General features: G+C 73.3%; 366 protein-coding genes and 4 pseudogenes (2 of these 370 running past the window's edge). 196 read left to right on the top strand and 174 right to left on the bottom strand.

Going from position 1 to position 461373, the window contains the following annotated elements:
* A protein-coding gene (locus ACIBPB_RS07665; RefSeq protein ID WP_396838769.1) for a glycoside hydrolase 43 family protein crosses the window boundary here: on the top strand, positions 1–1154 show its 3' portion. 535 nt of this gene lie to the left of the window's left edge; only the last 1154 of its 1689 coding nucleotides appear in the window; the start codon falls outside the window, past its left edge; it ends in the stop codon at positions 1152–1154.
* A complete protein-coding gene (locus ACIBPB_RS07660) occupies positions 1147–2823 on the top strand; it encodes a hypothetical protein (RefSeq protein WP_396838768.1) in 1677 nt (558 codons plus the stop codon). Before ACIBPB_RS07665 ends, ACIBPB_RS07660 begins: the two co-directional genes overlap by 8 nt.
* Positions 2824–3014: 191 nt before the next feature.
* On the opposite strand, the gene ACIBPB_RS07655 is transcribed toward ACIBPB_RS07660, so the two are convergent.
* Genes ACIBPB_RS07655 through ACIBPB_RS07645 form a run of 3 tightly spaced genes read right to left on the bottom strand, consistent with a single transcriptional unit; the run spans position 3015 to position 5718 of the window.
* On the bottom strand, positions 3015–3362 hold the full coding sequence (locus tag ACIBPB_RS07655) for a DUF488 family protein (RefSeq protein WP_396838767.1): 348 nt from the start codon (positions 3360–3362) through the stop codon (positions 3015–3017).
* Complete coding sequence (locus ACIBPB_RS07650; protein WP_396838766.1) at positions 3359–4843, bottom strand: molybdopterin-dependent oxidoreductase; 1485 nt, start codon at positions 4841–4843, stop codon at positions 3359–3361. Before ACIBPB_RS07650 ends, ACIBPB_RS07655 begins: the two co-directional genes overlap by 4 nt.
* Positions 4844–4860: 17 nt before the next feature.
* Positions 4861–5718 (bottom strand): Rieske 2Fe-2S domain-containing protein, encoded by an 858-nt coding sequence (locus ACIBPB_RS07645; RefSeq protein WP_396838765.1) that lies wholly within the window; start codon positions 5716–5718, stop codon positions 4861–4863.
* Positions 5719–5948: 230 nt separating this feature from the next.
* Here ACIBPB_RS07645 and ACIBPB_RS07640 point away from each other — a divergent pair, with 230 nt between their 5' ends.
* From ACIBPB_RS07640 to ACIBPB_RS07610, 7 genes are all read left to right on the top strand, one after another.
* Positions 5949–6119 (top strand): hypothetical protein, encoded by a 171-nt coding sequence (locus tag ACIBPB_RS07640; protein ID WP_396838764.1) that lies wholly within the window; start codon positions 5949–5951, stop codon positions 6117–6119.
* Positions 6116–6319, top strand: a complete 204-nt coding sequence (locus tag ACIBPB_RS07635) for a hypothetical protein (protein ID WP_396838763.1) — start codon at positions 6116–6118, stop codon at positions 6317–6319. The genes ACIBPB_RS07640 and ACIBPB_RS07635 overlap by 4 nt, the downstream gene beginning before the upstream one ends.
* 122 nt (positions 6320–6441) lie before the next feature.
* Positions 6442–6618: a hypothetical protein gene (locus tag ACIBPB_RS07630; protein WP_396838762.1), complete on the top strand. Its 177-nt coding sequence runs from the start codon at positions 6442–6444 to the stop codon at positions 6616–6618.
* Between the two features lie 268 nt (positions 6619–6886).
* Positions 6887–8689, top strand: a complete 1803-nt coding sequence (locus tag ACIBPB_RS07625) for a thiamine pyrophosphate-dependent enzyme (RefSeq protein WP_396838761.1) — start codon at positions 6887–6889, stop codon at positions 8687–8689.
* Positions 8686–11766, top strand: coding sequence for an FAD-binding and (Fe-S)-binding domain-containing protein (locus ACIBPB_RS07620; protein ID WP_396838760.1), 3081 nt, complete (start codon positions 8686–8688; stop codon positions 11764–11766). Before ACIBPB_RS07625 ends, ACIBPB_RS07620 begins: the two co-directional genes overlap by 4 nt.
* Positions 11767–11771: 5 nt before the next feature.
* A complete protein-coding gene (locus ACIBPB_RS07615; RefSeq protein ID WP_396838759.1) occupies positions 11772–12851 on the top strand; it encodes an enolase C-terminal domain-like protein in 1080 nt (359 codons plus the stop codon).
* Positions 12852–12883: 32 nt separating this feature from the next.
* Positions 12884–13324 (top strand): PPC domain-containing DNA-binding protein, encoded by a 441-nt coding sequence (locus ACIBPB_RS07610; protein ID WP_396838757.1) that lies wholly within the window; start codon positions 12884–12886, stop codon positions 13322–13324.
* Positions 13325–13338: 14 nt separating this feature from the next.
* Here the strand turns inward: ACIBPB_RS07610 and ACIBPB_RS07605 are convergent, their stop codons facing one another.
* Positions 13339–15150, bottom strand: coding sequence for a glycoside hydrolase family 15 protein (locus tag ACIBPB_RS07605; RefSeq protein WP_396838756.1), 1812 nt, complete (start codon positions 15148–15150; stop codon positions 13339–13341).
* 228 nt (positions 15151–15378) lie between these two features.
* Here ACIBPB_RS07605 and ACIBPB_RS07600 point away from each other — a divergent pair, with 228 nt between their 5' ends.
* Positions 15379–15720: a hypothetical protein gene (locus ACIBPB_RS07600; protein WP_396838755.1), complete on the top strand. Its 342-nt coding sequence runs from the start codon at positions 15379–15381 to the stop codon at positions 15718–15720.
* A 9-nt stretch (positions 15721–15729) separates the two neighbouring features.
* Here the strand turns inward: ACIBPB_RS07600 and ACIBPB_RS07595 are convergent, their stop codons facing one another.
* The 5 genes from ACIBPB_RS07595 to ACIBPB_RS07575 form a co-directional block, all read right to left on the bottom strand.
* Positions 15730–16518 (bottom strand): SAM-dependent methyltransferase, encoded by a 789-nt coding sequence (locus ACIBPB_RS07595; protein WP_396838754.1) that lies wholly within the window; start codon positions 16516–16518, stop codon positions 15730–15732.
* Positions 16519–17050: 532 nt separating this feature from the next.
* Positions 17051–18484, bottom strand: coding sequence for a GH1 family beta-glucosidase (locus ACIBPB_RS07590; protein WP_396838753.1), 1434 nt, complete (start codon positions 18482–18484; stop codon positions 17051–17053).
* A complete protein-coding gene (locus ACIBPB_RS07585) occupies positions 18481–19380 on the bottom strand; it encodes a carbohydrate ABC transporter permease (protein WP_396838751.1) in 900 nt (299 codons plus the stop codon). The genes ACIBPB_RS07590 and ACIBPB_RS07585 overlap by 4 nt, the downstream gene beginning before the upstream one ends.
* A gap of 10 nt (positions 19381–19390) precedes the next feature.
* The gene (locus ACIBPB_RS07580; RefSeq protein WP_396838750.1) at positions 19391–20323 is read right to left on the bottom strand and encodes a carbohydrate ABC transporter permease; all 933 of its coding nucleotides are present in this window, start codon (positions 20321–20323) and stop codon (positions 19391–19393) included.
* Positions 20324–20387: 64 nt separating this feature from the next.
* On the bottom strand, positions 20388–21620 hold the full coding sequence (locus tag ACIBPB_RS07575; RefSeq protein ID WP_396838749.1) for an extracellular solute-binding protein: 1233 nt from the start codon (positions 21618–21620) through the stop codon (positions 20388–20390).
* Positions 21621–21791: 171 nt separating this feature from the next.
* Between ACIBPB_RS07575 and ACIBPB_RS07570 the strand changes: the two genes are divergently transcribed.
* Positions 21792–22943 (top strand): LacI family DNA-binding transcriptional regulator, encoded by a 1152-nt coding sequence (locus ACIBPB_RS07570; RefSeq protein WP_396838748.1) that lies wholly within the window; start codon positions 21792–21794, stop codon positions 22941–22943.
* A 621-nt stretch (positions 22944–23564) separates the two neighbouring features.
* Here ACIBPB_RS07570 and ACIBPB_RS07565 read toward each other — a convergent pair.
* Together ACIBPB_RS07565 and ACIBPB_RS07560 are read right to left on the bottom strand one after the other, a co-directional pair.
* Positions 23565–25478, bottom strand: a complete 1914-nt coding sequence (locus ACIBPB_RS07565; RefSeq protein WP_396838747.1) for a BTAD domain-containing putative transcriptional regulator — start codon at positions 25476–25478, stop codon at positions 23565–23567.
* A gap of 377 nt (positions 25479–25855) precedes the next feature.
* On the bottom strand, positions 25856–26644 hold the full coding sequence (locus tag ACIBPB_RS07560) for a hypothetical protein (protein ID WP_396838746.1): 789 nt from the start codon (positions 26642–26644) through the stop codon (positions 25856–25858).
* A 353-nt stretch (positions 26645–26997) separates the two neighbouring features.
* On the opposite strand from ACIBPB_RS07560, the gene ACIBPB_RS07555 reads away from it, so the two are divergent.
* Positions 26998–27228 carry a phosphopantetheine-binding protein gene (locus tag ACIBPB_RS07555; protein ID WP_396838745.1) on the top strand — a complete coding sequence of 77 codons (231 nt, stop codon included), beginning with the start codon at positions 26998–27000 and terminating at the stop codon, positions 27226–27228.
* Positions 27225–27917, top strand: a complete 693-nt coding sequence (locus tag ACIBPB_RS07550; RefSeq protein ID WP_357312047.1) for a response regulator transcription factor — start codon at positions 27225–27227, stop codon at positions 27915–27917. The genes ACIBPB_RS07555 and ACIBPB_RS07550 overlap by 4 nt, the downstream gene beginning before the upstream one ends.
* Here ACIBPB_RS07550 and ACIBPB_RS07545 read toward each other — a convergent pair.
* The 8 genes from ACIBPB_RS07545 to ACIBPB_RS07510 all read right to left on the bottom strand — a co-directional run bounded on the left by ACIBPB_RS07545 (position 27868) and on the right by ACIBPB_RS07510 (position 41239).
* On the bottom strand, positions 27868–29808 hold the full coding sequence (locus ACIBPB_RS07545; RefSeq protein WP_396838744.1) for an NB-ARC domain-containing protein: 1941 nt from the start codon (positions 29806–29808) through the stop codon (positions 27868–27870). The genes ACIBPB_RS07550 and ACIBPB_RS07545 overlap by 50 nt on opposite strands.
* A 354-nt stretch (positions 29809–30162) precedes the next feature.
* Positions 30163–31479, bottom strand: coding sequence for an MFS transporter (locus tag ACIBPB_RS07540; RefSeq protein ID WP_396838743.1), 1317 nt, complete (start codon positions 31477–31479; stop codon positions 30163–30165).
* A gap of 17 nt (positions 31480–31496) precedes the next feature.
* Positions 31497–32075 (bottom strand): GNAT family N-acetyltransferase, encoded by a 579-nt coding sequence (locus ACIBPB_RS07535; RefSeq protein ID WP_357312061.1) that lies wholly within the window; start codon positions 32073–32075, stop codon positions 31497–31499.
* 30 nt (positions 32076–32105) lie between these two features.
* Entirely contained in the window at positions 32106–33317 is a 1212-nt protein-coding gene (locus ACIBPB_RS07530) for a cytochrome P450 (RefSeq protein WP_396838742.1), read from the bottom strand.
* Positions 33317–35932 carry an acyl-CoA dehydrogenase family protein gene (locus ACIBPB_RS07525; RefSeq protein ID WP_396838740.1) on the bottom strand — a complete coding sequence of 872 codons (2616 nt, stop codon included), beginning with the start codon at positions 35930–35932 and terminating at the stop codon, positions 33317–33319. Before ACIBPB_RS07525 ends, ACIBPB_RS07530 begins: the two co-directional genes overlap by 1 nt.
* A 6-nt stretch (positions 35933–35938) precedes the next feature.
* Positions 35939–39217 (bottom strand): amino acid adenylation domain-containing protein, encoded by a 3279-nt coding sequence (locus tag ACIBPB_RS07520; protein ID WP_396838739.1) that lies wholly within the window; start codon positions 39215–39217, stop codon positions 35939–35941.
* Positions 39218–39248: 31 nt separating this feature from the next.
* A complete protein-coding gene (locus tag ACIBPB_RS07515; RefSeq protein ID WP_396838738.1) occupies positions 39249–40364 on the bottom strand; it encodes a M20/M25/M40 family metallo-hydrolase in 1116 nt (371 codons plus the stop codon).
* Entirely contained in the window at positions 40361–41239 is an 879-nt protein-coding gene (locus tag ACIBPB_RS07510) for a RimK family alpha-L-glutamate ligase (RefSeq protein ID WP_396838737.1), read from the bottom strand. The genes ACIBPB_RS07515 and ACIBPB_RS07510 overlap by 4 nt, the downstream gene beginning before the upstream one ends.
* 206 nt (positions 41240–41445) lie before the next feature.
* Between ACIBPB_RS07510 and ACIBPB_RS07505 the strand changes: the two genes are divergently transcribed.
* From ACIBPB_RS07505 to ACIBPB_RS07435, 15 genes are all read left to right on the top strand, one after another.
* The gene (locus ACIBPB_RS07505; protein ID WP_396838736.1) at positions 41446–42180 is read left to right on the top strand and encodes a hypothetical protein; all 735 of its coding nucleotides are present in this window, start codon (positions 41446–41448) and stop codon (positions 42178–42180) included.
* Positions 42181–42328: 148 nt separating this feature from the next.
* Positions 42329–42919: a hypothetical protein gene (locus ACIBPB_RS07500; protein WP_396838735.1), complete on the top strand. Its 591-nt coding sequence runs from the start codon at positions 42329–42331 to the stop codon at positions 42917–42919.
* Positions 42909–43931: a BtrH N-terminal domain-containing protein gene (locus ACIBPB_RS07495; RefSeq protein ID WP_396838734.1), complete on the top strand. Its 1023-nt coding sequence runs from the start codon at positions 42909–42911 to the stop codon at positions 43929–43931. The genes ACIBPB_RS07500 and ACIBPB_RS07495 overlap by 11 nt, the downstream gene beginning before the upstream one ends.
* Positions 43932–43949: 18 nt before the next feature.
* Positions 43950–45245, top strand: coding sequence for a DegT/DnrJ/EryC1/StrS family aminotransferase (locus tag ACIBPB_RS07490; protein WP_396838733.1), 1296 nt, complete (start codon positions 43950–43952; stop codon positions 45243–45245).
* Entirely contained in the window at positions 45242–46072 is an 831-nt protein-coding gene (locus tag ACIBPB_RS07485; RefSeq protein WP_396838732.1) for a transketolase, read from the top strand. Before ACIBPB_RS07490 ends, ACIBPB_RS07485 begins: the two co-directional genes overlap by 4 nt.
* Entirely contained in the window at positions 46069–47034 is a 966-nt protein-coding gene (locus tag ACIBPB_RS07480) for a transketolase C-terminal domain-containing protein (RefSeq protein ID WP_357312112.1), read from the top strand. The genes ACIBPB_RS07485 and ACIBPB_RS07480 overlap by 4 nt, the downstream gene beginning before the upstream one ends.
* Positions 47031–47204, top strand: a complete 174-nt coding sequence (locus tag ACIBPB_RS07475) for a lysine biosynthesis protein LysW (protein WP_357312115.1) — start codon at positions 47031–47033, stop codon at positions 47202–47204. The genes ACIBPB_RS07480 and ACIBPB_RS07475 overlap by 4 nt, the downstream gene beginning before the upstream one ends.
* Positions 47201–48220: an N-acetyl-gamma-glutamyl-phosphate reductase gene (argC, locus tag ACIBPB_RS07470; protein ID WP_396838731.1), complete on the top strand. Its 1020-nt coding sequence runs from the start codon at positions 47201–47203 to the stop codon at positions 48218–48220. Before ACIBPB_RS07475 ends, argC begins: the two co-directional genes overlap by 4 nt.
* A 7-nt stretch (positions 48221–48227) precedes the next feature.
* Positions 48228–49091 carry a [LysW]-aminoadipate kinase gene (locus tag ACIBPB_RS07465; protein WP_396838730.1) on the top strand — a complete coding sequence of 288 codons (864 nt, stop codon included), beginning with the start codon at positions 48228–48230 and terminating at the stop codon, positions 49089–49091.
* A gap of 2 nt (positions 49092–49093) precedes the next feature.
* Positions 49094–49288, top strand: a complete 195-nt coding sequence (locus tag ACIBPB_RS07460) for an MbtH family protein (RefSeq protein WP_396838729.1) — start codon at positions 49094–49096, stop codon at positions 49286–49288.
* A gap of 48 nt (positions 49289–49336) precedes the next feature.
* Positions 49337–56707, top strand: a complete 7371-nt coding sequence (locus ACIBPB_RS07455) for an amino acid adenylation domain-containing protein (protein WP_396838728.1) — start codon at positions 49337–49339, stop codon at positions 56705–56707.
* A 3-nt stretch (positions 56708–56710) separates the two neighbouring features.
* The gene (locus ACIBPB_RS07450) at positions 56711–59848 is read left to right on the top strand and encodes an amino acid adenylation domain-containing protein (protein ID WP_396838727.1); all 3138 of its coding nucleotides are present in this window, start codon (positions 56711–56713) and stop codon (positions 59846–59848) included.
* Between the two features lie 575 nt (positions 59849–60423).
* On the top strand, positions 60424–60585 hold the full coding sequence (locus ACIBPB_RS07445; protein ID WP_396838725.1) for an arabinofuranosidase catalytic domain-containing protein: 162 nt from the start codon (positions 60424–60426) through the stop codon (positions 60583–60585).
* 31 nt (positions 60586–60616) lie between these two features.
* Positions 60617–63001, top strand: coding sequence for an RICIN domain-containing protein (locus tag ACIBPB_RS07440; RefSeq protein ID WP_396838724.1), 2385 nt, complete (start codon positions 60617–60619; stop codon positions 62999–63001).
* 10 nt (positions 63002–63011) lie between these two features.
* A complete protein-coding gene (locus tag ACIBPB_RS07435) occupies positions 63012–65447 on the top strand; it encodes a ricin-type beta-trefoil lectin domain protein (RefSeq protein ID WP_396838723.1) in 2436 nt (811 codons plus the stop codon).
* 58 nt (positions 65448–65505) lie between these two features.
* Here ACIBPB_RS07435 and ACIBPB_RS07430 read toward each other — a convergent pair whose 3' ends face one another.
* The 4 genes from ACIBPB_RS07430 to ACIBPB_RS07415 all read right to left on the bottom strand — a co-directional run bounded on the left by ACIBPB_RS07430 (position 65506) and on the right by ACIBPB_RS07415 (position 69221).
* Entirely contained in the window at positions 65506–66558 is a 1053-nt protein-coding gene (locus ACIBPB_RS07430) for an aldo/keto reductase (protein ID WP_396838722.1), read from the bottom strand.
* Positions 66559–66698: 140 nt separating this feature from the next.
* The gene (locus tag ACIBPB_RS07425) at positions 66699–67460 is read right to left on the bottom strand and encodes an SDR family oxidoreductase (protein ID WP_396838721.1); all 762 of its coding nucleotides are present in this window, start codon (positions 67458–67460) and stop codon (positions 66699–66701) included.
* Positions 67457–68485 carry a zinc-binding dehydrogenase gene (locus tag ACIBPB_RS07420; RefSeq protein WP_396838720.1) on the bottom strand — a complete coding sequence of 343 codons (1029 nt, stop codon included), beginning with the start codon at positions 68483–68485 and terminating at the stop codon, positions 67457–67459. The genes ACIBPB_RS07425 and ACIBPB_RS07420 overlap by 4 nt, the downstream gene beginning before the upstream one ends.
* Before the next feature lie 49 nt (positions 68486–68534).
* Complete coding sequence (locus tag ACIBPB_RS07415; protein WP_396838719.1) at positions 68535–69221, bottom strand: FadR/GntR family transcriptional regulator; 687 nt, start codon at positions 69219–69221, stop codon at positions 68535–68537.
* A gap of 279 nt (positions 69222–69500) precedes the next feature.
* Here ACIBPB_RS07415 and ACIBPB_RS07410 point away from each other — a divergent pair, with 279 nt between their 5' ends.
* The 8 genes from ACIBPB_RS07410 to ACIBPB_RS07375 all read left to right on the top strand — a co-directional run bounded on the left by ACIBPB_RS07410 (position 69501) and on the right by ACIBPB_RS07375 (position 77574).
* Entirely contained in the window at positions 69501–70820 is a 1320-nt protein-coding gene (locus ACIBPB_RS07410; RefSeq protein ID WP_396838718.1) for an enolase C-terminal domain-like protein, read from the top strand.
* 36 nt (positions 70821–70856) lie between these two features.
* Positions 70857–71921 carry a sugar ABC transporter substrate-binding protein gene (locus tag ACIBPB_RS07405; protein ID WP_396838717.1) on the top strand — a complete coding sequence of 355 codons (1065 nt, stop codon included), beginning with the start codon at positions 70857–70859 and terminating at the stop codon, positions 71919–71921.
* A 104-nt stretch (positions 71922–72025) separates the two neighbouring features.
* On the top strand, positions 72026–73516 hold the full coding sequence (locus tag ACIBPB_RS07400) for a sugar ABC transporter ATP-binding protein (RefSeq protein ID WP_396838716.1): 1491 nt from the start codon (positions 72026–72028) through the stop codon (positions 73514–73516).
* A 4-nt stretch (positions 73517–73520) separates the two neighbouring features.
* Complete coding sequence (locus ACIBPB_RS07395) at positions 73521–74555, top strand: ABC transporter permease (RefSeq protein ID WP_396838715.1); 1035 nt, start codon at positions 73521–73523, stop codon at positions 74553–74555.
* Between the two features lie 50 nt (positions 74556–74605).
* Positions 74606–75466 carry an amidohydrolase family protein gene (locus ACIBPB_RS07390; protein ID WP_396838714.1) on the top strand — a complete coding sequence of 287 codons (861 nt, stop codon included), beginning with the start codon at positions 74606–74608 and terminating at the stop codon, positions 75464–75466.
* A 71-nt stretch (positions 75467–75537) separates the two neighbouring features.
* Positions 75538–75957 (top strand): L-rhamnose mutarotase, encoded by a 420-nt coding sequence (locus ACIBPB_RS07385; protein WP_396838713.1) that lies wholly within the window; start codon positions 75538–75540, stop codon positions 75955–75957.
* A 10-nt stretch (positions 75958–75967) separates the two neighbouring features.
* Positions 75968–76819 carry a fumarylacetoacetate hydrolase family protein gene (locus ACIBPB_RS07380; protein ID WP_396838712.1) on the top strand — a complete coding sequence of 284 codons (852 nt, stop codon included), beginning with the start codon at positions 75968–75970 and terminating at the stop codon, positions 76817–76819.
* Complete coding sequence (locus ACIBPB_RS07375; RefSeq protein ID WP_396838710.1) at positions 76819–77574, top strand: SDR family NAD(P)-dependent oxidoreductase; 756 nt, start codon at positions 76819–76821, stop codon at positions 77572–77574. Before ACIBPB_RS07380 ends, ACIBPB_RS07375 begins: the two co-directional genes overlap by 1 nt.
* Before the next feature lie 8 nt (positions 77575–77582).
* On the opposite strand, the gene ACIBPB_RS07370 is transcribed toward ACIBPB_RS07375, so the two are convergent.
* A complete protein-coding gene (locus tag ACIBPB_RS07370; protein WP_396838709.1) occupies positions 77583–78356 on the bottom strand; it encodes a FadR/GntR family transcriptional regulator in 774 nt (257 codons plus the stop codon).
* Positions 78357–78501: 145 nt separating this feature from the next.
* Between ACIBPB_RS07370 and ACIBPB_RS07365 the strand changes: the two genes are divergently transcribed.
* The 5 genes from ACIBPB_RS07365 (at position 78502) to ACIBPB_RS07345 (ending at position 84286) form a co-directional block, all read left to right on the top strand.
* Positions 78502–79770 carry an ABC transporter substrate-binding protein gene (locus ACIBPB_RS07365; RefSeq protein WP_396838707.1) on the top strand — a complete coding sequence of 423 codons (1269 nt, stop codon included), beginning with the start codon at positions 78502–78504 and terminating at the stop codon, positions 79768–79770.
* A 178-nt stretch (positions 79771–79948) separates the two neighbouring features.
* Complete coding sequence (locus tag ACIBPB_RS07360; protein WP_396838706.1) at positions 79949–80752, top strand: carbohydrate ABC transporter permease; 804 nt, start codon at positions 79949–79951, stop codon at positions 80750–80752.
* Positions 80752–81579, top strand: a complete 828-nt coding sequence (locus ACIBPB_RS07355) for a carbohydrate ABC transporter permease (RefSeq protein WP_396838704.1) — start codon at positions 80752–80754, stop codon at positions 81577–81579. The genes ACIBPB_RS07360 and ACIBPB_RS07355 overlap by 1 nt, the downstream gene beginning before the upstream one ends.
* 1 nt (position 81580) lies before the next feature.
* Positions 81581–82816: a mandelate racemase/muconate lactonizing enzyme family protein gene (locus ACIBPB_RS07350; protein WP_396838703.1), complete on the top strand. Its 1236-nt coding sequence runs from the start codon at positions 81581–81583 to the stop codon at positions 82814–82816.
* A 192-nt stretch (positions 82817–83008) separates the two neighbouring features.
* A complete protein-coding gene (locus tag ACIBPB_RS07345) occupies positions 83009–84286 on the top strand; it encodes an APC family permease (protein ID WP_396838702.1) in 1278 nt (425 codons plus the stop codon).
* 16 nt (positions 84287–84302) lie between these two features.
* Here ACIBPB_RS07345 and ACIBPB_RS07340 read toward each other — a convergent pair whose 3' ends face one another.
* The 6 genes from ACIBPB_RS07340 to ACIBPB_RS07315 all read right to left on the bottom strand — a co-directional run bounded on the left by ACIBPB_RS07340 (position 84303) and on the right by ACIBPB_RS07315 (position 88218).
* Positions 84303–84611: a PadR family transcriptional regulator gene (locus tag ACIBPB_RS07340; protein ID WP_396838701.1), complete on the bottom strand. Its 309-nt coding sequence runs from the start codon at positions 84609–84611 to the stop codon at positions 84303–84305.
* 56 nt (positions 84612–84667) lie between these two features.
* Positions 84668–85891, bottom strand: a complete 1224-nt coding sequence (locus ACIBPB_RS07335; RefSeq protein ID WP_396838700.1) for an MFS transporter — start codon at positions 85889–85891, stop codon at positions 84668–84670.
* Positions 85892–86277: 386 nt separating this feature from the next.
* Positions 86278–86727: a MerR family transcriptional regulator gene (locus ACIBPB_RS07330; RefSeq protein WP_396838699.1), complete on the bottom strand. Its 450-nt coding sequence runs from the start codon at positions 86725–86727 to the stop codon at positions 86278–86280.
* The gene (locus tag ACIBPB_RS07325; protein WP_396838698.1) at positions 86724–87080 is read right to left on the bottom strand and encodes a hypothetical protein; all 357 of its coding nucleotides are present in this window, start codon (positions 87078–87080) and stop codon (positions 86724–86726) included. The genes ACIBPB_RS07330 and ACIBPB_RS07325 overlap by 4 nt, the downstream gene beginning before the upstream one ends.
* A 220-nt stretch (positions 87081–87300) precedes the next feature.
* Positions 87301–88032 (bottom strand): sulfite exporter TauE/SafE family protein, encoded by a 732-nt coding sequence (locus ACIBPB_RS07320; RefSeq protein ID WP_396838697.1) that lies wholly within the window; start codon positions 88030–88032, stop codon positions 87301–87303.
* 36 nt (positions 88033–88068) lie between these two features.
* Positions 88069–88218, bottom strand: coding sequence for a hypothetical protein (locus tag ACIBPB_RS07315; RefSeq protein ID WP_396838696.1), 150 nt, complete (start codon positions 88216–88218; stop codon positions 88069–88071).
* 103 nt (positions 88219–88321) lie between these two features.
* Here ACIBPB_RS07315 and ACIBPB_RS07310 point away from each other — a divergent pair, with 103 nt between their 5' ends.
* Positions 88322–89371, top strand: coding sequence for an ArsO family NAD(P)H-dependent flavin-containing monooxygenase (locus tag ACIBPB_RS07310; RefSeq protein ID WP_396838695.1), 1050 nt, complete (start codon positions 88322–88324; stop codon positions 89369–89371).
* 155 nt (positions 89372–89526) lie between these two features.
* Here the strand turns inward: ACIBPB_RS07310 and ACIBPB_RS07305 are convergent, their stop codons facing one another.
* From ACIBPB_RS07305 to ACIBPB_RS07290, 4 genes are all read right to left on the bottom strand, one after another.
* Positions 89527–89934, bottom strand: coding sequence for an arsenate reductase ArsC (locus ACIBPB_RS07305; RefSeq protein WP_396838694.1), 408 nt, complete (start codon positions 89932–89934; stop codon positions 89527–89529).
* On the bottom strand, positions 89931–90710 hold the full coding sequence (locus tag ACIBPB_RS07300; protein ID WP_396838693.1) for an MIP/aquaporin family protein: 780 nt from the start codon (positions 90708–90710) through the stop codon (positions 89931–89933). The genes ACIBPB_RS07305 and ACIBPB_RS07300 overlap by 4 nt, the downstream gene beginning before the upstream one ends.
* A gap of 100 nt (positions 90711–90810) precedes the next feature.
* The gene (locus ACIBPB_RS07295) at positions 90811–91497 is read right to left on the bottom strand and encodes a helix-turn-helix domain-containing protein (protein ID WP_396838692.1); all 687 of its coding nucleotides are present in this window, start codon (positions 91495–91497) and stop codon (positions 90811–90813) included.
* Between the two features lie 146 nt (positions 91498–91643).
* Complete coding sequence (locus tag ACIBPB_RS07290) at positions 91644–91976, bottom strand: ArsR/SmtB family transcription factor (RefSeq protein WP_396838691.1); 333 nt, start codon at positions 91974–91976, stop codon at positions 91644–91646.
* Positions 91977–92038: 62 nt separating this feature from the next.
* On the opposite strand from ACIBPB_RS07290, the gene ACIBPB_RS07285 reads away from it, so the two are divergent.
* Positions 92039–93178, top strand: coding sequence for a flavin-containing monooxygenase (locus tag ACIBPB_RS07285; protein WP_396838690.1), 1140 nt, complete (start codon positions 92039–92041; stop codon positions 93176–93178).
* A 13-nt stretch (positions 93179–93191) separates the two neighbouring features.
* On the opposite strand, the gene ACIBPB_RS07280 is transcribed toward ACIBPB_RS07285, so the two are convergent.
* Positions 93192–93575 carry an ArsR/SmtB family transcription factor gene (locus ACIBPB_RS07280; protein ID WP_396838689.1) on the bottom strand — a complete coding sequence of 128 codons (384 nt, stop codon included), beginning with the start codon at positions 93573–93575 and terminating at the stop codon, positions 93192–93194.
* A gap of 70 nt (positions 93576–93645) precedes the next feature.
* Between ACIBPB_RS07280 and ACIBPB_RS07275 the strand changes: the two genes are divergently transcribed.
* From ACIBPB_RS07275 to ACIBPB_RS07245, 7 genes are all read left to right on the top strand, one after another.
* A complete protein-coding gene (locus tag ACIBPB_RS07275; RefSeq protein WP_396838688.1) occupies positions 93646–93813 on the top strand; it encodes a hypothetical protein in 168 nt (55 codons plus the stop codon).
* Between the two features lie 14 nt (positions 93814–93827).
* Positions 93828–94076, top strand: a complete 249-nt coding sequence (locus ACIBPB_RS07270; RefSeq protein ID WP_396838687.1) for a hypothetical protein — start codon at positions 93828–93830, stop codon at positions 94074–94076.
* A complete protein-coding gene (locus ACIBPB_RS07265) occupies positions 94073–95317 on the top strand; it encodes a M28 family metallopeptidase (RefSeq protein ID WP_396838686.1) in 1245 nt (414 codons plus the stop codon). The genes ACIBPB_RS07270 and ACIBPB_RS07265 overlap by 4 nt, the downstream gene beginning before the upstream one ends.
* A gap of 11 nt (positions 95318–95328) precedes the next feature.
* Positions 95329–95655: an ArsR/SmtB family transcription factor gene (locus tag ACIBPB_RS07260; protein ID WP_396838685.1), complete on the top strand. Its 327-nt coding sequence runs from the start codon at positions 95329–95331 to the stop codon at positions 95653–95655.
* On the top strand, positions 95655–96152 hold the full coding sequence (locus tag ACIBPB_RS07255; RefSeq protein WP_396838684.1) for a GNAT family N-acetyltransferase: 498 nt from the start codon (positions 95655–95657) through the stop codon (positions 96150–96152). The genes ACIBPB_RS07260 and ACIBPB_RS07255 overlap by 1 nt, the downstream gene beginning before the upstream one ends.
* A 74-nt stretch (positions 96153–96226) precedes the next feature.
* Positions 96227–97642 (top strand): FAD-dependent oxidoreductase, encoded by a 1416-nt coding sequence (locus ACIBPB_RS07250; protein ID WP_396838683.1) that lies wholly within the window; start codon positions 96227–96229, stop codon positions 97640–97642.
* Positions 97642–98907: an MFS transporter gene (locus ACIBPB_RS07245; RefSeq protein WP_396838682.1), complete on the top strand. Its 1266-nt coding sequence runs from the start codon at positions 97642–97644 to the stop codon at positions 98905–98907. The genes ACIBPB_RS07250 and ACIBPB_RS07245 overlap by 1 nt, the downstream gene beginning before the upstream one ends.
* Before the next feature lie 33 nt (positions 98908–98940).
* Here the strand turns inward: ACIBPB_RS07245 and ACIBPB_RS07240 are convergent, their stop codons facing one another.
* The 6 genes from ACIBPB_RS07240 to ACIBPB_RS07215 all read right to left on the bottom strand — a co-directional run bounded on the left by ACIBPB_RS07240 (position 98941) and on the right by ACIBPB_RS07215 (position 104967).
* Entirely contained in the window at positions 98941–99495 is a 555-nt protein-coding gene (locus ACIBPB_RS07240) for a DUF3592 domain-containing protein (protein WP_396838841.1), read from the bottom strand.
* 271 nt (positions 99496–99766) lie between these two features.
* Positions 99767–100048, bottom strand: a complete 282-nt coding sequence (locus ACIBPB_RS07235) for a hypothetical protein (RefSeq protein WP_396838681.1) — start codon at positions 100046–100048, stop codon at positions 99767–99769.
* A gap of 150 nt (positions 100049–100198) precedes the next feature.
* Positions 100199–101083, bottom strand: a complete 885-nt coding sequence (locus ACIBPB_RS07230) for a glycine betaine ABC transporter substrate-binding protein (protein WP_396838680.1) — start codon at positions 101081–101083, stop codon at positions 100199–100201.
* 77 nt (positions 101084–101160) lie between these two features.
* Complete coding sequence (locus ACIBPB_RS07225; RefSeq protein ID WP_357312324.1) at positions 101161–102054, bottom strand: ABC transporter permease subunit; 894 nt, start codon at positions 102052–102054, stop codon at positions 101161–101163.
* Positions 102051–103364 carry a glycine betaine/L-proline ABC transporter ATP-binding protein gene (locus ACIBPB_RS07220; RefSeq protein WP_396838679.1) on the bottom strand — a complete coding sequence of 438 codons (1314 nt, stop codon included), beginning with the start codon at positions 103362–103364 and terminating at the stop codon, positions 102051–102053. Before ACIBPB_RS07220 ends, ACIBPB_RS07225 begins: the two co-directional genes overlap by 4 nt.
* 580 nt (positions 103365–103944) lie before the next feature.
* The gene (locus ACIBPB_RS07215) at positions 103945–104967 is read right to left on the bottom strand and encodes a beta-propeller fold lactonase family protein (protein ID WP_357312331.1); all 1023 of its coding nucleotides are present in this window, start codon (positions 104965–104967) and stop codon (positions 103945–103947) included.
* 24 nt (positions 104968–104991) lie between these two features.
* On the opposite strand from ACIBPB_RS07215, the gene ACIBPB_RS07210 reads away from it, so the two are divergent.
* Entirely contained in the window at positions 104992–105225 is a 234-nt protein-coding gene (locus tag ACIBPB_RS07210; protein ID WP_396838678.1) for a hypothetical protein, read from the top strand.
* A 101-nt stretch (positions 105226–105326) separates the two neighbouring features.
* Here ACIBPB_RS07210 and ACIBPB_RS07205 read toward each other — a convergent pair whose 3' ends face one another.
* On the bottom strand, positions 105327–106265 hold the full coding sequence (locus tag ACIBPB_RS07205) for an NADP-dependent oxidoreductase (protein ID WP_396838677.1): 939 nt from the start codon (positions 106263–106265) through the stop codon (positions 105327–105329).
* Between the two features lie 52 nt (positions 106266–106317).
* The gene (locus ACIBPB_RS07200) at positions 106318–106956 is read right to left on the bottom strand and encodes an HD domain-containing protein (RefSeq protein ID WP_396838676.1); all 639 of its coding nucleotides are present in this window, start codon (positions 106954–106956) and stop codon (positions 106318–106320) included.
* 321 nt (positions 106957–107277) lie between these two features.
* Between ACIBPB_RS07200 and ACIBPB_RS07195 the strand changes: the two genes are divergently transcribed.
* Both ACIBPB_RS07195 and ACIBPB_RS07190 read left to right on the top strand, forming a co-directional pair.
* Positions 107278–108252 carry a GlxA family transcriptional regulator gene (locus tag ACIBPB_RS07195; RefSeq protein ID WP_396838675.1) on the top strand — a complete coding sequence of 325 codons (975 nt, stop codon included), beginning with the start codon at positions 107278–107280 and terminating at the stop codon, positions 108250–108252.
* A 352-nt stretch (positions 108253–108604) separates the two neighbouring features.
* A complete protein-coding gene (locus tag ACIBPB_RS07190; RefSeq protein ID WP_396838674.1) occupies positions 108605–109372 on the top strand; it encodes a DUF4396 domain-containing protein in 768 nt (255 codons plus the stop codon).
* A 100-nt stretch (positions 109373–109472) separates the two neighbouring features.
* Here ACIBPB_RS07190 and ACIBPB_RS07185 read toward each other — a convergent pair whose 3' ends face one another.
* Positions 109473–110906: a class I adenylate-forming enzyme family protein gene (locus tag ACIBPB_RS07185; protein WP_396838673.1), complete on the bottom strand. Its 1434-nt coding sequence runs from the start codon at positions 110904–110906 to the stop codon at positions 109473–109475.
* Positions 110896–112440, bottom strand: coding sequence for an NAD(P)-binding domain-containing protein (locus tag ACIBPB_RS07180; RefSeq protein ID WP_396838671.1), 1545 nt, complete (start codon positions 112438–112440; stop codon positions 110896–110898). The genes ACIBPB_RS07185 and ACIBPB_RS07180 overlap by 11 nt, the downstream gene beginning before the upstream one ends.
* Before the next feature lie 63 nt (positions 112441–112503).
* Here ACIBPB_RS07180 and ACIBPB_RS07175 point away from each other — a divergent pair, with 63 nt between their 5' ends.
* The 8 genes and pseudogenes from ACIBPB_RS07175 to ACIBPB_RS07140 all read left to right on the top strand — a co-directional run bounded on the left by ACIBPB_RS07175 (position 112504) and on the right by ACIBPB_RS07140 (position 121243).
* A complete protein-coding gene (locus tag ACIBPB_RS07175; RefSeq protein ID WP_396838670.1) occupies positions 112504–113991 on the top strand; it encodes an aromatic amino acid ammonia-lyase in 1488 nt (495 codons plus the stop codon).
* A gap of 12 nt (positions 113992–114003) precedes the next feature.
* Entirely contained in the window at positions 114004–115569 is a 1566-nt protein-coding gene (locus ACIBPB_RS07170) for an NAD(P)-binding domain-containing protein (protein ID WP_396838669.1), read from the top strand.
* A 1-nt stretch (position 115570) separates the two neighbouring features.
* A complete protein-coding gene (locus tag ACIBPB_RS07165; RefSeq protein ID WP_396838668.1) occupies positions 115571–116647 on the top strand; it encodes an alpha-hydroxy acid oxidase in 1077 nt (358 codons plus the stop codon).
* Complete coding sequence (locus tag ACIBPB_RS07160; protein ID WP_396838667.1) at positions 116644–117978, top strand: cytochrome P450; 1335 nt, start codon at positions 116644–116646, stop codon at positions 117976–117978. The genes ACIBPB_RS07165 and ACIBPB_RS07160 overlap by 4 nt, the downstream gene beginning before the upstream one ends.
* Positions 117975–119243 (top strand): cation:proton antiporter, encoded by a 1269-nt coding sequence (locus ACIBPB_RS07155; protein WP_396838666.1) that lies wholly within the window; start codon positions 117975–117977, stop codon positions 119241–119243. Before ACIBPB_RS07160 ends, ACIBPB_RS07155 begins: the two co-directional genes overlap by 4 nt.
* A 52-nt stretch (positions 119244–119295) precedes the next feature.
* Positions 119296–119592: pseudogene (locus tag ACIBPB_RS07150) on the top strand (response regulator); the annotation flags it as partial.
* Positions 119593–119873: 281 nt separating this feature from the next.
* Positions 119874–119966, top strand: a complete 93-nt coding sequence (locus ACIBPB_RS07145) for a hypothetical protein (protein ID WP_396838839.1) — start codon at positions 119874–119876, stop codon at positions 119964–119966.
* A complete protein-coding gene (locus tag ACIBPB_RS07140; RefSeq protein WP_396838665.1) occupies positions 119966–121243 on the top strand; it encodes a sensor histidine kinase in 1278 nt (425 codons plus the stop codon). The genes ACIBPB_RS07145 and ACIBPB_RS07140 overlap by 1 nt, the downstream gene beginning before the upstream one ends.
* A 78-nt stretch (positions 121244–121321) precedes the next feature.
* Here the strand turns inward: ACIBPB_RS07140 and ACIBPB_RS07135 are convergent, their stop codons facing one another.
* Together ACIBPB_RS07135 and ACIBPB_RS07130 are read right to left on the bottom strand one after the other, a co-directional pair.
* Positions 121322–122371: a carboxypeptidase-like regulatory domain-containing protein gene (locus ACIBPB_RS07135; RefSeq protein ID WP_396838664.1), complete on the bottom strand. Its 1050-nt coding sequence runs from the start codon at positions 122369–122371 to the stop codon at positions 121322–121324.
* A 168-nt stretch (positions 122372–122539) separates the two neighbouring features.
* Positions 122540–126181 carry an RICIN domain-containing protein gene (locus ACIBPB_RS07130; protein WP_396838663.1) on the bottom strand — a complete coding sequence of 1214 codons (3642 nt, stop codon included), beginning with the start codon at positions 126179–126181 and terminating at the stop codon, positions 122540–122542.
* A 340-nt stretch (positions 126182–126521) separates the two neighbouring features.
* Between ACIBPB_RS07130 and ACIBPB_RS07125 the strand changes: the two genes are divergently transcribed.
* The gene (locus ACIBPB_RS07125; protein WP_396838662.1) at positions 126522–132698 is read left to right on the top strand and encodes an RHS repeat-associated core domain-containing protein; all 6177 of its coding nucleotides are present in this window, start codon (positions 126522–126524) and stop codon (positions 132696–132698) included.
* Positions 132699–132754: 56 nt separating this feature from the next.
* Here the strand turns inward: ACIBPB_RS07125 and ACIBPB_RS07120 are convergent, their stop codons facing one another.
* The 3 genes from ACIBPB_RS07120 to ACIBPB_RS07110 all read right to left on the bottom strand — a co-directional run bounded on the left by ACIBPB_RS07120 (position 132755) and on the right by ACIBPB_RS07110 (position 136396).
* Positions 132755–133435, bottom strand: a complete 681-nt coding sequence (locus ACIBPB_RS07120) for a response regulator transcription factor (protein ID WP_357312379.1) — start codon at positions 133433–133435, stop codon at positions 132755–132757.
* 85 nt (positions 133436–133520) lie between these two features.
* Positions 133521–134828, bottom strand: coding sequence for a sensor histidine kinase (locus ACIBPB_RS07115; RefSeq protein WP_396838661.1), 1308 nt, complete (start codon positions 134826–134828; stop codon positions 133521–133523).
* 191 nt (positions 134829–135019) lie between these two features.
* The gene (locus tag ACIBPB_RS07110; RefSeq protein WP_396838659.1) at positions 135020–136396 is read right to left on the bottom strand and encodes a DNRLRE domain-containing protein; all 1377 of its coding nucleotides are present in this window, start codon (positions 136394–136396) and stop codon (positions 135020–135022) included.
* 235 nt (positions 136397–136631) lie between these two features.
* Between ACIBPB_RS07110 and ACIBPB_RS07105 the strand changes: the two genes are divergently transcribed.
* Positions 136632–139727: a BTAD domain-containing putative transcriptional regulator gene (locus ACIBPB_RS07105; RefSeq protein WP_396838658.1), complete on the top strand. Its 3096-nt coding sequence runs from the start codon at positions 136632–136634 to the stop codon at positions 139725–139727.
* 141 nt (positions 139728–139868) lie between these two features.
* Positions 139869–141014 (top strand): phospholipase D-like domain-containing protein, encoded by a 1146-nt coding sequence (locus tag ACIBPB_RS07100; protein WP_357312399.1) that lies wholly within the window; start codon positions 139869–139871, stop codon positions 141012–141014.
* Between the two features lie 70 nt (positions 141015–141084).
* Here ACIBPB_RS07100 and ACIBPB_RS07095 read toward each other — a convergent pair whose 3' ends face one another.
* Entirely contained in the window at positions 141085–143697 is a 2613-nt protein-coding gene (locus tag ACIBPB_RS07095; protein ID WP_396838657.1) for a phosphatidylserine/phosphatidylglycerophosphate/cardiolipin synthase family protein, read from the bottom strand.
* 263 nt (positions 143698–143960) lie between these two features.
* Between ACIBPB_RS07095 and ACIBPB_RS07090 the strand changes: the two genes are divergently transcribed.
* From ACIBPB_RS07090 to gap, 3 genes are all read left to right on the top strand, one after another.
* A complete protein-coding gene (locus ACIBPB_RS07090; protein WP_396838656.1) occupies positions 143961–144239 on the top strand; it encodes a hypothetical protein in 279 nt (92 codons plus the stop codon).
* Positions 144240–144339: 100 nt separating this feature from the next.
* Positions 144340–145011, top strand: a complete 672-nt coding sequence (locus ACIBPB_RS07085) for an SRPBCC family protein (RefSeq protein WP_396838655.1) — start codon at positions 144340–144342, stop codon at positions 145009–145011.
* 242 nt (positions 145012–145253) lie between these two features.
* Positions 145254–146267 carry a type I glyceraldehyde-3-phosphate dehydrogenase gene (gene gap / locus ACIBPB_RS07080; RefSeq protein WP_396838653.1) on the top strand — a complete coding sequence of 338 codons (1014 nt, stop codon included), beginning with the start codon at positions 145254–145256 and terminating at the stop codon, positions 146265–146267.
* A gap of 162 nt (positions 146268–146429) precedes the next feature.
* Here the strand turns inward: gap and ACIBPB_RS07075 are convergent, their stop codons facing one another.
* The 4 genes from ACIBPB_RS07075 to ACIBPB_RS07060 all read right to left on the bottom strand — a co-directional run bounded on the left by ACIBPB_RS07075 (position 146430) and on the right by ACIBPB_RS07060 (position 149743).
* Positions 146430–146651: a PLD nuclease N-terminal domain-containing protein gene (locus ACIBPB_RS07075; RefSeq protein ID WP_396838652.1), complete on the bottom strand. Its 222-nt coding sequence runs from the start codon at positions 146649–146651 to the stop codon at positions 146430–146432.
* Between the two features lie 179 nt (positions 146652–146830).
* Entirely contained in the window at positions 146831–147304 is a 474-nt protein-coding gene (locus ACIBPB_RS07070; RefSeq protein WP_396838651.1) for a universal stress protein, read from the bottom strand.
* A gap of 236 nt (positions 147305–147540) precedes the next feature.
* Positions 147541–148698, bottom strand: coding sequence for an ABC transporter ATP-binding protein (locus ACIBPB_RS07065; RefSeq protein WP_396838650.1), 1158 nt, complete (start codon positions 148696–148698; stop codon positions 147541–147543).
* Complete coding sequence (locus tag ACIBPB_RS07060) at positions 148679–149743, bottom strand: Acg family FMN-binding oxidoreductase (RefSeq protein WP_396838649.1); 1065 nt, start codon at positions 149741–149743, stop codon at positions 148679–148681. The genes ACIBPB_RS07065 and ACIBPB_RS07060 overlap by 20 nt, the downstream gene beginning before the upstream one ends.
* A 362-nt stretch (positions 149744–150105) precedes the next feature.
* Here ACIBPB_RS07060 and fdxA point away from each other — a divergent pair, with 362 nt between their 5' ends.
* Both fdxA and ACIBPB_RS07050 read left to right on the top strand, forming a co-directional pair.
* Positions 150106–150468, top strand: a complete 363-nt coding sequence (fdxA, locus tag ACIBPB_RS07055; protein WP_357312440.1) for a ferredoxin — start codon at positions 150106–150108, stop codon at positions 150466–150468.
* 34 nt (positions 150469–150502) lie between these two features.
* Complete coding sequence (locus tag ACIBPB_RS07050) at positions 150503–151231, top strand: DsbA family protein (protein WP_396838648.1); 729 nt, start codon at positions 150503–150505, stop codon at positions 151229–151231.
* 44 nt (positions 151232–151275) lie between these two features.
* Here the strand turns inward: ACIBPB_RS07050 and ACIBPB_RS07045 are convergent, their stop codons facing one another.
* Positions 151276–154158: a BTAD domain-containing putative transcriptional regulator gene (locus ACIBPB_RS07045; RefSeq protein WP_396838647.1), complete on the bottom strand. Its 2883-nt coding sequence runs from the start codon at positions 154156–154158 to the stop codon at positions 151276–151278.
* A gap of 85 nt (positions 154159–154243) precedes the next feature.
* Here ACIBPB_RS07045 and ACIBPB_RS07040 point away from each other — a divergent pair, with 85 nt between their 5' ends.
* Positions 154244–154969: a hypothetical protein gene (locus ACIBPB_RS07040; RefSeq protein WP_357312455.1), complete on the top strand. Its 726-nt coding sequence runs from the start codon at positions 154244–154246 to the stop codon at positions 154967–154969.
* An 18-nt stretch (positions 154970–154987) separates the two neighbouring features.
* Positions 154988–155626: a hypothetical protein gene (locus tag ACIBPB_RS07035; protein ID WP_396838646.1), complete on the top strand. Its 639-nt coding sequence runs from the start codon at positions 154988–154990 to the stop codon at positions 155624–155626.
* A gap of 121 nt (positions 155627–155747) precedes the next feature.
* Here the strand turns inward: ACIBPB_RS07035 and ACIBPB_RS07030 are convergent, their stop codons facing one another.
* The 5 genes from ACIBPB_RS07030 to ACIBPB_RS07010 form a co-directional block, all read right to left on the bottom strand.
* The gene (locus tag ACIBPB_RS07030; RefSeq protein WP_396838645.1) at positions 155748–156071 is read right to left on the bottom strand and encodes a hypothetical protein; all 324 of its coding nucleotides are present in this window, start codon (positions 156069–156071) and stop codon (positions 155748–155750) included.
* A 203-nt stretch (positions 156072–156274) separates the two neighbouring features.
* Positions 156275–157504: a nitrate/nitrite transporter gene (locus ACIBPB_RS07025; protein ID WP_396838644.1), complete on the bottom strand. Its 1230-nt coding sequence runs from the start codon at positions 157502–157504 to the stop codon at positions 156275–156277.
* A 149-nt stretch (positions 157505–157653) separates the two neighbouring features.
* Positions 157654–158244, bottom strand: a complete 591-nt coding sequence (locus ACIBPB_RS07020; RefSeq protein WP_357312473.1) for a NifU family protein — start codon at positions 158242–158244, stop codon at positions 157654–157656.
* A 61-nt stretch (positions 158245–158305) separates the two neighbouring features.
* A complete protein-coding gene (locus tag ACIBPB_RS07015; RefSeq protein ID WP_396838642.1) occupies positions 158306–160252 on the bottom strand; it encodes a ferrous iron transporter B in 1947 nt (648 codons plus the stop codon).
* Positions 160249–160545: a FeoA family protein gene (locus ACIBPB_RS07010; RefSeq protein WP_357312485.1), complete on the bottom strand. Its 297-nt coding sequence runs from the start codon at positions 160543–160545 to the stop codon at positions 160249–160251. The genes ACIBPB_RS07015 and ACIBPB_RS07010 overlap by 4 nt, the downstream gene beginning before the upstream one ends.
* Positions 160546–160933: 388 nt before the next feature.
* Between ACIBPB_RS07010 and ACIBPB_RS07005 the strand changes: the two genes are divergently transcribed.
* The 7 genes from ACIBPB_RS07005 (at position 160934) to ACIBPB_RS06975 (ending at position 169812) form a co-directional block, all read left to right on the top strand.
* Positions 160934–164566, top strand: a complete 3633-nt coding sequence (locus ACIBPB_RS07005; protein WP_396838838.1) for a nitrate reductase subunit alpha — start codon at positions 160934–160936, stop codon at positions 164564–164566.
* Entirely contained in the window at positions 164566–166185 is a 1620-nt protein-coding gene (gene narH / locus ACIBPB_RS07000; protein ID WP_396838640.1) for a nitrate reductase subunit beta, read from the top strand. Before ACIBPB_RS07005 ends, narH begins: the two co-directional genes overlap by 1 nt.
* On the top strand, positions 166182–166847 hold the full coding sequence (gene narJ / locus ACIBPB_RS06995; protein WP_396838639.1) for a nitrate reductase molybdenum cofactor assembly chaperone: 666 nt from the start codon (positions 166182–166184) through the stop codon (positions 166845–166847). The genes narH and narJ overlap by 4 nt, the downstream gene beginning before the upstream one ends.
* Positions 166844–167581: a respiratory nitrate reductase subunit gamma gene (gene narI / locus ACIBPB_RS06990; protein ID WP_357312506.1), complete on the top strand. Its 738-nt coding sequence runs from the start codon at positions 166844–166846 to the stop codon at positions 167579–167581. Before narJ ends, narI begins: the two co-directional genes overlap by 4 nt.
* 75 nt (positions 167582–167656) lie before the next feature.
* Positions 167657–167986, top strand: a complete 330-nt coding sequence (locus ACIBPB_RS06985; RefSeq protein ID WP_396838638.1) for a carboxymuconolactone decarboxylase family protein — start codon at positions 167657–167659, stop codon at positions 167984–167986.
* A 64-nt stretch (positions 167987–168050) separates the two neighbouring features.
* Positions 168051–169328 carry a TIGR04053 family radical SAM/SPASM domain-containing protein gene (locus ACIBPB_RS06980; RefSeq protein WP_396838637.1) on the top strand — a complete coding sequence of 426 codons (1278 nt, stop codon included), beginning with the start codon at positions 168051–168053 and terminating at the stop codon, positions 169326–169328.
* Positions 169329–169350: 22 nt separating this feature from the next.
* Positions 169351–169812 carry a hypothetical protein gene (locus ACIBPB_RS06975; protein WP_396838636.1) on the top strand — a complete coding sequence of 154 codons (462 nt, stop codon included), beginning with the start codon at positions 169351–169353 and terminating at the stop codon, positions 169810–169812.
* Between the two features lie 73 nt (positions 169813–169885).
* Here the strand turns inward: ACIBPB_RS06975 and cysK are convergent, their stop codons facing one another.
* From cysK to ACIBPB_RS06955, 4 genes are all read right to left on the bottom strand, one after another.
* Positions 169886–170815 carry a cysteine synthase A gene (gene cysK / locus ACIBPB_RS06970; protein WP_396838635.1) on the bottom strand — a complete coding sequence of 310 codons (930 nt, stop codon included), beginning with the start codon at positions 170813–170815 and terminating at the stop codon, positions 169886–169888.
* Between the two features lie 15 nt (positions 170816–170830).
* Complete coding sequence (gene epsC / locus ACIBPB_RS06965; RefSeq protein WP_396838634.1) at positions 170831–171361, bottom strand: serine O-acetyltransferase EpsC; 531 nt, start codon at positions 171359–171361, stop codon at positions 170831–170833.
* A gap of 249 nt (positions 171362–171610) precedes the next feature.
* A complete protein-coding gene (locus ACIBPB_RS06960; RefSeq protein ID WP_396838632.1) occupies positions 171611–172063 on the bottom strand; it encodes a hemerythrin domain-containing protein in 453 nt (150 codons plus the stop codon).
* A gap of 147 nt (positions 172064–172210) precedes the next feature.
* Positions 172211–173011 (bottom strand): DUF2249 domain-containing protein, encoded by an 801-nt coding sequence (locus tag ACIBPB_RS06955; RefSeq protein ID WP_396838631.1) that lies wholly within the window; start codon positions 173009–173011, stop codon positions 172211–172213.
* Positions 173012–173069: 58 nt separating this feature from the next.
* Here ACIBPB_RS06955 and ACIBPB_RS06950 point away from each other — a divergent pair, with 58 nt between their 5' ends.
* The 6 genes from ACIBPB_RS06950 (at position 173070) to ACIBPB_RS06925 (ending at position 179891) form a co-directional block, all read left to right on the top strand.
* Positions 173070–173804, top strand: a complete 735-nt coding sequence (locus tag ACIBPB_RS06950) for a helix-turn-helix transcriptional regulator (RefSeq protein ID WP_396838837.1) — start codon at positions 173070–173072, stop codon at positions 173802–173804.
* A complete protein-coding gene (locus tag ACIBPB_RS06945) occupies positions 173801–174910 on the top strand; it encodes a hypothetical protein (RefSeq protein ID WP_396838629.1) in 1110 nt (369 codons plus the stop codon). The genes ACIBPB_RS06950 and ACIBPB_RS06945 overlap by 4 nt, the downstream gene beginning before the upstream one ends.
* A complete protein-coding gene (locus ACIBPB_RS06940) occupies positions 174907–176352 on the top strand; it encodes a hypothetical protein (protein WP_396838628.1) in 1446 nt (481 codons plus the stop codon). Before ACIBPB_RS06945 ends, ACIBPB_RS06940 begins: the two co-directional genes overlap by 4 nt.
* Positions 176353–176356: 4 nt before the next feature.
* A complete protein-coding gene (locus tag ACIBPB_RS06935) occupies positions 176357–177694 on the top strand; it encodes a multicopper oxidase domain-containing protein (RefSeq protein ID WP_396838627.1) in 1338 nt (445 codons plus the stop codon).
* Positions 177695–177831: 137 nt separating this feature from the next.
* Positions 177832–178776 (top strand): GDP-mannose 4,6-dehydratase, encoded by a 945-nt coding sequence (locus ACIBPB_RS06930; protein WP_396838626.1) that lies wholly within the window; start codon positions 177832–177834, stop codon positions 178774–178776.
* Positions 178773–179891: a DegT/DnrJ/EryC1/StrS family aminotransferase gene (locus tag ACIBPB_RS06925; protein WP_396838625.1), complete on the top strand. Its 1119-nt coding sequence runs from the start codon at positions 178773–178775 to the stop codon at positions 179889–179891. Before ACIBPB_RS06930 ends, ACIBPB_RS06925 begins: the two co-directional genes overlap by 4 nt.
* 12 nt (positions 179892–179903) lie before the next feature.
* Here the strand turns inward: ACIBPB_RS06925 and ACIBPB_RS06920 are convergent, their stop codons facing one another.
* Both ACIBPB_RS06920 and ACIBPB_RS06915 read right to left on the bottom strand, forming a co-directional pair.
* Positions 179904–180752, bottom strand: coding sequence for an LLM class flavin-dependent oxidoreductase (locus ACIBPB_RS06920; protein WP_396838624.1), 849 nt, complete (start codon positions 180750–180752; stop codon positions 179904–179906).
* An 86-nt stretch (positions 180753–180838) separates the two neighbouring features.
* A complete protein-coding gene (locus tag ACIBPB_RS06915; protein ID WP_396838835.1) occupies positions 180839–181390 on the bottom strand; it encodes an NUDIX hydrolase in 552 nt (183 codons plus the stop codon).
* Positions 181391–181459: 69 nt separating this feature from the next.
* Here ACIBPB_RS06915 and ACIBPB_RS06910 point away from each other — a divergent pair, with 69 nt between their 5' ends.
* Complete coding sequence (locus tag ACIBPB_RS06910; protein ID WP_396838623.1) at positions 181460–182578, top strand: N-acetylglucosamine kinase; 1119 nt, start codon at positions 181460–181462, stop codon at positions 182576–182578.
* Here the strand turns inward: ACIBPB_RS06910 and ACIBPB_RS06905 are convergent.
* The 4 genes from ACIBPB_RS06905 to ACIBPB_RS06890 all read right to left on the bottom strand — a co-directional run bounded on the left by ACIBPB_RS06905 (position 182558) and on the right by ACIBPB_RS06890 (position 190136).
* Positions 182558–183952 (bottom strand): hypothetical protein, encoded by a 1395-nt coding sequence (locus ACIBPB_RS06905; RefSeq protein WP_396838622.1) that lies wholly within the window; start codon positions 183950–183952, stop codon positions 182558–182560. The genes ACIBPB_RS06910 and ACIBPB_RS06905 overlap by 21 nt on opposite strands.
* 66 nt (positions 183953–184018) lie before the next feature.
* Positions 184019–185167, bottom strand: coding sequence for a fructose-bisphosphatase class II (locus ACIBPB_RS06900; RefSeq protein ID WP_396838621.1), 1149 nt, complete (start codon positions 185165–185167; stop codon positions 184019–184021).
* 221 nt (positions 185168–185388) lie between these two features.
* Positions 185389–188736, bottom strand: coding sequence for a GH92 family glycosyl hydrolase (locus ACIBPB_RS06895; protein ID WP_396838620.1), 3348 nt, complete (start codon positions 188734–188736; stop codon positions 185389–185391).
* A 317-nt stretch (positions 188737–189053) separates the two neighbouring features.
* Entirely contained in the window at positions 189054–190136 is a 1083-nt protein-coding gene (locus ACIBPB_RS06890; protein ID WP_396838619.1) for a cellulose binding domain-containing protein, read from the bottom strand.
* A gap of 788 nt (positions 190137–190924) precedes the next feature.
* Here ACIBPB_RS06890 and ACIBPB_RS06885 point away from each other — a divergent pair.
* Together ACIBPB_RS06885 and ACIBPB_RS06880 are read left to right on the top strand one after the other, a co-directional pair.
* On the top strand, positions 190925–191752 hold the full coding sequence (locus tag ACIBPB_RS06885) for an AAA family ATPase (RefSeq protein WP_396838618.1): 828 nt from the start codon (positions 190925–190927) through the stop codon (positions 191750–191752).
* Positions 191737–192330 (top strand): hypothetical protein, encoded by a 594-nt coding sequence (locus tag ACIBPB_RS06880; protein WP_396838617.1) that lies wholly within the window; start codon positions 191737–191739, stop codon positions 192328–192330. The genes ACIBPB_RS06885 and ACIBPB_RS06880 overlap by 16 nt, the downstream gene beginning before the upstream one ends.
* Before the next feature lie 247 nt (positions 192331–192577).
* Here the strand turns inward: ACIBPB_RS06880 and ACIBPB_RS06875 are convergent, their stop codons facing one another.
* A complete protein-coding gene (locus tag ACIBPB_RS06875; protein ID WP_396838616.1) occupies positions 192578–194947 on the bottom strand; it encodes a glycosyl hydrolase family 95 catalytic domain-containing protein in 2370 nt (789 codons plus the stop codon).
* Positions 194948–195350: 403 nt separating this feature from the next.
* On the opposite strand from ACIBPB_RS06875, the gene ACIBPB_RS06870 reads away from it, so the two are divergent.
* The 4 genes from ACIBPB_RS06870 to ACIBPB_RS06855 all read left to right on the top strand — a co-directional run bounded on the left by ACIBPB_RS06870 (position 195351) and on the right by ACIBPB_RS06855 (position 199797).
* A complete protein-coding gene (locus ACIBPB_RS06870; protein WP_396838615.1) occupies positions 195351–196616 on the top strand; it encodes an ABC transporter substrate-binding protein in 1266 nt (421 codons plus the stop codon).
* Positions 196617–196687: 71 nt separating this feature from the next.
* Positions 196688–197641: a carbohydrate ABC transporter permease gene (locus ACIBPB_RS06865; RefSeq protein ID WP_396838834.1), complete on the top strand. Its 954-nt coding sequence runs from the start codon at positions 196688–196690 to the stop codon at positions 197639–197641.
* Entirely contained in the window at positions 197638–198507 is an 870-nt protein-coding gene (locus tag ACIBPB_RS06860; RefSeq protein ID WP_396838614.1) for a carbohydrate ABC transporter permease, read from the top strand. The genes ACIBPB_RS06865 and ACIBPB_RS06860 overlap by 4 nt, the downstream gene beginning before the upstream one ends.
* A gap of 78 nt (positions 198508–198585) precedes the next feature.
* Positions 198586–199797, top strand: a complete 1212-nt coding sequence (locus ACIBPB_RS06855) for an exo-alpha-sialidase (protein ID WP_396838613.1) — start codon at positions 198586–198588, stop codon at positions 199795–199797.
* A 125-nt stretch (positions 199798–199922) separates the two neighbouring features.
* Here the strand turns inward: ACIBPB_RS06855 and ACIBPB_RS06850 are convergent, their stop codons facing one another.
* Complete coding sequence (locus ACIBPB_RS06850; RefSeq protein ID WP_396838612.1) at positions 199923–201461, bottom strand: glycoside hydrolase family 43 protein; 1539 nt, start codon at positions 201459–201461, stop codon at positions 199923–199925.
* 176 nt (positions 201462–201637) lie between these two features.
* Here ACIBPB_RS06850 and ACIBPB_RS06845 point away from each other — a divergent pair, with 176 nt between their 5' ends.
* Complete coding sequence (locus ACIBPB_RS06845; protein WP_396838611.1) at positions 201638–203338, top strand: CocE/NonD family hydrolase; 1701 nt, start codon at positions 201638–201640, stop codon at positions 203336–203338.
* Here the strand turns inward: ACIBPB_RS06845 and ACIBPB_RS06840 are convergent.
* The gene (locus tag ACIBPB_RS06840) at positions 203319–204275 is read right to left on the bottom strand and encodes a PaaX family transcriptional regulator C-terminal domain-containing protein (RefSeq protein ID WP_396838610.1); all 957 of its coding nucleotides are present in this window, start codon (positions 204273–204275) and stop codon (positions 203319–203321) included. The genes ACIBPB_RS06845 and ACIBPB_RS06840 overlap by 20 nt on opposite strands.
* Before the next feature lie 130 nt (positions 204276–204405).
* Here ACIBPB_RS06840 and ACIBPB_RS06835 point away from each other — a divergent pair, with 130 nt between their 5' ends.
* Together ACIBPB_RS06835 and ACIBPB_RS06830 are read left to right on the top strand one after the other, a co-directional pair.
* Positions 204406–204738, top strand: coding sequence for a DUF1565 domain-containing protein (locus ACIBPB_RS06835; RefSeq protein WP_396838608.1), 333 nt, complete (start codon positions 204406–204408; stop codon positions 204736–204738).
* A pseudogene (locus ACIBPB_RS06830) lies at positions 204675–205037 on the top strand (hypothetical protein). The gene ACIBPB_RS06835 and the pseudogene ACIBPB_RS06830 overlap by 64 nt, the downstream one beginning before the upstream one ends.
* Before the next feature lie 25 nt (positions 205038–205062).
* Here the strand turns inward: ACIBPB_RS06830 and ACIBPB_RS06825 are convergent.
* The 4 genes from ACIBPB_RS06825 to ACIBPB_RS06810 are packed head-to-tail and all read right to left on the bottom strand — an operon-like array spanning position 205063 to position 208569.
* Positions 205063–205875, bottom strand: coding sequence for an ABC transporter ATP-binding protein (locus tag ACIBPB_RS06825; protein ID WP_396838607.1), 813 nt, complete (start codon positions 205873–205875; stop codon positions 205063–205065).
* Positions 205868–206683, bottom strand: a complete 816-nt coding sequence (locus ACIBPB_RS06820; RefSeq protein WP_396838605.1) for an ABC transporter permease — start codon at positions 206681–206683, stop codon at positions 205868–205870. Before ACIBPB_RS06820 ends, ACIBPB_RS06825 begins: the two co-directional genes overlap by 8 nt.
* A complete protein-coding gene (locus tag ACIBPB_RS06815) occupies positions 206680–207450 on the bottom strand; it encodes an ABC transporter permease (protein WP_396838604.1) in 771 nt (256 codons plus the stop codon). The genes ACIBPB_RS06820 and ACIBPB_RS06815 overlap by 4 nt, the downstream gene beginning before the upstream one ends.
* A 6-nt stretch (positions 207451–207456) precedes the next feature.
* Positions 207457–208569, bottom strand: a complete 1113-nt coding sequence (locus tag ACIBPB_RS06810) for an ABC transporter substrate-binding protein (RefSeq protein ID WP_396838602.1) — start codon at positions 208567–208569, stop codon at positions 207457–207459.
* A gap of 114 nt (positions 208570–208683) precedes the next feature.
* On the opposite strand from ACIBPB_RS06810, the gene ACIBPB_RS06805 reads away from it, so the two are divergent.
* The 3 genes from ACIBPB_RS06805 (at position 208684) to ACIBPB_RS06795 (ending at position 210945) form a co-directional block, all read left to right on the top strand.
* On the top strand, positions 208684–209922 hold the full coding sequence (locus ACIBPB_RS06805) for a flavin-dependent oxidoreductase (protein WP_396838600.1): 1239 nt from the start codon (positions 208684–208686) through the stop codon (positions 209920–209922).
* Entirely contained in the window at positions 209919–210386 is a 468-nt protein-coding gene (locus tag ACIBPB_RS06800) for a MarR family winged helix-turn-helix transcriptional regulator (protein ID WP_396838599.1), read from the top strand. The genes ACIBPB_RS06805 and ACIBPB_RS06800 overlap by 4 nt, the downstream gene beginning before the upstream one ends.
* 94 nt (positions 210387–210480) lie before the next feature.
* Positions 210481–210945: a DUF3237 family protein gene (locus ACIBPB_RS06795; RefSeq protein ID WP_396838598.1), complete on the top strand. Its 465-nt coding sequence runs from the start codon at positions 210481–210483 to the stop codon at positions 210943–210945.
* 225 nt (positions 210946–211170) lie between these two features.
* Here ACIBPB_RS06795 and ACIBPB_RS06790 read toward each other — a convergent pair whose 3' ends face one another.
* Positions 211171–212490, bottom strand: a complete 1320-nt coding sequence (locus tag ACIBPB_RS06790; protein ID WP_396838596.1) for a cellulose binding domain-containing protein — start codon at positions 212488–212490, stop codon at positions 211171–211173.
* A gap of 737 nt (positions 212491–213227) precedes the next feature.
* On the opposite strand from ACIBPB_RS06790, the gene ACIBPB_RS06785 reads away from it, so the two are divergent.
* From ACIBPB_RS06785 to ACIBPB_RS06775, 3 genes are all read left to right on the top strand, one after another.
* The gene (locus ACIBPB_RS06785; RefSeq protein WP_396838595.1) at positions 213228–213905 is read left to right on the top strand and encodes a hypothetical protein; all 678 of its coding nucleotides are present in this window, start codon (positions 213228–213230) and stop codon (positions 213903–213905) included.
* A gap of 162 nt (positions 213906–214067) precedes the next feature.
* The gene (locus ACIBPB_RS06780) at positions 214068–215813 is read left to right on the top strand and encodes a toll/interleukin-1 receptor domain-containing protein (RefSeq protein ID WP_396838594.1); all 1746 of its coding nucleotides are present in this window, start codon (positions 214068–214070) and stop codon (positions 215811–215813) included.
* Between the two features lie 110 nt (positions 215814–215923).
* Positions 215924–216415 (top strand): carboxymuconolactone decarboxylase family protein, encoded by a 492-nt coding sequence (locus ACIBPB_RS06775; protein WP_396838592.1) that lies wholly within the window; start codon positions 215924–215926, stop codon positions 216413–216415.
* A gap of 43 nt (positions 216416–216458) precedes the next feature.
* Here the strand turns inward: ACIBPB_RS06775 and ACIBPB_RS06770 are convergent, their stop codons facing one another.
* Complete coding sequence (locus ACIBPB_RS06770; RefSeq protein ID WP_396838591.1) at positions 216459–216929, bottom strand: DUF2809 domain-containing protein; 471 nt, start codon at positions 216927–216929, stop codon at positions 216459–216461.
* Between the two features lie 69 nt (positions 216930–216998).
* Positions 216999–217868, bottom strand: coding sequence for a DUF6745 domain-containing protein (locus tag ACIBPB_RS06765; RefSeq protein ID WP_396838590.1), 870 nt, complete (start codon positions 217866–217868; stop codon positions 216999–217001).
* Positions 217869–218204: 336 nt separating this feature from the next.
* Here ACIBPB_RS06765 and ACIBPB_RS06760 point away from each other — a divergent pair, with 336 nt between their 5' ends.
* The 3 genes from ACIBPB_RS06760 (at position 218205) to ACIBPB_RS06750 (ending at position 221562) form a co-directional block, all read left to right on the top strand.
* Entirely contained in the window at positions 218205–219332 is a 1128-nt protein-coding gene (locus tag ACIBPB_RS06760; protein ID WP_396838589.1) for a caspase family protein, read from the top strand.
* 147 nt (positions 219333–219479) lie between these two features.
* Positions 219480–219698 carry a hypothetical protein gene (locus ACIBPB_RS06755; RefSeq protein ID WP_396838588.1) on the top strand — a complete coding sequence of 73 codons (219 nt, stop codon included), beginning with the start codon at positions 219480–219482 and terminating at the stop codon, positions 219696–219698.
* On the top strand, positions 219688–221562 hold the full coding sequence (locus tag ACIBPB_RS06750) for an HEXXH motif domain-containing protein (RefSeq protein ID WP_396838587.1): 1875 nt from the start codon (positions 219688–219690) through the stop codon (positions 221560–221562). Before ACIBPB_RS06755 ends, ACIBPB_RS06750 begins: the two co-directional genes overlap by 11 nt.
* Before the next feature lie 23 nt (positions 221563–221585).
* Here ACIBPB_RS06750 and fxsT read toward each other — a convergent pair whose 3' ends face one another.
* From fxsT to ACIBPB_RS06730, 4 genes are all read right to left on the bottom strand, one after another.
* On the bottom strand, positions 221586–225473 hold the full coding sequence (gene fxsT, locus ACIBPB_RS06745) for an FxSxx-COOH system tetratricopeptide repeat protein (protein ID WP_396838586.1): 3888 nt from the start codon (positions 225471–225473) through the stop codon (positions 221586–221588).
* Between the two features lie 91 nt (positions 225474–225564).
* Complete coding sequence (locus ACIBPB_RS06740) at positions 225565–227061, bottom strand: hypothetical protein (protein ID WP_396838584.1); 1497 nt, start codon at positions 227059–227061, stop codon at positions 225565–225567.
* Between the two features lie 48 nt (positions 227062–227109).
* Positions 227110–227475 carry a hypothetical protein gene (locus ACIBPB_RS06735; protein ID WP_396838583.1) on the bottom strand — a complete coding sequence of 122 codons (366 nt, stop codon included), beginning with the start codon at positions 227473–227475 and terminating at the stop codon, positions 227110–227112.
* 233 nt (positions 227476–227708) lie between these two features.
* Positions 227709–228689 carry a helix-turn-helix domain-containing protein gene (locus ACIBPB_RS06730; protein ID WP_396838582.1) on the bottom strand — a complete coding sequence of 327 codons (981 nt, stop codon included), beginning with the start codon at positions 228687–228689 and terminating at the stop codon, positions 227709–227711.
* 262 nt (positions 228690–228951) lie between these two features.
* Here ACIBPB_RS06730 and ACIBPB_RS06725 point away from each other — a divergent pair, with 262 nt between their 5' ends.
* The 3 genes from ACIBPB_RS06725 to ACIBPB_RS06715 all read left to right on the top strand — a co-directional run bounded on the left by ACIBPB_RS06725 (position 228952) and on the right by ACIBPB_RS06715 (position 236348).
* Positions 228952–229932 carry an MBL fold metallo-hydrolase gene (locus ACIBPB_RS06725; RefSeq protein ID WP_396838581.1) on the top strand — a complete coding sequence of 327 codons (981 nt, stop codon included), beginning with the start codon at positions 228952–228954 and terminating at the stop codon, positions 229930–229932.
* Between the two features lie 87 nt (positions 229933–230019).
* On the top strand, positions 230020–235572 hold the full coding sequence (locus tag ACIBPB_RS06720) for a fibronectin type III domain-containing protein (RefSeq protein ID WP_396838580.1): 5553 nt from the start codon (positions 230020–230022) through the stop codon (positions 235570–235572).
* Positions 235573–236003: 431 nt separating this feature from the next.
* Complete coding sequence (locus ACIBPB_RS06715) at positions 236004–236348, top strand: hypothetical protein (RefSeq protein WP_396838579.1); 345 nt, start codon at positions 236004–236006, stop codon at positions 236346–236348.
* 85 nt (positions 236349–236433) lie between these two features.
* Here ACIBPB_RS06715 and ACIBPB_RS06710 read toward each other — a convergent pair whose 3' ends face one another.
* The 11 genes from ACIBPB_RS06710 to ACIBPB_RS06660 are packed head-to-tail and all read right to left on the bottom strand — an operon-like array spanning position 236434 to position 246320.
* A complete protein-coding gene (locus tag ACIBPB_RS06710) occupies positions 236434–237795 on the bottom strand; it encodes an MmgE/PrpD family protein (protein ID WP_396838578.1) in 1362 nt (453 codons plus the stop codon).
* Positions 237792–238727: an LLM class flavin-dependent oxidoreductase gene (locus ACIBPB_RS06705; RefSeq protein ID WP_396838577.1), complete on the bottom strand. Its 936-nt coding sequence runs from the start codon at positions 238725–238727 to the stop codon at positions 237792–237794. Before ACIBPB_RS06705 ends, ACIBPB_RS06710 begins: the two co-directional genes overlap by 4 nt.
* Complete coding sequence (locus ACIBPB_RS06700) at positions 238724–239410, bottom strand: hypothetical protein (RefSeq protein WP_396838576.1); 687 nt, start codon at positions 239408–239410, stop codon at positions 238724–238726. The genes ACIBPB_RS06705 and ACIBPB_RS06700 overlap by 4 nt, the downstream gene beginning before the upstream one ends.
* Positions 239407–239760, bottom strand: a complete 354-nt coding sequence (locus tag ACIBPB_RS06695; RefSeq protein WP_396838574.1) for a hypothetical protein — start codon at positions 239758–239760, stop codon at positions 239407–239409. The genes ACIBPB_RS06700 and ACIBPB_RS06695 overlap by 4 nt, the downstream gene beginning before the upstream one ends.
* Positions 239757–240278, bottom strand: coding sequence for a hypothetical protein (locus ACIBPB_RS06690; protein ID WP_396838573.1), 522 nt, complete (start codon positions 240276–240278; stop codon positions 239757–239759). Before ACIBPB_RS06690 ends, ACIBPB_RS06695 begins: the two co-directional genes overlap by 4 nt.
* On the bottom strand, positions 240278–241156 hold the full coding sequence (locus tag ACIBPB_RS06685) for a DUF3891 family protein (RefSeq protein WP_396838572.1): 879 nt from the start codon (positions 241154–241156) through the stop codon (positions 240278–240280). The genes ACIBPB_RS06690 and ACIBPB_RS06685 overlap by 1 nt, the downstream gene beginning before the upstream one ends.
* Positions 241153–242472: an MmgE/PrpD family protein gene (locus ACIBPB_RS06680; RefSeq protein ID WP_396838571.1), complete on the bottom strand. Its 1320-nt coding sequence runs from the start codon at positions 242470–242472 to the stop codon at positions 241153–241155. The genes ACIBPB_RS06685 and ACIBPB_RS06680 overlap by 4 nt, the downstream gene beginning before the upstream one ends.
* Positions 242469–243866 carry an MmgE/PrpD family protein gene (locus ACIBPB_RS06675; protein WP_396838570.1) on the bottom strand — a complete coding sequence of 466 codons (1398 nt, stop codon included), beginning with the start codon at positions 243864–243866 and terminating at the stop codon, positions 242469–242471. The genes ACIBPB_RS06680 and ACIBPB_RS06675 overlap by 4 nt, the downstream gene beginning before the upstream one ends.
* Entirely contained in the window at positions 243863–244708 is an 846-nt protein-coding gene (locus tag ACIBPB_RS06670) for a cyclase family protein (RefSeq protein WP_396838569.1), read from the bottom strand. Before ACIBPB_RS06670 ends, ACIBPB_RS06675 begins: the two co-directional genes overlap by 4 nt.
* Positions 244705–245547, bottom strand: coding sequence for an HpcH/HpaI aldolase/citrate lyase family protein (locus ACIBPB_RS06665; protein ID WP_396838568.1), 843 nt, complete (start codon positions 245545–245547; stop codon positions 244705–244707). Before ACIBPB_RS06665 ends, ACIBPB_RS06670 begins: the two co-directional genes overlap by 4 nt.
* Entirely contained in the window at positions 245544–246320 is a 777-nt protein-coding gene (locus ACIBPB_RS06660; RefSeq protein WP_396838567.1) for an IclR family transcriptional regulator, read from the bottom strand. Before ACIBPB_RS06660 ends, ACIBPB_RS06665 begins: the two co-directional genes overlap by 4 nt.
* A 203-nt stretch (positions 246321–246523) precedes the next feature.
* On the opposite strand from ACIBPB_RS06660, the gene ACIBPB_RS06655 reads away from it, so the two are divergent.
* The 11 genes from ACIBPB_RS06655 to ACIBPB_RS06605 all read left to right on the top strand — a co-directional run bounded on the left by ACIBPB_RS06655 (position 246524) and on the right by ACIBPB_RS06605 (position 259115).
* A complete protein-coding gene (locus ACIBPB_RS06655; RefSeq protein ID WP_396838566.1) occupies positions 246524–247771 on the top strand; it encodes an ABC transporter substrate-binding protein in 1248 nt (415 codons plus the stop codon).
* On the top strand, positions 247768–248802 hold the full coding sequence (locus ACIBPB_RS06650) for a branched-chain amino acid ABC transporter permease (RefSeq protein WP_357312750.1): 1035 nt from the start codon (positions 247768–247770) through the stop codon (positions 248800–248802). Before ACIBPB_RS06655 ends, ACIBPB_RS06650 begins: the two co-directional genes overlap by 4 nt.
* On the top strand, positions 248799–249848 hold the full coding sequence (locus tag ACIBPB_RS06645; RefSeq protein ID WP_396838565.1) for a branched-chain amino acid ABC transporter permease: 1050 nt from the start codon (positions 248799–248801) through the stop codon (positions 249846–249848). The genes ACIBPB_RS06650 and ACIBPB_RS06645 overlap by 4 nt, the downstream gene beginning before the upstream one ends.
* Positions 249845–250576, top strand: a complete 732-nt coding sequence (locus ACIBPB_RS06640; RefSeq protein WP_396838564.1) for an ABC transporter ATP-binding protein — start codon at positions 249845–249847, stop codon at positions 250574–250576. The genes ACIBPB_RS06645 and ACIBPB_RS06640 overlap by 4 nt, the downstream gene beginning before the upstream one ends.
* Entirely contained in the window at positions 250563–251264 is a 702-nt protein-coding gene (locus ACIBPB_RS06635) for an ABC transporter ATP-binding protein (protein ID WP_396838563.1), read from the top strand. The genes ACIBPB_RS06640 and ACIBPB_RS06635 overlap by 14 nt, the downstream gene beginning before the upstream one ends.
* 1 nt (position 251265) lies before the next feature.
* Positions 251266–252600 carry an MmgE/PrpD family protein gene (locus tag ACIBPB_RS06630; protein ID WP_396838561.1) on the top strand — a complete coding sequence of 445 codons (1335 nt, stop codon included), beginning with the start codon at positions 251266–251268 and terminating at the stop codon, positions 252598–252600.
* 10 nt (positions 252601–252610) lie between these two features.
* Positions 252611–253252 carry an aspartate/glutamate racemase family protein gene (locus ACIBPB_RS06625; protein ID WP_396838560.1) on the top strand — a complete coding sequence of 214 codons (642 nt, stop codon included), beginning with the start codon at positions 252611–252613 and terminating at the stop codon, positions 253250–253252.
* A complete protein-coding gene (locus ACIBPB_RS06620; RefSeq protein WP_396838559.1) occupies positions 253249–254739 on the top strand; it encodes an FAD-binding protein in 1491 nt (496 codons plus the stop codon). The genes ACIBPB_RS06625 and ACIBPB_RS06620 overlap by 4 nt, the downstream gene beginning before the upstream one ends.
* Positions 254736–256205 carry a dihydroorotase family protein gene (locus tag ACIBPB_RS06615; protein WP_396838558.1) on the top strand — a complete coding sequence of 490 codons (1470 nt, stop codon included), beginning with the start codon at positions 254736–254738 and terminating at the stop codon, positions 256203–256205. The genes ACIBPB_RS06620 and ACIBPB_RS06615 overlap by 4 nt, the downstream gene beginning before the upstream one ends.
* A 2-nt stretch (positions 256206–256207) precedes the next feature.
* Positions 256208–257413, top strand: coding sequence for a CaiB/BaiF CoA transferase family protein (locus ACIBPB_RS06610; protein ID WP_396838557.1), 1206 nt, complete (start codon positions 256208–256210; stop codon positions 257411–257413).
* A gap of 118 nt (positions 257414–257531) precedes the next feature.
* Entirely contained in the window at positions 257532–259115 is a 1584-nt protein-coding gene (locus ACIBPB_RS06605) for a tannase/feruloyl esterase family alpha/beta hydrolase (protein ID WP_396838556.1), read from the top strand.
* A 53-nt stretch (positions 259116–259168) separates the two neighbouring features.
* Here the strand turns inward: ACIBPB_RS06605 and ACIBPB_RS06600 are convergent, their stop codons facing one another.
* The 4 genes and pseudogenes from ACIBPB_RS06600 to ACIBPB_RS06585 all read right to left on the bottom strand — a co-directional run bounded on the left by ACIBPB_RS06600 (position 259169) and on the right by ACIBPB_RS06585 (position 261928).
* Positions 259169–259708, bottom strand: coding sequence for an AAA family ATPase (locus tag ACIBPB_RS06600; RefSeq protein ID WP_396838555.1), 540 nt, complete (start codon positions 259706–259708; stop codon positions 259169–259171).
* Positions 259709–259716: 8 nt separating this feature from the next.
* Positions 259717–259806 (bottom strand): annotated as a pseudogene (locus ACIBPB_RS06595) (phage DNA packaging protein J); the annotation flags it as partial.
* A 23-nt stretch (positions 259807–259829) separates the two neighbouring features.
* Positions 259830–260663, bottom strand: coding sequence for a ferritin-like domain-containing protein (locus ACIBPB_RS06590; RefSeq protein WP_396838554.1), 834 nt, complete (start codon positions 260661–260663; stop codon positions 259830–259832).
* Positions 260664–261010: 347 nt separating this feature from the next.
* Positions 261011–261928, bottom strand: a complete 918-nt coding sequence (locus ACIBPB_RS06585) for an NADP-dependent oxidoreductase (protein ID WP_396838552.1) — start codon at positions 261926–261928, stop codon at positions 261011–261013.
* A gap of 341 nt (positions 261929–262269) precedes the next feature.
* Between ACIBPB_RS06585 and ACIBPB_RS06580 the strand changes: the two genes are divergently transcribed.
* On the top strand, positions 262270–262551 hold the full coding sequence (locus ACIBPB_RS06580) for a peptide-methionine (S)-S-oxide reductase (RefSeq protein ID WP_396838551.1): 282 nt from the start codon (positions 262270–262272) through the stop codon (positions 262549–262551).
* Here ACIBPB_RS06580 and ACIBPB_RS06575 read toward each other — a convergent pair.
* Positions 262492–263409, bottom strand: coding sequence for a helix-turn-helix transcriptional regulator (locus ACIBPB_RS06575; RefSeq protein ID WP_396838550.1), 918 nt, complete (start codon positions 263407–263409; stop codon positions 262492–262494). The two genes, ACIBPB_RS06580 and ACIBPB_RS06575, sit on opposite strands and share 60 nt — an antisense overlap.
* Before the next feature lie 125 nt (positions 263410–263534).
* Here ACIBPB_RS06575 and ACIBPB_RS06570 point away from each other — a divergent pair, with 125 nt between their 5' ends.
* Both ACIBPB_RS06570 and ACIBPB_RS06565 read left to right on the top strand, forming a co-directional pair.
* Positions 263535–264488 carry an aldo/keto reductase gene (locus tag ACIBPB_RS06570; RefSeq protein WP_396838549.1) on the top strand — a complete coding sequence of 318 codons (954 nt, stop codon included), beginning with the start codon at positions 263535–263537 and terminating at the stop codon, positions 264486–264488.
* A gap of 230 nt (positions 264489–264718) precedes the next feature.
* A complete protein-coding gene (locus ACIBPB_RS06565; RefSeq protein WP_396838548.1) occupies positions 264719–265111 on the top strand; it encodes a nuclear transport factor 2 family protein in 393 nt (130 codons plus the stop codon).
* 88 nt (positions 265112–265199) lie between these two features.
* On the opposite strand, the gene ACIBPB_RS06560 is transcribed toward ACIBPB_RS06565, so the two are convergent.
* The gene (locus tag ACIBPB_RS06560; protein WP_396838547.1) at positions 265200–265640 is read right to left on the bottom strand and encodes a hypothetical protein; all 441 of its coding nucleotides are present in this window, start codon (positions 265638–265640) and stop codon (positions 265200–265202) included.
* 359 nt (positions 265641–265999) lie between these two features.
* Positions 266000–266548: a hypothetical protein gene (locus ACIBPB_RS06555; protein WP_396838545.1), complete on the bottom strand. Its 549-nt coding sequence runs from the start codon at positions 266546–266548 to the stop codon at positions 266000–266002.
* A gap of 74 nt (positions 266549–266622) precedes the next feature.
* Between ACIBPB_RS06555 and ACIBPB_RS06550 the strand changes: the two are divergent.
* The 3 genes and pseudogenes from ACIBPB_RS06550 to ACIBPB_RS06540 form a co-directional block, all read left to right on the top strand.
* A pseudogene (locus ACIBPB_RS06550) lies at positions 266623–266898 on the top strand (transposase); the annotation flags it as partial.
* Between the two features lie 244 nt (positions 266899–267142).
* Positions 267143–267799: a TetR/AcrR family transcriptional regulator gene (locus ACIBPB_RS06545; RefSeq protein WP_396838544.1), complete on the top strand. Its 657-nt coding sequence runs from the start codon at positions 267143–267145 to the stop codon at positions 267797–267799.
* Between the two features lie 40 nt (positions 267800–267839).
* On the top strand, positions 267840–268682 hold the full coding sequence (locus tag ACIBPB_RS06540) for an aminoglycoside phosphotransferase family protein (RefSeq protein ID WP_396838543.1): 843 nt from the start codon (positions 267840–267842) through the stop codon (positions 268680–268682).
* 17 nt (positions 268683–268699) lie between these two features.
* On the opposite strand, the gene ACIBPB_RS06535 is transcribed toward ACIBPB_RS06540, so the two are convergent.
* Positions 268700–269755 (bottom strand): hypothetical protein, encoded by a 1056-nt coding sequence (locus ACIBPB_RS06535; protein ID WP_396838542.1) that lies wholly within the window; start codon positions 269753–269755, stop codon positions 268700–268702.
* A 91-nt stretch (positions 269756–269846) separates the two neighbouring features.
* Here ACIBPB_RS06535 and ACIBPB_RS06530 point away from each other — a divergent pair, with 91 nt between their 5' ends.
* The gene (locus ACIBPB_RS06530; protein ID WP_396838541.1) at positions 269847–270365 is read left to right on the top strand and encodes a DUF2716 domain-containing protein; all 519 of its coding nucleotides are present in this window, start codon (positions 269847–269849) and stop codon (positions 270363–270365) included.
* Between the two features lie 183 nt (positions 270366–270548).
* Here ACIBPB_RS06530 and ACIBPB_RS06525 read toward each other — a convergent pair whose 3' ends face one another.
* Positions 270549–271160, bottom strand: a complete 612-nt coding sequence (locus tag ACIBPB_RS06525; protein WP_396838540.1) for a CGNR zinc finger domain-containing protein — start codon at positions 271158–271160, stop codon at positions 270549–270551.
* Positions 271161–271245: 85 nt separating this feature from the next.
* On the opposite strand from ACIBPB_RS06525, the gene ACIBPB_RS06520 reads away from it, so the two are divergent.
* From ACIBPB_RS06520 to ACIBPB_RS06510, 3 genes are all read left to right on the top strand, one after another.
* Positions 271246–272175: an alpha/beta fold hydrolase gene (locus ACIBPB_RS06520; protein ID WP_396838539.1), complete on the top strand. Its 930-nt coding sequence runs from the start codon at positions 271246–271248 to the stop codon at positions 272173–272175.
* Between the two features lie 164 nt (positions 272176–272339).
* Complete coding sequence (locus ACIBPB_RS06515) at positions 272340–273020, top strand: FMN-dependent NADH-azoreductase (protein WP_396838538.1); 681 nt, start codon at positions 272340–272342, stop codon at positions 273018–273020.
* The gene (locus tag ACIBPB_RS06510; RefSeq protein WP_396838537.1) at positions 273017–273337 is read left to right on the top strand and encodes a DMT family transporter; all 321 of its coding nucleotides are present in this window, start codon (positions 273017–273019) and stop codon (positions 273335–273337) included. Before ACIBPB_RS06515 ends, ACIBPB_RS06510 begins: the two co-directional genes overlap by 4 nt.
* A gap of 147 nt (positions 273338–273484) precedes the next feature.
* Here ACIBPB_RS06510 and ACIBPB_RS06505 read toward each other — a convergent pair whose 3' ends face one another.
* Entirely contained in the window at positions 273485–274096 is a 612-nt protein-coding gene (locus ACIBPB_RS06505; protein ID WP_396838535.1) for a TetR/AcrR family transcriptional regulator, read from the bottom strand.
* A 218-nt stretch (positions 274097–274314) separates the two neighbouring features.
* Between ACIBPB_RS06505 and ACIBPB_RS06500 the strand changes: the two genes are divergently transcribed.
* Positions 274315–275373: a glycoside hydrolase family 43 protein gene (locus ACIBPB_RS06500; RefSeq protein WP_396838534.1), complete on the top strand. Its 1059-nt coding sequence runs from the start codon at positions 274315–274317 to the stop codon at positions 275371–275373.
* A 176-nt stretch (positions 275374–275549) separates the two neighbouring features.
* Complete coding sequence (locus tag ACIBPB_RS06495; protein ID WP_396838532.1) at positions 275550–278507, top strand: M4 family metallopeptidase; 2958 nt, start codon at positions 275550–275552, stop codon at positions 278505–278507.
* A gap of 146 nt (positions 278508–278653) precedes the next feature.
* Here ACIBPB_RS06495 and ACIBPB_RS06490 read toward each other — a convergent pair whose 3' ends face one another.
* Both ACIBPB_RS06490 and ACIBPB_RS06485 read right to left on the bottom strand, forming a co-directional pair.
* Positions 278654–278968 (bottom strand): TraR/DksA family transcriptional regulator, encoded by a 315-nt coding sequence (locus tag ACIBPB_RS06490; RefSeq protein ID WP_396838531.1) that lies wholly within the window; start codon positions 278966–278968, stop codon positions 278654–278656.
* Positions 278965–279816: a rod shape-determining protein gene (locus ACIBPB_RS06485; protein ID WP_396838530.1), complete on the bottom strand. Its 852-nt coding sequence runs from the start codon at positions 279814–279816 to the stop codon at positions 278965–278967. Before ACIBPB_RS06485 ends, ACIBPB_RS06490 begins: the two co-directional genes overlap by 4 nt.
* Positions 279817–280329: 513 nt before the next feature.
* Here ACIBPB_RS06485 and ACIBPB_RS06480 point away from each other — a divergent pair.
* Positions 280330–280554, top strand: a complete 225-nt coding sequence (locus ACIBPB_RS06480) for a hypothetical protein (protein WP_396838529.1) — start codon at positions 280330–280332, stop codon at positions 280552–280554.
* 55 nt (positions 280555–280609) lie between these two features.
* On the top strand, positions 280610–280840 hold the full coding sequence (locus ACIBPB_RS06475; RefSeq protein WP_046567546.1) for a hypothetical protein: 231 nt from the start codon (positions 280610–280612) through the stop codon (positions 280838–280840).
* Between the two features lie 4 nt (positions 280841–280844).
* On the opposite strand, the gene ACIBPB_RS06470 is transcribed toward ACIBPB_RS06475, so the two are convergent.
* The 4 genes from ACIBPB_RS06470 to ACIBPB_RS06455 form a co-directional block, all read right to left on the bottom strand.
* Complete coding sequence (locus tag ACIBPB_RS06470; protein WP_396838528.1) at positions 280845–282074, bottom strand: PucR family transcriptional regulator; 1230 nt, start codon at positions 282072–282074, stop codon at positions 280845–280847.
* A gap of 117 nt (positions 282075–282191) precedes the next feature.
* On the bottom strand, positions 282192–283202 hold the full coding sequence (locus tag ACIBPB_RS06465; RefSeq protein WP_396838527.1) for a polyprenyl synthetase family protein: 1011 nt from the start codon (positions 283200–283202) through the stop codon (positions 282192–282194).
* A gap of 39 nt (positions 283203–283241) precedes the next feature.
* Positions 283242–283658 (bottom strand): hypothetical protein, encoded by a 417-nt coding sequence (locus ACIBPB_RS06460; protein WP_357312849.1) that lies wholly within the window; start codon positions 283656–283658, stop codon positions 283242–283244.
* 105 nt (positions 283659–283763) lie between these two features.
* Positions 283764–284099 (bottom strand): YnfA family protein, encoded by a 336-nt coding sequence (locus ACIBPB_RS06455; RefSeq protein ID WP_396838526.1) that lies wholly within the window; start codon positions 284097–284099, stop codon positions 283764–283766.
* 140 nt (positions 284100–284239) lie between these two features.
* Here ACIBPB_RS06455 and ACIBPB_RS06450 point away from each other — a divergent pair, with 140 nt between their 5' ends.
* Entirely contained in the window at positions 284240–284620 is a 381-nt protein-coding gene (locus ACIBPB_RS06450; protein WP_396838525.1) for a VOC family protein, read from the top strand.
* Positions 284621–284668: 48 nt separating this feature from the next.
* Here the strand turns inward: ACIBPB_RS06450 and ACIBPB_RS06445 are convergent, their stop codons facing one another.
* Both ACIBPB_RS06445 and ACIBPB_RS06440 read right to left on the bottom strand, forming a co-directional pair.
* Positions 284669–285154 (bottom strand): SRPBCC family protein, encoded by a 486-nt coding sequence (locus tag ACIBPB_RS06445; protein ID WP_396838524.1) that lies wholly within the window; start codon positions 285152–285154, stop codon positions 284669–284671.
* Positions 285151–285513: a metalloregulator ArsR/SmtB family transcription factor gene (locus ACIBPB_RS06440; protein WP_396838523.1), complete on the bottom strand. Its 363-nt coding sequence runs from the start codon at positions 285511–285513 to the stop codon at positions 285151–285153. The genes ACIBPB_RS06445 and ACIBPB_RS06440 overlap by 4 nt, the downstream gene beginning before the upstream one ends.
* Positions 285514–285654: 141 nt before the next feature.
* Between ACIBPB_RS06440 and ACIBPB_RS06435 the strand changes: the two genes are divergently transcribed.
* Positions 285655–286083, top strand: a complete 429-nt coding sequence (locus ACIBPB_RS06435; RefSeq protein WP_396838522.1) for a PPOX class F420-dependent oxidoreductase — start codon at positions 285655–285657, stop codon at positions 286081–286083.
* A 63-nt stretch (positions 286084–286146) separates the two neighbouring features.
* Here the strand turns inward: ACIBPB_RS06435 and ACIBPB_RS06430 are convergent, their stop codons facing one another.
* Positions 286147–288189: a hypothetical protein gene (locus tag ACIBPB_RS06430; RefSeq protein ID WP_396838521.1), complete on the bottom strand. Its 2043-nt coding sequence runs from the start codon at positions 288187–288189 to the stop codon at positions 286147–286149.
* A gap of 222 nt (positions 288190–288411) precedes the next feature.
* Here ACIBPB_RS06430 and ACIBPB_RS06425 point away from each other — a divergent pair, with 222 nt between their 5' ends.
* Positions 288412–288681: a GlsB/YeaQ/YmgE family stress response membrane protein gene (locus tag ACIBPB_RS06425; RefSeq protein WP_396838520.1), complete on the top strand. Its 270-nt coding sequence runs from the start codon at positions 288412–288414 to the stop codon at positions 288679–288681.
* Positions 288682–288819: 138 nt separating this feature from the next.
* Positions 288820–290088 carry a pentapeptide repeat-containing protein gene (locus ACIBPB_RS06420; protein ID WP_396838518.1) on the top strand — a complete coding sequence of 423 codons (1269 nt, stop codon included), beginning with the start codon at positions 288820–288822 and terminating at the stop codon, positions 290086–290088.
* A gap of 95 nt (positions 290089–290183) precedes the next feature.
* Here ACIBPB_RS06420 and ACIBPB_RS06415 read toward each other — a convergent pair whose 3' ends face one another.
* The 3 genes from ACIBPB_RS06415 to ACIBPB_RS06405 are packed head-to-tail and all read right to left on the bottom strand — an operon-like array spanning position 290184 to position 291506.
* The gene (locus tag ACIBPB_RS06415) at positions 290184–290567 is read right to left on the bottom strand and encodes a VOC family protein (RefSeq protein ID WP_396838517.1); all 384 of its coding nucleotides are present in this window, start codon (positions 290565–290567) and stop codon (positions 290184–290186) included.
* Positions 290564–291325, bottom strand: coding sequence for a metalloregulator ArsR/SmtB family transcription factor (locus tag ACIBPB_RS06410; RefSeq protein ID WP_396838516.1), 762 nt, complete (start codon positions 291323–291325; stop codon positions 290564–290566). Before ACIBPB_RS06410 ends, ACIBPB_RS06415 begins: the two co-directional genes overlap by 4 nt.
* Before the next feature lie 19 nt (positions 291326–291344).
* Positions 291345–291506, bottom strand: coding sequence for a DUF6223 family protein (locus tag ACIBPB_RS06405; protein WP_396838515.1), 162 nt, complete (start codon positions 291504–291506; stop codon positions 291345–291347).
* Here ACIBPB_RS06405 and ACIBPB_RS06400 point away from each other — a divergent pair.
* The 4 genes from ACIBPB_RS06400 to ACIBPB_RS06385 all read left to right on the top strand — a co-directional run bounded on the left by ACIBPB_RS06400 (position 291505) and on the right by ACIBPB_RS06385 (position 293486).
* Complete coding sequence (locus ACIBPB_RS06400) at positions 291505–291885, top strand: response regulator transcription factor (RefSeq protein WP_396838514.1); 381 nt, start codon at positions 291505–291507, stop codon at positions 291883–291885. The genes ACIBPB_RS06405 and ACIBPB_RS06400 overlap by 2 nt on opposite strands.
* A 146-nt stretch (positions 291886–292031) precedes the next feature.
* Entirely contained in the window at positions 292032–292409 is a 378-nt protein-coding gene (locus ACIBPB_RS06395) for an ArsR/SmtB family transcription factor (protein WP_396838513.1), read from the top strand.
* 274 nt (positions 292410–292683) lie between these two features.
* On the top strand, positions 292684–293007 hold the full coding sequence (locus ACIBPB_RS06390) for an ArsR/SmtB family transcription factor (RefSeq protein WP_396838512.1): 324 nt from the start codon (positions 292684–292686) through the stop codon (positions 293005–293007).
* Entirely contained in the window at positions 293004–293486 is a 483-nt protein-coding gene (locus ACIBPB_RS06385; protein WP_396838511.1) for an SRPBCC family protein, read from the top strand. Before ACIBPB_RS06390 ends, ACIBPB_RS06385 begins: the two co-directional genes overlap by 4 nt.
* A 73-nt stretch (positions 293487–293559) precedes the next feature.
* Here the strand turns inward: ACIBPB_RS06385 and ACIBPB_RS06380 are convergent, their stop codons facing one another.
* Positions 293560–294336, bottom strand: a complete 777-nt coding sequence (locus ACIBPB_RS06380) for an IclR family transcriptional regulator (protein ID WP_396838510.1) — start codon at positions 294334–294336, stop codon at positions 293560–293562.
* A 102-nt stretch (positions 294337–294438) separates the two neighbouring features.
* Here ACIBPB_RS06380 and eda point away from each other — a divergent pair, with 102 nt between their 5' ends.
* The 4 genes from eda to katG all read left to right on the top strand — a co-directional run bounded on the left by eda (position 294439) and on the right by katG (position 299094).
* Positions 294439–295068, top strand: coding sequence for a bifunctional 4-hydroxy-2-oxoglutarate aldolase/2-dehydro-3-deoxy-phosphogluconate aldolase (gene eda, locus ACIBPB_RS06375; protein WP_396838509.1), 630 nt, complete (start codon positions 294439–294441; stop codon positions 295066–295068).
* Position 295069: 1 nt separating this feature from the next.
* Entirely contained in the window at positions 295070–296167 is a 1098-nt protein-coding gene (locus ACIBPB_RS06370) for a sugar kinase (protein ID WP_396838508.1), read from the top strand.
* Positions 296168–296365: 198 nt separating this feature from the next.
* The gene (locus tag ACIBPB_RS06365) at positions 296366–296794 is read left to right on the top strand and encodes a Fur family transcriptional regulator (protein WP_046567558.1); all 429 of its coding nucleotides are present in this window, start codon (positions 296366–296368) and stop codon (positions 296792–296794) included.
* Between the two features lie 23 nt (positions 296795–296817).
* Positions 296818–299094: a catalase/peroxidase HPI gene (katG, locus tag ACIBPB_RS06360; RefSeq protein WP_396838507.1), complete on the top strand. Its 2277-nt coding sequence runs from the start codon at positions 296818–296820 to the stop codon at positions 299092–299094.
* A 75-nt stretch (positions 299095–299169) separates the two neighbouring features.
* Here the strand turns inward: katG and ACIBPB_RS06355 are convergent, their stop codons facing one another.
* The 8 genes from ACIBPB_RS06355 to ACIBPB_RS06320 form a co-directional block, all read right to left on the bottom strand.
* Complete coding sequence (locus ACIBPB_RS06355; protein WP_396838506.1) at positions 299170–300237, bottom strand: ornithine cyclodeaminase; 1068 nt, start codon at positions 300235–300237, stop codon at positions 299170–299172.
* Entirely contained in the window at positions 300234–301172 is a 939-nt protein-coding gene (locus ACIBPB_RS06350) for an ornithine carbamoyltransferase (protein ID WP_396838505.1), read from the bottom strand. Before ACIBPB_RS06350 ends, ACIBPB_RS06355 begins: the two co-directional genes overlap by 4 nt.
* Before the next feature lie 11 nt (positions 301173–301183).
* Positions 301184–302185: a 2,3-diaminopropionate biosynthesis protein SbnA gene (sbnA, locus tag ACIBPB_RS06345; protein WP_396838504.1), complete on the bottom strand. Its 1002-nt coding sequence runs from the start codon at positions 302183–302185 to the stop codon at positions 301184–301186.
* Complete coding sequence (locus ACIBPB_RS06340) at positions 302182–303153, bottom strand: threonine/serine dehydratase (RefSeq protein ID WP_396838833.1); 972 nt, start codon at positions 303151–303153, stop codon at positions 302182–302184. The genes sbnA and ACIBPB_RS06340 overlap by 4 nt, the downstream gene beginning before the upstream one ends.
* Positions 303154–303158: 5 nt before the next feature.
* On the bottom strand, positions 303159–310205 hold the full coding sequence (locus tag ACIBPB_RS06335; RefSeq protein WP_396838503.1) for an amino acid adenylation domain-containing protein: 7047 nt from the start codon (positions 310203–310205) through the stop codon (positions 303159–303161).
* On the bottom strand, positions 310202–318229 hold the full coding sequence (locus ACIBPB_RS06330; RefSeq protein WP_396838502.1) for an amino acid adenylation domain-containing protein: 8028 nt from the start codon (positions 318227–318229) through the stop codon (positions 310202–310204). Before ACIBPB_RS06330 ends, ACIBPB_RS06335 begins: the two co-directional genes overlap by 4 nt.
* Positions 318230–318337: 108 nt before the next feature.
* On the bottom strand, positions 318338–320806 hold the full coding sequence (locus ACIBPB_RS06325; protein WP_396838501.1) for an ATP-binding protein: 2469 nt from the start codon (positions 320804–320806) through the stop codon (positions 318338–318340).
* A gap of 81 nt (positions 320807–320887) precedes the next feature.
* Entirely contained in the window at positions 320888–321730 is an 843-nt protein-coding gene (locus ACIBPB_RS06320; protein WP_396838500.1) for a BTAD domain-containing putative transcriptional regulator, read from the bottom strand.
* Positions 321731–321965: 235 nt separating this feature from the next.
* On the opposite strand from ACIBPB_RS06320, the gene ACIBPB_RS06315 reads away from it, so the two are divergent.
* The 3 genes from ACIBPB_RS06315 to ACIBPB_RS06305 are packed head-to-tail and all read left to right on the top strand — an operon-like array spanning position 321966 to position 330186.
* Positions 321966–323531 (top strand): hypothetical protein, encoded by a 1566-nt coding sequence (locus ACIBPB_RS06315; RefSeq protein ID WP_396838499.1) that lies wholly within the window; start codon positions 321966–321968, stop codon positions 323529–323531.
* Positions 323532–323545: 14 nt separating this feature from the next.
* Positions 323546–326464: a hypothetical protein gene (locus ACIBPB_RS06310; protein WP_396838497.1), complete on the top strand. Its 2919-nt coding sequence runs from the start codon at positions 323546–323548 to the stop codon at positions 326462–326464.
* Positions 326465–326481: 17 nt separating this feature from the next.
* Complete coding sequence (locus tag ACIBPB_RS06305; RefSeq protein ID WP_396838496.1) at positions 326482–330186, top strand: SGNH/GDSL hydrolase family protein; 3705 nt, start codon at positions 326482–326484, stop codon at positions 330184–330186.
* Between the two features lie 105 nt (positions 330187–330291).
* Here the strand turns inward: ACIBPB_RS06305 and ACIBPB_RS06300 are convergent, their stop codons facing one another.
* Together ACIBPB_RS06300 and ACIBPB_RS06295 are read right to left on the bottom strand one after the other, a co-directional pair.
* Complete coding sequence (locus ACIBPB_RS06300) at positions 330292–330744, bottom strand: DUF2690 domain-containing protein (protein WP_357312954.1); 453 nt, start codon at positions 330742–330744, stop codon at positions 330292–330294.
* Between the two features lie 19 nt (positions 330745–330763).
* Entirely contained in the window at positions 330764–331123 is a 360-nt protein-coding gene (locus tag ACIBPB_RS06295) for a hypothetical protein (protein ID WP_396838495.1), read from the bottom strand.
* 235 nt (positions 331124–331358) lie between these two features.
* On the opposite strand from ACIBPB_RS06295, the gene ACIBPB_RS06290 reads away from it, so the two are divergent.
* The 10 genes from ACIBPB_RS06290 to ACIBPB_RS06245 all read left to right on the top strand — a co-directional run bounded on the left by ACIBPB_RS06290 (position 331359) and on the right by ACIBPB_RS06245 (position 345256).
* Positions 331359–332045, top strand: coding sequence for a TMEM175 family protein (locus ACIBPB_RS06290; protein WP_396838494.1), 687 nt, complete (start codon positions 331359–331361; stop codon positions 332043–332045).
* Between the two features lie 166 nt (positions 332046–332211).
* The gene (locus ACIBPB_RS06285; RefSeq protein WP_396838493.1) at positions 332212–333759 is read left to right on the top strand and encodes an ABC transporter substrate-binding protein; all 1548 of its coding nucleotides are present in this window, start codon (positions 332212–332214) and stop codon (positions 333757–333759) included.
* 1 nt (position 333760) lies between these two features.
* The gene (locus ACIBPB_RS06280) at positions 333761–334711 is read left to right on the top strand and encodes an ABC transporter permease (protein WP_396838492.1); all 951 of its coding nucleotides are present in this window, start codon (positions 333761–333763) and stop codon (positions 334709–334711) included.
* Positions 334708–335541: an ABC transporter permease gene (locus ACIBPB_RS06275; RefSeq protein ID WP_396838491.1), complete on the top strand. Its 834-nt coding sequence runs from the start codon at positions 334708–334710 to the stop codon at positions 335539–335541. The genes ACIBPB_RS06280 and ACIBPB_RS06275 overlap by 4 nt, the downstream gene beginning before the upstream one ends.
* Positions 335538–337508, top strand: a complete 1971-nt coding sequence (locus tag ACIBPB_RS06270; protein ID WP_396838489.1) for a dipeptide ABC transporter ATP-binding protein — start codon at positions 335538–335540, stop codon at positions 337506–337508. The genes ACIBPB_RS06275 and ACIBPB_RS06270 overlap by 4 nt, the downstream gene beginning before the upstream one ends.
* Positions 337505–338521, top strand: a complete 1017-nt coding sequence (locus ACIBPB_RS06265) for a hypothetical protein (RefSeq protein ID WP_396838488.1) — start codon at positions 337505–337507, stop codon at positions 338519–338521. Before ACIBPB_RS06270 ends, ACIBPB_RS06265 begins: the two co-directional genes overlap by 4 nt.
* The gene (locus tag ACIBPB_RS06260) at positions 338521–339405 is read left to right on the top strand and encodes a MurR/RpiR family transcriptional regulator (RefSeq protein ID WP_396838487.1); all 885 of its coding nucleotides are present in this window, start codon (positions 338521–338523) and stop codon (positions 339403–339405) included. The genes ACIBPB_RS06265 and ACIBPB_RS06260 overlap by 1 nt, the downstream gene beginning before the upstream one ends.
* Positions 339402–340307, top strand: coding sequence for an N-acetylmuramic acid 6-phosphate etherase (gene murQ, locus ACIBPB_RS06255; protein ID WP_396838486.1), 906 nt, complete (start codon positions 339402–339404; stop codon positions 340305–340307). The genes ACIBPB_RS06260 and murQ overlap by 4 nt, the downstream gene beginning before the upstream one ends.
* Positions 340304–341293: a BadF/BadG/BcrA/BcrD ATPase family protein gene (locus tag ACIBPB_RS06250; protein ID WP_396838485.1), complete on the top strand. Its 990-nt coding sequence runs from the start codon at positions 340304–340306 to the stop codon at positions 341291–341293. The genes murQ and ACIBPB_RS06250 overlap by 4 nt, the downstream gene beginning before the upstream one ends.
* Before the next feature lie 192 nt (positions 341294–341485).
* Positions 341486–345256 (top strand): S8 family peptidase, encoded by a 3771-nt coding sequence (locus ACIBPB_RS06245; RefSeq protein WP_396838484.1) that lies wholly within the window; start codon positions 341486–341488, stop codon positions 345254–345256.
* An 82-nt stretch (positions 345257–345338) separates the two neighbouring features.
* On the opposite strand, the gene ACIBPB_RS06240 is transcribed toward ACIBPB_RS06245, so the two are convergent.
* Positions 345339–346046 (bottom strand): SMI1/KNR4 family protein, encoded by a 708-nt coding sequence (locus tag ACIBPB_RS06240; RefSeq protein WP_396838483.1) that lies wholly within the window; start codon positions 346044–346046, stop codon positions 345339–345341.
* Positions 346047–346133: 87 nt separating this feature from the next.
* Between ACIBPB_RS06240 and ACIBPB_RS06235 the strand changes: the two genes are divergently transcribed.
* The 3 genes from ACIBPB_RS06235 (at position 346134) to ACIBPB_RS06225 (ending at position 351753) form a co-directional block, all read left to right on the top strand.
* Complete coding sequence (locus ACIBPB_RS06235; protein ID WP_396838481.1) at positions 346134–348947, top strand: AfsR/SARP family transcriptional regulator; 2814 nt, start codon at positions 346134–346136, stop codon at positions 348945–348947.
* A 112-nt stretch (positions 348948–349059) separates the two neighbouring features.
* Positions 349060–349584 carry a sigma-70 family RNA polymerase sigma factor gene (locus ACIBPB_RS06230; protein ID WP_357313008.1) on the top strand — a complete coding sequence of 175 codons (525 nt, stop codon included), beginning with the start codon at positions 349060–349062 and terminating at the stop codon, positions 349582–349584.
* Between the two features lie 135 nt (positions 349585–349719).
* Positions 349720–351753, top strand: coding sequence for a BTAD domain-containing putative transcriptional regulator (locus ACIBPB_RS06225; RefSeq protein ID WP_396838478.1), 2034 nt, complete (start codon positions 349720–349722; stop codon positions 351751–351753).
* Here the strand turns inward: ACIBPB_RS06225 and ACIBPB_RS06220 are convergent.
* From ACIBPB_RS06220 to ACIBPB_RS06200, 5 genes are all read right to left on the bottom strand, one after another.
* Entirely contained in the window at positions 351741–355100 is a 3360-nt protein-coding gene (locus ACIBPB_RS06220; RefSeq protein ID WP_396838476.1) for a S8 family peptidase, read from the bottom strand. The two genes, ACIBPB_RS06225 and ACIBPB_RS06220, sit on opposite strands and share 13 nt — an antisense overlap.
* A 194-nt stretch (positions 355101–355294) precedes the next feature.
* Positions 355295–356065: a dimethylargininase gene (gene ddaH / locus ACIBPB_RS06215; protein ID WP_396838475.1), complete on the bottom strand. Its 771-nt coding sequence runs from the start codon at positions 356063–356065 to the stop codon at positions 355295–355297.
* Between the two features lie 189 nt (positions 356066–356254).
* Positions 356255–357214 carry an ROK family protein gene (locus ACIBPB_RS06210; RefSeq protein WP_396838474.1) on the bottom strand — a complete coding sequence of 320 codons (960 nt, stop codon included), beginning with the start codon at positions 357212–357214 and terminating at the stop codon, positions 356255–356257.
* A 4-nt stretch (positions 357215–357218) separates the two neighbouring features.
* Positions 357219–358688 carry a M81 family metallopeptidase gene (locus ACIBPB_RS06205; protein ID WP_396838473.1) on the bottom strand — a complete coding sequence of 490 codons (1470 nt, stop codon included), beginning with the start codon at positions 358686–358688 and terminating at the stop codon, positions 357219–357221.
* Positions 358689–358700: 12 nt separating this feature from the next.
* A complete protein-coding gene (locus ACIBPB_RS06200) occupies positions 358701–359846 on the bottom strand; it encodes an ROK family transcriptional regulator (RefSeq protein WP_396838471.1) in 1146 nt (381 codons plus the stop codon).
* Positions 359847–360134: 288 nt separating this feature from the next.
* Here ACIBPB_RS06200 and ACIBPB_RS06195 point away from each other — a divergent pair, with 288 nt between their 5' ends.
* From ACIBPB_RS06195 to ACIBPB_RS06175, 5 genes are all read left to right on the top strand, one after another.
* Positions 360135–361940, top strand: a complete 1806-nt coding sequence (locus ACIBPB_RS06195) for a peptide ABC transporter substrate-binding protein (RefSeq protein WP_396838470.1) — start codon at positions 360135–360137, stop codon at positions 361938–361940.
* Positions 361941–362017: 77 nt separating this feature from the next.
* Complete coding sequence (locus ACIBPB_RS06190) at positions 362018–362977, top strand: ABC transporter permease (protein ID WP_396838468.1); 960 nt, start codon at positions 362018–362020, stop codon at positions 362975–362977.
* Positions 362974–363894, top strand: coding sequence for an ABC transporter permease (locus tag ACIBPB_RS06185; protein ID WP_396838467.1), 921 nt, complete (start codon positions 362974–362976; stop codon positions 363892–363894). Before ACIBPB_RS06190 ends, ACIBPB_RS06185 begins: the two co-directional genes overlap by 4 nt.
* A gap of 14 nt (positions 363895–363908) precedes the next feature.
* Positions 363909–366020, top strand: a complete 2112-nt coding sequence (locus tag ACIBPB_RS06180) for a dipeptide ABC transporter ATP-binding protein (RefSeq protein WP_396838466.1) — start codon at positions 363909–363911, stop codon at positions 366018–366020.
* Positions 366017–366718: a copper homeostasis protein CutC gene (locus tag ACIBPB_RS06175; RefSeq protein ID WP_396838465.1), complete on the top strand. Its 702-nt coding sequence runs from the start codon at positions 366017–366019 to the stop codon at positions 366716–366718. Before ACIBPB_RS06180 ends, ACIBPB_RS06175 begins: the two co-directional genes overlap by 4 nt.
* Positions 366719–366813: 95 nt before the next feature.
* On the opposite strand, the gene ACIBPB_RS06170 is transcribed toward ACIBPB_RS06175, so the two are convergent.
* Positions 366814–367314, bottom strand: coding sequence for an RrF2 family transcriptional regulator (locus ACIBPB_RS06170; protein WP_396838464.1), 501 nt, complete (start codon positions 367312–367314; stop codon positions 366814–366816).
* A gap of 126 nt (positions 367315–367440) precedes the next feature.
* Between ACIBPB_RS06170 and ACIBPB_RS06165 the strand changes: the two genes are divergently transcribed.
* The gene (locus ACIBPB_RS06165) at positions 367441–368181 is read left to right on the top strand and encodes an SDR family oxidoreductase (RefSeq protein WP_396838463.1); all 741 of its coding nucleotides are present in this window, start codon (positions 367441–367443) and stop codon (positions 368179–368181) included.
* A 136-nt stretch (positions 368182–368317) separates the two neighbouring features.
* Here the strand turns inward: ACIBPB_RS06165 and ACIBPB_RS06160 are convergent, their stop codons facing one another.
* The 10 genes from ACIBPB_RS06160 to ACIBPB_RS06115 form a co-directional block, all read right to left on the bottom strand.
* A complete protein-coding gene (locus tag ACIBPB_RS06160) occupies positions 368318–370528 on the bottom strand; it encodes a hypothetical protein (protein ID WP_396838462.1) in 2211 nt (736 codons plus the stop codon).
* A gap of 288 nt (positions 370529–370816) precedes the next feature.
* Positions 370817–373564 carry a hypothetical protein gene (locus ACIBPB_RS06155; RefSeq protein WP_396838461.1) on the bottom strand — a complete coding sequence of 916 codons (2748 nt, stop codon included), beginning with the start codon at positions 373562–373564 and terminating at the stop codon, positions 370817–370819.
* Positions 373564–374709, bottom strand: a complete 1146-nt coding sequence (locus ACIBPB_RS06150; protein ID WP_396838460.1) for a Gfo/Idh/MocA family protein — start codon at positions 374707–374709, stop codon at positions 373564–373566. The genes ACIBPB_RS06155 and ACIBPB_RS06150 overlap by 1 nt, the downstream gene beginning before the upstream one ends.
* A complete protein-coding gene (locus ACIBPB_RS06145) occupies positions 374706–375614 on the bottom strand; it encodes a sugar phosphate isomerase/epimerase family protein (RefSeq protein ID WP_396838459.1) in 909 nt (302 codons plus the stop codon). The genes ACIBPB_RS06150 and ACIBPB_RS06145 overlap by 4 nt, the downstream gene beginning before the upstream one ends.
* Positions 375605–376813 carry a CehA/McbA family metallohydrolase gene (locus ACIBPB_RS06140; protein ID WP_396838457.1) on the bottom strand — a complete coding sequence of 403 codons (1209 nt, stop codon included), beginning with the start codon at positions 376811–376813 and terminating at the stop codon, positions 375605–375607. The genes ACIBPB_RS06145 and ACIBPB_RS06140 overlap by 10 nt, the downstream gene beginning before the upstream one ends.
* A 2-nt stretch (positions 376814–376815) precedes the next feature.
* The gene (locus ACIBPB_RS06135; protein WP_396838456.1) at positions 376816–378030 is read right to left on the bottom strand and encodes an ABC transporter ATP-binding protein; all 1215 of its coding nucleotides are present in this window, start codon (positions 378028–378030) and stop codon (positions 376816–376818) included.
* Positions 378030–378908, bottom strand: a complete 879-nt coding sequence (locus ACIBPB_RS06130; RefSeq protein WP_396838454.1) for a carbohydrate ABC transporter permease — start codon at positions 378906–378908, stop codon at positions 378030–378032. The genes ACIBPB_RS06135 and ACIBPB_RS06130 overlap by 1 nt, the downstream gene beginning before the upstream one ends.
* A complete protein-coding gene (locus tag ACIBPB_RS06125) occupies positions 378905–379822 on the bottom strand; it encodes a carbohydrate ABC transporter permease (protein WP_046567570.1) in 918 nt (305 codons plus the stop codon). The genes ACIBPB_RS06130 and ACIBPB_RS06125 overlap by 4 nt, the downstream gene beginning before the upstream one ends.
* Positions 379823–379826: 4 nt before the next feature.
* The gene (locus tag ACIBPB_RS06120; RefSeq protein WP_396838453.1) at positions 379827–381224 is read right to left on the bottom strand and encodes an extracellular solute-binding protein; all 1398 of its coding nucleotides are present in this window, start codon (positions 381222–381224) and stop codon (positions 379827–379829) included.
* 154 nt (positions 381225–381378) lie between these two features.
* Entirely contained in the window at positions 381379–382116 is a 738-nt protein-coding gene (locus ACIBPB_RS06115; RefSeq protein ID WP_357313076.1) for a GntR family transcriptional regulator, read from the bottom strand.
* A gap of 192 nt (positions 382117–382308) precedes the next feature.
* Between ACIBPB_RS06115 and iolC the strand changes: the two genes are divergently transcribed.
* Genes iolC through iolD form a run of 4 tightly spaced genes read left to right on the top strand, consistent with a single transcriptional unit; the run spans position 382309 to position 386913 of the window.
* The gene (iolC, locus tag ACIBPB_RS06110; RefSeq protein ID WP_396838452.1) at positions 382309–383292 is read left to right on the top strand and encodes a 5-dehydro-2-deoxygluconokinase; all 984 of its coding nucleotides are present in this window, start codon (positions 382309–382311) and stop codon (positions 383290–383292) included.
* Entirely contained in the window at positions 383289–384176 is an 888-nt protein-coding gene (locus ACIBPB_RS06105) for an aldolase (RefSeq protein ID WP_357313083.1), read from the top strand. The genes iolC and ACIBPB_RS06105 overlap by 4 nt, the downstream gene beginning before the upstream one ends.
* On the top strand, positions 384173–385069 hold the full coding sequence (gene iolB / locus ACIBPB_RS06100; protein ID WP_396838451.1) for a 5-deoxy-glucuronate isomerase: 897 nt from the start codon (positions 384173–384175) through the stop codon (positions 385067–385069). The genes ACIBPB_RS06105 and iolB overlap by 4 nt, the downstream gene beginning before the upstream one ends.
* Entirely contained in the window at positions 385069–386913 is a 1845-nt protein-coding gene (gene iolD, locus ACIBPB_RS06095; RefSeq protein ID WP_396838450.1) for a 3D-(3,5/4)-trihydroxycyclohexane-1,2-dione acylhydrolase (decyclizing), read from the top strand. The genes iolB and iolD overlap by 1 nt, the downstream gene beginning before the upstream one ends.
* Before the next feature lie 177 nt (positions 386914–387090).
* Here iolD and helR read toward each other — a convergent pair whose 3' ends face one another.
* Positions 387091–389238: an RNA polymerase recycling motor ATPase HelR gene (gene helR, locus ACIBPB_RS06090; protein WP_396838832.1), complete on the bottom strand. Its 2148-nt coding sequence runs from the start codon at positions 389236–389238 to the stop codon at positions 387091–387093.
* Positions 389239–389609: 371 nt separating this feature from the next.
* Here helR and ACIBPB_RS06085 point away from each other — a divergent pair, with 371 nt between their 5' ends.
* Both ACIBPB_RS06085 and ACIBPB_RS06080 read left to right on the top strand, forming a co-directional pair.
* Positions 389610–390176, top strand: a complete 567-nt coding sequence (locus ACIBPB_RS06085) for an RNA polymerase sigma factor (protein ID WP_396838449.1) — start codon at positions 389610–389612, stop codon at positions 390174–390176.
* Positions 390173–391282: a hypothetical protein gene (locus tag ACIBPB_RS06080; RefSeq protein ID WP_396838448.1), complete on the top strand. Its 1110-nt coding sequence runs from the start codon at positions 390173–390175 to the stop codon at positions 391280–391282. The genes ACIBPB_RS06085 and ACIBPB_RS06080 overlap by 4 nt, the downstream gene beginning before the upstream one ends.
* 57 nt (positions 391283–391339) lie before the next feature.
* Here the strand turns inward: ACIBPB_RS06080 and ACIBPB_RS06075 are convergent, their stop codons facing one another.
* The 9 genes from ACIBPB_RS06075 to ACIBPB_RS06035 form a co-directional block, all read right to left on the bottom strand.
* Positions 391340–392575 carry a MalY/PatB family protein gene (locus tag ACIBPB_RS06075; protein ID WP_396838447.1) on the bottom strand — a complete coding sequence of 412 codons (1236 nt, stop codon included), beginning with the start codon at positions 392573–392575 and terminating at the stop codon, positions 391340–391342.
* Between the two features lie 44 nt (positions 392576–392619).
* Positions 392620–395805, bottom strand: a complete 3186-nt coding sequence (locus ACIBPB_RS06070; RefSeq protein WP_396838446.1) for a hypothetical protein — start codon at positions 395803–395805, stop codon at positions 392620–392622.
* Between the two features lie 108 nt (positions 395806–395913).
* Positions 395914–401385 carry a carboxyl transferase domain-containing protein gene (locus ACIBPB_RS06065; protein ID WP_396838445.1) on the bottom strand — a complete coding sequence of 1824 codons (5472 nt, stop codon included), beginning with the start codon at positions 401383–401385 and terminating at the stop codon, positions 395914–395916.
* Positions 401386–401888: 503 nt separating this feature from the next.
* Complete coding sequence (locus tag ACIBPB_RS06060) at positions 401889–403130, bottom strand: hypothetical protein (protein WP_396838444.1); 1242 nt, start codon at positions 403128–403130, stop codon at positions 401889–401891.
* A gap of 144 nt (positions 403131–403274) precedes the next feature.
* Positions 403275–406127: a tetratricopeptide repeat protein gene (locus ACIBPB_RS06055; RefSeq protein ID WP_396838443.1), complete on the bottom strand. Its 2853-nt coding sequence runs from the start codon at positions 406125–406127 to the stop codon at positions 403275–403277.
* Complete coding sequence (locus tag ACIBPB_RS06050) at positions 406124–406501, bottom strand: hypothetical protein (protein WP_396838442.1); 378 nt, start codon at positions 406499–406501, stop codon at positions 406124–406126. The genes ACIBPB_RS06055 and ACIBPB_RS06050 overlap by 4 nt, the downstream gene beginning before the upstream one ends.
* Positions 406502–406864: 363 nt before the next feature.
* Entirely contained in the window at positions 406865–407515 is a 651-nt protein-coding gene (locus tag ACIBPB_RS06045) for a hypothetical protein (protein ID WP_396838441.1), read from the bottom strand.
* A 360-nt stretch (positions 407516–407875) separates the two neighbouring features.
* Positions 407876–409081 (bottom strand): hypothetical protein, encoded by a 1206-nt coding sequence (locus ACIBPB_RS06040; RefSeq protein WP_396838440.1) that lies wholly within the window; start codon positions 409079–409081, stop codon positions 407876–407878.
* Positions 409082–409315: 234 nt separating this feature from the next.
* The gene (locus tag ACIBPB_RS06035) at positions 409316–411274 is read right to left on the bottom strand and encodes a BTAD domain-containing putative transcriptional regulator (protein WP_396838439.1); all 1959 of its coding nucleotides are present in this window, start codon (positions 411272–411274) and stop codon (positions 409316–409318) included.
* 99 nt (positions 411275–411373) lie between these two features.
* On the opposite strand from ACIBPB_RS06035, the gene ACIBPB_RS06030 reads away from it, so the two are divergent.
* A complete protein-coding gene (locus ACIBPB_RS06030; protein ID WP_396838438.1) occupies positions 411374–412261 on the top strand; it encodes an alpha/beta fold hydrolase in 888 nt (295 codons plus the stop codon).
* A gap of 48 nt (positions 412262–412309) precedes the next feature.
* Complete coding sequence (locus ACIBPB_RS06025) at positions 412310–412861, top strand: DUF5872 domain-containing protein (protein ID WP_396838437.1); 552 nt, start codon at positions 412310–412312, stop codon at positions 412859–412861.
* Positions 412862–412920: 59 nt separating this feature from the next.
* Here ACIBPB_RS06025 and ACIBPB_RS06020 read toward each other — a convergent pair whose 3' ends face one another.
* Positions 412921–414708, bottom strand: a complete 1788-nt coding sequence (locus ACIBPB_RS06020) for a discoidin domain-containing protein (protein WP_396838436.1) — start codon at positions 414706–414708, stop codon at positions 412921–412923.
* Between the two features lie 208 nt (positions 414709–414916).
* Between ACIBPB_RS06020 and ACIBPB_RS06015 the strand changes: the two genes are divergently transcribed.
* The 4 genes from ACIBPB_RS06015 (at position 414917) to ACIBPB_RS06000 (ending at position 420881) form a co-directional block, all read left to right on the top strand.
* The gene (locus tag ACIBPB_RS06015) at positions 414917–417982 is read left to right on the top strand and encodes a discoidin domain-containing protein (RefSeq protein ID WP_396838435.1); all 3066 of its coding nucleotides are present in this window, start codon (positions 414917–414919) and stop codon (positions 417980–417982) included.
* Positions 417983–418176: 194 nt separating this feature from the next.
* Positions 418177–419043 (top strand): redoxin family protein, encoded by an 867-nt coding sequence (locus tag ACIBPB_RS06010; RefSeq protein WP_396838434.1) that lies wholly within the window; start codon positions 418177–418179, stop codon positions 419041–419043.
* Between the two features lie 43 nt (positions 419044–419086).
* On the top strand, positions 419087–419605 hold the full coding sequence (gene msrA / locus ACIBPB_RS06005) for a peptide-methionine (S)-S-oxide reductase MsrA (protein ID WP_396838433.1): 519 nt from the start codon (positions 419087–419089) through the stop codon (positions 419603–419605).
* Between the two features lie 52 nt (positions 419606–419657).
* On the top strand, positions 419658–420881 hold the full coding sequence (locus tag ACIBPB_RS06000; protein WP_396838432.1) for an epoxide hydrolase family protein: 1224 nt from the start codon (positions 419658–419660) through the stop codon (positions 420879–420881).
* 192 nt (positions 420882–421073) lie between these two features.
* Here the strand turns inward: ACIBPB_RS06000 and ACIBPB_RS05995 are convergent, their stop codons facing one another.
* A complete protein-coding gene (locus ACIBPB_RS05995) occupies positions 421074–422150 on the bottom strand; it encodes a glycosyltransferase family 2 protein (protein ID WP_396838831.1) in 1077 nt (358 codons plus the stop codon).
* A gap of 66 nt (positions 422151–422216) precedes the next feature.
* Positions 422217–424004, bottom strand: coding sequence for a hypothetical protein (locus ACIBPB_RS05990; protein WP_396838431.1), 1788 nt, complete (start codon positions 424002–424004; stop codon positions 422217–422219).
* 158 nt (positions 424005–424162) lie between these two features.
* Here ACIBPB_RS05990 and ACIBPB_RS05985 point away from each other — a divergent pair, with 158 nt between their 5' ends.
* The 6 genes from ACIBPB_RS05985 (at position 424163) to ACIBPB_RS05960 (ending at position 430267) form a co-directional block, all read left to right on the top strand.
* Positions 424163–425065 carry an alpha/beta hydrolase family protein gene (locus ACIBPB_RS05985; RefSeq protein ID WP_396838430.1) on the top strand — a complete coding sequence of 301 codons (903 nt, stop codon included), beginning with the start codon at positions 424163–424165 and terminating at the stop codon, positions 425063–425065.
* A 195-nt stretch (positions 425066–425260) separates the two neighbouring features.
* Positions 425261–426046: an ABC transporter ATP-binding protein gene (locus tag ACIBPB_RS05980; protein WP_357313181.1), complete on the top strand. Its 786-nt coding sequence runs from the start codon at positions 425261–425263 to the stop codon at positions 426044–426046.
* A gap of 76 nt (positions 426047–426122) precedes the next feature.
* Positions 426123–426866: an ABC transporter ATP-binding protein gene (locus tag ACIBPB_RS05975; RefSeq protein ID WP_396838429.1), complete on the top strand. Its 744-nt coding sequence runs from the start codon at positions 426123–426125 to the stop codon at positions 426864–426866.
* Positions 426867–426891: 25 nt separating this feature from the next.
* Positions 426892–427770, top strand: a complete 879-nt coding sequence (locus ACIBPB_RS05970) for a branched-chain amino acid ABC transporter permease (RefSeq protein WP_396838428.1) — start codon at positions 426892–426894, stop codon at positions 427768–427770.
* Positions 427767–428876 carry a branched-chain amino acid ABC transporter permease gene (locus tag ACIBPB_RS05965; protein ID WP_396838427.1) on the top strand — a complete coding sequence of 370 codons (1110 nt, stop codon included), beginning with the start codon at positions 427767–427769 and terminating at the stop codon, positions 428874–428876. The genes ACIBPB_RS05970 and ACIBPB_RS05965 overlap by 4 nt, the downstream gene beginning before the upstream one ends.
* A 101-nt stretch (positions 428877–428977) precedes the next feature.
* Complete coding sequence (locus ACIBPB_RS05960; RefSeq protein WP_396838829.1) at positions 428978–430267, top strand: ABC transporter substrate-binding protein; 1290 nt, start codon at positions 428978–428980, stop codon at positions 430265–430267.
* Positions 430268–430320: 53 nt separating this feature from the next.
* Here ACIBPB_RS05960 and ACIBPB_RS05955 read toward each other — a convergent pair whose 3' ends face one another.
* Positions 430321–431541 carry an acetyl-CoA C-acetyltransferase gene (locus ACIBPB_RS05955; protein ID WP_396838426.1) on the bottom strand — a complete coding sequence of 407 codons (1221 nt, stop codon included), beginning with the start codon at positions 431539–431541 and terminating at the stop codon, positions 430321–430323.
* A gap of 138 nt (positions 431542–431679) precedes the next feature.
* Between ACIBPB_RS05955 and ACIBPB_RS05950 the strand changes: the two genes are divergently transcribed.
* The 6 genes from ACIBPB_RS05950 to ACIBPB_RS05925 all read left to right on the top strand — a co-directional run bounded on the left by ACIBPB_RS05950 (position 431680) and on the right by ACIBPB_RS05925 (position 438139).
* On the top strand, positions 431680–432450 hold the full coding sequence (locus tag ACIBPB_RS05950) for an SDR family oxidoreductase (protein ID WP_396838425.1): 771 nt from the start codon (positions 431680–431682) through the stop codon (positions 432448–432450).
* Between the two features lie 23 nt (positions 432451–432473).
* Positions 432474–433253 carry an SDR family oxidoreductase gene (locus ACIBPB_RS05945; protein ID WP_396838828.1) on the top strand — a complete coding sequence of 260 codons (780 nt, stop codon included), beginning with the start codon at positions 432474–432476 and terminating at the stop codon, positions 433251–433253.
* Positions 433246–433392, top strand: a complete 147-nt coding sequence (locus tag ACIBPB_RS05940) for a hypothetical protein (RefSeq protein ID WP_396838424.1) — start codon at positions 433246–433248, stop codon at positions 433390–433392. The genes ACIBPB_RS05945 and ACIBPB_RS05940 overlap by 8 nt, the downstream gene beginning before the upstream one ends.
* Positions 433392–434621 (top strand): acyl-CoA dehydrogenase family protein, encoded by a 1230-nt coding sequence (locus ACIBPB_RS05935; RefSeq protein WP_396838423.1) that lies wholly within the window; start codon positions 433392–433394, stop codon positions 434619–434621. The genes ACIBPB_RS05940 and ACIBPB_RS05935 overlap by 1 nt, the downstream gene beginning before the upstream one ends.
* A gap of 46 nt (positions 434622–434667) precedes the next feature.
* The gene (locus tag ACIBPB_RS05930; RefSeq protein WP_396838422.1) at positions 434668–435279 is read left to right on the top strand and encodes a TetR/AcrR family transcriptional regulator; all 612 of its coding nucleotides are present in this window, start codon (positions 434668–434670) and stop codon (positions 435277–435279) included.
* A 130-nt stretch (positions 435280–435409) separates the two neighbouring features.
* Positions 435410–438139: an AAA family ATPase gene (locus ACIBPB_RS05925; RefSeq protein WP_396838421.1), complete on the top strand. Its 2730-nt coding sequence runs from the start codon at positions 435410–435412 to the stop codon at positions 438137–438139.
* 25 nt (positions 438140–438164) lie between these two features.
* Here the strand turns inward: ACIBPB_RS05925 and ACIBPB_RS05920 are convergent, their stop codons facing one another.
* The 3 genes from ACIBPB_RS05920 to ACIBPB_RS05910 are packed head-to-tail and all read right to left on the bottom strand — an operon-like array spanning position 438165 to position 441364.
* Positions 438165–439238, bottom strand: coding sequence for an alcohol dehydrogenase catalytic domain-containing protein (locus ACIBPB_RS05920; protein WP_396838420.1), 1074 nt, complete (start codon positions 439236–439238; stop codon positions 438165–438167).
* A complete protein-coding gene (locus tag ACIBPB_RS05915; protein ID WP_396838419.1) occupies positions 439235–440653 on the bottom strand; it encodes an aldehyde dehydrogenase family protein in 1419 nt (472 codons plus the stop codon). Before ACIBPB_RS05915 ends, ACIBPB_RS05920 begins: the two co-directional genes overlap by 4 nt.
* Positions 440654–440698: 45 nt before the next feature.
* Entirely contained in the window at positions 440699–441364 is a 666-nt protein-coding gene (locus ACIBPB_RS05910) for a TetR/AcrR family transcriptional regulator C-terminal domain-containing protein (RefSeq protein ID WP_357313230.1), read from the bottom strand.
* 91 nt (positions 441365–441455) lie between these two features.
* Between ACIBPB_RS05910 and ACIBPB_RS05905 the strand changes: the two genes are divergently transcribed.
* Genes ACIBPB_RS05905 through ACIBPB_RS05885 form a run of 5 tightly spaced genes read left to right on the top strand, consistent with a single transcriptional unit; the run spans position 441456 to position 446586 of the window.
* Positions 441456–442604, top strand: coding sequence for an acyl-CoA dehydrogenase family protein (locus tag ACIBPB_RS05905; RefSeq protein WP_396838418.1), 1149 nt, complete (start codon positions 441456–441458; stop codon positions 442602–442604).
* A 13-nt stretch (positions 442605–442617) separates the two neighbouring features.
* A complete protein-coding gene (locus ACIBPB_RS05900) occupies positions 442618–443376 on the top strand; it encodes an SDR family NAD(P)-dependent oxidoreductase (RefSeq protein WP_396838417.1) in 759 nt (252 codons plus the stop codon).
* 32 nt (positions 443377–443408) lie between these two features.
* Positions 443409–444581 (top strand): acyl-CoA dehydrogenase family protein, encoded by a 1173-nt coding sequence (locus ACIBPB_RS05895; RefSeq protein WP_357313245.1) that lies wholly within the window; start codon positions 443409–443411, stop codon positions 444579–444581.
* Positions 444578–445042, top strand: coding sequence for a MaoC family dehydratase (locus ACIBPB_RS05890; RefSeq protein ID WP_396838416.1), 465 nt, complete (start codon positions 444578–444580; stop codon positions 445040–445042). Before ACIBPB_RS05895 ends, ACIBPB_RS05890 begins: the two co-directional genes overlap by 4 nt.
* Positions 445039–446586, top strand: coding sequence for a long-chain fatty acid--CoA ligase (locus ACIBPB_RS05885; protein ID WP_396838415.1), 1548 nt, complete (start codon positions 445039–445041; stop codon positions 446584–446586). The genes ACIBPB_RS05890 and ACIBPB_RS05885 overlap by 4 nt, the downstream gene beginning before the upstream one ends.
* 152 nt (positions 446587–446738) lie before the next feature.
* Here ACIBPB_RS05885 and ACIBPB_RS05880 read toward each other — a convergent pair whose 3' ends face one another.
* Positions 446739–446897 carry a hypothetical protein gene (locus tag ACIBPB_RS05880; protein WP_396838414.1) on the bottom strand — a complete coding sequence of 53 codons (159 nt, stop codon included), beginning with the start codon at positions 446895–446897 and terminating at the stop codon, positions 446739–446741.
* Positions 446898–446990: 93 nt separating this feature from the next.
* A complete protein-coding gene (locus ACIBPB_RS05875) occupies positions 446991–448091 on the bottom strand; it encodes an L-dopachrome tautomerase-related protein (RefSeq protein ID WP_396838413.1) in 1101 nt (366 codons plus the stop codon).
* 296 nt (positions 448092–448387) lie between these two features.
* On the opposite strand from ACIBPB_RS05875, the gene ACIBPB_RS05870 reads away from it, so the two are divergent.
* Together ACIBPB_RS05870 and ACIBPB_RS05865 are read left to right on the top strand one after the other, a co-directional pair.
* Positions 448388–449158, top strand: coding sequence for an SIR2 family NAD-dependent protein deacylase (locus ACIBPB_RS05870; RefSeq protein ID WP_396838412.1), 771 nt, complete (start codon positions 448388–448390; stop codon positions 449156–449158).
* Between the two features lie 274 nt (positions 449159–449432).
* Positions 449433–452312, top strand: coding sequence for a BTAD domain-containing putative transcriptional regulator (locus ACIBPB_RS05865; protein WP_396838411.1), 2880 nt, complete (start codon positions 449433–449435; stop codon positions 452310–452312).
* Here ACIBPB_RS05865 and ACIBPB_RS05860 read toward each other — a convergent pair.
* The 9 genes from ACIBPB_RS05860 to ACIBPB_RS05820 all read right to left on the bottom strand — a co-directional run.
* The gene (locus tag ACIBPB_RS05860; RefSeq protein ID WP_396838410.1) at positions 452227–453534 is read right to left on the bottom strand and encodes an NADase-type glycan-binding domain-containing protein; all 1308 of its coding nucleotides are present in this window, start codon (positions 453532–453534) and stop codon (positions 452227–452229) included. The genes ACIBPB_RS05865 and ACIBPB_RS05860 overlap by 86 nt on opposite strands.
* Entirely contained in the window at positions 453531–454055 is a 525-nt protein-coding gene (locus ACIBPB_RS05855; protein ID WP_357313268.1) for a phage tail protein, read from the bottom strand. The genes ACIBPB_RS05860 and ACIBPB_RS05855 overlap by 4 nt, the downstream gene beginning before the upstream one ends.
* A 28-nt stretch (positions 454056–454083) precedes the next feature.
* On the bottom strand, positions 454084–456036 hold the full coding sequence (locus ACIBPB_RS05850; RefSeq protein ID WP_396838409.1) for a putative baseplate assembly protein: 1953 nt from the start codon (positions 456034–456036) through the stop codon (positions 454084–454086).
* Positions 456036–456446 carry a GPW/gp25 family protein gene (locus ACIBPB_RS05845; RefSeq protein ID WP_046564914.1) on the bottom strand — a complete coding sequence of 137 codons (411 nt, stop codon included), beginning with the start codon at positions 456444–456446 and terminating at the stop codon, positions 456036–456038. Before ACIBPB_RS05845 ends, ACIBPB_RS05850 begins: the two co-directional genes overlap by 1 nt.
* A 5-nt stretch (positions 456447–456451) precedes the next feature.
* Complete coding sequence (locus ACIBPB_RS05840; protein WP_357313277.1) at positions 456452–456733, bottom strand: PAAR domain-containing protein; 282 nt, start codon at positions 456731–456733, stop codon at positions 456452–456454.
* Between the two features lie 26 nt (positions 456734–456759).
* Positions 456760–458595, bottom strand: a complete 1836-nt coding sequence (locus ACIBPB_RS05835; protein WP_396838408.1) for a VgrG-related protein — start codon at positions 458593–458595, stop codon at positions 456760–456762.
* Positions 458585–459355, bottom strand: a complete 771-nt coding sequence (locus tag ACIBPB_RS05830; RefSeq protein WP_396838407.1) for a LysM peptidoglycan-binding domain-containing protein — start codon at positions 459353–459355, stop codon at positions 458585–458587. Before ACIBPB_RS05830 ends, ACIBPB_RS05835 begins: the two co-directional genes overlap by 11 nt.
* 29 nt (positions 459356–459384) lie before the next feature.
* Complete coding sequence (locus ACIBPB_RS05825) at positions 459385–459822, bottom strand: phage tail protein (protein WP_357313286.1); 438 nt, start codon at positions 459820–459822, stop codon at positions 459385–459387.
* 64 nt (positions 459823–459886) lie between these two features.
* Positions 459887–461373 carry the 3' portion of a hypothetical protein gene (locus tag ACIBPB_RS05820; RefSeq protein ID WP_396838406.1) on the bottom strand. 1072 nt of this gene lie beyond the right edge of the window, so 1487 of the gene's 2559 nt are visible here — the last part of the coding sequence; its start codon lies beyond the right edge, outside the window; its stop codon occupies positions 459887–459889.

The raw sequence follows: 461373 nt of genomic DNA, 5'->3' as shown, positions 1-461373 counted from the left end.
GGCTCGTCGAGGACGCCAACGTCGACCAGACCAGCGGTCTGAATGCCGAGGGCGCTCACGCGTACAAGATCGGGGACTACTACTACGTTTTCATGATCGAGTGGCCGTCGGGTGGCATCCGCCAGGAGGTGCTGTGGCGGTCGACGTCACTGACGCCGCAGTCGGCGGGCGGCGTGTGGGAGGGCCGGGTCGTGCTCAGCCAGGGCGTGACGGTCGGGGGCCGACCCGGAACCGGCGTGGCCCAGGGTGGAGTCGTCCAGACGTCCGACGGGCAGTGGTACGCCATGCTGTTCCAGGACGAGGGCCCGCTGGGTCGTTCGCCTCAGCTCGTTGGCGTGACCTGGGATGACGACGGGTGGCCGGTGTTCGCTCTCAATCCGGAAGCGCCCGCGGCGGCCGCACAGACGGCCGGTGACGGCGTCGCCGTCGTCGCCTCGGACGACTTCGACAACCTCCTTGAGCGTGCGGGCCACTGGAACACGGCCAACGCGGATCTCCTGGCAGAGTCCGCCGAGAACGCATGGAACGGGTCGGACCTGGGGCTCCAGTGGCAGTGGAACCACAACCCGGACAACCGGTTCTGGTCGCTCACCGAGCGGCCCGGACACCTGCGGCTGACCACGGGCAGCGTCGCCTCGAGCATCCTCGATGCGCGCAACACGCTCACCCAACGCACGCTCGGACCCACGAGCTCCGGCGCCATCTCGCTGGACGTCTCGCACATGAAGGACGGGGACGTCGCAGGCATCTCCGCCTACCAGCGCAAGTACGGATACATCGCCGTGACGATGGAGGCGGGGACCAAGAGCCTGGTGATGCGCCGGGCAGGCGGCGACGGCGTCATCGCCTTCACCAGCGCACCGGTGCCGCTGCGGGCGGACGTCGTCTACCTGCGCGCGGACGTCGACTTCCGAAATGCCGTCGATACGGCGTCGTTCGCGTACTCGTACGACGACAGCACCTGGACGTGGCTGGGCGACACCATGCAGATGCAGTACGACCTCGCGCACTTCACCGGGTACCGGTTCGCCCTCTTCAACTACGCCACTGCCGAGCCCGGGGGATACGTCGACGTGGACTGGTTCCGTGTCAGCGACACCACCGGGCCCGCAAACCCTACTCACCGACAGAGCGAAGGAGCTGTCCATGACTGAGCAGGCGACGTCAGCCCTGCTGATCGACGGGCAGGCACCCGCCGAGGTGCCGCTGCATCACGTGTGGAACGAGTGCGTCGGTGCTGGCCGCGCGAACGAGGCGTTGCGGGCGGACTGGCAGGCGCACTTCCGCGAGGCCGTCCAGGTGCTGGGCGCCCGGCACGTGCGCTTCCACGGCCTGTTCCATGACGACATGTTCGTCTACCGGACGGACAACGGCGGCGGCTTCGGCCCGAACCAGCCGCTACCCGAGCCGGTCTACACGTTCGCGTATGTCGACAAGGTGTTCGACGCGATCCTCGACGCGGGCGCCCGCCCGTTCGTGGAGCTCGGGTTCATGCCGCGCCAGCTTGCCACCCAGACCGAGACGCTGTTCTGGTGGAAGGCGCACTGCAGCCCGCCGAAGGAGATGGGCCGCTGGGTCGCGCTGGTCGACGCCACCGTGCGGCACTGGATCGAGCGGTACGGCATCGACGAGGTGCGGCAGTGGCCGTTCGAGGTGTGGAACGAGCCGAACCTCGTGCCGAACTTCTGGACCGGGACGCGCACCGAGTACTTCGAGCTGTACGAGGCCACGGCGCGCGCGATCAAAGCCATCGACCCCCGGCTGCGGGTCGGCGGCCCGGCGACGAGCGTGTTCGTCCCCGACGCCCGCTACTCCGGAGAGACCCACGACCCGTCGCTCGAGGTCGAGACCGCGGTGGCCACCGACCCCGACGAGCTCGACTGGCAGCCGGTGTGGATCCACGAGCTGATCGAGTACTGCGCGCAGCGCGGGCTGCCGGTCGACTTCATCTCCACCCACCTGTACCCGACCGACTATGCGGCGGACTCCCTGGGCAACGTCAGCGCGATCACGCGCCAGAAGGACGCCACGTACGTCGACCTGCAGGTCCTGCGCACGATCATCGAGAACAGCCCGTACCCGGACGCCGAGGTGCACATCACCGAGTGGTCGACCTCGCCGTCGAGCCGCGACGCGATCCACGACACGCTCTTCGCCGCCGCGTACATCGTCCGGGCGTTCCTCAAGGGCGCGCCGCTGGCCGACTCGATCTCCTACTGGACCTTCACCGACGTGTTCGAGGAGGGCGGCGGTGGCATCGGCCCCTTCCATGGAGGCTTCGGGTTCGTCAACGAGAACGGCCTGCACAAGCCGACGTTCCACGCGATGGCCATGCTCCACCGCCTCGGTGACCGCCTCCTGGCCGAGCTGCCCGACGGCGCCATCACCCGCTCGTCCGCGACGGGTGACGTGGCGGCCATCTTCTACAACTACCCTGCCGAGATGGGCACGACGGGGCTCGCGTCCCGCAACGGCTACGCCGAGACGCGAGCCCTCGCCGAGATGGGCCCCGAGCGCCGCGTCCGGCACCGGGTCGAGGGGCTGAGCCCGGGCACCGAGCTCACCGTGGAGATCCTCGACTGGGAGCACGGAAACGTCGCCGAGGCCTGGTACCAGATGGGCGCCCCGCTCAACATCACGCGGGAACAGACCGCCGAGCTGCGCCGCGTCGCCGACGGCCTCCACCGCAGCACGCTGACCGTCGGCGATGACGGCGTCCTCGACATCGACCTCACGCTGCCCGCCTGGGCGGTCGCCTCGGTCGCGCCGACGCTCCCCGGCGGCCGGCGCCCGGATCGGTGGGCGACGAGCCAGGCAGGATGAGGCCATGACCAGACTGCTCGTGCCCGAGCTCGAAGCGCGCCGGCACCTCATCGAGGGGTACGCGCAGTTCCCGGACGTCCCCGAGGACGTCACGAACCTTGGGGAAGGCGCCGTTCGGCCCGAACGAGGAGTGGGACCTGTGCGTTGCCGAGCAGACGATCGACGGCCCGCACGATCCGGCCCGTGCGCGTCTACACGCCCACGGGTCCCGCGCCCGACGGCGGCCGCGCCTGCCTGGTGTGGGTGCACGGGGGCGCCTTCGCCTGTTTGAAGCTCGACTGCCGCCACCCGGCGTTGATTTCCGGGTCCACGTCCTGCTTGCGGCGCCGGCCGCCCAGGTCGGGCAGGTGGACGTAGCCGATGCCCGCCCGGGCCAGCCAGCGTGGCATCGCGTCGCGCCCGAACTGCGGGTTGCGTCGCGATCCGGGCTGCGCGCGCACGTCGGCGAGCAGCCCGATGTCGTGCGCGTGTAGTGGCTGGAGGAACGCCGACTCCGGGCACGTCCAATGCCCGATCGTCCAAATCTCCCGCGGTGTCATATGCCGGCCTCGTTGGCATAGAACTGATGGTCTTCGCGCCATCCGCCCTGCCCCATGCCGGCCTGTCGATAGTCGGTGACGAACTCGACGGCCCTGACCCACTTCACCATCTTGAAGCCGAGCTGGGTCTCGAGCCGGACTCGTACGGGCGCGCCGTACTCGATCGGCAACGGCGCGTCATTCATGTCCAGGGCCAGGATGGCGTGCGGCTTGGCCAGCAGGTAGAGCGGAACGGACTCGTAGTAGCAGCCATCGCTGCCCTCGGTCTCAGCCTTGTCGTCGAAGGCGTAGAAGATCACGTGCTTCGCGGCCGGTAGTGGTTTGACCAGGTCGAGCACGCTGGCCAACGGCACCCCGGCCCACTGCGCGACCGCAGACCAGCCCTGGATGCAGTTGTGTTTGGTGATCTGGGACTGGGTGCCGAGCCGGCGCAACTCGTCGAGGCTCAGCGCGACCGGATGCTCGACCAGGCCACCGATCGGCAATCGGTAGTCGCGGAATCCGTCGGCGGCCAGCCGTTGGTACTCCTCGCCGACGGGCGGGTAGCCGTTGACCCGGAAGTAGGGGGAGATGTCCGCGCGGGAGTGGTGCTGGCGGGAGGTGAAGGTGCGGGAGATCCGACGTTCGAACGGGTTGACCATCAGGCCGAGCAGGTGCTGGGTGCGTCGCCGGTAGCGCAGGGAGAACCATGTGATGACGAGGTGGAAGACGACGAGGAGCAAGAGGCCGAACAGACCGATCGCCAGGCCGAGCCGGCGGTCGGCGTCGTAGCTGCCGAGCACCATCGCGGCGAACTCCCGCGGCAGGCCGTGAATGAGCACCATGGCGGTGTGCACGACGGTGAAGGCGGCGAACGCGACAAGCCCGAGGAAGTGCAGGCTGCGAGCCTTCTGCCGGCCGCCGAACAGCCGGGTGTAGCGCGGGAAGCGGGCGATGACCGACGGGGACATGGCGGCGCCGGTGAGGATCTGGAACGGTGCCAGCAGGAACACCACGACGAAGTAGCTGAGCTTCTGCGCGGCGTTGAACGGCTCGCCGGGCAGTGGGCCGGCGAGCTGGAACTGCAAGTAGGTGCCCACCGCCTTGACGGAATCAGGGAACAGCGACCAACTGGTGGGCACCAGGTAGCGCCAGTAGCCGGTGGTGAAGACCAGGGCGATGTAGACGGCGCCGGTCAGCACCCAAAACTGCACGGTCATGAAGTGCCAGTGCCGGCCCAGTCCGAGGTTGCGTCGCCCGGGCAGGGCGATCACCGACGACCAGGATTCCTCCTCGTCGTGAGAGGTCCACAGCTGGCGGGAGTCCGGGGCGTACACCTTCTTGGAGAACCGGGCCCAGGGCCGGTTGGGTGGGCAGTCGTCGCTCCAGTACAGCTTCGGATGCGCGGCGAACACCTCCAGCCCGGAGCGGGCCAATAGCAGCAGGAAGAAGATGTTGAGGAAATGGGTGATGATCACCCAGATCGGGAAGAAGCTCGGCACAACCGGCCTCCTGACGGTCAGGGCAGTGCGGCCTCCAGCACGCCGTCGGTGATGCGCGTGGGCAGCACCTGCTGATCCGTGCTGGCGGGGCCGTGCACGACCTCGCCGTCCTTCAACTGGAAGGTGCTGCCGTGCCAGGGACACACGACGCAGGGCTCCCCGTCGACCTGGATCACCTTCCCCTGGTCGAGCGGCCCGCTCTGGTGAGCGCAGCGGGCAAGCATCACGGTGATATCGGCACCGTCGCGCCAGACCACCACAGGCACGTTGTCAACCCGCCGGGCCAGCAGCTGACCCTCGGGCAGCGAGTCGACCTCGGCCACCCGCCGCCACCCGTACTCGACCCGGTGCATATCCGGGGCACCCTGGTTGACCTGCGCGGTCTGCTTGTAGACCAGATGGCCACCGAGATAGCCGCCCGCGCTCACCGCCGCCAAGCCGAACAAACCCAGCGTACGGCCGAGCCCGTGCCGCCCGCGCAACCGCGCGGCCAGCGAGCCCGCGTAGAGAGCCACCGCCAGGGAGTTCGTGGCGGCATGCACCAGGCCGACCCGCCGTTCCTCCTGCCACAGCCAGGACCAGTCGTTGATGCCGGTCAACGCGGCCGGCAGCGCGCTCGCCGTGCCGACCGCCACCAGCGTCGTGGCCGCTCGCTCCTGCCCGGGCGTCCACCGCCGCCCGGGCATGAAGTCGAGGACGGCGCTGCTGAGCCACGCGCCCATCGGGACCTGTACCAGCGCCGGGTGCAGCGGATGACCCAGCCACACCCCATGCAACGCGTCCTTGACCCGCTGCGGCCGCAACACCGACCACACCTTCGGCTGAAGCCGGTCACCCACCCGATCCAGCGCGGACGCCCGCTCCAGCCTGTTCATCAACCCAGTACGCATGGTGCCGCCCTTACCCCGGCATTGGATCCTCACACCCAGCGCCCGCCCCACAACCGGTGGCGGAGATGCACGAAAGATCCCAATCGGCCGACCAGCCCGCTCAGGCCGGCCAACCACCGGGCCCAACCCCTGCAGAAAGGGGAGATCATGAGCCGCCATCCGGCCAACTATCGAGCCCAGTCACAGGCGTCTGGGGGCGCCTGACCCGGCGCGACGTGTGGCTGGTCCGCGAGACCCGCTGGACCGTCATGGCCCGGGCCGGGGACACCGAGTCCGGAGAGGTGCTGCGCTGGGAGTTCGACTCGGAGCCGGAGGCCCTGCAGATGATTGATCGCCTGCTACGCGCCGACGCTGCTGGCCAGTGGCGGGAACACGACCGCGAATGACGAGGGTTCGTGGGCTGCGAGGGTACCTGACGGCTGAGCGCGACCAGGGCCGGATCGCGTCCGACGCCGACGTCGACACGCTCGCGCCCACCCTGATCGGCGCCGCGCACCTGCTCTTCACCGAGCGCAAGGGCAGTCCGCCGGACCCGGGTGCCGCTCGCAGGGTCATGACCACGGTCCTGGCCGGCGTCCTGCGGTAACGGCGACCTCGTCACGGCGGCGATTCGCGCCACCCGGGCCGTGCCGGTGCCCGTGCCCGCCGTTTGTGCGCCGACCTGGCGGGTACCGGCCTGCGGTTGACGGGCGAGAGGTGGTGGCGACGGTGAACATCGGCAAACTCGGTGACGTGGCGGTGGGTGCGGCGGGTGACGTCGCCGGTGCGGTGGTCGACCCCAGGGCCGGACTCGGCAAGCTCCGCTCGGCGGTGACGCTCCGGGGGATCGCGCTGCTGGGCGGCGGTCTGCTCGTGGGCTATCTCCTGTCACGTCGCCGGTTCTGATCCGCCCGCCGCCGGGCAGCCGCCAACGGCGGCGGAGTCGGCCACGGCAAGCAGCGGCCGAGCGTCAGGCAACCGGAGCGGGGGGTCGTCCTCCGGCGTCGTCGCCTGCGAGTCATCGCGTACTCGGGGTCGGTCGGAAGATTCGCCCGACCGGTCGGTTTGCTGCCCGTCCAGCCGGGTAGCCGCCCGCGGTCCGCCCTGGCCTGAGCGCCGGGACGGACGCCGCGTCGATCGGCACGCCGTGCGCTGGCACGGACGGTGGGGCGAGGTGGCGCAGACCCCGGGCGACGAGGAGGATGACATGCAGGAGATCGTGGGCGAAAGCCTGGCCCGGCGGCTGGTGGAGTGGGGCGTCGACACCGTGTTCGGCCTGCCCGGCGACGGCATCAACGGCCTGATGGAGGGCTTCCGCCGGCAGCGGGAGAAGCTGAACTTCGTGCTGGTGCACCACGAGGAGGCGGCGGCCTTCATGGCCACCGGCTACGCCAAGGCCACCGGGCGGATCGGCGTGTGTTGCGCCACCTCCGGCCCCGGCGCCATCCACCTGCTCAACGGCCTGTACGACGCCAAGCTCGACCACGTACCGGTGCTGGCGATCACCGGCATGCAGGAGACCTCCGTCCTCGGCTCGCACTACCAGCAGGAGGTGCACACCCCGCTGCTCTACCAGGACGTGGCGGACGCCTACAACCTGATGGTCACCAACCCGCAGCAGATGCCCGGGGTGCTGGACCTCGCGATCCGGCACGCCCTGGCCCGGCGCAGCGTCGCCCACCTGAGCTTCCCCAACGACGTGCAGGTGGCCGCCGCGGGGGAGGACCCGTACCGGCATGTCAGCCCCGGTGAGCCACCGCGGAGCAGCCCGGTGGTGTCGCAGCCGGCCGTGCCGGCCGAACAGCGCGACCTGGCCCGCGCGGCGGAGGTGCTCAACGCCGGGACGAAGATCGCCATGCTGGTCGGCGTGGGCGCCCGGCACGCCCGCGACGAGGTACTGGCGGTGGCCGAGGCGCTGGGCAGTCCCATCGTCAAGACCCTGCCCGGCAAGATGGTCGTTCCCGACGACCACCCGCTCACCACCGGCGGTCTGGGCCTGCTCGGCACCAAGCCGAGCGAGGAACTGATGGAGCAGTGCGACACCCTGCTGATGGTCGGCACCTCCTTCCCGTACGCGAAGTACCTGCCGTCGCCCGGGCAGGCCCGGGTGGTGCAGATCGACATCGACGCCAGCCTGGTCGGGCTGCGGCTGCCGGTGGACGCCGCGATCACCGCGGATGCCAAGGTCGCGCTCGGGCAACTCCTGCCGCTGCTGCAGCACCGCACCGACCGTTCCTTCCTGACCCGCTACCAGCGGGAGGGGGACGCCTGGCGCGCGGACATGGCCAGCCTGGAGGACGCGCAGCGGTCCCCGATCGCGCCGCAGTACCTGATCAGCTGCGTCGACAAGGCGGCCACCTCGGACGCGATCCTCACCTGTGACTCCGGGACCATCGCCACCTGGTCGGCGCGGCACTGGACGATCCGCGGGGGGCGTGAGTTCTACCTGTCGGGCAACCTCGCCACGATGGCGCCAGGCCTGCCGTACGCGATCGCGATGCAGCACGCGTACCCGGGTCGGCAGGTGATCGCCTTCGTCGGTGACGGCGGGTTCGCCATGCTGATGGCCGAGTTCCTCACCGCGGTGCGGCACGAACTGCCGATCAAGGTGATCATCAACAACAACAACGCCTACGGCCAGATCCTCTGGGAGCAGATCGTCCTCGGCTACCCCGAGTACGCGGTACGCCACCGGCAGCCGGAGGCGGACTTCGGCGCCTGGGCGCGGGCCTGCGGCGCGCACGGTGCGAAGGTCAAAGACCCGAAGGATCTGCCCGGTGCGATCCGCGAGGCCCTCGCGCATCCCGGTCCGGCGCTGGTGGACTGCGACGTCAACCCGAACGAGCCGCCGATGCCCGGCAAGGTCCAGTACGAGCAGGCGAAGTACTTCACCGAGGCGTTCCTGCGCGGCCAGCCGAACAAGATGGCCACCCTGGCCACGGTCGCCCGCGACAAGATCAACGAGCTGCGGTCATGAGGGAGATCCTGCTCCCCGAACCGGTCGTGCGAGCGCCCGAACCGGCCCATGACATCGACCTCTCGGCGCTCGCCGCCGACCTGCGCGCCGAGGTGGACGGTGAGGTCCGCTTCGACGACGGCTCCCGCGCCGCGTACTCCACCGACGCCTCCAACTACCGGCAGATCCCGCTCGGCGTGGTGGTGCCGCGCACCGTGGAGGCGGCCGTGTCGGCCGTCGCGGTCTGCCGCCGCCACCGCGCGCCGCTGACCTCCCGCGGCGGCGGCACCAGCCTGGCCGGCGAGTGCACCAACACCGCCGTGGTCCTGGACTGGTCGAAGTACTGCAACCGGCTGCTCGAGGTCGACGCCGAGGACCGGACCTGCCTTGTGGAGCCGGGCATCGTGCTCGACGAGCTCAACGCGCAGCTCAAGCCGACCGGGCTGGAGTTCGGGCCCCGCCCGGCCACCCACAACCACTGCACCCTCGGCGGGATGCTCGGCAACAACTCCTGCGGCGCCACCGCCCAGCGCACCGGCAAGACCGTCGACAACGTCGTCGAGCTGGAGGTGCTGCTCTATGACGGCACCCGCATGTGGGTGGGGGAGACCCCCGACGAGGAGTACGCCCGCATCCAACGCGACGGAGGACGGCGGGCGCAGATCTACCGGCAGCTGCGCGACCTGCGCGACGAGTACCTGGCCGACATCCGCACCCGGTACCCGGACATCCCGCGCCGGGTCTCCGGCTACAACCTCGACAGCCTGCTGCCGGAGAAGAACTTCCACGTCGCCCAGGCCCTGGTCGGCTCCGAGGGCACCCTGGTCACCATCCTGCGGGCCCGGCTGAAGCTGGTCCCCGTGGTGAAGGCGTCCGCCCTGGTCTTCCTCAGCTATCCCGACATCGCGGCCGCCGGTGACGACGTGCCCCGGGTGCTGCCCCACCATCCCGTCACGCTCGAAGGCATCGACGACAAGCTGATCAACTTCGAGCGGCGCAAGCAGATGCACCCGGCGGAGCTGCACAAGCTGCCCGCCGGTGGCGCCTGGCTGATGGTCGAGCTCGGCGCCGACACGCCCCAGGCGGCCAGCGAAGCCGCCGACCGGCTCGTCTCCGACATGCGTCGCGACGGTGGCCCCGCGGCGCATCGGTTCACCGATCCGGCCGACCAGCAGCGGATGTGGGCGGTGCGCGACGCGGCGCTCGGCGCCACCGCGCATGTGCCGGACTACCAGATCAGCGGGCCGGGCTGGGAGGACGCCGCCGTCGCGCCGGACAGGCTCGGCGACTACCTGCGCGACCTCGACCAGCTCTACCGGGAGTTCGACTTCGAGAAGGCGTCCGTCTACGGGCACTTCGGGCAGGGCTGCGTGCACAGCCGTATCCCGTTCCGGCTGCGCACCGCCGGCGGGGTCCGCCAGTTCCGGGCCTTCGTGGAACGGGCGGCCGACCTGGTCGCCTCCTACGGCGGTTCCTTCTCCGGCGAGCACGGCGACGGGCAGGCCCGCGGCGAGCTGCTGCCCAAGATGTTCGGCGGCCGGCTGATGACGGCGTTCCGGCAGTTCAAGGCCGTGTTCGATCCGGACGACCGGATGAACCCCGGCAAGGTGATGCCCCCGTACTCGCTGGACAGCCACCTCCGCCTCGGCGCCGACTACGACCACGGCGACATGTCCACGGCCTTCCGCTACCCGAACGACGGCGGCAGCTTCTCCGAGGCGGTGCTGCGCTGCGTGGGCGTCGGCAAGTGCCGCCGCCACGAGGGGGGCGTGATGTGCCCCTCGTACATGGTCACCCGGGAGGAGGAGCACTCCACCCGCGGCCGGTCCCGCCTGCTGTTCGAGATGCTCGACGGGACCGCGCGCGGCGGCACGATCGGCGACGGCTGGCGTTCCGACGCGGTGCACGACGCGCTCGACCTGTGCCTGGCCTGCAAGGGCTGCAAGGCGGACTGCCCGGTCAACGTGGACATGGCCACCTACAAGGCCGAGTTCCTGTCCCACCACTACGCGGGCCGGCTGCGCCCCCGCTCGCACTACTCGATGGGCTGGCTGCCGCTCGTGGCCACCGCCGCCGCACGCGCGCCCCGCACCGTCAACGCGCTGGCCCACGCACCCGGGCTCAGCCGCCTGGCCAAAACGATCGGCGGGATCGACCAGCGGCGCGACATCCCCGTCTTCGCGCGGGCGTCCTTCCAGCGCTGGTTCGCCCGCCACACTCCGGCCGGCGACGGCGCCCGCGGTGACGTGCTCCTGTGGCCCGACACCTTCACCAACCACTTCCACCCGGGCGTCGCCCGCGCGGCCGTCGAGGTGCTCGAGGCGGCCGGCTGGCGGGTACGCGTACCGGACCGGCCGGTGTGCTGCGGCCTGACCTGGATCTCCACGGGACAGCTGGGCGTCGCCAAGCGGGTGCTGCGCCGCACCGTGGACGTGCTGCGCCCGTACCTGCGCGCCGGCACCCCCGTCGTCGGGCTCGAACCCAGCTGCGCGGCGGTATTCCGCAGCGACGCGCACGAGCTGTTCCCCGCCGACGACGACGTCACCCGGCTGCGGGAGCAGACGGTCACCCTCGCGGAACTCCTGCACGAGCACACCCCGGGATGGCGGCCGCCCCGGCTCGGCGCGCACGCCCTGATCCAGACCCACTGCCACCACCACGCCATCCTCGGCACCGCCGCCGACCAGGCCGTCCTGTCCGAGGCCGGAGTTGACGCGGAGTTCCTCGACTCCGGGTGCTGCGGGCTGGCCGGCAACTTCGGCTTCGAGCAGGGGCACTACGAGGTGTCCGAGGCGTGCGCCGAACGGGTGCTGCTGCCCGCTGTCCGCAACGCCGCCGACACCGACGTGCTCCTCGCCGACGGCTTCAGCTGCCGTACCCAGGTCGAGCAGAGCGCGGCGGCCGGCCGCACCGCCGTCCACCTGGCCGAATTGCTGCGCGCCGGCCTGCACGGGTCGACCGTGCCCCGTCACCCCGAACGGAGCTGGGCCGAGCGGCCGAGCCGACCCTCGGCGCTGGCCCGCTGGACGGCCGCAGGGCTGGTGGCGGTCGCCGTGGCGGCACCCGTGGCGGCGCTGGCGCGCCGATGGTCGCGGTGACCGGGATGCGGCTCACCGCGGAGGCGTACCGGATTCCCACCGACGCCCCGGAGGGTGACGGCACCCTCGCCTGGACCAGCACGACGCTGGTGCTGGTCCGCGCCGAGACCGACGGGCACACCGGGATCGGCTGGACCTACGGACCACCGGCGGTCGTGCCGGTGGTGGCGGACCTGCTCGCTCCGGTGGTCACCGACGTCGACCCGGACGACGTGCCGGCCGCCTGGGCGAGCATGCGGCGGCGGCTGCGCAACACCGGCCGGCCCGGCGTGGCCGGCCTGGCGCTGTCCGCCGCGGACTGCGCGATCTGGGACCTGAAGGCCCACCGGCACGGCCTGCCCCTCGCGCGGCTGCTCGGCACCGCCCGCCAACAGGTGCCGGTGTACGGCAGCGGCGGCTTCACCACCTACGACGACGGGCAGCAGCACCGGCAGCTCGCCGACTGGGTGCACGAGCAGGGCATCCCGCGCGTGAAGATCAAGATCGGTGAGTCGTGCGGCACCCAGGTTCCCCACGACCTCGCCCGGATGGCGGCCGCCCGGCGCACCATCGGCGCCGACGCCGAGCTGTACGTCGACGCCAACGGCGCCTACCAGCGCAAACAGGCGATCCGCGTCGCCCACGCCGCGGCCGACCTGGACGTGCGCTGGTACGAGGAACCGGTCAGCTCCGACGACCTGCCCGGCCTCGGCCTGGTGCGCGACCACGTCACGCCGGACGTCACGGCGGGGGAGTACGGCTTCGACCTCGTCTACTTCCACCGGATGGCCCCCTACGTCGACTGCCTCCAGATCGACGTGACCCGGTGCGGCGGGATCACCGAGTTCCTGCGGGCGGCGGCGGTGGCCGCGGCGGCCGGCCTGGAGGTCTCCGCGCACTGCGCCCCGCACCAGCACCTGCCGGTTGCCGCCGCCACCCCCAACCTGCGGCACGTGGAATGGTTCCACGACCACGTACGGATCGAGTCGATGCTCTTCGACGGCGCGCAGCCCGCCACCGGCGGCGCCGTCGGGGTGCTCCTGGACCGACCCGGCAACGGCATGCGGTTCCGGGCCGACGACGCGCGGCAGTACCGGGTGGCCTGAGACGGCGCCGTCGCGCGAGGGGGAGGAGAACCATGAGGACAGTCGAGCTGCACCAACCGACCGGCCGGGTGCTGGTCGTGGTATGCGACAAGGGCGAGGACCCGGTCGACGCGATCGGCGACGCACTGGACCGGCACGACCTACGCGCCGGCCGGGTGACCGCCGTGGGTGGCTTCCAGGAGGCCGACGTCGGCTGGTTCGACCGCCGGGAGCGCGACTACCGGCGGATCGCGGCGCGCGAACAGGTGGAGGTGCTTTCCCTGGTGGGCGACGTCGCGTCCCGCGACGGCCGGCCGTCGCTGCACGTGCACGCGGTTCTCGGCCGCTCGGACGGCAGCACCCTCGGCGGGCACCTGCTGTCCGCGCGGGTGTGGCCGACGCTTGAAGTGATCATCACCGAGGTCTCGCCCGAACTGGCCAAGCGGGTCGACCCCGAGACCGGCCTGGCGTTGATCTCCGGCCTGGACCATTGAACCGGCCGACCCGGTCAGGCGTGGGTCTGCTGCTCCGCCTGGCTGGCCGAGGTGCGGGTGCTCGCGCCGCTGAGCTGCCGGGCCGAGTTGACCAGACCGACAAGGCTGAACGCCTGCGGGGTGTTGCCGAGCTGCCGCCGGGCCACCGGATCGTACTCCTCGCTGAGCAGGCCGACGTCGTTGCGCAGGTCGAGCAGCCGGGTGAACAGTTCCTCCGCCTCACGCCCCCGGCCCATGTTCTGCAGCGCGTCGACCAGCCAGAAGGTGCACGCGAGGAAGACCCCTTCGCCGCCTGGCAGGCCGTCGACCTGGTCGTCGTTGTCGGGTCGGTAGCGGCGCAGGAACCCGTCGACACCGAGTTCCCGCTGGACCGCGTCCACCGTGCCGACCACCCTGGGATCGGCCCAGGGCAGGAACCCGACCCGCGGTATCAGGAGCAGGGCGGCGTCCAGGCCGGCGGAGCCGTAGAACTGGGTGAAGGTGTTGCGGTCGGCATCGAAGCCGCGCGCGCAGACCTCGGCGTGCACGGCGTCACGGTGGGCCTGCCACCGGTCGACCGGGCCGTCCAGGCCGTGCCGCCGCACCGCGGCGACGGCCCGGTCGAAGCCGGCCCAGGCCATGACCTTGGAGTGGACGAAGTTCCGGCGGGGCCCCCGGACCTCCCACAGGCCGTTGTCGGGCTGGCGCCAGTTGCCTTCGAGGAAGTCCAGGAGGGCACGCTGCACGTCCCAGGCCGCCTCGGTGGCGGCGATACCGGCCTCGCGGCTGAGCTGCAGGCCGTCGAGCACCTCGCCCCACACGTCCAGCTGGAGCTGTTCGGCGGCGCCGTTGCCGATCCGCACCGGGTGGGCGCCGCCGTACCCGTCGAGCCAGTCGAGGGTCTGCTCGGGGATACGGCGGGTGCCGTCGAGGGCGTACATGATCTGCAGGTCGGCGGGGTCACCGGCGACGGCGCGCAACAGCCACTCCCGCCAGGCCTTGGCCTCGTCGACGTAGCCGGTGCCGAGCAGGGCCTGGAGGGTGAACGTGGCGTCGCGCAGCCAGCAGTAGCGGTAGTCCCAGTTGCGGGACCCGCCGAGCTGCTCCGGCAGCGAGGTGGTGGCGGCGGCGACGATGCCGCCGGTGGGCGCGTAGGTGAGCGCTTTCAGGGTGATCAGGGCCCGGCGCACGGCCTGCGGCCAGCGCCCGTCATACGCGCAGCCGCCGATCCAGGCACGCCAGAACTGCTCGGTGCCGGCGAGCGCGGCCATCGGGTCCACCGGGGTGGGCCGCGGTAGGTGGGATGCCTGCCAGGTGAGTACGAACGGCACCCGCTCCCCTTCGGCCACGGTGAACTCGGCGACGGTCGACCCGTCCACGTCGCGCAGTGGAACGTCGGTGCGCAGCCACGTCGCGTCGGGGCCGGCGATCGCGGTGAGGTCGCGGCCGTCCCGGCGGACCCACGGCACGATGCCGCCGTAGTCGAAGCGCAGACGCAGGTCCATCCGCATGGGCACCCGGCCGGAGCGGCCCTCCACCACCCGGACGACGTCGGCCGACTTCCCGCGCGGCGGCATGAAATCGACCACCCGGACGGTGCCCTCGGGAGTGTCCCACTCGGTCTCCAGGATCAGGGTGTCGTCGCGGTAGCGGCGCCGGGCGGCTGTGCCGCCGGATGCCGGCGCCAGCCGCCAGTGCCCCGCCCCCTCGTCGTCGAGCAGCGCGGCGAAGCAGGCCGGCGAGTCGAAGCGGGGCAGGCACAGCCAGTCGATCGACCCGTCCCGGGCCACCAGGGCGGCGGTGTGCAGGTCACCGAGGAGGGCGTAGTCCTCGATCGGCAGCGGCACGGGCACCTCCGTTCGGTCGAGGGTGGGCACGGCCGTGGTGTCGCTCCGGCGTGCGGATCGAGTGCCCTGCCTCGACCGCCTGATTCTCCCGCCGAACCGGCGTCGGCGCTGGCGTTGGCGGCGACGCGGCGTCCTGCCCCGCGCTGACAGCGGTGCTCGTGATCTCGATCGTGGCGGTCCTCCCGCGTACAGTCGACCAAGATCGCGCGAGCCACCCCGGAGGGTGCCATGACCGCAGAGTTCGTCCGCGACGCCGCCATGACGGCCGCCGTTCTTGGCTTCTTCGCGATGGGATGGTTCGGCTGGGCGCAGGAGGATCCGCCGAAGCGCAGGAAGAAGTGGCTCGTCAGCGGGTCGGTGCTGGCGACACTGGTACTGGTCGCGGCCGGGCTGCTCTCCTGGACCATCTGGAACACCGGCACGGCGCTCGACCGGGACACCTCTGTGCTGTTCGGGCAGGTCGACGGTCTACTGTCGGTCCGGCCGCCCGTCAGTGATCGCGTCACCGCCACGCTTGGCTACTATGCGGACGAGCTTGCGGAGCTGGGCGGGCTGCAGCACGGCCGGTGACCTGATCAGTCAGCTGAGCTGGCCCACTCCGCAGTACGTGGCGAAGCGGCGGGGGTCCTTGTCTGGTTCGACCGGCCAGTCGGGCCGCCACTCGGGCAGCTGCACCAGCCCTGGCGGGACGAGGGTGAAGCCGCTGAAGAGCCGTTCGATCTCGGGTCGGGTGCGGAGAGTCATCCGGGCGGTGTTGGCGTATCCCTGGTTGTAGGTGTCGCGCAGCGCCAGCGCGTCGGGCCGCTCCTCCGAGGAGGCGTGTGACAGGGCGAGGTAGCTGCCCGGGGCGAGCCGGTCGCGGTAGTGGGCGATGATCGGGGCCGGGTCGTCGGCGAGCTGGTGCAGGACGCCCACCAGCAGTACCGCGACTGGCTGTTCGAAGTCGATCGCTTTCCGCAGCGTCGGGTCGTCGAGCACGGTGTCGGGCTCGGTGAGGTCGGCGTGCAGCACCACGGCCCGCGGGTCGTCGGCCAGGAGGCGTCGGCTGTGGTTCACCGCCACGGGGTCGACGTCGACGTAGGCGACAACGGTGTCCGGGGCGGACTGGCCGGCGACCTCGTGCACGTTGCCGACCGTGGGGATGCCGGAGCCGAGGTCGAGGAACTGTCGGGTGCCCGCGGCGACGAGCGTGCGGACCGCGCGGCGCAGGAACGAGCGGTTGGCTCGCATGATGTGCCCGATATCGGGCATGGCCTGCTCCATCCGGGCGGCCAGCGCGCGGTCCGAGGCGAAGTTGTGCGACCCGCCGAGGAAGTAGTCGTAAACCCGTGCGGGGCTTGGCGTGTCGAGATCCGGGGTGAGATCCATGACGTCAGTGTCCGTCGACGGGCCTGTTCCGCGCTGCCCCCGTGGAGCAAAGTCGACCATCTGTCGGCGGTCTTGTGCCGAGACTGGGGGAGTGTTGCCCGGCGTTCTTGGTGAGGGGGCGTCTCGCAACCCCGGCGTCCGTCCGTTGAGGACCTGGGTGGAGTCCGCGCCAGCGTTGCCACCAGGCGCCACCGGGTCGGTCCGCCTGGGCCCACTGTCCCCAGCCCTCTGGCGGCCCGATCGCATCGGCATCAAGAAGCGATCCATCGGAGCGCAGCGGACACGGCACCGAAGGTCCGCCACCGAAAGGCTCCCGTGACTGAGGCCGCCTCACCGGCGACGATCACCGACCCGCCAGGACACCACCATAGAGGGCCGAGGGTGTGGAGTCGGGTGACGCCCGGGTCTCGTGGCAGCACTGGGACGAGCTGATGGGGTCGGCCGACCCGCACAAGATCGCCGAGGTCATTATCGGCGGGCCTTACCGGGTGACCGCGCATACCGTTGCCGGCCACGAGCCGCGGGCGACGCTTCAGGTGGAGGTGCGTTCCCGCCACGCCCGCAACCGGTCACGCAGCCAGTGGTAGCTGGCCTTGGGCGTACGGGCTCCGGTGCCGTAGTCGACGTGGGCCAGACCGAAGCGGGGCCCGTACCCGCGGGCCCACTCGAAGTTGTCGATGAGCGACCAGTAGAAGTACCCCCGCAGATCGAGCCGGTCGTCGGCGGCGGCCGCACGGGCCGCCGCCGCCAGGTGTGCGGCCACGAACGAGATCCGTTCCGGGTCCGGCTCGGGTCCGTCCCGCAGGTCGGCGCAGCCGTTCTCCGTCACGTACACGGCAGGCAGGCCCGGGTAACGGTCCGCGAGCCCGGTCAGGGTGTCGAACAGCCCTTGCGGCTCCACCGGCCAGCCCAGGTCGGTGGTGGGCAACCCGTCCGGCCGTAGCTGCCGGACCCCGATGTCGACCGCGCTGCGCAGCGCCGGGTCGGGCTGCTCGTACGGGGCGTCGGCGACGTGCACCCGGTAGTAGTAGTTGACACCGAGGAAGTCCAGCGGTGTCGAGATCACCGCCAGGTCACCGTCCCGGCGAAACGACAGATCGCTCACCCCGGCGTAGAGCCGCTCGAACCCGGACGGGTACGCGCCGCCCAGCACCGGATCCGTGAACTGCCGGTTGAGCATGAGGTCCTGCCGATCCGCCGCCGCCCGGTCGGCCTCGGTATCGCTGGCCGGCACGGCGGGGGAGAGGTTGAGCGTGATGCCGACGCGCGACCGCGGACCGGCGGCGGACCGGACGGCGGCGACCGCCCTGCCGTGCCCGAGCAGCAGGTGGTGGGCGGCGGCCAGGGCACCGTGCCCTTCGGCGGTGCCGGGAGCGTGCCGGCCCTCCGCGTAGCCGACCATCGACGAGCAGTACGGCTCGTTCAGCGTGATCCAGTCCTGGACCCGGTCACCGAGGACGCCCGCCACCGTGGCGGCGTACTCGGCGAACCACTCGGCGGTGTCCCGTACCCGCCAGCCACCCTCGTCCTCGAGCGCCTGGGGCAGATCCCAGTGGTACAGCGTGACGAACGGCCGGATGCCGTGCCCGCACAGCGCGTCGACGAGCCGGTCGTAGTAGTCGAGGCCCCGCCGGTTCACCGCGCCCCGCCCGGCCGGCATGACCCGTGGCCAGGCGACCGAGAAACGGTAGGCGTCCACGCCGAGGCCGGCCAGCAGGTCCACGTCGTCGCGCCAGCGGTGGTAGCTGTCACAGGCGACCGAGCCGGAGGTGCCGTCGTCGACGGCACCGGGGCGGCGGCAGAAGGTGTCCCAGATCGACGGCCCGCGGCCGTCCTCGTCGACCGCCCCCTCGATCTGGTACGCCGCGGTGGCCGCGCCCCAGCTGAACCCGGCCGGCAGGTCCGGCAGCTCGGGCAGGTCCGGCCGGGTTGCGGCCGCGGCGGCGCCATCGGACGTGGTGGTCACCCCTTCACCGCCCCCTGCATGATGCCGTCGACGAGCTGCCGGCCGAGGAACATGAAGACGACGAGGATCGGCAGCGTGGCGAGCAACGTGCCGGTCAGCGTCAGGGTGTAGTCGGTGGTGTAGCCGCTGGCCAGTGCGGAGAGCGCCACCTGCACGGTCGCGTTGTTCTGCAGCACGACCAGCGGCCAGAAGAAGTCGTTCCACGCCTGCATGAAGGTGAACAGCCCGAGCACCGCCGCGGCGGGGCGGGCCGCCGGCAGGACGATGTGCCAGTACAGGCCGAACGTGCTGGACCCGTCGACGCGGCCGGCCTCCAGCAGTTCGTCGGGCACGGCGCGGCCGAGGTACTGGGTCATGAAGAAGACGCCGAACGCGGTCACCAGCCCGGGCACGATCACGGCGGCGAGGTGCCCGGTCCAGCCGAGGTCGGCCATCAGGATGTACAGCGGGATGATGCCGAGCTGGTGCGGCACCATCGAGGTCGCGATGGCCACGACGAGCAGCGCCTTTCGGCCCCGGAACCGCAGTTTGGCGAAGGCGAACCCGGCCAGGGTCGAGAAGAACACCACGGAGACGGTGACCGAGCCGCTGACGATGAAGGAGTTCACCAGGGCCCGGCCGAAGTCGGTCGTGTCGAACACGCGCGCGATGTTGTCGAAGAGGTGCCCGCCGGGCACCAGGGCCGGCGGCACCTTCGTGACGGCGTCGCTGGTCTGCGAGGACACGACGACGGACCAGTAGAGCGGGAAGACCGACCCGGCCACGACCGCCAGCAGGGCGCCGTAGCTCCAGACCGAGCCCTTGCGTGGGTACCCGAAGCTCCGACGCCGGTGGGACCGGCGTTGCGGCGGCGGGGGTGTGGTGCCGGTCTGTATGGGGTCCGCGAGGGTGGTCACGGCGTTCTCCTCAGTCCTCGTCCTTGGCGATGCGCCGGGTGAGCAGGAAGTTGATGATCGCGAAGATGGCGATGACCAGACAGAGCGTCCAGGCGACCGCCGAGGCGTAGCCGAAGCGGAACTCCCGGAACCCCTGCTCGTACATGAACAGGGCGACGGTCTGGAACTGCCGGTCGGAGCCGCCGGTGGGCGTCTGGGAGCTGGCGAACAGCAGGGGTTCGGCCATGATCTGCAGGCCGCCGATCGTCGAGATCACCGTGGTGAAGATGATCGTCGGCCGCAGCATCGGGACGGTGATCCGCCTGAACTGCTGACCCTGCGACGCGCCGTCGAGGTCGGCGGCCTCGTACAGGTGGTGCGGGATCGCCTGCATCGAGGCGAGGTAGATGAGGGCGTTGTAGCCGGTCCACCGCCAGGCGACGATGAACGAGATGGCCAGGTGGGAGCTCCAGGTGTTGGCCTGCCAGTCGATCGGGCCGATGCCGACGAGGCCGAGCGCCCAGTTGACCATGCCGAAGTCGCGGCCGAACAGCTGGGTGAAGACGATCGTCACCGCCACGATCGAGGTGACGTTGGGCAGCAGCACGCCCATCCGTAGCGCGGTGCGGGCCCGCAGCCGGTGGTTGAGCAGGTGGGCGATCCAGAGCGCGGCGAGCAGTTGCGGCACGGTGGACAACAACCAGATGCTGAGTGTGTTGCCCAGGGCGTTCCAGAAGTACGCGTCCTGCAGCATCTCGCGGTAGTTCGCGAGGCCGACCCAGCGGTGCGACCCGGAGTCGAGCAGGTCCCAGTCATTGAACGAGACGTACGCCGTGTACAGCAGCGGGAACAGCCCGAACGCGCCGAACAGCAGGAAGAACGGCAGGATGTAGAGGTAGGGCGAGCCCTTGGTGTCGAGCCGGCTCAGGCCGGCCCGCCGGGCCTGGTGGAGGTAGGTGGCCATCGTCGATCCTTCGTCGCCGGGGGCCGCCGGCGGTCAGGGGCGACCGCCGGCGGCGCGGGTCGAGTTACTTGGCGAGGCGCTCGACGTCGCTGACCATCTGCTTCCAGGACTCGTCGGAGCCTTGCTTGCCCTGTTCGATGCGGACGAGGGCGTCGCGGATGGTGGTCTGCACGTCCCCAGCTCGCGGGCCCTGGTACTGGGGCTTGAGTTGCTTCGCCGCGGTGGTGAAGAGCTGGCCCACCGGGGCGTTGTTGAAGAAGGCGTCCTTGTACTGGGCAATGTCGGGCTTGTCGTACAGCGCCGGGATGGACGGCAGGTTGCCCCGCGCGGTGAACACCTTGGCCTGCTGCTCCGGGGCGGTCAGCCACGCCGCGAGCCTCTTGGCCTCCTCGATGTGCTTGCCCTGCTTGGGAACGGTGAGGTACGAGCCGCCCCAGTTGCCGCCGCCGCCCGGGACGCTCGCCACGTCCCACTTGCCGGCGGCGTGCTTCGCCTGGTCCTTGATCTTGGCCATCATCCAGGCCGGGCACGCGATGGTGGCGAACTGGTCCTTCGCGAAGCCGTTGTTCCACTCCTGCGAGCTGCCGATCAGCTTGGCCGACAGGTTGCTCTGGATCGCCTGCACCGTCAGGTCCCAGGCCTTGCGGACATCGGGGTTGCTGCCCACGACGATGGCGTTGTCCTCGTTGTAGTACCCGACCGGAGCCTGGCCGATGATGGCGTTGAACAGTTGGCCGCCGCCATCGAAGAAGGCGCTGCCGGCCGGGGCCTTCGCCGCGTACCGCTTGCCGAACTCGATGTACTTGTCCCAGCCGCTGCCCCAGGCGGCCGACACCCGGTCGCGGTCGAACGGCATGCCAGCCTTCTCGAACAGGTCACGCCGATAGCAGATGGCCAGGCCGCCGACGTCGGTGCCGTACCCGATCTGCTTGCCGTCCTTGGCCAGCGACGCCGCCCACTTCCAGTCGAGGTACTCGGACTGGCGGTCCTTGCCCAGGTCGACGAAGAGGTTGCCCCGCTCGCGCATCTGCGCGATGAAGCCCGTGTCGACGCCCTCGATGTCGCCCGCGCCGGAGCCGGTGGCCAGGTGGGTGATCAGGTCGCGATGATGGTCGTTGTAGGCGGCCGTGTGCTCCTGGATCGTGATGTTCGGGTGCGACTTCTGGTACTCGGCGTACAGGTCCTGGTACCCGAAGTTGCCGAACAGGTTGACGTTCAGGGTGATCTTTTCGTTGCCGCTGCCGGAGCCTCCGTCAGTGCCGGTGCCACACGCGGTCAGCAGTACTCCGGCGGCCAAGGCGGCCGCCGCCAGTCGCAACAGTCGGTTTGGGTGCATGCCAGGGAGCCCTTTCGTGCGGTCATGTAACCGGTTACTTGAAACCGGTTACATGGTCAGCGAAGCGATGGTGGTGGGGGCGGGTGGAGATGGGTAAAGATCGGATGCCGGCCGAGTCGCGGGTGACCGCCGGTGAGCGCCTTTCCTGGGCAGTGTGGACGGATCCGGCCAGGGCATGTCAAGTTACGAAACGGTAACGGTCGATGCCGCTTGACCGGCAGACATCGCTGGCGCTACGGTCGTGAAACCGGTTACAGAAAAGGCACCACATTGACCACTATCAGGGAGTTGGCGCGCCGCTCCGGCGTGTCCGTCGCCACCGTGTCCCGCGTCTTCAACACCCCCGAGGTCGTCAGCCAGCACACCCGCCAGCGCATCCTCGACCTGGCCGCCGAGATCGGCTACCTGCCGAACGGGTCGGCCCGGACGCTCGCCACGAAGAAATCCAACATGGTGGGCCTGGTATGGGACACCGACCATCGCCGCCCCGGATGGCGCCACCCATTCCTGCAGGAGATCCTCGTCGCGCTCAAGACGGCGCTGAGCGCGCACGGGCTGAACCTGCTCATGCTCGCCGGCCACGACGCGGCGGGGCCTGACGACGGGCAGCGATACGTGCGCGCCGTCCGCCAGCACAACCTCGACGGCGCCGTCATCATCGACAACGGCACCCGGGACCCAGCCGTGCTCGCCCTCGTCGAAGCCCAGGTGCCGTGCGTCGCTCTCGACCTGCGGGTCGACGGCCCGACGTCGACCTACATCACCTCGGACAATGCCGGCGGCGCGGCGCTCGCCGTGCGCCACCTCGTCGAACGCGGCCACCGGCGCATCGCCACCATCACCGGCCCGCTGCGAACCTGGCCGGGAGCCGAACGGCTCGTCGGCTTCCGGGCCGCGCTGGCCGGGGCCGGCCTGCCGCTCGCCGACAGCCACGTCATCGAGGGAGACTTCTATCTCGACGGCGGTCACGCCGCGATGAACCGGCTGCTCGCCCTCGACGACCGCCCTACCGCAGTGTTCGTCGCCGGTGACGAGATGGCTGTCGGCGCGATGCGGGCGGCCCAGGCGGCCGGCCTACGGATCCCCGACGACATTGCGATTGTCGGCTTCGACGACATCGAGGTGGCCGCGTTGATCCCGCCCGGGCTCAGCACCGTCGCCCAGAACAAGCCCGGCTTCGGCACGGCCGCCGCCGAGGCGCTGGTCGCCATGCTGCACGGCGGCGACGACCCGCCCAAGCCGACCGTGTTGCCGACGACGCTGGTCGTCCGCGGCTCCACCTGACCCGAACGGCGCGACGTCGGCGCCGTCCCGCTCTGGATCGTGCTGCTGCTCGCGGTCGCTGTTGCCGGAGCCGCTGTCACCGACCCCGCAACCGGGCCTGCCTCGAGCGTCACACCCGTGCCTGGGTGAGGTCGCGGCCGGCTAGGTTCGTGTCCGATCATCGGGCACCAGATTGCAGCATCCATGCTGTGTTTCGCGTACTGGTGGTCAAGCACGCTCGACCACGCAAATCTCATCTCAGCGACGCCCCCGACCGAGCCTGGCTCAATCGGGGGTGGTTGTCGTGGCTGATCGTTCTGTTCGCTGGTTATGCCCGCAATGCCGACAGAAGTAGATCCGTGACCATCGCGGGCTGCGTGACCATCGCCAGGTGATCGGCATCCATGCGTCGGACCCGGTAACCACATCGTTCTGCCTGCTCTGCTGTGGACTGGTACGCGGCGCTCAGCTGGAGGTAGACGCGCGTGGCGGAGTTCCACGCTCCGCCTGGCGCGGGCAGCACCTCGGGGCCCGGTGATACTCGTTGATCACGCCGCTCAGAACGCGGCGTCGCCGGATCGGCTTGTCGATCGCGATGACCACGCCGGGGTCGTGGTCGGGCGGATGCTGATCCAGGCGCGGTCACGCCGGCTCGGGCGGCGTCTTCGAGGTGGACGAGCCGAGGCGGGCGCGGTCCCGGCGGATGTCGTCGCGGCTCTCGTCGGGCCGCTCCGCCGCGCGGCCGGTGTCGTCGTCGAAGGACGACTCCTCGGCCACCAGCTGCCGGGCGAACGCCCGCAGCAGGCCCCGCAGCTGAAACACGACCTGGCCGTCCTGCCGCTCGATGTCCAGGAGCCCGGCGTCCAGCAGTTCGGTGAGCGCGTCCTGCGCGTCCTGCTCGGCGACGTCCAGCAGCGGCGCGCACATCCAGCCCTGGAAGCGTGGGTCGTCGAGCCGGCTCACCCGCCGCAGCAGGCGCCGGGCCAGCGGGCTGAGCCCCTGCCAGATCTCGTTGACCATCGCCACGAGGTCCAGGCCGCCGTAGGACAGTTCGGCCAGCCGGCGGCGGTCGTCGTACAAGCGGACGATCAGGCCGCGTACCGGCCAGTGCGGTTGGCTCTTCAGCCGCCCGGCGGCCAGCCGTAGCGCCAACGGCTCGCCGGCGCACAGGTCGGCCAGCAGGGCGATGTCGGCCGCCTCGGTGTCGACCCGCTCCTGGCCGACCGCCTTGGTGAGCAGGTCGACCGATTCCTGGGCATCCAGCGGGCCGATGCTCAGCGTGGTCGCGCCGCCGAGCGCGGGCAGCCGGGTCCGGCTGGTCACGATCACCGAGCACGTCGGGCCGCCGGGCAGCAGCGGCGCCACCTGCTGCCCGCCGGCCGCGTCGTCGAGGACCACGAGAACCCGGCGGCCGCTGAGCAGGTTGCGGTACATGTCCGTCCGCTCCTCCAGGCTGTCGGGTACGGCGCGGCCGGGCACGCCGAGCGCGCCGAGGAAACGGGCCAGCACCGCACCGGCGTCGGCCGGGCGGGCGGCACCGCCGAGCCGGGCGAACAGCTGGCCGTCCGGATACTCCCCGTCGAGGGCGTGGGCGATGTGCACGGCCAGGGTGGTCTTGCCCAACCAGGGCCGGCCGGCGACAACCACGATGGCTATCGCGCGGGACCCGGCGTCGCGCGGTTCACGCAGCGCCGTGCACACCCGTCCGATCAGGTCCCGCCGGCCGGTGAAGTCGCCGATGTCGGCGGGTAGCAGGCGGGGCACGGCTGCCCGCACCGGTACCGGACGGGACGTCTCCTCCGGCTCCAGCAGGTCGGCCACCTCGCCGGCGAGAATCGCCCGCTCCAACCGGCGCAGCTCGGCCCCGGGCTCCAGGCCGAGCTGCTCCACGAACAACTCCCGGCCGACCCGGTAGGTGTGCAGCGCCTCGGCCTGCCGGCCACCCCGGTACAGCGCGATCATCAGCCGCGCCCGCAGCCGCTCACGGAACGGGTTCGCCGTGACCAGCTCGGCCAGCCCGCCGGTCAACTCGTGGTGCTGGCCGAGCCGCAGCCGTACGTCGACGTACTCCTCGATCACGGCCAGTCGCCGTTCGGCCAGCTGGGTGCCGATCGACTGGACGAGTTGGCTGCGTACGCCGGCCAGCGGGACAGCGCCCCGCCACAGCCGCAGGGCGTCGCGGAGCATGTCGGCCGCGTCGTGCGGCCGGCCCTGACCCAGCAGTCGCCGGCCGTGCGCGACGAGATCGTTGAACTTCAGCAGATCCAGTTCGTGGTCGCTGCACTGGATGGAGTAGCCCGACGGGCGGGTCACGATCGCGTCGGGCCGGCCGCTGGCGGTCAGGGCGCGCCGGATGGCCGAGACGCAGATCCGTACCTGCTCCTTCGCGGTCGGTGGCGGCGTGTTGTCCCAGACCGCGTCGACGAGGCGGTCGACGGTCACCACCCGGTTGGGTTCGAGTAACAGCATGGCGAGAACGGTCTGCTGCCGAGGTGGGAACGACAGGTGACCGGTCGTGCCGACGGCCTCCAATGGACCGAGAACGCGAAACCACACAGATCTGCTCCCTCCCCGATATAGGGTGGCTTCGGCGTGGTTGTGACAAAATTGGTGATACCGCGCTGGACAATCCTCGTACTGGCGATACCTCGGACCGCACGCCGTGTGTGGGAATTGTTGCGCACCGCTAGATCGATGCTGATTGATTCCGGACAGGCTGTGGACGGCTGGACCGTACGCGCAGGTCGTACGCGCGTGTCCAGCAAATCTTGCGGACAGCCATGGACGCGTCCGGAATCCCACGGCGAGGCGCGCTTTTCGCGCGGATATGCGGCGAGCTGCGGAATGCGGCGAGGCCGGAACGGGGAATCGGGGGAGCCCGGTCGGCAACCGTCCGGCTTGCGACTGGCGGAGCGGCGCGGCCCGGATCCGGACTACGGCCGCGCTTCGTCCAGCACGCCCGCGACGACCCGCCACACGTCGGCGTCGCCCAGCAGCCGCTCGCGGTCGACCCCGAACGACATGCCGCGCGCCGTATCCACCGGCGGCCTGTGGTCCCGCGAGGACAGGAACATCGGAGTCCCTGCCCGCAGATCCAGTCCGCCCTGGGCGGCCAGGAGCAGGTAGGCCATGTACGCGGCGAATCCGTCGGTGAGCTCCCGGCGGAGGACCTCACCCAGGGACAGCCGGTCGGCGATGCCCGACATGAGCTGGTCGTACCGGTCGACCAACGCCGTGGCGACCCGCGGCAGGTCGTCCCGGCCGGTGGCGAGCAGTTCCCGCGACCACTGCCGGGCGTCGTCCAGCTCGCCATCGGCCAGGTAGGGCGCGGAGGCCTGGACCGCCGACACGAACTGGTCGCGGAGCGCAGCGTCCGGCACCGCCGCCGCGTCGAACAGCAGGACCGCGGGTGGTGTCGCGCCGGCCGTCGCGCTGACCGCGTCCGCGACACGTGTCGCCAGGGCCGTCCCGGCGCAGAAGCCCAGTACGGCCCGCACCGGGCGACGGCTCGCGAGCGCCTCGCCCACCCACTGCGCGATGTGCGCGTCCAGTCGCGAATCCGCGTGCAGGCCCGACCAGGCGATGTGGAGGAAGCACAGCTCGACGGGGGCCCCGGCGGCCAGGTCGGCGAAGCCGGCGGCGGCCCGCCCGCCCGGGAAGTCCAGGCACAGGACCAGGTCACGTCCCCGATCGCACAGCTGCCGCCACGTCGTCAACTCCACCGCCCACCCCTTCACTGTCTCCCCAGCGCACCAGGCAACCCGGGGACGGTATCGATCGCCTATCGTCTGGCGATCACCGGCGCCCGTTGCGGCGGTGACCCGGTGTATCAGCGACCGGCGGCGGACTCCCCGTCGACCGGGCAACCGGGCGAAACACCCGAGATCCACCAATCCGGGAGGGCGGGCCGGGCACGCATTCTCCACTGCCGATATCTGTTGGATAGCCCACCAATACCGGCGAGCAGAACAACGGACAGATGGCTGATGTGTGGCAGCGAACGAACACGGCGGATCTTCCGGCTGGCGAGGGCGTCGATGACCCGAGCGCACCCCGCGGGCCGACCGAACAGGGGGTGGCCGCCCTGTTCATGGATCTGCTCGGCCGGGAACGGGTCGGCGTCGACGACAACTTCTTCGCCCTCGGCGGCCATTCCCTGCTCGCCGCGCGACTGGTCGCGCTGGTGCGGACGGACTTCCACGTGGATATGACGCTCCTCGATCTATTCGACCGTCCGACCGTGGCCGGTGTCGCGGCCTTCGTCGACCGGGCCTCCGGTGACCCGTCCCGAGGCGGGACGCGATGACCATCCGCGCACTCATCTGCGATGAACTGCCGGTCGTCCGGGACGGCATGCGGACGCTACTCGACGCCGTGCCCGACATCGACGTGATCGGGACGACCGACAACGGCATGGAGGCGATCATGCTGGTGCGTACCGCGCGGCCCGATGTCGTGGTCACCGACCTGAACCTGCGGATCATCTCCGGCCTCGAGATGATCCGCCGGCTCGGCAAGGAAGACCCGCCGCCCAACATCGTCGTGTTCACCGCGTCCGACGCCGACAAGACCGTCAGCGACGTACTGCACGCGGGCGCGAGCTGCCTGCTCGGCAAGGACGCGAGCCCGCAGGAACTGGTCGCCGCGATCCGGGCGGCGGCCGCGGGTCGGGCCATGCTCGCCCCGAACGTCGCGCAGCGCCTGGTCACCTGGTTCCGCGAGCAACCGGAAAGCACGGCCTCGACGCAGTATCCGGAGGTGACCGACCTGACCCCGCGCGAGCGGGAGGTGACCCAGATGGTGGCCCGGGGCATGTCGACCGAGGACGTCGCCCGTGAGCTGATCATCGGCGTCGCCACCGTGCGTACGCACCTTTACCGGGTGCGTACCAAGCTCGGCGTCCGCGACCGCGCGCAGCTCGTGTCGCTGGCCTACCGGTCCGGGCTCATCCAATCGGCTGGGCACGATCCCGACCTGGAGAAGCGGGCGAGCTGACCTCGCCGTCGAAGGCGGTGCGCCGGGCGCCGCCGCGACGCGGGTGGGGCGCGAGGGCGCGCTCGTTGTGGGCGAGGACCTCCACTGTCCGGTCGAGCCGGATCGAGGCGTCGGCCAACCGGCGGCGGGCCACCGCCCGGGCGTCCGGGTCGTCGAGTCGATCCGCGGCGCGCAGCGCGACCTGCCAGACGTCCACCCGGTCGGGCCGGTGGCCGCCGTGCGCCAGGTACGTGTCCAGGCTCCAGGCCAGGTGCCAGGCGTGGGCGGCGAACCCGGCGCCGATCGCGTGATGCAGCACGCTCTGGAGCACGGGTCGCCGCTCGTCGAACCACGCCGTCGCGGGCGACCGGTCGGTGTGCGGCGGCTCGGGGATGACGCCGGCGGCCGGCGGGGCGAGCGGCACCGGGTCCGGATCGTCGCCGCCGGGATCCAGGACAGCCGCGGCAGCCCGCGCGCTGTGCACGTAATGGTCGAGCAGCCGGACCGTCGCGGCGTGCCGGGCGTCTTCGGGATCGGTCTGCGCGGCGAGGTCGCCGGCGTAGGCGCCGACCAGGCCGTGAAGCGCGTACCAGCCCGGCCTCCGCTCGGTGACCAGGGCCGCCCCGCTGAGTTCGGACAGCCGGAGGATCGCCTCGGCCGGCGGGAGGGCGGCCAGACTGGCGGCCGCGGCCGCGCGGACGTCCCGCCCCGGGTGCAGGCTCAGCAGCCGGAACAGCCGGGCGGCCGGCGGGCTGAGCCGGCGGTACGACCAGGAGAACGCGGTCTCGAGCTCGGTGGCCGGATCGCCGCCGAGCGCGTTCGGTTCGCGGCCGCGGTCGAACAGCCGGACAGCCAGCGTGTCCAGGGCCACGCCGGGGTGGGCCAGCGCCCGGGCGGCGACGAGGACCAGCGCCAGCGGCAGCCCGCCACACCGCTCGACGACGTCGCGGACCGCGTGCGGCTCGGCGGCTACCCGGTGTGCCCCCAGGCGGCGTGCCAGCAGGTCCCCGGCCGCGTCGACGGCCAGTACGTCGAGCATCACCGAGCGGGCGCCGTCGGCGGCGATCAGACCAGCCATCCGGCTCCGGCTGGTCACCAGGACCAGGCAGCCCGAGCTCGCCGGCAGGAGGGGCCGCACCTGCTCGACCGTGTGCGCGTTGTCCAGCACCAGCAGCACCCGGCGGTTGTAGAGCAGGGAACGGTAGAGGGCGATGCGCGCCGCGGTGGTCGCGGGAATCTGTCCGGCCGGTACGCCGAGGGCGGTCAGGAAGTCCCGCACGACCGCGTCGGGAGGCATCGGTGGCCCGTCCGGATCACACCCGCGGAGGTTGACGTACAGCTGTCCGTCGGGGAAGCGACCGGCGACCTGGTGGGCCCAGTGCACGGCCAACGCCGTCTTTCCCACGCCGGCCATGCCACCGATGACCGCGATCACCGCGCAGCCGGCCGGTGCGTCGGGTGCGATCACCGCGTCCAACGCGGCCAGCTCGGCCGATCGGCCGCTGATGTGGGACACGGCGGGCGGCAGCTGGTGCGGTACGGCCGGCGGGTGCGGCTCGGGCGGAGCCGGTTCGGGGATCCGCAGTGTCTCGGAGCGGTGGATCTGCCGGTAGCTGAACGCGTGTTCGACCGCCGCGTAACGGGGCCGCCAGAACTCGTCGACGCCGGTGGTCAACGACAGCTGGCCCAGCCGCCCGCGGTCGGCGCTGTACTTGCGGACCGCCTCCACCAGCCCCTTGACCACGTCCCAGTCGGGCAGCCGGCGAACCTGCCCGGACAGGATCGAACCCAGCTGGCTCTTGCTGATGCCCACGAGGTCGGCCAGGTCACGCAGGCTGGGGCCGCCCGCTTGGAGTCGGAGTTGCCGTAGGTCCAGGCATAGTTGCTCTAGCAACTGCAGCGCCAAGTCCATGGCATCGCGGCCTCCCATATCCGATGCTGTAGAACGCTCGGAGTGAATGATCCACGCGATCGCCTGCGTGCGCGAACGTCGATGTCCGGCGCCTTCCGGACAGCGAATCACACATGCTTCCCGACGTGAATGTTCGTATGGCCGAAGTCTTGCCACAGATGGCGGGCGGTTCCGACCTACGGGCGGAGGCCCGACCCGACCCGCACCGGTGGGCTGCGCAGACACCGGCCGGGGACTCCCCGGCCGGCCGCCATCCGGACCCGTTCTCGAATCGGCGAAGGCACCACGTGCCCCCGGCCACGCGCAAAGCTGACCCCGAAACCGTTCGGGGTCAGCTTCGTCCGCGCATCGCTGTCAGTTCTGCTGGGTGACGACCTCGGTGTCCGCCAGCTCGCCCGAGTCGGCATCGCTCCGGTCGGGTCCGGGCGACTGCGCGCTCGTCCCCGGGTGGCCGGCCTGCTCGGCCTCGCGGAGGCCCCGCGTGGTCACCCGCGAGGCGAACACGAGCGCGGCGAGCGTCAACCCGATGCTGGCGCCGATGAACGTGGCCGAGGTTCCCCGGTAGTGGGCCAGCACCCCGCCCAGCAACGCACCCAGCGGTACGACGCCGAGCACGATCAGGCGATAGGCGGCGGTGACCCGGCCCAGCAGTTCGTCGGGCACCGAGGCCTGCCGCAGCGTACTGACGACGATCTGGTTCATCGCGGTCGCCACCGCGCTGCAGAACAGGAAGATCTCGACGAGGACGACACTGGTGCTGAGGCCGAACGCGGCGTAGGTGGCCGCGGGCACCAGGGCCGCGAGCCAGGTCACCGGCCCACCGCCGATCACCCGGACCAGCTTCGACGCGATCAGCGAGCCGGCGATGGAGCCCACCGCCGGTACCGCGATGAAGACGCCCCACCACGCCGGCGTGACGCCGAGCGGCCCGGTGGCCACGAGCACGATCAGACCGCCGGTGGCGGCTCCGAAACCGTTGATCGAGGCGGAGATGAACGCCACCCGACGCAGCAGCTTGTGGTTCCAGAAGTAGGACCAGCCGGCCCGGATGTTGCGCGCGATGGACCCGGGCGTGGGCCGGGAGTTGTTGACCTCACTGGCCGTCGGCAGCAGCCGGGGCAGTGTGATCAGGGCCAGCGCGGCGATCGCGAACAGCCCGGCGCCGGTGGTGAAGACCAGCCACGCCGACACCGCGAACAGCGCGGCGCCCACCGGCGGACCGACGAACGTGTTGATGGCCGACTGCACGGCGAACAGGCGTCCGTTCGCCCGCTCGAGGTCCTTGCGTTCGACCAGGCGCGGCGGAACCGTCAGCGCCGCGTTGTCGACCATCGTCTCGGCCGAGCCGGCGAGGAACACCGCCAGGTAGAGGATGACGATGCTGTGCAGGTGGGCGAGCAGCGCCAGGACGAGCAGGCCGAACGCGACCGCGCGGAACACGTTGCCGACGACCATGATGAGGCGCCGGTCGATGCGGTCGGCGAGCTCACCGGACGGCAGGGTGAACAGCAGCCACGGTAGGAAGTTCGCCACGGTCATCCCGCCGATCAGCAGCGGGTCCCGGGTGATCGCCACGGCGAGCAACGGTATGGCCGCCGACACCAGGCCGTCTGCCGTGTTGGACAAGCCCTGCGACAACCACAGGCGGTTGAAACTACGCCCCAGGCCCATGTGCACTCCTCAACAGGTTATCGAAGGTCTTTGCGGATCAGCGCCCGGTGTTGCAACCGGGGCTCGACGACAGCGAATCCGCAGGCCTCGAACGTGGTGACCCGGCCGCGGAAGCTGCGGGGGTCGATTCGGGTCGCCGGGTCCCGGTCGTCCTCGGGATAGGCCTCGATCAGGTCGGCCTTCTCGTCCCGGGCCCATTGCACGGCCCGGTTGATCAGCACCCGGAGCAGGCCCTGGTGCCGCTGCTCGCGGGCGAGGTAGACGCAGACGATGGACCAGATGCGCGCCGGGTCGTCCCCGGGAAGCAGCTTCGCGGCGCGGGAGGTGCGCAGCCGCGGGAAGCCCAGGCGGGGACCGACCCCGATCCAACCCACCGGCACCTCGTCGATCGAACCGAGGATTCCGACCCGCTCGCCGGTGGTGATCAGCTCGGCGAGGCGGTCCCGTCGCGCTGCGGAACGACATGCGGCGTAGTCCTTCCGCTCCAGCCGGAAGTACTGGCAGAAGCAGTGTTCGGTGAGCCCTTTCGGGCCGAAGAACCGCTCCACCCTCGGCCAGTCGTCCGGGCCGACCACGGTTGCCATCAGGTCACTCACACGTCCTTCTCTCCGCGGCGTGGGTGCCGCCTATTTCCAGTTGACCGAGAGCGGCAGGCTCACGACGCCGTTCAGGAAGTTCGACACGAGATGCCTGGGCTCACCAGCAAGGGAAACGGATCGGACGCTCTCGCGCCAGAGATCGAAGAACGTTTTCATCCCAGCGATGGCCACATGCTGGCCGATGCACCGGTGAACACCGAATCCGAACGCGGTGTGCTGGTTCGGGGAACGGTCGGGGACGAACCGGAACGGCTCCGGGAACACCTCTTCGTCGCGATTCGCCGAGGCGAGCCATGCGCTGACCAACGACCCGGCCGGGACCTCGGTTCCGGCGAGTGTCAGGTCGGCGGTCGTACGCCGCAGCACGTGGTTGATGGGGCTCGCCCACCGCAGGGCCTCGTCGACGAACCGCTGTTCCGTGCGTTCCTGGCGGGTGAACCACGACCACAGGTCGTCATCGTCGGCCAGCAGGATCAACATCTGATTGATCGTCTGGGGAATGGTCGGATTCGCCCCCATCAGGAACGCGTAGGCGTTCAGCAACGCGACGTCCCGGCCGGAGTCGTCGACCACGGCGGTGGTCCGTGGACACCGGCCGATCACCGTGTCATCCGGCGGGGTGTCCTCCAGGACGTCCCCGAGCACCGTCATGATCGTCGTGTGGGCCTCGAAGAGGTCGAGACGGCGCTGGTACTCCGACTCGGCGGCGTCCGTTGCGCCCATCGCGCGCACGGTCGCCCGGCCGGTGACCGGCCACTCACTCGTGGGGATGCCCATCAGCGCGCCGGTGACCGTCATCGGCAGGGTGACCATGTCCGCACAGAAGTCGAACGACTCACGGCCGCGGATGGTGTCGAACAACTCTCGCATGCGTTCTTCGATCCGCCGCGCGAGCCGCTGCGTCGCCGGCACCGTCATCAGCGGAGTGAAGATGCGTTTGAGTTCGGGGTGGACCGGCGGGTCGGTGAGGTGGATCGCCGCCCCGGCCGCGACGTCCCCGTCGCCGCGCACGCTGAGCATCGTGCTGTACGCCGAGGAGAAGGCCGTGTGGTTGCTCAGCACCTCCCGGACGTCGGCGTGGCGCACCGCCGCGAAGAACTCCTGACCATCGGGGGTGACCTGGTGGTGGAGTCCACCGAGTGCGCGCATCTCCCGCCACACCGCGTGCATGCCCTGGTCCGAATACCGCGACTCGTCGTAGAGGTCCGACGATCCGGGAGCGCCGAGATCGACTCGCATCAGCACGTCTCCTTGCCTGGCAGTGGGTCGAGTAGTCCGATGTTCTCCGCGCACCGCAGGTAGAAGCGCGACGCGACCGACCAGGCCGTGATGCCCCGGGCACCCATGACCTGCATCGAGGCGCGTACGACGCGGACCATCGCGTCCTGCTGGACCAGCTCGAAGCGCCGCAGCGCGCTCTCGTCCAGCTGCGCCGCGGTGTTCGCGATCTCGTACAGGCGCGTGCCCACCGCGTGCATCTCGGCGTAGCAGCGCACGAGTGGGAACATCAACGCGTCGAGGTCGACGAGGCGCCGACCGAACTGTTCGCGGCCGGACGCGTACTCCCAGGCCGTGCGGAACAGCCCGACGCCGAGGCCCAACACGTACGCCGCGTGGCGTACGCGGTCTTCGGGCGATCCGGTGGGACCAGGTCGGTAGGCGTTCTCGTAGCCGAGATACCCGAGGCTCAGGCTGATCGCGCACCCGGCGGTGAGACCGAGCCCGAGACCGCCCTCGTCCTCGGCGCGCTCCACGCGGTCGAACCCCAGCTCGGCCAGGGTGTCCGCCAGCGCCCTGCGGCGGTTCGGCGAGTAGGCGAACAAGGGCTGCGCCCGGACGCCGGCGCCGACCGGTTCGAGGACCTCCACCAGCGTGTCGACCAGCTCCGGCCCGAAACGGAGGGGAATCTCCCGACAGCGGCGGGAGTACTCCTCGCCGAGGTCCACCTTGATGGTGGACAGCATGATCTCCGACGAGCCGGCCGACAGCGTGAGCCCGGGCGACTCGGTGAGCGCGGAGTACAGCTCCTCGCGGACGAGATCGTCGAGGTCGGTCCGGTCCGCCAGCGTCCGCCAGCGGCGCAGCACCTCGTGCCCGACCTGCTGGCAGGTCTCGCTCGTGTACAGCTTGGCCACGGCGGTGTCGGTCGCCGCGGCATCGGGGCGCAGGAACACCTCGGTCGCCGCGCGGGCCACCGTCGTGGCGCACTCGACCTGCCCTTCGAGCAGCTGGAGGTCGTCGGGTCGGCCGGTCGCCGCGCGGAGCGCGGTCAGCCATCGGGCCGCCCGGACGACGTGGTCGATGCCGGTGCGTTCGATGGCCAGGGCGCCGTCGAGCAGCCCCCACCCGCGGCCGTCCGCACCGATCCGGCGCCAGCTCTCGACCTCGACGTCGCGGAGCGTCACCCGGCACATGCGCTCGGGCTGGATCGTTTCGACGAGTTCGACGGTCACGCCGGGTGCGGCCAGGTCGACGACGAAGAGGGTGATGCCGTCGTACTTGTTGCCGTCCGTGCCGGTGCGTGCGGCAACCAGTGCGGAACCCGAGATGTCGCTGTAGATGCTGAACACCTTGACGCCGTTGATGACGTACCGATCGCCGCGGCGCTCGGCCCGCGTCCGGAGCGCGGCGAGGTCGCTGCCCGCGCCCGGTTCGCTGTAGAGCACGGTGGCGAACTCCTCACCCCGGCTGATGCGCGGGAGCAGTTCGCGTTTGAGCCGGTCGGAGCCGGACTTCAGCACGAAGTAGCCCACGATCTGCACGGTGAGCGCGTACACGAGGTCGGGCAGGCCGGTCGCGATGAACCGCTCGAACAGCTCGACGCTCACCCACGTCGGCGTCCCCGAGCCGCCGAACCCGCGCGGCCAGTCCGGGGTGAGCAGGCCACGTCGGCCGAGTTCCCGGTACGCCTCGGCGATGGCCTGCCCGTCCATCCGCCGGGACCGGATCACGAGGTCGCGCCACCGGGCCGTGCCGATCAGCTCGGTCAGCGACGCGAACAGGTCGGGCGCGGCGTTCCCGTCGTCCGTGTCCGTGCCCGTGCCCGTGTCCGCGATGGTGTCCGCGGCCGGCAGAGCGTGCCGGATGATCTTTTCGATGGCGGTCAGGTTCTCCGGGTTGTTGAGCAGGTCGTAATGCCCGCCGGGCAGGTCCTGCACCTCGACCTCGCCCGAGGTCATCGCGCCCCAGTCCGACTTGGAGGACGCCGTGGCGCGGATCGAGACGATGTCGAGATCGCCGGGCGTGGGCCACCAGGTGCCGATGAGGCGGGAATTGTGCACGAAGATCTCGAAGCGTTCCGAGAACGTCTCCATGTCCATGCCCAGGGCGTCGGCGGCCGCCGCCGGCGAGTCGGCCAGCCACTCGCCGTCCTGTCCGCCCGACCTCAGTGCGTCGCCGACGAACCCCTGTAGCCGCTCGCCCGGCAGGGGCTCCTGGTATTCGCGGAACCGCCATGTCGAGTCGATCAGGACCACCTTCGGGCGGACTCCCTGCCGGGCCAGCAGGCAGGCGATCTCCCAGGCGAGGCCGCCGCCGAACGACCAGCCGCACACCACGTCGACGTCGGGACACCGATCGCCGAAGCCCGCCACGTACCGCCGCGCGAGTTCCTGCATCGACGGGGCCGGCTCCCCGTCCAGGAGGACGTCCAGCGAGGCCTCCAGCCCGACGCACCGGTAGTCGGGGAGTCTGCGCACCAGCGGCTGGAGCGCGAGGAGGCTGCCGCCGACCGGATGCGCGAACAGGAGGGTCCGCTCGGCCTGGTCCGGCTGGTTCATCGCGACGAGGCCCGGTACGCGGGTCGCCGTCGACCGTGCACTGAGGTAGGTGCTGAGGCGCTTGCCGTCATCCATGTCGGCCTACTCGCTGGCCAGGAGTCGGGCCACGTCTTCTTCGCTCATCTGCTCGATGGCCTGTTCGAGTTCCTCGGCCGACATGCTGGCCAGCCGGGCCCGCTCGACCTCCAGGGCCATGCTCTGCACGCTGGAGTCGTTGAAGAACACGACCAGGGAGATCGTCGTGGCGAACAACTTCTTGATCTTGGACATCAGCTGGACGGCCTGGAGGCTCGTCCCGCCCAGGTCGAAGAAGCTGGCGGTCTTGGAGAAGTCGACGCGGCCCAGGATCGGCCCGAACGCCTCGGTGAGCATGACGCGTTCGATGTCACTGAGCTGCTCCACGGGCGTGGACTCGACGACGGCGTCAGGGCCGGCGGCGGGCAGCGCCCGCTCGTCGATCTTCCCGCTCGCGTTGATTGGCAGCTCGTCCATGATCACGAAGGTGTGGGGTCGCATCGTGGACACGAGGCGCTTGCGGCAGTGCTCCCGCAGCACCGCCTCGGAGACGGTGCCGCCCGCCCCGGTCGCGCAGTACGCCACGACCCGCTTCTGCTCCCCGTCCGGCCGGACCTGTACGTACACGTTCTTGATCCCGTCGGCCGCGCGGATCGCGCTCTCGATCTCGCCGATCTCGATCCGCACGCCGTTGATCTTCACCTGTCGGTCGCGCCGCCCGACGTACACGAGGTCGCCGCTGCCGTTGAGCCGCGCCAGGTCGCCGGACAGGTAGACCCGGGCCGTCGGATCGGGACCGATCGGGTCCGCGATGAACTTCTCCCGGTTGTCCTCGTCCCGGCGCCAGTAGCCCGACGTCAGTCCGACGCCGCCGAGCGCGAGCTGCCCGATGACCCCCTGGGGTACCGGCCGGTGGTGGTCGTCCAGCACGTACGCCGTGTGGTTGTCCATCGGTCCGCCCATGGGCAGGGCGGCCGGCGACAGCGGCTCCCGCAGCTCCTTCACGATGCTGGTGACGGTGCACTCGGTCACGCCGTATCCGTTGAAGATGCGGCGGCCCTTGCCCCACGCCCGGACGAGCTCGTGGGAGAACGCCTCGCCGCCGACGAACACGATGCGCAGGTCGTGCAGCGGTGCCGGATCGAGCAGCTTCATCACCGACGGCGGCAGGTCCGTCACGGTGATCCGGCGCTCCTCCAGGAGCCGCTGGACATCCGGCATGCTCAGCCGCTGACCGGACGGCACGAGGTGAAGCGACGCGCCGCTCAGCAACGCACCGAACATCTCGAAGATCGAGACGTCGAATCCGCAGGACGCGTAGCCGAGCACCCGGTCTGAGGGCGAGAGCTCGAACAGCGTCCGCACGTTGCGGATGAAGCCGAGGATGTTGTCGTGGCTGATGAGCACGCCCTTGGGCGTCCCGGTGCTGCCCGAGGTGTACATCAGGTAGGCGACCGCGTCCTCGCCGCGGGCCACCTCCGGCCGGTCGGCCGGGGGCTCGGCGTCGGCCGGCAACCGCCACTCCAGCTCCGGTGAGATCCCGGCCGTGGTCGCGTCGCAGATCACGGACAACAGATCGGCGTTGTCGATGATCGCCTCGATGCGGCCGCGCGGGTTCATCGCGTCGATCGGGACGTAGACCGCGCCCAGCGACATGAGGGCCAGCACGGTCGCCGGGAAGTCGGGCGACGGTTCGAGCGCGACGCCCACCCGGCTGCCGGCGCCGACCCCGGCCGCGCTCAGGTGGGCGCGCAGCAGGTCGACCCGGCGCAGGAGCTGTCCGTAGGTCAGCCGCGCGGTGGGCGTGCTGACCGCCACGCGGTGCTCGTGCTCGTCGGCGACGTCGCGGAAGTGCGCGAAGACGTTGCCGGTGGGCACCGGCGTCCGGGTGCCGACGCCCAGGCGGGCCTGTAGCTGCCGGGACTCCTCGTCGGCGTCCCACAGCCGCTGCATGCCGACGTCCGGCGAGGCCAGCGCCCGGCGCAGGAACCCGACGAACACCCGCTGCATGCTCTGGATCGTCGCCAGGTCGAAGATGTCGGTGTTGTATACGGTGTTGACCTCCAGGTCCTCGTCGGCCTGGTTGAGGGTCCACTGCTGGAAGAACTTCGCGCGGGTCGTCCTGGGCAGGATGCCGGTCAGCGTGACGCCGTCGAGGAGCTGGAGCTGGTCGCTCCACTCGTTGATCGTCAGCGTGTACTGCAGCAGCGTCGACCGTGAGGAGTCCCGCTGGACGTTCGTGTGCGCGATGATCTCCTCGAGCGGAAGGTAGCCGTGCGCCTGGGCGCCGCGCAGCCGCTGCTGGACCCCGGCCAGGCATTCCTGGAACGTCTCGTCCGGTGCGACCGGGCAACGGAGCGGCAGCATGTTGATGAAGAAGCCGATGGTCCGCTCGGTCTCGATCTCGCCGCGGTTCGCGTTGGGCATCCCGAAGATGACGTCCTCGGATCCGGAGTACCGGTGGTACACGCAGGCCATGGCCGTCGCGTACACCGTGGCCGGCGTGGTCGACAAGGCCAGGGCGAGGCGCTTGACGTCGGCCGCGACCCCCTTCCATTCGCTCGTCTCCGAGCTGCCGGCGTAGGTCGCCTCGGGTGGCAGCGGACGGTCACCGGGAATGTCCATGACCTCGACGTCGCGCAGGGTTTCCGTCCAGTAGTCGACGCTGGCCTGCCACGCCCCGGCCTGCAGGCGCTTGCGCTGCCAGGCGCTGAAGTCGGCGAACTGGACGGCCGGCGGTTCGATCTCCGGCACCACGCCGACCCGCCGGGCGTTGTACTCCCGCACCAGTTCGTCGAAGAAGATCGCCGAGGACACGCCGTCGAAGATGATGTGATGGAAGACCACGCTGAGGAAGTGCAGGTCACGGTGGACGGTGACCAGGTCGAATTTCCACAGCGGAAACGTCGTCAGCGTGAACCGGGTCTCGGCGAGTTCGGCCAGGATCCGGCTCGCCTCCGCCTCCGAGTCCGCGGGTGACCGCTCCACGACGACCTCGGGGTCCTCGACGATCCCCTGGAAGTACTGGTCGTTCTCGACCAGGACGTAGGTCCGGAGCGCCTCGTGGCGCGCGACGATGCTGGCGAGCGCCGCGGCGAGGGCGTCGGCGTTCAGCTCGCCGTCGAGCCGGAACGCGAACGCGACGTTGTAGGTCGTTTCCCCCGGTTGCAGCTGGTCCACGAACCACAACGTGTTCTGCGAATAGGACAGCGGCACGTTGTCGCGATCCTGTCGTGGCCGCGGCCCGTCGGTGACCCTCGCACGCGCGTTGGCCAACATCGCGGCGAGCGACTGCTTCTTGTCGCCGGCGACACTTCCCGGCACTGATCTCACGTCTGAGCTCACGCGAAGCTCCCCTTCGGGTTGGTCGCATCGATCATTGGAGAGTCTTCTCGGGAACCGGTTGATCGCCGCCCGACCGGACGGACAGGTGCGCCAGCTCCGAGATGGCGATGGACAGCACGTCGATGCCACGCAGGTAATCCGACAACACGATGTGCTCGGTGTCGGCGTGGTCGAGCCGGCTGTCACCGGGGCCGTACGTGGCCATCGGGATGTCCCAGACCTCGGCGAGGGTGTTCATGTCCGAGGTGGCGGTCTTCACCACGAACCGCGGCTGGCCGTGCAGCCGGCGGATGCCGGCCATCAGCGCCCGCGCCACCGGCGTGGACCGGCCCGTACGGCAGGCCGCGACCGAGTTCAGCACCTCGATATCGCCGGCCGGCAGGCGGTCACGCAGGTCGCGGACCAGCGCCTCGCCGTCGTGGCCCGGTGGGGTGCGGATGCTGAGGTCGACGGTCGCCGTGGTCAGGTCCGCGTTGAGCTGGCACAGCGTCGCGCCCGGCCGGTCGAACGCGCCGAGGCTCGCGTCCGGCCCGAGCAGGTCGACCAGCGCGGTCCAGCAGGCGACCGCCAGGTCGGAGGCCTTCGGCGCCGGATTGCTCGGGTGGGTGGACGGAAGCCTGACCGTGAAGCGCAGGTCGAGCTTGCCCTTGTAGCCGAGCACCACGCTCGACCAGCCGCTGGGTTCGCCGACGATCAACGCGTCCGGCTGGTCGTGGGTGACCCGGATCGCCATCGCCCCGCGCGAGCAGGGGGTCTCCTCCTCCACGGCGCCGACCACCACGAGCCGGCCGGGGAAGTCCACCGCGCTGGCCGCGGCGCAGATCATTGCCGCGAGGGGCCCCTTCGCGTCGACCGCGCCCCGGCCGTAGAGCTTGCCGTCCTCACAGTGAACCGGGATCTCGCCCGGGATGGTGTCCAGGTGCCCCAGCAGCATCAGGGTCGGCCCGTCGCCCCGTTCGATCACGCCGATGACGTTGCCGACCGTGTCGATGTGCGACCGGAAACCCAGGATCGCCATGGCGTCGGCCAGGTAATCGGCCAGCGCGCGCTCCTGGTAGGAGGGGGACGGGACCTCCAGCATCCCGCGCAGCAGGCCCACGGCGTACGTCTCGGTGACCGCGCCGGATGAGGTGAATGCGAAGTTCATCGGCGCCCTCGCTCCAATAGGTGTGCCACGATGCGGTCCGCGACGTCGACGCGGTCGCCCAGCGCGGCCTGGAAGCCGGAGAACTCGACCCGGTGGTTGACCTCCAGGACCAGCAGCCGGCCGTCGCTGTCCTCGATCAGGTCGACGCCGGCGATGTCGGCGCCGACCGCGGCGGCGGCGTCGGTCGACAGCTTGATGATCTCGGGTGTCGGCTCGCACGGCCGGGTCCGCCCGCCGAGGGCCACGTTGGTCCGCCACACCTCGCCGACCCGGTAGACGGCGCCCAGCAGTTCCTCGCCGACCATGACCGTCCGGATGTCCCGGTCGGGCTTGTCGACCAGCTCCTGCACGTACCCGAGGTGCGACTGGGGGCCGGGCAGCGCGGCGACGTACTCGAACACGCCCTCCGCGGCCGTGCGGTCGGGTAGCCGGACCACGAGCCGGCCCCACGACCCCACCAGCGGCTTGAGCAGCGCGGGATAGCCGATGGCGTCCAACGCGTCGAGCGCGGCTTCGGGGGTGAGGCCGAGCGCGGTGCGGGGCACCGGCAGCCCGGCCGCCTGCAACGCCATGGTGGTCCGCCACTTGTCCCCGCACACCGCGGTCGCGTCGGCGCTGTTGACCACGTCGACGCCGGCAGCGGCGAGGCAGCGGGCCGCGTACTCGGCCCGGACCTGGCCGATCTCCCGGTTCAGCACGAGCCGCCAGGGCAGGTCGCGCTGCCCGGCGGCGAACCAACACCGGCGCGTGTCGACCTGGTCGAAGTCGACACCACGCCGATCGAGCGCCTCGAACAGCCGCTTCTCGTCCGCGCCGACCCGGCTGGCCAACACGGCGATCCGGCCGCCGTCGTGGCGCGCTGGTATCGATGGCACCATGACCTCCGTAATAGGACGGCACAACTCGGCTGCCTCGTGACGCTACGGGCGGCCCGACCTCGGACGCGTCCGCGCGAGGTTCATCCGGGGCGACGCGTTACATTGACATTTCCGCCCACGGGTTGCGCATTTCGCTTACCCGATCCGCGCCCGGCCGGTACGACAATGGGCGGCGTTCAATGCGTCATAGCGGAAGGAATCAGATGAAGAACACACCCGAACGGATACCGGTGCTCGCACTGTGGAGCGCGCCGCGCTGCCGCTCCACCGCCTTCGCCCGGATGATGACGGAGCGGAACGACCACCTCGTGGTGCACGAACCGTTCTCCCAGGTGGTCGATTTCGGCGAGGCGAAGGTGGGCGACCGGGTCGTGCACACCGAGCAGGACGTGCTCGACGCCCTGCGCGCGCTCGCCGCCGAGCGGCCGGTGTTCTTCAAGGACACCATGGACTTCCACTACCCGGCGCTGCTCGCCGACCGGGCCTTCCTGAGGGCCGCCACCCATACGTTCATCGTTCGCCACCCGAGTGAGGCCATCGCCTCGCACTTCGCCCTGAACCCGAACCTGGGCCGCGACGAGATCGGCTTCGCCTGGTTGTACGAGGTCTTCGACGCGGTGCGGTCGGCCACCGGCACGACGCCGATCGTGATCGACTCGGACGACCTGCTGGACCGGCCGGAGGACACCGTGCGGGCGTACTGCGCGGCGGTGGGCATCCCGTTCGTGCCGGAGGCGTTGAGCTGGCAGCCGGGCATGCGGCCGGAGTGGCAGGCGACCGGCCGGTGGCACCAGTCGACCAGCCGGACCGGGGGTTTCGGGCGGCGGACAGCCGGCGACGGTGCCGCGGTGGTCGATGCGAATCCGGTGCTGCGGGGTTACCGCGATTACCACCTGCCGTACTACGAGCGGTTGCGCGGGGCTGCGCTCCGGCCCTGATCGCCGGCGTCGAAATAGTCAGCTGGATTACCCGGAGAGCACCTCAAGAGGTCAATTTGGACATTAACGGTAATCGTTGTGCAGACGAAATGAGGGATTCAGTGACCTAGATTGGTCTCACCGAAGAGCGTTCCAGTGAGGGAGAGACATGCTCGCCTCCAGTGCCGTTTCCCACCGGTGCGATCCGGTCGACATATCCGGTCACCGCAACAACACCGCCATCTCGTCGGCGACGGCGACGAAGGCCGGCCACTTCAACGTGTGGGGCAACTCGTTCGCCGCCGAGCACCTGCCGGCCGGCGGAAGCCTCGTCCACGTGGCAGGCGTGCCCTTCCGGTTCCCGCCGGTGTGCGCCGGCCCGGACAACATCCGCTGCGAAGGACAGTTCATCGCCGTAGCGGAGGGCCGTTACGACTGGGTACACGTCCTGGCCGCGGCCGAGCGGCGCTGCGAGGACACCGTCGAGCTGAACTTCGCTGACGGCCCGGTCGACGCCGAGCCGCTGCGGGTCTCCGACTTCTGGGCGGCGCCGGCCTGGTTCGGTGAACTCCTGGCGTTCCAGAGCCCGGTCATGCACTACCCGCACCACGTGCAGCGGGGCGTGCCGGCGGTCATGTGGGCCCAACGGGTGCCGGTCACCCGGCGGGCCGACCTCGCCGGCATCCGCCTGCCGCGCAACGTCGCGATGCACATCTTCGCGGTCACGCTCCAACGCGCGGGGGCCGACCATGACCAGTGAGGTGACGGCCCGGACCTACCTGATCGGCGAGCCGGAGCTGTGGTATCGCGACCTGGTCAGCTGCCTGCAGGCCACGTTCGGCACGCTGGTGGCCCGACTGGGCGCCGACCCGCTGGCCGTGCTCGGGGCGGGCTGGCGGTTCCTGCACCTGCCCGGCGACGTCCGGTTCGACGAGTTCTACTACCCCTGTCCGGACGGCGACCTGGGCGCGGCCCTGGCCCCGCACCACGAGCTGCGGGCCCGCTGGTGGCAGCCGGCCGACGGGGACGACGTCTGGCGGGAGGTCCGCGAGTCGCTGGCCGGCGACCAGCCGGTCATCGCCGCGGTGGACAACTTCTACCTGCCGTTCCGGCCCGCCTACGGCGATGTGCACGCCGCCCACCTCGTGGTGATCTACGGCCTGGACGAGGACCGCGGACTCGTGTACGTCTCGGACGCGATGCCGCCGGCCTACCGCGGTCCGGTCCCGATCGAGGAGTTCCTGAACAGCTGGGGTTCGACCAACCCGGCCGACGTGCAGGACGCGTTCTTCAGCGACTCGCGGATCGGCCGGCGCTGTCTGGACGTCCGGCTCGACACCCCGCCCGCGCCGCTGACCCCCGACCTGCTCGACGGCTACCTGCGCGTCGACGTCGACGACTTCACCACCGCCACCGCGGCCCGCACCGGTCTCGCCGGGTTCGACGCGTTCGCCGAAGAACTCGTCGAGAGATGCCGGGCCGGGGACGCCACCGCGCTGCGCGAGCTGTACCCGTTCGGCTGGGGCATGCAGGCGCAGGCGTCGCTGCACGGCGAACTGCTACGCCGCTGCGGCCGGGAGTGGGGCGATCCGGCCCTCGCCGGAGCCGGACGGGCCGTCGAGGCGGTCGCCCACGCCTGGACCGGGCTGCGCATCACCGGCGCGCACGGGATCGCCGACGCCCGGGCGGTGTCCGCCGACATCGCTCACCACGCCACCGTCCTGCGCGGCAAGTACGCGTACGCCGTCGACGCCGTCAGCGCGGCGATCTGAGTACCCGGAGAGGCAGCGATGAGCAAGCTGGCAGCGTTCGGCGGCACGGCCGCCGTACCGAAGGACCGGCGCGGCGTGGACTGGCCGCTGATCGAGGACGAGGACCGCAAGGCCGTCCTCGACACGCTCGACGGCGGCCGGCTGGTGTCCAACACCGAGGGCAGCAACCCGGTCGCCACCCTGGAGGCGAACTGGGCGCAGCGGTTCGGCTTCGACCACTGTGTGGCGGTGTCCACCGGTACGGCCGCGCTGTCCCTGGCGCTGGCCGGGCTCGGGATCGGACCGGGCGACGAGGTGATCGTGCCCGCGCTCAGCTTCATCGCCACCGGGCTCGCGCCGGTACACCAGATGGCCACTCCCGTGTTCGCCGACGTCGACGCGGTCACGTTCAACCTCGACCCGGACGACGTCGAGCGCCGGATCACGCCGAGAACCGCGGCGATCATCCCGGTGCACCTGCACGGCGCACCGGCCGACATGGACCGGCTCCTCGACATCGCGGGCCGGCACGGCCTCGCGGTGATCGAGGACGCGGCCCAGGCCCCCGGCGCGACCTACCGAGGGCGGCCGGTCGGCGGGATCGGCGACGCGGGCGCGTTCAGCCTGCAGGTCACGAAGAACATCCCGACCTGCGGCGAAGGCGGCCTGCTCGTGACCGGCCGCGCCGAGTTGGCCGAGGCGGTCCGCCGGGCCCGGCAGTTCGGCGAGGTGATCGAGAACGGCCGGGACCGCGACTACGTGTCCTACGGCCTGGGCTGGAACCACAAGATGAACGCGATCCAGGCCGCCTTCACCACCGCGCAGCTCGCCCGGTTCGACGAGTACGAACGCCAACGGCAACGCAACGTCGCCGACTTCCTCGCCCGGCTCGCCGCGCTGCCCGGCCTGCGCGTACCGACCGCCCTCCCGGACACCACGCACGCCTGGCACATCCTGCGGTTCCGGTTCGAGCGGGCCGGGTTCGGCCTCTCCGACGACGTACGGCCGGCGGCGCTGCGCTCGGCGCTGCGGCGGCTGCTGCGCGCCGAGGGCGTGCCGATGTCGCAGTACCAGCTCATGCCGCTGCCCGACCAGAAGGTATTCGTCGACCGCGTCGGGTTCGGCGGAGGCTATCCGTGGACGGTGACCGGCGATGCGGCCCCGGCCGCCGCGGACCACCCGGTGGCCCGCGCGATCATCGCCGACTCCCTCACCCTCCAGAAGCGTCACCTCAATCCGGGATCGGGCGAGCTGCTCGGCCTCTACGCGGACGCGTTCGAGAAGGTCTGGGCGAACCGGGACGCGGTGGCGACGCTCGCGGCGGCGGCGTCATGACCACGGCCGAGGACACCCTGGAGGCGGTCGCCAGCCGCATCCGCGCGCACGTCGTGGACATGTGCGCCGGGCCGGAAGGCGGCCACCTCGGCGGCGCACTGTCCTGCGTCGAGGTGCTCAGCGCACTGTACTTCTCGGTGCTCAACGTGGACCCGCGGCGGCCGGACCACCCGGACCGTGACCGCTTCCTGCTCAGCAAGGGCCACGCCGCCCTGGCCCTGTACGCGGCGCTCGCCGAACGGGGCTTCTTCCCGGTCGCGGAGCTCGCCGGATACGGACGGCCGGGCAGCCGGTTGATGGGTCATCCGGTGCGCGCGGTGCCCGGTGTCGAGCTGCCGACCGGGTCGCTCGGCCACGGTCTCGCGCTGTCCTGCGGGTTCGCGCTGGCCAACCGGTACGCGGGCCGCGACTCGCGCAGCTTCGTGCTCCTCGGCGACGGTGAACTCCAGGAGGGTTCGGTCTGGGAGGGGGCCATCGCGGCCGCGTCGCTGCGGCTGGACCGGCTGGTCGCCGTCGTGGACCGCAACGGGCTGCAACTGACCGGTCCGGCCGAGCGGATCGCGCCGATGGAGCCGCTGGCCGAACGCTGGCGCAGCTTCGGCTGGGCGGTCCGCGAGGTGGACGGCCACGACGCGACCCGACTGGCCGACCACCTCGCCGCCGCACCGTGGGAGCCGGGCCGGCCGAGTGTGCTGATCGCCCGCACGGTCAAGGGGCACGGGCTGTCGTTCCTCGCCGGCCGGGCCGACAGCCACTACGTGACGCTGTCGCCGCGCAACCATGCCCGGGCGCTCGCCGCGCTGGCCGTCCCGGACGCCGTCCGATGAGCCGCGCCGTCCGGGAGGCGTACCGGGACCGCCTGCTGTCCCTGCTGGAGGGGCATCCGGAGGTGATCTGCCTGGACACCGACACCGGCCTGTTCCGCCCGGAGCACGTCGCGGCGGCCGGGGACCAGTACCTCAACCTCGGCATCGCCGAGCACAACCTGATGGGGATCGCCGCGGGCATGGCCGCGTGCGGGCGCATGCCGTTCGTGAACACGATGGCCGCGTTCGCCGCCTCGCGGGCGCTGGAAGCCATCAAGATCGACATCGCGTACAACCGGCTGCCGGTCCGCATCATGGCCACCCACGGCGGCCTCGCCGCAGGCCACCTCGGCCCGACCCACCAGGCCCTGGAGGACCTGGCCGTGCTGCGGGTGCTGCCCGGGATGACCGTGGTGGTGCCGGCCGACGCGGCGGCCACGGAGGCGTTCGTCGCGCAGAGCCTGAGCCTGGCCGGACCGCTCTACGTCCGGCTCGACCGCAAAGCGTCGCCGCCGCTGCCGCCGGCCCCTGCCCCGGTCATCGGTCGCGCGCAGACGCTGCGAACGGGCGGTGACGCGGTCCTCGCGTGCTGCGGCCCCTACCCGACGCTGGCCTGCCTCGCCGCGGCGGACGCCCTCGCCGGGCGCGGCATCGACACCACCGTGCTGAACCTGCACACGGTGCGACCCCTCGACACCGAGACGCTGATCGAGGCGGCGCGACCGGCCGCGCTCGTGGTGACGGTCGAGGAGCACTGGCGCGGCGGCGGCCTCGGCGGCGCGGTGACCGAAGCCCTGGCCGAGGCCACGCCGACGAAGGTCCTGCGGCTGGGGATGCCGGACCAGTTCGTCGACGCGGTCGGCAACCAGGAATACCTGCTCACGCACTACGACATCACGGCGGAACGGATCGTGACCATGGTCCGCACCGCACTCGACGCGATGGCTCACTTCGACCAACCAGTGAAAGGACGTCACCCATGACCACCATGTCGGCCTGCCCGCAATGCGCGGACGAGGTGTCCATCAGCGAATCGGTACGGCTCAACGAGATCATCGAGTGCGCCGGCTGCCGGAACGAACTGGAGATCGTCGCCCTGGGTCCGGCGGTGCTCGCGCTCGCCCCCGAGATCGAAGAGGACTGGGGCGAGTGATCCGCGTCGCTGTCGTCGGCGCGGCCGGGTTCATCGGCGGGGAACTGCTGCGACTGCTCGTCGGCCACCCGGAGGTCGAGGTGACGGCCGCGGTCTCCTCCCGATTCGCCGGAAAACGGGTCGACGGTGTCCACCCGAACCTGCGATCCGCCACCGACCTGCTGTTCTGTTCGGTGGACGAGGTGGACGAGTACGACACCGTCTTCCTGGCCACGCCGCACGGCGCCGCGATGACCCAGATCGAGCGCTGGATCGGGCACACCAAGCAGGTCATCGACCTCACCGGCGACTTCCGGCTGGCCGACAGCGAGGTCTTCCAGCGCTACTACCGGACCCCGCACGCCGCGCCGCACCTGCTCGGCGAGTTCGTTCCGGGGATCCCGGAGCTGCACCGGGAGCGCCTACGCGGCGCCGACCTGGTCAGCGTGCCCGGATGCATGGCAGTGGCCGGCGTGCTCTCGCTCCACCCGATCCGGGACATGATCGGACCGGACGTCCGCCTGGACGCGCGCACCGGGTCCAGCGGATCCGGGGCCACCGCCGGGGACGGCAACCTGCACGCCTTCCGCAGCGGGGCGATGCGGGTGTTCGCGCCGACCGGGCACCGGCACGAAGCGGAGATCGCCCGGCACGTCGGCGTGCGGGTCACCATGACCGCGACCGGGGTCGAGGCGGTGCGGGGCGTGCAGACGATCTGTCACGTCAACCCGAAACCCGGCGTCGACGGGAAGGCGGTACGCCAGGCGTTCCGGGAGCGGTACCGCGACGAGCCGTTCGTCCGGCTGGTCGCGCAGCAGCGCGGCCGGTACCGGTTCCCGGAGCCGAAGATCCTGTCGGGTTCGAACTTCTGCGACGTCGGGTTCGCGTTCGACGAGGACACCGGCCGGCTGATCACCATCGCGGCGCTGGACAACCTCATGAAGGGCGGCGCCGGCAACGCGGTCCAGTGCCTGAACATCCGCATGGGCTGGCCGGAGAGCTTCGGCCTGTCCTTCCCCGGCCTGCACCCCGCCTAGGAGAGCCGTGACCAGGTTGCTGACGGTCGTCAAGTGTGGCGGGAACCCGGCCGTGGACTCCGCGGGCATCTGCGCCGACGTCGCCCGGCTCGTCCAGCGGGGCGAGTCCGTCGTCCTGGTGCACGGCGGCTCCGGCGAGATCGCCCGGCTGGCCGGGAAGCTGGACGTGCCACAGCGCACCCTGGTCGCCCCGGACGGGGTGTCGGCCCGGTACACCGATCCGGCGATGCTGGAGGTCGTCGTGCTCGCGCTGGCCGGGGCGGTCAAACCGGCGCTCGTCGCCGCGCTGTCCGGCCTCGGGGTGCCGGCCGTCGGCCTCACCGGCCTCGACGGCGGCATGCTGCGGGCCCGCCGCAAACCGGCCGTCCGGGCGGTGGTGGACGGCCGGACCGTGCTGGTGCGGGACAACCACAGCGGCCAGCTCGGCGCCGTCCGCACCGAACTGCTGGACGGCCTGCTGCGGTCCGGTTTCGTGCCGGTGGTCTCACCGCCGGCGATCGACGAGCACGACCACCCGGTGAACGTCAACGCCGACCGCGTGGCCGCGGCGCTCACGGTGGCGCTCGGCGCCGACCGGCTGGTGCTGCTGACCGGTGCGCCCGGCGTGCTCGCCGATGCCGAGGACGACACCAGCGTGCAGAGCACCTACGAGGTGCCCCCGACCGGTGCACCCGGATCCGTCGCCGGCGGCGGTATGGCGCTCAAACTCGTCGCCGCCCGGGAGGCGTTGGCCGGCGGGGTGGCCTCGGTGCGGATCGCCGACGGGCGGGTGCCCGATCCGATCAGCCGGGCCTTGGCCGGGTCCGGGACAACGGTGACCATGGCCGGCGCCTTGTCGGTGGCCGGCCGGTCCACGCGAAAGGGGAACTGACGATGGAGCGCACCTACCTCGTGGTCGTCAACGACGAGGAGCAGTACTCGATCTGGGACGCCGACGGTGACCTGCCGGCCGGGTGGCGCGGTGAAGGCTTCCGCGGCCCCGAGGCCGACTGCCTGGCCCACATCGAGGAGATCTGGACCGACATGCGTCCGCTGAGCCTGCGCCGCGCCCTGGCGTCGGGCACCTGACCCACCGCGCCGCGAATCAAGCCGCCACCAGCAGAGAAAGCGTGCGTGATGATCCTCGATCAATTCCACTCCCGCGTCACCCAGGCGCCGGATGCGATCGCCGTGCAGGATGGCGACCGGCGGCTCACCTACCTGACGTTGGCCAGGCACGCCGCCGGCCTGGCGGCCCGGCTCACCCGGCGTGGCGTCCGACCGGGTGACGTGGTCGCCGTCTACGCCGACCGGTCCGCCGAGATCGTCGTCGCCGAGCTGGCCGTGCTGCTGGCCGGCGCCGCCTACGTACCGCTCGATCCGGCCCACCCGAGCACGCGGACCACGGGGCTGCTGGGCCTGTCCGGGGCCGCCGCCGTGATCACCACCCGACCGCTGCTGTCGGCCGGCGCGGAGCTCGGCGACCCCGAGGTCGTCGACCTGGCGCAGCCGCCCGCCGGATGCTACGAGGCGGTCCCGCAGCCGGCCGACGACGCGCTGGCCTACGTCATCTTCACGTCGGGTTCGACGGGCCGGCCCAAGGCGGCCGCGGTCCGCCACGGCGGCCTCGCGAACCTCATGCGCTGGCACGAGAACGCCTTCGGCCTGGGCGAGCGGGACCGCACCACGCTGCTGTGCGCCCCCGGATTCGACGTCTCGGTGTGGGACACCTGGCCCACGCTGGCCGCGGGCGGCACGCTCGTGGTGCCGCCCGCGGCCGTGCGCGCCTCGCCGCCGGACCTGGTCGCCTGGCTGGCCGATGAGCGGATCACCGCGGCCTTCCTGCCCACGCCGCTGGCCGAGGCGGTGCTCGACGTGCCGTGGCCGGCGCACACCGCGCTCCGGTGGCTGCACACCGGTGGCTCCGCGCTGCAGCGCGGCATGCCGCCCGGCCTGCCGTTCACCCTGGTCAACGTGTACGGCCCGGCCGAGTGCACGGTGGTCGCGACGACCGCCGTGGTGCCGCCGGGCGGGCCGGTGCCGCCGCCGATCGGCGTGCCCCTCGACGGTGTGCGCTGTTACGTGCTCGACGGCTTCGACGTGGTGCCCGACGGCACGCCCGGCGAGATGTGCCTGGCCGGCGCGTGCCTGGCCCGGGGCTACCTGGACGACCCGGCCGCCACCGCGCGGTCGTTCGTGCCCGACGTCGCGGTCCCGGGCCAGCGGATGTACCGCACCGGCGACCTGGTCCGCCGCCGGCCCGACGGGACCTTCGAGTACCTCGGCCGGCTCGACGACCAGGTCAAGATCCGTGGATTCCGGATCGAACCCGGCGAGATCGCGGCCGTCCTGCGGCAGCACCCGGCCGTCCGGGAGTCCTACGTGGCCGCCCGACGCACCGGCTCCGCCGACCCGGTGCTGCACGCCTACGTCGCCGCGGACGCCACGCCGGCCGAGCTGATCGCGTTCGTGGCGGCCCGGCTGCCCGGGTACATGGTGCCCGCGGCCGTCGTCGTGCTGCCCGCGCTGCCGATGACGGCCAACGACAAGGTGGACCGGGCCGCGTTGCCCGCACCCGACCGGGTGGCCGCCGGCCTGGCCGCGGTGGCCGCACCCCAGCGCACGCCGACCCAGGGCGCGGTCGCCCGGATCGTGTCCGACCTGCTCGGTGGCGTGGCGGTCGGCGCCGACGACGACTTCTTCGCTCTCGGCGGCACCTCGCTGCTGGTCGGCCGGCTCTCGGCCCGGATCGCCGTCGAGCTCGGCGCGAAGCTCAGCCTGGCCGAGCTGGCCCGCGCCCGCACGATCGCCGCGTTCGCCGACCTGGTCGACGAGCGGACCGGCCGACCGCAGGTGGACACCGGCCTGGACCTGGACTCCCCGATCCCGCCGACCCCGCCGCCGATCACCCGGGCCGACCGCAGCCGGCCGATTCCCCTGTCGTTCCAGCAAAGACGGGTGTGGTTCTTCGCGCAGCTGGCCCCGGGCAACATCGCCTACAACTTCCAGGCCACGGTGTCGCTGCGCGGCGACGTGGACACCGCGGCCCTCCGCGCCGCGCTCGACGAGATCGTGCGCCGGCACGAGATGCTGCGGACCACCTTCGTCAGCGTCGACGGTGTCGCGGTGCAGCAGCCGGTCGCGAGCATGGGCGCCCCGCTGCGCGTCCTGGACGTGCCGCGCGAGCAGGCCGACGACGTGGTCGTCGCCGAGCTGGCCCAGCCGTTCGACCTGACCAGCGCGCCGCTGGCCCGCTGGCTGCTGCTGCGCCACGGCGGCGGCGAGAACACGTTCGTCCACGTCGAACACCACTTCATCCACGACGGCTGGTCACTCGCGGTGTTTCTGTCCGAACTGTCGGCGCTCTATCCGGCGTTCGCCGCCGGCCAGCCATCGCCCCTGCCGGAGCTGGCCGTCCAGTACGCGGACTACGCGATCTGGCAGCGGGAGTGGATGGACGGCGAGGTGCTGAAGGCCCACGTCAACCACTGGACCACCCGGCTCGCCGGCGCGTCCGACCGGCTGGAGTTGCCGGCCGACCACCCGCGGCCGCCGGTCGTGAGCCTGCGGGGGGCGGCGCCGCGGATCAAGGTGCCGGCCGAGCTGGCCCGCGCGCTGCGCGCGTTCAGTCGGCAGCACCGGGTGTCGCTGTTCTCGACCATGTACGCCGCCTTCGCCGCGCTGCTGCACCGGTACACCGGGCAGCAGGACCTGCTGGTCGGCACCGGCATGGCCAACCGGAGCCTGCCCGAGCTCCAGCCGCTGCTCGGCATGATCGTCAACACGGTCGTCCTGCGGACCCGGCCGCACGGCCGGATGTCGTTCACCGACCTGCTCGACCAGGTCCAGGAGACCGTGCTCGACGCGCTGGCCTGGTCGGACACCCCGCTGGACACGGTGATCGACGCGATCGGGCCGGAACGTGACTCCGCACGGCTGCCGCTGTTCCAGGTCATGTTCAGCTTCCACGACTCGGCCGTGCCCGACCTCGACTTCGGCGGGCTCACCGGTGCGGTCACCGAGCGGGCGAACGGCTCGGCCAAGGCCGATCTCAACGTCATCGTGGTGCCGCGCGGGGCGCAGCGGGTGGGCCGGGAGTCCCGGCCCGAGGACGACGATCTGAACCTGATCTGGGAGTACTCGACCGACCTGTTCGACGCGTCGACCATGTCCCGGATGGTCGAGCACTACCTGAACCTGCTCGCCGACGCCCTGGCCCGACCGGACACCGCGATCGGCGGGCTGCGACTCATGCCGGACGACGAGTCGCGACGGCTCCAGCGCTGGAGCCGCGGGCCGGCGGTGCCCGCCGCCGAGCCGGGCCGCACGATCCCCGCCCTGTTCGCGGCCCAGGTCGCGATCCGGCCGGACGCGACGGCGCTGCTCTTCGGCACCGAATCCATGACCTACGCGGAGCTGGATCGGCGCAGCAACGCCCTGGCCATGCGGCTGCGCCGCCGCGGGGTGGTCGCTGACGTGCCGGTCGCGGTGGCGATCGAGCGGGGCCCCGACCTCGTGGTGGCCCTGCTGGCCGTGTCGAAGGCCGGCGGCGCGTACCTGCCGATCGACGCGGGCAGCCCCGCGCCCAGGGTGGCGGCCATGGTCGCCGCCGCGGGCGCCCGGCTCCTGCTGGCGACGCGGGCCACCGACCTGACCGGGATACCCGGGGTGGACACGGTGTGCGTCGACGCCGGGCCCATCGACGCCGCCGACGAGCGGACGCCGCCACCGGACCTGTCCCACCCGGACAGCCTGGCCTACATCAGCTTCACCTCGGGCTCGACCGGCGTGCCGAAGGGTGTCGCCGTGCCACACCGCGGCGTGGTCCGGCTCGTCCACGACCCGTCGTTCGCCCCGCTCGGCCCGGGCCAGCGGCTGCTCCACCTCGCCCCGGTCGCGTTCGACGCGTCCACGTGGGAGTTGTGGGGCGCGCTGCTGACCGGCGCGACGACGGTGATCGCGCCGCCCGGCCCGCTCGGGCTGCCGGAGATCGCCGCCCTGCTGCGCTCCGCCGACGTGACGGTCGCGTGGCTCACCGCCGGCCTGTTCCACCAGCTGGCCGAGGCGGATGTCGAGGCCGTCGCCGGTGTCCCCGTCCTCCTGGCCGGCGGCGACGCGCTCAACCCGGCCACGGTGCGCGCCGTGCTGTCGGCCCGCGGTCGCCGACCGCTGGTCAACGGGTACGGCCCGACCGAGAACACCACGTTCACCACGTGTCACGTCATGACCGACCCGGACCAGGTGGCGTCGACGGTGCCCATCGGCCGGCCGATCCAGGGCACCACCGTGCACCTGTTCGACGAGAGCGGCCAGCCGGTGCCGGTCGGTGTGACCGGCGAGCTGTTCACCGGTGGGGACGGCCTCGCCCGCGGCTACGTCGGCAACGCCTCGGCCACCGCGCGGGCCTTCGTGCCCGATCCCCACGGGTGCGGCACACGCCTGTACCGGACCGGGGACCTGGCCCGCTGGCGTGCCGACGGGACACTCGAGTTCGTCGGCCGGGCCGACGACCAGATCAAGATCCGCGGCTTCCGGGTCGAGCCCGGCGAGGTCGCGTCGGTGCTCCGCGCGCATCCGGACGTGGCCGACGCGGTCGTCCTGGTGGCCGGTCAGGGCGTGCAGCGGCACCTGATCGCGTACATGACGCCGGCCGACGGCGCCGACCTGGGCACCCTGCGGCCGGCGTCGCTGCGCGACTTCCTGCTCGGTCGCCTGCCGGAATACCTGGTACCCACCGGGTTCAAGGTCCTCGACCGGTTCCCGCTCAACGCCAACGGCAAGATCGACCGGGCCGCGTTGCCCGCGCCGGAGGTCCAGACCCGCGGGCCGATCACCCCGCCCCGGGGCGAGACCGAGGAGCGGTTGGCCGACGTCTGGCGGCGGCTGCTGCCCGCCGGCGGCCCGTACGGCGACGACATCGGCCGCGAGGACAGCTTCTTCGCCCTCGGCGGCAACTCGCTCCTGGCGTCGCGCCTGATGTTCCGGATCCGTGAGGTGTTCGACGTCGAGCTGCGCATGGCCACCTTCTACGAGAAGCCCACGCTCGTCGACTGTGCCGCCGCGATCGACGCCGCCCGCGACCGGGCGGCGACCGGTCCGGCGCGACCGGCCACCATCGGCCGCCAGGACCGCCGTGCCTTCCGCGCTCGCGCCCCGCAGCCGCCGCCGGGTCGGAAACTTGCGCCGCATCTGGTGCACCTGGGCGGCGATTGGGCGCTGTGGCGGACGGTCTGCCTGCGGGCGGCCGGCTTCCCGGCCCACCTGCTGGCCGGCCTCGGGGCCGCCGACCTGGCCGCGGCGGCCGACGCCGTCGTCGCCGTGGGCGAACAGGCCAGGGCCGCCTACTCCGCCGAGTTCACCGCGGCGGTGCGACGCCAGTGCGCGACCCTGCACGAGGCGGCCAGCCGGCCGGCGCTGCGGGAAGCGGTCGCCTGGCAGAACCGGCACGCGCTGACGACCGGCCTCGATCCGGTGGTCCGACGCGGGCCGGAGCCGGCCAAGCGGGACACCAAGGCCCGCCAGCACGAGGCGCTCATCGCCAGCTACCTGCAGCGGTACTGCGCGAAGAACGACACCATCGGCTTCTTCGGCCCGGTGAGCTGGTCGCGGATCGACGACGGCGCCGGCGTCCGGATCACCCACGACCCGGCGGGGCGGTTTCTGGCGGATCGCATCACCTACCTGGAGGGCTGGGCGGTGGCCGCGATCCTGGCCGAGCACACGATGGCCCTTCGTCCTTGGCTCGTGCCGCGGCGGATGCCGTTCGTCGGTCTCGACGGCACCCAGCTCCGCGTGCCGCTGGCGCCGCCGGTGCCGCTGACCCCGGCCGAGGCGGCGGTCCTGCGGGCCGTCGACGGTGGGCGGGACGCCGGCGCGGTGGCCGAGCGGGTGCTCGCCGACGGGTCGGCCGGGCTGCGGGACGTCGACGAGGTTTTCGCTGTGCTGGCCCGGCTGGCCGACCAGCGCCGGCTGGCCTGGCAGGTCGAGATCTCCCCGCCCGACATCCATCCGGAGCGGACCATGCGGGCGCTGCTGGCCCGGGTGACCGACGACGACGTCCGGGCGGCGGCCACCCGGGCGCTCGACGAGCTGACCGCCGCCCGGGACGAGCTGGCCGGCGCGGCCGGCGACCCGGAAGGGCTGGCCGCGGCCATGGCCGGCCTGGAGGCGACGTTCACCCGCCTGGCCGGCGTCCCGCCCACCCGACGCGCCGGTGAACTGTACGCCGGCCGTACGGTCGCCTACGAGGAGTGCCGGCGTGCCGACACCGTGCGCTTCGGCGCCGACACGTTGGACGGGATCCGGGAGGCGCTGGCGCTGGTGCTCGACAGTGCCCGATGGTTCGTCGGCGCCTGTGCCGAGGTGTACACCGGCCAGTTCGAGGCGGCCTACCGGAAGCGGGCCGCCGCGCTCGGCACCGATGTCGTGCCGTTCGCCGACTTCTGGCTGCTCGTCAACGACGCCCTGTTCCACCGGGCGCCGACCCTCATCCAGCCTGCGGTGGCGGCGCTGCAGGAGCACTGGTCGGCGATCCTTGACCTGCCCGAAGGTTCCCGGCGGGTCCAGCTGCGCTCGGCCGACCTGCGGCGCCGGGCGGCCGGCCGGTTCCCGGCCCCGCCGCGGCCGTGGCCGACGGCCGTGTTCCACAGCCCGGACCTGATGATCGCCGGGGCCGACGCCGCTGCCGGCGGCCGGCTCACCTGGGTGCTCGGCGAGGTCCACCCCAGCAAGATCACCGCCCGCTACGGCACGTGGCTGGAGCTGCACGACGACCCGGGCGGCTACCACGCGGCCATGCGCCACGACCTCGCCGGACCGGTCGTCTGGCAGGCCGAGACGGCCGAGATCAGCGGCAGCGCCACCCGGCAGGCCGGTGCGCTGGTGTCCCCGGGCGACCGGTGGCTCGTCTGGTCGCACGACGCCAACGGCTACGACCCGGCCTCGACCCTGGCCGTGGGGGACTGCGACGTGATCGACTCGCCGACCGGGCTGCGGGTCCGGCACCGCGACGGCACATTCGAGCGCGACCTGCTCCCGGTCCTCGGCGACCTGATCATGAGCGTGATCATCAACAGCTTCGACCCGGTGCCACCCGCCGCCCACACGCCCCGGGTCACCATCGACGATCTCGTGGTCGGCCGGGAGCGGTGGACGTTCGCCGCTACCGACCTCGCGTTCGCCGCGACGGCCGACGAGAGCAGCCGTTACCTGCAGGCCCGGGCCTGGGTGACCGGCCACGGACTGCCTCGGCACGTGTTCCTCCGGTTCGCCGGCGAGCGCAAGCCGATCTACGCGGACCTGACCAGCCTCGCGTCGATCGACCTGATCTCCCGGTCGGTCCGACGCTGTCGCCACCACGGCGGGGCCGAGGCGACGGTGACCGTCGTCGAGATGCTGCCGGAACCGGATCAGACCTGGCTCGTCGATGCCGACGGCCGGCGTTACACCAGCGAACTGCGCCTGGTCGCAGTGGACCAGATGACGGCTGACCAGAGTCAGGAAGGCTGAGGCGTGACTGTATACGAGCTTCCGACGTCGTTCGCCCAGCGGCGGATGTGGCTGCTGGTCGAGATGGACCCCGACCTGCCCGCGTACAACATCTCCTGGGCGGTGTGGCTGGACGGCCCGCTCGACGTCGACGCGCTGCGAGGAGCCTGGGACGCGGCCCTGGCCCGGCACGAATCCCTACGCACCACGTTCCGCCACGAGGCCGGCGTGCCGGTGCAGATCGTCGACGACGAGCCGGATCCGCGGCCGCTGCTGAGCACCTCGGTCGAGGACCTGCCCGACGGCGAGCGGGTACCGGCCGCCCAGGCGCTGATCCGCGACATGGCCGGCATCACCTTGGATGTGGCCACCGGGCCGCTCGCCGTGGCCACCCTGGTCCGGATGTCGCCGGAGGCCCACGTCCTCGCGGTCGTGGCCCACCACATCGTGGCCGACGGCTGGTCGTTCCGCGTCCTGTTCGACGAACTGGCCACCGACTACGAGGCGATCATCCGCGACGGCGCCCCGACCGTCGCGGAGCCGGCGATCCAGTACGCCGACTACGCCATCTGGCAGCTCGGGCACGCCGAGGACGGCGGGTACGCGCCGGCCGACCGGTTCTGGCAGCACGAGCTGGCCGACGCGCCGTCGGCGTTGTCGCTGCCGAACGACGAGCCGTACCCGGTCCGCCAGACCTTCGCCGGCCGGTCCATCCACACCACACTGGACAACGGCCTGGCCGACGCGCTCCGGCAGCTCGCGGCCCGGCAGGGCACCACGATGTTCGCCGTCCTGCTGGCCGCCTACGCGGTCGTGTTGTCCCGGCTGACCGACAGTGACGACCTGGTGATCGCGGTACCGATGGCCGCTCGGACCCGGCCGGAGACGGAGACGATGGTCGGCCTGCTGATGAACACCGTGCCGATCCGGGTCCGGATCGACCGGGACGCCACGCTCGGCGACCTGGTGCGATCGGTCCACCGCGCGACCGCGCGGGCGCTCGCCCACCAGGAGCTGCCGTTCGAGCGGATGGTGGAGCTGCTGCGCCCCGACCGCGACCCGGCCCGGTTCACGCTGACCCAGGTGATGTTCGCGATGGAGGAGTCCTGGGCCGTCCCCGACCGCGGCGGGCTCCACTGGCGACCCGAGCTGGTGGAGAACGGCACGACGAAGTTCGAGATCGAGCTGACCGTCACCGAGACGGCGGCCGGCCCCCAGGTGCGGGTCACCTACAACCGCGACCTGTTCCACGACGCGACCGGGCAACTCGTGACCGACGGCTTCCAGGCGATCCTGCGCTGCCTCGCCGACCACCCGGACCGGGCCGTCGCCGACGCGGAGATCATGTCTCCCGACCTGTCGGCCCTGGTCACTCACCGCTGGCCGGACGGCGGCCCGCACCTCGACCCGGACGCGACCGCGGTGGCCCGGCTGCACGCGGCGTGTGCCGGTGACGCGGTCGTCATCACCGGCAGCGACGGCGAACTGACCGGCGCGCAGGTGCGCGACGGGGCCCGGCGGATCGCCGCCGCGCTGGCCGACCGGGGCGTCGGCGCGTCCGACCGGGTGGCGATCCTGCTGCCCCGCGGCGCCCGGCTCCTGCCCGCGATCCTCGGTGTCTGGTCGACCGGCGCGGCCCATATACCGCTGGACCCGATCTATCCGGAACAGCGCATCGCCATGATGCTGGCTGATGCCGGGGCGGCCGCGATCGTGGTCGACAGCGGGGTCGCGGGTGCACCCGCCCTCCCACCGGCGGCGCCGCCGATACCGGTCGTCGACCTGGCCGCGCTCCCCGCGCCCCTGGAGGAGCCCGAACCGGTACTCGACCGGCCGCCGTCGGCCCCGGCCGTGACCATCTTCACCTCCGGGTCGACCGGCCGGCCCAAGGCGGTCACCGTGACCCAGGGGGGCATCGCGGCGCTGCTCGACGCGGTCGCGCCGAAGCTTGCCCTCGGCCCGCGGGACCGGTTCGTCGCCGTGTCGACGTTCGCGTTCGACATCGCCCTGGTCGAGCTGCTCGCGCCGGTACTGGCCGGCGGACGCGTCGTGGTCGCCGACACCGACCAGGTCAAGGACCCGGCCCGACTGCGCGAACTGCTGATCGACAGCGGCGCGACGGCCCTGCAGGCCACACCGGCCGGCTGGCGGATGCTCGTCGACGCCGGCGGCATCCCGGACACCGTGTCGCTGCGGATGACCGCCGGGGAGCCGCTGCCCCGGGACCTCGCCGACGTGCTGTGCGCCGGCCCGCGAGCGCGCGTGTGGAACCTGTACGGCCCGACCGAGACGACGATCTACTCCGGCGGCGACGCCGTCGCCGGATCGCCGGCCCCGATCGAGATCGGGTCGATCATCGCCGGGACCCGGCTGTACGTGCTCGACGGCCGGCAGCGACCGGTCCCGCCGGGCGTCTTCGGGGAGGTCTGCATCGGCGGAGCCGGGGTGGCCCACGGCTACCACGGCTCGCCCGGGATGACCGCGGCCCGCTTCCGGCCGGACCCGTTCGACCCGCGGCCGGGCGCCCGGCTGTACCGGACCGGGGACGTCGGCCGGTGGCGCCGGACCGGCCGGATCGAGCTGGCCGGCCGGGTCGACCGGCAGATCAAGATCCGCGGGTACCGGATCGAGAGCGGCGAGGTCGAGGCGGCCCTCCGAAGCCACCCCGACGTCGCCGAGGCCGTGGTGTCGGTGCGCGGCGGCGGTGACGACGTGCGCCTGGTCGGCTACGTCATCACCGCGAACGGCGCCGAACAGCCGCCCGCCGGGCTGAGTGAACACCTGCGGCGGACGCTTCCCGACTACATGGTCCCGGCCGCGTACATGGTGCTGCCTGAGCTGCCGCTCACGCGCAGCGGCAAGGTCGACTACCGCGCCCTGCCCGAGCCCGAGTGGACCGCGTCGTCGAGCCCCGAGCGGGTCGCCCCGCGCACACCGGTCGAGGCCCGACTGGCCGCGATCGTGGCCGAGCTGCTGCTGCTGCCGGCGCCGGTCGGCGTGCGGGACAACTTCTTCGCCCTCGGCGGGCACTCGCTGACGGCGGCCCGGTTGATGGCCCGGATCCGGGCCGACTACGGCATCGACCTACCGATCCGGACGTTGTTCTCCGATCCCACGGTCGCCGGTCTGGCCGCCACGATGGCCGCCGGCCGCCCCGAATGACCCGCGGGTGCTCACCAGGTCGCCCTTGTCGGCCAGGGCGTACTCCGGGGGAGTGCTGGCCCTGTCTGTTTCGGCGGCGGACTCCGGTGTGGATCGGGCCAGTGAAGACGTAGAGGTGACGGGACCGCGGTGCGCGTCCGCCGGTTGCGCATTTCCCGGACGCGGACCAACTCTGCCTGCTTGATCAGGGTTCGTGGAAGCTGACCCACCGGTCAGGCTGGTGCCACCGCATGACGGGGGTGTGTCTCGGCGAGCGGCCGGAACACGCCGTCGGCGCACGAGGGCTGTCCCGGCCTTAGAGAAACCGCCGAAAAACTGTTATGAACGCCGTGTTCGGGCGGCCGCCAGCGGCCCGGCCGAGTGGCGCAGCGCCCGGGACGGTCGAATAGGAAAACGACCCTCTTGAATGGTCGCGGGCATTCTGGCAGTCTCCACAGTCATCAGACGTCTTACGTCGACGCCCCCAACCGGAGATCGGCAACCGATGCCACCGGCGGTTTGTTGTTAGCGCTAACACCGCCCGGGTGCACCACCCGCCCCCACCACCGACCGACCTTGCTTCGAGAGGACCTGCGATGGCCGAATCCTGCTCAGGGACCAGCCGCCGACGGCTGCTCGCGGGTGGCGCGAGCCGCACCGCCGGCACCCTCCACGAGGGCGCCATCGTCGCCGGCAACCCGTCCGACTCCACCGAGAACTCGGTCCGGGCCAACGTCGTGGCCGTGGGTCGCCGCTAGTCGAAGCCCTTCGCACACCTCAGGAGACCTGATGTTCAGATCCATCCGTCCCGCACTGCGCAGGGCGGTGCTGACCGGCGCCACGGCCGCGAGCGTGCTTGCCGTGGGAGCCGTGGTGGCGCCCGCTCCGCCGGCGTTCGCGGCCATGGCGACGATCTATGCCGCGCCGTCCGGCTCCGGCACCGCCTGCACCGCGGCCCAGCCGTGCTCACTGTCCGCCGCCCAGTCCGCGGTGCGATCCCTCACCAGCAACATGACCGACGACATCGTCGTCCAGTTGGCCGACGGGGTGTACCGGCTGTCGGCGCCGCTGCGGTTCACCGCGGCCGACTCCGGGACCAACGGTCACACGGTGAGCTGGCAGGCCGCCCCGTCGGCGCGGCCGGTGATCAGCGGTGCCCGCGCGGTCACCGGATGGTCGGTGGCCGACAGCGGGAAGAACATCTGGCGGGCCAACGTCGGCACCGGCGTCGATCCCCGGCAGCTCTACGTCAACGGCGCCCTCGCCGTACGGGCCCGCACCACGCTCAACCGCGCGGACTTCACTTTCAACGGATCCGGGATGCGGTTCTCCAACAGCTCGCTGACCTACCTGAACAACCTCGCCAACCAGAGCCGCATCCAGGTGGAGAGCGTCAACTCCTTCACCGACCGGTACGTCTCGGTGCAGAGCATCAGCGGGAACGCCATCACGATGCAGCAACCCGGCTGGAACAACAACAACTTCGGGTACGACGTCCTCAACAGCCCGCACCGGGCCGGACCGCTCTATCTCACGAACGCCTACGAATTCCTCGACTCGCCGGGGGAGTGGTACCTGAACACCGGCACCGGGACGCTCTACTACATCCCGCTGTCCGGCCAGAACATGAGCACCGCCGGCGTGGAACTGCCGGTCCTGCAGTCGCTGGTGGGCGTGGGCGGCACGTATGACGCACCAGCCCACCACCTCTCGTTCTCCGGCATCACCTTCACCGGCACGAGCTGGCTCGGCGCCAGCAGCAACCAGGGCTACGCCGACCAGCAGACCGGCTCCTACATCGCCGGTAACTGGTCGTGGCCCAGCTTCGGATCCTGCAACGAGGGGTGTCAACAGTTCGAGGCCGCCCGGCCCAACTGGAGCCAGATGCCCGCCGCGGTGCAGGTCTCCGCCGCCAACAACATCACCTTCGCCAACGACCAGTTCGTCAACCTCGGCCAAACCGCGATAGGCATCGGCAACGACGCCAACGCCCACGCCAGCGGGGTCGGACTGGGCGCCAGCACCATCACGGTGAGCCGCTCGGAGATCGCCCGCAACGCGGCCGGCGGCATCGTGGTGGGCGGTGTGCGGGCCGACGCCCACCACCCGAGCGACTCCCGGATGGTCAACCGGGACATCACCATCAGCAACAACCGGATCCACGACCTCGGCCTGGAGTACCGCGGCGTCGTCTCCGCCTTCACCACGTACGTCACCAACGCGACCCTGTCGTACAACGAGGTCTACAACATGCCGTACACCGGCATCTCCATCGGGTACGGCTGGGGCGCGAACGATGCCGGCGGCAGCAACCACTACGCCGACCGCGGCCTCTACAACTACCAGCCGCGCTACTCGACGCCGACCACCGCGTCGAACAACCGGCTCATCGGCAACTACGTCCACGACGTCATGCAGCAGATGACCGACGGCGGGTGCATCTACACCCTCTCGGCGAATCCGAGCGGATTGATCCGCGACAACTACTGCCTGCGGACCAACGGCTGGTTCGGGCTCTACTTCGACGAGGGTTCCCGCTACTACACCGCCACCAACAACGTCTTCTCGTCCATCGGCACCTGGGCCACGGCCAACTACTGGTTCGCGGAGAACATGGGCAACTTCACGCTCACCAACAACTGGAGCACCAGCAGCGGCACCAACGTGACCAACGGTGACCGCGGCAACGTGGTCTCCGGCAACGTGACGGTCACCAACAACAACTGGCCGTCCGGGGCCCAGGCCGTGATGTCGTCGGCCGGGGTCCAGTCGTCGGACCCGCCGACCGGCGGTCGTCAGCTCGTGGGTGGCCAGTCGGGCCGCTGCGTCGACGTGCCGAACGCCACGACGGCCAACGGCACCCAGGTGCAGTTGTGGGACTGCACCGGCCAGGCCAACCAGTCGTGGACGTACACGTCGGGCAAGCAACTACAGGTGTACGGCAACAAGTGCCTCGACGCCTCGGGTCAGGGCACGGCCAACGGCACCCAGGTGATCATCTGGGACTGCAACGGGCAGACCAACCAGCAGTGGAACGTCAACTCCAACGGCACGATCAGCGGCGTGCAGTCGGGGCTGTGCATGGACGCCAACGGCGCGGCCACGGCCAACGGCACGAAGGTCATCCTCTGGTCCTGCAACGGCCAGACCAACCAGCAGTGGACCCTGAGGTAAGGACGGACACATGAGGTCTCATCCCGGCGGCGCCCTGCGCCGCCTCGTCACCGCCCAACTGGCCCGCGCCCGAACGATCACCATGGCGCTGGTCATGGTGATCGTCGCCGCCACCACCGGGACGTTCCTGACGGCTTCGCCGGCCCAGGCCGCCACGTCGATCACCATCAACGGCTCGTCGGGGGGCCGGGTGTTCGACGGTGTCGGCGCGATCAGCGGCGGCGGCGGCAACAGCCGCCTGCTCATCGACTATCCGGAACCGCAGCGCACCCAGCTGCTGGACTACCTGTTCAAGCCCGGCTACGGCGCGACGGTGCAGCTGCTCAAGCTTGAGATCGGCGGGGACACCAACACGACGTCCGGCGCCGAGCCGAGCCACGAACACACGCGTGGCGTGGTGAACTGCGACCGTGGGTACCAGTGGTGGCTCGCCGAACAGGCCAGGGCCCGCAACCCCGGCGTCCGGCTGGTGGGCCTGACCTGGGGTGCTCCCGGCTGGATCGGCAGCGACTTCTGGACCACCGATTCGATCAACTATCTGCTGCACTGGCTCGGGTGTGCCACCTCCCACGGACTGACCGTCGACTACCTCGGCGGGTGGAACGAGAAGGGCTTCAACGCCACCTGGTACAAGAACCTGCGGGCCGCGCTCGACGCCGGCGGGTACTCCGGTGTGAAGATCGTCGCCTCGGACGACTTCGGCTGGGGCGCCGCCGATGAAGCCCTCCGCGATCCGGCCTTCGGCCGGGCCGTGGCGGTCTTCGGCTCGCACTACGTGTGCGGGTACCGCAGCGCCCAGACCAACTGCCCGAGCTCCAGCAACGCCGTGAACAGCGGCAAGCCGCTGTGGGCCAGCGAGAACGGGTCCGACGACTACAACGCCGGTGCGAACGCGCTCGCCCGGGGCATCAACCGCGGCTACCTCGACGGGAAGATGACCGCGTACATCAACTGGCCGATCATCGCGGCCATCACGCCGAACATCCCGTGGGCCACCATGGGCGTCGCGGTCGCCCCGCAGCCGTGGTCGGGCTACTACTCGATCGGTAAGAACGCCTGGGTGATGGCGCAGACCACCCAGTTCGCCACCCCGGGCTGGCGCTATCTCGACTCCTCCAGCGGCTACCTGGGCGGCAACCGCAACAACGGCAGCTATGTGTCCCTGCGGTCGCCCACCGGAAGCGACTACAGCACCATCATCGAGACGATGGACGCCACCAGCGCGCAGACCCTCAACTTCACCGTCAGCGGGGGACTGTCCCAGGGCACCGTGCACGTCTGGTCCACCAACGTGCGGTCCAACAACCCGGCGGACCACTTCGTGCGCGGCGCCGACCTCACCCCGTCCGGCGGCACGATGTCACTGACCGTCCAGCCCGGCTACGTCTACAGCATCACCACGACGAGCGGGCAGGGGAAGGGCAGCGCGACCAGTCCGGCGCAGGGGACGCTGCCGCTGCCCTACAGCGACACCTTCGACAGCTACCCGGTCGCCGGCGAGGCCAAGTACCTGATGGACGCGCAGGGCTCGTTCGAGATCGTGGCGTGTGGCGGTGGCCGGTCCGGACGGTGCGTACGGCAGATGTCGGAGCAGGCGCCGATCAAATGGACCTCGCAGCTGGCCGAGCCGTACACGCTGCTGGGCGACCTGAGCTGGACCAACTACACCGTCTCCTCCGACGTGATGCTGGAGAAGACCGGCTACGCCCAGCTCATCGGCCGGGCCGCCGCGTACCAGTTCCAGTCGCCGGCCAACCTCAACGGCTACTACCTGCGGGCCAACAGCAGCGGGTCGTGGTCGATCCTGAGCAACAACACCAGCGGCCAGGTGCGAACCTTGGCCAGTGGCACCGTCGCGGCGCTGGGCACCGGGCGCTGGCACACCCTGGCGCTGAAGTTCAGCGGCGCGACCATCACGGCCAGCATCAACGGCACCACCGTCGGCACCGTCACCGACTACACGTCGGGTGCCGGGCAGGTCGGCTACGCCACCGGGCAGGGCATCACCGCCCAGTTCGACAACCTGACCGTGACGCCGGGCAGCGGCGGCACCGGCGGGTCCAGCGGCGTGCTGCGGGGGGTCGGCTCCGGCCGGTGCCTGGACGTGCCGAACGCCAGCCAGACCGATGGCACCCTGCTGAACATCTGGGACTGCAACGGTGGCAGCAACCAGCAGTGGACGGCCACGGCCGGCAACCAGCTGATCGTGTACGGCAACAAGTGCCTGGACGTGCCGGGACACGCGACGTCCGCCGGCACCAGGGTGCAGATCTGGACCTGCAACGGCGGAACGAACCAGCAATGGCGGCTCAACGCCGATGGCACCGTGGTCGGGGTGGAGTCGGGGCTGTGCCTGGACGTGACCAACGCCGCGACCGGCAACGGCAGCCCCGTCGCGATCTGGACCTGCAACGGCGGCGACAACCAGCGTTGGACCCGCAGCTGAGCCGACGCTTGCCGGGTGCCTGACCCGCGGAGAGCGGGTCAGGCACCAGCGTCGGCGATCAGGGGAGCGGGTCGCCTGGCGGTGCGGTCAGCGGTAGCCAGCTGACAAGTCCGGCTTCGTACAGGGCGGGCCAGAGCGCGGCGGGTATCGCGGCTGATGCCCGCTGGACGGTTTCGTGCACCTGCCGGGCGCTGCCCAACCCGATCGTCGTCGACACGACGGCCGGGTGTGCGCCGACGTACGCGAGGGCCGCCGCGGGCAGCGTCGTACCGTGGTCTTCGCAGATTTCGGCGATCCGGGTGGCTCGGTCGAGAAGGTCGGCGGGGACCGGCTGGTAGTTGTAGCTGGCGTTGGCCGCCGGACGTTCCCGGGCCAACAGGCCGGAGTTGTAGACGCCGGCGATGACGACCGCGACGTCCTGTCGTCGGGCGGCGGGCAGCAGGTCCGTCAGGGCGCCCTGTTCGAGCAGGGTGAACCTGCCGGCGCACATGACCACGTCGATGTCCGTCTGCTCGACGAGACGGGTCAGCATCCGGGACTGGTTCATGCCGGCGCCGATCGCCCCGATGACCTTCTGCTCGCGCAGTTCGATGAGGGCGGGTATCGCCTCGGTGATGGCCTGCTCGGCGTGGTCGTCGGGGTCGTGGAGGTAGACGATGTCGATCCGGTCCAGGCCGGTGCGGGTGAGGCTCGCTTCCAGGCTGCGACGTACGCCGTCGCGGCTGAAGTCCCACACCCGGCGGAGATCGGCCGGAACGTCGAAGCCTTCGGTGTCCCGCAGGTGCGCGGTGTGCGGGGACGGGGTCAGCAGTCGTCCGACCTTGGTCGACACGACATACTCGTCCCGGGGCCGGCGGCGCAGGGCGGCACCGAGTCTGCGTTCCGACAGGCCCAGCCCGTAGTGCGGTGCGGTGTCGAAGTAGCGCATGCCCGCGTCCCAGGCGGCGTCGATCGCGGCCGCGATGTCTTCCTCGCTTCGGGCGCTGTACAGGTTGCCGGCCTGCGCGGCGCCGAAGCTCAGCGTGCTCACCGCTACCTTGGGCCGGCGGGGCAGCGCTACCTGCCTGATCACCGGCGCCCCGCCGTGGGTGTGGTGCTGATCCTGGATCACCGACATCACCTCCGGTGCTCGTTGCGGTTCCTGGGTCGGCCCGTTCGTCTGGCCGGTGCTGCCGGCCGGCACCGGTCGGGGCCGCGGTCCACCGGTGCGGTCGGCCCGGTTCTGGCCGGGCTCGTCGGGCGGGCGCGCGGTCAGCGGCCGAGCCAGCCGCCGTCGACCGGGATGGCGGCGCCGTGCACGTAGTCGGATGCGGCGCTGGCCAGGAAGACGGCGGTGCCGGCCAGGTCGTCGGGGCGTCCCCAGCGGCCGGCCGGGATGCGGGCGACGATCGCGGCGTTGCGGTCCTGGTCCGCTCGCAGAGCTTCGGTGTTGTCGGTGGCGATGTAGCCCGGAACGATCGCGTTGACGTTGACGCCGTGGCCCGCCCATTCGTTCGCGAGCGCCCGGGTGAGGCCGATCAGCCCGGACTTGGCCGCGGTGTAGCCCGGCACGTTGATGCCGCCCTGGAAGCTGAGCAGCGAGGCGGTGAAAACGATCTTCCCCCGGCCGCGGGCCAGCATGCTGTTCCCGACCTGGCGGGTCAGGACGAACTGGGCGGACAGGTTCACCGCCAGGACCTCGTCCCAGATGGCGTCGTCGTGCTGCGCGGCCGGGGCGCGTCTGATGGTGCCGGCGTTGTTGACCAGGATGTCGACCGGCCGGTCGCCGTGCTGGAGCCGGTCGGCCAGGTCGGTGACGGCGGCGCGGTCGGTGAAGTCCACCCGGTGTCCGGTGAAGGCGCGGCCGTGGCCGCGGACGCGCTTCTCGACCTCGCTGCCGGTGGCTTCGAGGTGGGCGCTGACGGCGACGATGTCGGCGCCGGCGGCAGCGAGGGCGTCGGCGACGGCCAGGCCGATGCCGCGCCGGGCACCGGTGACGACGGCCAGCCGGCCGGACAGGTCAAACGGATTCATGCGGTGACCTCCCGGCAGTCGATCAGGACCTTCATGACGGTGCCGCCGCCGTCGAGGGCGGCAAAGGCGGCGGCGGCGTTGGCGAGCGGCTCGACGTGGGTGATGAGCGTCCGGGCCGGGATGGTGCCGTCGGTGAGCAGGCCGATCGCCGTCTCGTAGTCGGCGCGCTCGTACACCCGGGCGCCGACCAGGGACAGCTCGCGCCAGAAGAACCGGAACACGTCCAGCTCGCGTGGCTGGTTGTGGATGCCCACCACGACCAGCCGGCCGCGGGTGGCCAGCAGGTCCACGGCGGTGGTGAGGCCGGCAGCAGAGCCGGAGACCTCGAAGGCGACGGCCGGTCCGGCGCCGGCGGTCCAGGCGTCCACCTCGGCGGCCACGTCGCCGAGCGCAGGGTCGAGGGCGCGGATGCCGAGCTTCTCGGCGACCGCGCGACGGTGCGGGTCCACTTCCAGGACGACAACCTCGGCACCGGCCGCGTCCGCCACCCGGGCGATCAGGATGCCGACCGGGCCGCCGCCGACCACCAGCGTCTTGTCGCCGCGACGCAGGTCGGCGCGGCGTACGTCGTGCACCGCGACCGCGGTGGGTTCGACCAACGCCGCGTGGAGCAGGGAAAGGTCCTCGGGTAGCGGGATGACCAGCTCGGCCGGCACGGTCCACTGCTGCTGCATGGCGCCCGGGGAGTCGATGCCGACGAACTCGAGCCGGTGACAGATGTGCTGATGCCCGGCGAGGCAGGCGGGGCACGAGCCGCACCACCGCAGTGGCATGACGGTGACCGGCATGCCGACCCTGAGGCCGTCGACACCCGGGCCGAGGGCGGCGACGCGGCCGGACATCTCATGTCCGATCGGCTGGGGGATCTGTACCCGGTGGTCCATCGCGCCGTGCAGGATGTGCAGGTCGGTACCGCAGATGCCGGTGTAGGCGACGTCGATCTGCACCTGACCGGTGCCGGGAGGGATGGCGGGTCGATCCTCGACCACCATCGTCGAGTTGCCCGCGTACAGAGCTGAACGCATGGTAGTCCTTCCCTGTTCTCCGGTGGCCGCGGCGACCGCGGTCACGCCCTTACCGCTCTTCGGCCAGGTGGCGGCGCAGCCAGCTTTCCGTCGTGACCACGTGCATCAGGGCGGCCGCCTGTGCCTGGATCGCGTCACCGGCGGCGAGCGCCAGGTAGATCGCCTCGTGCTCCCGCAGCGTCTGTCCGGCCGCGTCGGCGTCGACGAGCCCGCGCCAGACGCGGGCCCGCACCGTCCGGCTGGAGATGCCCTCCAGCACCGTGGACAGCGTCTCGTTGCCGGTGGCGGCGACGACCGCCCGGTGGAACGCGGCGTCATGCTGGTTGAGCAGTTCCACGTCGTCGGCGGCCGCACGCATCGCCTCCAGGTGCGCCTGGACCACGGCGAGCTGCTCGGGCGTGATGCGCGTGGCGGCCAGGCCGGTGGCGGCCGGTTCGAACAGCCGCCGCACCTCGGTCAGCTCGAGCATCGAGTCACCCTGCAACAGCTCGACCGCACCGCCGATGCTCTCCAGCAGCAGCCGCGGCTCGAGGCTGGTGACGAAGGTGCCGTTGCCCCGGCGCACCTCCAGCACGCGGGCGGCCACCAGGACGCGTACCGCCTCCCGCATGATGTTGCGTCCCACCCCGAGCTCCGTGGCCAGCTGCTGCTCGGGTGGGAGCCGGGCGCCGGGCGGCAACTCGCCGGACTGGATCAGCTCACGCAGGCGGGTCATCGCCTTCTCGGTCAGCGACATGTCGGGACCCCTCGGTCGGGTTCCGCTCGCCCAGCGGACAGCGGGTGGTGGCGGGGGCAAACCTAACAGGTGATCCCATGTCTGGGAACCGGTGGGACGTCGCCCGGCGGCGCGGTATCAGGCAGAGCCGGCACAATTACCCATAGATCCCCATGTTCCGGTCGGCGTATAGACGCAGCCCATGGGACGGGCTTATAAAGACATCCCACGGCACGCGTGTTACCGGCGGATGACGAGACCACCGTCGGCAGGCTCAGCGAATGGACGGGGTGGCTTGCGGTGACCGAGGTGATCAGCGCGATCGAGGCGGTCGATGTCCGGTTCCCCACCTCCCAGGAGCTGGACGGGTCCGACGCGATGAACCCGGAGCCGGACTACTCGGCGACGTACGTGACCCTCCGCACCAGCGCCGGCGCACAGGGGTTCGCGCTGGCCTTCACGGTCGGGCGGGGCAACGACGTCCAGCAGGCCGCCGTCCAGGCGCTGGCGCCGCTGGTGGTCGGACTGCCGGTCGACGATGTCCTCGGCGACCTGCGGGGTTTCTCGGCCAGGATGACCGGGGACAGCCAGATGCGCTGGCTCGGCCCGCACAAGGGCGTCATCCACATGGCCGCCGGGGCGATCGTGAACGCGGCCTGGGATCTGTACGCGCGCCGGGAGGGCAAACCGCTGTGGCGGTTGCTGGCCGAGATGCCGCCGGCACAGCTGGTCAGCATGATCGACTTCAGGTACCTGCGCGACGCGCTCACCCCGGACGAGGCGCTGGAGATCCTGCGTCGTGCGCAGCCCGGCCGGGCCGAGCGGCAGCAGCAGTTGATTGCCGAGGGCTATCCGGCCTACACCACCACCCCGGGCTGGCTCGGCTACACCGACGAGAAGCTGGTGCGGCTGGCCACGGAAGCGGTGGCCGACGGGTTCCACCTGATCAAGCTGAAGGTCGGCGGGGACAACGCCGCCGACGTCCGGCGGATGGGACTGGCCCGCGACGCCGTGGGCGCGGGGGTGCGGATCGCCGTGGACGCCAATCAGGCGTGGGGGGTCGAGCAGGCGATCGACTGGCTGAGCTCCCTCGCGCCGTACGAGCCGTACTGGATCGAGGAACCGACCTCACCCGACGACATCCTCGGCCACGCCACCATCCGGCGGGCGGTGGCGCCGATCAAGGTGGCCACCGGCGAGCACTGCCACAACCAGGTCATGTTCAAGCAGTTGCTGCAGGCGCAGGCGATCGACGTGCTGCAACTGGACGCGACGCGAGTGGCCGGCGTCAACGAGAACATCGCGATCCTGCTGCTGGCGGCCAAGTACGGCGTGCCCGTCTGCCCCCACGCCGGTGGGGTGGGCCTGTGCGAGATGGTCCAGCATCTGGCGATGTTCGACTACGTCGCCGTCAGCGGCAGCACCGACGACCGGTTCATCGAGTATGTCGACCACCTGCACCAGCACTTCGTCAACCCGGTGACCGTTCGCAAGGGCCGTTACCTCGCGCCGCAGGCGCCGGGCATGAGCGCCCAGATGCATCCCCAGTCGGTCACCGCGTACCACTACCCGAACGGCCCGCGCTGGAACCTCGCGGGAACACCGACCGAGCACCTCTGAATCCCTCTTTTGAGCGCCGTCCGAACAGGAGCCGCGATGAAACCGAGAAGGACCGCCGCAGCCGCCGCCCTCGTCACGTCCGCGGCGCTGCTGCTGACCGCGTGCGGCGACGACAACTCATCCACCGGGGGCGGCGGTGGCGCCGCAATCGTCGGCGTCGACTACCCGCGTTCGGACACCGACTTCTGGAACTCCTACATCAAGTACGTACCTCAGTCCGGTCAGGAACTGGGCCTGGAGCTGAAGACGACCAACTCCCAGAACGACGTGGCGAAGCTGGCCTCCAACGTCCAGACGTTGATCAGCCAGGGGGTCAAGGGCATCGCCATGGCGCCCCAGGACACGGCCGCGATCGCGCCCACCCTGCAGAGCCTCGCCAGTAAGAAGATCCCGGTCGTCACCGTCGACACCCGCCCTGACCAGGGAGACGTCTTCATGGTCGTGCGGGCGGACAACCGAGCCTACGGTGAGAAGGCGTGCCACTTCCTCGGTACCAAGCTCAAGGGCACCGGCAAGGTGGTCATGTTGCAGGGTGACCTGGCCTCCATCAACGGCCGGGACCGCACCGAGGCGTTCAACGAGTGCATGAAGCAGAACTACCCCGGCATCACCGTCTTCGGCGAGGCCACCAACTGGGACGGGGCGCTCGCCTCCCAGAAGCTGCAGATCCGGCTGACCGAGCACCCGGACATCAAGGGCGTCTACATGCAGTCCAGCTTTGCCCTGGCCGGGACACTGCAACTGCTCAAGCAGCGCAACCGGCTCACCCCGCCGGATGACCCCAAGCACATCTTCGTGGTCTCCAATGACGGCATTCCCAAGGAGCTGCAGGACATCACCGCCGGGAACATCGACGCCACCGTCTCCCAGCCCGCGGACCTGTACGCCAAGTACGCCCTGTACTACCTCAAGGCAGCCATCGACGGCAAAACCTTCCAGGCCGGCCCCACCGACCACGACAGCAAGATCGTGCAGGTCCGCCCGGGCCTGCTGGAGGACCAGCTCTCGGCGCCGCTGGTCACGCTCGACGGCGGCACGTACGGCGGCGTGGCCAGCCTCAAGCCCGACGACAAATCCCTCTGGGGCAACAACATCGGCTGACTTCGGCTCCGAAGGGATATCCGCACATGAACGGTAACGGGCAGCCTTCCCCACGCTCGTCACCGGCCCGGGATGGCGACGGGCGGGCCCGGTCGGGTCCGCCCGTGGCGGAGGCGATCGACATCAGCAAGCGGTACGGCTCGACGGTGGCGCTGGACCGGGCCCGGATCAGCGTGCTCAGCGGCGAGACCCACGCGCTGGTTGGCCGAAACGGGGCTGGAAAGTCGACCCTTGTGTCGATCCTGACCGGTCTGCAGGCGGCGGACACGGGTCAGATCCGGTTCGCCGGGGCGGACGCACCGCGGCTGTCCGACCGCGACGCGTGGCGGCAGCGGGTCGCCTGCGTCTACCAGAAGTCCACCATCATTCCCGAGCTGACTGTGGCGGAGAACCTCCTGCTGAACCGGTACGACCGCGGCCGCAGTGGGTTGATCAACTGGCGTGCCCTGCGTCAGCGCGCCCGGGACCTGCTGGCCCTGTGGTCCGTTGACGTCGATGTCGACAGCAGAGCCGGCGACCTCAGCGTCGAGCAGCGACAGTTCGTGGAGATCGCCCGGGCGTTGTCGTTCGGCGCCCGGTTCATCGTGCTGGACGAGCCCACCGCCCAACTCGACGCGGCCGCGATCGCCCGCCTGTTCGACCACATCCGGGACCTGCAGCAGCAGGGCGTCACGTTCCTGTTCATCAGCCATCACCTGCAGGAGATCTACGAGATCTGCGACATGGTGACGGTCTTCCGCGACGCGCGGCACATCATCACCGCTCCGGTCGCCGGCCTGCCCCGCAACGACCTGGTCGCCGCGATGACCGGCGAAGCCGCGGCGCTGCGGGCGGCACCCACCCGGACCGCGCCGGCCGGACCTGTCGAGGTGGTCCTCGAGGTCTCCGACCTGCGGATAAACGGCAGCTACGAGGACGTGGCGTTCCGGGTGCGGTCCGGCGAGATCGTCGGCCTGGCCGGCGCCGGTGGCAGTGGCAGGACAGCGGTCGCCGAATCCATCGTCGGACTTCGTACCCCCGACACGGGCACGGTCACCGTCGGCGGTCACCGACCCCGCCCTGGTGACGTCAACGCCGCCGTGGCCGCGGGCATCGGATTTGTGCCGCAGGACCGGCACCATCAGGGCCTGGTGCCCGGTATGTCGATCGCAGACAACGCCACCATGACCATCCCGGCAAGGCTCGGCAGGGCCGGCTTCCTGAGCGCCCACCGCCGGGACGCGATCGCCAGCCGCCTGATCGACGAGCTGGCCATCAAAACCCCCGGCCCGGACCTGCAGGTGTCCGGGCTCTCCGGCGGCAACCAGCAGAAGGTCGTGATGGCTCGTGCCCTGGCCAACGACCCTCGCGTACTGGTGCTCATCACGCCGACGGCGGGTGTCGACGTGCGCTCCAAGGAGTTCCTCCTCAACAAGGTCGACGAGGTGGCTGATGCCGGCACCGGTGTCCTGGTCGCCTCCGACGAACTCGACGACCTACGGATCTGCGACCGCGTCCTGGTGATGTTCCAGGGCCGCATCGTCGCGGAGATGCCCACGGGCTGGCGTGACCACGACCTCGTAGCCGCCATGGAAGGACTGACCGTCGATGCCTGAAACCATGACGAGCGCGAGTGCGGCCGCTGCCGGCGGGGCCGTCGCGGCCGGGCCACCACCCGGTCGACGGGTCGGCAAGCTCGCCATAGCGCGGCTGCGAGACCTCGCCCTGGTCCCCGCGATCGTGCTCATCGCGATCGTCGGCCAGATCATCAACTCGGTCTTCCTGCAACCGGACAACCTCATCAACATCGCGCAGACCATGTCGGAGATCGCGCTGCTGGTGCTGGCCCAGACGATCGTGCTGGTGGCCGGCAAGATGGACCTGTCGCTGGAGTCGACATTCGGCCTGGCCCCAGGCGTGGCAGCATGGATGACCGTCGCGGTCGGAGCCGGCCATGGGACCGGGCTGCTGTCCGGCGCCTGGTCGATCCCGATCACCCTGCTGGTGGGCGCGCTCATCGGGATCGCCAACGCCGCGCTGATCGTCCGGTTCGGACTGCACGGGTTCATCGTCACCCTGGGCATGCTCATCGTCCTCCGCGGCCTGCTCACCGGGATCTCCGGCGGCCAGACCTTCTTCAACCTGCCCGAGTCGATGATGTATCTCGGTACCGCCGTCTGGCTCGGCGTTCCCGCGTCCATCTGGATCTGCCTCGCCCTCTTCGCCGCCGGGATCGTTCTGCTCGGCTACACCAGCTTCGGTCGCTCGCTGTACGCGATCGGCGGCAACGTCGACGCCGCGAAGGCCGCCGGTATCCGCACCGACCGCGTGCTGTGGGCCGCGCTGATCATCGCCAGCGTCCTGGCCGCGCTGGGCGGCCTCCTGCTCTCCGGCCGCCTCGCCTCCGTCGCGGCATCCCAGGGCAACGGAGCCATCTTCACCGTCTTCGCCGCTGCGGTCATCGGCGGCGTCAGCCTCAACGGTGGCAAGGGCACCATGTTCGGCGCCTTCACCGGCATCCTGCTGCTGTTCATGATCCAAAACGTGTTGACCCTCGCCGGCGTGCCTGCGCAGTGGATCGGCGCCCTCAACGGCGCCATCATCCTGGTCGCGCTGGTCGTTTCCCGCATAACCGGTGGCAAGGCCCATGAGTAGCCGGCCCGGTACGCGCACCAAGCCAGAATCCCGATGACGAGGGAGGCGACGTGGAAACCGACATCGTCGATGCCCACCACCACCTGTGGGACCGGAGCCGCCACCCGCAGCCCTGGATAGACCCGCATTCGATGAGCGCCATCGACGCCGATTTTGGCCCGGCCGACCTCGCCGCGGCCTCCCGCGCAACCGGCGTCACCCAGACGGTGGTGGTACAAGCGGTCCACTCCGTGGCCGAGACGGCCGACCTGCTGGACACGGCCGCCGTCAGCGACCTCATCGTCGGTGTCGTCGGCTGGCTCGACATCACCGCGGACGACGCTCCCCAGGCCATCCAGAAGATGACAACCGGCGGCAAACTCGTCGGCGTCCGACACCTGGTCCAGGGCGAAACCGACCCGGCCTTCCTCGACAGAGCCGCCGTCCGGCGAGCCATCGCCGCGACCGCCGACGCGGGAGTCGTGTTCGACCTGGTGATCCGCCATCACCAGCTCGCGGCAGCGACCCGCCTCGCCGCCGACCTGCCACAGGTGTCGTTCGTGCTGGACCATCTCGGCAAACCACCACTGGCCGACGGGGACCTGCACGACTGGGCCCGTGACCTGCGGGCCATGGCCCGACTGCCGAATGTGACGGCCAAGCTCTCCGGCCTGGTCACCGAGGCGGACTGGCGCACCTGGACCCGCCGCGACGTCGAGCCCGCCGTCGCGCACGCCCTGGAGGTCTTCGGTCCCGACCGGCTGATGTTCGGCTCCGACTGGCCGGTCTGTCTCCTCGCCACCACCTACCAGCGCTGGATCGACCTGGTCGCCGAGCTGCTCACCGGGTGCAGCGAGACCGAGCGACGGGCGATCTGGCACGAGACCGCGCGCCGCACCTATCGGCTGCCGGCTCCACCGCCGCGATCGTGACCCCGTCACCCCCGCCCCGCCCGGCGAGCCTCCGGGCATGTATCGACAGACCTGTCCGGAAGGCCAATGGTATGCAGCGCTACGGCTCCGTCATCCGCCTGCGCCCCGAACATCGGGACACCTACCTTCGGTTGCACGCCGCGGTATGGCCAGAAATCGAACAGGCGCTGCTGGCCGCCAACATCCGCAACTACACGATATTCCTGCACGGCGATCTGCTGTTCGGCTACTACGAGTACGTCGGTGACGACCACGACGCCGATCAGGCCCGCATCGCGGCCGACCCGCACACGCGGCAATGGTGGAAGCTGACCGATCCCTGCCAGGAATCACTGGCCGACCCCCGATCCGGACAGTGGTGGGCTCCGATGCACCAGGTGTGGCACCTCACCGAGCCCAGCCCGGCCTCCGGGCCGACCGCGACCCCCGGCACCGGACCGAGCCAACCGTCGACCGCCGGCGCCCCTCCGGCCCACCCTGACCTGCCCTGAAGGAGATGCCATGCGGCTCGCACGCCTCGGACCGGCGGGCAGCGAAGTCCCCACCGTCGTCCTCGACGGCGCTCCCGTGGACCTGCGCCCGATCACCGACGACATCGGCCCGGCCTTCCTCGCCTCAGGTGGCCTGGAGCGCGCCGCCGCCGCCGTGGCCGCCGGCTCACTGCAACCCCTCGACGGCGCGGCGGACCTCCGTGTCGGCGCGCCGATCTCCCGGCCCGGCAAGATCGTCTGCATCGGGCTCAACTACCGCGACCACGCCGCCGAGACCGGCGCCGCGATCCCGACCGAGCCAGTCGTCTTCCTGAAGGATCCCGGCACGGTCGTCGGCCCGTTCGACACTGTGCTGATTCCCCGCGGGTCGACCAAGACCGACTGGGAGGTGGAACTCGGCGTCGTCATCGGCCGCCGGGCGCGCTACCTCGACACACCCGACGACGCCCTCGCGCACGTCGCAGGCTATCTGATCTCACACGACGTGTCGGAGCGCGAGTTTCAGCTCGAACGCGGCGGCCAGTGGGACAAGGGCAAGAGCTGCGAGACCTTCAACCCGGTGGGCCCCGAGCTCGTGACCGCCGACGAGGTGGGCGATCCGCAGGATCTGCGGCTGAGCCTGTCGGTGAACGGCGTCAAGCGTCAGGACGGCACGACCGCCGACATGGTCTTCCCCGTCAACCAGCTGATCTGGTACCTCAGCCAGTTCATGGTCCTCGAACCCGGCGACCTGATCAACACCGGCACTCCCGCAGGCGTCGCGATGGGTCTGCCCGACCAGCCCTACCTGCGCGCGGGTGATGTGGTCGAACTCGGGATCACCGGCCTGGGCTCGGCCCGGCAGCCGTTCGAGCAGGCGTGATGGGTGAGTTCAGCGGCCTGGTCGCCGCCGTGACCGGGGGAGCGGCTGGCATCGGCCGCGCGACGGCCGAGCTGCTCGCCGCGCGGGGTGCCCGGGTGGTGGCGCTGGACCTCGCACCTGGCGAACCGCCGGCCGGAGTCACGGGCATCGGCTGTGATGTCACCGACCGCGCGTCCGTACGCGCGGCGATGGCGACGATTCAGCAGACCCATGGGGGCCTTGACGTCCTGGTCAACAACGCGGGCATCAGCGCGGTGGGCACCGTGGCGGACAACGACGACGACGAGTGGCACCGGGTCCTCGACGTGAACGTCGTGGGCATGGCACGAGCGACCGCCGAGGCACTGCCGATGCTCCGCGCGTCCGAGCACGCCGCCGTCGTCAATGTCTGCTCGATCGCCGCGCTGAACGGGCTGCCCCAGCGGGCGCTCTACAGCGCCAGCAAGGGCGCGGTGCTGGCGCTGACCTTCGCCATGGCCACCGACCACGTTCGCGAGGGCATCCGGGTCAACTGCGTGTGCCCCGGCACCGTCCACACCGGCTTCGTGGACCGGATGCTTCAGAAGTTCGCGGACCCGGTGGCCGAGAAGGCGGCGCTCGACAGCCGTCAGGCGACCGGACGCATGGTCGACCCGGCGGAGGTCGCGGCCGCGATCGCCTATCTCGCCGGACCGCTGGCGGTCTCGACGACCGGTACCGCGCTCGACGTGGACGGCGGCGTCACGCACCTGCGGCTGCGCCCGGCCCCGTCGTGACCAGCCGCCTAGCGACGCAGACGAGTCGGGTCGCCCGGTCCACTGCGGCGCACCACCCATGCCTCGGTGATGTGGGTGAACATCGCCTCCGCCGCGCCATCCGGATCGTGCGCCGCGATCCGCTCGTAGACGCGGCGGTGGCCGGCGTTGGACGCCACGCACAGGGCGCGCTCGGTGCGACCCATGTAGCGGGCGGTGTTGACCACCTGGCTCTCCAGGGCGCGTACGACGGCCCGGGCGATGCGGTTTCCCGATGCCTGCATGACGGTGTCGTGGAAGGCGCGGTCGTGCTGATGGTAGGCGACGTGGTCGTCGACCAGCTCGTCCATCTGGTCGACCAGGATGCGTAGTTGGTCGATGGCTGCGTCGTCGGCGAGTCGGGCGGCGACGTTGGCCATGTCGGACTCCAACAGGCGGCGGGTCACGACCAGGTCGTCGAGGACGGCAAGGCTCTCGTCCCCGGCGATGGTGGCGCCCAGGACGAGCTCGTCGAGCATGTTCCACATCGCCGGTGGGGTGACCATGGTGCCGGCGCCCTGGCGGACCTGCACCAGCCCCTTCTCCTGGAGGATCTTCACCGCCTCGCGGACGACGGTGCGGCTGACCGCGAAGGTCTCGCAGAGCACCGGCTCAGGCGGTAGCGGCGAACCCGACGGGTGGAGGCCGCGGACGATCCGTTCCACCAGTTCCGCCGTGACCGCCGCGGCGAGGTTGGCCGGTCGCCGGGTCCAGGCCGGGGGTGGTGTCGAGACGCCCTCGTCCGACTGCGCTGATGCCGTCATATCACCCTCCGCGACCCGTGAGCGGGCACGGACCCGCCCACGTACTATATGCCGTTCCATTGACATCATACGTCATACGAGTTATGTTCCTGCCCAATCCTCCACCACGGCCGGCCGGCCGGCCCCCTCGGGAGAGTGAGCAGCCATGAAGCAGCGAGCACTGTGGTCGGCGGTCCTGGTTGTCGGGCTGGCCTTGGCCGGCTGCGGAAGCGCCTCCGACTCGGACTCCTCGTCCGGCGGATCGGACGGCAAGCTGGTCGTCTGGGACTGGAAGTCGAGCGACGCGTCCGCGGCCTCATACATCCAGAAGGCGAAAGCCGACTTCGCCAAGAAGCACCGCAACGTGACGGTCGAGTTCGTCGCGCAGCCCTTCGATCAGTACTACACCTTGCTGGGCGCCGCCATCCAGGCCGGCAAGGGACCGGACGTCATGCTCTTCAATGGCGGCGGGCAGATCCGCGACCGGGTGGACGCGCTCCTACCGCTGGACCAGTACGTCGGTGCGGACAAGCAACGCCTCGCGGGCTGGGATGCCTTCACCAAGGACGGCAAGACCTACGCCGCCCCGGTGACCCTCCAGGGCCACCCCATCTACTACAACAAGTCGCTCTACAAGAAGGCGGGGCTCGACCCGGATCGCCCCGCCACCACCTGGAGCGAGTTCATCGCCAACTGCCAGACCATCACCAAGGCGACCGGCGTCAAATGCTTCGCGGAGGGCAACAAGGAGGGCTACGGCATCCAGTTCTTCCTGTCCGGCCTCGGCTCCGGCATCCTCACCCCTCAGGAGTACGACGACTGGATCGCCGGCAAGCGCAACTGGACCTCGCCGAACGTCAAGCAGATCTTCGCGCTCTGGAAAGAGGTCAACGACAAGGGCTTGAACAACGCCGGGCCCAACTCCACCGCGATGTTCAACGACGCGTTCGCGTTGTTCCAGTCGGGCAAGGCCTCGCACGTCATCGGATTGATGTCGGACATCGGGCACTGGCAGGACTTCGCCGAGTTCCTCGACGCCGGCAACGTCGGCGTGATGAAGGCGCCGGTCGTCACGGCCGGGACCACCCCGGGCCTGCCGTACGACGGCGGCATCGGTTACGCGGTCGCGAAGTGGACCAAGGACCCGAAGGTCGCCGCCGACCTGGTGCGGTCGCTGACCTCGAGCGACGCGCTGAAGGCGTTCTACGCCGACGCGGGGGCGATCGCTTCGGACACCACGATCGACGTGTCCGGCGCGGGTCCCGCGGTCGGGACGATCGTGTCGGAGATCAAGGATGGCAAGCCCGCGCTGCACGTGGCCTTGTCGTCCAAAACCCTGGACCTGATGGGGCGGCTGTCCCAGCAGTTGCTCAGCGGCTCGGTCACGGTCGACAAGGCGGTGGACCAACTGGCCAAGTCCGACCAGGTGGGCTGAGCTCGTGCCACCGCCTGGTTCGTCGTCGGTCCGCCCTGTCGAATCGGGGCGGACCGGCAGGACACAGCCCGGTCAGCCGGTAGCGGGCCGGGCGACCCGCTCCCGTCGGGTCCGGGACGGCCGGCGCTCCGAACGCCTCGCCCCCTACGTCCTGGTCGCGCCCGCTGTCCTGATCATCGTGGTGCTGCGGCTGTGGCCGCTGCTGCTCGGCCTCAACTTCTCGTTCACCGGTGACGGTGACCGCAACGGCACCGCGGTCGGCCTGGACAACTACCGCGAACTGCTCGACGACCCGCTGTTTCAGACCGCCCTGCGCAACGTGGGACTGCTGGTCCTGCTGCTGCCCGTCGCGGTCGCGATCCCGGGGCTGCTGGCGACGTTCATCTACCTGCGCGTACCCGGTCACCGGGTCTTCCGCAGCGTCTACTTCTTCCCGGCGGTGCTCTCGCCGGTGATCGTCGGCGCGATCTTCAACCTGCTGCTGGCCTTCGACGGCCCGCTCAACGCCGTTCTCGGCGGCCTCGGCATCGGCCCGGTCGACTGGCTCGGCAATCCCGACGTGGCCATCTTCGCGGTCGTCGGCGTGCACGTCTGGGCGACGTTCGGGATGGCGCTGGTGGTGTTCCTGGCCGGGTTCGCGACCCTGGACTCCGCGCTGCTGGATGCTGCCCGCGTCGACGGCGCGTCCCTCCCGCAGACCATCTGGTACGTCATCATCCCCGGCCTGTCCCGCACCATCCAGTTCGTCGTCGTCACCACCATGATCGGGATGCTCACCTCCATGTTCGGCCTGCTCTACGTGATGACCAGTGGAGGCCCGGAAGGGTCGACCTACCTGCCCGAGTACTACATCTGGGTCCAGCAGGGACGGATGAACCGCCCGGCACTCGCCTCAGCCGCCTCCACGGCGCTGTTCGCGATCATGCTGGTGGTCGGCCTGCTGCAGATCAGCCTGCTGCGCCGCGCGGGAAGGGAGGACTGATGTCCCGCATCCGGCTCGGCAGGTGGCTTGTCGCGCTGCCGATGGCGGCCCTCGCCCTGGCGACGGTCTATCCGCTGCTGTTCACCACCAACGTCGCGATGAAGACCCGCCGCGAGTACATCCTGGACCGGTTCTCCCCGACGCGCACGCTGCACTGGGACAACCTCACCGCCGCCTGGAACACCGCCGGCATGGCTCGATACCTTCTCAACTCGGTCATCGTGGTGACCTTCGCCGTGGCGCTGCTGCTGCTCATCGGGTCAATGGCCGGCTTCGCACTGAGCCAGCTGCGGTTCCGTGGCTCATCGGCGCTGTTCCTGGTCTGCCTCGCGGCGCTGTTCATCCCGTTCCAGGTGATCATGGTGCCGCTCGCCAGGATCATGGCCGACGGCCGTCTGATCGACACCTACCCGGGCCTGATCCTCGCCTACGTCGCGCAGTTCCTGCCCTTCACCGTCTTCCTGATGACCAGCTACTACCGCGCCGTGCCGGCCGAGATCATGGACGCGGCGCGGATCGACGGGAACAGCCTGTACGGCGTGTACCGGCGGATCATGCTGCCGATGGGCGCTCCGGCGCTGCTGTCGGTCGGCATCCTCAACGCGCTGTTCTGCTGGAACGACGTGCTCATCTCCCTGCTCATGATGCCGTCCGCCGACCATCGCACCCTCATGGTGGGCGTCACGTCGCTGCGCGGCCAGTACTCCGACAACATTCCCACCTTCGCCGCCGGCGTGCTGATCGCCGCGGTACCTGTGCTGGTGACCTACCTGTTCCTGCAACGCCAGATCGCCGACGGGATAACCGCCGGTGCGACGAAGGGCTGACATGCGCATCACCGGATACCGGACCCTCACGACGGTTCAGCGATGGGGCCGTGCTGTCGGCGACGCAAACGGTGTCTACCCCGACGGCATCTCGCCGGTTCCCGTCATCCTCGTCGACACCGACGAGGGGATCACCGGCGTCGGCCTGGGGCCGCACGTGGAGGCCGAGGCCATCTTCGCCGCGATCGACGGAGAGGATCCGCGATCGGTCACCGCCCTCTACGACCGCATGCTGCGACAGACCTTCAAAGCCGGCCACGCCGGCGCGGTGTTCGGCACCATCGGAGCGTTCGACACCGCGCTGTGGGACATCAAGGCGCAGGCCGCCGGCGAGCCCCTGTGGCGGCTGCTCGGCGGCCGCGACCGCAGGGTCCCCGCCTACGCCTCCGGCCTGGACATCGGCCTCACCGACGACGAACTCGTCGCCACCTATCAGAGCTACGCCGAACGAGGGCTGCGGGCGGCGAAGCTCAAGGGCGGCCTGGACATCGAGCGGGACCGGCACCGGCTGACGCTCGTGCGCGAGGTGTTGACCGAGGCGGCGCGGGGGATGCGGCCAGGCCTGATGCTGGACGCGAACGAGTGCTGGAACCGCAAGCAGGCGGTCCGCCATGTCGGCGAGCTCGAACGCACCCTGGACCTGACCTGGATCGAGGAACCCGTCCGGCGCTGGGACGCCGAAGGCCTCGCCGTCGTCAGCCGTGGCGTCCGCGCGGCGGTCGCCACCGGGGAGAACCTGACCGGGCTCGAGCAGTTCCGTCCGCTCATCGCCGCCGGAGGCGTGGACATCGTCCAGACGGCCGCCGTATGGGGAGTCAGCCATTTCCTCCGGGTGGCGGCGCTGGCCCATGCCTACGACCTGCCGGTCAGCCCGATCGGCAACACCCCGGTCGCACTCCTGCACGCCGCGACCTCGGTCCCCAACCACATCGCCAGCGAACTGCAGGACCTCCAACCGCCGGTCGGCATCGCGGTGGACCTGTACGTGGAGGACGGCGCCTTCGTGCTGGGCGACGCGCCCGGTCTGGGTATCCGGGTCGACGAAGGTGCCGTCGCCTCGGCGGACCAGGCAAACGGGCCGGCGCCCAGCGGCCCGCAGGTACGGCCGGAGCAGGCCGGCCGGCGACTGCTCTCGGTTACCGGGGGCGGCCCGGTGGTACGCCAGCCGCAGCCGCAATCCGTGGACGGCGGCCCGGCCCCGGCGAACACCGAGCTGCCGCAGATCACCCGAAACTGACCTGCCCGCCGCCGGGTGGGTCGGCCAGTCCGGGGCCGCCGGCGCGGATCCAGGCGGCGATGGCGTCGCCCGGCCGTCGCGCCGGCCGCGGCGAATCACGGCGCCCCGGGCACTGACTCGATGCCCGATATCGCATGCCGATATTTGACCCCGTAATGTGCGGACGGGTGCACGCTCGCCGGAGGAGGTCACATGGACAGGTCGTCGACTACGGCCGCGCCGTCGGGGGAACTGCGGCGGCGGCTGGGGACGTCCGACGCCGTGGTGATCGGGCTCGGGGCGATGATCGGCGCGGGGATCTTCGCCGCGTTCGCGCCCGCGGCGCGGGCGGCCGGCTCGGGCCTGCTGGTCGGTCTGGCGCTGGCGGCGGTGGTCGCCTACTGCAACGCCACATCGTCGGCGCGGTTGGCCGCGCGCTATCCAGCCTCCGGTGGCACCTACGTCTACGGGCGGCAGCGGCTGGGTGACTTCTGGGGGTACCTGGCGGGCTGGGCGTTCGTGGTCGGCAAGACCGCCTCCTGCGCGGCGATCGCGCTGACCGTCGGCCTCTACGTCTGGCCCGCCCAGGCACATGCGGTGGCGGTGGCGGCCGTGGTGGCGCTGACGGCGGTGAACTACGTCGGGATCGAGAAGTCCGCACTGCTCACGCGAATGATCGTCGGCACCGTTCTGGTGGTGTTGGCCGTGGTGGTGGTCGCCACCCTCGGCGCGGGGACGGCGGACGCGACCCGGCTGAACGTCGGCGCGGACGCCACCATCGGCGGGGTCCTGCAGGCGGCGGGCCTGCTGTTCTTCGCCTTCGCCGGGTACGCGCGCATCGCCACCCTCGGCGAGGAGGTCCGGGACCCGGCCCGCACCATCCCTCGCGCCATTCCGCTCGCGCTCGGCATCACCCTCGCCGTCTACACGATGGTGGCCGTCGCGGTGCTGCTGGCGTTGGGGCCGCAGCGGCTGGCCGACGCCGCCGCACCGTTGTCGGACGCGGTCCGGGCCGCCGGAGTGCAGCAGTTGGTGCCGGTGGTGCGTGTCGGTGCCGCCGTGGCAGCGCTCGGCTCGCTGCTCGCGCTGATCCTCGGTGTCTCCCGTACCGCTCTGGCCATGGCCCGCGACCGTCATCTGCCGCACGTGTTGGCGGCCGTGCATCCCCGGTTCGCGGTGCCGCACCGTGCCGAGCTGCTGGTCGGGGTCGTCGTCGCCGTCCTGGCGGCGATCGCGGACCTACGTTCCGCGATCGGCTTCTCCTCCTTCGGCGTGCTCGTCTACTACGCCATCGCCAACGCCTCGGCCTGGACCCTGTCCCGGGCGGAGAACCGCCCGCCCCGGATCGTCCCTGTCCTCGGGCTGGCCGGTTGCCTGGCGTTGGCCTTCGCCCTGCCGATCGCCTCAGTGATCTCCGGCGCGGGAGTGCTGGCTGTCGGCGCCGCGGCCTACGGCGTCCGCCGGATGGTTGCCGGCCGCCGGCGGCGGTAGGAACCGGTCGCTCGTGTCACTCGGCGGCGTCGTCGCCGAGGACCTCACGGGCCAGTTCCCGCAACGCTTGGCGGTCCTCGGCAAGCGCCTGCCTACCGGCTTCGGTCGCCCGGTAGACCCGACGGGTACGCCCTTCGACGACCCGCTGCTCGGACAGCAACAACCCGTCGGCCTCCAACCGGTGCAACGTCGGGTACAAGGTGCCGGGGCTGATGTCGTAGCCGTGGCGGGCCAGTTCCTCGGTCATCCACGCGCCGTGGATCTCCTCCTCGGCGGCGTGATGCAGGATGTGCAGCCGCACCGCACCCCGCTGGAACTCCCGCACCCCGGTCCACCCCCTGTGTCCGTCAAGAGTGACGGAACCGATATCGGCATCCGATCCTACGATTGTCCGGCTGGCCTGCGGTCAGCACGTCGTCGGGCGGCCAGGAAGATCGGTAGGGAGGCTAGTTGGGCGCCGGCCGCGAACGCGACGAGCGCGATCCGGGAGTGGTCGTAGAGCAGACCCGCGGCGACAGCGCCGACCAGCCAGCCCACGCCGTATCCGGCGTAGTAGAGGCCGAAGGCCAGATCGCGCCGCCCGGGCGGCAGGACGCCGGCGACGAGGGCGGTGAGCAGGCTGTCCTGGGTCGCCTGGCCGATGCCCCAGAGCACCATCCCGACGAGGGCGAGCTGAACGGGCAGGAGAAACACGAACGGCGAGAACGCGGCGGTGGCGACCACGGCCATGAGGACCACGGCCAGGCCGATGCGGTCGTACAGCTTGCCGAGTCCGAGACTGGCCAGCGCCCCGACGGCCGTGGCCAGCGCGAGGAAGAGCGGCACGCTGTCGCGGGTCGCGCCGCTGCGCGACAGGTGGAACGAGATCAGCTCGAAGTTCATCAGGCCCGCCGCGAAGCAGGCACCGGCCGCCAGGTACAGCCAGTACGACCGGCTGAACCCCGCCGCACCGGCCGTCTGCTGCTGCTCCGACGGGGCCGGCGCCGGAGGCTGCTGCTGTTCGAAGGTGGCGGGTGCGGGAAACCGGATCCGGGCGATCGTCAAGGTGACCAACGCCAGCACGGCCGGGATGACGAGCAGCGCGTACGCCGTCCGGAAGGCTGCCGCGAGGACGAGCAGCCCGGCGACGATCAGCGGGCCGAGCGTGCGCCCCGTGTAGTCCAGCGCGGTGTTCGTCCCGTAGACCCACCCCTTGCCGTACCGGCTGGTGGTGTAGGACAGCATGGCCTGCACGAGCGGCTTGCGGACCCCACGCCCGACGCCCTGCACCACGATCAGTCCGGCGGCGACCTGCCAGTGACCGGCGAGCGCGAGCGCCGGCACGGCCAGCAGGTTGACGCCGTAGCCGACGAAGACCAGTGGCCAGCGCCTGCGTATCCGGTCGGCGAAAAAGCCGGACACCCCGCGGGTCAGGTAGTTGAGGAACTCGCTGAGCCCACCAGCAATGCTGATCACGGCGGCGCCCGCGCCGACCGACGCGAGGAACAATCCGTTCATGCTCGCGCCACCGGAATAGGTGGTATCACCGAAGAGGTCGACGAGCCCCATAAGGAGAACGAATCGGAACGCCATCGACCCGGGCGACGTACCGGTGCTGTTCGTCACCGCCGCTCCTTGACGTCGGGAACCCGGTGTGCCGGCAGTGCGTCTGCCTCGCCGGAGCCCTGGAAGCACTGCCAAACGGATGGCGCTCGCCGCGATCGAATACGGCAGTCAGGCGGAGTGTAGGCGGCGGGCCGGCCGGCGCGATTGCGAATCGGGAACGCGATCCGCAATCGCATTCCGATGCAGGCTCGGGCAGCGCCGGGCGCCGTCCGAACACGGCGTGAAGGAGCGGGATGTGGCTGTCGTTGAATGTGTTGACACGTGCGGACCGGGTCCGCCTCGACGGTCCGGGCGGCGAGTTCGTCCATCGAGGAATGGGGTGCTTCCGCCGAACCGACCGCGGCCGTCGTGGAGCGGCTACGGCTGTTCGCCATCGGCGCAGCCGGTCAGCAATGGTCGGCACGGTCGTTTCCTTCGGCGAGTTCCGCAAACGGCAGCGGGCAGCAGGCGTTGCCGGCGCAGGCGACCAGGTCGTCACAGCCGGCCGTGATGGCGGCCCGCAGGGTGTCGCGGATGACGGCCAGGTCGGCCAACTTCTGTTCGACCTCAGCGAGCTTGTCTCTGGCTCGGGCTGGCAGGCCTGCGTCCGGTCGCCGGTCGTGCCGGTGTCGGCTGGCGTCGAGCAGGTCGGCGACCTCGTTGAGGGTGAAGCCGAGCCGTTGCGCGGCTTTGATCACCCGCAGCAGGGTGACCGTCTCCGCCGGGTAGAGCCGGTGCCCGCCGGGCGTCCGCTGCGGGGCGGCGAGCAGGCCGCGGCGCTCGTAGTAGCGCAGGGTCTGCTGATTGACTCCCGCCGCGTCGGCCAGCTCGCCGCTGCGCAGGCCGGATCCGGTCATCTGTCGCACCGTCGTGCGGCCGCTCGGGCGGCGAGGGCGTCGAGCACATCGACGTGTCCGGCCGGTACCCGAACGTCCAGGGCCAGCGAGTCGGGGCCCGACCGGGACAGGTGGAAGGCGAAGAACGAGCAGCAGGACGATTCCCGCGCGGTCAGATCCCGCGCCGTCTCCTCCACCTGCGCCGCGCCGTCGAGTCGCAACCGTAGGTGCTGCGCCGACACCCGGTCGGCACCTCGCACCGCCTCGGCGAAGAACTGATCAAACTCGGCGACCCGCAGTGGCCGTTCGACCGTCGGCAGGGTGCAGGAATCCGGCACCCAGGCATCATCGGTGGTGATGTGGTGGTCACTCATGCCTCGACGGTAAGCCTGTACGTAGGTACGAGATGCAAGTCCGATGCTGCTCGTCAGGTCCACCGCGGTCACGACACGACTCGCCAGCACGAGCCTGGTGGCGTGCGACAGGACGGGAACCCGCTCCACGGGAAGCCCTCGCCTCGCCGGCAGGTCCTGACCGACTCCGGCACCGACGGGCTCGCTGTTCCGCTCGGCGTCTGGTTGGCTCGGACCGGGTTCACCAGCCGAGGAGGAACAGCAGGCCGGCGACGACCAGGCCGGCCTCGACGAGTCCGACGAAGAGGCGGTCGCTGATCCGGTTGACGGTTCGCCTGCCGGCCCACGCTCCGGCGAGGGTGGCGGGGGTGAGCGCCGCGCCGAGGAGCACGACGTTGGGGTTGAGGAGGGAGCCGGCTCCGTAGGCGACGAGCTTGGTGAGGTGCATGGTCATGGCGCAGGCCGCTTCGGTGCCGATGTAGGCGTTGCGGACCAGCCCGTAGGCGAGGAAGAACGGCGCGGTGAGCGGGCCGACGGAGCCGAGGAGGGCGGAGCCCAGGCCGGAGGCGGCTCCGACGCCGACGAACGCGCGGGGCGAGGGTGTGCGCGGGTGAGGGTTGAGTCGCCGCCAGGCGACCACAACGAGGAGGAACACGCCCAGGAGGCGCTTGAGCGGAGCCAGCGGCGCGGCGGCGAGCAGCAGGCCGCCGGCGAGAGCCGACGGGACCGCGCCGAGAGTGAAGCGCCCGATGACCGGCCATCGGAGGTCGTGCCGATTCAGCCAGACGCGGCTGCCGTTGCTGGACAGTTGGGTGAGCGTGAGCACGGGTACGGCCGCGCGGAGGCCGAACAACGCGGTGAACACGGGTAGAAGCAGCACCCCGCCCCCGAAGCCCGCCACGGCCGACAGCCACGCCAGGCAGAACGCGGCCGCCGATGCCACGGCGAGGGTTGGTGCCAGGTCGGACGTCATGCCGTTTCCCTCAGACTCGATCGGCATTCGGTCGTGTCACTGCCAGATCGCTTCGGCGAGTATGACGCCGATGAAGGCCGCGCCGGGTCCGGCGGCGACATTGGCCCAGGAGCCGACGACGTTGACGGCGACGGTTCCCCCCGAAAACACCGGGTCGTGGCGGGCCTGCACGGCTCGGTCGACCACGCAGCGCAGGGTGCCGCCGAGCGCGACGGGCCGGGCCGTCAGGTGGCGTTCCGGGATGTCCGGGGTACGGCATGATGATCTCGGACAGAGGGAGGTGCCGGGCGTGCCCGGATCGTGTGACGTGGTGGTCGTCGGGGGCGGGCAGGCGGGCCTGGCGGCGGGCTACTACCTGCGCCGCGCCGGCCTGGACCACGTCATCCTCGACGCCCAGTCGCAGCCGGGTGGCGCGTGGCGGCACGGCTGGGACTCGTTGCGGCTGTTCTCGCCGGCGGAGTACAGCCCGCTGCCGGGGTGGGGGATGCCGCGGCAGGAGGGCGAGGACTTCCCGACCGCCGGGCACGTCGTGGACTACCTACGGGCCTACGAGCAGCGGTACGACCTGCGGGTGCGCCGGCCGGTCCGGGTACGCGAGGTGCGGCCGGCCGGGGAGCGCCTGGCGGTGGAGACCGACGCCGGGAGCTGGTCGGCCCGGTACGTCATCTCCGCCACCGGGACGTGGGAGTGCCCGTACGTGCCCGACATCCCGGGCCGCGGGGAGTTCGCCGGTCGGCAACTGCACACGGTGGACTACACCTCTCCGGAGGAGTTCCGGGGGCAGCGGGTCGTGGTCGTCGGGGGAGGTAACTCGGCGGCGCAGATCCTGGCCGAGGTGTCCCGGGTCGCCGAGGCCACCTGGGTCACCCTGCGTCCGGCGCGGTTCATGCCGGACGACGTCGACGGTCGGGTGCTGTTCGGTGTGGCCACCCGCAAGGCCGCCGGTGGTGCCGGTGGCGGTGTCAGCGACCTCGGGGACATCGTGATGGTGCCCAGCGTCCGCGACGCTCGGGATCGTGGGGTCCTGCGACCCCGTCCGATGTTCGGGCGGCTCACCGATCGCGGCGTGCGGTGGGCGGACGGCGCCGAGCAGCCCTGCGACGTCGTCATCTGGTGTACGGGTTTCCAGCCCAACCTCACTCACCTCGCGGCACTGCTGTCCGGATGGCGGCATGGGGAGGTGGCCACCGAGGGCACCCGGTCGGTGGACGAGGCCCGCCTCTACCTGCTTGGCTACGGCGATTGGACGGGGCCGGCGTCAGCCACGCTGGTGGGTGCCGGCCGTACCGCGAAAGCGACGGTCGCCGACATCGCCGCCCGCCTGCGCGGACAGCCGTAGGCCCGAGGTCCGGGCGTACCTTCGGCGGCGCCGGACTGGTCGGCCTGCTTGCGGAGGTTGTCCATCAGCTCAGGGGGTCGGACAGGAAAGGGCCCCCGCTCGGGGGTGAGCCGCCCGCCGGGTGGGTGGCCCGGCGGGCGGCGACGAGGGCGGTGTCAGGCGGCCGGGCGTAGCTCGGCGAGCAGCTTTTCCACCCGGGCGCGGAGCTCGTCGCGGATCGGGCGGACGGCGTCGACGCCCTTGCCGGCGGGGTCGTCGAGCTGCCAGTCCTCGTAGCGCTTGCCGGGGAAGGCGGGGCAGGCGTCGCCGCAGCCCATGGTGACGATGACGTCGGAGGACTCCGCCGTGGCGTACTCCAGGAGCTTCGGGGTCTGGTCGGTGATGTCGATGCCCACCTCGCGCATGGCCTCGACGGCGGCGGGGTTGATCTGGTCGGCGGGTGCGCTGCCGGCGGAGCGGACCTCGACGGTGTCGCCGGCGAGGTGGCGCAGCCAGCCGGCGGCCATCTGGGAACGGCCGGCGTTGTGGACGCAGACGAACAGGACGCTGGGCTTGTCGCTCATGAGGTGCCTTCCATGCGGTACGAGTCGCGGGGCGGGTTGACCGGCACGTCGTTGAGGTCCTCGTCGGTGGGGACGACGACCTGGTCGGCGGCGGCGCCCGCGTCGGGGTAGAGGGCGGCGAGCAGGCCGACACCGACGGCGAGGCCGACGATCTGGGCCAGGACGAACCCGGGCACGGATGCGGGCGCGATGCCGGCGAAGGTGTCGGTGAACGCGCGACCGATGGTGACCGCCGGGTTGGCGAACGAGGTCGACGAGGTGAACCAGTACGCCGCGCCGATGTACGCGCCGACCGCGGCTGGTGCGGCGGGGGCGCGGCCGGAGCGGGCGAGAGCGAAGATCAGCAGGATCAGCCCGGCCGTGGCGACAACCTCACCCAGCCACAGGTGGCCCGCAGCGCGGTCCTTGCCGGAGAAGTCGACGGCGGCCAGGTCGAACATCAGGTTCGCCAGCACCGACCCGGCGATCCCGCCCAACACCTGTGCCACGACGTAGCCGCCCAGGTCGCGGCCGGTGAGGCCGGTGCCGGCACGTCGGCCGAGGAACCAGTCAGCAATCGACACGACCGGGTTGAAGTGGGCGCCGGAGACGGGACCGAAGATCAGGATCAGCGCGCCGAGGGCGAAGGCGGTGGCGGTGGAGTTCTCCAGCAGTTGGAGTCCGACATCGCCGGGGGAGAGGGTGGTGGCCATGATGCCGGAGCCGACCACGGCGGTGACCAGCAGGGCGGTGCCGAGGAACTCGGCCAGCAGGCGCCGCCGGAGTGCGATGGTCATCAGTTCGTTCTCTCCCGTGCTCTGAGGCGGGTCGCGGCGGTGTGCGGGGCGAGCTGCTGGTCGAGGGTGATCTCCTGGTGGGGGTGGGCGCTGGTGTCGGTCAGCGGGGGCCACCGGGCAGGACGGCGGGGGCGAGCCGGTCGACCCGGTCGGCGAGGTCCGCGTAGGCGGCTTCGAACGCCTCGTCGGTGTCCACCCGGACCGGGTCGGGCACCGACCAGTGCAGGCGGGGCCGGGCCGCGCCGGTCAGTTCCTCGTGGGCGTTGTCGCACACGGCGACGACCAGGTCATCGGCGCGGACGACGTCGGTGACGTGGGCGGTGCCGGTCGGGTCGAGGTCGAGTTGGTGGCGGTGAGCCACGGCCACCGCGCGGGGATGCACCCGTGGCGCCGGCTTGGTGCCGGCGGAGGCGACAGCGCTGTTGGTGCGCCGCTTCCACAGCGCGGCGGCCAGCTGCGAGCGGGCCGAGTTGTGGGTGCACACGAACACCACCCGTCCGACGCCGGTCAGGCGGGGGGTGGCGAGGGCGGCAAGCGCCTCCGGGAGCAGCCGCAGGTAGGTGCGGCGCCGGTCTCCCTCCGAGCGGCCCTTGGTGACCAGGCCGGCGTCGGTGAGGACCTTGACGTGGTGGGCGACCAGGTTGGTCGGCAGGTCGAGGGTGTGGGCGATCTCCCCGGGGGAGGCGTCGCCGAGGGTGAGCGCGTCCACGATCGCCAGCCGCGCCGGATCGCCGAGCGCGGCGTGGATCCGCGCCCGCTCAACCAGGGAAGTAAGCTCAGCGTCCATTGACTCAACTGTCGCTGAGTAATGCTCGATCGTCAAGCCGATGCCGCCGCCGCGCCGGCGCGGCGACTCCCGCCAGCCGCACATCCCCCTCGCCGTGCCCCCGCGCCCGCGGGATCGCCCGCAGTGCTGCCCCCGCTGCGGGTTGGTCAGCAGCAGGTCGCCAGGTACGACTGCAGGTCGGCCAGGGCGGCGAGGGCGCCGTCGCGGTCGGCCCGGTAGAACACCGTCTTGCCGTCCCGGCGTGAGGTGACCACGCCGCCGCGTCGCAGCAGGGTCAACTGCTGTGACGCCGTGGCTTGGCTGATGCCGACCCGCTCGGCCACCTCACCCACGGACATCTCGGCGCCCCGGGCGAACAGCATCATGATCCGCTGCCGGGTGGGACTGCCGAGGGCCTTGAGGAACTCCTGTGTCTGCGGCGCGAGGCCCGGGACGGCGCGCTGCGGCCCGGTCGGCTGGTCGGCGGCGGTCTGGCTCATGGTCACACCTTTCCTCGCCGTCATCATATTGTCATTCAACAAAACGACGATATGATCGTGGCGTGAACCAAGCTGACCCCGTGATCATCATTGGCGGCGGGCAGTCCGGCCTCGCCGCTGCCCGCGCCGCCCGGGACGCCGGTCTGCGGCCCGTCGTTCTGCACGCCGGCGCCGAACCGGTCGGCTCGTGGCCTGACTACTACGACAGCCTCACCCTCTTCTCGCCCGCCCGCTACAGCGCCCTGCCCGGCGTGCCGTTCGACGGCGACCCGGACCGCTACCCCCACCGCGACGAGGTGGTCGGCTACCTCCGGCACTACGCCGCCGCCCTTGACGTCGAGGTTCGCACCCGCTCCCGGGCCATCGCCGTGCACAGCCGCCCCGGCGGCGGATATCTCGTCCGTACCGACAGTGGCGACGAGCTGGCCGGGATCGGGGTCGTCGCCGCCACCGGATCCTTCGGCAACCCGTACCGGCCGACCCTGCCCGGGCAGGGTGAGTACGGCGGGGACCTGCGGCACGTCGCCGACTACCGCCGCGCCGACGCGTATGCCGGCAAGCGGGTCGTGATCGTGGGAGCCGGCAACTCCGCCGTTCAGGTCGCCGCCGAACTCGCCGCGCACGCCCGGGTGACCCTGGCGACCCGGGAACTGGTCCGGTTCCTGCCGCAGCGCATCCGGGGCCGGGACCTGCATCACTGGCTGCGCGTCACCGGCGTCGACCGGCTGCCGCGCGCGGTGATCACCCGGCTCGTCCGGCATGCCGCCGTGCTCGATGCCGGCCGCTACCGCGACGCCATCACCTCCGGCGAACTTGCCCGGCGAGACATGTTCATCCGCTTCAGGCCCGATGGCGTCGTCTGGAGCGACGGTACGCACGAAGCGGTCGACGCGGTCATCTTCGCCACCGGCTACCGGCCGCACCTCGACTACCTCGCACCCCTGGCCACCCTCGACCGGGGCCTGCCGCAGCAGGTCGGCGGGATCTCCGCCACCCATCCCGGCCTGGTCTACCTGGGGCTGGAGTTCCAGCGATCCTTCGCCTCGAACACCCTGCGCGGCGTGGGACGCGACGCCGCGCACGTCGTGGCCGCGCTCGCCGCACGCCGTACCCGCGTTCTCCGCGAGAAGCGTCACGCGTACCCGGGTCACCCGCGGTCGGCCTCGCGGAGGGATCGAGCCGCAGGCGGCGGGCGTCGGTGACCGGGGAGCGGGGTCAGGCCCGGTGCGCGGGTGTCGCCTCGATCGACAGCAGGGCGGCGAGCTGGCGCAGGATCTGCGGCCGGGCCCGGTAGTAGACCCAGGTGCCCCGCCGGTCGGCGTCCACCAGGCCCGCTTCGCGCAGGGTCCTGAGGTGGTGCGAGATCGTCGGCCCGGTCAGGTCGAACGCGGGGGTCAGGTCGCAGACGCAGGCCTCCCCGCCCTCGGCGGAGGCGATCATGGACATCAGCTGCAGCCGTACCGGGTCCCCGAGGGCCTTGAACGCGGGCGCGAGCACCGCGGCCGTCTCGGCCGGGACTCGACGCTGCGCCAGCGGTGGGCAGCACGGCGCGTCGGCGTTGAGATCGACGACGGGAAGCGACGCCTGTTGCTTCGACATGCCTCTAGGTTGACATCTCTCTAATCAGCGTGCAACTCTCTGCTTAGACGGACGTCAAAACAAGCGTCCCGTGGAAATGAGGCTCACCATGTTCGGCACTCTGCGCCGCCGGTCAACACCGCTGGCTGGTGTCCGGTTCTGCGACTCCTGCGCCCGGGTGTCCACCGCGGCCGAGCGGGCCGGCCGCCGCTACGACCGCGCCCGCACCACCGTCTACCCGCTGATCAGCCCCCGCTGAGGAGAGGACGCGACATGACCGAGAACACCCCGACCACCGGCGGTTTCACCGGCGACCCCGCCGCCGCGCTGCAGGTCACCGGCTCCGGCGCCTGCTGCGGCAGCCCTGCCCAGGCCGTCGGTGGCATCCTCCCGCCGGCCGGCGCCACCGCCGACGGCGACCCGTGCTGCGGTACTCGCCAGGCCGCCCAGGCCGCCGACTCCTGCTGCGGCACCCAGGCGAAGGCCGACGCCGTCGCCACCGGGCAGGGCTGCTGCTCATGACCACCCGCACTGCTCTCGCGGACCTGCTCGATCAGGTCAGCGCCGACCGGATGGCCGCCACCATCGCGATCCTCGCCTCGGACCCCCTGGCGGGTCGGCGGGTCGGCTCGGCCGGCGGGGCGGCGGCCCGCGCCTGGCTCGTCGACCAGCTCACCGCCCTCGGCGGGGAGGTGCGTACCGAGGACTTCCCGGTCCGCGCGGTGCCGCAGGTGTACGAGGCACCCAGGGTCACCTGGGCTGATGGGTTCGGCTCCGAGGAACTGGTGTTCGGCCGGCAGGTCGCGATCCACCCCGCCTCCGCCGACACCACCCACCCGCGCCGCGGTGCGCTCGGTGTCGCCGGCACCGACGACCCGGCCCGGCGGTGGCTGGTGGTGCCCGCCGAGATGAGCCTGTTCGACGCGTACCGCGACACCCAGGGCGCGGCCGGCCTGTTGATCCGCCGCCCGGTCGATGTCGAGGGCTGGCAGTTCACCATGCTCGCCGGCCCGGACCCGGGGCCGCTGCCGGTACTGACTCTCGACCCCGACACCCACCACGCCGTCCTCGCCGCCGCGACCGCGGGCGACGGCTGGCTGGACGGGGCCACGCCGCTTCGCCGCGACGACGTCACCGGCACCAACATCCACGCCCGAGTCCGGCAGCCCCGTGCCGGCGGCGTCGACCTGCTGTTGACCGCCCACTACGACGGCGTCGGCGACCACCCGGGGCTGCGCCTGCCCGCAGCCTCGGACAACGCCACCGGCGTCGCCGTGGTCCTCGAAACCGCCCGCATCCTCGCCGCAGGGCTCCCCGCAGGTGCCGGGTTGTCCGTCGCACTGCTCGACGGGGAGGAGATCGGCGCGCTCGGCTCCGCCCACCACGCCACGCAACTCCGCGCCGAAGGCGCCGCACCGCTGGTCATCAACGTGGACGGCGCCGGTCGCCTGGACCGGGCGGCGGCGGTCGAGGCCGGCGGCCCCGCGCACCGTCTGCTGGCGCTGCTCGACCAGGCCGGCCGGCACACCGGCGTACCCCTGATGGCAGGCCCGGTGGCCTCGGACAACCGCCGCTACGGCGGCGCGGGCTTCGCCGCGGTCGGGATCGGCGCCGGGATGGGCGGCTACCACAGCCCTGCCGACACCCCCGACAAGGTCGACCCGGCCACCCTGGCCGCGATCGCCCGACTCGTTGTCGCCACCGCCCACCTCGCCGCCACCGCACCCGCTACACTTTCATCGCCAATCGGCGATCAACGATAGAAGGAGTGGTGGTGGGCGACCTCCTCGACCGGGCGACCGCGCAGACGTACGCCTCGTGGTTCCGGGCCCTGGCGGACCCGACCCGGGTGCAGATCGTGGAGTACCTGGCCCGGCACGCCCGCCCGATGAGCGTGCGGGAGATCGTCGCCGCCGTCGGGCTCGCCCAGTCCACCGTCTCCCAACATCTGAAGATCCTCACCGAGGTGCGGTTCGTGCTCGTCGAGCCGGTCGGCACCGCCCGTCACTACCGGATCAACGACGCCTGCGTCGGCTGCTTCCCGTCGGCCGCCGACGTCGTCATGGGCCGCCCGGCCCCCAGCCCGATCGGAGCCTGCTGATGGCCGACCTCACCGTCCGCCCGATGACCTCCGACGACGCCGATCGTGTCCTCGCCATCTACCAGGCCGGCCTCGATGGCGGCAACGCCAGCTTCGAGACCACCGCACCGACCTGGACGACATTCGACCAGGCCAAGCTGATCGAGCACCGCCTGGTGGCCGTCGACGGGGACCACGCAGTTGTCGGATGGGTGGCGGTGTCGCCGACGTCGAGCCGGGCCGTCTACGCCGGCGTGGTCGAGCACTCGATCTACGTCGACCCCGCCGCCCAGGGGCGTGGCGTGGCTCGGCTGCTGCTGGACGCGCTGATCGTCTCCACCGAGGCCGCCGGCATCTGGACCATCCAGTCCGGAGTCTTTCCGGAGAACATCGCCAGCCTCGCTCTGCACCAGCGGGCCGGTTTCCGCGTCATCGGCACCCGCGAGCGGGTCGGCCGGCATCACGGCCGGTGGCGCGATGTCGTCCTGATCGAGCGGCGCAGCCCCGTCGTCATCTGAACCCCCATCGGCTCCGTCGCCCCAGCCCAACCGCACGCTCTTGATTCGACAGTTTTCAACATAGAGGAGTTCCGATGACAGTCCCGAACGAGCTGCCCGTCGTGGTGATCGGCGCGGGCCCGGTGGGTCTGGCCGCCGCCGCCCACCTGCACGAGCGTGGCCTGCCCTTCGTTGTTCTGGAGGCCGGCGAGCACGCCGGCGCGGCGGTGCGGCAGTGGGGGCACGTGCGGGTGTTCTCCCCGTGGCGGTACAACGTCGACCCGGCCGCCCGCCGCCTGCTCGACGACGCCGGCTGGGTCGCCCCGGCCGAGGACGCCCTGCCCACCGGCGCGGAGCTGGTAACCGACTACCTCCAGCCCCTCGCGGAGCTGCCGCAGCTCAAGCCCCACCTGCGCTACGGCGCGCGGGTGGAGGCCGTCAGCCGGCTCGGCCTGGACCGGCTGCGCACCGCGGGCCGCGACCAGACGCCGTTCCTGATCCGCCTCACCGACGGGGACGAACTGCTGGCCCGCGCCGTCATCGACGCCTCCGGCACCTGGGGCACGCCCAACGTCCTCGGCGCCTCCGGCCTGCCCGCGCGGGGCGAGAAGAACGTGGCCGCGTTCCTGGAGCACGCCCTGCCCGACGTGCTCGGCGCCGGCCGGGACCGCTTCGCCGGCCGGCACACCCTCGTCGTCGGCGCCGGCCACTCCGCGGCCAACACGCTGCTCTCCCTGGCCGAGCTGGCCGCCGTCGAGCCGGGCACGGAGGTGACCTGGGCGATCCGCTCGGCCAGCCCTGACCGCACCTACGGCGGCGGCGACGCCGACGCCCTGCCCGCCCGTGGCGCGCTCGGCTCCCGGCTGCGCGAACACGTCGACGCCGGCCGGATCCGGCTGCTCACCGGCTTCTCCGTGCACGCACTCACCCCGGCGGCGGGCCGCGTCGCGGTGATCGTGCGGCACGCCGACGGCGGTGAGGAGCAGGTCGTGGTGGACCGGATCGTCGCCGCCACCGGCTTCCGCCCCGACCACTCCATCGCCGCCGAGCTGCGCCTCGACCTCGACCCCGTCATGGGCGCCACGCGCGCGCTCGCCCCGCTGATCGACCCGAACGAGCACTCCTGCGGCACGGTGCCCCCGCACGGCGTCGACGAGCTCGCCCACCCCGAGGCCGGCTACTACGCCGTCGGCATGAAGAGCTACGGCCGCGCGCCGACGTTCCTCATGGCCACCGGATACGAGCAGGTCCGCTCCGTCATCGCCGCCCTCGCCGGCGACTGGCAGGCGGCCCGGGACGTCCAGCTCGACCTGCCCGAAACCGGCGTCTGCAACAGCAACCCCGCCGACTCCACCGGCACCGACAGCTGCTGCGGCCCCACCCCGGCAGCCCAGCCGGCCGGCAAGGGGCTCGCCACCGGCATCTCCGGCGGCCTGCTGTCCACGCCGCTGAACCTGATCAGCCTGGACACCCCGACCAGCGGCCAGACCGGCGGCTGCTGCGCCAGCTGATGACCACCACGATGGCGCCCGCCGACACGACGGTCGGCGGGCGCCACGGGTGGCGCATCGTCGCCGCCCTCGCCATCACCTCGACCGTCGGCTACGGCTCCCTCTACTACGCCTACGCCGTCCTGCTCAGCCCGATGGCCGCCAGCCTCGACGCCTCCACCACGGCGGTCACCGGGGCGCTGACCGCCAGCGTCCTCGCCGGCGCGCTGATGGCCATCCCCGTCGGCCGGTGGCTCGACCGGCACGGTGGACGCGCCCTCATGACCACCGGGTCGATCGCCGCCACCGCACTCCTGATCGCCTGGTCTCAAATCCACGCCATCTGGCAGCTGTACGCCGTCATGATCGGCATCGGGATAACCGGCGCGATGGTCCTCTACGAGCCCGCCTTCGCCGTCGTCGTCTCCTGGTTCAACCCCGACCGGCGGCCCACCGCGCTGCTCGCGGTCACCGTCGTCGCCGGGTTCGCCAGCACCATCTTCATGCCGCTCACCGGCCTGCTGGTCGCGCAGTTCGGGTGGCGCGGCGCGCTGCTCACGCTCGGCGCCATCCACGGCGTCGTGACCGTGCCGTTGCACGCACTCACCATCCGTAAACCGCCGCGGGCCAGGGCACCCATCCCCGCGACGCGACCGGACCAGACCTCGCGTCGCGCCGCGGTGCGCGCCGCGACGCGCGACCCCCGGTTCTGGATCCTCGCCGCCGCCCTCATCGCCCACGGCGCCGCCACCAGCACCATCGGCGTTCATCTCCTCGGTTACCTCATCAGCCGCGGCCATCCGGCCACCTTCGCCGCCACCGCGGCCGGCCTGCTCGGCGTCCTGTCCGTCACCGGCAGGCTCGTTCTCACCGGCGCCCGCCGCCGGCTCCCGGTCACCACCATCGTCGCCGCGGTGTTCGCCATCCAGGCCGCCGCCGTCCTCGCCATGCCGCTCACCGCGCTCAGCCGGGTGGGTGCCGTGGTCACCGTCACCGGATTCGGGCTCGGCTTCGGCATCGCCAGCCTCGCCACCCCCGCACTCCTCGCCGATCGCTACGGCACCACCGCCTACGCCACCATCGCCGGACGACTCACCGCACCGGTCACCGCGGCCAAAGCCGCCGCGCCCCTGCTCGCCGCCACGCTCTTGTCGCATGCCGGGTACCACGTCCTGCTGGTCGCGGTGACCACTGCGTGTCTTCTCGCCGCCGTCGGCATGTGGGCCGTGGGGAGGGCAGGAGCGAAGCGGGCGAGCACCGCAACCAGTCCGCCCAACCGCGTGTGAGGGCCGTGCTGCACGAGCCCAGCACCGATCAGCTCAGGTCCGACCGCCCCGCTTGTGCTTGGAGCGGATCGTGAACGCGGCACCTCCGTGGCCGGGCGCACCAGACCGCCGCCGCCGCTTACGCGGCGGAAACCAGCGCCGGAACGGGATGCGGGACAGCAGCAGGGGAACCGCCACGACCAGGGTCGCGAACCCGGCGGCGCCCAGCCCGCCCTGAATGCGGCCCCGGTGCCCGCTGAGCTGGTCGAAGTCGGTGACGAAGTCGCTCGGATCGGCGGGGTTCACCCAGATCGACACCTCCTCGCCGACCGATCGGCACACCTCGACGCAGCCGACCTCCTGCTCGTGCGTCCGGCCGGCCAACTCGTACCGGAAATACATGGTGGTCGACGGACTGGTCCGGTTGCCGCCGGACTTCGTCACCTGGTCCTGGACAACCGCTCGCGCCGGTACACCGGTGGCTCGCAGTTCGGTCTTCCAGTCGTCGAGGGCGTACTGGGTATGGAACGGCAGCCACAGCAGCGCGCCGCCCGCCACCACCAGCAACACGTAGCCGAGGGTCACCCAGGCCGACGAGCGTCGCAGCATGATCACGCGATCATCATCCGGCGAAGACGCAACCCGGCCGTCGTCAGGCGATCGTCAAAATGAAGGAGTCCCGCCCCCCGGGGTACCTCAACCCCCAGAGGCGGCCCGCGACCGGCCAGCAGGTCATCGCCGCGGCCCTAGTGATCGTTGAGCATGAAAACGAGTGCCTGGTGCTCGGCGTCGAGGAACGCGACCCGCCACCGTGTCGATGGGTCTGTTTCGTTGTACGACCTGCTGTGCAGCCACCGCGGCCTGGTGGGCAGGAACGGCGTCAGGGCGGGCCACACGTCCGCGGGGCTGCTGTCGTCGGGAAGTGCCGCAGCTGCCAGTGGATTTCCGGGTAATCGCCGAGGCCCGGTAGGTCCTCCGCAGGGTCCCAGCGGTTGGTGTGGACCTTTGCCTCTGCGGCATGCACGGACTCCTGGCACGTGCGCGGCTCCGCCGGATCGTCGCCGACGAGCACGAATCCGGCCGCGACGCACCCGACCACCGCCAGCAGCATCGCAATCGACGCGCCGAGTATCGCCACCAGCAGCGGCGGGCGCATTTTCATGGTCATGAGGGTACGAATCGTCGGCCAGGTCAGCGCGGGCCGGTGCGCCGCCCGCATGAGCTCGCAGGGTTGGCAGGACCGTCCGCGGCGGTGTACGGACGCGACCGGGGACCCGCCGGCAGCGGCGAGTCCCCGGGGCGTTGGGTTGGCTCAGGCGAGCGTCTTCAGATAGTCGGCGTTGGCCTTCAGCCACTCCTCGACGGCCTTCTTCCCGTCACCCTTGTGCGTGTTGAACATCAGGTCCTCCAGGGACGCGAGTTGCTCGCCGTTCATCTTGAACTGCTGCAGCATCTTCGTCACCTCGGGGAAGTCCTTGCCGAAGCCCTGCCGGGCGAGGGTGTTGATCTGCTCGGCGGCGCCGAGGGTGCCCTTCGGATCGGCCAGGTCCTTCAGTTCGTACTTGGCGTACGCCCAGTGGGGGTGCCAGAGGGTGACCACGATCGGCTTCTTGTCGGCGATCGCCCCGTCGAGCGCGGCCAGCATGGCCGGGGTGGAGGAGGTCTTCAGCTTCATGGCGCCGTCCAGGCCGTAGCCGGGCAGCACCTTTTCCTGGGTGGCCTTGGTGAGGCCGGCGCCCGGCTCGATGCCGATGATCTGCCCGCCGAAGTCGCCGGCCCTGCCGGCCAGGTCCTCGAGCGAGTCGACGCCCTCGACGTACTTCGGCACGGCGATGCTCAGGCTGGCGTCGTCGTACCAGACGCCGAGCTTCTCCAGCTTGTCGCCGTACTTCTCCAGGTAGGAGGCGTGGGTCTGGGGCAGCCAACCGTCCAGGAAGAGGTCGATGTCGCCGTTGGCCATGCCGCCGTAGACCAGGCCGGCCTCCAGGTTCTTGAGCTGGACCTGGTAGCCCTTCTCCTCGAGAATGTGCTGCCACAGGTGGGACGCGGCGATGGCCTCGTCCCAGGCCATGTAGCCAATGGTGATCTTCTTGCTGTCGCCGGAGGCGTCGTCCGACTCCGCGCCGCAGGCGGCCGCGCCGAGCGCCAGGGTGGCGGTCAGCGCGAGCACCAGGACGCGCTTCATGGTGGTGAACATGCGGTTTCCTTCCTTTTTCGGAGCCGCCGGCAGGCCCGCGTACGCGGGAACAGGAATGCCGGCGCGGAGGGCGACGGTCAGGCGGCCTGCCGCGCGAGGCGCTGCGCCCGCGCGGAGGGGAACCGTTCGCCCACGGAGTCGGTGAGCCGGTCGAGTACCACGGCGAGAACCACGACGGCGATTCCGCCCTCGAACCCGCTGCCCACCTCGACCTGGGAGAGCGCGTACATGATCACGTCGCCGAGACCGCCGGCGCCGACCATGCCGGCGATGACCACCATGGACAGGGCCAGCATGATGACCTGGTTGACCCCGGTCATGATGGTCGGCAGCGCCAGCGGCAGCTTGGTCCGGAGCAGCACCATCCACGGTGGCGCGCCGAACGACTCGGCCGCCTGGACGATCTCCTTGTCGACCTGGCGCAGGCCGAGTTCGGTGAGGCGTACCCCGGGCGGCATGCTGAACACCAGCGTGGCCAGCACGCCGGGCACGGTGCCGATGCCGAAGAAGAAGATCGCCGGGATCAGGTAGACGAAGGCCGGCATGGTCTGCATGAGGTCCAGCACCGGCCGGGCCAGGGCGGACGCCCGCCGGTTCTCGGCGACGAGGATGCCCAGCGGGATCGCCAGCAGCAGCGCGAGCACGCTGGCCACGAGCACCTGCGCGAGGGTGCTCATGGTCTCCTCCCAGTACGGCATCCCGGCCACCAGGCCGAGGCCGACCGCGCTGCCGAGGCCGAACTTCCAGCCGCGCAGCCACCAGCCGAGCGCGGCGAGGACCAGGACGACCACCACCGCCGGTACGCCGTTGAGCAGGTCGTCGAGCGGTTGGACCAGGGCTTGGACCACGGCCGCGATCCCGTCGAAGACCGGGTCGAGGGCCCCGGTGGCCCAGTCCACGGCGGACTCCACCCAGGTGCCCAGCGGCACCCGGGGCAACCCGGCGTCGAGTGGCGACGAGGTGTCAGTCATGCCGATTCTCCCTTCGTGGCGACCAGCTCGACGTCGGCCGGCGCCGGCTGGTCAGCCGGCTCGTCCGTCGCGGACACGTCGTTCGGGGTGGCGCTGGCCAGGGCGCTGAGCAGGGTGATCCGGGGGATCACCCCGACCAGCCGGCCCCGGTCGTCCAGGACGGCCAGCGGGTGCTGACTCTCCGCGCAGTCGGCGAACAGGTCGGCGACCGCCGTGTCGGCGGTGACCGTGCGTGCCTGCTCGGTCGAGACGTACCCGTCGAGGCTGGTCCGGCCCTCGCGCAGTGCCCGCAGCACCTCGTCCTCGGTGACCGTGCCGAGGAACTGCTTCATCGGCCCGGTCACGTAGACCACCGAGGTCTGGCTCTCCCGCAGGGCGCGGGCGGCCACCCGGGGACCGGCGTTGACGTCCAACACGTGGTGCGGCTTCTCCATCACCGACGAGGCGGTCAGGATCCGGGTCCGGTCGACGTCGGCGACGAACTGCGCCACGTAGTCGTTGGCCGGGTCGGTGAGGATCTCCTCGGCGGTGCCGATCTGGACGATCCGGCCGTCCCGCATCATCGCGATCCGGTCGCCGAGCCGCATGGCCTCGTTCAGGTCGTGGGTGATGAAGATGATGGTCTTGCCGAGCTCGCCCTGAAGTTCCAGGAGCTGGTCCTGGATCTCCCGGCGGATGAGCGGGTCCAGCGCCGAGAACGCCTCGTCCATCAGCACGATGTCGGTGTCGGCCGCGAGGGCGCGGGCCAGCCCGACCCGCTGTCGCATGCCGCCGGAGAGGTCGTGGGGAAGCTTGTCCGCCCACTCCTCCAGGCCCACCATGCGCAGGGCGTCGAGGGCACGCGCGCGCCGTTCGGCCTTGGGCAGGCCGGCGACCTCGAGGGCGTACCCGGCATTTTCCAGCACCGTCCGGTGTGGCATGAGCGCGAAGTGCTGGAAGACCATGCTGATCTTCTCCCGCCGCAGCTTGCGCAGCGCGGCGGGCTTGAGCGTGGTGAGTTCCACCCCGTCGACCTGCACGCTGCCCCGGGTGGGGCGCTCCAGGCCGTTGAGCATCCGGATGAGGGTGGACTTGCCGGAGCCGGAGAGGCCCATCACGACGAAGACCTCGCCGGCGCGCACCTCGAAGTTCGCGTCGATCACGGCGGCCATGGCCGACAGGCCCGCCGTCGCCTCGGCTCGCGGGGCACCGCTGGCGAGCCGCCTCATCGCCTCATCAGCCCGACTGCCGAAGATTTTGTAGAGCGACTTCACTGTGAGTGCGGGCACGGTCGCCCCTCTCCGATGACAACCGCTGGCGGATCGCGCCATCGGTGGCAATCTTCGCGTCTCGTCCGTCGATATCAACATCGGTCAGATTCAGGTGGCCACAAGGGCTGGCACGGAAACCTACCGACGTCATCCGGGAAATGCCAGCCGGGACTACGGAGATTGTGGATATGACCACAAGGCACGACGCGATGCCGGGGTCAAATTCGGTCGTCCGTACGCACTGCGGACGCGCCGGTACCCAGGCACCCTGGTTGGTTCGTCATCACATGGGGGTTTTTGTGCGGTCCGACGCGGGCGCCGGCGGTGCTCAGGTCCGCTGCCGCCGTTCGCGCCCGAATATGACAATGCTGATTGAGAAATGTCATGCGTTTGTGATTTAGCGTCATGGAACTGTCATATTCGCCGGCTCTCCCGCCCGTCGGCGGCGCGGTTCCGCAATCGGGACGGCCGACCCAATCGGGGACGGCCGACTCCCGAAAGTCGCCGGCCGGCCGGCGTCGAATACGTCGTCCGTCACTTCCGTGAGCCGCCGGGCGGTGCCGAGGGAACTCGGTGGCGGTATCAGAGACAAGCGCTGGTCCCGGCCGTGTCACCGACCGGGACCAGCGGTGGACGTGGGTCAGGAGGCGGCGATGCCTTCCATCCCGATGCCGTTCTCGAACTGCGGCAGCCCGGTCACCTCGGTGACGAGTTCGAGGGAGCCGTCCGGGCCGACGTGGTAGCCCTGCACGTTGCCGGCGGCGGCGTTCTGGACGTAGAGGAAGCCGTCGCTGGCGGTCATGTCGATCGAGCCACCGCCGGTGTCGGCGGCGACGGCGCTGACGAGAATCAGGTTCCCGTCCTCGTCGACCTTGTAGGAGCTGATGGTGGAGCTCCCGGCGTTGGCGACGAAGAAGTAGTCGCCGACACGCTGGATCCAGCACGGCGCCTGCTGGCCGTTGGGCACCGACGGTCCGATCTGGTCGAGCAGGCCGTCGTCCTCCAGCTCGAATCGGCTTACCTCGTTGCTGCCGGCCTCGGTGACCAGCAGCGTGTCCTCGGTGTCGAAGGTGAACCCGAACGGGGTGTTGCCCGCGTCGCTGATCACCGGGTGTCGGGACAGTTCGCCGTCGCGGCCGATCTCATAGCTGAACATGACGTTGGCGCCCTTGGTGCTGACCAGCACGAAGTCGCCGTCGGGGTCGATCTCGACCTGAGCGGGGGCGGTCATGAAACCGGGCGGGTTGCCGTTGTGCAGTCCGAGCGACCGGTGTGCGCCCTCGATCGGCGACAAACGTCCCTTGTGCAGGTGGAATCCCTGCACCGAGCCGGCACCCCCGGCATTGAGGACGTAGACCAGGTCGTCGCGTACGTCGACGCTGACCGGCGACAGGCCGTGCGACCAGATCACCTGCAGCCGGTGGAGCTTGGTGCCGTCGACCCGGAAGACCGTCACCGTGTTGTCGCCGGCGTTCACCGCGAACAGCAGCCCGTCGTGGTATCTCAGCGACCCCTGCGAGGCCAGCGCGTCGCCCGGCGCGCCCACCGTGAACCCGCCCAGGCCACCCGTCTCGTACTCGCCCGCCGGGGCGAGCCGGCCGTCCTCGTCACGTTCGTAGACCTTGATCGTGTTGCCCTCGGCCTTGTTCGTCTGCACAAACACGGCCGCGTCGTCACCGTCCTCCTGGTGGCCCGGACCACCACCATCGTCGTGCCGGTATTCCGGGCCTCCGCCGTCGGCGAGAGCAAGCGCTGGGAGCGTTCCGACACCGGCCAGACCGGCGAGGAGAACCGCGGCAACGGCCATTCTCCGTCTCATGATGGGCCCTTCTGTTCGAAAAGATGGGAAACACGAATCCTGCTCCTTTTCGACGTTAAGGGCACGTATCAGGCCGATGGGGTGTATTGCCCGAAAGGGTGATGTTTAGGGGGAATCGAGGAGGCCGGGGTCCGACCAGGTCGACCCTGGTCCAGCCGCCGCGATCGCCGGACCGGTGCGCAGGCCGCCGGCGTCCGCACTGATCACGACTGCGGCGTACCCTGCTCGTCCGCGGCCTGGATGATCGTCTTGCCGGGTGTGCGGCGGTCGCGGGTGAACGCGGAGGTTGCTTCGGTCAGCGGGCGCACCGCGCCGACGATGGGCTTGAGTCGTCCGGTCCGTACCCGCTGGGCGAGGTCGGCCAGCCGGACGCGGTCCGGTTCGACGACGAAGAAGACGGCTCGCCCGCCCGTCGGCTGCACGGTGGGCGGCGCGGCGATGGTGACGACGGTGCCGCCCGGCCGTACCAGTTCGGTCGATCGGGTGAGGATGTCGCCGCCGATGACGTCGAGTACCAGGTCCACCTCGCCGGCGTGCCGCAGCTCGTCGGCGTCCAGGTCGAGGAAGGTGTGCGCGCCGAGGTCGAGCGCGACGTCCCGGTCGGCGGTCCGGCCGGTGCCGATCACGCGGGCGCCCGCCTCCCGGGCGAGTTGGACGGCGAGCGAGCCGACACCGCCCGCGGCGCCGTGGACGAGGACGGTCTGGCCGGTGGTGAGGTGGCCGTGGTCGAACAGTCCCTGCCACGCGGTCAGTCCGGAGATGGGCAACGCGGCGGCCACGGTGTGGTCGATGTCGGCCGCGAGGGGAGCGAGATTGCGGGCCTCCACCGCGGTGTATTCGGCCAGGGATCCGTCGCGGGCCCAGTCGGTCAGTCCGAACACCCGCTGGCCGACGGTGAGGCCGGTGGTCCCGTAGCCGAGTTCGACGACCACTCCGGACAGCTCGTGCCCGGGGATGCTGGGTGTCCGGTCGCGACCGGCGCGATCGGTCCAGGTCGCCGGCCAGTCGAGCTCGCCGGGGGTGAAGCCGGCGGCGTGTACGCGCACGATGACGTCGTTCTCGGCGGCGTGCGGGTAGGGCATGTCGGTCAGGGTGAGTCCGCCGGTACCCGCCTGGCGGTCGCGTACGGTGATCGCTCGCATGCTCGAATCCTCTCCAGGGCGTTCGTCGGTTCCGGGGTGGTCGTGGGTGCGGTCAGCTCGGCCAGGGCGAACCGAGCATGCGTTCGACCGTCGTCACCCGGCGGAACCCGGGGATGAAGTGTTCGAGCACGTCGGAGTTCACCGTGCCGTTCGTGGTCTCGGGCCGGTTCTTCAGCCCTTCGACGTAGGTCCGCAGGAACTCGTTCTTGAAGTCGCCTCGCGGGTGGACGGCGAGGATCTCGTCGAGCTGATCGCGGTCCAGTTCGGCCAGGCCGAGGCCGAGCACGTCGGTCAGGACACCGAGGTACGTGGTCGCGATCTCCGGGGCCATCCGGTCGGGGATGCCCGGCGTGGTGTGCAGCGCGATCGCCGTCCAGACCGTCTGCGCGGCGGCCGCCGGGAAACCCCGGTCCAGGAGGAACCTGCGCGCGTGGTCGGCCCCGTCGACCTCGAAGCGCTGCTCGACGTCGGAGAAGGGCGTCAGGAGACCGCTGTCGTGGAACATGGCCGCCAGGTAGAGCAGCTCCGGGTCCGGTTTCACGCCGAGCCGCTGTGCGTGGATCAGGCCGAAGAGGAAGACCCGCCGGGAATGGTGGTAGATGAGCGGGCTGGTCGTCTCCTGGATGCGCCTGGTCGCCTCGGCGACGGCCGCCGTCTCCGGAATCTCCAACCCCGCGATGACCTCTGGCATGATCTCTGACCTTCCCCGGAACTGTTCACGTTCGCTGTCTCCGGTCTCCATGCTGCCCACCGATCGTCGTACCGCGCCGCCCTCGTCGGGCCAGGAATCCCTCATATCCGGACAGGGCGCGATCGGCCGAGATCAGGGAGCGCTGGGTCGCCGGAACGTCGTACCGTGAGCGATCTTGACCACGAAGTGCCCGCCGCCGCCTCCGGCGGCGTGCTACCAATGAGCGGTGTCCGAGCCTCCCGCTGCGCCGGCCCGACGGCGGTCGGTGCCACCGGCTTCCGGCTGCCCCGACGCGGATCCGGCTCCGAAAGGGCCGCGGCGGTGACCGCCGGCACCCACCGGGTCGGAGTCCTCGTCTACGACGGGGTGACGTTGCTGGACGTCGCCGGTCCCGCGGAGGTGTTCAAGGAGGCGAACCGGTTCGGCGCCGACTACCGCATCGTGTTGCTCTCGCCGACCGGTGCGGACGTCACGACGAACCTCGGCGTCCGGGTGGCGGCCGACGGGGCCCTCTCGCCGGCGCCGGCCGTCGACACGTTGCTGGTGGCCGGGTCCGACCGGTTCCCGCGCGCCCAGGTCCCCGCCGACCTGGCGGACGCCGTACGGACACCGGCGACGGCGGCCGGTCGGGTCGCGTCGATCTGCACCGGGGCCTTCATCCTCGCCGCCGCCGGCCTCCTCGACGGCAAGCGCGCGACCACGCACTGGAAGGTCACGCACGAGTTGGCCGCCCGGTATCCGACGTCCCGCGTCGAGCCCGACGCGATCTACGTCCGGGACGGCACGACGTACACGTCGGCAGGGGTCACGGCCGGGATCGATCTGGCGCTCGCCCTCGTCGAGGAGGATCACGGGCCGGACGTGGCGCGCGACGTCGCCCGCGCCCTTGTGGTGTACATGCAGCGTGCGGGCGGCCAGTCCCAGTTCTCGGCACCGCTGCAGGGACCGCCGCCCCGGTCGCCGGCTCTCCGCACGATCACCGACCTGGTGACGGCGAACCCGCGCGGGGACCACTCGCTCGGTGAACTCGCGAAACACCTCAACGTGAGCACCCGGCACCTCACCCGGCTCTTCCACGACGAGTTGTCCACGACACCGGCCCGCTACGTGGAGAACATCCGGTTCGACATGGCCAGGGCGCTGCTCGACCAGGGGCACAGCGCAACGCAGGCCGCGACCCTCGCCGGGTTCCCCAGCTACGAGAGCATGCGACGGGTCTTCGCCCGGAAGCTGTCGATCAGCCCGGCCGCCTACCAGCGTCGGTTCAGCACGACGCGCCGCACCGGCGCGGGTTAGTACTCCGCCATCACGTGGCCTGTCCGCGCTGGTAACACCACGTGGCAAGCCATCGCTCGGCGCCAGCGGTCACCGCCGCACCCTAGCGATCGAGGCCCGCGTTACCGCAAGGGTGGTGGCTCTTTGAACACACTGCCGGGCCCTGCTCGACTGAGGCTGCACGCCTCCTCCCGGCGCGTAGGCCGCTTGGTCTCACCCGACGAGGAGAGGTATTGGGCGTTCTCATTGCCGGCCGGTGACCCGGGGGAAGCATTGCTCGTCATCGGGTGCATTGTTCAGACCCAGGGCGGGCTGAGCGATGTCGCAGCGCCCGATGTGCTCATGAACGAGACGGTATCGATGTCGGCGCCTGGTGGCGGAGTTCGTCGAATCCGCCGCCATCGACATCGCATTGGGTGCGGTGGAGCGAACGGAGATTATTGTGCAACCGGCGTGGCTTGTTGTGCTTGCGTGGGCTTCGCTCTTTGTGGGGTTGATCAGCACCGCCGTTGTCGTTGGTGACCAGTTTGTTCTTGGATATCGTCAGCCGGTCAAGGTCATGGAGATAGTCTGGCCGGCAACCGCCCTCTACCTTGGCCCGGCTGCTGTCCTGAGCTACCGAAGGTGGGGCAGGCCCCAGTCTCCTCGGTGGCTCGACCGGTACGGCAACGCGCCGAGGGCGTCGCGACACGCGCCTACGATAATTCAGACCTATCATTGTGCGACGCACTGCACCCTGGGTGTCATCATTGCCACGCCTGTGACCTACGGCGTTGGCCTCGAGATATTCGGCAGCACGGTGTGGCCCGAGGTGGTCGGCGACTATGTAGGCGCAGTGGCCATAGGCATCGCATTCCGGTATTTTGCCGAGGCTCCTGGGAACAGTCGAAAAGTGTCGGCCGCGATGCGGAGATTTCTCCGGGCGGACCTGCTGACCGTGTCCGTCTTCGAGGTTGCTCTGTTGGGTTGGCTGGCGATAATGCATTTTCTGGTCTTCCATGAAACCCTGCGGCCGGGTAGTCCGGTGTTCTGGCTCGTTATCCAGATCGGGTTGATCATCGGCTTCTTCGCCGCGTGGCCGCCGACCATGTGGCTGATCCGCCGCGGCGTCAAATCGGAGTTGCTGGGCACGCCGCAGTAGGGGGTGATTCGCCGACGCCCTGGGTGGCGGCGTGCCCGTGGAGTTCGGCGTCACCGGGCACGCCGGACGCCGTGTGGGGTCCGGCCGCGACCTGGCCAGATCACCTGTTCGTCATGCGTGCCAGGGTGCGCTTGTCCGGCTTGCCGCTCGGCCCCACCGGCACCCGCTCGATCCACTGGATCGTCTGCGGGGCCGACGGCGCCCCCAGCGCCTCCGTCACCAGGGCGCGCAGCCGCCCGGCATCCGGTTCGTGGCCGGCGGCCGGCACCACGTAGGCGTGCACCGCCTCTCCGGTGACGTCGTCGGGACGGCCGACGACATAGGCCTCGGCGACCGCGGGGTCGGCGGCGAGAACCCGCTCGATCGGGCCGGCGTACACCAGGTTGGCGTGCACGATGATGACGTCCCGGATCCGGCCGAGCAGGTGCAGGTAGCCGTCGCTGTCCAGCCGGGCCAGGTCGCGGGTGCGGACCCAGCCGTCGACGAAGACGTCGGCGGTCTCGACCGGATCCGTCCAGTACGCGGCGGCCTGCGCCGGTGTCCGCACGAAGAGCTCACCCTCGGTGGCGGGACGGCCGTCGGCGTCCCGGATGGACAGCCCGGTCACCGGGGGTGGGCGGCCGACCGAGGCGAGCGTGGCCGGGGCCGCCAGCATCTCGGCCGGCGTCAGCATCGTGATCATGCCGGTCTCGGTCTGGCCGTAGCCGTGGAAGATCACCGGGCCGAGCACGTCGAGCGCCTCGGCGAGCCGGCCCGGCGCGAGCGGGGAGCCGGAGACCAGCAGGGCCCGCAGGCTGCCCAGGTCGACCGGATCGGTGCGCTGATCGTGCACGAGTTGGTACAGCTTGCCGACGGTGATCACGCTCGCGGTCGCCCGATGCCGGGCGATCATGCCGGGGAAACCCGGGGGTCGGGCCGCGACCAGGGTGCCCCCCGCGGCCAGGGTGAGGATGCCGTACTCCAGCATCACCTGGCTGGCCAGCGAACCGAAGACGAGATAACGCTGTAGCCGGGTGGCGAGGTCGGCGATCGCCGGAGGCCAACGTTCCGGGTACGGCGCCCAGGCCGCGCTCATCGCCGCGTACGTCTGCGCGCAGCCCTTCGGCGTGCCGGTGCTGCCGCTGGTCCAGATGATCCGGGCGACGTCGTCCGGGCGCCCGGCGGCGATCAGCGCACGTCCGTCGTCGGCGGTGCGCGCCAGCTTGGCGGCCCGGGCGTCGTCGACCAGCAGGGTGTTCCCGCCGAGGTGCCAGGCGCGGTGGGCCGGCGTCAGGTCGGGGCGGATCCCGGAGATCCGGGCGCCAACCGCGAACGCCGCGATGATCGCCGCGAAGGCCTCCGCGGTGACGCCGAGCCGCAGGGCCACCCCGACGCCGGGGCCGGCCCCGGCGGCCCGGAGCCCGGCGGCGATGCGACGGACCAGCCGGGACATCTGGGCCGTGCTGACGACCCGGTCGCCGTCCTCGAAGACCGGCCGGTCGTCGCCGGTGGCGAGCAGGTCCAGCACCGGCTGCGGCCAGATCTCAGCCGGCATCGGAGAGCACGCTCTTGATGAAGAGCACGAGCGGCTGGTGGTGCACGTCCGGCAGATTCCAGTGGTTCTCCAGGTTCTCCGCGAGGTGGTGCACCGCGACGACCCGGCCGCCGCGATGGACCCGGACGACCGGGTGCAGGTAGCTGGCGTCGTGGGCGTGCGCGGCGTCGTTCTCGGCGATCCGGGGCACCGTGATGTCGAACGGGTCGACCTGGTCGTGGTCCGGTCCGTACTCCAGGGTGATGACGAACGCGAACGGCTCCGGACCCAGGCCGCCGTCGTGCAGGTACGCCACCGGCACCTCCTCGTGATACCGCGCGGTGTCGCCGGAGATGACGACGACGTCGCCGAGGACGGCGAACTGCTGCCACAGGGCCGAGGTGCGGTTGATCCGGGCGATGATCGCATCGGCGATCGCCTCCGGGGTGATCTCCAGTGGCGTGGCCGGCCACGGCGAGTCGTGGTGGCGGGCGTTGAGGATCCGGTGCAGGGCGCGTACACCGTACCGGAAGCCGTGAATGAACCCGTTCGTCGAGCGCTTGAAGTCGCGCTGCTGGGTGAGGGTGCCGGCGAAGTACAGGCCGGGCACGTTCACCGACTCGTACGCCGGGGTCTGCTCGGGGAAGCGGTCGTTGATGACGAGCCGCGGCCGGGCGGACGGGTCGAAGATGCTCGCGTCGAACCGGAAGCCGGTGCACAGGATGATCCGGTCGTAGTCGATCTGCCGGATCGCCTCGACGGTCCGGGCGTACCGGAAGTCGATCCGGTAGCCGCCGTCGTCGCGCCGGGCGATCCGCTCGACGGTGCCGTCCAGGACCGCGTTCTGCGACTTGAGCTGATACGTGTCGAGGAAGTTGTTGTTCACCGCGCGCAGGTGCCCGACGTAGTGCGACTGCCACGCCAGCTTCACCGAGTGTGGGCCGGCGACATGGATGACCGCGGCCGTCTCGACGAGCGCGTCCGCGGTCTCGAAGGCCGAGTTGCCCTTGCCGATGATGAGGACGCGCTGGTCGGTGAAGTCGTCCGGGTCGACGCTGACGGTGTCGTACCGTTCGGCGAGTTCGGCGCCCTCGATCGGCGGGACGTACAGCTGGGACACGCCCGTGGCGACCACCACCCGTCGGGCGGTGATGGTGTCGTCGCCCGCGTGCACGACGAACAGCTCGCCGTCGCGGGCGATCCGGGTGACCCGGGTGTTGTACCTGATCCACAGGCCCTGGGCGACGTCGGCGAGGTAGCGCACCAGGTCCGCGGCGTCCGGGAAGTACCGCCGGCTGTAGTTCTTGAACAGCAGCGCCGGATCGTCGGTGAGCAGTGAGTTCCAGTCCGCGCGCAGGTTGAACTCCGGATCGTCGGAGCCGGTCCAGACCTTGTTGATCGAGATCAGTTGCCGGTGCCGGGGATAGGTGGTGAAGAAGGTGCCCGCCGCCGCGCCGGCCTCCAGCACCAGATAGTCGCGGCCGTCGCGCTCGAGCAGGTGCGCGAGCTGCAGCCCGGCCGGTCCGGCTCCGAGGATCAGATAGTCGAGCGTCATGCGGCGCAACGTAGCGACTCGATCTCAGAGCGTTCTGAGAATTCGTCTCTAGGGTGCGATCGCATGACGACAGAGGTGGACCTCGATGTCCCACTGCGGATCGCCGACCTTCGCGCCGCCCGCGACCCGATCAAGGTCGTGGTCGGGCCGCAGGTCCGGGACCGGGTCACGGCCGCCCGAACCTTCCTGTCCGCGGTGCTCGGCGAGGACCGCGCGGTGTACGGCGCCACCACCGGCTTCGGTGCCCTGGTCGGGTACGCGGGCCGCGCCGACCTGCGCGACCAGGCCGACAACACGCTCGCCCACCTCGGCGCGGGCCAGGGCCCGGACCTCGACCCGGAGGTGGTCCGCGCGACCCTGCTGCTGCGGGCCGCGTCGCTGGCCCGGGGCGCGTCGGGGGTCTCCCCGCACGTCATCGACGCCCTCGCGGCGATGCTCGCGACCACCTTCGTCCCCGCGGTGCCCCGGCTGGGCTCGGTCGGCGCCAGTGGCGACCTGATCCCGCTCGGCGCGGCCGCCCAGGCGTTGCGCGGCCGGGGCCACGCCTGTCTGGACGGGGTACGGCTACCCGCGGCGGAGGCGTTGCGGCGGGCCGGCCTCGAACCGCTGCCGCTGGACGGCCGGGACGCCCTCGCCCTGGTCAACGGCACCTCGCTGACCACGGCGGCGACCGCGCTGGCGCTGGACGCGGTCCGCACCGCGCACCGGGCGGTCCAGGTGCTCACCTGCCTGCTCGCCGATCTGCTCGGCAGCGACCCGCAGTTCCTCGACGCCCGGCTGCTGCGGGCGTACGGCCATCCGGGCGCGATCGACGTGGGCGCGCGGATGCGGCGGGTCAGCGCCGGACTCGTCGCGTCCGGCGAACGACCGTTGCAGGAGCCGTACAGCCTGCGGTGCGCGCCGCAACTGCTCGGCGCCGCCGAGGACGCCCTGCGCTACGTCGACGCCGTCGTCGCGGCCGACCTCGCGAGCGTCACCGACAATCCGCTGTTCTTTCCCGACGACGACCTCGTGGTGCACGGCGGCAACTTCTTCGGGCAGCCGGCCGCGTTCGCCGCCGACCTGCTGTCGATGGTCGTGGCGCAGGTCGGCAACCTCGCCGAACGGCAACTGGATCTGCTCGTCGACCCGAACCGCAACGGCGGCCTGCCGCCGATGCTGGCCGCCGGCCCGGGACAGCAGCACGGGCTCCAAGGGGTGCAGCTGGCCTCGACCGCGCTGATCACCGAGATCCGCCGGGACGCCATGCCGGCGAGCATGCAGAGCGTGCCGACCAACCTGCACAACCAGGATGTCATCCCGCTCGGCACCCAGGCCGCGCTGCGGGCCCTGGACCAGGCCCGACTGCTGCACCTCATCGTCGGGTCGCTGGCGGTGGGGCTGCGCCAGGCCGCCCACGTCGGTGCGCGTACGCCGACCGCGTCCGGCTGCGCCGAGGCGCTGGCCGCGGTGGCCGCGGCCGTACCGCCGATCGACCCGGACCGGCCGCTGGACGGTGACGTGCGGCGCGCGGCCGGCGTGGTCGCGGATTTCTCCGTTTCTCTTCCCTGAGGGTGGGCGCACATGACGCTTGACTATCTGATCGTCGGGGCCGGGCCGGCCGGCCTGCAACTGGCCGCGCTGCTGGAGGCCGACGGCAAGCGCGACTATCTGGTCCTGGAACAGGCGGAGATCCCCGGGGCGTTCTTCGCCACCTTTCCCCGGCACCGGCAACTGATCTCCATCAACAAGCCGCACACCGGCTCGGACGACCCGGAGCTCAACCTGCGGCTGGACTGGAACTCACTGCTCAGCGACGACCCGGCGCTGCGGTTCACCAGGTACACCGAACGGTACTTCCCCGACGCCGACGTGATGGTCCGCTACCTGGCGGACTTCGCCGCGAAGACGGGGGCGCGGGTCCGGTACAACTCCCGGGTGACGTCGGTCCGCAAGGTCGACGGGATGTTCGAGGTCCGGACGGGGGAGGAGGTCTTCCGGGCGCGCCGGCTGATCGTCGCCACCGGCGTCTCCAGGCCGTACCGGCCGGAGATCCCCGGGCTGGAGCTGGCCGAGCAGTACGCGGAGATGTCCGTCGACCCGCGCGACTACCTCGACCAGAAGGTGCTGATCATCGGCAAGGGCAACTCCGCGTTCGAGACCGCGGACAGCCTGATGGAGACCACCACGCTGATCCACATCGCCGGGCCGAGTCCGGTCCGGATGGCGTGGCGCACGCACTACGTGGGGCACCTGCGCGCGGTGAACAACAACTTCCTGGACACCTACCAGCTGAAGTCGGCCAACGCGATCCTGGACGGCCACGTCAGACGCATCGAGCGCGACGGCACCGGTTTCCGGGTGACGTTCGCGTTCTCCCGCGCGAACGAGGTGGTCAAGGAACTGTGGTACGACCGGGTGCTCGCCTGCACCGGTTTCGCCTTCGACGCGTCGATCTTCGACGACACCTGCCGGCCGGCGCTGACGATCAGGGACCGCTTCCCGGCGCAGACCCCGGAGTGGGAGTCGGTGAACGTGCCCGGCCTCCACTTCGCCGGCACGCTCAGCCAGGAACGCGATTTCAGACGCTCGACCAGCGGTTTCATCCACGGTTTTCGGTACGGCGTCCGGGCGCTGCACCGGATCCTGGAGCGACGGTACGGGGACACGCCCTGGCCGGCGGAGAAGCTGGACGCCACCCCGGCGGTGATCGCGGACGCCATCGTCGCGCGGGTCAACCGCACCTCCGCCCTGTGGCAGCAGTTCGGCTTCCTCGCCGACGTGGTCACGGTGGCCGGACCGGACGCGCGCTACCACGACGAGGTGCCGGTCGAGTACTTCGCCCGCACCGGCCTGCGCACCGCGGACCACGACTACGCGCATGCCTTCGTCGTCACCCTCGAGTACGGTCCCGAGCACGACCGGGTGGATCCGTTCGACATCACGGTCAGCCGGGTCGCCCAGGATGCCGCCGGCCAGGCCCACGACGCGGCCTACCTGCATCCGGTCGTGCGCCACCACCGGGCGGGCCAGGTCCTCGCCACCCACCACCTGGCGGAGAACCTGGAGAACCGATGGGATCGGCCGGAGACCCACGTCGCGCCGCTGGCCGCGTTCCTCGACCGCTGCCTGAGCAGTGCCGAGGACTGAGATGCGTCCGTCACCCGGCGCGGCGCTGGACGGCCCGGCCCTGAACCTGGCCGAGTTGGCCGCCGACGCGCGGCGTCGCCTGGACCCGGTGCACTGGGACTTCTTCGCCGGTGGCGCCGGCGAGGAACGCACGGTCCGCGCCAACGAAGCGGCCTTCACCCGGCGCTACCTGGTGCCCCGCGTCCTGCGCGACGTGCGCCGGCGCGACCTGCGGACCTCGCTGCTGGGCAGCCGGATCTCGATGCCGGTGCTGATCGCGCCGACCGCGTTCCACCGGCTGGCGCACCCCGCCGGCGAGGTGGCCACCGCGCGGGCCGCCGCCGAGGCGGGCACCATCATGGTGGTCAGCATGGCGGCCACCCGGCCGGTCGAGGAGATCGCCGCCGCCGGCGGGCCGCTCTGGTTCCAGCTCTACCCACAGCCGGATCTCGATTTCACCGCGTCGGTGGTACGGCGCGCGGAGGCCGCCGGCTGCACCGCCCTGGTCGTCACGGTCGACTCGCCCGTGTTCGGCCGGCGGGAACGCGACCTGCGGCACGGTTTCGTCGACCTGCCGCCCGGGCTGGTCTGCGAGAACATGCGCGACGCGAGCGGCCGGGTGCGCGCCATCGGGATGGACGCCGGGCTGGACTGGGCGCGGATCGCCTGGCTGCGCGAGGTCACCACGCTGCCGATCCTGCTCAAGGGGGTGCTGCATCCGGCGGACGCGGCGCTGGCCGTCGCGCACGGCGTCGACGGTGTGCTGGTCTCCAACCACGGCGGCCGGCAACTCGACGGGGCGCTGGCCACCCTGGACGCGCTGCCCGCCGTCGTCGCGGCCGTGGCGGGGCGGCTGCCGGTGCTGCTCGACGGCGGCGTCCGTCGGGGCGCCGACGTCCTGGTGGCGCTGGCGCTCGGCGCGACCGCGGTGCTGGTCGGCCGCCCGGTGCTCTGGGGGCTCGCGGTGGGCGGCGCCGCCGGGGTACGCCAGGTGCTCGACCTGCTCCACGCCGACCTCAACCGGGCGCTGGCGCTGGCCGGCGCCACCGGGCCGGCCGACCTGCACGCTGACCTCGTCGCCACGGTGGCGTGCGGATGACCGTCGTCCTGATCGTGCTGGCCGGGATCGGCGTGGCGTGGACCGTCCCGTCCTGGCTGCCCCGGACGGTGGTCCGGCTGCGGGAGTGGGTGTTCGTCAAGGTCAACGGCGTCGAAGGCGTTCCGGTGCCGGGTCCCACGGTCGGCATGGAGCACTTCGAGCGGGTGTACGCGGATCCGGCGGCGGACGGACGCAGCCGGGGCGCCGGGTTGTCGGACCTGTTCTGGTACTGGCTGGCGCCCGGACCGCACATGCACCAGGAACATCTGGAGCCGGGCGAGCGCTACCGGACCGTGGCCGCCACCACCCGGCGGGTGCTCGCGGTACGCCGCCAGCGCTGCGACGACCTCGCCACCGCCGCCACCCGGCGGGTGCTCGACCGGCTGCCGACCGACCGGACCAGCCACGTCCGGCTGCGCGACCTGATGATGCCGGTCTGGGCCGAGGTCTACTACGAACTCGTCTTCGGCGAGGCCTGTCCGCCGGACGCCCGGGCGCTGATCGTCGCCAACGCGGACGACGTGGTCACCGGGCTGAAGTGCACCGGCCTGCGGCACATGCGGCGGCGCGACCGGCTGACCAGGTACCTGTACGACCGGCTCCGGGCGGAGACCTGCCCGGTCACGCTGCCGCCGCCGTTCACCGCCCAGGAGACGGCCTGGTACCTGCAGGGCGCCTTCTTCAACACCGCGGTCGTGCAGATGTCCGAGGCGACGGCGCACGTGCTGCTCGCCCTCGCCACGCATCCCGACCTCCAGCGGGGACTCGACGACGACGACGCGCTGGACCGGGTGATCGACGAGACGCTGCGGGTGCATCCGCTCTTCGGCGTCGCGCACCGGATCACGTCGGCGCCGATCACCCTGCCCACCGGGGTGTCCCTGCCCGCCGGAACGGTGCTGCTCTTCAACTACCTGGCGTTCCACCGTGGCGGGGCCGCCGGCGACGACCGGTTCGACCCGGACCGCTGGCTGACGCTCAAGCGCGGCGACGCGCACTTCATCCCGTACGGGATCACCGCGAACCGGGCCTGCCCGGCCCGGGGCGTCGCGCCGGTGATGATGCGCGCCGCGACCCGCGAGGTGCTGCGCCGGTACGCCCTGGCCTCCTCGGCCTCCCACACCCGGTCGCTGCCCAGCCGAGGCCCGGCATACCTCACACCGGTCGGATGCGGCGGTCCGGGGCGGCTACGGCTGGCCGCGATGCGGCTGCGGGACCGGTGGGCCGACGTGGGCCGCAGTCTCCGGCAGTTGGTGTTCGGCACCTGGATGGTCGTCGACGCCCGCCGGCAGCGGTTGTGCACCAACTACTTCGAGAAGGCGGTCCGATGACACCAACGGAGCTGGCGCCACGGTTCTTCATCGCGGTCACGGTGATCCTGCTCTCCTGCAAAGGGGTCGCCTGGCTGCTCGGCAGGGCGGGCCAGCCCGCCGTGGTCAGCGAGATGCTCGCCGGCGTCCTGCTCGGCCCGTCGCTGCTCGGACTCCTGCTGCCGGACGTGCAGAACGCCCTGTTCCCGGCCCCCCTGCTGCCGGTCCTCTATGTCGTGGGTCAGGTCGGCCTGGTGCTGTTCATGTTCCAGGCCGGATACGCGTTCAGCGCCCACCGGGTCACCGGGCTCGCCGGCACCGCCGGGGTGATCTCGCTGGCCGGCGTCACCGCGCCGCTCCTGCTGGGGGTGCTGCTGGTCCTGGTGACCGCGGACGCCGTGCCGATCCGGACCGACGGGACCTCACTCGGGGTGTCGGCCGCGTTCGTCGGCGTGGCCCTGGCCATCACCGCGTTCCCGATGCTGGCCCGGATCATCACCGAGCACGGGCACGCCGGCACCCGGCACGGCACCCTCTCCCTGGCCAGTGGCGCGATCGACGACATGGCCGCCTGGATCATGCTGGCGGCCGTGCTGGCCTTCGCCTCCGGCCGGGCCGGTCCCGCGATCGTCACGGCGGGCGGAGCGGTGCTCTTCGGACTGGTGCTCTGGTTCGGCGGGCGTGCCGCCACCTCCGCGCTGATGACCCATCGCGGTCTCAACGACCGCGCCCGGCTGCTCGGCACGGTCGCCCTGCTCTTCCTGGTCGCCTGGTACACCGACGAGATCGGGCTGTACGCGGTCTTCGGCGCGTTCGCGGTCGGCGTGGTGATGCCGCGCACCGAGAACACCGACACGGTGGTGGACACGCTCACCCCGGTCGCGGCGACGCTCTTCCTGCCGTTGTTCTTCACGTACTCGGGTCTGCGCACGGAGTTCGGGCTGCTCGGTTCCCTGCCGGTGCTGTTGTTCGCGCTGGCCTGCGTGACGGTGGCGATCGTCGGCAAGTTCGGTGCCTGCTGGGCGGCGGCCCGGCTGCGCGGGGAGCCGCAGGGTGTCGCGCTGCGGGTCGGCGCGCTGATGAACGCCCGCGGCCTGATGCAGCTCATCGCGCTGAACGTCGGGTTGGAGGCGGGCATCGTGAACCCGTCCCTGTTTACCGTGCTGGTCCTGGTCGCGCTGGTCACCACGCTGATGACGACGCCGACGCTGCGCTGGATCGAGCGCCGGGAGGCGCAACGGCCCGATACCGCACCCCTGCCCGCGCTGGCGGTTTCAGATAGTTGAAGAGACAGTTACCGGTGCTTCCATCGGTGCTCATCTATGGGATCGTTAACATATGCGGGGCGGAACATCGAACCGGCTGCTGCTGGTCGAGGACGACGCGGACCTGACGGAGCTGCTCACCGAGACGCTGGGCCAGGAAGGCTACCTCGTCGACCGGGCCTTCGACGGCCAGCGGGGGCTGCATCTCGGGCTGACCCGATCCTACGACGTGATGGTCATCGACCGGATGCTGCCCGCACTCGACGGCCTCGACCTGGTCACCCGGCTACGCGCCCGGGCGGTCCCGGCCCGGACCCTGATGCTCACCGCGCTCGGCACGGTCGACGACCGGATCGCCGGGCTGGACGCGGGCGCCGACGACTACCTTGTCAAACCCTTCGACCTCGACGAACTGAGCGCCCGGGTCCGGGCGCTGTGCCGGCGCACCGCCGAGCCGACCGACGTACTGCGGATCGGCGCCGGACTGCTCGACCTGGGGCCGCGCGACGCGATACTGGCCGACGGCACCCGGGTGGCGCTGTCCACCCGCGAGTTCGAACTGCTACGGGTGCTGGCAGCCCGGCCGAACGCCGTACATCCACGGGCCGTGCTGCGCCGTAAGGTCTTCGAGAGGCCGCCGGGGCGTCGATCGTGGACACCTACGTCTACTACCTGCGGCGCAAACTCGGCCGTACGGTGGTCCGCACCGTGCACGGGCTCGGCTACCGCCTCGGGACGCTCTGATGGAGGCGGCCGAGCAGGCGATCGTCCGACGGGCCCGACTACGGATCGGCCTGCTCGTCGGCCTGACCATCGGCGGCCTGCTGCTGTTGGCCGGCGGCATCTCGTACGCGGTCCTGGTCCACAGCCAGGAGGCGCAGATCCGGCGTGAGCTGACCTGGGGCACCGAGCACGGGACCATCGCCGGTCCGCCCGCGTGCAGCTGGATCTTCCAGTACGACGGCGCCACCGTGTACACGGGCCTGAACCCGCCGCCGCCGGGCTTCCCGTTGGACGACGCGCTGGACACCGTAACGGCCACCCGGACCACCGAGCTCACCACGGTCACGCGTAACGGCACGACCTACCACGTGCGCACCGCGGCCCGCGGCGACGGTGTGGTCCAGGCGGTGTTCGACGCCCGCTTCCAGCTGTCCGACCGCCGGCACCTGCTGCTCGCGTTCAGCCTCGCGGCCGCGGTCGGGCTGCTCGCCGCCATGCTCACCGGTGTGCTCGTCGGCCGCCGGGCCGTCGCACCACTCGCCGAGGCGCTGACCCGACAGCGCCGCTTCGTCGCGGACGCCAGCCACGAACTGCGAACCCCGATCGCCCAGGTGCACACCCGCGCCCAACTGATCGCGCGGCGGGCGCGCAACGGCACCGCCACCAACGTGGACGACCTGGAACGACTGATCGGCACCACCCGGCGGCTCGGCGAGATCGTCGACGACCTGCTGCTCTCCGCCCGGCTTGCCGCCGCTCCCGCCGACCGGAAGCCGGATCCGCCGGTCGATCTCACCTCGCTGATCGGCACGACGGTCGCCGCCGAGACCGAACGCGCCGCCGAGCGTCAGGTCACCCTCACCCTGGACGCCCCCGACGGCCCCCTGCCGGTGCCGGGCGTCGAATCGGCCCTGCGCCGGGTCGTCGGCGAGCTGCTCGCGAACGCGCTGGCCCACACCCCGGCAGGCGGCCGGATCGACGTCACGCTCCGGGCCGTCGACACCGTCGCCGAGCTGGTGATCGCCGACACCGGGAAAGGTTTCGACCAGGCGGACGCCCGGCGGATCTTCGACCGGTTCCACCGCGGCCCGGGCTCCGGAGACCGCCGCTTCGGCCTGGGACTGGCCCTGCTCCAGGAGGTCGTCACGAGCCACCACGGCACGATCGACGCCGAGGGCCGTCCGGGGCGGGGAGCCCGCTTCACGGTGCGCCTGCCCAGGACGCGCCGGCCGATCGCCACGGGTGGCGCCGCGCGGCTCAGGAACCCGCGGACGCGCCAGCTCGGAGCCGGTAGCTGAGCGCCGGATCGCGCGGACGCCGAACCCCCGTCCGAGCCGCCGAGGAGCGCACCTCCGGACCGGGCCCGGGCCGGCCGGTCAACCGAGGTAGCCGGTCGGGTGGCTGCCATCCGGCGGGGCCGCGCCGGACGAGCCCGGGAAGCCGCCGGCCACCGGCACGGTGCGCAGCACCGCGGTCGGCGCGTCGGCCATGCCCCCACCGGCCGGTGCCGACAGCGGGACGGTCGCGGGGACCTCGGCCGCCGCCACCGCGTCGGGTGCCCGTCTGCGGCGCATCACCAGCAGCGCGAGCGCGCCGCCCGCGGCGATCAGCACGCCGCCCAGGAGGAGGAACGGCGACGAACCGCCGCCCTCGTCGCTGACGGCCTTGAACGTCGGCGGAGCGGCGGTGCCGTCGCCCGCCGCGGCGAGCGGGCTCGCCGCCGCGGCGGGCGACGGCGACGTCGTCGTGGGCGCTGCCACCGCGGCGAGGGTCAGCCGTACGGTCGCGACGTCACCGGCGCGGCCACGCACGCTCGCGCGGGCGGTGCGGTAGCCGGCCAGGGTGGCACGGACCGTGATGGGTCCCGCGGCGATCGTCCTGCCGGCGCTGGACGCGATCGAGAACCGGCCGCTACGGCTGCTGGTCGTGCGGTACTCGTGCCCGGCGCTGTCCCGGATGGTGAGGTCCACACCGCCGATCGCCTGACCGCCGGCGTCGCGGACGGTGCCGGAAACGCCCGTCACCCCGGCCGCCGGCTTGTCCCCGCCGGAGGCCGAGGTACCCGGGCCATGGACGTAGACCATCGTGTGGTCATAGCTGTTCTGCCCGGCGAGCCGCACGCCGATCGAGATGTTCAGGCCGGTGACCTCACCGGGACGGGCCTCGGGGGCGACGAGCGTCGTGTCGAGGGTCTGGCTCTGGCCCGGTCCGAGGTTCGGCTCCGCCCGGCATCCGGAGGCGCAGCGCAGGCCGCCGCCGACCACCACGATGGCCGTCTCGGCCCGGCTTCCGTTGTTGGTGACCCGGAACCGCACGCGTACCGTCTCGTTGGGCTTCACGTTCTCCGCCGACACGCTGAGGATGCGGACGGTCTCCGAGGCGGCCGTCGCGGGTGCCGCCGGCCCCACGAGCGTCCCCCCGGTCAACGTGATCAGTGCGGCCGCCCGGCTCCATCGGACACGTGAGCGCGTCGTCACTGCTGCCAACCACCTTCCCGAGAGCAGGCAACACCGGCCGATGCGCCGCGGGCCACTATGCCCCGTCCGGGACGGGCCGCGCGACCCGGCCCCGGGCTCGTGCCGCGCCCTGGACGATCAGGGCTCCACGGTGAGGTGGAACTGCTGGTGGGCAGCGGGCGTGGCGGCGCAGGCGGCCTGGACGAGGGCGGCGTTGTTGGCGGTGCTCGCGCCGCTGATGGTCAGGCACCTGTCGCTGTGCAGGTTCCGGATGGTGACCACGGTGTCCAGGCCACTGCCGGCGACGCGAGTCAGGCTGAACTGCTGGTTCGGTTGCGGCAACCCGCCACCGTCGCAGGTGTACTGGAGAGCCCGCGCGTTGTCGAGGATGCCCCACTTCTCGATGTCCACGCACTTGCCGGCGTCGGTGCCGATCCGGAAGTAGGGTGCCGCGCCCACCCGGGTGAGGCGGAACTGTTCCCAGGTGGCGGTGGCGACGCAGTCGTACTGGTCGAGAGCGGTGCTGTTGGCCGTGCTGCCGCCCGGCACGTCGACGCACTTGCCGCTGTGCACCGGTCGCAGCCGGTACCTGCGGCCACCCTCGACGTACACCTCGGGCTGGGCGTTGCCGATCTGCCCCTCCCACCACGTCTGCTTGTCGGCGAAACCGGATCCGGTGGAGGCGAGGGTGTAGATCCGCCGGACCCCGCCCCCGAGGTCGTACAGGGCCCCGGCGTCGGCGTACCCGTCGCCGGTGTAGTCACCGACGACGAGCGTCGCGCGGGTGGCGTCGAACGCGCCGGCCCCGCTGCTCCACCACACCGCGCTGGACCAGGCACCGCCGCGGTTGCCGATGGTGAACAACCGTGCCGTGGCCGCACCGTCGTCGTAGAGCGCGACGATCTCGTCGCCCCCGGCGCCGTCGACATCGCCGGCCGCGAAGCGGGCGCGGCCGGCGGCGAAGACGCCCGCGCCGCTGTCCCAGATCTGGGTGGGCGCGGCGAAGGCCGCCTGCGTCGAGGCGTGCAGCAACACCCTGGTACGGCTGCCGCCCGCGTCGTAGATCTCGGCGATGTCGGCGTAGCCGTCCCCGGTGAAGTCACCGGCCACCGGGGTGGCCTGGGCGAAGGGCAGGTTCCCGGGGCCGCTGTCCCAGACCAGGACCGGTGCGCCGAAGGCGCCGCGGGCCGAGTACTGCACCCACAGCCGGCTCTGGTCGCCGGCCAGCCCCTGCAGCATGGCGAGGTCGGCGTCGCCGTCCCCGTCGAAGTCGCCGGCCACCATCTTGAGGTGGCTGACGTGGAACCCGGTGCCCGACCAGGCCGGCTGGCTGGCCGCGGTGAACCGGGTGCCGTCGGACAGCAGCAGGAACAGCCGGAGGTAGCCGTCGGGGTCCTCGCGGAGGACCGCCGTGTCGGTGCGGCCGTCCCCGTTGACGTCACCGTTGGCGCTCTGGATCCGGTCGACCGGGAATCCGCCGTTGGTGTCGGTGTCCCAACCGAGGTAACCGGTGGGCCGACCGCCCGCCGACGCGTTCAACACGTTCCACACGGTGGTGCGGCCGTACCCCTGGTCGACGACCGCGGTGACGTCGGCACGCCGGTCGCCGTTGGTGTCGCCGTCCACCGGCGGGGCGCTGACGGCCCGGCCGCGGGCGACCAGGTCCCATCCGGCCGTCAGGCCACTGGAGTTCCCGGCCCGGTCGACGGCCCGCGCGTACAAGGTACGGCGGACGTCCCCGATGTCCCCCGCGATCGACGGCCACAGCGTGACCGGCACGGTCGCGCTGCCGTCCGCCCCGACGGCCACCCACATGGTGGTGCTGTCGGGGCTGAACCCGTACCGGAAACCGGTGACGTCGGCGTCGGCGGCATTCCTGGTGAAGGTCACCGAGCCGAGCTCGCCGACGGAGCGGCCCACGCTGCCCGCCGGAAAGTCGGTCGACGATGTCGTCGGCGCACCTGGTCGCGCGGTGTCCACCGTGAAATAGCAGCGTGCCGAGTACGCCCCGGCCAGGAGGCCGCTGTCCGAGGTGCGGGCCCGGTAGCTGAACACGGTGTCCGGCTGGTCACCCGGCAGCACCCCGGCCGGGACCGGCGGCCAGGGAACGGCGGTGCCGGACGCGACCGTGCCGGAGCCGATGGTGGTCAGCACGGCGTCGCCGGAGAGGATCTCCAGGGCGTTGGAGACGTTGTCGCCGTTGGGGTCGTACCCGACACCGGTGAGGGACGGGGTGGTGGTGGTCAGCGGCGTCGGGGCGGCGGCGGTGCCGCACGGGCTTGGCGGGACGGTGGTGACGCCGGTGGGTGCCGACGGGGCGTTGTTGTACTCCACGATGAGCCGGGCCGTCGCCTTGTCGAACCGCTTCCAGTAGTTCTGGTCGCCCTCGCTGGCGCTGGGAATACGCAACCCGAAACCGAGCGCCTCCTGCGGGGCCGTCCCGCCCACCGTCTGCTGGACCAGGGTCTTGACGCTGTCGTTGCCGAGGCCGAACTCCATCAGCAGCGGTGGCTGGCCGCACGCCGAGTTGTTGGCCTTGCCGCTCCGGGTGTCCAGCGCCTTGCCGTCCAACCAGGCGGTCCCGCTGTTGGTCCAGGTCAGGGCCACCGCGGGGTCGATCGTCCTGGTGTGCCACAGCTCGACGCTGGTTGCCGCGCAACTCCCGGTGTGGGTCATGGTTATCGAGAACCAGGCCCGCGAGATGGTGGCCCGGGCCAGCCGCGCGACGTTCATCTCGAAGAAGCTGCGCCACGGTCCGTCACTGCTGCCGTACACCTTGCCGACGCGGACGTCCTTGCGGTAGAAGTCGTCGGTCCAGTAGGAGGTGCCGGGGCTGGCCTTGTTGACGAGCGTCCACTGGTACTGGGTGGCGCTGAAGGACGGGTCGAGGTACAGCGGGTAGTGGAGGTCCGGGCCCGCGAGCCGGGCCGGGTCGGGCAGCACCGCCAGTTCGCCGCGGCCCAGTTCGGTGCGCATCGCCCAGCGGCGGGGCTCCCGGAGGGCGGCGCCGGAGACGCCGCCGGCGGCCGGGGCGGCGGGCGGAGTGTCCCACATCATCGGCGTACCCGAGGTGAACACCGCCCGTCCCTGCAGGTCCACCGCGCTGCTCCCACCGTCCGGTCCGGTTCGCAGGGTCAGCCCTCGGGTGCCGGTGGTGAAGCGGATCCGGCGCAGCGCCGGATTGCGCGCGGCCGTGGCGTCGTGCACCACGAGCACCTCGGAGAAGCCCACCGGGTGCACCGTGACGCGCAGGTCCACCCCGGGCAGCACCGCCGGATACGTGGCGGTGTCGCCGTCGAGGACCGGCACGGGCAGCGCGTGCGGCCAGGACAACGACACCTGTCGGCCGTCCTGCGTGGCGGTCACCAGCGGAGCCCGGCCACCGCCCGACAGCCGTAGGTCGGTGACGGTGGCACCGGGCGCCACCGAGCCGTCGGCGGCGCGGACCAGCCGGGTGTCTATCGGCACCCAGCGGCCGTCGCGGCGGGTCCGCACGGGTACCACGTGCTGCTCCATGGTCCGCGTACCGGACGGATTGGCGAACACCTGCGTCGTCTCGGTGCGTTCGCCGGTGATCTCGATGCGTCGCCCGGTCCGCCGGGCCAGCGCGGTCGCGGCGGTCGCGGTGGAGGCTTCGGTGTCCGTCGCGGCGCCGGACCCGCCACCCGCCCCGGCGACGGCGCGCGCGTCCGACGGTCCCGGCCCGGACGGCGTGGCGAGCGCGGGAGCCGCGCCGACCAGCAGAGTCGCCAGGAGCACCGCCGCCGTTGATGACGCCACGTCCACCACCTCATTCCGCTGAACCCGGGTTGGTCGCGAGCATCGTATGGTCGGGTCGGCACCCCGCCGGGGCCGGCGACGGCCGGCCCGGTCGGCCGTGTGCGCCGCTTGTGCGGATCGTGTGCACACGCATTGCGATGCTGCGATCGGCCAAGAGTGGCCGTATGCCGCGCGCGGGGAGGCGTCGCCGATGGTGCCTGTGTCCTATCCAAGACGGCCCGGATGGTCCCGGGCCATCGCGTTCGTACTGGTATTCGTCCTCATCGACTCATTAGCGGCCGTGCTGCCGGCCACCGCGGCAGCGGCGGCGGTGCGGCCGACGCCGGCACGGGACAGGTCCGTGCCGGCCGTACGCGCGGGCACCCGCCCGGCCGCACCGGATCCCGCCGAACAGAAGGCGGTCCGGCGTGCCCCGACCGCCACGGCGTGGCCTGGCGCCGGCACCGCGACGGTGGACGTGCCCCCCTCCGCGCCGAGCGGCCGGCGGGCCGACCGGGCGAAGGCGGGCGCGCTACCGGTGGCGGTCGGCGCGGCGGCTGCCGCGCCGGACGGACAGCCGAAGTCGGCGGCCACCGTCGACACGACGCCCGGGCGGGTTCGGGTGGACCTGTGGGGACGCCGCGGCGACGCGCTCCTGTTGCGGGTCGAGCGGGCGGACGGTGTGCCCCGGGCCGGTCGGGTGTCGCTGGAGGTCGACTACACGGCGTTCCGGGACACCTTCGGGGGCGACTGGGCGACCCGGTTGCGGCTGGTGTCGCTGCCCGAGTGCGCGACCAGTACGCCGGACCGGCCGGACTGCCGTGGCGTGCCGGTGGCCACGGCCAACAACGGCTCGGGCCGGTTGAGCGGGGACGTGCCGGTGCGGGTACCGGGCGCGGACGCCCCGTCCGCCGCGGGGTCGGGTCTGTTCGCGGTGCTGGCGGCACCGTCGGGCGGCGCCGGCGACTTCGGTGCCTCGTCGATGTCGCCCTCGGCCACCTGGCAGGCCGGTGGACCGTCCGGTGACTTCACCTGGACCTACTCCATGGCCGTCCCGCCCGCCCTCAACGGACCGGCCCCGGAGCTCGCCCTCACCTACAACTCCGGCAACGTCGACGGGCGGACGTCGGGGACGAACAACCAGCCGTCCTGGGTCGGCGAGGGGATGGACCTGTCCCCGGGCGGCTACGTGGAGCGTCGGTACACGCCGTGCGCCTCGGACATGAAGGCGGTCAACGGCCAGAAGCCGAACAACACCACGAAGACCGGCGACCTGTGCTGGGGTAACGACAATCTGTTCTTCTCGCTGAACGGCGCGGGCGGCGAGCTGGTGCTCGACGACGCCACCAGGACCTGGCACCCGCGCGTCGACGACGGCTCCAAGGTGGAGCGCCTGTACGACGTCAACCTGGGCAACGGCACCAAGACGGGGGAGTACTGGCGGTTCACCAACCGGCAGGGCGTGCAGTACTACTTCGGGCTCAACAAGCTGCCGGTGTGGGCGTCCGGAAACCCGCAGACCCGGTCGGTGTGGACCATGCCGATCTTCGGCAACCACCCCGGCGAACCGTGCCACCAGACGGCGTTCGACACCTCCTACTGCGCGCAGGGGTGGCGGTGGAACCTGGACTATGTCGTCGACCCGCACGGCAACACGATGAGCTTCTTCTACCAGCAGGAGAAGAACAACTACGCCCGCAACCTCACCGCCAGCAAGGTGTCCAGCTACGTGCGCGGCGGCTGGCTGGACCGCATCGAGTACGGGCAGCGGGCCGGGGCGGTCAACACCACTCCGTACGTGGGCCGGGTGCTGTTCACGGTGGCGGACCGCTGCATACCGGGCACGACCTGCGACACGGCGCACCCCGCCAACTGGCCCGACGTGCCCTGGGACCAGTCCTGCTCCTCCACCACGAGCTGCAAGGACAGGTACGCCCCGACCTTCTGGACCCAGAAGCGGCTGGCCTCGGTGACAACCCAGGTGTGGGGCGGCAGCGCCCCGCGTGACGTCGACCGCTGGGACTTCACCCCGCTGTTCCCCGACCCGGGAGACGGCACGAAGGCCCGGCTGTGGCTGAACGCGGTGCGGCAGACCGGCCTGGTGAACGGCTCGGCCGCGATGCCGCCGGTGACCTTCGAGGGCCAGCAGTTGCCCAACCGGGTGGACGGCACCGACCACATCCCGGCGATGAACTGGTGGCGGATGAAGGCGATCCGCAGCGAGAGCGGCGACGAGATCCGGGTGAACTACTCGCCGCAGGAGTGCAACTACGGCACCAGGCTGCCGGCGCCGGACACCAACGGCCTGCGCTGCTACCCGCTGCGGTGGACGCCGGACGGGCTCAGCGAGCGGACCGACTGGTTCAACAAGTACGTGGTGACGCAGGTGACCGAGTCCGACCGCACCAACGGCTTCGAGCCCGAGGTGTCCGAGGTGGAGTACGTCGGGCCGGCGGCGTGGCGGCACGACGAGGAGGACGGACTGGTTCCCGAGGACCGCAAGACGTGGAGCCAGTGGCGTGGCTACGGCCGGGTACGGATCCGCAAGGGCCGCGTCGACCAGTCGCGATCGATGACCGAGATGCTGTACTTCCGGGGCATGGACGGTGACCGGACCGCCGTCGCGGGCGTGACCAAGGACGTGGCGGTGGTGGACTCCACCAACGCCTCATGGCCGGACACCGACCAGTTCGCCGGCATGCCGCGCGAGACGATCATCTACGCCGGCACCGGCGGCGGGATCCTGTCCCGCACGATCACCGACCCGTGGATCTCGACGGCGACGGCCACCCGGGCCCGGTCCTGGGGCACCACCCGCGCCTACCAGGTCCAGCAGAAGAAGATGAGCCAGGGTGAGACGGAGAGCGGGCAGTGGCGGCAGACCGCCACGGTGCACAGCTACGCCGCCGACGGGACCCTGACGCAGGAGTACGACCAGGGCGATCTGGCCGACCCGAAGGACGACACCTGCACGACCTACAGCTACGCGCGCAACGCGTCGGCGTGGATCCTCGACGCGCCCGCCGAGAAGCGGGTCACCGTGGGTGACTGCGGGCGGCAGCCCGCCGGAGCCCAGGACGTGCTCGACGACCAGCGGTTCTACTACGACGGCAGTGACATCCTGGGTGGAGCGCCCACCCGTGGCGACGTCACCCGCCGGGAGGAGTTCACCGGCTGGTCGGACGGTGCGCCGACGTTCCGGACGGCGATGCGCGGCAGCTACGACGTGCACGGCCGGCCCACCGAGATCCGCGACGTCCACGACCGGGTGCAGAGGTTCGGCTACACCCCGGCCACGAACGGCCCGACCACGAGGGCCACGGTGAGCAACCAACTGGGCCAGCAGGCGATCAGCGACATCGAACCCGCGTGGGGGGCCACGACCGGGACCACCACGGCCAGCGGCGCCCGTACCGCCACCGAACACGACCCGCTGGGCCGGGTGGTGAAGACCTGGGAGGCCGGCCGGGACAAGAGCCAGAGCCCCACCCGCCAGTACCAGTACCTGGTGCGCAACGACGGGCCCAACGTGCTGACCACCGCCACCCTGGAGGCCAACGGCGGCTACCGCACCGAGTACCAGTTGCTGGACGGCAAGATGCGGGTCCGGCAGACCCAGGACCCGTCCCCGGCCGGGGGGCGGGTGGTCACCGACATCGTGTACGACTCGCAGGGGCGGAAGGTCAAGGAGAACGGTCCCTACCACAACGACGCGCCACCGGGCACCGACCTGCTGCTCCCGCAGGAGGATCTGCTGCCCGCGCAGACGTTGACCACCTACGACGACGCCGGCCGGGTCACCAACGAGATCGTCAAGTCGCTCGGCGTGGAGAAGTGGCGGACCAGTTACGTCCATCATCTCGACCGGCAGGACGTCATCCCGCCGGCGGGTGACACGCCGACCACCCGCGTCCTGGACGGTCAGGGCCGGCTGACCGAGCTTCGGCAGTACCGGGGCGGCACCGCGTCCGGGCCGTACGACTCGACCAGCTACGCCTACACGCCGCGCGGCGAGCTGGCCTCGGTCACCGATCCGGCCGGCAACGCCTGGCGCTTCGCCTACGACGCCCGGGGGCGCAAGTCGCGCGTGGACGACCCCGACCAGGGCACCACCCGCTACACCTACGGAGACAGCGACGAACTGCTCACCACGACGGATGCCCGCGGCGTCACCCTCGCCTACGAGTACGACGCCCTGGGCCGCAAGACCGCGATGCGTCAGGATTCGCCGACGGGACCGATGCTCGCCGAATGGACGTACGACCGGCTGCCGGACGGCACGGCGGTGCCGGGCCTGCCGGCCACCGCTACCCGTTACGTCGACGGTCAGCCGTACACGAGGGCGTTCACCAAGTACGACGCCGCCGGCCGCCCCACGGAACAGGCGACCACCATCCCCGCCGCGGAGGGGAAGCTGGCCGGCACGTACACCTCCACCGAGTCGTACGCGATCGACGGCGAGGTGAACAGCACCACGTCGCCGGCCGTGGGCGGACTGCCGCAGGAGACGCTGACCTACGGCGTCGACTCCCTGGGCCTGGCGACGACGCTGACCGGCGTCACGAGCTACGTGACGGCCACCGGCTACACCGAGTACGGCGAGCAGAACCAGCTCACCCTGTCGGCCGGCGGCAGGAAGGTGTACCGGGACTTCAGCTACGAGGTCGGCAGCCGGCGGCTCAGCGGGGCCGCGACCCGGCGGGAGACGGGTGCCGCGCTGGTCTCCGACGTCAGCTACCGGTACGACGACGCGGGCAACATCCGCCGCATCAGCGACGCGCCCGACCCGGCCACCGGATCCACCACCGACACGCAGTGCTTCGACTACGACTACCTGCGCCGGCTCACCCAGGCGTGGACGCCCGGCAACGGCGACTGCGGCGTCGCGCCCACGGCCACCGGGCTCGGCGGCCCGGCGTCCTACTGGCACACCTGGGCCTTCGACGTGACCGGCAACCGCACCAGGGAGACCCGGGTCACGGCCGGCGGGTCCACCACCACCAGCAGCTATTCGTACAACGCACCGGGGACCGCCCAGCCGCACGCGGTGCGCGGCGTCACCACCACCACGAGCGGCGGCGGCACCACCACCAACAGCTACGACTACGACGCGTCGGGCGACCTGGTCAACCGCACCCGGGCGGGGGTGGGGCAGACCTTCGAGTGGGACGCCGAGGGCAACGTCAGCGCGGTCACGGAGAAGGGCGCGACCACGAGCTACCGCTACGACGCCGACGGCAACCGGTTGATCAGCCGCCATCCCGACGGTTCCGCGACGCTTCACCTCGGGGACACCGAGGTGACCGTCGACTCCGGCGGTGGCCGGGTCGGCACCCGCTACTACAGCCACAACGGGCAGACGATCGCCATGCGGAACGGCCGCGACGGCCGGCTCACCTGGCTGGTCTCCGACCAGCACGGCACCGCGGAGCTCGCCGTCGAGGAGGGCACCCAGGAGGTGCGCCGCCAGCGGCACGACCCGTACGGCAACACGCGTGGCCCACAGGTCGCGCCGGTCGCCGGCAACCGCGGCTTCGTCGGCGGTGACAACGACACGACGACCGGGCTGACCCACCTGGGCGCCCGGGACTACGACCCGACGACCGGTCGGTTCATCTCGGTGGACCCGGACATCGACTACGAGGATCCGCAGCAGATGAACGGGTTCGCCTACGCGAACAACAGCCCGGTCACCTTCACCGATCCCGATGGCACGTACTACGTCACCCGTACCGTCACCACCTGGAAGACGGTCTACCACACGATCATCCGCAAGGTGGTGGAGGCGATCCGGGTGCTCGTCACGGTGTGGGTCTTCCTCATCTTCCTCTGGCTCACGGCACCGTGGCACCCGTACACCTACTACGTCACCAAGTACATCGTCCGGTACATCAAGGAGGTGGTGAAACGCGTCGTCAAGATCAACAGATTGATCCGGGTGTGGGTGAAGAACCCGTCCCGTAAGACCGCCAAGCGCCTGAGAAGTCTCGCCGGCGCGCTGGACCGGCTCAGCCAGATCGGCACCCGCCTGGCCCAGATGGCCGCGTCCGCGATGATGATGGCCAAGATGGTCGCCGAACAGCAGCAACCGCGGCCGGAACCGGCGAAGAAGAAGCCGTGGTGGCAGAAGGTCAGGGAGAAAGTCCACTCGGTGACCAACAGCAAGTGGTTCCAGTGGGCCACCGTGGCGGCAGGGGTGGTGGGCCTCTTCGCCTGTACCGTCTGCGCCTTGATCGGATACGCCGGATTCGCGATGGCGGCCGTGGGCACGGCCAGCTCCTGCGATCAGAAACTCGATCAGGTGTGCGCCATGGGGGTGGCCTCGTTGGGCATGGGTGCCGCCGGCGGCACGCTGGGACGATACGGTTCGAAGGTCGTCTCTTCCGGCCGGGTCATCGCCCGGGCCAACCGGTTCATCTCCCATCCGGTACGCAACCTGGGTGGTCGGGCGACGATCGCCGGAGGTAGGTTCCTGCAGGGTTACGGCAAGATGCTGGAGATTCACGGCGTCGGGTGGGGTGTCCTGGGCTCCGTGTAGTGCGCCGTCCACCGACGTTCGCCAGGAACTCCGGCGAACGTCGGTGGACCGGCCGGTCAGGCGGGTCGGTGTCGGGGTGTCACGAGCCCGCTCTCGTAGGCGAGCACGACGGCCTGCGCCCGGCTGGCCAGGTGGAGCTTCGCCATGATCCGGTTCAGGTGGGTCTTCACGGTGGCCTCGGAGATGACGAGGTGTTCGGCGAGCTCCAGGTTCGACATGCCCTGCCCGACCAGGCGCAGCACCTCCCGTTCCCGGGTGGTCAGGGCGTGCAGGTCCGCCGGCGTGACGGGTGCCGCCCCGGCCCCGGAGCGCGGCCGGGTCGCGTACGACTCGACAAGACGTTTGAGGACGCTGGGCGCGAACAGCGCTATCCCGGCCGCGACCGTGCCCACGGCCTGGAGCAACTGCTCCGGTGGGGTGTCCTTCAGCAGGAAGCCGGACGCCCCGGCCCGTAACGCGCCGTAGACGTATTCATCGAGGTCGAAGGTCGTCAGGATGATGACCTTCGGCGCCGGGTCGCCCGTCGCGACGATCCGCTCCGTAGCGGCGATCCCGTCGATGCCGGGCATGCGAACGTCCATCAGGACGACGTCGGGTCGCGCGATGGCGGCCAACTCCACGGCCTGCTCGCCGCTGTCGGCCTCGCCCACCACGTCGATCCCCGGTGTCGCCCGCAGCATGGCCGCGAGCCCGCTGCGGATGAGGACATGGTCGTCCACCACGAGCACGCGCGTCATCTCACCATTGTGGATGTTCCGCGCAACCGGCGGCCGTCCCGCCCGGCCTGCCGGCCCGCCACCACCCGGGAACGGGTGCGTGGGGTCAGAGAACAGGCCGCGGCTGCTCCGGTGGCGACGCCGGTAGGGTGAGCGTCACGGTGAAGCCGTCGTCGCCGCCCTCCACCATGACCGTGCCGCCGTACTGTCGGGCGCGTTCGGCCATTCCGGTCAGGCCGCGCCCGCCACCGGTTCTCGGCTGCGGCAGTCCTCGGACCGGGTGCGCCGGCCCACCGTCGGCCACCGTGGCGGTGAACCGGTCGGGCTGGTAGTCGAGCGTGACCGTGGCCGCGCTGCCGGCGTGCTTCAGCACGTTGGTCAGGGCTTCCTGAAGGAACCGGTAGGCGCACAGATCCGGCCCGGGTGGCAGGGCCCGGGGGAGACCGGTCACCACGGTGCGGACCGGTACGCCGGTGGCCCGGATCCGGCACAGCAGGTCATCGACCCGCGCCAGCCCCGGCGCGGGTGGCGCGTCCAGCTCGGCGGGATCGGGTAGGCCCGGCCGCAGAACCCCGAGCATGGCGCGCATCTCGGTGAGCGCCTCGCCGACGGTGTCCCGCGCGGTGCGCAGCGCCGAGCGTGCGGTCGGCGGATCGGTTTCCAGGACGTACCAGGCCAGTCCCGCCTGGATCGAGACCACCGACAGGTGGTGGGCGACCACGTCGTGCAGGTCCCGGGCGATGCGGAGCCGTTCGTCGCTGACCGCCCGGCGGGCCAGCTCCTGCCGGTCTCGGCGTAGCTCCTCGGTCAGCGTCGTGAGCTGCTCGCCCCGCTCGTGCAGGCGGCGGGCGGCGCTACCCAGGTAGGACACGACCGCCGGCCACAGCAGGGCCTGGGTGGCCGCGGCGACGAGCGAGCCCTGCCGGTCCAGTACGCCACCGTAGAGCCAGACCAGCGCCGGCACCGACGCCGCAGCGACGGTCGGACCGATCGGCCGGGCCGCCGCGACCGTGTAGAGCGCCAACAGCGACCCCGCGCTGTTCACCACCGGGTGATAGCCCAGCGTGATGTGTGCCGTCCAGATCGCGCAGAAGAGCAGCAGCACGGTCGTCGGAGCCCGCCGCCGGGCCACCAGGGTCAGGGTCGCCAGGCCGGTCAGCACCCACCCGAGGGCGTCGAAGTCCCGGTACAGGCCGGTGGCGTCGCCGACGCCGATACCGAGGCTCACGACGCCGACCGCCGCCGCGAGCGCGCCGTCCAGCAGCCACGGATGCCGGTTGTCCAGCCCGCGCAGGCGCCCGAGGCCGTCCGGCCCCGCCGGACGGGGCCGCCACCGGCGACGGGGGGCCGAGCTCGGCCGCGCCGGTCCGCCGCTCGGCGGCCCACCCGGCGGTCCGCCCTGGCCGTGCCGCATCAGCGCACCGTAGCCCCTACGGTCGTCGCGGTCATCATCCCGGCGGTGAACGTGCCTACCACGCCGGTTGTACGTCCGCCGCGTGGCGCGCCCCGGCACTGCCCGGAGGGCCGGGCTCACGGGGGCGGCCGGAACGGCAGCCGCGCCACCGCGCCACCCGGACGGCGCTCGGGTGGCGCGGCAGTCCGAGGTCAGGCGCCCTGGCAGAAGTCCCGCCACGCGGAGACTCCGGCGGGATCCCGCAACCGGTAGTCCCCGGTCGGCCAGGAGAGATCGAACCAGAGGTTCCACCGCGAGCCCCGCTGGCCGAGGTACTGGTTGATCGCCCGTACCCAGACCGCGCGTGCGGTGCCGTCGTCGCCGGTCGCGATGTGACTGCCCAACTCGGCCACGGCGATCGGCAGGCCCACCGTGGTGTTCACCGCGACGGCCGGGTCGACCAGAGTGGCCGGGGCCAGATACCGCCCCTTGGCCGCGTCGTAGTTGTAGATGTCCCAGGCCAGAACGTCGAGCACGCCGTCACCGGGGTAGTAGTCGCGCCAGTCGCGGCCGGAGGCCGGGACCACCGTCCACTGCATCAGCACCTGGGTGGCGAACAGCCGCGGGTTGCCCGCCTCGTCGGCGAGCGCGCTCAATCGCCGCCACGCGGCCCGGTAATCGGCCGCGGTGAACTCGCCGTCGCGGATGTTGTCCTCCGGCTCGTGGTAGTACACCCAGTAGATGTCCCGGTCTCGCGGGGCGCCGGCGAACCACTGGCGCATCTGGTCGTCGTAGCGGCCGGCCAGATAGTCGCGCGCGTTGCCCTTGAACGAGACCACCAGCGCGCGGCTGCCGACGTCCAGCGGGCCGGGCCAGGCCGGCGGCGGACCACCGTGGAAGAACCGGACGGCACCGAGCGGGCCGAACAGAGCCTCCTCCCGGGCCAGGCCCTCGGGCCAGCTCTCGCCGTTCTCCCGCGCGTACGACGTACCGCAGAGGGTGGTCGTGACGTAGGAGATGACGATGGTCGGCACGTCGGTGCCGCGCTCGCGGGAGTTCACGACGGCGGCTGACTCGGCGCTCGGGTTGGTCACGGCGAACGATCGGGCGCCGGCGGCCTGGCCGACCGCGTCGGTCACGTCGAACGACACCGAGGTGGTGCCCTGCCCGGTCAGGTCGACGGTCGTCATCGCCGGACCCATGGCCGGACGGTTGGCGTAGGTGATCGACTCCGACCAACTGGTGCTGGCCACCGGGTGCAGCCGCAGCGCGGCCGGCTGTTCGGTGAGCTTCTGGAAGGCCAGCTCCAACCGGGCGTTCACCACCCGTCGACCAGCGGGTGTGGCGGGCAGCGGGAACCGCAGGTAGATCTCGGAATGCCAGGGAGTGGACCAGTTGGATGCGGCCAGCTTCGTCGCGGAGCCGTAGCCGATGGTCGGCATCTCTTGGACGACGTAGGTGTCCGCGGCGACCGGGATGCGGATCTCGGTGGTGCCGGCGGGGGCGCCCGCGCCGGCCGGCGTCGACGTCCCGGAGGCGGCGACCGCACCGGGTACGGCCACGGAGAGCAGGGTCGCGGCGCTGAGCACGGCGGCTCGGCACCACCGTCGGCTCGGTGTGCTTGAGGTGAACATGAGTGTCTCCCGCGGTGTGGAAGCCGTCGGATCCGGCGCCCGCAGTCTGGCGGTGGGAGCGCACAGAAAGCGCACACCCGGGCACTCGCTGCTACCGGTGCGGTAGCCGCAATCTCAATCGGCGGTTTGACGCACCCCGCCGCCGACGGACCTAGGTTCACGCTTGTCGGCGAATGGGGGGAGCGCGAGGGTGGCGGGGACGGGTTCTGCTTTCGAGCGGTCGGGAGGCGGATCGGGCCTGACCTTCGAGGTGCTCGGGCGGCCGCGCGTGTGCCGGGACGGCGCGGCGCTCGAGCTGGGCACTCCCAAGCAACGGGTGGTCCTGGCGGCACTACTGCTCAACCCGCACCGGCCGCTCAGCACCGCGCAACTGGTGGAGTCGATCTGGTGGCACCCGCCGTCGGCGGCGGTGCCGAACGTACGGCTGTACCTCGCCGGCCTGCGTCGTGCCCTGCACCTGCCGGGCGAATCGGAATCCCGGCTGCGTACCGAGCGTGCCGGCGGCTACCGGTTGCGGATCGAACCGGGCGAGTTGGACGTGCACCGGCTGGCCACCCTGACCGACGCGGGTGACCAGGCGTTACGCGACGGTCGGCTGCCGGTCGCGGCCGAGCAGCTCGGTCGGGCGTTGCGGCTGTGGCGGGGACGCACCCTCGACGGCATGACCTACGGCCCGGCGATCGAGGCGAACGTGCGGGCGCTCGACGAGGCCCGGCTCCGGGTGGCCGAGAAGTGGGCCAGGATTCAGCTCGACCTGGGCCGACCCGAGGAGACGGTGCCCGAACTGCGGGCTCTGGTGGCCGAGAACCCCGTCCGCGAGCGCCTGTGGATGCGGCTGATCACCGCCCTGCACCAGGCCGGTGAGCCCGGTGCCGCCCTGGCCGCGTACGCCGAACTGCGGAAGGTGCTCGCCACCGAGCTGGGCGTGGAGCCGGCACCGGACCTTCGGGTCCTGCACCAGCGGATCCTGCGGTCGGAAGCACAGGGGCACACCGGATACGACGAGCGGCCGCTCCGGGCCACGCCGGCCGGCGGTGCCCGGGGCCGCGCGCCCGCCGTGTCCCGGCCGCGACAGCTTCCCGGGGCGCGCGGCGAACTGCACGGCCGGGACCGCGAACTGGCGCAACTGCGCCGGCTGCTCGCTGAGGTCGTCGACCGTGGGCCCGTCGTCGTCACCATCGACGGGGTGGCCGGGGTGGGCAAGTCGGCGCTGGCGGTGGCCGCTGCGGCGGCGGCCCCGGGCTTTCCCGACGGGCAGCTGTACGTGGACCTCCAGGGGGCGACGCCCGGCCTGGAACCGTTGCGTCCCGTCGACGTGCTCGGCCGGTTCCTGCGGGCGCTCGGTGTGCCGGCGGCCCGGGTACCCGACGAGGAGGCGGAGGCGGCGGCCCTGTTCCGCTCGACAGTGGCCCGGCGGCGGGTGGTGGTGGTTCTCGACAACGCGGTGTCGCCGGCCCAGGTGCGTTCCCTCCTACCGGGCGGGCGTGGCTGCGCAGCGGTGGTGACCAGCCGGCGAGGGCTGCCGGAGATGGCGGTGGCGGACCGGATCCGGCTGGCGACTCTCCCGCCGGACGCGTCGGTGGCCGTACTGCGGCAGTTCGCTGGACCCGACCGGGTGGCGGCCGACGCCGACGCGGCTCGTCGGCTGGCGGAGCTGTGCGGTCACCTCCCACTCGCACTCCAGGTGGCGGGCGCACGGCTGGCCGCCCGGCCGGACTGGCCGGTCGCGCATCTGGCTGACCGGCTGGCGGCCGCCCGGCGGCGTCTCGACGAGCTCGCCGTGGGCGACATCGCGGTGCGGTCCAGCATCGAGCTGACCTACAAGAGTCTCGATCCGACCGGGCTTCGCGCCTTCCGGCGGCTGGGACTGCTGCCCGCTCGGGACTTCTCCGCGTGGGCGTTGGCCGCATTGCTCGGGGTGCCGCTCACCGAGGGTGAGCGGGTGCTGGAGGCGCTGGTCACGGCGCGGCTTGTGGAGCCGGTGGCGGCACCGGGACCGGGCGGGCTTCCCGGCACGTACCGGATGCACGACCTGATCCGGTTGTTCGCCGCCGACCAGGTCGCCGTGACGGATCAGCCGCGGGTCCGTGCCGCGGCGGTGCGCCGGCTGGTCGGCACCGCGGTGGCACTCACCGAGCAGGCCGACACCCGGCTCGGCGCGGATTTCCTCGGCTCGCCGCAGCGTCGGGTGGCCCGGTGGAGCCTGCCCCAGGCTGACCTGCGACGGCTGACCGACGAGCCCGCGCCCTGGTTCGAGCGGGAGCACCGGTTCCTCGCCGCGGTCGTGGACAGCGCGCTGGCCGCCGGCGCCACCGCGCTGGCCGGCGAACTGGCGGCTGCCATGACGGCACTGCTCCAGGTCGGGGGCCACTTCGAGCTCTGGCGTCAGGTGCAGCAGCGAGCGCTGAGCGCCGCCAACCGGGCCGACGACCGGCGGACCGCGGCCCGGCTGCACCGGGGGCTCGGCGAGCTGGACACGATCCAGGACCGGTACGCCGAGGCGGTCGCGCACTTCCGGGCGGCCCGTCTGGTCTGCGGTGGGGCCGCCGCCGCGCCCGAGACCGCCCACGACGCCGCGGTCGCGGCCGGTCTCGGCTACCTGCACCGGTTGCGGGGGCAGTACGCCAGCGCCCGGCGGGAGTTCGTCCGGGCCCGCGAGCTGGCCGAGGCGGCCGGGAACGAACACGGATCGGTGTACGCCACGAGCGGCATCGGCGTGGTGAACCTCGAACAGGGACGGCTGGCCGAGGCCACCGACTGCTTCAACGAGTGTCTCCGCGTCAGCCGCAGGATCGAGTACCTGCCCGGCGTGGCGCAGGCGCTGCGCAGCCTCGGGCAGGTGCAGCGCGCCGGACACCGTTACCACGCGGCCGCCGTCTACTTCGGGCACGCGCTGGCGATCAGCGAGCGACTGGGTGACCGGGCATCCGCGGCACATGCCGCCTGCTGGCTGGGCGAGGCGCGGTTCCGCCAGGGCCGGCACCACGAGTCGCGCTGGATCCTCGCCCGGTGCCTGCACCGGCACCGTCAGTTCGCGAACCGCTGGGGTGAGGCCGCGACCCTCCGGACGCTGGCGGAGGCGCAGCTCGCGGTCGGCCGGCCGCGGGCCGCCGCCGGCCGCGCCACGGCCGCGGTCCGGATCTGGCGAGACATCGGCTCGCCGTACTGGCTGGCGCACGGGCTCGAGACCCTGGGCGACGCGCTTGACGCGCTCGGCCGTCGCGACGTGGCGGATCGGCAGCGGGCGGAGGCGGCGCGGCTGCGGGAGGGGCTGCGCGACGGATGACCGCGCCGGTATCCGTGCGGCCTCGCCGTCACCCCATCCGCGCATACGGAACATATGCGGAGGTTCGCCATCCTGGACGCGCCGGTCGCCCGGACCCGGGTGCCGGCGGTACCCGCCGAACAGCACCGAAGGGAACCCCCCATGCTCCTACGTCGAATCGCCGGGCTGGTCGTCGCCGGCGGCCTTGCCGCTGTGGCGATCCTGACCCCGGCCGCCCCCGCCTCGGCGGCAGTGACATCCGGCGCGGTTTTCAACAATCCCACCGTCGTCGGTCAGCAGTACGCCATCGTCGACCATCTCCAGCGGCTCATCGAGGGCGCCGCCGCCGGGTCCACGATCCGGGTCGCCATGTACCACTTCTCGCTGGCCCGCACCGCGGACCAGTTGGCCGCGGCGTACGACCGCGGAGTGCGCGTGCAGATCGTGCTCGACGGACAGTCCCGCGCCTATCCCGCGGTGACTGGCCTGGTCGGCAAGCTCGGAACGAACCGGGCCAACGGATCCTGGGTGACGATCTGCACCACCGGTGGGGCCTGCATCGGCAACCTCGGCACGCCGATCATGCACAACAAGTTCTTCCTGTTCTCCGACACCCTCGGCGCGGCGAACGTGCTGGTGCAGAGCTCGGCGAACCTGACCGTCGACAACGCCGAGCGCTACTGGAACAACGCGGTGACCCTGGTGGGCAACACCGCCGTCTACAACGCCTACCTCACCTACCACCGTGACCTGGCCGACCAGCGGAAGACCAGCAACTACTACCGGACCGAGTCCAGCGGCACCGTCAAGTCCTACTTCTTCCCCCGCGCCGGTACCACCCAGGACACCGACACGATCTACAACATGCTCAATGAGAACGTGACCTGCACGGGCAACAGCTCGACGGGTACCGAGACCGGCCGCACGATCATTCGGATCGGCATGTGGTACTTCAGCCGCAACCCGATCGCGCGCAAGCTGCGCGAGCTGGCCGACCAGAAATGCTGGGTAGAGGTCGTGTACACCGACTCCGACGCCGACGTGCCCACCATCCTCTCCGGCCACGACCGGATCAGGCTGTACCGGATCAACGGCACCTACATCGTGCATTCCAAGTACCTGCTGATCGAGGGGACCTACGCCGGCCTGAAGGACACCAAGTGGGTGATGACCGGTAGCCACAACTACTCCAACGCGGCGCTGCGCGAGAACGACGAGGCGCTGGTGCGGGTCCAGTCGACGACCATCCACGATCAGTACCGGTCGAATTTCTGGGCGCTGCGGGCCGCGGCCGTGCCGGTCAGCTAGCCGCCCCATGGTCTGCACGATCAGCCCGCCGGCCTGCCCTTGACGGGCAGGCCGGCGGCGGTGCGCCGGCTCAACAGGTCTGCGCGCAGTTGCGCAGGCCGTAGCGGATCTTCAGTTGGGTGCCGCCGTTGCCGTCCCAGTCGTCGACGTAGCAGACGGTCAGGTAGCCGGCCTGGTCGACACCGACGGCGGGCGCCTCCTGGCGGTTGGCGGTGAACACGCTGAGCCGATAGTCAGGGAACAGGTTCTCCGTCGTACCGGTGGGTCCGACGCCGCGGGCCCAGACCTCGGTGCCGCTGCTGGCGCTGCTGAGCCCGGCCGACTGGCCGCTCTCCTGCCAGGTGACGACCGCGTTGCCGGAGCCGTCAACGGCGAGGTCGGGGTGTGCCTGGCGGCCGACGCGGTCCGACTGGTAGGCCGTCTGGGTGGTGAGGCCGTACCCGCCGGAGGCGGTGTGCGCCCACCGGTAGATCGGCCCACTGACGGTACGGGCGGCGAACGCAGCGGTTGCGCCGGTGAAGCCACGAAGGTAGATCAGCGACTGCGGGTTGCCGTCGTAACCGGTACGGCCCGGGTAGCTGTCGGTCCAGGCGGCATACCAGGTGCCGGACTCGCCGACGGCGACCGCCGGATCGAGCTGTTGGCCGTCGGAGAGCGCGCCGGTGTGGACGGCGACGAGCGTGCCGAACGCCGCGGGGAACTCCCCGGTCCGGGCGCGGATGCTGTAGCCGCCGTTGCCGTCGGCGTCGTCCTCCCAGGCGACCGCGGTGTCCCCGGCGGCGTTGATCGCGAGGTCCGGCTTGCGGTAGGTGCCCCCGGCCGTGGCCTGGACCGGCACGTCGAACCCGTCGCTGAGCGGCGACAGCCGGGTGTCGGTGGCGCTGAACGACGCGTACCGGATCGAACTGGCGCCCGCGGTGGTCCGGTCCTGCCAGGCGACGCCGAACCGGCCGTCGGGCAGCACGGCGATCGACGGGCTGCTCTGGTCCCCGTCGGCCCGGGCGTTGACGGCGACGACCGGCGACACCGTGCCGTCCGGGTGGACGCGGCGGGAGCGGATCTCGTAACCGCCGTTGCCGTTGCCGTCGTCCGCCCAGACGACGACCGCGTCGCCGTTGGCCGCGAGGCCGACGTCCGGGGTGCGGTAGTTCCAGTTGGTGGCGCCGCCGGTGCGCACGACGACCTCGGACTGGCGTACCCCGTCGACGAAGCGGCAGAGCCGGATCTCGTTGCCGGTGCCCGCCACCGAGCCGGAGCTGAAGGCGACGACGCTGACGTGGCGACCGGCGGCGTCCCGGTGGGCGGCGACGGCGGGCTGGTGCTGGTCGCCGGTAGCGAGCTGGTTGGCGGTGGCGTAGGTGGCCTCCGGGTAGCGCGACGGGGCGATCGTCACGGCGGCTCGGCGGATGGCGGCGAAGTCGGCGACGTAGCCGTCGTAGACGGTGGCGTCGTCGATGCGCATCAGCGTCTCGTCGTTCTTCCTCAGTGCGCCGTTGGTGAGGTTGTGCGAGCCGGTGTAGACGTACCGGTGCGGTGTGTTGTCCTTGCGGGAGACGCCCTGCACGAGCAGATACTTGGAGTGGATGCTGCCCTCGGGGCACTCGGTGTTGACGGTGGTGCCGACATCGAAGAACGACTGGCGGCAACCGCCCGGATCCATCGCGTAGACGCCGATACCGCGCGCGGTGACGTCGTCCACGGCGTCCTCGTGTTCGCCGGTGGCCACCTCGACGGTGCAGCCGGCGGCGACCTTGTCGCCGAGCGCGTCGATGACCTCCGCGCGGGTCTGCTGGAAGCCCCACATGGCGAGGCGGATCACGTCGTCCGTGGCGTTGGCGGAGCACTGCACGTCGTCGATGGCGGCGGCGAAGATGTCGTGGCGGGCGCTCTGCGGGTTGAACGAAGTGGCGATCTCGTTGTCCTCGGCGGTGCTGGGGGAGTTCCGGGGAGAGAACCAGAGCCGGAACGGCCCGGCGTCGGAGTGGCCGGTCTCGTAGCTCTTGCCGGTGCCGGTCACCGCGAGCTTCCGGTCCACGTAGCGGCGGTAGGCAGTGGCGAGCGCGGCGTTTCCGGAGACGACCACGAGGTTCTGGAACATCTGCTGCTGCGGGAGGGTCGGGTTGTTGGACGCCACGACGGTGACGTCGGTGCGTTCGTCGGCGAGGGCGCTGAACACCCAGAACTTGTTGTGGTTGACGCCCACGCCGCCGCCCGCGCAGGAGGCGAAGCAACGCTTGACCCACGAGCCGGCGGCGCCGGCCACCCATGCCGGCAGGCCGGCGACCAGCTGGTCGACCTCGGCGGACTGGCGGCACGCGGCCGGGTCGCCACCGGTGCACATCTCGATGAGCAGGCGTACCTTCACTCCTCGATCGTGCGCGGCCAGCAGGTGGCCGGTGATGGCCCGGTCGCTGAAGGTGTACACCGATCCGTACAGCGTGGACCCCGGCTCACTGGCCTGGATCAGCGTGTCGATCTCGTCGCGCAGGCCGGTGGTCTGGTAGCGGGCCAACCGCCCGGCCCGGTCGGAATCAGGAGCGGCGTAGTCGACGTCGGGCACCGGGTCCAGGTTCGGACGCAGGAACAGGACCTTCACCGAGTCGCTGGTGACGGTCACGGTGGCCGCCGCGGCCGGCGTCGCCACGAGGATCACCAGTGCGAACGCCAGGATGAGCCGGCGCATGGCGTGCTCCCTTCGGCGGGATGAGGGGAGGCGGAACCGCGCCCTGCGGCCGCCGGTGCTGCGGGCGAGTGTGCGGCAGGCGCCTCCCCGCCCGCCAGCGACGACCACCCGCGATAGCCGCCACGGCACCCGGCGGGCGGCGGTCGATCGAGGTCTTTCCGCTGGTCACGCCGCTGCGTTCGGCGACCGGCGGTACGACGGGATGCGGCTCGGCGTGTGCGTAACATGTGCGGTGTGGTGCCGGCCTCAACGATGATCCCGAGGTGGTGGCGTTCCATCGGCTGGTGTTCATGACGCCGAGCCTGGCGGGACGGCTCCTGCGGTACATGCTCGAGGACGAGGAGGCACTGGCCGCCGCCCTCGACCCGGGTGTCCGGGGCCGACTGCAAGCCGCCCAGGTGATCGCGGTGCACCGCGTACTGGCCCGGACCAACTGGCAGAAGATCGCCGACGGGCGGACCGCACGCGACGTGCACCCCGAGGCGGTCGCCGACGCCGACCAGGCGTTCGCCCCACTGCGCCACGCGGCGGGCAACCCCTAGCTGTCGGGTCCTCCGGCCCCGCGCCGGGCGACCTCCGGCCCTGCCGTCCCTGGGCGGGCGGCGTGACGATCGGCGGGAAGGACGACGGACGGAGGCCGTGATGAACAGGCACGCAGCGCGGGTCGTCGGCGGCGCGGCACTGATCGCCGCGGTCGCGGCGGCCGCCTACCCGGTGCCGGTGCGACGCTGGATCCGCTTCTGGGGCGCCACCAACTTGGAGATCGTCGGTGAGATGCCCGGTGACGAGCTGATCGAAGGGCCGGACCTGGAAACCACCCGCGCGGTGACCGTCGCCGCACCGCCCGCCGCGGTCTGGCCGTGGCTGGTGCAGATGGGCAGCGGCCGCGGCGGTGCGTACACCTACGACTGGATCGAGAACCTGCTCGGCCTCGACATGCACAGCGCCGACACGATCCTGCCGCAGTTCCAGGACCTGAAGGTCGGCGACGGTCTGCCGGTCGGCGCGGACGGCCCGGTGCTGCGCTGCGCCCTCCTGGAGCCGGAACGCGCCCTGGCGTTCCTTTCCGACGACCACCGCTGGCTGTGGAGCTTCCGGCTGACGCCGGAACGCGACGGCGGCACCCGGCTCGTCAGCCGCAACCGCATCGTCACGGCGAAGCCGTCGCTGCTGCGGACCGCGTTCGACCGCACGGTGATGGAGCCCGGCAGTTGGGTCATGGAGCGCAGGATGCTGCTCGGCATCAAGTCGCGCGCCGAGAAGTTGGTCGCGCAGCAACCCACCCCCGACGAGCCGGCCGGCGTGCCCGCCTGACCGCCGCCGGACGGTTTCGGGGTGCCGGGACCGAAGACGGGCCGACCTGCCCGTTGTGCCGGAGCCGGGCCATAGGTCCCTGGCCCGAGTGCCCGCGGACTCTGCCTCGCAAGCGCACCAGCCGCGAGGCTGGATGGTGGAGGCCCGCCGCCGGCCGGGACACGGCTTAGCGGTCGGCCCGTGCACAGGACGCACGACGCCTCGGCCGGTGACGGACCTCTCCACCACGAGGAGGGACCACCATGACCTACCGCATCGCGATCAACGGGTTCGGCCGGATCGGCCGCAACTACCTGCGCTGCCTGCTCGACAAGGGCATGTTCGGCGCCGGTTACGAGGTGGTGGCGATCAACGACCTGTGGGACACCGGCATGCTGGCCCACCTGCTGGTGCACGACTCCACGTTCGGCCGGCTCGCGCACGAGGTCGGCGTCGGCGACGCCGCGCTGACCGTGGCCGGCGCGACCATCCCGACCTTCCGGCAGCGCAGCCCGGAGGACCTCCCGTGGGGTGACCTCGGCGTCGACCTGGTCATCGAGTCGACCGGCAAGCTGCGCGCCCGCGACGACGCCGCGCTGCACCTCAAGGCGGGGGCGAAGCGGGTGCTGATCTCCGCTCCGGGCAAGGGCGCCGACGCGACGCTGGTGCCCGGCGTCAACGCCGATCAGTACGACCCGGTCGCGCACCGGATCCTCTCCGCCGCCTCGTGCACCACCAACTGCGTGGCGCCGATGGTGAAGGTGCTGCACGAGACGTTCGGGCTGGAGCGCGGCTACCTGACCACCGTGCACGCGTACACCAACGACCAACTGGTGCTCGACGCGCCGCACAAGGACCCGCGCCGGGCCCGCGCCGCGGCCGTGAACATCATCCCGACCAGCACCGGAGCCGCGAAGGCCGTCGGCCTGGTGCTGCCCGAGCTGGCCGGGCGGCTCGACGGCGTCGCGCTGCGCGTTCCCGTCGAGGACGGCTCGATCAGTGACCTCACCTGCGAGCTGACCCGCGCCGCCACGCGGGACGAGATCAACGCCGCGATGGCCGGCGCCGCGGCCGGGCCGATGCGGGGGATCCTGCGCTACACCGAGGCGCCCCTGGTGTCCCGCGACATCGTCGGCGATCCGTCCTCGTGCGTGTTCGACGCGAGCCTGACGCAGGCCGCCGGCACGTTCGTCAAGGTCTTCGGCTGGTACGACAACGAGTGGGGTTACCTCAACCGGCTCGTCGATCTCACCGAGCGGTTCGCCCGGGCGGAGTGAGCTGAGGACGGACGTATCGCCGCAGCGGGCGCCGGGACCGTCGTCCCGGCGCCCGCTGCGACCGGCCGACCCGCGTCGCCGCCTTCGCACGCGGTCCAGCGCACCGGCCATCCGCGCCGACCGCGCCACTCGGGCATGGGCTTCGTCTCGAAGCCGTGCCGGTCACTTGCCGGGCCGGCGCCGCCCCCAGCCAAGGTAGGCCACCGGCCCGACCGGCTGCACGAACAGCACGGGCCACCAGACCGCCTTGGGGCCGCGCACCTGTTGCTCCGTACGCCGGGCCAGGTCGATCGCGGCCACGACCGTCAGCACCACCTCGACCGGTGCGAGCACCGCCGTCGCCCTGCGCTGCCAGCGGGGCAGCTCACTCCATGTCTTGCCCATCGTTCGCTCCTGTTCGTGAGAAGTGCCGGCCGGCCGGAGAGCACCCGCGCATGCCGTGGTGAGCCGGTCGGGCACCTGCGGCAACCGGCCGCGCGCGTGCACCTGAATGAAGAACGCCGGGTCGGCCTCCTGGTGGCGCCCACGAGCAGCAGCACACCAGGGGTGGCCGAACGTGGCGGTCAGCTCGGCACGGCCAACTCCGCCAGGACGGGCGGCGCCGGCACGGGTACGGGAATGACCACGACCGGGCAGCCCGCCTTGCGTACGCATTCCTCGCTCACCGATCCGAGCACGGTGTGCCGGAACCGGCTGTGACCGTGGCTGCCGAGAACGAGCAGGTCCGCGCCGCGAGCGGCATGTGTCAGCACGTCGGCGGCCCTGCCCTCCACGACCTCGGCCGCGACCGGTGACACCGAGCCTCGACGGGCCGCGAGTGCCTGGATCTCGCGGTCGAGGACGGCGCGGGCGTGCTGCCTCTCGTCGGCGGGGTTGGCAGCGGTCACCGGGCCGGACTCGGCCCCGTCCCACCGCCAGGCGATCACCGCCTGCACCGTGCCACCGCGACTCGCCGCTTCGCGGGTCGCCCAGTCGAGGGCGCGCCGCCCGCCATCGGAGCCGTCCACGCCGACGACGATCAGATAGTTGTCGGTCATCTCCCTCACTCCCTCCATGTCCGTGCCCTCATCGCACACCCGTCGTCAGCGGTGCGGGTAGCCGCGGAGGGCCCTCCCCGGCAGGCCCTTCGACCTGTCGATGGGGTCGGGCCGTCACCGCTCGCCGCACCGGGGCGCGCGCCGGCCGGGCCGACCTGCGCCGTCGGCGCGGCGGTCGAGGTCGCCCTGGCCGGCGCGCGCCGGGCGCCGACGCCGGGTGTGACCCGCGCCGGCGGTCAGGCCGGCACCGCGACCATCGCCTCCTCGTACGGCAGGGCCAGGCCGGTGTCCGGCGCGAAGAGGTACCCGGACTCGACGTCGACCCCCACCCGCAAGCGGCCGCCGACCTGGACCGGGACGTCGCCGTCCAGCCGGGCGGTCCAGTGGTCGACCGTCGGATCGGTGTCGTCCGCCGGGCGCCACACCCGGCCGGGCGGCTCGAAGAGCACGAGGGTGGCGTTGCCGAGGAACTCGACGGCGGTCACGGTGACGTCCAGTGCCGGCGCACCGTCCGGAGCCGGCCAGGTGAACGCGTCCGGCCGCAGGCCGAGCAGAAGCGGGCCCCCGGCGAGCGCGGCGAGGCCCGCTTCCCCCAGGCCCGGCACGGGCCAGAGCTGCCCGCCCACCGCCATGGTCGGCGGGGCACCCGCGTGCACCGGCACCACGGCGAGGTTCATGCTCGGCGAGCCGATGAACCCGGCGACGAACGCGTTGACCGGCCGGTGGTAGAGGTCGTGTGGCGTGCCGACCTGCTGCACCCGGCCGCCTTCGAGCACCGCGATGCGGTCGCCGAGCGTCATCGCCTCGACCTGGTCGTGGGTGACGTAGATGGTGGTGGTGCGGTGCTCGGCGTGCAGGCGCCGAAGCTCGGCGCGCATCGTGACGCGCAGCAGCGCGTCCAGGTTGGACAGCGGCTCGTCCATGAGCAGGACGCGGGGATTGCGGACGATGGCGCGACCGGCGGCCACCCGCTGCCGCTGCCCGCCGGAGAGCGCCTTGGGCTTGCGGTCGAGCAGCTCGTCGATGCTCAGCAGCTGCGCCACGTCGCGGACCCGCTGCTCGCGGACGGGGGCGGGGACGTGCCGAAGGCGCATACCGAACGCGAGGTTGTCCCGCACCGACAGGTGGGGGTACAGGGCGTAGTTCTGGAACACCATCGCGACGTCGCGTTGCTTCGGGGAGAGGTCGTCGACGACCTCGTCGTCGAACGAGACCGTCCCGGAGGTGGCCTCCTCGAGGCCCGCGATGACGCGCAGCAGGGTGGACTTGCCGCAGCCGGACGGTCCCACCAGCACGAGGAACTCGCCCTCGGGCACGGTCAGGTCCACGCCCTCGAGCACCCGGGTCCCGCCCGGGAACACCTTCGTCACGTTGTCAAGGCGTACCCGCGCCATGGCAATCCTCCCCTTCCGCTCTCGGTTCCTGGTCTTCCCGTGGACGCCCGCCGGCGGCGGGATCGCCCGGCGGCCGGGGTGTCTCCGCCGCCAGGACGTCGTGCACCTCGCGGCGTGGGGTGGGTCGGACCGGCTCGCCGTACCCGAGCCGCAGGATCGCCTGGGCGTAGCAACCGGCCTCCTGGTCGGTGACCAGCCGCCGCAGGTCGGGGATCTCCAGGGCCTGGTTCACCGGCGAGGCGGCGAGCCCGCGCGCCGTGGCGGTGAGCAGGACCCGCTGCAACGCCTGCCCGGCGCGCACCCAGTGGTACGGCGTGTCGCCGCAGGTCAGCAGCACGACGAGGGTTGGCCGCTCGAAGGCGGCCGTGCCGCGGCAACGGCCGAACTGGCGTAGCGGCAGGCGCTGGGCGATGTCCCGCGGCCCGTATGCGTACGCCGGCACGCCGTCCCGCCGCAACCCGCGGCCACCGGTCCACGTTGCCAGCTCGTCGCGGTACGCCGCCTGCTTCAGCAGCCGCTCGTCGGCCGTCCCGGTCAGGGCGAGGATGGCGTCGCGGACGACCGGTTCGGCCAGGGTGAGCCGGGCGCCCTCCGCGGCGGCGGCGCCGATCAGGTCGTCGAGGACCGGCCGCGGGATGGCGGTGGGACGGAACGGGAGCCGGTTGGTGTGTCGCCGGTCGATCTCCGCCGCCAGGACGGCGGCCGTGGCGGTCGGTACGGTCGTGGGGCAGGCCCGGATGCGGGCCACCAGGTCGGGGCGCGTCGGGTCGGGCAGCAGCCGTTGCACCGGAACCCTGCCGTGGGTGAGCAGGGCGAGGCGGAGGTTGAACACCGCGGCGCCGACACTCATGAACATCTGCCGGCCGGTGGGGTCGAGGACGGCCAACTGCCGGTCACGGTCCACCGAAACCTCGATGTCCCGCCGGTCCACCCGGAACCGCCACGGCTGGGTGTTGTGGATCGACGGCGCCCGCGTGGCGGCGCGGATACAGTCGGCGACGGCCTCGGCGGAGAGCGGCGACGTCGGTACCGCACGGGCTCTCATGGTCAGGCCTCCAGGCGGGAGGTGACCGCGGTTGTCCAGGGACGTTCCCGGCCGGTGCCGGCGAGGAGACGAAGGCTCATCCCATCAGCCATGCCCTCATTGCACGGCACCGGCGGACCGGCGGGTAGATGCGGAAGGCCCGGCAGGGCGGGCCGTCCGACCCGCCCCGCCGGCCGTCAGCCGTGACCTGGCGACGCTGCCGGTCGTCGCCGAAATCGACGGGTGCGTGGTCGGTGCCGCCGCCTGACTGCTCGTCGCGGAACGGGTGTCGGGCAGCAAATGGCCAAGTGCGCTGTACATCACCTCGCCCTGCACCCTCATCGTTTTATACGATGCTGATAGTAAAAACTCCAGGAGGCGCCATGACCTACGTGATCGCCGAGCCGTGCATCGACGTGCTTGACCGGGCCTGCGTGGAGGAATGCCCGGTTGACTGCATCTACGAAGGCGACCGGGCGCTATACATCCACCCGGACGAATGCGTCGACTGCGGCGCCTGCGAACCGGTCTGCCCCGTCGAGGCGATCTTCTACGAAGACGACCTTCCCGAGCGGTGGTCGGTGTTCACCGACGACAACGCCCGGTTCTTCGCTGAGCCGCTGCCGGGAGCCGACGCCCCGCTCGGATCTCCGGGCGGGGCCGCCAAACTGGGCCGGCTGGCAGTGGACACTCCACTGGTCGCCGGACATCCCCGCCCGACAACCCTGACCGGCGAGGGCACGTAGCCACCGCCGCGACCCGGTCCCCCGGGAGGCACCGATGCGTCTGATCGTCTACGGCGACTTCAACTGTCCCTACTCCTACCTGGCCAGCCAACGCGTCGACGCGCTGCTGCGACAGCGCCGCGCGGAGGTCGCCTGGCGGGCGGTCGAGCACAACCCCAGGCTGTCGATGACCGGTAGCCCGGTCGCCGCCGACCCGGACGGGTGGAAACGCGAGTTGGTCGAGAGCCAACTGCTCGCCCTGCCCGGCGAGCACCCGCCCGAGGCGGCCCTCACCCTGGTCAGCAACACGCTAGCAGCCGTCTCCGCATACGCCGAGGCGGTCACCGACGGTGTCGAGCACGACCTGCGTCGTCTGCTGTTCGACGCCATCTGGGTGCGTGGCCAGCACCTCAGTAACGCCTACGACGTGCGCGCCCTCGTCGCCAGCCTCACCTATCCGCCCTACCCCATCGGGCCCTACCTCAGCTCGCCGGAGTTGCCCCCGCCCGGGTTCGGCAACCCCGCGCCGTTGCACACCACCCGGATCCTCGGCGCGACGACGGCCCCCAACGGAATACCACTGACCACTACCGGCTGGCGCCGCTCGCGGCGATGGCGCACCGACTGGCTGGACGCCGCCGGGCCCGTCGTACCCGTTGTGGTGGATCCCGAGGGCACCGCGCTGCGGGGCACCCGAGGGCTGGCATACCTGGCCGAACTACTCATGGACCCGCGAGCACCCCGCGCGACGCGGCCGAGCGAAAGGTCTTGCGTCACCACCTGATGATCGAGTTCTCCCGCCCGGACATCGGCTCGTGACATCGGCAACTACTCGTCAGAACACCAGCCCCCGGTCCGCAGACGTAGTTGCGCCCGAACGTCATCCGCCTCGCCGGCGCCGAGATCCGTGAAGAGCGCCAGCGACAGTCGGAGCTGCTGAACGCCCCGCTCGGTGTCGCCGTGGTCGCAGAGCATCGTGCCGAGGCGGCGCAGCGCGGTCGCCTCACCCTGCCGGAAGTCCGCGCGGCGCATCGCCTCGACAGCCAGCTCGGCGTACCTGATCGCCGGGCCGGTCTGCCCGTCACCCAGGCAGGCGTCGGCGAGGGTGCCCATCACGCTGCCCCGGTTACGTTCGTTGACCGGCACTCCGGCAACGGCCAGGCTCGCCCGCAGGTAGTCCAACGCCGCGCGGTAGCGGCCGAGCCGGCACTGCACCTCGCCGATGTTGCCCAACGCGTTTGCCTCGATCTCCGGAGCCGCGCTGCGGCGGGCGAGGCGGGCGGCCGAGCGACAGCATCGGATCGACTCCTCGTGCCGTCCGGCCAGCCGGTGAACCATTCCGATGTTGCCCATGGTCGCCGCGCAGGAGCGCAGGTCGCCGAGGCGTCGGCGCAGTCGCAGGGCGTGCTCGAAGCTGGCCACCGCTTCGTCGTACCTGCCGGCCGTCCCGTGTAGGACACCGAGCTGGTTCAGTGCCCGGGACTGCCCGTCGTCGTCCCCGGCGGCGCGGCTGACCGCCAAGCTGTCCCGCAGCAGCCGGTGCGCCTCGCCCGTGTCGTGCAGGTGGAAGCGGGCCACCGCCAGGTCGTGCAGCAGTCGCGCCCGGGCGATGTCGTCGCCGAGCCGTTCGGCGGCGGCGAGGCCGGCCTGGTCCACGGTCATCCAGTCCTCGACGTGGCCGCACATCTCGAAGAAGAGGAAGAGACTGTCGGCCAGTTCGACGGCGTACCGGGCGGTGGCCGGCGCGGCGGCAGCCTGACGCACGGCCGCGACCAGGTTGGGCCGTTCGGCGTGCAGCCATGCCAGAGCGTCGTCGGGGCCGGCGAAGCGGGCCGGCTCGTCGGCGGTCGCGGCCCGCGTGCCCGGCCGGAGCAGCCCGACGGCGTGGCGGACGGCCGTCAGGTGCTGCTCGAGCACCCGGGTCACGGCAGCCGTCCGGCCCGCCTCGCTCTCCTCGGTGGCCAGTTCCCGGGCGAAGAGCCGGATCAGGTCGTGCAGGACGTACCGGTGTTCGGCGGTCTCCTCGATCAGGCGCGCGTCGATGAGCTCATCCAGCGCCTCGCCGGCATGGGCTGGTTCGACGTCGAGCAGGGCCGCCGCTGTCGCGGGGGTGAGTTCCGGCATGTCAACGGCGCCGACGAGCCGGAACAGCCGGGGCGCCAGCGGGTGGGTGAGGTGCTGGTAGCTGACCAGGAAGCTCGTCCGTACGGCGATGTCACCCAGCCGCAGCTCCGGCAGCCGGCGGCGCCGGTCGCCCAGCCGGTCGTCCAGCATCGCCAGGCTCCAGTGCGGCCGGGCAGCCAGCCGCGCACCGGCGATCCTCAGTGCCAGCGGCAGGCCGCCCAGCCGGCGGGCCAGCCGGATCGCGGTGGCGGGCTGGCGATCGATCCGCGCGGCGCCGGCGAGCTGGCGCAGCAACTCCACGGCGTCGCGGTCGTCGAGCACGCCGAGTTCGAGGTGCCGCACGGCGTCCAGTTCGGTGAGGTGCCGGCGGGACGTCACGAGGACCGCGCAGTGTCGTCCGGCGGGCAGCAGCGGGCGGATCTGCGCGGCGTCGCGGGCGTTGTCGAGCACCACCAGCAACCGTCGATCGGCCAGCAGCGAGCAGAGCATGGCCGCCGCCTCGTCCGGATCGGCGGCGACGGCCACCTCGGGACCGCTGAGCGCTCGCAGAAACCGCGCCAGCACCTCGCGGGGGGCCAGCGGCGGCGGCCCGGCCGTGGCGCCGCGCAGGTCGGCGTAGAGCTGCCCGTCGGGAAAATGCCCGGCGACCTGGTGTGCGGCCCAGGTGGCGAGCGCCGACTTGCCAACACCTGCCGGCCCCGTGACGACGCAGATCGAGGGTCGGCCGTCCGGCGCGGCGGTGAGCGCCTGCCGAACCGCGGCCAGTGACCGCTGGCGCCCGACCAGGCGCGGGCCGGGGTGCGGCAACTGCCGCGGTATGCACAGCGTTCCCGGTGCCGCCGCCCCAGCCGAAGGGGGCTGCCGGGCCAGTTCGGCGAGCCGGCTCAGGACCGGCCCCGGCGCCACGTTGAGCCCGTCGGCCAGGGCCTGCCGGCAGCGCTGGTACGCCGCGATCGCCTCGCCGCGGCGACCCAGCCGGTGCAGGGTCGCGACCTGTTGTTCAGCGAAGCGTTCGTGCAGGGGATACCGGGTGACGAGGTCGTCGAGGATCGGGGCGATCTCCTGGTGCCGGCCCAGGTCCAGCTCGAGGTCGAGGTACTCCTCGTACGCCAGGAGCCGCCGTCGTTCCAGCCGAGCGGCGCTGGTGGCCAAGCCACCGAGATTTGCGATGTCGGCCAGTGGGGCACCGCGCCACAACTTGAGCGCGGCCTGGTACAACGTGGCGGCTCGGTCGAGGTCACCGGCGTGCGCCGCGGCGCGCCCGGCGGACAGTTCGGCCTCGAAACGTGACAGGTCCAGTTCGGCCGGCGCGGCGGTGATCCGATAGCCCGGTGGAGCCGACTGTATCCGGTCGGTGAGTAGCTGCCGCAGCCGCCACACGTGCAGCTGGACATTCTTGCGGGCGGTGCGGGGCGGGTCGTCGCCCCAGACCAGGTCGATGATGGACTCCACCGGGGTGACCCGGTTGATGTGCAGCAGCAGCGCGGCGAGCACCGCGCGCTGCCGTGGCGGCCCGAGCGGCACCGGCTCGCCGTCGACGCCGATCTGCACCGGGCCGAGCAGCCCGAACCTCAGGCCCGCCTCCATGTCATCGAACGATACCGATCGGCATATACCAGGAATAGATCGATGGCTGAAAAGCTCGGCGCCCCCCACGCGAAAGGAGAGTGCCGTGTCCGAACCGAATCGCGGGACGCGGCTGCCGGTGTGGGTGCCGGTGACCTGGGTCGCCGTGCTCCTCGCCGCGCTGCTGGTGCCAGCCGAGCCCGCCTCGGCCTCGCACCCCAACCCGTCCCCCAGCCGTCACCTGCACAACATCCACTACGCCACCAGCGGATCGTCCGCTGGCGCGAACGACGAGCAGTTCTGCATCGAGTCGCATGACACCTCCAAGGTCAGCAACAGCGCCGGCCGGGCGTTCGTCAACCAGACGCTCACGGAGATGGGTAGCGGGCGCGTCTGGGACGGCGTCGGCGGCTGGCGGATCGACCTCTGGCCGACCAGCGCCAACTGCACCTCGTATCCAACCTCGACGCGCGCCACGATCGAGATCGAGGTGCATTACGGCTGGGACTGGAGCGGCACCTGCGGCGGCCCGACCGGCTACTACAACTGCGTGGTGCACGACAACCCGGTATGGGACGCGGCCCACGGCCACTACGACAGCCGGTGGGCGTACGTCTACCTGGTGTTCAGCTCCGGCGGGCGGCTGGACACCGTCGGGCGGGGCTTCATCAATCACGAGTTCGGCCACGTGTTCGGCCTCGCCGACGACAACGGCGTCTGCAACCCGCCGAGCCTGATGCACAGCACGGTCGTCGGCTACAGCTGCGGCAACTGGCCCTACTGGTATCCCAGCCCGGCCGACTTCCAGTCGGTCGCAAATGTGCTGGCCTGAGCGGGGAGGAGGGACCCCGTGGGCCACGTGTCTGCCCGCAACCGGGTGCTGACCATCCTGACGGCCTGCCTCGCCTCAGCGGCCGTGGCGGCGGTGGTGGCGATGGCCGTGCCCGGCCCCGACCGGGAACACGACCACCACGACCACGCCCATGTCGACACCACGAGCGGGCTGCTGGTGACGACCCGTTCGACGTTGCGGATGTGTGTCGAGAACGCTGGCCGGGCCGGTGCCCCGGATGTCCGGACCGATCTGCTGGCCGGCCTCGCCCTGGTACGCGCCGAGCCGGACTGGGCCGGGGCGTACGGTCGGACCGTGGTCGATCCGGCGCGCGCGGTGCAGTTCGGATGCCCGGCCCCGCGCCTGCCCCAGCGGGCCGGGCGGGCGGCCCTGGCGGGTCCCGGGGTGACCGACACCCCGAGCGCCTTTCGGATCTGGGTGTACGTCCTCGACGACCCGAGCGCCGACCGAATCCTCGGTGCCAGTGAGCCGGCCGGCCTGGCGACCGCCGAACTGATGCGGGAGCAGAACAGCGCCTGGCCGGTTTCCACCGCGCTGCTCATCCGCGGCTCCCGGCTCGCCGACTCGCGGGCGGTGGCCCGGGGGCTCGGCGCGGCGCTGGGCCTTGTCGCCCCCGACCAGGTGACGGCCGGTTGACCGCCGCCCGGCCGGCACCACCACCGGCCGGGCGCCCACCCGCCAAGGCCCGAGGCGCCGGTGGCCCGGTCCGCGTCGGGCGGGCCACCGGCGGCGCGGCGCCGCGGTGGCTGTACGGCGGCTACTGAGCTGCACCGGTGCGCGTGCCGACGGCCAGCGGCCGCCACCACGATTCGGTCAGGTGCGCTTTGCGGAGGCCGAACAGCGCGGCGAACTCCCGCTCGAACCGGCGGGCGCTGACCCCCGCGGCCACCCGCATCTCCAGTGCCGCCTCGACCAGGGCCGCCCGGTCGTCCTCGTCGAACGTCGCACCCGAGGAGAGGATGGGCGTCACCCCGGGGACGAAGCCATGCCGGACCCCTTCGTGGTGGCACTTCCTGACCAGGGCAAGGATCTGAGCCTTCTCCCCGCTGACCTGGTCGGCACCTGTCGAGTCGGCGCTCATCGCAGCCCCCTTCATCACGTCTGGCCCGCTGCCGCCGTGCGGTCGCGGACCAGCGTTTCGAACCCGGTTCAAGCCGTCATGGAGCACGGGTCGACAAGCGTGGGTATGGCAGCACCCGGGGTGCGGTCCCGGTGATGCGGCGTCCGCGGGGTGGACGCGACGGTCGCGGTGCACGCCGACGTGCGGTGGCCACGCACGCCCGGCTATTGCGGGCGGTGGGCGAGTCCGCTCATCTTGACGGCGGTGAAGACCGCGGCGGCCAGGGCCACGTCCGACAACAGCATGAGCCCGATCGCGTACGAACCCTGCACGCCGTACACCCAGCCCATGACCAGCGGCGGCACGAACCCGCCGAGGCCGCCGGCCGCGCCGACCAGCCCGGTGACCGCGCCCACCTGCGCGGCGGGGGCCACCTTGCCGACCAGGGCGAAGACGGCTCCGCTGGCGGCGCCGAGCAGGGCCGCCATGCCGAGGAGGGCCACGGTGCCCACCGGCATCAGCGGCGGCTCGAAGGCCTGCACCACGGCCAGGGTGGCCACCAGGGCGAAGCACCAGACCAGCACCGGCACCGGGTGCAGCCGGTCGGACAGCCAGCCCCCGACGGGCCGGGCGGCCACCGCCAGCACCACGAACCCGGCGGTCCTCAGCGCCCCGTCGGCAGGGCTCAGCTCGTACGTGGTGCGCAGGTAGGCGGGGAGGTAGACGCTGAAGGCCACGAAGCCGCCGAAGCCGACCGCGTACAGGAAACAGAGCTGCCAGGTGACGGTGAGCCGGCCGACGCCGGCCAGCCGCTGCCAGGCCGAGCCGGTCGGTCGGACCCGGCCCGGGGCGTCCCGCAGCAGCAGGAACGCCAGGACCGCGTACCCGGCGAGGATGGCGGCGACGAGCAGGAACGGCGCCCGCTCACCGTAGGCGTCGGCCAGCCGGACGGTGGTGAAGTTCGCGATCGCCGTGCCGCCCATCCCGACGCCGAACAGCCCGATGGCGAAGCCCCGCCGGGCCGGCGGATACCACGCGGAGACGTGCGGGACGCCCACGGCGAAGGCGGTGCCGCCGATGCCGAGGAAGAAGCCGGTCACGATCAGGGCGGCGTACGAGGAGACCGTGGTCAGCGTCAGCACCGGAACGATGGTGGCCAAGGTGACCAGCGGGAACACCAGCCGTGCCCCGTACCGGTCGGTGAGCGCGCCGACCGGCACGCGGCCGAGCGACCCCACCACCACCGGGACGGCCACCAGCAGGGACTGGGCCGTGAAGCTCAACCCCAGCCGCTCCTTGATGCCGGGACCGAGCGGCCCGAGCAGCGCCCACGCCCAGAAGTTGACCAGGAAGCCGAGCGTGGCGACGGCGAGCTGGAGCGGAGCCGCGGTGCTCCGGACGGGCTGCGCCGCCGGTCGGCCCGCCACCTGCTGTCTGTCACGGGTCATTGTCATCGCTCATCTCCCTCGTGGCGGGCGCCGTCGGCCCAGGAACCGCAGGAGCAGGGGCCGCCTGCTGTCTCGTCGATCCTGCGGCCCCTGAACCGGGCCGGTCAGGGTCGGAAGTCCCAGCCCGGGCGGGACCTGGGGCCGGATGTTCTCAGCTAGTCGTGGTCGAGCCGGCGCTGAACGGTGTCGCGGTGCCGTCCCGTCCAGGGCGCGGGCGCGAGGTCGACCACGCCGCGCAGCCGCGGGTGGTGGCGGCGCAGCTCGGCCTCCAGCCGGTGCCGCAGGGTGTGCCGGGCCGCCGGGCAGCCCTGGCAGGCACCGGCCAGCCGGACCCGCACCTGCCCGTCGTGGACGTCGACCAGGTCGATGCGCCCGCCGTGGGACCGGGCCACGTCACCGACCGGCCCGTCCAGCAGCCGCCGGACCGACTCCCGGAGCGTCGCGTCGTCGTCCGGGGCCGGGCCGGACCGGGTGACCCAGCCGGCGGGTTCGGCGAGGGCCGCGTGCAGCGCCGTGCGGACCCGCGCGCCGTCGGCGGCCCAGCGGCGGCCCGGAGCGAGATCGGTCACCACCGCGCCGGCCTCCACCAGCACGGCGGTGAGCACACCGTCGGCCAGCAACCCGGCCAGCGCCGCCGGTGCCGCGGCCACCGCGCCGGTCACCGGCACGGCGCCGGTGGGCACGATCCACCGGACCCGCTCCGGCCGGGCCGGGTCCGCCTGGGGGTGCAGGGGTACGACGCTCATGCCGGCCCTCCGTTCCGCGCCGCGATCAGGCACCGCGGCGCCGTGCCGATGACTCGCTCGATCAGGACAGGAACACGGTGGTGAGGGTCCGGGCCAGGAGGGCCAGCACCCAGGCGAGGCCGGTGAGACAGCCGAACGCGGCGAGGGGCCACTTCCAGCTGCCGGTCTCGCGGCGGATCGCGCCGACCGTGGCCATGCACTGCAGGGCGTACGCGAACCAGACCAGCAGCGCCACCACGGTGGGCGGGGTGAGGACCGGCTGGCCGGCGTGCGGGCCGTCCGGGTAGGTGAGGTGCCGTAGCGCCCGCGTCGGGTGCTCGGGGTCCTCGGCGGCGGCCACCTGGCCGAGGGTGGCGACGAACGTCTCCCGGGCCGACTGGGCCGACAGCACCCCGACGCTGACCCGCCAGTCGAAGCCCAGCGGGGCGAAGGCGGGCTCCACCAGCCGGCCCAGGCCGGCGGCGTAGCTGTGGTCCACCGCGTACGCCGACACCGCGGCGGGACTGCCGGTGTCCACCCCGGCGGCCCGCAACTCCGCGCCGGAGTGCTGCGGGACGTTGAGCAGCAGCCACAGCGCCGCCGTGGTGACCAGGATGATGGTGGCGCACTTGCGGACGAACGACTTCGCGGCGTCCCACATCGCCACCAGCACGGACCGGGCCGACGGCAGCCGGTAGGGCGGCAGCTCCAGATAGAACGGCATCGCCGTGCCCCGCCGGTGCACGACGCGCTGGACGAACCCGGCGGCGAGCATCGCCGACACCGCGCCGAGCAGGTACATGCCGAACATGACCAGGCCCTGCGCGCCGAACGGCCCCCACCGTGCCGACGGGTCGACCAGCAGGCTGATCAGCAGCACGTACACCGGCAGCCGGGCCGAGCAGGTCATCAGCGGCGCGGCGAGCATGGTGGCCAGCCGGTCGCGGGCCGACGGCAGGGTGCGGGTCGCCATGATCCCGGGGATGGCGCAGGCGAACGAGGAGAGCAGCGCGACGAAGGCCCGCCCCTCCAGCCCCACCCGGGCCATCACCCGGTCCATCAGGAACGCGGCCCGGGGCAGGTAGCCCACCCCGTCGAGGAGGGCGAGCAGGAGGAAGAGCAGGGCGATCTGGGGTACGAAGACCAGCACCCCGCCGACCCCGCCGATCAGCGCGTCACCGAGGAACCCGGCCAGCCACGGATTGTCCACATGCCGGTCCACCAGCCGGCCGAGCAGCGCGAAGAAGGACTCCACGGCGTCCTGCAGCGGCGCGGCGAGGGTGAAGACGGTCTGGAAGAACAGCGTCATCACGGCGAGGAAGACGAGCGTGCCCCAGAGCGGGTGCAGCAGCACCGCGTCGATCCGCCGGGTGGCCCGGTGCGGCTGCGGCGCCCGGTAGCCGGCGAAGTCGAGCACCGAGTCGACCCAGGCGTCCCGCTCGGCCGGCTCGACCGGCGGCGGCACCACCGGGACCGACCACTCCCGCCAGCCGGCGAGGCGGTCGCGCAGCGCCGCCACGCCCCGCCCCCGATGGCCCAGCACCGGCACCACCGGCACGCCGAGCGCCGCGGCGAACGCCGCCACGTCCAGGTGCCCCTGCCCGCGCGCCAACTCGTCGGTGAAGGTGAGCACCACGCAGGTCGGCAGGCCCCGGGCGAGGACCTGCGCCAGCAGCCCCAGCGAGCGGCGCAGGGTGGTGGCGTCGACGACCGTCAGCAGCGCGTCCGGGCGGTCGGTGCCGTCCCGCCGCCCGTCCAGGACGTCCACCGCCACCTGCTCGTCCGGGCTGATCGGCACCAGGCTGTACAGGCCGGGCAGGTCCTCGACGGTGTAGCGGGCGTCGCCGTGCCGGCAGGTGCCGACGTACCGGGCGACGGTCACCCCCGGATAGTTGCCGGTCTTCGCGGTGAGCCCGGTCAGCGCGTTGAACACGCTCGTCTTGCCGGCGTTCGGGCTGCCCAGCAGGGCGACCCGGACCGTGTCGGGCGGCGCGGGCGCGGCGACGCCGCCGTGGCAGCGCCCGGTCACCCGCCCACCCCGACCACCCGTACGCACGCGGCCTGCGCCCGGCGCAGGCAGACCGCGTAGTCCCGCAGCCGGTACAGGACCGGGTCCCGCAGCGGCGCCCGCCGCTCCACCCGGACCCGGGTGCCCGGGGTGAAGCCCAGATCGGCGAGACGCCGGGCAACGGCGGGGGAGACGGCCGAGGCCACCCCGACCACCATCGCCTCCGCCCCGGGACGCAGGTCGGCCAGGGGCACCTCCACGCCGTCGAGGCCCCGCGGCCCGGTCGGCCGGCTGCTCGCCGCGCTCCCGTTCATCGATCCTCCCCGCTGGCCGGCCGACCGGCCGACCCTGAGGCGAGGCTAACCTCACCGGCCGGCGGTAAACCGGGACCTCAGGCCCGTCCGGGGTGGACCATGGTCCCGGACCGGACACGTGACGCGGGCTGCGCGGAATCCCGCCGTGTCCGAAACGCGCCGCTCCGCCGTTCTGTCCAGCTGCGGACCTTGGTCCCGGGCTTTCGGGACCCGCGCCTCCCGATCACCGGTTCTTGATCGCGCAGGCTGGTCGGCGTGACCCGCCCGGGTCACCGCGACACCGGCCGCCGCCGTCGCCCGCCGCTGAGGAGCAACCACCGTGCCATCGCGCCGCTCGCCCGACCCCGCCCCGATCCCCACGACGGACCACGTGCCGGGTACGGCGCCGCTGCTGGCCGCCCGCCGTTTCCTGACCCGGGAGACGGTCGGCGACCACGGCCGTACGCTGCACCAGGTCGACGACAACGACTGGGACCGCTTCTACCGGGACCGGTGGCGCTACGACCGGGTGGTCCGCTCCACCCACGGCGTCAACTGCACCGGATCCTGCTCGTGGAACGTCTTCGTCACCGACGGCCTGATCACCTGGGAGCACCAGGCCACCGACTACCCGAGCACCGGGCCCGACTCGCCGGACTACGAGCCCCGGGGCTGCCCGCGCGGCGCGTCCTTCTCCTGGTACGAGTACTCGCCGTCGCGGGTGCGCCACCCCTACGTCCGCGGGGTGCTGGCGGAGATGTTCCGCGACGGGTTGCGCCGCCTGGGCGACCCGGTGCTGGCCTGGGCCGACATCGTGGAGACCCCGCTCAAGGCGCGCGCCTACAAGAGCCAGCGGGGCCGCGGCGGTTTCGTGCGCGCCGGCTGGGACGAGGTGATCACCATGGTCGCCGCCGCGCACGTCTACACCACCAGGACGTACGGCCCGGACCGCGTCGTCGGGTTCTCGCCCATCCCGGCGATGTCGATGGCCTCGTTCGCCGCGGGCACCCGCTACCACGCGCTGCTCGGCGGCACCCTGCTCAGCTTCTACGACTGGTACGCCGACCTGCCGGTCGCCTCGCCGCAGATCTGGGGTGACCAGACCGACGTGCCCGAGGCCGGCGACTGGTGGAACGCCACGTACCTGATGATGTGGGGCTCGAACATCCCGGTGACCCGCACCCCGGACGCCCACTTCCTGGCCGAGGCCCGCTACCGGGGCACCAAGGTGGTCGCGGTCAGCCCCGACTACGCCGACAACGTGAAGTTCGCCGACGACTGGCTCGCCCCCCACCCGGGCACCGACGGGGCGCTGGCGATGGCGATGGGCCACGTCGTGCTCACCGAGTTCTTCCGGGACCGCACGGTGCCCTACTTCGTCGACTACGTACGCCGCTACACCGACCTGCCGTTCCTGGTCACCCTCCGGCCGACCACCGACGGCGCCTGGACCGCGGACCGCTTCCTGACCGCCGCCGACCTCGGCGAGACGGACGGCGCACACAAGACGGTCCTGGTCGACGAGCGCACCGGCGAACTGGTCGCGCCGAACGGGTCGCTGGGCTTCCGGTACGGCGAGGCCGGCGCCGGCCGCTGGAACCTCGACCTCGGCGACGTCGTCCCGGCCCTGGGGCTGCTCGAACTCGCCGACGAGGCGGTGCCGGTCGACCTGGCCCGCTTCGACGTCGGCGACACCGAGGGCGGCAGCACGATGCGCCGCGGCGTGCCGGTGCGGCGCGTCGGCGAGCACCTGGTCACCTCCGTCTACGACCTGGTGCTGGCCCAGTACGGGGTGCGCCGCGGCGACCTGCCGGGCGAGTGGCCCACCGGGTACGACGACGCGGACGCCCCGAACACCCCGGCCTGGCAGGAGCGCATCACCGGCGTACCGGCCGCCCTGGCGGCCCGGATCGGCCGGGAGTTCGCCCGCAACGCCGAGCGCAGCCGGGGCCGCTCCCTGATCGTCCTCGGTGCCGGCGCCAACCAGTGGTTCCACTCCGACATGACCTACCGGGCGTTCATCTCGCTGGTGACGCTGACCGGCTGCCAGGGCGTCAACGGCGGTGGCTGGGCGCACTACGTCGGGCAGGAGAAGGCTCGCCCGGTCACCGGCCAGCAGCACCTGTCCTTCGCGTTCGACTGGCAGCGGCCGATGCGGCACCAGGCCAGCACCCCGTTCTGGTACCTGCACACCGACCAGTGGCGCTACGAGCGGGTGCCGGCCGACGAGCTGTCCTCACCGCTGGGCACCGGCCGGTTCGCCGGCATGAGCTTCGCCGACACGGTGGCCGCCGCGCAGCGGATGGGCTGGAGCCCGGGCCACCCGGCGTTCAACCGCAACCCCTTGGAGCTGACCGACGAGGCGGCGGCGGCCGGGGTCAGCGTGCAGGAGCACATCGTCGCCGAGCTGACGGCCGGTCGGCTGCGCAGCGTGGCCGAGGACCCCGACGACCCGGCGAACTTCCCCCGCTGCCTGACCCTGTGGCGGGCCAACCTGCTCGGCTCCTCCGGCAAGGGCAACGAGTACTTCATGCGCCACCTGCTCGGGGTGGACGCGTCGGCCACCGCCACGGAATGCGAGCCGGGCCAGCGGCCGCGCGACGTCGCCTGGCGGGACGAGGCGCCGATCGGCAAGCTCGACCTGCTCACCGCGCTCGACTTCCGGATGACCAACACCGGCCTGCACTCCGACGTGGTCCTGCCCGCCGCCACCTGGTACGAGAAGCACGACATCTCCACCACCGACATGCACCCGTTCGTGCACGCGTTCAGCCCGGCGGTCGACCCGCCCAACGACGCGCACACCGACTACGACACCTTCCTCGCCCTGGCCGACAAGGTCGGCGAGCTGGCCGTCACCCACCTGGGGGTGCGCCGCGACGTGCTGGCCGTGCCGCTGCAGCACGACACCCCGGACGAGCTGGCCACGCCGGGTGGCCGGGTACGGGACTGGAAGGCCGGCGAGTGCCCGCCGGTGCCCGGGTCGACCATGCCGAAGCTCGTCGAGATCGAGCGGGACTACCCGCGGATCGGCGCGAAGATGCGCGCCGTCGGGCCGCTGCTCGACACGCTCGGCACCACCACGAAGGCGCTCACCGTCGACGTCACCCCGGAGCTGGAGTACCTGCGACACCAGAACGGGGTCGTCACCGACGGGCCGTACGCCGGGCGACCGTCGCTGGCCACCGCCGACCGGATGTGCGAGGCGATCCTTGCGCTGTCCGGCACCACCAACGGCCGGGTGGCCGCGGCCGGCTTCGCCGCCCTGGAGCAGCGGACCGGGCAGCCGTTCGCGGACCTGGTCGCCGGCCACGAGCAGGACCGGATCACCTACCCGGACACCCAGCGGGCGCCGCAGCCGGTCTTCACCAGCCCGGAATGGTCCGGCTCGGAGAAGGGCGGCCGCCGCTACTCGCCGTTCACCCTCAACGTGGAACGGCACAAGCCCTGGCACACCCTGACCGGCCGGCAGCACTTCTTCGTCGAACACGACTGGGTGGCGGAGCTGGGGGAGCAGCTGCCGGCCTTCCGGCCGCCGCTGAACATGGCGCGGCACTTCGGCAGGCCGGGCGAGCTGGTCGACGGTGGCGTGACCGTACGGTTCCTCACCCCGCACGCCAAGTGGTCGGTGCACTCGATGTACCACGACAACGAGTTGATGCTGGCGCTGTCCCGGGGCGGCCCGGTGATTTGGCTGAGCGTCGAGGACGCCGCCAAGATCGGCGTAGGCGACAACGACTGGATCGAGGCGCACAACCGCAACGGTGTCGTGGTGGCCCGCGCCGTGGTCAGCCACCGGATGCCCGAGGGCACGGTGTTCCAGTACCACTCGCCGGAACGCACCGTGAACGTGCCGAAGGCGGAGCGGAGCGGCCGGCGGGGCGGCTACCACAACTCGCTGACCCGGCTGCTGATCAAGCCCACCCACCTGGCCGGCGGGCACGCCCAGCTCACCTACGCCTTCAACTACTACGGCCCGATCGGCAGCCAGCGCGACGAGATCACCGTGATCCGCCGCCGCACGCAGGAGGTGGAGTACTGATGAGGATCCGTGCGCAGGTGGCCATGGTGATGAACCTGGACAAGTGCATCGGCTGCCACACCTGCTCGGTGACCTGCAAGCAGACCTGGACCAACCGGGAGGGCACCGAGTACGTCTGGTTCAACAACGTCGAGACCAAGCCGGGCATCGGCTACCCGAAGCACTACGAGGACCAGGACCGCTGGCACGGCGGCTGGCAGCTCGACGGCAAGGGCCGGCTGCGGCTGCGCTCCGGGGGCCGGCTCAAGCGGCTCGGCCGGCTCTTCGCCAACCCGGACCTGCCCTCGATCGACGACTACTACGAGCCGGCCACCTTCGACAAGGACATCCTGGTCAACGCACCCGCCGGGCTCACGGACACCCCGGTCAAGCGGCCCCGCTCCGCGCTCACCGGCGAACCGATGGCCGTCACCTGGGGCGCCAACTGGGAGGACAGCCTGGGCGGGGCGCACGAGCACGCCGGCGGCGACCCGAACCTCGCCCGGATGCCCGGCGAGGCGGCCGCGAAGGTGAAGTTCGAGTTCGAGAAGACCTTCATGTTCCACCTGCCGCGGATCTGCGAGCACTGCCTCAACCCGGCGTGCGTGTCGGCCTGCCCCTCCGGCGCGATGTACAAGCGCGCGGAGGACGGCATCGTGCTCGTCGACCAGGACCGCTGCCGGGGCTGGCGGATGTGCGTCTCCGCCTGCCCGTACAAGAAGGTGTACGTCAACCACGCCACCGGCAAGGCCGAGAAGTGCACCTTCTGCTTCCCGCGCATCGAGGCCGGCCAGCCGACCATCTGCTCGGAGACGTGCGTGGGCCGGCTGCGCTACCTGGGCATCGTCCTCTACGACGAGGACGCCGTGCTCGCCGCCGCCTCCGTCGCCGACGAGCGCGACCTGCTCGACGCCCAGCGCGCGGTGTTCCTCGACCCGGCCGACCCGGCCGTGCGGCGGGCCGCCCGGGAGGCCGGGCTGCCCCAGGAGTGGCTGGACGCCGCGCAGCGGTCCCCGGTGTGGCGACTGATCAGCGAGTACCGGGTGGCGCTGCCGCTGCACCCGGAGTACCGGACGCTGCCCATGGTCTGGTACATCCCCCCGCTGTCGCCGGTGCTCGACGCGGTCGGCGCGGCCGGCCGCGACGACGTCGACGCGGACGACGTCTTCCACACCATCCGGGAGCTGCGCATCCCCGTCGAGTACCTGGCCGAGCTGTTCACCGCCGGGGACGTCGACGCGGTCGCCGGGGTGCTGATGAAGCTGGCCGCCATGCGCTCCTACATGCGCGCCCGCACCCTCGACGGCACCATCGCCACGGACCTGCTCGACGGCATCGGCATGACCGCCGAGCAGGTGGAGGCCATGTACCGGCTGCTCGCCGTCGCCAAGTACGACGAGCGCTACGTGATCCCCGCCGCGCACACCAAGGACGCCGCCGCCCTGGAGGCCCAGGCCGCCGCCCACCCCGACTGCTCGCTCGACTGCGCGGGCGGCCCGGGGATGACCACCGAGGCCACCGTGCAGAGCTTCCACCTGGTCGACGGCGACGAGGTACGGCCCGGCCGGCCGGGGCTGCTCTCCCGGCGCGCCGACGGCCGGCGCGGCCTGACCATCAACCCGCTGCGGGGGCGGTCATGACCGCCGCCACGGACCGGGCCCGGATCTTCGAACTGGTCGCGCTGCTGCTCACCTACCCGGACGACGAACTGCTGGACGCGGCCGGCGAGCTGCGCGCGGCCGCCGCCCGGGTCACCGACGAGACGGTACGGGGACAGCTCGGGGAGTTCCTCGACTGGTTGCTGACCGTCAGCCCGATCGAGGCGCAGCGGCACTACGTGCGGACCTTCGACCTGCGCCGCCGCTCCGGCCTCTACCTCACCTACTACCTGCACGGCGACACCCGCAAGCGGGGGATGGCGCTGCTGATGCTCAAGCAGCGGTACCGGGCGCACGGGCTGCGCCTGACCGGCGGCGAACTGCCCGACCTGCTGCCGGTGGTGCTGGAGTTCGCCGCGGCCGTCGGCCCCGGTGACGGGGAGGCGCCGCTGCGCCAGCACCGCAAGGGCCTCGAACTGCTGCGCTCCGCGCTGGCCGAGTCCGGCAGCCCGTACCGGCTGTTGCTGGAGGCCGTCTGCGCGGTGCTGCCGGACCTCACCGACGCCGACCGGGCGGCGGTCGCGGCGCTCGCCGTCGACGGCCCGCCGGTGGAGACGGTCGGCCTGGATTCCCTCGGCCTCGGCCCGGACCTGCACGCCCTCGCCCCCTACCCCGCCTGCTCCCCTTCGGAGGCACCACGATGACCACGCTCGTCTGGATCGTCCTGCCGTACCTGTGCCTCGCGGTCTTCGTCGCCGGGCACGTCTGGCGCTGGCGGCACGACCAGTTCGGCTGGACCACCCGGACCAGCCAACTGCTGGAGAACCGGCTGCTGCGGCTCGGCTCGCCGCTGTTCCACCTGGGCGCCTTCGGGGTCATCGGCGGGCACGCGATGGGGCTGCTGGTGCCCGCCTCGGTGACCGCGAAGGTCGGCGTCAGCGAGCACGTCTACCACCTCACCGCGGTCTGGGGCGGCACGGTGACCGGCGCGATGCTGGTGGCCGGGCTGCTGCTGCTGATCGCCCGGCGCCTGGTCAACGGCCGGGTCCGCCGGGTCACCACCGCCATGGACCGGGTGCTCTACGCCGCGCTGGCCGCCATGGCGGCGCTCGGCATGACCGCCACCGTCGGCACGAACCTGCTCGGCGCGGGCTACGACTACCGGGAGACGATCGCCGTCTGGTTCCGGGGCATCTTCTGGTTCCAGCCCGATCCCGCCCTGATGAGCGGCGCTCCGCTGGTCTACCAGCTGCACGCGATCGGCGGCTTCCTGCTGCTGGCGCTCTGGCCGTTCACCCGGCTGGTGCACGTCTGGTCGGCGCCGCTGGCCTACCTCTGGCGGCCGTACGTGGTCTACCGCGTGCGGCGCGGCGCCCCGCCCACCCCGCCGCCCGCCCCGGCCGCGGTGCGGGACGCCCCGGTCCGCCTCGGGCGCTGACGATTCCGCGACCAGGGCGCCGTCGCCGCGGCGTCCTGGCTAGGCTGCCAGGGTCGGGCCAGCAGCGGAGGAAAGATGGACCAGGACCACCTGCCGAACGTCTACCTGCGGTTTCTGGAGCGCTTCCCGGAGATCGCCGAGGCGCAGGGGACGCTGGCGCGAACGGTGCGCGAGACCAACCCGTTCGACGAGCGCACCGACCGGCTGATCAAGCTGGCGCTGGCCGTCGGCGCCGAGGCGCAGGGCGCGGTGCGCTCCAACGTGCGCAAGGCGCTGCACCACGGGGCGACCGTGGACGAGGTTCGCGCGGTCGCCCTCGCCGCCATCACCACCTGCGGCTTCCCCACCACCATCGCCGCGCTCGGCTGGATCGAGGAGGTCGTCGCCGCCCCGGCGGACCACTGACCGACCCCCGCCTCGGGACCAGCGTCCCTGGTCGCGGCCGTTGTCACCGGCCAGCCTCGGTGCCATGACAGCGCTGACCAGGACACGACAGCAGGACGGCCCGCACCGGCCTGCGGGCACCTCGGTGCGGGTGCCGAGGCGGGACGCGGGGGATGCCCCGTTCATCGTCATCTGGGAGGCCACCCGCGCCTGCCCGCTGGCCTGCCTGCACTGCCGGGCCTCGGCCCAGCCGCTGCGGGACCGGGCCGAACTGGACACCGACGAGGCGGTGGCCCTGATGGCGCAGGTCGCCGCGTTCGGCCGGCCGGCGCCGCTCTTCGTGATCACCGGCGGTGACCCGTTCCAGCGACCGGACCTGGAGACGCTGGTCCGCCGGGGCACCGAACTGGGCCTGCCCGTGTCGGTGTCGCCCTCCGGGACCACCACCCTCACCCGCGCCGCCCTCGCCGGGATCCGGGCGGCCGGCGCGCGGGCGATCTCGTTGAGCGTGGACGCCGCCACCGCCGCCGCGCACGACGGCTTCCGTGGCGTACCCGGCGTCTGGGACCTCACCGCGCGGGCCTGGCGGGACGCCACCGAGCTGGGGCTGAAGGTCCAGATCAACACGACCGTCACCCGGGACACGGTGCGCGACCTGCCCGCCATCGCCGCTCAGGTCCGCGACCGTGGCGTGCTGCTGTGGAGTGTCTTCTTCCTGGTCCCGACCGGCCGTGGACGGTCCCTGGCGAGCCTCGACGCGGCGCAGACCGAGGACGTCCTGCATCTGCTCTACGACCTCGGCGAGACCGTCCCGGTCAAGACCACCGAGGCGCACCACTTCCGGCGGGTCTGCCTGCAACGCGACGCGCTGGCCGCGCGCGGCGCCGACCCCGTGGCCGCGCTGGGCCTCGGTCCGCTCTACCGGGACCTGCGCGAGCGGTCGGTGGCGCTCGGCCTGCTGGGGCGCCCCGGCCGGGTCCGCCGGCCGCCGCTGCGGGTCAGCGCCGGCAACGGCTTCGCCTTCGTCTCGCACCGGGGCGACGCGCACCCCAGCGGCTTCCTGCCGCTGCCCGCCGGCAACGTGCGGCGACGGTCGCTGGTGGAGATCTACCGCGACTCGGAGTTGTTCACCGGCCTGCGGGACCCGGGCCGGCTCGCCGGCCGCTGCGGCGCGTGCGAGTACCGCACCGTCTGCGGCGGGTCGCGGGCCCGGGCGTACGCGGTGACCGGCGACGTCTGGGCCGAGGACCCGTCCTGCGGCTACCGGCCCGGCTCCTTCCCGGACCCGGCGGGCGCGGAACTCGCCGAGGCGGGACCTGAGTCCCGCTCCGGTTCGGGACCTGCTGCCCTCCCGAACGGGTGAACCCACCGGGCAGGGTGAGCGCATGACCACACTTGTGCTCACCGTGGCGGGTGTGCTGCTGCTGGCAGCCGGCCCGGTCATGATCGCCCAGGGTGTCCTCGGCCGGCGCAGCGTCGTCCGGGAGCTGGCCCGACAGCGGATCGCCTTCCCCGCCACCGGTCTGTCCGGCGCGCTCACCCCGTTCGCCGGTGCCCCGGTACGCACCGGCCCGCAGGCCCGCGCCTACTCCGACCTGATCGCCGGGCACGTCGCGCAGGCCACCGGCGGCCGCACCTACGCGGAGATCGCCCAGGAGTGCCTGGGCGCCGGCCGCGGCGACGAACGGCTCGACCGGCTGCGGCAGACCGCGTTCATGGGGGAGACCCTGCGCGGCGCGTTGCTCGGGGCGTACCAGGCGTGGCAGGTGACCGCCCTGGTCATCGGGCTCGGTGGCCTGGTGCTGCTGATCGGGGCGGCCCTGCTCCTGCTCGGCCTGCGGCTGTGACCGGTCCGGCGCGCAGCCGGTGGCGGTTCTGGCCGGACCGGCGCGTGGTTGGTGGCCGCGCGCCGGACGGCGCTCAGTCCTCGCCCGGCGGGGTGAACAGCGGCGTGCTCAGGTACCGCTCGCCGGTGTCGGGCAGCACCACCACGATCGTCGCCCCGGCGTGCTCGGGTCGGGCGGCCACCGCGAGGGCGGCGTGTACGGCGGCGCCGCTGGACACCCCGGCCAGCAGTCCCTCGGTGCGGGCGAGCCGGCGGGCCGCCGCCCGGGCCTGTTCGGTGTCGACCCGGAACACCTCGTCGTGGACGGTCGGGTCGAGCACCTCGGGGACGAAACCCGCGCCGATGCCCTGAATCCCGTGCGGCCCCGGCGGGCCTCCGGACAGGACCGGTGACTCGGCCGGCTCCACCGCCACCACCCGCAGGTCGGGGTTCTTCGACCGGAGCACCTGGCCGACGCCGGTCAGCGTGCCGCCGGTGCCGACCCCGGCCACCAGGACGTCCACCGCGCCCCCGGTGTCGGCCCAGATCTCCTCGGCGGTGGTGCGCCGGTGGATCTCCGGGTTGGCCGGGTTGTCGAACTGCCGGGGCAGGTAGGCGCGCTCGGCGTCGGCGAGCTGCCAGGCGCGGCGGACCGCGCCCGACATGCCCTCGGCGGCCGGGGTGAGCACGATCCGCGCGCCGTACGCGGCCAGCAGCGCCCGCCGCTCCACGCTCATGCTCTCCGGCATGGTGAGGGTGACCCGGTACCCGCGGGCGGCGGCCACCATGGCCAGCCCGACGCCGGTGTTGCCGCTGGTCGCCTCGACGATCGCGCCGCCGGGTCCCAGCTCGCCGCTCTCCTCGGCCGCCTCGATCAGCGCGAGGGCCAACCGGTCCTTGACGCTGCCGCCCGGGTTCGCCGACTCCAGCTTGCCGAGCAGGGTGGCCGGCAGCCCCGCGGCCACCCGGTCCAGGCGCACCAGCGGGGTACGCCCGATCAGCGCGGTCACGTCCTGGTGGATCATTCTGTCGCTCCTCGCTCAGGGCCGGGGTCCGACCATCGTCAGGGGGACGGCGGCCGGTGCGCGCAGCCGGGCGCCGGGTGGCACGTCGTGCAGGACCAGGCAGTGCGCGCCGATCCGGGCGTCGTCGCCGATCCGTACCGGGCCGAGCACCGAGGCGCCGACGCCGAGCACCACCCGGTCGCCGATGGTGGGGTGCCGGCGGCTGCCCTTGCCGTCGCACCACCAGCCGCGGCCGCCGAGCGTCACCCGGTGGTAGATGGTCACGTCGTCACCGATGCGGGTGGTCTCCCCGATCACCACCGCGGCGCCGTGGTCGATGAAGAGGCGGCGCCCGATCACCGCGCCGGGGTGGATCTCGATCCCGGTCAGCAGCCGGGTGAGCTGGCTGAGCGCCCGGGGCAGCAGGGGCAGCCCGCAGCGGTGCAGGCGGTGGCCGAGCCGGTGGCTCCACAGTGCCCACAGGCCGGGATAGAGCAGGGCCTCCACGATCCGGATGCCGTGCAGGGCGGGGTCGCGGCGGATCGCCGCGCGGATGTCGTCGAGCATGGGTGTCGTTTCCCCGGGAGAGGGGGCCGGCGCGGGGAGCGACCGGCCCGCAGGACAGGACCGGCGTGCCGGCGTCCCGGGACCGGTCGCTGCCGTGGACCGGGAGGGGGAGGCCGGCTCAGGCCGGGCGACACCGTTCGTCGAAGTCCCGCCGGACGTGGGCGCCGGCCATCGGCACGGCGAAGCGGCGACCCGCCAACCGGCGCCGGTCGACGGCCGAGGCGGCCCGGCCGGCGCGGGGACGGCGGCTCACCGGGCGGGCCCGGTGGCCGGGGTGGCGGTCGGGGTGATCCGGTCCCAGGCCGGGATCGGCAGGGCGATCACCGCGGCGGGGAAGAGGCCGTGCTCCTCGTTGTCGATGTGCCGGTGCAACCGGTCGAGGGCGGCGAGCACCGTCGGCCAGTCCGGCGCGGCGCGGTCGACCGCGCCGAGGACGCCGTGGATGTCGCGGTGCTCGCCGCAGAGCCGGGCCACCGCCTCGGCGAGGCTGCCCTCGGCGCGCAGCTCGGCGAAGAGCCCGCCCTCCTCGACGGTGGTGTGCGGCGTGAGCAGGGCCAGCAGGTCGTCGAGTGCCCGCAGGGCGTCCGGGTCAGCGCGGTGGATGGCGGACCGCAACCGGCCGGCCGCGTCGGAGATCGACTCGTGCTCGGTCGAGAGCTGGCCGATCAGGGGAAAGTCCCGGCATCCGCAGTAGTTGCACACCGAACATCGCCTCCCCCTCCGGGTGGCCGTACGCCGTCCCGGTCCCTGCCCAGGCTGCTCGCCGCTAATCGCGGCGGACAGGGCCGAACGGCCCGACGGGCCGGGACGGCGGGCCCTGACCCGGCCGTCCCGGCGGCGGCAGGCGGCTCAGACGGCGGCCGGCTGGCGGGACAGTCGGATCTGCCAGGTCTCCGGTCCGTCCTGGAGCCACTCGGTGGCCATGCCACCCCGGTAGCGCGATTCGATCTCGGCCAGCAGCGGCCGGGGCGCGTGCGGCGCGACCAGGACCAGCGCCCCGCCGTCCGGCAGCGCGTCCAGCGCCGCGAGCACGGTGGCGTGCCGCCGGTCGTGCGGCAGCGTCCGGACGTCGAGCCGGGGGTCGATGGTCAGCGTCGGGGCCGGGGCGTCCGCCGCCCCCCGGTCCCCGCCGCACCCGCAGGTCCCGCCGCACCCGCCGGCCGACGACTCGGCGGAGCCGAGCAGGTCGTGCATGCCGTCCAGCAGCGCCGCCAGCGACACGTCCGCCGCGTCCACCAGCAGCGGCACCACCAGCTCGTTCTCCTTGATCAGGTGGGCGGCGAGGACACCGGCGAGGGCCTGCGCGGTGGCGGCCGCCCGGACCGGCTCCTCGGCCGCCTCGAGCGCGACCACGAGGTCGGTGATGGCCTGGTGTTCGGCCTGCATGCCGCGGATCAGCAGGGTCGCCTCCGGCCGGGCCGCGGCCACCGGGTAGAGGGCGGTCTCCTCGGCGTGCGCGTGCGGCAGCAACTCGTCGCGCAGCCAGCCGGTCAGGTCGTCGCGGACCTGGTCGGCCCGGCCGGTGTCGCCCTGGACCGCCGCCGTCAGCAGGTCCTGGACGTACCGGTCGAGCGCGGCGGCGAGCTGGCCGTGGTGGCCGACAACCGCCCGGGCGGCGGCGCGGTCGGCGGTGGAGCGTGCGTGGGACATGGTGACTCCCGTGGTTTTGACGTCGAACGACGTTGTAACGTTATCTACCGTGGAAACCCTGAGAACAGGGCCGGTCGGGGAGACGATCGACTCACACCGGCACCGCGCACTGGGCACCGAGAGCCGGGTCTCGATCATGGGCATCGTCCGGGCGGCCGAGGGCGGCGTGACCATCGCCGAGGTGGGGGAGCGGACCGGGCTGCACCCGTCCACCGCCCGCGCCCACCTCGACCGACTGGTCGGCGCCGGTCTGCTGGTCAAGGCTCGGGCCAGCGGGGGGCAACCCGGCCGGCCGGCGTGGCGCTACCGGCTCGCCGCCGGGAACGAGGCCCCCGCGCCGGCGCCGTACCGGGCCCTGGCCGCCGCCCTGCTGGACCACCTGTCCCGGCGCACCGGCGGGGACGTCCGCGCCGAGGCCACCCGGGCCGGCCAGGACTGGGGCCGCCACCTGGCCGCCGCCACCCCGCCCGGCGCGGACCCGCTCGACACGCTCTTCGAGGTGCTGCGCGGCCTGGGCTTCAGCCCCCGGCTGCACCACACCGGCGACGGCCGGACCGAGATCCACCTGCACACCTGTCCCTTCCTGGAACTGGTCAAGCGCAACCCCGACGCGATCTGCAACCTGCACGTCGGCGTGGTCCGGGGTGCCCTGGAGCACGCCGGGGCACCGCCGGCCGGCGCCGTGGTCGAGCCGTTCGGCGCGCCCGACGCCTGCGTGGTGCGCCTGGCCCTGCCGGAGCCCGGGCCGGCCCGGCGCCGCCACCGGCCCGCCGTCGCCCCGACCCCCCGATGACCGCCCGGACGGGGCCGCGGCTCCCGCTCCTCGCGGCCGGCGGCCTCGCCCTGCTCAGCGGCCTGTACGCCGCGCTGCTGCTGCTCGGCCTGCCGCTGCCCACCCCGCGGGCGTCGCTGGCGCAGGTGCACGGCCCGCTGATGGTGCTCGGCTTCGTCGGCACGCTGATCGCCCTGGAACGGGCGGTGGCGCTGGGCGCCCGGTGGGCCCTGTCCGCCCCGGCGTGCTCGGGCGCCGGTGCGGTGGCCCTGCTGCTCACCGGGCCGAGCCTGGCCGCCCGGCTGCTGCTGATGCTCGCCGCCGTGCTGCTCCTGCTGGTCTACCGGCGGCTCTGGCGCCGGCAGCCCGGCCCGTCCCTGCTGGCGCAGGGGCTGGGCGCGTTCGCCTGGTACGCCGCCACCCTGCTCTGGCTGGCCGGCGCCGCCGTGCCGGAGATCGTGCCGTGGCTGGCCACCTTCGTGGTCGCCACCATCGCCGGCGAGCGCCTCGAACTGGCCCACCTCGCGCTGCCGCCGCACGGGGTCCGCTGGTTCCTGGCCGCGCTCGGCGCGCTCACCGCCGGGGTCACCGCCACCGCCCTGTGGCCGGACGCCGGGGCGCACCTGTTCGGCCTGGGCCTGCTCGCCGTGGTCGGCTGGCTGGCGGCGTACGACGTCGCCCGCCGCACCGTACGCGGGCGCGGCCTGCCCCGCTTCGTCGCGGTCGGCCTGCTCACCGGGTACGCCTGGCTCGCGGTCGCCGGCCTGCTCTGGGCCGGTGCCGGCCCGGTCACCGCCGGCCCCCGCTACGACGCCACCCTGCACGCCACCTTCCTCGGCTTCGCCATGTCGATGATCTTCGTGCACGCCCCGGTGATCCTGCCCGCGGTGCTCCGCCGCCCGCTGCCCTACCGGCCCTGGTTCTACGTGCCGCTCGCCCTGCTGCACGGCAGCCTGCTGGCCCGGCTCGCGCTCGGCGACGGGCTGGCCGTGGAACCGGTCTGGCGCTGGGCGGGCGTGGTCAACGTCCTGGCCGTCCTCACCTTCCTGGGCTGCGCGTCGGCCGCCACCCTGACCGGCGTCCGGCGGCGGCCGACCGCCGCGCCCGTACCGGCGGTGCGCGCATGAGCCGCCCCCGAGCCGCCGCCGCGCGGGTCGACCCCGCGTCGACGGCCGATCACACCCCGGCAGCCGGTCGCGCCCCGGCGGCCGATCACACCCGGGCGGCCGGTCGCACCCCGCTGGCCGGCCCCGCCCCGACGGCCGGTCCCACGGCCGCCGCCGGCGCCGGCCCGGCCGCATCCACCGCCGCCGTCCCGTCGCCCCTGCCGATCGCTCCGGCGGCGAGTACCGGTCCGGCGGCGGGCACCGGGCCGACGGCGGGCACCGGCCGGGCCGGCTGGCACCGCCGGGCCGGCCTGCTGCCCGTCGCCTACCTGGGCGGGCTCGTCGTGCTGGGCCTCGTCCATCCGTTCCTGCCGTCCTGGCGCTGGCTGGCCATCCACCTGCTGCTGCTCGGCGCGGTCACCAACGCCATCCTCGTCTGGTCCGCGCACTTCACCGCCGCGGTGCTGCGCGCCCCGGTGCCACAGCGGCGCCGGTCGGAGGCGGTACGCCTGGCCGGGCTGAACCTCGGGGTGTGCGCCGTCCTCGTCGGCGGGACGGCCGACCGGCCCTGGATCGGGGTCGGTGGCGCGGCCCTCGTCTTCGCCGCGGTGGCCGCCCACCTGGCGTGGCTCGCACGGCGGCTGCGCCGCGCCCTGCCGGCCCGGTTCCGGGTGACCGTCCACTACTACCTGGCCGCCAGCCTGGCGCTGCTCGCGGGGGTACCGGTGGGCGCCGGCATGCTCGTGGCCGGCGACGCCCACCGGCCCCGGCTGCTGCTGTTCCACGCGCACGTCAACCTGCTCGGCTGGGTCACCCTGACCGTGCTGGGCACGTTGCTCACCCTCTGGCCGACCATGCTGCGCACCCGGATGGCCGACGGGGCGGCCCGGCTCGCCGCCGTCGCCCTTCCGCTGGCCTCGGTCGGGCTGGTCCTGCTCGGCCTGGGGCTGCTCGCCTGGTGGCGAGCCGTCGCCGCGGTCGGACTGGGCCTGTTCGTGCTCGGCGTCCTGGTGGCGTTGCGGCCCGCGCTGGCCGTCGCGCGGGCGCGCCCGCCGTACGCCTTCGCCACCTGGTCGCTGAGCGCGGCGGCCGGCTGGCTCCTGGTCGCCCTGGCCGTCGACGCGGTCACCCTGCTGGCCGCCGCCGAGCCCGGCGCCGCCGCCGACCGCTTCGGCCGGGTGCTGGTCCCGCTGCTGGTGGGCTTCGTCGGGCAGGTGCTGGTCGGCGCGCTGACGTACCTGCTGCCGGTGGTCCTCGGCGGTGGACCGGCTGCCGTCCGGGCCCGTGCCGCGCTGCTGGACCGGCACGGTCCGCAGCGGGTGGCCATGACCAACGCCGCGCTGGTGGTCTTCGTGCTGCCCAGCCCGCCGTACGTCCGCATCACCACGTCCCTGCTGATCCTCGCCGCGCTGGTGCAGTTCCTGGTACCGGCCGCCCGGGTCCTGCTCACCGCCCGGAGATGACCCCGTGACCAGCACGCCCACCCCGGCCCGCCCGCTCGGCGGCGTGGCCACCGGCCTCGCCCTCGTCCTGGTCGCCGTGCTGGTCGGCGTGGCCGCGCAGCGGATGACGGCCGGCCCGTCCGCGACCGGCGCCGCCACCGCGGTCACCCCGACCGGGCACACCACCACCGTCGAGGTGGTGGCCGAGGGCATGCGCTTCCACCCGGCCCGGATCGAGGTGCCGCCGGGCGACCGCCTGGTGGTCGAGTTCCGCAACCGGGACCACCGCCGGCACGACCTGGTCCTGGAGAACGGCGCCCGCACGGCCCTGCTGGGCCAGGGCGGGTCGGCCCGCCTCGACGCGGGCATCATCGGTGGCCCGACCGAGGGCTGGTGCTCGCTGCCGGGACACCGGCAGGCGGGCATGACCCTGCGGATCGTCCCGACCGGCGCGGCCGCGCCGCAGGCCCCGTCCGGGTCGGTGGCGCCGCAGCCGAGCCTCGACGTGCTGGCCGACCCCGGGCCGGCCTTCACCGCCCGGGACGCCGTCGCGCCGCCCACCCCGCCGGGCCGGCTGCACCGTCGGGAACTGCACGTACGGGAGGTGGTGCGCGAGGTCGCCCCGGGCGTACGCCAGCGGCTCTGGACCTTCGACGGCACCGTGCCGGGCCCGGTGCTGCGCGGCCGGGTCGGCGACACGTTCGAGATCACCCTGGTCAACGACGGCACGCTGGACCACGGCATCGACTTCCACGCCGGCGCGGTCGCCCCGGACGAGGTGATGCGCCCGATCGACCCCGGGCAGCGGCTGACCTACCGCTTCACCGCCACCCGGGCCGGCATCTGGATGTACCACTGCTCGACCATGCCGATGCTGCACCACATCGGCAACGGCATGTACGGCACCGTGATCATCGACCCGCCCGACCTGCCCCGGGTGGACCGGGAGTACGTGCTGGTCCAGTCGGAGCTCTACCTCGGGCCGGACGGCCAGCCCGGTGACCTGGCCAAGATGCAGGCGGAGCGCCCCGACGCGGTGGTCTTCAACGGCTACGCCGCCCAGTACGACCACCGCCCGTTGACCGCCCGCCCCGGGGAGCGGGTCCGCGTCTGGCTGCTCGACGCCGGACCCAACCGGGACACCTCGTTCCACGTCGTCGGCGCCCAGTTCGACACTGTCTACCGGGAGGGGCACTGGGAGAACCGGGCGACCGAACCGGGCGGCGCGCAGGTGCTCCAGCTCGGCCCGGCGGCCGGGGGGTTCGTCGAGCTGACGTTCCCCGCTGCCGGGCACTACCCCTTCGTCAACCACGCGATGGTCGACGCCGAGCGCGGCGCCCGCGGCGTGTTCGACGTCCGGTAGGCGACACCGCCCGGTCCGGTACGCAGACCGGGCGTCGAGCGGCTCTGTCCATCCGGCACAGCGACAGACTCGTCCCGGTCCGTATAGATCGCTATGCTCGATCGCACGGTCAGCACGAGCAGCGGGGATGGGCGTCGATGAAGGTGCTCGTGACGGGAGCTTCCGGGTTCATCGGCACGCACCTCTGCCGCCTCCTCGACCAGCTCGGGGCCGACGTCACACCGATTGACCTGGTCGACTGCGATGTCCGGGACACCGAGGGGCTGCGCTCGATCATTGCCCGGGTGCGCCCGGATACCGTCTACCACCTGGCGGCGGTCGCCAGCGTGACCGAGTCGTGGGCCCGACCGTCCGAGACCTGGTCCACCAACGTGCTGGGCACGGCCGCCGTGCTCGAGGCGACGCGGCTGGCGGCGCCGACCGCGCGGGTGCTGGTGATGAGCACGGCCAGTGTCTACGACGGCGCGGCCCTCGACGGCCCGGTCGACGAGTCCCGGCCGGTGCAGTCGCTCTCACCGTATGGGACGAGCAAGGCCATGGCCGAGACGCTCGCGCGGCACTATTCGGCTGCCTACGGAATGCCCGTGCTGGTCGTCCGACCGACGAACGTCATCGGACCCGGGCAGCATTCGTCCTACGTGGTGCCCGCGCTGTCCCGGCGGATCCTCGGTGCGCGGGCCGCCGGCCTGTCCAGCATCACCATCGGTAACTGGGACGCGGAGCGTGACTTCGTCGACGTGCGCGATGCGGTGGTCGCCCTCACCCGGATCGCGCAGCTGGGCGCCCCGGGCGGTACGTACAACATCTGTACCGGCGTCGGAACCACTATCGCCGATCTCGCGCGCCAGCTGTGCGCGCTGGCCGGCACGGAGTTGAGCGTCCTTCCCGACCCGGCGCTGCAACGCCGGATCGACGCCAGGTCACTGGTCGGCGACCCGACCCGCATCAACCGTGAGATCGGCTGGCAGGCGCGCCGGCCGCTGACCCGCACGCTTTCCGACGTGCTCGCCATGACGGCGGCGACCGGCGACGAAGGCCAATCCGGCGGCGCGAAGGCGCTGCAGCTGGACGTGCGGAAGTGACCACCCTGGTTCCGCTGTCCCGTCCGAGCCTCGGGCCGCGTGAGCAGGCGTACGTCCAGGATGCGCTGGCCTCCGGCTGGGTGTCCGGCACCGGGCCGTACGTGGAGCGGTTCGAGGCGGCCCTCGCCGAGCGGCTGTGGCGGTCGCACGTCGTCGCGGTGTCCAGCGGTACGACCGCCCTGGAGTTGACGCTCGCGGCCCTGGGCATCGGCCCTGGGGACGAGGTGATCGTGCCCGCGCTCACCTTCGCGGCGCCGGCGGCGGCCGTGCTGACCGTCGGCGCGACGCCGGTGCTGTGTGACGTCTCGCCGGCCGACTGGACACTTGACCCGGCGGCGGCGGGGGAGCTGATCACGGCGCACACCCGAGCGGTGATCGCCGTCGACGTGCTGGGCCATCCGTGCGACTACGCGGCGCTGGCGCGGCTGGGCCTGCCGGTGATCGAGGACGCGGCGCAGGCGCACGGTGCCGCGGTCGGTGACGCCCCGGCGGGCAGCTTCGGCCTCGCGTCGGTGTTCAGCTTCCATGTGAACAAGGCCGTCACCTCCGGCGAGGGTGGCTGCGTTGCCACCGACGACGCCGAGCTTGCGGCCCGGGTGCGCCTGCTGGCTCATCACGGGATGACCCCGCAGCGGCCCTACGTCCACGAGGTCGCCGGCCGCAACGGGCGCATGACGAACCTGACCGCCGCGCTCGGGCTGGCCCAGGTGGAACGCTGGGAGGAACTGGTGGCGGCCCGCCGTCGGGTCGGTGAGCGGTACACCGCCCACGCCGACGGACTCGGGTTCGGTGGCCGGCCGGTACGGCCGGGGGTGCGGGCGTCGTGCTGGCTGCACACCGTGGCGACTGATCCGGCCACCCGGGAGCGGCTGGTGCGGTTGGGTCGGGTCGCCGGTGTCGATGTCCGGGGCATCTGGCCGGCCCTGCCGGAGCTGGCGTTGTATCGCGACCGGGCACCCCGGCCGTGGCCGGTCGCGGCAGCGGTCTCCCGGTCGTGCGCCTGGTTGCCCACCTCCGCGGACCTGACCGATGAGGAGATCGACCGGGTCGTGCGGGCGGTGCTGCGGCCGGCCGCGTCCGGCGACCCGGTCGTCGGCCCCGACCTCAGGTATTAGAACGGCGGGTGCTCAGCGCCCGAGCGCGTCGAGGACCTGGCACACCTGGCCGAGGTGGTCGTCGCCGACGGGGCGGAGAACGACGGTGTCGGCGCCGGCCTCCCACAGCGCCGCGATGCGCTGTGCCGCTGCTTCCGGTGTCCCCGCGGCGACCATCGCCGGGCTGGGCGCGGCCCGGTGCAGGTCGGCGAACTTGCTCACGATCGGCGCGGCCACCGCGGCGACATGATCCGGGTCGGGGTGTACGAGCAGGTGAAGGTAGACGACGATCTCGTGCGGGCCACCCGCTCCGCCGGCCCTGACGTGCGCCAGGTCACGGCCGAGGATCTCCGGTGTGGTGCCCTCGGCGAGGATCGTGCCGTCGGCGATCCGCCCGGACAGGGCGAGGGAACGCGGCCCGACGACTCCGGCGTACAGCGGAGGCGGCACCGGAGGCACGTGTTCCAGGCAGGCATCGGTCAGCGCGATGGTCTCGGTGGTGAGCGTGACGTGTTCGCCGGCGAGCAGCCCTCGTACGGCGGTGAACGTGGCGTCGAGCAGCGTGAGCCGGCTCCGGGCCGGGCGGGTGATGCGGCGCAGGCGAGCCGCCGTGCCGTGTCCGAGCCCGGCCACCAGGCGATCGGGGTACAGCTCGGCGAGCGCGGCGAGCTCCATGGCGTGCACGACAGGATTGCGGAGCGGAACGGGGCAGATGCCCATGCCGACCCGCAACCGGGAGCTGACGGCCAGTGCCGTCGCGGTGAGCGCAACGGAGCCGGCCCAGCCGATGTCCTCGACCAGCCACAGATCGTCGACCCGCATCGCGTCGAGGGTGCGTACGAAGTCGGGGAGTGCCGTCGGCCGGTGGGAACGGTCGAACATGACACCGAGTGCCCGCGGCGGCCTGCCACTGGGCGGCATGTGTCCTCCTCGCGTACCGGTCGTTTACCGGTGGCCGGCAAGAAACGCTACAGCATGGCCAGCGCGTCGAGGGCCAGATAAGCCAGGTCGACGTCGATGGTCTCGCCGACCCGCAGTAGCTCACGGAACCGGACCGGTGGCACGAGTACGACGTCGACGAATTCCTCCGCGTCCAACTGCTGCGCGCGCTCCGGGCGGCAGTCGCGCGCGACCCCGCAGTATTTGCGGGCCGCGCAGTACGAGTCGCCGTAGCACTGCCCGACGATTTCCACCCGGCCCGCGTAGCCCGTCTCCTCCAACAGTTCGCGCGCGCCGGCGTCGGAAGGATCCTCACCGTCTTCCAGGTAGCCGCCGGGCAACTCGTAGACGAACCGTCCCGGTCCGGGCCGGAATTGTCGGGTGAGGATCACCTCGTTCGTGGGAGTGAGGGCGAGCACGGCAACGGTGTCTCGCTCGGTGCGGATGCTGAAGGTCTCCTCCCGGCCGGAGGGGAGGCGGTAGTCCACCTCGACGATGGCCCGGCCGAAGCGCTCGTAGGCCGTGCGGCGGCGGATCTCCTGCCACGGTACGGAAAGACGGCTGTCCGGTCCGCTGTCCATGGCCACCTCAGCCGTCGATCCTGAGCCGGAACGGCCGCTGACCCGTTCCCTTCCGGCCCGGCGCGACCGGTGGTGCCGGCGCGTCGTCCGGAAACCGAGTCAGGAGCACGCTGCGCATCGGGATATTATTCGGCGATGGGGGCGATCCTGCAGCCGGGAAACGCCGACGCGGACTGTTGGATCATCATCGAGGGTGGTGGCAGCCGCACCACGGTGGTGGTGACTGGCCCGGGTCCCGGTCGAGCCGATGGAGACAGCACCAACCCGCGTAGCGTCGGCCCGGCGCAGGCGGCACGCACCCTCCACGACCTCGTCGCCGCGGCGCTCGCGGCCGCCAACACCCGGCCGGACGCCGTGATGTTCGCGGTGGCGTCGCACGGCGCCGCCTCGACCACGGAGGCGGCGTACGAGTTCGCTCACCTCCTCGACGGCGCGCTGCGGCAGGCCGGCGTCGCGGCTCCGGTCGCGGTCACGGGGGACATCCTGCCGCTGCTCTTCAGCGTCGAGGCGACGCTGACCGTCGCCGTGATCGTCGGGACCGGCACGGAGTACCTGGCCCGTCACGGCACCGACCGGTTCGCGGTGGCCAGCGGACTGGACTATCTGCTGACCGACGAGGGCGGTGGGTTCGACCTCGGCCTGCAGGGGCTGCGGGCGGTGGCCCAAGCGCTGGACGGACGCGGCCCGGCGACGGCGCTGACCGCGTCGGCCGGGGACTGGTGCGGCAGGTCGCCATCCGGTTCGCTGCGCGAGGACCTGTTCCGCAAGGTTTATCAAACACCGGCCCGGCCCACGGTGGCGTCGTTTGCGCGTAGCGTTCTCGCCGTCGCCGCGCGCGGGGATCCGGTGGCGACCGCTCTCGTCGACAGCGCCGTAGGCGAGGTGCTTGTCGGGGTCCGTACCGTGCTGCGCGCCGTCGGTGCCGACGGCGCGCGGCCGACGCTGATCCTTTCCGGCTCGTTGGCCAGCACCGACAACGCCTTCCGGGAGCGCCTGCTGACCCGGCTCGCCGCCGAGCTGGCGGAGGCGCAGATCGTCACCCACGACGACAGCGCGTTGGCACCTGCGGTGCGACGCCTCGGCGAGCTGGTGCTGCGGCACCGCGACGACCTCGGGCGACTGCGTCGGGCCGGACCGGTGGTGCTGCTGGGATCCGCACCGGACGCCTCACCGCGTGGCGCGCCTTAGCGCCAGCCACACCAGGACCAGCGGTGCGACGATGAGCACGCCGGAAACGCCCAGTCGGCCCCAGGCGTGCTCGTCCGCCCAGTCTCCTATCTGCTCCACGAAGCTGGGAATCTGGACGACGGCGAGGACGACCGCGAGCACGGCGATGAGCGAGTCCCGGCGCGAGCGTTCGCGCTCCTCGTGGACGCGGTGCAGGCTGACCGCCAGCGCCCCGTACTTGTCCATGTGCCTGGTCAGTGCGTTCAAGGCGCGATTGCTGGACCGGTTGCTGATGATCTGCTCGTCCAGCGCCCGGTTGCGGGCCTCAACGAGTTGCTCCCGGAAGTTGACGATCCGGTCCAACAGCCGGGTGTGCCGGATGTGCAGACGGATCATGTCGACCTGCTCGCCGGCCGTGACGTCCTGACGGGTGGTGAGTTCGCCGAGCGCATCCCGGTAGCGTTCGCTGAGGTCCTCGGCGATCGCGGCCCGCAGCACCCCACTGCACCAGACGAAGATCGAGGAGGAGTCGTACCCGTACTGCCGCAACCGGAAGTCGGAGCGGTCCCGCAGCCAGGCCGGCAGATGGGCCATCTCCAGGCAACAGTCGGCGTTGACGAAGACCATGTGGTCGTCGAAGAAGCCGAAGCCGGATCGAACCAGCCCGTAGATCTGCTGTCGGCTCCGGCGCAACCACAGTCCGTCCTCATTGAAGTGGTCGGAGCTGTAGGACAGGATCGCGGAGATCTCCCACGCGTACTCCGCCGACTCGCGGATGCCCTCGTACAGGCTGGTGGTCTCCCGTCCCTGGGTGCCGTCGAGGTTCCAGATCTGGATCGCGAACGACCCGGGAACCGACCAACTGCGCTCGATCTCGTCGGCGCTGATGCCGATCTGCGCCACGATGGCCGCCGCGGACTGCTGCCTGAGCGTCCCGGCGACCCCCGGATCGGCGAGCAGGGACAGGAACCCCAACAGGCGGTCCACCGTGAGCGGCGCGTTCAGCTCCACCCCGACACGCTCGGGACGCGGCATGGACAACAGGATCGGAATGGCCGACACCACGTACTCCTCGCCGAGCCACAGCACGGACTGTTGCAATCGCGACGCGTGGCTGCTGTGCACGATGCGGGCCAGCGCGGCCGGGATCGGTCCCGCATCGATGAGGTTGGAATACTCCAGGCCCGCCCCCGGTCGCAGCTTGCTCGCGTACGACCTGTCGTCGTCGATCGCCTGGAGGGCGCCGCGCTCAAATGCCGCCGCCAGGTGTGTCGGGGATGCCAGGCGGTGGGCGTGGTAGCAGATGACCGTGCAGCCACTGATCGAGAGCCGGTCGGTGGTCGGGGGCGCCGGCACGTCATTCGGCGAGGCGAGGATGGTCGTGTCGTAGCTCACTGGTACCTACCTTCGATGGCGACGCGGCGGCGGGGGATCGCCGAGGGGGCCTGATCGTCCGGGCGGTCAGCGGTAGTGGACGTCGATCCGTGTCACCTGCCCGCCCGGCTCCAGGAGCAGTCCCTGGGTGCGGCCGCCGCTCGGCTGGCTCGCTCCGGTAAGTCTCAGCATCGGCTCGTCCGTCACGGCGAAGATCGCCGCCAGCCGGGCGCTACCCGCGGGAACGAGGTCGGCGCTGGTGTACTGCCGGTCCGTACGCCACCCGTGTGCCGCGAACTGCTGCTCCTCCTCCGCGTTGAAGGCGAAGAGGGGGTCGAGCGTCACCGACGCCGGGTGTCGTCGCGGCCCTGCCATCGAGGCGACCCGGAAGACGAAACCGTGCTCGGGCGCGACGAGGTCGAGCAGGAGTGCGGCGAAGGCCAACTCGGACAGTCCGATACTGCCGATCATGGCGTCGATTCGCGGTTCGGCGAGACCGGCGAGGCTGAGGAGGTACGGCGGCTCGATCGTCACCAGCGGCGGCACGATCACCCGACCCACGGCGGGCCGCATGAGGTCCACGAGCGTGCGGTGCAGCGGCTTCTCGGCGATCGAGTGGGTGAAGACGGTCAACGTGTCGAGCGGCTTCCCGGCCGCGTCGGCGATCCGCCGGAGGATCGGCAGCGCGTGCGCCTCCGGCGTGGTCAGCACGTCCAGCTCGGGCAGGATCAGGTGCGGCGCGAGTACGGCGTACGCGGAGAGGTCGGGCACCGACCGCAGGCCGCTGCCCAGGCCACCCAACGCGAGCGCACCCGGCTCACCCAGCACCGCCAGCGTGGTGCCGTCGACGTAGTCGAAGACCCCGTCGACGGCGCCGTCGGCACCCGCCTGCCGGCCCAGGGTCTGCCCGCTGCTGGCACCGGGGCTGCCGTCACGCTCCCCTTCGCCGGCGGTCACCCGGATCTGCAGCGCGGATCGCCGGAAGACGGCCTCGGCGGCCGCCGTCGCCGCCCCGTCGACCCTGGTCTTGCCGAGTGCGACGGGAACCTGGGCCGCATCGGCATTGGCCGCCGCCAGCGCCGCCGCGGACATCGCCGCGATCAGCGCGGACCGTTCGGTTACCGGAGCCGGGGGCCCGCCCTCCGCCGACTCGCGCAGCACCCTCGCCCGCACCTCGACGATCCGCTCATCCAGCGGTCGGATCACCTCATGCAGGTCCTGGTTGGCTTCGACCATCGGCGTCCTCTCGTCGTCCGGATGCGAAACGGCCTTCGCGCACGGCGTGGCAATCGACTCGGAGAAAGGGAAAGCCGTCGCTGTCCCGTCGTTGACCCACGGTGACACGGCCAGAACAGTCTGGCGATAGACCGACCGGATCATCGCCCGGCGCTGTCAGGACGAACCCGGGTGGAGCAGGCGTGTGATCCGACCTCCACCGGGCGAGGCCCGGCGCCGGCTCAGCCGGTGCCGACCGCGAAGACGTGCTGCTGTCCCAGCGTGTTGCTGGGCAGCGTCACCGCGGCCACCGTCTTGCCGGCGCTGAGCGGAAAGGTGCTGGCGAAGACGTACGTGGTGAGGGTCTGCCGGCCGTAGCGGGCGCTGTTGCGGTAGGAGGTCTGCACCGCCACGGTGTTGCCGTGCCCGACGGTGCGGGTGCCGCCGCCGAGGGTCCAGTCACTGAAGCCGAGGGTGACCTGTTGCGAGGTCCCGTCGGTGTAGCTGATGGTCGCCTGGCCGGCCGTTCCGTCGGGCCAGCCGGTGGCGGCGCCGAGAAACCCGATCTTCGTGGCTCCGGCCACCGGGGTCACGGCCAGCCGCTGACCGTCCGCGCGGTAGTTGTCGCGCCTCCCGGCGGCGAGGTTGGGCCAGACGTAGGTCACCCCGTTACGGGTGACGGTGGCGCCGGCGCTCAGCCCGGCGGCGGTGAGGGCCTGACGGGAGTAGCTGTAGGTCGCGCCGTCGACGTCGGCGCCGCCCGGGTACGCGTCGTCGCTGATGCCCGCGTTGTTCCGGTGGCCGCCGAAGCCGACGTCGAACACGTGCAGCCGGCCCGGAGCAGTGGCCGGCAGCGTCATCCCGACGACGGTCTTCGCCGGGCTGACGGCGAACGACGCCGAGTAGAGGTAGGTGGTGATGGCCTCCTTGCCGCCGGCCAGGGCCTGGTTGCGGTACGGCATGGTGGCCGCGACGGTGGTGCCCGGCCGGACGCTCACCTGGCCCGCGGCCAGGGTCCAGTCGCTGAAGCCGAGGAGCACCTGTTGGCTCGTGCCGTCCGCGAAGTGGATCGTCGCGGTGCCGGCGGCGCCGTCGACGTTTCCTTCGGCGCTGCCGAGCACCCCGATCGTGGTGGCCCCGGGCGGGCTGTGCAGCGTGAGCCGTTGGCCCTGGGCGATGACGTTGTCCGACTGGCCGGGTTTGACGTTCGGCCAGGTGTAGGTGACGCCGTCCCGGACCAACCGGCTGCCCGGCACGACGCCCGCGGCGGCGAGCGCCTCGGCGGAGTAGCTCGACGTCCACTGGTCGTAGTTGCTTCCGCCCGGGGCACCGTCGGCGCTGCTGCCGGCGTTGTCCGCCGCGGCGACCGCATTGGTGTCGTAGGAGGGCGGCGCGGCGGCCGCGTCCGCAGCCCAGGTCGGGTTCGCGGTGGTGCCGAGGGCGACGTCGAGGGTGCCCCCGGCGGCCAGTGCCGTCGTCGGCAGGTAGGCCCTGTTCCAGGTGGTGCCGTTGTACTGCATCGACTGGACGAACGGGGCCGACGCCTGCGCGGCGGGCGCGTTGATCGTCAACGTCGCACCCCCGGGCAGCGTCAGCACGGCCTGCGGGAACAGCGGGCTGCCCAGGACGAGATCGGCGGCGCCGGGCACGGCCGGGTACATGCCGAGGGCCGACCACACGTACCACGACGACATCGAGCCGAGGTCGTCGTTGCCGGGCAGGCCGTCGGGGGTGTTGCGGAACAGCTGAGTCTGGACTCGCCGGACCACCTGCTGGGTCTTGTGGGGCTGGCCGGTGTAGGCGTACAACCAGGGCGCGCCGAAGCTCGGCTCGTTGCCCATCCAGGCCCCGGAGCCGAGGGTGTCGTTCAGCGTGACGAAGTGGGTGTCCAGGTACTGGTTCAGTGCCGCGCTGCCGCCCTTGGCCGCGGACAGGCCCCGCACGTTGAACGGCACCATGAGGGTGTACCGCCAGGAGTTGCCCTCGGCCCAGTCGTCGTAGGAGGGGTCCGTGGGGTCGAAGCCGGGCCGCCACTCGCCCGACTGGCGGCGGGGCTGGACGAAGCCGCTGGCGGGGTTCAGCAGGTACCGCCAGCCCTGCGCCCGGGACGCGAACCGGGCGTGCGTCGCGGTGTCACCCACCTGCTTGGCGAAGGCCGCGAGGGCGAAGTCGGCGCTGTGGTACTCCAGGGACGTCGCGGTGGTGGCGTTGTGGTTGCAGCAGCCGTACCCTCCGTCGTCCGGCAGGTAGCCGGGGTCGTCCAGGTAGACGGTGCCGGGCCGGGCGTTGCCGGGCCGCTCGGACTGCGCGATCATCGCGGTGAGCGCCTTGCCCGTGTCGAATTCGCGCGCCCCGAAGGCGTACATGGAGGCGATGGCCGGCACGGCCGGGTCACCGACCATCATGTACGACTCGTCGTTGGCCACGGACCACTTCGGCAGCCGCCCGCTCTGGTCGTAGTCGTTCAACATGGACCGCACCAGATCGCTGGCCCGCTTCGGCGCCAGCAACGCGACGAGTTGCACCTGGGACCGGTACACGTCCCAGCCGGAGAAGTTGGCGTACTGGTCGTCCTGGCCGGTCGGCAGCGTGCGGACCTGCCCGTCGAAGCCCCGGTACTGGCGGTTCGCGTCGCTGAACACGTTCGGGTGCAGCAGCGAGTGGTACAACGCGGTGTAGAAGGTCTTCTGCTCGTCGGTGGTGCCGCCGCCGATCCGCACCCGGCCCAGCAGTTGGTTCCAGGCGCTCCGCGCCGCCGCCTGGCACGCGGCGAAATCCCAGCCGCCGAGGGTGTCACGGTTCGCTCGTGCGTTCGCCACGCTGACGTAGGAGATGCCCACCTTCGCCTGGACGACGGAGCCGGTCGGGAACGTCAGCGCGATTCCACCGTCGCCGGTGACGAACGGCCTCGGCGCCCACTTCTGGCTGCTGGTGAACGCCCGGTCGAAACTCACCGCGAAGTACACCGTGTAGTGGTTGTCCTTCGTGCAGAACCTGCCGTCGGCCACCGATCCGGTGATCTCCGTCGAGCTGGCGACCGTCACGCTCGCGCTCGACGCGGCGGCCCCGGCGCTGGCCTTGACCAGCAAGGAGGCGGCCGGGCCGGCCGGGAAGGTGAACCGGCCGAGCGCCGAGCGGACCGACGTGGTCAACTCGGTGCGGACGTTGTTCGCCAGGTTCACCGAGTAATAGCCCGCCGACGCCGACTCACCGGTGTGCGAGAAGCCGACCGTGGCGTTGTCCTTGTCGGTGGGAAGTGCGCCGGTGACGGGCAGAAAGGGCAGATTGCTGTAGGCGAAACAACCCGCCCCGCTCATCCGGTTGACGCTGAAACCGGAGGTGGCGGTCGCGGCGTGGTCGTAGCCTCCGCCGGGCGCCCGTGGCGCGGTGTCCGGCGCCCATTGCAGCATGCCGAACGGCAGGCTCGGTCCGGGCGAGGTGTTGCCGGCGTCCTTCCCCGCCGATGATCGCGTGCCGATCAGGGGATTGACCAGTGCCGCCGGATCGGAGACCAGCGAAACCGCGGCGTGGGCCGGCTCGGACGGCGAATAGATGACGGCGGTGGCAGCGACCAGTGTCGCGGCGAGCAAGCCTGTCCTCAGTCGTCTCATAGCGCGCGCCTTTCCCCGCCACGGCCGCTCCAGGGAGCGACGAATGACGAGACCGTACCCGCAAGATTCGTGCCCCGCTGACCCGTTGCCGCCGATGAATACGAATCATCATCAATGCGGAATCCTGGCCCGAGCGGCAGTGGGCTTTTATCGAAAATCTCGTAGCAGAAACGGCCGTGGCATTTTCGGGCAGCGAGCGGACGCGGCGCCGCGCACGGTCGCGCCACCTCCGCACCACGCAGCCCTCGCCCGGTGACAGGTTGGCTACCCTCGGCCGGGCCCGGTGCGACGAGCGGTCAGGCCGTGACCGTCACGTGGACGACCCACTTCACCTGCGGCGACGGGCACGGTGTCGGCAGGTGAAGGCAGTCCCCGTCGCTGATCGTCGACACGTCGGCCTGGCCGGCCGCGACGGCGACGTAGCGGACGAGCAGCGGTTGGCCGGTCGGGTAGCCGCCGGTGAGGTCGCTGCGGACCAGGGGGCCGCTCGGTGCGACGGTGGGCGGCCGGTACATGCTCGGCAGGCTCACCTCGAGGGTGTCGCCGACGCGCAGGGCGACGGTGCGCGCGTTGTCGATCTGCGTGACGGTGACGGTCTGCCCGGTGCCGCTCGGGGCCGGGAGGACCTTGACGTGCACCAGCCACAGCGCCACCGGTGCGCCGCACGGCGGCGTGGTGTGGTGACACGCGTTGTCGGTCTGCGAGCTCAGGTCCGAGTCGCCGGGCGCGACCGCGCGGTACAACGCGGAAACCGGCTGCCCGGTCGGGTACCCGCCGGTGCTGGACTGCTGCGCCAGCGCCACGCCGGAAACGGTGGGCGGCCGGTAGTCGGCGGGCAGCACGACGCCGAGTGCCTGCCCGGCGAAGACGGTGACGGTGGTCCCGTTGTCGGCCGTGGTGATCGTCAGGTCGGCACCGGCCGGCGGCGTCACGCTCGGCGAACCGGATGCCGGCGGCGCGGCGTCGTTGCCGCAGCTGAGCACCGGCGCCGGACCGGTGCCCGCGAGCTGCATGCCGAACGTCGTCGAGGCGCCCGGCCCCAGCGCCCCGTTGTACCCCGCGTTGACCGCGGTCGCCGTGCTGCCCGAGGTGGAGGCCGTCGCGCCCCACGCCGACACGATTCGCTGCCCGCTCCCGAGCGTCCAGCTCACCGTCCAGGTCGTGGCGGCCGTCGCCGACGTGTTGACGACGGTGACGGTGACGATCTCGCCGCCGGTCGTCCCGCTGCCCCACGCCGAGTCGATGTGTGCCGTAGCGCTGCATCCGCCCGCCGACCAGGGAACGGTTGCCGCGCTACCGGCCAGTACCGGGGCCAGCACCGCGAGCACCGTCGCGCTGACGGCCACTCCGGCCAGAGCCACCCGTCTCGACACCGTCATGGCGACGGACGGTAGCAGCTACGCCGCATGGAATCAAGGCTATCGATGTATGGCCGCCCGCCGGCGCTCAGCACGCCGGCTAGCACCCCACCTCCTGGCGGCGGTGGCGAAGGTGGACGGCGCGGCCCTCGCCGGCGCCGGGCTGCGGTTGGAGGCGACCGTGATACCGAGCGACAACCTCGCCTAGCGAGCAGTCGATAGAGGGCTGACAACCCGCCGCATAGTACGAGCGACAGGTGACTGTCCGGCCGGTGCCAGCCGGACACGGATGGATCTACCTTGCCACCAAGGCCGAAATTCCGGCAGCGGACCGCTTCGGGCAGGGGCATGGACAAAACCACCGTCGTGGCTCTCGTTGTTGCTCTCATTGGAGCTGTCGCAACCGTCATCGCAGCGTTCATCCAGCGGGGTGTCCGAGCACATCGCGCCAACACTCCACCCGACGACTGGGAAAAGCCTCCGCCACCGCTGGTGACGCCGTCTGCGCCCGGGACGGATCACGGCGCCGCGAACGTCGATGACGGCCGGACCGGCGGCGGGGGCGATGTCCGTCCAGCTGAGCCGGCGGGGGCAACGAGCGTTCCGGCGCCTGGCGTGGGCTCCGCTGAGCAGGACGGGACCTCTCAACCCGAGCCGGTCCCCGAGCCGGTCCCCGAACCGGCCCGAGACGCGCGGTATGACGGGCTGACGGACTCGGACCGGCTGGCGCGGTTCCTCGCCGAGGCGGCGCTGGAAGCCACTGAGGACGACCGGCTGACGGTTCGCGAGCACCCCGGAGAGGACGGTCAATGACCGCCATACCAGAGCGGTTCAAGCGCCGTGTGCTCACCCATGCCGTCTCCGCCTCGTGCAGCAGCAACTACCCGCTCATCCTGCTGATCCAGGGGCATCCGGGTGACGGGAAGTCCTTCCAGGCGTATGAGACGTTGCGGAGCAGCAACTTCGCGGTCATGCGGTTCTCCTCCACCGAGCTGAGCGGCACGTACGAGTCGGAGTCGGTGTCGAGATTCAAGGACTACTACTCCCGAGCCGCGGAGAGCGCCGAGACCTTCCCCGAAGCCCTGCCGGTGCTTCTCCTGGAGGACTTCGACCTGAGCCCTGCCGGCCGGCGGGAAAGCAGCTTCTACACAGTGAACTCGCAACTCCTGTCCGGGTTCTTGATGAATCTTGCGGATGATGTCGCGCTGTGCCGGATGGACACGACCCGGCGGATTCCGCTCATCATCACGGGCAACGACATGTCCGTCGTCCACGGCCCGCTCCTGCGGCCAGGCCGGGTCGACGTCTTCACCTGGCGGCCCACCGAGCAGGAACGGGCCATCATGGTTCATTCCGCTCTCGCCAGCGCCGTGCCGTCCTTGGACTTCAAGCAGGCGATGAAGCTTGCCCGGGCGTTCTCAGACCTACCCATCTCGGCCTTCTCCGCCGCGCTGAACTTCTGCATCGGTCGGCGGGCGATGGCGGCCGCTGAAGCTGCGGGATTCATCAATCCAGTGGCCATCCGCGAGGAGTTCAACTCCACCTCGACGATCACGGTGGACGAGCTGGTCGCGGTGCTGAGAGAACGGGATGGTCCGGATGGTCGGCCTGGGGACTACCGGTGGAGACGCCGATGAGCGCGGGAGGCGTCCGCGCCCGTGTCAGCGCGGAGGTGGCCACCAAGACGCGCGTGCAGTTGCTGGGCGGCGTGGCGCGGAGGCTCGCCGGCTCGGTCGGCCTTCCTGAGCGGAACCTCGTGATCATCGAGCAGGGGATCGTCAAGCGGCTTCTGGCCGGTTTCGAGGTTGTCCTGCACGGCGAACCGGAAGAGCCGGGCGGCGACACGGAAGTGGGCTACCTCCGGCTCAAGATCGACTGGGAGCGGTACGCGGCCGTTCTGCTCAGCCCGCACGAGACGAACACCTTCGAGATCGACGCTGGTCGGGAGTTGACGAGCCAGGTCTCGGCGATACTTGGCCACCTCAACGCGTATATCGAGGCCACCTGCGCGAGACTGCCGGTTGTCCGAAGGCAGGTGGTCTACACCCCTCGCCATGGGATGGGCGACGCTTTCGACAAGGAGTTCGGGACCAAGGACCTCGCAGAAGACGAGACAGCCAGGCTGCGCGAGATCCGGAACGGGACGGTGATCGAGTTCAGCCCACGACAGCTCAGCGAACTCACGGTGGTATTCGGCCACAAACGCCTGGACTGAGCCGCCTGCCGGTCGCGACGGCCGCAGTTCAACGTCGGTGGGTCGGCCCGGGTTGGCGGCTTCAGTGCGGAGGCCGCCCAGGAGCGGCGCCGCCCGGCGCGCGGATCGACATGATCGCCAGTCGCTGTATCGTGGCCGGGCGCGCGGCCTGGCGGTCGAGCTGCCCACGCACGCGTACCTCACGGTGGCGCTGGACCTGGCCTGACCGTCACCTCCCCGCACCTCGTCCCGAGGTGCGCGGACGGCACTAGGCGAGGGTCGCGCGTTCCCCGGCGGCGAGGGTGAGCCGGCGGGTGTGCCGGTTCCCGGCCCGGTCGCGCCACCGGGCTTCGACGGTGGTGTCCGCGGTGGCCACCAGCGTCGCGGCCACCACGGCCCCGTCCACCCAGGCGAGTTCCGCGACGGTGACCGCGCCCCGGGCCCGCAGGCCGGCCACCGAGCCGGCGCCCCACGCGCTGGGCAGGGCCGGCAGCAGCTCGATGACGGGGACGCCGTCATGCACGAGGTGACTCTGCACGAGCAGTTCCGCGATCGCCGCGGTGACGCCGAAGTTCCCGTCGATCTGGAACGGCGGGTGGGCGCAGAGCAGCGAGGGGTACACCCCGCCCTGGTGCTCGCCGCCGGCCGGGGTCAGGTACGCGCCGAGCAGCCGGTGCGCGGCGTCGCCGTCACCGAGCCGGGCCCACAGGCCGATCTTCCAGGCGATCGACCATCCGGTTCCGGCGTCACCGCGTTCGGTGAGCGACCTTCGCGCCGCCGCCCGCAGCCGGGGGTCGCGGGCGACCGTCTGCCCCGGGTAGAGGCCGACCAGGTGGGACAGGTGCCGGTGGTGCGGCTCGACCTCCGGGTACTCGGCCGACCACTCCAGGAGCTGCCCGCGCGAGCCGACCCGCAGCGGCGCGAGCCGGGCCAGCGCGGCGCGTACCTCGTGCCGGCCGGCCACCGCCGCGTCGCCGAGCGGCAGACCGGCGGCCTCCAGCGCCGCCTGCGCCTCCAGGACGAACTCGAACAGCTCGCGGACCAGCGTCAGGTCCATCGCCGTACCCGCGTCGACGCTGGCCGGCCCGTCGCCGGTGCCGAACTCGTTCTCCGGGCTGGTCGACGGTGAGGTCACCAGGTGGCCGTCCGGGGCATCGACGAGCAGGTCCCGCACGAAGCGTGCCGCGTCCAGCGCGACCGGCAGCGCCACCTCGGCCAGGAAGCCGAGGTCCCGGCCGAAGCGCCAGTGCTCGGCCAGGTGCAGGGACAGCCAGGCCCCGGCCAACGGCCACTGCGCCCACTTCGGGTCGCCGTGCCCCTTGCCCACCGGCACCGTGATGCGCCACAGGTCGGTGTTGTGGTGGCAGGTCCAGCCGCGCGCCCGGTAGATCTCGCGGGCCGTGCCGCGACCGGCCACCGCGAGGTCGGTGACCAGTCGCAGCAGTGGCTGGTGGCACTCGGCCAACGCCGTGGTCTCCGCCGGCCAGTAGTTCATCTGGGTGTTGATGTTGACCGTGTACTGGCAGTTCCACGGCGGCGCCACCTGGTCGTTCCAGATGCCCTGCAGGGTGGCGGGCTGGCTTCCCGGGCGGGACGCAGCGGCGAGCAGGTACCGGCCGAAGGCGAAGGCCAGCACGCACAGCTGCTCATCCGGGTCGCCGGCGGCGCGGCGGGCCAGCCGGACGTCGGTGGGCAGCTCCGGCGCGGCGGCGTCGAGGACCAGGCGCACCCGGTCCATCAGCGTCCGGTGCTCGGCCACGTGCGCCGCGCGCAGCGCCGCCCACCCGGCCGCGCCCGCCGCCCGCAGCTCCGTGGCGCAGCGGGCGAGGCACGCCTCGACGTCCCGGCCGGGTGGGCTGTCCCAGGTCGTGAAGCCGGTGCGGATCGCGACGAACACCGTCACCGCGGTGGCCGCCCGTACCGCGAGCACCGGCCCGTCGGCCCGCTCCTCGATCCGCACGGCAGCCGCGTCGCCCTCGACCGTGGCCGTACACAGGGCGGCGGCACGCATCGCCGGGCTGTCGGCGTCGCCCGGCACCACCCCGTCGGTGCGCGGCCAGGGCACCACGTGGCGCGGTGCGGTCAGCACCAGTGCCAGCCCGGCCGGCCCGTACCCCCGCGTCTCCGCCCGGGGCTGCGGCGTCGCCCACCGCAGGTCCAGCCGGAGGCCGTCCGGGTCCGTGGTGGACAGCCGCACGGCCAGGACCTGGTGCCCGACGCTCGCGAACACCTCCTGCCGGACCGGGCCGCGCTCCACCACCGCGACGCCGTCGCGCAGGTCCAGCCAGCGCGCGTAGGTCGTGCCGGCCGAGGGGGCCGGATCCAGGTGGCTGATCCGCAGGTCACCGACCGGTTGGTACGCCTCGGCGTCGGCGCCCTGGGTGCCGCGCAGCAGCGATCCCGCCGCCACCGACCGTCCGGCTCGGACCAGGTCGCGTACCTCATCAAGCAGTCCGGGCGGTACGTCGGGCGGTGCCGTCTCACCCGGGCCGGACCAGAAGGTGTCCTCGTTGAGGCTGATCCGTTCGTCGGGGAATCGGCCGTGCACCATGGCTCCCAGCCGGCCGTTGCCCACCGGCAGCGCCTCCTGCCAGTGTTCGGCCGCGGCCAGGAACCTCAGCTCCGGTAGCACCCGCATCTCGCGCTCCTGCCCGATGGGCCGCCCGGGACGGCGGCGAGGCCGAGCATGCCAGCCCGGAACGTGCCGCGGGACCCCCGGTGCCCGGGCAGTGCAGGCCGAAACTTTCGGCACCGTCCGGTAAGGAAGCTGCGCCATCGGCCCGTGGTCCCGCTGGCAGTGCGGTCGTTGACGGATGACGTGGCACTTAGTAGCCTCAGCGCACGAAATCGTGACATGTAAAAGTCTCGATAATTTTCACAGCGCCGACCGGCGATCTCGCCAACGACGGGGCCACCGCTGACCCGTCGCCGCGGCGACTCGTCAGCGCCTGTCCGCGGTGCCCACTGCGGGTAGGACCGCCACCCTGATCCGCCGTGGCCACCCGGACCGCGGCGGCTCACGATCAGCGTATGGAGGGCCGTTGAAACGCGTCCGGATTACCGCAACCATCTTCGCCACCGTCGCGCTCCTCGTCGCCGGTTGCGGGGGATCGGGCGGCGACTCCAACTCGTCCGATTCGAAGACCTTCGAGTTCTGGTCGTTTGCCAACATCCACCAGAAGGACGACGTCGACGTCTACACCAAGGCGCACCCGGATGTGCACATCAAGCTCACCGAGGTGGGCAGCACCACCGAGACCGCCCAGGCGCTCACCACCGCGCTGGCCGGTGGCAAGGTGCCCGACCTGGTGCTGATCCAGGCTGACGACCTGCCGAAGTTCATGCAGTCTCCGGACAACTTCGTCGACCTCACCACGCTGGGCGCCAACGACATCAAGGGCAACTACCTCGACTGGGTGATGGCACAGTCGACGACCAAGGACGGCAAGATCATCGGCGTGCCGACCGACGTCGGTGGCCTGGCGGTCGCCTACCGTACCGACCTGTTCAAGGCGGCCGGCCTGCCCACCGACCGGGAAGAGGTCGCCAAGCTCTGGCCGACCTGGGACGAGTTCATCAACGTCGGCAAGACGTACGTCCAGAAGACTGGCAAGCCGTTCGTGGACAACACGCCGACCAGTGTCTTCTTCCAGGCGGTCAACCAGGGCAGCGAGCGCTACTACAGCGCCGACCGCCAGCTGGACTACGACAACGAGCAGGTCAAGGCGGCGTTCGACATAACGCTGAAGGCCTTCGGCGCGGGCATCTCCGCCAAGCAGGGGTCGTTCTCGACCGGCTGGACCGCGGCCATGAAGAAGGGTGACTACGCGGTGGTGTGCTCGCCGTCCTGGATGCTCAGCCAGATGAAGACGAACGCGCCCGAGACCAACGGCAAGTGGGACATCGCCACCATCCCGGGGGGTTCGGGGAACTGGGGTGGCAGCTTCCTCGCCATCCCCAAGCGGGCCAAGAACGCGAAGGCGGCGTGGAACTACATCTCCGAGATGCAGTCGCCGAAGGGCCAGCTTGATCACTTCCTGATGCTGGGATCGTTGCCCACCACGCCGTCGGTCTACACCGACCCGCAGCTGGTCGGCAAGACCGACCCGTTCTTCAGCAACGCGCCGATCGGCAAGATCTACACGCAGTCGGTGCTGGGGATCAAGCCGTTCTACTTCGGTCCCCAGGACGGCCCGGTCGGCACCGAGTTCCTCAACACGCTCACCAGCGTCGAACAGGGCAAGGTGGACCCGGCCAAGGCCTGGGACACCGCGCTGACCAATGTCAAGAACGCGGTACGCGGCTGACGGACGACTGATGCGCCGCAGCCGGGTGTCGCCCGGCTGCGGCGTCTCGGGAAGGTGACGCCTTGACCACCATGCTCAGCCCGGCCGCCGCCGCACCGGACCTCCGGACACCCAGCCGGAAGCGGCGGATCCAACAGAGCGTACGGGAGCGGCTGGCGCCGTACGCGTACATCTCGCCGTTCTTCGTGCTCTTCCTGATCTTCGGCCTCTTCCCGTTGCTGTTCACCTTCTACATCTCGCTGTTCGACTGGAATCCCATCGGCGAGCACCGCTTCGTGGGGCTGGAGAACTTCACCGAGCTCATGCACGACCCGCGCTTCTGGGGCGCCCTGCGCAACACGTTCAGCATCTGGGTGCTGTCGACGGTGCCGCAGTTGCTCCTGGCGCTCGGCCTGGCGCACCTGCTCAACCATGCGCGGCTGCGGCTGGCCACGTTGTTCCGGATGTCGGTGCTCGTTCCCTACGTCACCTCGGTGGCGGCCACGACCATCGTCTTCGCGCAGATGTTCGACCGCGACTACGGCATGATCAACTGGTTCCTCGAGCTGCTGGGCTTCGAGCACATCGACTTCACCGCGTCGCTGTGGGGCAGCCACATCATGATCGCCACGATGATCGCCTGGCGCTGGACCGGGTACAACACCCTGCTGTACCTCGCCTCGCTCCAGGCGGTGCCCCGGGAGTTGTACGAGGCCGCCGCCGCCGACGGCGCGAACGGCTGGAAGCAGTTCCTGCACGTCAGCATCCCCTCGCTGCGGCCGATCATCGCGTTCACCGTGGTGACGTCGACCATCGGCGGGCTGCAGGTGTTCACCGAGCCGCTGCTGGTCAACCCGGTGGGCGGACTGACCTGCGGGGCGGCCCGGCAGTGCCAGACCGTCACGCTGTACCTCTACGAGCAGTCCTTCGGGCAGTTCCACTTCGGCTACGGCGCGGCGGTCGGGGTCGCACTCTTCGTCATCGTGGTGGCCTTCTCCGCGTTCAACTACCTGCTGGCCACCCGCATCCGCTCGGAGCGCCCATGAAGCCCGCACCCTCGACCGCCACGCCCGCGCGGGTCCGGCGGCGCCACGCCAACCGCGTCCCGATGGCGGTCTACGCACTGCTCACCCTCATGGCACTCGTCAGTGTCTTTCCGCTCTACTGGATGTTCGTGGTGGCGACAACGGACACCGCCACCGCGACGACTCTGCCGCCGCACCTCACCCCCGGCGGCAACTTCCTGCACCTGGCGAAGCTGGTCTTCACCATCGTGCCGTTCGTGCAGTCCCTCCTGAACAGCCTCATCGTCGCCGGCACGGTCGCCGTGGGCCAGGCGGTGCTCTGCGCGTTGGCCGGCTTCGCCTTCGCCAAGCTGTCCTTCCCGGGCCGCAACACCCTGTTCCTCATCGTCGTGCTGACCATGACGGTGCCGGCGCAGTTGGCCATCGTCCCGCAGTACCTGATCATCTCCGAGTTCAACTGGGTGGACACCCTGCAGGCGGTGATCGTGCCGGGGTTGGTCAGCGCGTTCGGCATCTTCTGGATGCGCCAGCACATCGGCAGCAGCATCGACGACGAGCTGATGCACGCGGCGCGTGTGGACGGCGCGACCACCTGGCAGATCTTCTGGCGGATCGCCTTCCCGCTGGTCCGCCCGGCGGCATTCGTGCTGGGGCTGTTCACCTTCGTCTACGCGTGGAACGACTTCCTGTGGCCGTTCATCGTGTTGAAGTCGCCGGAGAACTACACCGTCCAGATCGCCATCAAGGCGCTGCAGCAGAACCGGGACATCGACCTGGGCCTGGCCATGTCCGGCTCGTTCCTGGCCACCATTCCCCTGCTGGTGCTGTTCGTCTTCGTCGGGCGGCGGCTGGTGCAGGGAATCATGGAGGGCGCGTTCAAGGGATGAGGGGTCGCCGCCGTTCCCGGGTCCGGTACCGCCGGTCAACTCGCTCCAGTACGTCGTGTCGCCCACTGGGAGGTAACTGTGCGGGATGACATCCGATCCCACCTGAGCCCGTCCACCGCTGGACCGGGAGGGCCGGTCCGGGGCCTTCACCTGTCGCGCCGGGCGCTGCTGGGGCAGGGCACGCTCGCGCTCGCCGGGTTGTCGCTGGGCCTGTCGGAGCCGGCGTTCGCGGCGCCGGCGCCGCCCGCCGGGTCGGGCGGCGCGGGCCCGTTCGGGCCGGTGGTGGTGGCGGACCCCGGAAACGGGGCGTCGTACGCCCGCGCCGTGCGGATCGAGGGATCGAACACCCTGCTGGCGACCTTCCAGCAGTTCGGGGCGCCCGGGTTCCCGATCTTCCGCAGCGACGACGGCGGTCACACCTGGCACCGGCACAGCAACGTGCCGGGCACCGACGAGGCCGCGGGGTGGTGGCTGCAGCCGTTCCTGTACGTGCTGCCGCGGGCCTTCGCCGGCCTCCCGAAGGGCGCGGTGCTGTGTGCCGGCAACTCGCTGGACGACTTCTCCAGCACGACGATCCAGCTGTACGCGAGCGTCGACGGCGGGGCCACCTGGACGTTCCTCAGCACGGTCACCGAGGGTGGCGCGCCGGTACCGGAAAACGGCTACACGCCGGTCTGGGAGCCGTTCCTGCTGCTGCACCGGGACCGGCTCATCTGTTACTACTCCGACCAGCGGGACCCGAAGTACGGGCAGAAGTTGGCCCATCAGACCAGCCGGGACCTGCGCACCTGGGGCCCGGTGGTCAACGACGCCGTCGGTACGGACTACAGCCAACGCCCCGGCATGACCACCGTCGCGCAGGTGCACCACAGCTTGTGGATCATGATGTATGAGGGCGGCGGCGACACCGGCGACAACTTCTACGCCGTCCACTACAAGCTGGCGAGGGACCCGGAGGCGTTCGGCCCGGCACCCGCCCTCGTGCTGCACGACCAGGACGGCTACGTCCCGTCGGCCGCCCCGGTCGTCTCGTGGTCGGACTCCGGCGGCCCGAAGGGGACGATCGCGGTCACCGCCAACAGCGACCAGGACCTGTTCCTCAACCGCGACCTCGGCGACCCGGACAGCTGGCAGCGGGTGCCCTGCGCGATCCCGGGCGGCTACAGCCGGTACACCATGCCGCTGGCGAGCACCGGATCGTGGCGCGAGCCCGGCCTCGTCCTCGTGGTGACCGGTCCGTACTACGCCGAGAACGGGCCCATCCAGGCCGGCGTGGTGCGACTGCCCTGACAACTACTACGGCAGCGGCGGCGACGCGGGGCCGCTGTTCGCACGCGGCCGCGGCCAGTCAGCGGACGACACCGTGGACGGCCCTCCGCCGTACCCGGGAGTGGGTCGGCGGAGGCGCCGGCCGGTCAACGTGCCGACCGGTAATCGAACCAGTCGAACCGGGCGGTTCCCTCGGTGACGTACATGCCGATGACCCGGCCGGTGAACCCGGAGGCGACCTCGGTGGACAGGTAGCGCCCGTCGAGTTCCGCCAGGCACGCCCAGCCGCCCTCGGTCTCGACCTCGAAGCTGATCGTGTCACTCCCGGCGGCGAGGACGCCCACGTGGCCCGCCTGCGCCAGGGCGTCGGACGAGGTGACCGTCGGGGGCAGCACGTTGTCGGTCCGGATGGTCAATGCCACGGTCACCGCACCGGCGGGCACCGGGCACTCCCCGAACACCTGACGAAACGGCCCGACCCGGCCGACGACCCGGGCCTGCCCGCGCGCGATCTCCAGGTCGTAGTGATGCGCCTCGTCGATCCTGATGGTCAGGCCCGATCGGCCGGTGCCGGGATCGATGCGGGCGCTGACCCGGCAGTCATGGTGCTGTTGGCGGCGGCCGACGATGGTGGCGCCGCTCCGGTCGAGGCTCTCACCGGTGGCGTGCAGGGTCAGCCAGCCGGGCCGGTCGGTCAGCGACCACGCCGAGGCCGACCGGTTCCGGGGGGAGATCCACTGCACCCCCAGCCGGTCGCCGTCGAAGTCATCCCGGTCGTCCCACCGGCTGGTCCCCGCCGGGCCGGTGTCGGTCGGGACCGGGTCGACCACCGGCCACCCGTCGACCCAGCGCACCGGCACCAGGAAGGTCTCCCGCCCCAGGACGTGGTACGGCGGCCACTGGCCCCTGGGCCGGATGCCCAGCAGCACCATCCACCACCTGCCGTCGGCGGCCTCGACCAGGTCGGCATGTCCGGTCGCCTGCACCGGCCGGTCGGTACCGCGATGCGTCAGGATCGGATTGGCCGGCCCGGGCTGGAACGGCCCGCGCGGCGAGCGGGCGCGGGCGACGCTCACCGCGTGGCCGGTGTGCGTGCCGCCCTCCGAGACCAGCAGGTACCACCAGTCGCCGACCCGGTACAGATGCGGCGCCTCGGGATACTGGCCACCCGTTCCCGACCACATCGCCACCGGCCCTTCGAAGACCTCTCCGGTGCGCGGGTCGATCCGGTACGACTCCACCCCGGACACCGTCAGCCAGCAGTTGCCGTCCTCGTCCCAGGCCAGGGACGGGTCCACGTGGGGCAGGTCCAGGTAGACCGGATCCGACCAGGGGCCGGCCGGGTCGGTCGCCGTCACGATCAGGTGCCGACCGAGCGTGACGTTCGTCGTGACCATCCAGAACCGGCCGTCGTGGTAGCGGATCGTGGGCGCGTAGATGCCCCGCGAGGCCGGCGTGTCGACGGGCAACTCGAGTTGGCCGGGACGGTCGAGCACGTTGCCGATCTGACGCCAGCGGCACAGGTCACGGCTGTGGAAGATCGGCACGCCGGGCGTGTACTCGAAGCTGGAGCACACCAGGTAGTAGTCGTCACCGGCCCGGCAGATGCTCGGATCGGGCCAGAAGCCCGGGAGAATCGGGTTGCGGCAGCTGAGGGCGTCGCCCTCCGCGGGCACCGGTTCCATCGCTCCATCCCTTCCCTGGTACGGGCACGACGCGCGTGCGCGGCCCGGCGGCCGGCGCCGGGTCAGCATGCGGCATGGGCGCGCGTCTGCGCAGCCCGCCCGGCACGGATTCCATGCCGCGACCGGGTTCACGGACCGGTCGTATCGTTGATCACCTCCCCGACCGAGGACGAGTGATGACAAGTCTCCGCCGCCGACTGTCCGGCCGGCTCCGCCGGGCCCGTCGCCACCCGGCCACGGAACCCCCGTACGCCGTCACCGTGCGGCGCAGGCTGCGCGTGCCGATGGACGACGGCGTCGAGCTGCTCGCCGACCTCTACCTGCCGGTCGGCCCGGTGGAACCGCCGCTGCCCACGATCGTGGTCCGCTCGCCGTACGGCCGGCACGGCTCGCTCACCCACGCGCAGGCGCTGGCCGGCGAGGGGTTCACCGTGCTGGTGCAGAGCTGCCGGGGCACGGGTGGCTCCGGCGGCAGCTTCCGACCCCAGCTCGACGAGCAGCGCGACGGCATGGCCACCCACCGGTGGGTACGCCGCCAGCCCTGGTGCACCGGCACCGTCGCGACGTACGGGGAGAGCTACCTCGGCTACACCCAGTGGGCCGTGGCGGGACGGATGTGCCGCGAGGACCCCGCGAACGCCCCGGACGCGCTGTGCCTGAACGTCACGATGGCCGACTTCGGCCCGATCACCTGGACCAACGGCGCCTTCTCGCTGGGCGGCTCGCTCGGCTGGTCACGCCTGATGGACCTGCGGGGCGTGCGCGGCGCCCTGGTCAGGGCGCGACTCGCGCGGCGGCCGGACCGGAAGCTGGCCGAGGCCTTCGACGTGCTGCCGCTGTCCCGCGGCGACACCGCCGTGGCCGGCCACCCGATCGGCTGGTACCAGGACTGGGTGACGCACGAGGCGCTCACCGACGACTTCTGGACCCAGCAGTCGCACACCGCCTCGGTGCCCGACGTCACCGCGCCCGTCTACCTGGCCACCGGCTGGTACGACATCTTCCTGCCCTGGCAGCTGCGGAACTACGCCCAACTCGTCGCGGCCGGTCGCCCGCCGCGGCTGACCGTGGGCCCGTGGGGCCACCGCGGCGAGCAGAGCCCGTTCCTCGCCGAGTCGATCGCGTTCCTCAAGGAACACTTCGCCGGCGCGCCCGCGACCCGGCCGGCGCCCGTGCGCGCCTTTCTCACCGGCGCGGAGCAGTGGCACGACCTGCCCGCGTGGCCACCGCCGGGCACCGCCGCGCAGCGGTGGCACCTGCACCCGTCCGGGCTGCTCGACCCGGCCGTCCCCGACGCGGGCGCCACCCGATACACCTACGACCCCGACCGGCCCACCCCCGCCCTCGGCGGTCCCAGCATGGGCCCGAACCCCGGGCCGGTCGACAACAGCGCCCACGAACGCCGCCCGGACGTGGTCGTCTTCCGCAGCCCACCGCTGGAGCACGCGATCGTGCTCGCCGGGGAGCCGATCGCCCGGGTCCGGTTCCGCTCGACGGCCGCCAGCGCGGACCTGTTCATCCGGATCTGCGACGTGCACCCCGACGGCCGCTCGATGAGCGTGTGCGACGGCATCCGCCGCATCGGCGGCATCGGCACCGCGGCCACCGACCCGCGGCCCGACGAGGACGGTTTCGTGACGCTGGAGGTGCCGCTGTGGCCGGCGTTCCACCGCTTCGCCGCCGGCCACCGCGTCGCCGTGCAGGTCAGCTCCGGAGCGCACCCGCGCTACGCCCGCAATCCCGGCACCGGCGAACCCGCCGCCACCGCGACCACCACCGTACGGGCGGAGCAGGAGATCTCCCACGACGGCGCCCACCCGTCCCGGATCGACCTGCCGATCTGGACCGGAACGGCCGCTACCCGGCGGCCGCGCTGAGATCCCGCGTGGTGTGCGCGCGGATACCCGGGTCGGGTGCGTCGGCGAACCGGGCGACGACCGCGCGGACATGCTGCTGAGCCGGCGCGGCGAGGCCGTCGTAGACCGCGACGAACAGTTCCCGGGCGCGGGCCCGGGGCCAACCGGGGGGCATGAGCTGGATCGGCAGCTGCGGGTCGAGGACGGGGAAGCGCCGGTAGGTGTCCATCACCGCGGTGCGGGTCGCGACCGCCTGGGCGCCGGTGATCCGCCCGGCCCGCACCCGCGGGAGCAGCGGCTGCCACCGCTGGATGAAGGTCTCGTACTGGTGGGCGATGGCGGCCACGTCCCAGGCCTCGAGCGGGGACCGGTTGCTCGGGCTCGCCAGGTCCACGTGACGCGCCCGGAAGATGCTCATCGCACCCACGCCGAAGGTCCGCAGGCGGGTCTCGACGGTCGGGTTCAGCGCGTCGGGGGAGACCCACAGCCCGTCGAAAAGCGACGCGAAGCCCAGCCAGCGCAACTGGTCGCGCAGCGCGCGCCGGTGACCGTTCGCCTCCTGGGGCAGGGAGAAGGCGACCAGCGTCCAGCACCCGTCCCACGAGTCGGCGCCGGCGGCGAATCCGGCGATCCACGCCCCGCCGCTGAGCAGCTCATCGGCGGCCGGCTGGGTCAGCCGGTACGAGCTGTGCCGCCCGTCCCGGCAGTTCTCCAGGACGCCCCGGCGGGCCAGCCGGCTGATGGCCGTACGGGCGCCGGCGGTGCTGACCCCGGTCTCCGCGAGCAGCGCGACGATCGACGCCGAGGGCAGCCAGGCGCGCGTACGCGCGGTGTAGTCCGCGATCAAGGTCATCGCCAGGCCCTGCGGCGAGCTGCCGGCCTGACGGCGGGGAAGCCGCACCGAGCCGGTGAGATCGGGGACCACGTCCTCCATTTCGTACGGGGTTACCACGGACACGCTCCGGTGCTCGGGATCGGGCTGGGCTCGACGACATCGGCAGGTCCATGATTATGCGCGGCGACCCGTGGCGCCCCGCCCCGGCGTCGACCCCTGACATCGGCACCCCTCGGCCAGAAGGGCCCACCGGATGGCATCCGTATTCCATGTGGCGACCAGCGGTTCGGATCGCGCCGACGGCAGCGCCGAACGGCCGTTCCGGACGATCAACCGGGCGGCCGGCGTCGCCCAGCCCGGTGACACCGTGCTGGTGCACGCGGGGGAGTACCGCGAGTGGGTGAAGCCACGCTACGGCGGTCTCAGCGACGCCCGCCGCATCACCTACCAGGCGGCGTCCGGCGAACACGTGGTGATCAAGGGATCGGAACGGATCACGGCTGGGAACCACTGGGTGGCACGGTGTGGCGGGCGGTGGTCGACAACTCGCTGTTCGGCTCGTTCAACCCGTTCGCCGAGGAGGTGACCGGCGACTGGATCGTCTACCCGAAGGGGGCGCCCCGCCGGCACCTCGGCGACGTCTACCTGAACGGGTTGAGCGGCTAGGAGGTGGCCAGCCGGGCCGAGGTCGACGATCCGCCCCGGCGGACCGAGGTCGTCGACGACTGGACCAGGGTGACCCGTCCGGTCCGCGATCCCGACCAGACCCAGCTCGTCTGGTACGCCGAGGTCGGCGAGCAGACGACGATCTGGGCCAACTTCCAGGGTGCCGCCGGCCCGATCGCGGGCCTTCGGTCCGGGGTGAGCCGGACGCGCGTGTTCTGAGCACGGCCCCGCCCGGGCCGTACGGTCACGGCGCCACCGGTGGCGCCGTGACCGCCCCGCGCTTGGCCCGCTGGATCTGCGCGTAGACGTGGGTCCGCAGCTCGGTGAAGCGGGGCAGGGCCCGGGTGGTGAGCTGATCGCGCTCCGCCGGGAGGTCGATCACGAGGTCCTCCTGCACCCGGGTCGGGGAGTTGGACAGCACGAGGACCCGTTGGCCCAGGTACACCGACTCGTCGATGTCGTGCGTCACGAAGATCGTGGAGATCCCGCGGCTCAGGTGCAGCTCGCGTACGAGGTCCTCCAGGTCCGCGCGGGTCTGCGCGTCCACCGCGGCGAACGGCTCGTCCATGATCAGCACTTCGGGTTGGTACGCGATGGCGCGGGCGATCGCCACCCGTTGCTGCATCCCGCCGGAGAGCTGCCAGGGATGGCTGTCCGCGGACCGGGGCAGGCCGACCGCCTCGATGGCGTCGGCCACCATCCGGCGGCGTTCGGCGCGGGAAAGCTTCTTGTGGCGCAGCGGAAGCTCGACGTTGCCCTGGACCGTCAGCCACGGGTAGAGGCTGCGGCCGTACTCCTGGAAGACCACGGCCATCGCCGGGCTCGGGCCGGTCACCGGTGAGCCCTCCATCTCGACCAGGCCGCTGGTGGGCCGGAGCAGTCCGGCCAGGCATTTCAGCAGGGTGGTCTTTCCGCAACCGGAGGGACCGACGACGCACACCAGTTCGCCGGGAGCCATGGTGAAACTGAGATCCCCGATCGCCTCGACCTCGCCCTGGGCGGAGGCGTAGACCTTCCGCAGGTGCTCGACCCTCAGCAGCGGGCTCTCGTCAGGCACGGGTGATCTCCTTCATTCCGTGGTACCAGCGCAGGACGCGGCGTTCGACGAGACCGAAGGCCACGGCGAGGAGGACGCCGATGAGGCCGAGCAGGAGGATGCCGCTCCACATCTCGGCGACCAGGTAGTTCCGTTGGAAGTAGGCGATCCGGTATCCGAGGCCGGCGGACGAGGCGAACATCTCCGAGATCACCATGAGGATCAGCGCCACCGAGAGCGCCTGCCGTACGCCGGTCATGATGCGCGGACTCGCCGCCGGGAGCACCAGCGCCCACAGCCGTTCCCAGCGGGGGATCCGGAACGAGTCGGCGGTTTCCAGCATCACGCTGTCGGTCGCCCGGACGCCGTCGATCGTGTTCAACAGGATCGGCCAGACCGCGCCGGACACGATGACGACGACCCGCATCGTGTCGGTGATGCCGAGCAGCAGCATCATGACCGGGATCAGCACCGGCGGCGGCAGCGCCCGGAAGAACTCCAGCAGCGGCTCGAGGAGTTCGCGTAGCGGGCGGAGCAGGCCGATGACGACGCCGGCGGCGACGCCGAGGAGGATCGACGCGACGAGGCCGAGGGCGAGCCGGTACAAACTCGGCAGGACGTCGTCGACGAACGCCGGGCCGATCCAGGTCCGCCGGAACGCGTCGAGGATGGTGAGCGGGCCGACGAAGAACCGGTTCGTCGATCCGGCGGACCAGATGCCCCAGAGCACCACGGTCAGCACGGGCAGGCCGAGCGCGAACAGGACGTTCTCGACGGCCCGCAGGACCGGGCCGGGCAGCCGGGCCTTTCCTGCGCCGAGGGCGGTCATCGGGCGGCCTCCTCCGCGAGTACCGACTGGTGCCAGGCCAACGAGCGCCGTTCGACGAAGCGGAACACGACGTTCACCAGCAGACCGAGCATCCCGGTGACCACGACGAGGCCGTACAGGCCGACGGCGTCCCCGGCGGAGCGGGAGAGCTCGATCATGCGCCCGAGGCCGGGGTTGCCGATCACCATCTCCGCGGTGACGGCCAGGATGAGTGCGACCGCCGCGGCGAGGCGCAGACCGGTCAGCAGGTACGGCAGCGCGGCCGGGAGGACCAGGTACCGCAGGCGCTCCCGGCGGGTGAGGCGGAAACTGCGAGCGGTGTCCCGGGCCACCGTGTCGATGTCGGCGACACCGTAGATGACCTGCACGAACACCTGCCAGAACGCGGCATAGACGATGATGACGAGGGCGGCGCGCAGGTGCAGGCCGAACATCAGCACGGCGAGCGGGATCAGCGCGACCGACGGCACCGGCCGCAGGAACTCGACCGTCGTGTGCGTCGCCCGCCGCAGGAACGGCACCATCCCGACCGCCGCGCCCAGCACGACCGCCGCGAGCGTCGCCATCGCCAGGCCGATCGCCCACGACGTCATGGTGTACGAGAGCCGCCGCCAGAACGCCAGGTCCCGCAGCTCATGGAAGAGCCACCCGATCACGTCCGTGACGTACGGCAGGTACTGCGGGTCGACCAGTCCCAGCGTCGGGATCAGTTGCCAGCCGACGAGGAACCCCAGCAGGCCGAGGGCGCCCAGCAGAACCTTGCGCACGGCCGGCTACTGCTGCTGGATGAGGCGGTCGAGGTCGGGCCGCCGGTCGAGCACGTGGTACTTCTGGGCGAGCGCCGCCAGTTGCTCCAGGCTCGCCCGGTCGAGTTCCCACCCGAACGCCGGGAGCCGCACGGAGTCCGCGACCGCATCCGGTAGCTCGAGATTGTCCTTGATGGCCTGTCGGAGGCTTGCCTCGTTGGCCGGATCCTTGGCCCAGGCCAGCGTCTTCTTCATCGCCGCCGAGAAGTCCGCGACTAGCGAGGCGTCCGACTTCGTCAGCTTGGCCGACGTGATCGTGGTGAGGGTGGCGAGCCCCGGGACCGTGGCCTGATACGGCGCGACCACGAGCACGTCGCCGCGCTTGCGCAGTTGGGTGATGAACGGCTCGGTCACCCAGGCGGCGTCGATGTTGCCGGCCGCGAGCTGGGCCGGGGCGTCCGGGAAGGCGACCTCGACGAACTTGACCTTGGTGGGGTCGCCGCCGTCCTTCTCGACCGCGGCCATGATGGTGACATCGCCGGCGGCGCCCAGGCTGTTGACCGACACCTTGCGCCCGGCGAGCTGGGCCGGCCGGGTGATGCCGGATTTCGCCGATGCCACCACGGCGTTGATGTCGTCACCGTCCGGGTAGGACGACGCGTAGTTTCCGACGATCACCACGCCGAGGTTCTGCAGATCGGCGCGGAACGGGCCGAACGGCTGACCGATGGCGAAATCGATGTCGCCGTTGATCAGGGCCGGGATGGCCTGCGCGCCGCCCTGCGCGGGCAGCACCTCCACGTCGAGCCCCTGCTCCCGGAAGATGCCCGCCTTGATGCCGCCCCACAGCGCCGCGGTCTCGCTGATGGGCAGCGCCGCCACCCGGACCTTCCGCAGGTCGCCGCTCGCTCCGGGAGTCGGGGAGGTGGCATCGGAATCCGTACAACCCGTCAGGGCGATCGCGATGCTGGCGAGAACAGCGAGGGCGGTGACCTTCTTCATGGACGGGCCCTTCCGTGCGCAGCGCTGGTGCATCCCGACGAGTTGGGGCCGGCGAGGTGACGTGGACCGTCCGGCCGCGTCGATCAGCGTCAGGCAGAACAGATTGATTGTCAAGAATTCAGATATCGCCGGTGGCATTGCTATTCGGGAGCGCCGGCCGGTCGTACTTTCCATTGAGAAACGTCTTGACGCGCGACGATTTTGTGACCAAACTGTGCGGTTGGTTGTGCGGCGGCGGAGGGGAGCGACGGCGTGGCCATCGTGATCGTGGGTGCCGGTATCGGTGGCCTCACCACCGCGCTCAGCCTGCACCGGGCCGGGTTCCGCGAGATCGCCGTCTACGAGCGCGCCGCCGCGCTGCGCCCGCTCGGCGTCGGGATCAACCTGCTCCCGCACGCCGTCCGTGAGCTGACCGAACTGGGCCTCGGCGAACGCGTGGAAAGCCTGGGCGTCGCACCCGGCACGCTGGCCTACTACAACCGGCACGGACAGTTGATCTGGAGCGAGCCGCGCGGGCTCGACGCCGGATATCGCTGGCCGCAGCTCTCCGTGCACCGCGGCCGGTTCCAGCTGGAACTCCTCACCGTGGTGCGGGAACGGCTGGGGGCCGACGCGGTGCGTACCGGGCACCGACTCGTCGGCGTCCGGGACGGTGTCGCGCGCTTCGAGACGGCGGCGGGGGAGGTCGGCGTCGCGGCCGACCTGATCATCGGCGCGGACGGCATCCATTCCGCGCTGCGCCGGCAGTACCAGCCCGGCGAGGGAGCGCCGCTCTGGAACGGGCTGACGCTGTGGCGGGGGACGGCGCGGGCGCCCGGATTCCTGGACGGACGCACCATGATCATGGCGGGCGACGCGGAACAGAAGTTCGTCGCGTACCCGATCGGTCCCGACCTGATCAATGTGGTCGCCGAGCGGCGCGGTCCCGGTTTCGCCGGGCCGAACGCGGACTGGAACCGGGCGGTCGACCCCGCGCCGGTCGTCTCGCTCTTCGCGGACTGGCGGTTCCCGTGGCTCGACGTGCCGGAACTGCTGGCCGCCGCCGACGAGATCCTCGAATACCCCATGGTGGACCGGGACCCGATCGACCGGTGGACCCACGGCAACACGACGCTGCTCGGGGATGCCGCACACCCGATGTACCCGAACGGATCCAACGGCGCGTCGCAGGCGATCCTGGACGCGCGTACCCTCGCCTTCCACCTGGCCGGCGCGCCGACGCTCCGGGCGGCGCTCGACGCCTACGAGGCGGACCGGCGGCCGGCGACCACCGCGCTCGTGTTGAGCAACCGGCGGCAGGGCCCGGAACAGGTGATGGTGCTCGCCCACGAGCGCGCGCCGGCCGGGTTCGCGCACATCCACGACGTCATCCCGCCGGACGAGCTCACCGAGATCGCCACCGGGTACAAGAAGGCCGCCGGCTTCCTGCCCTCCGCCCTCAACGAACGGGCCTCCCTGACGCCGACGGCCTTCTCGGGCATCCTGCCGTGACCCGCCCGGACCCGACCGAACTGGACGCGGCGCGACTGGCCTCGGTGATCTCGCCGCTGCGCCGTACGCTGCTCGCCGCCGCCCGGGCCGCCGAGCACCTGCCGGAGATCCCGGACGCGCAGATCGAGATCGTGCGGGCGCTGCCCCGGGGCACGGTGGCCGGTCCCGGCGAACTCGCCGAACGACTCCGCCTGAGCCGCTCGACGGTCAGCAACCTGCTCACCGCCATGGAGAACAACGGACTCGTCGAGCGCCGCCCCCGTCCCGGCAACCACCGGCACGTCGACGTCCTCGCCACCGAGAAGGCCCTCGACCTGTTCGACCGCTTCGACCTCGCCAGCGGAGACCTGGTCGCCCGCGCCGCGGCGACCCTGCCCGCGGCGGACCGGGCGGCCCTCGCCGCCGCGGTGCCCGCGTTGGAACGCCTGCGCGACGCCCTCACGCGGACCAAGGAGGCTTCATGAGTACGCCGCCACGGCGGCCGGCGCACCGCGCCGACCTGGACAGCCGCCACCCCGATCCCCGCCCCCGCCGCGCCGACCTCCCGGCCGGCACCCCGTGAGGGCGCCGGCGGTTCCCGGTCTGGAAGCCGCGTTCGACGTGGAGGCCCGGCTCGGCGCGCTGGAGGACCACGGGGTGACCCGGGCCGGTCACCGCCGCGTCGTGCCGATCGTCGGCGGCCAGGTCACCGGCCTCTTCGCGGCGGACATCCTCCCCGGCGGCGCCGACTGGCAACTGGTCCGACCCGACGGCGGGATCGAGATCGACACGCGCTACTCGGCGCGCACCGCCGACGGCGGCCACGTCTACATCCGTACCTTCGGCGTCCGCAGCGGCCGCCCGGAGATCCTCGAAGCGCTGCTCCGCGGCGACCCGGTCGACCCCGCCGAGTACTACTTCCGGCTGGGCGTACGACTGGAGACCTCGGTGCCCGCGCTGGCCGTCCTGGAGCAGTCCCTCTTCGTGGCGTCGGCGATCCGCGAGGCCGACCGGGTCCGCTACACCGCCTACCGCGTCACGTAGGTCTTCCCGGCGTCCGGCGGAGCGCGGCGCCTGATCCGCCACGGTGCCGGGCGGGTGCGGAGCCGCACGAGGCCACCCGGTGCCGCACGGACGGTCGCGGCGGTTGACCAGCGGCCGCGACCCGGGCGTGGCGTCGGCGCGGTACGCGGTGTCCCGCGGCCATCCCGGCCCACCTGCCCCGCGGGCCCGGTGCCAGCCGGCACCGGGCCCCGGGTAGTGCCCCGGTCAGGGACTGGTGCAGGTGATGTTGCTGGCCGGGGTGGCGCCATCCCCGGTCGCGGTGAACCCGAAGGTGGTCGAGGTGTTCGCGCCCAGCGTGCCGTTGTAGTCGGCATTTCGCACGGTGACGTTGCCGGTGGTGCCCGTGTTGGTGCCGTTCCAGAGGCTGCTGATGGCCTGGCCACTGGCCAGGGTCAGCCGTACGGTCCAGCCGTTGATCGTGCTGGCGGTGTTGTTGGCCACGGTGACCTCAGCCTGGTAGCCGCCGGGCCAGGTGTTGATCGTGCGGTAGGTGGCGGCGCAGTTGCCCGGCGGTGCGGTCGTCGGGGGCGCGGTGGTGGGCGGAGCGGTGGTCGGCGGAGCGGTGGTCGGGGGCGCGGTGGTGGGCGGCGCGGTGGTCGGGGGAGCGGTGGTGGGCGGCGTGGTGGAGGTGAACTGGGTGAAGAATCGCCAGATCTCCCCCGAGGTCCAGGTCCGGGAGTCGTTGGGGCTGGACGATCCGTCGACCGGGCTGGGGGTGTGGTCCCCGTCGAACGCGGCCCACTGCACGGGGTAGCCGGCCCGGCAGCCCGAGTAGACGGTGGTGATGTGGCGCAGCGTGTTCAGGCCCGGCTCGGGCGGGTTCTGCGCGGTACAGCCGTTGTTCCGCACGAACGTGTCGCGCAGCGACCGGCCCATGGAGATGTTCAGCACGCTGTCGTGGGTGCCGTGGATGCCGAAGTACGGCACCGGCGAGGTGCCGCCGTTGCATCCACTCAGGTTGGCGCCGGACAGGACCGCGACCGCCCGGACCACGGTGGGCCGAGCGCACGCCACGGCATAGCTCATCGCGCCGCCGTAGCTCCAGCCGAGCACGAAGCGCTGGGTGGTGTCGACGCAGAGGTCGCCCTCGACCTGCCGCAGGATGTCGTCGAAGAGGGTCAGGTCCCGCCCGTTGGTGTTGGCCCAACCGGCGTCGATGCCCTGGGGCGCGACGAAGATCGTGCTGTTGTTCGCCAGCGGCGCGAGTCCGTAGTAGCCGGCCGAGGCGACGTTGTTCGCCGAGCCGTTCAGCCAGTGGAAGCCCACGACCAGCCGGTACGGGTTGTTCCGGTCGTACCCGTCCGGGATCCGCAGGATGTAGCTCCGGTTCTGCCCGCCGCTCTGGATCGTGCGCGTACCGCTGGTGAGCGTCGGCGCCTTGCCGCAGCCCGCGGTCGCGGCGAGAGTGCCGTTCGTCGCGGCCTCCGCCGCGTTGCCGAAGCCCGCGCTCCACGCGCCACCGGCGGTCGCGGCGAGCAGAACCGCCGCGGCCGAGATGGATGAGAGAAGATGTCTCCGCTTCATTTCTGCTTGACTCCTTGCCATTGGTCGGGGGGGTACCGGTGGTGTGGTGCGAGGCCGATCCGGGTGACGGCGGGACGCGCTCCGTCGACCGGCGGGTCAGCGAGGTGCCGGCGGCTTTCCCGGGCGACGCCGGGTGGGCATGGCGACGCCCGTTCCGCTCCGATCGGCGTGCTCGTGGTCCGGGCCCGGCGTGCCCGCGCGGGTGCGGCCGTGCGTCGGCGCCGGGATCGTCCGCGACGGCATGGAGGAGGGGCAGGTGACCGGACCGGCGTCGACCGGCGACCACGTGTGGTCGGCTGGCCCCGCGGAGCGCCCGGACTGGTCACCCACCGGCGAGGCGGTGTGGGTGGCCTGCCCCTCGGTGCGCCTTGCCGGCTGGATCGGTGAGCGCGAGCGTGCCCTTCGCCCGCGCGGCAAAAGATAGCATGTTATCGATAACATCCTCAATCGAGCGAGCCGCTCACCAGTGCGGGCTTGCTACCAGGAGCAGACCGCGCAGCGCATCACCGGACGCGCGCCAAACGATGATCTAAGACTTCACGCAGGCATTGATGTCCGCCCAGGCGGTTCCGTCCCGACGTCAGACCGGACCGCGATCGCCCTCTTCCGCACCACCACGGCGGGCGCGTGACCAAACCTTCTGCTACCGCCTGGCCCCGCCCGATGCCGCTCTCCCTTGTCGACGAGACCGGCCGTCATACTCATCGAGCGGAAGTCGGCTGAGGAGCGGTGGCGACATGGGACGACGGTGGATCTACTCACGTTGGTTCGCCCTCGGGGTGGGGCTGGTGGCGGGCGCGGTGGTGGGCCTGGCCGTCTATTGGGGTAGCCGGTTGCATGGCCCGGGCCTCTACACGTTGTGCGGCACTATGGCCGGAGGGATTGCGGCGCTGGTGTTCTACGGGTATGCCCGGTCGGCCCGACTCACCGAGCTGAAGGTGTCGATCCCGCACCTGACCGACCTCACCTTCGCGGTCACGTCGAGCAACGAGGGTGTGGCATGGCGGCTCTTCGTCGAGTCAACGACCCGGGTCTCCGCCCAGCCGTTGGCCGACGGCACTGGCGTGATTCGCGAGGCACTCAACTCTCTGTACGCACTCTTCCAATCGGTTCGCACGATCCTGCTCGAGGCTCGGCCGACGGCCCGGGCCGGTGGAGTCCAGACCGTGGAGCATCTGGCGATCGGCATGTTGAACGTCCAGATGCGTCCGTTCATGTCGAAGTGGCATTCCCTGCTGTTGGAATGGGAAAAGGCGAATCCGGGTCTGCCGGAGTCGCAGTGGCCGCAGAACAAGCAGTGCCGTGAGGAGCTCGAGCGTATGCGCCTGGGGATGCTCGAATACATCCGGGGTCTTGGTCAGCTGGCCGGAGTCCAGAACGTCGACGCGATGCTCGGCGGCGAGGCCACCACGTGATGGTGGCGCGCGTTGCGCCGACCCGCGGTGCGCTGGTACCGCCGGTCCCAACCGCGGATCTTGCGCGACGACACCAGTTGACGGCCGGGTCGCGAGATCGGCTGGCGCGGGCCCACCCGTTAGGCTGGTCGATCCCACGTCGAGATCCAGCAGACTGGACACATGTCCCCGCGCGAGGCCGAACGGAAGGTCTTCCTCTCGTACGCGAGCGCCGACCGGCCCTTCGTCCAGCGTCTTGCGGCCGATCTGCAACGCGCTGACACGACCGCCTGGATCGACCAGCGCATGCTCGACGTCGGCGACGATCTCGCCCGGATCGAGGCGGCAATCCTCCAGTCGGACTGCATGGTGGTCGTCGTGTCCGCCGCGTCGATGGCCTCCGGCTGGGTGGAACGCGAGATCGGCATCGCCCAGGGGGCCGGCATCCGGGTACTGCCGGCGCTGCTGGACACCGTCCCCGGCTCGGGCGCGGAACGGTTCACCGCCATGGCCTTCGCCGACTTCCGGCGCCCGCAGGCATACCGTCGGGAACTCTTCCGGCTGACCGCCGCCATCGAGGGAGTACCGGATCGTTCGTGGTTTCTCACCGGGAAGGAGGCTGTCGCCAAGGTCAGGTCCGAGCGAGGCCCGGCGGGCCAATTGTTCGGCCTGTCCCAGCAGGGCGTCGCCACGCTCTACTGTCTGGCCAACCGTCGGGAATGGGAAACCGCCGACACAGCCGACGGCACCAGCCGCATGTGGATCACGGAATTCTTCACGCCGGAGGATGGCCGGATCGAACCGTTCGCTGTCGTCGATGGGGTCGTCCACCCGCTGCCCGCGCTCTATCTCAACGACGTGGACCCCACGCCGCTCCCGGATTCCGTTGTGGTGTTCTCCTGCGCGCTCAACCATCGTCCCGGGCTGTCCGAGGAAGAGGCGCGACGACTCCTTGAGGAGAACCCCGGGGAGACAACCCACATCTCCCGGCGCTATTCGCGCTTTCGTCCGCTTCCGCTGACCGAAGCCTTCGTAGATTCTCCCACCGCGGTGGCGGCGGCGCTCGCGGCCATATTCGGGCCGGCCGAGGGACCTTCCCGGGCCGACGATTGCCTGGTGTTGACCAAACTGGAACGCGACAAGCGGAACGGTCGGCTGCCAACCTGGACGGTGTCCATCTTTGACCCGGCGCTGCCGGAGAGCATCGTGACCGTCGGCGTGGACGCGGCCACCGCGGCGGTTCGCGCTCCGCGCATGCGAAGCGAGATGCTGAACGCCGCCTTCTTCACGGTCCACACGGACAACGACGGCAATTATGTCATATCCATGGCAAACCAGCTACGCGCCATCGATAACCATATCTGGGACATTCCGGATAGGCAAGCTGCCCCCGACGGTCTGACCGTTGCCGAGGCGCTGGCCGCGGTGCAGAAGTACATGGACGATCTGGGGCAATCACAGGAATGGCAGCTGGCATTCCTTTCGAACACGGGGGTGACGGACAGCTTCAGCGTCGCCGCATCCGCGGCGGCCGGGCTCATGCGGCCGGATGGGCGGGCGGGGCAATGGGTGATAGAGCTCTGCGGACGGACCGGGGAACCGGTGCGGGAGGGTGATCGAAGCGGCTTCCGGTACGCGTTCAAGCGGCTCATCTGTACCCCGGACGGGTTGCTTGAGGACAGCCGTATTGATCATCTGACCTGCACAGCTCCTCTTTCGGACTCGCCGTTGCCCGATGATGTCCCAGGCGCCCTGGAGCGCGCTCGAGACCTGGCCATCTCGTCCGCGGGCAGCGACTTCGAGTTGATGTCCGTCGCACTGCGCCGGAGGACGCCGAAGGTGGACTGGTACTTCCGCTTCTACGACGATCGGGACATTGTCGCCCGAGTAGCGATATCGGGCGACGGCTACCGCCTGGCAGACCTCTAGACTGGTCGAACCAGAAGGTGCGCGCCGCTCCCTCGGCCCGGCGCCGTCCCGCCGGCCCGCGGACCGGGTATTTTCCCTGGTGGATCGCCGACGCGGAGGGGAGCAACGAGGTGAGCGAGGTGACCATCACCAACCGGCGGGCCGACAGCTCCGCCAACGAGGACCTGACCCGGCTCGCCCGCCACGGCGCCGACGCCTTCGGCTACCAGGCCGACCTGCGTGTCGACCGCCGGCTCGCCCAGCTCCTGCGGCTGCGGGTGTCGCAGATCAACAACTGCACCTACTGCCTCAACCTCCACTACGAGGCGGCCCGGGACGCCGGCATTCCCCGACCGGTGATCGATACCCTGACCGCCTGGTGGGAGACCGACTTCCACGACGACGCGGCCCGCGCCGCCCTCGCCTACACCGAGGCGCTCACTCGCGTCGCGGACGTGACCGTCGCCGACGATGTCGGCGCCCGGCACGCCGCGCTCGCCGAGCACTTCTCGGCCGACGAGATCCTCGAGATCATCGGGATCGTCATCAACATGAACGTCTGGACCCGACTCAAGCTGGCCGAGGGCGCCGCCCCCGGTTTCGCCGACCAGGCAAGGCCGTGAACCGGCTCACCCGCCGGGTCTGACCGGCCCGCTCCGCAGGCCGCTACCGGCGGGTGTCGGACGGGACGGACGCTGGTGCGGGCACGACGTCGGGCGGCGGCCGCCGCTCCGGACGGGCCCGGGCGCGCACCAGGTGGTGCAGCAGCATCAGGGGAACCACGCCGACCGGGTACCAGGCCAGGTCGACCGGATCGAACCGCACCCCCAGCGCCAGCCTCGCCGCCAGGCTCCGTGCCGACAACTCGGCCGGCACCCCGGTCAGCTGCGCGCACTCCACCATCCAGCAGAACGTGGTGGCGACCGCCCCGGCCGGCACCGGCGCCAGCCGCGGCCACAGGAACAGCACCCCGGCCCAGACCATCGACGCGTACAGCGCGGTGCCCGAGTACTGCCGCAGCGCCCCGTCGTCGAGAGCGCGGATCAGCAGCGCGAGGCCCAGGAACAGCAGCGCGGCCACCGGCATGAGCAGCCGCACCCTACGGGCCGTGATCGGCATTCGCGCGATGGAAGGCACCGCACCACCGTACTGTCCGACCGCGGTGCCGGTCGGACTGCTACGGCGGCACCCGTCCGGCGACTCAGCTCACCTGCTCAGGAGTGGTTGCCAGCCGTCGCGGTAGCGCACGCCACGAGGTTGGAGCCGGACCTGGTCGTGCACCGCCCCGGGGACCGGCTCGGTGCGTACCTCTCGGGGCCGGTCGACCACCACGCAGACGTCCTCGCCGGGCCACCACCAGCCACAGGAGCGGGCCAGTCCGGCCCAGGCGTCGAGGTGTTCCGCCTCGCCCGGCCCGTACCGGGCGAGGCCGAGCCGGTGCAGCACGTCGTAGTAGGCGATCCAGTACGCGTCCTGCTGCCCGTACCAGCAGACGGGCACCGGGCCGTCGCCCGCCAGCGCCGCCCGCACCGGCAGGTAGTACCCGTGCGCGAGGCTCCGGTGCAGGGCCGTGCGTACGCCCTGGTGCAGCACGACAGCGAGCGGCACGCCGCGGTCGAGCGCCGCTACCGGCGCCAGTTCGGGCCATGGTTGCTTGGTCTTGCCCGTGCGTACGGGCGACAGCTCCGGATCGGCGTGCGTGACGCCCGCGCTCAGCGCACCGCGCAGCTGGGCGGCGATCATGGCGATGTCGCTCGCCAGCGGCGGTGTCCCGTGCTGCCGTGGGTTTCGGATGCGCTCGGAGAGTTGATCGAGGGTGGGCCAGCCGGTGATCAGGGGGCGCGCCTTGTCCGGCGAGTCGACCCATTCGAACCGGGGTCGCGGCCGTGAGGCCCGGGCGTAGATGGCGGTCAGGCAACGCTCGGCGGTCGACGGGTCAGCCGGCTCGGTGGACAGGGCGTGGTCGAGCCATTCCTGGCGGATCCGGACGGCCTGCTGCCACAGGTCGTGCGGGTTGCCGCTGCGAACGGCCTGTGGCGGATTCGCGGCGTCGTCGCGCCGCGTGGGGACGCTCAACGCGCCAGGGCGTCGCCGCCCTTCCGGTAAGAGATCATGGAGCGACTATGGCCCGCGACGCGATGCCGGCGCAAGGCGGTTTCCCGCCCTCCCCGGCGTCGGCTGACCTCGCGGGAGCCGCCACCGCGGCCGTCGAGCGAACCGCGCCCGCACGTCACGCGAGGCGGATGGCCGGTATGGTCACCGCTCACTACTGTTGCGAGAGCCTCAGGCGGAACCGCCACCGTCCCCTGGGACGAGAACACGGCCGGCGGGGTCGGACGCGGGATCCCGGACATGCTCCTGCGAACGGCCCGGTGGGCCCCCGGGTACGCACACGTGGATGAGGAGTGGACGATGGGCCCCGACCACGATCCGCGTGATGTGCACGTGGTTGCGGTCGGCATCGACCAGTATGCGGCGGGCCGCGAGTGGAGCCTGGTCGGGCCGGCCGATGACGCCCTCCGGTTCGCCCGTTGGTTTGTGGCTCGGGACGTGCCGCCCGGGCAGGTGACCGTGCTGTCGTCGCCCTGTCCCGCCCCGGACGCCGTCCCGCCGGGAGTCGTCCTGCGGCCAGCCGACCGGGCGACCGTACGTGAGGTGCTGTTGCGGGAACTGCCGGCGCGGCAGGCATCGACCCTCTACGTGATCTGGGGCGGCCACGGCTATGTCGACACCGGCCGTCGCCGGCGGCTCTACTACGCCGATGCCACCGCCACCGACGCCGCTTCCCTCGACCTCGACTCGATGCTTGCCACGTTCGCCTCCGACCTCGTGCCGGCATTCGATCAGCAGGTCTGGATCATCGATGCGTGTCAGCTGCACGATCGACCGCAGGGCGTGTCCGTGCCCGGCAGCGAGACATTCCCCGTCGGGGCGCCGGTCGCCGGCCGGCGACAGGACGTCCTGTTCGCCGCCGGCCTCGGCCAGGTCGCGGCCAACCTGGGGGTACGGCGCACCGGACTGTTCAGCCGGGAGATCCTGCGACTGCTCGACAACGGCGAGGCCGGTCGGCTCGCCCAACCCGAGCGGCTCATGTCCACCCTGCGGGAACGGTTCGCCGTAATGCGGGCGAGCGGTCTGACCGCGCAGACCCCGACCTATCTCTGGCACCGCAACGCCCTCGGGGACGAGGGTCTGCTTCTGCACCGATCCGAAGCCGGGACCGTGGCGCCCGCGGCGCCGGTGCCCCCGTCACCGACCCCGGCCATGTTGGGCCCCCTGGTGGACGCGCTGCTCGAGGTGCCGGAGTTCCTGCGACCGAACGACCGCGAGGAGATCCTGACCCTGTTGCGTGGCCAGGTGTACGCGGCCATCCGGCGCAGTAGCGCGGCGCGGCACGATGCCATCAGCGTTGTGCGAACGTGTCTGCGGTATCCGGGAGCCCTGTCCGAACTCGTCGAGGCGGTCCGCTTCTTCGCCACCGACGACGCCGCGATGGCCCGGGTCGAGGACGCCGCCGCGCGGCTGCTGCCGTCTTCCTGACCGCACGACGCTGGTTTCCGCGAGCGTCCACATCGGAAGGCGTCAGCGGGATTCGGCCTGTGGCGCCGGTCGCTCGGCGCTTTCGCCGCCTGCAGCGGTAAGTAATAATGGCGCTATCGACTGTCATCATTTGGGGGGTTGCCGTACATGGAGGAACGCCTCGCCGGTATCGAGTCTGAGTTGCTTGACTTGTCGGCGGTGACCGTGGCGACGCTGCGATCCGTCGACCTCACCGGCATGACTGCGGCGATCTCGCGAGTATCGGAAAGAATCGCCGATTCGGGGGGCAGCATCAGCGGCTACAGCGGCTCCTTCCCGAGCCGGATACGGTCCGCCGGACCGGATTCGGAGGAGCATGTCGTCTGATTCCCTCCCGTTAGGTCCGACCCACCTCGAACAAGAACACTTCCAGGCCCTGGCCGCCGGGGCCGGAGACGAACAGAGCATCGCGGCACTCTGGCGGTCCGAGCGCAGCTGGCGGCTGATCGTGCTGCGCGCTCTGTTGGACGGCTGCGCCACCCGAGCCGACGCTTCCGGTCCGCTCGCGCCGGTCAGCGAGGCCTGGGAGCTCCTGGTCCGGGCATACGACGCCGCACCAGGGACCACCGAGGACATTCTGGCCCGTCCGCAGGTCGGCAGCTGGGCCGCGCACACCCTGCGTCGGCTGCGTGACGACCGCCCCGACCCGGTGCCGTTGTGGCTGGACGTCGGCTACCTGCACGCCCTCGCGGCGGCAAGCGCCGTTCGGGCCGGCGTCTCCTTCGAACTGGACATCCCGGCGCGCCACCGCACCGCGGTGCTGCCTACCGTGGGCACCGCGTCGGTCCCGCCGGATGTCGAGGTCGTCCGGGTTCGGGCCGGCGGTGGACAGGCCGAATTGGAGACCGGCGCCCGGACCGTGCGGTGCCGACCCGGCGACCGGGACTGGCACGAACCCGTCGTCATCGAGGTCCGCGCGGACGGCGCCGACCTCCGGGTCGAGCTGCTCGATCGCGACCTGTACCGCGACCTGCGGGGCCCCTCGCCGCCGCATCCGCTGTCGGAGTCCCAGATCAGCGACTGGCGTGCGGATCTCGCGCGGGCCTGGGCACTGCTGGTCCGCGAGCGGCCCGGCCCTGCCCAGGCGATCTCCGGCATCGTACGGACCCTGACGCCGGTGCCGCGCCGTGAGCGGTTCCGACCGCTGTCGGCGTCGGGCACCGAGGCGTTCGGCGGCATCCTGCTCTCCCAGCCGGACGACCCGCTGCAACTGGCGGTGACCCTGGTGCACGAGTCTCAGCACCAGAAGCTTGGTGCCCTGTCCCACCTGCTCACCCTCTGCGAGGCAGACGATCGTCTCCGCTACTACGCCCCCTGGCGGGACGATCCCCGACCGCTCCCCGGCCTTCTTCAGGGTGCGTACGCGTTCGCCGGCATCACCCAGTTCTGGCGGGTCCACCGCCAGCAGGCGCCGCCAGGCGAGCGGGCGGCCACGGACTTCGAGTTCGCGCTGTGGCGGCGGCAGGCCCTCGGCGTCCTGCGGGTGCTCGCGACGTCGGGCCGGCTGACCGGGCACGGTCAGCGGTTCGTCGACACCCTGCACGCGGAACTGAACGCGTGCCAGGACGACGACGTGCCGGCCGCCGAGCGCGACGCGGCGCACGCCACTGCGCTGGACCACCACGCGATGTGGCGGGGTCACAACATCCAACTGAACCCCGCCGACCTCGACGCGCTCGTGGCCGCCTGGCAGCAGGGTGCCCCGCCGGCGGACGCGCTCCTCGCCGTCGGCGCCGCGAAGGTGCGGGCGGAGCCGCCGGTGGGCCTGCTCGACGCGCGGGCCGTCCTGCGCCGATATCTGTTGTTCGACCCGGATGCCTTCAACCGGCTCGGCACCACGCCCGACGAGGTGGGGGAGAGGGTGGCCGGCGCGACCGCAGCCGATCTGGCCCTCGTGGCCGGCGATGTCGAGCGGGCGCGTGCCGGCTATCTCGGCGAGCTGACGCGGGACCCACTCAGCGTGCACGGCTGGGTCGGTCTCGGCCTCGCCCAGGTCGATCAGCCCGCCGAGCCGGCGACGCGGGCGCTGCTGGGCCGCCCGGAACTCGTCCTGGCCGTGGTCCAGGGCCTGCGGTCGCGCGGATCCGCCACGGTTGTCCCCGATCCGCTGGCGTTGGCCGGCTGGGTTGGTGAGGGGCTACGGGATCGGCAGCTCGACAGCGCCGATCCGGCGGGTTGGCTGGCTATCTGACCCGCCGGATCGAACGCCTGCCGCTACAGCGGGAGCGGGTCGATGTCGCAATTGGCCCGTACGCCGGCGCCGACCGCCGCGACCGCGGGGTGCCGGGCGCCGAGGGTCTGGCGGAGTTGCTCGAGGCTCGTGTCGAACAGCTCGCTCGCCTCCACGTCGCGCCCGAGGTCGCGTAGATCCATGGCGAGGTTCAGCGCGCACACCAGCGTGGTGGGATGAGCGCCACCGAGCACCCGACGACACTGCTCGAGGCTGTCGGCGTCGAGGGCGCGGGCCGCGGCGACGTCGCCGAGGTCGTAATGGTCGCTCGCCAGGTTGATCCGGGCGGCCAGTACCAGCGAGTGGGAATCGCCGAGCCGGCTGGTCAGCCGCTCCACCGCCGCCTGGTCCAGCTCCCGGGCCTGTTCGCACTCGCCCAGCAGCCGGAGCGTCACCGCCAGGTCGACCTGCGCGCCCGCCGTGTGCGGGTGGTCCTCGCCGTACAGCCGGCGCAGCCCTTCCACCGCCACCTCCGCCGCCTCCCTGGCGGCGCGGAGGTCGCCGGTCAGCCGCTGGTCGATGGCGAACGTCAGCGTGGCGAGCACCGTGTCCGGATGGTCGTCGCCGTAACGGGTGCGGAAGCGGCGCAGCACATCGCTGGACAGGTCGAGGGCGTCGTGGTGGTGACCGGCCTTGCGCCGGAAACTCGCCAGCATGTGGCTCTGCCGCAGGACTTCCGGGTGGTCGTCGTACCGGAGCATCCGGCGGGCCGTGGCGACGACGGTCTCCTGGTTCGCGTGTGCCGCGACGTAGTCACCCAGTTCCCGCCGGTCGAGGTTGATGCCGCCGAAGGTGCTCAGACTGTCCAGGTGGTCGGTGCCGTAGATCTGCACCCGGCGCTGGTAGGACTGCTCGTCGAGCTGGAGCGCCCGACCGAACAGGCCGGACAGCCGCATGCTGACCGCGAGATTGTGCGCGGCGCGCAGCGTGAACGGCTCCTCCTCACCGAAGATCTGCTTCGCCTGTTCGTAGACGACGAGGGAGCGGTCCAGCGCGCCGGCGAAGTCACCGGCCACCCGGTGGTCGGCGGCCACCGCGCCCAGCGCGTTCAGGGTCTCCTCCTGGTCCTCGCCGAGGGTCTGCCGGTAGAGCTCGAGCGTCTGGGCGTTCAGGCTGGCGGCGGCGGCGTAATCACCGACGACGAAGTGCATGAACCCGAGCCAGCTGGCCATGCGCAGGCTGTCGGGGTCGGCCTCGTCGCCGTCCGCCCTCCAGGCCGTCCACGCTCGCTGCGAAAGCTCCCGGGCGGCGAGGTGGTCGCCCCAACGCCAGAGATAGCTCGCCTCGTTCAGCACCATGTCCCGCACGAGTTCGTTCGAGCACCGCTCCGCTCCGGAGGCGACGATGTGCGGGTACAGCTGGGCGTACCGCGGCCAGTGGTCAGCGTCGTCGGGCTGGTCGGGGTCGTTGCCGGCCAGCAGCATGTGGGCGCCGTGCCGCAGGGCCTCCCGGTCCTGCGGATCCATCTGGTTGATCAGTACGCGTTGGACCAGGCGGTGCATCTGGAAGGAGTTCGTCCGGTGGTCGATCCGGGCCAGCGAGAGGCGGCCGATCGTGCGGATCGCCCGGTTGAGGCGGACCGGGTTGCGGACGAGGAGATCGAGATCGGGATGGATGCGGAGCGCGCGCGGCTTCGACAGGAGTACCTTCCCGATCGGCTCGGGCGCGAAGAACGAGCACATCTGCAGCAGCCGGAGCGCCGGCAGGTCCTGGCCGCGTAGCCAGTTGAGCGACACGTTCCACGCCGCGGCGACGAGCTCCGGGTAGTCCTGCTGGGTGCTCTCCTCGTCGAGGACCGGCCGGCTGGCGTCGAGGAGTTCCAGGTATTCGTCGGCCGGCATGCGCGTCTCTGCGCGCCAGGCAGCCGCCTGCTCGATGGCCAGGGGAAGGTCGCCCAGGGCCGCGGCGAGTCGGTCGGCGTCGTCGACGGCCAGGTCCGGCCCGCGACGGCGGAGCAGATCGATGCTCTCCTGCCGTTCGAACACGTCGACCGGGAGGCTGTTCGCGACCTCCCGCCACGCCCCGTTGCGCGAGGTGACGACGATGCTGCCCGGACCGCCCTTGGGAAAGAACTGCTCGACGCTGTCGGGGTCCTCGGCATTGTCGAAGACGAGCAGCCAGTTGGAGTACGGGCGGCCGATCCGTAGTGCCTCCAGCGCCGCCGGCACCGCCGTGTTGGCGGTGGACGGGACCGGCAGCTCCAGGCGTGCCGCCAGCTCCACCAGCGCGGACTGGATCTGCGCCGGTCGCTCGGCCGGGATCCACCAGATGAGGTCGAAGTCCTGCTGATGGAGGTAGACGTACTCGATGGCGAGCTGGGACTTGCCCACCCCACCGGCACCGTGCAGCGCCTCCGGCAGCACGGCGGTGGTGCCGGCGCTCAGGCGCTGGTGCAGGGAGTCGAGCAGTTCCCGCCGGCCGGTGAAGTTCGTGTTTCTCAGCGGCAGGTTGCCGACGATGGCCGGTAACTGCCCGTCGAGCCGTTGTACCGGCTGCAGGTCGTTGGTCGGTCGCCTACTCGGGAAGATGCCCCGCTCGGCGTCCAGCGTGATCTGGGGTGCGGTGCCGAACGAGCCCCCCGGGTCCGGCGAGTTCACTCTGTCAGACATTCCGGACTCCATGGTCCTGTGAGCGATAACGGAAGGTGGCTGCAGTACTCGACGTACCTGCCGTGGGATGGGCGAGCCGAGCGACTGACCCAGCCGCGCGGCGGCGACGAGGTTCGGCCCGCCCAGTGAGAGGTGGACAGCCAGTTCGACCCGCAGGTACGGCTCGGCGGCCGGCGTGACCCGCTCGTACGACGCGTTCCGCGGATCCTTGACGCGTAGGGTCAGGTTGCGCACCGCCTCCACGTCGTGCGCGAGTTCGTACTCCACCAGGTGCTGCACCTCGACGGTGCGGTCGCGGTACCCGAGCGTGAGGAGCCGCTCGCGCACGCCGTGCACGAATTCGTACCTGATGCTGGTGTCGCCGCTCGCCGCCGCCCGCGGAACCGGCCGCACCAGGTCGCTCGTCAGCACCTCGGTCAACTGCTCCGGTCCCGAGCGGACCATGGTCCTCGCCACGGCGCGAACCACGCGGACGTTGAGTGGAGCGGCCGCCAGTCGGGTCGCCAGCGTGAACGCGGCCGGCGACGCGGTGGCCCGGAATCGGGCGACGAGGTCGTGAGCGGTGAGCGACCGGCCCGGACGGCGGGTGGGCGGCCCGTCGGGCGGCAGGAGCAGCGCCGGCATCCGCAGCTCGCCCGTCGCCGGCTCAGCCAGCAGGCGGCTCCATCGCTGCAACCAGTCCATGCCACGTTCGATGACCGGCACCGCCGTCAGCGGGGCGTCGTCCGGTTCGTCCGGGGAACGCAGGTCCGGGCCGCTCACCTGCCACGACGACCGGGCAGTGGCCGATCCCGCGCCGTCCAGGCGCCACTTCACCTCGGTCGTTTCCATGCCCCGCTCGCGCCAGCGCTGCTGGGGTAGCAGATTGACCACGGCAACGGTCGCGCGGTCGGCCCAGGAGACGAGCACGGGGTGGACGAGCCCGGCCCGCCAGGCGTCGGAACCGCCGTGCGTCACCAGGAAGATGACCCGCTGGCCGGCGGCACCGACCAGGCTCGCGGGCGGGGCGTTGACCGCGTCGGGCTCGCCGGTCACCCACACCGCGCCGTCTTCGACGGCCAGACGCTTGACCTCAACCGAGGCGAAGGCACGTTGGGCCCGCAGCACCGCGATGAACGTCGAGACCTCGTCGGCCCAGAAATCCAGCACCGGGTCGTGGTCGAGGACCACGATGAGCTCCCGGCCGTGGTGCGCCGGCTCGAGCCCGAGGCCCTCGGCCTGACGGCTCCCAGGGGTGATGGCCGCCGGCGCCGGCCGGCTCATCGCGGACCCGCCGATCTCGAGATGCGCCGCGGTGAGCGCCGGCCGCAGCGGGCCCCGCCGGCGGCGAACCACGTCCCGTGGTCGATGCCGCTCATGCCAAGACCTTTCGCCTGTCGCCGTCGGCAGAGGCTGCTCCTCCTGGCTGCCGATCCGGGTCGTCGAACAAAATCACCAAGCCGTGTCCCATGTGCTGGCCGAGCCCTTTGGGGTCCTCACTCCACGCCAGCTGCCGGAGACGCGCGGCACGGTGCGGAAGCTCGACCACCCCTCGGCCCGACGTCTGATCGCCGATCATCGACGCGACAGTCTCGCACAGGTCCTCAGTGGATGGTGAGTTGCGATGCCAGACGATTGCCGGAACTCCCGACCGCAGCCCGACGAGCAGTTGGCGTTCACCGTCGCTGTTCGCGGTCGGGGATTCGCTGAGCACCAGGACCGCGACGCTGCTCTTGCGGTTGAGGGTCGCCTTGAGTTGGACATCGACCTGGTGCCGCGACGCGCAGTGGATCAGCTGCCGGTCGCTGTCGTTGCTGGCGAGGCCCTGCCAGCGGCTGCGCCAGACCCGGTGCCACTGGCTGGCCCGGATGCGCTCCAGGCTCCTGATCACCAGGGGATACTCCGTCGTCAGGGGACTCGGCAGCGGCGATTGAAGTTCCTTGCGCCAGGTGTCGACCGGTTCGTTGAGCAGCTGCCAGGGCAGGACGAACTCGATGGTCACCGCACCGGCCTGATCCGCCCAACGGCGTTCGGTCTCGTTGATGACGTGGTCGACGGCCGCCTCGAGTTCGCCGTACGGGACGTGCCGGTCCTCGCCGCGGATCGGCTGCCACACCGGGGACGCCCACTGGTACCAGTGCGAGACGATGTAGGTCTCGTCGTCACCGCCGTACTTCTCGAACTGGATGACCAGGTACGCCGTGCCGACGGGCGTCGGAGGATCCGGTTGGGACGCGTCGACCTGATCGGTGACTCCCCAGTCCTGGGCCACCTGCGCGACGAACTCGTGCATCCGGTCCAGGGACGCCTCCGGTACGGCGGTCACCAGCCTCTCCAGCAGCGGCAGCCACGGCGGCACCGAACCATGGGAGTTCGCCGACGCGAGGTGCGTGAAGAGATCCCAGGCGGTCCGGCACCAGGGTGGGGCCGGGGCCGCGCGGGTCTCGGCGACGAACCGCCGCAGTTCCCCGGTTACGTCGACCAAGGACAGCACGCTCCGTAGCCAGGGAATGTCGTAGTCGGTGAGCAGCTCGATCGCGTGCCACTCGTCGGCCAGTCGCAGGAGCGCGACGGTGTGGTCGCTGCCGGGTTCGAGCAGCTCCATGCATTCGACGAGGCAGCGCAACCCACCCGGGCGATCCACGCACACCGTCACCAGCTCGACGATCTGGGGCCGGAGCAGACTCAGCTCCCGATAGCCCAGGGCGCCGGCCAACGCATGACTCAGTTCCTGGAGCAGCAACTGTCGGCTGCTCGGGTCACGGATGACCGACGACGCCTCCATCACGGTCGCGATCTGCCCGACGAGCCGGCGGCGTTCCTCCGCGACAGCTGGCGAGTAGCGCCGCGACGCCTCGCGAACGGGCCTCATGTCATCGCTCGCGGGCGGGGCCTCGGCGGGACACCGCGGCCAGCGCCATCAGGAGGGCTCCGACCTGAACGGGTCGAGCGTCTCCAGCGTCTCGACGACGTCAGCCGCCTCGCCGGTCACCTCCACCCGCCGCCGCTGGACACCGTCGTCGACGACGGCGCGCACGGTGACCTGACCGGTGCGTCGGCGCAGCATCGACTGCAGGGCGTACCACCCCGCGGAGGAGCCGATCCCGACGCCGATCTGAAGCAGAGTGTCGGTCACCAGGCCGCGCGATGAGACGAAATCGCATTCCGCGGCGGGATGCCAGGTGTCCACCACCAGGCCCGCGGCTACCAGTTCCCGGATCAGCGCCGGGGTCGACTCGGGGTAGACCGGGACGCCATCGTCCTCGGCGAGCGGCAGAAAGGTCACGTCGGCGCCGGCTCTCGGGCCCGGATCACGGTGGCGGTCCGTGACGACAATCGAGACCTTTGGTGACATGGGCCTATGGTATTAGCCGGGGCCGTGACCGTGGCATCGACGAAGTGTCGCCAACTTGACAGTTTCCATGCTGCTCCACCTTGACCTGCGGCGCCACCCGCGGCCGGGTACGGAGGTGCCCGGTCCGACGAGCGGGAGGCGAGCGCACCGGGTCGGGCCGACGCTCACGAGGTGGCGGCCGGCGCCCGGCGAGCCCGGAACCGGGCGCGGTACGCCTGGGGCGAGATCCCGAGTTCTCGGCGGAAGGTGTGCCGCAGGTTGGCGGTCGACCCGATCCCGGTCCGGGTGGCGATCCGCCCGATCGGCTCGTCGCCGGCCTCCAGCATGCGTTGGGCGGCGAGCACCCGCTCCCGGGTGAGCCACTGGTGCGCGCTCATCCCGGTGAGGCGGTGGAAGTGCCGCGCCAGGGTCCGCGGGCTCATGTGCACCCGTTCGCCCAGTGACCGCAGCGACAACGGTTGGTCCAGGTGCCCGCGGATCCAGTCCAGCAGCTCGGGCAGCGGGTCGCCGGGTTCGGGGCTGAGCGGCGCTTCGACGAACTGGGCCTGCCCGCCGCTGCGGTAGCCGGCGAGCACCAGCCGGCGGGCGAGCGCGGCGGCCGCGTCCGCGCCGTAGTCCCCGCGTACCACGTGCAGGGCGAGGTCCATGCCGGCGGACATGCCGGCGGCGGTGAGGACGCCGCGGTCGTCGATGAACAGCGCCCGCGGGTCCACGGTCGCGGCGGGGAAGAGCGAGGCCAGCAGCGGTGCGGTCGCCCAGTGGGTGGTGACCCGCCGGTGGTCGAGGAGGCCGGCGTGGCCGAGGATGAACGCCCCGGTGCAGATCGACATGATCCGGGCCCCGCGCCGGTGCGCCCGCCGCAGGGTGGCCAGCAGCGGCTGGGGCGGCACCTCGTGTTCCCTCGTCCAGCCCGGTACGACGAGCAGGTCGGCGGTCTCCGCCTCGGCCAGCCCGTACGGGGCGGACACGGTGACCCCGCCGTCCAGCTCGACCTGTCCGGGTGCGGCGGCGCAGGTCCTGGTCCGGTACCACGAGCCGAACCGGTACGAGTAGTCCACCCCGAAGATCTCGTTGACCGTGACGTAGTCGAAGCTGCCCGCGCCCGGGTACGCCAGCATCGCCACGCTCGGCGCCTCGACCGGCATCGCAGCCCTCCCCGCCTCGTTCGCCGCGCGGCCCGCCGGGCCGGCGTCCGGTGTGTCAGCCGGGCCCGCCGCGCGGCGCCGATCCGATTCTAGGAACGGGCCCGGCCGCACCGGCGGCGCGATCGGGACAGCCGTCGCCAGGATCGGGTCACGGCCGTCCCCGCCGGGCCCACCCGGCGGAATCCGGCTCTAGCGTCGTCGCCGATTCCGCCGGAGCGGACCGGTCCGGTCCCCGGCGACCTGCCAGGAAGAGGAGCCACCAGTGAGTGAGACATCCGCGGAGTTCGGACGCCGACGGTTCCTGATCGCCGCGACGGCCGTGACCGTGGCCGGGTCGCTGAGCGTCGCCGGCCCGGCGGGCGCGGTGGACGCGGGTCGGGCCGTGACCCGGGCCCGCGAGCTGCGCCGCACCGGTCGAGCGATGCCCGGATCCCGGGCGGTCGGCCCGTTCCGGGTGACGCCGCTGCTGGACGCGTCGGGGCCGTTCTTCCTCGACCGCCAGCAGGCGTTTCCGGAGGCGACGCCGCAGGACTGGGAGTCGGCCCGGGCGGTCGACCCGGGCGCGTTCGGCCCGGGGCAGACCTGGCACCTGGACTTCCGGTGCTTCGCCATCCGGGGGCCGCGGGACCGGCTGACGCTGGTCGACGCCGGGGTCGGCCCCGCGGACAGCCCGGCCTCGGGCTGGGCGCCGGTGCCGGGCCGGCTGCCCGTCGAACTGGACCTGGCCGGCATCGACCCGGCGGACGTCGACACCGTCGTCCTGACCCACCTGCACGAGGACCACTTCGGCTGGTCGGTCGCGCCGGACGGAACGCCGATGTTCCCCAACGCGCGCTACGTGGTGCAGCGGCGGGAGGTGGCGGTCCTGGCCGCCGACGAGGCGGCGATGACGTACGTGGTCGACCCGCTGCGCGCGACCGGCCAGCTCGACGAGGCGGACGGTGCCGCCCGCCTGGCCACCGTGGGCCGGGGAGCCGGCGGCTGGATCGGGGTGGTGCCGACGCCCGGCCACACCCCGGGTCACCAGTCGGTGGTCGTGGACGGGGGCGGCCACCAGCTCATCGTCACCGGCGACGTGCTGGTGCACGCGGTGCAGCTGGTCGATCCCGAGGTGGGCTACCGGTTCGAGGCGGATCCGGAGGCGGCGCGGCGCAGCCGGGAGTGGCTGCTGGCCGAGGCGCGCACCCGGGGTGCCGTGCTGGCGACCGCCCACCTGACCCGGCCGTGGATCGGCGTCGGCTGAACCGGCTGTCCAGATATTTGCGGTCCGTGTCCGGATCGCCACGCCCAGCCGCACGCATCGATGGCCCATGATTCGAGGATGGCGAGCATGACGACTGACCACAATGGACATTCGACGGGGGTCATGCTCGGCCGTCCGCCGTTGTTCCCGGCGGCGCCGTGGCGGGCCGCCGTGGCGATCCTCGTGACGGTGGCGATCCTGCTGACGCCGGGTGCCGCGGCGAGGGCGGAGGTCCCCGCGGGCGGGATGTCGGCGACCCAGCTCAATGACGCGTTCCACGGCTACGGCGACACCAGCGGCAGGTGGAACGGCGGTGACAGCACGGCCTCGGTGCCGCTGCCCGACGGCCGGGTGGCGTGGCTCTTCTCGGACACGTTCGTCGGTGCGGTCAATCCCGACGGGTCGCGCCCCGACTTCCAGCCGATGATCCACAACTCGATCGTGGTGCAGGACGGCGCCGCGCTCACCACGACGCTGACCGGCGGCACCGTCGAGGAACCGCTGTCGCTGGTCGGCGCCGGCGGCGACGGCGATCCCGCGGACGCCGGCTACTGGGTCGGCGACGGCACCGTCGAGGGCTCCACCCTCCGGGTGCTTTACAACCACTACCAGCGGTCCGGGCCGAACCCCCTTGACCTGAAGCTGACCGGCACCGCCCTCGCGTCGTTCGACCTGCCCGGACTGACGTTGCGCTCGCTCACCCCGCTGCCGGTGGCCGACCGGATCGCCTGGGGCTCGGCCATCCTGGCCGACGGCGACACCACCTACATCTACGGCACCCGGCTGGTCAACGACTCCGGGCCGGTGAAGCCGGTCTACCTCGCCAAGGTGCCGGCCGGCGGGCTGGCCGGGGCGTGGCAGTTCTGGACCGGCACCGGCTGGTCGGCCGCCGAGTCGGAGGCCGGCCGGCTGATGGCCGGCACCACCACCGCGTTCGGCGTGCAGAAGGTCGGCAACCAGTACGTCCTGGTCACCGTCGACAGCAACCTCGTGTTCAACGCCGACGTCGTCGCCTACACCGCCTCGGCGCCGACCGGACCCTTCAGCGGACCCGTTCATCTCTTCCGGGCCCCGGAGCCGCAGCCCGGCAAAGAGATCATCGTGTACGACGCCCGACTGCACCCCGAGTTGGCGCGTCCCGGCAAGCTGCTCGTGTCGTACAACGTCAACAGCCTCGCCGACGGCGACAACCAGGCAAGCGCCCGTCTCTACCGGCCCCGGTTCGTCGAGGTCGACTGGCCGCGACCCCTGCCAGACCCGGCGACCCTGCCCCCGGTCCCGGCCGGGCTGACCATCACCGCCGACCAGCAGCGCAACGCCACGCTCACCTGGACCGCCTCGCCCGGCGCGACCGGGTACTGGATCCACCGCCGGGACCTGTCGTACGGGCAGAGTCACCCCGTCCGGCTGCCCGGACAGGTCGCCGCCACGTCCTTCACCGACGCCGGCTTGGTGGACGGGCACCTCTACGAATACGCCGTCTCGGCGGTGAACGGCAACGGCGAGAGCGCCCCGACGGCCGTGGTATCGGCCACCGCCCGAGGCGGGCCCACCCAGCAGGGGGAGTTCCTACCAGCCCCCGACGGTACCGCCGCCGCCGGCAGTTACCTCGTCGACCTGCGCGACGGCGCCGCCAGCGGCGAGTACGGCATCCGGGAGATCGCAACCCGCCTGGTCGCCCGGTACGGCGGCACCGTGGACGGGGTGTTTGACGCGGTACTCGGCGGCTTCTCCCTCACCGGCCTGACCGACGCCAAAGCGCGAGAACTGGCCACCGATCCGGCCGTCGAGGCGGTCGAAGAGGACCGGACGGTCAGCATGGACGCCCGTGGCGTCTCGCCATCGGACACCGGCGGCGTCCAAGAGAACCCACCTTCCTGGGGCCTGGACCGCATCGACGGGGTCCGAGACCAAAGGTACATTTTTCCCTCCATGGGCGAAGGCGTCAATGTGTACATCCTCGACAGCAGCGTGCGGACAACCCACACCGACTTCGGTGGCCGCGCCGACGTGGGAGGTGAAAAGCGACTCCGCAACGTAGAACTCTGCGGCGAACACGGCACCCACGTAGCGGGCACCGCCGGCGGATCGAGCTACGGGGTGGCGAAAAAGGCGCACATAATCGACGTGCAAATTGGTTGCAAGTCTACAAGCGCCGCGAAGATGACCGAGGGGGTCAACTGGATCACCGCGAACGCTGTCCTGCCCGCAGTAATGAACATCAGCCTCAGCGTGGCGACCCGTTCGGTGGACCGAGACCGGCTCGGCAAGGCAGTGCAGGGTGCGATAGACAAGGGCATCACCGTCGTCGTTGCCGCCGGCAACGACGATGTGGACGCGTGCACGGAGGTACCGGCTGCCCTGACAAGCGTCATCACCGTCGGAGCCACCGGCCAGGACATCACACGAGCCGGATTCAGCAACGCCGGACCATGCGTCGATCTCTTCGCGCCGGGCGTCGACATCACCTCCGCCGGGAACACGAACGACACCGCATCCCTGGACAAGGATGGCACCTCGATGGCGGCGCCCCACGTGAGCGGCGCCGCAGCCCTCGTACTCAAGGCACACCCGAGGTACACGCCAAATGAGGTGAAGGACGCGCTCATCGGGATCGCCGAGCGGGAAGTGGTCGGCGATCCCAAAGGCGCGCCGAACCGGCTGCTCCGCGTAGCGCCCCCGCTCGACGAAGCCCCGCAGAACCTGACCGCCACTCCCGCCGCGGACGGTACCGTCCACCTGACCTGGCAGCCGGTGACCGCCGACGACGTGCACTACCTTGTCTACCAGCGAGACCTGACCGCCGGCCAGCCCGAACCGATCGAACGGGACACCGTCGTCTGGACCGGCACCACCGCCGTCGCCGACAACCTCGTGCTCGGGCACACATACGAGTTCACCGTCGCAGCTGCCAACACCATGGCGACCAGCCCACACTCCAACGTAGCCACCGTGCGGTCCACGGTCGCCCCCCCGCCCGCCCCGGGTAACCTGACCGCCACCGCTCAGGGCAACGGCACCATCAAACTCACCTGGACCGAACCCCAACAGGACGTCTGGTACTGGATCTACCAGCGGGACACGACCCTCGACGAGGCCGACTTCACCAAGCTGCCGCTGCCGATCAGCGAGTGCTGCCAGTTCGAGGCAAGCTACCTCCTCCACGGCCACACCTACGAGTTCAAGGTCAGCGCGACCAACCGGGGCGGCGAGGGGCCGACCTCGGCTCCGGTCACCGCCACCGCGTACTTCGACGCGCCGGCCGCCCCGACAGACCTGCGCGCCACGCCCGGCGACGGCACAGCCACCCTCACCTGGGCCCCGTCGACCTCTCAAGACGTCTGGTACTGGGTTTACCAGCGCGACGCCACAGAGAACGAGGAATGGCAGCAACTCCCGCTACCAATCTCCGACTGCTGCACCATGCCGGCGCAGTACCTCACCAACGGGCATGAGTACGAGTTCAAGGTGACCGCAACGCGGGGCTCGGAGAGCCTGCCCAGCAACCTGGTCCGAGTCAAACCCATGCCACCGCTGCCCGCTCAGCCGACGAACCTGGAGCTCCAGTCGCTACCCACCGGCGACATCACCCTGACCTGGGACGCTCCCGGCCCAAACGTCTACTACCGGGTCTACTGGCGGGACGTCACCGCGGGAGAGACCACCTTCAAGCGATCCGAGGTCCCCACCGACACGACCACTGCAACCTGGGGCTTCCTCACCCATCTGCACACCTACGAGTTCAAGGTGACCGCCGAGAACCTCTCCGGCGAAGGGCCGGCGTCGGCGCCGGCGCAGGCCCGCAGCACCGTGGCGCTACCGAAGGCACCGACGAACCTTCGGGCCGTGCCGTCCGGCAGTCTGCAGATCCGGCTGACCTGGGACGCACCCGGCCCGAACGTCCTCTACTGGGTCTACTGGCGGGACGTGACCGCGGGTGAAACCACCTTCCGCAAGTCGCAGTACCCAGCCCAGCTGACCGAGGCGACCTGGCAGTACCTGGTCAACACCCACGTCTACGAGTTCAAGGTGAGCGCCACCAACATCGCGGGGGAGGGACCCGCCTCGGCGACCGCCCGGGCCACCGCCATCGGCATCGCCCCCCAACCACCGAGCAAACTCACCGCCACCCCCGGAGACAGCTTCGTGCGCCTCACCTGGACGGCCAGCCCGACCTCCGGCGTGCTCTACGTCATCTACTACCGCAACGCTTCTCGCAACCAGTCCTGGCAGAAGCTGCCCTACCCCGTCGACGGCTGCTGCACATTCACCGCCGAGTATCTGACCAACGCCGACAGGTACGAGTTCAAGGTCGCCGCCACCAGCGCCGCGGGGGAAAGCGACCCGTCCAACGTGGTCAGTGCGACACCGATGCCGGTATTCCCGCAGTCACCGACCAACTTGCGGGCCACCGCCGGCGACGGCAAGGTCGCCCTCGCCTGGTCGGCCAGTCCCACCCCTCGGGTGTACTACTGGATTGAATACCGCAAGTCCGGCGGCTCGTGGGCCCGACTGCAGTATCCGGTGAGCAGCTGCTGTTCGTTTACCGTGAACTACTTGAACAATGGCACCACCTACGAGTTCCGGGTGCGGGCGACGAACGTGGCTGGCGACAGCTCGCCGTCCAACACCGACTCGGCCCGGCCGATGCCACCGTTCCCGCAGCCGCCGTCAAACCTGTCAGCCAGCAACGCCGGCGACGGCGCCGTGAAACTGACCTGGGCGAAGAGCTCCACGGCCAGCGTCTACTACTGGATCGAGTACCGCAAGGTCGGCGGCTCGTGGACCCGACTGCAGTATCCGGTGACGACCTGCTGTTCGTTCACCGTGAAATACCTGAACAACGGCACCACCTACGAGTTCCGGGTCCGCTCGACGAACCTGACCGGGACCAGCTCGCCGTCAAACAGCGAAACCGCCCGGCCGATGCCACCGTCGCCGAAACCGCCGTCCAACCTGCGCGCACTCGCCCGCGACAAGGACGTGAAGCTGAGCTGGACGGCTAGCCCGACCCCCGGGGTGTACTACAACGTCTACCAGCGCGATGTATCGCTCAACGGCTGGTGGGAAAAGCTGCCGTACCCGGTGAGCACAACGGCGATAACCGCCGGATACCTCGCCAATGGCCACTACTACAACTTCAAGGTCACCGCGATCAACGCGGCCGGGGAGAGCGCGTCGACGAACACCGTCACCGCGATGCCGCAATGGGCCAACGGCACCACCCTGGCTGCCGCGATCACCAGCAGCTGGATCTTCGCCAAGCTCGACAGATTCGACCCCATCCAACGGTACGACGTCACCGCCACCGTCCGCGGCACCCGCAACGGCGACTACATCCAGGTCGACGGCCACTGGCACATGAACAATGACAAGCAGCTGCTATCCGGCATCTTCTGGTACCTCGTCATCGACTGCACCGACGGATACGCGGTCATGCACCGGACGCTGGAATACCCGACCGGCGGCCCAACCAGCGGGAACGTGACCTTCTACTACACCAGGAACCCCCAACGCGAGTACAAGGTCCAAGTCTGGGCCGTCGGCGACCTCACCTACAGCGGAGGCATCCACGGCAGGTTCGCCCGAAACCCGTCGGCAGGCATCATCCCGTTCATCAAGGAGACACCCTGCTTCTGATCGCCACCGCCTGCCGCCGCCGGTCCCGGCGGCAGGCGGCCGGCCCTCGGGTGGCCGGCGGTGCTCAGGCCACCAGGCGTCAGCCGGCGGCAACCGTCTTGTAGGCGGTCACCAAATCCCAGGTCCCGGGCAGCAGCGCCAACCCGCTCCAAGCCCAGCTCGGCGAGCAGCTTGAGGTAGAAGTCCGGCTCCCGCAGTCGGCTGACGCAGGTGTACAGACCGATCAACAAGTAGCTCCAGAAGAGCTGCATGGCCCGCCGGCGCGAGGTACGGAACTCCTGGCAGATCACCAGTAGCCCGCCCGGTTTGCGAAGCCGTGCTGGTCCGGCATGGCTGGCGGCCATGGGCCGGCATCAGCCAAGCCGGCCGGCAACCCGTCTGTCCCGTATCCCTCCCGTCACCAGCATGGAACCTGATCGCGTGGAGGAAGCATGGGATACGAGCTGCACATCAGCCGAGCCGAGGAGTACTACGACAGTGAAGAGCATCCAATCGCCCTGGATGAGTGGCTGTCCTATGCGGAGAGCAACCCTGCGCTCGGGGTAGGCGGATGGCTCAGCTGGGACGAGGACCGCCAGCCCATCTACGAGTACGCCTGCACGGACGGCAGCTTGGTCTCGCTGACCTGGTTCGAAGGTGCCATTGAGATCAAGGGGCATTTCGAGGGCGAGGCCTACCACGAGTTCGGAAGCATCGCCGAGGACTTGCGGGCCAATCTTCAAGGCGATGACGGCGAGCGGTACACGGCGAGCGGTGTGCTACCCCCCACCCGATAGGCGGAGGCCCCGACGACCCCGATCTACATTATCCTGGACAACCGGCTGGCCGGCTGGCCGGGGGTACCGGGCGGGGCCGCCCGGATCACGGGCAGCGCGCGCCGAGCACCTCGGCGGCCACCCGCGCCAGGGTGTCGCCGCCGGCACCGTCGAGGACCCCGGTGACCACCGCCTCGACGGTCGCCGGGGTGAGGACGTCCGCGGCGTTGCGCCGGAACTTGGCGGCGACCTCGGCGGGGCTCAGCGGGTCGTCCGGGTTGCCCCGGGCGTTGCGCACGGTGGCCGAGGCCGCGCCGCCGTCCCGCCAGCGGACCGTGACCCGCGTCGGCCGCTCGCCCGGGAGGGCGGCCGTGAAGGCCGGTTCCTCGCGCAGCTCGACCAGCGCGGCCAGCGCGCCGACCTCGGGGCGGGCCAACCGGTCGGGCAGGAAGCCGGCCGCGGCCAGTTCGCCGTCCAGCGCCAGGGTGGCCAGGCTGACCGGCACCGAGAACCGCGCGTGCAGGTCCGAGGAGACCTCGACGGCGGACAGCGACGCGGCGAACGCGAAGGTGTCGACCTCGATCGCGGCCAGCCCGCCCCGGTCACGCACCGGGTCCGGTACGCCCGCGACGGCGGCCCGGAACGCGTCCAGCGCGGGGTGCACCCAGCGCGCGCAGGCGTACGGCTTGAGGTAGCTGTCGGCCAGCCGCCAACGGGTGCCCAGGCCGGCGGTCAGGTCCACCGTGGACAGGTCGGTGCAGACCAGCCCGTCGAGCAGCTCGCCGAGCAGGGCCGGCGACCCGGTGACGCCGTCGGCGGCGCGACGGGCCGCCGCGGCGCCGTGGTAGGCGCCCAACCCGGTCCACAGATTGCGGACCGTGCCGCCGTTCATCGGCACGGCCAGGGTCGCGGCCATCAGCACCGAGCCGGCCAGCTCGACGGCGGTCGCGGTGGCGGCGGGGGAGAGGTCGTACCACAGGGCGGCGGCGACCGCCGCGGCGATCGGGCCGTGGATGCCGTGCGGGTGCAGGCCGGGGCGCAGCGTGGTGCCGACGCCGAAGCGCATGCCGATCTCGTTGGCGATCAGGAAGATCTCCAGCAGCCGTCGGTCGTCGATGCCGCTCGCGGCGGCGTGCAGCAGCACCGGCAGCGAGTGCGGCGCGGGGTGCGCCGTCGGCACCGGTGGCAGCCGGTGCCCCTGCGGGTGGAACGACCCGCCCGAATCGGCGTCCAGCCAGGTCGCGGCGGCGCCGAGGGTGAGCAGCCGGCCGAACGGCAGGTCGCCGGCGGCCGCCGGGCGCAGCGTCTCACCCAGGGCCCGCACGGCCGGATAGCGCAGGCCGCCCAGCAGCGCGCCCAGGGTGTCGAGCAGCAGCGCGCGGGTGAAACCGACGACCTCCGCGGGCGCGTCGTCGAGGCTGCTGTGGTGGGCGAACGCGGCGATCCGCGCGGTGTCGATTCCGGTCATCGTCCGTCCTTCGTCAGGCCCTCGCGGACCGCACGGCCCAGGTCGTCGAGCCGGTCCAGCACACCGTCGAGAGCGCCGGCCAGCACCACGCCGTCGACGCCGACCGCACCGAACGCGGCGAAGCGTTCCGCGACCGCCTGCCGCTCGCCGGTGACCACGAACCGGTCGCGGACGAACCGGTCGGCCCCGGCGGGCACGTCGCGGCCGGTACGGGCCTCGGCGGTGCCGTGCCGCCGGTAGTCGTGTGCGTCGGCCACGGCGGCGACCCCGGTGCGCAGCGCGGCCGGCACGTCGAACCAGTCCGGCGCCTGCACCAGCCGGGCCGCGCACGAGCCGAGCACGGGCGCGGCGGCGGCATCAGCGGCGGCGTCGTCGTCGGTGACCACCGCGCGGACGAACATCCAGACCGGCACGTCCGGCCGCGCCGACCGGGCGAGCGCCACCGCCTTGCCGACCACGGCCGGGTCCGCGCCCGCGTCGATCAGCACCCCGCCGAGCCGGGCCGCGGTGGCCGCGATGGTGCGCGGCCCGGAGGCCGCGCCGAGCAGCAGCGCCGACGCCGGCACCAGCTCGCGCAGGGTACGCAGCGACGCCTCGTACGCGCGCAGCGACGGCGGGGCCAGCCCTTCGTTGCGGACCGAGCTCTCGCCCCGCCCGACCACCGTGAGCACCCGACCGGGGTGGTGCGCGTCGAGGGTGCGCACGGCGCCGGCCACCGCGGCCGGGTGCCGCAGCCCGAGGCTGAGCACGCACGGCCCGGCGAGCCGGGCCGGGGTGCCGCTGAGCACCCGCTCGGTCTCGACCAGGCAGTCGGGGAACAGCCGAGGGCTGTCGGCGAGGGCGACGCCGTCGAGCCCGGCGGCGAGCGCGGCGCCGGCCAGCTCGACCGGGTCGGCCTCACCGGCCGGCCGGGCCACGTTGAGCACGATCATGGCAGCGCCTCGACCAGGTCCGCGACCGCCAGCCCGGCCCGGACCGGTGCCGGGGCCTGCTCGGCCCGGACCGGTGTGGCGGCGACCCGCTGCGGCGGCGGCGCGGCGGGCGCGGCGACCGCGCCGCTCCGGTCGGGAAGCCCGTCGGCCACCACGGCCAGCGTGTGGGCCAGCCCACCGGGCATGCCGGTGATGCCGGCGTCCCAGGCGCGCACGGCGAGCCAGGCCGCCGCCGGGTCGTGCCCGGGCGCGACCCCGGGCGGGCCGATCAGCATCAGGCTCGCCGCGAGGTCGAGCAGCGCCGGCAGCTCGCCCTCCGGCACCCCGGCCAGCCGGGCCGCGCACACCGTGGCGGTCAGCACGCCGGTGCTCACCGGCACCGTGGGCGCCGACAGCCCGGCGGCGGCAGCCAGTCCGGCGTCGACCGCCGCCGCCAGCTCCGCCACCGACCGGCCGTGGGCCGCGCCGACCGCGAGACCGACCAGCGTCGGCCCGACCGCCGGTCCGAGCGACGCGCACCGTTCGCCGTTCCAGTGCAGTGCCACGTAGGTCTCCGCCCGGGTGCCGGCGCCGATGAGCGGGAAGTCGCCGGCCGGGGTGCCGACCCGGGCGGCCCACGCGGCCAGGGACCCCGCCGGCGGCGGTAACGCGGCGAACCCGGCCAGCAGGGCGGCGACGCTCATCCCCGGTTCACCTCGGTGCTCTCGGTGACCAGGTAGAACTTGAACCTCGTCCGGCCGGCCGGGCCGCGCTCCGCCGGCAACGGGTGCTCCTCGAACCAGCGCAGGTAGTTCGCGTACGCCTCCTCGTCGGCGTAGTGCATCTCGGCGATCCGGTAGAAGGTGTAGCCGTCCGGCACCGACGCCGTGCCGCCGGAGGCCTGCCGCACCGGGCGCAGCACCTTGTTGAAGACGATCCGGTCGAGGTACGGGTTGGCCAGCAGGTCCGGCGCGTGCACCTCGAAGAGCCAGCGCTCGTACTCCTCGGGGCTGACGCCCTCTTCGATCTCGTAACCGAGAATGGTCTTGATCATGTAGCGGCTCTCCTCACTGTCCACAGGTGTGACTCGGCGCCCTCGCCGAAGCCCTCCAGCCGCACCCGCACCGGCTCGATCCGCACCCCGGCCAGCTCGGCGGCCACCTCGTCGTCGGTGCGCAGGGGAGCCCTGGTGAATCCGGACGCCCGCTGCCGCGCCACCTCGCGCCGGTAGACCGCGACGGTCCACTCCGCGGGCATGGTCGACGCCGTCCCGCGCACCGCCACCATCCGGGGCGGAAGCTGGCCGATGTCGAAGACGTGCGGCCGCTCGTTGCTGGCGCCCGGCGCGGGCGGGCCGACCCAGCTGACCAGGGTGCGCGGGTCGCGTCGCCACTGCGCGAGCCGCCGGTGGCCGGCCCGCTGCACCAGGCTGACCGACCAGTCCGGCTCCAGGAAGGCGGTCATCGTGCGGCTCACCGGGAAACCGTCGGCGTCGATGGTGGTCACCTGAGCGAAGCCGGCCTCGCCGTGCACGAAGGCGTACCCGGCGGCGCGGGCGGTGGCCAGGTCCATCATCGGCTCCACGGCGCGAGGCGCCAGGTCGTCACGGTGGCCGGCGTCCGGCCGACCCGGGCGGCGAGGCCGGCGTGGTGGTACGCCCGGTCCGGCACGACCGCGCTGACCACGTCGACCGTGACGTCGGGCCGGTCGAACGGGTACGGGTCGAGCCAGAGCACGCCCGCCCGGCGTACGCCCACGGTGATCCGCTCCACCGGGCCGAACGGGTGGGTACGCACGGGCGGCAGCAGCACGTCCTCGGCCGGGTGCTCCAGGGCGGCCAGCTGCGGACCCCAGGGCCGGGCCGGCCCGGGTTCGGCGGCCGGCTGCGCCGGCATGACGCACAGGTAGAGCGAGAGCAGGTCCCACAGTTGCAGCAGCTCGTAGTTGTGCCAGAGCCGGGTCTCGAACGCGGCCCGCGGCTCGGCCGCCGTCCAGGCCAGCCGCTTCGCCTCGATCCACCGCCGCTCCTCGGCGTCGACCGCGGTGTCCTGCGCCGCCCGGCCGTCGGCGCCGAGGTCCAGCCGGCCCCGGGCGCCCGGCGCCGACCACCGGCCCCGGTAGAGGCCGGTCCAGTGCATGCCGACCAGGACGCCGGCGTACACGTCGCCGAGCGCCACCCGCTCGACGCCCTGCCGGTAGAGCCGCACGTGTTCGGTGGCGTCGATCTCCAGGAAGTGCAGCGGCCGGCGTTCGAGTTCGTGGAACAGGACCCGGGCGTCCCAGGCCCGCCAGCCCTCGTCGTGTCGGGCGGCGGCGGTGCGTACCGGCGAACGTGGCGTCGGGGTCTCAAACCGGTCGTTGCCCCAGGCCGCCGCCAGCTCGCCGGCGATCCGGCCGTGTTCGACCTGCTCGATGAGGTGCAGGGCGCCGTCGCGCCGGGTGACGATCATGCGGCCGCCGCCCGCAGCGCGGCCCCCAGCGAACGGGCGGTGCCGCCGCTGGCCAGCCCGTCGACCGCGGCGAGCACCGCCGCGCCGTGCCCGGGGAAGCGGTGCTCGAGCAGCCGCCGGGCCTTGGCCCGCACCGCGTCCCGGCCGAACGCCCGGGGCCCGTCGCCGCGCGGCAGGTCCGCCGCGCCCGTCAGCTCGCTGCCGTCGGCGCGGACGACCCGCACCCGGGCCGGTCGGCCGGCCGGATAGCCGGCGTCCAGCTCGGGGTCGTGCCGCACCTCGACCCGGGCGGCCAGGTCACGTACCGGCGCCGAGCAGACCATCGCCGCGGTCAGCGTGCTCTCGTCGAGCGAGCCGGTGAGCAGCGCGACCGCGACCGAGGTGGGCACGCTGAACCGGGCGGCCAGCTCGCCGTCGGCGACCGCGGCGAACCGGGCCGCGTGCGCGAAGGTACGCACCTCGACGCGCTCCACATCCGACAGCGGACCGGTCACCGCGACGATGTCCGCCACCGCGTCGTTGACGCCGTGCAGGTGGGCGCAGGTGGGGTGCGCCTTGGTGTAGCCACCCAGCACCTCGTGGCCGTGGTCCGGCCCGAGCCCCGACCAGTCCCGGGCGGCGACCGGCGCGAGATGCCGGTCCAGCGCGCCGGGCAGCGGTTCCAGGCCGGCCACGGCGGCCGCGCCCAAGCTCGCGCCCAGCTGCACCGAGGCGCCCAGGAACGCGTGCCCCCCGGTACGCCCGGTGAAGATGGTCGCCGCGTCGCTGAGCAGCACGGCCGAGCCGGCCAGTTCGACGGCGCGGCGCATGGCGGCGGCGTCGCCGGGCGCCAGCAGCCGGGCCACCCCGGCCGCGGCGCCGACCTGGCCCCAGGTGCCGATGTCGTGCACGCCGTCGGGCGTGCCGCCCATCGCCCGGCCGACCCGGACGCCGACGTCGTAGCCGGCCAGCACCGCCGACAGCAGCTCCCCGCCCGGCAGGTCCCGGTCCTCGGCGAGCGCGAGCACCGCCGGCACCACGTGCGACGCGGGATGCCCGCGCGCCGGCCGGTGGCCGTCCTGCAACTGGTCGGCCGCGATGGCGCTGCCGTTGCGGAACTGGGCGTCGGCGGCGGGCCAGCCGCGCGCCGAGCCCACCACGGTCGACTCGCCCGACCCACCGGAACCGGCGCCCAGCGCGCGGAGCTCGGCCCGCCCGCTGCCCAGCGCGGCGACCGCGATCGTGTCCGCGACCAGGTCGACCACCCGGTCCTGGACGGCGGCGGGCGCCGCCGCCCAGTCGGTGGCCGTGGCGGTCGCGGCGAGCCGCTCGATCATCCCCGCACCCGGGCCATCAGGCCGGCCACGTCCGGCGCGTCGGCCAGGTCGAGCACGGCGGACGCGATGTCCTCGCGGTCCGGCACCCCGGCGGCGTTGGACGCGAACTTGGCGGCCAGCTCGGCCGAGCTGAGCGGGTTGCCCGGCCCACCCCGGTTGACGTCGACCCGCTCCTCGTGCCGGGTGCCGTCGCGCAGCACGACCCGCAGCACCGCCGGGAACTGGTTCGGGAAGATCTCGTCGCAGCGGGCGTCCGCCACGCACCGCACCTTCGCCGCCAGCGCCAGCCGGGCCTCGTCCGCCGCCGCCGCGTCGGTGAAGTCGTCATGGCCCAGCCCCAGGCCGCCACCGCCGAGCAGCGCCGCCGCCACCGTGTACGGGCCACTGAACGCCGCGTGGTAGCCGGACTCCGGCCGCGCCTTGTCCTGCGGCGGTTCGGCGATCGTACGCAGCACCGGCGACGGCACGCCCAGCTCGATCGACTCGATCGCGGCCGGCTCGACGCCCCGCGCGCGCAGGGCCAGCGCCGCGTCGATGCCGGCGTGCGTGAAGTGGTTGCACGGGTACGGCTTGAAGAAGATGCCGGGCAGCTCCCAGTGCGTGCCGAGCCGGTCGACCACCGCGTCGACGTCGGCCCGCTCCCCGCAGAACGCGTGCAGGAAACCGAACCGCCCCTCGACCACGGTCGGCGGCCCGGTGAGCCCGTGCCGGGCCAGTTCGGCGGCCACCACGCCGGAGTGCGCGGCCCAGCCGCAGTGCACCCGCTTCACGGTGCCGCCGGTCCGGTTGGCCTCCAGCAGGCCGGCGCCCATGCTCGCGGCGATCCCGGCGGCGTGCGCGATGCCCTCGGCGTCGGCCCCGCCGACCATCGCGGCCGCCACGGCCGCCCCGACCGCGCCGCAGATCGAGGTCGCGTGCTGACCGCGCTCGAAGAACTCGGAGTTGCCCAGCGCCCGGTCGTAGCCGCCCATGCCGAGCCGGACCGCGACCTCGATGCCCATCCCGGCCGCGTCGAGCAGCGCGGCCCCGGACGCGCCGCGCGCCTCGGCCACCGCCAGCGCCGCCGGCACCACCGGCGAGGAGGGGTGCAGGACCGACGGCAGGTGCGTGTCGTCGAAGTCGAGCGAGTGCGCCAGCGTGCCGTTGACCAGGGCCGCGTTCGCGGCCGGGACGCGCAGCCCGGTACCGATCGCCACCGCCTCCGGCGTGCCGCCGGCCGCCCGGACGTACGCGGTGACCGCCCGGGCGGGCGGCAGCCCGCTGGCGGCGAGGCTGTTGCCGATCAGGTCGAGCACCCGGCGGGCCACGTCCTGCCGCAGGTCGCCGGGGAGCCCGCCGCGCCGCACCTCCTCGGCGACGGCCGCGAGCTGCTGCACCACGGTCGGCGCACTCACGAGGTCACCGCCGCGAAGGGGCGGATCGGGGAGCCGGTGCCGCCGACGATGCGCAGCGGCGCCATCACGAAGACGAAAGCGGTCAGCCCGTCGGCGGCCGCCTGCTCCAGGTTGAGGTGCTCGATGATGTGGATGCCGGCGTCGACCAGCAGCACCCGGTGCACGGGCAGGACGCTGTGCCCGGCGCCCGGGCGGATCTGCTCGTACGCCGTGGTGTCCGAACCGGTGGCGACCACCCGGCGCGCGGCCAACCACTCGGCGGCGTCGGTGGTGGCGCCCGGCACGCCGGCGGTCTGCCCGAGATAGGTGGTCGCGTCGTCGAAGTGCCGCGCCCAGCCGGTGCGGACCAGCGCGACGTCGCCGGGACCGGGCTCGGCGCCGGCCCGCTCGGCGGCGGCGGCCAGGTCGGCCGCGGTCACCCCGTAGCCGGGGGGCAGCACGTCGACCCCGTGTACGGCGGCCACGTCGAGCAGCACACCGCGGGTGAGCAGCGCGGGCGTGTGCTCGGCGCCGAGTGCGGTGAACCGGCCACCGGTCTGCGCCGCCGCGGCGTCCACGCCGCCGTGCAGCCTGCCGTCGTGGCTGACGTGGGACAGCGCGTCGACGTGCGTGCCCACGTGCCCGCCGGTCACGATCATCTCGTTGGCCGCCGAGCCGCCGTCCGGGCGCACCATGTCGCCGTGCCGGCGGATCAGGCTCATCCGGAAGCCGGGGTGGTTGGGCGAGCACGGCATGCCCGTGAAGTGCGGGTGCCCGAGCTCGACGAGCCGTACCCCCGCGGTCACCGCGGCGAGTAGGGGATCGTCCGTGCGCGCCGGGCGGGCCTGCGGCTCGGTGGTCAACTCGTTCCTCCTGAGGGTGGTTCGGACGGGTCGGTCAGGTCGAGGACGAGTCGGGCCCGGCGTACCACCGCGGGGTCGACGAACCGGCCGGCGGCGTCGAGCACGGCCACCTCGCCGGCCTGTTCCGCCCGGGCCGCGGCGGCCACCACGGCCCGCGCGGCGGCCACCTCGGCGGCGGTCGGCGTGAAGACCTCGTGCACGACCGGGATCTGTCGGGGGTGCACCACCGACCGGCCGACGAAGCCGGTGGCGCGGGCCCGCTCGGTGCTGGCGCGCAGGCCGTCGAGGTCGGCGACGTCGGTGTAGACGCTCTGCACGGGGGAGGGCAGCCCGGCGGCCCGCGCCGCGACCACCACCCAGCCGCGCGCCCAGGCCAGCCCGTCCTCGCCGGTCACCCGCAGGTCGGCCGAGAGGTCGGCCTCGCCCAGCCCCAGCCCGGCGACCCGCGGGTGCGCGGCGGCCAGCTCGGCGGCCCGGGCCAGCCCGGCGGCGCTCTCCAGCAGCAGTTGCAGCGGCAGTCCGGCGCGGGTGGCGACCTCGCGGACCACGTCCGGGTCCTCGCAGCGCGGCAGGCGCAATCCGGTCAGGCCCAGTCCGGCCAGCGCGTCGACGTCGTCCTCGCCCCACGGGCCGGCCGGGTCGTTCACGCGTACCCACAACGGTCGGTCGTGGGGGCCCTCGGCGGCCAGCCGCAGCGCGGTGTCCCGGGCGGCCGCCTTCTGGTCCGGCGGCACGGCGTCCTCGAGGTCGACGACCACCGCGTCGGCGCCGGCGGCCAGGGCCTTCGCCACCCGGTCGGGGCGGTGGCCCGGCACGTAGAGCCAGGATCGCGGGGTCACTTGGGCAGCCCGCCGGACCAGCCCAGCGCCCGCGAGATGCGGTCGGCCGCCTCCCGCACCAGCGGACCGAAGCGTTCCCGGGCGGCCGCGTCGACCCGGTGCGCCGGGCCGCAGACCGAGATGGCGCCGACCACGGTGCCGTCGATGCCGAAGACCGGCGAGGCGACCGAGCCGGCGCCCTCCTGCCGCTCGCCGTCGGAGTGGGCGAGCCCGGTCTCGCGGATCGCGGTGAGTCGCGTGCGAAGCACGCCGGCGTCGGTCACCGTGCGGCCGGTCAGCGACGGCAGTTCGGTGCCGAGCACGGCCTCCCGCTCGCTGTCGGGCAGGAAGGCCAGGATGCAGGTGCTGGAGCTGCCGGCGTGCAGCGGGAAACGGCGGCCCACCTCGACCGTCATCTTGATCTCCCGGGTGGACTCGACCTGGTCGAGGTAGACCCGGCCGCCGTGCACCCGCGCGGACACCGTCGTCGTCTCGCCGGTGGTCAGTTGCAGCTCGCGCAGCACCGGCATGGCGACCGTACGCAGCTGCGACTCGCGCAGGGCGCGGGCGCCGAGCGCCGCGGCTCCCGGACCGAGCTGGTAGCCGCGGCTGGCCGGATCGCTGACCAGCAGCCGGCGCTCGACCAGCGTCTGCAGGATCCGGTGCACCACCGCCTTGGACAGGTCGAGGCTGCGCGCGATCGCGGTGACCCCGAGGAAGTCCGGCCCGTCGGTGAACAGGAGGAGGACGTCGGCCACGCGGCTCGCCGCCTCGGTGCCCTGACTTTCTGCCACGTCGTCGTCTCCCAATGCAATGTTTCCGCCAGCGGAACACGATTCCAGCACTGACCGGCTGTGGGGTCAACCCCCCAATGTGGCTCTGTACAGGGATGAAAACGATTCTGTGACGAACCCTTGACCAGGTGAACCGGCGGTGCCAGCATCATGCCCCATGTGATGTTCCGTGCGGCGGAACACCGTCACCCCCAGGAGCTGACATGAGGAAGACCTGGACCCTGAGCCTCGCCATAGCCCTGCCGTTGGCCCTCGCCGGGTGCGGCGGATCCGCTCCCGCCGGTACGAACAACGGCGGTGGCGCGCAGTCCGGCGGCACGATAAAGATCGGTTCCCTGCACCCGCTGAGCGGCGCCGCCGCGGCCGACGGGCAGCAGATGGACAACGGAGCGAAGCTGGCCGTCGAGGCCATCAACAACGCCGGCGGCATCAAGTCGCAGGGCGGCAAGAAGCTGGAACTGGTCAGCGCCGACACCCAGGGCAAGCCCGAGGTCGGCCAGAGCGAGGCACAGCGCCTCATCCAGGACGGTGTGGTCGGCCTGGTCGGCACCTACCAGAGCGCGGTCACCGCCAACGTGTCCACGGTGGCCGAACGCAACAAGGTGCCGCTGCTGATCGACGTGTCCAGCGCCGACTCGATCCTCTCCCAGGGCTACAAGTTCACCTTCCGGGTGCAGCCCAGCTCCACGGTGCTCGGCACCGCCGGGGCACAGTTCCTCGACCAGGTGGCCAAGGCGGCCAACCAGCCGGTCAAGACCGTGGCGGTGCTGCACGAGCAGGGCCCGTTCGGCACCGCGATCCGGGACGCCTTCAAGGCCGAGGCCGAGAAGGCCGGCATCAAGGTCGGCCCGGCGCTCGCCTACGACGCCGCCAACGTCTCCGACCTGACCACCCAGGTCACCCAGGTCAAGGCCAGCGGCGCCGACGTGCTGATGGTGGCCGGCTACTACCGCGACGGGGTGCTGGCCGCGAAGGCCGTCGCGACCGTCAAGCCGCCGGCCCTGAAGGCCGTCTACGGCGTCGCCAACGGCGCGTTCGACCTCCCGCAGTTCCCCAAGGAGGTGGGCGCGGCGGCCGAGGGCTTCTTCGACGCCAACTACCACCCCGACATGACCAACCCGGACATGCAGGCGCTGGCCAAGCTCTACCAGGACCGTTACAACGACCAGATCCGCACCGGCGCGGTGCTCGCCTACGACTCGGTCAAGGTGATCGCCGACGCGCTGGAGCGCGCCGGCAGCGCCGAACCGGCCAAGGTCCGCGACGCGGTCGCCAGCGGCTCGGTGCCGACCCTGATCGCCGGCAACGGCCCGATCAAGTTCGGCCCGACCGGCGAGAACGAGAACGCCACCCCCATCCTCATGCAGGTCCAGGGCGGCGTGGTGAAGCAGGTGTTCCCGGCCGACAAGGCGGAGGCGAAGCCGGTCTTCCCCGCCTTCAAGAGCCAGTGACCTCGCCAGCAGACCAGGGCCACGTCGCCGCCGGCACCGGCGGCGGCGTGGCGACCCTGGATCCCGACGAGGTACGGGCGCCCACCGCCCGCGCCGTGCCGTGGCTGCGGATCGGCGTGATCGCCGCGCTGGTCGTGCTCGCCATCGGGCTGGCCTACGCCCGCTCCGGCAGCGGGGTGGTCGTGGTCCAGGCGGTGGCCACCGGTGTCCTGATCGGCGGCGTCTACGGCCTGATCGCCATGGGCCTCACGCTGATCTTCGGCGTGCTCGACATCGTCAACTTCGCACACGGCAGCTTCCTGGCGCTGGCCCTGTTCCTCACCTTCGGGCTGACCCAGGCCGGGCTGCACCCGTACGTCGCCCTCGCGGCCAGCGTGCCGGCGATGTTCCTGCTCGGCGTGCTGGTGCAGCGCGGCATCCTGGCCGGCGCGATGGGCAAGCCGCTGGAGAACCAGCTGCTGATCACGCTGGGCATCTCCCTGATCATCGAGAACGGGCTGCTGCTCTTCTTCGGCGCCAACCCGCGCTCGGTGGCGCTGCCCGGCGACCGCGGCGTGCCGATCTTCGAGGCGGTGGCCAACCTGTCCCGGATCCTCGCCTTCGTCGGCGCGCTGATCCTGGCCGGGCTGCTCTACCTGCTGCTGCAACGCACCCGATTGGGCACCGCGATCCGCGCGGTGGCCGCCAACGACACCGGGGCGCAGCTGGTCGGGATCGACACCCGGGTGATCTACGCGGTGACCTTCGCGCTCGGCACCGCCTGCGCCGGCGCGGCCGGCACGCTGGTCGCGCCGCTGGTCACCATCGAGCCCACCACCGGTTCGCTGTTCAACATCGTGGCCTTCGTGGTGGTCGTGCTGGGTGGCATGGGCAACGTGGTCGGCGCGCTGGTCGGCGGGCTGGTGATCGGGCTGGCCGAGCAGCTCGGCGGCATCTACCTGCCCGGACAGTCGCCGCTGCTGTCGGTGTTCATCGTCTTCGTGCTCGTGCTCTTCCTGCGCCCGCAGGGACTCTTCGGGAGGTCGGCATGACGACCACCACCGACACGCCGGCGCCGGAGACGGCGGCCGGCCGGCCGCTGCCCCGGCTGCCGTGGAACCGGCACCTGGTGGCCATCGCGGTACTCGCCGTCCTGCTGGTGCCGCTGCCGCTGATCCTCCCGCCGGCGCAGGCCTCGGTCGCGGTGCGGGTGCTCATCTTCGCCCTGATGAGCATCGGCTGGAACATGATGAGCGGCTTCGGCGGCATGTTCAGCTTCGGTCACGCGGCCTACTTCGGCATCGGCGCGTACGCCTGCGCCTGGCTCCTGGTCGAGCACCGGGTGTCGCCGTGGATCGGGATGCTGGCCGGCATGGTGATCGCCGCGGCGTTCGCCGCGCTGATCGGCTTCCTCGCGCTGCGCTACAAACTGCGCGGCGCCTACTTCGCGCTGGCCACCTTCGCGTTCGCCGAGATGCTCCGGCTCTGGGCGACCAACAGCGACTTCGTCAACCGCGCGGTCGGCTACCACGTGCCGCTGCGCACGGACGCCTCGTGGTGGTGGATCCAGTTCGAGCCGACCTCGCCGAACTACTTCTGGATCGCGCTCGGACTCACCGTCGTCGCGCTGGTGGTCAGCGTGCAGTTCGTCCGCTCGCGCGCCGGGCAGTTCACCAAGGCGGCCCGCGACGACGAGGACGCGGCGGCCGCGGTCGGCATCCCGGTGATGCGCTACAAGCTGCTGACGATGGCGCTTTCCGCCGCGATCACCGCGGTCGCCGGCGCCTTCTACGTGCAGTACTTCCTGTTCATCGACCCCGACCTGGCGTTCGGGTCGAGCGTGTCGATCCAGGCGATCCTGCCCGCGGTGATCGGCGGCGTGGCCACCATCTGGGGTCCGGTGATCGGCTCCGTGGTGATGGGCCCGCTCAACGACGTGACGGCGACGATGCTGCGCAACCCGCCGCCCGCGCTGGAGTTCCTGCAGGGGCGCAGCGGCCTCGACGTGATCGTCTACGGCACCCTGCTGATCATCATCGTGCTGCTCCTGCCGAAGGGCATCTACGGCACGATCCGGCAAAGGTGGTCCCGGCGATGACACTGCTTCGGGTCGACGGCGTCTCCAAGTCGTTCAAAGGGCTCCGCGCGGTCGACGAGGTGAGCTTCGAGGTCGCCGAGGGCAGCATCCTCGGCGTCATCGGCCCCAACGGGGCCGGCAAGACCACGATGTTCAACCTCATCACCGGCGCGCTGCGGCCGGACGCCGGCCGGGTGCACCTGGCCGGCCGGGAGATCACCGGGCACACGCCGCACCGGGTGACCGCCGCGGGCATGACCCGGACGTTCCAGCTGATGCGGCCGTTCTACTCGATGACCGTGCTGGAGAACGTCACGGTCGCGGTGCTGGCCGGCGGCGCCGCCCGGCGTACCGCCCGGACCGCCGCCGCCGAGCTGATCGAGCGGGTCGGCCTGGGGCGGTGGCGGGACGCGCCCACCGAGGGTCTGCCCACCGCGGCCCTCAAGCGGCTGGAGCTGGCCCGGGCGCTGGCCAGCAAACCCCGGGTGCTGCTGCTCGACGAGGTGCTGGCCGGCCTGGTGCCCGCCGAGCGGGCCCCGGTGATGGAACTGCTGGAACGGCTGCGCACCGAGGACGGCGTGACGCTGGTCTTCGTCGAGCACATCATGGCCGCCGTCATGCGGCTGTCGGACTCCGTGCTGGTGCTCGATCTGGGCCGGGTGCTCACCTCGGGCGCACCGGAGGAGGTGACCCGCGATCCGCGGGTCATCGAGGCGTACCTCGGGGAGGACCCGCATGCTCACGCTTGACGGAGTCAGCGCCGGCTACCACGGCCTGCAGATCCTGCACGAGCTCGACCTGCGGGTCGAGGAGGGCGAGATCGTGGCGATCGTCGGGGCCAACGGCGCCGGCAAGACCACCACGCTCAAGACCATCTCCGGGCTGGTCAAGCCGACCGCGGGCACGATCACGTTCGACGGCCGGCGGGCCGACGGGGTACGCCCCAGCGAACTGGTCGCCCGGGGCCTGCTGCAGGTGCCGGAGGGTCGGGCGCTGTTCGGACCGCTCAGCGTCGAGGAGAACCTGCGCATGGGCGGCTGGACCCGCGGTCGCAAGCCGCTCGACGAACCGCTGCGCGAGGTCTTCGACCTGTTCCCGATCCTCGCCGAGCGGCGCGCCCAGGCCGCCGAGACGCTCAGCGGCGGGCAGCAGCAGATGCTCGCCATCGGCCGGGCGTTGATGGCCGGTCCCCGGCTGCTGCTGCTCGACGAGCCGTCCACCGGGCTGTCGCCGAAGCTGACCTGGACCGTGCTCGACGCGATCAAGGCGATCCGGGACCGGGGCGTCTCGGTGCTGCTGGTCGAGCAGAACGCCGCGCACGCGCTCAACCTGGCCGACCGGGCGTACGTGCTGGAGAGCGGCAGCCTGGTCCTCGACGGCCCGGGACCCGAACTCGCCCGCGACGACCGGGTCCGCGCCGCGTACCTGGGGCTCTAGCATGACCTCCACCGTGGCGGCCGTGGCCCGGCTCGGCGCCTGGGCCGCCGGGCTGCGCTGGGCCGACGTGCCGGACGCCGTCCGCGGCCGGCTCGGGCTGGTGCTGCTCGACTCGCTCGGGGTGACCGTGGTCGGCGCCCGGCAGGCCGAGCAGCGGGCCCTGGCCGCGGCCTGGCGCCCCGGTCCCGGGCCCGCGCCGCTGGTCGGCGGCGGCGCGACCACCACCGTCGAGGCGGCGGCCTGGCTCAACGCGACCGCGCTGGCCCGGCTCGAACTCGACGAGGGGCACAAGTACGCCAAGGGCCATCCGGCGGCGCACGGGCTACCGGCGGTGCTGGCGCTCGCCGCCGACCTGGGTGCCTCCGGTCCGGAGACGATGGCGGCGCTGCTCGCGGCGTACGAGGTGGCGGCGCGGTTCGGCCGGGCCACCACCCTGCGGGCCGGCATGCATCCGCACGGCAGTTGGGGCGTCGCGGGCGCGGCGGCCGGCTGCGCGCGGCTGCTCGGCCTGCCCGGCGAGGGCGTCGCCGCGGCGATCGACGCGGGCGCCGGCCTGCCGGTGGCCGGGCACTTCGCCAGCGCGCTGGACGGCAACCCGGTCCGCGACGCCTGGCTGGGCGCCTCGAACGTGTCCGGGTTGGCGGCGGCGCGGATGGCCGCGGCCGGTGTCGCCCGCAACACCGGTACGCCCGCCGTGTCGCTGGGCGACGTGCTCGGCCGGTTCGACCCGGTGCCGCTGACCGACGGGCTGGGCAGCCGGTGGGAGGTGCGGCTGGGCTATTTCAAGCGGCACGCGTCCTGCTCGTTCACCCACCCGGCCGCCGACGCGGCCCTGCTGATGCGCGCCGACGGGTTGCCGCTCGACGCCGTCGAGGAGGTCGTCGTCGAGACCCACTCGCTGGCCGGCGGGCTGGGCCGGACCAGCTGGGACAGCCGGTTGGCGGCGCTGTTCTCGACACCGTTCGTGGTGGCCGCCGCGCTGGTGCACGGCACCGTCGACCCGGCCGTCTCCGCCGACGGCCAGCGCGACGACCCGCGGGTGCGGGCGCTGGCCGCCAAGGTCGTGCTCCGGGTGGCGCCGGACCTCGACGCCCGACTGCCCGACGAGCGGGCCGCCCGGCTCACCGTCCGCACCGCCGGCGCGCCGCCCTGCGTGCTGGAGGTGCCCAACCCGGTCGGTGATGCGGCCCACCATCCGATGGCCGAGGACGACGTGCTGGCGCTGCTCGAACGACTGCTCGACGCCGGCACCGTCCGGGCCGTGCACGAGGTCGCCACCGGCCTGGCCGCCAGCGCCGATGTCGGACCCGACCTGCGCCGCCTCGCCGAGATCTAGGAGGAAGACCGTGCGGATCTACGCCGTGACCCCGATCCACGTCGACGCCGAGGAGTTGGCCCGCCGGCAGGCGCGCTACGCCGCGCTCTCGCCGCCCGGCGTCGAGGTGGTGCTGCACGACATCGGCGCCGACGCGCCGCGCGCCCTGGACACCGACGCGCAGGTGCGGGAGAGCGAGGCGTTGGTCGCCGCGGCGCTGCGCGCGGCGCCGGCCGGCTACGACGCGCTGCTGCCGGACTGCGTCCTCGACCCCGGCGTCGCGGAGCTCGCCGGCACCCTGCCGGTGCCGGTCTTCGGGCTGCTCCGGCTCAGCCTCGGCTGGGCCGTGCTGACCGGGCGCGGGTGCGCGGCGGTGGCCCGCAACAAGGCGATCGCCGACGAGATCGTGGCGCGGGCCGGGGTCTACGGCTGGTCGGCCGACCTGCTCGGCGTCGAGGTGCTCGACCTCGACGTGCACGCGATCGCGGACACCTCCCGCTGGGCCGGCACCCTCGGCGCCGCCGTCGGCACGCTCGCCGCGGGCGGCGCCCGTTCGGTGATCAACGGCTGCTCGGCGGTCGACCTGCCGTCCGGCGTCCGCCTGCCGGCCCGGGTGGTGGACCCGACCGCGCTGGCGCTGCGGCTGATCGCCGCGGGGGAGGTGCCCGCATGAGCGAGCGCACCGAGCGCACCGAGCGGAGCGAGGGCCACGAGCGCATGCCCGGTGAGCACGGCATGAGCGAGCGCACCGAGCGGAGCGAGGGCCACGAGCGCATGCCCGGTGAGCACAGCGTGACCGGACCGGACCTCGTGGTCGCCGGCGCCGGCGGCGGCCTGGTGGCCGCCCTGCGCGCCGCGCAACTCGGCCTGGACGTGCTGGTGGTCGAGGCCAGCAAGCACTTCAGCCGGGGCAACAACACCTCGATGTCGACCGCGATGATCCCCGGCGCGGGCTCGCGGTGGCAGCGGGCCGCCGGCATCGACGACTCGGCCGAGCTGTTCGCGGCGGACGTCGCCCGCAAGACCAAGGGGCAGGGCGACCAGCGGCTCGCCCGCGCGCTCGGCGCGGTGAGCGCCGAACTGGTCGAGTGGCTGAACGACGACGTCGGGCTGGAGCTGTCCCTGGTCACCGACTTCCACTACCCGGGCCACTCGGTCGACCGCTGCCACACCGTGGCCGGCCGGCACGGCACCGTGCTGCTCGACCAGCTGGTCCAGCAGTTGACCAGGGCCGGTATCGACCTGATGGTGCCGGCCCGCCTGGTCGACGTGGTGGTCGACGCGGGCCAGGTGCGGGCCGCGGTGGTCGAGCGCCCGGACGGCACCCGCGAGGAGATCCCGACCCGGGCGGTGCTGCTGGCCACCAACGGCCACGGCGCCGACCGGGCGCTGGTCGCCGAGTACCTGCCGGAGATCGCCAACGCGGTCTACCACGGCAGTGAGACGTCCCGCGGCGACGCGCTGCGGATCGGCGCCGCGCTCGGCGCGCAGAGCGCCTTCCTCGACGCGTACCAGGGGCATGCCGCCCTGTCGGCCCGCGCCGCGACGCTGGTCGGTTGGGCGACCGTGATGCACGGCGGCTTCCTGCTGGACAGCACCGGACGGCGGTTCGGCGACGAGACGACCGGCTACTCCGAGTACGCCGCCGCGCTCGCGGCCCGTCCGGACGCGTCCGGCTGGCTGGTGCTGGACCGCCGGATCCACGACGCCTGCCTGGCGTTCACCGACTTCCGGCAGAGCGTGGAGTCGGGCGCGCTGCTGGAGGCGGCCGACGCCGCCGCCCTGTCGTCGGTCACCGGGTTGCCGGCCGACGCCGTGACCGCGGAACTCGCCGAGACGGCCGCGGTGGCCCGCGGCGAGCGCGCCGACCGGTTCGGCCGCACCTTCTTCGAGGCACCGCTGGAGCCGCCGTACCTCACCGCCCGGGTGGTGCCGGCGCTCTTCCACACCCAGGGCGGCCTGGTGGTCGACGAGCATGCCCGGGTGCTGCGCCCGGACGGCGCGCCGATCCCCGGGCTCTACGCCTCGGGCGGGGCCGCGGCCGGCATCTCCGGTCACGGCGCGGCCGGCTACCTCGCCGGCAACGGCCTGCTGCCCGCCCTCGGCCTCGCCTACCTCGCGGCGAACCACGTCGCTCGAACCACGGAAGGAACCCCATGACACCCCTGGAAACCCTGATCAAGAACGTTACCGTGGTACGCCCCGACGCCGGCTCGCCCGACGGCGACGCGCTCGACATCGGCATCGCCGGCGGCAAGGTGGTGCGGCTGGAGGCGGACATCCCGGCCGACGAGGCGCAGACCGTGGTGGACGGTCGTGGCCGGTTCGCGTACCCGGGCGCGGTCGACGCCCACCAGCACTGGGGCATCTACAACCCGCTGGCCGAGGACACCGAGACCGAGAGCCGCGCCAGCGCGCAGGGCGGGGTGACCACCGGCCTGACCTACATGCGTACGGGGCAGTACTACCTCAACCGGGGCGGCTCGTACGCCGAGTTCTTCCCGCAGGTGCTGGCCGCCTCGGCGGGTCGTTCGTTCATCGACTACGGCTTCCACCTCGCGCCGATGATGAAGGAGCACATCGACGAGATCCCGTCGATCGTGGAGAACTTCGGCGTCACCTCCTTCAAGATCTTCATGTTCTACGGCAGCCACGGCCTGCACGGCCGGTCGGCCGACCAGAGCTCGTTCCTGATGATCCCGCCGAACGAGCGCTACGACCTCGCCCACTTCGAGTTCGTGATGCGCGGCGTGCAGGCGGCCCGGGAGAAGCTGACCGAGGCCGCGCCGCACGTGTCGCTGTCGCTGCACTGCGAGACCGCCGAGATCATGACCGCCTACACGCGGCTGGTCGAGCAGGACCGGTCGCTGTCGGGCCTGGCCGCGTACAGCGCGTCGCGGCCGCCGCACTCGGAAGGGCTCGCCGTGACCATCGCGGCGTTCCTGGCCGACGAGACCGGGCTGCCCAACATCAACCTGCTGCACCTGTCCTCGCGCAAGGCGCTGCGGGCCGCGATGCTGATGGCCCGGACGTTCCCGCACGTCGACTTCCGCCGCGAGGTCACCATCGGTCACCTGCTGGCCAGTGTGGACACCGCGCACGGCCTGGGCGGCAAGGTGAACCCGCCGCTGCGCCCGCAGGAGGACGTGGAGGCGCTCTGGGAGTACGTGCTCGACGGCAGCGTCGACTGGGTGGTCAGCGACCACGCGTGCTGCAAGGACGAGATGAAGTTCGGCGACCCGCGCGACGACGTCTTCGCCGCGAAGTCGGGCTTCGGCGGCGCCGAGTACCTGCTGCCCGGCCTGGTCTCCGAGGGGCGCAAGCGCGGCCTGTCGCACCAGCGGATCGCGCAGCTGGTCGCCTGGAACCCGGCGCGCCGCTACGGCCTGCCCGGCAAGGGCACCATCGGGGTCGGTTTCGACGCCGACCTGTGCCTGGTGGAGAACGCCAGCTGGACCGTGCACGCCGCCGACTCCGCGTCGACCCAGGAGTACACCCCGTTCGAGGGCTTCGAACTGGGCGCCCGGGTCACCGACACGTGGGTCCGGGGGCAGCACGTGCTCGACGCCGGCAACATCGTCGGCACCCCGAGCGGCCGCTACGTCCACCGTCCGTACCAGGGGTGAGCATGTCCGGTGGAAACGACGGGCCGCTGGCCGGCCTGCGGGTGCTCGACGCGTCGACCATCCTGGCCGGCCCGCTGGTGGCGCAGGTGCTCGGCGACTTCGGCGCCGAGGTCATCAAGATCGAGCACCCGGGTCGCGGCGACGGCATGCGCGGGCACGGGCTGGCCAAGGACGACCAGCCGCTGTGGTGGAAGATGATCGCCCGTAACAAGCGCACGGTCGGGCTCTATCTCGGTGACCCGGCCGGCGCGGAGATCTTCCGCAGGCTGGCCGCCACCGCGGACGTCGTGATCGAGAACTTCCGGCCCGGCACGCTGGAGCGCTGGGGGCTCGGCTACGACGTCCTGTCCGCCGACAACCCGGGGCTGATCCTGCTGCGGGTCACCGGCTTCGGGCAGTCCGGCCCGTACGCGTCGCGGCCGGCCTTCGGCACGCTGGTGGAGTCGATGAGCGGCTTCGCGCACCTGACCGGCGCGCCGGACGGCCCGCCGACGCTGCCGGCGTTCGGCCTGGCCGACTCGATCGCCGGGATGGCGGGTGCTGCGGCGGTCTCGATGGCGCTCTTCCAGCGGGAGAAGGACGGCCGGGGTCAGGAGATCGACCTCGACCTGCTCAGCCCCATCATGACCGCGGTCGGGCCCGGGGTGATCTACGCCGACCAGCTCGGCGTCGACCAGCAGCGCACCGGCAACCGGTCGCTCAACAACGCCCCGCGCAACACCTACCGCACCGCCGACGGGCACTGGGTGGCGATCTCCACCAGCGCCGACAGCATCGCCCGGCGGGTGCTGACCCTGGTCGGTCACCCGGAGGTGATCGAGGAACCGTGGTTCGCCACCGGACGCCAGCGGGCCCAGCACGCCGACCTGCTGGACGGCTACGTGGGGGAGTGGATCGGGGCGCGGACCCGCGACGAGGTGCTGCGCGCGTTCGAGGAGGCGGGTGCCGCGGTGGGTCCGGTCTACAAACCGAGCGAGCTGCTCGAGGACCCGCAGGTGCGGGCGCTGGAGTTGGTGACCACGGTGGACGACCCGGACCTGGGGCCGATCCGGATGCAGAACCTGCTCTGGCGGATGGGCCGCACGCCGGGCCGGATCCGGTTCACCGGGCGGGCGCTGGGCGCCGACACCGACGCGGTGCTCGGCGACGAGCTGGGCCTGCCGGCGGCGGAACTGGCGGCGCTTCGCGAACGTGACGTGATCCGCTAGGTTCCGCCCAGCGGAACGATACGGATGGATATTGACAGGCCATTCTGCCAGCTCTAGCGTCATTCTCCAGATCGTGGTGATGTCACCGCGTTCCGCGTAGCGAAACACTGGAGGGCATGTGCTCCACAGGTTCCGTTTCCTCACTGGACTGGTTGTCGCCGCCGGTCTCGCCGTCGCCGGGTCTCCCGGCATCGCCCAGGCCACGCCGCGACCCGACTGCTCCACCACCACTCCCGCCGCCGCCCAGAAGCTCCTTCGCGCGGTCGGCCACCCGACGACGATCACCTCCCTCACCACCGGCGCCACCGCGGCCGGCACGCGCTACTGCGACGTGCGGGCCAGCATCACCGTCGGCGCGCAGGACGGCAGCAGCTCCGTCATCCAGCTGCGCCTGCAGGCTCCGATCGACTGGAACCGCCGCTACGTCCAGCTGGGCGGCGGCGGCTTCTGCGGCAGCATCCCGACCGCCGGCACCTCCGGCAACGGCAACGTCGACCTCGGCTACGCCGTCGCCTCCGACGACACCGGCCACGTCGGTGGCGGCTCGGACGCCTCGTTCGCCTACAACAACACGGCCGCCCAGAACAACTGGGCCTACCTCTCCGAGCACCTGACCGCGCTCGCGGCCAAGGCGATCCTCAAGGAACTGACCCACCACAGCCCCGCGTACTCCTACTTCGTGGGGTGCTCGACCGGTGGGCGGCAGGCCCTGATCGAGGCGCAGCGCTGGCCCGGCGACTTCGACGGGATCGTCGCCGGCGCGCCGGCCAACCGGCAGAACTACCTCGCCCCGCTCTCCCAGGGCGTGCGCGAGCTGCAGAACCGGGACGCCGACCGCCGCCAGATCGTCGACGCGGCCGCAGCCGCGGTGGTCAACCAGGCCGTGCTGGCGGCGTGCGACGGCGTGGTCAAGGACGGCGTCGTCGACGACCCGCGCGCCTGCCGGTTCGACCCGGCGACGCTGCTCTGCCCGGCGGGCACGACCGGGCCGGGTTGCCTCAGCGCCGCGCAGGTCGCGGTGCTCCAGAAGTGGTACGACAGCCCGCGCGACGACCAGGGCCGGGAGCTGTACCCGGGCGGGCTGCCGCTGGGTTCCGAGGGCGGCTGGGTCGGCGCCGACATCAGCACGTCGCCGACCGGGCTGAGCGGTGGCGGCGCGTACGCCGAACAGGTCCTGCGCTACCTGGCGTTCCCGACCGACCCGGGCCCGAGCTACGCGCTGTGGGACTTCGACCCGAGCCGGGACGCGGCCAAGCTGGACCCGATGGCGAAGGTCTACAACGCCGACACCACCGACCTGGACGCCTTCCGCAAGGCCGGCGGCAAGCTGATGCTCTACCACGGCCTGGCCGACCCGCTGATCACCGCGTTCGGCACCATCCAGTACTACGAGGACGTGGTGGCGCGGTACGGCTCGCTGGCCAGCACCCAGCAGTTCGCCCGGCTGTTCCTGCTGCCCGGCGTGTACCACTGCTCCGGCGGCCCCGGCGCCGACCGGGTCGACTGGCTCGGCGCGATCCGGGACTGGACCGAGCGGGGCCAGGCACCCGCCTCGGTGCTGGCCAGCAAGGTCAGCGGTGGTGCGACCACGATGCAGCGTCCGGTGTACCCGTACCCGCTGCAGGCCAGCTACGACGGCAGCGGCGACCCGAACGTGGCGGCCAACTGGGAGCCGGTGCCCGGCCCGCGCGGCCGGCACTGACCCGTAGCCGGAGAGCGGGGGCCCGCAGCGGTGCGGGCCCCCGCTCTGCCGTGTCAGCGGGCGAGGCGGCAACCGCGCCCGGTGAGTCGCAGCGCGATCAGTCGAGCGGCCTGGTCGGGCGTGCGGTGCGTGGTGTCGATGACCTCGGCCTCGGCGTGCAGCCAGGTCCGGGCCGCCTCGGCGTAGGGCTGGAGGTATCGCAGGCGGAACGGGGACGGCAGGGGGTGATCGCCCTCGATGCGCGCGCGGAGGGTGTCCTGATCGGCGTGGAGGACGAAGTGCCGCACCGGGATGCCGTGCTCGGCCAGGCCGGCGCTGATCTCCCGCCAGTACTGCTCGACCAGGACGGTCATGGGCATCACCAGGGTGCCGCCGGTGTAGTCGAGCACGCGCCGGGCGGTCTCGACGACGAGGTGCCGCCACGGCGGCCAGTGCTGGAAGTTGTCCGTGGCGGGTAGTCCCGGCGTGATGTCCATGAGCGTCTCGCCGACCTTCTCGGCGTCGAACACCCGGGCGTCCGGGAGCAGTTGCTGCACGAGCACGCTGGTCGTCGTCTTTCCCGCGCCGTGGGTGCCGTTGAGCCATACGATCACGGACCCATTCAACGCGCCCGCGCAACCCCACGGGTTCGTGCCCCTTCTCGCGACGGCACGGCCCCCCGGACCGGGCGCGGGCGGCCGGGCCGAACTCCCGGCCGACGGCCAGATCAGGGGATCAGCGGGCCGGTCCGCCGCTCATCGCGATCTCGCCGTTGAGGCCGGCGGGATAGAAGCCGCCGGAGTTCGCCGGGCTCGCGTTGAGGTACACGATGTTGAGGACCGACTGGGCCGACCGGCCGTAGGCGATGCCGTTGGCGTCCGTGGGGACGAGGTTCACCTCGGCGCTGGTGCCGATGCCCTGGTCGTCGTCGACCGGTCCGTCGAGACTGTTGCGGGCGTCGGAGAGCTTCTGCACGCCCGCGAAGACGGCCTCGTCGATCATGCCCTCCTGGTAGAGCGCGGACCGGACGATCCCGGCGTGGTACGCCTCGGTGGCGAGCAGACCGGCGGCAGCGTCCAGGTAGGTCTTGTTGGACAGCAGCGGTGCCGCTCCCTTGAAGGCGGAGACCCCGACGTCCTCGAACAGGAACGCGGCGAACAGGAAGTTGAGGTCGTTGGCGTACGGGTCGAACGTCTCGCCCGCCTTGATGAGCCCGGCCGCGGTGGCGGCCGCGGTGAAGCTCGTGTCGAGCGAGATCGCCGGACGGGAGACGGCGTGTTCCCCGAGGGCGGACCGCAGGAAGGCCACATGCTGCTGCTCGTCCGAGGCGATCTCCCGGGCGAACGCGCGCACCACCGGGTTGCTGAAGTTGACCATGCCGCCACCGGTCACCTCGCCCCGGGTGCCGGTGCCGGTGGTCATCTCGTCCGGCAGCCCCTGCCCCGTGGTGGCGCGGAGATAGAACTCGGCTTCGAGGTATTCGAGATTGAGGGCGAAGTTCAGGATCGTCGCGTCGCTCGGCCCCGAGCCGTCCGGCGATGGCGCGGCGGGGCTGTTGGGGTCGGTCATCGCTTCGAGCTTCTGTCGGTCGTCATCCGACTCGGAGCTGCGCGACACCGCCTCTTTGATGAACTTCTTGACCATGGAAGCTGACCCCCCGTTCGATCCACGACCCGCCGGCTGCTCCATCGATATCTCGCCGGTGCGCCGTGCGCTGTCGCCGTCGCCGCTCACGCTAATGCGAGGCTGGCTCGGCCGTACTCCTTTCCCGAACCGTCATCCGCGAGAGGGGCGCGGCGGGAAGGCCGCACCGTGGCGCACGTCGACCCGGAGTGGACGTCGGCCGCTCGCTGGTGATCCTCCCGCGGGCTGCGGACGCGTACGGTGCGTCCGCAGCCCGGCGCTCGCCCGGGTCCTCACGGACGGATGCGGATGACCGTCTTCCCGGTGACCCGCTCGGTCCGGTTGAAGGCGGCCACGGCGTCGTCGAGGGTCGCGACCAGGCCGATGTGGCTCCGGAGTCGTCCGTCCCGCACCCGCCGGACGACCTCGCCCAGTTGGGCGCGATCGGGCAGGACGACGAAGTCGACCGCCAGGCCGTCGGCGGGCCGGGCCTCCGGCGGCCCGACCACGGACACCAGCGTTCCTCCGGCCCGGATCAGACCGGCTGACCGCTTGCCGATGTCACCGCCGATGACGTCGAACACCAGATCGACTCCGCCGACGTCCTCGAGGGCGTCGTTCTCCAGGTCGACGAACTCCTGCGCGCCGAAGTCGAGTGCCGCCTGACGGTCGCCGGTGCGCCCGGTGCCGATGACGTAGCCGCCGGCCTCGACGGCGAGCTGCGTGACCAGCGCACCCACCGCGCCGGCCGCGCCGTGCACGAGGACGCTCTGCCCCGCCTGGAGGCGGCCGTGCTCGAACAGTCCCTGCCACGCGGTCAGGCCGGAGATGGGCAGGCTCGCGCCCAGGGTGAAATCGACGTCGCCGGGCAGCGGGGCGAGATTGCGCGCCTCGACGGCCACATACTCCGCCAGCGTGCCGTCGCGATTCCAGTCGGTGAGGCCGAACACCCGCTGCCCGACGGACAGTCCCGTCGTGCCATAACCGAGGGCGGTGACCACTCCGGCCAGCTCGTGCCCGGGAATCGACGGCGTCCGGTCCTGGCCGAGGCGATCGGTCCAGGTCGAGGGCCAGGCCAGCTCGGTCGGGACGAATCCCGACGCGTGCACCTCAACGACGACGTCGTTCAGCGCCGGCGCCGGCGCGGGCCGGTCCACCAGCGTCATCCCGGCCCTTCCCGCGGCCTGGTCCGTCACCACGATCGCTTTCATGGGAATTGCCTCCTCGATCATTGTCTCTCTGGTGGGAATGTGCTCGGAACGCAAGGCCCACCGGGGCAGCTGAATGTCGGCGGCCACCGGACGCGGCCAGCCGGATGTTCCGTCTCACGGTTCGCGGTTTGGTGTCAGCATCGCCCGGTTCCCCGGCGGCGACGTCAGGTACGGAGAACTCGGCACCGGTGGGCACGCCGAAAACCGCGTCGCCAGCGGCGGCGCCCGGTCGGTCGCCTCGAACCTAGCCGCGGCTTAACTGGTCGGTCAAGTCCAGTCTGTGAGCGCGCGGATGCTACCGTTGCGCCGGTGCACCGCGCGGGCTACTGGTCATCCTGATCATGGACCGGCGGGGTTTTGCTGGACCGGCTAGTCCAAATAAGGGGAGGGCTGCGGGAATACGGTCGGCCCTTGGCGTCGTGTCCACGCGCGTCGGTTGCAGCGGCGGTGACGTGCCGAACGCCACCTACCGCAACCACGGCACTCACGCGGAGTCGATCGAGGTGGTCTACGACACCGAGCAGACCGACTTCCGGGCTCTGCTCGTGTTTTGTAGCCGCAGCTCAGGCGGGCGGGGCGCCGCTCTGAGGGAGAGGGTCTGCCGCCCGAGATGGGGTGGCTGACCAGCTGGCGAGGAGTCTGAGTCGGTCTTCGGACGCGGTGCCGGGTTCCGCGGTGTAGCTGATCAGGTTGTGCACGACTCGGCTGGACAGCGGCAGGTCGAGGTGCTGGAAGGTCAGCTCCAGGTGGCCGACCTCGGGGTGCCGGAGTCGCTTGATGCCGTCGTGGCGGATCAGGACGTCGTGCGCGGCCCATTGGCCGCGGAACTCGGGGCTGAGGGTGGACAGCTCGCCGATGAGGTCGCGCAGCGCCCGGTCGCGGGGCTCGCGAGCGGCCTCGGCGCGCAACAGGGCGGCGGTGGCGTTGCCGGCGGCGTCCCAGTCGACGAAGAAGTCGTGTGCGCCGGGGTCGAGGAAGATGTAGCGGGCGATGTTGGGGCGGCCGCGCTTGTCGATGGTGGCGCTGTCGAACATCGGCGCGTACAGGGCTCGGGCGAGGAGGTTGCTGGCGATGACGTCGGTGCGCCCGTTGCGTACGAACGCCGAGGACATCGTCATGGAGTCGAGCAGCCATTGGACTCGCGGCGGGACCTCGACGTCTCGGCGACGCGATGGCGTGCGCCTGGCGGCCCGCGATGACTGGGCCAGGTCGAACAGGTAGGTGCGTTCGTCGTCGTCCAGTCGCAGGGCGCGGGCTACCGCGTCGAGGACGTCTTTGGACACGCCGCCGATGTGACCCTTTTCCAGCCGCGTGTACCACTCTGTGCTCACACCGGCGAGGACAGCGACCTCCTCGCGCCGAAGCCCGGCGACCCGGCGACGGGCACTGGTCGGCAGTCCGGCCTGCGCCGGGGTGATTTTGGCGCGTCGGCCGGCGAGGAAGTCCCGGATCTCGTCGCGGTTTCCGGGCTGCTGGTCCATGTTCTCCACGCTAGCCGCCGGTCGCGGCGCGAGAGGGGTGGAGGTTGTACCCCCATAAACGCGACCTTCCCCGGCCGTGGCGATCGCGGTCTTCTGGGATCGAACGCGTAACGGAGGTAGGAGACATGACGAGCAAGACACCGGCCGTGCCAGCGGTGGCGCTGGGCACATGGGCCTGGGGAGACAGCGGTGAGGCGGGCGACGGCTATTTCGGCAGTCAGCTGACGGCGTCCGGCCTGCGCGAGGTCGTCGAGAAGGCGCAAGCGAACGGGTTCACCTTGTGGGACACCGCGGTGGTGTACGGCATGGGTCACTCGGAGACGGTCCTCGCTCAGGCGCTGACGGGCTACGCCCGCAGCGAGTACCAGCTGTCGACGAAGTTCACCCCGCAGGCGGCGGCCGACGGAGACGATCCGGTCGCGGAGATGCTGGAGCAGAGCCTTGACCGATTGGGTACGGAGTATGTAGATCTGTACTGGATCCACAACCCCGCTGATGTGGCTCGTTGGACGCCGCTTCTGATTCCGCTGTTGCAGAGCGGCAAGATCAAGCATGTCGGAGTCTCGAACCACAACCTGAAGCAGATCGCTCTGGCCGACCAGATCCTCGGCGAGGCCGGCTTTCGCGTGGAGGCGGTCCAGAACCACTACAGTCTCCTGTACCGCAGCTCCGAGCGTGCGGGCATTCTCGACTACTGCCGCGAGCACGACGTGCGGTTCTTTTCCTACATGGTTCTCGAGCAGGGGGCGCTGACCGGCAAGTATGGCCCGGCCCATCCGTTGCCGGCGGGCAGCAACCGAGCGGCCGCGTACAACGGCATCCTGCCTAAGCTCCAGGCGCTGACCGACAGGATGCGCGCGATCGGCGGGAACCGAGGCGCCTCCGCCGCCGATGTCGCCACCGCCTGGGCCATCGCCAAGGGGACCACCCCGATCATCGGCGTCACGAGGACGAGTTACATCGACGGGTTGATCCGAGCGCGCGGCATCGAGCTCGCCGACGAGGAGATCGCGGAGTTGGAGGCGCTGGGGGACGCCGCGGACGTGGACACGCGCGGCTGGTGGGAGCACGAGATGTAGCAACCACATCCCCGTTGCGGAGGCGCCGTTCCCGCGGGATCGGATGACCTTTATCAAGCCGTCCTTCCTGGCATCCAGATGAAGGGCACGGTCCGACGCATGACGCTGCCTGAATTCATATCGCGAACTGACGCACTGCTTTCGGCAAAGTCGTGCCTCCGCGACGCCCGGTCAGCGGCTATGACCGGACACCGCCGTTGAGTGCTCGGCCAAATGGCAAGCTGGCACCTATGGATAGGAAGCAGGTGACTGGCTGGCTCGCGGCCTACGAGCATGCGTGGCGGACGCCGGGGACGGAGCTGCTCGCCACGATCTTCACCGCACAGGCGAGCTATCTGCAGGGGCCTTACCAGGAACCGATCATCGGCTTGCCAGCCATAGCCCGGGTGTGGGAAGACGAGCGGGACGGCCCTGGTGAGGTGTTCCAGATGACCAGTGAGGTCGTCGCGGTCGAGGGCGACACTGCGGTGGCGCGGGTGGAGGTCCGGTACGGCCACCCAGTCGACCAGGAGTACCGCGACCTGTGGATCATGCATTTCGCCGAGGACGGGCGCTGCAGCTCGTTCGAGGAGTGGCCGTTCTGGCCGGCGCAGCCGACCACCGCCCGTCCTGCTAGAAGCTGACACGGACACGCCACCACACCCCACAGACGCTGTCAGCGGCAGATCCGCGCACCCGATCAGGCTGTAGCGGGTGATGGGAATGCGAAGATCAGGTTGTGCGCAGGCGGTGGATGGCCCGCTCGTAGCGGTCGATCCGCTCGACCACGTCCGGCGTACGTACCAGCCGCTGGTTGTTGGCGAGGTTGTCTGCGAGGTCGGCAAGTTTGACCTGGCGAGCCAGCGGGTCACCGGCCACCTGCTCGATGTACTCCTCGTACGTGTCCTCCGGCCGGTGGGTCATCGCGATGACTGCCGCGACAACCTCGTCGGGGAGCCCGGCGGCCCGCAGGTCACCGGCGGTCACCGCCGTCTCCTCGAGGACGTCATGGAGCACTGCGACCATTTGTGCGCGAAATGGAGTGACCGCCAGCATGACTCGTAGGGGGTGCTGGATGTACGGCTCCCGCTCGGGGCTCGGATAGCGCTGCCCGTGGTGGGCCCGGCAGGCCATGGCGATAGCCTCGTCCAGCAATGCCGCATCGTCGCGCATCCGTCCACAGTGTGTCACGGGTGCGGCCTTGGTCAGTCGCGCATCGGTACTGCAGCCGATGGGTCGGCGGGGTGGTAGCTCGCCACGCTATCGACGATGGCCGCTTCGACTACTACGACCAGATCCTCGCCGAAGTGCTCGACCGTCTGGGCCGTGGCGGCTCTGCCGTCTACCCGAACGGTTCGAACCACTGATGCGCGCCGTTGTCCACGAACCCGGCCCCAGCCACAGCGGCGGAAGCATGTACGTGAGCTTGGTGTGCCACGCCGTGCTGCTCGCTCTGCAATCAGCCAGCAGACGGCCGCAACGACGAGTGCGACAGGCTCTCCAGGGGGAGAGATCCGACGCGTTCCGCTCGCTCAGGCGCCTTGCTGTGCGGGGATGTCCAACTTTCCCGCCAGCCAGTCCGACTGAGGTACGGCCGATCCACGGATGCCGAGACTCGCCCGGGCCGCCTGGTAGAAGCGATCGCGTGTCTCGTTGGCATGTCCGAGCCCAGCAGCCAGCTCGAACCCTGTGGAAGTCATGCCGCGGGCAAAACGGGCGATATCCGTCACTGCGGCGCGCCACTCGCGAGCCGCAGTGATCGATGCGGCGTCGCCCAGGAGGAGGACACTCTCCCATGTCTTTGTGCGCCGGATGTCGGCCTCTTCCATCATGGCCAGGGCCTTCTCGCGATCGACGCCGTGCCGAAGCGCGTTCAGGTTGGCGATCCGGAGCGCGTACGTGTGAACTTCCTTGACTGCGTTGGCGAACTCGACGTACGCCTGAAGCCGGCGCTCGTCCCACCGCGCCGCCTGCTGGCGCTGCCACCGCGAGCGGTCCACGATCCAGGTGGCGAGGATGGTCCCGCCTGTTCCGACGAGGACGCCGAGCAAAGCCGGCAGTTGGTCCATCAACGCGCTCATGGCCTCATGGTGCACGGACGCCACAACAGAGGTGGCGAAAGGACGGGTCGGGACAGCCGGCCGATGGTGTCGACGTGGTGTTGGTCGCCCAGCTGGTGGAGCAGGCCCGTGCGGCGGGTCTGCAGCTGACCGGCGCTGGTGGTCTGTTGCGGCAGTTGATGAAGCGTGTCCTGGAGTCGGCCTTGGGAGTTGAGATCACCGATCACCTGGGTTATGACAAGGGCGACCCGGCGGGGAAGAACGGCGGGAACTCCGGCAACGGTGTGCGGGCTAGGACGGTGCTCACCGACGTCGGCCCGGTGGAGATCGACGTGCCGCGCGACCGGGCCGGGTCCTTCACGCCGCAGATCCTGCGCACGCGCGCCGGCTGGCCCGAGCGGGTGACGGGCCGCGAGCACGCCGAGCCGTCCCGGACCACACCGTCCACGACATGCCTCGCCCTGGCGATCGATCCCGGGCTGTGGCGCGTCTTGATGAACTGTCGGCGCGGCCGTTGGGTGTCCCCACCGCCAGCACGCGCCATGATGCCGGGCGGACTCCACGGTCCTGTCCGCCACGGACCTTTTCGGGCCTGCCGCTGGCTACACTTGGCCGATGGGCGACGAGCAGGTGGCTCCGCCGACGAAGCCGCGGAGGATCAGCCAGCGGGGGATCGCGACGCGCGAGCGGATCCTCGAGGCGGCGAACCGCCTCATGTTCGTGCGCGGGGTGAACGCGACGACCCTGGACGATGTCCGCGAGGCGAGCCAGACCAGCAAGTCCCAGCTTTACCACCACTTCGCCGACAAGCAGGAACTCGTCCGCGCGTTGGTCAGATATCGAGGCGCGCTCGTGCTTCAGCGCGAGCGCGGCGGGCTCGAACGGTTGAGATCGTTCTCCGGGCTGGTCCGCTGGCGTAACGCGCTGGTCCAGGCCAACTCGCTGAACAACGGCAGGTACGGGTGCGGCCTCGGGTCGATGGCCGTCGAGCTGTCCGATCAGGATGAGCAGGCGCGATCGATGCTGTCCGAGACGTTCGCGGAATGGCAGAAGCTGATCAGCGACGGTCTGCACCGGATGCGGGACAGCGGCGCGCTGCGCCAGGACGCCGACCCGGAGAAACTGGCCACCGGGTTGATGGCGGCCCTGCAGGGCGGCTACCTGCTGGCGAACGCCGCGCACGACGTGGCGCCCATGGAGGTCGCCCTGGACATGGCACTGGAATACATCAAGTCGTTCCTCACCCAGCCGTCCGGCGAGCCGACCCGTTGATCGAGCCCGCTCGGGCGATCAGGCCGATCGCGCGGGCGCGGTGCGCCACCGCGACGCCGAGCCGCGCGCGATGCGCCACCGCGACGCCGATTCACCCGCAATAAAGCCGAAGCGCGTCGATGACCGTTCCGCGATGATGGCCGACGTGGAAGAGGTCGAGGTCGTCGTCGCCCATGACGAGCGGGCGACCTTGCGGGTCGGCGAGGTGTTCTTGAAGATCGACGCCGATCCGGCGCGTACCGACGTCGAGGTCGAGGCGATGGCTCTGGCGCCGATACCCACCCCGCGGGTCCTGTGGCGCAAGCCACCCGTACTCGCGCTCGCCGCCCTGCCCGGGACGGCGCTGGGCCGGCTCGGCGAGCCGTCGCCCGCGTCGCCGGCGGCGTGGGCCGCGGCGGGTGCGGCCGTGCGGACGCTGCACGACGCACCCCTGCCGCCGTGGCCCGGTCGGCGGCTCGACGAGATCGCAGCGCGCCTCGACGGCGAATGCGGGTGGCTGGTCACGAACGGCGTCCTCCCCCCGGACGTCGTCACCCGTAACCGCCAGGTCGCCGAGGTGGCGCTGCGGCCGTGGAAACCGGTGTTCACGCACGGCGACCTGCAGATCACCCACGTCTTCGTCGACGAGGACGAGATCACCGGCGTGCTCGACTGGTCCGAGGCGGCCCAGGGCGACGCCCTGTACGACCTCGCCGTCCTGACGCTCGGGCACGAGGAGCACCTTGCCGACGTGGTCGCCGGCTACGGCACCGATGTCGACCTCGACGTGATCCGCGGATGGTGGTCGTGGCGCAGCCTGGTGGCGGCCCGGTGGCTGGTCCAGCACGGCTTCGACCCGTCCCTGCCCGGCTGCGAGTTCGACGTGTTGAGATCCCGGATGTGAGGCCGCCCGAACGGCGGCTACACGAGGCGCGGCTTGATCTCGATCCACTCGCGCAGTTCGGCGGCGAGGTGCGGGTCGTGGACCTCGTCCAGGTGCCACTGGGCCGCGTTGACCAGATTCCTCGCCTGCCTGGAGTGGCGCATCTGCGTGCGATCGAGATCGTGCAGGTCGCGCCGGTCGACGAGGGTGGCCACCTCGTGCCGGCCGACGGGGATCGCATCCAGGCAGGCCCGGACGATCTCGTCGGCCGACGGCAGTTCCGCCACCTCGACGCCCGAACGGCGCAGGTCCGCCACGAAGTACGCCAGCTTCCCGACGCTCTCGGCCTCGGTGAACACCGCCCGGGCGCGGCCCTGCCGCAGCAGCCAGAGCCGCAGCGCCGCCCAGTCCGCCGGCCAGCCCGACTGGTCGCCCTGCTGCTGGTCGATGACCAGCAGCAGGGACAGCCACCAGTTGGCTCGCTCGCTCGGGGCCGGCTGGCGGCGGTCCAGCCACTGCCGGCGTCGATGCTCGTCGAGGCGGAGGAGGTGGGCCAACCCGTCTTTGACGGCCTGGCGCTGCCCGCCGAGCATCCCCGCCGCCACCCGCTCGGGTGGATGCGGTGCGCTGATCGACCAGACATCACCGGCATCGACCAGCCCGTGATGCCCGGTGGTGGCCACGAGGAGGGCGGTCCGCGACTCGGCGAGCCAGTACTGGCGGTGGTCCGCGTCGGCGCGGTCGGTGATCTCCCGCAGGCGGTAGCCGAGGCGGTTCAATTCGGCGTCCAACTCGGCGAACCGCAGCCGCCGCCCGAGCGGCCCGTACCGCTGCGCGACCGCGTCGGTGACCCCGACGTTCGCCAGACGATGGGCCTGCACCGTGAAGCCGGTCGCGTGCCAGGAGTCGGAACCGGAACGCCGAGCCCAGGAGAACTCCACCAGGCCGTAGTCCCGCCACATGACGGCGCGGCGCCGCTCCTCCGCGAAGTCCCCGCCCAGCGCGCGGGCGACCTCCTCCGGTGACTCCGCCAGGCCCACGCCCAGCACGGCGCCGCTGACCACGACGTCGACGAAGAAGTCAAGATCGGCCACCGGCCCAGCGTGCTCGATCACCGCCCCGGTACGCAATCGGCCCCCGGAGACGAGGACGCTGTGGCGGCGCAGCCGCGAGTAGGGTGCGGCGATGGCGATGAGGGCGTACCGCGAGCTGACCGGCGCCGAGAAGGCGGTGTGGGACCGCTTTGACGCGGCGTTCGACTTCCGCCCCAGCATGCACCGGTACCCGGCCATCAAGGAGCCGACCCCGTCGGTCACCTGGAGCCTGGACGGCCTCGATGAGGAACCCGGATACCCGCGCCTGGATCGCCTGGTCGAGGTCGTGCAGGCCGGGTTCACGGCGCTGGCGGGGCCGGGTTCGATCCTGTGCCTGGACTGGCAGCACCCGAGTTACCGGGTCTGGCCCAGCCTGGTCGGGCCGGAGAACATCGATCCGCCCGGCCAGCCTGGCTGGCCGTTGTCGCCGTACCCGGACGGCGACTACTACATCTACCTCGCGGAGGACTTCCGGTTCGGCAGCTTCGGCCATCCGTGGGAGCTGTCGCTGTGCGTGTTCGGCGGGGACCTGCTGGACCTGGTCGAAGCCGACCTGCACGACCTCCTCGGCATGCCGATGAGGCGCGACGGCCGGCGGGTGACGAGGTGAGGGCGGATCCGGCGAACGAATGGTCCGTGAACGGGGTGCCGTAGTCCGAGACGCGGCCCCCACATCGGCGTGAGCGCTCGGGGTCGCCGACGAGCGGGCACCTGGGCGCCGCCGAGATGGTGGCGCAGTTGGACGCGTACCCGGCGGAGCTGACCGGCTCCGAGCCGCGAGCCTGAGCCGCGGTCACCGGGGCGGATCGTCGACGCCGGCGGGCTCGGGCCGGCCGGCCTTGTGCCGGCGGTAGTACCGGGCGACGCGGGCGCGGTTGCCGCACCGGGTGCGGGAGCACCAGCGGCGACCGGGATGCGCCGGCAGGAACAGCACGACGCAGTTCTCGGCCTCGCACTGCCGCACGGTGGCCAGCCCCGGATCCGTGAGCAGGTCGACGGCGGCCTCGGCGAGGCGGGCCGCGAGCTGCGCACCCAGGCTGCCGTCGCGGTGAACGCGCGCCCGCGGGGCACCCGACAGCCACCGCAGCTCCCGGATCGCGGGCGCCCGGCGCTGGCTGTCGTTGAGGTACGCGACGGCGTCGGCGGGCGGTGCCAGGCCGCGCCGGGCGTGGTCGACGGCGACCGCGATGTGGCCGCGTACGGCCTGGACCATCGCCACGTCGTCCGGCGTGATCGTGGCCGGCGCCGCGGGCAGGTCGGGCACGCGATCGGCCTGGGCGGCGAGCCACGCCTGCAGCTGTGCGGGGGTGGCCAGCAGGTCGACGGTGCCGCCGCCCTGCCGCACCACCGTGTTGACCAGGTCGAGTGCCAGCGGCTCGCCCACGAGCGGCGTCAGGTCCGTCACCGGCTAATGGTATCCCGGCCTCTTGACGCATTAGGACGGTCACCGGTATGCCTAATGCAACATTGCTATGAAGAAGGGTGTGACCATGACGATGAGCGTGACCCGGGTCGTGCACCGGCACCTCGACGTGGGCGGGCTCCGGCTCTTCTACCGGGAGTCCGTCCCCTCCGCGGCGGGAAGCGCGGACCGGCCACCGGTCCTGTTGCTGCACGGCTTCCCGTCCGCCTCGCACCAGTACCGGCGGCTCATCGACGCGCTGGGCGACCACCACCGGCTCATCGCGCCGGACTACCCGGGCTTCGGGCACAGCGACGTGCCGACACCGGCGACGGCGGGCGGCTCGTTCGACTACACCTTCGACGGCCTGGCCGACGCGGTCGAGCGGTTCGTCGACCGCCTCGGGCTGACCCGGTTCGTGCTGTACCTGTTCGACTTCGGCGCCCCGGTGGGCTTCCGGCTCGCCACCCGCCACCCGCATCGCGTGGCCGGGCTCATCGTGCAGAACGGCAACGCGTACCTCGAAGGGCTGTCGGACCAGGCGCGGGACTTCATCGCGCTGCGCCCCACCGACCCGGGCGCGGAGGAGCGGGTCCGCGCGCTGCTGACGCTGCCCGCCACCCGCGGCCAGTACGAGGGCGGCACCTCGAACCCGGACCAGGTCGCCCCCGACGGCTGGACCCTGGACCAGCACTTCCTGGACCAGCCGGGCCGCAGCCGGCCGCAGCTCGACCTGGCCTTCGACTACAAGTCGAACCTCCGGCAGTACGACCGCTGGCAGGAGTGGTTGCGGCTGCACCAGCCCCCGACGCTGATCGTGTGGGGGCGCAACGACCCGTTCTTCCCCGCGCCGGGCGCCGAGGCGTACCTGCGGGACCTTCCCGACGCCGAGCTGCACCTGCTCGACACGGGGCACTTCGCGCTGGAGGAGAAGCTGCCGCAGATCGCGCCGCTGGTGGCGGACTTCCTCGACCGGACCGCCGGCGCCGACCGGTCGGCGGCCGCCGCGACGGGGTAGGGCGCTCCTGTCTGGACCGATCCGTCGAGCGGGTGCCGTGGTCGGTCCGGTGTGGCGGGCGTCACGCCGCGAACGGAAATGGACGCGACGTCCGGTTCGTTGCTAGGGTCGACCCCGTAAGCGGACACGGTGTTCGAATGTCGGGGAAGAAGGGGAAGGTTGTCATGGCCCATCTGCTGCACCTGGACACCAGTGCCCGCCGCGCCTCGCACTCCCGCGCCCTGAGCAGGGTGTTCGCCGAGCAGTGGCGGGCGGCGAGCCCGGCGGGCACCTACACCTACCGGGACCTCGCCGCGGATCCGGTTCCGGTGATCGGCGAGGCGTGGACGGAACTCTGCGACTACGCCCTCGCGCACGGCATCACCGATCCGGTCCGCCTGGTCGAAGGAGTGCGTACCCCGGCGCAGCGGGCGGCGTGGGCGGTCGTCGAGCCGCTGTTGACCGAGTTGGTCACGGCCGACGTGCTGCTCATCGGCGTCCCGATGTACAACTTCTCGATCCCGGCGAGCCTGAAGCTCTGGCTCGACCAGGTGACGTTCCCCCGCGCCTCGCTGGACGCCACGGTGGTCGTGGTCTCCGCGCGCGGCGGCTCGTACGCGCCCGGCACGCCCCGCGAGCCGGTCGACCATCAGGAGCGCTACCTGCGCGACTTCTTCCGGGGGCACTTCCAGGTGGACGACATCACCGTCATCAACGCCGAGTTCGTGAACTCGACCGTGGACCCGACGCTGGCGCGGTGGCGCGAGTCGTACGCCGCCTCGTTCGACGCGGCGAAGCGGGCGGCGTCCGACCTGGCCCGCCTCCTGGCCAGCGGAGGCCCCGTCGCGGCACGGGCCGGGTCATGACCTGGTTGACCCTGGTGCTGGCCGGCCTGGTCGAGATCGTCTGGTCGCAGAGCATCAAGCCCACCCAGAACTTCACGCGTCCGCTGCCGGCCCTGATCTGTTTCGTCCTCGGCGCCGCGGCCGTGTACCTGCTGTCCCGGGCCATGCAGGAGCTGCCGGTCGGCACCGCCTACGCCGTGTTCACCGGGATCGGCGCGATCGGGGCGATCTCGCTGGGCATCGTCGTGCACCGGGACCCGGTCAGTGTCGGCCGGTTCGCCGCGCTGGCCCTGATCGTCGGCGGCATCGTGCTCGCCCGGGTCACCAACCCGGACTGAGCGTGGGGATCACCGCCCGCGCGGCGCCCTGATCGGCGCGGGCGGCCCTCGTCGGTCCGGCTGGGAACGGGCGGCCCTCGTCGGTCCGGACGGGAACGGCCGTGGGGGACGGGTCCGGGAGCGGGCACCGGACCCGTGCCGCACGGCTCATCCGCCGTCGAGCACGCCGGACGCGAGGGCGCGCAGGGCGGCGGCGATCTGCTCGGGCGTGCGGCGGCGCTGCTCGCGCTGGTACTGGTAGACGTCCGGGGCCAGCGGCGCGAGCAGCACGTCGACGAGGGCGTCGATCTGCGGCGCGGCGGCCTGCGCCAGCAGCGCCCGCACGTGTGCCCGCCAGAAGCCGTACGCCCCGGTGGCGAAGCGCGCCGGCCCGACCTCGGCGCCGAGCACGAGCGGCAGGTGCTGCTCGAGCAGGTCCACCATCGCGGCGTAGAAGGCCGCCAGCCGTTCGGCCGGGGGAGCGCCGGGGCCGAGCGGCGGGGGCCCGGACATCATCCGCTGCTGGAGGTCGCGCTCGTGGTCGTCGAGCAGGGCCTGGGCGATCGACGCGGTGTCCGGGTAGCGCCGGTAGAGGGTCGCGCGCCCCACGCCGGCGGCCCGGGCGATGTCCTCCATCGTGACGCTGCGCGGATCGCCGCCGGCGAACAGGGTCCTGGCGGCGGCGAGCACCCGCGCCCGGTTCCGGGCCGCGTCGGCCCGCTCACCCTGGGCGCGAGCGCCGAGCGGATCCCCGGTCAACCGGTCGGTGCGGCCGTTCACCGACCCAGCCTAGCAAGTGGACGCGGCGTCCGAATGGACGGCGCCGGCGCGCCTGGCCGGCGAAGGGCCGGTACCCGACGGTGATCCCACCGGTCGGATGGCTGCCCGGCCGGACCGCTCGGCCGTGCCCGGACCATTAGGCTGGCCCGGAACATCACCAGCGCCGGCGCCCATCCGCCCGGGCGGGTAGGCGCCGATCCGGCCACCCGAGGAACCCCGTGCACTCACGCCGAATCGTCCGAGCCGTCGCCGGCGCCACCGCCGTCACCGCCCTGGTCGGCTGCGACAGCGGCACGACCGGCCAGCCGACCGCGCGTTCCGCCACAGCGGACGGACCGCTGGTCGAGCACATCCACACCGCCGACCCGTCGGGCCACGTCTGGGCCGGCCGGCTCTACGTGTACCCGTCGCACGACGTCGACACGGGCGTGCCACCGGACCGGCTCGGCAGCCAGTACGACATGCGCGACTACCACGTGCTGTCCATGGCGCAGGTCGGCGGCGAGGTCGTCGACCACGGGGTCGCCCTCGCCCTCGCGGACATACCCTGGGCGGACCGGCAGCTCTGGGCCCCGGACGCCGCGCGCAAGGGCGACCGCTACTACCTGTTCTTCCCGGCCAAGGACCGCGACGGGATCTTCCGGATCGGCGTGGCCACCTCGGCCGACCCGGCCGGCCCGTTCGTCGCCGAGCCGGAGCCGATCGCCGGCAGCCAGAGCATCGACCCGGCCGTGTTCACCGACGAGGACGGGACGACGTACCTCTACCAGGGTGGGATCCTCGGCGGGCAACTGCAGCGCTGGCGAAACGGCGCGTACGTGGGGACGGACACGTATCCGGCGAACGACGAGCCGGCCCTCGGCCCCCGCGTCGCGCGGCTCACGGACGACCTGCTGGGCCTGGCCGAGCCGGTCCGCGAGGTCGTCGTCCTCGACGAGGCCGGCCGGCCGCTGCGGCAGGGCGACCCGCGCCGCTTCTTCGAGGGGTCGTGGGTGCACCGGCGCGCCGGCCGCTACTACCTGATGTACTCCACCGGGGAGAGCCGCCAGCTGGCGTGGGCGACGGGCGACTCGCCGTACGGTCCGTTCACCTACGGCGGCACCGTGCTCGAACCGGTCGACGGCTGGACGACGCAGGGCTCGATCGTCGAGGTCGGCGGCGACTGGTACCTGCTGTACCACGACGCCAGCCGGTCCGGTGTCGACCACCTGCGCGACGTGCGGATCGCTCCGCTCGAGTACGACCAGGACGGTGGGATCCGCACCGTGCCACGGTGACCGCCGGCGGCGCGCCGCACCGGTGCTCCGGCGCGGGGTTTCCGCGCGCTTCCGACTTGCGCAGCTGCGCAAAGTCGTTCTTGTGGCGGTGGCGACAGCGCGGTGAGGGTGAGCGGAGCCCGTGCCGCACCGAGCCGGCCGGGCCGGACGCGGTCCTCACCACGCAGGAGCAACAGTTGCGAAGTCTCAAGGCACCACCCGCCCTCGCCGTCCTGGCGGCGGCCGCCCTCCTCGGCACCACCGCACAGGCCGCGAACGCGGCGAGCCCGTCGCCGGCGGGCACGACCACGGCCGCCGAGGCGTCCGTCCCGGCCACCGTGGCGCCCGCCACGGACACCCCCGCGCTCGTGGACGACCTGGCCGACCCGGCCGACGCCACGATCGCACCGGACCAGGCCGCGCGGGCCCACCTCGCGGGCCACCGGGACCGCTACCGGATCGCCGACCCGGCCGGCACGCTCACCACCGGGCGGGTCGACACGCACGGCGCGCGGGAGACGGTCCGGCTGAACCAGAAGTACCGCGGCCTGCCCGTGTTCGGCGCCCAGTACGTGGTGCGGATGGAGAAGAAGGCCGGCACACGTACGGTGACCGGCACCTCGGGCACCTACTTCACGGACCTCGACGTCGACACCACGGCCACCCCGCTGCCCGCGGACATCGCGATCGCCCGGGCCGTCGAGGACGTACGCAGGAGCCTGCACCCCGGCGCGGCCGTGGTGGCCCGCGCCCCGCGGCCCGGCCCGAAGCCCGACCCGGCCCGCGCCGACCTCACCGGCACCGACCAGGGGCTCGTGGTCATGCCGACCGGCACCGGCGTGCTCGCCCGGCGGGTGCTGGTCAAGGGCAGCGACGTCGCGACGGGCCAGCCCGTGCTCCGCGACGTGTACGTGGGCGCGACGAACGGCGTGCCGCTGCTCAGCGTCAGCCGGATCAAGACGTTCGCCACCGCGCAGCAGGCCGCCGCCCTGGCCGCCCGCGGGACCGCCAAGGCGCCGCAGGCCGCGCCGGCGGCGACCGCCACGGGCACCGGCGCGACGCCGGTCGCCGGCACGGGCACCACCCTGCACGGTGCCACGGTGCCGATCCCGCTGGTCCGTCCCGACGGCGCCGACGGCTACCTCATGACGGACCGGACGCACGCCCGCAAGGACGGCCGGACGGTCCCCATCACCACCTGGGACGGCCGGGGCCGGGACTACTACGACCTGCTCGAGGGTGGGTGGCCGGAGGGCGTCGCGCCGTTCGCGTCGCCGACCACCACGCTCGGGGCCGACCTGACCGACGCCGGCGCCGTCGACGCGGCCTGGGACGCCGCGAAGGTGTTCGAGTGGTACCAGACCGAACTCGGGCGCGACAGCCTGGACGGCGCGGGCATGCCGATCGACTCGATCGTCGGCATCACCTACGGCGGCTACCCGTGGGTCAACGCGTACTGGGACGGCACCCGGATGGTGTACGGCAGCGGCGACGACGAGTACCTGCCGCTGGCCGCCGACCCCGACGTGGTGGGCCACGAGATGTCGCACGGCGTGGTGGAGCACACCGCCAACCTGGTCTACGGCGGCCAGCCGGGCGCGCTCAACGAGGCCATCGCCGACTACTTCGGCAACGCCATCGACGTCGACGCGTCCGGCACGTCGATGTCCGACCCGGAGGCGAGCCTGCTCGGCGGCGACCTCTGCCGCACCCTGGCTCCGGCCCGGTGCGCCCTGCGCAACCTCGACGACGGCGCCACCACCGCGGACTTCCAGCACCTGATGGACACGCCGGCGATGGACGACGGCGGTGTGCACCTCAACTCGACGATCGTTTCCGGGGCGCTGTGGGACCTGCGCCAGGCGTTCGGTGGCCCGGTCGCTGACAAGATCGTCTACCGGGCGCTCACCGACTACCTCGCGCCGATGTCCGACTTCGTCGACGCCCGCGAGGCGGTGCTCGCCTCCGCCCGGTCGTGGGGTCTGAGCAGGAAGGACCTCACGGTGGTGCAGGCCGCGTTCGACTCGCGCGGGATCACCGCGAAGTGGAAGGCGGGCCTGTACGGCAAGAAGACCGACCTGCTGGTCGACCGGCTCAACACCGGGATGTACGTCGACATGACGGCGAGCATGGCCGGCGGCTGGTTCGCCGTGCCGCGCTCGGACGCGAACCACACCCAGCCGACCTCGATCTGGGTGGGCCGCACCAACGGCAGGAACACGCCGTACCGGATCTCCCCGGACGACGGGAACGTGCACAGCTTCCCGCACACCGACGGCAAGCGCGTCGTGTGGCTGTCGGTCGAGACGAACGCCGACTCGCCGACGTGGGAGATCGACCGCATCCTGTCGGCGCCCGTCGGCGGCGGCGAGGTCGAGGAGCTCTACCGTTCCCCGTACCGCATCGACGGCCTGGGCTTCGACGGCACCGTGGTGGCGTGGAGCCAGTACGACCCCGAGCAGGATTACCTGGACGTCGTGCGCTACCTGCGGGGCGACTCGCCGACCGTGCACACCCTCGCCCACCCCGGCTGGGTCGGCAACGCCACGGCGCCGAGCGTCCGCAACGGGAAGATCTCCTACGTCCGGTACGAGGACCTCGCGCAGCCCAACCCCGACGGCACCTGGTGGTCGCTGGGCGTCGAGGTGTACGACGTCGCGACCGGGAAGACGACCTTCGCCGGCGGTGACCCGGGCGCCGAGACGATGAGCTACCCGCAGGTGTCCGGGACCGCCGTGGCCTGGGTGATCAACCGCGACTACGGCCGCTACGTCGACGGCGCGTGGAGCCAGGGGACGTACCACGACTCGGTGCGGCTCTTCGACTTCGCCACCGGCACGAGTCACCTGCTCTTCGAGGAGAACTCACCGCAGGCGAAGCGGGCCGACGTGCTCACGCTCTCCGACACCACCCTTACGATCACCGAGGAGGCACCCGTGGACCGCTGGCTGGCGACCGGCGGCTACCCGGACAACTCGCTCAACCCGAAGCTCAAGCAGTACCGGTTCGACGGGACGTACGTCGGCCCGGCGTCGTGCAGTCCGGGCGCGCAGATGTTCGCGACGGCGGGCGCGGCGCGCGACGTGATCTACCTGGACTCGTCGGCGGGCGGTTTCGGCCTGGCGTACGCGACGGGCGCGAAGTCCTGCCGGTGAGCCCCGGTTAGGCAGCCCGACGCCCGGCGGCGCGCCGGGAACCCGCCGGCCCGACGCCCAACGGCGCGCCGGGAACCCGCTGGTGGGGTTCCCGGCGCGCCGTGCCGGCCGGCCGCGCTGCCGGCCGGTGGACGATCCCGGACCGGTCAGCCACGCTGCTGGCACGGTACGCAACAGCGGGCGGAGGGCAGGATCTCCAGCCGCGCCGTCGGGATGTCCTGGCCGCAGCGGTCGCAGACGCCGTAGGTGCCCTCGGACATCCGCCGCAGCGCCTGCGCGGTGGCGGCGACACCCTGCTGGGCCACCTCGATCAGCCGGCGCAGGGTGTCCGGGTCGTGACCGCCGTGGTCGGGCTGCCGGGAGTGCACGGTGAGCGCGGCGAGCTGGTCGGTGTGCTCCTGGAACTGGCGCTCCAGCAACTCGCGCAGCGCTTCGGTGCGGTCTTCGAGGGTGTGCGTCATTGTCGCTCGTCCTTTCCGGAAGGCGGCCGGGTCCGGTCGGCCAACGGGTGTCGGGTCGCCGCGACGGCGGCCATGCCGGCGCCGGTCAGCGCGGCGGTGCGCGGTGCCGCCGCGCGGTGCACGGTCGCGCCCAGCGTGGCGACCAGCCGGGCGGTCAGGTCGGGTCGGGTGGCCCCGTCGCCGATCACGACGACGCCCCGGGCCAGGGCGGCCCGGACGGGTTGCCGCAGCGCCGGCGCCTGCCGCAACTCCCGGATCAGCCTGGTCGCGGTGTCCGCGAGCATGCCGGCGGTCACCGCGTGGTTCAGGTCCCGGGTGCCGACCTCGGCGCGCCGGGCCGCGACCACCCGGCCGTGCTCCAGCAGGGCCACCTCGGTGAGCTGGGCGCCGATGTCGGCGAGCAGCAGGGTGCCGGCGGCGGCGCCCGCGCCGATGGCGCCCGCGCGGACGCTGTCGACGAAGAGCAGCCGGGCCGGCGCGAGTACGGCGTTGAGCACCCGGCGGGTGGCCTCCTGGTCGGCCGGCGTGGCGAGGACCGGACGGCAGGCCACCACGAACGAGCCCACCGGCAGCGGGATGCGGTGGTCCTGCAGCAGCCGCCGCAGTTCGGTGGTGCAGGCCGGACCGTCGACGATGCGTCCGCGCCGTACCACCGGGGTCCGCAGGCCCTGGCCGACCGGGACGCTCAGCGTGCCGTGCGGTCCCAGCCAGATCCGCAGCTGGGCGCTGCCGAGGTCCACGGCGACCGGCTCGGGCGCGACGGACACCACCGGGCGGGTGGTGTGGGACCGGCCGACCAGCATCCCGGTGCGGGCCGGTGGGTGTACGGAAGTGACGTTGCCGGGCATACCGACCTCTTCTACGGTGAGACCCCCGGCCGTCGCGGCGGCGGGGGTGGGGTGCGGTGGATGGGCGGTCGGGCGGTGGGGCGACCGTCAGACCGGTGCGCTCGCTACGGCGTCGACCCGCCGGGGCTCAGGGACGTCCACCACGCGGCGGCGGGAGAACCTCGCCGGTCCGGGCGGCGGGCCGCCGCGGCCCGGATCGGGCCACCGGGGCCGGCGCACGCCGGGACAGCGGCGGGCAACCGGCGAACACGGGTGGGGTGGCCACCGGCGTACGGGTCATCATCACCGCCTCCTCGCTGCTCGGGTACGCGTCGGACCTCCAGCGTCGCCCGGAAGCACGACGTTGGCATTGCGCGTGGCCGGCCAACAAGAGCCCGCTTGATTGCCGGCCGCCGGAGAACACCATCGCGTCCCGTCCGGCCGCCGTCACCGCTGGTGGCGGCCCGTGGTCGCCGCCCCGGTGACCTGCGCATGTCGGCCACGCGGCGGTGTTCAGCGGCTATGGTTGGCCGCATGGAGAACCGACAGCACCCCGCCGGCGCGCAGCGGTCGCTCGCGCTGTCGATGCTGGCCGTGCTGGCGGTTGTCCTCGCGGCGCTTCGTGCCGGCTACGCGTTCGGCATGTGCATCGTGGTCCGGTTGAACCGTGCCGTCGCGGGCTGCGTGCCCGCCTGGTCGGCCGACCGGGCGCCGCCGTCCATCGTGCGAGCCGAACGATCGTCCACCGTGCTGCCGTAGCGCCGGCCCCGCTCCCGGCCGGCCCTGGGCAGCCGTCCCGCAAGGAGCATCCGCTGTGAACATCGAACGCACGACGCTGCCCGGCATTGGCGTACGGCACATCTTCACCACCCGGGAGGGCCGCCGGATCGGCATCGTGGAGTACCTGGTGGGCGACCGCCGGGACGTCGTCCACGACGACCCGAACGATCCGGACGGCATGGTCACCCTCACCCTGACCCGCAGTGAGGCCAGCGCGCTGGCCGCCCTGCTCGGCTTCCCGGAAGTGGTCGCCGTGCCGGCCTGACCCGCTAGGCCGGCAACGGCCGACGGGGCCAGTCCAGTGCGCGTGCGCCGAGCACGGCGGCGTGCAGGGTGAACCGGTCCCGCGGGTCGGCGGGGTCATAGCCGCTCAGCGCCCGGATCCGGCCCAGCCGATAGGTGACGGTGCGGACGGACACGTGCAGGCGGCGGGCCGCCTCCGTGGCGACCTCGGCGCACCCGAAGTACTCGTTCAGGGTGTCCAGCAGCGGCTCGGCGCCGCCCCGGGCCTGGCTCAGCGGGGTCAGCACCGCCTGCACGAGGTCCACCATCGCCGCCTGGTCCCGCAGCAGGACGCGGTAGATGAGCAGGTCGTGGGCGTCGATCACGGCGGTGTCGGTGTGCAGCCGCCGCGCCGTGGTCAGCGCCTCGCGGGCCTCCTCGTAGGAGCGGGCGATCCCGTACAGGCCCGGGTGCGGGCGGCCCACCGCCACCTGCCACGGCCGGCCCCGGACCAGCCGGTCCAACTCGCCGTGCATCAGCCGTCCCAGCGCCGGCCCGGGACCGCCGTCGCCCGCGCCCCGGTCCGGCGTCACCGGGTCCGCCGGGGCGATCACGACGAGCAGCCCTTCCTTCGTGGCCACCAGCACGTCCCGGTCACCCAGCCGGTCGAAGATGACCCGCTCCAGCGCGCTGATCGCCGACTCGGCATCCGGCAGGCGGTGGCCCGGTGCGGCGAGCGCGACCTGGTGGACCCGGGCCAGGTCCAGCCCGAACGGCTCGGCCCGCTCGACCAGCCCACCCAGGTCGGAGTCGCCGCGCAGCAGGTCGTCGACGAGTTCCCGGCGCAGCGTCTCCTCCCGCCGGACCAGTTCCCGGCGGGCCGCCGCGTAGCCCTCGGCGAGTGTGGCCACGGCGCTGTCGACCACGTGCAGCACCGCGTCGGCCGCCGCCCGCACCGTCTCGCTGTCGGTGGCCGAGGCCAGGTGCGGCAACCGCCGCCAGAGCCGCCGGGCCGCCGACAGGTAGAGCCGGACGGCGCGGCCCGCGGAGATGCCCTGCTCGGCGGCGCGTCGGCCGAGCGCGCCCACCGCGTCGAGTTCGCCGCGGCGCGGCCGGCGGCCGGTCACCGCCGCCTCGGTCAGCAACCGTAGATAGTCGCCGAGCAGTTCCACCGGTACGCCGCCGGCGTCGGCGCTGGCCGCGCGGGCCACCTCGGTCAGCCACCCGTCGTCGCCGGGCACCCCGGCCCGATCCGGTCGGCGGGCGCTCTCGGTCATCGTGGTCTCCCCGGGCGGGGCCGGCATCGAACGCCGGCCCGATCCGTCCAGCCTATTGCCGGCGGCCGGACGCCGACGGGCTCCCGAGCGACGCGGACCGGTCGGGGGCTACCGGGTCTAGCGGCTGCGCTCCACGACGTACTCCGCCAGGTCGAGCAGGAAGCGACCGTCGGCCGTCTCGGCGGCGGCGCCCAGCGCCCGCTGCCCCTCCCGCCGGGCCGCCACCGCGAGTTCCCGGGCGCTGCCGCGCGCCGCCTCCACACAGTCGTACGCCAGCAGGCGACCGTGCAGCCAACGCACCTCGGACGCGGTGCGTTCCGCGCGGGTACGGCTCAGGAAGCCGAGCAGGCGCTCGCGCTCGTCCGCGGTGCACCGCCGCATGAAGTCGATGAGGATCAGGGTTCGCTTGCCCTCCCACAGGTCACCGGCGATCTCCTTGCCGTACCGGGCGTAGTCGCCGGTGAGGTTGAGCGCGTCGTCCTGGATCTGGAACGCCGCACCCAGGTACCAGCCGTAACGGTCCAGCACGTCGACGGCGTCGTGCCGGCCGGTGGCCGCCAGGATCCCGGTACGGCACGGGTAGATGCAGGTGTACCAGGAGGTCTTCTTCAGGCACATCCGGTAGTAGTCGTCCGCGTCCAGGTCGCACACGTTGTCCCGGATCCAGCCGATCTCGATGGCCTGCCCCTCCAGCGAGTGGCGCAGCATGAGTTCGGTCTCCTCGAACAGCCGCCAGGCGATCCCGGAGCCGAGCGCCGCCCGGTTCGCGGCGAGCCGCTGCAACGCCAGCAGGTTCGTCATGTTGCCGACGTTCAACGCCACGCCGACCCCGTACCGGGCGTGCAGGGTCTCCTCCCCGCGCCGCTGCTCGCTGGCGTCCTGGATGTCGTCGTGGATGAGGAAGGCGTTGTGGAACAGCTCCACGGTCACCGCGGCGTTGAGCCCCACCGACGGCGCGCCACCGAACGCCCGGCCGGTCGCGAGGCACAGCGCCGCGCGCAGCCCCTTGCCCCACCGCCGCGGATATTCGCTGACCAGGTCGTAGAGGTAGCGCGGGCCGCCCGGGGGCACGTCGTCGAGGAGCGCGCCGAGCGTGAGCGCGCGGTAGCGCTCCAGGGTGCGTTCCACGTCTCCCCGGGCCGCACCGGTGGTCGGCGTCACCGCCGGCTACCGGTCCGGCGACGCCGGGCGCTTCCCGGTCGGTGGCATGAGTCGGTCGGCCAGCCCGTTGGCCACGTCCGGCACCAGGCGGGCGAGGTTGAGCACGGTGTCCAGCGCATCGTGCGCGTCCGACGTGTACCGGCGGACGACCTCGCCGCGCCGCTCGTCCGCCGTCTGCAGTTGGGCGATCACCGTGTCGATCAGCGCGTGCCCGTCGGTGCGGACCCGGGCGACCAACTCGTCGAACGCCTCCGGATCCACCCGGCGGTCCTCGCTCAGCCGCTCCTGCAGCCGCCGGGCCCCGGCCAGCCCCGCCGCGAGTTCCTCCTCCAGCACCGTGGCCGCGTGAGTCACGGTCTCGGAGGTCTCGTCGGCCACCTTCTCGAAGCGCTCGTCGCCGCGCTCGTGCTCGCCGTTGCTCATGGGCGCAGTCTTCACCCGGGCGATCGGGACGGGCCAGAGGTGTGTCGAGATGGTGACTGACCGTGTCGTCCCTGCTGGGAGCGGTGTGCTCGGGCCGGCCGGCGCTCAGCCGGCCCGGGGGGAGTACATGATGACGGCGACGCCGACCAGGCAGACGGCGGCCCCGATCAGGTCGTAGCGGTCCGGGCGGAACCGGTCGACGACCATGCCCCAGGCCAGCGAGCCGGCGACGAAGACACCGCCGTACGCGGCCAGGATGCGGCCGAAGTTGGCGTCCGGCTGGAAGGTGGCGACGAAGCCGTAGACGCCCAGCGCGATCACTCCGCCGGCGACCCAGAGCAGTCCCCGGTGCTCCCGCCAGCCCTGCCACACCAGCCAGGCGCCGCCGATCTCGGCGAGCGCGGCGAGCAGGAACAGCAGGATCGAGCGGGCGACCGTCATGCCCCGACCGTAGCCGGGCCTCCCGGCGGCCCCGCCGGTCACCCGGCCGGCGCGTCCCGCCCCGGTCATCGGCGTACGGCGGGGGAGTCCCGGGCGCAATCCGCTGGCGTCCGGAGGCGACGTCGGGCACGCTGGCGCGCATGGTCTCGGTGGTGCAGAACGTGGCGATCGACTGTACGGATGCCTACGGGCTGGCCCGGTTCTGGAGCGGGGTCACCGGCCGTGACCCGCATCCGGAGGACCGGCCGGGCGATCCGGAGGCCCGGGTGCCGCTGGCCGACGGCCTGGTGCTGCACTTCAACCAGGTGCCCGAGCCCAAGCAGGTCAAGAACCGGATCCACCTGTGTCTGCGCCCGGACACCTCGCGGGACCGGGAGGTGGACCGTCTCCTCGGCCTCGGCGCCACCTTCGTCGCCGACCACCGCAATCCGGACGGTTCCGGCTGGGCGGTCCTCGCCGACCCGGAAGGCAACGAGTTCTGTGTCCTGCGCGGCGGGGCCGAGGGGGCGACGACCTCCTGACCCGGCCGCCCGCCGTGTCGCCCACGGCCCCGCGGGGCCGCGGGCGGCTCACGGCTGGCGCTGCGCCTCGAAGTGGGCCTTCATGGCCGGGTAGTAGTCGGCGAAGTCCGGCATCGGCCGGTCGTCACGGGCGGCCACCAGCGCGTCCAGGTAGTACTCCCAGCCCGGTCCGACCTCGCCGACGCCCGCGGTGTCGGTCAGGTGCTGGGTGAACCGCAGCTCGGTCCCGCCCGCGTGTTCCGCGAGCACCAGGTCCAGGTGCCAGCTGCCCTGCTCGTCGACGGCGGACAGCGCCAGCCGGCGCGGCGGGTCGCACGCGTCGATGGTGAGGTCCAGCCAGGGCTCGCCCTCCTCGTACGCCATCTGCGCCTTGATCGTGTGTCCCGGCGCCGCGTCGCCCTGCCAGGGTCCGAACCAGCGCGCGGTGCGTTCCGGGTCGGTGAGGCTCGCCCAGACGTCCGCCAGCGGCGCGCGGAACACGCGGGTCAGCACGAGGTCGTTGCCGAACAGTCGGCCGGTGGGGGACGGGCTCATGCGATCTCCTCCTGGGCGATGCTGCCCCCGGCGGCCCGCTGCCGCTCGCGTCGGGTGCGGTGGACCTCGGTCTCCAGCGCGTCGAGGCGGTGCTGCCAGCCGACCGGGCGGGTCAGCCGCGCCAGCCAGCCGGCCAGCTCGTCGAGCGGCGCGGTGACCAGGGTGTAGACCCGGCGACGCCCGTCGACGGTGTCCCGGACCAGACCGGCTTCGCGCAGCACCCGCAGGTGGCGGCTGACGGCGGGCCGGCTGATCGCGAAGCGGTCGGCGATCTGCCCGGCGGCCAGCGGCTGCGCGCGCACCATCAGGAGAATGTCCCGCCGCACCGGGTCGGCGAGCGCGGCCACCACCTCGTCCACCCGGAAAGCGTAACCTACTGGTTACGCATCGGCAAGCGGAGCACACCGGCTCCGCGACGCCCGCCGTACCCGCTCCCGCGGCACCGCCGGCCGGCCCGGCACGGGGGCGGTTGCCACCGACCACGCCCGCATACTGGTCGGATGGCAAAGCGGATGCACGACGGGGAGTGGCAGCGGTTCGTCGCCGAGGGCACGCGCACCGGCAAGCTGGCGACGACGCGCGCCGACGGCTCGCCGCACCTGGTGCCGGTCTGGTTCGTGCTCGACGGCGACGACGTGCTGTTCAACACCGGCAAGACCTCGGTGAAGGCCCGTAACCTGGCCCGCGACGATCGGGCCGTGCTGTGCGTGGACGACGAGCACCCGCCGTACGCGTTCGTCACCCTGCGCGGCCGCGTCACCATCAGCGAGGACCTGGCCGAGATGCGGCAGTGGGCGACCCGCATCGGCGCCCGCTACATGGGCGCCGACCGGGCCGCGGAGTTCGGCGCCCGCAACGCCGTGGCCGGCGAGCTGCTGGTGCGGCTGCGGGTCGAGAAGGCCCTCGGCTACACCGGCGTCGCCGACTGAGCACGGCCGTGGACGCCGGGCGGCAGCGCTGCCGCCCGGCGTCCGGACCGGGGTCACCCGGTCTCAGGAGCAGGGCGCTCCCGCGCAGACGTCGACCACGGCGCCGGTGAGCAGGAACGTCGCCTTCTGCTGCTGCGCCGCGGACTGGGCCCGCGGGAACTCGTGCGGGTCCTCGCCGTACTCGGGGCCGGCCGGCGGGAGGTTCGTCGGCGGTGGCGCGGTGGCGCGGCCGCTGTTCCAGATCACGATCGCCGAACCGGTGTACGGGTAGCCGCGGATCGGCGCGATGCCCCAGTAGGGCGTGACGTCGCGCGACCAGCCGTCGGCGAGCGCCGGGGTGTGCAGGCGGGCGCCGATGGTGCGCGCCTCGACCTCGGCCGCGGCCGGGGAGACCTGGTGGTCGCCGAAGGCCACGTGCATCAGCACCTGGTGCGCCGGGGTGCCCGGCAACGGCCGGTCGGTCATGTGCTGGGCGTACCCGTTGGCCTCGGCCCGGTCCCACAGCATCTGCAGCAACGCGAAGATCAGCTGCTGGTCGGCCCGGTCCGGGTAGGACTGGTCCATGATGCTCTGGAACGGGGCGAAGTCGAGGCTGCGCTGCAACAGCGTCGAGTAGTTCATCGCCGGCACGCCGAGCACCGAGCGGGTCCAGTCCTGGGCGACGGCGGTGAGCGCGCCACCGTTGATGCCGCCCTGGCTGTTGCCGTCGTAGTGCAGCCCGCCCGACCCGTCGATCAACGGCCGGCCGGCGGCATCGGTGAACGCCGGGTCGGCGCCGAAGCCGGCCGGGTGGATCATCGCCCGGCCGAGGGAGAGGAAGTTCAGGAAACTCTGCTGCAACCGGTCCGCCACCGCGGGGAAGGCGCTGAGGTCGCTGAACGCGCCGGCGACGTACGGGACGTCGGCGTTGGCCATGCCGATCCAACTGGTGGCGCAGAAGGTGAAGTTGTGGCTGGCCGACATCTCCTTGACGTTTCCGGCGTTGATCTCGGTCGGGCGGCCGAGCAGGCCGTGGCCGTAGAGCGACAGGTGCGCCGGGGTGGCGGCGGAGGCGCTGCGCGGGATGTTGCAGACGAAGTCGGCCTGCAGCGTCGCGCCGGAGGGGGTGGGCCGGGCGTCCGGCGTGCCGGCCTTCCCGTCGCCGCCGGCGGGACCGTAGTGCAGCCGCGACCCGGGGCCGCCGGTACCGGTCAGATAGGACGGCACGGCGACGGTGCCGCTCACCTGCCGGGCGATCCGCGGATCCTGCTCCGGCGAGTAGTTCACCACCTGGCCGACGGTGAACGACGGCGCCTTCGCGCCGAGGGCGGCGAACGCGCCGTCGCGGATCGCCAGCATCCGCCCGGTGAGACCCTGCCGGCTCGCCACCGTGAAGTCCCAGGCGAGGTAGAGGTCGTGCCGCGTGACGTGGGCGGCGCTCAGGTCGGCGAGGATCCGCTTCAGCTGCGGGGTGCGGGGGTCCCCGGGGTGGGCGCCACCGCCCTTGACGTACGCCCGGAACGCGGCCGGCGCCGGGATCAGCCGGCCCTGGTGGTCCCGCAGGCCGCGCAGGCCCACGACGTAGCGGGCGCCCTCGGTCAGCGCGACAGCCGGCCGGATGATCAGCACCTGGCGGTCGGGCTGACCGGCGGCGTGCGCGTCCAGTTCCGCCCAGTACGGCGTGCGCCGGCCGGTGGCGGTGTCGAGCAGCACCACCGGCGCGTCCGGGGCCAGCGAACGGCCGATGTCGGTGACCGGCGCGATGCCGCTGGCGGTGGCGTCGAGGCCGGGCACGTGCACCAGGATCGGGGTGCCCGGGCTGAACCCGTCCTGCCGGTTCCACTCGGTCGGGTCGATCGGGACGCCGCCGACGGTGGTCGGCATCGAGGTGGCCGCGAGGCGCACCCGCCGGCCGGTGGGGCTGCTCGGGTCGGGCACGGTGAAGTAGTCGTTCGGGAACGGCAGCAGGCACGCCGTGGGGTCGATCGGGTCGCAGGCGCCGTGCGCGGCCGGCCGCGGCGGTGCCGTGGGCGGTGCCGCGGCGGCGGTGGAGCCGAGCAGCACGGCACCTGCGGTGACCAGCACGGACAGGGCGAAAGGCAGCCGCCTGGGGGCGGTCACAGGCATCTCCTTCGAGGGGGGACGGAGGTGGAGCGCCGAGGTGGTGGGACGAGCCCGGTGGTGGGGGGCGGATGTTCTTCCTACGCTCGTGAATGACTCTCGGCAAGAGCCCGGCCGGATCGGGTGCCGGTGCGCGTGCCGGTGCCGGGGCCCGGCGACCACGTTTGCCCGCCTGCGGAGGTGGGCAAGCATCGAGCCGACACACCCTCTCGGGAAGGGACGGCTCTCGTGCATGTCACCGGCATCATCTCGGCCATCATCATCGGTCTGATCATCGGCGCACTCGGCCGGCTGGTCGTACCCGGCAAGCAGAACATCCCGATCTGGCTCACGCTGCTCATCGGCGTGGTCGCCGCGCTGCTCGGCACCGCGGTCGCCGGCGCGCTCGACGTCGCCGACACCAACGGCATCGACTGGATCGAGCTGCTCATCCAGGTCGTCTTCGCGGCGATCGGCGTGGCGATCACCGCCGGCGCCTACGGACGCCGCCGAATCTGACCTGTGCCCGACGGCCGGTCCGCCCGCTCTCCGGGCGGGCCGGCCGTCGGCTGTCCGGCCCGGGTGCCGGCGCGCACCCCACTGTGGTGCGTCGGCCGCGGGTCAGCCGCGGACCCCCGGTACGCGGTATAAGAGGCTGTGGATCTCGGCTTCCGGAACCCGCGCGGCGGCGAACTCGGGCTGCGGCATCTGGCCGTGCTGGCCGCGGGGGCGGCCCTCGCCGTCGCCGTCTTCGTCGGCTCCTACCGGTTGGGCACCCGGACCAGCCTGCCGGCGGCCCCCGCGCCGGGCGCCGGCTGGTTCGCCGGCCACTGGCCCTGGCTCGCCGGCGCTGCCGGGCTGCTGCTGGTCGGCCTCGTGCTGCGCGCCACCGGCGGGCGCGACGGGCGGCGGATGATGCCGCTCATCCTGCACGTCGTGCTGGTCGTGCTGCTCGGTCTCGCGACGTTCTCGGCCGTCGCGGCCAGCGCCTGGTACGGCCTCGGGAGGCCGGCGCTGCCCAGGGAGAGCCGTCTGGACACGCGGGCCGGCGTGGACCTGGTGAAGCTCGGCCTCACCGTGGCCGGCGGGCTCGGCGGCGTCATCGCGCTCGTGGTGGCGTACCGGCGGCAACGGGTGACCGAGCAGGAGAACGCCCGGGCCGAGGAGGAGGCCCACCGGGCCCGGATCCGGGACGAACGGGAATCGACGAAGTTCGTGACCGAGCGGTTCGCCGCCGCCTGCACCCTCCTCGGGCACGACGCCCCCGCGGTCCGACTCGCCGGGGTGTACGCGGTCGCGGCGCTCGCCGACGACTGGGTGGACCAGCGCCAGGCCTGCATCGACGTGCTCTGCTCCTACCTGCGGATGCCGTACGAGCCGGACCCGGGGGCGACCGGCTTCCGGCAGGGCGAGCGGGAGGTGCGGCTCTCCATCACCCGGGTGATCCGGGACCACCTGCGCAGCAGCGCCACCATCGCGTGGAACGAGCACGCCTTCGACCTGTCCGGCGCGGTCTTCGACTGCGGTGACCTCAGCCAGATCATCCTCACCGGACGGATGGACCTGAGCCGCGCCCGGTTCGTCGACGGCACCGTCGACCTCCAGGACGTGGCCCTGCGCGGCGGCCTCCTGGACCTCACCGGGGCGACGGTCGCCGGTGGTTGGCTCGACCTGCGCGGCGCCCGCTTCTTCGACGTGTCACTGCGCGGCGGCGTCACCCTGGACCTGCGCGGCGCCACCGTCCGCGACGGCGGCATCGACCTGCGCAACAGCGCCTTCCGGGGCGGGCAGGTCGACCTGCGCGGGATCACCTTCGCGGGCGGCATCGTCGATCTGCGCGCGCCGGCCGAGTGGGTCCGCCCGCCGGAGCTGAACTACGACCCGGTCCCGGACGGGCTCTGGCTGCCGGACGCGCCGCTGCCCTGAGCCCGGGCCCGGTGGCCCGCGCGGCCGCTCGCGGACCCGCGCGCCAAGCTGGCCGGGCCGAGGCGTGGCGGGCCGGGCCGAGGCGGGGCGGGTGGTCAGCCGCCGGCGGGCTGGAACAGCTCCACCGGGTTCCCGGCGGGGTCGTCCAGCACGATCTGACGGCCGCCGGGGCCGGTGACGATGTCGCTGCGGAACACCACGCCACCGGCCCGGAGCCGGGCCACCTCGGCGTCGATGTCCTCGACGAGCAGGTGGATGCGGTTCCAGCCGCCCGGGTGCGGGGTGCGTCCGTCCGGCATCGCCCGGCCGGCCGAACTGGCCGGGCCGGACAGCAGCAGCCGCAGGTTTCCGCGGCGTACGTCGGCGAACGCGGGCGGGAGGGCGGTGTGCGGGCTGAAGCCCAGGTGGGTGGTGTAGAAGTCGACGCCGGCCTGGACGTCGTCGACGAGGTAACGGACGGAAACGGTCTGGTCGGTCATGATGCCTCCAGTGCGGGTGCGGCGGCGATGGCGTGCAACAGGAACTCGACGCGTTCGGCGAGCTCGGCGGTGACCCGCTCGAAGGCGGGCCGGCCCTGCGGGTCGGTGGCCGGGTCGGGAATGCTCCAGTGCGCGGTGGCCGGCCGGCCCGGGAACTCGGGGCACACCTCCCGGACCCGGTCGCAGAGCGTGATGACGTGGTCGAAGCGCTGGCCGGCGAACTCGTCGAGGTGCTTCGGCCGGGCGGCGCCCAGGTCGACGCCGCGCGCGGCGAGCACCGCCACCACATCCGGGTGGATCGGCTTCGGCCGGCTGCCCGCGCTGAACACCGCCACCGCGCCGGCGGACCGCTGCCGCAGCAGGGCCTCGGCGAGCTGCGAGCGCGAGCTGTTGCCGGTGCACAGGAACAGCACCCGCGCCGCCGGCGGCACGGCCAGCGGCGGCGGCGTGTAGCGCAGCCCCGGGTGCAACGCGCCGCCGGCGGCGGCCAGCAGGTGCCCGCAGCGGGTGAGGTCGAGCCGGTAGTAGACGTCCCGGCCGTCGGCGGAGCTGCGCCGGGTCCGGACCAGCTCCGCCCGCCGCAACCGGCCCAGGTGGTAGGAGACGAGGCTCTGCTGCTCGCCGAGCAACGCGGTCAGCTCGTGCACCTGCCGGTCCCCGCGGGCCAGCTCGCCCAGCAGCCGCCACCGCAGCGGATGCCCCGCGGCCCGCAGGAAATCCGGCAGGGCCGCGCCGGTTCCGCTCCGGTCGGGTCGCATGACCCGACGGTACATCAAATCATTTTGATGCAAAGCCCGTCCGGCGGGACCGGCTCAGCGCCAGGCCGCCGAGGACGACGCCGGCCAGCGCGGTCAACGCGGCCACGGTCGCCACCACCCGGTCCGTGGTGACGGTTCCCGCGCCCACATCGGACGCGGCGTACAGCAGTGCGCTCGACATGATGTTCTCCTGGTCGATCGAGGGTTACCGACCCACATCCGCGCCGGAGGACTTCCTGCACGCGGTCCGCGTCGCGGCCCGCGGCGACGCGCTGCTGGCGCCGTCCATCACCCGCAAGCTCATCGACCGGTACGTCACGCAGCCGCCGCCGGCCCGGGCCGCCACCGTGCTGCGGCAGCTGACCGCCCGCGAGCGCGAGGCCGTCGCGCCGGCCGCGCAGGGCGTGTCCAACGACGAGATCACCGCCCGGATGGTGATCTCGCCGGTGACCGCGAAGACCCACGTCAACCGGGCCATGACGAAGCTGCACGCCCGCGACCGCGCGCAGCTTGTGGTCATCGCCTGCGAGTCCGGCCTCGTCACCCCGCGCCGACCCTGACCCCGCCGACGGGCACCTCGATGCGGCCGGGCGTCCGGTCGGGCGACGTGCCCCGTGGGGGTGGCGCGTCGGGTCGCCCCCGATCGGTCGATGCTTCCGGGCAGGAGATGGCGATATGCGGCTGAATGGATGCTTTGGATGTGATGATGGCGTATGTGGGAAATGCCGCTACCGAAATGACCATGCCTCAGATCTCGCCGCTCGCCGGTGAGCCGATCAAACGTGCCGACGCCGAGCGGCTCGCCGGGGTCCTCAAGGCCCTCGCCGACCCTGCCCGGCTGCGCCTGGTCAGCCTGATCCAGTCCGCCCCCGAGGGCGAGGCCTCCGTGTCGGACCTGACCGCGCCGCTGGGCCTGTCCCAGCCCACGGTCAGCCACCACCTGCGCATCCTCACCGAGGCCGGCCTGCTGGAGCGGGAGAAGCGCGGGGTCTGGGCGTACTACCGGCTGGTGCCGAGCGCGATCGCGACCATCGCGGATCTGCTCACCCCGCCCCGCAAGCGATCGACGCGGCGTACCCGCTGACGGGCGCGGCGGCGCCGCGGACCTGACGCCGGCCCGCGGCCCGGCGGCGCGCGGCTGACCGGGCCGGGGCGGCGGCGGGAAGCGCGGCAGGCGCGCCCGCCGCTCCACGCTGCCCTACTCAGCCCGCGCGACCGCCGGAAGCGTTCGTGCCGGCCGGGCCCGAGCGGACGGCCGGGCCCGAGCGGACGGCCGGGCTGGGACCGCGACCGGCCCGGGGCGACGGTCGGTCGACGCACTCTTGACCCGGGCATTGGTAAGTCGTAGCCTACCGTTCGTGGCTACTTACCAAGCGCCCGACGGGTGGGACGCGTTGGGCGATTCCACCCGGCGGGCCATCGTCGCCTGCCTGGCCGAGCGACCCCGCGCCGTCGGCGAACTCGCCGACGAGCTGCCGGTCAGCCGGCCCGCGGTGTCCCAGCACCTCAAGATCCTCAAGGACGCCGGGCTGGTCACCGATCAGGCGGCGGGCACCCGCCGGGTCTACCGGCTCAATCCCGCCGGGGTGGCCGCGCTCCGGGACCAGCTGGACACGTTCTGGCGCCGGGCGCTGGGCAGCTACCAGGACATCGTCGAGGAACCGACCGAGGAGACCCCATGACCGGCACAACAGTCCCCGCCGTCCGCCGACAGATCGTCGTCGAGGCCCCCCTGGAACGGGCGTTCACCGTGTTCGTCGAGCGGTTCGGTGACGTCAAGCCGCCGGAGCACAACCTGCTCGGCGCCGCGATCGCGGAGACGGTGTTCGAGCCCCGGGTCGGCGGCCACATCTACGACCGCGCCGTCGACGGCACCGTCTGCCGGTGGGCGCGGGTGCTCGTCTACGAACCCCCGAACCGGGTGGTGTTCAGCTGGGACATCGACCCGCAGTGGCAGATCGAGACGGACCCGGACCGGACCAGCGAGGTCGAGGTCCGGTTCGTCGCCGAGACCCCGCACCGCACCCGGGTGGAACTGGAACACCGCCACCTCGACCGGCACGGCCCGGGCTGGCGGTCGGTGAGCGACGGCGTCGGCCACGACGAGGGCTGGCCGCTGTACCTCGCCCGGTACGCCGCCCTGTTCACCCGGGGCGGCTGAGGCCGCCGCCGGCCGACCGGCCGCCCCGGGCGGGAGTCAGGCCGGGGTGGCCGGCCGGCGGGCGCCGGGTCGCTCAGGCGTTGGTCAGCAGGCCGGCGGCGGCCCGCACCTGGTCGACCGCCCGGCGCAGCGCGGCCACGATCCGCTCCTCGGTGTCGGCGCCGAGCCGGGCCACCGGCACGGAGAGGCTGATCGCGTCGCCGGCCGGGGCGCGCAGGGGTACGGCCATCGCGACGCAGACGATGCCCTCGGTGCTCTCCTCGCGGTCGACCGCGTAGCCCTGGCGGCGGATGCTGGCCAGGTCGGCGTGCAGCGCCTCCGCCGTGCTGAGCGTGTGCCGGGTCAACGCCCGCAGGGGCCGGGGCAGCAGCGCGTCGACCTCCTCGTCGGGGCGCTCGGCGAGCAGCACCTTGCCGAGGGCCGTGGCGTGCGCCGGCAACTGCCGGCCGATGGCGCTGTAGAGCCGCAGCGGGTGCACGGACTCGCGCTTGGCGAGGTAGACGACGTGCGGCCCGTCGAGGCGACCCAGGTGCACGGTCTCGCCGAACTGCCGGGACAGCTCGTCGAGCACGGTGCCGAGCAGGCCCAGGGCGTCGTCCGCGGTGAGGTACGCGGCACCGACCTGGAGGGCGCGCAGGCCGAGCCCGAACCGGGTGCCGGTCAGGTCGCTCTCCACCCAGCCGCGCTGGGCCAGCGTGCGCAGGATGCCGTGCAGGCTGCTCTTCGGGATGCCGAGGTCGCGGGCCAGGTCGACGAGGGACCGCCGGTGCGGGGAGGCGGCGAGCGCCTCGAGCACCTCCAGCGTCCGGCCGGCGGACTTCACCGGGGAGAACCCGTCGGGCGAGGTCATGGCGGCCACTCTAGCGGGGTTGACAGCGGGACGGCCGTCGCTAGGGTCATGTATGTGACTAGCGTTCGTCATTCTGAACAGGATGAGCCGGCGGGCAGCGGCGTGGTCGAGGCCGTCGGCGCCGACCGGATCCTGCCGGTGGTCGTGCTCCACCAGGCGCGTGACGCCGCCCCGCTGGCCGCGGCCCTCGTCGCCGGCGGGCTGCGCGCGGTCGAGGTGACGTTCCGCACCGCTGCCGCCGCCGCGGCGATCCGGGTCCTGGCGCAGCGCCCCGACCTGCTCGTCGGGGCCGGCACCGTGCTGACTCCGGCCCAGGTCGACGAGGCGGTCGAGGCGGGCGCGCGGTTCGTGGTCAGCCCCGGCTTCGGCCCGGCCGTGGTGCGGCACTGCCAGCGGCTCGGGGTGCCGGTCTTTCCCGGCGTCACCAGCCCCACCGAGATCATGATGGCGCTCGACGCCGGCCTGGACACGGTCAAGTTCTTCCCCGCCGAGCAGCTCGGCGGCCTCGGGATGATCAAGGCGTTGGCCGCGCCGTTCGGCGCGGTGCGCTTCATCCCCACCGGCGGGGTGAACACCGACAACCTCGCCGCGTACCTGGCCCACCCGGCGGTGCTGGCCGTGGGCGGCACCTGGATGGTCGCCCCGGACCTGATCGCCGCCGGGCGCTGGGACGAGGTCACCCGCCGCACCTCGGCCGCCGTGGCGGTCGCCCGGCCCGGCCCGGAGGCGTGAGGTGCTGCGGATCCGTCCGGCCGGCGACTGCCGGTACGACCTGGTCTCGCTCGGCGAGATCATGCTGCGCCTCGACCCCGGCGCGGGGCGGGTGCGCGCCGCCCGCAGCTTCCGCGCCTGGGAGGGCGGTGGCGAGTACAACGTCGCGCGCGGCCTGCGCCGCTGCTTCGGCCTGCGTACCGCCGTGGTCACCGCCTTCGCCGACAACGAGGTCGGGCGCCTGCTCGAGGACCTCGTCCTCCAGGGCGGCGTGGACACCTCGCTCATCACCTGGCTGCCGTACGACGGGATCGGCCGCACCGTGCGCAACGGCCTCAACTTCACCGAGCGCGGCTTCGGCGTACGCGGCGCGGTCGGCACCTCCGACCGGGGGCACACGGCGGCGAGCCAGCTGCGGCCCGAGGACGTCGACTGGGAGCACCTGTTCGGCACGCTGGGGGTGCGCTGGCTGCACACCGGCGGCATCTACGCCGCCCTCTCCGCCACCACCCCGGACACCATCGAGGCCGCCATGCGGGCCGCCCGCCGGCACGGCACCGTCATCTCGTACGACCTGAACTACCGGCCCAGCCTCTGGCAGGCCATCGGCGGGCAGCCCCGCGCCCGGGAGGTCAACCGCCGCCTCGCCCGCTACGTCGACGTGATGATCGGCAACGAGGAGGACTTCACCGCGTCGCTCGGCTTCGAGGTGCCCGACACCGACCCGTCGCTGTCCCACCTCGAGGCGGCCAACTTCGAGCGGATGATCGCGGCGGTCACCGCGGAGTACGACAACCTCCGGGTGGTCGCCACCACCCTGCGTACCGTGCGCAGCGCCACGGTCAACGACTGGGGCGCGATCGCCTGGTCGGCCGCCGGTGGGTTCGTCCAGGCCACCCACCGGGCCGGCCTGGAGATCATGGACCGGGTCGGCGGCGGCGACAGCTTCGCCTCCGGGCTGATCTACGGGCTGCTGACCGGCGGCGACCTGGCCACCGCCGTGGAGTACGGCGCGGCGCACGGCGCGCTGGCCATGACCACCCCCGGTGACACCTCGATGGCGAGCCTGCCCGAGGTCGAGGCGCTGGTGCGCGGCGCCGGCGCCCGGGTACGGCGGTAGCGGCCGACGGCAGCCGTCGCAAACCCCCGTCGATCTCCCGCCGGGTACGCCATGATGAGTCCTGGCGTACCCGGCTCCGCGGCCGGTGCCGGACGCCGTCGCCGTCCGGTGGGCGGCGCGACCGGGCGGCGGACCCGGTCCGGGCGTGTCGGGGAGCAAAACTTGATTGATTCCAAAAGACTCGGCTAGGGTCGTGCCATGGCGTCCGACTTCGAGACTCGACTGCGGGCGGTCTCGTTGCGGGTGACCCGGCCCCGGCTGGCGGTGCTCACCGCGCTGCGCGACCACCCGCACGTCGACACCGACACGGTGATCGCGCTGGTGCGGGCGGACCAGCCCACCGTCTCCCACCAGGCGGTGTACGACGTGCTGCGCGCCCTCACCGACGCCGGGCTGGTGCGGCGCATCCAGCCGGCCCGGGCCACCGCCCGCTACGAGCTGCGGGTGGGGGACAACCACCACCACGTCGTCTGCCGCTCCTGCGGCGCGATCGCCGACGTCGACTGCGCCGTCGGCCACGCTCCCTGTCTCACCGCCTCCGACCACCACGGCTTCGTGGTCGACGAGGCGGAGGTCGTCTACTGGGGCACCTGCCCCGGCTGCGCGACCGCACGCACCTCCCAGTGATCCGCCAGTTCGGAAGGAAACAGATGAGCGACACCCAGGACAACACCCCGGTGAGCGCACAGGGCGTGGACGCGAAGGCCGCGGCCGGCTGCCCGGTCGCGCACGACTCCGTGACCGCGCACGGCAGCGAGAGCGAGAACCCGGCGATCGACTCGCCGACCCCGAAGACCGGCGGTCGTCCGCGCAGCAACCGGGACTGGTGGCCCAACCAGCTCGACCTGTCGGTGCTGCACGCCAACTCGCCCAAGAGCAACCCGCTGGGGCCGGACTTCAGCTACGCCCGGGAGTTCGCCAAGCTCGACGTCGAGGCCCTCAAGCGGGACATCACCGAGGCCCTCACCACGTCGCAGGACTGGTGGCCGGCCGACTTCGGCCACTACGGCGGCCTGATGATCCGGATGAGCTGGCACTCCGCCGGCACCTACCGCATCCAGGACGGCCGCGGTGGCGCCGGCGACGGCGGCCAGCGCTTCGCCCCGCTCAACAGCTGGCCGGACAACGCCAACCTGGACAAGGCCCGCCGGCTGCTCTGGCCGGTCAAGCAGAAGTACGGCCAGAAGGTCTCCTGGGCCGACCTGCTGGTGCTCGCCGGCAACGTCGCGCTGGAGTCGATGGGCTTCAAGACCTTCGGCTTCGCCTTCGGCCGCGAGGACGTCTGGGAGCCCGAGGAGATCTTCTGGGGTCCGGAGGACACCTGGCTCGGCGACGAGCGCTACGTCTCCGAGAAGGAGATGTCCGAGGGCGTCGGCGCGACCGAGATGGGACTCATCTACGTCAACCCGGAGGGCCCGCGCGGCAACGCCGACCCGGCCGCCGCGGCCCACTTCATCCGGGAGACCTTCCGCCGGATGGCGATGGACGACGAGGAGACCGTCGCCCTCATCGCCGGCGGCCACACCTTCGGCAAGACCCACGGCGCCGGCGTCGCCGACGACCACGTCGGCCCCGAGCCCGAGGGTGCACCGCTGGAGGCGCAGGGTCTGGGCTGGCTGAGCACCTACGGCAGCGGCGCGGGCCCGGACACGATCACCAGCGGCCTCGAGGTGACCTGGACCGACCGGCCGACGCAGTGGAGCAACCGCTTCTTCGAGATCCTCTTCGGCTTCGAGTGGGAGCTCACCACGAGCCCCGGCGGCGCCAAGCAGTGGGTCGCCAAGGACGCCCCGGAGATCATCCCGGACCCGTTCGACCCGGCGAAGAAGTACAAGCCGACGATGCTCACCACCGACCTGGCGCTGCGGGTCGACCCGGCGTACGAGAAGATCTCCCGCCGCTTCCTGGAGCACCCCGACGAGTTCGCGCTGGCCTTCGCCAAGGCCTGGTACAAGCTGCTGCACCGCGACATGGGCCCGATCAGCCGCTTCCTCGGCCCGTGGGTGCCGGAGCCCCAGCTGTGGCAGGACCCGGTGCCGGCCGTCGACCACGAGCTCGTCGGCGAGGCCGACATCGCCGCGCTCAAGGCCAAGGTCCTGGAGTCCGGGCTCAGCACCGCCCAGCTGGTCGCCACCGCCTGGGCCTCGGCCGCGAGCTACCGCTCCACCGACAAGCGGGGCGGCGCCAACGGCGCCCGGATCCGGCTCGAGCCCCAGCGCAGCTGGGAGGTGAACGAGCCCGAGCAGCTCGCCACGGTGCTGGCGACCCTCGAGGGCATCCAGCGGGAGTTCAACTCCGCCGGCGGCGCGCAGATCTCGCTCGCCGACCTCATCGTGCTGGCCGGTTCGGCCGCCGTCGAGAAGGCGGCGCGGGACGCGGGCGTGCCGGTGACCGTGCCGTTCCACCCGGGCCGCACCGACGCCTCCCAGGAGCAGACCGACGTCGAGTCGTTCCGGGTGCTGGAGCCGCGCGCCGACGGGTTCCGCAACTACCTGCGCCCCGGCGAGAAGACCCAGCCGGAGGTGCTGCTCGTCGACCGGGCCTTCATGCTCAACCTGACCGCGCCCGAGATGACCGTCCTCATCGGTGGTCTGCGCGCCCTCGAGGCCAACGTCGGTGGCGCCCGGCACGGTGTGCTCACCGACCGGCCCGGCGTGCTCAGCAACGACTTCTTCGCCAACCTGCTCTCGCCGGGCACCCGGTGGAAGGCGTCGGAGTCCGCCGAGCACGTCTACGAGATCCGCGACCTGGCCACCGACGAGGTGAAGTGGACCGCCACCGCGGTCGACCTCATCTTCGGCTCCAACTCCCAGCTGCGGGCCCTCGCCGAGGTCTACGCCAGCGAGGACGCGCGCGAGAAGTTCGTGACCGACTTCGTCGCGGCCTGGACCAAGGTCATGGAGCTGGACCGGTTCGACCTGGCCTGATCCGGCCCCCTGACGGCGAGCCCCGGCCGATCCCTGATGGATCGACCGGGGCTCGCCCGTGCTCGCGGCGGAGCCTCAGCCGAGCCGCACCGGCGACCCGATCCCGGCCCGGCGGGCGTGCGCGGCGACCGCGGCGTAGAGGGCGACGTCGAGGACACCCATGCCGAACGGGTTGAGCACGACGTACGGGGCCGCCACGCCCCGGGCGGCGTACCGGCCGGTGAGCAGGCCGCCCAGCGTGGCGTCGATCGGGCGGGCCGGGCCGCCGCCCCCGTCGGGGCGGGCGACCAGGCCGGCGGCCATCAGCCGGCCGAGCGGGCGGCGCGGGTTGTCGGCCACCAGGTCCAGGTCGTCGACGTAGAGCGCGGCCGCGCCGAGGAGCGTCGCATCGGTGAGATCGCCGAGGGAGACGTTGACGACCAGCGCGCCGGGGCGCGGCCAGTCCGGCTCGACGTACCCCTCGTCGGCCGTGGTGGTGAGCACGGTGACCTCGCCGGCCGCCACCGCCTCGCGGGCCTCGGCGTGCACGGTGACCTGGAGGTCACCGTGGTCGAGGGTGGCGGCCAGCCGCCGCGCGGCCGCCGGGGAGCGGTCGAACAGCGACACCGCGCGCAACTCCGGCAGCCGGCGGCGGAGCAGCGCCGCGTGCATCCGGCCCTGGGCGCCGCAGCCGACGATCGCCAGCGACCGGGCCCCGTCGTAGCCGGCCGCGTCCACCCCGACCGCGCTGACCGCCGCGGTGCGTACCGCGCTGAGCAGGCCCGCCTCCAGGACGGTGGTGATCCGTGCGGTCTCCGGGTCGAAGCAGAGGCCGATCCCGCCGGCGCGGTCCAGGCCGGCGGCCGGGTTGGACACGCTGGCGTTGATGATCTTCATGCCGTAGCTCGGGGGTTCCGACCGCACCCCGCCCGGCATGCCGATCGACCGGGTGTACGCGCCCTCGGCGTTCTCCCAGCGCAGGTACGCCTCGGCGGGCAGCACGCAGCGCCCCCGGTCGTGCTCGGCCAGGGTGGCCCGGACGACCTCCACCGGGTCGAGGTCGCGCAGGCAGCCGCGTACGTCGTCGCGGGACAGCACGGTGACCGTGCCGGCGCCGGCCAGCCCGGTGTCCGCCTGGTCGAACCACAGCCGCTCGTCGATCACGCCAACTCCCCACCGCGGCACCACTCCAGCGCCGCCATCGCGCTGTACAGCTTGTTCTCCGCCTGCTCGAAGGCGACGCTGCGGGGACCGTCGAGCACCTCGGCGGTGACCTCCTCGCCCCGGTGCGCCGGCAGGTCGTGCATGAACAGCGCGTCCGGGCTGCTCCGCCACAGCTCCCCGGTCACCTGGAACGGGGCGAAGACCGTCCGCCAGTCCGGGTCCTGCTTGGTCGTCCCGGTCGTCTGCCACCGGGTGGTGTAGACGACGTCGACCTTCGCCGGCAGCTCGCCCGGATCGTGGCTCTCCTCCACCAGCGCCCCGCAACGCGCGGCGTGCGCCCGCGCGCGGGCCAGCACGTCCGGCGCCAGCCCGTACCCGGGCGGGGTGCGCAGGTGCAGTTCGGCGCCGGGAAAGCGGCTGAGCGCCAGCGCCAGCGCGGCGGCGGAGTTGTTCCCCTCCCCGAGATAGAGCAGGCGCAGCCCGTCGACGCGACCGAACCGGCAAAGCACCGTGGTCAGGTCCGCGAGCGCCTGGGTGGGGTGCTCGTCCGCGCTCATCGCGTTGATCACCGCCATCCGCTGCTGGGCGGCCATCGCCCGCAACTGGGCCGGATCGTTCGCGGTGCGCGCCACCAGCACGTCCAGCATGGTGGCCAGCACCCGACCGGTGTCCTCGATCGACTCCCCGGTGTTGGTCTGCAGGTCACCCGGGCCGTACGCGATGATCTGCGCGCCCAGCCGCAGCGCGCCGGAGGAGAACGCGGTGCGGGTCCGGGTCGAGGTGCGGCGGAAGTAGATGCCGACCACGTCCCCGCGCAGCGACGCCTGCGCCGCGCGGGGCCGGGCGGCCAACCGCGCGGCCCGGCCCACGACGGCGCGCAGGTCCTCGTCGGACAGGTCGTCCAGGGAGATGAGGTGACGGATCGCCGGTGCCATGGATGTGCTCCTCACCTGGTGGTGGCCAGCGGGCGTGGGCGGGGCGCCAGCTCCGGCAGGTCGCCGAAGTGTTCGCGCACCCACGAATCGGAGTAGATGGTGTCGAGGTAGCGGTTGCCGTCGTCGGGGAACAGCAGCACGCACCGGGAACCGGCCGGGATCCGGGACCGGAGCTTCCCCAGCGCGGAGACGGTCGCCCCGGAGGAGCCACCGACCAGCAGCGCCTCCCGGGCCACCAGCGCCCGGCAGGCGCGTACGCACTCCAGGTCGCTCACGTGCACGATCTCGCTGACCACGGTCGTGTCCACCAGCGGCGGCCGCCGGGCGGCGCCGTGCCCGGGAAGCAGCCGGGTGCCCCGGGGGGTGTGGAAGATCGCGCTGCCCACCGCGTCGACCGCGACGAGCTTCGTGGTGAGCCCGTGCTGGCGGATGTAGCGGGCGCAGCCGCGCATCGTGCCGCCGGTGCTGACCGAGCAGAACAGGTAGTCGACCCGGCCGTCGAGGCGGTCGACGATCTCCCGCATCGTCTGCTCGTGGGCGGCGGCGTTGAGCGGGTTGGCGTACTGGTTGGGCCAGTACGCGTCCGGCAGTTGCCCGACCAGCTCCCGGACCCGGGCGAGCCGGGCCCCGAGCAGGTCGTCGCCGGGCGCCTCGGTGATCACCTCGACGGCCGCGCCGTAGGCGCGCAGCAGGGCGACCGTCTGGGCGGTGGTACGCGCGTCGACCACGCAGACGAGGTCCAGCCCGAAGTACGCGCAGATCTGCGCCAGACCGATGCCCAGGTTGCCCGACGTCGACTCCACCACGACCGAACGCCCCGGCACCAGCTCGCCGGACCGGATCTTGTCGCGCAGCATGTGCAGCGCCGTGCGGTCCTTGACGCTGCCGCCGGGGTTGAACTTCTCCAGCTTCGCGAACACCTGGATGGTCGCCGGGGCGAAGACGCGTTCCAGGGCGATCAGGGGTGTCCCGCCGATGGTCGTGAGCACCCCGCCGAGCTCAGCCGTGCTCATTGGACACCTACTCTCCTCATCCGGTCCGGACGGCGGCCGGCCCGCCCCGCGGCGACGTTCCCGCCGGAGACGACCGCGACCGTGCCGCCACCGGCCGGTCCGGCGGCGCGGCTCAGGTGGGCCGCGGTCGCCACCGCGCCGCTCGGCTCGGCCACCACGCCGAACCGGTCGAACAGGAACTCCTGCGCGGCGACGATGCTCTCCTCGTCGACCGTGACGACGTCGTCCACCAGCGCCCGGATGTGCTGCCAGGCCAGCTCGCCGAGGACCGGCGCGCGCAGCCCGTCGGCGATCGTCCGGTAGGTGCGCGCGACCGGCCAGCGGACCAGCCGGCCGCGACGCACCGACTCGGCCGCGTCGCCGGCCAGCGCCGGCTCCACCCCGACCACCCGGGCCTGCGGGGCGAGCGCCCGGACCGCGACGGCGACCCCCGCGAGCAGGCCACCGTTGCAGACCGGGACCAGCACGGTGCCGACCTGCGGGAGGTCGGCGACGATCTCCGCGCCGACGGTGCCGTGGCCGGCGATCACGTCGAAGTCGGCGGAGCCGACCGGCGCCGCCCCGGTGGACGCGCACAGCTCGACCGTGGTCGACTCGCGCAGCGCCGCCGGCACCACCACCACCCGGGCGCCGCTGGCCCGTACCGCCGCCACCTTGACCGGGGGCGCGGTGTCCGGCAGCACCACGGTGGCGCGCAGGCCGTGCCGGGACGCGGCGTACGCGACCGCGAGGCCGTGATTGCCCGAGGACTGGGCCAGGACGTGGTCGACGCCGGTCAGCCGGGCGACCGCGTTCAGCGCGCCGCGCACCTTGAACGACCCGGTCCGCTGCTGGTTCTCCGGCTTGATCCAGAGCCGGCCGCCGTCGCCGGCCGCCGGCCCGAGCAGGGGAGTGCGGTGCGTGGCCGGCCCGATCAGGTCCGCGGCCTCGGCGACGTCCCGGACGGTCACCAGGCGGGTCGGCGGCATCCGGCTCACCGGGCCAGGGTCCGGTCGGCGAGCGCCTGCACCCGGTCCAGGTCGTCGTCGATCTCGGCGGGCGGGGGCGCGTCCGGCAGCAGGTCCTCGATGTGCCGCAGCGGCCGGTACCGCAGGCCGACCGCCCCCCAGACCACCAGCACGACGCCGGAGACCACCATCAGCGCGGCGACTCCGGCGTGCGCGTCGTTGACGGTGACCGGGTCGAGCGCGCCGATCCCGCGGGCGGCCGGGCCGAGGAGCTGATCGGCGAGCGGGCCCGCGGTCAGGAAGCCGAGCGGCTGCATGGCCGTGGCCAGCATGACGTTGATGGCCAGCACCCGGCCCTGCAACTGCTGGCCGACCTTGGTCTGGATGATGGACAGCCAGTGGGCGTTGCCGATGCTCATGCTGGCCAGCCGGAGGAACAGGCCGGCGGCGATCACCGCCACCGAGGGCCACACCCCCATCAGGAGCACCCCGACCCCGGAGCCGATCACGAAGGCGACCATGCCGGTGGCCCGGCGCGCGGTACCGCCCCACCAGGCCACCACGAGGGCGCCGATCGCGGCGCCGATCCCGCCGGTGGCGCTGACCAGCCCCAGGTGGGCCGGCGAGCCGATCGACAGCACCAGCGGGGTGAGCGCCACCCACATCAGCGCGGTGAAGTAGTTGACCACCGCGAAGTAGCCGATCATCACGAGCAGCGGACGGCGGCGCAGGACGAAGAGCAGGCCGCCGGCGAGCGCCTTGCCGAACGGCTCCGGCCGGGTGAAGAACAGCCGGTTCGGGAACCGGACCGCCATCAGCGTGCCGACCCCGATGGCGAAGGTGGCCACGTCGACCACGACCACCGAGGTCAGCCCGGACAGCCCCATCAGCACGCCGCCGAGGATCGGCCCCAGCACGGTGCCGAGGCCGCCGCCGATGGTGGCCAGCCCGTTGGCCTGCGGCAGGTAGGGCTTGGGCACCAGTTGGGCGATCGCGGCCAGGTAGGCCGGCTGGTGGAAGGCGGTCGCCAGCGAGGTGACCCCGACGATCGCGCAGACCGCCGGCAGATCCAGCCGCTGCACCGCGACCAGCACGGCCAGCAGGGCCATCGCCGCGCCGCTGGCCAGCTCGCAGCAGAGCATGATCCGCCGGCGGTCCACCCGGTCGGCGAGCGCACCGCCCACCGGGGTCAGCAGCATGGCCGGTACCCGGGCGAGCAGCACGACCAGCGCCAGGTCGATGACCCGCCCGCTGCGCTGATAGGCCCAGACGCCGAGGGCGAACGCGCTCAGCTCGTTGCCGATCATGGAGACGGCCTGGCCGCCGGCGACCGTGTAGAAGGCGCGCAGGCCGCGCCGGGCCGACTCACCGGCGACCGGCACGTCCTCGACCGGCGCCGGCAGGTCACCGGCCGCCCAGCGGGCCAGCCGGTCGGTCAGCAGGTCGGCCACCTCGGCCGCCTGGTGACGCAGGAAGTAGTGCCCGGCCTTCGGCAGCACCGCCAGCTCGACGCGGTCGGCGAACGCGCCCCACTCCCGGTACCGCTCCTGGTACAGCTCGGTGGCCGGGTCGCTGGAGCCGACCAGGCACAGCACCGGCGCCGACGGCCGCGGCGACTGCCCGGCCTCGGCCTGCAACCGGCGGCCGAACCACGCCTGCGCCTGCGCGGCGTCGTGCCGCAGGGCCCGCAGCGTGGTGGCGCTCGCCTGCTCGTCCATGTCGTCGAGCAGGCCGCCGCTGGCCCGCAGCGTGTCCCGGTACAACCGGTCGGCCACCCAACGCTCCCGGGGGAAGCGGCGCTGCAGCCAGGCCGACAGCCGGCCGGGCAACCGGGCGGCCGGGAAGCTGCCGGCCACCACCACGCCGACCACCGTCCGGCCGTCGGCGGTCAACCGCTCGGCGAGGGCGGTGGCCACCGCCGAGCCCACGCAGTGCCCGTACACGGCGACCGGTCCGCGTACCGTCCGGGCGATCTCGTTGGCGAGCCGGGCCACGATGTCGTCGACCGTGCGGAACGGCTCGTCCGGTCGCGCCACGTCGTGGCCGGGCAGCTCGACGGCGCGTACCTCGATCGCCAGGCCCGGCCGCGTGGCCAGCTCGCTGGCCAGCGGCTGGAAGACCGCGGCCGAGCCGCCGCCGTACGGCACGCAGATCAGCGTCACGTCCGGCGGGCCGTCGGCGCGCGCGGGGGAGAGCCGGTGCAGCAGCCCGTCGCCGCTGTCCTGTCCTGCTCCGCCGTCGAGGTACCCGGCCAGCTCCCGTACCGTCGGATGCAGGAAGAGGTCGATGACCCGCAGCCGTTCGTCGATCATCCGGACCGCGCGGACCGCGCTGAACGAGTGGCCGCCGAGGGCGAAGAAGTCGTCGTCCACGCCGAAGCCGGCCACGTCGAGCACCTCGGCCCAGACCGCCGCGACCCGCAGCTCGGTCGGGGTGGCCGGCGCCCGCGTTCCGGCCGCCCGGGCGGCCCCCGGCGACCGCGGCGCGGGAGCGGTCCCCGGCGGCTGCGGGGTCGGCGCGGTGGCCGGGCGGACGGCCCGCCGGTCCGGCCCGGCGGGGATCGCGTGGACCGGCGCGTCCACACCGGCCAGCATCCCGGCCAGCAGCCGCTGGAAGTCGGCGACGATCCGTTCGGCCGTGCCCGTATCGAACAGGTCGGTGCGGTAGGCGAGGCCACCCAGGTAGGTGTCGGCCTCGTTGACCAGCACCAGGCTGAGGTCGAACTTCACCCGGTCCGCCGGCGCGCGGGCGACCGTCACCTCGAGGCCCGGGATCCGCGGCGGCGCGGCCGGCTGGTCGAGCACGTTCAGCAGCACCTGGAACAGCGGCGTGGCGGCGGTCGACCGGTCCGGCTGGAGCCGCTCGATGATCCGCTCGAGCGGCGTCTCGGCGTGGGCGAACGCGCCCAGCACGGTCTCCCGGGCCCGGCCGAGCAGTTCCCGCACCGTCGGCTCGCCACCGAGGTCGGTCCGCAGGACCAGGGTGTTCACGAAGCAGCCGACGGTCGCTTCCACGTCCGGGTGGTGGCGGCCGGCCTCCGGCACGCCGACCGCGACGTCGTCGGTGCCGGCGAGCCGGCCGAGCAGCTCCTGCCAGCAGGCCAGGACCACGGTGAACGGCGTGACGCCCACCTCGGCCGCCACCCGGCGCAGCCGCGCGGTGAGCTCGCCGGGCAGGGCGAACGGCAGGTGCCCGCCGGACCAGTCGGCCACCGCGGGGCGCGGCCGGTCGGTCGGCAGGGCCAGCAGCGGGGGCAGCCCGGAGAGCCGCTCGCACCACCAGTCGAGGTCCTCGGCGCGGTGCCGGGCGGCCTGCCAGGCGGCGTGGTCCGCGTACTGCACGGGCACCGGCGCGGCGGGCGCCCGGCCGGCCACCCGGTCGGCGTAGGCGGCGGCGAGGTCGGTGCCGATGATGCCCCGGGACCAGTTGTCGGTCGCCACGTGGTGCACGGTGAGCGCGAGCACGTGGTGGTCGGCGGCGATCCGGAACAGGGCGGCCCGCAGCGGGGGCTCCCGGTCCAGCGCGAACGGCCGGCGCAGCTCGGCCGCGCAGGCCGCCGCCACCCGGTCGGCCGGCAGGTCCGCGACCGCGACGGGTACCCGCTGCACCGGCACCGGCACCGCCATCGGCGTGCCGTCCACCTCCTGGATCAGGCTGCGCAGCACGACGTGGCGGGCCGCGACGTCGCGTACCGCCAGCGTCAGCGCGGTCGCGTCCACCGGGCCGCGCAGGTGCAGCACGAGATCGGTGTGGTACGCCGGCCCGGGTTCGAGCAGGTCGAGGAACCAGAGCCGGGCCTGGGCGGAGGAGAGCGGCGCGGGTGCCTCCGGGTCGGGGCGCACCGGGACGGCGCCGCCGCCGGCCCGGTCGGCCGGGCCCGGCCGCAGCTCGCGGGCGAGGTCCGCCAGCACGGGGTGCTCGAACACGGTCCGCACCGGTACGTCGCGGTGCAGCGCCTCGGCCAGCCGCCCGGCCACCCGTACCGCGGCGAACGAGTGCCCGCCGACGGCGAAGAAGTCGTCGTCGGCGGCCACCTCGGCGAGGTCGAGCACGTCGCGCCAGATCCGGGCCACCAGTTGCTCGGCCGGCGTGGCCACCGGCCGGCGTACCGGGGGCGCCGGGGCGGCCGCGGCGGGCAGCGCGGCCCGGTCGATCTTGCCGTTGGCGTTGAGCGGCAGCCGGTCCAGCACCGCCAGCGAGGTGGGCACCATGTAGTCGGGCAGCCGGTCGCGCAGGGCCCGGCGGACGGCGGCGACGTCCAGCGCGGTGCCCGGCTCGCCGACCAGCCACGCGGCGAGCCGGCGGTCCAGACCGGCGCCGACCGGCAGGACCACCGCCTCGGCCACCCCGGCCAGGTCGCGCAGCGCCGCGGTGACCTCGCCCAGCTCGACCCGGTGGCCGCGGACCTTCACCTGGTCGTCGGCGCGGCCCCGGAACTCCACCGACCCGTCGGCGCGGATCCGCAGCAGGTCGCCGCTGCGGAAACAGCGGACGCCGGTGCCGAGCGGGTCGGGTCGGAAGCGGCTCGCGGTCAGCTCGTCGTCGCCGAGGTAACCGCGGGCGATCTGCGGCCCGCCGATGATCAGCTCGCCGGGCACGCCGGGCGGTACCACGGCGCCCGCGCGGTCGACGAGGTAGCCGACGACGCCGGGCAGCGGCGTGCCCAGCGGGACGTGACCGACCCGGTCCGCCGCCGGGATCGCGGCCACGTCGCAGGTCATCGAGATCATCGTGCTCTCGGTGTGCCCGTAGTGGCTCTGCACCCGCAGCCCGGGGCGGGCGCGTTCGACCCGCTCGACGAGCGACCACGGGCACGCCTCGCCGGCCAGCACGAGCAGCCGCCGGGGCAGCACCGCGGCGAGGTCACCGTGCCGGGCCAGCAGCTCCAGGTGGCTGGGTACGCACTTGAGCACGTCGACCGGATGCTCCGCCAGGTACCCGGCGAACGCCTCCGGGTACATCGCGGTGTCCCGGTCCACCAGGTGCACCGTGCCGCCGGTGGTCAGCGCGCCGTACACGCAGGTCAGTCCGAAGTCGGCGGCCGGGGTGGAGACCACCGCGAACGAGCCGCCGGCCACGTCCCCCAGCCGCGGCAGCATGCCGGCCAGGTAGTGGGCCACGTTGCGGTGCTCGACCGCCACGCCCTTCGGGGCGCCCGTCGAGCCGGACGTGAAGATCACGTGGATCAGGTGCCGCCCGTCGACCGCCACGTCCGGTCGGGTGGCCGGCTGGCCGGCCACCGCCTCGTCGACGGTCAGCACCGTGACGCCGGGCAGGTCGAGGTCGAGGCCGGGCTGGGCGAGCAGGACCCGCACCCCCGCGGCCCGCAGGATGGCCGCCGTGCGGGCCGGCGGATACGTGGTGTCCATCGGCAGGTACGCCCCGCCGGCCTTCATGATGCCCAGCACCGCGCAGGCCACGTCGGTGCCCTGTTCGAGCAGCATCCCGACCGGCTCGTCGGCGCCGACACCGAGCGACCGCAGCCGGTGCGCGAGCCGGTTGGCCCGCTCGTCGAGCTGCCGGTAGGTCAGCGCGCCGGTCGACCCGACCACGGCGACCGCGTCCGGGCACCGGTCGACGCTCTCCTCGATCTGCCGGTGCACCGGCCGGACGGCGGGTCGCGGCACCGCCGGGCCGGCCAGCACCGGGCCGGTCACCGCCGCCAGCGGCACCGCCGACAGCGGCCGGTCGAGGTCGGCCGTGATCCCGTCCAGCAGCGTCACGAACCAGCGCGCCAGCCGCTCGGCGGTGCCGTGGTCGAACAGGTCGGTACGGAAGGCCAACCCGCCCCGGTAGCCGTCCCCGGACCGGGACAGCGCGAGATTCAGGTCCACCTTGACGCTGCGCACCGGCGGCGCGGTGACCCGTACGGTCAGGCCGGCCAGGTCCGGCGCCGGCTGCGGCTCGTCCAGCACGTTCAGCATCACCTGGAACACCGGCGAGGCGTCCAGGCTGCGCTGCGGGGCGACCCGCTCCACGATCCGCTCGAACGCCACATCCGGGTGGGCGAACGCCGCCAGCGCCGTGTCCCGGACCGTGGCGAGCAGTTCGCGCCCGGTGGTCACGCCGGACAGGTCGGTGCGCGCCACCAGGGTGTTGACGAAGCAGCCGACCACCCGGTCGACCCCGGGCTGGCGCCGCCCGGACTCGGGCACCCCCACCGCCACGTCGGCGGTGCCGGCCAGCCGGGCCAGCAGCGCCTGCCAGCAGGCCAGGAAGACCATGAACGGGGTGCACCCGGTGCTCCGGGCGACCGCCCGCAGCCGCGCGGTCAGCTCGGCCGACACCTCGACCGGCACCTCGGCGCCCTGCTCGGAGGCGGTCACCGGGCGGGGCCGGTCGGTCGGCAGCTCCAGCAGCGGCGCCAGCCCGGCCAGCCGCCGGCACCACCAGTCGAGGTCACCGGCGGAGGGGTCCGGCCGGCCCCGGGACCAGGCCACCACGTCGGCGTACTGCAACGCCGGCGGCGGCGGGGCCGGCCGGGCGCCGAGCCGCGCCGCGTAGCACGCCGCCAGGTCGTCGAGCACCACGGCGGTGGACGGCGCGTCCATGGCGACGTGGTGGAACGTCAGGGCCAGCACGTGGCGGTCGCCGGCCAGCCGGAACAGCGCGGCCCGCATCGGCGGCTCGGTGGCGAGGTCGAACGGGCGGGCGGCCTCGGCGGCGACCGCCGCGTCGACCTGCCCGGCGTCGACGGTCACCTCGACCACCGGCACCTCGGCCACCGGCAGCGGCCAGGCCCGGGGCTCCCCGTCGACCTCCCGGTAGACACTGCGCAGGACCTCGTGCCGGCCGGCGACGTCACGGACGGCGTCCCGCAGCGCCGCCGCGTGCACCGCCCCGGTCAACTCCAGCACCAGCGGCAGGTTGTACGCGTGACCGGCCGGCTCGAACCGGGACAGGAACCACAGCCGGGCCTGCGCGGAGGAGAGCGGCGCCGGGCCGGCGTCGGCGGGGCGGCGCGGGATCGTCTCGTCCGGGCGGGGTGCGCCGTCGCGCAGCGCCGCCGCGGCCCGGCGTTCCAGCAGCTCCCGTACCCGCCGCTGGGCGGGGGTGAGGACGGAGTCGGTCACGGCGTGCTCCCGTCCGGGGTGAGGTCGTCGTCGGCGAGAGCCGCCAGCGCGATGCGTTCCAGCTCCGCCGCGAACTCGCGCAGCACCGGCCGGTCGAACAGGCAGCGCACCGGGATCGGGAACCCGAGGGCGTCGCGGAGGCGGCCCACCACCTTCGTGGCGGCCAGCGAGTGCCCGCCGAGGCCGAAGAAGTCGTCCAGCGCGCCGACCGGTCCGCAGCCGAGCACCTCCGCCCAGGTCACCGCGACGAGTTCCGCGACGGCGGACTCGGGCGCGACCGCCGGCCGGGCGGCGACCGCCGGCGCGGGCAGCGCGGCCCGGTCGACCTTGCCGGTCGCGGTGGTCGGGAACGCGTCCAGCACCACCCAGCGGTGCGGCACCGCGTAGTCCGGCAACCGGCCGCGCAGCCGCTCGGCGACCCGCTCGACGGCCACCCCGGCGGGGGTGAGATAGCCGACCAGGTGCGGTTCGCCGGCTCCGGCGCCGACCGTCACGACGGCGTCCGCCACGCCCGGGGCGTCCCGCAGCACGCTCTCCACCTCGCCGAGTTCCACCCGGTTGCCGCGGATCTTCACCTGGTGGTCGGCGCGGCCGTGGAACTCCAGCACGCCGTCGTCGCGCCAGCGGACCAGGTCCCCGCTGCGGTAGCAGCGCACCCCGCGCAGCGGGTCGGTCCCGAACGCCGCGACGGTCAACTCGTCGCGGTCGCGGTAGCCCCGGGCGACCCCGGCCCCACCGATGTGCAGCTCGCCGACCGCGCCGGGCAACGCCGGCTGGCCGAACGGGTCGACCACGGTGAGCAGCGCGCCGGGGATGGGCCGGCCGATCGGCACCGCCGTGACGCCGGCCAGGTCGGCGGCGGTGACCGGGTGGGTCGTCGCGGTGACGGTGGTCTCCGTCGGGCCGTAGCAGTTGCGCAGGCTGCCCACCAGCGGGGCCACCTGCCGGGCCAGGGCGGGGTCGAGCGCCTCCCCACCGGCGAGCACGTGCAGCGCCGGCAGCACGGGCAGGCCGGCGGCGAGCACCATCCGCAACGTCGTCGGCGTCGGGTTGAACCGGGTGGCCCCGGTGGCCACCAGCCGCTTGACCAGGGCGTGACCGTCCACCGCGCAGTCCCGGTCGGCGATCGCGCACTGCGCCCCCGCGGCCAGGGTGGTCCAGATCTCGCCGGTGGCCACGTCGAACACCAGCGGCGCGACGGCGAGCCAGGTGTCGTCCGGGCGGACGTCCACGACCTGCCGGGACGCGGCGACCAGCGCGGCGAGGTTGGCGTGGCTGACCTCGACGCCCTTCGGCCGTCCGGTCGAGCCGGAGGTGTGCAGGACGTAGGCCAGGTCGCCGCCGTCCGGCGCGGGCGGCAGCACCGGCGGGGCCGGGTGGGGCGCGTCGAGGTCGACGACGGTCAGCTGCGGCGCCGCGGCCCGCGCGCGTTCGACGGCGGCGCCGCGCGCCGCGATCACGCGTACCCCGGCGTCCGCGGCGAGCCACCCGATCCGCTCGGCGGGGTGGTCCGGGTCCAGCGGCAGGTACGCGGCGCCGGCCCGCCACACCCCGAGCAGCGCGGCCGGCAGGTGCTCGTCGCGGGGCAGGCACACGCCGACCACGTCGCCCCGGGCAACCGTCGCGGCCAGCAGCGCCCCCGCGACGCGGGCCGACCGGTCGACCAGGTCGCGGTAGGTCAGCCGGCCACCGGGCGCGGTGACCGCGACCGCATCGGGACGCTCGGCGGCCCGGGCGAGCACCTCGGCGACGACCGTCCCGGTGCGCGGCGGCGGATCGCCGGTCCCCCAGGCGAGCAGCGCGGCCCGTTCCGGGTCGGAGAGCACGTCGTGCGCCGCGGGCGCGGCGTCCGGGTCGGCGGTGAGCCGGTCCAGCAGGGTCACGTACCAGCGCGCCCAGCGGGTGATCGTCCGCCGGTCGAACAGGTCGCGGCGGAAGATCAGCCGGCCCTGGTACGCCGTCCCGGCGTCGACCAGGTCGAGGTTGAGGTCGAACAGCGCGGTGCCGACCGGCTGGGGCAGCGGCTCGACGGAGAGGTCACCGAGCGCGACCGGCGCCGGCTGCTCCAGCAGGTTCATCATGACCTGGCAGACCGGGGTGCGGGTCGGGTCCCGGTCCGGGGCGAGCCGCCGCACGACCTCGTCGAACGGCGCGTCGGCGTGGGCGAACGCGTCGAGCACCGCGCGCCGGGTCCGGGCCAGCAGGTCGTGTCCGGAGCGGACGTCGTCGCGCAGGTCGGCCCGGACCGCCACGGTGTTGATGAAGAAGCCGACCATCCGGGCCAGCTCCGCGCCCTGGCGACCGCTGTACGGCACCGCGACCGCGAGGTCCCGCACGCCGGCCAGCCGCGCCAGCAGCACCTGCCAGCCGGCGAGCAGCACGGTGAACGGCGTGCTGCCGCTCGCCGCGGCGAGCGCTCTCACCCGGGCGGCCAGCTCCGCCGGCAGCCGTACCGGGACCTCGTCGGCGGGCCAGTCGGTGCCGGCGGGCCGGGGCCGGTCCACCGGCAGCCCGAGGGCGGCCGGCAGGTCGGCGAGCTGCCGCTGCCACCAGTCCAGCTGCCCGGCCCGGCCGGCCGGATCGAGCCCGCGCTCCCGGTCGGCGTGGTCGGCGTACTGCAGCACGGGCGGCGGCGGCCAGTCCTCCGGCCGGCTGCGGTAGAGCAGGTCCAGCTCGCCGAGGAGGACCTGCTGGGAGACGGCGTCGGTGACGATGTGGTGGCAGGTGAGCACCAGCACGTGCTCGGCCGGCGCGACCCGGAACAGCACCGCCCGCACGGGTGGCCCGGCGGCCAGGTCGAAGGGGCGGCGCACCTCGGCGGCGACGGCGGCGTCCAGCGCCGGCCGGTCGACGTCCACCATGGCCAGCGGCACCTGTTCGGCCGGAACGGCGACAGCCACCGGCTCGCCGTCGACCTCGGTGATCCGGCTGCGCAGCACCGCGTGGCGCTGGGCGAGCCCGCGTACGGCGCGGCGCAGGCGTGCGGTGTCCAGGTCGCCGCGCAGCCGCAGCACGGTCGGGGCGTGGTAGGCGGCGCTGTCCGGATCGAGCCGGGCGGCGAACCAGAGCCGGCGCTGCGCCGACGACAGCGGGGCCGGCGCCGACGGGTCGGCGCGCGGCAGCAGCGGCGGCTCGTCCGACCCGGCCGACCCGGCCAGCTCGGCGGTGAAGTCGGCGAGCACCGGATGGTCGAACAGGGTGCGGACGGTGACCCGGTGGCCGAGCCGGGCGTGCAGCAGCCCGACCACCCGGGTGGCCGCCAGCGACCGCCCGCCGAGGGCGAAGAAGTCGCTGTCCGGGCCGATGTCGTCGACCTCCAGGCAGGCGCGCCACACCTCGGCGACGGCCGCCTGGGCCGCCGACAGCGGTGCGGCCGGTGCGGTCGCGGCCGTGGCCACCGGGGCGAGCGCGCGCCGGTCGAGCTTGCCGTTCGGCAGCGCCGGCAGCGCGTCCAGGGTGCGCCACCGGCTGGGCACCATGTAGCCGGGCAGCAGCCGGCGGGCCTGGCGCTGCACCTCGGCCGGGTCCACGGTGGCGGGGGTGAGATAGCCGACCACCTGCGCGTCCGCCCCGTCGGCGTGGACCGTCACGGCGGCGTCGGTCACCCCGGGCAGGCCGCGCAGCACGGCCTCGACCTCGCCGAGCTCGAACCGGTTGCCGCGCACCTTCACCTGGTCGTCGGTGCGGCCGAGGAACTCCAGCGTCCCGTCCGGCCGCCACCGGACCAGGTCCCCGGTGCGGTAGCAGCGCTCCTGCGGGTGTACCGGGTCGGCGACGAACGCGGCGGCGGTCAGCTCGGGCCGCCCGCGGTAGCCGCGGGCCACCCCGGCGCCACCGATCCACAGCTCACCGACGGCGCCGGCCGGGGCGAGCCGGCCGGCGGCGTCCATCACGTGCAGCCGCGCTCCCGGGGTGGGCCCGCCGATCGGCACGCGCGCCCCGGCCGTGTCGGGCCGGGTGATCCGGTGCGCGGTCGCCGCGACCGTGGTCTCCGTCGGTCCGTAGCCGTTCCACACCTCGCCGACCAGCGGCAGCACCCGGCGGGCGAGCGCCGGGTCGAGCACCTCGCCGCCGAGCAGCAGCCGCAGCCCGGGCGCGCCGGACCAGCCGGCCGCGAGCAGCAGCCGCAGGCTCGTCGGGGTCAGGTCGACCACGGTGACGCCGCTGTCGGCGATCTGCCGGGCGAGCCGGTACCCGTCGACCGCGCAGTCCCGGTCGGCGACCACGCAGCGGGCGCCGCTTGCCAACGGCCACCACAGTTCCTCCGCGGACACGTCGAACGCGAGCGGGGCGATCGCCAGCATCGCGTCCGCGCGGGTCAGGCCGGGCGTCCGCGCGCGCGACCGGACGAAGGCGGCCAGGTTCCCGTGGCTGATCTCCACGCCCTTCGGCCGCCCGGTCGAACCCGAGGTGTACAGCACGTAGGCGAGCCCGTCGCCGCCCGGCACCACCAGCTCCGCCGGCGGGCCGGCGCCGGCCGGGTCGTCGGCGTCCACCAGGACCGCCGCCGGCAGTCCGGCCGTGACGTCCTCGGCGACGCCCCGGGCGGCGCCCCGGGTGAGCACGGTCCGCACGCCCGCCTCGGCGCCGATCTGGACCAGCCGGCCCACCGGCTGGTCCGGGTCCAGCGGCAGGTACGCCGCGCCGGCCCGCCACACCCCGAGCAGCAACGCCGGCAGCCGCTCGTCGCGGGGCAGGCAGACGCCGACCGCGTCGCCCGGCCGCACGCCGGCCGCGAGCAGCGCGCCGCCCACCCGGTCGGCGTGGCCGACCAGTTCGGCGTACGTCAGCTGCCCGCCCGCCGCGCGCACGGCGACCGCGTCGGGGGTACGCCGGGCGTGCCCGAGCACCGCCTCGACCACGCCGGCCCACTCCACCGGGGGCAGGTCGGCGCCGGTGCCCCAGCCGAGCAGGTCCGCCCGCTGCGCGGCGGGAACCAGGTCGAGGGCGGACAGCGGTACGTCCGGCGTGGACACCACGGCGCGCAGCAGGTGCAGCAGCGATCCGGTGAAGCTTCGCGCCCGGTCGGCCGGCAGCCAGGACGGGTCGTGCTCGACGATCAGCTCGCCGCCGTCGACGTGCTCGTTGACGAAGACGGTCAGCGGGTTGTGGCTGCCGCCGGTGGGCAGCTCGCCGAGCAGGTCGAGGCGTACCCCCGGGCCGTGGACCGACACCGGCAGGTCGGCCGGTTGCACCGCGATCGACACCGGGGTCAGCGGCACGCCGGGCGGGCGCACCCCGGACCACAGCCCGGTCAGCTCGCCGACGGGCAGGCCCCGGTGGTCGATGGCCCGCGCCGCGCCGCGCATGGCCGCGCGCAGCAACTGCTGGAACGACTGGTCCGCCGACAGCCGCAGCCGGACCGGCAGCACGTCGACCAGGGGACCGACGCTCTGCTCGAGTTCGCTGCGGTCCCGCCGCGCGGCGGCCATCCCCACCAGCACGTCCGGCGCGTTCACCAGCTCGCCGACCAGGACGCCCAGCGCGGACAGGTACACCGCGAACGGGGTGACCCCGGCGGCCCCGGCCAGCGCGCGTACGGACGACCACAGCGGCCCGGGCAGCGGCACGGTGATCCGTTCGCCGCGGAACCGCTCGGCGCCGTGCGTGACGCGGTCGAACAGGGCGTCCGGCGGGGTGGCCCCGGCCAGCTCCGCGGTCCAGTACCGGATCCACCGGTCCCGCTCGCCGGGCGCCTCGGCCAGCGCGCGTTCGCCCAGCGCGACGTCACCGATCTGCGCCGCCGGGGCCGGTTCGGGGGCCGGCTCGCCGAGCTGGGCCGCGCCGATGCCGGCGGCGAGTTCCGTCATGATCACGCCGATGGACGCGCCGTCGGCGGCGACGTGGTCGGAGACCACCACCAGCTCGGCGACGTCGTCGCCGAGCCGGAGCACGGTGAGGCGCAGCAGCGGCGTGTCGACCCGCAGGTCGAAGGCGTGCCGGGCCGCCGCAGCGGCCAGCTCGGCGGCCCGCTCGCGGCGGGCCGTCGCCGCGAGCCCGCGCAGGTCGTGCACCTCGATCGGCACCGCCACCGCCGGGCCGACCCGCAGCACCGGCGTCCCGTCCTGCTCGCCGATCGTGCTGCGCAGGGCCTGGTGCCGGGCCACCAGCGCGTCCGCCGCCGCCCGCAGCGCGGGCGGGGAGACCCGGCCGTGGCACCGCAGCCGCCAGGCGACGGTCGTGGCGGTGCCGGTCGAGCCGAGCTGGGCGAGCGTCCACAGGTCCCGCTGGGTGCCGGTCAGCGGATAGCTGTCGCGTTCCGGCCGGTGCCGCGACGTCGCCACCGGCTGGGCCGCGGCGGCCCGGTCCAGCCGCCGCGCCACCGCCGCCACCGTGCCGTCGGTCAGGAAGTCCTCCAGCGTCACCGCCCGCCGCGCGACGTCCCGCAGACGGGCCACCGCCCGGGCGGCGGCGAGCGAGTGCCCGCCGGAGTCGAGGAAGCTGTCGTGCACGCCGATGCGCGGCAAGCCGAACGCCGCCGCGACCACGTCGGCCACCAGCCGCTCGGACGCGGTGGCCGGGGCGACGTACCCGACGGCTCCGTCCCGCTCGAACGTCCACGCCGACAGCGCCGCCCGGTCGGCCTTGCCGGTGCTGCCGAGCGGGATCGCGTCGAGCACCGCGATCCGGGACGGGACCAGGTGCCCGGGCAGCCGGGCCCGCAACCACTCGCGCAGCGCCGCCTCCGGCACCCGGTCGCCGGCCGGCTCGACGAAGCCGACCAGCCGGCGTTCGCCGGACTCGTCGGCGGGCGCGAGCACCACCGCGTTGCTGACCCCGGGGTGGGCCAGCAGCGCGGCCTGCACCTGCCCCGGCTCGACGCGGAACCCGCGCACCTTGACCTGGTCGTCGGCGCGGCCGACGAAGTGGTAGACGCCGTCGCCGCGCCGGACCACCAGGTCACCGGTGCGGTAGTGCCGCACGCCGTGCTCGTCGCGGACGTACCGGCGGGCGGTCAGCTCCGGCTGGCCGAGGTAGCCGCGGGTCACCAGCGGGCCGCTGACCCACAGCTCACCGGTCTCGCCGTCGGCCAGGGACCGGCCGTCCTCGTCGCGTACGGAGAAGGCGGCGCCGGGCAGCGGGGTGCCGATCGGCGGGTCGCCGCGCTCGTCGCGGCCGACCTCGTGGCACGAGCAGTTCACCGTGGCCTCGGTCGGCCCGTAGCAGTTGACCACCCGGCGCACGCCCTCGTTGCGGTAGAGGCGGTCGACCAGCGCGCGGGGCAGCGCCTCGCCGGCGATGGCGACGGTCCGCACCGAGCGTGGCAGCGGCGACCTGGCCAGCACCGCGAGCACCGAGGGGACGCCCTGCACGAACGTCACCTCGTCGCGGGCGCCGAGCGACGGCAGGGCGAGCAGGTTCTCGGCGAGGAGGAGGCTGCCGCCGGTCACCAGCGGTGGGAAGAGCTCCGCCACCGAGGCGTCGAAGCAGACCGAGGCGGCGCCGAGCACGCCGCGCAGCTCCTCGTCGGTGTAGGTCGCCGCGGCCCAGCGCAGCAGCGCCAGCACGTTGCCGTGTTCGACCTGGACCCCCTTGGGCCGGCCGGTGGAGCCCGACGTGTAGATCACGTAGGCCAGGTCCGTGCCGGTGCCCGGGACGCCGGCCGGCGCGCTCCGGGCCGGGTCGACGTCCGTGGTGAGCAGCAGCGGGACCGCGGTGTCGGCGAGCGCGGGCGGCCGCGGCTCGTCCGTCACCACCAGGGACAGCCGCGCGTCGGCGACGATCGACGCGATCGGCGCCGGGGGCGAGGCGGGATCGAGCGGCACGTACGCGCAGCCCGCCTTCAGCACGCCGAGCAGCGTCGGCACGAGCCACGGCCCCCGGCGCAGGCACACGCCGACCAGGTCGCCGGGGGCGGAGCCCCGGTCCAGGACGGCGTGTGCGACCGCGTTGGCCGCCGCGTCCAGCTCGGCGTAGCTCATTCGCCGGTCGCCGACCACCAGGGCGCAGCGCTGCGGCGTCCGGCCCGCCTGCTGCTCGAATGCCAGATGTACCCGGTCGACCGCGCTCAGATCTGCCCGCAATCCGCCGCCCCCCAGCCCGTTCTCGGATCGCCTGACGGCAGATTGAACTGGGCGGACCGGGCCCGGTCCATGAACAACGGACCGGAACTTTTCCCAGGGAAGTTCCGGTCAGTGATCGCCCGGGTGGGCCGACACCCCCATCGCCTGGTAGAGCGACCGCGCGTGCCGGCGGTACGGCGCGCCCTTGGCCCGGTCACCGGCGTCGTCGTGAATCGCGGCGATCCCGTCCAGCGCCCGGGCCTCCTCGTGCGGTTCCCGGGTACGCCGGGCCAGGTCGCAGGCGCGCAGGTAGTAGGCGAGCGCCGCGGGCCGGTCGCCGGTGGCCCGGGCGCTGTCACCGAGACCGTTGTTCGTCAGCGTCTCCAGGGGACGGATGCCGGTCTCGACGGCGATCGCCAGCGCGGCCTCCTGGTAGCGGCGGCCGGTCTCCGGGTCACCGAGGTGCAGGTGCACGAGCCCGAGGTAGGCCAGCGCGTACCCCTCGGCCTCCCGGTGCCCCACCGCCCGGCTGACCCGCAGCGACCGGTGCAGGTGCTCGCGGGCGCCGCGGTGGTCGCCGAGGGCGCGGTGCACGTCGCCGAGGTTGTGCAGGGCGATCGCCTCGCTGGGCCGGTCGCCGTGCGTCCGGGCGATGGTCAGGCACTGCTCGTAGCAGCGCAGCGCGGCGTCCAGCTCGCCCTGGCGTTCGTGCAGGAAGCCCAGGTTGCTCAGCGACCGCCCCTCGTTCAGGCCGTCGCCCGTCTTTCGGGCCAGGGCGACGGCCCGCCGCAGGTGCCGCGCCGCCGGCTCGTACCGGCCCAGCTGCGCCTGCACCACGCCGAGGGTGTTGTACGCGCGACCGGTGACCGCCGGGTTCCCGGCCACGGTGAGGCATTCGGTGAGCTGTTCCACCGCCTCGTCGTAGTGGCCGAGCCGGGCGCAGACCGTGGCGAGGTCGACCAGGGCCTGCTGCCGCCCGACCGCGTCCCCGGCGGTCCGCGCCTCGGCCAGCGCCAGGCCGTGCAGGGTGCGCAGCGCGCTGTAGTGGCCGTGCACCCGTAACGCCTGCCACAGCACGGTGGACAGGTCCCGCGCGTAGCTGCCCCCGGCGGCGCTCGCGGCGGCGGACTGTTCGGCGACCGCGAGCAGCGTGGGCAGCTCGGTGGCCAGCCAGGTGGCGGCGTCCTCGGGACCGGTGTCCGCGCCGCCGTCGGCGGCGACCGGGGTGAGCAGCGGGCGCCGGTTGGGGTCGGGCGGCGCGATCAGCTCCGCCGCGGCGACCGCCCGGGCCAGGCAGTGCTCGGCCAGCCGGCGGACCGGCTCGCACCAGCGCCCCGGGGGTCCGGCGCCGGCCAGGCCGCGGGCGTAGTCGCGGACCAGGTCGTGGAATTCGTACCGGCCGTCCGCCCGCCGTTCGAGCAGGTGGTGGTCGACCAGCGCGTGCAGCAGGCGGCGGGCCTCGGGTACGCCGGTGCCCAGCAGCGCGGCCGCCGCCGCCGGCTCCCAGTGCGGGCCGGGATGGAGCCCGAGCAGCCGGAAGGCCCCGGCCACGTCCGGGGGAAGGGTGCGGTAGGACCAGGAGAGCACGGCGGGCAGCGAGGTGCTCTCCTCCTCGGTGGTCAACGCGTCGAGGCGGTCGCCCGTGGAGCGCATCGCCGCGGCCAGCGCGGACAGCTCCCGTTCCTGGCCCAGCCGCTCGGCCACGATGCGCAGCGCCAGCGGCAGCCCGCCGCACGCCGACACGACGTCGGCGACATCGGCCCCGTCGGTGCCGAGCCGGTCGGCGCCCGCCAGCCGGCCGAACAACGACCGCGACTCGACGTCGGTGAGCAGCGGCACCGTCACCCGGTGCGCGTCGTTGCTGATGGTCAGGCCGTGCAGCATGCTGCGGCTGGTCACCACCACCAGGCAGCCCGGGTGCCCGGGCAGCAGCGGGCGCACCTGCTCCGCGGAGCGGGCGTTGTCCAGCAGCAGGAGCACCGAGCGGGTGGCCAGCACGCTGCGCAGCAGGGCGGAGCGCTCGTCCAGCTCGGCCGGCACGTCGGCCGCCGGCACGCCGAGCGCCCGCAGGAAGGAGTGCAGCACCTCGCTCGGCTCGGCCGGCGCGCCGGGACCGTAGCCGCGCAGGCTGGCGAAGAGCTGACCGTCCGGGAAGTCCGCCCGGTGCAGCTGCGCCCAGTGCAGCGCCAGCGAGGTCTTGCCCACCCCGGCCATGCCCTCCAGGACGGCGACCACGACCCCATGGCCGCGTTGCGCGGCCAGCGCGTCGAGCCGGCCGAGTTCCCGCCGCCGTCCGGTGAACGACGTGCTGGCGGCCGGCAACTGGGCCGGCACGGCGACCACCGCGCCGGCGGGGTACGCCGGCCGGGCCGCGTCGGGACAGTAGTGCCGGACGAACCGGTGGACCTGGTCGCCCCGGAGGCCGAGGCCGAGAGCGAGCGCCTCCACCGAACGCCGGCGCGGCCGGGGCACCCGGCCCCGCTCGATGTTGCTGATGCCCCGGACGGTCAGTCCGGTCCGTTCGGCCAGCTCCTCCTGGGTCAGCCCGGCGACTCGCCGCAACTCGCCCAGCAACGACTTGACTGGCTGACCGGTCACGTCGCCATGCTAGTCCGCGGCCGCTCCGGCGGGCTGCCGATGAGATCAACCGGCGGCGATGGGTGCCGGCCGGTACGCCCGTCAGGTGCCTGCCTCCAGCCGCCACGCCACCTCGCGGGCCAGGTCCGACAGCCGGGTCAGCAGCGCGCCGAGCGACTCGGGCCGGGCCTGCGCCGGGTCCGTCCGGCCGAGGCGCAGCTGCCCGGCGAGCGCCCGTACCGCCGGGTCCGGCTCGACCCGCAGCTCCTCGCGCAGGCAGCGGCGGTGCTCGTCGTAGACGCGGAGCGCCTCGGCGGACCGGTCCGCCGCGTGCAGCGCGCGCATCAGCTGCCAGGTGAGCCGCTCGCGCAGCGGGTGCCGGCGGGCCAGCGCCGCGATCTCGGCGATCAGCGCGGGATCCCCGGCGCCCAACCGCAGTTGGGCCTCGAACAGCTCCTCGTAGCCGGCCAGCCGCAGCTCGTTGAGCCGGGCCGCGTCGGCGGCGAGGGTGCCGTCGGCGATGCCCTCCAGCGCCTCCCCGGTCCACAGCGCCAGCGCCCCGCGCAGCCGCGCCACCAGCGCCGGCTCGTCGGCGCCGGCGTCGGCCCGGCCGACCGCCCGGCGGAACAGGTGCGCGTCGACGCGGTCGGCGGCCAGCCCCAGCTCGAACCCGCCGGAGGTGCGGCGCAGCAGGTCCTCGCCGAGCACGCCGGCCAGCCGCCGGCGCATCCCGCCCAGGCAGTTGTTCACCTGGTCCCGGCAGGTGGCCGGGGGCGATTCGGGCCAGGCCGCGTCGATCAGGGCCGGCACCGAGACCGGGTGGCCCGGCGCGAGCGCGAGCGTGGCCAGCAGTCGCTGGGCGCGCCGCCCGCCGACGGGCACCGGCCCGTCCGGGCCGTGCACGGTCACCGGTCCCAGCAGGCGTACGCGGATGGCGTGGTGCATGTCGTGTCCCCTCGTGAAGGCCGTGGCGACCGGTGCGGCGGCCGCCGGGCCTGATGCTGCCGGGCCGCGCTTGGCATCGGCTTGGCATCCCTCGCCCGGCCCCGCGATCCACCGTGGTCCGTCGGCGATGCCCGCGCGGTGTGCCGGGTCCGCAGGCTGGGGCCGCCCACATCGGCCGGTACACCAAGGGGGAGATCGACATGCTGGACCTGTCAACACGCCGCGAGACCTGGCCGTGAGCGCCGGACGCACCGGCGTGCGCGCCGGCCTGGTGGCGCTCGGCCTGGCCCTGCCCGGCCTGATCAGCGCCTCCGGCACCCCGGGCCGGGCGGCGCCGGGAACCGCGCCGGTGGCCGCGGTCGAGGCGGCGGCCGGGCCGGGCGGCACGGTCAACGGCATACCCGCCCAGGAGTTGGCCCGGATGCGCCGGGAGGCGCCGCTGGTCGAGGCCGCCCTGCGGATCCAGCGGGCGGCCGGCGACGGCACGGCCGCCGGTTTCGCCGGCGTCGCGCTGACCGGTGCCGGCGACGGGGTGGACGTCTTCTGGAAGGGCGCACCGCCCGGCGCGGTGCGGCGGGAGATCGCGGCGGTCCGGACCGGGCGGGTCACCGTCCGCGCCGCGCGGTACTCCCGCGCGGAGCTGGCGTCGGCGGCGGCCACCGTGGCGCGCGCCGACGGCACCGTGACGGTCAGCTACCCGGTCAGCGGCACGGCCCTGGTGGTGGCGAGCCCGGACCCGGCGGCGACCCGCGCCCGGCTGCCGCGGCTGCCGGTAGAGGTGACGCTGACCCGGGCCGCCGCCGCCCCGAAGCCGGCCGCCGCCAAGCCGGCCGGGTCGAAGGCAGCCGGGTCGAAGTCGGCCGGGTCGAAGTCGGCCCGGTCGAAGGCGGCCGGGACGGCGACGGCAGCGGCCACGATGGTCGCCGCCGCGGAGACGCTGCCCTCGCCGAGCCGGCAGGACGACGCCCGGCCGGCGTGGGGCGGCGCGCACCTCATCAACCGCAACGCGGCCGGCGGGAACTCCGGCTGGCAGACCCGGGACGCGACGGGCAAGGTGATCGACGCCGACACCGCGTACCACTGCACGTCGGGCTTTCCGGTGCGCAATCCGCTCACCGCCGTGGAGTACCTGCTGGTCCCGGCCTCCTGCGGCAAGCCCCGGGACCTGTTCGTGAAGCCGAACGGGGTGGCCGTCAACGACGTGCTGGCCGGCGACAACACCCTGGTGAGCGCCGTGCCGGGGGTCATGCTGACCCGGCCGGCCGGCGGCGCCGAGCCGTTCCTCTACACCGGTGGCTCGTGGAGCGACACCGGCTGGTCGATCGAGCGGGCCGCCCCGCTGGTCGCCGGCCAGCACGTCTGCGTCACGGGGGCACAGACCGGCCTGGCGTGCGGCGCGCAGGTGAGCGACACGCTGGGCAACCGCTCGGGCTGGACGCCGAACTCCACCGGCGGTTCGACCGTGCTGAGCGGCCTGACCCGGGTGCTGCTGGCCGAGCACTCCTGGTACACGCTGCGCGACGGGACCACCTGCACGATCAGCCCCGCCCCCGAGGACGTGGGCTGCCTGCCGTACCAGGGCCCGGGCGACGTGGGCGCGACGGTGTTCACCGTGGACGGCGGCACGACCACCGGCGTCACCATCCGCGGCCTCGTCATGCGGATGGAGTTCCCCCAGGACGACGGCCTGGAGAACGTCCAGTTCGTCGACGTCGGGGACGTCATGCCGATGCTGCGGGGTTTCGAGAACTCCTTCGGCACCTGGCTCGAACTCGTCACCAAGTTCAACGACACCCCGTGAAGGCGGTGAACAGCATGCTCAGCACGACCCTGCGGCGGACCCTCGCGCTCGCCGTCCTCGCCACCGCCCTCGTCGCACCGCAGCTGGCCCGGGCACAGGACCGGGCTCCGGCGACCGTCGGCGCCTCGATCGCGGCCGGCGACCGCGACGCCGTCCTCGGCCGGGGCTGGCGCGGCTCGACCGACCGCGCGTGGACCACCACGGGCGACGCCGCCGGTCTGCACATCCTGGTCGCGGACGCGCGCGACGGGTACGCCTGGCGCACCGCCGCCACCCTCGCCGAACCGGGCTTCGAGACCGACCGGTGGGTGGGCAACGCCTGCCTCACCGGGTCCGGCCGGCGCGTCGTGGCGGTCTACGCGCCCCGCACCTTCACCAACCACGAGCAACTCGGCGCCCGGGGTGGCTTCACCGCCGTGGTCGACCTCGACACCGGCGCGGTGCGACGGCTGGCGGTGACCAGCAGCCTGGCCTACTTCAACCCGGGTTGCGGGGCCGGCGAGACCGCCGCCCTCACCCAGGAGGGCGACGAGCAACTGTCCGGCACCCGCCTGGTCCGGGTGGACGCCGGCACCGGCCGGGCCGCCCCGCCGGTGCGCCTCGCCGGGCAGGTGACCTCGGCGGTGCCGACCGGGGACGGCTTCACGGCCGCCCGCGGCCGTGGCCTGATCCGGGTCTCCGCCACCGGGCGGGCCACCGCGCTGACCGGCGCGGCCGACGTGCCGTTCGGGTTGACCGTCGACGGCGACGGCGGGGTCAGCTACCTGGCCCGGACGGCGGGCGGGATGGCCGCGCGGCGGGTCGCCGGCGGCCGGGACACCCTGCTGGCGCAGGGCGGCTTCGGCGCGTTCGGCCTGGCCCGCGGCTCGGCGGGCCGGGTCTTCCTGACCGGCGCGCCGGCGAGCGTGGCGGCGCTGCCGGCCCGGCTGTCCCGGGTGGCCGCCGACCCGCGCGCGGACCTGTCCACCGGCGGGCAGCTCGCGGTCGAGCCGCAGCTGACCGCCGCCGAGGCACTGCCGTCCGGGACGGCCCGGGACGGGACCGCCGCGTTCCGGGTGCCCACCGCCCCGGCCGGGACCACGATGCCGGCGCCGACCGCCGCCGGGACCACGAACGCGGCGCCGACCGCTGTCGCGGCCGGGACCACGACGGCGGCGCTGGCCGCCGGGTCGTCGACCGATCCGTCCGATCCGGAGGGCTACTGCTCGATCCCGCGCAACCAGACCGGCACGATGGCCTACCAGCCCCGGCCGCGCCAGGTCGAGTGGGCCGTCGACTACGCCGTCTTCAAGGGGCTGACCCAGCTCCGGCCGGCCGGCTACCGCAAGTTCGGCCTGCCCGCGTACGCGCCGCAGGCCATGTTCCCGCCGCGGGACCTGGTCGGCGCCGTGCCGGGCCGGGACCACGTCGCAGCACAGATCATGCTCGGCATCCTGACCCAGGAGTCGAACCTGTGGCAGGCCTCCCAGGCCGACTCGGGGGAGTACGGCAACCCGCTGATCGGCAACTACTACGGCCGGCACTACTACGACGCCAACACCGCCGACGACTGGCGGATCAACTGGGCGGACGCCGACTGCGGGTACGGCATCGGGCAGGTCACCGACGGCATGCGCGCCGCCGCCCACCCGAAGCCGGGCGAGCACATCCGCCAGCCGACGGAGCAGCGCGCCATCGCGCTCGACTACGCGGCGAACATCGCCGCCGGACTGCAGATCCTGCAGGACAAGTGGAACGAGACGATGTCGGCCGGGCTGGTGGTGCACAACGGCGACCCGACCCGGATCGAGAACTGGTTCTTCGCGGTGTGGGCGTACAACTCGGGGTTCCACCCGGACCTGCACGACGGCTCGTCGTGGGGGGTGGGCTGGGGCAACAATCCCGCCAACCCCCGGTACGACCCCACCCGGCACCCGTTCCTGGACGTCAAGGATCCCCGCAAGACCGACGACAACGTGCCGGTGTTCAGCGACGCGGCGCACCCGCAGGACTGGCCGTACCAGGAGAAGGTGATCGGCTGGGCGGCGGCCTCCATCGACACCGGCGACGACGGGGCGGGCTACCGCATCGCGTACTGGAACGGCGACACGCTCACCTCGCGGCTCCGGCGCAGCGCGGCGTCCGGCTTCGCCGAGGTGCCCGGCGTCGGGTTCCGGCCGCGGCCGGAGCTGTTCTGCGACGCCACCAACTCCTGCTCGCCCGGCGCGCGGGTGCAGCCGGACGAGCCGGGCCTGGAGGGGGAGAAGCCCGGCCCCTGCCTGCACCGCAACATCTACGGACAGTACGACCTGAAGTGCTGGTACCACGCGCCGGTCCAGTGGAAGACCGACTGCCCGGACTCCTGCGGCTACGAGGGCATCCGGTACGACCTGAGCGTCGGCTACACCGAGCCGGCCGACGGCACGCACTGGCCGCCGCAGTGCACGACCACCTCGCTGCCGACCGGCGCGGTGATCGTGGACGACCTGCCGGCCGGCACGGTGACCCCCCGCTGCCCGAACGCCAGCAGCACCGGTGGCAGCTTCGGGCTGGAGTTCAGCGGCGTCGCCCCCGGCGAGTACACCTCCAAGATCGACTTCCATCAGCTCGACAGCGGCTATGGCGGCCACATGTGGTTCGCCCGGGCCCGCGGCGGCGACCAGTTCCGGGTCGTCGGCACCTGGCGCACCCCCGTCGAGTGGACCGGACAGCTCACCGTCTACGCCTACGTGCCGCCGCACGGCGCCAAGACCCGCAACGCCGTCTACCAGATCCGCTCGGTGGACAACCGGATCCGGCTGGTCACCGTCGACCAGAGCACCTTCGCCGGCAGGTGGGTGAACCTCGGCCGCTTCCAGACGGCCGCCGGCCTCACCGTACGCCTCGACAACACCCTCTCCGACTCCACCGAGGCCAGCGTCGGCTACGACGCCATGGCCTTCGTCCGCGGTTGACCAAAGGGGACACGACTGTGAGAAGAACGCCCACCGCGGTGAGCCTGCTCGGCCTGCTGGCCGGGCTGGCCACCGCGCCACCCGCGGCGGCGGCGCCGCCCCGGGCCCAGGGCCCGACCGACCGGGCCGTCACCACCGCCGGCGACAAGGACGGCCTGCACATCCTGGTGGCCGACCAGTCCGACGGGTACGCCTGGCGGACCGCCGCCACGCTGCGCGAGCCCGAGTTCGACACCACCGCGTGGATCGGCGACGCCTGCGTGACCGCCTCCGGCCGACGCGCGGTCGTGGTGTACGCGCCCCGGGAGTTCACCAACACCGACCGGGGCCGCGACGCCGGCGGCTTCGTCGCCGTGGTCGACCTCGGCAGCGGCGCGGTCCGCAAGCTCGCCGAGCGCTCGTCGCTGGCCTACTTCAACCCGGGCTGCGGCGCGGGGGAGGAGGCCACCGTCGCCACCTCCGGCACCAGCACCGCGATCTCCGTGCTCGACGCGGCGACCGGCCGGTCCACCATGCGGGTCACCGTGCCCGGCCAGGTCACCTCGGCCGTCCCGTACGCCGGGCGGATCGCGGCCGTCTCCGGCGACGACCTGGTCGCCGTCGGCCCCGGCGGGGCCGTCCGGGTGCTCGAACGCGCCGCCGGGCAGCCGTTCCGGCTGCACCCGGAGCGCGGCGGCGGCCTGGTCTACGAGGTGGCCGGCGCGCAGGGCACCGCGCAGGTGCGGCGCTGGACCGGTCGGCGCTCCACCGCGCTGGGCTCCGCACCGCTCGGCGAGGTACGGCTGCACGCCAGCGCCGGCCGGGTCTTCGTGACCGGGCCGGCCCGGTCCCGGATCCACGGCGTCGGTGTGACCGCCGTGCCCGGCCCGGTCGACGCGGAACCGTCTAGCACCGGGGCGCTGGTCGTGACCGACGCCGTGCTGCGCAGCCGGGACCGGATCGACGTCGCGGCGACGCGGACCGCCACCGGCGTCACCGACCGCTCCGGCGTACGCCCGGAGGCGCCGCGCCCGGCCGAGGGCGCCGCGCCGTCCCCGGCCCTCGCAGCGGTCGCCGGCGGGGCGCCGAAGCTGCTCGCCACCGACCCGGCCACCGTGCCCTGGGACCCGGACCGCTCCTGTTCGGTGCCCCGCAACGATCCGCAGATCCAGGCGTTCCAGGCCACCGCCGCGCAGGTCGAGTGGGCCGCCGACCTGGCCGTCGCCGGCAAGCTGCTGATCAACCGGCCGGCGAACTGGAAGAACTCGGGGATGCCGAACGCCTGGCAACCGCAGGTGCTCTTCCCGCGGCGCGCGCTGGTCGGCGGCGGTCAGGTGCCGGCCCAGGTGCTGCTCGGCACGCTCGCCCAGGAGTCCAACACCATGCACGCCAGCCCGCACGCGGTGGACGGGCAGAACGGCAACTTCAACCAGGGCGGCTTCTACGGCTGGGGGGACCACTCCAGCTGGAGCAACCCGGACTGCGGGTACGGGGTCGGGCAGGTCACCTCGGGCATGGCGCTGGCCGACGGCGCCAGCCTGTTCACGCCCGTGCAGCAGAAGGCGATCGCCACCGACTACGCGTCCAACGTCGCGGCCTCGCTGAACATGCTGATCGACAAGTGGAACCAGTTGAAGACGGCCGGCATCGTGGTCAACGGCGGCGATCCCCGGTACCTCGAGAACTGGTACTTCGCGGCGTGGGCGTACAACACCGGCGTCCAGCCGAACGGGGCCAACGGCAACACGACCGGCTGCACCCCGTCGCCGTCCTGCACGGACAGCGCGGGCTACTGGGGGCTCGGCTGGGCGAACAACCCGGCCAACCCGAACTACCCGGTGGACCGGGGCACCTTCGACGGCAAGAACGACGAGCACACCAAGCACCCCAACCGCTGGCCCTACCAGGAGAAGGTGCTGGGTTGGGCGTACACGCCGGTGGGCCGCTACAACTACGCGGCGGGCGAGTGGCGGCCCGCGTACACCCGGTCGGCCGGGGAGCCGCACCTGCCCGCGCACGTCGGCGAGTTCTGCGACCCGCAGATCAACCAGTGCCAGCCGGGCGCCGCCACCGACGTCAACGGCAAGGGCGGGGCGGGCCGGTGCCTGCTGGCCAACCTGCACTGCTGGTGGCACGTGCCCTGGCAGTTCGCCTCGTGCACGCCCGCCGAGGGGGAGGCCAGCCCGTGCGGCATCGAGGTGCTCAAGTACGTCGCGGGCGACCCGGAGCCGTCCGCGCCGAACGTCTACCCGGTGGACTGCGACACCAGCGGCTTCCCCGCGGGCACCGCGATCGTCGACGACGTCACCGTCGGCAGCCCGCTGCCCTGCGGCAAGAGTTGGACCGACAGCGGGTCGTTCGCGCTGAACTTCCCGTACACCACCACGGGGGGGTGCACCAGCAACTGCATCCACTACCCGGGCAAGATCGACTTCCATCAGCTGAGCGCCGGCTTCGGCGGGCACCTGTGGTTCGCGCACAGCGCCACGAACACCACGGTGACCGGCACCTGGACCCCGCCGGCGTCGCGGACCGGCTGGACCCGGATCAAGGTGCACGTGCCGCTCAGCGGCGGCACCACCGAGCAGGCCGACTACCTGATCAGGCTGGGCAACGGGCAGGTGCGGCACGGGATGGTCAACCAGTACTGGTGGCAGAACAACTGGGTCGACCTGGGCACCTTCGACCTGGCCGCGGGCGCCTCGGTGAGCCTGAGCAACGCCAGCTCACACGTGGCGGCGAGCAAGGTGGACGGCGGTGACGTGGCGTTCGACGCGATCGCCTTCATCCCGTCCACCCGGCCCGCCGCCCGGTACGTGGCCCTCGGCGACTCCTACTCGTCCGGGGAGGGGAATCCCGGCTACGAGGAGGACACCGTCCGCGACCCGCGCAACAAGTGCCACCGGTCGCTGACGAAGGCGTACCCGAGCATGGTGAAGCTGCCCGGGCACGCCCAGAGCATCGCGACGGAGGCCGCCGCGAACGCGGCCGACTTCCACTTCCTGGCCTGTAGCGGCGCGCAGTCGGTCGACCTGACCCAGGCCGCGGTGACCGTCGGGAACACCGACAACACCATCTGGGGCTGGCCGAACAACTACCACTACGGGGAGGTCAACCAGATCGACGACTCCGGCTGGCTGGACGAGGACACCACACTGGTGACGGTCAGCATCGGCGGCAACGACGTCGACTTCGGTGACATCCTCAGCGCCTGCATCAAGACGTCGGTGAACTGTGTGGCCGAGGACTACGTGCTCACCCGCTCCTGGGGCGACGCCGACCCGAAGACCAACGTGAAGGATCCGCAGCCGCTGATCCGGTACGAGCCGTACCTGGTGGACCGGCTGCAGAGCCACCTGGTCAGCGTCTACGAGCAGATCCACGTCCGGGCGCCGCACGCGAAGATCGTCGTGGTCGGCTACCCGCGGCTGTTCCGCAACTGGTCGCCGGTGCTCTGCCACGGCCTGCTGCCCGAGGTGCAGGCCTGGATGAACGGCATCGCCGACCGGCTCACCCAGAGCATCGCGCTGGCCGTGCAGGTCACCCGCACCGACTACCCGGGGGTGGACATCACCTTCGCCGATCCCACCCTCGCGTTCACCGGTCACGCGGTGTGCGAGGTGGGCGAGGTGCAGTGGATCAACGGGATCGTGCCGAGCGAACAGAGCGGCAGCTTCCATCCCAACAACGGCGGACACGTCGGCTACGCCGACCTGGTCAACACCACCCTGGCCAGCGGCTGAGGAAGCGGCCGGGGGCGTACGGCGGACCGTGCGCCCCCGGCCGTCGGCCCGGAGAACGACGCTGGTGGCGCCCCCGGACGGGAGCGCCACCAGCGTCGGTCGAGGTCAGTACCAAGCCGAGCAGATGACGCCGCCCGCCGGGTAGTCGTAGCAGGCGCGGCTCACGTAGCCGGCGTCGTTCAGCATGACCGTGCGGACGTCGCCGCCGCCGGTCACCGGGTAGGCGTCGGCGTACCCGTACGGGCTCTGCCGCTCTACCCAGAAGTGGACCTCGGAGCCCGAGAGCGCCCACACCGTCCGACAGCGAGCGCTGTAGCGCAGCTGCACGGTGTAGTCGTTGGGACGGCCGGTGGTGGCCCACGCCACCGTCTGCTTGTCGTCGGCGCAGTAGAAGTACGAGGTCGAACTGTTCCAGACCCGGAAGGTCGCCGGGTCCTTGCCCTCGCAGCTCCACCCGCACCCGCTGGTGGCCGCCGCGGCCGGGGCGGCGTTGGCGAGCACGAGGGCGGCGGTCGCGAACAGGGCGGCGGTGAGCCGCCGGAGGCTGGCATGACGCATGTGGATCTCCGTTCCGTGGTCAGTCGAAGTTGGAGATGGTGCCCTCGCTGCCCGGGCAGCTGTTGTAGATCCGCAGGTAGTAGGAGCCGTACAGGCCGCCGATCCAGCTGCCGGCGTGGCCGTTGCGGCTGACGTGCCCATTGCCGACGGTCACCCCGTTGCCGGCGTCCACGACCTTCCAGTCGGCCGAGCAGATCGGGCCGGCGTCGACGCTGTAGTTCAGCCAGTGGCCGGGCGTCTCCGCCGGGATGCTTGTGGTGGTACAGCCGGTGCTGTTGATGTTGTAGCAGTGAGCCGAGTCGTAGCCGGCCAGCGCGGGCGCCGGCAGCGCCAGCGCGCCGGCGGCGATGCCGGCGAGGAGGAGGAGGGGACGACGCATCTGCGCAACTCCTTCGGTCGGGGCGGTCCGGACCGTTGTATCGACGGCCGCCACCGGCGGCCCACCGGTCGGGCCCGGTGCGGTGCCGTTCGGATGCCCGCCGGCGGTCGTCCGCGGGCCGGTCCGGGCGGCGGCGCCGCGGCGGCACGACCCCGCACCTCGTCGGCCGGATCCTCGTCCGCCGGGTGCCGGCCGATCGGGCTCACCCTCGGTGCGCGGCTGTTAGCCTGCGGCAATGTCCGCAGCTCACCAGGAGGCTGAGCCGAGCGACCCTGGTGCCGGGCTCGCCGACACCGGCCGGCTGGCCGCGTTCTGCGACGCCGTCTTCGCGATCGTCATCACGCTGCTGGTGCTGGACCTGCGGGTGCCGGACTTCCACGAGGGCGGGCTGGGTGCGGCACTCCGCTCGGAGGCGCCGTCCTTCCTGGCATTCGTCGTGTCGTTCATCTACGTCGGTGTCCTCTGGCTCAATCACCACGCGCTGCTCCGGCTGGTCCGCGGCACCAATCTCGCGCTCAACTGGATCAACCTCGCCATCCTCTTCGGGGTGGTCAGCATCCCGTTCCCCACCGCGGTCCTGGCCGCGGCGCTCACCGAGGGCGACACCCACGACCTGCGGGTGGCGGTGGTCCTGTACGCCTTCGCGGCGGCGCTGATGTCCGCACCGTGGTTGGTGTTCTTCGGTTACCTGCGCCGGCACCCGGCGCTGCGCGCGAGCCACGTCAGCCAGGACCAGGTCCGGGTGCAGGAGGTGCGCCCGATCACCGGCCTCGTGCTCTTCGGGTTGACCGGGCTGCTCGGCTGGCTCGTGCACCCGCTCTTCGGGCTGATCGGCGTCATTTTGATGATCATCTACCACGGCGTCACCAGCGAAGGCGTTCACGCCGGACTGCTCCGGCGGGGGCCCCGCCGGCGCGGCTGACCGGGGGTGCGGCCTGCCGTTCACGGCATCGTTGAAAATTCCCGGCAGATTGCGTGGGGACGAAAATCAATCACGGCAGCATCTAGTCAAAGCGCTGGTGGCGCTGCTAGCGTCCCCTCGCGACGCCGGTCCGGCGTCGTCCCGCGCCTCGAAGGGATGCCCCCACATGTCTTCTTCGTCCCCCTTCCTCTCCCGCCGGGCCCTGCTTGCCGGTAGCGTCTCCACCGCCTTCGTCGCCCTGACCGGCTGCCGCGCGGCCGTCGACGACGCCGCCACCCCCAGGGCGGCCGGACCGGTGCGCGGCGGCACCCTGCAGCTCGCGGCCAGCGCGGACGCCCAGCCCGGTGCCGTCCTGGCCAACCGGGCGGGCAACTGGATGTGGCGGCGGCTGGTCTTCGAGCCGCTGGCCGAGCTGGACGACCAGCGCCGGCCCCAGCCCGTGCTGGCCAGGAGCTGGACCTTCAACGCCGCCCGCACCAAGCTCGTGATCGAGCTGCGCGACGACGTCACCTTCCACAGCGGCCGGCGGATGACCGCCGAGGACGCCGTCTACTCCCTCGAGCAGGTCAAGGACGCCAGGAACGCGTCGCAGCTGCGGGCCGTGGCGCTCCGGCTGCACGTCGCGGCGACCGGGCCGCACCAGGTGACCGTCAGCATGGACAAGCCCAGCGACAGCCTGTTCGACCTGCTGCACCTGACGCCGATCGTGGACCGGGACACGTTCCCCCGGATCGGGGACGGGAGCGCGGTGATCGGCACCGGGCCGTTCGTGTGGAAGCAGTGGCGCCCCAAGGCCGGCATCACGCTGGAGCGCAACCCGGCGTACCGGGTGCCGGACCGGCCGTACTTCGACAAGGTCGAGGTCTCGGTGATCACCGACCCGACCGCGTTGCAGGCGGCGCTGCGCGGTGGCCGGGCCCACCTGGCCAACGGGCTGACCAGCGTCGACATCGCGGCCCTGCGGTCCGACCGGGCCTTCGCGTTGGAGAACGCCGGTGGCGTGTTCTACCCGCTCGGGCTCAACGTCGCCGCGGCGCCGTTCGACCGCAGGGAGGTCCGGCAGGCCGTCGGCTACGCGCTGGACCGGGAACGGATCAAGAGCCAGGTCTTCGGCGACGACGCGCTCGTCACCGACCTGTGGTGGAGCCCGAACGAGAGCAGCTACCCCAAGAGCCTGTCCGACCACTACCGCCTCGACCTCGACAAGGCCAAGGGGCTGATCGCGCGGGCCGGCGCCACGGGCGCCCGGGTGCCGATCGCGTTCGCCAACCTGCCCACCATGAAGAGCCTCTTCGAGGTGGTGCGCTACAACCTCGAGCAGATCGGCCTGGCGCCCGAGGCCGTCGCGCTGGACACCGCCGAGTACGACGCCCGGCAGGTCGCCGGCACCCTCGGCCCGGCGTTCCTCCTGCTGCACGGCATGGTCGGCTTCTCCGCCGCGACCATCGTCGACGCCATGCCGTCGCTGCGGACCGGCAATCCCTCCCGGTTCGCCGAGCCCCGTTACGACACCCTGAAGGCCGGGCTGCAGCAGGCCGACGACGCCGCCCGGCCGAAGGCACTGGCCGACCTGTCCGAATACCTGCTCGACAGCGCGTTCAGCCACGTGACCGCCGTCGCCCCGCAGTACCACGTCCGCAGCGCCAAGCTGACCGGCCTGACCACCGTGCCGCTGGGCTGCGTCGTCGCCACGGACGCCTACCTGGCGGCCTGAGATGCTGACGTTCCTGCTGCGGCGGCTGCCGTCGCTGGTCGTGGTGCTGCTGGCCAGTTCCGCGATCGCCTTCCTGCTGCCCCGGCTCGCGCCCGGCGACGCGGCCACCACCATCGCCGGGCCGGACGCCGCGCCCGAGGCGGTCGACGCGGTCCGGCACAGCCTGGGCCTCGACCAGTCCCTGCCCAGCCAGTACCTGCACTGGCTGGGCGGGGTGCTCACCGGCGACCTCGGCACCTCCTTCACCACCGGCCGGCCCGTCGCCGAACTGCTCACCGACCGGGCGGCCAGCACGATCGAGCTGGCCGGCGCGGCGGCGCTGCTGATGACCGTCCTCGGCATCGGGCTCGGCGTGCTCGGCGGTGCCCGCCGCAGCCGGCCGGTCCGCGCCGCCGTCGACGCGTTCTCCAGCGCTCTGCTGGCCGCGCCGCCGTTCCTCACCGGCCTGCTGCTGGTGCTCGCGCTCGGGATCGCCCTACCGGTGCTGCCGGCCAGCGGCGAGGTGTCGCTGCTCGACGACCCGGTCATCGGCGCGCAGTACGTGATCATGCCGGCGGTCGCGCTGGCCCTGCCGCAGGCCGCCGCGATCGGCCGGCTCGTGCAGACCGAGATGCGCCGCAGCCGCGGTGAGGAGTTCGTCGACCTGGCCCGGGCCAAGGGGCTCAGCCCGGCGCAGGTGACCCGCCGGCACGTGCTGCGTACCAGCCTCGGCACCGCGGTGGTGGCGATCGGGCTGCGCCTCGGCGAACTGCTCGCCGGCGCGATCGTGGTCGAGGCCGTGTTCGCCCGCAACGGTCTCGGCTCGCTCGCGGTCGCCAGCATGCAGTCCCGCGACTACCTGGTGGTGCAGGTGCTGGTCCTGCTCGCCGTGGCGGTGGCCGCGGTCATCCAGATCCTCACCGAGCTGGTCCTCGCCTGGCTCGACCCGCGCGTCCGGTTGGGGGCGTCATGACCGTGCTCACCACCCGCCCGGGCAGCCGGTACGCCGCCGCGCTGCGCACCCCGCGCGGCCTCGCCGGGCTGCTGCTGGTCGGCGGCCTGGCCCTGCTCGCGCTGCTGGCGCCCGTGCTGGCCCCCGGGGGCTACGACGCCCAGGGCGGCGCCGCCCTGGCGCCCGCGTCCTGGCCGGCCCTGTTCGGCACCGACGAGTTGGGCCGGGACGTCCTGGCCCGCGCGCTGTACGGGCTGCGCACCGACCTCACCCTGGTCGGTCTGGCCGTGCCGGTCAGCGCCGCCCTGGGCACCCTGCTCGGCCTGGCCGGCTTCCTCTCCCGCGGCCTGGGCACGCTGATCCAGCGCTGCCTCGACGTCATCCTCGGCTTCCCCAGCCTCATCCTGGGCATCTGCGTCGCGCTGGTGGTCGGCGCGGGCTGGTGGGCCCTGTTCATCGCGATCGTGATCTACGGTCTGCCCGCGTTCGGCCGGCTGGCCCGCGCCAGCCTGCTCAGCCAGGCGCAGCGGGAGTACGTGCTGGCCGCGGAGATCATGGGCGTGCCCCGGCCGACGATCATGCTGCGGCACATCCTGCCGCACGCCCTGGACCCGGTGATCGTGCAGGTCGCGGTCGGCATGGTCAGCGGCGTCTTCCTGGAGTCGTCGCTGAGCATCGTCGGGCTGGGCATCCAGCCGCCGGAACCGTCGCTGGGCGCGCTGCTCAACACCGGTATGCGGTTCATGACCGCCCAGCAGTGCTACGTGCTCGGCCCGGCGCTGCTGCTGTTGCTGCTGGCCTTCGGCCTGACCCTGATCTCCGACGCGCTCAACGAGGCGGTGCACCCATGACGAGCCCACTGCTGGAGGTCCGCGGCCTGCGGACCCGGTTCGGCGGCACCACCGTCGTGCACGACGTCGACCTCACCGTTCGCCCCGGCAGCATCCTGGGCGTGGTCGGCGAGTCGGGCTCCGGGAAGTCCGTCACCGCCCGCTCGCTCATCCGGCTGCTGCCCGCCCCCGGCGCGGTGGACGGCGGCGAGGTGCGGTTCGCCGGCGAGGACCTGCTGGCCGTGCCGGAGCGGCGGATGCGCCGCATCCGGGGCAACCGGATGGCCATGGTGTTCCAGGACCCGCAGTCCGCGCTCAACCCGGTCCGCACCATCGGCGACCAGGTGACGGAGGCGCTGACCAGCCATGGCATGGCCCGCGGCCCGGCCCGGGCCCGGGCCGCCGAGCTGCTGTCCCTGGTCGGCATCCCCGACGGGCCGGGGCGGATGAGCGACTATCCGCACCAGTTCTCCGGCGGGATGCGGCAACGGGTGGTCATCGCGATCGCCCTGGCCAACGACCCGGACCTGCTCATCGCCGACGAGCCGACCACGGCGCTGGACGTCACCATCCAGGCGCAGATCCTGCGCCTGCTCACCCGGCTCCGCGACGAGCTCGGCATCGCCATCATCATGATCACGCACGACATGGGCGTGGTCGCCGAAATCTGCGACGAGGTCGCCGTGCTCTACGCGGGCCGGGTGGTCGAGCACGGTGCCGTGGCGCGGGTGCTGACCGCCCCGCGGCACCCGTACACCGCGAACCTGCTGCACGCGATGCCCCGGCTGGCGGCGACCCCCGCCGCCCGGCTCGCCGCGATCCCCGGCGCCCCGCCCGACCCGGCCGACCCGCCGGCCGGCTGCGCGTTCGCCCCGCGCTGCGCGCAGGCCACGGCCGAGTGCGACGGGCGGCGACCGCCGCTGCGCCGGGTCGACGACCGCGAGGTGGCCTGCTGGCACGCGGCCGGTACGGCACCGGTGCTCGCCCCCGCCGCCGCGGCGGCGGCCCGCCCACCCGTGGGCGAGGTGGTGCTGCGCGTCGAGGACCTGCGGGTCGACCTGGCCACCCGGCGCCGCCTGGGGCGGGCGCCGCGGCCGGTGTACGCGGTCGACGGCGTCTCCCTGCACGTGGCAGCCGGCGAGACGCTCGGCCTGGTCGGCGAGTCCGGGTGCGGCAAGTCCAGCCTCGCCAGGGCCGTCGTCGGCATCAACCCGGTCAGCGCCGGCACGGTCAGCGTCGACGGCGCGCGGGTGGACCCGGCGGCGGGCGGGACCCGCCGCACGGTCCAGTACGTGTTCCAGGACCCGTACGCCTCGCTCAACCCGCGCCGCACCGTGGGGCAGTCGATCATCGAGGCGCTGCTCGCCGGTGGCGCCCCCGCCGCCGAGACCCGGGACCGCGCCGCGAAGCTGCTGGCCACCGTGGGGCTGAACGCCGCCCACCTGGACCGCTATCCGCACGCCTTCTCCGGCGGGCAGCGGCAGCGGATCGGCATCGCCCGGGCGCTGGCCACCAGTCCCCGGCTGCTGCTGTGCGACGAACCCGTGTCGGCCCTCGACGTGTCGGTGCAGGCCCAGGTCATCAACCTGCTCGCCGACCTGCGCGACGAGCTGGGGCTGGGCTGCCTCTTCATCGCCCACGACCTGGCCGTGGTACGCCACCTGGCCGACCGGGTCGCCGTCATGTACCTGGGCCGCATCATCGAGACCGGACCCGCCGGGGCGGTGTACGACGCGCCCCGGCACCCGTACACGGCCGCGCTGCTCTCCTCGTCGCCCGAACCGGTCCCCGGCCGGCGGCGGGAACGGATCGTGCTCACCGGCGACCTGCCCAGCCCGAGCAACCCCCCGACCGGCTGCCGGTTCCGCACCCGCTGCCCGATCGGGCCGCTGCACCGGCCGGATCGGCAGGTCTGCGTCGAGGTGGATCCACGGCTGGGCGCGGGCGAGCACCAGGCCGCCTGCCACTTCCCCGGGGAGCTCCGGTGACCGACCTGACCCGGCTGCGGGCGACGTACCTCTTCGACCGCAGCCTGTCCGACCTGGACGCCCTCCGTCCGCTGCTGCGCCGGGCCGCGACCGCCGGGATCACCACACTGGTGACCAAGGCGGCCGCGGTCACCGGCCCGCTCGTGCGGCTCTGCCACGACCACGGGCTGCGGGTGCTGGGCAGCGTGCCGTGCCTGAGCGACCACGCGGACCCGCTCGACCGCCCGGACCTGCGTCCGGTCGACCAGCACGGCGGGTGGGCCCGGATGGAGTGGTACACCGGGCTCATTCCCACCGACGCCGGCTACGCCGACGACCTGACCCGTCGCTGTGCGCGGCTGGCCGCCGAACCGGGTCTGGACGGGCTGCTCCTGGACTTCCTCCGCTGGCCGCTGCACTGGGAACTGGAGCTGCGGCCGGGCGCCGTGCCGCGCGAATCCTCCTTCGACCCCACCACCCTGGCCGCGTTCACCCGGGCCACCGGGGAACGGTTGCCCGCCGCCCGGCCGGCCGCCGTCGCGCTGCTGCTCGGGCCCCTGCGCACCGAGTGGTACGCGTTCCGCACCCGGGTGATCAGCGACCTGGCCGCCCGGCTCGCCGCCGCGATCCGGACCGTCCGTCCGGACGCGACGGTCGGCATGTTCCTGGTGCCCGGCGACGCCGGCCAGCGGGCGCTGGTCGGGCAGGACGTGGCCGCGCTCGGGGAGCACGTCGACGGGTTCCTGGTCATGACGTACCACGGCATCGTGGCCCGGCCACCGTCCTGGATCGCGGCCACCGTCGCCGACCTCGCCGCGCGGACCAGCCGGCCGGTGGTGCCGATGCTGCAGACCACCGCCGACCGGCGGGTGGCCCGGGGCGCCGACTGGGGTGGCCCGCTGGACGCCGCCGGGTTCGCCGCCGCGCTGGCCCGGGCGCCGGGCCCGCTCTGCCTGTTTCCCGCCGAAGGCATGGATGATCCCCGATGGCGTCTGCTCGCCACGACGCCCGCCGCCGACCCGAGGAGCCTGTGATGACCGTCGACGTACTCGCCCGCCTGCGCGGTCAGCTGTCCCACCTGCCCCGCGCGGAGCAGGCCATCGCCCGGGTGGTCCTGGACGCCCCGGGCGCCGCCGCTGAGCTGACCATCTCCGAGCTGGCCCAGGCCGCCGGCACGTCGGAGACGACGGTGACCCGGTTCTGCCGCAACATCGGCCTGCGTGGCTACCCGCAGCTGCGGCTGCACCTGGCCGCCGAGGCGGAGCGGCAGCGCAGCGACGCCCGCCCTGACGTCAACCTCGCCGGCGACATCACCCCGGGCGACAGCACCGCCGAGGTCATCCGCAAGGTCGGGTACGCCGACGCCCGCGCGGTCGAGGACACCGTGGCCCGCCTCGACATCGCGGCCCTGGACAAGCTGGTCGAGGCGATCGACGCCGCCGGCCGGGTCGACGTCTACGGCGTCGGGTCCAGCGCCAGCGTGGCCGCCGACGCCGCGCAGAAGCTGTCCCGGATCGGGCACTTCGCCGCCGCCTGGTCCGACCCGCACGCGGCGCTGATGAGCGCCTCCAACATCCGTCCTGGCGACGTGGCGATCGCGCTGACCCACTCCGGCCGTACCCGGGACATCCTCGACGTGCTCGCCGAGGTCCGCCGGCGCGGCGGCACCGTCGCGGTGATCACCAGCAATCCCGAGTCGCCGGCCGCCGTGGCCGCCGACGTCGTACTGGTCACCGCGGCCCGGGAGACCACCTTCCGCAACGGCGGCACGGTGTCGCGCACCGCCCAGCTCACCGTCGTCGACTGCCTGTTCGTCCTGCTCGCCAAGCACCGCTACGAGGAGTCGCTCGAGGCGATGGAGCGCGCGCACGACGCGGTGCGCGGCCGCGCGCTGCCCATGGAGAGGGATCCACGATGAGCACCACCGCCGACGCCGTGCGGGTCGCGTCACCCACCGAGACCCGCAATCCGCGCACCCTCGACATCGACCGGCTCGACACCCTCACGCTGCTGCGGACCCTGCACGCCGAGGACGCGCGGGTGCCCGCCGCCGTCGCCGCGGCGCTGCCCCGGCTGGCCGAGGCGGTCGACCTGGCCGTGACCGCGCTGCGCCGCGGTGGCCGGATCCACTACTTCGGCGCCGGCTCGTCCGGTCGCTTCGGCGTGCTCGACGCCGCCGAGGTGCCGCCCACCTACGGCCTGCCGCCCGGCCGGTTCGTCGCGCATCTGGCCGGCGGCGACCGGGCCATGACCGCCGCGGTGGAGAGCGTCGAGGACTCCGCCGAGGCCGGCGGCGCCGCCGCCGGCGGCCTCACCGCCCTCGACGTCGCGGTCGGCCTCACCGCCAGCGGCCGTACCCCCTACGTGGCCGGCGCCCTGCGCGCCGCGCGCACCCGCGGCGCGCGTACCGTTCTGGTCAGCGGCAATCCGGCCGCCCCGCTCGACGACCTGGCCGATGTGCACATCGCCGTCGAGACCGGCCCGGAAGCGGTGATGGGGTCCACCCGGATGAAGGCCGGGACCGCGCAGAAGCTGGTGCTGCACACCTTCTCCACGGCGACGATGGTGCGGCTCGGGCGCACCTACTCCAACCTCATGGTCGACGTCGTCGCCACCAACGCCAAGCTGCGGGGGCGGGTACTGACCACCCTGGTCGCCGCCACCGGCGTCGAGGAGGCCACCGCCCGGCAGGCGCTCGCGGCCGCCGGTGGGGACCTCAAGGTCGCGATCGTCACCGTGCTCACCGGCACCGACGCCGCCACCGCCCGGGACCGCCTCGACGCGGCCGGCGGCCACGTCCGGCGCGCCCTCGGCCGATGACCGGCCACGTCCTCGGCTTCGACGTCGGCGGGACGGGGGTGCGGGGCAGTCTGGGCCGCCTCACCGCCACCGGGGTCGAACGCGTCGCCACCCACCGGCACCCGACCCCGGTCCGGATGGGACCGGACGGGGTGGACGGCGCCACCGTGCTGCGCGCCGTGACGGCGACAGCGGCCGCGCTGCTGCCCGCGGGCGCGACCGCCGCCGTGACCGTCATCGGCTGCACCGGGGCGACGCTGCTGGGCGACGCCCTGCGCCGGGAACTGCCCGGTCTGCGCCCCGCCGGGCGGCTGCTGCTCTGCTCCGACGTGCTCACCTCGTACGTCGGTGCCGTGGGCCTCGGCGGGGGAGCGGTGGTCGCCGCCGGGACCGGGGCGGTCGCCCTGGGCAGCGACGGCCGCGGCGCCTGGCGGCGCGCCGACGGCTACGGCGTCCTGCTCGGCGACGTCGGCGGCGGCGCCTGGATCGGTCGTGCCGCCGTCGACGCCGCGCTGCGCGCCCGCGACGGCCGCCCCGGCGGCTCCGCCGCCCTGCTGGCCGCGCTGCACGACCGCTACGGCGACCCCCGCTCGCTCGTCCACGCGGTGACCACCCGGGCGGAGCGGGGCGCGCTGCTGGCCTCGTTCGCCCCGGACGTGGCGGCCCTCGCCGCCACCGACCGCATCGCGCACCGGATCCTGCGGGCCGCCGGCCGGCACCTGGCCGACACCCTGCTCGCGGCGCTGCCCCCCGGCGCGCCGGCGGTCGTCGCGGCCACCGGGAACCTGCTGCGCGCCGGTCCGCCGCTCAGCACGGCCCTCACCCGGCGGGTCGCCGCCCGCGCGCCGCACCTGGCGCTGCGCACCGCCCTGGACACCTCCATCGACGGCGCGGTCACCCTCGCCGCCGCCGTCGTACGGGACGCGCCGCCACCCGGCGCGGAGCTCACCGAGCTCACCCCCGCCGGGACCGCCCCCGGTTCCCGGCCGACCCCCACGGCGGTCTGACCGCCGCCAGCACCGATGAAGGGCCGGCCGTACCGCGGACCGGCCCCGCACGGACCCCGTCCGGGCCGCGCCGGGACGCATCCATGACGGGCTTCCGCCACGGCGGAACTCCGCCGTGCTCGCCGGCGCTGCCTCCGCCATCGAACTGTCAGGATCCTGGCGCACCTTCTGGTCGCCGAAAGGAAGCTCACGATGCCCACACCCTCGCTCCGGCGACGGGCCGTCACCCTCGGCCTGGCCGGCGCGGTCATCCTCGCCGCTTCGACCATGTCCGCCCCGCCCCCGGCCGCGGCGGGCACCGACCTGCCCCTCGGCAGCCGCCCCGCGGCCGGTACCCAGGTCACCCTCATCAGCGGGGACCGGGCGCTGGTGGGTACGGATCCGGCCGGCCGGCCGACCGCCACCGTCCTGCCCGGACCGCACGCCGATCCGGGCGGCTACCTGACCCGCGCCTTCCAGGGCGACGTCTACGTGCTCCCGTCCGTCGCGCTGCCCCTGATCAACGCCGGACGGTTGGACGAGGAACTGTTCAACGTCACGGAGCTGGTGCGGCAGGGCTACGACGACCGGTCCACCGCCACCCTGCCGCTGCTGGCGACCTACGGGGGAGCCGTGACGCGGACCCGGCAGGCGCCCCAGCCGCCCGACGGCGCGGACGTGGTCTCGACGCTGCCGGTGGCCGACGCGGTGGCTCTCTCCGTCGAGAAGCGGGACACCGCCCGGTTCTGGCAGGACCTGACCGACGCCGACGGGCCGCGGATCGCGAAGCTCTGGCTCGACGGGCGGGTCACCGCGGACCTGGCCGAGAGCACCGCGCAGATCAACGCGCCGACGGCGTGGGCCGCCGGGTTCGACGGCACCGGGACCACGGTGGCCGTGCTGGACAGCGGCTACGACGCCACCCACCCCGACCTGGCCGGCCAGGTCGTCGACGCGAAGAACTTCACCACCGACGCCGGCGGCGCGGTGGACCAGCACGGGCACGGCACGCACGTCGCCTCCACCGTGGCCGGCACCGGCGCGGCGTCCGGCGGCGCCGAGAAGGGCGTCGCGCCCGGGGCCAAGCTGCTCATCGGCAAGGTCCTCGACCGGGCCGGCAACGGCCAGGAGTCGTGGATCATCGCCGGCATGCAGTGGGCCGTCGACAAGGGCGCGGACGTGGTCAACATGAGCCTGGGCGGCAGCGTCGGCACCGACTGCACCGACCCGATCGGCGTCGCGGCCCAGCGGCTCACCGCCCAGGCCGACACGCTCTTCGTCCTGGCGGCCGGCAACTCCGGCCCGGGCGCGCGTACGCTCGGCTCGCCCGCGTGCGCCGACGCGGCACTGACCGTGGCCGCCGTCGACGCGGCGGGCGCCACCGCGCCCTTCTCGAGCCGCGGTCCGGTGACCGGCTCGCACCGGGTGAAGCCGGAGATCGCCGCCCCCGGCGTGGCGGTCCGCGCCGCCCGCAACGGCGGCGGCACGAGCGACCCCTACGTCGCCATGTCCGGCACGTCGATGGCCGCCCCGCACGTGGCCGGCGTCGCCGCGCTGGTCACCCAGCGCCACCCGGCGATGAGCGCCCAGCGGCGCAAGGCCCTGCTGGTCTCCTCGGTCGCGCCGGGCGCGAGCGGCGGCGTGTACGCGCAGGGCGCCGGCGTGGTCGACGCGTACCGCGCGGTCACCGCCGAGGTGTCCGGACCGGGCACCGTCGACGCGGGCTCGTTCGCCTGGCCGCACCTGCACCAGCAGCCCGCCACCACGACGGTGACCCTCACCAGCGACGGCGACACCCCGGTCACCCTCGCGCTGTCGATCGAGGGTGCCACGGGTGAGGACGGCGCCCCGCTGGCCCGCCGGACGCTGACCACCGGGCTCGACTCGATGACCGTGCCGGCGCACGGCACGGCCGACGTCCCGGTGGTCCTCGACCCGGCCGTCCGGCAGAGCGCGTCGGGGTACGGCACGGTCGGCGGGCGCCTGGTCGCCCGGGCCGGCGACGGCACCACGGTCACCACCGCGATCGGCGCCTGGCTGGAGCCGCACACCGTCACCGTCGGCCTGCACCTGGTCGACCGCCGTGGCCAGGCGCCGGCCACGCCCTCCTTCGTCGACGTGGTCGACATCGACCGGCTCACCGCCCAGCGCCTCACCACCTTCACCAGCGACCCGGTGCTGCGGCTGCGCGAGGGCCGCTACTCGATCGCCGCGCTCATCGCGAGCCGCGACGAGGGCACCACGGGGGAGGCGGGCCTGGTCAAGTCGATCACCTTCATGGGCGACCCCGACCTGGTCGTCAACCACGACGACACGGACCGGACCATCACCTACGACGCCCGCACGGCGGTACGCCAGAAGGTCGACGGCGAGCGGCCGATGGAGGCGCAGAACACCACGATGCAGTACGGCCGCTGGTGGGACTCCGCCTACCTGTCGGCCGCGTACACCGGCGGCACGTCGGTCGACGAGGTGTACGTCGGGCGGACCACCCCGGTGCGCTCGGGTGGCTTCGAACTGGACACCCTCTACCGGATGTCCGCCCCCGAGCTGGACCTGCGTACCAGCGGTGGGCTCACGCTGCGGCCGGAATACCTGGTCGCCCCGTTCACCCAGCCGGCCGCGGCGGTGAAACTGGACGGCCGTGGCTCGGCCCCGCTGGCCTTCGCGGGCGCGGGCACCGCGGCGGAGGTGGCCGCCGCCGACGTGGCGGGCAAGGTCGTGCTGGTGGATGACGCGGCGAACCCGACGGCCGTGCTCTCGGCCGCGGCGAGCGCCGGTGCCCGGGCCGTGCTGTTCAGCCACGACGGCGCGGGTCGCTGGATCGCCGCCGCGGCGGGCAACACCATCCCCGGGATGACCGTCAGCGCGGCCGAGGCCACGGCGCTGCGGCAGGCACTGGCCGGCGGAGCGGTCACCCTCGAATGGACCGCCGTGGCGGCCAGCCCGTACGTCTACAACCTGGCGTTCGTCGACGACGGCATGACCCGCCCCGACGTGGTCCGGCACGTCCGCGACCGCGACCTCGGTCGGGTCGACGAGACGGTCTACTCGATGCGTACCGACCGGGCGGTGCTGGAGGTCGTGCAGGCCTACCGGCCGTCGTTCCCGACGGTCGCCGCGATGACCTCCGTGCCGATGCGCGCCCCGTTCACCCGCGCCACCTACTTCACCGCGGACCAACGGTGGCGGCAGTTCGTCGGGGGCGCGGGAGTGTTCGACGAGTACCTGTCCGACGTGCCGCGCAGCTACGCCGCGGGGTCGGTGCGCCGGGCGCAGTGGTACCGGGGACCGGTGCGCTCGGTCGGCACCCGCCGCGCCGACCTGTCCCCGGAGCACGTCGGCGAGCGGCAGCAGGATCTGATCGGCATCGCGATGCTGCCCTTCGGGGACAGCGACCCCGACCACTACAGCGGTGGCGGCGCCTTCGGGGACGCCGGCAACGTGCAGGTCTTCCGCGACGGCGCACAGGTCGGCTCCTCGCCGTTCCCGTCCGGGGCGTGGTCGGTGCCGGACGAGGCCGCCGACTACGAGCTGCGGGTGACCACGATGCGGTTCAACCCCGGCCCGCCGTACCACCCGAACTGGAACCTGTTCCACCGCACGGAGACCTCGTTCCGGTTCCGCTCCCAGCGGCCCGCCGACGACGGGGTGCACGCGCTGCCGCTGCTGGTGCCGTCGTACGACATCCCCGTGGACGAGCGCAATCTCGCGCCGGCGAGCGCGGACTTCGCCGTCGGCTTCGGCGCGGCGGGGCAGCGCGACTACGACGCGGGCCGGATCGTCGGCGCCCGGATGTGGGTCTCCTTCGACAGCGGCACGACCTGGTCGGCGGTGCCGGTGGCGGAGCGCGGCTCCGGGTTCACCGCCCGCGTCGACCAGTCCGGCCAGGCGGGCCGGGACGCGTCGCTGCGGGTGGAGCTCACCGACGAGCACGGCAGCAGCGTGCAGCAGACCCTGATCAAGGCGTACGGGGTGCGGTAGCCGCCGCGGCGGGTCGCTGCCCGGGCAACCCCTCGGTTGCCCGGGCAGCGGCCGTTCCGGCCGGGACGGCCGGTCGCCGTGCTCAGGCGTGCGGGTCGAGCGGCTGGACGTCGCGCAGCCAGGCCGGACGGCTGTGCTCCGCGCCGGCCGCCTGGCCCCACTCGCAGGCGGGACCGGTCTCGTCGATGAGCAGCGGCGAGCCGCCCGGCGTGCCGTACCGGCGCAGGTCCTCGGCGTAGCGCAGCAGCAACTGCCGCCAGGACGGGGCCAGCACGTCCCAGGTGGCGGACTCGGGATCGGCCCGGACCACCTGGCCGGGCGTGCCGCCCGGCGGCGGGTCGAGGTCGAGGAACCAGTGCACGTCGCCGTTCATCGTGCCCACCAGGACCCGGCCCGCCGCGCTCATGGTCGGCAGCACCGGCCCGTGCACCCGGATCTCGCCCTCGTCGATCAGGTGCGCCAGCACCCGGGGGTCGTCGAAGACCGGGTCCGGTTCGTCGGTGCCGCGCCAACTCAGCGTCGCCTCGACGATCCCGTCGGTGTCGTAGAGCTGGTCCAGCGGGACCGGGCTGGGCAGGCCCCAGGCCGTGCCGTTGTGCACGCGCAGGCTGGCGCGGAAGTCCGCCGGCAGCGGCCGGCCCAGGGCCGCCTCCACGGCGTCGATCGCCCGCCCGTCGGCCGGGGGCGCGAGCCGGCTCAGCGATGCCGGCAGGACCCGGCCCAGGTCGGTCTCGATCCGCGCCCACGCGTCGGCGACGTCGGCATCGACGGAGGTGTCCACGTCTGTCACGGCGCGGATTCTAGGTGCCGCCCCCGACGCGCCGCCGCCCCCGGCCCGCACGCCCGGATCGGGGACCGGCCGGTTACCGTGGCCGCCGTGCGGGCGGAGGCGGGTGCGGCGGTCACCTTTTCGCTGCTCGGCCCGATCGCGGTCCGCCGCGCCGGCGCCGAGTTGCCGCTGGGCGCCCGCCAGCAGCGGCTCGTGCTCGCGCTGCTGCTGGCCCGGGCGGGTGCGCCGGTCACCCTCGACGAGTTGGTCGACCTGCTCTGGGACGAGGAGGCGCCGGTCAGCGCCGCGAACGTGGTGCACCGGCACGTCGGGGCGCTGCGGCGGCTGCTCGAGCCCGGCCTGCCCGCCCGGTCGGCGGGCCGGCACCTCCTCCGGGACGTCTCGGGCTACCGGCTGCCCGCCGACGAGCAGTCCCTGGACCTGCTGGCGTTCCGGTCGCTGAGCCGGCTGGCGGCCCGGAGCCGGCGGGACGGCGACCCCGAGTCGGCGCTGCGGCACTCCCTCGCCGGCCTGCGGCTCTGGCGTGGCCGGTGCGCGGCGGGCCTGGAACCCGCCGCCCGCGTGCATCCCGTGTTCGTCGCCGTGGAGGCCGAACGCGCCGAGGCCGTGCGGGCGGCCGCCGACGCCGCCGAGTGCTGCGGCCGGATGAGCGAGGTGTTGGCGCCGCTGCGGCAGGCCGCCGAACAGCATCCGCTCGACGAGTCGCTGCAGAGCCGGCTGCTGCTGGCGCTCGCCGCCGACGGCCGCCAGGCGGAGGCCGTGGAGAGGTACCGGGTGGTGCGCCGCCGGCTCGCCGACGAGTTGGGCATCGACCCGGGCGAGGAGCTGCGCGAGGCGTACGACCGGCTGCTGCACCAGCGCACCGGGCCGGCCCGTGCCGGGTCGCCGTCGCCGGTGCCGCCGCCGGCGCAGCTGCCGCCGGACCTGGCCTTCTTCAGCGGCCGGGAGGAGCTCATCGCCGAGGCCCGCGCCGCCGTCGCGCGCCCGGGTGGATCGGTCGTGCTCGCCATCGACGGCATGCCCGGGATCGGGAAGACCGCGCTCGCCGTCCACCTCGCACACGAGTTCGCCGCCGGTTACCCGGACGGGCAGCTCTACGTCGACCTGCGCGGCTACGACGCCCGGGAGCCGGCGATGAGCCCGGGCGAGGCGCTGCGCGGCTTCCTCGGCTCGCTCGGGGTGCCCCAGGAGGGCATCCCCGCCGAGCTGCACGCCCAGGCCGGCCGCTACCGCAGCCGGCTCGCCGGCCGGCGGATGCTGATCCTGCTCGACAACTGTCGGGACGGCGAGCAGATCCGGCACCTGCTCCCGGGCAGCCCCGGCTGCCTGGTCATCGTCACCAGCCGGAGCCGGCTCAGCACGCTGCACGCCATGGCCGGCGCCCACCCCCTGCCGGTCGGCCTGCCCAGCGTCGAGGAGGCCCGTGCCGCCCTGGTCCGGCCGCTCGGCGCCGGCCGCGTCGCGGCCGACCCGGCCGCGATCGACGCCATCATCGCCAGCTGCGGGCGGTTACCGCTCGCGCTCGCCGTGGTGGCCGCCCGGGCCGCGGGCCTGCCGCGCCTGCCAGCGGCGCAGATCGCCGCCGAGCTGGCCGCGGCGTCCGGCAGCCTGGACGGCTTCGACGACGACGGCCCGCAGACCGGCCTGCGGGCTGTCTTCTCCTGGTCCTACCAGGCGCTCTCCGCGCCGGCCGCCCGGCTGTTCCGGCTGCTGCCCAGCCATCCCGGCCCGGACATCTCGATCGCCGCGGCCGCGGGGCTGGCCGGTGTCCCGCTGCCCGGCGGGCGGGCGCTGCTCGGCGAGCTGAGCCGCGCGCACCTGATCTCCGAGGAGCTGCCGGGCCGCTACCGCACCCACGATCTGCTGCGGGCCTACGCCACCGAGCTCGCCGAGGAGCACGACGGCCCGGCCGAACGCGCCGCCGCGGAGCAGCGCTGCCTGCGGTTCTACCGGGCCACGGCCTACCAGGCGCACCGCCGGCTGCTCACCTCCGAGGACCATCCGCTGATCGAGCCGGGGCCGGGCGAGACGCCGCTGCGGTTCGCCGGCCACGGCGACGCCATGCGCTGGTTCGGCGCCGAGCGGCAGGTGCTGATGGCGCTGGTGAGCCGGGCCGCCCGGCAGGGCCGGCACACCGACGCCTGGCAGCTCGCCCTCGGCATGCAGCACTTCTTCGACCGCAGCGGCCGGTGCCTCGACTGGACGGCCACCGGTGCGGTGGCCCTGGCGGCCGCCCGGGCGGGCGGCGACCTGGTGGGGCAGGCCCGGATGCACCGTAGCCTGGCCGGGGCGGCCTACTTCGGGGGCGAGCACGGCACCGCGGTGGCGCACCTCGACCGGGCACTGGAGCTGCTCGGCCGGCTCGGCCTGCCCGGCGAGCTGACTCGCGCGGCGATCAACCGGGCGATGGTCATGGCCGCACAGGGGCGCCACGAGGAGGTCCTCCGGGCGGTGTCCGCGGCGCTCGAGCCCAGGCCGGCCGGCGACGACAGGCTGCTGGCGGACGCCCTGGTGATCATGGCCGGGAGCAACGCCGCGCTGGGCCGGGAGGACGCGGCGGTGCGCTGCGCCGGGCAGGCGATGGCGCTCTCCCGTGCAGCGGGGTACCGGCTCGGCGTCGCCGAGGCGTGGGAGGTGCTCGGTCAGGTGCACGCCGCCCGCCGGGAGACCGCCGAGGCGGTCCGCTGCTGGCGCGCGTCCGCCGTCGCCTACCAGGAGGCCTCGGCGTCGGCGCCGGCCGCCGAGGTGCTGGCGCTGCTCGGCGACGCCCTCGCCGCCGCCGGCGACCGGGACGCCGCGGTACGGGCGTGGCAGGAGGCGCTGGCGTTGGTCCCGTACGGGCAGAGCCGCACCGGCCGGCGGCTGGCCGGCCTGCTCGCGGCGGTCACGCCCGGTCCGTGACCGGTCGCGATCGGCGACGGCACTCGATCGGCACTGGCGTGTCAGTCCCCGCCCGCCGACCGTACCTAGGCTCGCCGCATTCACCGTTGCTCCTGCGGGTGGGGGACAGATCGTGCTGCGGGCCCTTGACGGATCGCCGGCCGGCCGGGCCGAGCGGATGACCTCGCTGCACGCCGAGCACGCCCGCGCCGTGCTGCGTCTGCTGCTCCTGCTGACCCGTGGGCAGCGGCAGACCGCCGAGGATCTGCTCCAGGAGACGATGCTGCGGGCCTGGCGGCACCTCGACTCGGTGCCGGTCGAACCCGATGCCGCCCGCCGGTGGCTGCTCACCGTCGCCCGGCGGCTGGTGATCGACGGCGTCCGGCTGCGCCAGGGCCGCCCGGCCGAGGTGCACCTCGTCGACATGACCTGGATTCCCGGCGGGGACGACACCACCGGCACGGCGCTCGCGTCGCACGCCATCCGCCGCGCGCTGGGCCGGCTGACCCCGGCCCAGCGCCGGTTGCTCTCCGAGGTCTACCTGGTCGGCCGGTCGGCGGAGGAGGTCGCGAGCCGGCTGGGCGTGCCGATCGGCACGGTCAAGTCCCGGACCCACCACGCGCTGCGCGCGCTGCGCACCGGCCTCGACGCCGCCTGAGCGGGCGGGACGCCGCCGCCGGCGCCCCGCGCGCTGAGTCCGAGCTCACATTGCCGCGCCGCGCGGCCGGCCCGGCCGTGGGCTTTGCCATGCTTCGGCGATCGTGGCAACCTGCCCTGCCTGGACCGGATCGAGATGACCGCCCCGCTCTCCTTCGCCCTGCTCGGCCCGGTCCGGGCCTGGCGCGGCGGGTCCGAGATCGACCTGGGTACCCGCCAGCAGCGGCTGCTGCTGGCGTTGCTGCTCGCCCGGGCCGGCGGCGTGGTCAGCGTCGCCGAGCTCGTCGACCTGCTCTGGGCGTCCGACCCCCCGCCCAGCGCGGTCAACGTGGTGCACCGGCACGTCGGGATGCTCCGCCGGCGCTTCGAGCCGGACCTGCCCACCCGCGCCGCGGGCTCGGTGCTGGTCCGCGACGGCGCGGGGTACCGGCTGCGGATCGACCCGGAGTCGCTCGACCTGCTGCGGTTCCGGCGTCTCGTCGCCGAGGCCGGCGCCGGACCCGACGAGCGGGCCGTCGCCCGCTACCGGGAGGCGCTGGCGCTGTGGCGCGACCGGTGCGCCGCCGGCCTGCACGCCGAGGGCCGGGCCCACCCGGAGTTCGTCGCGGTCGACGGCGAGCGGTTAGCCGCCGTGCGGGCGGCGGCCGACGCCGCCCTGCGGGCCGGGCGTGTCGACGCGGTGCTGCCCGCGCTCCGGCGGGCTGCCGAGGACGAACCGCTGGACGAGGCACTGCGGGCGCGGCTGCTGCTGGCGCTCGCCGCGGCCGGCCGGCCGGGCGAGGCCCTCGCCGCCTACGCCGACATCGCGCACCGGCTCGCCGACGAACTCGGCATCCAGCCGGGACGCGAGCTGCGCGCGGCCCGGGACCTCCTCGGCCGCGACGCCCCGGCCGGCGGCGGTACGCCCACGGCCGCCGCCGTCCGGCCCGAGCCCCGCGTCCCGCCGGGCGGGTCCTGGCCGTCGGGGCGGGGCGTCCCGCCGGGCGGGTCCTGGCCGCCCGGGCCGGCGTGGGTGCCGCCGTCGCACGTCGAGGCGCCGGCGCAGCTGCCCGCCGACCACCCCTACTTCACCGGCCGCCGCGCCGTCGTGGCCGCCGCGGAACGGCTGCTGGCCGGCGACGGGCGGATCAGCGCGCTGGCCATCGACGGGATGGCCGGGGTCGGTAAGACGGCCCTGGCGGTGCACCTCGCCCACCGGTTGGCAGCCCGCTACCCGGACGGGCAGCTGCACGCGGACCTGCGCGGCTTCGGCCCGGGTGACCCGGTGATGACCCCGACCGAGGCGCTGCGCGGCTTCCTGTGGTCCCTCGGGGTCCCGCCGGCCGCCATCCCCGCCGAGCTGCACGCCCAGGCCGGCCTCTACCGCAGCATCCTGGCCGGGCGTCAGGTGCTGATCCTGCTGGACAACTGCCGCGACGGGGAGCAGATCCGCCACCTGCTGCCCGGCACCGGCGGCAGTCTCGTCATCGCCACCAGCCGCCGCCGGATCACCGCCCTGGCCGGCGCCCAGCCGCTGCACCTCGACCTGCTGACCGGCGCCGAGGCCCGCGACCTGCTCAGCCGCTGGCTCGGCGGCGCGGCGACGGCGCACCCGGCCGCCGTCGACGAGATCATCGCGCGGTGCGGCCGGCTGCCCCTGGCCCTGGCGCTGGTCGCCACCCGGGGGGTCGGCCGGCCCGGCCTGAGCCTGCCCGCGGTCGCCGGTGAGCTGGCCGAGGCCGACGGCCGGCTGACCGGCTTCGGCGAGGCGCGCGCCGATCTGGCCGCCGCCTTCTCCTGGTCCTACCGGGTCCTGACGCCCGGCGCGGCGCGGCTCTTCCGGCTGTTGGCCCTGCACCCGGCCGGCGAGGTGAGCGCGGATGCGGCCGCCGCCCTGGCCGGCCTGCCGGTGCGCGCCACCCGTGGGCTGCTCGCCGAACTCGCGGCGCAGCGGCTGATCGAACCCGCCGCCGGCCGGTGGCGGATGCACGACCTGCTGCGGGCGTACGCCCTGGAGCTCGGGGAGGAGCAGGACGACGCGGCCGGCCGGGCGGCCGCCGTCGAGCGGCTGCACGACCACCGCCGGCTCGGCGGCGACGGGTCGGATCCGCGACCGGCCGGGCCGGCGCCGTCGGCCTCGGACGCGGCGCCCGCGGGCACCGCGTCCGAGGCCGACCCTCAGTACCGGTAGGCGCGGATGACGGTCTGCGTGACCGTGTTGCCGCCGGTGTCCGAGGCCGCCGCTCGCAGCGACACGAAGCCGCTGCCGGCGGGGTTGTGCACCCAGGCGACCGCCCGCTCGCCGGTGCGCCGCACGGTCAGCGGCTGCCAGGTCCGGCCGTCGTCGAACGACGCCTCGACGGTCAACGTCCTGGTCCGGCCCGGCGCCGCCCCGACCTGCCGGTCCAACGAGATCGGGATCGCGAAGAGCCGACCGGCCGGGGCCCGGTTGTCGATGTCGAGTTCCGGGGTGTACCGGATCGCCGTCAGCGGCAGCTTCACCAGCTCGCCGTCGCTGACGTGCCCGGACCTGAAGGTCCACTCCGCGTCGACCACGGTGGACAGGGTGAACTCCGGGTCGCTGTGGAAGGTCGCCGCCAGCCGGTAGTCACCCGCCTCCGCCGGCACCTCCCACGACCAGGGCGCCTGGTTCGCGTCGCCGACCTTGATCCCGTTGCGGTAGAGGTTCACCTGCACGCTCCCGCCGCGGACAAACCGGAAGCCGTCGTGCCCGGCGCCGTCGCCGTGCAGCGGCCCCGGCCCGCCGATCGTGTCGTCCCAGTAGCGGGTGGACCACTGCTGGCCGATGTTGGGCTGCGGGAAGACCGGTCCGATCACCCCGTTGGCCCAGTTCACGTCGTACCTCCGCCCCGGCTGGAAGCTGGTCCACGCCGACTCGTAGTACGTGTGCTGCGGCTGGGCCGACGTCGATTGCCACGCCGCCTTCTTGTCCTGGTTGTAGTACTCGGTGATGGTGCGCGGCACGTCGTAGGTGAACCTCGGCGGGATGTTGTGCTCGTCCCGGTAGACCGGCGAGTTGCCCGGCGCGTGCGCGACCGCGGACCGCGCCACCGGTACGCCGGCCACGTCCGCGCTGATCCGGGAGCGGACCGTGGCGAAGTCGTCCGCGCGCAGCCTGCGGGTCAGCCCCGTCATCATCCGCTCCGGCTCATAGCAGTAGACCCGGTAGACGTACGGGCTGTTGTGCAGGCTGCCGTCCTCGGCGACCTGGCCCCACATGGCGTTGACGTAGGAGACGAAGCCGGGCGTCCGGCCGGACCCGATCTGCGCGGTCCGCAGGTGGTCGAAGGGGAGGCCCATCAGCACGCCGAACGGGTCGTTGCTGCCCCAGATCTGCGGCTGCTCGGTGCGGATCGTCCAGCCGAACTCCTGGTGGACCGCGGTGGCCTTCGGGTTCGGCACCGACACCGCGATCGGCTTCGCCAGCCGCGCGTCCATGCTGAGCGCCTGGTCCGTGGTCAGGTCGAGGCTCGGGCGCATCAGCGAGGTGATGCGCGGCAGGAACGGGTCGTCGGTCAGCAGATAGGTCTGGACCAGGTAGCGGCCCGCGCGGACCCGGTACGTGGTGCTCGTGGGATCGTCGAACACCATCATGGTCTGCCGGTCCAGGTCGGTCAGCACGGTCACCCAGCCCTGCTCGGGCGTGGGTGCCCCGCCGTCCGGCCCGATCAGGGTGAGGCTCAACCGGTGGCGGGCGACGTCGAGCGCGACCGGGGTCTGCACCTGCGCGTCGCCGCCGGTGGCGGTCACCTCGCCGCCGAAGTAGCGGTCCGGCAGGTCGGTGCCGGCCTGCACGGTGACCGTCACGGTGGACGTGCCGCCCGCCGGAACCGTCACCGACGAGGCGCTGAGGCTGAACAGGCTGGCCGGCGCCGGGGCGCCCTCGGCGTCCTTGGCGTCGAGGGAGACCGCCAGGGTGAGGGGGGACGAGCCGCTGTTCGCGTACGTGATGGTGCGCTGCTGCGCGGCGCCGGCCCGCTCGAAGGCGACGCTGACCGGGCTGGCCGTGACGGCCTGGCGGGTCGCCCGGGCGACGTCGAGGAAGCCCGCGCCCTGCTCGTAGACGCCGATGGTGGCGCTCGGCCGGGCGGCCGCCATGAGCGTGGACTTGATCCGCTCGGGCGTCCAGTCCGGGTGCTGCTGGGCCAGGATCACCGCGGCGCCGGCCACGTGCGGTGTGGCCATCGAGGTGCCGTTGAGGCTGGTGTACTGCGGGTTCTCGTCGGTCGGCCACAGGTCGGAGGTCGAGCTGCGGGCGGCGACGATGCCGACGCCGGGGGCGGTGAGGTCCGGCTTGATGCCGGCGTCACCCGTGCGCGGGCCGCGGCTGGAGAACTCGGCCAGCTCGCCGGTCTTGGTCACCGCTCCCACGGTCAGCGCCTCGGCCACCGAGCCGGGGGAGTTCACCGTGGACTCACCGGCCAGGCCGTCGTTGCCGGCGGCCACGACGAAGAGCACGCCGTAGCGGTGGGTGAGGTCGGCCAGGGCCGCCTCGATCGGGTCGGTCTCCGGGCTGTCCGGGCCGCCGAGGCTCATGTTGGCGACCCGCACACCCTGCTGTGCCGCCCAGGTCATTCCGGCCAGGATCGCCGACTCCGGGCAACCCTCCTCGGTGCAGACCTTGGCGCTGTAGAGCGTCGCGTCGGGTGCCATGCCCTTGAACCGGCCCTGCGAGGCGGCCGCGCTGCCGGCGATGGTGGAGGCGACGTGGGTGCCGTGGCCGACCCGGTCGAGGGCGTCCGGGTCGGCGGTGAAGTTCTGCGCGGCGGCGACCCGGCCGGCCAGGTCGGGGTGGGTCTGGTCGACGCCGGTGTCGATCACGCCGACCTTCACCCCGGCGCCCGTCCAGCCGGCCTGCCAGGCCTGCGGCGCGCCGGTCAGCGGCACGCTGACGTCGAGGGTGGGCCGGCGCAGCCCGTCGAGCCAGATCTTGTCGTATCCGGCCCGCAGCCGCCGCTCGGCGCCGCCGCCGGTGGCGGTGAGGCTGTTCCAGAAGGACACCGCCGCGGCGCGGCTCTCCGCGACGGCGCTCGCCCCGCCGAGTTCCCGGGTGGTCCGGGCGCCGGTGAGGCCGGCGGGGGCGGTGCCGCTGTGCTGGACGATGAGCGGCAGGGTGGGCCGGGTGTCGTCGTAGCCGAAACCGACCAGCATCGAGACGTCGAAGAGGCGCGCGTCGAGCTTGCCGCGGTTGAGCAGGCCGACCGCGTCGGCGGGGATGACCCGTACGTCCGTGCCGGCGTGGTGGGTGAGGAACGGGATCCGTTCCCGTCCCTTGCCCGGCACGACGTCGACCGTCGTCCGGCCGTCCACGGTGCCCAGGTGGACGGTGTCGCCGGTGAGCAGGGTGACCGTCCGGGGCTTGGACGCGACCGGGGGTGTGGTCGCCGACTTCGCGGTCGGGGGTGTGGTCGCCGGCTTGGCGGTCGGGGGCTGCGCCGCGGCCGGTGTACCGCCCGGGGTCACCGCCGAGACGCCCAGCACCAGCAGTGCCAGCGCCGATAACGTGCGTGAACGCATCATTCTCCCTGGATGGAGGCGAGAAGTTTCTGCGTGCTCCGGACGTGACCGGCGGAGGAAAGTTCACTTGATGTGACGCGGGTCACTGCCGGCGGGCCAGGCGGGCTCGGCCGGCCCGGCCCGCAGGATGCGCCGACCGGCGCCCCGGCCGGCCCGCTCAGGCCGTGGGAACCAGCACGCCCCGGCCGGCCCGCTCAGGCCGTTGGAACCAGCACACTGAGGCAGGTCACGCAGCCCTCGAGCTTCTCGAACTCGGCGATGTCGACCACGACCGGGGTGAAGCCGAGGTCCGTCACGAGCGCCGCGGTGCGCGGCGCCGAGGCGGCCAGCAGGACGAGGTCGCCACCGAGCGGCACGACATGGCAGCCCGCCTCCTCGTCCACCGGGCGCACCGGATGGCGCAGGGCGGTCGCGTCGAGCAGGTCCGGCAGCGCGAGGAGGGTGCCGTCGGGCAGCGCGGTCACCGCCGACTTGAGGTGCAGCACGCCGCGCAGCGGGACCGGGACCACCGTGCGCCCGCGGGTCGCCAGGTGGGCGGCGAGCTGGGCCGCGCCCGCGGCGTCGGTGCGCCCGCCCTGGCCCACGTACGCCGTGGTGCCGACCTGCAGCACGTCGCCGCCGTCCAGCGTCCCGGGCGCCTCGACGCGGACGACCTCCAGCCCGGCCTCGCGTACCGTCTTCTCGGTGCCGGGGACCTCCGGCCGGCGCGGTGCCGCGCCCGGCCGGGTGAGCACCGCCAGGCCGTCGCAGACCACCACGGTGTCCTCGACGAAGACCGCGTCCGGGCAGTCCTCGGCGGGCGGGACCTCGCGCACCGGCCAGCCGGCCGCGGTGAGCGCCGCCCGGTACGCGTCGTGCTGCCGCCGGGCCCGCGCGACGTCCACGTCGGTGCGCTCGATGTGGGTGACCAGCCCTTCGGCCAGCCGGCCGCCGGGTCGCCGGACCAGAGCAATGCCTCGCGTCATGCCCTCAGTCTGCCGCGGCGCACCCGCACCTGAAGCACGCCACTCCGCCGGGAAGGCCGCGCACCGGGGCCGGCCGCGTCAGGTACGCGCCACGGCCGGAATCCTGCCCTGCCTGGTCGCATGGCCACCCGGAAGGAAGTGTTCGAGCACGTCGTGGGTCACGGTGCCGTTCTTGAGGTCGAAACCGGCTCAGCCCTCTCCCGGCTCGGGTGCGCCCCAACCGTCCGGAACGGACAGCCCGGCGAGCCGTCGGGCCAGGACGGCGGCGCCGATCTGCGCGGCCTGCGGACCGAAGGCGGAGCGCAGCACCGGGGGTGGGGTCCGCCAGGCGAGGGCCGCGCGCAGGGCGTCGCGTACCGGGTCGAAGAACAGCTCGCCCGCGTCCGCCAGCCCGCCGCCGAGCACGATGCGGGCCGGGTCGAGGGTCAGGGTGAGGGTGGCCAGGGCGATCCCCAGCGCCTGGGTCGCGTCGTCCCAGACGGCGGCGGCGACCGGGTCGGTGGCCACCGCGCCGGCGATGGCCCGGCTGTCCGAGTCCGGGGTGCCGCCGAGCCGGGCGTAGCGGCGGGCCAGCCCGCCGGCGGAGGCGTACACCTCCAGGCAGCCCCGCTGCCCGCAGCTGCAGGGCTCGCCGCCGGGGTGGACCGGCATGTGGCCGACCTCGCCGGCCGAACCGGTCGCGCCCGGCACCGGCTCGCCGTGCACCACCACGGCCGCGGCGATGCCGGTGCCCAGCGGCAGCAGCAGGAAGTTGTCCAGTCCCCGGGCGGCTCCGGCCACCGCCTCGGCGACGCCGGCCGCCCGAGCGTCGTGCCCGACCGCCACCGGAAGCCCGAGGTCGTCCCCGACGAGGGCGCGGAGTGGCACGTCGCGGAACCGGAGGTTGGCGGCGTACCGCACCACCCCGTTCGTCTCGTCGACGAGGCCCGGCGTGACCACGCCGATCGCGGCGGGTGTGGCGCCGAGATCGAGCGCGTCGTCGCGCAGCTGGCGGCACAGCGAGCGGACCGCCTTGACCGGGTCGTCGTCCGCGCGCGACGGCGCGGTGAGCGTGTGCCGGCGCCGGCCGTCCGCACCGACCACGGCGCCCTTGATGGTCGTCCCGCCGACGTCGACGGCGAGGACGCACTGGCCTTCGGGCTGGGTCACGCGATCACCCGGTCACCACGGCGAGGTCCGCGGTGAAGTCGCGGTCCAGGGGAAACACGGGTCGCACCACGTTCCGGTACGGCAGCCGCGCGAGATCCTGGTCGACGCCGCCCGGGGTCAGGGCGAGCAGCCAGTCGCCGGCCGCGTCGAACAGTTCGGGTTCCAGATAGCCGATCTTCACCACGACGAGATCCATCTCGTCGACCTTGATGCCCAGCCGGGCGTAGGAGTCGAGCAGGCGGTACTGCATCCGGCGGGAGGTGACGAGGACGCTGAGCCCGCCGACCCGTACGCTGACGCACCGCCCGCCGTCGGGATCGTCGGCGACCGCCTCCAGGATCCCGTCCAGCGGCAGCGGTCCCGGGTCCCGGGGGTCGATCCGCCCGCCCACGGTCACCCGGACCGGCGAGCCGAGCGGCCGGTCGGCGACCTGCGCCACGGCCTGCGGGTCGACCAGCGAGGCGAACACGGCACGGCGCGAGCCGTCGCGGATCTCGGGGCGGGCCAGCATCCGTGCCGCGGCGAAGGTGACGTCGTCGGCGCCGCCGGCGCCCGGGTTGTCACCGGAGTCGCTGATGAAGAACGGTCGCCGGGCCGGATCGGCGACCGCGGCCAGGGCGGCGTCGAGGCACTCGTCCATCGAGCCGGTGGGTGCCACGAAGGCGAACTCGTCGCGGGCCGCCCAGAAGTGCCCGCCGAGCTCGCGGGCCGCTTCGGTGGTGGCGGTGGCGTCGGTGCCGGTGACGACGACCGCGCCCCGGCAGCGCGGCTGGTCGGCCCAGGCGAATCCGATCCAGATCGCCGCGTCGACGACGCCGTCGCGGGCTTCCACCTCGGGGATCCGCGCGTAGAGTCCGCGGGCCGGCTCCTCGCGGGTGCTGGTCATCTCGCCCGGCAGCAGGATCGGCACGTGCACCAGCGCCTTGTGCGGGCGCTGCTGCCGGCGCAGCGCCTCGACCAGGTTCCGGGCGGCGCGCTCACGGGTCTCCCACACGTCGACGTGCGGGGCGGTGCGGTAGCAGGTGAGCAGGTCGCAGGCGTCGAAGAGCACCCGCGAGACGTTGCCGTGCAGGTCCATCGCGGCGGAGACGAACGGCTCCGGCCCGAGCACCGACCGGATGGCGGTGACGAGATCGCCCTCCGCGTCGTCGCGCCCGACGACGGTCATCGCGCCGTGGATGTCCAGCAGCATGCCGTCCAGGGGGCCGGCCGCGCCCAGCTTCTCCACCAGCTCGGTGGCCCAGGCCTCGTACGTCGCGGCGTCCACCGCCCCGCCGGGCAGGGCCCGGGCGTGCACGAGCGGGATCCACTCGACGTCGGCGGCCCAGGGCTGGACGGGGGAGAGCCAGTCGTAGCGCGCCAGCAGGGCATCGCCCCGGGTGACCTCGAAGTCGTCGGCGGTGCTCAGGTGCGGCGAGAACGTGCTGGACTCGATGTGGATGCCGCCGATGGCGACGCGGAGGGGACGGGGCACGGGTGTTGCTCCTCAGGAGGGTCGTACGTCGGTCGTCGTGCGCAGCAGGTGCCCGAGGCCGACCAGGGCCGCATCCGGGCCCGCGACGCTGGCTTCGATGGTCAGGGACTGGGTCACGGGCGGTAGGCAGCGCTCGTAGAGCATCCCGCGGGTCGCGGCCACGTAGACGTCGAGGCTGGACAGCGCGCCGCCGATGACGACGGCGTCGGGGTTGAGGAAGTTGACCAGGCCGGAGAGGGCGACGCCGAGCAGCCGGCCGGCGTGGCGCACCATCGTCACCGCGGTGGGGTCGGCGTCGCTGACGGCCGCCACGATCTCCCGGATGCTGGTCGCCGGGGAGCCCTGTTCGGCCAACTGGCGGGCCAGGGCGGCCCCGCTGGCGACGGTCTCGAGGCAGCCCCGGCTGCCGCAGGAGCATTCCCGCTCGCCGCTGTCCGCCACGCGGACGTGGGTGACGTCGCCGCTGAGGCCGCGCCCGCCCCGGTAGATCTGGCCGCCGCTGACCAGGCAGCCGCCGATGCCGGTGCCGGCCTTGACGTAGATCATGTCGCCGAACTCGTCCCGGCGGGTGACGTACTCGCCGATCGCCGCCGCCTTGGCGTCGTTGTCGACGACCACCGGCACCGGGAAGCGCTCGGCGAGGCGGGCCCGCGCGTCGACGCCGCTCCAGCCGGGCATCCGGGCCGGGCCGATCAGCCGTCCACCGGGGAACTCGACCGGGCCCGGCAGGGCCACGCCGACCCCGAGCAACTCCTGGCCGGCCGCGGTCGCCGCCTGGAGCCGGTCGAACGTCGCGGCGACCACCTCGAACACTTCGGCCGGTCCGGCCGCGATGTCGATGGCCACCTCCTCGGTGGTGCGCAGGCCGCCGTCGGGCGCGCACAACCCCACCCGGGCGTGCCGGCCACCCAGCTCCGCGACGGCGAGGATCCCCTTGGTCTCGCGCAGGCGCAGGATCCGGGGCCGCCGTCCCCCGGTGGACCGGCCCACCCCCTCCTCGAGGATGACGCCCTCCTCGAGCAGCCGGCGCACCACGGTCGTGACGGTGGAGGGGGCGACCTGCAACGCCTCGATGAGGTCGGCGCGCGAGGTGACCGTGCCGCTGGCCAGCAGGCTCAGGGTCTGGTCTCGCAGCGTGGCGGAGATCGATGGTTCCAAGGGTGCCTCTCCTTGTTCGGGCGGTCCTCCGGCGCCGCCTCAGTGTCGCAGTGCCCGGCGGGGTGCACGCCGGAGCCCACGCGAAGAGTATCGGTCGATGCTTCGCCGACTTAGATCGTACCTCGACCGAAGTAGCCGAATAAAGAGGGTAAGTTTCGTTGACTCATGACTTCGGCCCGGATACATTCTCCGCGTCGAACGTCGAGGAGCAGCACCGCGGGGCCGAACGCGTGGCACCGCCGGTAGCGCCCGGAGACGCGGGGCAGTGCACATCAATCGAGGAGATTCATGAGGAGCAGATTTCCCCGGCGAGCCCTCCGCGGCGCGGTGGCGGTGGCCAGCGCCGTCGCCCTCGGGGCGGGCCTGGTCGCCTGCGGCGGCGGCAGCAATTCGTCGAAGGACGGCGGGAGTCAGGGCAAGGACACCGCGACCGTCGCCTTCCGCACGCCCAACTGGATCCTGCCGATCTCGGCACCCGGCTTCACCCAGGGCGAGAACGCCATCTTCGGCCAGGCGCTGTACCGGTCCCTCTACCAGTACAAGCTGGACGGCTCGGCGCAGTACAACATCGACCCGCAGCGCTCGATGGCCGAGCCGCCGGTGGTGAGCGACGGCGGCAAGACCCTGACCATCACGTTGAAGGACAACACCTGGTCCGACGGCAAGCCTGTCACGACCAGGGACATCCAGTTCTGGTACGACCTGGTCCGCGCGAACAAGGACAAGTGGGCGTCCTACCGGGCCGGCGGCCTCCCGGACAACATCGCGCAGTGGTCGGTCAAGGACGAGAAGACCTTCTCGATCACCACCACGAAGGTCTTCAACACCGCCTGGTTCGTCGACAACCAGCTCAACAAGATCACCCCGATGCCGCAGCACGCCTGGGACAAGGACTCCGCCACCGCGGCGGTGAGCAACCTGGCCAGCACGCCGGCGGGCGCGAAGAAGGTCTTCGACTTCCTCACCAAGGCCGCCAAGGACCCCAAGACGTACGACTCGAACGAGCTGTGGAAGGTCACCAGCGGCCCCTGGAAGCTGGCGAAGTACGTGCCCAACGGCGAGGTCACCCTCGCCGCGCAGCCGAGCTACTCGGGTGTGGACAAGCCGAAGCTCGCCAAGATCGTGCTGCGGCCGTTCACCGGCGACGACGCCGAGTTCAACGTGCTGCGCGCCGGTGACATCGACTACGGGTACGTGCCGGCGGCGAACCTCTCCCAGGAGGGCTACCTCAAGTCCAAGGGCTACACGGTCTCGCCGTGGTACGGCTGGTCCGTCACCTACCTGCAGCTGAACTTCAACAACCCGAAGACCGGGGTGCTGTTCAAGCAGCCGTACCTGCGGCAGTCGCTGCAGATGCTCATCGACCAGCCGACGATCAGCAAGGTGATCTGGTCCGGGACGGCCGCGCCGACCTGCGGCCCGGTGCCGGCCAAGCCGGGCACCAACGGCGCCGACGCGTCCGGCTGCGTGTACTCGTTCGACCCGGCCAAGGCGAAGGAACTGCTGGAGAGCCACGGCTGGAAGGTGACCCCGGACGGGCAGACCACCTGCCAGACGCCGGGCAGCGGCCCGAACCAGTGCGGCGACGGCGTCGCCGCCGGCACGCCGCTGAACCTCACCGTGACCAGCCAGATCGGTTTCGCCGCCACGACCAAGATGTTCGCCGAGATCAAGTCGCAGATGGCCAAGCTCGGCATCCAGCTGACCATCAAGGAGGTGCCCGACTCGGTCGCGGTCACCCCGGCCTGCAAGCCGGCGGACGCCACCTGCTCGTGGGACATGTCCTTCTTCGGTTCGCAGGGCAGCTGGTACTACCCGGCGTTCGCCAGCGGCGAGCGGCTCTTCGCCACCGGCGCCCCGGTGAACCTGGGCAGCTACAGCAACCCGGAGGCCGACAGGCTCATCGAGGCCACCCAGTTCTCCGGCGACGAGAGCGCGCTCAAGGCCTACAACGACTTCCTCGCCAAGGACCTGCCGGTGCTCTGGATGCCGAACCCGGTGTTCCAGGTCTCGGCGTACCGGTCCGGTCTGCAGGGGGTCGAGCCGCAGGACCCGATGAACTTCATGTACTTCCAGGACTGGTCCTGGAAGTGACCGGTCACTGATCGTCCCGGCCCCGGCGGCGCCCACCGCGCCGCCGGGGCCCCGACCAGGGAGGAGGCACGGCCCAGGTGGTCCGGTACCTCATCACGCGCTTGGGCCAGGCCCTCGTCGTCGTCGTGCTCGTCACGGTGATCGCGTTCCTCATCCTGCACCTGCTGCCCGGGGGCGCGGCGCGCGCCACCCTCGGCAAGGAGGCGACGCTGGAGCAGCTGGCGGCGTTCAACCACGACATGGGCTACGACCGGCCCTGGATCCAGCAGTACGGCATGTACCTGCAACGCCTCCTGCAGGGCGACCTGGGCTACTCGTACCAACTCAACCAGTCCGTCGTCGAGGCGATCAGCCAGCGGCTGCCGAAGACGATGGTGCTGTCGCTGCTGTCGACCGTGCTCGCCATCGTGCTGGCGATCCCGCTCGGCGTGATCCAGGCGGTACGCCGCAACCGCTGGCCCGACTACGCCATCACCTCGCTGTCGCTGCTGGCGTACGCCACGCCCATCTTCTTCATGGGCCTCATGCTGATCATCCTGTTCTCGCAGGTCTGGCCCATCCTGCCGCCCGAGGCCCCGCAGGGGTTCACGGTGGCGGAGGTGCTCGCCGACCCGGCCGGGCTGGTCCTGCCCACGATCACCCTGGCCATCGTCACCATCGCGGTCTACTCCCGGTACGTCCGCTCCGCCATGGTCGACAACCTCACCGAGAACTACGTGCGGACCGCCCGCAGCAAGGGCCTCTCGGAGCGGCGGGTGGTGTTGCGGCACACCCTGCGCAACGGGCTGTTCCCGGTCATCGCGCTGCTCGGCATGTACCTGCCCGCGCTGTTCAGCGGGGCGCTGGTCGTCGAGTCGCTGTTCAACTTCCCCGGCATGGGGCAGCTGTTCTGGCAGGCGGCGCTCAAGCGTGATTTCCCGATCCTGCTCGGGGTCACCGTCATCATCTCGATCGCGACGGTGGTCGGCGCGCTCGTCGCCGACCTGCTCTACGCCGCCGTCGATCCCCGGGTCCGACTTCAGCGGAGCGCGTCATGACCACACTCCCCGAGGCGGTCCGACCAGGCGCCGTCCCCGACCAGCCGGCCGACGCCGAGGCGCCGGTGCGCGGCCTCTGGCGGCAGGGACTTGTCGTCTTCTGCGAGAACCGGCTCGCCCTGGTGGGCCTGGGCCTGTTCGTCCTGCTGGCCGGGATCTGCTTCCTCGGTCCGGTCTTCTACCACACCGACCAGGTGCACACGGACCTCACCGCGGTCCACCTGGCCCCCGGTGACCAGGGGCATCCGCTCGGCACCGACGGGGTCGGCTACGACCAGTTGGGGCGGCTCATGCTCGGCGGGCAGACCTCGATCATCGTCGGGCTCGCCGCCGGGATCCTCGCCACCGCCCTGGGCACGATCTGGGGCGCCGTCGCCGGGTTCGCCGGCGGCTGGGTGGACTCGGCGATGATGCGGGTCGTCGACGCGATGATGTCGATCCCGTCGCTGTTCCTTTTCATGCTGCTCGCCGCCATCGTCACACCGAGCGTGTCGATGCTCATCGTCATCATCGGCGCGTTCGCCTGGCTGGGACCGGCCCGGCTGGTCCGCGGCGACGCACTGACCCTGCGCTCCCGCGAGTACGTCCAGGCCATGCGGGGGATGGGTGGCACCGGCGGCCGGGCGGTGCGCCGGCACATCGTGCCGAACGCCATCGGCACCGTGATCGTCAACGCGACCTTCCAGGTCGCCGACGCGATCCTCTACGTCGCGTACCTGTCCTTCCTCGGCCTCGGCGTCCCACCGCCGGCGGCGAACTGGGGCGGGATGCTCTCCGACGGCCTGGCGGACACCTACAGCGGCCACTGGTGGCTGCTCTACCCGCCCGGCATCGCCATCATCCTCATCGTCCTCGCCTTCAACTTCATCGGCGACGGCCTGCGGGACGCCTTCGAGGTCCGCCTCCGGCGACGCTGACCAGGAGCAGAAAAATGAGCGAATCGACCGGCCGGCACACGCCGGCAGCCGGCGGAGTCCAGCCCCTGCTGGAACTGCGCGACCTCGACACCGACATCGCGCTGCGCCGCGGCACGGTGCACGCCCTGGACGGGGTCAGCCTCCGGGTCATGCCGGGGGAGACCCTCGGCGTCGTGGGCGAGTCGGGCAGCGGCAAGACCATGACCGCGCTCTCGATCATGGGCCTGCTGCCGCCCGGCGGCCGGGTGTCCGGGGGACAGATCCTCTTCGAGGGCCGCGACCTGCGCGCGCTGCCGGCCGACCAGGTACGCCGGATCCGCGGGGTCCGGATGGGCATGGTCTTCCAGGACCCGCTCACCTCGCTCAACCCGACCATGCGCATCGGCGCTCAGGTCGGGGAACCGCTGCGGGTGCACGAGCGGGTCGGCCGGGCGGAGGCCCGGGAGCGGACCATCGAGATCCTCCGCCGGGTCGGGATGCCGCGCCCGGAGCGGATCGTCGACAACTACCCGCACGAGCTGTCCGGTGGGATGCGGCAACGGGTCGCCATCGCGATGGCGCTGGTCTGCTCACCCCGCCTGCTCATCGCCGACGAGCCGACCACGGCGCTCGACGTCACCACCCAGCGGCAGATCCTCGAACTCATCGACGACCTGCGGGACGAGTTCGGGATGGCCGTCGTCCTGGTCACCCACGACCTCGGGGTGATCGCCGGCCGCGCCGACCGGGTCGCCGTCATGTACGCCGGACGGGTGGTCGAGACCGCCGCGACCGCGGAGCTGTTCCGCGCACCGCGGCACCGCTACACGCAGGCGCTCATGGAGGCGCTGCCCGAGGCGGCGATCCGCGAGAGCGGTGAACACGCCCGCCTCTACAGCATTCCGGGCCTGCCGCCGGACCTGTCCCGGCCCCTGACCGGCTGCCGCTTCGCGCCACGCTGCCGGCACGTCACCGACGAGTGCCGGAGCACCGAGGTGACCCTGTCGGCCGGCGCGCACCAGCACGCCTGCCTGCACCCGGTGCCGGCGGAGCCCGCCGCGCCGGTCAGCCGGCCCGCCCCGGTACGGGTCGAGCCGGTGCGGGAGGGCACCGCGGTCGCACCCGCTGAGCCGTCGGCTGAGCCCGTCCTGTCGGTGCGAAACCTGGTCAAGAACTACGCCGCGCACGGGCGCGGGCTGCTGCGCCGGACCGCCGGCCAGGTCAGCGCCGTGGCGGGGGTGTCGTTCGACGTCGGCCCGGGCGAGACGTTCGGGCTGGTCGGCGAGTCCGGCTGCGGCAAGTCCACCGTGGGCCGGCTGGCTGTCGGGCTGGAGCGGCCGAGCGCCGGGCAGATCATGCTGGACGGCACGGACATCGCCGGCCTGGCCGGACGGGAGCGCCGCCGGATGCACCGGCAGGTCCAGCTGATGTTCCAGGACAGCTACGCCGCGATGAATCCGCGAATGCGCGTCGACGCCATCCTCGCCGAACCCCTCGAGATCCAGAAGGTGGGTGGAACGGCGGATCGGCGGGCGCGGATCGCGACGTTGCTCGACCAGGTGGGGCTGTCCCGGCGGGTCCTGGAGCGCTACCCCCACGAGTTCTCCGGGGGCCAGCTCCAGCGCATCGGGCTGGCCCGGTCGCTGGCCCTGCAACCCCGGCTGATCGTCGGCGACGAGCCGGTGAGCGCGCTGGACGTGTCCATCCAGGCGCAGGTCCTCAACCTCATGCGGGACCTGCAGCGTGAGCTCGGCCTGGCGTACGTCTTCATCAGCCACGACCTGTCCGTGGTCGACTACATGGCGGACCGGATCGGCGTCATGTACCTCGGCAAGCTCGTCGAGGTCGGGCCCGCGCGGGACGTGGTCCGCGCCGCCCGGCACCCGTACACGCAGGCGCTCATCGACGCCGTCCCCTCCGTCACGCCGAACGCCGCGACCGTACGCGACGGGGTGACCATCCGGGGCGAGCTGCCCAGTGCGCTGAACCCGCCCACCGGGTGCCGGTTCCGGACCCGGTGCCCCCTGGCCCAGGACGTCTGCGCCACCGAACCCCCGCTGACCGGCGACGCGCACCAGGTGGCCTGCCACTTCCCGCTGCGTCCGGAGTCGGCCGCGGCGTCCGCCCGGGCCGGGGCGGCGGCATGACCACGGTCGAGATCTGCGTGAGCGACGTGCCGACCGCGCTGGTGGCCGAGGCCGCCGGCGCCGACCGGCTGGAGCTGTGCGCCGACCTCGGCCAGGGCGGCACCACCCCGAGCCTGGGGACGGTCGAGGTCGCGCTGCGGACATTGCGCCGGGTGGCCGTACGGGTCATGGTCCGCCCCCGGGGCGGCGACTTCCGGGTGAGCGAGGTCGAGGAGCAGGTCATGCTCGCCGACATCGGGGCCATCCGCGGGCTGCCCAACCCGCACGGTCTCGCGGTCGGGGTGGTGGTCGGTGCCGTCACCGCCACCGGCGGCCTCGATCTGGCCGTGCTGCGGCGCCTCATCCAGGCGGCGGGACCGCTGCCGGTGACGGTGCACAAGGCCTTCGACGAGGTGGGCGACCAGCTGAGGGCGGTCGAGGAGATCATCGACCTCGGGGCCGACGCCGTTCTGACCTCGGGCGGGGCGCCGACCGCGCTGGCCGGCGCCGCGCGGATCGCCGCACTGCGGCAGCGGGCCGGCGACCGGTTGCGGGTCATCGCCGGCGGCGGCATCCGGTCGCACAACGTCCGGCAGGTGCTCGCGGAGACCGGAGCGTCGGCGGTGCACCTGCGGGCGCCGGTGCGCCGCGACGGCCGCGAGGCCACCGACGGCGACGAGGTACGCCGGGTTGCCGACGCCACGCGTGCCGAGGCGTGACCCGAGCGCCGGCCGGTGACCGATAGCTTGTTCAGGGCCGCCCAGCGGGGCAGTGCCCAACGCGGTCGCCCGCGCCGCCGCCGGACCGGCCCCGCTCACTCCCGCGCGGGGTCGCCCTCGTCCGGCCCGCCCAGCCAGCCGCGGATGCCGCCGAGCGCGGTGGGGCCGTAGTCCTCGTCCACGCCGCGGGCCAGGTCCGCGATCGACACCGCGCGCAGCGCGGCGCGCCAGGCGGCGTCGGCGTCGGCCATCGCGCGGGCGACGGGGCACGGCCGGGTGCAGGCCTCCGCCGGCGTGGCCAGCGGGCCGCGCTGGCGGATCTCGGTGCACACGAACGCGGGCGCGGCGCCGTCGACGGCGGCGACCACGTCGAGGACGGTGATGAGGTCGGGCGACCGGGTCAGCACGTAGCCGCCCGCCTTGCCCTGCACGGAGGTCACCAGGCCGGCGCGGGAGAGCGCCTGCAACTGCTTGGCCAGGTAGCTGCCGGAGACGTCATGCAGCTCGGCGAGCCGGGCGGCCGGCACCGGCTCCGTCGCCGTGGTCAGCACCACGCAGCAGTGCAGCGCCCACTCGACCCCACCCGACAGCTTCATCCGACCCCCCTTGACTCGGACAAAGGCTATCCGATTATTGTCTCGGACAAGAATTATCCGAGTTCGGGGCCGGATGCCTCGACGAACCGGGCGTGCCGGGCGGCATGCCGTGGAAGGGTGAGGGCCATGAAGCTCACAGTCATCGGTGGCACCGGACTGATCGGCTCGCAGGTGGTGCGGAAGCTGACCGAGGCCGGGCACGAGGCCGTCGCGGCATCCCCGTCGACCGGCGTCGACCTGCTGTCCGGTGCGGGCCTGGGACAGGCGCTGGCGGGCGCCGACGTGGTCGTCAACGTGGCGAACTCGCCGACCTTCGACGAGGCTTCGCTGGACTTCTTCCGTACCTCGATGAACAACCTGCTGTCCGCCGGGGAGCGGGCCGGCGTCCGGCACCAGGTGGTCCTCTCGATCGTCGGCGTGGACCAGGTCCCGCAGCTCGACTACTACCGGGCCAAGACGCTGCAGGAGGAGCTGCTCCGCCAGGGGCCCACGCCGTACTCCATCGTGCGCGCCACCCAGTTCTTCGAGTTCGTCAACGCGGTCCTGGCCTGGACCTCGGACGACAAGACCGTCCGCCTGCCCGCCACCCCGGTGCAGCCGATGGCCGCCGCCGACGTGGTGGACGCGGTCGTCGAGGTGGCGACCGGGGCGCCGCTGAACGGCATCCGCAACGTCGCCGGCCCGGACGTCTTCGCCCTCGACGAGCTCGGGCGGCTCACCCTCGCCGTCCAGCAGGACGACCGGACCGTGGTCACCGACGACCAGGCCGGCATGTTCGCGGTCGTCGACGGCGACGTGCTCATCGGCGGCCCGGACGCGCGCCGCGCGCCCACCCACTACCGGGACTGGCTCCAGTCGGCCCGCTGACCGCGGCGGACCGACCTCCGCCCGGCAGGACGGGCGAGCGGGTGACGACCGGCAGGGCGAGCGGGCCGGCGAGGGCCGGGCCCTGGTCCTGCCCGGCCGCCCGGCGATGTCACCGCCCCGGGCCGCCCCGGCGGCGTCACCGCCCCGGGCCGTCCCGGTCCGGCCCGCGGTCCGCCCCCGCGCGGAGGCGTTCCACCAGCTCGTGCGCCGCCGCGATGAACCGCGGGTCCGACTCGCAGGGCCGGTGTCCCTGGATCGGCGGTGGGACGCTGTCGCCCGGCGGGGCCACCACGTCGGTGGGGTCGCGCAGCCGGCGGTCCACGGTTGCCGCCGGGTCGCCGGCCGTGGCGGGCGGGACCGGCCGGTGGGCGGAGAAGATCCAACCGCCGACCGGGTCGGTGTCGCGCCACAGGTTCACCCACCGCCAGCCGAGCCGGGCCCCGACCTCGTGCAGCACCTCGTCGTCGAGGTAGGCGGGGAAGAGCCGGGCGTAGAGCCGGCGCAGCGGTGAGGCGTGGGTGAGCAGGGCCACCCGGCCGCAGACCCCGGGCGGCAGCTGGAGCACCGCCGCGGCGGCCAGGACCGACCCGTGGCTGTGCCCGGTGAGCAGGACCGCCTGACCGCGCCCGACCAGGTAGGTGATCCGCCGGGTCAGCTCCGGCACGGCCCGTTCGGCGTAGCAGGGCGGCGCGAACGGGTGCGCGGCCCGGGGCCAGAACGTGCCCAGGTCCCACAGCACGCCGACGTGGCGGCGGAACCCGGCCGTGCGGTGGGCGAAGATCCCGCCGAGCAGCAGGCCGAGAACGACCAGCGCGATCAGCCAGCTGCCGGCCGCGATGGCGAAGCTGACCAGGTCGGCGGGCAACCCCGCGAACCGCTCGACGACGTCACCGGGACCCACCCGCAGCAGGCCGACGGTGGTGGTGGCCGTGCCGACGGCGGCCAGGCCGGCGTAGACCACGGTCAACGGGATCAGCAGCTCGGTGAACCGGGCGTGGGCGACGGCCTCCCGCACCTGCCGCAGTCGCGGCCCGGCCTCCGCGCGGTCCGGATGGTCGCGAGCCACGATCGCCGCCGCCGCGCGCCGCCGGTGGGGGCGGGAGATCAGGGTCACCAGTCCCGCGACCAGCAGGGTGATCAGTACCGTCCGGAAGAAGCCGAAGATCGCCCAGGCGTACGCCTGGGACGGGCCGGCGGCCAGTCCTGCCGCGGTCTGCGTGTCCCGGTCCAGGAAGTCCGCCACCCGGTAGACCAGCTCCGCGGAGAACGCCGCCGCCAGGCTGATCGCGGCGGCCGCGATCACCAGCGCGCCCAACCCGAACAGCGGCGTGCCGGCCGGCCGGCGGTCCCGGCGGACGAGCAGCACCGCCGCCAGGGCGGCCAGCAGCGCCGTCTGACTGACGAACAACCCGGTGAGCAGGGCGTCGTAGCCGGGCAGGCCGGCCTCCTCGGGCCAGCGCTGCGGGGCGGCCAGGACATCGGCCGCCGCCGCGGGGGTCAGCACGAGCGCGATGGTGCGCAGCACGCTCGCCACCCGGTCGAGGCGCCGATCGGCGGGGGACCGGTCGATCAGCGCCGGGGTGCAGAGCAGGACCGCGCAGGCGGTCAGGACCGCCCCGGTGAGAACCGCCAGCACGAGCGTGCCGGCCGAGTCGGTGGCGGCGAGCCGGGTGGCGAGCAGGGCGGCGTCCAGGGTCGCGAACGCGGCCGCGACGTGCAGGGAACGCAGCCGGCGCACCAGCGGTTCGGCGTCCCACCGGCCGACGCCGCCGAGCCGGTGCCCGGAGACGCCCTCCTCGGGCGCCCGGAAGGCCTCGTACACCCGTCCCAGGCGGGTGCTGCCCCGCCAGATCAGCCCGACGGCGGCGGCCGGCACCAGCGCCAGCACCACCAGGCGCACCCCGGCCGGCCGCCCGCCCAGCCAGGACAACCAGCTCCGGCCGGCCAGGCAGGGCGGCGAGCCCAGGCACTTCCAGGCGATCAGGTCCAGGGCGACCCCGGCGACGGCGAGCACGTAGAGCACGGTGAGGCTGAGCGCCAGCAACCGGCACAGGGACCGGACGATCAGGTCCGAGCCGGGGTTCGCCGGGCGCATCCAGATCGCCACGTTGATCAGCATGAACGGCAGCAGGAGCACCATCGCCAGGGTCCCGGCCACGGTCCCGGTGGGCAGGTCGGCCCAGCGGTACGCCTCCAGCGTCACCCGGTCGCCGCCGGGGCTGCCCCCGTCGCGGCGCGCCCGGTAGAAGCCCCCGCTGGCGTCGCCGGCGACCTGCTCGACCGACGGCACGTCCAACCCCGGTCCGGCGCCCCCGCTGGCGGCACCGTGGATCCGCAGCTCGACCACGTCGTCGGAGCTTTCCGGCCCGGTCGACCGTGCTGCTGCCTCCGACATCGGCCCCCCGGGTCGTCTCGGGGGGTCGGCACCGGGTGCACCCGGCGCGGGGACGGCCCCGTTGTGCGGGCCGGTAGACGGTCGGCTGCCCGACCCGGTTGGCGGCGGGCAGGACGGTAGCGGCCCGCGTCCTCGTTCCAGGCTAGGAGGGCGGCCGGGGCGCTGCCCCGGCTTTGCCGGGTCGCGACCGCTTGCATGGCAGCGGGCGCCCCGGGGCCCGCGGGCCCCGGGGCGGCCCGATCAGGCGAGGTCGAGCTGGACGGTGGCGATCTCCCAGGCCCGCAGCGGCAGCCGGACCCGGCCGTCGGCGTCGACCGGCAGCGGTTCGCCGGCCCGGCCGAGCAGGTCGGCCCGGCACGCGCCGCGCAGCGGCACGCCGCCCAGCACCGCGACGGTGTCCACCGGGGTCTGCGCCACCAGCCGTACCTCGGTGCGGCCGGCCCGGTCGCGCACGCTGGTCAGCGCCACGCCGGCGCCCTCGACACCGAGCCCGACCGCCGGCCCGGGCAGCGGGACGCCCGGGTCGGCGGTGCCGGGGAAGGCCAGCAGCTCGTGCCGGTACGCCTCGGCGGCCGCCACCACGCCGGCCTCGTGCCAGCCGCCCCGGTAGGGCAGCACCGCCAGGTCGACGGTGCGGGCGCCCCGGCACTGCGCCTCGGGCGTCGGCAGTTGCGGGCCGGCGGGCTCGTCGCGCAGCGCGTGCCGGTTGCGCGACAGCATCCCGATGGACCGCAGCACGGTGACCGCCAGCTCGCGGCCCGAGTCGGTCAGCTCGTACTCGGTGGGCTGGGTCAGCAGCACCGCGAGCGCGCCGTCCGCCCCACCGGCGGCCACGAAGCCGTTGGCCGGGAAGGTGGGCAGCGGCACCTCACCGCCGCCACCCTCCGCGGTCAGGCCGCGCGCCACGACGGCGAACTGGCCCTCGGCGTACGAGGTGTCGGCCGGGGACGGCAGCGGCAGGTGCAGCCGGACCCGGTGGTCGTCGCAGCGGTTGTCGAACTCGACGCGCAGCCGGACGAACGGCTCACCGCAGCGCAGCTCGACCCGGGTGGTCACGGTGATCGGCTCCCGGTCCACGGCCCGGGAGCCGGCGTCCACGTCGGCGGCCACCGGCCAGCGGTACTCCCGCAGCACGTCCAGGACGGCCACCAGCGGCCCGTCATGGCGCACCACGGTGCGTACCGCCCGCGGCTTGTCGACCAGTTCGTCGGCCGCCGGCGGGGCGTAGTTGTAGCTGTCGCCCACGTCGCCGCCGTCGACGATCCGGCCGACCCCGTCCACGGCGACCCCGTCCGGGGTGGCCAGGGTGAGCGTCCCGTCCTCGGCGACGTCGACCCGGAGCAGGCCGTTGTCGAGTCCGCGGCCGGCCACCGTGACCGGGGCGGCGGCGGGTGCCGCGGTCGCCGGCAGCGGCGCCGGCCGGACCGCGGCGCGCCCCAGCGCGGGCACCTCGACCAGGGCGGCGACGGTGGCCCGGGGCGCGGCGAGGATCCGTACCCGCCACCGGTCGGGCTGCCCGGCGGCGGCGAGCGCCAGCCGGACGTCCTCGACGTCGAAGGCCGGGTCGCCGTGCCGGGCCACCTGGAAGGTGAGGGTGGCGTCGTCGGGCGAGACGGACCAGGCGGTGACCTCCTGGCCGTAGAGCTCCCGGCCGTGCACCCGGGTGAGCACGGCCGGCAGGTCCGCCGCCGGCACCACGTCGTCGGCGAGCAGCGTGCGGGCCCGGTCGAGGATCTGCGCGGCGACGGCGCGCCCGGTGGCGTCGGTGAGCGCCACGCCGCCGTCGGCCGGCACCGCCACGTCCAGGCGCACCAGGGCGGTCCGCGCCGCCGGGGTGGGGTTGAACAGCAGGTAGCCGTCGCGGGGCACGGCGGCGGCCAGCCGGGCGCCGACCAGGTCGCAGACCGCCCGGCCGAGCTGGTCGGCCTCGGCGAGGCGGGCGGCGACCTGCTCGGCGGTCTCGTCGCAGCCGCAGCCGGTCACCGAGTCGTGGCAGCTGGCGTCGATCAGCCGGGTCCAGGCCATGTCGAGGAACCGCTGCACGGACCCGTCGTGGGTGAGCGCGGCGAGCGGTTCGGCGTACCGCTCGACGCGCCGCTCGGCGCGGTTCATCGCCCGCTTGAGGTGCGCGCGCACGGAGATCACGCCGGGCAGGATGTTGGCCCGGGCGTGCGAGCGCAGCTCGCCGCGAACGACCGGCAGGCCGTCGACGGTGGCCGGCTGGGTGGCGAAGTACTCGGCGAGGGTGCCCAGCCGCAGCCGGGTGCCGGCGAGGTCGGCGGTGGCCAGCAGGTCGGGGGCGTCCGGCGCCGGGGCGGCGTGGTCGGTGCCGTACATGGCCAGGACCGGGGTGTCGTCGCCGGCCGGCCGCCACCCGGCGAGCCGGTCGGCGAGATCACCGGCCCGGCGGGTGACCTGAGCGGGATTCTCCATCAGGGCCGCGGCGTTGCCGTAGCCGCCGGGCAGGTACTGGGTGCGGATCGTCGTGCCGTCCGGGGCCTGCCAGGCGAAGGCGTGCTGGTGCACCCGCTCCGGCACGCCCCGGAACACGCAGGCGTGCGCGAGCCCGGCGCCGGCCAGGAGCTGCGGCATCTGGGCGATGTGGCCGAACATGTCCGGCAGGTAGCCGACCGGCATGGCGCCGCCCAGGTCGGCGCTGCGGGCCAGCCCGCGTTCCAGGTTGCGGACGATGTTCTCGCCGGAGCAGAGGAACTCGTCCAGCAGGATCTGCCAGGGGCCGACCGACAGCCGGCCGGCGCGGACCAGGTCGATCACCTGCTCCCGCCGCTCCGGGCGGACCTCCAGGTAGTCGTCCACCGCGGCGAGCTGCCCGTCCAGGGTGAACCGCTGCCGCGGGTCGTGCTCCATCCGGTCGAACACGTCGTCCAGCAGCGCCACCAGGCGCAGCCGGAACCGCTGGAACGGCTCGTACCACTCGCGGTCCCAGTGCGTGTGCGGGACCACGATGATCTCGGTCGGTCGTGTCATCAGCTCGCCGCCTCTCCGCCGATCGCCGCCCCGGTCAGCTCCCCGTAGCGGCGTACCACCTGCTGGCTGGTCCGGATGTCGGTCGCGCCCTCGGCGATGCCGGTCAGCGGGGCGGCCCCCGCGGTGACCATCGCGTGGAACGCGACCAGTTCCTGCTCGAACGCCTCGATCACCGACCGGTACGCGGCCCGCCGCTCGCCGCCGCCGTGCTCGTCCACCACGGTGAGCGTGGTGGGCGCGTTGAGCAGGTACGGCGAGGGGAACACCAGCTCCAGCGAGCCGCCGGCGTGGTGCAGGGTGACCGTCTCCCGGTACGCGGGGTAGTCCGGCAGGTTGAGCCACCGGATGCCGTAGCGCGCGCCGCCCGGCAGCCGTCCGCTGATCTCCACCGACGGCTCGGCCGGTCCGTGCGGGCCGAGCGGCCAGGTGGCGACCTGCTCCACGGTGGCCGGTGCCCCGGTGAAGAGCCGCAACAGCGACAGGTCGTGCGAGATGCTGTTGATCAGGATCTGGTAGAGGGCGCGCGCGCCCGGGTCGGCGCCGACGGCGGCGTCGAGCAGCGCGTGGTCCGCGGCGGTCAGCCGGGCCACCTCGTCGACCGGCAGGTCGCCGGGGGCCGGCGGTAGGTTGGCGAAGCGCAACTGCCGGTCGCCGCCGGCGTGCAGCACGGTCACCTCCACGGCGTGCACCCGCGCCGCGCCGCCGAGCTCGGCCAGCAGCCGCCCGGCCTCGGCCACCGCCGGGTCGTACTGCTTCATGTAGCCGACCATCAGCGCCGGGGCGCCGGCGCCCAGCTCGGCCAGGCGGGCGGTCTCGGCGACGGTGTAGGCCAGCGGCTTCTCGCAGAGCACCGGCAGGCCGGCGCGCAGCGCCAGCGCGGCCAGTTCGCCGTGCGAGCCGGAGGTGGCCAGCAGCACGGCGTCGCAGCCGCCGTCGGTCACCATCCGGGCCGCGTCGGTGTGCCGGCGGGCGGGTTCGACGCCGTACCGGTCGCCCAGCTCGGTCACCCGGGCCGGGGACAGGTCGGCCAGCGCGACGATCTCGAACAGGTCGCCGCGGCGTTGCAGCAGCGGCAGGTGCACGGTGCGGGCGATGATGCCCAGCCCGGCCACCGCGATCCGGATCCGCTTGCCCGGCTCGGTCATCGCAGCGCCTCCTCGAGCCAGCGGAGGTTGGCGTGCTGGTCGGCCCGGATCCGGTCGAGCGCCCCGCCCTCGGGGGCGTCCTGCTCGATCACCAGCCAGCCGGTGTAGCCGATCTCGTCGAGGCCGGCGAGCACCCCGGCGAGGTCCACGTCGCCGTGGCCCAGGGCGCAGAAGCCGCCGGCGGCGACCATGTCCATGAGCCCGCCGCCGGCGGCCCGGACCCGGGCGTGGACGGCGAGGTCGGCGTCCTTCAGGTGCACCTGCCCGATCCGCCCGGCCCAGCGGCGCAGCGCGGCCACCGGGTCGCCGCCGGCCAGCGTCAGGTGCCCGGTGTCCAGGCAGATGGCGATGTCGGTCAGCTCGAGCAGCCGATCGGCCTCCGCCTCGGTCTCCACGTCGGTGCCGAGGTGATAGTGGAACACCGGTTCCAGGCCGCGGTCGCGGCACCGGTCGGCGGCCTGCTGCACCCGCGCCGCGAAGTCCGGCCAGGCGGCGGCGGGCAGCGCCGAGGCCAGGTCGGTCGGGGTGCCCGGCCGGGCCATCCGGGCCGGGTTGCCGGGGCAGGCCAGCGTCGGCCGGGGCGCGAACCGGGCGTCGCCGGCCGGCGCCGCGGTGAACACGTCGAGCGCGGCGTCGAGCTGGGCCAGGTCCGCGGCGAAGCCGGCCGGGTCGGCGAAGCGCAGGTCGACCCAGCCGCCGGCCAGCCCGATGCCGGCCGTGGCCAGCCGCCGCACGAGGGCCTGGCCGGCGCCGAGGTAGCCGATCGGGCCGGAATCCACCCCGGTGTAGCCGTCGCGGGCCAGGTCCGCGAGCAGGTCGTCGGGGCCGACGGGTGCGTCGGCGGTCCGGTAGATGCCGTAGTTGACGGGGGCGCCGGCCACCCGGGTGCGTCCGGTCAGCTGCACAGTGCGATCACCTCCATGCGGTGGGACTCCAGGACGTGCAGCCCGTCGCCGGCCGGTAGCAGGCACCGGTCGCCGCGGACCAGCCGGTGCCGCCCGTCCGGGTAGGCCAGCAGCGCGCCGTCGGCGTCGAGCACCAGCAGCTCGTCGCCGAGGCGCAGCAGCAGCGGCCCGTCGGGGGCGGCGGAGACGGCGGTACGGCCGCCGCGCAGCGCGTCCAGCACGGCGTCGCCCGGCGGCGGGTCGCCGCCGGCGAGCACCCAGGTGGTGGGGGAGCCGGGTGGCGCGTCGTCGCCGGGGCGGTGGAAGTCGCTGCCGCCGATCGCCACCACGTCCGGCCGCCAGGCCCGCGCCCAGGCCAGCGGGGCACCCCAGGTGCGGTCCCACCAGCCGGAGTGCCACACCTCGACCAGCGGGGTGCGCTCGGCCAGCGGCTGGCGCCAGGCGCAGTCGCCGCCGAGCGGGTGGTTGACCGACATCAGCCCGCCGTCGCGCCGGGCGGTGGCGAGCCACTCGTCGGGCGGCCGCCGGAAGTCGACCCAGCCGACCGGGCCGAACACGTTGGCGTGCCCCCGGTCGGTGGTGACCTCCTGGCCGGGCAGCAGGGTGATGCCGTAGCGGGCGCCGGCGGCCGGCAGCCACGGGTGGTGGCTGACGGTGTTGTGGTCGGTGACGGCGAGGAAGTCCAGGCCCCGGCCGGCGGCGAGCGCGGCCAGCTCGTCGATGGTGGAGCTGCCGTCGCTGTGCACGGTGTGCGCGTGCAGGTCGCCGGCGAGCCAGCGCCGGCCGTCGACGGTGGGCAGGTCGCGGCGGGGCGGCCGGTCCGGGCGGGGTGGCGCCGCCGGTACGGGTGGCGCGGGCGGCGGCGTGCCGCTGGTGGTGGCGGTGACCTCGTAGTCCAGCCCGTCGGGCGGGATGCGGTGCAACCGCAGCAGCACCTGCCACTCGCCGGGTTCCAGCTCGCCCGGCAGGTAGCCGGGGGTGGCCCAGTCGGCGGCCACCGTGTAGCCGTCGCGGGCACCCCCGGACCAGCCGCGGAAGCCGGCCGGACCGACGCAGCCGAGGTCGAGCACCCCGGCCTGGCGCGGGTAGTCCAGCCGGACGGTGAGCGCGGCGGTGCCGGGCGCCACGGTGACCGGCAGGGCCCGGAGCACGTCGTCGGCGCGGTCCTGCAGGGTCCACCTGCCCCGGTGCACGACCACGGTCAGCTCCGGGCGGCGACGCCCGCGCGGGGCGCCGGCACGCCGGCGGGCGGGGCGGCGGTGACCAGGTTGCCGTCGCGGTAGAGCAGCGACCGGCCGGGGCGGGGCACCACCCAGCCGGTGTCGCCCGGCTCGGGTTCGCTCCCCTCCGGCACGACCACCTGCACGCTGGTCCGGCCCGCGCCCGCGCCCGCGTCGCCGGCCACCGCGCCCGCGTCGCCGGCCGCCGGGCCCGTGCCGGGCTCGTCGGCGGCGTCCGGGTCGTCGGCGGGTACGTCCAGCGAGACCAGGGAGACGCTGCCCAGGTTCTCCACCACCACGACCTCGCCGGTCAGCGCGCCGTCGACGGGGCTCGCGGAGTAGTCGAGGTATTCCGGGCGCACCCCGTAGACCAGCCGCTCGCCGTCGGTGACCCGGTCCCGGGCGTCCTCGGGCAGCGGTAGCCGGGCCCGGGCCACGGCCAGTTCGTCGCCGTGCACCCGAGCGGCGACCAGGTTCATCGGGGTGGAGCCGATGAAGCCGGCCACGAAGGTGTTCGCGGGGCGGCGGAACACCTCGGTGGGGGTGCCGACCTGCCGGATCCGGCCGCCCTCCATCACCGCGATCCGGTCGGCCAGGGCGAGCGCCTCGGCCTGGTCGTGGGTGACGAAGACGGTGGTGACGCCGAGTTCCCGTTGCAGGCGCTTGAGGAAGGTACGGGCCTCCAGCCGCAGCCGGGCGTCCAGGTTGGACAGCGGCTCGTCGAGCAGGAACACCTGCGGGTGGCAGGCCATCGCCCGGGCCAGGGCGACGCGCTGCTGCTGGCCGCCGGAGAGCTGCCCGGGGCGGCGGTCCAGCAGGCCGGCCAGGCCCAACTCGTCGGCGGTCTCGGCGGCCTTGCCGGCGCGGCTGCGCCGGTCGACCTTCTTGATCCGCAGCGGGTAGGCGATGTTGTCCCGCACCGTCATGTGCGGGAAGAGGGCGTAGTCCTGGAAGACCATGGCCACGTCGCGCCGGCCGGGCGGCAGGTTGGTGACGTCCCGCTCGCCGATCCGCACGCTGCCGCCGGAGGCGACCTCGAGGCCGGCGATGGTGCGCAGCAGGGTGGTCTTGCCGCAACCGGACGGGCCGAGCAGGGCGAAGAACTCGCCGTCGGCGATCTCCAGGTCGAGGGCGTCCAGGGCGCGTACCCCGCCGGGGTAGACCTTGGTCAGCTCGCGCATGGTGATGGCGGACATCAGCGCTTGATCCCTCCGTGGAAGCGGAACCCGTACCGGCTGCTGACGAAGACGAACATGAGCGCCACCGGCAGCGAGTAGAGCAGCGAGAAGGTGGAGAGCAGCCGCAGGTCGGCCTGCCCGCCCTCGGTGTAGAGGGTGTACATGATCACCGCGGCGGGGGCTTTGTCCGGCCCGCGCAGCAGCAGGAACGGCACCAGGAAGTTGCCCCACACGTTGGCCACCGCCCACACCCCGACGGTGGCCAGGCCGGGGCGGACCAGCGGCACCACGATGTGCCGCATGATCTGCAACGGGCTGGCCCCGAAGACCCGGGCCGACTCCTCGTAGGACGTCGGGGTGGAGTCCATGAAGTCCTTGAGGATGAAGATGGCCGCCGGCAGCAGCCCGCCACTGAGGATCAGGATGACGCCGAGCCGCGAGTCGATCAGGTTGAGCCGGAAGGCCAGCTCGAACAGCGGCACCATGGTGGCCGTGCCGGTGACGATCGACGAGAGCAGCAGCAGCCCGTAGAGCAGCGCGTCGCGGCCGGGCACCCGGACCCGGCTCAGCGCGTACGCGGCGAGCGCGGCGAGGGTCACCACCAGGACGGCGGTGCCGGCGGCCAGGTAGACCGAGTTGAGCAGCGAACTCAGCGCGTACGGGTTGTCCAGCAGGGCGCGGAAGTTGTCCAGGGTGAACGTGGGCAGCGAGGCGGTGACCGTCGGGGTGTCGTCGAACGGGGCGGTGGCCAGCCACAGCAGCGGCAGCGCGAAGAAGCCCAGCACGAGGCAGAGGAAGGTGTAGCGGCCGACCTGGGCGAGCAGGTGGCGGACCGCGACGGTGGGCCGGTCGCCGGTCGGCTCGGTGGTGGGCGCGGGGGTGGCCGTGCTGGTCACGCCGCCTCCTTCCGCCGGCCCAGCATGCGCAGGTAGACCAGCGCGATGACCAGGTTGATCAGCAGCATGACGAACGAGATGGCGGCGCCGAAGCCGAGTTCGCCGCCGGAGAGCGCCACCTTGTAGACGTAGACCGGCAGGATCTCCGAGCGCTGCTCGGGCCCGCCTGCGGTGATCAGGAACGGCGCGAAGTCGTTGAACGTCCAGAGGCTGATCAGCAGCAGGTTGGTCAGCACGTGCCCGCGGATGTGCGGGAAGACCACGTCGCGCAGTTGCTGCCAGGTCGAGGCGCCGGCCAGCCGCGCGGTCTCCAGGTGCGAGCGGGGGACGTTCTCCAGCGCGGCGGCGTAGAGCATCATCGAGAACGCGGTGCCGCGCCAGGTGTTGAACACGATGATCGACAGCATCGGGTGGTCGAGCAGCCAGGCCGTGCCGGGGATGCCGAGCAGCGCGTTGAGCGTGCCGGCGTCCCGGTCGAGCAGGGCGATCCAGAGGAACGCGACCACCGAGCTGGGCAGGATCCAGGAGAGCAGGACGAACCCCTCGACCAGCCGGCGCAGCGGGCCGCGCCGGTCGCGCAGCGCGAACGCGATGGCGAAGCCGAGGCCGGCCTGCCCGATGACCGCCGAGCCGAGGACGAACTGCAGGGTCAGCAGCAGCGAGGTGCGGAACCGCTCGTCGCCGAGGGCCCGGGTGTAGTTGTCCAGGCCGACGACCTCGGGGTGGGCGGCGGCCAGCCCGGTCAGCCGGTAGTTGGTCACGCCCAGGTAGATCGTCCAGGCCGCCGGCACCACCAGGAAGACCAGGATGAGCACCATGGCGGGGACGAGGAACCCGGTGGCCCGGGCCCGGCCGAGCCCGGCGGCGTCGGGGGCGGGGGAGGCGCCCGGAACCGGGCGCGCTCCCTCGACCACCTCGTCAGGAGGTGACGTTACCTGGACCACCGACGAGCCCTTCGACCTTCTTCTGGTACGCCGTGGCGGCCTCCTCGGCGCTCTTGCCCGACGCGGCGGCCGCGGTGGCCTCCTGGAGTGCGACCGACACCTGCGGGTACACCGCCAGCGGCGGCCGGTACGCGGTCAGCGGCAGCACCTTCTCGGTGATGTAGCTGAGCATCGGGTCGCCGGCGAGGACCTCCTTGTTGACGTCCTGCCGCGCGGTGATCCGCGCCTCGCCGGCCAGTTCGGCCTTGACCGCCTCGGCCGAGTGCATGAACGACAGCAGTTCCCAGGCCTGGGACGGGAACTTGGAGTTCGGGTTGAGCGTGCGGACGCCGCCGCCGGACATGCTGACGAAGTCCTGCCCGCGGAGCCCGGCGCCGGGCTGCTTCGCCGGGATCATCGCGTACCCGACGGTGGTGTCCCGGTCGGCCATCTTGGCGATGCCGTCCTTCGGGTTGATGACGCTGCGCCAGAAGTAGTCGCCCTCGGCGAGGATGCCGATCTTGCCGGCGGCGAACTCGGCGAAGGACTTGTCCCGCCCCTTCGCCTCCTGCTGCAGCTTCGGGTCGCCCAGCCCGCCGCCGTAGACCTTGGTGTAGAAGTCGAGCATGTCCTTGACCGGCTGGGTGGCGCCGGCCCACTTGCCGTCCTTGTAGACCTCGCCGCCGGCGCCGGCCAGCAGCGGCAGCGCGCCCTGCATCGCGGTGGCCTCGCCCATCGCGGTGCCGGCGTTGATCTGGATCGGGGTCACCCCGGGCAGCGCCTTGAGCTTGGCGCCGGCGTCGAGGATCTCCTGCCAGCTCTTCGGCTGCCAGTCGGCGGGCAGGCCGGCCTGGGCGAAGAGCTTCTTGTTGTAGTAGAGGACCCGGCCGTCGGTGCCGAGCGGGATGGCGTAGCGCTTGTCCTCGAACGAGCCGAGCCCCTGGACGCTGTCCGGGATCTGCGACCAGCCCTCCCAGGAGTCGACCTGGTCGCCGGCCACCTCGGCCAGCGGCTTGAGGTAGCCGGCCTGGGCGAACTCGCCGATCCAGATGCCGTCCACGGCGATGACGTCGGCGCCGCCCTTGGACCGCAGGTCCAGGGCCAGCTTGGTCTTGTACTGCTCGTCGTCGACGCCGCTGGGCACGAAGGTCACCTTGGCGGTGACGCCCTTGGCCTTCTGCGCCTCGACGAACTTGGGGATGACCCACTTCTCGATCCACTCGGCGCCGGCGGAGTTCTTGCCGCCCGCGATGGAGTTGGCCGCGATGGTCAGGGTGATGTTCTTGGCGTCCTTGCCGGCGGGCTCGTCGGACCCGCCGCAGGCGGTGCCGGTGAGGGCGACTGCGGTGAGCGCGGCGAGCACGCCCGCGGCACGTCTCGGCTTGGCTGACATGGGCTGTTTCCCTTCGCAAGGAGTGACTTCGAAGAGACTCGCGAGGTCGCCCGCCGGCCGCACGTCCGCTGCCGGCGGTGCTTGCGGCCACAATGTCATGACAGCCTGACGACGTAAATACCTGTCACTGAAATGAGCGCGAAACATCCACCGGTCACCGCTCGGCGACGGTGATCTCCAGGGAGTAGCGGCTGGCCCGGTAGATGTGCGCGCCGTGCTCGACGTAGCGGCCCTGGTCGTCGTACGCGGTGCGGGTCATGGTGAGCAGCGGCGCGCCGCGCCGCTCGGCCAGCATCTGCGCCTCCGCGGCGGTCGCCGCCCGCGCCCCGATCCGCTGGTGGGCGCCGCGGATCCGGCGGCCGCCGGCGCGCAGGATCGCGTAGAGACCGTCGGCCTGCAACGCCTCCATGGTGAGCCGCGGCCGGTCGAGCGGGAGCCAGTTCTCCATCACCGCGAGCGGCTCGCCGTCGGAGAAGCGCAGCCGGCGCAGGTGCTGCACCTCGCCGCCCGGCGGCAGGCCGAGCGCCGCCGCCACGGCCGGCGGGCAGGCCACGGTGGCCAGTTCCAGCACCGAGGTGGACGGTTGCTGGCCGGCCCGGACCAGGTCGTCGTGGAGGCTGGTCAGCTCGACGGCCCGACGGACCTCACCCCGCACCACCTGGGTGCCGACCCCGCGCCGGCGTACGATCAGTCCCTTGTCGACCAGGTGCTGGATGGCCTGGCGCACGGTGGGCCGGGACAGCCCCAGCCGGTCGGCCAGTTGCAGTTCGCTGTCCAGCCGGTCGCCGGGGGCCAGCTCACCGCGCTGGATCGCCGCGGCGAACTGCTCGGCGACCTGGAAGTAGAGCGGGATCGGGCTGCTGCGGTCGACCGCGATCTCGGGGCCGGTCACGGGTGCCTCCTCGCTTCGACTGTGCGGGGATCGGGGCGCGTTGATGGGCGCCACTGTACCGAAGCGATCACCCTGAGCAGAGGGAGGATGTCATGACAACACATTGACACAACTCGCAGGGCACTGTTACCAATCAGGGACGGGATCGAGCCGGCGGGGCAGGCCGACGCCGGCCGGGACGGAGGGCGCCGCATGCTCGATGTGCTCACCATCGGCCGGGTCGGGGTGGACATCTACCCGTTGCAGATCGCCACGCCGCTGGCCGAGGTCGAGACGTTCGGCCGGTTCCTCGGCGGCAGCGCCACCAACGTGGCGGTCGCGGCCAGCCGGCAGGGGCTGCGGGCCGGGGTGATCACCCGCACCGGCGCGGACGCGTTCGCCGACTACGTGCACCGGGCGCTGCGCGAGTTCGGGGTGGACGACAGCCAGGTCCGCCCGGTCGACGGGCTGCCCACCCCGGTGACCTTCTGCGAGATCTTCCCGCCGGACCACTTCCCGCTCTGGTTCTACCGCACCCCCACCGCCCCGGACCTGCAGATCCGCCCCGACGAGCTGGACCTCGACGCGATCACCGGCGCCGGCGTCCTCTGGCTCACCGGCACCGGCCTGTGCCAACAGCCCAGCCGGGCCGCGCACGCCGCCGCGCTCGCCGCCCGCCGCGGCCGCCCGCACACCGTGCTGGACCTGGACTACCGGCCGATGTTCTGGCCCGACCCGGCCGCCGCGCACGCCGCCGTCGCGGAGGCGCTGCCGCACGTCACCGTGGCCGTCGGCAACCTCGACGAGGTGGAGGTCGCGGTCGGCACCCGCGACCCGGACCGGGCCGCCGAGCTGCTGCTCGACCGCGGGCCCCGGCTCGCCGTGGTCAAGCTCGGCCCGGCCGGGGTGCTGGCCCGCACCGCCGAGCAGAGCGTCCGGGTGCCGCCGGTGCCGGTGGACGTGGTCAACGGGCTCGGCGCCGGCGACGCCTTCGGCGGGGCGCTCTGCCTCGGGCTGCTGCGCGGCTGGCCGCTGGCGCGGACGCTGCGCTTCGCCAACGCCGCCGGCGCGATCGTCGCCTCCCGCCTGGCCTGCTCCGCCGCCATGCCCGACTACGCCGAGACCGCCGCGCTGGCCGGGGACGCCGCGCCGGGACCGCCGCCGTCGACCGCCGTCCTGACAGGAGAAGACCGGTGAGCACCGAGTACGACGCGCTGACCCGCACCCGGGCGCACCGGCCGCAGGCGATCGCCGAAGCGGCCGCCCGCCGTACCCGCCGACCCTGGCCCGAGCCGGGCCGGCCGCTGTTCGTCATCGCCGCCGACCACCCGGCCCGCGGCGCCCTCGGGGTGCGGGACCGGCCGATGGCCATGGCCGGCCGGGTGGACCTGCTCGACCGGCTGCGGGTGGCGCTGTCCCGGCCGGGCGTCGACGGGGTGCTCGGCACCCCGGACATCCTGGAGGACCTGCTGCTGCTCGGGGCGCTGGAGAACCGGCTGGCGATCGGCTCGATGAACCGGGGCGGCCTCTCCGGCGCCACCTTCGAACTCGACGACCGGTTCACCGCGTACGACGCCGACAGCATCGCCGCGATGCGTTACGACGGCGGCAAGATGCTCTGCCGGATCGATCCCGACGACCCGGCCACCGCCGCCACCCTGCAGGCCTGCGCCCAGGCGGTCACCGCGCTGGCCGCGCACCGCACCGTGGCCCTGGTCGAGCCGCTCTGGGTGACCCGCCAGGACGGCCGGGTCAGCGCCGACCTGCGCCCGGAGGCGGTGATCCGGGGCGTCAGCGTCGGGCAGGCGCTCGGCGCCACCAGCGCGTACACCTGGCTGAAGCTGCCGGCCGTCGACGAGATGGAACGGGTGATGGCGGCGACCACGCTGCCGGTGCTGCTGCTCGGCGGCGACCCGGTGGAGGCGCCCGAGGTGGTGTACGCGCGCTGGGCGCGGGCGCTGCGGCTGCCCGGCGTACGCGGACTGGTGGTCGGCCGGGCGCTGCTCTACCCGCCCGACGACGACGTCGCCGCCGCGGTGGACCTGGCCGGCTCGCTGCTGCCCACCGGGCAGGACGCGTGAGGACCGCGGACGCCCACCTGCGCTGGGGCGACGCCGCCCGCGCGCCGTGGGCGCTGGAACTCACCCCCGAACGGGCCGGCTGGACCTACGCCGGGCTGCGGGTGCTCACCCTGCCCGCCGGCGGCGAGGTCAGCTTCGCCACCGGTGACGAGGAGATGCTGGTCCTGCCGCTGGCCGGCGCCGCCACCGTGCACTGCGACGGGCTGCGGCTCGCGCTGACCGGGCGGGACTCGGTGTTCGCCTCGGTCAGCGACTTCGCCTACCTGCCCCGCGACGCCGACGTGACGATCCGCGGCACCGGGCGGTTCGCGCTGCCGTCGGCCCGGGCCACCCGCCGGCTGTCGCCCCGCTACGGCGCGGCCCGGGACGTGCCGGTGGAGCTGCGCGGCGCCGGCGCGGCCAGCCGGCAGGTCAACAACTTCTGCGCGCCGGAGGCCTTCGACTGCGACCGGCTGGTCGCCGTGGAGGTGCTCACCCCCGGCGGCAACTGGTCGTCGTACCCGCCGCACAAGCACGAGCAGGACCGGACGTACGGCGACGGGCGGGTGGAGGCCGCCCTGGAGGAGGTCTACTACTTCGAGGTGGCCGGCGGCGAACCCGGCGCGGGCCCGGTCGGCTACCAGCGGGTGTACGGCACCGCGGACCGGCCGATCGACGTGCTGGCCGAGGTGCGCACCGGCGACGTGGTGCTGGTCCCGTACGGCTACCACGGGCCGTCGATGGCCGCCCCCGGCTACGACCTCTACTACCTCAACGTGCTGGCCGGGCCGGGGCAGACCCGGACCATGGCCTGCGTGGACGATCCCCGGCACGGCTGGATCCGGGGCAGCTGGACCGGCCAGCCGGTCGACCCGCGGCTGCCGCTGGCCCGGCCCGGAACGAAAGAGGCGTGATGCCCAGGTTGACGGTGGCGCAGGCGGTGGTGGCGTTCCTGGCCCGGCAGTTCTCCGAGCGGGACGGGCGGCGGCGCCGGCTCGTCCCGGCCTGCTTCGGCATCTTCGGGCACGGCAACGTCGCCGGGCTCGGCGAGGCCCTGGCCACCGCCGGGGCCGACCTGCCGTACCACCTCTGCCGCACCGAGCAGGGCATGGTGCACACGGCCGCGGCGTACGCCCGGATGACCGACCGGCTCAGCACGCTGGCCTGCACCACCTCGATCGGCCCCGGCGCGACCAACCTGGTCACCGGCGCCGCCGGCGCCACCATCAACAGGCTGCCGGTGCTGCTGCTGCCCGGCGACATCTTCGCCACCCGGGTCGCCAACCCGGTGCTGCAGGAGCTGGAGGACCCGCGCTCCTACGACATCAGCGTGACCGACGCGCTGCGGCCGGTCTCCCGCTACTGGGACCGGATCAACCGGCCCGAGCAGTTGCCGGCGGCGCTGCTGGCCGCCATGCGGGTGCTCACCGACCCGGTGGAGACCGGCGCGGTCACCCTGGCCCTGCCGCAGGACGTGCAGGCCGAGGCGTACGACTGGCCCGACGAGCTGTTCGCCGAACGGGTCTGGCACGTGCCGCGCCCCCGGGCCGACGCCGCGGCGCTGGACCGGGCGGCCGGGATCGTGCGGGCGGCCCGCCGGCCGCTGGTGGTGGCCGGCGGCGGGGTGATCTACAGCGGGGCCACCGGAGCGCTGCGCCGCTTCGCCGAGGAGCACGGGGTGCCGGTGGCGGAGACCCAGGCGGGCACCGGAGCGCTGCCGTACGGCCATCCGCTGGCCCTCGGCGCGCTCGGCGTCACCGGCACCAGCGCGGCCAACGAGATCGCGGCCGGCGCGGACGTGGTGCTCGGGGTGGGCACCCGCTACAGCGACTTCACCACCGCCTCCGGCACGCTCTTCGGCGACGGGACGCGCTTCGTCAACCTCAACGTCACCGGCTTCGACGCGGCGAAGCTCGCCGGCACGCAGGTCGTCGGCGACGCCCGGGAGAGCCTGGCCGCCCTCGACGCGGCCTGCGCCGGCTGGGCCACCGAGCCGGCGTACCGGGAGTCGGTGACCCGGTCGCGGGAGCGCTGGACGGCCGTGGCGGACGCCGCCCGGCGTGCCGATCCGGACGCGCGGCCCACCCAGACCGCGGTGATCGGCGCGGTGAACGACGCCGCCGGCCCGCGCGGCGTGGTGGTGTGCGCGGCCGGGTCGATGCCCGGCGACCTGCACCGGCTGTGGCGCAGCGCCGACCCGAAGAGCTACCACGTCGAGTACGGCTACTCCTGCATGGGCTACGAGATCGCCGGCGGCATCGGGGTGAAGCTCGCCGCGCCGGACCGCGAGGTGTTCGTGCTGGTCGGCGACGGGTCGTACCTGATGCTGCCCAGCGAGCTGGCCACCGCGGTCGCCGACGGCGTGAAGCTGGTCGTGGTGCTGGTCGACAACTCCGGCTTCGCCTCGATCGGCCGGCTCTCGGAGAGCGTCGGCGCGCAGCGGCTCGGCACCGCCTACGCCGACCCGGCCGGCGCCCCGCTGCCGGTCGACCTCGGTGCCAACGCGGCCAGTCTCGGCGCCGACCTGGTCCGGGTGGCCACCATGGCGCAGCTGCGGGCGGCGCTGGCGACGGCGACGGCGGCCACCCGGACCACGGTGGTGCACGTCCGGACCGACCGGTTCGAGGCGGGTCCGGACGCCGGCGCCTGGTGGGACGTGCCGGTGGCCGAGGTGTCGACCACGGCCGAGGGACGGGCCGCCCGGGCCGGGTACGAGGCGGGGCGCAAGACCCGGCGCACCCACCTGCGCCCCGGCTGACCGGCCGCCCCCGGCCGCGCCGGCCGACGGTGGCCGCGTCAGCCGACGGTGGCCGCGCCGGCCGACGGTGGCCGCGCCGGCCGACGGTGGCCGCGCCGGCCTGCGGTGGCCGCCTCGGCTGGCGGTGGCCGCCCCCGGCCGGCGCGCGGCCCTCCTCGGCTCAGCCGGCAGCCGCGGTCATTGGCTGGTGAGGATGACGAGCTGGCGGGTCGCCCGGGTCATCGCCACGTAGCGGTCGACGGCCCCCTCGATGCCGTCGCCGAACGCCGCCGGGTCGACGAGGATCACCAGGTCGAACTCCAGTCCCTTCGCCAGCTCCGGGGTCAGCGACCGGACCCGGGCCGTCGGCTGGAACGCGGGATCGCCGATGACGCAGGCGATACCCTCGTCGTGCGCGGCGAGCCAGCTGTCCAGGATCGCGGTGAGCTGCCCGACCGGGCCGTGCGCCACGGGCAGGCCGCCGCTGCGGACGGAGGTCGGCACGTTGGCGTCCGGGAGCACGGCCCGGATGACCGGCTCGGCTTCCCTCATCACCTCTTCCGGCGTGCGGTAGTTGATGCGCAGTGAGGCCACGGTGATCCGGTCGAGCCCGATCCGCCCGAGCCGTTCCGGCCAGGACTCGGCGAAGCCGTGCCGGGCCTGGGCGCGGTCCCCGACGATGGTGAAGCTCCGGGACGGGCAGCGCAGCAGCAGCATCTGCCACTCCGCGTCGGTCAGTTCCTGTGCCTCGTCCACGACGATGTGCGCGAACGGGCCGGCCAGCTGGTCCGGCTCGGTGGTGACCAGCCCGGCCTCGTCCACCAGGGCGTCCTGGAGGTCCAGCTGGCGCAGGCTGGACAGCACCCCCTCACCGTCGTCGTAGGTGTGTGCCTCGATCAGTTCGTCGACGACCGCGGCCATCCGCTCGCGCTCGGTGGCCAGCGCGGCCTCGTGCCGGTGGTCGCGCCGCGACGCCTCCGGGTCACCGAGCCGCCGCCGTGCCGCGTCCAGCAGCGGCAGGTCGGACACGGTCCAGGCCCGGGGGTCCGCACGCTGCAACCGCCGCACCTCGTCCGGGCTGAGCCAGGGCGCGCAGCGGCGCAGGTACGCCGGCACCGACCAGAGGTCACCGACGAGCTCGGCCGGGTCGAGCAGCGGCCAGGCGCGGTTGACGGCCGCCCGCAGTTCCCGGTTGCGTAGCAGCGACCCGCGGACCAGGTCCGCCGGCTCGTCGCCGTCGTACCGGGCCAGCAGGATGCTGAGCAGCTCGTCCCAGATCTCGTCCCGCGCCTCGTTGTGCGGGATGCCCGGCCCCGGCGCCGCGAACGCCTCGGCCCAGTCGTCGGCACTCAGCCAGATGTCGGCCTCGCCGGCGCTGACCGTCATCCCCGTGGCCGGCGGCTCCTCGTAGAACCGGACGGCCGCCTCGACCGCCCTGACCACCAGGTCCGCGGACGCCTTCAGGCGGGCGACCTCCGGGTCGGTCTCGGCGGTCGCCGCGGCGCCCTCGGGCACCAGGTCCCGCAGCGTGCAGGTCTGCACGTCCTCCTCGCCGAGGCTGGGCAGGACGTCGGCGACGTAGGCGAGATAGGGCTCGTGCGGACCGACGAACAGCACCCCGCCCGTGCGGTGGCCGAGGCGCGGGTCGGCGTAGCGCAGGTAGGCGGTGCGGTGCAGGGCGACGACCGTCTTGCCGGTGCCCGGACCGCCGTCGACCACGAGGGCGCCCCGCGAGCCGGCCCGGATGATCGCGTCCTGGTCGGCCTGGATGGTGGCGAGCACGTCCCGCATCCGGGCCGACCGGCTGCCGCCCAGGCTGGCGATGAAGGCGGACTGGTCGTCGAGCGCGGCGTGCCCGTCGAGCCCGTCCGGGGTGAACACCTCGTCCCAGTAGTCGCTGATCCGGCCGTCGGTCCAGCGGTACCGGCGGCGGCTGGCCAGCCCCATCGGATTGGCGTGGGTCGCCCCGAAGTACGGCTCGGCCGCGGGCGAGCGCCAGTCCAGCAGCAGCCGGCGACCCGCGCTGTCGGTGAGGCCACGCCGGCCGATGTAGACCGGCTCGGTGTGCTCCGCGCCGACGATCCGGCCGATGCACAGGTCCAGGCCGAAGCGGCGGAGGCGACGCAGCTCGGCCTCCAGCCGGCGGACCTCCATGTCCCGGTCCGACGCCTGGCGGCCCTTGCCGCCGGGCGCCCGGCGGGCGGCGTCGAGCCGGTCCGACAGGTCGCCGAGCAGCTGGTCGAGCCGCGCCGCGATGGCCGCGAAGTGCCGCTCGTCGCCGTCGATCAACGCCGGATCGGCCTTGGCGCCGAGCCGGTCGGGTAGGTGGAAGACACTGCCGCTCAGGGAAGTCAAATCGTCTGTTCCGATCTGTGGTCGCGGGCAACCGGCGCGCGGCGCCGGGTGGGTGCGGAGGTGCTGGCCAGGACCGGCGGCGGCGGCGCGCGCGACCACCGGTTCCGCCCGTCCGGACCTCGGCCAGCGATTCTGCGGCACGACCGGGGTCTTGCCGCAAGCCCCCAGGTGCGGTATACCTTTACAGTGGAGGGGTTCACCCCCTCCTTTTTTCTGCCCGGCCTGTGCTGCCCACCGGGCTGTGCTGCCCACCGCCCTGTGCTGCGGCCCGCCGGGCACGCCGTCACCCGTCCGCCGGTGCTGCACCGAACTTTCCGGTCCGAGCCCGTCACGATCGGCCCTCGGCCGGACATGGGGTGAACGTGAGCTCCGGGACTGACCACGAGGACCGCTTCCGACGCGTCTACGCGGCCGACTTCCAGCCCCTGCTGGCGTACGCCCTGCGGCGCGTCGCACACCCCGAGGACGCGGCCGACGTCGTCGCGGAGACCTTCTTGGTCGCCTGGCGTCGCCGGGAGGACCTGCCGCCCGACGGCGAGGCCCGGCTCTGGCTGTACGGGGTGGCCCGACGCGTGCTCGCCAACCACCATCGCGGCGGGGTACGCCGGCAGCGGTTGGGAGAGCGGCTGCGGCACCGGATCACCGCGGCGATGGCCACCGACCCGGGCAGCGAGGTGCCCGAGCGGCTCGCCGTTCGGGCCGCGCTGGCCCGCCTCGGCGAGCTGGACCGGGAGGTGCTGCTGCTCACCGTCTGGGAGGGTCTGGAGCCGCGCGAGGCGGCCGGCGTCCTGCGGGTCAGCCCGGCCGTGGTCCGTACCCGGCTCTCCCGCGCGCGGGCCCGGCTGCGCGAACTCGTCGGTGACGACCTCGGCCCACCCGGACATGTACCCGATGTCCTGGCCGCACCCGCCCCGAAGGAGGGCAGATGACCGAGGAGCACCTCGACCGGATGGTGCGAGACGCCGATCCCTACCGACCCGATCTCCTCGGGCACCTCGACGGGGCTGAGCAGACCCTCCTGGAGGAGATCATGTCCGAGCCGACGCCCGCCGCGGTCGCCGAACCGCCGCAACCACGCCCCCGGCCCCGCCGTGCCACGGTTCGTCGCCTGGCCGGCGTGTTCGCCGCGGCGGCGGTGCTCACCGGCGCGCTCGTCCTGCCCGGCCTGCTGCGCGCGGACCCGGACGGCGACCGGTCCGCGCCCGCCGCGGGGGCTCAGGATCCGGCCGGCGACCCGTCCGCGCCCGCGGCCGGCGCCCCGGTCCGCTACTCGCCGGTGGCCCTGAAGGCCGCCGAGGAGAACCCGCGGCTGCTGATCGACCAGCCCGGGTGGCGGGCGACCACCGTCTACGGGTTCGCCGAGCAGCAGGGCACCATCGCGTTCCGCAACGGCGACCGGGAACTGGAGATGAACTGGTACCCGGCCGAGCATTACGACACCTTCCGCGCCGACCGGCTCGACGTCAGCGATCCGGAGCCGGTGACGGTCGACGGTTGGCCGGGCGAGCTGTTCACCTACCAGGCCGACGACTTCGCGGTCATGCTCCGCCCCCGCGACGGCGTCTTCGTCGAACTCCGCGGCGGGGTGGGCCGCCGGGCCGATTTCGACCGGGTGCTGGCCCGCGTCGTCCGCGCCGACGTCCGCACCTGGCTGGCCGCGCTGCCCCCGGAGATCGTCACGCCGGACCGGGTCGACGCCCGGGCGGCCGCGGTCCTCGCCGACGTGCCGCTCCCGCCGAACTTCGACCAGGCCGCGCTGGCCAGCCTGGGCACCAACGACGCCTACCAGTTCGGCGCCGGGGTGACCTCGAAGGTGGGCTGCGGCTGGATCGCCGAGTGGCTGCGCGCCGACCGGGCCGGTGACGAGGCCGCCCGCCGGCGGGCCGGTGAGGCGCTGCGCAGCAGCCACAACTGGCGGGTGCTGCACGAGATGAAGGACGAGGGCGACTGGCCGGAGGTGTTCTGGGAGATCGCCGACAAGGTCGCCGCCGGTGAGGTGCCGGCCGGGTACGCCCAAGGGCTGGGCTGCCACTGACGGCGGCCGTTCCCCGCGCCGGCCGGTCCCGGCCGGCGCGGGGAACGGCCGGCGGGCTCAGCCGGCCGGCGGCCGGGCGGTCTCGACCGCCCGGCCCATCCGGGTGACCGCCTCGGTGAGGATCTCCGGTGAGGTGGCGAAGTTGAGGCGTACGCAGCCCGCCCCGCCGGTGCCGAAGACATGCCCGGAGCTGAGCGCGACCCGGGCCCGGTCGAGGAACATCTTCGCCGGCCCGGCGAGGTCGCTGGCGATGCCGGGCTCGCCGTCCGGCGCCTCGGTGGCGACGCCGAGCGCCGTGCAGTCCAACCAGGCCAGGTAGGTGCCCTCGGGCCGGTGGTACCGGACCGCCGGCAGGTGCTCGGCCAGCAACGACGCCAGCAGCGCGCGATTGCCGTCGAGGCCGTCGAGGAGCCCGTCGAGCCACTCCCCACCGTCGCGGAACGCGGCCGTGTGCGCGATCACCCCCAGGTGGCTGGGCCCGTGACCGACCTCCTCGGGCATCCGGGCGAGGTCGGCGGCGGCCCGCGGGCCGGCGATCGCCAGCGCCGCCTTGAGGCCGGCGAGGTTCCACGCCTTCGAGGCGGAGATCAGGGCGAACGCGTCCTCGGCGCCGGCCACCGTCAGGTACGGGGTGAACCGCGCCCCGGCAAGCACCACGGGGGCGTGGATCTCGTCGGAGATCACCCGTACGCCGTGCCGGGCGGCCAACTCGGCGACGGCCTCGAGTTCGTCCCGGCGGTGCACGACGCCGGTCGGGTTGTGCGGGTTGCAGAGCAGGAACACCGGCCGGCGGCCGGCGGCGCGGGCCCGGCGGAAGGCCTCGTCCAGGGCGGCCGGCTCGATCCGCAGGTCCGGCCCGAGCGGGGCTTCGATCACCCGCCGGCCGGCGTGGCTGACGAAGGCGTAGAACGGCGGGTACACGGGGGAGCAGACCACCACGGCGTCGCCCGGGTCGGTCACCAGCCGCAACACCTCGACGATGCCGATCATGACGTCGGGTACCACGGTGGTGTGCGCGACCCGGAGATCGGGCCAGTCCCAGCGCCGGGCGGCGAACTCGGCGAGCGCCTCGGCGTAGCCGGTGCCGTGCGGGTAGCCGGTGTCGCCGAGGTCGATCGCGCGGCGCAGCGCGTCGGCCACCGCGGGAGCCAGCGGCGCGTCCTGCTCGGCCACCCAGAGCGGCAGCACGTCGGGCGGGTGCAGGCGCCACTTCACGCTGGAGCGCTGCCGCAGGTCGGCCAGCGTGAGCAGGGTGAGCGGATTCCGGGCCGCGGCGTGAGCGGGACCTGCCATGCCACCCACCCTAGGCCGCACCGGCGGTCCGCTCCGCACCGGTGTCACGCCGTGACCCGTGCGCCACCGGAGGCGGCACGCCGGGGCCGCGCCGGCCAACCTGCGGCGGCGAGACCGGCCGCGGTGAGCGCGGCCCCGGCAGCCGCGGCGTACGCCGGCAGGCCGGCCGGGATGCCCAGGTAGACGGTGATGCCGAGGATGCGGGACAGCCCCCAGGGCAGCAGCGCCAACTGGTCGTTCCACACCGTCAGCGCCCGCTCCAGGCCGACCAGCGCGACCAGGCCGGCGAGCACGCCGAGCGGGACACCCGCCGCGGTCACGGTCAGCCCGACGGCCCGGCGGCGGAGCAGCCCGTACCGGTCGCGCAGCACCACGGCGGTGGCCACGAAGAGCCAGCAGAACGCCGCGAAGGCGACGGTGACGTAGCCGGCGCGCAGGGTCGGCGCGGTCCAGAAGGCGAACCAGTAGCCGCCCGGCCCGCGCGGAGCCAGCGCCGCCAGCAGCAGCGCGCTGCGCAGCAGCGCGACGCCGCCGACCACCGCCCACAGGTGGAACGGGTCGCGCCGCCCGACGACCAGGCGCACCACCACGGCGAACAGCGCCCACCCGCCGAGGGTGACCAGCAGGTGCGCGGGGGCGGCGCACCAGGTGAAGACGAGCCGGCTGGCCACCAGCACCGCCGCCGGGACCAGCCGGACCAGCACCCGGTCGGCCCGGGACGCGGGCGCGGGCAGCGCGGCGGCCCGCCACGGCCGGAGCGCGCCGCGCAGCAGCGCCCGCGCTGCGGCGCCGCCGGGCCCGCGCCCGCGCAGGCCGAGCAACGCCACCAGCAGGATCAGGCCGAGCAGCGCCCGGGCCGCCCAGGCCATCGCCGGGTCCCGGTCCGCGCGCTCCGCGCCCAGGTCGGCCGCGGTGAAGTTGTACGCGGGCAGGTCCAGGTCGGCGCCGTAGCGCTGCCGGTGCGCGTCCCGCGCCGCCCGGTACGCCGTCTCGGCCGACCGCCAGCCCTGGTAGGCGGCCGACGAGCCGGTGTCCAACCACTGCGCGTGGCGCAGCACCATGCTCCGGTAGGCGCCCAGCGTCTCGAAGAGGTTGACCTGGTAGTCGAGGGTGCTGGTGAACCGCGCGCGCAGTCCGGCGTCCCGCCACGTCGCCGGGTCGGTGGCGGCGACCAGGTCGCGCATCCGGCGGGCCAGCGCGACCGCCTCCGCGCCCTCGTCGACGGCCGCGTCGAGGCGATCGCCGGTCACCGCGTAGATGCTGTCCAGCGCGGCGGAGTCGCCGGTCGGGATGTCCCACTCGAAGATCCACATCATCGGCGGTGGTTCCAGCCCGAGCGCCCGCACCGACCGGTCGGCGTACGGCCCGATGTAGAGGCCCGTGCCGACCGCCCGCCGGGACAGCGCCATGGCCTGCCCGATCGCGGCCACGGTCGCCGGGTCGGCGGAGAACGTGCGGTACGCCCAGTCGGCCGTCACCTGCGCCGGGTCGGCGTCCGGGTCCCAGGCCAGCCGGGCGACGGCGTACGTGTTGAGGTCGTAGAGCTGCCAGAAGCCGGTGCGCAGGTAGAGCGACATCGGCCCGGCGCGCAGCGGGCCGCCGTCCTGGGTCCAGTTCCACACCCCCTCGACCCTCGGGTTGGCGGCGAGGAACGCCCGCAACGCCTGGCGGTGCAGCGGGCCGAGGTCGTTGGGGAGCGCGCCGAAGCCCTCGAACTCGCGCCGGGCCTGGAACTCCACGATGCGCCGGTGCGCGCCGGCCAGCAGGGTGGTGTTCAGCGGCAGGTGGCTGTAGAAGTCGCCGAGGGTGTACTTGGTCGACACGATCAGGTGCGGGTCGTCGAACCCGCCCAGCACCCGCGCGTACGACTCCGGGTTGGTGTGCAGGTCGCCGACGGCGCCCACCCCGACGGTCCAGCTCCGGAAGATGACGTCTCGGCCGGCCCGCCCCGCGGTGTCCAGCAGCGCCCGCAGCATCGCGCGCACCGACGCGGCCGTGGTGACCGCGAGCCGCGACGAGTAGTCCCAGCCGGCCGCGGCGTACACCGCACCACCCTCGCCGACGCGCACCATCAGGCCGTCGACGAACGGCAGGCGCTCGAACAGCTCGGCCAGCCCGGCCTGGTAGACCGCCCAGAGCCGGGGGTCGGCCACGTCGAGGCCGCCGACGGTGCGGGTCAGGTACGCCTCCAGCGGCGGGGACACCGCGAGCATGTCGGTGAGCAGGAAGACCTTGACGCCCATCTGCTCGGCGTACCGGAAGACCGGGCCGAACGCCGCGACCATGGCCCGCGCCCGGTCGACGTGCGGGTCGCCGGGCGGGTAGACGGCGTGCCCGTCGCCCACCTTCGCGAAGGTGACGTACTCCAGGAAGCCGGGCACGACGACCGCGTTGTAGCCCTGCGCCACCGAGTGGTCGACGAACTGCCGGAACTGCGCGTCGATGCGGGCCACCGCGGCGGCGTCCACCCACGGCGCGCGCGGCAGCAGCGCCGCCCCGACCACGTCGGTGTTGAGCTGGTAGTCGTCGCCGGCGGCGAAGGCGGCCGGCGCCGGCTCGCGACCCACCGAACCGGCGTCGGTCAGCCGCAGGCCGAGCCGGGGCGTGACCACCCGGCCCGCGTCGGCGGCGGGCAGCGCCTCGGCGCCGGAGCGGATCCGGTCGGCGAGCCGGTACAGCCCGGCGGCGGCTCCCGCGACGTCGACGCCATCGAGGGCCAATTCGGTCCCGCGCACGCTGAGCCGGTAGGACTCGGGCGCGGTGGCCAGGGTGGGGAGCACGCCGGCCCGCAGCGTGGTGACCGCCGCGAGTTCCCCGGCCGGCAGGCCCGGGACGGTACCGGCCGCCGGCCCGCCGGACGGTGTGGCCGGGGTGCGCGGGCCGCCGGTCGGCGGGGTGGCGGTCGCCGTTCCGGCCGGTCGGGTCGGAGCCGGCGCGGCCGGGGTGACGGCCGGGCGGGGCCGGCCGCGGGAGACGAGCGCGTCGGCGACGGCGGCGGCGGCCTTGACGGTGCGAACCTCGTCCAGCACCACCAGGGAGGCCAGCGGCGGCGCCGGTGCCGCCGCGCGTCGCGGCGCGGCGGCGAGGTCCTCGCGCGGTACGGCGGCGGGGGTGTGGCTCAGCCCGAGCGCGTCGCCGACGCCCCACGCCACGCCCGCGCCGAGCAGCAGCAGGACGAGCGCGGCGGCGAGCAGCGGGTACGGCTTCCGGCCCGGGGGAACGCGAGTCACGCTCGGATCGTAGGGCGGCGCCGGCCGGTATCCGGATAACGATTCCACCGCGGACCGCCGAAGCCCCGACGAGCGACCGGCTCGTCGGGGCCTCGCGGCCGAGGGCGGTCAGGCCCGGCGCAGCCGGGACTCGATGGCCTCGATGATGCGCGGCCGCAGTTCCGCGGCGCGGATGACGGCGTCGACCGAGCCGACCTCGACGGCGCGCCGGATGTTGTGCACCCGGTCGAACTCCGTGGCCACCTCGCCGAGCTTCTCCGCGCGCACCGACGAGCGGAGTTCGTCGAGTTCCGCGGTCAGCGCGGCGCGCTCGGTGCCGGCGGCGGCCGCGGCGCGGGCCTCCAGGTCCCGCACCCGGGGGTCGGCGGCGGTACGCGCGTCGACGTCGCCGGAGAAGACCACCGCGGCGGCGGGCGCGCCGCCCAGCACCGAGGCGAACGACCCCTCCAGCGCCAACACGGTCATCTCCGGGTTCAGCGCCTTGGAGAACACCACGAACGCGCCACCGTGGTACCGCGAGATCACGCAGAACACGATGGGGCCGCGGAAGTTCACGATGGCCCGGCCGATCTCCGCGCCGTACTCCAGTTGCAGCTTGCGCATCGACTCGGGCGAGCCGTCGAAGCCCGACAGGTTCGCCAGCACCACCAGCGACCGGTTGCCGCTGGCCGCGTTGATCGCCCGCGCGGCCTTCTTGGACGAGCGCGGGAAGAGCGTGCCGGCGGTGTAGGTGTCCGGGCCGTCGGTGGGCGGGAAGCCCCGCCGGGGCACCGACCGGGACTCGATGCCGAGCAGGCAGACCGGGATGCCGCCCAGGTGCACGTCCTGCACCACCGCGGTCTCCGCGTCGGCCATGCCCGCCCAGCGCTCCAGCACCGGGTGGTCCTGGTCGGCCAGCGCGCGCATCACGGTCCGGATGTCGAACGGCTTCTTCCGGTCCGGGTTCGCGGTGGCCGAGAAGATCTCGCCGACCGTGGCGAAGTCGCTGCCGGCCACGGCGTGCGGGAAGCCGGAGATGTCCCGGTCGACCGGGTCGGTGGTGCCCGCCCGGCGCGGCGCGTCCTCCCCGGGCGCGACGTAGGTGTGCGCGTAGTGCGCCATCAGCACGTCCCGGGCGGCGGGCAGGTCCGGCGCCCAGTACTGGGCCTGGCCGTTCGGGCCCATCACCCGGTCGTAGCCGCCGATGCCGAAGTTGTCCTCGGCGGACACCCCACCGGAGAAGTCGAGCGACTGCTTGCCGGTGAGCACCATCGCCGAGTCCGGCGTCATCACCAGGATGCCCTTGGTGTGCATGAGCATCGTGGCCTCGGCGTTCCAGTACGGCTGGGCGCCGACGTTGATCCCCGCGACCACGATGTTGATCTCACCGCCGGCCTGGGTGAACTCGACGATCCGCTTGAGCGCCGCGGCCACCCAGTCCATGTTCTCGGTGCCCGACGTCATCGAGATCCGGGCGCCGGCGGAGAGGGCGTACCACTCCAGCGGCACCCGCAGCCGCTCGGCCAGGTCCAGCGCCGCGATCACCCGGCGGCACTCCGGCTCGGAGAGGGCGCCGAGCGACTTGGTGGGGTCACCGAGCAGCACCACCCGGGTGACGCCCTGCGGGTGCCGCGGGGTCGGCGTGCTGACCACGCCGGCGACGATGGCCGCGCTGTTGCGCCCCTTGGGCCGGTCGACCGGCACCAGCGCGTGCTGCTCGTCGAGGTCGTGCTCGACGAAGTCGCCGAGCAGCCCGGTCAGCTCGTACGGGTACACCGTGTTGCGGCTGCTCGCCCGGAGCACCTTCAGCCGGTAGTCGTCGAGCGGCTCGACCGGCTCCGCCGGCGGCTCCCCGACGGTCAGCCGGGCGGCGCCGGTCACGTCGAAGGAGATCCGTACGGCGATCTTGGTCAGCGCGCCGGTCTCCCGGTCGCGCTGCCGGGCGATGAACAGGATCTCCTCCAGCCCGGCCCCGGCGGTCGTCGGGCGTACCCGCCCGGCGATCATCTCCATCTCCTCGCGGGTGAGCTCGCTCGGCGGCCACACGTAGACGACGATCCGGTTGGTGGGGAAGCGCCCCTTGGACGGGCGTTGCGACTGGGCGCGGCGGATCGAGTCCAGGCAGGCGGCGATGGTGTTCTCGGTGGTCGGCAGCGCGACCAGCCGGCCGTCCTGATCGCGCAGCTCGGTCAGGTCGCGCACCTGCGCGAACGCGACGAGGCGCTGGTCGGACGGGTTCTCCCGGGCCACGCACTGGAAGAGGTAGACCTCCTCGTCGGCCGACGGCAGCCGGGTCAGGTCGAACTTGTGCAGCCGCTCCAGCTGCATGCGCTCGGCGATGTACGGGTGCAGGCCGCGGATCAGCCGCTCCTCGGCCATACCGGCGCCGGTCGGGCGGAACGTGAAGTGGTGGTGCATCACCGCGCCGGCCCGGCCGGCGACGGTGGCGGTGACCCGGCGGACCTGGGCCGGCAGCGGGTGCGCGCTGAGCACCTCGAGCAGCGCCGCAGCCATCGCGTCGAAGTCCTCCGGCTGGTTCTCCCAGGCCAGGTAGATGTCGGCGTCGATGGTGCCGTCGCCGCCGGCCAGCTCGGCGAGGCCGCGCAGCGCGCCGCCCAGCGCGTCGAAGCGCACCGCCGCGGAGACCACGCTGGATTCGGCGCGCCCGGCGACGACGAAGGTGCAGCCGGCGACGTCGTGGGTGCGGACGTCGGTGAGCGCCCTGTTGCCGTAGTAGCGCCGGGTCAGCACCTCGAGCATGACCGCGTTGTCCAGGTGGTCGCGGACGAGCCGCTGGCCGAGCAGCCGGACCAGCGGCTCGGTGCTGCGGACCATCGCGGCCACCCGCTCGGCGCGGTCCGACGCGTCCGGGTGGGCGTCGAGGTGGCGCAGGTGCCGGCGGACCTCGGCGTAGACCTGGGCCCGGTTGCGGCGCAGCAGCGGCTGGGCGAACCAGGCGAAGACGATGCCCCGGGCGAGGTCGGCGACCACCGGGAAGCGGACCTGGGTGGCGGCCACCAGCCGCTCCAGCGCGAGGCCGGCGGGCTCGCGCAGCGTCTCGTCCGGCGGCGGCTCGCGCAGCCAGGCGCGCAGCAGCGCCACCACGACCGTGGCGTCGGCGGAGGCGCGCTGCTGGGCCAGGAAGATCCGGAACACGGCGGCCTCGAGCGCGGGGGAGCGCTCCAGGTCGGTCACCCCGTAGTGGCCGAGCGCCTTGCCGAGCCGGGCCTGGAACGCGGCCGGCAGCCCGGCCCGCTCCACGTCGAGGCTCTGCAGGTAGGTGTGGAAGTACTCGCGGGCGCTGTGCACGTGGGCGTCGCCGCTGCCGTCCTCGCCGGTGGGCCGGTTGCGGCTCAGCTCGGCGAGGTCGGCGAAGACCTCGACCAGGTCGATCTCCTCGGCCAGCGGCCGGTGACCGTCCTCGGTGGCGGTCTGCCGGGCGGCCAGGTAGTCGTCGAGCACCCGGCGGTCGTCGTGCGGGTCGACGTCGAAGCCGAGCAGCAGGCCGCGCAGGTCCTCCTGGCCGCGCCGGGTGCGCTCGGCCGCCGGTACGTCGCCGGGCGCGGCGGGCAGGTCCAGCTCGACCGTGGCGGCGGACGGGCCGTCCGCGACCTCCGCGCCCTCGTCGGCGACCGGCTCCAGCCGCAGCAGCGGGGCGCCGGCCTCCACCTGGCTGCCCACCGAGACGGCGCACTCCTTCAGCCGCGCCTTGAACGGCGCCCGCAGCACCGTCTCCATCTTCATGGCCTCCAGCACCAGCACCGGCGCGCCCGCCTCGACCTCGGCGCCGATCGCCAGCGGGGTGGCGACCACCAGGGCGGGCATGGGGGACCGGAGGACGCCGCCCTCGTCGCGGCTGACCCGGTGCGTCACGCCGTCCACCTCGACCAGGTGGACGGGGCCGTGGGTGCCGGTGAGCAGCCGGTGCCGGAGGCCGTTGACGGCGATCTGCCCGGTGTGCCGGTCGAACCGGTCGAGTTCGACGTCGGCGGTGTGCACCGCGCCGCCGGCCTCGATGCCGACCCGGAACCGGTGCGCGCCGATCCGCGCCACGCGTATCCGGTAGGTCACGCCGCGCAGCTTGAGGTCGAGTGGCCGGCCGCTCTTGTGCTGCACCTGGGGCCGGCCGCCGGCCGCCGTCGACAGCAGCCGCTGCCGCTCGGCGCGCTCCTCCTCCTCGTACGCCTCGATGGCCGCGGCGGCCAGCGCGACGGCCGAGTGCCGGTGCGCGACCAGCCTGCCCTGGCCCCGGACCCGGTCGATCCAGCCGGTGTCCGCGCTGGCGTCGATCACCTCGGGCTGGTCGAGCAGGTCGAGCACGAAGCTCTTGTTGGTGGCGCCCCCCTCGATGATCACCGTGGTGTTCGCCATCGCCCGGCGCAGCCGGCCCAGCGCCTCGTCCCGGTCCCGCCCGTAGGCGATGATCTTGGCGATCATCGAGTCGAAGTCGGCGGGGATGGTGTCGCCCTCGCTGACCCCGGTGTCCACCCGGATGCCCGGCCCGGCGGGCAGGTCCAGCCGGGCGATCCGCCCCGGGGAGGGCGCGAAGTCGCGGTCGGGGTCCTCGGCGTTGAGCCGGGCCTCGATGGCGTGGCCGCGCTCCACCGGCGGCGTGCCGTCGAGCCGCCCGCCCCCGGCCACCTGCAGCTGCGCCTTGACCAGGTCGAACCCGGTGGTCAGCTCGGTGATCGGGTGCTCGACCTGGAGCCGGGTGTTGACCTCCAGGAACGCGAAGAGCCGGTCGCCGGGGTGGTAGAGGAACTCGACGGTCGCTGCGCCCCGATAGCCGACCGCGACGGCCAGCCGCTCGGCCGACGCCTTGAGCTCGGCGGCCTGCGCCGGGCTGAGCACCGGCGACGACGACTCCTCGATGACCTTCTGGTTGCGCCGCTGCACCGAGCAGTCGCGTACGCCGAGCGCCCACGCGGTGCCCTGGCCGTCGGCGATCACCTGGACCTCGACGTGCCGGGCACCGGTGACCAGGCGCTCCAGGAACACCACCCCGCTGCCGAAGGCCCGCGCCGCCTCCTGGCTGGTGCGCTCGTACGCGTCGGCCAGGTCGGCGGAGTTGGTGACCACCCGGATGCCGCGCCCGCCGCCGCCCGCGGTCGCCTTCAGCATCAGCGGGTAGCCGATCTCGGCGGCCGCCGCCAGGGCGGCGTCAAGGGTCTCGACCGCGCCGCGGCTCCACGGTGCGACCGGTACGCCGACCTCCTCGGCGATCAGCTTCGCGCCGATCTTGTCGCCGAGCTTGCGCATGGCGTCCGGGCTCGGCCCGACGAAGGTGACCCCGATCTTCTCGCACAGCTCCGCGAACGCCGGATCCTCGGCGACGAAGCCCCAGCCCACCCACGCGGCGTCGGCGCCGGTCTCCACCAGGGCGCGTTCCAGCACCGTCAGGTCGAGGTACGGCCGGGCGGACGCCGGACCGAGGTCATAGGCGATGTCGGCCTCGCGCACGAACGTCGCGGTGCGGTCGACGTCGGTGTAGAGGGCGACGGTCTCGATCCGGGACCCGGTCTCCGCAGCCAGCTCACGGACCGCGTGGATGAGCCGCATCGCGGCCTCACCCCGGTTGACGATGGCGACACGGCTGAACACCTGACCGACCCCTCCGGTAGAACCATGATGCGACGCGCCGCGGGACGGCGGCCCCCGGCAGTGATCACCCTTCCGCCTGCCGGCGGGCGGCGCCATGTCGTAACCACCGAAGCCTGTGCGGTGCCAGTTGTAGGAACCAAACAAAACTTTTTGGCTGTCACGGCGGCTGCCCGGGACCGGCGCCGCGGTTCCGGGGAACGGGTGCGCCGGCCGGCCGGCGTCCCGAGGTGATGGCGCCCATCGGCGCGGAGGTGCCGCCAGCGGCTCAGGGCGGGCCGGTCCGGCGGGTCCGGGCCGGTCCGGCGGGGTCAGGGCCGGTCCGGTGGGGTCTGGGCCGGTCCGGCGCGACCAGCAGCTCGAGCCGGTCGGTGACGTCCGGCGCGGCGAGCAGGGGTCTGGGCCGGTCCGGCGCGATCAGCAGCTCGAGCCGGTCGCTGACGTCCGGGGCGGCGAGCAGGGGCCTGGGCCGGTTCGGCGGGGTCAGGGCGGGCCGGTCCGGCGGGTCACGCGGCCGGGCAGAGGAGGGGGCCCACCACGGGCAGCCGCAGTGGCAGCAGGCAGGCCGCCGTACCGGGATCCGGGGACGGCGCGGGGTCGCTCGGCGTGGGCGAGGCGGCCGGCGGGGGAGTCGTGGCCGGTGCCGGGGCGGTCGGTGCGGTCCGCACGGGCCGGGGCGAGGCGGCCGTCGGCTGGGCGGCCGGTTCCCGGCTCACCACCACGGTCCGGCCGGTCCCGATCACCCGGGCGGCGTCGTCCCGCCCGGCCGGCCGCTCGGTGGTCCCGGTCGCCCCGGCGGCGGCACCCCCGCCGGCCGGCCGGGTGGTCGCGGCCGGCCGCGGCGGTTCCGTGCCGGCGCCCGTGCGGCTGCTGCCGGCCGCGCCCGGAACGGCCAGCGGCGCGGGGCCGCCGCCGGCCGGGCGGTCGGGGGATCCGCTCGCCGCCGAGCCGGTGCGGTAGGGGACGGCGGCCGGCGCGTCGAGGGTGCCGGCGGTGAGGCTGCCGATCGCGACGGCGACGGCGACCGCGGCCGCGGCGGCGAGGCGCTCCGGCCGGACCAACGGGGCCGGCGCGTCCTCGGGCGTGACCCGGGCCGGTGCGACCGGCCGGGCGTCGTCGTGGGCCGCCACCAGGGCGTCGAGCTGCGGCGCGAGCACGGCGCGGCGGCCGGTCGCGGTGGCCACGGCGAGGGTCAGGTAGAACCGGAAGTTCACCGCGGCACCGGCCGGCACCCGCAACCCGGCCGGCGCCCGGCCGTCGGTGGTGTGCAGAAGCGTGATCGGCGCGGTGGGATGGTGGCCCGGCCCCCGCAGGTCGGTGTGCCACCATTCGCGCCGGGCGGTCGAGCCGGCGAAGGCGACCCGGCGGTTGGTCACCACCGCCATGCCGGTGTCCACCACCTGGAGCCCGGCCGGTAGTGGCCGGCCGGGCCCGTCGACCGGTGCCGTCGCCGCCGTGAGGGCGGGCGACGGCAGCCCGGTGAGGTGACGGGCCTGCGCCTCGACGAGGTCCGCGCTGGGCAGGACGCGGTAGACGACCTCGTCGTCGTCCAGGCGCACGGGCAGCCCGGCGCGCGGCTGGGTGCAGCCGAGGAACGCGACGGCCTCGATCCGCAGCCGGTCCAGCTGGTCGGCGCGGCGCTGCCACGCCTCGGCCGCGATCTCGTACGCCCGTTGCCGGCGCTCGTTCTCGCGGCGTGCCCATCCGGCCTGCCACCGGGACGGGTCGGTCGTGACCGTGGTCAGCATGGTTGCCCGTTTCGCCGTCACACCCCGTACAACGGCGGCTCCGGGCGGTGGACACGAAACCCCGCAAGAGTGTTCCGATTCCGGCCGGAAGAGGGTGAATTGCGCACGGGCGGCCGGCGGCATGCCGTGCTGCCCGCCCGGGGATCACCGCCGGTTGCCGGTCCAATCGCGCAGGGCGTCCGCGACCAGGAGCGTGTCCGGGTGGTTCTCGCCGAGCAGCCGTACGGAGTCGGCGAGCACCTCTTCCAGCAGGCCGATCGCGTCGGCGGTGCGCCCCACCTGCCGGTAGGAGACGGCCAGGTTGGTGCGGGCGATCAGGGTGTGCGGGTGCTCGGCGCCGAGCAGTCGCAGCCGGTCGGCGAGCACCTCCTCTTCGAGGGCGATCGCGTCGGCGACGCGACCCGCCTGCTGATAGGAGACGGCCAGGTTGCCGCGGGCGTTCACGGTGTCCGGGTGCTCCGCGCCGAGCAGCCGCACACAGTCGGCGAGCACCTGTTCCAGCAGGCCGATCGCGTCGGCGGTGCGCCCCGCCCGCTGGTACGAGGTGGCCAGGTTGGCGCGGACGATCAAGGTGTGCGGGTGCTCCGCGCCGAGCAGCCGCACCCGGTCGGCGAGCACGTCCTCCAGCAGGCCGATCGCGTCGGCGGTGCGTCCCGCCTGCTGGTAGGAGGCGGCCAGGTTGGCGCGGGCGCCGACCGTGTCCGGGTGACTCTCGCCGAGCAGTCGCAGCCGGTCGGCGAGCACCGCCTCCTCGAGGGTGATCGCGTCGGCGGTGCGGCCCGCCTGGCGGTAGGAGACGGCCAGGCTGGCCCGGGCGCCCACCGTGTCCGGGTGACTCTCGCCGAGCAGTCGCAGCCGTTCGGCGAGGACCTCTTCGGCGAGGGAGATCGCGTCGGCGGTGCGGCCCGCCTGCTGGTAGGAGGCGGCCAGGTTGGCGCGGGCGCTCACGGTGTGCGGGTGCTCCGCGCCGAGCAGCCGCAGCCGGTCGGCCAGCACGGCCTCCTCGAGGGTGATCGCGTCGGCGGTGCGTCCCGTCTGGCGGTAGGAGGCGGCCAGGTTGGCGCGGGCGCTCACGGTGTGCGGGTGCTCCGCGCCGAGCAGCCGCAGCCGGTCGGCCAGCACGGCCTCTTCAAGGGCGATCGCCTCGGCGGTGCGGCCCGCTTCGCGGTAGGAGGCGGCCAGGTTGGCGCGGGCGCTGACCGTGTCCGGGTGATTCTCGCCGAGCAGTCGCACGCAACCGGCCCGCGCCTCCTCGCCGATGGTGATCGCGTCGGCGGTGCGGCCCGCCTGCTGGTAGGAGGCGGCCAGGTTGGCGCGGGCGATCACGGTCTTCGGGTGATTCTCACCGTGCAGCCGCAGCCGGTCGGCGAGCACCTTCTCCTCGAGGGCGATGGCGTCGGCGGTGCGGCCCGCCTGCCGGTGGGACGCGGCCAGGTTGGCGCGCGCGCTCACCGTGTCCGGGTGCTCCGCGCCGAGCAACCGCCCGGCCTGCCTGGTCATGTCCTCCCAATAGGTCCCGGCGGTGGTGTGCAGCCCGGCATCGAGCAGGCTCCGACCGGCCCGGTAGAGCAGCGGATGCGCGTCGGGGTGCCAGAGCAGGTCCCCGGCGTGATCGGCCAGGACGGTGGTGTTGGCGCGCAGTGCGGTGGCGAGGGGGATGCTGGCGTGGTCGCCGTCCCGCCACAACTGCAGCAGCGCGTCGGCGGCCGCGCGGGCCACCACGGCGGCGTCGAGGTCGGTGGTCTCGCGCATGGCGCGGGCGGTCAGGGCGTGCACGCGTACGGCACGGGCCGCGTCGCCCGGGGTGTGGGTGAGCAGCCCGTAGCGGTGCAGCAGCCGCAGTGCCCGGCGAGCCTGTTCGCCGGTGACCGGAGGGCCGTCGCGGTGGGCGGACAGGTAGGTCGTGGCGGCGGGGGTGGCCCACAGGGCGTCGGGGTGCCCCGCCGGGTCGCACAGTGCGGCCAGCGCCAGCGCCGGGCGGGCCAGCCCGGCCGGTTCGGCCCGGTCGGCGGCGTCCAGGGCGAGCAGCAGGGTGACGGCCACCGGCCGGCCGTAGCCGTCGGGGTCGGCACTGGCCGGCATGAGGTCGGCCAGCCGCTGGGCACCGCTGCGGTAGTCGGCGAGGTAGGCGGCACAACCCTGCTCCTGGTTGATCATGTAGGCGGCGGTGTGCGACAACGCCAGCGGCAGGTGCCCTACCGCGGCGGTCAGCCTGGCCACCTGGTCGTCGAGCAGATGAGCGCAGCGGGCCTCGGTGAGCCGCTGGCTGAGGTACGCCACCGATTCGGCCGGGGTGTACACGTCGACGTTGATCTGTTGGCGGCCGGAGCTGGTCAGGGCGGAATCGTGCAGCCGGGTCGTGGCAAGGGTCCATCCGTTGGGTCGCTGCGGCGGCCACCACCGGGCCACCTCGCCGGGGTCGCCGACGTCGTCGAGCACCACCAGCCAGCTGCGCTCGGTGGTGTGCAGCCATTCCAGCAACGCCGCCGCGTCGGCGTCCGGGTCGGTGCCGTCCGCGCCGGGCACGCCGGCCCGCACCGCGGCCCGCGCGTACCCGGTGATGATCTGATCAGGGCTGGCAGCGTCGACCCACACCACCAGGTCGGTGCCGCGCGCGTCGATCGTCTGCCGGGCGAACCATGCCGCCAGCTGTGACTTACCCACGCCGCCGCCACCGGTCAGCACCTGCGTGCCCGGATGCCCACCGCGGCTGTCGCGGTGGGCCAGCACGACATCGTCGCCCTGACGGCGGGCGGCGACGACGCTGTCCCGCAGCGACGCTCGGGGTTGGAACGCCGAGGCCAGCGCGGGAGGCTGCCCCACCAGCACCGGCCACACCGGCGCCGGGCGCGGCCGGTGGTCGTGATAGTTGGTGGTGACATCACCGATGATGACGCCGGGGTTGGCGACACCACCGCGGTCGGCCGACGCGGCACCGGAGCCGGTGACGCTGACCGCGTCCGGTGCCTGCTGCGCCGAGGTGTCGTCGGCCGTCACGATCGGGGTCGGCGCACGATGCCGGTGTTGGCCACCGAGCCCGGCCCGTCCGCGCGCGCATCCCCGGAGCGGATGACCTGGGCGGGCCGCTCGGCGCCGTCGACGCTGTCCACACCGGTGTTCGCGTGCCCACCACCGGTGGCCTCAGCCGTGCCGGTGTCCTCGGCCCGCTCCGGTTCCGCCATCACCGCGCCACCTCCTGTCGAGGGCAGCAGATACGGCGCCCCCAACGCCAGCAACGCCAGCACCGCCCCGATGCTGCTGGCCCGCTTGTCCGCCTCGTCCCAGCCCACCCGGGCCAGATACGCCACCAGGGCGACAACGATCACCGCGAACAGAGCGCGGCCGGCCCACCGCCACCTGCGATCCGGCACAGCAGCCACCTCCTGCCGTCCGCCATCAGGGCCCTGATGGCGGACGCTCAGTTTACGGCCACCCCACCACATCCGGTGATCATGACCTCTTCCGTCAGCCGTGCCCGCCGTCCCCGATCCCGCCACCCGGCAGCCGCCGGTGGTCGGTCCACTCTCGACCCGGTGTTCGCTGGTCGGTGCCGCTGCCGGCCGGACGCGAGCCGGTCGGAGCCGTTGACGGGTTCGGCGGCGGGCCGGCCAGTGCTGCTGTCCGGTTCGGCGGCGGGCCGCCCCGGTCCGGGCCGGCCCGCCGCCCGCGGTCGCGCGGGCGCCACTTCCCGCGTAGCGGGTCACCGGGCGATCGTGAATCCGCCCGGTGACCCGCTACGCGGGTGTCGCCGCGTACGGGCAGATCGCCGGTCTGGTCAGCGCGCGACCGGGCTGCCGCCGGCCCGGGTTCCGCCACATCGGATGGGCCGTGCCGCCGCCGGGCAGCGCGAACGGGTCCTGGGCCAGGTAGCCGTGCCGGGCGTACAGGTCCCGCTCGGCGGTGGTGGTCGCCTCGGCGTAGGTGGGGAGCAGCGCCTGTCCCATCCGGGCGTTGCTGGCCGCGAGCAGGGTGGCGGCGCGTCTGATCCGGTGCGGACTCGGCGCGACCGCGAAGAAGGCCAGGTGGTGGTGCGGGCCGGCCGGGCGGTGCGCGTGCAGCACGTCGTCGAGGTGCAGGAAGCGGTCGAGGTGGCCGGCGCAGGCGACGGCGAGCCGGCGGCCGTACCCCTCGGGCGCGGGCACGACCCCGAACCGGTGCAGCCAGACGGCGACGGCGGAACGGTCGTGCAGCAGGTACGCCTCGCCGGAGAGCAGGGCGTGTTCGATCCAGACCCGGATGACGGCGGTGAGCACGCTGCGGCGGCGGCGCTCGTCGGGTACGAGCCACGTGCCGAGGGCGCTGGCGGCGAACGGGTCGGTGACGAGCGCGACGATGTCGGCGACGTCGCGCCACTGGGCGCGGTGGACAGCCGGGAGGTGAGGCACGGGTTTCTCCTTGCGGGTGCGGTCGGTTCGCGTACGGGTGCGCGACGCGGTGCACCGGCGTGGGCGTCATCGCGTCAGCGGCACGGCGCCTGCCGGTCGCGCCGTACGGCGGCGACCGGAGGTGGGTGCGGTACGCCGGCCCGGGCCGGCGTGTGCAGGTGGGCGGGCCCGATGGGCCCTCGGGTGCGGTGGGGCGCGTCGGCTCGACCGTCCGCCCGACCGTCGGCTCGGCCGACTACCGCTGCGGTCGGTCGAGGTGACGGCGGTCGAGGTGACGGCGGCCGGACCCGGCGCGAGCCGGTCTGACCGGTCGGTTCGCCGGGCGGGTCCCAGCCGTCGGCCGTTGCCCCGCGCGTGCCGTCAGGCGGGTCTGGGGTCCGGTCTGCCGGAACGGCCGGCGAGCAGGTGGTCGGGGGCCGGACGGCAGCCGACCAGCCGCAGCCCGGGGGACCAGGAACGGGGGCAGGCGTCGGCCGGGACGCCGGCCCCGCCGGTGGCCGAGCCGGCGCCGGCCGTGCTGGCCGGGGCGCCCGGGGCCACCCCGGGGACGGGGCCGGGTTCGTCGGACCGGGGTACCCGCGCGCGGGCCGCCGCGGTGGCCGACGCGTCGCCGGCGTCGCGGCCCGCCACCGGGCGCGGCGCGAGGCGGGACGGCGCGGCGGCGTCGGGGGCGCCAGCCGCGCCGGTCGGCGTGCCCGGGCGGGCGGCGGCGGCCGGTGGATCGCTCGCCGCCGCGTCCCCGGGGGGCGCGGGAGCGCCGGGGACGGGGCCGGAACCAGGGCTGGGGCCGGAACCAGGGCTGGGGACGGGGGCCGGGGCTGCGGCGGGTGGGCCGAGGATCGGCTGGGTCAGTTCGAGCACCGGGTCCAGCACGGGCGGCAGCACCTGGACGATCGGCCCGGTCACCGGCCGGATCAGCTCGGCGACCGGCGCCAGCAGCCGCGACCCGGTGATCGGCCGCACGACGGGGGAGGCCAGCGCCACGACGGATCGGGTCAGCGGGTCGATCACCCCGGCGACGCGCGACCGGCCAGCGGCCGGCGTGTCGGCCCCCGCCGCGCGGCGCGGGCCGGTCCCCCCGGGGTCGGGCGCGCTGCTCCGGCCTGCGGGTGGGCGGTCCGGGTCGGTCACCTCGGGGCCGGGTGCGCTGCTCCGGCCTGCGGGTGGGCGGTCCGGGTCGGTCACCTCGGGGGTGGGTGCGCTGCTCCGGCCTGCGGGTGGGCGGTCCGGGTCGGTCACCCCGGCGTCGGGCGCGTCTCCGGGTGGGCTGTTCCCGCCGGCCGTGCCCGCCGGCCGGTCACCGGTTCGGAGCACCAGGTCGCCGACGACCCGGGCAGCGCCGTGGAGCAGATCGCGGACCAGGGACGGGGGCTCCGGCTCGGCCGCCCGGGCCGGGTCGCCGGCGGTGCCGTCGTGGTCGCGGGCCACGGCCGGGGCCGCCGGCGCGACCGCCTGGGCCGCGTCGCCCGCGACGGCGTCGGCCAGGCCCCACGCGCCGACGACGCCGCCGGCCAGGAGCACGCCGCGCAGCGTCCAGCGAGCCAGTCGGCCGGGACTCCGCGACAACGGGCACCTCCGGAGGCAGTACCTCACGCTCATGCCAGGGCCCCTGATTCTGCCCGGCCCGACGGGACGAACCGCGGCAACACGCGGAAGGGCCACCGGCCCAGCGGCGGGCGCCCGGCGGTGACCTGTTCAGGCCCGGCGGAGCGCCGCGTCGACCCGGTCCAGCTCGTCGGCGACCTGCTCAGGCCGGCGGAGCGCCGTGTCGACCCGGTCGGCCGCCCGGCGGCGACCTGCTCAGGCCCGGCGGAGCGCCGCGTCGAGCCGGTCCAGCTCGTCGGCGACCGGCCCGAGGGTGAGCAGGCCGCTGCCGGCGCCGGCCAGCTCGCCGGCCGCCGGGGCGAGCGTGTCGCGCGCCCGCCGCATCGTCGGCCGGTCGGCGAGGGCGACCGCGGCGCGGCCGATCAGGCACCACAGCGCCTCGAACAGCAGGTCGTGCGGCGGGTCCGGGGCCTGCCGCAGCGCGGCGGCGGCGTCGGCCGGGCGCTCCCGGGCCAGCAGGACGAGCGGTCGCGTCCAGGGCGCGTACGGGCCCCAGTCGGTGTCGTCGTCGGCGTCGGCCGTCCGGTGGTGCCGCAGCCGCAGGCAGAGCAGTGCCAGCGGGAGCAGGCCGCGCTCGACGCCGGGCATGCCGGCGCCCGGCAGCCGGGCCGCCGCCTCCCGGTAGGCGGCCTCCTCGACCTCGGGCGGCTCGCCGGCCGCCGACAGCCGCAGCGCCCGATACCACTGGGTGAACACCCCGACCAGGGGACGTTCGTGCCGCCGGGCGAGCCCGTCGGCGGCGGCGGCGTGCTCGTCCGCGCCGTCGAAGTCGGCGAGCGCGCTGCGGGCCTGGAGCCGGACCAGGTGCCCCAGGATCTCGAACGCCGGCAGGTCGTGCCGGGCCGAGAGCGCGACCAGTTCGGCACCGATCGCGTCGCGTTCCGGCGCGAGCCCAGCCCGCTGGAAGGACTGCATGAAGGCGCCGTTGAGGGCGAACGCCAGCAGGGCGGGATCGCCCAGCCGGCGGGCGATGCGTTCCGCCTCCCGGGCCGCCGTCCGGCCACGCGGCCCGGGGGTGCCTCGCGACTCCACCGCGACCGTGGCCAGCAGCCGGGCCCGGGTGGCGTCGGCGGAGCCGGGGCGCAGCGCGTCGAGGGCCCGCTCGGCCGCCGCCACGATCCGGGCCGCCTGCTCCGGGTCGTCCGAGCGGGTCCAGATCGCCGGTACGTCGTAGCCGCCGATCACCCGGGCGGTGAGGTCGGCGTCGCCGAGCCGTTCGGCCGCGGCGATCGCGGCGACCCGCTGCCCGCGCGCGGCCTCCAGCCCGCCGGGCCCGGCCATGGCCAGCGACCGCAGCAGGCCGACCGTCGACTCCAGCCGGACCCGCGAGTCCGCGGCCACGGTCCGGTGGTACGCGGCGGCGGCGTCCGCCCAGATCCGGTCCGGGCCCGGCAGCCCGCCGTCGACCTGGTCGCTCTGCCGCAGCAGGTCGGTCTCCAACTGGCGCAGGCGCGGGCTCGGGTCGACGCCGAGTTGCTCCCGGAGCAGGCCGCGGGCCCGGCGCAGCACGCCGAGCGCGTCCGCCTGCCGGCCGGCCCGGTACAGCGCGAGGGCGAGCAGCCGCCAGGCCTCCTCCCGCCAGGGATGCTCGGCCACGTGGGCGTCGAGATCCGCGACCGCGTCCGCCGGCCGCCCGACGGCCAGCCGCGCCCCGGCGAGGCGCTCGACCGCGTCGAGGCGTACCTGCTCCAGCCGGAACCGTTCGGTCCGGGCCCACGGCTCGTCGAAGTCGGCGTAGGCGGGACCGCGCCACCAGCCGAGGGCCCGGTCGAGCCGGTCGAGCGTCTCGTAGGGCGGGCCGTCGGTCGCGGCCGTCGTCTCGTCCTCGAACCGCCAGGCGTCCACCACGTCGCGCGGCGCGCGCAGCGCGTACCCCGGTCCCTCGGTGACCAGCAGCCGGGCCGGCTCACGCGGCGGGCGGTCGGGTTCCAGCGCCCGCCGCAGCGCCGCCACGAAGGTCCGGATGGCACCCACCGCGCCCGGCGGTGGCACCGGCCACAGGTCGTCGACGAGCCGGTCGACGGGAACGACCTGGCCGCGGGCGACGACGAGCCGGGCCAGCACCGCGCGGTGCCGCGGCCCCTTCAGGTCCAGCCGCGCCCCGGTGGCGTCCCAGCCGACGACAGGCCCGAGCACACCGACCGTGACCTGCACCGACCCACCCTCTCCCGCGCTGGCCAACCTGGCGCGCTCATCGGTTGCTCATCGGCCGGCGCGAGGCTGGACGGGTTCACGCTACGAGAAGGGACGACGATGACAACGGCCATCCCCGGGTTCGACTACCAGCGCGTCACGGTCGACGGGACCGTGACGCTGAACGTGGCGGTCGGCGGCGCCGGCAGCCCGATCGTGCTGCTGCACGGCTTCCCGCAGACCCACCTCATGTGGCGGCACGTCGCCGCCGACCTGGCCACCGACCACACCGTGATCTGCCCCGACCTGCGCGGCTACGGGGCGAGCGACAAGCCGCCGGCGGACGACGCCGGCACGTACGCGAAGCGCACCATGGCGGCCGACGTCGTGGCCCTGGCGCGGCAGCTCGGCCACGAGCGTTTCGCCCTCGCCGGCCACGACCGGGGCGCGCTCGTCGCGGTCCGCGCCGGGCTCGACCATTCGCGGACGATCACCCACCTCGCGGCGCTGGACGTGCTGCCCACCCTGGACATGTGGGAGGTGCTGCGGGGTGAGGGCGCCGCGGTCGCCTTCCACCTCTACCTGATGGCGCAGCCACCCGGGCTGCCGGAGCAGCTCATCGGGGCCAGCGCCGACGCCTTCTTCGGGTACTTCCTCGACCTCTGGGGCGGCGACCCGCGGGCCATCCCCGCCGAGATCCGGGCGGAGTACCTCGCGGCGTCGCGGGCGGCGGTCCCGTCGATCGTGGCGGACTACCGCGCCTCCGCCGGGATCGACGTCGAGCACGACCGGGCCGACCGGGCCGCCGGGAACCGTCTGGCGATGCCGGTGACCGTGGTCCAGCAGGACTGGGGTGCGGCGCTCGGCTACGACGCCGAGGGGCTCTGGCGGGCCTGGGCCCCCGACCTCGACCACCGGACCACCTCGGCGGGGCACTTCCTGGCCGAGGCGGCGCCGGGCGAGGTCGTCGCGGCCCTGCGCGCCCTGCTGGCCCGCCGGAGCGACTGACCCGGGCGCCCGGCGCATGCCGGGTGCCGCCGAGGGTAACGCTCCGGCATGGCGCGGTATACCAAGCCCGAGCTGCGGGAGCAGATCAAGGCGGAGATCAGGGCGTCGGACCGGGGCGGTCGGCCCGGACAGTGGTCGGCGCGCAAGTCCCAGCTGCTCACCAAGGAGTACCAGCGGCGCGGCGGGGGCTATGTCGGACCGAAGGACGAGCGGCAGCGCTCCCTGCAGCGGTGGGGCAACGAGGACTGGCAGACCAGGGCGGGTTCCACCCGGGCCCGGCACAACGGCGAGACGAGCCGTTACCTGCCGAAACGGGCCTGGGAGCAGCTCGCCGACGAGCAGCGGCGGGCGACCGACACCCGGAAGCGGCGGGCGTCCCGGTCCGGGCAGCAGTACGTGGCCAACACGGGGCCGGCCAGCCGGGCCCGCCGGGACGTCACGTCGGCCGAGCGGATGTCGGAGCTGCCGGTCGCCGAGGCGGCCAAGCTGGTCCGGGGCCTGGACACCCGCCAGTTGCGGGCCGCGTTGCGCCGCGAGCGTGGGGGCAAGGACCGCAAGACGCTCGTGCGGCGGCTGGAGGCCGAACTCGCCCGCCGGTGACGGGCGACGGCCCGGAACCGGCGCGGCCACCGCCGGCCGGCCGGGTCCGGACCCGCTCGTCACCAGCCCACGGCCACCAGCAGCCACTGCGGGTCGGCGGCCGACACGAACGAGGACTGGTCGGCGTAGTCGTCGTACGGGAAGCCGTAGGCGCGGCCGCCGATCGCCCGGTCGTGCCAGAACTTGGCGTAGTAGTTGGCCGGCGCCTGCTGGTAGAACAGGCTCGGGTCCGACCACTGTGCCGGCGGCAGGTGCGCGACGTGCCGGTTGAGCGCGGCGCAGCCGGCCGGGTTGCCGGCCAGTGAGCCGGCGCAACCGAAGATGTCCGAGGTGCTGGCCGGCAGCCCCACCGACGACGCGTAGCCGCTGAGGTAGCCGGCGTACTGGCCGCCGGGCCGGAACTGCGGCGTGTTGCCGGGCGAGGGGATGCGGTACGGCGCCTCGATGGTGGCCAGGTGCTTGAACTCGGCCGGCATGGCGTCGGCGAACCGCTGGAAGGTGACCGACCGGTCCTCGGCGAACGTGGCCTCGGTCTCGCCGACCGCCACGTCGCGGCCGTCGTGGGCGCGCAGCCGCATCGCCAGCTTCAGCCCGAACGCGTCGACCCGGGTGGTGTTGCCGTTGAACTGGTCCGGTCCGACGGTGAACTCGATGAAGTCGCTGTACTGGCTGGTCGGCGAGCCGAGGCGGAAGTACATCCGGCCCGCGGTGTTCACCGGCATGTCGAAGTAGGGCTGCTCGGCGATCGAGTGGGTCTGCCCGTTGTAGCTCCAGTAGACCTGGCTGTCGGGGTAGCGGCCGTTGGTGCGGTTGAGCACCTTCACCATGAGCACGTTCGCGGCCGGCGGGATCGAGGCGGTGTCGCCCCAGAAACCGCCGGTGGGTGGCGGGGTGGTCGGCGGCGGGGTGCCACCGGAGGTGGTGCGGACCGCGAACTCCCAGAGCGAGTAGCCGTACGTGGTGGCGCGGGCGGTGCCGTACAGCCGCACGTAGCGGCCGGACCCGGTCACGTCGAGCGTCTGGGTGCCGCCGGTGCCGGTGGTGGTGGCGTACAGGGTGGTCCACGGGCCGTCCGGCGCGGCGGCGACCTGCACCTGGAAGGCCCGGGCGTAGGCCGCCTCCCACTGCAGGGTGACCTGGCAGAGGGTCTGCGTGCTGCCGAGGTCCACCCGCAGCCACTGGGGGTCGGCGAAGCCGCTGGACCAGCGGGTGCCGGCGTCGCCGTCGACCGCGGCGGCGGCCGGGGTGGCGGTGGTCTCCGCCGAGGAGGCGGCCGCGGGGCGGTTGAGCGCGGCGTTGCCGGCGCAGCCGGCGGAGGCGGTGCTGCCGTAGACCTGGAATTCCCAGAGCGAGTAGCCGTAGCCGGTGGCGCGGGCGGTGCCGTACATCCGTACGTAGCGGCCGGTTCCGGCCACGGTGAGGGTCTGGGTGCCGCCGGTGGCGGTGGTGGTGCTGTAGATGGTGGTCCAGGGGCCGCCGGGGTCGGTGGCGACCTGGAGTTGGAAGGCCCGCGCGTAGGCGGCTTCCCAGACGAGTTGGATCTGGTCGATGGTGGCGGTGCCGCCGAGGTCGACCTGGAGCCACTGCGGGTCGCTGAACTGGCTGGCCCAGCGGGTGTTCGGGTCGCCGTCGGTGGCCGCGGAGCCCGGTGTGCCGGCGTTCTCGGTGGACGACGCGCTCGTCGGCCGCCCCTGGGAGATCAGGGTGGAGGCGGCGCCGGCGGCGGGCGGGGCGGTCGCGACGGCGCCGCCGGCGAGCAGGGCCAGCACGGCCACGGTGGCGGCGCGGAGGCGGCGGCCGACGCGGGCCGGCCGGGTTCGGGGTGGGCGGGCGGGGGTGGGGTGCATGGCATCTCCTGCGGTTGGTGGTCCGGCGGGAGAGCGCTCTCGGCCCGAGGGTCGCCCCCGGCCCCGGGTCCTGTCAAGCCGCCCGCGCCCGGCGATCAAGGTCAATTCCGGACTTCGCCCAGGCCATTGACGGATAGAAGCGACTCGATGAAGTCTGGTGACGGGCGCTCTCACTCTCCCGACCATCAGTCCGTCGACGGGAGCCGTCATGCCTACGCCACCACCCCCGTTCCGCCGCCGCGCCACCACCATCGCGGCGCTGCTCGTCCTGCTCGCCGCCTACCTGACCGTCCCCGGGCGGCCCGCCACCGCCGCCGGGCCGCTGCTCTCCCAGGGCCGGCCGACCACCGCCTCCTCCGTCGAACAGGCCGGCACCCCGGCCGCCGCCGCCACCGACGGCGACCCCGGCACCCGCTGGTCCAGCGGCTTCGCCGATCCCCAGTGGCTCCAGGTCGACCTCGGCGGCACCGCCACCATCGACCAGGTCCAACTCGTCTGGGAAGCCGCCTACGCGCGGGCCTTCCAACTCCAGGTCGCCACCGACCCCGGCGGCCCCTGGACCACCATCTACAGCACCACCACCGCCACCGGCGGCACCCAGACCCTCGCCGTGGCCGGAACCGGCCGCTACGTACGGATGTACGGCACCGCCCGCGCCACCGGCTACGGCTACTCGCTCTGGGAATTCCAGGTCTACGGCAGCACCGGCCCCGGCCAGCCCGGCGGCCGGCCGATCTCCGAGTTCAAGAAGGTCGACGCGTCGTCGTGGGAGGGCGGCAACGCGCCCGCCGCGGCGCTCGACGGCCGGACCAGCACCCGGTGGTCGAGCCAGTTCAGCGACCCCCAGTGGCTGCGCGTCGACTTCGGCGGCGTCGCCACCATCAACCGGGTCGTGCTCAACTGGGAGGCCGCCTACGCCACCGGCTACCGGCTGGAGACCTCCACCGACGGCAACACCTGGACCACGATCTACTCCACCACCTCCGGCCGCGGCGGCGTCGAACAGCTCGCCGTCACCGGCACCGGCCGCTACCTGCGTTTCTCCGGCACCGCCCGGGCCACCGGCTACGGCTACTCGCTCTGGGAGTTCCAGGCGTACGGCACGGTCGACGAGGCGGCCAGCACGGCGCCGATGCTCTCCGGCCCGACCCGCCCGCCCGGCACGCTCAACCAGTTCGCGCTGACCGCCCCGGCCGACGGCGCCATGGTCACCACCACCCGCCGGCCCGCCCTCAGCTGGGCGGCGGTCGCCGGCGCCACCCGCTACCAGGTCTGGATCAACATCAGCCGCACCGACTACGACTTCACCGCCCCCGGCAACCTCATCGACCTCTACACCAAGGTCGCCGAGCCGACCGGCACCTCCTACACCCCGACCTGGGACCTGCCGGACCGCTGGACCTACAAGTGGTACGTCACCGCCACCGGCGCCACCACGACCACCTCGACCATCCGGCGCTTCAGCGTCTACCTGCCCACCCTGGAGACCGTCGCCGACGGGGTCGGCGTCGTCGCCGGCAGCCGGGACCTCAACCGCAACGGCGCCATCGAGCCGTACGAGAACTGGCGCCTCCCGGTCGACGCGCGCGTCGACGACCTGCTGGGCCGGATGACGGCCGAGGAAAAGGCGTACCAGATGTTCTACAACGCCCAGGCGTACCCCCGGTCGGGCTGGCACTTCGGCCCCGCGCAGGCGCAGGACCTGCACAACCAGCTCCTCGCGGCGTCCGGCACCCGGCTGGGCATCCCGTTCGTCTCGGCGGGCGACACCATCCACGGCTACCAGACCACCTACCCCATGCAGAGCGCTCTCGCCGCCGCCCGGAACTACGCGCTCGACTACCGGCTCGGCGACATGCAGCGGCGGGAACAGCTCGAGGTCGGCACCCGGGGCGTCCTCGGGCCGCTGGCCGAGGTGGGCACCAAGGTGATCTACCCGCGCATCCAGGAGGGCAACGGGGAGAACGCGCAGGTGGCCGCCGCCCAGGTGCGGGCCCTGGTGGCCGGCCTGCAGGGCGGCCCGGAACTCAACCCCGCCTCGGTGCTGGCCACCGTGAAGCACTGGCCCGGTGAGGGCGCCGGCGGGGAGGCGCTGATCGTCTACGACGGCGTGACGATCAAGTACCACCTGATCCCGTTCCGGGCCGCGATGGAGGCGGGCGCGGTCAACATCATGCCCGGGTACGCCGGCAGCTCGTACCTCGATCCCGGCGGGCCGGGCGCCGGCGACAGCGCGCCGATCCTCGCGTACCTGCGGCAGAACCTCGGCTACCAGGGCCTGATCACCACCGACTGGCTGCCCTCCGGCTCCTGGGTCGGCGCGGCGAAGGCCGGCTCCGACGTGATGGGCGGCGCGGACCCCGGCGCGGCCGGCTTCTCGATCGCCACCTTCCTGGCGAACGTGCCGGCCGCCCGGATCGACGACGCGGTCCGCCGGGTGCTGCGGCTCAAGTTCCAGCTCGGCATCTTCGAGAACCCGTACGGCGACCCGGTCAACGGCCCGTACCGGTTCCACCAGCCCGCGTACACGGCGCTGGCCAACCAGGCCTCCCGGGAGGCGATGACGCTGCTGAAGAACGACGGCGCGGTGCTGCCCATCCGGCTGGGCGCCGGGGACAACATCGTGGTGGCCGGGCCGCGGGCCGCCGACCCCACCGCCTGCTGCGTCTGGACCAGCTTCTTCCACGCCGAGTACGGCTCGCAGACCATGCTGGAGGCGATCCGAACCCGGGCCGCCCGAGCCGGCGTCAACGTCTACGCCGACGACGGACCGAACCCGAAACTGGCCGTCGTGGCGGTGGGGGAGACGTCCTACACGCACGCCACCAACTGGCCGAAGGAACAGCCGTACCTGCCCCCCGACCAGCTCAAGGTGATCCAGGACTTCCGCGCCCGGGGCATCCCCGTGGTGGTCGCGCTGGTCCTGCCCCGGCCGTACGTCATCACCGAGTGGCGCGACCTGGCCAGCGCCATCGTGGTGACCTACCGGGGCGGCGAGGAGATGGGTCCGGCCCTGGCCGGCCTGCTCTTCGGCGACTACGCGCCGGGCGGCCGGCTGCCGTGGCAACTCCCGCGCAGCCTCGCCGACGTGCTGCGGCCCGGCGGCACCGACGTGCCGGCCGACGCGGTTGAGGCCTGGGACCTGCCGTACGACCTGGGGGCCAGCGCCACCGAGCGGGCCCAGATCCGGGCCAGCATCGACGCCGGCCAGCCGCCGGCGACCGGCTACGGCAACCCGCTCTACCCGTACGGCGCCGGTCGGACCGGGTTCTGAGCGGTCACGCACGGCGGGCGCCGGGCCGCGCGGCCCGGCGCCCACCCGGGTGCCGCGAAGTCGGCGCGGCCCGGGCATGGTCGCCGGCGGAACGGGAAGGTCAGGGCCGCTGACGAACGGACCCGGGGAGGAGGCGTCATGACGCAGCCGGTGGGCCGACCGAGATGACCATGACGGGGCGGCAGTTGCCTCCCGTGACGGTCGAGCGGTGGGTGAACTCGCCGCCGCTGACCCCCGACGACCTGCGCGGCCGGGTGGTCCTGATCGACATCTGGGAGTACACCTGCGTCAACTGGATCCGCACGGCGCCCTACGTCAAGGCGTGGCACCGCGACTACGCGGACCTGGGGTTGACCGTCATCGGCGTGCACGCGCCCGAGTTCGAGTTCGGCCGCGACGCCGCGCACATCGACCGGGCGATCCGGGACCACGGCCTGACCTACCCCGTCGCGCTGGACAACGGGTTCACCTTCTGGCGCGCCCTCGGCAACGACGCCTGGCCGGCGAAGTACCTCTTCGACGGCGACGGGTGGCTGGTCGACCGGTGGGTCGGCGAGGGCAGCTACGAGCGGGTGGAGTCGGAGCTGCGCCGCCTGCTGGCGATCCGGACGCCGGGCATCCGGCTGCCGCCGGTCAGCGCCGAGGTGACCGGGTACGCCACCACCGGGGAGCCCTCCTACCTGGGCATCACGCCGGAGACGTACCTCGGCGCCGACCGGGGCGTGCCGGGCACGTTCACGGTCGCCGGCGACTGGCGCAGCGCCGGGGAGTACGTCGAACTGACCGGCGGCAGCGGTGAACTCACCCTGCCCTTCCACGCCGGCGAGGTGAACCTCGTCGTCGATCCGGGACCCGCCGGCCCGGCCGCGCTCCGGGTGCTGCTCGACGGCGACCCGATCGGCGACGAGCGGGGGGCCGACGTCGGCCCGGACGCGGTGGCGCGGATCGACCGGGCCGCCATGTTCCGGCTCGTCGCCGGAGCGAGCCGGACCGACCACAGGCTGACCCTCGCGGTCGACCGGCCCGGCTTCCGCGCGTACGTCTTCACCTTCGGCCCGTGAGGGCGAGTCCTGACAGCTGAGCATCCGACGGGGGGACGCAGCGATGAGCGACAAGACCGAGAAGGCGATTCTGGCGGGCGGCTGCTTCTGGGGCATGCAGGACCTGATCCGCAAGCGCCCCGGGGTGGTCTCCACCCGGGTCGGCTACACCGGCGGCGACGTGCCGAACGCCACCTACCGCAACCACGGCACGCACGCCGAGGCGATCGAGATCAACTATGACCCGGACCAGCTCTCCTACCGGGACCTCCTGGAGTTCTTCTTCCAGGTCCACGACCCGACCACCAAGAACCGCCAGGGCGGCGACGTGGGCCTCAGCTACCGGTCGGCCATCTTCTACACCGACGAGCAGCAGCGGCAGGTCGCCGAGGACACCATCGCCGACGTCGACGCCTCCGGCCTCTGGCCGGGCAAGGTGGTCACCGAGGTCAGCCCGGCCGGCCCGTTCTGGGAGGCCGAGCCGGAACACCAGGACTACCTGGAGAAGCACCCCGGCGGCTACACCTGCCATTTCGTCCGACCCGACTGGAAGCTGCCGCGGCGCGGCGAGAACGCCGCGTAGTGGCCGGCCCGGCCGTCGTCCGACCGCAACCCGACCGACAAGGAGACCGCACGTGGCCGTCAAGACGCTGACCCGCCCGACCACCGACCTCCGCCCGTTCCGGATCGAGGTCCCCGAGGCGGACCTCAAGGCGCTGCGGGCCCGGCTCGCGGCCACCCGCTGGCCGGAGAAGCAGACCGTCGGCGACCAGTCCCAGGGCGTGCCGCTGGAGACCAGCCAGGCGCTCGCCCGGTACTGGGAGAAGGAGTACGACTGGCGCAAGGTCGAGGCGCGGTTGAACGCCCTGCCGAACTACATCACCGAGATCGACGGGCTCGACATCCACTTCATCCACGTCCGCTCCCAGCACGACAACGCGCTGCCGCTCATCGTCACGCACGGCTGGCCCGGCTCGGTGATCGAACAGCTGAAGATCGTCGGGCCGCTGACCGACCCCACGGCGCACGGCGGGTCCGCCGCCGACGCCTTCCACCTGGTGATCCCGTCGATGCCCGGGTACGGCTTCTCCGGCAAGCCGAGCGCGCCCGGCTGGGGCCCGGAACGCATCGCCCGGGCCTGGACGGAGCTGATGACCCGCCTCGGCTACGACCGGTTCGTTGCGCAGGGCGGCGACTGGGGGGCGCTGATCACCAACATCATGGGGGTACAGGCGCCGCCGCAACTGGCCGGCATCCACACCAACATGCCCAGCGCCGTCCCGCCCGACCTCGACGCGCTGCTGCAGACCGGCATCAGCGGCGCGACGAACCCCCTGGACTCGCTGCCGGCCGGCCTCTCCGCGGAGGAGCGGAAGGCCTGCGAGGAGATCAACTTTTTCTGGCTGCACTCCGCGTACGCGCTGATGATGGGCACGCGTCCGGAGACGCTGACCGGATTGGCGGATTCGCCCATCGCCCTGGCGAGCTACCTGCTCGACCACGACGCGGCCAGCCTGGAGCTGTTCTGCAAGGCCATCGACGGACAACCCGTCGGCATCACCCGGGACGACCTGCTCGACAACATCACGCTCTTCTGGCTGACCAACACGGGCGTCTCGGCGGCCCGCCTCTACTGGGAGAACAAGCTCTCGTTCTTCGCCGCCAAGGACATCAGGGTCCCGGCCGCGGTGAGCGTCTTCCCCGACGAACTCTACGAGGCCCCGCGGAGCTGGGCGGAGCGGGCCTATCCCAACCTGATCCACTACAACAAGCTCGACCGGGGCGGGCACTTCGCCGCTTGGGAGCAGCCGCAACTGCTCTGCGACGAGCTGCGTACCGCGTTCCGGTCGCTGCGCTAGCCGGTCGCGCCCGCCCGTGGCCCGCACCCGCCCGTGGCCCGCGCCCGCCCGTGGCCCGGGCCGCCGGCTCGCCCGCCGAGCAGGCGGCCCTGGCCGGGCCACCCGCCGAGCAGGTCCGGGCGGCCGGGCCACCCGCCGCAGGTCCGGGCGGCCGCGCCGACCCGCGCCGGAGGCCGGCGAGCGCCACCGGCGTCAGTCCGGGTCGCCGGTCACGGATTCCTGGGCCGCGCGGCGCAGGGAGCGGTGCCGGGCCAGGTCCTCCCGGGGCGGGGGGCCCGGCCGGGTCCGCTCGGCCGGCCGTACCGCCGGCTGGGCCGGCACCCGGGGCGCCTGCTCGACGTCGGTGACCAGGTCCTCGGTCTCCTGGACCAGGTAGTGCGGCCGGCGCTTGGTCTCGTAGTAGATCCGGCCGATGTACTCCCCGATCACCCCGAGGATCATCATCTGGATGCCGCCGAGGCCGATCACGCTGACGATGATGGTGGTGTAGCCGGGGACGTCGATCCCCTTCTCGACGGCGTCCGCGACCACCCAGGCCATGTACGCCACCGCGATCAGGGTGAGGAAGAGGCCGCCGTAGATGGCCAGCCGTAGCGGCCGGTTGTTGAACGACAGCAGGCCGTCGAACGCGTAGTTGAAGAGCTTGCCGAAGCTCCACCGGCTCCGCCCCGCCTGCCGGGTCTCGTTGCGGTGCGCCACCACCACGGTCCGGAAGCCGATCCAGGAGAAGAGCCCCTTGGAGAAGCGGTTGTATTCCGGCATCGCCAGCACCGCGTCCACCGCGAGCCGGGACAGCAGCCGGAAGTCACCCGCCCCGTCCAGCAGCCGCACGTCGATCCACCAGTTGACCATCCGGTAGAAGGAGCGCGAGGCCAGCATCCGCAGGAACCGGTCGCCGCGTCGGTCCCGCCGGGCGATCACCTGGTCGAAGCCCTGCCGGTACAGCGCCACCATCTCGGGCAGCAGCCGCGGCGGGTGCTGCAGGTCGGCGTCCATGATCACGACCGCGTCGCCGGTGGCCCGCTCCAGGCCGGCCAGCATCGCCGCCTCCTTGCCGAAGTTCCGGCTCAGTGACGTGTACCGCACCGTCGGGTCGCCGGCGGCGAGCCGGCGCAGCGCCACGAGCGTGCCGTCCTCGCTGCCGTCGTCGACGTACACCACCTCGATCTCGACGTCGGTCAGCTCCGCCAGCGCGGCGGTAACCGCCGTGTGCAGCCGTTCGACCGACGCTTCCTCGTTGAAGCAGGGCACCACCACCGACAGCCGCACCGTGCTCACTCCGTCCAGCCCGTCCGGGATCCGCCGCCGGCCGCGGGAGGCCGGGCGGCGGGCTGGTCAGAGGTGGTAGACCAGCACACCATCGACATCCTCCCGGGTGATGCCCAGTCCGTCGACCGGCCGGTCCGCGATGCCCTCCCACGGCGTCCCGCCGGCCCGGCTCGGCACCGCCAGCACCGACCGCACCCCGAGCCCGCGCAGGTAGGCGACGCTGGTCGCGTCGGGGAACGAGGCGATGGCCATCCGGGTCTGCGCCTGGCTGACCGGCTCGAAACCGGCCAGCCCGTTCGTCACCCGGGGGAAGCCGTCGGTCGTCCACAGCATGTAGTTGAGGTCGTTGATGCCGCCGGCGGGCAGCACCAGCAGCGGCTCCTGCGCCCGGCCCAGCGCGGCCGGCGGCCGGGGCACCTCGGGGTGCGGGGTCCGGTTCAGCCCTTCGACGGTGACCAGGGCCAGCGGCACCAGCAGGACCGCCGGCAGCAGGATCCGGGCCCAGCGCCCGGGTGACGCCTTGCGCGCCGGCTCGGCCAGCACGGTGACCAGCCCCGCCGCCAGCAGCGCCAGCAGCAGGCTGGTCCAGATCATCATCCGGCCGGGCGTCCGCAACGCGTCCCATCCGGGCAGGTGCTTGGAGAGGGTGAGGTATCCCGGGTCCCCGTCGCCGCCGAGGTTGGTGCCCAGGCCGAGCAGCACCGTGCCGAGCACGCCGAGCCCCAGCGCGATCCGGTGCCGGACCGGGTAGACCGAGATGAGCAGCCCCGCGGCGGCCAGGCCGATCAGCGTCATGCCGGGCAGCAGCGCCATCTCCGGCGGCCAGGTGAGCTGTTCCCGGGCCGCCGCGTGCGGCTCGCCCCACAGCCACGAGTCGGCCGGTGCGGTGACGAAGCCCCGCAGCGGCGGCGAGAACAGCTTCGTCCAGTCCAGCGTGCGCTGGGCCTGCGGGTTGAGGTCGACGACGTGCAGGTAGACCAGGCCCAGCAGCAGGGTGACCGCGCCGAAGACCGCCCCGCCGGCCAGGTCGGCGGCCAGCAGCCGCCGGCCGAACGGGGGCCGTTCCCGGCGCCGCCACCAGGACCAGCCGTAGCAGCCGGCGGCGACCAGCACCGCGGCCAGCAGGAAGTAGACCAGCGGCAGGCCGATGCCGAAGCCGAGGGTGATCTGCCAGGCGGCGACGAGCCAGCCGGCCAGCGCCCACCCGGGCCGCCGCCGCTCCGGCCGGTAGCCGTGCCGCAGCGACCAGCCGTGGCCGCGGGCCAGCATCGCCAGGGACAGCGCGATCCCGCCGGTGGACAGGATGTTCAGGTGCCCGGCGTGGGCCAGCCGCCACGGCGCGTACGCCCAGGCGACCCCGGCCACCGCCGCCCCCCAGCGGCCCGAGCCGAGCTGCCGGGCCAGCGCGTACGCCCCGACGAACGCCAACGCGAAGACCAGCACGTACGTCACGTTGTAGCGGACCAGGGCGGCCGCGAACCCGGAGCCGAGCATCCCGATCGGGGCGTACCCGAGCAGGGTGTCGCTGTAGGCGTAGGTGTACTTCTCCGGATAGAACGTGTTCGAGTCCCACAGGTTGGACGGGTCGGTCAGCAGGCCGTGCCCGGCCCAGGCCAGCTGCCACGCCTGCAGGGTGGGGTCACCGAGGTCGCCGGGGATCGTGCTCGCCGGGTGCCGCAGCGTCGGCCAGGTCAGGACGACCGCGAGCAGCAGGCCGCCGAGCACCGCCCAGGTCCATTCGTGGCGTAGCCAACGCCACCGGCCCCGGTCGTCCCGGGTCGGGGCGACGGGGGCCCGGTCGTCGTCGTCGGCGAGCCCGGTGCTGGTGGGGGTGTCGGTGGACCCGGTGGTCATGACGATGGATCATCCCTTGTGCCGTCGGCCCTGTCGATCAGGGGTCCGTAGTGTGGGCGCGCCGCGCCGGTACCGGTGATTTTGCCGATGCGGACGACGGCCGTGCCGTCGAAGGATGACACATGTCGATGTGACCCCACCCGTAGGGAGTGCCCGACGTGTCATCACCAACCACCACCCGTCCCCGTTCCGTCGCTGCCCGTACCCTCCGGGCGGCGCTGGCCGCCGTCCTGGTCGCCGGCGGCGTGCTCGGCGCGTCGTCCGGTGCCGCCCAGGCCGCGGAGAACCCGTACGAGCGCGGCCCCGACCCCTCCGTGGCGATCCTGGAGGCCAGCCGCGGCCCGTTCAGCGTCTCCACCCAGAACGTCTCCTCGCTGAGCGTCACCGGCTTCGGTGGGGGAGTCATCTACTACCCGACCACCACGAGCGAGGGCACCTTCGGCGCCATCGCGATCTCGCCCGGCTACACCGCCGCCTGGTCCAGCATCAGCTGGCTCGGGCCGCGCCTCGCCTCGCACGGCTTCGTGGTGATCGGCATCGAGACGATCACCCGCCTGGACCAGCCGGACAGCCGGGGCCGGCAACTGCTGGCCGCGCTCGACTACCTCACCCAGCGCAGCACGGTGCGCGGCCGGATCGACGCCAGCCGGCTCGCGGTCGCGGGCCACTCGATGGGTGGCGGCGGCAGCCTGGAGGCCGCCGCGTCCCGCCCGTCGCTGCAGGCCGCCGTGCCGCTGGCCCCGTGGAACCTGGACAAGACCTGGTCCGAGATCCGGGTGCCGACCCTGATCGTCGGCGGTGAGGCCGACACCATCGCCCCGGTCGCCACCCACTCGGAGCCGTTCTACGCCAGCATCCCGGCCTCGTCGGAGAAGGCGTACCTGGAGTTGAACGGCGCCAGCCACTTCTTCCCGCAGACCGTGAACACGCCCACCGCCCGGCAGATGGTGGCCTGGCTGAAGCGGTTCGTCGACGACGACACCCGCTACGAGCAGTTCCTCTGCCCGGGGCCGAGCGGCCTGGCGATCGAGGAGTACCGCAACACCTGCCCGAGCGCCTGACGCCCGTCGGGCGGCCGTGACCGCCCCGGGCCCGGCCCGCCGTCGCCCCGTGCGGCGGCGGGCCGGTCGCGTCCGCGCCCGCCGTCGCCGCGTGCGGTGGTGGGCGCGGACGCGGTCGGAGCTATTGACGCCGGACCCGAGAAACGTACACTCCCAGTGTAAATATCGCGCCGCGCCGGAGCGGGGGATGGGTCAATGGAGCAAGGGCTCGCGCTGCACCACATCGGGGTGCGCTTCGGTGGCCTCACCGCCCTCGACGACGTCTCGCTGCGGGTGCCCGCCGGCCGCGTGGTCGGCGTGATCGGCCCCAACGGCGCCGGCAAGACCACCCTGTTCAACGTCGTCTGCGGCTTCGTCGCCCCGGACACCGGCACGATCACGCTGGACGGCCGGCCGCTGCGGCCCCGCCCGCACCGGCTGACCCGGCTGGGCATCGCCCGCACGCTGCAGGGCACCGGGCTCTTCGCCGGGCTCACCGTGCTGGAGAACGTGATGGCCGGCGCCACGCACACCGCCCGCGCCGGCTTCCTGCCGGCGCTGCTCGGCCTGCCGAAGAGCGACCGCGACGAGCGCCGGCTGCGCGGTGAGGCGCTGGCCGTGCTCGACCGGCTGGGCATCGCCGGGCACGCCGCCGCCGCGCCCGGCACGCTGCCCTTCGCGGTACGCCAGCGGGTCGCGCTGGCCCGCGCGCTGGTGGCCCGGCCCCGGCTGCTCCTGCTCGACGAGCCCGCCGGCGGCCTCGGGGCCGAGGACATCGCCGAGCTCGCGGAGCTGATCCGCGAACTGCCCCGCCGCGACCCGGATCCCTGCGCGGTGCTGCTGGTCGAGCACCACATGGACCTGGTGATGTCGGTCTGCGACGACATCGTGGTGCTCGACTTCGGCCGGGTGATCGCCGCCGGCACGCCGGACCAGGTGCGCGACGACCCCGCGGTCGCCGACGCCTACCTGGGCGCCGCCGTCGACGAGGCGGCGGCATGAACGGGTTCCGCGAGCGAAGCGGCGGGCTCAGCGCGGGCGCGCCGCGGGGCGGCGCCCACGGCAGGGAGGCGGCGGCATGAGCGAGGAGGGCGGCCGGCCGGACGGCGGGGAACTGCTCAGCGTGCGCGGGCTGGTCGCCGGCTACGGCGCGGCGCCGGTGCTGCACGAGGTCGACCTCGCGGTGCCCGCCGGCAGCATCGCGGCCGTGGTCGGGGCCAACGGCGCCGGCAAGAGCACCCTGCTGCGGGCCCTGTCCGGGATGCTGCGCCCGCTGGCCGGCCAGATTCTCCTCGCCGGGGAGGACCTGCGCGGCGTACCGGTGGAGCAACTGGTGCGCCGCGGCATGGCCCACGTCCCGGAGGGGCGGGGGGTGATCGGCGAGCTGACCGTGGACGAGAACCTGCGGCTGGGCGGGCTGTGGCGCCGCGACCGGGCCGACGCCGCCCGCGCCCGCGACGAGGTCTACCAGCTCTTCGAGCCGCTGGCCCGGCGTCGCCAGCACCTCGGCCACCAGCTCTCCGGTGGCGAACGGCAGATGCTCGCCCTCGGCCGGGCCCTGGTCGGCCGGCCCCGCCTGCTGCTGCTCGACGAACCGTCGCTCGGCCTGGCTCCCCGGGTGGTCGCCCAGATCATGGCCCTGCTCCGCCAGCTACGCGACAGCACCGGGCTGACCGTGCTGCTGGTCGAGCAGAACGTCCGCAGCGCGCTCTCGGTCGCCGACCAGGGGGTCGTGATGGCGCTCGGTCGGGTGGTCCGCGCCGCCCCGGCGGAGCGGCTGCGCGACGACGTCGACCTGCGCCACGCGTACCTCGGTTTCTGACCCTCGTCTGCTCCGAAGGAGGACTGTGGAGCGCTTCGTCTTCCTCACCTTCGACGGCCTCTCCCGGGGTGCCGTCTACGCCGCGTTCGCGCTGGCGCTGGTGCTCATCTGGCGGGCCGCCCGGATCGTCAACTTCGCCCAGGGCGCGATGGCCGTCGCGGCCGCCTACGTCGCCTACAGCGTGACCGCCGCGACCGGCTCCTACTGGCTGGGCTTCCTGGCCGCGCTCGCCGCCGGGCTGCTGCTCGGCGCGGTGGTGGACCGGGCCGTGATGCGCTTCGTCGACCACACCTCGCCGCTCAACCCGGTGATCGTCGCGCTCGGGCTGGTGCTGCTCATCCAGGCCGTCCTCGGCATGATCTACGGCAACGAGTTCCGTCCCGCCGGCACCCCGTTCGACCGGGCCGCGCTCACCGTCGGCGGGTTCGCCGTGCTGTCCCCGTACGACCTGTTCGTCTTCGCCACGGTGGGGCTGATGATGGTCGCGCTCGCCTGGATCTTCGCCCGGACCCCGGTGGGCCTGCGGATGCGCGCCGCGGCCTTCGCCCCGGAGGTCTCCCGCCTGCTCGGGGTCAACGTGGGCGGCATGCTCGCGCTGGGCTGGGCCCTCGCCTCCGGGGTGGGCGCGCTGGCCGCCATGCTGGTGATCCCCACCGAGCTGGGCCTGCACCCGAACGCCATGGACCTGGTCTTCGTCTCGGCGTTCACCGCGGCGGTGGTCGGCGGGCTGGACAGCCCACCGGGCGCGGTGGTCGGCGGGCTGGTGGTCGGCCTGGTGCTCTCCTACGTCAGCGGGTACGCCGGCAGCGACCTCACCCCGCTCGCGGTGCTGGTCCTGCTGCTGGCGGTGCTGCTGGTCCGCCCCGGCGGGCTGTTCGCCCCGGTCACCGCGAGGCGGGTGTGAGCGCCACCCGGGCGGCGGCGCCGCCGGAGCGGGCGGCGACCGGCGCCGGCAGCCGTGCCGACGGGCGGCGCGGCTGCACCCTGCTGCGGCACCTGGCCGTCGCGGTCGCCGTGGCGCTGCTGGTGCTTGCGGCCAGCTACGGCCTGGCGCCGTTCCGCAACTTCCAGCTCGCCACGGTGGCGGCCTACCTCTGCGCGACCGCCGGGCTGACCGTCCTCACCGGACTCAACGGTCAGCTCTCGCTCGGGCACGGCGCGCTGATGGCGACCGGCGCCTACACGGTGGCGCTGTGCCAGGGCGCGTTCGCCGACCACGGTCTCACCGGCGGCTGGCTGCTGGCGGTGTCGCTGGTCGCGGCGATCCTGGCCACGGTCGCCGTCGGCGCGGTGGTCGGGGCGGCCGCGGCCCGGTTGCGCGGGCCGTACCTGGCCGGCGTGACGCTGGCGGTCGCGGTTGTGGTGCCGGCCCTGACGGTGACCTTCGACGGCGTCTTCAACGGCGACCAGGGGCTCTCCGTCCCGGTCGAGCCGCCGCCGCTGGCGCTCGGCGCCTACTTCCCGTACGAGCGGTGGCAGCTCTGGATCGCCGCGGCGGCCACCCTGCTCGCCCTGGTGCTGCTGGCCAACCTGGTCCGCAGCCGGTACGGCCGAACCTTCCGGGCGGTCCGGGACGACGAGGTGGCGGCCCGCCTCGCCGGCATCCACGTGGCCCGTACCCAGGTGCTGGCCTTCGTGGTCAGCGCGGCCGGCGCCGGGCTCGGCGGCGCGCTGCTCGCGGTGCTGGCGCAGAGCGTCTCACCCGGGGCGTTCTCGCTGACCCTGTCGCTGTTCCTGCTCATGGCCGTGGTGATCGGCGGCCTCGGCCGCCTCGCCGGGGCGCTGTGGGGGGCCGTCCTGGTGGTCGTCCTGCCCGACCTGACGCACTCCGTGACCGAGCTGGTCACCGTCTCGCCGGCGGTGGCGCAGCGGCTGGAGGGCAACCTGCCGTTGGCGATCTTCGGGATCACCCTGGTCGTCGTCATGATCGCCGCGCCCGGCGGCGTGCAGGGACTGCTGTCCCGGCTCGGCCGGGAGCTGCTGGCCCGGTGGCCGGGGCGGCGGTCCTAGCAAGTCCCGGCGGCTCGCCGCCGGCAATCCCACCCACCACCATCCCACCCACCACCACCCGATTCGAGGAGAACCGGACCGAGGAAAGGTCGGTGTTCCAGATGAACCGTACGGTACGAGGCGGTCTCGCGATCGCCAGCACCATCGCCCTGCTCGCCAGCGTCGTCGCGTGCAGCGACGACGACGGCTCGGGGGGCGCCGGACGCGGGGCGGTGCCCGGCGTCACCGACACCGAGATCGTGGTCGGCACCCACATGCCGCTGACCGGCCCGGCCTCGGCCGGCTACTCGAAGATCGCGCCGGCCACCAAGGCGTACTTCGACTATGTCAACGCCAACGGCGGCGTGCACGGCCGCAAGATCACCTACAAGATCATGGACGACGGCTACAACCCGGCCAACACCCAGCAGGTGGTCCGCCAACTGGTCCTGCAGGACAAGGTCTTCGCCGTGCTCAACGGGCTGGGCACGCCCACCCACACCGGGGTGCTCGACTTCCTGAAGAGCAACCGCGTCCCCGACCTCTTCGTCGCCTCCGGCAGCCGCAGCTGGGACCAGCCGGACAAGTATCCCGGCACGTTCGGCTTCAACCCGGACTACACCGTGGAGGGCAAGATCCTCGCCAACCACGTGAAGACCGCGCTGCCCGGCAAGAAGGTCTGCTTCCTCGGCCAGGACGACGACTTCGGCCGGGACAGCCTGGCCGGGGTGGAGCAGGTGCTCGGCGCCGGGACCGTGGCGGTCAAGCAGACGTACGTCACCAGCAACACCAACGTGGCCCCGCAGATCGGCGCGTTCAAATCGGCCAGCTGCCAGGTGGTCATCCTGGCCACCGTGCCCGGCTTCACCGCGCTGTCCATCGGCACCGCCGCCCGGCTGGGCTTCAAGCCGCAGTGGCTGGTGTCCAACGTGGGCGCCGACCACCCGACGCTGGCCAAGCAGCTCGGCGCGGCCGCCGGGTTGCTGGAGGGCATGGTCGGCGGCAACTACCTGCCGATGCAGAACGACGCCGCGAACCCGTGGATCCAGCTCTTCAGCAAGGTGAACAAGGAGCACAACGGCGACGCGCCCTTCGACGGCAACATCGTCTACGGCATGGCGGTCGGGTACCTGTTCGTCCAGGCGTTGCAGGCCGCCGGTCAGGACCTCACCCGGGAGTCCCTGCTCAAGGCGGTCGCCAAGGGCGGCTTCCAGGGTCCGGGGCTGGCGCCGCTGCGCTTCTCCGACTCCGACCACTCCGGTTACGGCGGGGAGCGGCTGACCCGGGTCAGCGGGGGCACGCAGGCCTACTTCGGGCCGGCCTACGAGACGGACGAGGGCGACGGCCCGGTACGCGAGTACAGCGCCCCGGCGGTGACCCCGCCGGCCAACGGCATCCCGACCGCGTCCTGACCGGCGCGCCGGCCGGGCGTGGTCAGCGGACCCGCCCGGCCGGCGTCACCCGGTCAGCTGAGCCGTTCGACGATCATCGCCATGCCCTGGCCGCCGCCCACGCACATGGTCGCCAGCCCGACCTGCCGGTCGTGCCAGCGCAGCGAGTTGAGCAGGGTGGTGGTGATCCGGGCACCGGTCATCCCGAACGGGTGCCCGATCGCGATGGCGCCGCCGTTGACGTTCAGCCGGTCCGCGTCGACGCCCAGCTCGTGCGCGCTCGGGAGGACCTGCGCGGCGAACGCCTCGTTGATCTCGACGAGGTCGACGTCGGCGATCGACATGCCGGCGTGCCGCAGCGCCCGCCGGGACGCCTCGACCGGCCCCAGCCCCATCACCTCGGGGGAGAGCGCGCTCAGCCCGGTGGCGACGATCCGGGCCAGCGGGGTCACCCCCAGCTCCCGGGCCCGCACGTCGGAGAGCACGACCAGCGCGGCGGCGCCGTCGTTGAGCGGGCAGCAGTTGCCGGCGGTCACCGTGCCGTCCGGCCGGAACACCGGCGCGAGGGCGCTCACCGCGGCCAGGGTCACCCCGGGACGCGGCCCGTCGTCGGCGGCGACCACCGTGCCGTCGGGCAGGGTGACCGGGGTGATCTCCCGGGCCCAGAAGCCGTCGGCGATCGCCTTCTCGGCGAGGTTCTGCGACCGTACGGCGAACTCGTCCTGGCTGCCGCGGGAGATCCCGCGCAGCTGGGCCACGTTCTCCGCGGTCTGTCCCATGGCGACGTAGACGTCGGGCAGCTCGCCGTCCTCGCGCGGGTCGTGCCAGCGGGGCGCGCCGGCGGCGGCCCGGTCCGCGGTCCGGGTCACCGCGTCGGCGAACCGCGGGTTGACGGTGCCCGGGTGGCCGTCGCTGCGGCCCCGGTCGTACCGGGACACGCACTCGACCCCGGCCGAGACGAAGGCGTGGCCCTCGCCGGCCCGGATGGCGTGCAGCGCCATCCGGGTGGTCTGCAGCGACGACGAGCAGTAGCGGTTCACGGTGGTCCCGGGCAGGTGGTCCAGTCCGAGCAGGACGGCGACCACCCGGGCGAGGTTGTGGCCCTGCTCGCCGGCGGGCTGGCCGCAGCCGAGCATCAGGTCGTCGAGCTCGCCGGGGTCGAGCTGCGGCACCTGGTCGAGGGCGGCCCGCACGATGGTGGCGGCGAGGTCGTCGGCGCGCAGCTCGCGCAGGGAGCCCTTGTTGGCGCGGCCGATCGGTGAGCGGGCGGCGGCGACGATGACGGCTTCGGGCATGTCGGGTGTCCTTCCCGGGGCAACGGATAAAATGTGCACCGACGGTGCGATTACCAGACGGGCCGTGTCAACGGAATGTGAGATATCGAGCGTCTTCCCTCGTTGACGTCCGCCGGCACCGCCCCTAGTGTTTGCATCGTGAATGCAGATTCAGGCCGGCTGGCCGGCCGGGTCGCCCTGGTCACCGGGGCCAGCCGCGGGATCGGGCTGGCGGTGGCCCACCGGCTGGTCGCCGAGGGGGCGCGGGTCGGATTGACCGCCCGCCGGCCGGAGGCGCTCGCCGCGGCGGTCGCCGAGCTGGGCGGTCCCGACCACGCCGTCGCGGTGCCCGGCCGGGCCGACGACGCCGCTCACCGCCACGCGGCGGTGCACCGGGTCACCGAGGCGTTCGGCCCGGTGGACATCCTGGTCAACAACGCCGGCACCAACCCGGTGTACGGGCCGCTGCTCGACCTCGACCCGGCCGCGGCCCGCAAGATCCTCGACGTCAACCTGGTCGGCGCGCTCGGCTGGGTGCAGGAGGTCTGCGCGGCCGGCATGACCGACCGGGGCGGCTGCGTCGTCAACGTCACCTCGATCGCCGGCCTGACCCCGTCGCCCGGGATCTCCTTCTACGGCGTGAGCAAGGCGGCCCTCGACCACCTCACCGCCTGCCTCGCGGTGGAACTCGCCCCGGCGATCCGGGTGAACGCGGTCGCCCCCGGCGTGGTGAAGACCCGGTTCGCCGCCGCGCTGCACGAGGGCCGGGAGGAGGAGGTCGCCCGGGCGTACCCGCTGGGCCGCCTCGGCGTACCCGACGACGTGGCCGGCGCGGTCGCCTTCCTCGCCTCCGCCGACGCGGCCTGGATCACCGGGCGGACGCTCGTGATCGACGGCGGGATCACCCGCGCCGGCCGGGCCACCGGATGACCGCCCCGGGCCCGCCGCGCGGGCTGACCGTGGCCGGTGCGGGCGTGGTGGTGACCGGGGCCGGCTCCGGCATCGGCGCCGCGCTGGCCGCCCGGCTCGCCGCCGACGGTGCCCGGGTGGTGGTCAACGACCTCGACCCGGCGGCCGCGCGGGCGGTGGCGGCCCGGATCGGCGGGTACGCCTGCCCCGGCGACGCCGCCGACCCGGCCGCGGTGGCCGAGCTGGTCGGCTTCGCCCGGGACCGGCTCGGCGCGATCGACCTGTTCTGCGCCAACGCCGGCGTGGCCCTGGCCGGCGGCCTGGACGCCCCCGACGAGGCCTGGGCGCGGTCCTGGCGGGTGAACGTGCTGGCCCACGTGGTCGCCGCGCGCGAGCTGCTGCCGCACTGGCTCGCCGCGGGGCGGGGCCGGCTGCTGGTGACCGTCTCGGCGGCGGGCCTGCTCACCCTGCTCGGCAAGGCGCCCTACACGGTCACCAAGCACGCCGCGCTGGGCTTCGCCGAGTGGCTGCGGGCCAGCTACGCGCACCGGGGGATCACCGTGCAGGCGCTCTGCCCGCAGGGCGTCCGGACCCCCATGCTGGCCGCCGCCGACGAGCTGAGCGCCACCCTGCTCGAGGCCACCGCGGTCAGCGCCGACGCGGTCGCCGGGTGCGTCAGCGCGGCGCTGGCCGACGACCGGTTCCTGGTGCTGCCGCACCCGGAGGTCGCCACCTGGTACGCCCACCGCGCCGCCGACCCGGACCGCTGGCTGGCCGCGATGAACCGGACCCAGCGCGACGCCGAGCGGCACCGGCATGGCTGAGCTGCCCGGGCTCGACCTCGACCGACTCGCCGGCCGCCTGGTCCGGCCGGCACCGGGCGGGCCGGACCGGCCGGTGCCGGAGTGGACCGCGGGCGCCGGCGTCGCGCCGGTGCCGCCGCAGTGGAGACGGAGCAGCTGATGGACTTCCGCCACGACGAGACCACCGAGCGGCTGCGGGAGCGGTTGCTCGCCTTCATGGCCGAGCGGATCCACCCGGCCGAGCCCGTGTTCGAGGAGCAGGCGCGCGAGCGGGTCGTCCCGTGGTCCGCCCCGCCGGTGGTGGCCGAGTTGCAGGCCGAGGCGCGCCGCCGCGGCCTGTGGAACCTCTTCCTCCCCGGCGCCCACGGCGCCGGACTGACCAACCTGCAGTACGCGCCGCTGGCCGAGATCACCGGCCGGTCGCCCGGGCTCGCCCCGGTCGCGCTCAACTGCGCCGCGCCGGACACCGGCAACATGGAGCTGCTGGCCCAGTTCGGCAGCCCGGAGCAGCGGGAGCGCTGGCTGGTCCCGCTGCTGGAGGGCCGGATCCGCTCGGCGTTCGCGATGACCGAGCCGGCGGTCGCCTCGTCGGACGCCACCAACATCGCCACCCGGATCGAGCGGGCCGGCGACGAGTACGTGGTCAACGGCCGCAAGTGGTTCGTCACCGGCGCGTTGAACCCGAACTGCGCGATCTTCGTGGTGATGGGCCGGACCGATCCGGACGCGCCCCGGCACCGGCAGCAGAGCCAGCTCCTGGTCCCCCGGGACACCCCCGGCGTCACGGTCCGCCGGGGCCTGCACACCTTCGGGTACGACGACAGCGACCACGGTGGCCATGCGGAGATCGACTTCGTCGACGCCCGGGTGCCGGTGGGGAACCTGATCGGCGCCGAGGGGGACGGCTTCGCCATCTCGCAGGCCCGGCTCGGGCCGGGTCGGGTGCATCACTGCATGCGGCTGCTCGGCATGGCCGAGCGGGCCCTCGAGCTGATGTGCCGGCGGGTCGCCGACCGGCACGCGTTCGGCGGGCCGCTCGCCGCGCAGGGCGTGGTCCGGGACTGGATCGCCGAGGCCCGGGTCCGCCTCGAACAGGCCCGGCTGCTGGTGCTCAAGACGGCCTGGCTGATGGACACGGCCGGTAACCGGGCCGCGACCGAGATCCAGGCCATCAAGATCGTGGTGCCGGGGACGGTCGAGTGGGTGCTGGACCGGGCCATCCAGGCGCACGGCGCGGCCGGGCTCAGTCAGGACACCCCGCTGGCCGGGCTCTGGGTGCGGGCCCGCGCGTTGCGGGTGGCCGACGGCCCGGACGAGGTGCACCGGCAGTCGCTGGCCCGCCGGGAGCTGCGCCGACACCACGCCGACCCGTCGCCGGCGCGCGTCTAGACTCGGCGGGCGGTGGGGCGTGGCAGCGTCGAGGGGGGAAGCGCGGATGGGTGGGGTCCAGGCGCCCGGCCGGGTGGACGGGCGGACGGCCCGGGCGGCGCGGACCCGGGCGGCGATCGTCGAGGCGCACCTCGCGCTCATCTCCGAGGGCGATCTGCGGCCGACCGGTGAGCGCATCGCCGAGCGGGCCGGCGTGTCGCTGCGTACGCTCTGGACCAACTTCAAGGACATGGAGACGCTCTTCGAGGCCAGCGGCGCCGAGGTGCTCCGCCAGCAGGACGCCGCGTACCGGCCGATCTCGCCGGCGCTGCCGCTGGCCAAGCGGGTCGACGCGTACTGCCGGCAGCGGGCGCGGCTGCTCCAGCTGATCGCGCCGTCCGCGCGGGCGGCGCAGATGCGCGAGCCGGTCTCCGATCAGCTGCACCGCAACCGGCTGGTGCACATCTCCCGGGTCCGCGACGAGGTCGAGCAGCTCTTCGCGGCCGAGCTGGCCCAGGCCGGGGCCGGTCGGGAGCAGGTGGTGCAGGCGGTGGTCGCGGCGAGCATGTGGCCGGCCTGGTCGATGCTGCGCGACGGGCTGGGGCTGGGCGTGGACCAGGCGCGGGCGGTGATGGCCCGCACGGTGGGCGCGCTGCTGGCCGAGGCCGCCCCCCGCTGACGCCCCGCGCCGCCGGTTGCCGCCGCCGGCGTCTCCCGGCCGGGCCACCGGGCCGAGGCGCTGACCGGCCGGTGCTCTTTCCATCCGGTTTCGGATAGGTGACACTCGATGCATGGTTGCTGCATCGACAGTGCAAATAGCTGGACTGCCGGGGCGGGACACCGAGTGCGCCGCCGTCCGCCGGCTGATCGACGGCCTGCCCGACGCCGGGGGAGCGCTGCTGGTCTGGGGCGAGCCGGGCACCGGGCGCAGCGCGCTCGTCGGCTACGCGCACCGGCACGCCGCCCGCTGGCAGGTGCTGGCCGGCGCCGGCCTGGCCGACGAGGCCACCCTGCCGTACGCGGGCCTGCAACGCCTGCTCGATCCGCTGCTGGACCGGGCCGACCGGCTGGCCGAGCCGCAGCGCGGGGTGCTCCGGCGGACGCTGGCCGGGGCGGACTGCCCGGCCGACCAGCGGCTCGCCCTCTCCATGGGGGTGCTCGGGCTGCTCGCCGCCGTGGCCCGGGAGCAGCCGCTGCTCTGCACGGTCGACGACGTCGACCGCGGTGACCCGGCGACCGCCGAGGTGCTCGGCTTCGTGGCCCGCCGGCTCGGCCACCTGCCGGTCGCCCTCCTCCTCACCGCCGGCACGGACGCGGTCGCCGGCGGCGTACCCCGGCACCGGCTCCGGGCCCTCGACGACCGGGCCGGCGCCGCGCTGCTCACCGCCCGGCTGCCCGGGCTCGCCCCCCGGGCGGCCCGCGAGCTGACCGCGGTCGCCGGCGGCAACCCGCAGGCCCTGGTCGACCTGGCCGACGCGCTCACCCCCGGGCAGTGCCGGGGCGAGGAGCGGCTGCCCGAGACGCCGCCCCTCGACGGCGCGCTGGGCCGCGGCTACCGGGCCCGGCTGGCCGGGCTGCCGGCCGACACCCGGCGGGTGCTGCTGCTCGTCGCGCTCGACGAGGACGGCGATCCGGCCACCCTGGTGCGGGCCGCCCGCGCCGCCGGCACCGGGATCGAGGCGCTCGCCCCGGCCGAGGCGGCCGGGCTGGTCCGGGTCGGCCCGCACCGGGTGACCCTGCCGCAACCGCTGGCCCGGGCCGTGGTGGCGGCACACGCGCCGCTGGCCGAGCGGCGCGCCGCCCACCTGCTGCTCGCCGGGGTGCTCGACGGTCCCGGGCAACTGCTGCGCCGCACCCTGCACCGGGCCGCCGCGGCCGAGCGCCCGGACCCGGCGCTGGCCGCGGAACTGGAGGCCGCGGCCGGAACCGCCGGCGGAGAGGTGGCCGTGACCGCCCTGCACCGGGCCGCCGAACTCAGCACCGAGCCCGCGCAGGCCGCCGCCCGGCTGGTCGCCGCCGCCGGCCGGGCCTGGACGGCCGGGCAGCCACGGCGGGCCGGCCGGCTGCTCGCCGACGCCGCCGCGGCCGGTCCGGTCGACCCCGTGGTGGCCGGCCGGGCCGAGCTGATCCGCGGCGAGCTGGAGCTGCGCTGCGGCTCGCCCTCGGCCGCCTCGACGACCCTGCTCGCCGCCGCCCGGGCGGTGTCCGGCGTGGACCGCCTCGCCGCCCTCGGCGCGCTGGTCCGGGCCGGCGAGGCGGTCTGCCACACCGGCGACCAGTTCCGCTACGCCGAGGTGGCGCGCCGGGTGGCCGCCCTGCGCCGCCCCGGCGACCCGCCCGAGGCGGAGCTGCTGACCGCGCTGGCCGCCGGGGTGGCGGCGACCCTGCGCGGGGACCACGAGCGGGCCGGGCCGGCGCTGCGCCGCGCGGCCGTACTCGGCAACCGGCTGACCGGACCGGCGCTCACCCCGGCCGGGCTGATCGGCGCCGCGGTCGCCGGCCTGCTGGTCGCGGTGGACAGTGCTGCGCACCGGCTCGCCGAGCGGGCCGTCGAGCTGGCCCGGGCCCACGGTGAGGTGTCCGCGCTGCCCCGGGCGCTGGAGCTGCGCGCGATCGCCGAGTACTGGCTGGGCCGGCACGAGACGGCGGCGGAGACCTCCCGCGAGGGGCTGCGGATCGCCCGGGACAGCGGCCAGGTCAACTCCGCCGGCGTCCACCTGGGCATGCTGGCGGTGCTCGCGGCCGTACGCGCCGACCGGGACGCCAGCCTGCGCCGGATCCGCGAGATCGGCGAGGGCCCCGCCCCGCACAGCCGGCCGCGCGCCCTGGCCCAGTGGGCCCTCGCGGTGCTCGACCTGGTCGACGGCCGGCACGAGGCCGCCACCACCCGGCTCAGCGCGCTGGCCCGCCCCGGCACCGGCCGGGGGCAGGTGCTGATCCAGGTGATGGCCACGCCCTACCTGGTGGAGGCCGCCGCCGGGGCGGCCCGACAACCGGCCGCCACGGCCGCGCTCGCCGTCTTCGACCGGTGGGCCAGCAGCACCGCCAGCCCGTCCCGGCGGGCGCTCTCCGCCCGCTGCCATGGGCTGCTCGCCCCGCGCGGCAGCGCCGAGGCCGAACGCGGCTTCCGTACCGCGCTGCGGCTGCACCCGACGGACGCGGGAGCGTTCGAACGGGCCCGCACCGAACTGCTCCTCGGCCGCGAGTTGCGCCGCAGCCGCCGGCCCCGGGACGCCCGGGCGTACCTGCACGCCGCCCGGGAGACCTTCGGCCTGCTCGGGCTGACCGTCTGGGCCGAGCAGGCCACCACGGAGCTGCGGGCGGCCGGGGAGTCGGTCGGCACCCCCGAGCTGCCGGCCGCCCGGCTGCTCACCGGACAGCAGCTGCGGATCGCGCAACTGGTCGCCGAGGGCGCCACCAACCGCGAGATCGCCACCCGGATGTTCCTCTCCACCCGGACCATCGACCACCACCTGCGCAACATCTTCCACCGGCTCGGTATCCGGTCCCGTACCGAACTGGCCCGCGCGCTGCACTGAGCGGGGGCGGCCGGGCCGGGGACGGTCAGGGCAGCACGACGGTGCGGGCCCCCTCGCCGCGCGCCATCCGCTCGAAGGCCGCGGCGGCGCCGTCCAGGCCGGTGCGGTCGGTGATCAGGGCGGCCGGGTCGAGGCTGCCGTCGAGCACGGCGCGGGCCAGCTCGGGCACGTCGCGGTCGGGGTCGGACGAGCCGTACACCGAGGAGCGCAGCGTCCGCGCGGAGTGGAAGATGTCCAGGGCGCTCAGCTGCACCACGTCGTCGCGCGCGCCCATCCCGACCACGGTCACCTGCCCGCCGCGCCGGGCGGCCCGCCAGGCGGCGCGGATGGTCACGCCGCGGCCGACGCACTCGAGCGCGTGGTCGACGCCGCGGCCACCGGTGCGGTCGCGGACCGCCCGGCTCAGCGCGTCGTCGGCCAGCAGGAAGTCGGTGGCCCCGGCGGCGGCGGCCAGCGCGGCCTTGGCGGGGGAGACGTCGACGGCGAGCACCGGGTCCGCGCCCGCGGCCCGGGCGGCGGCGACCACCGACAGGCCGACCCCGCCGAGCCCGATCACCGCCACCGACTCACCGGGCGCCACCCGGGCGGTACGCCGCACCGCGCCGACCCCGGTGAGCACGGCGCAGCCCAGCAGGGCCGCGGTGGCGAACGGCAGCTCCGCCGGTACGCCGATCACCGCCTCCTGCGGCACCACCACCTCCTCGGCCAGCGCGCCGAGGCCGAGCGTGACGTGCAGCGCCTCGCCGGCCGAGGTCCGGCCGCGGGCGGTGGCGGGGGAGCCGGCCCGCTCGCAGAGCCACGGCTCGCCGCGCCCGCAGTACCAGCACCGCCGGCAGGGCGGGGCCCAGTTCAGCACCACGTGCGCGCCGGGCCGGACCCGGTCCACGCCGGCGCCGACCTCGACCACCTCGCCGGCGGCCTCGTGCCCGAGCACCAGCGGGTACGGCGCCGCCAGCGTGCCGTTGACCATGGACAGGTCCGAGTGGCACACCCCGGCGGCGCGTACCCGCACCCGGACCTCGCCCGGACCGGGGGCGGGCAACGCCACGTCCTCCACCGTCAGCGGCTGGCCGGCGCCCCGGGCGACCAGGGCCCTCATCGCTGGATCGCCTTCGTCTGCCGGAACTCGTCCAGCCCGTAGCGGCCCAGCTCCCGGCCGAGGCCGGACTGCTTGTAGCCGCCGAACGGGGCGAGCGGGTTGAACGGCGCCCCGTTGACGTCGACGGCTCCGGTGCGCAGCCGCCGGGCGACCCGCAGCGCCCGCTGCTCGTCGGCGGACCAGACGGCGCCGGCCAGGCCGTACCGCGAGTTGTTGGCCACCGCCACCGCGGCCTCCTCGTCGTCGACCGGGATGACCGCGAGCACCGGCCCGAAGACCTCCTCCTGGGCCAGCGCGCTGTCCGGGTCGACGTCGGCGAGCACGGTCGGGGCGACGAACCAGCCCCGCTCGGGCAGCACCGCGTCCGGGCCGCCGGCGACCAGCCGGGCGCCGTCGGCGAGCCCCCGGGTCACGTGGCCGGTCACCCGGTCCCGCTGGGCGGCGGAGACCAGCGGGCCGAGCCGGGTCTCGGCGGCGAAGGGATCACCGACCCGGTAGCCCTCGGCGGCCTTGGTGACCAGGGCCAGCGCCTCGTCGTAGCGGTCCCGGTGCACCAGCATCCGGGTCCAGGCGGTGCAGGTCTGGCCGGAGTTGAGGAAGGCGTTGCCGACGCCGACCTTCACGGCGGTGGCCAGGTCGGCGTCGTCGAGGATCACGTTGGCGGACTTGCCGCCCAGCTCCAGCGCCACCCGGGCGATCCGGTCCGCGGCCAGGTGGGAGATGCGCCGGCCGGTGGCGGTCGAGCCGGTGAAGGAGACCATGTCGACGTCCGGGTGGGCGGCGATGGCCTCGCCCACCTCGGCGCCGGTGCCGGGCACCAGGTTGACCACCCCGGGCGGGAAGCCGGCCTCGTGGATCGCGTCGAAGAGCAGGTACGCGGTCAGCGGGGTCAGCTCGCTGGGCTTGAGCACCACGGTGCACCCGGCGGCCAGGGCCGGCGCCAGCTTCGCCATCACCTGGTGCAGCGGGTAGTTCCACGGGGTGATCGCCCCGACCACGCCGACCGGCTCGCGGACCACCAGCGAGTTGCCGACGGTCTCCTCGGCGGGCGGCCGGGCGGCCAGTTCGACGTAGCTGCGCAGCACGGTCAGCGGGAGCCCGACCTGCACCCGGGTGGCGACCTTCAGCGGGGTGCCCAGCTCCCGGGCGACCGTCTCGGCGACGGTGCCGGCCCGGGCGGTCAGCGCGGCGTGCAGCCGGTCCAGGGCGGCGGCCCGCTGCGCCGGGGCGGTGTCGGCCCAGCCGGGGAAGGCGGCCCGGGCGGCCGCCACGGCCCGGTCGACGTCGGCCGCGGTGCCGGCCGGCACGGTCGCCAGGACCTCCTCGGTCGTCGGGTTGTGCACCGGGATGTGCCCCGCGGAGGAGGGGGCGACCCAGGCACCGTCGAGATAGATGTCGGTCCGTGCGGGCTCCATCGCACCCCTCATCCTGGTCGAAAACTAGCGCTGCAAGTTTCGACTCTAGTGCGCCTCGCCGGCCGGCGGGAGGGGTGGCAGCGGCCCGATGTGCGCCTCGTAGGTGCGGCAGAGCCCGTGGATCAGCGCGTCGAGGCCGAGCGCGAAGGCGCCCTCGTCCACCTGCTGCTGGTGCTCGGCGAGCCGGTGCGCCTGGGTCAGGTGCGGGTACTGCTCGGCGTACAACCCGGGGTCCTCGACGAAGCCGCGGGCGAACGAGCCGAGCGCGGACCCGGCCACGAAGTAGCGCATCAGCGCGCCGATGTGGGTGGCGCGCGAGGGCGGCCAGCCGGCCGCGACGAGCCCACCGTAGACGGCGTCGGCCATGGCCAGCGCCGCCGGCCGCCGCCCCGGACCGCGGGCCAGGTACGGCACGATGTTCGGGTGCGCGGCCAGCGCGGCCCGGTAGGAGTGCCCCCAGCGGCGCAGCGCCTCGCGCCAGTCGACCTTCCCGAAGAAGGAGACGTCGACCTGCGCCGTGACGCTGTCGGCCACCGCGTCGAGTATCTCGTCCTTGGTGGCGAAGTGGTTGTACAGCGAGGGTCCGCGCACCCCGAGCTCGGCCGCGAGCCGGCGGGTGGAGAACCCCTCCAGCCCGTCCGCGTCGATCAGCGCCGCGGCGGCCTCGACGATCCGCTGCCGGCTGAGCAGCGCCTGCCTCGGCCGGGGCATCCGCGCCTCCCTCGTTCGCTCGTCGGTTCGCCGCAACTCTGCCACAACGGGGTCTGGACGTAATTAAACTTGCAGCGCTAGTTTATGCCTCATGGACCTTCAGCTCTCCCCGGAGCAGGCGGCCGTCCGGCGACTGGCCGCCGAGTTCGTCGACCGGGAGGTGGCCCCGTACGCGGCGGCCTGGGACCGGCGCGAGTCGGTCGACCCGGAGATCGTGGGAAAGCTCGGCCGGCTCGGCTTCCTCGGACTCACCATCGGCGAGGACGACGGCGGCTCCGGGGGCGACCACCTCTCCTACTGCCTGGTGCTGGAGGAGCTGGGCCGGGGCGACTCCGCCGTCCGGGGCATCGTCTCGGTGTCGCTGGGCCTGGTCGCCAAGGCCATCGCCGCGCACGGGACCGCCGGGCAGCGGGCCGAGTGGCTGCCCCGGCTCTGCGCCGGCACCGCCCTCGGCTGCTTCGCCCTCACCGAACCCGACAGCGGCTCGGACGCGGCCGCGCTGACCACCCGGGCCGTCCGCGACGGCGGCGACTGGCTGATCAGCGGCGCGAAGACGTTCATCACCAACGGCACCACCGCCGACGTCGTCCTGGTCTTCGCCCGCACCGGCGGCGCGGGGCACCAGGGCATCACCGCCTTCCTGGTGCCGACCGACGCCGCCGGGCTGACCCGGCGGGAGATCCACGGCAAGCTCGGGCTGCGCGGGCAGGCCACCGGCGAACTCCGCTTCGACGCCGTCCGGGTGCCGGACACGGCCCGCCTCGGCCCGGCCGGTGGCGGGTTCCGGATCGCCCTGGCCACCCTCGCCAAGGGTCGGATGTCGGTGGCCGCCGGCTGCGTCGGCGTCGCGCAGGGCTGCCTCGACGCGGCGGTCCGCTACGCCGGGCAGCGCACCCAGTTCGGCAAGCCCATCGCCGGGCACCAACTGGTGCAGCAACTGCTCGCCGCCATCGCCGTCGACACCGCCGCCGCCCGGCTGCTGGTGTGGCGGGTGGCCGACCTCGTCGACCGCGACCAGCCGTTCGCCACCGAGGCATCGATGGCCAAGCTCTTCGCCAGCGAGGCCGCCGTCCGCGCGGCCAACAACGCCGTCCAGGTCTTCGGCGGGTACGGCTACATCGACGAGTACCCGGTCGGCAAGTACCTGCGCGACGCCCGCGTCGCCACCCTCTACGAGGGCACCAGCCAGATCCAGCAGCTGCTCATCGGACGCGCGCTCACCGGCGTCAACGCCTTCTAGCCAAGGAGAACCCGTGACCAGATTCGCCGACCGAGTCGCCGTCGTCACCGGCGCCGCGCAGGGCATCGGCGCGGCCACCGCGCACCGGCTGGCCGCCGAGGGCGCCGCCGTCGCCGTGGTCGACCTCGACGAGGCGCGCAGCCAGGCGGTCGCCGCCGAGATCACCGCGGCCGGCGGCCGGGCCGTCGGCATCGGCTGCGACGTGACCGATCCCGCGGCGGTCGCCGCCATGACCGACCGGGTGGTGCAGGCGTACGGCGGGCTGCACGTGCTGGTGAACAACGCCGGCATCACCCGCGACGACCTGCTGTTCAAGATGCCGCTGGCGCACTGGGAGGCGGTGCTCACCACCAACCTGACCAGCATGTTCCTCTGCTGCCAGGCGGCCCAGCAGCACATGGTCGCGGCCCGCTACGGCCGGATCGTCAACCTGAGCAGCCGCTCCGCCCTCGGCAACCGGGGCCAGGTCAACTACGCCGCCGCCAAGGCCGGGGTGCAGGGCCTCACGTCCACCCTCGCCATCGAGCTCGGCCCGTACAACGTCACGGTGAACGCCGTCGCGCCGGGCTACGTGGCCACCGCGATGACCGCCGCCACCGCCACGCGGGTCGGCAGCAGCCCCGAGGAGCACCAGCGGATGGTCGCCGAGCACACCCCGCTGCGCCGGGTCGCCCAGCCGGCCGAGATCGCCTCGGTGATCGCCTTCCTGGCCAGCGACGACGCGTCGTACGTCAGCGGACAGACCCTGTACGTCAACGGCGGCGCGCGCTGAGGCGCGCCGGCGGACCAGCACCCGGAGGGGACATGGACTTCGCGCTTTCCGACACCGAGCGGGCGATCCGCGACACCGCCCGCGACTTCATCACCCGGGAGGTGATGCCACTGGAGCAGGAACTGCTGCGCCGGGAACGGGCGCACCAGCCCGGGCTGGAGCACAGCGAGCTGCGCGAGTTGCAGCTCAAGGCCCGCAAGTTCGGCTTCTGGGGGCTGGCCACCCCGGAGGAGTACGGCGGCATGGACCTGCCGGCCGTCACCCAGTCGCTGATCTGGACCGAGCTCGGCCGCTCGTTCGTACCGTTCCGCTTCGGTGGCGAGGCGGACAACATCCTGTTCCACGCCAACGACGAGCAGAAGCGCGAGTTCCTCGTCCCGACCATCGAGGGCGAGCGGCGCAGCTGCTTCGCGATCACCGAGCCCGGCGCCGGCTCCGATGCGGCCAACATCAAGCTCAGCGCCCGCCGGGACGGTGACGACTGGATCCTCAACGGCGAGAAGACCTTCATCACCGGCGGCCACGAGGCCGACTTCGCCATCGTGATCGCGGTGACCGACCGGGAGAAGGGGGCCCGCAACGGCGGCGCCACCGCCTTCCTGGTCGACCGGTCGATGGGCTGGCGGTCGGAGTTCATCCAGACGATGGGGGAGGGCGGGCCCGCCGCGCTCGTCTTCGAGGACGTCCGGGTGCCGCACCGCAACATCCTCGGCGAGCCGGGGCAGGGCTTCAGCCTCGGCATGGAGTGGATCGGCAAGGGGCGCTACACCATCCCGTCGCACGCGGTCGGCATCGCCGAGCGGGCGCTGCGGATGGCCATCGACTACGCCAACACCCGGGAGACCTTCGGCGCGAAGATCGGCACCAACCAGGCCATCCAGTGGATGATCGCCGACTCGGAGACCGAGCTGGAGGCGGCCCGCTGGCTCATCCTGCGCGCCGCCTGGACCGTCGACCAGGGCCTGGACCCGCGGCACGCCTCGTCGATGGCGAAGCTCTACGGCGCGGGCATGGTCAACCGGGTGGTGGACCGGGTCCTGCAGATCCACGGCGGCATGGGCTACACCCGGGAGCTGCCCATCGAGCGCTGGTACCGGCAGGTCCGGCTGTACCGCATCTTCGAGGGCACCGACGAGATGCAGCGGCTGATCATCTCGCGCGACCTGCTGCGCGGCTACACCAAGCTGGGCGGGCACCTGGCATGAGGACCTTCGCCACCATCGAGGAACTGGCCGCGGCGACCGGCGAGACGCTGGGCCCCGGCCCCTGGCTCCGGATCGACCAGCAGCGCGTCGACCGGTTCGCCGACGCCACCGACGACCACCAGTGGATCCACATCGACCCGGAACGAGCCGCCGCGGGTCCGTTCGGCGGCACGATCGCGCACGGCTACCTGACCCTGTCCCTGCTGCCGGCACTGGTCAGCGGGCTGTACCGGGTCGAGGGGGTGACCATGGGGGTCAACTACGGGCTCAACCGGGTGCGCTTTCCCGCCCCGGTCCGGGTCGGCAGCGCGGTACGCGCCACCGCGACCGTCGCCGAGGTGTCCCCGGTGGACGGCGGCGTGCAGGTCGTCACCGCGGTGACCGTGCAGAGCGATGCCGGCGGCAAGCCGGTCTGCGTCGCCGAGACGGTCAGCCGCCTGCTGCGGGGGGCGGCCCGGTGACCGCGCTGTCGCTGGCCATGGTGCTGGCCGAGTCCGCCCGCCGGCACCCCGACACCGTCGCCGTGGTCGACGGTGAGCAGCGGGTCACCTACGCGGAGCTGTGGCTGGAGGCGCGCAGCTACGCCGCGGGCCTGCGCGAGCTGGGCATCGGCCCGGGCGACCGGGTGGCCCTGCTGGCCCCGAACGTCGTGGACTTCCCCCGGGTCTACTACGGCGCGCTCGCCGCCGGCGCGGTGCTCGTGCCGGTGCACCTGCTGCTCACCGTCGACGAGGCGGTGCACGTGCTGGCCGACAGCGGCGCCAAGCTGCTGGTCTGCCACAGCTCCCAACTCGCGCTCGGCGCGGCCGCCGCGGCGGCGGCCGGCGTCGCGCTGGTGACCGTCGGGCCGGCGGCGGCCGGCGCGGTCGCGCCCCGGCTGGAGGAGCTGAGCGACCCGCTGCCACCGCTGCCGTCCTACCTCACCCGGTCCGCGGAGGATCCGGCGGTGGTGCTCTACACCAGCGGCACCACCGGGGTGCCCAAGGGCGCCCTGCTCACCCACCTCAACCTGGTCATGAACGCCACCGTCAACGTCTTCGACGCCAACGACGCGCGCGGCACGGACGTGGTGCTCGGGTGCCTGCCGCTGTTCCACAGCTTCGGCCAGACCGTGGCGATGAACGGCACCTTCCGGATCGGCGCGACGCTGGTGCTGCTGAGTCGGTTCACCGGGCCGGCGGCCATCGACCTGATGCTGCGCGAGGGGGTGAACGTCTTCCACGGCGTACCCACCATGTACGTGGCGCTGCTCGACGCCGCCCGGGACCGCGACGAGCTGCCCCGGCTGCGGCTCTGCATCTCCGGCGGCGCGTCGCTGCCGGTGGCCGTGCTCGAACGGTTCCACGCCGCGTTCCAGACGACGATCTTCGAAGGGTACGGACTCTCCGAGACCTCACCCACCGCGACCACCAACCAGCCGCACTTCGGCACCCGCCCCGGCACCATCGGGCACCCGGTCTGGGGCGTGGAGGTGGAGATCGCCCGCGCGGAGGTGGAGGACCGGATCGAACTGCTGCCGGCCGGCGAGCTCGGCGAGATCGTCATCCGCGGGCACAACGTCTTCGCCGGCTACCTGGGGCGGCCCGAGGCGACCGCGGAGGCGGTGGTGGACGGCTGGTTCCGCAGCGGCGACCTGGGCCGCAAGGACGCCGACGGGTTCATCACCATCGTCGACCGGAAGAAGGACATGATCATCCGGGGTGGCTTCAACGTCTACCCGCGCGAGGTGGAGGAGGTGCTCGCCCGACACCCGGCGATCGGCCAGGTGGCCGTGATCGGCGTGCCCGACCCGCGGCACGGCGAGGAGGTCTGCGCGGTGGTGGTGGCCGATCCGGCCGGCCCCGGCCTGCCCGACGAGCAGGAGCTGATCGACTGGTCGCGGGAGCACCTGGGCCGGCACAAGTACCCGCGGCAGGTCCGCTACGTCGACGCGCTGCCGATCGGGCCGAGCCACAAGGTGCTCAAGCGGGAGCTGCGCCGGACCCTGGCCCCGCCGACGGACTGACCGGCGGAGCCTCTGGGCCGTCCGCTACGACACCCGCGGCCGCCGGCTCCGCTTCCGGCGGCCCGCACCGGGGCGGCCGGCCGCCCCGGGCGCGCTCAGCGGGGTACGCCGGCGGGTGCGGCGCCGGCACCGGGGGTGCCGGCGCCCCCGGATCAGTGCTTGGCCTGCTGCTTGGCCATCTCCGGTCGCTCACCCTTGCCGACCCGGCGCAGCGCGTCGCGCAGCTGCTCCTCGGTCATCTTGGAGTTGCCCTCGATGCCCTTGTCGTGTGCCTGCTGCCGCATTTCGTGCAGGCGGTTCCGGTCACCCATGTCCGAACCTCCTGATCCGTGGCGCGGGGCCGATCCCCACGCTCACCGGCCCATCGCGTTCCCGCCCCGGCCGGCGGCAAACGGCCGGTCGGCTCAGCGCAGGCGCACCGGCCCGGCGTCGATCCGGACCCGGAACAGCGCGTACGGCCGGCGGCGCAGGTCCTGTCCACGCTGGTACTTCGCCTGCCGGTGCAACTGGTTGGCGGTGACGTACAGGTGGCCGTCGGCGGCCACGGACATGGTGTCGGGCCAGAGCAGCCGGGGGTCGTGGACCACGGTCTCGAACTCGCCGTCCGGTCGGCGGCGCAGCACCGCGTTCTGCTCGTACGAGGTCAGGTAGAGCGCCCCCGAGTCGTCGGTCTCCAGGCCGTCCGAGCCGCCGCCCTTGTCGCCCTCGTCCACCACCGTGGCGGCCACCTGGTCGTCGTCGAGGGCGCGGTCGGCGAGGGCGTCGGTGTCGACGCTGTACCAGCGCCGCGAGGCGAGCGGGCAGTAGTACAGCCGGGAACCGTCGGCGGAGATGGCGATGCCGTCCGAGCCCATGCTGACCGGCTTGGGCGGCCCGTCCGCCGGGCGTTCCAGGAACGGCCGCCCCTCGACCACCGGGCGGAAGGTGCGCACCGGCTCCGCCTTGGTGGACGGGTGGTCGTGCAGCCGCCGCCAGGACGCGCCGGTGGCGAGGTCCACGACGATGATGCCGTTGGGCCCGGAGTCGGCGGAGTCGGTGATGTAGGCCAGCCCCGCGTCGCCGCGTCGCAGGTCGAAGCGGACGTCGTTGAGGTACGTCGTGGGCAGCGCGACGTCGGCCGGGAAGGTGATCACCTGACCGACGGTGTCGGTGTCCAGGTCGACGCGGACCAGTTTCGGCCCGCCCGGCCGGGTGGGCTGGAACAGCGGGCTGCCGGTGTCGAGCACCCAGAGCCGGTCGGCCGGGTCCACGACGACGCTCTGCACCGACACGAACGCGTTGGCGTCGTCGTCGCCGGCCGGGCTGTTCCAGGCCGGGTCCGGGAACGGCACCTCCTGGCCGGCGCGCAGCTCGACCACCGTCGCCGGCACCTCGTCGCCCCACTTCGGGAAGTTGACGAAGATCCGGCCGGTGTGCGACACGCTGACCCCGGTGGGCATCGCCCCGCCGAACGTGTGCACCAGTTCCAGCTCACCCACCGACTCGTCGCCGACCGGCCCGTTCATCCGCCCTCCCACCCGAGACAACAGGGTGTCCTTCCCGGGCCCCGACCCGGCAAACCCCACCCACCGGCGCCGCTGCGGCCCCCGTACCAACCCGGCCGATCGCCCCCCTTACCAACCCGGCCGATCGCGCCGCCCCTGCCCAACCCAGCCGATCGCCCAGCCCCTGCCCGACCCGACTGATCGCGCCGCCCTCGCCAACCCCGGCCGATCGCCCCGCCGGCCGGCGCGGCCGCGTCGCCGGTGCCGACGCCGGCGGGCGTACGCTGGCCGCGCGTGGCGGGAGGGGGACGACCGGGATGGGGCCGGCGGTGGGCGACGCGGCGGACCTGCTCCGCCGGGCACGGCGGGTGGTCGTCTTCACCGGTGCCGGCATGTCGGCCGAGAGCGGGGTGCCGACGTTCCGCGACGCCCTCACCGGGTTGTGGCGGCGGTTCGACGCCCACGCGCTGGCCACCCCCGAGGCGTTCGACGCCGACCCGGCCCTGGTCTGGGGCTGGTACGAGTGGCGACGCCAGCTCGTCCGGCGCGCCGAGCCGCACCCGGGACACCGGGCCGTGGCCACGATCGAGGCCCGCGTCCCGACGGTCCTGATCACCCAGAACGTGGACGACCTGCACGAGCGGGCCGGTTCGCGCGCCCCGCTCCACCTGCACGGCAGCCTGTTCGCGCCGCGCTGCTCGGCCTGCGACCACCCGGCGCCGGTGCCGGACGGGGCACCGGAGCCGGCCGACGGCCGCCGGCTGCCACCACCCCGCTGCACGCGCTGCGCGGGCGCGGTCCGCCCCGGCGTCGTCTGGTTCGGCGAGGCGCTGCCGCCGGACGCGCTCGCGGCGGCGGTCGACGCCGCGTCCGGCTGCGACGTGCTGCTGACCGTCGGCACCTCCGGCCTGGTCCACCCGGCCGCGGAGATTCCCCTGGTCGCGGCCCGCCTCGGCGGCTCGGTCATCCAGGTCAACCCGGACCGTACGCCGCTGGACGCGGTCGCCGCGGTGAACCTGCGCCCCCCGGCCGCCGAGGTGCTCCCCGCCCTGGTCGCCGCCGCCTGGGGTGACGCGGGCCGACGCTGACCAGCCCCGGGGGATCCGTCCGGCCCGGCCGGTACGAAGCCCGCCGCACGCCCGCGACGCCGGCACCGGCCGACGCCCGGTGTGCCGCAACGCCGGCACCGCCCGGCGCCGGGCGGCCACCTGATGCGCCCCGATCGGCATTCGTCAATCGTCTGACGTCTCGTCGTATGTGTGTAATCACCGACGGTTGTGAACGCGCTTCGATGACTACGATGAGCGGTGTCCCCGTCACAGCACACTGTTCGATGGACGTCGGCTCCGGGGGAGGTGCCTGATGCCGACGGAGACGGCCCGCAACCCGTCTTTGAGCCTCGTCCGGTCGCGCCTGCTCGCCGCGCTGGACGTCCGGCCGAGGTCGCTCGGCCTGGTCGTGGCGCCCGCCGGCGCGGGCAAGACCACCCTGCTCGCCCAGTACGCGGGCAGCGTCACCGGGCCGATGTCCTGGCTGCGCACCGTGCCGTCGGACGCCGACCCGTCCCGGGTGCTGGAGCGGATGGCCGCCACCCTGCTCGACGGCCCCGGTGGGCTGCTGGTCGTCGACGACCTGCACCTGATCGAGGGCACCCCGGGGGAGTCCGTGCTGCTGGACCGCGCGCACGCGCTGACCCGCGAGGGCGTACGCGTGCTGATCGGCACCCGCCGCGCCCCGGCGCCGATCCTGGCCCGGCACGAGTTCTCCGACAGCGTCGTGATCGACGCCGAACAGTTGCGCTTCCGCGCCTGGGAGGTCGAACGGCTGCTGCGTGACGTCTACCGCGAGCCCCTGCCCGCCGACGACGTCGCGGCCCTGACCCGCCGGCTCGGCGGGTGGGCGGCCGGGCTGAAGCTCTACTACCTCTCCACCCGGGGCCAGCCGCTGCCCGACCGTCGGCGGGCCGTCGCCGCGCTGGCCAAACGCTCGGCGCTGTCCCGGGACTATCTCACCCGGACGGTCCTGGCCGAGCTGGCTCCGGCGCTGCGCCGGTTCCTCGTCCGCACCTGCGTCTTCGAGGTGCTCACCGCCGAACGCTGTGACCGCCTGCTCGGCGAGGGCGACGGCCAGGCCGCGCTGGAGGAGTTGGAGCGCCGGCACGCGTTCACCGTCACCCACGACGGCGGCCGGTCCTTCGCCTACCACGAGGTGCTGCGCGCCCACCTGGCCGCGGCGCTGGTCGAGGAGCTGGGGGAGGCCGAGGCGCGGGAGTGGCACGCCCGCGCCGGCCGGCTGCTCGCCGAGGAGGGCGCGGCCCTGGAGGCGGCCCGCTGCTTCGCCCGCGCCCAGCAGTGGTCCGAGGTGCACCGGCTGCTCGACGCGGCCGGTGCCGCGGTCGCCGTGCGGGGCCTCGACCCGTGGACCGACCTGCTGCCCGGCTGGTTCATCGCGGAGGACCCGTGGCTGGTCCTCGCCGACGCGCAGCACCGCATCAACGAGGGCCAGCTCGCCGCCGCAGTGCCGCTGCTGCGCCGGGCCGAGCAGATGTTCGGCGCCGGGCCGGGCGGGTCCCGCTGCCGCGCGCTGCGCGCCGACGTCACCGCCTGGCTGCCGGACGGCCCGCACTGGCGCGGCCACTGGTCCGGCTGGTTGCGGACCGCCACCCGCCGGCACCCGATGGTCGTCGTGGGCGAGGCGGACCGGCTGTCCGGCGCCGGCGCGACCCTGGTGCGCGCCGGTGCGCTGCTGCTCGCCGGCCACGCCGTGGAGGCGGTGCGGGTGCTCGACCGGGCCGCCGCCGCCGACGGTCCGGTCGGCGTGGCCTGCCGGCTGTTGCGCGCCGCCGTCGCGCTGGCCGCCGGGGACCCGCACGGGGCGGCCGCGGTCGGCGCCGTCGGCCTGGAGGCGGACCGGGCCGGCCTGCCGTGGCTCGCCCGGGTCGCCCGGGCCGTACCGTCCCTGGCCGGCGCCGACGCCGACCTCAAGGAGGCGGCCGCCGTGGTGGAGGAGTGCGACCGGCTCGGCGACCGGTGGGGCGCCCTGCTCGCCGCGGGGTGCGCCGCGCTGTCCCGGTCGCTGCGCGGCGGCCCCGATCCGGAGGAGGCCGGCCGGTTGCTCGACCGGGCCCGGGAGGCGGACGCCGGAGTGCTCGCCGCCTGGGCCCAGTCGCTGCTCGCGCTGGCCGCGGTGCGGGCCCGGCTGCCCGACGCCGACGTCGAGGTACGCCGCGCGGAGAGCACCGCCCGGGCCGCCGGCGCCCCGGGCGCCCGGGTGCTCGCCCTGGCCGCCGGTACGCCCACCGGGCCGGGCCGGGCCGCCGCGCTCTCCGCCGTGCACGCCGTCGCCGAGCAGGCCGGGCTGCCCCGGGCGGCGGTGACCGCCTGGACCGCGGAGCCCCGGCCGTCACCCGCCACGGCCGGCACGGCCCGGCTGACCGTACGCTGCTTCGGCGGTTTCCAGGTCTGCCTGGACGGTGAGCCGCTGAACTGGTCGCCGCTGCGCCCCCGGGCCCGCGCGGTCGCCCGGATCCTCGCCATGTACGCCGGGCCGGTGCACCGCGACCGGCTGCTCGACGCGCTCTGGCCGGACACCGACCCCGGCACGGCGACCCGCACCCTGCACGTGGCCCTGTCCAGCCTGCGCCGGTTTCTCGACACCCACCTGCCGGCCGGCGGCGGGGAGACGCTGCTGCACCGCGACGGGGACGCGTACCTGCTGGCCCTGCCGGCCGACGCCTGGTGCGACGTGCGGGAGTTCCGGCGGGCGGTGGAACGGGCCGCCCGGCGGGCCTCGCCGCAGGACCCGGGCGCGCTGGACGACCTGCGGGTGGTGGTGGCCGCGTACACCGGCGAGCTGCTGCCGGAGGACGGCCCGGCGGAATGGGTGGTCGCCGAGCGGGAGGCGCTGCGCCGGCAGGCGGCCGACGCGGCGGCCCGCCTCGCCGAGGCGGCCCTGAGCGGCGCGACGGCCGGGCCGGCGGTGGCGATGGCGGCCCGCTGCGTCGAGATCGACCCCTGCCACGACGCCGGCTGGCGGCTGCTGATCGCCGCGCACGACCGGGCGGGCAACGCGGCCGCCGCGGAGCACGCCCGCCGCCGCTACGCCGACGTGCTCGTCTCCCTCGGGCTGGACCCGGCCGTGGTCGCCGCCGCCCCGATCAGCGTCGACCGAAGAATTCCGCTTCCCCGATCGCCACGGACGGAAGCAGTCCGGGCCCGTACGTCGAGCGGACCACCAACCTGATCCGCACCACCTTCGCGGCCGGCACGTCGAAGTGCTGCTCCCCGGGCTCGTCGCGCAGCTCGATGTCGGTCTTCTCCTGCCGGCCGTCCGGGCCGACGGCGATCACGGTGAGCCCGCGCGGCCGCCCGGCGGCCAGGAAGGCCTGCCGCCGCGGGCTGACGCCCGGCGTGATCACCACGGTGAGCAGCCGGACCGGCTCGGCGAACCGGCCCTCCACCCAGGCGCCCCGGGCCACCCCGTTCGGCGCCCAGTACCGGTTGTTCGCCCCGTCGGTCAGCCGGCCCGCGCTCGCGCCCAGCGCCTCGGACGACGCCACCACCGCCGCGGGCACCAGCGGCGTCGGGTCCTGGGTGCGGTCGCGCACCGCCTCGATGGCGCGGCGCACCAGCGGCGGCCCGGCGATGGCCAGCACCCCGACCAGGCAGAGCGTCAGCACGATCAGCAGGGTCCGCCGGGCCGCCCCGGCGGCGCGGCGCTGCTCGCGCAGCGAGCGGCGTTCCGGCGACCGGCGACGCAGCCGGTCCCGGCAGCGCTGCCACCAGGTGCGTCGCGGGGCGGCGGGCCCGGCGGCGGCGACCAGTTCGGCGCCGCAGGCGCGGCAGAACCGCCGGCCGGGCGCGTTCTCGGCCGCGCAGGACGGGCAGACCAGCCGGGGCGGCGGCGCGGTCGGACCGTCGGCCGGCGCGACCGGCACGGGCGCGGCGTCGGCCGGCTCGGCGCGCCGGTCCGGCGCGCCGGGCTGCCGGGGAGCTGGTGCTCGCCCGCCCGGATCCGGGTCGGTCCCGTCCGGCGCCGCCACGGCCCGGCCCGCCTCCGCTCCCGTCCGTGCGGCCGCCCCGGCGCTGGTCCCGGCGGCCGCCCCGTCGCTGGTCGCGGCGCTGGTCCCGGCGCTGGTCGCGGCGCTGGTCCCGGCGGTGGTCGCGGCGGTGGTCGCGACGTCCTCGGTCCGCCCGCCGGCGCGCGGGTCGCGCTTCGGCCGCCGGTCGGCGTCCGCACCGTCCGCCGGCCCGTTCCCGGCCCGGCCGTCGGCCGGGCGCCCCTCGACGTCGGTGGCCGCCCCCGGCCGGTCGCCGGTCCCCGGGCCCGGTCCCGGGCGGTCGGCCCCGGTGGACCGGCCGCCCGACGGCGGGTCACCGGCGTCCCAGCGCAGGAACTCGCCGCAGGTGCCGCAGAACTGGTCGGCGTCGCCGTTGCTGGCCCCGCACTCGGCGCAGATGATCATTGGGCTGCCTCCAGGATCACCCGGACGTGGGCCGGCACGGCGGCGGCCAGGACGTGGCGGACCAGCGCCTCGTCGGCCTCCCCGCGGATCCGTACCCGCACCTCCGGCGTCTCGTCGGGCGGCGGCGCGTCGGTCGGCGTCGCCGAACAGGTCACCCCGCCGCTGTCGGTGACCTCGGCCGCCACCCCGGCGGCGACCCGCAGGGCCAGCACCATCCCCCGGGCCGTACCCCGCCAGCGGTGCACCTCGACGGCGTGCCGGACCAGGTCCCGGCGGACGTCCGGCGACCGGTCCCCGTCCACCGGCGCGGCCACCCAGCCGGCCAGCCAGTCGAGGAAGTCCGGCGGGGCCAGCTCGAGGTCGAAGTAGGTGTCGAGGCAGTCGAGGGTGAGCAGGATCGGGGCCAGCACCTCGTCCAGCCCGGCGGTGAACCGTTGGGCGAAGTCGTCCTCCAGGTACATGGCGGGCAACTGCTGCCCGATCGGGTGCGGGCTGACCAGCCCCGGCACGGAACCCCGCATCATCCCCTCCTGACCTCGGCGCCCCGGCTCACGAGGTGACCCGCACCTGGTGGCCGTAGGAGAAGGCGAGGGCGCTGACGTCCAGCTCGATGCGCTGCACGGCCTCGCCCCGGTCCCCGGTGGTCGGGTCCGCGCCGAACAACCGGACGTCCTCCACCAGGTCGATGCCGGCCACCCGCTGGAGCACGGCGTGCAGCTCGCCCGACTGCACCGGCCGGCCGAACGGCCACCCGCTGCCCTCCGGTCCACCCCGGACCGGATCCAGGTAGTCGTAGAGCGCGCGCAGCGCCCGGCGGCGCAGGTCGGCGGTGGACCCGGACCGGGGCCGGGCCCGGACCTGCGCCACCACCGTCACCCCCTGGTAGAAGGGCGGCTCCACCAGCACCCGGGCGCCGACGCAGCGGCGTACGTCGAGGAAGGCCCGGATCCGTTCCAGGGTCTCGTCGCGGGGCCGCAGCGCGGCGAACCGGGCCGCGTCGTCGTCGCTGTCCCGGTGCTCGCCCAGCGCCGGCACCACCAGCACCCGCACCGCGGTCGAGCCGTCGCCGGCCGGTACGCACCGCACCCGCAGCACCTCCGGCGCGGCCTGCCGGGCCAGCTGCTCGTAGTCCTCCGCGGTGACCGCCCGCTCCCGGGTCCGCAGGGTCAACGGCCCGCGTACCGACGTCTCGGCCAGCGACTCGCCGTCCACCCCGCCGGTGGCGGCGGCCCGGTTCGTCACCGTGGAGACGAACGGCACCGGGTCGCGCAGCACGGTCAACGACCGGGCGGCCACGTTGCCCTGCCGGCCCCCGCCGGTCCGGTACGCCGGGATCCGCACCACCGCGCCCTTCGGCGGCACCGCCCCGTACCCGCGTACCGTGCCGTCGGGTTGCCGCACGGCCGGCCCGAAGCGGATCTCGCCGCCGGCCCGGTCCACGCAGACGTGCCGGTCCTCCGGCCCGGAGTCGGCGAAGCTCGGCACCTCCCGCCAGGTCTGCCAGCCCTCGGCGGTGCCGACCTCGATCTCGATCGTGCCGTCGGCGGCGACGATCGGGGCGCGCTGCACGGTGAACCGCTGGCCCGGCACCCCTTCGGCCGCGCCGACGGTCTCCCCGGCGATCAGCTCCGCGTGGCAGGCCTCGACCGTGCCGCCCACGGTGGCCGCCTCGGCCCGGCCCAGCCGGGGCGGGGCGTGGAAGAACGGCTGCCCGGCGGCGGGCTCGCGCAGCCGGCAGCGCAGCCAGCCGGCGCGGTGCCGGGCGACCGCCGACGCGGTGTGGCCGGCCGGTACGTGCAGCACCACCTCACCGGCCCGGTTCAGCGCGCCGGTGGTGTCCCGCTCGACCGGGCACGGCACCCAGCCGTCGTCGGTCCACGCCTCCCAGACCAGCGGCGGGTTCGTCGGGTCCACGCCACGGCCGGCGACCGCCCAGTCCATGGTGAGCAGCACCACGCAGCCGGGCACCGCCGTGTCCAGCCCGAACAGCACGGCGTCGCCGGCCGCCGGCGGATCGGCGAACGCCGGCACCCGGTCCGGGCCGCCCAGCTCGCCGGTCCGGTCGGTGGGCTGCCCGCCGGCCGGTACGGTCAGCACCCGGACCAGCCGGCACGGCGGCACGGTCAGCTCGCGCAAGGTCTCGAAGGTCACCGGCTCGACGTTCTCGGCCCGCACGGTCGCCACGTGCGTGCGGGCCGGCACCACCACGGCCGCCTCGCGCGGCGCGGAGAGCCAGAACGTCACGTCGGTCGAGGCCACCGCGGGCGGGAACGGGGTGATGCCGAGCAGGTCGAGGAACTTCACGTAGTGCCGGTCGGGCACCCGGTTGAGCCGGTAGAGGAGCTGGTCGACCAGGTAGGCGAACGTCTCGATGAGGGTGACCCCCGGGTCCGAGACGTTGTGGTCGGTCCACTCCGGGCAGCGCCGCTGCACCAGGCGTTTGGCGTCGTCGACCAGGTCCTGGAACCGGCGGTCGTCGAGGTGGGGCGCGGGCAGGGCCATCACTCGGCTCCGGGATCGTGCGCGGGGATGACGTAGAACGGGAAGACCAGGTTGCGGGGGTCGTTGTCCTGGCGCAGCCGGTAGCGGATGTCGATGTGCAGGGTGCCGCGGTCCGCGTCGGCGAAGTCCACCAGCACGTCGTCCAGCTCGATCCGCGGCTCCCACCGCTCCAGCGCCAGCCGCACCTGGTAGGCGACCTGACCGGCGGTGGACGGGTCGGCCGGGGCGAACGCCAGCTCGTGGATGGCGCAGCCGAACTCGGGTCGGCCGGGCCGCTCGCCGGGGGCGGTGCCGAGGATCAGCCGGATGCTCTCCACCACCTCGCGGTCGCCGCGCACCAGGGCGACCCCGCCGGTCGGGTCGGTGCGCAGCGGGAACGCCCAGCCGGCGCCGATGAAGTCCGTGGCCATGCCGGTCAACCTCCGATCAGCACGGTCGGGCAGCCGGCGAGGATCGGGGCGCCGCAGCCGGCGAGGTCGCCCAGCCGGGCGGCGGGCCGGCCGCCGATCAGCACCGTCGGGCAGCCCGGTGGCAGCAGGGGCGACGGCGGATGCGGCGGGGTGCCGGGGAAGGAGCAGGCGTGCAGCGTGCCGACGGTCGCGGCGGGCTGCCCGCCGATGAGGACGGTGGGCACCCCGGGACCGCCGACCGTCCCCGGGTGGGCGGTCGGGTCACCGACGCGAGCGGCTGGTGGCACGGCTCTCTCCCTTCGTCACCGGTGTCTCAGTTGATCCGCACGACCGCGCCGCGGACCGTCACCGGGCCGCTGGCGGTCAGCTCGGCGCCGCCCTGGCCGGCGACCTTCACGGTGGCGCCCTCCACGGCCACGCCGCCGGTGCCGCGGACGCTGACCCGGCCCTGGCCCTCGATCCCGACGTCGCTCTTCGACGTGACGGTGACCCGCTGGCCGGCCAGTTCCAGCGGGCCGGTGCCGGCGTCCAGGCTGATCCCGTCCCGGGCCTGGATGCTCACCTTGCCGTCGCTGACGATCTCGATCTGGCGGCCGGTGCGGTCCAGCCGCAGGGTGAACTTGCGGTCCCCGGTGGCGAGCAGGATGCCGTCCGGGCCGCTGCCGGCCTCCAGCAGCTCCAGCCGGTGCCCGGTGCGGGAGACCAGCGCCCGGGCGGCGATCCGGCCGGTGCCGGCGTCCACCGGGTCGGTGTCCAGCTTCGGTGGCGCATCGGTGCCGTTGTGCAGCCCGCCCAGCACGTACGCGGCGTCGAGGTTGCCGCCGGTGAAGCCGACCAGCACCTCGTCACCCACCTCCGGCAGCAGCACCGTGCCCCGGTCCGCGCCCGCCCCCGGCTGCACGACCCGCGCCCAACCGGTGGTGTAGGCCCCGTCCAGCCAGGGCAGGGTGAGCCGGACCCGGCCCAGTTTCTTCGGGTCCTTCACGTCGCTGACCACGGCCGGGACCAGGCCCCGGCCGGCGGGTTCGGCGGCGGACCCGCCGGCGGCCAGGCCGTAGAGCGAGCGGTCGGACCGGCCGGAGACGGTGAACGCCGTGGTGTAGCCGGCCTGTTCGCTGAACACGTGCCGGGTGCTGGTCAGCACGTACCGGCCCTGGAACGGCGCACCGACGTTCGCCAGCGCGACCGCGGCGCCCGCGCGCAGCCGGGCGTTGCCCTTGGCCACCCCCTCGATCTCCGCGCACCCGCCGCCGAGGTCGCCGGCGAGCGCGCCGGCCACCGTCCGGACCGCCGCGTCCGTGCCCAGCGTCGGGTCGGCCACCAGGTACGCCGGGCTGCCGAGCTTCCGTCCCAGCTCGGCCGGGTCGACGCCGATCCCGTCGGCGCCCGGCACGGTCGGGGTGGCGGTCGCGCTGACCGCCCGCTTGGTGGCCGGGTCCCAGCCCCGGGCGCCCACCTCGGGCACCTGGGCGGTCGCGGTCACCCCGGCCCGCAGCGCGATCAGGTTCCGGTTGACCTCCAGCACCAGCGGGTCCTGGCTGGCCCGCGCGGACGGGTCCGGGGCGCCGGTGGGCGGCTCGGGCATCCGCAGGTGCAGCTCGCCGTCGCGGACCGTCACCTGCGCGCCGACCAGCTCGGCGAGCCGGTGCAGGAAGGCCCAGTCGCTGACGTTGTCCTGGCTCAGCTGCGCCTCCGGCTCGCCGCCGATGCCGGCCACCGGGTCGATCCGGCCCGCCTTCAGCCCGGCCCGCTGGGCCACCTTCCGCACGATGTCGGGCACGCTCATTCCCGGGTACGCGGCGACCCGCCGGCCGCGCAGCAGCCGGTGGGCCAGGTCGAGGCCGCGGATCTCGGTGAACGTGCCGGTCGCGTCCAGTTCGCACTCCAGCGCGGTGACCTCGCCGCGCAGCAGCGGCGCGGGACCGCCCGGGTCGGAGGTCTGCACGGTCAGCCGCACCGGTACGCCGATGGCGAACCCGCCCTTGGCCAGCACGCTGCGGTCCGGGTCGCGGTAGCGCAGCACGAACCGGTCGGGCAGGTTGCGGCTGTCGTCCACCGCCGCGTACGTCAGCAGCGACGCGATCTCGGCGGGCAGCGGGCTGCCGCCCACCTCGACGAGGAGGGCGTTGGCGAACTGCTCATTGGCCACGGGCACCACCCGTCAACTCTTCGGGGGCCGGCACCAGCAGCGCGGTGCCGGGCCGCAGCCGCATCGGGTCGTCGATGTCGTTGGCCTCGGCGATCTGCCGCCACAGCCCGGCCCGCCCGTACGCCTGGTAGGCCACCGAGTGCAGGGTGTCCCCGGCCACGACGACGTGGATGTCCCGGGCGGCGAGCGCGCCGGAGGTCGGGTTCTGCCCCGGCTGCTCGCCGGAGATCTCCTCGAGGGCGACCGTGCAGAGCGCCCGCACCGGGGTGCCACCGGGGGTGAACAGGGTGTACTTGGCGCTGACGCTGGACACGAAGGACGGGAAGCCGACCATGCCGCCCCAGTGGAACACCACCCACGGCGGGGAGCCCTTCTTCTGCTGGCGGCTCGCGTCGGTCGGCACGCAGCAGGCGAACAGCTCTTCCACCCGCTTCACCACCGAGCTGTCCATGGTGTCGGTGGCGTCGAAGAACATCTCCAGGCTCAGCTTGCACGGGTCCGAGCCGGTGAACTCGGGCACGCCGCTCTTCTTCGCGTTGCGCTGCGCGTCCCGCTTCCACTTGGCGGTCTTGGTCAGCGCCAGTTCCTTCGGGTTGAACTGGAACGGGATCTGGCCCAGCTTCGGCCCGGGGGACGCGGTGCCGCCGTTGCGCGGCGGTTCGTGCAGTTGCAGGTACGCGTGGGTGAGCTGCGGCGGCGGACCGCCGCCCCGGCCGGCCGGGCTGCCGGCGGCGGTGAAGGTGACCGGGGAGGCCGTCACGCCGCCACCTCGCTCTGCTCGCGCATGACTCAGCCGCCCGTTCCGGGGCCGAAGAAGCCGTGGTGGGCCAGTTCCAAGGTCTCCACGGCGACCTTCGGGTTGTCCGGGCTGAGCTGCGGCCCGGTCCACTTCACCGGGATGACGTCGAGCAGCCCCCACCGGGCGATGACGGTGCCCTCCAGGGTGCGGGCCTCGATCGTGGCGGTCTTGCGGGTGATCCCGTTGGCCATGCCACCGAACCAGCGCATCAGCTTGGTGCTGTCCGCGGTGACCGGCCGGGAGAGCTTGACGTTGGAGAACTTCATCCGGGTGGGCAGCTGCCAGATGTGCCCGTTGTTGCCGCCCTCCTCACGCTGCTCGACCACGACCTCGCAGCCCAGCCCGTCACAGGTGTTGAACGCGCCGAGATCCTGATCGTCGATCTTGACGACGAAGGCGATCGCGACGGCGACCTCGTCCTTGGCCATCCACCCCTCCTGATCGGTCGGCGCTGGTAACTGCTCGGTTGCTGGTCGGCCCCGGCCCGCCCGGTCAGCCCGGTCCGCCGAGGACCCCGTGCCGCTCCCGGTCCAGGCGCAGCTCGGTCTTCAGCCGGCGCAGCAGCGGGTCGTACAACTTCTTCAGCAGCTCCTCCGGCTCGGCCCCGGCGGCCGCGCCGGGCGGGGGAGCGGTGGCGGCCGGTGCGGCCGCCGGCCCGGCTGGCGGTTCCGGCGGTGGCGGCTCGACCGTCTCGGCCCGCTGCACGGCCCGCTCACCCGGGTCGGTCCGGGCCGGGTCCGCCGGCCCGCCCGGGTACGCCAGGGGGATGCCGGCCCCGCCCGGGTACGCCGCCGGAATCCCACCGCCGCCCGGGTACGTCGCCGACGGGCCGCCCCCACCCGGGTTGGTGGCGGCGCCGGGCAGGGCGCCGACCCACCGCTGCACGGGCAGCGGACCGTGGCCCGCGCCGGTGCCGAGCGGGCCGGTCGCGCCGGGCTGACCGGCGACGGTAGGCAGGTCGTGGTGGGTCGGCGCCGGGCCGTGCGGATCGGGCGACGGCGCCGGCACGGCGGCGGGCGCCGCGACGGACTCGTGCTGCCAGGACACCCGCTGCACCGGTGGCGGGGCGGCCGGCCCGCTCAGGTCGGGCACCTCCCCGGTCAGCGGCCGCAGCGGGCGGTCGCCGACCAGCCGAGCCACCACCGGGAGCGGGGCGGCGGCGGACGGCTCGCTGCCGCCGGGCGGGTCGCCGGGGGTACCGGTGGGCTCGCCGTAGCCGCCGACCAGCGCCGCGGTGCCCGGCTCCACGCCGTCCGGTCCGGGCGCAGCCTCGTCGTGGCCGGGGAACGGCGTGGCGTCGACCGGTGGATCGCCCGGCGTGACCGGCCGGCCGGCGGCGGGTCCGGCCCCGGGGTCCCGGGCCGCCGCGCCGGGGCCCTCCAGCCGGGACACCACCGGCAGGTCGGGGCCGGCCGACCCGAGGTCGGCGGGCACGGCCGGGCGCGCCGTCCCGCCGGGGTCGACACCGCTGCCGGCAGGCCCGCCACCGGTGGAGAGCAGCGGCGCGATCCGGGCAGCGGTGGGGGCGCCGGCGTCCGGTGGCCGGTACGTCTGGACCGGGACGCCGGTCCCCGGCGCGGTAGGCGATGGCGGGCCGGCGGCGTCGCCGGACAGCGCTGACCCGCCGGGTGCCGGGCCGGCCACCGGCAGGTCGCCGGCGGCCGGCGGGCCGGTCCGGGCCCCGGGTCCGGCGGGGGCGTCGGCCGGGAGGCGGGCGACGGAGGTGTCGCCGACCAGCCCGGCCAGCTGGTCCGCCGGGGCCGGGGTGGCCGCCGCTGCCGCACTGCCGGCGTCGTGCGGGCCGGCGACGGCGGCGCCGGGGTCGGTGCGGGTATCGAGGTCCGACGCGGAGCCGACGGCACCGGCCGGATCACCGGGCCCGTCGGGCGGCCCGGTGATCGCGGCCGGGGCGGCGCCCTCCGGCGTCCGTTGGGCGGTGTCGGCCGGGGTCCGTTGGGCGGTGTCGGCCGGGGTCCGTT

Source organism: Micromonospora sp. NPDC049836 (assembly GCF_044465125.1).
Classification (GTDB): Bacteria; Actinomycetota; Actinomycetes; order Mycobacteriales; family Micromonosporaceae; genus Micromonospora.
This window is presented reverse-complemented; position numbering and strand designations above follow the sequence as displayed.

Coding starts and splice junctions, on each gene's coding strand:
- ACIBPB_RS07660 (WP_396838768.1), top strand. CDS start 1,147: ATGACTGAGCAGGCGACGTCAGCCCTGCTGATCGACGGGCAGGCACCC.
- ACIBPB_RS07655 (WP_396838767.1), bottom strand. CDS start 3,362: ATGACACCGCGGGAGATTTGGACGATCGGGCATTGGACGTGCCCGGAG.
- ACIBPB_RS07645 (WP_396838765.1), bottom strand. CDS start 5,718: ATGAACAGGCTGGAGCGGGCGTCCGCGCTGGATCGGGTGGGTGACCGG.
- ACIBPB_RS07635 (WP_396838763.1), top strand. CDS start 6,116: ATGACGAGGGTTCGTGGGCTGCGAGGGTACCTGACGGCTGAGCGCGAC.
- ACIBPB_RS07620 (WP_396838760.1), top strand. CDS start 8,686: ATGAGGGAGATCCTGCTCCCCGAACCGGTCGTGCGAGCGCCCGAACCG.
- ACIBPB_RS07615 (WP_396838759.1), top strand. CDS start 11,772: ATGCGGCTCACCGCGGAGGCGTACCGGATTCCCACCGACGCCCCGGAG.
- ACIBPB_RS07610 (WP_396838757.1), top strand. CDS start 12,884: ATGAGGACAGTCGAGCTGCACCAACCGACCGGCCGGGTGCTGGTCGTG.
- ACIBPB_RS07600 (WP_396838755.1), top strand. CDS start 15,379: ATGACCGCAGAGTTCGTCCGCGACGCCGCCATGACGGCCGCCGTTCTT.
- ACIBPB_RS07595 (WP_396838754.1), bottom strand. CDS start 16,518: ATGGATCTCACCCCGGATCTCGACACGCCAAGCCCCGCACGGGTTTAC.
- ACIBPB_RS07580 (WP_396838750.1), bottom strand. CDS start 20,323: ATGGCCACCTACCTCCACCAGGCCCGGCGGGCCGGCCTGAGCCGGCTC.
- ACIBPB_RS07550 (WP_357312047.1), top strand. CDS start 27,225: ATGACCATCCGCGCACTCATCTGCGATGAACTGCCGGTCGTCCGGGAC.
- ACIBPB_RS07545 (WP_396838744.1), bottom strand. CDS start 29,808: ATGGACTTGGCGCTGCAGTTGCTAGAGCAACTATGCCTGGACCTACGG.
- ACIBPB_RS07540 (WP_396838743.1), bottom strand. CDS start 31,479: ATGGGCCTGGGGCGTAGTTTCAACCGCCTGTGGTTGTCGCAGGGCTTG.
- ACIBPB_RS07530 (WP_396838742.1), bottom strand. CDS start 33,317: ATGCGAGTCGATCTCGGCGCTCCCGGATCGTCGGACCTCTACGACGAG.
- ACIBPB_RS07525 (WP_396838740.1), bottom strand. CDS start 35,932: ATGGATGACGGCAAGCGCCTCAGCACCTACCTCAGTGCACGGTCGACG.
- ACIBPB_RS07515 (WP_396838738.1), bottom strand. CDS start 40,364: ATGAACTTCGCATTCACCTCATCCGGCGCGGTCACCGAGACGTACGCC.
- ACIBPB_RS07505 (WP_396838736.1), top strand. CDS start 41,446: ATGAAGAACACACCCGAACGGATACCGGTGCTCGCACTGTGGAGCGCG.
- ACIBPB_RS07500 (WP_396838735.1), top strand. CDS start 42,329: ATGCTCGCCTCCAGTGCCGTTTCCCACCGGTGCGATCCGGTCGACATA.
- ACIBPB_RS07495 (WP_396838734.1), top strand. CDS start 42,909: ATGACCAGTGAGGTGACGGCCCGGACCTACCTGATCGGCGAGCCGGAG.
- ACIBPB_RS07490 (WP_396838733.1), top strand. CDS start 43,950: ATGAGCAAGCTGGCAGCGTTCGGCGGCACGGCCGCCGTACCGAAGGAC.
- ACIBPB_RS07485 (WP_396838732.1), top strand. CDS start 45,242: ATGACCACGGCCGAGGACACCCTGGAGGCGGTCGCCAGCCGCATCCGC.
- ACIBPB_RS07480 (WP_357312112.1), top strand. CDS start 46,069: ATGAGCCGCGCCGTCCGGGAGGCGTACCGGGACCGCCTGCTGTCCCTG.
- ACIBPB_RS07475 (WP_357312115.1), top strand. CDS start 47,031: ATGACCACCATGTCGGCCTGCCCGCAATGCGCGGACGAGGTGTCCATC.
- ACIBPB_RS07460 (WP_396838729.1), top strand. CDS start 49,094: ATGGAGCGCACCTACCTCGTGGTCGTCAACGACGAGGAGCAGTACTCG.
- ACIBPB_RS07455 (WP_396838728.1), top strand. CDS start 49,337: ATGATCCTCGATCAATTCCACTCCCGCGTCACCCAGGCGCCGGATGCG.
- ACIBPB_RS07445 (WP_396838725.1), top strand. CDS start 60,424: ATGGCCGAATCCTGCTCAGGGACCAGCCGCCGACGGCTGCTCGCGGGT.
- ACIBPB_RS07440 (WP_396838724.1), top strand. CDS start 60,617: ATGTTCAGATCCATCCGTCCCGCACTGCGCAGGGCGGTGCTGACCGGC.
- ACIBPB_RS07435 (WP_396838723.1), top strand. CDS start 63,012: ATGAGGTCTCATCCCGGCGGCGCCCTGCGCCGCCTCGTCACCGCCCAA.
- ACIBPB_RS07425 (WP_396838721.1), bottom strand. CDS start 67,460: ATGAATCCGTTTGACCTGTCCGGCCGGCTGGCCGTCGTCACCGGTGCC.
- ACIBPB_RS07420 (WP_396838720.1), bottom strand. CDS start 68,485: ATGCGTTCAGCTCTGTACGCGGGCAACTCGACGATGGTGGTCGAGGAT.
- ACIBPB_RS07415 (WP_396838719.1), bottom strand. CDS start 69,221: ATGTCGCTGACCGAGAAGGCGATGACCCGCCTGCGTGAGCTGATCCAG.
- ACIBPB_RS07405 (WP_396838717.1), top strand. CDS start 70,857: ATGAAACCGAGAAGGACCGCCGCAGCCGCCGCCCTCGTCACGTCCGCG.
- ACIBPB_RS07395 (WP_396838715.1), top strand. CDS start 73,521: ATGACGAGCGCGAGTGCGGCCGCTGCCGGCGGGGCCGTCGCGGCCGGG.
- ACIBPB_RS07385 (WP_396838713.1), top strand. CDS start 75,538: ATGCAGCGCTACGGCTCCGTCATCCGCCTGCGCCCCGAACATCGGGAC.
- ACIBPB_RS07380 (WP_396838712.1), top strand. CDS start 75,968: ATGCGGCTCGCACGCCTCGGACCGGCGGGCAGCGAAGTCCCCACCGTC.
- ACIBPB_RS07375 (WP_396838710.1), top strand. CDS start 76,819: ATGGGTGAGTTCAGCGGCCTGGTCGCCGCCGTGACCGGGGGAGCGGCT.
- ACIBPB_RS07370 (WP_396838709.1), bottom strand. CDS start 78,356: ATGACGGCATCAGCGCAGTCGGACGAGGGCGTCTCGACACCACCCCCG.
- ACIBPB_RS07365 (WP_396838707.1), top strand. CDS start 78,502: ATGAAGCAGCGAGCACTGTGGTCGGCGGTCCTGGTTGTCGGGCTGGCC.
- ACIBPB_RS07355 (WP_396838704.1), top strand. CDS start 80,752: ATGTCCCGCATCCGGCTCGGCAGGTGGCTTGTCGCGCTGCCGATGGCG.
- ACIBPB_RS07350 (WP_396838703.1), top strand. CDS start 81,581: ATGCGCATCACCGGATACCGGACCCTCACGACGGTTCAGCGATGGGGC.
- ACIBPB_RS07345 (WP_396838702.1), top strand. CDS start 83,009: ATGGACAGGTCGTCGACTACGGCCGCGCCGTCGGGGGAACTGCGGCGG.
- ACIBPB_RS07330 (WP_396838699.1), bottom strand. CDS start 86,727: ATGACCGGATCCGGCCTGCGCAGCGGCGAGCTGGCCGACGCGGCGGGA.
- ACIBPB_RS07325 (WP_396838698.1), bottom strand. CDS start 87,080: ATGAGTGACCACCACATCACCACCGATGATGCCTGGGTGCCGGATTCC.
- ACIBPB_RS07320 (WP_396838697.1), bottom strand. CDS start 88,032: ATGACGTCCGACCTGGCACCAACCCTCGCCGTGGCATCGGCGGCCGCG.
- ACIBPB_RS07305 (WP_396838694.1), bottom strand. CDS start 89,934: ATGAGCGACAAGCCCAGCGTCCTGTTCGTCTGCGTCCACAACGCCGGC.
- ACIBPB_RS07300 (WP_396838693.1), bottom strand. CDS start 90,710: ATGACCATCGCACTCCGGCGGCGCCTGCTGGCCGAGTTCCTCGGCACC.
- ACIBPB_RS07295 (WP_396838692.1), bottom strand. CDS start 91,497: ATGGACGCTGAGCTTACTTCCCTGGTTGAGCGGGCGCGGATCCACGCC.
- ACIBPB_RS07290 (WP_396838691.1), bottom strand. CDS start 91,976: ATGAGCCAGACCGCCGCCGACCAGCCGACCGGGCCGCAGCGCGCCGTC.
- ACIBPB_RS07280 (WP_396838689.1), bottom strand. CDS start 93,575: ATGTCGAAGCAACAGGCGTCGCTTCCCGTCGTCGATCTCAACGCCGAC.
- ACIBPB_RS07270 (WP_396838687.1), top strand. CDS start 93,828: ATGACCGAGAACACCCCGACCACCGGCGGTTTCACCGGCGACCCCGCC.
- ACIBPB_RS07265 (WP_396838686.1), top strand. CDS start 94,073: ATGACCACCCGCACTGCTCTCGCGGACCTGCTCGATCAGGTCAGCGCC.
- ACIBPB_RS07255 (WP_396838684.1), top strand. CDS start 95,655: ATGGCCGACCTCACCGTCCGCCCGATGACCTCCGACGACGCCGATCGT.
- ACIBPB_RS07250 (WP_396838683.1), top strand. CDS start 96,227: ATGACAGTCCCGAACGAGCTGCCCGTCGTGGTGATCGGCGCGGGCCCG.
- ACIBPB_RS07245 (WP_396838682.1), top strand. CDS start 97,642: ATGACCACCACGATGGCGCCCGCCGACACGACGGTCGGCGGGCGCCAC.
- ACIBPB_RS07240 (WP_396838841.1), bottom strand. CDS start 99,495: ATGCTGCGACGCTCGTCGGCCTGGGTGACCCTCGGCTACGTGTTGCTG.
- ACIBPB_RS07235 (WP_396838681.1), bottom strand. CDS start 100,048: ATGAAAATGCGCCCGCCGCTGCTGGTGGCGATACTCGGCGCGTCGATT.
- ACIBPB_RS07230 (WP_396838680.1), bottom strand. CDS start 101,083: ATGTTCACCACCATGAAGCGCGTCCTGGTGCTCGCGCTGACCGCCACC.
- ACIBPB_RS07225 (WP_357312324.1), bottom strand. CDS start 102,054: ATGACTGACACCTCGTCGCCACTCGACGCCGGGTTGCCCCGGGTGCCG.
- ACIBPB_RS07220 (WP_396838679.1), bottom strand. CDS start 103,364: ATGGCGCGATCCGCCAGCGGTTGTCATCGGAGAGGGGCGACCGTGCCC.
- ACIBPB_RS07205 (WP_396838677.1), bottom strand. CDS start 106,265: ATGCGAGCGATCACCGTACGCGACCGCCAGGCGGGTACCGGCGGACTC.
- ACIBPB_RS07200 (WP_396838676.1), bottom strand. CDS start 106,956: ATGCCAGAGGTCATCGCGGGGTTGGAGATTCCGGAGACGGCGGCCGTC.
- ACIBPB_RS07185 (WP_396838673.1), bottom strand. CDS start 110,906: ATGCCGGCTGAGATCTGGCCGCAGCCGGTGCTGGACCTGCTCGCCACC.
- ACIBPB_RS07180 (WP_396838671.1), bottom strand. CDS start 112,440: ATGACGCTCGACTATCTGATCCTCGGAGCCGGACCGGCCGGGCTGCAG.
- ACIBPB_RS07175 (WP_396838670.1), top strand. CDS start 112,504: ATGACGACAGAGGTGGACCTCGATGTCCCACTGCGGATCGCCGACCTT.
- ACIBPB_RS07170 (WP_396838669.1), top strand. CDS start 114,004: ATGACGCTTGACTATCTGATCGTCGGGGCCGGGCCGGCCGGCCTGCAA.
- ACIBPB_RS07165 (WP_396838668.1), top strand. CDS start 115,571: ATGCGTCCGTCACCCGGCGCGGCGCTGGACGGCCCGGCCCTGAACCTG.
- ACIBPB_RS07160 (WP_396838667.1), top strand. CDS start 116,644: ATGACCGTCGTCCTGATCGTGCTGGCCGGGATCGGCGTGGCGTGGACC.
- ACIBPB_RS07155 (WP_396838666.1), top strand. CDS start 117,975: ATGACACCAACGGAGCTGGCGCCACGGTTCTTCATCGCGGTCACGGTG.
- ACIBPB_RS07140 (WP_396838665.1), top strand. CDS start 119,966: ATGGAGGCGGCCGAGCAGGCGATCGTCCGACGGGCCCGACTACGGATC.
- ACIBPB_RS07120 (WP_357312379.1), bottom strand. CDS start 133,435: ATGACGCGCGTGCTCGTGGTGGACGACCATGTCCTCATCCGCAGCGGG.
- ACIBPB_RS07115 (WP_396838661.1), bottom strand. CDS start 134,828: ATGCGGCACGGCCAGGGCGGACCGCCGGGTGGGCCGCCGAGCGGCGGA.
- ACIBPB_RS07100 (WP_357312399.1), top strand. CDS start 139,869: ATGCTCCTACGTCGAATCGCCGGGCTGGTCGTCGCCGGCGGCCTTGCC.
- ACIBPB_RS07095 (WP_396838657.1), bottom strand. CDS start 143,697: ATGCGCCGGCTCATCCTGGCGTTCGCACTGGTGATCCTCGTGGCGACG.
- ACIBPB_RS07085 (WP_396838655.1), top strand. CDS start 144,340: ATGAACAGGCACGCAGCGCGGGTCGTCGGCGGCGCGGCACTGATCGCC.
- gap (WP_396838653.1), top strand. CDS start 145,254: ATGACCTACCGCATCGCGATCAACGGGTTCGGCCGGATCGGCCGCAAC.
- ACIBPB_RS07075 (WP_396838652.1), bottom strand. CDS start 146,651: ATGGGCAAGACATGGAGTGAGCTGCCCCGCTGGCAGCGCAGGGCGACG.
- ACIBPB_RS07070 (WP_396838651.1), bottom strand. CDS start 147,304: ATGACCGACAACTATCTGATCGTCGTCGGCGTGGACGGCTCCGATGGC.
- ACIBPB_RS07065 (WP_396838650.1), bottom strand. CDS start 148,698: ATGGCGCGGGTACGCCTTGACAACGTGACGAAGGTGTTCCCGGGCGGG.
- ACIBPB_RS07060 (WP_396838649.1), bottom strand. CDS start 149,743: ATGAGAGCCCGTGCGGTACCGACGTCGCCGCTCTCCGCCGAGGCCGTC.
- fdxA (WP_357312440.1), top strand. CDS start 150,106: ATGACCTACGTGATCGCCGAGCCGTGCATCGACGTGCTTGACCGGGCC.
- ACIBPB_RS07050 (WP_396838648.1), top strand. CDS start 150,503: ATGCGTCTGATCGTCTACGGCGACTTCAACTGTCCCTACTCCTACCTG.
- ACIBPB_RS07045 (WP_396838647.1), bottom strand. CDS start 154,158: ATGGAGGCGGGCCTGAGGTTCGGGCTGCTCGGCCCGGTGCAGATCGGC.
- ACIBPB_RS07030 (WP_396838645.1), bottom strand. CDS start 156,071: ATGAGCGCCGACTCGACAGGTGCCGACCAGGTCAGCGGGGAGAAGGCT.
- ACIBPB_RS07025 (WP_396838644.1), bottom strand. CDS start 157,504: ATGACAATGACCCGTGACAGACAGCAGGTGGCGGGCCGACCGGCGGCG.
- ACIBPB_RS07020 (WP_357312473.1), bottom strand. CDS start 158,244: ATGAGCGTCGTACCCCTGCACCCCCAGGCGGACCCGGCCCGGCCGGAG.
- ACIBPB_RS07010 (WP_357312485.1), bottom strand. CDS start 160,545: ATGAACGGGAGCGCGGCGAGCAGCCGGCCGACCGGGCCGCGGGGCCTC.
- narH (WP_396838640.1), top strand. CDS start 164,566: ATGAGGATCCGTGCGCAGGTGGCCATGGTGATGAACCTGGACAAGTGC.
- narJ (WP_396838639.1), top strand. CDS start 166,182: ATGACCGCCGCCACGGACCGGGCCCGGATCTTCGAACTGGTCGCGCTG.
- narI (WP_357312506.1), top strand. CDS start 166,844: ATGACCACGCTCGTCTGGATCGTCCTGCCGTACCTGTGCCTCGCGGTC.
- ACIBPB_RS06985 (WP_396838638.1), top strand. CDS start 167,657: ATGGACCAGGACCACCTGCCGAACGTCTACCTGCGGTTTCTGGAGCGC.
- ACIBPB_RS06980 (WP_396838637.1), top strand. CDS start 168,051: ATGACAGCGCTGACCAGGACACGACAGCAGGACGGCCCGCACCGGCCT.
- ACIBPB_RS06975 (WP_396838636.1), top strand. CDS start 169,351: ATGACCACACTTGTGCTCACCGTGGCGGGTGTGCTGCTGCTGGCAGCC.
- cysK (WP_396838635.1), bottom strand. CDS start 170,815: ATGATCCACCAGGACGTGACCGCGCTGATCGGGCGTACCCCGCTGGTG.
- epsC (WP_396838634.1), bottom strand. CDS start 171,361: ATGCTCGACGACATCCGCGCGGCGATCCGCCGCGACCCCGCCCTGCAC.
- ACIBPB_RS06955 (WP_396838631.1), bottom strand. CDS start 173,011: ATGTCCCACGCACGCTCCACCGCCGACCGCGCCGCCGCCCGGGCGGTT.
- ACIBPB_RS06945 (WP_396838629.1), top strand. CDS start 173,801: ATGACCGCCCGGACGGGGCCGCGGCTCCCGCTCCTCGCGGCCGGCGGC.
- ACIBPB_RS06940 (WP_396838628.1), top strand. CDS start 174,907: ATGAGCCGCCCCCGAGCCGCCGCCGCGCGGGTCGACCCCGCGTCGACG.
- ACIBPB_RS06930 (WP_396838626.1), top strand. CDS start 177,832: ATGAAGGTGCTCGTGACGGGAGCTTCCGGGTTCATCGGCACGCACCTC.
- ACIBPB_RS06920 (WP_396838624.1), bottom strand. CDS start 180,752: ATGTTCGACCGTTCCCACCGGCCGACGGCACTCCCCGACTTCGTACGC.
- ACIBPB_RS06915 (WP_396838835.1), bottom strand. CDS start 181,390: ATGGACAGCGGACCGGACAGCCGTCTTTCCGTACCGTGGCAGGAGATC.
- ACIBPB_RS06900 (WP_396838621.1), bottom strand. CDS start 185,167: ATGGTCGAAGCCAACCAGGACCTGCATGAGGTGATCCGACCGCTGGAT.
- ACIBPB_RS06890 (WP_396838619.1), bottom strand. CDS start 190,136: ATGACGGTGTCGAGACGGGTGGCTCTGGCCGGAGTGGCCGTCAGCGCG.
- ACIBPB_RS06885 (WP_396838618.1), top strand. CDS start 190,925: ATGACCGCCATACCAGAGCGGTTCAAGCGCCGTGTGCTCACCCATGCC.
- ACIBPB_RS06875 (WP_396838616.1), bottom strand. CDS start 194,947: ATGCGGGTGCTACCGGAGCTGAGGTTCCTGGCCGCGGCCGAACACTGG.
- ACIBPB_RS06865 (WP_396838834.1), top strand. CDS start 196,688: ATGCTCAGCCCGGCCGCCGCCGCACCGGACCTCCGGACACCCAGCCGG.
- ACIBPB_RS06860 (WP_396838614.1), top strand. CDS start 197,638: ATGAAGCCCGCACCCTCGACCGCCACGCCCGCGCGGGTCCGGCGGCGC.
- ACIBPB_RS06850 (WP_396838612.1), bottom strand. CDS start 201,461: ATGGAACCGGTGCCCGCGGAGGGCGACGCCCTCAGCTGCCGCAACCCG.
- ACIBPB_RS06845 (WP_396838611.1), top strand. CDS start 201,638: ATGACAAGTCTCCGCCGCCGACTGTCCGGCCGGCTCCGCCGGGCCCGT.
- ACIBPB_RS06835 (WP_396838608.1), top strand. CDS start 204,406: ATGGCATCCGTATTCCATGTGGCGACCAGCGGTTCGGATCGCGCCGAC.
- ACIBPB_RS06820 (WP_396838605.1), bottom strand. CDS start 206,683: ATGACCGCCCTCGGCGCAGGAAAGGCCCGGCTGCCCGGCCCGGTCCTG.
- ACIBPB_RS06810 (WP_396838602.1), bottom strand. CDS start 208,569: ATGCCACCGGCGATATCTGAATTCTTGACAATCAATCTGTTCTGCCTG.
- ACIBPB_RS06790 (WP_396838596.1), bottom strand. CDS start 212,490: ATGAAGCGGAGACATCTTCTCTCATCCATCTCGGCCGCGGCGGTTCTG.
- ACIBPB_RS06785 (WP_396838595.1), top strand. CDS start 213,228: ATGGGACGACGGTGGATCTACTCACGTTGGTTCGCCCTCGGGGTGGGG.
- ACIBPB_RS06780 (WP_396838594.1), top strand. CDS start 214,068: ATGTCCCCGCGCGAGGCCGAACGGAAGGTCTTCCTCTCGTACGCGAGC.
- ACIBPB_RS06760 (WP_396838589.1), top strand. CDS start 218,205: ATGGGCCCCGACCACGATCCGCGTGATGTGCACGTGGTTGCGGTCGGC.
- ACIBPB_RS06755 (WP_396838588.1), top strand. CDS start 219,480: ATGGAGGAACGCCTCGCCGGTATCGAGTCTGAGTTGCTTGACTTGTCG.
- ACIBPB_RS06750 (WP_396838587.1), top strand. CDS start 219,688: ATGTCGTCTGATTCCCTCCCGTTAGGTCCGACCCACCTCGAACAAGAA.
- fxsT (WP_396838586.1), bottom strand. CDS start 225,473: ATGAGCCGGCCGGCGCCGGCGGCCATCACCCCTGGGAGCCGTCAGGCC.
- ACIBPB_RS06740 (WP_396838584.1), bottom strand. CDS start 227,061: ATGAGGCCCGTTCGCGAGGCGTCGCGGCGCTACTCGCCAGCTGTCGCG.
- ACIBPB_RS06730 (WP_396838582.1), bottom strand. CDS start 228,689: ATGCCGGTCGAGGCGCCGAGCGTGGCGATGCTGGCGTACCCGGGCGCG.
- ACIBPB_RS06720 (WP_396838580.1), top strand. CDS start 230,020: ATGACGACTGACCACAATGGACATTCGACGGGGGTCATGCTCGGCCGT.
- ACIBPB_RS06715 (WP_396838579.1), top strand. CDS start 236,004: ATGGGATACGAGCTGCACATCAGCCGAGCCGAGGAGTACTACGACAGT.
- ACIBPB_RS06710 (WP_396838578.1), bottom strand. CDS start 237,795: ATGACCGGAATCGACACCGCGCGGATCGCCGCGTTCGCCCACCACAGC.
- ACIBPB_RS06705 (WP_396838577.1), bottom strand. CDS start 238,727: ATGATCGTGCTCAACGTGGCCCGGCCGGCCGGTGAGGCCGACCCGGTC.
- ACIBPB_RS06700 (WP_396838576.1), bottom strand. CDS start 239,410: ATGAGCGTCGCCGCCCTGCTGGCCGGGTTCGCCGCGTTACCGCCGCCG.
- ACIBPB_RS06695 (WP_396838574.1), bottom strand. CDS start 239,760: ATGATCAAGACCATTCTCGGTTACGAGATCGAAGAGGGCGTCAGCCCC.
- ACIBPB_RS06690 (WP_396838573.1), bottom strand. CDS start 240,278: ATGGACCTGGCCACCGCCCGCGCCGCCGGGTACGCCTTCGTGCACGGC.
- ACIBPB_RS06685 (WP_396838572.1), bottom strand. CDS start 241,156: ATGATCGTCACCCGGCGCGACGGCGCCCTGCACCTCATCGAGCAGGTC.
- ACIBPB_RS06680 (WP_396838571.1), bottom strand. CDS start 242,472: ATGATCGAGCGGCTCGCCGCGACCGCCACGGCCACCGACTGGGCGGCG.
- ACIBPB_RS06655 (WP_396838566.1), top strand. CDS start 246,524: ATGAGGAAGACCTGGACCCTGAGCCTCGCCATAGCCCTGCCGTTGGCC.
- ACIBPB_RS06645 (WP_396838565.1), top strand. CDS start 248,799: ATGACGACCACCACCGACACGCCGGCGCCGGAGACGGCGGCCGGCCGG.
- ACIBPB_RS06640 (WP_396838564.1), top strand. CDS start 249,845: ATGACACTGCTTCGGGTCGACGGCGTCTCCAAGTCGTTCAAAGGGCTC.
- ACIBPB_RS06635 (WP_396838563.1), top strand. CDS start 250,563: ATGCTCACGCTTGACGGAGTCAGCGCCGGCTACCACGGCCTGCAGATC.
- ACIBPB_RS06630 (WP_396838561.1), top strand. CDS start 251,266: ATGACCTCCACCGTGGCGGCCGTGGCCCGGCTCGGCGCCTGGGCCGCC.
- ACIBPB_RS06620 (WP_396838559.1), top strand. CDS start 253,249: ATGAGCGAGCGCACCGAGCGCACCGAGCGGAGCGAGGGCCACGAGCGC.
- ACIBPB_RS06615 (WP_396838558.1), top strand. CDS start 254,736: ATGACACCCCTGGAAACCCTGATCAAGAACGTTACCGTGGTACGCCCC.
- ACIBPB_RS06610 (WP_396838557.1), top strand. CDS start 256,208: ATGTCCGGTGGAAACGACGGGCCGCTGGCCGGCCTGCGGGTGCTCGAC.
- ACIBPB_RS06590 (WP_396838554.1), bottom strand. CDS start 260,663: ATGACCGACCCCAACAGCCCCGCCGCGCCATCGCCGGACGGCTCGGGG.
- ACIBPB_RS06585 (WP_396838552.1), bottom strand. CDS start 261,928: ATGAAAGCGATCGTGGTGACGGACCAGGCCGCGGGAAGGGCCGGGATG.
- ACIBPB_RS06580 (WP_396838551.1), top strand. CDS start 262,270: ATGGACCGGCGGGGTTTTGCTGGACCGGCTAGTCCAAATAAGGGGAGG.
- ACIBPB_RS06575 (WP_396838550.1), bottom strand. CDS start 263,409: ATGGACCAGCAGCCCGGAAACCGCGACGAGATCCGGGACTTCCTCGCC.
- ACIBPB_RS06570 (WP_396838549.1), top strand. CDS start 263,535: ATGACGAGCAAGACACCGGCCGTGCCAGCGGTGGCGCTGGGCACATGG.
- ACIBPB_RS06565 (WP_396838548.1), top strand. CDS start 264,719: ATGGATAGGAAGCAGGTGACTGGCTGGCTCGCGGCCTACGAGCATGCG.
- ACIBPB_RS06560 (WP_396838547.1), bottom strand. CDS start 265,640: ATGCGCGACGATGCGGCATTGCTGGACGAGGCTATCGCCATGGCCTGC.
- ACIBPB_RS06555 (WP_396838545.1), bottom strand. CDS start 266,548: ATGAGCGCGTTGATGGACCAACTGCCGGCTTTGCTCGGCGTCCTCGTC.
- ACIBPB_RS06545 (WP_396838544.1), top strand. CDS start 267,143: ATGGGCGACGAGCAGGTGGCTCCGCCGACGAAGCCGCGGAGGATCAGC.
- ACIBPB_RS06530 (WP_396838541.1), top strand. CDS start 269,847: ATGGCGATGAGGGCGTACCGCGAGCTGACCGGCGCCGAGAAGGCGGTG.
- ACIBPB_RS06520 (WP_396838539.1), top strand. CDS start 271,246: ATGACGATGAGCGTGACCCGGGTCGTGCACCGGCACCTCGACGTGGGC.
- ACIBPB_RS06515 (WP_396838538.1), top strand. CDS start 272,340: ATGGCCCATCTGCTGCACCTGGACACCAGTGCCCGCCGCGCCTCGCAC.
- ACIBPB_RS06510 (WP_396838537.1), top strand. CDS start 273,017: ATGACCTGGTTGACCCTGGTGCTGGCCGGCCTGGTCGAGATCGTCTGG.
- ACIBPB_RS06490 (WP_396838531.1), bottom strand. CDS start 278,968: ATGACGCACACCCTCGAAGACCGCACCGAAGCGCTGCGCGAGTTGCTG.
- ACIBPB_RS06485 (WP_396838530.1), bottom strand. CDS start 279,816: ATGCCCGGCAACGTCACTTCCGTACACCCACCGGCCCGCACCGGGATG.
- ACIBPB_RS06480 (WP_396838529.1), top strand. CDS start 280,330: ATGGAGAACCGACAGCACCCCGCCGGCGCGCAGCGGTCGCTCGCGCTG.
- ACIBPB_RS06470 (WP_396838528.1), bottom strand. CDS start 282,074: ATGACCGAGAGCGCCCGCCGACCGGATCGGGCCGGGGTGCCCGGCGAC.
- ACIBPB_RS06460 (WP_357312849.1), bottom strand. CDS start 283,658: ATGAGCAACGGCGAGCACGAGCGCGGCGACGAGCGCTTCGAGAAGGTG.
- ACIBPB_RS06455 (WP_396838526.1), bottom strand. CDS start 284,099: ATGACGGTCGCCCGCTCGATCCTGCTGTTCCTGCTCGCCGCGCTCGCC.
- ACIBPB_RS06450 (WP_396838525.1), top strand. CDS start 284,240: ATGGTCTCGGTGGTGCAGAACGTGGCGATCGACTGTACGGATGCCTAC.
- ACIBPB_RS06445 (WP_396838524.1), bottom strand. CDS start 285,154: ATGAGCCCGTCCCCCACCGGCCGACTGTTCGGCAACGACCTCGTGCTG.
- ACIBPB_RS06435 (WP_396838522.1), top strand. CDS start 285,655: ATGGCAAAGCGGATGCACGACGGGGAGTGGCAGCGGTTCGTCGCCGAG.
- ACIBPB_RS06430 (WP_396838521.1), bottom strand. CDS start 288,189: ATGCCTGTGACCGCCCCCAGGCGGCTGCCTTTCGCCCTGTCCGTGCTG.
- ACIBPB_RS06415 (WP_396838517.1), bottom strand. CDS start 290,567: ATGACCGACCAGACCGTTTCCGTCCGTTACCTCGTCGACGACGTCCAG.
- ACIBPB_RS06410 (WP_396838516.1), bottom strand. CDS start 291,325: ATGCGACCCGACCGGAGCGGAACCGGCGCGGCCCTGCCGGATTTCCTG.
- ACIBPB_RS06400 (WP_396838514.1), top strand. CDS start 291,505: ATGATGTTCTCCTGGTCGATCGAGGGTTACCGACCCACATCCGCGCCG.
- ACIBPB_RS06405 (WP_396838515.1), bottom strand. CDS start 291,506: ATGTCGAGCGCACTGCTGTACGCCGCGTCCGATGTGGGCGCGGGAACC.
- ACIBPB_RS06395 (WP_396838513.1), top strand. CDS start 292,032: ATGGCGTATGTGGGAAATGCCGCTACCGAAATGACCATGCCTCAGATC.
- ACIBPB_RS06385 (WP_396838511.1), top strand. CDS start 293,004: ATGACCGGCACAACAGTCCCCGCCGTCCGCCGACAGATCGTCGTCGAG.
- ACIBPB_RS06380 (WP_396838510.1), bottom strand. CDS start 294,336: ATGACCTCGCCCGACGGGTTCTCCCCGGTGAAGTCCGCCGGCCGGACG.
- ACIBPB_RS06365 (WP_046567558.1), top strand. CDS start 296,366: ATGGCGTCCGACTTCGAGACTCGACTGCGGGCGGTCTCGTTGCGGGTG.
- katG (WP_396838507.1), top strand. CDS start 296,818: ATGAGCGACACCCAGGACAACACCCCGGTGAGCGCACAGGGCGTGGAC.
- ACIBPB_RS06350 (WP_396838505.1), bottom strand. CDS start 301,172: ATGGCACCGGCGATCCGTCACCTCATCTCCCTGGACGACCTGTCCGAC.
- sbnA (WP_396838504.1), bottom strand. CDS start 302,185: ATGAGCACGGCTGAGCTCGGCGGGGTGCTCACGACCATCGGCGGGACA.
- ACIBPB_RS06340 (WP_396838833.1), bottom strand. CDS start 303,153: ATGCCGCCGACCCGCCTGGTGACCGTCCGGGACGTCGCCGAGGCCGCG.
- ACIBPB_RS06320 (WP_396838500.1), bottom strand. CDS start 321,730: ATGCACCACGCCATCCGCGTACGCCTGCTGGGACCGGTGACCGTGCAC.
- ACIBPB_RS06310 (WP_396838497.1), top strand. CDS start 323,546: ATGCTCAGCACGACCCTGCGGCGGACCCTCGCGCTCGCCGTCCTCGCC.
- ACIBPB_RS06300 (WP_357312954.1), bottom strand. CDS start 330,744: ATGCGTCATGCCAGCCTCCGGCGGCTCACCGCCGCCCTGTTCGCGACC.
- ACIBPB_RS06295 (WP_396838495.1), bottom strand. CDS start 331,123: ATGCGTCGTCCCCTCCTCCTCCTCGCCGGCATCGCCGCCGGCGCGCTG.
- ACIBPB_RS06290 (WP_396838494.1), top strand. CDS start 331,359: ATGTCCGCAGCTCACCAGGAGGCTGAGCCGAGCGACCCTGGTGCCGGG.
- ACIBPB_RS06285 (WP_396838493.1), top strand. CDS start 332,212: ATGTCTTCTTCGTCCCCCTTCCTCTCCCGCCGGGCCCTGCTTGCCGGT.
- ACIBPB_RS06280 (WP_396838492.1), top strand. CDS start 333,761: ATGCTGACGTTCCTGCTGCGGCGGCTGCCGTCGCTGGTCGTGGTGCTG.
- ACIBPB_RS06275 (WP_396838491.1), top strand. CDS start 334,708: ATGACCGTGCTCACCACCCGCCCGGGCAGCCGGTACGCCGCCGCGCTG.
- ACIBPB_RS06270 (WP_396838489.1), top strand. CDS start 335,538: ATGACGAGCCCACTGCTGGAGGTCCGCGGCCTGCGGACCCGGTTCGGC.
- ACIBPB_RS06260 (WP_396838487.1), top strand. CDS start 338,521: ATGACCGTCGACGTACTCGCCCGCCTGCGCGGTCAGCTGTCCCACCTG.
- murQ (WP_396838486.1), top strand. CDS start 339,402: ATGAGCACCACCGCCGACGCCGTGCGGGTCGCGTCACCCACCGAGACC.
- ACIBPB_RS06250 (WP_396838485.1), top strand. CDS start 340,304: ATGACCGGCCACGTCCTCGGCTTCGACGTCGGCGGGACGGGGGTGCGG.
- ACIBPB_RS06245 (WP_396838484.1), top strand. CDS start 341,486: ATGCCCACACCCTCGCTCCGGCGACGGGCCGTCACCCTCGGCCTGGCC.
- ACIBPB_RS06225 (WP_396838478.1), top strand. CDS start 349,720: ATGACCGCCCCGCTCTCCTTCGCCCTGCTCGGCCCGGTCCGGGCCTGG.
- ACIBPB_RS06220 (WP_396838476.1), bottom strand. CDS start 355,100: ATGCGTTCACGCACGTTATCGGCGCTGGCACTGCTGGTGCTGGGCGTC.
- ddaH (WP_396838475.1), bottom strand. CDS start 356,065: ATGACGCGAGGCATTGCTCTGGTCCGGCGACCCGGCGGCCGGCTGGCC.
- ACIBPB_RS06195 (WP_396838470.1), top strand. CDS start 360,135: ATGAGGAGCAGATTTCCCCGGCGAGCCCTCCGCGGCGCGGTGGCGGTG.
- ACIBPB_RS06185 (WP_396838467.1), top strand. CDS start 362,974: ATGACCACACTCCCCGAGGCGGTCCGACCAGGCGCCGTCCCCGACCAG.
- ACIBPB_RS06180 (WP_396838466.1), top strand. CDS start 363,909: ATGAGCGAATCGACCGGCCGGCACACGCCGGCAGCCGGCGGAGTCCAG.
- ACIBPB_RS06175 (WP_396838465.1), top strand. CDS start 366,017: ATGACCACGGTCGAGATCTGCGTGAGCGACGTGCCGACCGCGCTGGTG.
- ACIBPB_RS06170 (WP_396838464.1), bottom strand. CDS start 367,314: ATGAAGCTGTCGGGTGGGGTCGAGTGGGCGCTGCACTGCTGCGTGGTG.
- ACIBPB_RS06165 (WP_396838463.1), top strand. CDS start 367,441: ATGAAGCTCACAGTCATCGGTGGCACCGGACTGATCGGCTCGCAGGTG.
- ACIBPB_RS06155 (WP_396838461.1), bottom strand. CDS start 373,564: ATGACACGACCGACCGAGATCATCGTGGTCCCGCACACGCACTGGGAC.
- ACIBPB_RS06150 (WP_396838460.1), bottom strand. CDS start 374,709: ATGACCGAGCCGGGCAAGCGGATCCGGATCGCGGTGGCCGGGCTGGGC.
- ACIBPB_RS06135 (WP_396838456.1), bottom strand. CDS start 378,030: ATGTCCGCCATCACCATGCGCGAGCTGACCAAGGTCTACCCCGGCGGG.
- ACIBPB_RS06120 (WP_396838453.1), bottom strand. CDS start 381,224: ATGTCAGCCAAGCCGAGACGTGCCGCGGGCGTGCTCGCCGCGCTCACC.
- iolC (WP_396838452.1), top strand. CDS start 382,309: ATGCTCGATGTGCTCACCATCGGCCGGGTCGGGGTGGACATCTACCCG.
- iolD (WP_396838450.1), top strand. CDS start 385,069: ATGCCCAGGTTGACGGTGGCGCAGGCGGTGGTGGCGTTCCTGGCCCGG.
- ACIBPB_RS06080 (WP_396838448.1), top strand. CDS start 390,173: ATGACCGAGGAGCACCTCGACCGGATGGTGCGAGACGCCGATCCCTAC.
- ACIBPB_RS06075 (WP_396838447.1), bottom strand. CDS start 392,575: ATGGCAGGTCCCGCTCACGCCGCGGCCCGGAATCCGCTCACCCTGCTC.
- ACIBPB_RS06060 (WP_396838444.1), bottom strand. CDS start 403,130: ATGCTGACCACGGTCACGACCGACCCGTCCCGGTGGCAGGCCGGATGG.
- ACIBPB_RS06030 (WP_396838438.1), top strand. CDS start 411,374: ATGACAACGGCCATCCCCGGGTTCGACTACCAGCGCGTCACGGTCGAC.
- ACIBPB_RS06025 (WP_396838437.1), top strand. CDS start 412,310: ATGGCGCGGTATACCAAGCCCGAGCTGCGGGAGCAGATCAAGGCGGAG.
- ACIBPB_RS06020 (WP_396838436.1), bottom strand. CDS start 414,708: ATGCACCCCACCCCCGCCCGCCCACCCCGAACCCGGCCGGCCCGCGTC.
- ACIBPB_RS06015 (WP_396838435.1), top strand. CDS start 414,917: ATGCCTACGCCACCACCCCCGTTCCGCCGCCGCGCCACCACCATCGCG.
- msrA (WP_396838433.1), top strand. CDS start 419,087: ATGAGCGACAAGACCGAGAAGGCGATTCTGGCGGGCGGCTGCTTCTGG.
- ACIBPB_RS05990 (WP_396838431.1), bottom strand. CDS start 424,004: ATGACCACCGGGTCCACCGACACCCCCACCAGCACCGGGCTCGCCGAC.
- ACIBPB_RS05980 (WP_357313181.1), top strand. CDS start 425,261: ATGGAGCAAGGGCTCGCGCTGCACCACATCGGGGTGCGCTTCGGTGGC.
- ACIBPB_RS05975 (WP_396838429.1), top strand. CDS start 426,123: ATGAGCGAGGAGGGCGGCCGGCCGGACGGCGGGGAACTGCTCAGCGTG.
- ACIBPB_RS05960 (WP_396838829.1), top strand. CDS start 428,978: ATGAACCGTACGGTACGAGGCGGTCTCGCGATCGCCAGCACCATCGCC.
- ACIBPB_RS05955 (WP_396838426.1), bottom strand. CDS start 431,541: ATGCCCGAAGCCGTCATCGTCGCCGCCGCCCGCTCACCGATCGGCCGC.
- ACIBPB_RS05940 (WP_396838424.1), top strand. CDS start 433,246: ATGGCTGAGCTGCCCGGGCTCGACCTCGACCGACTCGCCGGCCGCCTG.
- ACIBPB_RS05935 (WP_396838423.1), top strand. CDS start 433,392: ATGGACTTCCGCCACGACGAGACCACCGAGCGGCTGCGGGAGCGGTTG.
- ACIBPB_RS05930 (WP_396838422.1), top strand. CDS start 434,668: ATGGGTGGGGTCCAGGCGCCCGGCCGGGTGGACGGGCGGACGGCCCGG.
- ACIBPB_RS05920 (WP_396838420.1), bottom strand. CDS start 439,238: ATGAGGGCCCTGGTCGCCCGGGGCGCCGGCCAGCCGCTGACGGTGGAG.
- ACIBPB_RS05915 (WP_396838419.1), bottom strand. CDS start 440,653: ATGGAGCCCGCACGGACCGACATCTATCTCGACGGTGCCTGGGTCGCC.
- ACIBPB_RS05910 (WP_357313230.1), bottom strand. CDS start 441,364: ATGCCCCGGCCGAGGCAGGCGCTGCTCAGCCGGCAGCGGATCGTCGAG.
- ACIBPB_RS05905 (WP_396838418.1), top strand. CDS start 441,456: ATGGACCTTCAGCTCTCCCCGGAGCAGGCGGCCGTCCGGCGACTGGCC.
- ACIBPB_RS05895 (WP_357313245.1), top strand. CDS start 443,409: ATGGACTTCGCGCTTTCCGACACCGAGCGGGCGATCCGCGACACCGCC.
- ACIBPB_RS05890 (WP_396838416.1), top strand. CDS start 444,578: ATGAGGACCTTCGCCACCATCGAGGAACTGGCCGCGGCGACCGGCGAG.
- ACIBPB_RS05880 (WP_396838414.1), bottom strand. CDS start 446,897: ATGGGTGACCGGAACCGCCTGCACGAAATGCGGCAGCAGGCACACGAC.
- ACIBPB_RS05875 (WP_396838413.1), bottom strand. CDS start 448,091: ATGAACGGGCCGGTCGGCGACGAGTCGGTGGGTGAGCTGGAACTGGTG.
- ACIBPB_RS05870 (WP_396838412.1), top strand. CDS start 448,388: ATGGGGCCGGCGGTGGGCGACGCGGCGGACCTGCTCCGCCGGGCACGG.
- ACIBPB_RS05865 (WP_396838411.1), top strand. CDS start 449,433: ATGCCGACGGAGACGGCCCGCAACCCGTCTTTGAGCCTCGTCCGGTCG.
- ACIBPB_RS05860 (WP_396838410.1), bottom strand. CDS start 453,534: ATGATCATCTGCGCCGAGTGCGGGGCCAGCAACGGCGACGCCGACCAG.
- ACIBPB_RS05855 (WP_357313268.1), bottom strand. CDS start 454,055: ATGCGGGGTTCCGTGCCGGGGCTGGTCAGCCCGCACCCGATCGGGCAG.
- ACIBPB_RS05850 (WP_396838409.1), bottom strand. CDS start 456,036: ATGGCCCTGCCCGCGCCCCACCTCGACGACCGCCGGTTCCAGGACCTG.
- ACIBPB_RS05845 (WP_046564914.1), bottom strand. CDS start 456,446: ATGGCCACGGACTTCATCGGCGCCGGCTGGGCGTTCCCGCTGCGCACC.
- ACIBPB_RS05825 (WP_357313286.1), bottom strand. CDS start 459,822: ATGGCCAAGGACGAGGTCGCCGTCGCGATCGCCTTCGTCGTCAAGATC.